The organism is Sulfidibacter corallicola (assembly GCF_017498545.1).
GTDB lineage: Bacteria > Acidobacteriota > Holophagae > Acanthopleuribacterales > Acanthopleuribacteraceae > Sulfidibacter > Sulfidibacter corallicola.
Genome location: NZ_CP071793.1, coordinates 807,400 through 1,268,772 on the forward strand (window position 1 = coordinate 807,400; position 461,373 = coordinate 1,268,772).

Sequence of the window (461,373 nt, forward strand, 5' to 3'; positions counted from 1 at the left end):
ATCAACCTGATCACCCTGCTGATCGAAAGTCAGGGCGCCGGCCTCGAAATCCTGACCCAGGACAATCGTTGGGAACCGGTTCACGCGCTCGAGGGCGACATCATCGTGGATTCCGGCGATATGTTGAGCCGGCTGTGTAACGGTGTGATTCCGGCCACCACCCACCGCGTGGTCAACCCCGCTCAGGGCGAAAACAAATCGCGCTACTCCATGCCGTTTTTCGTGCATCCCTACTCGGCCTGCGATTTGACGGTCATGGATCATTTCGTGAGCGAAGACCGTCCGGCCAAGTGGCCGCCGATCACCGCGGGCGCGTTCTTGCAACAGCGTCTGGACGAAATCGGTCTTTCCAAGAAGGATTGAGACGCCCGCCCGCCGATCGAAGTGCTTGCAATAGGTGCCGGATCGGCGTAGGTTGAGAGCCAACAGGCAGCCTAATGTGCGCGACTTGCGCACCGCCGACGCCAGGCCGATGGGCCTGGCGTTGGTTCCCTCGCTCGCCGTGGCGACCCGACATGAGCCGACGAGCTATTAATATATAGTAGATATCCTGTCGCGAGCGGGCGCTTCCGCCCCACTGCTTTGGAATCCAGCCAAGACCACCGGCTGAAGGGTCCGAAGCCATTCGGGTTCCGGGTGCAGATGTCCCATGTGCATTGGAGGTGCCGGCGACCGAAGGCGCATCGCCGGTTTCTGCTCAGTGCCAGAATTTTCGGTGATTCTTGAAGCCCTTCCACACCCGTTGGAACGAAGCGTGTTGTGTTTCGACCTTGCAGGCGAACCAACCGCGGATCAAGGCGGCACCCGCGTGCTCGTTGCCCAGGTCGAGAATCTGGAACAATTCGTCGGCCACTGCCGCGTCGTTCAACGCGCCCAGCCTGTCCTGTGCCGATTTGAGCGATTTCAGGTAGGCGGCGCTTTTCTCCTTGGGGTAGAGGCTGGCGAAGAATTCGGCCGCGTAGCGGACTTTTTTTCCGCGGATACGCAGCTCGTGGCGCTGTTCGATGTCGAGGTCTTCGTAGCGTTTGCCCAGTTTGAAGAATTTCCCGTGCACTTTGTCCAGCAGGTGATGGGCGAAATTCTCGAGCGAGCTGTCCCAGCCGTCGAGCTGGGTTTCATCGGCACCGTTGCGCCATACTTCGCGGTCGAGCCAGTTGTACAGCTTCAGGATCAAGAGGCAGTAGCGGTGAGATCGAATGGCGGCACGAGCTCGGACGTAGCCTTCCCTGCGTTGCGCTTCCGCCTTTTCCCGTACCTCTCGCAGTGAGTCCCACTCGCCGAAGTAGCCCTCGATGGGAACCAGCGTTTCGTCGCAGAACACGTCCCAATCGCGCGCCGGGCCGAACTCTCCACCGAGCCATCTCAGTTCCGTGTTCCAAAATTCGCGTTGGCGTTCGGGGAGAAAGGGTTTGAAGACACTCAGCAGGGAGCGCATGCGCCGCAAACCCACGCGGAACTGGTGGACGCCCTCGATATCGGTACCGAAGAGGACCGGCTGCTCGTTGGCGAGCACCTGCTCGAGGCAGTTGCGCATCATGGCGGCAAAGCCCTGGCTGACGGTCGCCTTGGGATCCAATTTCAGGTTGGCGCCCTTGACGGGTGTCCACTCCGGCTTCACGACCAGCGCGTATCCGCGCGCGGCCTTGCTGCGACCTTCGGTGGTGACCGGCAGGGTTTCGGCCAGGGCGATGGCCGTCTTCAGCAGAGATTGCGCGTTGCCGCCCTTGAGTTCGAGTTCCATTTCGCACAGGGGTTCCACCTGCTCGCCGGCGCGGATCTCGCCGACGTCCACGGCCAACTCGAGTGTCGTGAAATCTTCCAGTTCCAGGTACCATTTGGTGCGTTCGAAATCGGTGACGAACATGGGAAGGATCGTTTGGCGCACTTCCGGATCGGCGAAAAGGGATGCGAAAGGCGATTCGGCCAGCGCGTCCCAGTCCGGCATGCCGTTCTCGATCGGCGATTCGAATTCCTGGCGGGCGCTGAGGCTGCCACCGCCCTTGCCGGATGCCTTGACGGTCTGAACCCAGCCGTCGCCTACCTGACGCAGCCGAAATCCCACCCCGCTTTTTTTCAGGGCTAGCTGTGGGGTATCGAGGTAGGTGCTCACCACGCGTTTGGTCTGTTTCTCGCCTCGGATCAGGCTCTTTAGCTGTTGATGCCGATCCAATAATTGGATGTCTTTGCGGTCGATCAGGAATTTGACTTCGATCTCCTGGGTCATGGCACCTCCTAGGGTGTGCTTTGCTTGGCCGATGGTGGTCGTGCGCCGCTCGCGGGGTGAGCATCGGGGCCTGGTGCCGGCACATGGGGGCCGGGATCGGTAGGGGTAGGAAGGGGGGACGGCCGAAAATGAAGCAGCCCCGCCCGAGGGAGGAACACCGAGGGCGGGGCCTATTGTTAGCGAAATGTTAGCATTTTTTTGGGATTCGGGCATCCCCACAGCCCGCCGCCCACCTCCGTCTTCCGGCGTGCTTGATAAATGGATGGAGCCCGATTTAAGATGGTCCCATCGCGACGACACCCGGATCATGCGGCGGCTCCCGCATCGTTCGAACCCACGTGGGTCCCTCTGCATCGGCCGCTACCATACCCCTCGTGTCGCCCGATTTTCGCCGTGCGCTGGCATGGACGTTCCCCGACGGAGCGATGCGACCGACGTCTCCCCGGTCATATCGCCCCGAGATGTACAAATCCCAAGAAACACAGTATTAGCCAGGCCCAGCGAGACCGCGCGGCTTGGCTGAACGCAAAAAGAGGACAAGATGAGCTTCATTGAAGAGGTAATCGGCAGGCAGATTCTCGATTCTCGTGGCAATCCCACCATTGAAGTAGACGTGTACCTGGAATCCGGTGTCATGGGCCGTGCGGCGGTTCCTTCCGGTGCCTCCACCGGAGAGCACGAAGCCTTGGAATTGCGCGACGGTGACAAGAGTGTGTACCTGGGCAAATCGGTCCTGAATGCCATCGAAAACATCCGCAAGCACATCGCTCCGGCCGTCGAGGGCATCGACGCGCGCGACCAGGTGGCCCTGGACAAGACGCTGCTGGAGCTGGACGGTACCCCAAACAAAAGCGAATTGGGCGCCAATGCCATGCTGGGTGTCTCGCTGGCGACCGCCAAAGCCGCCGCCGATTTCTGCGATCTCCCCCTGTTTCGCCACATCGGCGGCATCAGCGCCAACGTATTGCCCGTTCCCATGATGAACATCCTCAATGGTGGCGCCCATGCCGACAACAATGTCGACATCCAGGAATTCATGATCATGCCGGTGGGTGCTTCCTCCTTTTCCGAGGGGTTGCGGGCCGGTACCGAAGTTTTTCATCACCTTAAGAGCGTCTTGAAGAAAAAGGGGCTGAACACGGCAGTCGGTGACGAAGGCGGGTTCGCACCGAACTTGAGTTCCAACGCCCAGGCGCTGGACTTCATTCTGGAAGCGGTCGAAATCGCCGGTTACAAGCCTGGCGAGGATTTCGTGCTCGCCTTGGACGTGGCCTCCAGCGAGTTTTATCGCGACGGCAAATACCATCTGGAAGGCGAGAACCGTTCGCTGTCCTCCGAGGAACTGGTCGCCTATTACCGCGATCTTTGCGAAAAATATCCCATCAAGTCCATCGAGGACGGCATGGACCAGAACGACTGGGACGGTTGGAAGCAGCTCACCGATACGCTGGGTCAGGGGGTGCAGTTGGTCGGCGATGACCTGTTCGTCACCAATGCCTCGATTTTGCAGCGGGGCATCAGCGAGGGCGTCGGCAACTCGATTCTGGTGAAGCTGAACCAAATCGGCACCCTCACCGAAACCATGCAGGCCATTCATCTGGCGCAGCGCAATCGCTACACCACCGTCATCTCGCACCGCAGTGGTGAGACGGAAGACACCACGATCGCCGACTTGGCGGTAGCCTGCAATGCCGGTCAGATCAAAACCGGGTCGGCCTGCCGCACCGATCGCATCGCCAAGTACAACCAGCTCCTGCGGATCGAGGAAATCCTCGGCTCCACGGCCCTCTACCCTGGAGAGAGCATCTTTCCCAACTAAAGCGTCTTTCGTCGCATAAGGGAGGAGGCCGCCGTTCCTCCCTGTCAGGTTTCCGCAGATCGACCGCCGAGCCGGCCCGGTGCCGCTCGGCGGTCGTCTCGTTTCTATCGGGTCACGGCGGCTAAAGGACCGAACGCGGACAGGGTTCCGCGATGTCCAACCAGCCCAATTCGGTGAACAAGTTCGTCAGATCCGGACCCAGTGGCGCCTCGATTCTGAGCGGATCGCCCGTCGCCGGGTGGGGGAAACGGATCCACCGCGCGGCCAACAACAGTCGATCGCTTTGAAAACGATCTCGAAACAAGCGGTTGTGCTCGCCGCGACCATAGCGTGTATCCCCCACGATTGGCAGGCTCTCGCCGGCCAGGTGACGGCGGATCTGGTGGCGTCGGCCGGTTTCCGGAAATGCCGCGACGAGCGAATAGCGCGCCTCGGGGAAGCCTCCGACCGCGATCGGCAAACGCACCTTTGCCTGGGTGTGAATGGTGGTGATCGAATCGAGGGGTTCCTTGTCCCTTTCGTCGCGCAGGGGGCGTTCGATCCTCTTCGTTTCCGGTGCGAATCCGCGCACTACCGCCTGATAGCACTTGGTCACCCGTCGCTCGCGGAAGGATTCGGATAGCGCGCTCGCCACCTCCTGGGTCAAGCCGAACACCAGGACACCCGAGGTGGGACGGTCCAGCCGGTGAACCGGGTAGACTCGTTGCCCCAGTTGATCTCGGACGATCTGCAGGGCGAAGATCCGGTCGTTCGAAATGGCGCTGCGGTGGACCAGCAGGCCGCTGGGTTTGAACACCGCCACCAGGTGTTCGTCGAGGTGGAGGATTTCGAGTTTCAAAGGGTTGCCTCGCTCGTCGTGTGGTGTGGGATGTGCTCGTATTGGCTTCCGGTCTCGCGAGCCCCCATCGACCGTGAAGGCAACCATAGTCCAAATCCGGCTCCGCTCCAACCGTCATGGCGAAAAATAGGCGGAAAGAAACTTTTTCAAGTGCTCTTTGCAATTTTGTGAGGAATCCGTTAAAAATGAGAAAGCCCTCCCCATGTGCGTTGCGGTTCCATCGGCCCAATGGAACGAGCCACGACCAACGCTTCTCGGTTCCATCGAATCGCGTATCTATTTCCTTCCCGCGATGTCGTCGGAGCCGCCCCTTATCCTGCAGGAGTGTGCCCCCATGGAAAGCGAAACCAACTACATCGCCCTCGCCATCCCTTTCTTTTTCCTCCTCATCGGTGTGGAACTTCTCGTAGCTCGATTGCAGGGGCGGCGCTTCTATCGGCTGAACGACTCCATCAGCGATCTGGGTTGCGGCATTTTGATGCAGTTGGCCGAGATCTTCATGAAGGGCTTGTTGGTGGGCGCCTACCTCTGGGTGTTCGAAGAATGGCGTCTGTGGGCCCTGCCGGCGGATTCGATGTGGGTCTGGGTGGGTGCCTACATCGCGGTGGATTTTTCCTATTACTGGTACCACCGCTTGTGCCACGAAGTGAATTTCCTATGGGCCAATCACGTCGTGCATCACCAGAGCGAAGAGTACAACCTCACGGTGGCGCTACGCCAAAGCACCTTTCAAGATCTTTTCGGGGTGCCCTTCTATCTGTGGATCGCCTTTCTGGGCGTTCCGCCCCACGTGTTCCTGGCGGTCGCGTCGTTCGGGACGCTCTACCAGTTCTGGATTCATACCCGCACCGTCGGACGCATGGGATTTCTGGAACAGATTCTGATGACCCCTTCCCATCACCGCGTTCATCACGGCCGCAATCCCATCTATATCGACCGCAATCACGGCGGCACCTTCATTTTTTGGGACAAGTGGTTCGGTACCTTCCAGGAGGAGTGTGAACCGGTGGTCTATGGCATCACCACGCCACTGGCCAGTTGGAATCCGATTTGGGCCAATGCGCACTACTGGGTGGAGCTCGCCGCGCTCGCCCGGCGCTGTCGTCGCCCCTGGGACAAGGTTCTGGTATTCCTCAAACCTCCCGGCTGGCGTCCGCAGACATTGGGCGGCTTTCAGCCACCGCCTCCGGTGGATGCGAACACCAAGTCCTGGGACATACCCTATGCCAAGCTGTTGGGCGCCTACGTGACCGTCCAGTTCACGGTGACGTTGGTGGCCTGCGCCTTATTGCTGTTTCTCGCCGAGGCGCTTCCCGTCATGACGGTCCTGGTGGCCTGTGGTTTTGCCACCCTCGAATTGGTGCTGTTCGGCGCCATGTTCGAGGGACGCCGCTGGGTGTTCGGAGCCGAGCTCGCCCGGTTGGCGCTGCTCGTCCCCGCGTTGTTGGTGTTCCTGCCGTCGGCCTCGCTGGTGTGGGCGCTCGCCCTCATCGTGTTCGTGTTCCTCAGCGTGGCCGCCTTGATCGGTCTGCGCTTCCATTTGGGGTTGGTGACCCACCTGCCCGGCCGCGAGTTGGGGTCCATCGCGGCGGGTGGGCGCTGAATACCGGGGCCGGTCGACTAGAGAAATCGTAGGGTGAACGGGTAGCGATAGTGCACGCCCTTCTGCACTTCGAGGGCGGCCACGATCGTCATGACCAGCAGTACCAGGGTGACGACGGCGACGATGGGAATGATCAGAAAGACCCCGATTCCCAGGGTCACGATACCGATGACCAGAGCCAGCACACTGCCGACAATGCTGTACAGCGTCAGGGAGATCTGAAAATTCAGGGATTCACGGCCCTGCTCGTCGACGAAGGGCGAGCTGTCTTTTTTGATCAGCCACACGATCAGGGGCCCGAGAATATGCCCGAAGGGGACGCCGATGAACGCGGCGAAGGAGGCCAGGTGGCAGAACATGGCCCAGTTACGTTCTTCTGTAGACATTCAATTCCTCTTTGGTTCCAAAATGACGCGGTTTGCGCGCCCGATGCGCTCGCGTGGGTTCCGGCCTTCGTTCGAGGCGTACCGGTCACCATCGCTGCGGTCCTATGTCAATTGGCGGAAAACTGACCCGTGAAGTGTAGCAAATCGACGTCATTTTTAGGGTGAGAAGCCGGGAGGAGTTTCTCCATGGGTGCGGCGCTGTTTAGGTGTAAGTCTTTTTTTACGCAAACGAGTGCCCGGTCAGTCGAAAGGGTTCGTGCGCTACGTCCTTTCGTTTTTGGTTGGGCACTGGAGTGGCTGCACCGGTTCCGGTCTTGGATGGTGCGGACCATCATAAATAATTAACTTCGAGTAACTTGGTTTAATATTTTTATTCTCTGCCTCCACTTCCTTTGTGACCTTCTTGGTAAAAAACCACCCAGGTCGCGATACCGATTACCTACTCTGGCGGGCGTTTGGTTATACCTGATCGAAATGAACAATTATCTACGCATCGTAGATTGGTTGATTTGTTTTGGTATTATATTCTCGAATAAAATATCAGTATATTATGTGTTTGTTTTTGTGTGAAAAAACACTTTGTTTTGTCATTGTTTTCTGCTTTACTTTGGGGCAGGAAAGTCAGCTACTTCGTCAATCGATTGGTGAGCTCAATCGAAGACGTGCGCTCGCTTTAATGTAGCGCGTATCCAACAACGATCTGGCTTTTCGCGATGGATGTCGTGCGCGTGTCTCGCTTTTGGGCAGAGCGGGGCGACCCCGGCATTTCGTTCCCGGCCTCCGATGTCGATCATGCCGAAGCCTATGGTGCGTGGTCATTTAGCGAGGCCGCTCTGGATGTGAACATGTCCTCCGAACAGCATCAATGTGGATGGAGGTGTGTCGTATCCGATCCAAATCGATCCCAATACGTGATCTTCGCAATGAAGAAAGGATGTGTCATATGAAGAAAGTACTACTCGGTCTCGTTTTATTGGCTTCCAGCCTGCAAGTGATGGCCACGCCTCGTGAGTGCATCATGGTCATTCGCTTCTGTTGGGAAGCGGATATGCCGGACGATATCTGCTTTCAGATGTACAACGAGTGCCTCGATGTGTTCGAGCAATAATTATTCTTGATTCAATCGTGCCGCTCCGGCTGCGAGCGGCACATTACGCTGAATAAAAAACTTATACGAAACAAATGAATAAATCACAATGCTGGTGAGCTGAACGAGATGATAACGATTTGATTAAGTCGTCGAGAGTCAGGTTCGGTTGCCTAGTATCTTTATCTCTATGTTTACTGAAACATTCCCTTGTGAGAGGTATGGTGGATATGCTTTTCGTGGTGTGGACCCTGGTGCCCTGTTTTTTTGCGACCTTTCCCCATTCGCCGACATTCGAGTTGGGGGGAGAGCGCGATTCGGAGTTTTATCGCGTCAAGGACGTGGCAATGGCTGCCGACGGTTCCATTTGGACCTTGGCTCGTGACGACGCTTTTTTGCGGCACTACACGCCGGATGGTTCCTTGTCGGCCAAATTCGCCGGCACCGGGGATGGTCCCGGCGAGTTGCGAAAGCCCCATGAAGCCCTGGTAGTCGACGACGAGTTGTGGGTCTGCGAACTGGAGACCGGCAGGATCTCGGTATTCGCCGGCAACCGATTCGTGCGGCACATCAAGCTGAACAATCGCCCTCGGTCGCTGGTCGAGGTGGGTGGCCACATCGTGGCGGCGCCTTCGTTTCGTCACGAACCGTTCGTGGTCCTCGCTCCTGGCGGTCAAATCCTGCGCGAGTTCCACCTCGAAGACTTCACCTTGCCGACACCCAGCGACGGTGCAAGTAAAAACGGGTGGGAGATGTTCGTGGCTACCGCGACTGCAGAGGGGTTGGCGCTCAACTTCTATTTCATGCCGGTTCTGGTGGAGGTCGATCTCCAGGGGAGATTGACCAATTTGTGGCAAACGACCCTTTACGAGGCCCACGTGACGCGCATCGGTCGCGGTTCCATTCCCGCCTATTTCGCCAGTCGCGGAATGGGGATCGATGGGGAGGGCATGGCCTGGCTGGGCGTCTGCGCCGAGTCGGGCGGCTGTCCCGAACTACTGGTCTTGGATTTGAAAAGGCACGCCATGGTGCGGCGGGAGGCGTTCCCGGAGAGCCTCTACAGGGTGCGGTATCTGAATGACTACGCCGTGTTCATCACGGGTCAGGGTCACGCCCGGTTCTTTCGGCGCTGAGGTGGCGGCCACGGGATCGGGTTGCGCCAAAAAAAATGACCCGGTGCCGCGAGGTGGGTGGTTCTTTCGGGGTTGGGGTCCACACACACGGTACCGGGTAAAAAAAGCAGGTGGAGACGGCAGAAACGCGTTCGCCGCCTGGTGCAGTTGGCGACGAAGAGATGAGAAGTGCGAGCCTGCGCTCCTGGCTGAGGTGTAGGGGATGCGTATCGAAAGCTGAGGTGGTGCTCCCGATACGTGGTGGAAAATCTATAGTCTAGGTTTGACCGGGATTCGACCTCGGTTGGTGAAGGGATGAGGTGGGCTCAGATGCATCTGGGGAAGCGTGAGGCCGAAACCGTGCTTGGTATGCAGCGAGCGGGTGGGTCGAATGACGATCGACGAATGCGGCGACGGGAAGGTCCGCGGCGGGCCTCCCGACGAAGGGTGTTGGTTTCTCGTTCGTGTTCTCTCCTCTTATTTCAAAGCCGGCCATGTCAGCCGAACAAATCATGCACAAGCCGAAAAATTGGGAAATCAAAAAATCAATGAAGGGGTGGGGCCCTGAGGCCCCCGCTTGGTGGTCGTCCAAGCGTTATGAGAGTCGATCAAAATGGTGAAGAATATAGTCTTACGGTTGCAGTTCACTCTCTAAGTGCCTACAGGGGCCCGTTCAGATACGAGAAAAGTGAAAAAAACGATAGGAGCTTCAATGCGCGAATCGCCGGGGCCCATTGTCTTGCCGCCGTTGCATGGGAAGAGGAGGGGGGATCGCGGTGCATCGAGGTTCGAATTGCGTGAACAATCGCGCCTCGGCAGAAAGTGACGGGCTAGTCGGCACGGCACTTGATAGAGTAATCCGTCAATTCTAATCGCTGGTTTTGTGGATGTTAGCTTTTGCGATCGGACACCGCCGACGCAGGGCTGTTCAACCCGCTCGGTGCGGGGCCTTTCCGCCGACAACGGCGGAAGCACCGGTGGCTCGGTGAGGGTGGGTGAGCGTCCGACGAACCTCGGGGTGTTTGTTTTCCGAACACTTCGACCGAACACTATGAGGATTGGGCGAACAATCGCGCCCGATCCAGGGAATTCCTGTAGCCGTACTCACCCCATTTTTCACAGACCGGGTCCTGGTACCTGTAGAAATCATCACCATTTTGAGGGGTTGGATGTCGGGTTTCATCTCCTGTAAAGCGAGTCTGGGCAACGATCTCTGTGCAAAAGTGGGATCCGCGCTACTCGTGAAGTATGAACAGGTGGTAAAATTCGTGCATTCGGCCCACGGCATCACATGCGGGAAGGGTTCCTCCTTATGAATAAAAAGTATTTCAACACCACGGGTCCCATCAACCCAGATTTTCACTACCATATACCCCCTCTAGAGCGCATGGATCTCGACCAGGTCATGGGCCTGATCCGTCGCGGTAAATACTTTGCGCTACACGCCCCCCGCCAATCCGGTAAGACGTCCTTCCTGAGAGCCTTGCGGGATTTTCTGCACGACATCGGCGAATTTGCCTGTCTCCAGTTGAATCTCGGGAACGCCGTCGCCGGCCAAGCCAATTTGGAACGGGACATCCTTGCGATCTTGGCCACCCTGGCCCGCGAGGCCAAGTTCCAGCTCAACGACGATTACCCCGATTCCATTTTTCACAGCGTACACGAACGCGAGACCCCGCAAACCGCGTTGCAGTCCCTGTTGATGTCGTGGACTTCCCGCCTGGGACGTCCACTGGTGCTGCTTCTGGATGAAACCGATGCACTCAAGGACGAAACGCTCTACTCCGTGTTGAGTCAATTGCGCACGGGTTACGAATGGCGCGGAGAGCGCTTCCCCCATTCGGTCCTGCTGTGTGGGGTGCGCGATGTGACCCATATTCGGCCAGGCCAGTTCGGCGAGCGGCCCGGCGAGGATTTGTGCCCGTTCAACGTGCTGGAGACCTCGTTGCGGCTGGAGAACTTCCAGAAGAACGAGGTGGCTCGCCTGCTGATGCAGCACACCAAAGAGGCCGGTCAGCGCTTTCAGCCGCAAGCGATCGAGTTGATGACGGTGTGGACCGGTGGCCAGCCCTGGCTGGTCAACAAAATGGCCGAAATCGCCGTGCGTCAGCGCGCCGGCGGATCGCGCGGCCGCCTTCCGGTCGTCACGGCCGAGGCCATCGTGGCGGCCCAGGACTACCTGATCAACAGCCGCGACCCTCATTTTCAGCAATTCTCGGATCGCCTGATCGATGCCCGCGTGCGCAAGATCGTCGAGCGCATTCTGGCGGGAGATACGCGCTGGGATACCCTCCCTCCCGAAGACCTGGATTACGTACTCAACCTGGGATTGGTGGTCGATCGGCCGCGGTTGGACATCGCCAATCCCATCTACCGCGAAGTGATTCCCCGTGCCCTGGCTCGGGCGCGCAAAATGGAGCGTTCGCGGCGCGAACCCCGTTGGCAGGATGGCGCCACCGTGCTCAAATTCGATCCCTGACGGAACCGATTTCGGCGTTCACGACGCTGAACCTGCCCTCGCGAAGCAAATCGAAGTACGGTTGATCGGCGTTCCGCTCAGGGCCCGCACGGTCGGACGTTGTGCGCCAGCCCCGGCATGCCGCAATGGGTACGGGGTTGGCGGGGCAATGGTGGATGCGCGGAACTGCCCTGAAAAACATGCGATGATTGGGACACCCACGATCCTGAGATGATTGGGACACCCACAGATGATTGGGACACCCACGATCCTGGTTGGGACACCCACAAATCGGGACGCCCACGATCCTGGTTGGGACACCCACAAATCAGAGGCCCGATGATTGGGGACACCCACAATCCTCGAGGACGCATGATTGGGGGAGGATGATTGGGACACCCACGATCCTGGTTGGGACACCCACAAATCAGAGGCCCGATGATTGGCAATCCTCGGATGATTGGGGATGGTTGGGGACACCCACAATCCTCGAGGACGCATGATTGGGGGATACCCACCACATGATTGGCATGATTGGGACACCCACAATTTTCGGGTCAACGGTTGCAGCCCAATGGGACGCACGATCGGAGACTTGTCGGGGGAAGTCGGGATTCGAGTCGGCCGCGCCGGGTCCCATGTCGCTCGCGATCGGTTGAAATCCCCCCCCGCACTGCTCGCGTCCGAAAAATGGCTACTTTTTGGTCGCTTTCTTTCCCGTTTTGGTGACGGCGCTTTGTGCGTAACTCTCGTCGAGCCACTTTTCCCAAAGTGTCTTTGGCATGGGATCATCCGCGCTGAACCTGGCCGTGACCCAACCGAATTTTCCGACCTCGTAGCTGGTCGGATCCGTTTCGGCCAATTCCGCGGCTTCAGGGATCGAATCCTGCAGCTTGAACATGGCCTTGTAGCGCCCGCCCTGCATGCCGATGTACAGAAACGCCTTCTTGCCGACCTTAAATGAACTTTGCGTGCACGAGGTTCCCTCGACCACACCGGGATAGTCGCTCGCTTTTTGGCGGATCGGACCGGTTGGATCTTTTTCGTTACCTGCCATCGGAACCTCTTTGGATGCCCAATACTCGTTTGTGGGTGTCCCGGCATGCGTCCTGCCGGCATGCGCCGATCCGTGCCGGGTTGCGAGATCTAGGGTATTTTCGGCCACAAGACGCCTGTACTCGCGGCGCTTCGGCTCATTCGCCGTCGTCCGATTCGTTGTGGTTCTGGTGCTGGTGGTCTTCTTTTCCCTGATAGGTCGTGGGGACCTTCGGCGCGGTCCCTTGAACGGGCGCATCGCCCACGATCGCCATCGGCGGCTGATCCGGTTTCCCCTTCGACAACACGATGGTTTCGTTGGGGTAGATGGCGGTGAACGTGTCGCCGCGGATCTCCAAAGCGGAGGGTCGGCCTCCGTAATAGTGGTGCAGCATGCCCGTATCGATCAAAAACACGCGTCCACCGAAGCGACGGGAAATACCCATCGGGTGCGGCGTGTGCCCCGCGATGAAGTGCTGGGCGCCGCCCGCCGCCAACAAGTTGGTCACCGATTGATAGTGGGTGTCCTCACGCCACTCGGCAAGGCCGCGAAACCACAACAGTTCCTTCGAATCGAGCAGGACGCCGGTGCGCACCTTCAGGAAGGTTTCCATTTTTTCGTTGAAGGCCCGGTCGCCCGCGGTCAGTCGCATGGGCTGTCCGCGCATGTCGCGTTTTGGGCGTTGCAGGTGCAGCTTGGCTGCGCGCAGAATGGCGCCCAGGTCGTAGCTGGCAGGTATCAGCTTCTCGTCGATCATCGCCTTGCGGTACCCGTCGAAGCGGGCAAGGGCTTCCTTGACCTTGGCGTTGATCTCCGCCACACTCCAGCCGGAACCGTATATATCGGGATTCAACCCGGCGTGAAGGAAGACCTTGCCGTCAATCTGAATAATGGCCGGGCATTGACGCAACCAGCGCCCGTAGACACCCTCCGGGCCGATGGCCTCCAGGTACTCCAAGTAACCCAAGGGGTGGTGCTCCATCCACGCTTCCTTGAACTCCTTGTTGAAGCGCGGACCCTTGATGGCCATCATGGCGTCGCGGCGACGCCGTAATTTTACGTATGCCTTGTACGCCCGTTCCCGCTTGTCTTCGGACTCCGCCGTCGTGAACTGGGCGTAACTCGCTGAAGAGACATCGCGGAAAAAATAGGTCAGGTTCATCGTCTCGTGATTGCCCAGCAAGACGATCACGCGCCCGCCCATCTTCGGCGCCTGCTTTTCGAGCGACATCATCAGTTCCAATACTTCGCGCACGCGCGCGCCGCGGTCCAGCAAGTCGCCGGTTTGAACGAGGATGGTGTCGCCACCCGTCCAGTCCATGGCTTCGTTGATGAGACCCGTCGTCGTCAGAATCGAGACCAGCGCATCGTAATCCCCGTGGATGTCGCCGATGGTCACCACGCGGCGGTTCCCATCCGTTTGAAGGGTTTCGAACGCCCAGAGGAGACCGGGTATGAGGAATAGGTATAGGAGGAAAGAGGAGCGGAGCAGCTTTTTGGTCATAGAAACGAGCAACCTTGACTTGGAGTGACGCCGAGAGGCATTGCATCGAATGTCGACGTCAGTGCTGCTGGGCTCCGTTGGTATCAAGGCTGAAGAGCTGAGCAAAAAATAAAAAATTTGAAAAAAGTGCTCACGTTCACCGGAAGCCGGTGTGTCCCACGTTCTCTATGCACCTTTCGACTCGAATTTCAGATTCGAATCACACCACAGGTCCCCGACACTGAACTGAAACTCGGGCCTAACAAAAATTTAACGACTAATTGTGGTCGTGGGTCAACCGATTTCGCTACGAAATTTTGAAAGAAAGGTTTCCCGGGCCCTTACGCAAAACCATTTTCTGACCCGATAGGGACCTGTGTCCTATGTCTATGTAGGTGATAACATCTTTCGAAACAGGGCTTTGACGATCTCTATATTGTTCGCCATGAGATCGAAGAAATCTTCCGAATCGATGGTGAGCACCCGCGTCTCGGTTTGGGCGATGGCCGTACCTCGACGGAGCCGTCCGCTCAGGATTTCTCGGTGACCGAATGCTTCGTGAGGTCCCAGAACCTTGGACTCGCTGTTACCGTGCTCGTCCGGCTGCTCCAATTGGATGTGACCTTCGACCACACAGAACAGGAATTCGGTGGGATCGCCGGGAAGGTAGATGGTTTGATCGGCCGGAAACACCCGTTCGTGGGCGATGCCGGCGATACCCAGGATTTCGCTGGCGCTACAGTATTGGAACAATTTGACTTCGCGTAGGAAGAGGATGATTTCGATTTGGGCCATCGTATTCATGCGGTGCTCCAATGCTCGGGGAATCGAGGGCGTTCGGGCCCTGTGGACGAAACGGTTTCAGGAAAGCGGCGGTGTCAGTTTGGGGGGATCCGAGATCCTCATGCGTTCCAGGACCCATTCCGCCGTTTCCTTGACGAACGGATCGATCGCCGAGGTCGCGATTTGTTCGACCTCGCCGTAGAGCGAAACGATCGACTCGGTGAAAACCCGGTACAGCGCCGCGGCAGCGATGGAGCTGCGGTCCGGATCCTTGGGGTCGTGCTCGTGCATCAGCCGGCGCAGCGTTTCGATCTGGCCTTCGCCGCGCACACCCAGCAGACGTTGGGCCCTTTTGAGCTTCTGCGCCAAGGGCGCATCGTCGATCACGGCCAATACGAAGCGGTGGACCTCGCCGCTGAGCGCGTTGTCCAGGTATTCCTGTGCATTGCTGCGGCGCGAGAGTTTGCGGCTGGTGAGGTTGCGCTCGGCGGCGCGAATGTCCTGTTTCGGATAGAGCAGCCCGACCAGGCCCAAGAGGTTCGACAACTGGGATCCGAGTCTCTCGGCCATGAGCTGGTGCAACAGGGTGGGCGCCGTGCGCTTGCTGGTCCAGCGAATCAGCGCCCCTTCCAGGTGCCCCATGTGCTCGATGCCAAGCACGTGCAGGTCGGCCAGGTATTGTAGGTAACGCGTGGCCTCGTTGCGAATGGCGTCCCGGATGCGGCTCTGGGCGAAATTCATGTTGACCTGTCGACCACACAGCCGGCCCAGCGCCTCGATGACTTTGTGACGGAGAAAGCTGTCACCCGTCTTGAGGTTGTCGACGAGGGCGGTGGCCGAGGCGATCCCGCCGATTTGGGCGATGGTCTTGGGAATCGCGCGCCGCACCCAGGAGTGTTCGTCTGGGTCGTTCATGAAATGCACCAGCGCGGGAATCACGTCTTCGCCACAGGCGACGAGCGCTTCGCGGCACTGGTGCTTGAGCCGGCGTTCACGCATCAGCGAAACCACGGTCGGCACGTAGATCGGATTGTTGCCACCCCGTTGGACACGCGCCTGAACCGCCTTGACCGCTTGGCGCACCACGCCCTGATCCTTGTCGTAGAGCATTTGCACGAGCATCATCTGGAACAGCGGATCGGGGATCTCGCACAGGCACTTGGCGGCTTCGGTGCGGATTCCCGATTCGGCGTCCTGAACCATTTCCGCCAGGCTCAATCCGGCCATGCGGCTCATGTCGTCGTTTCCGTGACTGGCGAGGCAGGCGATCGCGGCCGCACGCACGCGTGGATCGGGGTTGCGGATTTGCGGCAACATCAGCTCGCAGGCGTTTTCACCCTGGAGCAGGGAAAGGGTGCGCACCGCGGTGGCTCTCACGTCCGGAGAACTGTCGCCCAGGCACCGGTGGATCAGGGGAACCGCGTCCTCGCGTTGTTCTTCGGCCAGGACTTCGAGGGTGCGGAGCCGTACTTCCGCGTCGTCGTGATAGAGCAACAGAGGCGGGATCAACCGGCCGCGTCCATGGCGAACCAGCAGGTCGATGCTGTTGAGGACGCGGTGTGGATCGGGGCTGCCGAGCGATTGGACCAGCAGCTCCATGGTGGTGATGTCGTTGAGATCGATGTCGGCGTTGGTGGCCATGGTGCCCGTCTGCAGCGATTCACGATAACAGGAAATGTAATGGCGGTAGGTGAACAGCGTGGCAGCTAGCCAGATCAGGGCCAACACCAGCGAAAACCAGCCGGCCTGGATCGGAGTGATCCACTGAAAGGTGACGGTCATCAGGACCAGTGCCGCGGCCCCCCGCCCGAATCGGGTCACGAAGACATCGATATAGGCCTTGGCTTTGGGGCGAATCTTGGGCTGGACGGGCAGGAAAAGCAATTCGCGAGTCACCTGCTCGATGGAGTGTCGAAAGCCGCCCTCGCCGATTTTCAGGCAAAACACGACCGCCAGCAGCGCGCCGGGGAAGGCCGCACCCGCCAGCAGCAGGGCCACGGTACCACCCAGAATGGTAAAGGGCAGGATGCGCATGCCGACACCGACACCCAGGTAGCGGTGGATCCGCGAGGTGACGAAGATTTGAAAGACGAAGGCGCCGATACTGATCAAACTGAAGAGATGGCCGAAAACCGAAGTGCGCTCGCTGAGGTCGCTGGTATTTTGTTCCACGACCCAATTGAACTGTAGGTCGACCACCTGGGCCGCGATCAGGGAAATGAAGGTGGTCAGGCCCACTAGGCGCAGGTAGCGATCGGAGAAAACCACCCGCAGGCCGCCCCGTGCCTGATTGCGTTTGGAAGGGCGGGCAAGGTGCTTGTCCGCCTCGGGATGGTCCGCTTCGCGGTCGATCAATTGGATCAGGAACGCCAACGAGAGCAGCAGGATCGCCGCCAGCAACAGCGTGTTCCGCGTTTCGGAATGAAGGGCGACCAGGCGCGCGAGCTGGCTCCCCAACAACCCGCCCAGGGCACCGCCGGCGGCGATCAGGGCGAACAGCCGCTTGGCCCGGCGGGCGTCGAAGATGTGGTTGGCGTAGGACCAGAACTGGCTGACCGCAATGCCGAAGGCCACGCCGATCCAGACGTAGAACGCCAGTGGGATCCAGGCGTCGTTTTTGCCGAACCACCACCAGAATATGAGCGAGCCGAAGGCGAGGAAGCCGTTGGTCAGGGCGGCGAGGGGGCGGCGCGGGATGTGGTCCACCAACTTTCCGTACAGTCGCAGCACCGGGTAGGAAACCAGGGCGACCAGCAGATAGGCGAACGGCAGGCGCGACGAACCCAGCTCGTCCACGAAAATCGATTGGCGGATGACCTTGCCTGTATAGAAACACGCGAACAGCAGACCCGAATACACGAGAATCAAGGTGGCCAGGCGACCTTCCCCCGGTCGGATATCGATACCCAGGTAGTGGAGAATGGTACGGGTGACTTCCGCCGGTCTCTGCTTGGTGGCGGTGGTCGCGCCGGGTTCTTGCGGGGGTCTGTTCATGGGTGAGGCCTTTGGCGACGGGGTCGGTGGGCGGCAGCCTTCTGCGAAGCTCCATGATTATAGGGGGAAAGTAACGGGCCTGCCAGTAGCTGGGTTACAAGCCGATCGACTGGTTTTTCCCGTCGTGGTGTGAGATCGTCCGATCGGGGGATCCGGAGAGCTGATCGGTACTTCGGTTCTGCCCTTTGCGATGACGATGGGTCGACGAGCCACCTCCGCGCGGGGAGTGCCCGCACGGTGGAAGACGACCAACCTGCCTTGGTCCGCGCACACACGGTGACGCGTGTGTTTAATGTACCTATCGCACGTTCAGACCAGCTCTTGACTTGATCTCGGCCCGGCGATCCTGGACGGTGGTCGCGGTGATGCTCCGCGTGTGACTTCGGCATCCGGCGATGTTCCCGCTCGGAAAGAACGACCAAGGCCGAATCTCTCCAGCGGAAGAGTGGCCGAGAAGCCCCCAGCCCGCGCCCTCGCTGCCGCCGAACACGGGACGGTTTCCATGAAACGCGTCATCGAGGTTCCGTGAGGCCCATTCCGGCGGTGATCGCCACCTGGGACCGCCTGGCGCGAAGGTGGCGGCCCCCAAAAAGGTGGGGGGAAGGGGGGGTCGCCCTGCGGCGGCGGCCCCTCTACCCGAAATGTCGTGAGTCGATTCGATCGTGGCCCGCGAGTGTCGCCTTCGGACCTTGTCGCCTCAGTTCAAATTCTTGATGTCCTTCAACTTGACCTTGTCTTTGAGAAACTGGATGGTGATGCGAACTTCCTTGGTTTCCCAGGTATAACGTGTCGTTTCGAAGGGGCCGACCTTGGTGCCCTCGGTTTCGCTGGGCTCGCCGAGGATGTCGACCACTTGTTGCTTGGTCATGTTGGACTCGATCTTTTCGTAGTTCTCGCGACTGATTTTCCCGCCACACGCCAGCAGGAAACACAGGACGGCCATCAAAACCAGATGGCCCAGGCGTTTGGCGATTGGGCGAAGAAGAGAAAGGGATGAACAAGACATGTTTGCCTCCGAATGCGGTCGCTCCCAAGTGAACCGTCGGGTACGGCTTCGAGTGTCGGGTGTACCGCGGAAATATCATTTTTTCAATAGATTGATCACGGCCAGGAACAAGACGGCGCCGACGAACGCGGTGATGATGGAACCGATCGGTCCACCGGCGTGAATGCCCAGCAGTCCGAAGGCGTAGCCGCCCACATAGGAGCCGACGACGCCGACGACCAGGTTCCCCAGCAGGTTGAGACTGTTGCCTTTCATGACCTTGCCGGCCAGCCAGCCCGCGATCAGGCCGATGATCAGGAAGAAAATCAAATCCATGGTTGGTCCATGCTCCTCTAGAAATGAGATGGGGACTCGAATTTCGGACGATGTCGCTCGAATACTAACAAGTGTCCATCCGAAAACACCGGTATTTTGAAAGATTTTCTCTGAACCGGTCCAGTTTTCATTGCAACGAAGGATCGCCTCCAATGTGACGAATTTTGACTAATCATCTGGTGGTAAAAATCTTTATGGAGCTTGGCGATCGAGCTCCGTTGCCCTGCCGCACCAACAGAATCACCTGGGCAGTGATGCTCTTTCCGGTTTTGGATGGGCGCCGGCAAACCCATGTGCGGAAGCCCCGGCCTTTTGGCGTTTCTACCTTCCTGGCGCGTTTTCGCTGGGCGTCACCGCCCGTTTCCAGAAACCGCCGAACCGGGCTGGATCCGGTGGTGACGGGGCTCTCGCGTGGGGAAAGCTTCCTTTCCAGCCTTGGATCGACGTGGTAAAGTGTGAATCCTCAGATGCTTTATCCATTGGTTGTATTTAATCATTCGGTCTGGAGTGGCCGATTTTGTCTTCGAATCAGGTGTGAACCGGAATAGGTCAAAGGCGATCTCGGGAGGAAAGACGTGTTGAGTTCGTTTGAGTGGTGGCCGAATGCCGATTTTTCAGGCTTTTCGGCCCGCATGGTGGTGCTTCGTCCCACCATCGAAACTTGGGCTGTACCCCTTTTGTGGATGATGGGGTGGTTCTTTCTTGCCCCACAGGGGCTTGCGAGTCAAAAACCGATCGCCATCGCGATTCACGGCGGCGCGGGGACCATCCTGAAAAAGAACATGACGCCCGAAAAGGAACAGGCGTACATCGATCATTTGAACAAGTCACTGGCCATCGGCTACGAGGTGCTGGAAAAAGGCGGCACCAGCCTCGACGCGGTGGTCGCCACCATCGTGTTCATGGAAGATTCGCCGCTGTTCAATGCGGGCAAGGGTGCCGTTTTCACCAACAAGGGCACCCATGAATTGGATGCCTCCATCATGAACGGCGCCGATTTGAGTGCCGGGTGCGTGGCCGGCGTGAGCCGAATCAAGAATCCCATACTTCTGGCCCGTGCCGTTTTGGATCACTCGCCCCACGTACTCCTTTCCGGGGAAGGGGCCGAGCAGTTCGCGCGCGATCGGGGACTGAAGATGGTGGATCCCGAATATTTCCGCACCGAACGGCGCTGGAAAGAGTTGCAGGAGGCGTTGGACAAGGAACGCCGCAGCCAGCCGGCCCCGGCATCTTCCAAACACGGCACCGTGGGTGTGGTGGCCCTGGATCGCCACGGGAATCTCGCCGCCGGGACCTCCACGGGCGGCTTGACCAACAAAAAGTTCGGTCGCATCGGGGATTCTCCGCTGATCGGTGCCGGCACCTACGCCACCAACCAGGGGTGTGCCGTCTCCGCCACCGGCCAGGGTGAGTACTTCATCCGGGCGACCGTGGCCCGCGACATTTCGGCCCTGGTCGAAATGACCGGTATGGATGTGCAGCGTGCCGCCGACAAGGTCATCAAGACCAAGCTGGATTCGATCGGCGGAACCGGAGGCGTCATCGTGCTCGATCGCTCCGGCAACGTGGCCTTTTCCTTCAACACCGAGGGCATGTACCGCGGTTACCGGCGTTCCGGCGCCGATCCGGTGGTCGCCATCTATCGCTGATGGTTCGTCTGGCTCCCCATCGGCGTTTTGCGGGTTGCAGCGCCGATTGGGACCGGTTCTTCGGGTGAATGCCATGGTGAATTGTGGTGATGTAGATCACAAAATTTTGGGAGCTCCTCATACCTCGACTCGTTTGGCTTCAGCCCTTGGCACGAGCCAAAACGCGCTCAATTCCTCAAAAAAAAGTGACCCTTACTGTGAATTTTGTGCGCCCTTTACCGATACTTTGTAGTATCCCCCCTTTTTCGATTCCATTCGAGGAACCGTATGCTCACCAAGACACCCCAGCTTAAAAAAGCGTTATCCGATTTGAAGCAATCCGTTCAAGAATCCATGTCCCACGGTAAAAACCTCAAAAAATCGCTCATCGAAAGCACCCTAGGAACCAAGCTCGAAAAACACGCCCAATTGGAGTTGGTACTCGACAAGTACCTCGAGTTGATCGAAAAACAATTGGTTCCCGCTCTGGTCAAAGTCATCGAACCGGAGCCCGCTCACGAGCCTCAGAATTCCGGCGGCAAACGCAGGGGCCTGCCCCGTTACCGCCGTCGCCTGCCCATGCACTACAGTTTGCCGGGCCAAAAGGTCAAGCCGCGCCACGCCTATTCGCGCGATATCGGCGCCATGGGCCTGTTCATCATGTCCAACCGCTTGGAGAAGGTCGGTCAATCGCTCCAGGTGGACATCGAAGTTCCCGAATATGGCCTGATCAAGGTTCAGGCCGTGGTGGTGTGGACCAAATGGGTACCACCACCCCTGCGCAGCGTCGAGTACACCGGTTTCGGTGTCCGCATCACCTATGCGCCGCAGAAATGGTACGAGTTTTTTCTGTCGGTGGAAGAAGAGCATCATAGCCACGGTGGCGATCACGGCGATCACCATTGAAAACCCGTGGTGGCCCAGGCCGAAATGGCGATGCACGAAGCGGGTTCGCTACGTCGCGAACCCGCCTCGTGTTTCATTGGCGATGCTTTTTTTTAGTAAAAGTACGTGCATTTTTATAAACTCGACATATAATCGATAGTGACGATAAAATTAGACCGGTCGGTTTGGGTATGAAACAAGATACGAAAAGATTGCTGCTCGAAAAGGGCTTGGAGATTTTGACCCGCAAGGGCTTCAACAATACGGGAATTCAAGAGGTGCTGTCCGCGGTCGGCGTGCCCAAGGGTTCCTTCTACCATTACTTCAAGAGCAAGGAAGACTTCGGGCTCCAGGTCGTCGACTACTACGCCCAGACCTCCATCGACCGCATGGATCGGTTCATGAAGGACGAGGCCTTTCCACCGCTGGAACGCCTGCGGCGATTTTTCGAAAACGCCGTGAAGGAAATGAAGGAAAACGAATTCTGCGGCGGTTGCTTCATCGGCAATATGAGCCAGGAAATGGGCGACTTGAGCGAGTCTTTCGAGAAGAAGCTGGAGCGCAAGTGGCAGGCCAGTCGCAGTTGTATCGCCCATTGCCTGATTGCCGCCCGTCAGGCGGGCGACCTGAAGTTGACCTGTGATGCGGACGACCTGGCCGATTTCCTGTTGAACGCCTGGCAGGGGGCCCTGATGCGGATGAAAGTGACGAAATCCGCCGATCCGCTGGAACTCTACCTCCAAATTGTCTTTGTGGATTTGCTGAAATAAACCATTTAGTCTAGCTTTTTGCAAGTGGGAAGGCGGCGTGCTCGATTGGGTACGCCGCCTTTTTTATGCCTCGTGGCAAAAAAGAAAAAAAGTTCGCGGTGTCGTCGCTCGCCTCATGGTTTTGTTGGTGAACGTTTAAATGTTTGAAACAAAACGCGGTTGTGGAGATCGAGATCTGTACTTGGCCAGAGGCTGAGGTGTCGTTCGCGATGGTGAGGTGAAAAAAAGTTTGCCTTGTTGCTTGACTAGACGACCGGTCTAGTTTAGATTTGCCTCATCGTCGCGTTCAGAGACGCCTCGGTATGGTCCTTCATCATTCCCGTGGAGTTTTCGTTATGTCTTTTGAAAATAAAACCGTTGTGATTACCGGCGGTAACAGTGGTATCGGTCTCGCCTTCGCCGAATTGGCCTACGCCAGTGGCGCCAATGTCGTTATTTTTGGGCGCAACAAGGAGACCCTCGATGCCGCTGCCGCCAAGTTGGGGGAGCGCTGCCTGGCCGTTCGCGGCGACGTCGCCAAGTTGGCCGACCTCGACGTTCTATTTGAAGCGACCCGCGACCGTTTCGGCGGCATCGACCATTTGGTCGTCAATGCGGGCATCGCCAAGTTGTTGCCCCTGGCCGACGCCGACGAGGCTCATTTCGACCAGTTGTTCGACGTGAACGTGAAGGGTGCCTTCTTCACCGTCAAAAAAGCCGAGCCGCTTCTGCGCGACAATGGGTCCGTCGTGATTGTCAGCTCCGTAGCCGGGCAAAAGGGATTTGCCGGTACTTCGGTCTACTCGGCCACCAAGGCCGCGGTTCGATCGTTCGCGCGCACCCTCTCCGCGGAACTTCTGCCGCGCGGGATTCGGGTCAACGTCGTCAGCCCCGGTCCCATCGAGACGCCCATTTTCGACCGCATGGGATTCACTCCCGAGCAAACCGTGGAAACCAAGGCCGGTTTCACCGAGGCGGTGCCCCTCAAGCGCATGGGTACCCCGGGTGAAGTGGCTGACGCGATCGCGTTTCTCTCGGCCCCCAGCGCCAGCTTCATCGTCGGTGTCGACCTGACGGTCGATGGCGGCATGGTCCAACTTTAATCCGACCCGATCGCGCGCGGAGCCCGGCGCTTCCCCGGGCCGGGTTTCGGGCGCCTTCTTCCACCGCAACCCCACCAACCACTCCGATTCCGCTGTCTTACTCTCAACCCTTTCTCCTTACTTCTCAGTAGGTTCCCTACCTCCACCACCATGGTCCGGTCTTCCCAGACCGGGCCTTTTTTTCTCGATGGGGTGGAGCGGGAGTCATCTGTCGCCCCTGCCGTCGGGTCAGGCACTTCACAAGAGTGACTCCCCAGGTAGCGCGCGACCACGATCGCTCGGAGTTGCGGCTCCGAACTCGCCGCCAGGCTGTCGGATCGGTCACGATCCTGGCCCCACTGGCGGTGCTTCGACAAGAAAGGAAGGTTCATATGTTTCATCGCCAGACCAGCTACGCGACTCCCATTATTTCCAACCTCGTCCGAACCTGGGTCAAGGTACTGGCGTTGCTCCTGTTCGTGGCCGGCGGATCGACTCCGCTCCTGGCCCAGATTCCCGGCTTGCCCAAGGAACCTTACGGGATCGACAACCTCGACCTGGTCGTCGGCAACGGCGAGGGTTCCGACAATTTCCGAATCGCGCTGCAGTGGGACTGGTTTCAGCGCACCACTCCCAACCGGCAGTGGACGATTCTGGCCTCTCTGGCCCCGAACTACTCGGTCTTCAACGGCGAAACCCGCGCTGACGGCGTGACCGCCAAGCTTCGCGATGTAGGACTGACTCCCGTATTTACCCTCATCCCCAACAGGTTCGCCGGCGGATGGGCGACCCCATACGTGGAAGCGGGTATCGGCCTACACTACCTGACCGAAAAGAACGTCGGCTTCAAGAGTTTCTCCACCAATTTCCAATTCGGCGATCACATCGGAATCGGTGCCTACTTCGGACGAAAAAACGCCTACAAGGTGGGCTATATCTTTCAGCACCTTTCCAACGGTGGTATCGACGCGCCCAACCCCGGCATCAATTTCCATATGATTTCCATGGGCTTCAAATTGCGCTGATCGTAGCGGTAAGGGGCGCCGAGACCAGGTCTCGAGCTACTGCCTGCCTCGCCGTTGCCCAAGTGACCCGAGACGCTGATTCCAAAATTTGAATCTTTTAATTCAGAATTTTGAATTTGGTGCCGATGGAGCACTTGTCTCTTACAATCGCCTGGTCCATAAAAAAATCCCCATCACCGTGAATCGGGTGAGTGATGGGGAGTGAAAACCGGCAGATTCGGACCGGTTAATTTCTGTAAGCGTCTTTTTGAGTTATCTTTTTTAAATTAAGTTGGTTAGCCCCGGGTAAATCCCGGGGCTTTTTCGTTAGAAAACACGAAATCGATGAAAAATACAACGAGGACTTCGAAAAAGGGGAAGTCCCACTCCTGGGCTGGTCCAAGATCGTAAATGGTAAACGCCCAAATTTTAGGGCTTGTCGTTCGGACCTGATGATTCGTTTGAGCCATATTTGTGCCAAATTTTTTTAGCGAAGACGGACAGATTTTTAAAATTGGTCAGGGAGACTCTGGGCTCCCACCCGTTGTTTAAAGTGATGGTTTCGCATTTCCAAATGAACGATCGCGCTTCGAAGGCCCGTACCGGGTGGTGCCAATCCGGTCGGATCCGGTTCCCGCGGCCGATCTTCCCCGATATGGAAGAAAATCTTCGTGTCGCTGGACGCGATTGCCGCCACACGGTTGTTCATCACTCAAAGACCTGGATTCAAGCTAAAGGCGAAATCGATTTCACCGTTCAGTTTCTGAGAGGAGAAGGCCATGACGACCCCCGTCCCCCTGCTTGTCGCTGATGATCATCCCATTGTGCGCCAAGGGATCGTGCGTGTCATCGAGAAGGATCCCGCGTTTCGCATCGTGGCGGAGTGCGGTGACGGAAACGAGGCGATGGCGACCCTGCGCACGGGATCCGTACGCATCGCCGTTTTGGACATTTCCATGCCGGGACTGTCCGGACTCGAAATCGTCAAGCTGGCGACGCGAGAGCGGATTCCCGTTCAATTTCTGGTGCTCACCATGTATCGCGACGAGGAGTACCTGGAAGAGGCGATGGATCTCGGGGTCAAGGGTTACATTCTCAAAGACAGTGCGATTCGCGAGTTGTTGGCTGGTCTCCACGCCGTTGCCGAGGGGCGCTATTTCATCAGCCCGCTGGTTTCGGGGTTCCTCGTCGATCGCGAACGGCGGCGCAAGGCACTGAGTCGCGACCTGCCGGCGCTCGCCGATTTGACGCCGTCCGAGCGCAACATCCTGCGCTTGATCGCGGAGAACAAGACCAGCAAAGAGATCGCCGACACCTTGATCGTCAGTTACCGAACGGTTCAAAACCACCGCGCCAACATATGCCGCAAGTTGGGGTTTCGCGGCCACAACCGGCTGCTTCAATTTGCGCTGGAGCATCGCGGCGCTCTCTAGATCGGCGTGAGCAATAGAGCTGTCCGCGAATCACACCGGGCGACACGAATTCATCACCTTCCTCCGGTCCCATTTTCCTGATTATTCTTAATGACCGGCGGTACCGCGGAAACCATTCCGTGGAAATGCTTTGATTCGTGTCCATTCGTGTAATCCGGGGACAAAATTGTCCGGTTCCAAGAAAACCCCCAAGCGTTTCTCCCGTTCTCAGGGGGGTTTTGTCTCCTCGGGCATTCGGCGGTTCAAATAGACCTCGGTTCGCAGCACGGACTGAATGGACACCTTTTGATGACCCCTAAATACTCGGAATTTTGAGTAGTTGTCACTATTCGGAACCGCGTGCAACCGTTGTAGGATACGGTTACGCCTTTGCGTTAGGCCTGGGCTCCGTGGAGTGGCCGTGTTTTGGTTAGCCGTCCTGAAATCGAACCCCGGATGCGGTTTCGCGCGCGTATCGCCGCGCTGGACCGGGCCCTGGTTCGGCCTTTTCGTTTTGTTGTGCCTGGTCGACATGACGCTGGCCCAGGAACCCATCGAATCGGCGCGATCGAGACCTCGGGTCAAGTTCTCCAAACTGAGTTTGGAACAGGGGCTCTCCCAGAGTTCGGTTTTCACCGTCATTCAAGATCGACAGGGGTTCCTCTGGGCCGGCACGGCCAATGGGCTGAACCGCTACGACGGGTTTCGGTTCGATGTGTTCCGCCACGACCCCGACGACCCGGCATCCCTGCCAAACGACTGGATCATCAAGCTCTATCTGGACACCAACGGGGACCTGTGGGTCGCCACCCGCACCGGGTTGGCGAGAACCCGCGAACCCTGGGCCCAGAAGCCGCGGTTCGAGGCCTTCCGGCACGACCCCGATGATCCGCTGGGCTTGGCTCATCCCACGGTCAACGATGTACTGCGCGATGCCTCGGGCAGGCTCTGGGTCGCGACGGGAGGTGGATTGGATCTTTTCGATCCGGAGACCGGCACTTTTCGTCATTACTTCGCCGATCCCAATGCGAACAATGGCCTGGTCGCGAATTTCGTGACCTCGCTCCATGAAGATCGACTGGGGGCGCTGTGGGTGGGAACCGGAGGCGGACTGACGAGGTTGGCGCCGGATCGGGCCAGCTCCATCCACTACATCGACGTGAGCCAGGGCGTGCTTGGAAGGGAATGGACGCCCGACACCTGGCTGTATTTGGAGGCCTTGCAGCGCCGGGCGAAGACCCTGGCCTCGGCGCCGATTCGCAAAGATCACGCACGGGTGCGCCGTGAATTCGAGCTCGTGGACGCCACCCGGGTGCTGCTGGTGGCCATGGGGGAAGGCGTCTCCCAAATCGTGGACGGTGGCCGGCTGCTTCACCTGGATCCTTCCGCGGAAGAAGCGCGAACGATCTGGGACATGAATTTCGAAAAGACCGTGTGGGCGGGTGGTGCACCCAAAAACCGCATCGCCATGCAGTGCCTCGAACTGCAGCCCGGACGCTACGCTCTGGAGGCCTATAGCGACGACAGTCACGCTCCCACTCGTTGGAACGCCTTGGCACCGCGAATGTCGGCGCTCTGGGGGATTCGCGCGCTCGTCGTCACCGAACAGGAGCAGGCGTCCCTTGAAGCTCATATGGCGCAACCGGTGGCGCCGGGCTGGATCGCCGGGCGGTTCGTCAATTCCCTGTACGGCGATCGCGAAGGCCGTTTGTGGGCCGGAACCCGCGGTGCGGGGCTGCTGCAATGGGATCCTGCCCAGTGGCGTTTTCCCGATTTCACACAGTACCGGCGATTGCGACGGGTCAATCTGCGCACCTACAGCAAGCCGGCCCGGCAACGCATCGACGACCTGGTTCAGGCGCAACCGATGCTGGCCCTGTCTCCCGATCACGGCGGGACCGCCCACCTCGCAGAGCGGTTTCACATGGAGCGGGCCGGTTGGCTGGCCGTCGTGACCCAGGGCGAGGGCTTGAACGACCAGATGTTCGATTTTGGCGGGATTCGCGATGCAGACGGGAACCTCTGGAAAAGCGACTACACGCGGACCGTTCACGCCGGCGGCCATGTCAAGAACCGCTTCCAGTTGGATCTCCTGCGGCTCGAGAAAGGCGCCTATCAAGCCTATTTCCAGGCGGACGACAGCCATGGTCCCAACGGCTGGAACATGGCTCCGCCCAGTCGTCCCGAACTATGGGGCATTCGCCTCTATCCGGTTCCCGAAGAACGTATCTCCGAATTTCGCGAAGATTTGGCCGGCTTCGACCATCCGGACTCGCTGGCCGGAAACTTCGTTCGCGGCCTGGTTCAGGACCGCCAGGGCTCGCTTTGGATCGCCACTTCCGACGGGTTGAGTGAACTGGATCCCAATAACCGTACTTTCGTGACCCATCGCCACGATCCCAGGGCTTCCGAAGGACTCAGCATCAGTGATCTGCAGTCGGTATTCGAGGATCGCGCCGAGAATCTCTGGATCGGTTCCGTGCTGGGCGGTCTGAACCGTTTCAACCGCCGTCTCAACCAGTTCAACCACCACACGGCCAGTCCCGCCGCTCCCGAACAGGCCGGCCACCGTGCCGTCCAGGGTTTTGCGGAAGATCGCCGCGGCCTGGTGTGGATCGCCACCGGTGGCGGATTGCGCGTGTACGATTCGATTCGCAACCAGCACCTGCGTGCCGCGGATAGCCAGAGCATCATGAACCGGTTGAAGGTATCGATCACCGATGTCATGGTCGATCGCGAACAGCGGTTGTGGATTGCCACGCGAGGAGCCGGTCTGTTGATCGTGGATCCCGAGCGCGTCGCCCTGGAGGACGAACACGGCAACCCGATACGGGTACCTCCGGGCGAGGAGCGAATCGAACACTACTCGGCCAATCCGCGGGTCAACGGATTGCCCACCAATGTGATCTGGACACTTCACGAGGATCGCCGTGGAGAGGTGTGGGTTGGGACCTGGGGTGGGGGACTCTGTCGCTACAAGCGGGAGGAAGGCGGGAACTTCCAGCTCTTCTACCAGGCTCGCGACGCACCGATCACCCTGGGGCACAACATCGTGAGGGCCGTCTACGACGATCGCCAGGGATGGCTCTGGGTGGGTACCGAAGATGGGCTCGTGGCCATGATCGCCGATGCCGAACAGCCCACGGGATATCGGTTCCAGCGCTATCGAAACCGGATGGGCGATCCCACCAGTATCAGCCACAATTTGGTCACGTCCTTTTACCAGGACCCCCAGGACGACCTCTGGATCGGCACCTACGGCGGCGGCTTGTGCCGGTTACCCCTGGATTCGCGCGAGTCAGGGCGTTTTCAGCGCTATACCATTCAACATGGCCTGCCCAACAACGTGGTCTACGGCATCCTTCCCGACGATCGGGGCGGCCTTTGGATGAGTACCAACAAGGGCGTGTGCCGGTTCGATCCGCGGGGGTTCGGCAGCAAGGCCTTCCAAGCCTATGGCGTCGCCGACGGGCTGCAAAGCAACGAGTTCAACACCAATGCCGCGTTCATGACGCAAAAAGGCGTGATGCTCTTCGGCGGTCCCGACGGATTCAACATGTTCCATCCCGAGCAGATCCACCGGAATCCCTATCCGCCGCCGGTGCTGCTGACCGGTGTCAAGGTTTTCGGGGAACGGCTCGATCTGGAACGGCGACTCGATTCGATTCCGCGACTCGAACTGCCCTATCGCGACAACTTCTTCACGCTCGAGTTCGCCGCATTGGATTTCACCAACCCGAGCAAAAATCGCTTCGCGTACAAACTGGACGGGTTCCACGACGAATGGATCGAAGTGGAGGGTCGGCGCCAGGCCGACTTCACCAACCTCGATCCCGGCGATTACGTGTTCCGACTGAAGGCCGCGAACAACGACGGCGTGTGGAACGAACGGGCTGCGACCTTGGCGATCCACATCGTGCCGCCCTTCTGGCGTACCCTCTGGTTCAGGACCCTGGTGGCGTGTGCCGCGATCCTGGGCCTCCTGTCGCTGATTCGGTTGAGGTTGGTGGGGTTGAAGCGCGAGAAGGACATGCAGGTCGCGTTTTCCAAACGCTTGATTCAAACCCAGGAACACGAGCGCCGGCGCATTGCGGCCGAGCTCCACGACGGGCTGGGTCAAAACCTGTTGGTCATCCACCATGAAATCCAACACGGTTTGACCGATCTGGACGAGCGGGAGGAGGCGCCGCGCGTCCAACAGCTCAACGAGCTATCCGATCTCGTCCTTCACGCCCTCGACGAGGTGCGCCAGATCAGTTATGACCTGCACCCGCACCAGTTGGATCGACTGGGGCTCGAGCGTGCGGTGGAATCGGTCGTCAACAAGGTCGAGCGGGCTACCCCGATTCGTTTCGACCTCGAGATCGATCCCATCGACGCCTTGTTCGCCAAGGAGGTGGAGATCAATTTCTTCCGAATCGTGCAAGAGGCGGTGGCCAACATCGTACGCCATGCCGAAGCCGATCGCGGCCGCATTCGCATCCGTCGCGAGCCACAGCGGGTGGAGGTCACGATCGAAGACAACGGCCGCGGATTTCTGGCGCCGAACGGGGAGCTCGGCGGGTTCGGCCTGACCAACATGCGCGAACGGGCACGGCTGATCGGCGGAACCCTCGAAATCGCCTCCAAGCCCGGGGAGGGCACGACCGTGAGTTTGCGGTTACCGCTTCACTCCTTGCCGGGAGGAGAGACCTCCGCGTCGTCCGAGGACCCGCTTTCGGACGCCGAATCCGGCAAGGTGTGGTGAAACACGCTGTAGTCGATCATCATCCGCCCGTCTTCAAGGGTTGAGAGCACGTCCACGAAGCGATGGTTGATTCGCAGGTCTTCCTTTTGGTAGATGTGACGGCCGTAGACCGTTTGGCCGTAAGTGCCGTCGTGGCCGGTCAAGGTCACGCTGACCGCGACCAATTCCGAAGGCAACTCGTCCCAATCCACGCCGAACAGGGGGCTTTCTTCGTTGATGGGGTGGACGATCTGCCAACTGAGGGTGAAGAAGGGCGTGTGGGAACGTAGGAGTTTCAAATCGTGAATGCGCCGCACGTGCTGGCCCTCGTGGGTGAATTCGTCGATGAGCCCCGAAACCGAGATGTGGGCGTCGACCAGGTCGCTGCCGCGGGCGTTGCCGACCCGGAACATGAGCACCGGTTCGCCGTTGAAATGGGTCAGCAGCATGTTCTCGCTGAACACCAGCGAGGCGCGTGGGCGGGACGCCTTTGCGAACATGATACCGGTGGCCATGGCCACGCTCAGCAGGCCGACGGCCGCCTCGATGGTGACGATGATGTTGGAATAAATGGTGTCTGGCCAGAGTGAGCCGTATCCGATGGTCGACAGGGTCTGGATACTGAAAAAGAAGGCGTCGGCAAAGGAATTGGGCCTAGCGCCGGTGATCGAGCCGGGTTCCAGGAGGTACAGGCAGGCGAAGAAGATGTTGATGGCCAGGTAGCTGATGGCCATGGTCCACCAGAGGCGGATCCAGGAGCCTTCGATGAAAAAGGCGTAGAGATCCTTGCGAAAGCCGGCGGGGGTGCCCTTGCGAATGGCCTTGGTGGGATCCTGGTAACGCTTTTGGGGGATTCGCTTTGCGTGAACCCCGCGCGCCACTTCCGCGGCCGGCACGCTTTGATCGTGGAAATGGCTTTCCTCGAAGGGCGCCATCAGCATGTCGAACGCCACTTGGCACACACAGACCGCGCCGATCACGGTCATGAACCAGAACGAATTCATCGTGCCGCCCGCGGCACCCAGCAGGATGATGAGCAGTCCCGAGAAGATCCGCATGACGATGCGGTTGTGGTCGCTGAGTTCCGCCTGGCGTCGTTCGGTCACCGAATCGATCAGGGCCGTGGCCAAGAAGGTCATGCCCATGGAACCGCACAGCAACCAGCGATACTTGGCCTCGACGGCCTGGGTCGGGTCGAAATGGGTGATCTTGCTGAGGGCGACACCGACGGCGGTCAAGCCGATCTGCAGGGGCAGGTGCCCGTAGAGCCAAATGGGTTGAGACAACGGTTTCTTGCGGATGTGGCTGCCGGCCACGTCGTCGAAGTAGATCCACCACAGGCTACAGATGACCAGCAGGGCGAAACTGGCCTGTCCGACTTCCAGGGCGGGGTTCTTGTCCTTGGCCAGGGTGCCCAGCATCTTCACGAAGGATTCACCGAGGACGATGATGGTGAGCAGGCCGTAGCGTTCGGAGAGGTGTTCGAGATCGAGGGGGTAGCGTTCCGCCAGAAGCCGTGAATGGCGGTGGAAGGGGGTGACGATGATGTAGCTGACGCCCAGGAACCAGGCCACGTAGTTGTAGGGCGGGGGAATCAGGGCGGAGATCAACCAGATCACGGCGCCGACGGCGAATACCTTGGCCCAGTGGCGACTGTAATCTCGTGCGAGCGGCTGGTGTTTGTAACCGCGAAAATAGAGGGTGGCGACAATCGCCTGGGAGGCGGAGAAGGCCAAGACGAATCCGGTATGGGATCCGGCCAGGGCGCGGGGAACCGTGATGGCCATGGCGCCCACCGTGAACATCTGGGTGAAGACCAACATGCGGTGAAGGAAGTCGTCCACATTGTAGCGATTGGCGAAAAAGGTGAAGCCCGTCCATGAAAGCCACAGCGGCGTGAACAACCCCACGAAGCCGACGAATTGATTCACCGACACCTTTTGACTCAGGCCGTTACCCAACTGGATGAAGGCCGCGACGAACACCAGGTCGAAAAACAGCTCCAACCAGCCGGCCTTTTTCTCGTGTTTGGCTCCGGCCATGTGGAACAGGGGCTGATGGTACCAACGGCTGCGCAAGCGATCACCTCGTATGCTCGATTCCAAAAAAGACGAATCCCTCGCCGGGGCCGTTCGAAGTAGGAACTGGGCCGGCACCATCGGTTGCGTATTCGGGACGCGTTCCGAAGATTCGCAAGGCGGGGATAACTCGTTCATTCTAAAAGGAAGATCGCAAAAAAGAAATCCTGGCACCGCGATCTGGTCCCTCGTGACCCGCGCGAGCCGGAACTTTTGCGGAAATGGCGGGCGTTCCACGCGATCCGCCGTGTATAATCAACCAGTTTTCACCTGAAATTACCGTTCTCGTTTCTGAATGGAGAGTAGTCAATCATTTGCCTGAACAACGAAACCCCACATCCCAAAAAGTGGAGGCGCTTTCCCTGGTGGTCGCCGTTTTCAACGATCGCGATCTTCTGCCCCAGTCCGGCCTGAAACTGGCCGAGGCCCTGGCCGAATCGAACCTGGATTGGGAGCTGATCTTCGTCGACGATTTTTCCAAGGATTCCAGTTTCGACCTCCTGCAATCGATCCGCACTCGATGGCCCGACCGCATCAAAACGCTTCGCCTGGCCCGCAATTACGGTCAGCACGTCGCGCTCTACGCCGGAATGAGCCATGCCGAAAAGCCGTGGATTCTCACCTTCGACCTGGATTACGCGCCCGCCATTCACGCGCTGGACGACATTCTGGACCAGGTTCCCCTGCGCCAGGCCGATCTGGTCAACGTTTCGCGGCTGGGCCAACGCAAACAGTCGATGGTGCGTTCGTTCGGATCCTGGTTCTTCGGGTCCCTGGCCAATCGCGTCACCGGCAAGCCGATGGCCGACCCGCTCAGCTCCATCAAGTTGGTCGCACGCTCCATCTTCCAGCAGGGTCGGCTCTATGGCGAGCAACGCCAGTTCCTGGCGCCCCTGGCCCTGAAGCTCGCCGACCAGCCCGTCGAGCTCTCCGTCGAGCTTCCCCCCAAGCGGGGTCGCTCCAGCTTCGGCAGCGAGCAGCTCGTGCGCTTGGCCTTGGATTTCGTGCTGGCCTTCTTCCCGATGTTGTTCACGCGGCTCTTGATCTGGAGCATCGCGCTGGGGCTTTCCAGCGTGGCGGCCGGTGGTCTCTACCTGGTGTTGCGGCTCTTCGGCTGGATCGATCCCTCCACTCACTTTCAAGTGATCTGCCTGACCTTGACCGCGCTTTCCATTCACGGCGTGCTCATGGCCCTGATCGGTGAATATCAGGTGCGAATCCATCGCCTGCTGTACCAGCAGGAATTTTTTCGTTTGGAAGAGGACCCGTGAACATCCTGGCCAACCCCGACACCGAGCGTCTCGAGCTCGGCCCCCAAATCCATCGCTACGACGGATTTCAATACCATCCCCTGGTGACCGAAGACCAACGCGTGGACCTCGCACGTCACCGCCTGCGGCAGGTTGCCTCGGAATTCGATCGCCTCTTGCTGGTCGTCGCGCGTGACGATGCGGGCTTGGTGCGCGGCGTGCTCATCGCCGAGCCCTTCGACATGGGGCGCCGCCATTTCAAGATCGGCATGGCCCATCTCCAGGCCTTCCGGCTCGATCCGACCTACGGCGACCTGGCCGACCGCGAAGCGATGAGAGCGGAACTCTTCGGTGCCTACGAGGCGTGGCGCCGCGAGCGAGGCATCGTGCATACGGCCTTCCGCATCGATTCCGAAGACTTGGAAACCCTGCATTTCCTCGAAGCGCGCGGCTTTCGGCTGATGGATACCATCGTCGCCTACCTGTACAACAAACACGCGATCCGACGCGTGCCACCGCTCAAGAGCCTGTTCCAATTGCGCGACTATCGCGACGACGATCGCGAGGCGATCATCGAGCTGGCATCGGGTCGTTTCCAGGGAACGCGATTTGCGCGGGATGTGGGCTTGAGTGCCGAGGGCCTGAATACCTTCTATCGCGAGTGGGCCGAAAAACTGTGCGCGGGCGAGATGGCCGATCGATTGATGGTCGCCCAGACCTCCGAAGGTCAGGTCGTCGGGTTCCTGGGTTACAAATTGGATCGGATGCTGGAGGAAGTGACCGGTGTGCGCGTGATGGGCGGAGGCCTGGGGGCGGTGTCTCCCAAGGCGGCCGGCGCCTACCCGGCCCTGCTGCGCACGGCGATCGCCGAGGGGGCGGTTACCAACGACGCCGCCGAACTGGAAACCCAGGTACAAAACGGATCGGTCTTGCGGGTCTGGCACGCGCTGCGTTGCACCCAAGTGCGCGTCAACCACACCCTGCACTGCCTCTCCGAACCCATTTGAAACCAATCTGCTTGGAGTTAGCGGATGCTGTGAGAGACGTGGTGCCCGGTGGGTTCATCATGAACTGATCGAAGTAAACCAGCCTCGCAGTTCCCGCATCTTCTGAGGGGCGGCATTGCGGTAGGTTGGTCACGGGCGGTATGCCCGCTGGGCCGACAATTCGAAGTGATTCATTTCATGTGCACTCGAGAGGCGAAAGAGCGGAGCCACTCCTTTTGCAGGAGACGTTTCAGGCTATGTGATTGGGGTCGAGGTACCCGTTTTTTCGTAGGCGACGAAAAGCCTGTAGGTGGAGCAGCCTGCTCCACCAATCGAAGCGACGTCTGCCTCGCCTGATCTTGAGGCCGAAGAGCGAAGCCATGGATTCATGCCGAGAAGCAAAGCCGAGAACCTTTCCTTCTCGAGCACGACAACAAATCCGAACCCTATCGTTTCGATGGGTTGAGCAGGGCCGGTAAGGCAGCCTACCGCACCAGCCCTGCTCAACCCACAAGTTCGGCGAATTTCTTTTGAATGCGGGGACTGCGCAGATTGATGGCTTCGCGGGTGAGAGCCCGGGGAGGTTCTGGGCTTCGCTCTCTGGTGTAACTGTCTTCCGTTCCGTACGTTGCTTCGATTGGTGGAGCAAGCTGCTCCACCTACAGCAACGACGTCACTCTCAGGATGCGGGAACTCCCGAGTGGAGTCGCTTCGAATTGTCGGCCCAGCGGGCCAACCTACAGCGACGACGTCACTCTCAGGATGCGGGAACTCCCGAGTCGAATCGCTTCGAATTGTCGGCCGGGCCTGCAACGACGTCACTCTCAGGATGCGGAGACTCCCAGGTGGTTTGTTTTTTTGGCCTTGGCCTGATTGGCAACTTTTCGGGCCAATGAAAAAATGCGGCGCGAAGGGGCTCCGTTTCTCATCCAAAAACAAAAAAGCCCTCCCGAGGGAAGGCTTTTTCGTTCGAAAAGGAAAGTCCGATTTAAGCGATGCGACGTTTGCGGCTCAAGACGACCGCCGTACCGATGAGCAAGCTGACGAAGGCGATCATGCCCCATTCGCCGAGCGTCGGTACCGTCACCACGCCACCGCTTCCATCACCGATGACACCGTTTTGGTTGACTTCGATGACCGAGTCGGCCGGAATGGGGTGAGTGTTGTCTACGCCAAGACCGTCGGCACCCACGATGATGTTGAAGACCGTCGTGGAACCGTCGGGGAGGGTGTAGGTCACCGTGTATTCACAATCGGGCGTACCCTGGATCGTCAGACCGGTCTGGCCGACGGGGGGGACGAATACGATTTCGGGATCGTCACAACCTGCGCCGGTCACGTCGATCGAAATCTGGTAGTTGACGGCCGGGCCCGTGCTCTCGAAAGAGGTGATGCGCACCGTGAACGCCCCGTCGGAAGGCAAGTCCGCGAAGGAAAGGAATTCGAAATTGATCGTGCCGGTTTCCGAAGAGGCCAACTGGTTGTCGTTCTCGTCGAGCAGGAAGATGTCCAGATCCTGCTCGGCTTCGGCACTGTCGACGAAGACGGAAACCTGAACGGTTTCCCCGGCCACACTGTTGAAGGGGTGGTCGTTGGATTCGCCGGTCGCCAGCGAGACACCACTATCCTGAACGTCCGCCTGGAGAGCGTAGAGGTCGTAGGTGTCCACGGATGAAGCCGCGTCGAAAGCACGCAGTTTGACGGACCAGGTGCCGGTCACGTTGGCGAAAAAGGCGCCAAGCGATTCGCCGCCGGCCGCGCCACCGTCATCGTCTTCGAACGCGAAAGCACCGCTGGGATCGAAGACTTCCATGACCGAGTCGGAGGTCGCCGTTTCACCGCTGGTGTTGGTGACGTTGAAGACGACCAGGTCGTCGGTGCTGGTGACGTTGAAGCTGAACCAGTCCTCGTCGGTCGCACCGGTACTGATGCTGCCGTTGAAGGCATCGTTGTTGGTAAAGGGGTTGGCAGTTTCAATCGTATCGTTGGGCTCCGATTCGGGCGTGATCTGAATCCGCTCGAAGCTGCTGGAATGAGTGGCCAAAAAGGCCTGGTAATCGTTTTTCAGGGAGATGACCTGAGCCCGCAGGGCCGGGTCCATGTCAACGGTGTTCAGATCTTTGCTGGTCATCACCTCTTGCAAGATCCCCGCAGCCTCGAGCTGAGGGCGGATGGCGTCCCACCGTTGCTTCAATTCCTGCTTGGTAGTAGCAAGCGCGTTTACCGAAAGCAGAGCAAGCATAACAAATAGATAACAAACTCTCATATTGATCCGGTTCCTTATCGAAATTGTGGCAACTGCTTAAATTCATGGCTAACTTAACAGAAAATCGATCTTGGAACAATTGGGGTTTTGCAGTTTGCGGAAATAAGAGCTATAAGGGCGGCGCCAGAACCGGGGTAAAAAATGAATCGGGTTACTGTCCCATATAGCCCAGGGACCGCAGGATTTCGCGTTCCGCCTCGTCGATGGCAATTACTTCGGGGGTCTTGCCTTCGGCATTTTCGCCGGCCCCCAGAAACAGGTGCCGATCCTTGGATGCGGCCAGTCCGTCCTGTCCCAGGTCCCGAAATTCGGTGGGATCGGTGATCAGGTCGAAAAAGGAGACGCGCGGAATTCCGCCCGGCTGGGGAACGACGATCAATTTTTCGCGATGGGTGGCGAACGACCGCCAGGCACTCTTCATGCCCACGGTGGGTTGAAATGGATTGACATTGAACTGGCCCAGGTTGGGATGGCCCCAAGCCCGGTGGAGCGGATGGTGCGCCGTCACGAGGCTCAGCGGCGTGCGATCGGCGGGTCCGCCCAGGATCTGTTGCAGCTCGGCGTGGAGGTGATGGTGGTTGACCAGCCAGTCGACGGTGGCGGGCTGGCGGCCCGGCACCTTGATCATGAGCGGCACGTGCAGGCTGACGTCGTAGGTCAGGAGGCTGTGGCCGAAATGGTAGCCGTGTTCGCCCAGGCTCTCGCCGTGATCGGCGGTGAAAACGACGTGCGCGTTGCGCCAGGTCTCGCCCAAATCCGCCGCCAGGGTCGCCACCACCTCGTCGAGCTTGCGCACGGACGCCTTGTAATGGGCGCGGCCGCGGGCCAGCCCGGCCTCGTCCAGGCGCGGCGCGAACAGGAGTTCTTCGATCGGTCGTTCACCCCGATGAACCTCGTCGAAGTAGGTAAAGGGTTGAGATGGCTGGGGATCGAAGTGTTGGGCGTAATCGGCACTGTTATAGGGGAAATGGGTGTCCATCAAGTGGACGTAGAGGAACAGCGGTTTGGTCCGATCCCGTTGGGGCAGTAGGGATCGTAGCGATGCCAGCACCTCGTCTCCGCCCAGGCCGGTCGCTCGGTAGTGATCGAACCCCTGCGCGAAGCCCTTGCGGGCCGAGAGCACCGGGTTGGCGACAACGGCCAGGGTCTCGTAGCCGGCTCCACGGTAGGATTCGGCCAGGGTCGTTTCTTTTTGCGGGAGCGGTGTGACTTGGGTCAGGACCCCCGTTTGACTGGGCAACTTTCCCGTCCACAATGCCGCCATCGCGATATTGGTATTCGAGGAAAAGCTGCGGCATTGACGGTAGACGATCGCATCCCGCGACCACGTCTCGAGAAAAGGGGTCACCTGGGGATCGCCCACGTGATCGTGACGCAGGGTGTCCGCTACGATCAAGATGACATCCGGTTGTCTTTCGCGCGTGCAACCGCCCAGCCAAAGCAGGGTCAGGGTGATGGCCGTTCCGATCAAAATCCTGCGCAGATGGGTGTTCATGGGGCCGCCTAGTTCTGAAGTGCTTTCTGCATGATCAGTTCGTCGTAGCGCCGATTGGCGGGGTGATTCGGGAAGCGTCGACCGAATTCCTGAATCCATTTGACTTGCTGTTGGTCGTTGCCCTGGAGGGTGTGGAAGAGGATCAGTTTTTCGAGGACGCGTGCATCGGCGGGTCGCTGTCGTTGGTATCCTTCCAACAGCTCGATGGCCGCCTGTGCCTCACCCGAATGGAACAGCACGTCGCCGCGCAGCGGGATCAGGCGCGCGGCTTTGGGATGGCGATCGAGGTAGTCCAGGGCCACGTCGAACTTGCCCAGGGCGACACATGCCGCGACGTAGTCTTCGGCCAACTGGATCGATCTCCGTACCGTACGCAGGTGACGGTGTAACCAGTTCCAGCGTTCCTGGTCGAGACCGCGTGCCTGCAACAACACGGCCTGGGCGTGGATCGCCGCTTCCTCGGGCTCGTCGGCCTCGCGAATGGGTGCCATGACCCGCTCCGCATCCTCCAGTTTCTTGTCGCGAATGAGCAGCAGCCCCTTCAATGCCAGTGTTTGCTGATCCGTGGGATGCAGTTCCAGCCATTGGTCCAGGATGGCGTATGCCAATTCTGGATTGCCATGACGCAGGCTGAACAGGGCCAGGTCGCGGACGATGCGCGCCAGGATGGCGCGGGCGGTGGCATCGCTGTCGAAGGCCTGCCGCTCGCGTTCCGGCAGGGCCAGATACTGGTCGAGAAACGAGTCCGTCCGGTACTTGGGACCGCCCAGCCACCAGACGGATCCGATGGGGTGGGTCCCGGCGATGCCGGCGACGGCGGAGGCGTCGCCGAACCAGACGATGGTTCGCTTGCCGGCTTCCGCGGCCACCAGAAGTCGTGGCCAGGCACCCAACGATTCCGGAGCCTGTTCGGGCAGGTCCAATTCGGGATGGCGTGCCCGATAGTGGTCCAGGTGTTTGTGCAGCAGATCGAGGTGCAGCACGACCAGATCGGGTCGTCGGTCGAGGGCGTCCTGCTCGTATTTGAGGCTGAAAAAGGAGGCGTCGTCCTTCACCAGCACCAGCGTGTCTCGAGGCAGGTCCCCGCGGATGCTCTCCGCGAGGAAGGAAGCGTAGCGGTTGTGGGTGACGGGCTGGTCGAGATGCAGCCAGAGTACCGCCGCGATCGAAAGCGCGACGGAGGCGACCGTGCCCCACGGGGCTTCCACGAAGCGCGACACCTTGTAGAACTGAATGATTCCCAGGAAGATAAGCCAGGCTGCCGAAAGGAACAGAGCGAAAAAGTAACTGTCGCGATCGAGGCTGTTGGCCAGGCCGTGGGAGACCAGGGGCAGGATCGAAATGAAGGCGACACCGAGAGTGATCGCCAGGCCCCGAGCCGGTTTCGGCCGCACGCCGCGAACCAGCAGAACCACCGTGGCAACGCCAGCGGCGGCCAGCAGCCATCCTGGCCCGCCCCCGAACACCTCGGGCAGGACCGCGGCGATTTGGTGTTGCAGCAGGGTCACCACGTCGCCTTGTTCGACCAGGCGATCGCGGTACTCCGCCGCCAAAAAGTAGTCGATCCAGCCTTTCAGGCCCGTTCCATGGGGCCAGATGAAGGCCTGGTCGCGCTGCGCGGCGAGTACCGGAACCAGGTACAACAGGCTCAGGCAGGCGGCGGGCAGCATACCGCGCACCAGCCGAAGGATGTGGTTCGGTCGGGTGAGCAGCACGTGCAGCGCGGGGATGACGCCGAAGAACAGCGAGAAGGGATGGATGGTGACGGCAACGGCCCAGCAGATCCACAGGTTGCGCCAGTGATCGGGTCGTTGCCCGTCCCGGTACCGCACGAACTGCTCCAAAAACAGGACCAGCCACAGCCACTGCCAAATGTAGACTTCGGCCGCGACGGCGTAGTCACGCACGAGGGGCAGCGCCATGGTGGCGAAGGCGGCCAACGGGGCCAAGACCGTGGCCGAGCGGGTCGTCGGTGCCGAGGCCCGGAAGAGGCGGGTCGTGGCGATCATCAGGAGCGAAGCCGAGACCGCCGAAAACAGGTGGAGTGCCTTCACGGGCTCCAGGAAAAAGAACAGCTTGGTCCATAGCCAGGCCGGGATCAGGTAGCCCGGGAACCCGGGCGGGTGGGTCAATCCGAAGGTGGCCGCGGCGGCGGCCATTTCACCCTCGTCGCCAAAGCCTAGGCCGGCCGGGAGCGTCCGCACGTGGAGACCGAACAGGACCGACGCCAGGAGGATCGTGACCAGGTGCTCGGCCCAAAAGCCCTTGTGGGACGGGTGTTGTCGCTGTTTGGGTTGCTTGCCTTTTTTTGCCAAGATCGGGACCTTTTATGACGGGTTCAAGAACACAAACCATAAAGGGTGCCGCGCAAATCGGCAAGTGTTTCACGCCGGCATCCTGCCCGGCAGGGGCGTTTTTCCCGCACTCTGCGGCTCAGTCGTGGCGCAGGGCTTCGATGGGATCGAGCTTCGCGGCCTTGACCGCCGGGTAGATCCCGAACACCAGTCCCACGGTCGCGCACACCAGGATCGCGGGCAGCACCGCCGCGCCCGACCAGGCTACGGCCCAGCCCGAGTACAGGGAGATCCCCTTGGCGATCGCGAAGCCGATGGCGATCCCGATCAGCCCACCGAGCGTTGAAATCGCGAAGGCCTCGATCAGGAACAGGCGTTGAATGTCGCGGCGACGCGCGCCGATCGCCCGCCGCAGGCCGATCTCGCGCGTGCGTTCCAGAACGTTGGCCAGCATGATGTTCATGATGCCGATGCCGCCCACCAGCAAGGAGATGCCGGCGATCGCGGACATCACGATGTTGAAGATGTCCTGGGTGCGGCGGTGCTGTTCCAGCAAGGCCTCGGGTACCACCAGTTCGAAGTCGTCGACGCCGCGGTGACGGCTCTCCAACAGGCGGTTGAGGCCCGCGGCGGCCTTGCCGGTGTCCATGCCCGCCGCGATCTGGAACCGGCACTCGTCGAGTTCCTCCTCGAGGAAGTTGAAGGGAAAGCGATTCAGCGCGGTGTCGATGGGAATGAAGATGCGGTTTCGCGGGGAGTCGATGCGCACACCCTGAAACTCGGAACGGCTGAGGTTGCGATCCGCCAACACGCCCACGACCCTGAACCAAAGGTGATTGATCTTGACCTGGCGATCCAGGGGCGGGCGGTTGCCGAAGAGGTCGAAGGCCGCCTGGCTGCCCAACACGCAGACCCGTGCACCGCGTTGGCCGTCCAGGTCGAGCAGGGGCCTTCCGGCCGCCATCTCCAGTTGACCGAAGGCGAAGATGTCGGCGGTCACCCCGGCCACCGTGGCGTCGCTCTTGCCGGTCTCGCAAAAGATCTCATAGGTGCGCACGCGTTTGAGGGCGGTGGCGCCCACCAGAAAGGGGAGGGTCTCGCGAGCGATGGCCACATCCTTCAACGAGAGCCCCAGCGAGTCCTCGCGGACTTCGGCCAGGCGATCGCGGGGGACCGCCTTGGTCTTGACGATCACGTTGCGCATCCCCATGGCGTCGATCAACTGCAGCGCTTCGCGTTCGGCGCCCTCACCGATGCTCAACATGGCGATGACGGCGCCGACACCGAAGATCATCCCCAGTAACGTAAGGAAGGTACGCAGTTTTTGCGTGCCGAGTTGTTCCAGTGCCTCTTTGGCGTCCTGTATCCATTCGTTCACGGTGCGCTCTCCTCGGGATCGGCGAGGGCGATGCGGTCGCCGGACTGCATGCCTTCCACGATGACGGTTCGGCTGGGTCCCCGCGTGCCGGCAACCACCTCTCGTCGCACGGCACGGCCGTTCTCGATCACGTGGACCCAGGTCTGGTCGCTTTCCGAGAACAATGACTGGTTGGGCACCGCGACGACCTCGTCGAGGCGGGCCACGAAAATGCGGGCCCGCACCCTGCCTCCCGGGATCATCAGGTCCGGATCGGTGTGTTCCAGCGCGACGATCGTCTCGAAGAACTTGACGGGGCTGTCGTGATCGATCGCCTGGGCCAACGGACTGATCGAGCGCACGGCGCCGCGAAAGACGCGACCCGGCGCCGCATCCAGTTCCAGCAGGACCTCCCGCCCTTCCGCGATCCCCTGAGCCTCGCTCTCCAGCACCGAAACCACCGCTTCCATTTCACTCAGGTCGGGGATTTCGCCGATGGTCGACATGCTCCAGATGGTCATCCCGGCACTGGGGGCCTCGCCGCGCCAGTTGCGCTTGTAATAGAAGGCCCCAGCGTGCGGGGCGCGGATCTCCATGTGGGCCTTCTGGTCGTTGAGCCGGTTCACTCGGCTCTGGTCGATGCGGCGCCGCACGGCGAGCAGGTCCAGGGTGGTGGCGCGCTTTTCTTCCTGGCGATCGAGCAGCTTCCCGTAGTGATCTTTCTTGGCTTCCAACAAGGCCAGGTCGATTTCGTTGTCGATCAGGTCACTGCGGCTGAAGAGGTGTTCGTCTTTGAGGGCGAACCGTTGGGCGATGTCGTTTTCTTTTCCGATCATCGCGACCTGATCGGTCAATTCCCGCCCAGCCTTGGCTTGGGTGCGTTTCTCGCTGCCGATTTCCAGGTCCCGCTGCGCCACCTTGGCCTCGGCTTCGGTGAGCTCCTGTGTCATTTTACTGTCGTCCAAACGCACCACGACCTGATCGGGGGCGACTTCGGTGCCTTCCTCGATCAGCCACTTGATCACGCCCTGGTGGATTTGCGGCGGTGGTTTGATGGGTGTGGTGCGTACCGCCCGCAGTTTTCCTTCGGCCTGGACCACGATTTCGAACGGGCCCTTCCGGATCTCGACCGAATACACCTCGGGACCCTTGCGTTCGTTGCAGGCCGCGCTCGCCAGAAGCGATGCCAGGGCGAGCCGGAGAACCACGCCTTTCATGGGATTCGTGCTGTTCATGTGCCGTCTCCCTGGGCCGCTGTCTGGTCGGGTAGGACCACCTGATCGCCCTCTTTCAAACCCGCCAGGATTTGGATTCGATCGCCACTGCGCAGCCCGACCTCCACCGGTTGGCGCCGTTCCCCGCGCCAGCGGGTGCCGATCAGTTTCGCGTAGGGATTCAAACCTTCGAAGTGCAGCGCGTCGCGCGGAATGGAAAGCGTGTCTTCGACGCGATCCACTTCGATTTTCAACTTGGCCGTCATCCCCGGGCGCATGACCTCCGGGTCGGGGTTCTCGATCGCGACTTCCGCGTCGAAGACCGTGCTGGGCTTGTTGTGCGATTTGGCGCGGAAGATGCGCCCCAGGCTGCGGATCGAGCCGCGGTACACCTTGTCGGGGTTGGCGTCCAGGCGGATTTCCACCGGCTGACCGGCCGTCACTCTTCCCGCGTCCACCTCGGCGATCGTGGCCTTGACCGACATGGTTTTCAGGTCGGGAATTTCCGCGAGCGTCATGCCGAACCAAACCGAATCGCCGATCTTGACTCTTTCACCGTTCCAACCGCGCTTGTACACGATCAGCCCGTCTCGCGCCGCGGTCACACTCAGCTTCTGGATATCGGCACGCATTCTGTCGACCCTGCTTTGGAGCATGTTCAGCTCGTTTTCCGCCTGGATCGTCGCGCTCTCGCGATCGCGCTTCATGCGCGCGATCCTGCGTTCCAGCGAAGCCACCTGCAAGTCGAGTTTCTTCGCTTTCAGTCTCTCTTTTTCCAATTCGGTTCGGGCCTGGATCTCCTCGGGGACCTTCACTTTGCGGCGCTGCTTGTCTGCCTCCGCGCGAGCCTCCACCAGGGAGAGCTCTTCCTTCTCGAGCGCTTCGATCCGCTCCAGTCGCCGTTTCTCGATGTCCTTTCGCCGTGCGTCCAGCTCCGACAAGGTCGATTGCAGTTGCTGTTGTTGTTCCTGGTCGGCGAATCTGGCGACCGGCATACCGGCTCGCACCATCGAGCCCTCGGGGGCCAGGTAGTCGAGTCGAAAACTCCACGCATTGGCGATCTTGGGGCATTCGATGTAGATCGAGTTGTCCGAAACCAGCGAACCCGAGGCCTCGATGGTGACCTGCATCGGCTGGCGCGAAACGAGGTAGATATCGCGTTCGGGATGTGAGCCTTCCCGCAGCCGGTCGCAGCCTGTCGGCAAAAAAAGGAGCAATGCCAGGGAGACGGCCTTTGCGAGACCCATCCAACTGCCATGGGCGGGTGCGCCGGTCTCGCGGAGGTGGGTGGTCGATTCATTCATCGGGCACTCCCGCGGTGAGCTTCGCCGGTGTCGTCGGCGGTGAAAAGCGCGCCACGAGCAGGGTTCCCTCGGACAGTCCGGATCCGTCGTCGATGGCCATGTAGAAATCGTCGAACCCGAGCGGATGCACCAACAACGGCTCCCGATCGCGGGCCTGAATCCAGTATCCCGAAGCGTTCCACTGGACCGCGGTCATCGGGACCAGTAGCGCGGAATCCACCTTCACGAGCTGAATCGCGGTGCGGGCACTCATGCCCGGCCGCATCCGATCCGGATCCATCCGGTCCAGTGCCACCACCACCTTGAAATGAATGCTCTTGCCCCAGGTCCTCTTTTGGATGGCCTGTTTGGACACGGAGCGTACCTGCCCGGTGAGTTCGATGTCGGGGTAGGCGTCGAGCCTCGCGGCTACTCGCTGGCCCTCCTCGATTTGCCGTCGTTCGAATTCGGTGACGTAGACTTCCAGTTGAAGCCGGCTCAGGTCGGGAATGTTGACCACCGGACGGGTCGATTGCACCGAATCGCCCGGTTGGAGCTTGCGATTCTCGCCCATTTTCTCTTCGTAGATGACCACGCCGCCGCGCGTGGTTTTCAGCTCCAAGGATTGGCGCAGTTGGCGGGCATGGGCCAGCTTCGTTTTCAGGAGTTCCAGGTTCAGCGCCGAGCCCTTGATTTTGTCGCGTGCATTGGCTTGTTCCTGCTCGGCATTGAAACGCTTTCGTTCCAGGTCGGTCCGGCTTTTGGCGAGGGCCAGTTGGAAGTCGTGGTATTCGCGGGCCTTGCGAAGATCTTCGGGCACTGCCGCATCGACGTTCGCGATCGCCATATCCAGTTCCGCCTCTTCGATTTGGCGATCGAGGTCCAGCTTCTGGTCGCGCATCTCGGCGATCAGGTTCTGATGCTTCTTTTCTTGTTCCTCCAGGTCCTTTTCCAATTGCTCGATCTTGTCCACCATACCGCTGTCGTCGAAGCGTACGATGGCTTCCCCGGGCGCGGCCGTCTCTCCCTCGGGCTTCATCCACTGAATGGTCACGTTCCATTGCTGGGTGCGCGGTGCATAGAAACGCTCGGAATTCTCGGCCGCCAAGGTGCCGCTGAGAACCAGTTCCTGGTGGAAAGGGCCGCGTTCGATCCGTGGTTCGGTATCGCCGGCCGCCACCGTGATCCCGGCGATCAACACCAAAAACGAGAGGGCCGACCGAACCAGACTCCTGAGCCCGTCAGGCATGGGTTTGTCGATGTTCTTCTGCAAAGATTTCTCCGTCTTTCAGGCGCACGGTGCGCGAAGCGTAGGCCGCGATCTCTTCCTCGTGCGTGACCATGACCAGGGTGTGCCCGGCCTCGTTCAGCTCCACGAACAGCGCCATGATATCGGCGGACGTGGTGCTGTCCAGGTTACCCGTGGGCTCGTCCGCCAGGATGATCGCCGGCTCGTTGATCAACGCGCGGGCGATGGCCACCCGTTGGCACTGACCGCCGGATAACTCCATCGGCCGGTGGTGCATCCGATCGCCAAGGCCCACACGCCGCAGCATCGAGGCCGCACGTTGCAGGTCGATCTGGCGTTCCCGGCGATAGAGCAGTGGTAGGGCTACATTTTGAAGGGCGGTTTTTCGGGGCAGTAGGTTGAAATTCTGGAAGACGAAACCGATCTCGCGATTGCGAATGGTTGCCAGCTCGTCGTCACCGCGGCGGTGGACCTCGGTACCTTTCAATCGGTAACTTCCCGAATCGAATCGATCCAGGCAACCGAGAATGTTGAGGAGGGTGGACTTACCGGAACCGGAGGAGCCCATGATGGCCACGAAATCGCCGGCGGCAACCTCGAAGGATATGTTTTTCAGGGCGGTGACCCGAAGGTCGCCCATGTCGTAGACCTTGGTGAGTTGATGCATCGATATCATGAAAGCCTCGAGTGGGGGATCATCTACAGAAGTGTGGTCGAGATTCACTTTGGGTGGGTCGTCAATCAAATAATATGATTGGAAAATGTCCTGAAAAGACGACTTTTTCTAGAGGGTATCCAGAGCGTCTTGATTTTACACCGCGGCGTTTTTTCAAGTGTCGACATGAGTTGGTCGAGTCATGGGTCTTTTTATTTTCATTTGTGTTTTTACCATGTTTTTGTATTTTTTTGTTCCGTTTTAAATCTGCTTTTCCTCTTGCGACTCGGTCACGACCCAACCCCTGGCACTCCGTTCATATATTAATGTATGGATACCCACCACCGAGCCGGGGCGCTTCGGTCAAGGTCGTGGGCGCCCTTTTTACCTTAGGCGAAATACCCATGAGTGTTGTATCGCTCTTGGCCGAAAAAAAGGGTTTGCTCTTGTCAATCACGACGGAATGAGGCTTTGCCTGGCCGAGTTTGGGTGAGGATTTGGTACGATTTGACCCCTTTGAGCCGTTCGCTAATCGGCAGATTGATTGCTGTCAAACTCAAGAAAGTCGAGTTTTCAAAAAAGCGCATCTGTGATGGATTGCTGCGTTTTGCTTGTGGAAGATATTTCACTTGTGCGGTCGTTTTAATTTGCTAGAGTCCCTCCTATGGTTGGATGAAACACGTCATTTCGGTACCTCTCGGCGAACGGCCGTGTCGTCCTTCCCTGCGGGCATGTCGATTCCATGATCGGGTGCGCCGCGAGATCCCAAGGAGTTCAAATGATTCAGATTTTGGTAACGAGTATCAGTGATTCTGGCTGCACGGACAAAATGGCCGCCAAGATCGCTGAAGGCGCACGCGAGATCAGGGACACCACTGTCATTACCAAAACAACCGAGACGGTGACGACCAACGACTTTCTGGAAAGTGACGGAATCCTTTTCGGGACACCGGTTCATATGGGTGCACCCGATTGGCGTATCAAGAAGCTGCTCGACACCGTAATCGCGCCGTTGTGGATGCGCGACGAGATGGTCGGCAAAATCGGTGCGGTGTTCGCCACCGGGAGCGGATTCGGCAAAGCCGGTGGCGGTGCCGAACTGGCCATGGTTTCGATGCTCAACACCCTGGCCGAACTCGGCATGATCATCATCCCCCTGCCCAAGAACACGCCGGGCTACGCCAAGGGAGGGATTCATTGGGGACCCTACGCGCGCACGGGAAACGACGAGCAGGAATCGATCGGCGTACAGGATGATCAATTGGAGGCGGCCGCGTGCCACGGGATGAACGTGGCGCGTGCAGCCCTGGCGCTCCAAAACCAAATCGTGTTTCACCACTCGTGAGCGCGGGAATGCCCGCCCGGAGCGGGCGGGCGACCACCAAGCGTGGATGCCGTTCATCCGAACACAGGGTTTTTATGAAAAGGCTCCCCTGAATCGGCCGGGTATCCAATGCGAATCGGAATCGGCGTCAGGTATCGGCGATTGACCTAAAAACAGGCATCTTGCCGAGACCTGACGCCGGAGGCCTGGTCGCGTGCCCATCCGGGCGAACCAGCTTGGCGATTGCGATTTATTCGTTTCTGGATGGGTACTAGGTTGCGGGTGGATCGAAGCGTTTCTTGAGGGTGAAGGCCTTGGCGGAGGGGCCTTCGTCCGCCAAAAGCGCCAACCGTCGTTTCCCTTCGTATTCGTCCGGGATCACCCCGGCCTCGACCCACCACAAGACCAGGCTGGGCTGGCCTTTCATGCGCTCGAACCACTGAAGGCGATCCGCGAATACCTTGACGTGGTCCGTATGGTAGGTGAATTCGAATAGGGAATCCGGGTCTTCCCAGACCGACATGTTGATGATCATGTGGGGGTCATCGTAGGGGTTGATGTCGGTGCTGTTGCCCGAATCGGATTTGAGGCGCCACACGAAACCGGGGGCTCGTTCGGCGAGGGCGTTGATGGTGTCCAGTTGGGTTACGAATCCCTGCATTCTCGGATCGTCCAAGGGATACAGGGCGCGGGCCACATTGTACTGGGCCAGGTGGTACGTAGTCATCGTTCTCGCTCCGTTGGGTTTGAAAGGCAAAAGTTCAGCATTTCTAAGAACATGTACATATGATAACGAAGTCGTGGGGGAAAAGTCTGAAGGCTTTCCTCGCCGATGGCCAGGGGTGAACCCGAGATGGACAGGCGCCATCGGGCAGGCGTTGGGCGGGGGGTGACCGGCGTCACCGCCTTCGCCGATCTCCGCCATTCACGACGGCCTTTCTGCCGTTCACGACACGGCGCCTTTCGCTGCCTCCAGCCGAGGGTGAGATTTCCGATAGCGAGCCCGCTATCGGTCGGCTCGCAATCCAGGAGGTATCGCTCATGTCCGCCGCGTTCGTTCGTATCCTTATCGTTCTGGTTCCCACATTTCTCATATCCCCTGTCGCCTTTGGCCAAGCCCCCCGAGTAACCGATTTTCTGCCTACCGGTGGCACGACCGGTACCACCGTCACCCTGACCGGCACCAATTTCCTGCCCACCGTGGACACCGAGGTTTCGGTCCGCATCGGCCTGGTCGACGCCGAGATCCTGAGCCACACCGACACGGAACTCCAAATCACCGTGCCGGTGGGCGCCACCACCGGGGCGATCACGGTCACCACCGAGAATGGGACCCACACCACGGGTCGGGTGTTCCACGTCCTGTTCCCGCTCGCCGGTTCGGTATCGCTGCCCGTCGGATTGGATCCAACCGATTTCGACCTGGTCGGCACTTTCGGCGTGGGCTCGCTCACCGGCTCAAGCTACTCTGTCTCGGCCAGCGCCAGCGATGATTCGATCATCGCCGCGGTTCCCAAAAACGGCGACGGCAACATCTTTCTGGGTCGCTATTGCCCTGACCGCGACACGAGCGGCCCCGTGATCGATGCGGCCAGTACCGCGTTGGCGCTGTTGCTCAACCAGCCGTTTTTCGTGACGGACAACCCCCAGCGTTACGCCTACCTGGCCGACCTGGCCACCGGCAACGCCACGGTCGGTCAGAAACTGAGTGAACTGGAAGCCCTGGTCGAGGAGCACTGGGTCTTGACCTCGGACCCGCTAACCAACCAGGCGGTGATCGACAAGGTCGCCGAAGCGGTGTCGGCCCTGGTCGATATCCTGCCTGCCGATTCCCATTCCGATCTGAGCGCCTCGCGCAAGTTCGATGGCCGCGTGCAAACGCTGGGGACCGATTGGCTTACGCCGAAATTCCAGGACGGTTCGCCGCCCGGTGTGGCGGTCGCCGCGCCGGACGGCCTGCCCTCCGACTGGGTGATCAACGTGGCCCGCATCGACCCGGAACAGGCTGCGCTGGACAACGGGCTCAACAGCATTCTGGCGCTCGAGAGCACGGCCTTCACGCGCGAGACCTACGCCCAGCTCGGCATCGTTCCCGCCAAACAACTTTCGGCGAAAATCGATATCGTGTCGTTTGCACTGGACGCGCTCAGCCAGAGCCTGATCGGCGACGGCGAAGATCCGCTGAACCTCCAGAACGAGGACGATGCGATCTACATCCTGCGCATGTACAGCGGTGCGGTCATCGATACCAGTCCCAACGACGAGGACAGCACGCTCATGGATGCGATCGACAGCACCGCCTCCAGCGTGGCCACGCGCGACAAGATCACGGCCACGGCATTGAACCTGACGATGGTCGTACTGGACGCGCTTTCGCTGTTCGACAAGACCGGCGACCACGCCCTCGTGGGTCAGGCCTTTCGCGATATGGTGAGCGGCGGGTACACGGTCTCCTACAACATGATCAATACGCTGGTGACCGACATCGAGAGCGGGGCCGTCAGCGATACGGCCACCATCGCTTGGCGTGTCGGCACCACCGCGTTGGAAATTTGGAAGGAAATGTTGCGGATCAAGGCCCTGGCCGGTCTCGGCGCCGCCCAGGGCAAGCTCGCCGGGTTGATCTCCAAGCTGTGGGTTCCGCTGGAAGTGCTGTCCAAGATCTCGACGGTCGGTAAGATCGGCGAGCGCACGGCGGCGCTGCTGGGCACCTCGCTCGGCCCCAACGTCACGCCGCTGGAATCGAGTCTGGTATTGGTGGGCGACCCGCTGGCGCCCAAGATCACCTCGCTCAATCAAGTGGGCTTCACCTTGGCCCCCGGCGATTCGCTCACCCTGACCGGCCTGCGTTGGTGGACCGCCGCTCCCGAAATGAACAAGATCTGGTTCGACACCACCAGTGCGCCCGGTGAGTCGCTGTCCGGCGATGACCTGACGCTTACCATTCCGGAGAACCTGAGCCCGGGTACCTATACCCTGGCCGCCTCCAGTCCGCGCGGCGGGCCACGCGCCTTCGCCACGCCGGTCACGGTGCAACGCCGCCCGCTGCTGCAAAATCGATCCCCGTCCAAGGGCTTCGCCGCTGCCGGCGCGAAACGGGGCGCCGAGCCTTTTGCGGACTTCGCGGGCACACCGGTCACCATGCACGGCAGCTTTTTCGATCCGGCCAGCGATCCCGCCGACATGGTCCTCTTCGGCGAAACCGGCGCCGTCATCAGCGGCGTCGAAACGACCGAGATCACCGCGCGGGTGCCGGCTGGTCTCGATCCCGGTCCCACCGAAGTGTCCATCAAGGCCGGTGATTCGGAATTGGCCAGCGCGGCCCTGGAGTTTCTCGTGTTGGATGCGCCCGTTCTGACCGCCATCAGCCCGACCGAAGCCAAAGGGTTCGCCACCCTGGTGCTTGACTGCGAAAACCTTTCCGGCGTCTTGGAAGAGGTCGTGGTGCGCTTCGGCTTCACGGGCGGACCCGTCGACGTGGCGCCGATTTCCACCGACGACAAACGCCTGACGGTGCGCTTGCCGACCGCGGTCCCCGAGGGTGAGATGGCCTCGGTCACGGTGTTGACGCCCGCAGGCGCCAGCGCGTCGATGATGGTGACCCGCCTGGCCGGACTCACCGACGGCACCACCTTCACGGTGGGCGATTTAAGCGCCGCCCACGCACCGCTGGACGGCGTGATCAGCCTGGGCGACGCGATTTTCTACGCCGATTTCGAGGGGCACTTCATCGATAGCGGCAGTTTCGACGACGAGAACCGCTTCGAGCTGACGACCGTGACCCTGGATGACGAGGACAACGAAGTGGGTCGCGAGACCACCCTCGAAGCGGTGCCCAGCGGCTTTACCCTCTACGAACCCACCGGCGGCCACGAATGGCTCCATCGCCGGACGCGCACCGTTCGCGAAGGATCCGGAGCCGTGCTCGGCGATACGGGGTGGGTGGCCGAGGAGAACCTGGACATGGCGCCGTTCGGCACGCCCGAAGACGGCGATTTGGGCATCGTCGATTGTGGCCGCACCTTCACCGATACCATCAACGTCCCGGCCACCACGCCCGGGACCGCCGGTGGTTCGCTCGAGTTCGGCTCCATCGCCGGCGGCCACGACATCCTTCAGGGAACGGGCGGTAAGCCGACGATCGACGACACCTCGCTGGGCGTGCTCGGCAAGGGTCAGGTCATCAAGGACCTGATCCTCTCGGGCGGGACCCTGACGATCGCGGGGACCGCGGGCGAATTCACCGGATTGGAGATCAGCGGCGCCTTGGGGAAGGGCATCGAAATTACCGGTACGGGGCACAAGGTCGAGGCGAGCGTGTTCGAGTGCTCCGCCGAGGGTGTCAAACTCAGCCCAGGCGCCGCCTACAACGAGCTGGACATCGTCTCGGGCGGCAACGCCATCGGCCTGACGATCGACGACGCCACCAACAACCGGGTCACGGGCAGCATCGGACTGAGCGCGAGCGAGACACCGCTCACCAACGTGCTGACCGGATTGTTGATGCGGGCCAGTGCCAACGCCAACGTCCTGAGCCTGACTCGGGTCCACCAAGCGCTGAGAGGCTACGCGATCGATCTCAACGGCGCGGCCGACAACCAGTTGACCGTGACTTCGGTAGACTGCACGCTCGGCGCCAAAGGCGTGGTGTTCGGCGCCGAGATGGGCATGGAGACCTCCTCGCCCGTGACGGCCAACACCCTGAAAATCGGTCTTCTGGAGGGTGCCGACGGTGCGGGAATTCTCGTCAATCGGGCCGACGCCAACGTGATCGAAGACTTCGCGATCGAGGCCTGCGGCGGCAGTGGCATCTTGATCGAGGGTCCGATGGTGGCGAGCACCGTCCTGCGCAACGGCACGGTCGGTCAGCTCGACGCCGCGGGCGACGACCGCCAGAACGGGGCCTGGGGGATTTCGGTTTTGGCCGCGGATCTCACCGCGATTCAGGATGTTCGCGTGGGCAACAACGGCGAAGGTGGCGTGCAATTGAAAGACATCGCGGCCACGAAGGCCGGACCGACCCTGCTCCAGGACGTCAGCGCCGAGGGTATGGCGCCGCCCGTACCGAAACGCGGCATGCCCACCGTCGGTTTCGCCATCGACAACAGCAGCGGCGTGGTGTTGATCGACGGGTCCAGCGAGGGCTACGAGATCGGCCTGCGGATCAGCGGCCCGATGGCCGCGGATAACCAGGTCTACAGCCTCGATCCGGATGATCCCAGCACCTACGACGGCAGCACCGTCGGTGTGGTGGTGTCCGACGGTGCTTCCGTCAACCAATTCAGAAATCTCTTGGTTACGAAGGGCGCCACCCACTACGAAGTGGGTTTGGGCTGCGACCTCAACCAGTTCACACGCTGTACCGCCACCGGCGAAGCCGGCAGCGAGTTCGGGTTCCACCTGACGGGCGCCTCCCAGACGATCCTGAACGGCTGCCGCGTCACGGGCACCACCGAAGCGGGCTTGGCCGCCACCGACGCCCAACAACTCGAGGTTTTCGATTTCGCCGTACACCAACCGGAAAAGGACGCCATGCGGTTGTCCGGGGTGATGGCGGCCCAGATCGGCTCCGACGCGGCGGGCGGCGAAGTCAACCTCTCGGCTTTCGGTCGCAACGGTATCCATCTGTTGGACTGTGCCGACATCTCGATTCGCAACACCAACGTCTACGGGCGTGACGACGGCACCATCACCGGGGTCAACGGCATTCAACTGAGCGGCGCCACCATGGGTGTGCACATCGGCGTACCCGGTACGGAGGGATCGGTCGCGGTCAACGGTACCAGCGGCAAGGCGATCTTTCTCGACAACGACACGGTGGACGGCATCACCGTTCGCAATGCGTTCATCGGTGCGCTGGGCGATGACTTCGGCTTCGTCCACGGGCCCATGACGGCCGGCAACACGGGCTACGGCATCTTCAGCGACGGGGCCGCCTCGGTGATCGTGGGTGAACCGCTGGGGATATCCCGCAACACGATCAGCGACAACGCGCTCGGCAACATCTTCGCTTCCGGCGCCGACGGCGGCATTTCGATCATCGGCAACACCATCGGCGACGGCCCGGGCGTGACCCCCGTTTTCGGCATCCACCTGACCGACGGCCTCGGCTTGGCCACGGTGCGGGACAACCTGATCGAAGGATGTGCGACCGGTGTGTTGATCGATGGCGGTGCGCACGACACGCGCTTCGCCAACAACGACATTCGCGACAACACCGGCGACGGCGTGACGGTGGACGGCGCTTCGACGAACCACAACAGTTTGCGCGGCAACCGCATCACCCGCAACGGGGGCAAGGCCATTCGGCTCGTGAACGGCGCCAACGACGGGATTCAGGCGCCCACCGTGACCGAGGTGATGAGTTCGCGCGGCCGCGTTCAGGGCAACATTCCCAGCGGGCTCGACCCCGGCGCCGAGGTTCATGTCTTCGCCGATCCCGACGACGAAGGGGCGACCCTGGTCGGTACCGATCTACCCAAGAACAACCGCTTCATCACCTTCTCGCGCATCCCGGTCGGCATGAAGATCACGGCGACCGTCACCGACGCGGTCGGCAACACAAGCGAGTACGGCGGCTTCTCGGGGAGCGGCGCCGGCAGCGCACCCGGGCTTTGGGTGTTCGCCTCGAATCGTCACGATCCGGGCGGCGAGATGGACATCTATCGCTTCTTCGCGGGCGAATCGGACCCCTCGCGATTGGTCTCGAACCTGGAAGAGGACACCCGCCCGCGTCTGGCCCCCAACGGGACGGACATCGCCTGGTCGGCCCGGCGTAGCGGTACCTTCCAACTCCACCTCCGCGACGGCGATGGCAGCGAAACCGCACTGACGAGCGGGAGCGGCGACAAGACCGACCCGGCGTTCACGCCCGACGGCTCGACCCTGGTCTACACCAGCGACGCGTCCGGAAACCTGGACCTGATGGAACTGGACCTGGCCGCGCCCGAAAGCCCCCGCGTCCTGCTCGCCACCCCGGCCGACGAGTTCGAAGCGGTTGTCGCGCCTGGCGGCAATCTGGTCGCCTACGTGTCGAACGCCGCGGGTAACGCCGACATCGTCATCGCCAATCGCGACATGAGCAACCCCGTCGCCGTGACGACCCACGCCGCGGTCGACGACCAACCGGCCTTCTCGCCCGACGGCGGGTCGCTGGCCTTCGTCAGTGACCGCGACGGTAATTCCGAAATCTATCGCTACGACCTACTGACCGGCGAACTGACCCGATTGACCGAATCCTCGGGTTGGGACAGCGATCCGGTCTGGACGGGCCTCGGCGCCCAACTGCTGATTCGCGCCAATCGCGGCCAAGGCGATGAAATCTACCTGCTCGATGGCGACAGCCGTGCGCTGGGACGCCTGACCCTCTCGGACGGCGACAACGCATTCGCCGATGCGGGCATACGCGCGGTCGGCGCTCCGGGCATCACGGGTCAGGTGACCGTGAACGCCGTACAGGGTGTCCCGCTGGAGTTGAGCCTCGATCACCTCACGATCACCGCCGCGAAAAGTGCCGTGGGTGAGAACCGCGTGCTGCGGGTTTGGGATGGCGACGATTACAGCCGCGACGGCCAAACGATTACGCCGGACGGTGACTTCGTCGGCGACCTGTCGGTTCCGGTGACGGTCGGCGAGGCCGGTACACCCAGCAACCTCTTTCTGCTCACCGTTTCGGTGACCGCCTCCAGCGTACCGATCATCACCGCCCAACCGGAGAGCGCCGACTTCTGCGTGGGCGCCGACCTCACACTCTCGATAACGGCCATGGGCAGCGGAACCCTGAGTTACCAATGGCGCAAGGACGGCCAGGAGATTCAGGGCGCCACGTCACCCAGCTACAGTGTGCTCGGCGTGACGGAACAGGATTCGGGGGACTACGACTGCGTCGTGACCTCCGACGGGGGCAGCCTGACCTCGGACACGGCGACCGTTACGGTCGAGGCCTTCGCGGTGCGCGTCTCGCCCGAGCAACAGGTCCAGGGGCTGGCCCCGATCGTCGTGGAAGCCGAGCCGCGGTGTGAGTCGGGTTCCGTGACCTGGAGCTGGGTCGATCTCGGCAGCGGTCTGGAAGTGGGCGACACGGCAACCTATGCACCGGCCCAACCGCTCGCGGTCACCACCACCTTCGCGCTCACCGCGGCCGACGACGGCTCCGGCGCCGAAGCGGAAGCCACCGCCACCGTGCTGGTCGCCGCCGACTCCCAATACCTCGACCTGAACGGCGACGGCTGCAACACCCTGGCCGATCTGACCTTGCTCGCCTCGCAGTGGTCCGGCCCCACCGCCATGGAGGACGACCCCAGCGGCGACGGTACCTTCGACGTGCTGGACCTCTTCTACATTCGCGTGGATGAGGGAACCGCATGCGACACCGGGTCTCGATCGTCTCCGTGAAGTGCTACCCTCGATGGCGAAGCCGCCGCCCGTCGGCTTCGCCATCCCCGGCCAGCCCGGATCCATCTCTTTTGAATGTTTGGGGTGCCCGCTTCGATTTGCTTCAAACTCAAAATCCAGTCCCTTGGCCTAGGCATTGAATCTGTCGTGTAAGATAAACATCAACACCTGTCGCCTCACCGCAACCGTTCCCACCGGATCGAACCGAAAGTGACGGAATCCCATGAAATACTTCTGGCTTTTGTGGCTCCTTCCCACCCTGCACGCCCAGGAACTGGTGTTTCGCGCCTACACCCCGGAACAGGGAATGTCCCACACCACCGTGCTCTGCAGTTACCAGGATGCGCAGGGGTACATGTGGTTCGGCACCTACGAAGCGGCGAACCGCTTCGACGGACATCGGTTCGTCGACCCCCTGGCCGAGTCCGAGCGCAAGGTGTCGCGGGTACGCCGATTTACCGATGACGGCCACGGCGGCCTGTGGTTGGCGACCCACGACGGGGCGCTCCGCCTGAACGACGGCAAGACCGAGTTGTGGACCTCGGCTCACGGCCTTCCCGATGATTCGGTCTACGAAATCGTCCGAACCGAATCCGGTGCAATCTGGTTCGCCACCCGGCGAGGTCTCGGCCGCCAGGACCCCGACGGCGCCTGGCACCACTTCTCCGAAGCGGACGGGCTGCCCGCCGAACACATCCAGCGCATGATCCTGAACCGCGACGGCACCTTGTGGCTGGGTACGGCCAAGGGGCTCTGCCTGTTCGACGGCAGCCAGGCCGAGCCGATCGCGCTTACCGGTCTCGACGAGGAACCCTTCGTCTACAGCTTGTTGGTGGATGGTTACGACCGTCTCTGGATCGGTAGCGACCAGGGTCTCTTTTCCCTGGACGATCGCGGCCTCCTGGCCTACGGGGCGGAACACCGCATGCCTTCGCCGGTCGTCTACGGCATCGGCGAGGACGACCAGGGCGCGATCTGGATCGGCACGGACCGCGGGGCCGCCTACAGCCAGCCCTTGCAGGACCCGGCGCCGGTGCCCCGCTTCCGGCTCGTCAGCGATACCCACGTGCTGGGACAGACCACCGTCTACAACATCGACCGCGATCGCGAGGGCACGCTCTGGTTCGCCACCTGCCTGGGCCTCTTCCAACTGGTTGATCGCGCCGTGCTGGCGGTGAACTTCCCCCGCAACCGATCCGACGGGGCCATCCAGTCGATTCTCGAAGACGATTCGGGCCGTTTCTGGTTCGGTACCGATCGCGGGCTGATTCGCATGGAGAACGGCCAGGCCGACGATATGGCCGACGCCTTCGGGTTACCGGATTTCTTCGTGAACGCCCTGCTGGAAACCCGCGATCGCGGCCTCTGGATCGGTACCCGCAAAGGAGCGCTCTACCTGAACGAGGATCGACGCATCCTGCTGGACCGCGAAAAGGGCCTGCGCGACGACTACGTCATGTGTTTCTCCGAGGACGAGGCCGGCGGCACCTGGCTCGGGACCCTGCGCGGCGGGCTGCACCACTACGACGAGGACGGGATCATGCAGATCTCGGTCGATCACGGACTCTCGGCGGAGCGGGTTTATGCGCTGACCACCGACGAGACCGGCACCCTGTGGGTCGGCACCGACCACGGCTTGAGCCAGGTGAGCGGCGAGCGCGTCGTTTCGGTGCTGCGCGATCTACCGGGCAAGGAAGTGCTTTCGTTGGCGAGCGATCGCAAGAGTACGTTGTGGATCGGCACCAATCGCGGTCTGGCCGCGATGAAGAACGGCCAACTGCGCGTGTTCACCCGTGCCGACGGGTTACCCGACGAGACATGTCGTTCCCTGGCCGTCGATGAGTTCGACCGCATCTGGGTCGGCACCTCACGCGGGCTTTCCTACTTCAACGGCAGCCGTTTCAATGCCTTGCACGCCGTATCCGCGACCGATCCGATCGAGTCCACGCTGGGTGGCTTCTTCCGCGACCGCAGCGGAAATCTATGGGTCGGTCATCACCAGGGCGCCGTGTTTCTCTCGCCGGCCGACATCGACGCGGCCGTGATCCCGCCACCCGTCCACCTGACCGGTGTGTCCGTGCTTGGTTATCCCCTGGATGGCAGCGACGACCTGACCCTCACCTACAACCGCAATCAAGTTACTTTTTCCTTTGTGGGTTTGGCCTTTCGGGCGCCGAACCAGGTTCGTTACCGCACCATGTTGGAAGGGCACCAGTCCGAGTGGCACGAGCACCATACGCGGCAGGTCATGTACACGGGACTCGATCCCGGCAAGTATCGGTTTCGGGTCGCGGCTCGCAACGGGCAGGGCCTTTGGAGTGCCGAGGAAGCCGTCGCCACGTTCGAAATCCTGCCGCCGTTTTGGCGGACCTTCTGGTTTCAGGCGCTCGTGGTGGCCTTCGGGTTGGCCTTGCTGCTGGCCTACCTGCGCCACATGCGCGGCCTCAATCGTCTGCTGGTCCACGAGAAGGAGCAGTTGAGCGTGCAGGTCGCCCGCGAACAGGCCGCCACGTTGCATCGCGAAGCCGAAATCAAGCTGCTCCACTCGCAGATGAACCCGCATTTCCTGCAAAACACCCTGGCCAGCAACATTTATTACATGCGTTCCTCGCCCGGCAAGGCCGAGCAGATGTTGCTGCGTCTGGCGGGTCTCTTTCGCAACACCATGCGTGCCAAGAGTCACGTCTGGGGAACCGTCGCCGAGGAACTGCAAATCATCGAAGGGTACCTGGACATTCAGCAATACCGCTACAACGAGCGTCTGGCCTATCGCATCGACTGTCCCGATCCCTTGCGGCGGCGCGCCATTCCCACCTTCGTGTTGCAACCGTTGGTGGAGAATGCCGTGGGCCACGGATTCCGCGACACCATGGAGACCCTCACGGTCGAGGTCGTCATTCGCGAGAGCGCCGCGGGCTCGTTGGCGATTTCGGTGAGCAACAACGGTGAGCCGTGGGAGGGATCGCTGGACGACCACCTCCGGCCGGGTCACGCGTTGGACAACATCGCCAAGCGTCTGAACCTGCTGGACCAGGCACCGTTGGCTCATGTGTATCGCGATGGCCGGCATCACTTTTCCTTCACGGTGGGGGGCGACGGTGAGAACGCTGCTCATTGAGGACGAGGACGGGGCTCGGGCCTACTTGCGCGGTTTGCTGGAGGGTCACGACGACGTCGCGGTGGTGGGCGAGGCCGAAAACGGGCTGAAGGCGATCGAAGCGGTCAACCGGCTCGAGCCGGATCTCATTTTTCTGGACGTCCAGATGCCGGTGTTGAACGGCTTCGAGATTCTGGGCTACTTCAAGCACCACCCGATGATCGTGTTTTGCACCGCTTTCGACGAATACGCGATCAAGGCGTTCGAGGTCAACGCGTTGGATTACCTGCTCAAGCCGGTGGATCCCCATCGGCTGAGCCAGTGTCTGGAGAAGATCCGCCAGGAGTGTCGCAAGCGGGATTCGCTGCAGGCCCTTGCGTTGGAGCCCGACCGGACGCGTAACCTGGTGTGCCGTCGCGGCCAGAGCTACCATTTGGTGTGGTTGCGCGAGGTGTGCATGATTTTCAAGGACGGTCGGTACACGGCGGTGCGAACGAGCGAGGGCGGTCAATACTTCCTGGACCTGACCATCGACCAGGTGGACGGCAAGATCTGCAACGATCACTTCTTTCGAATCAACCGGGCGACCATCATGCGCCGCGAGGCGGTGCGTCGTTTCGGTGCCTTGCCGAACGGCAACGGCGAGCTGGAAACCGAGTGGGGCGAGTCGCTGAGCATCAGCCGCGGGCGCCTGGCCGAATTCCGCCGCTGGTTCCAAGGCGAAGCCGTGGAGTGAGCAGCCCAACCACCCGCGATCGAAACTGGTGTTATTCTTGATATCGATGCCACCTGGAAAACTCGATCTAAGGTTGGTGAGCCCATGATTCTGCCTCCCGTTTCTCCCGACGAGTCCTTTTTCTCGCGCTATCGAACCGGCATCCGCATCGGCTTGGCGGGACTGGCGCTGGGCCTGGTCGATACGGCGTTCCTTTTGTACCTCGGTCTCGATTTTTCGCTCTCGGGCCAGGACGGCACTCTCTTTTTCGGCATCTACCTGGCCATGACCTTCGCCACGCTGGGGGTGCTCGGCGGCGTGCTTTTCGACAACCGACGCCGCGATCTGTGGGTCAGCCGCCAACAGGAACTGGGCCTCGCCCAACTCAACGAATTCCAGGCAAAAGTCGCACAATCCGAGAAGCTTGCCTCGTTGGGGCAAATGGCCGCCAGCCTCGCCCACGAGGTTCGCAACCCGTTGGCCGTCATTCGCTGCCAGGTCCAAAATGCCGCCGAGGACGTCGCCGAGGGCGGGATACCCTCGGCTGCCGACCTCGACGCGATTCTGGATGAGGTCGATCGGCTTTCGCGTTCGGTCGATGCGATCGTCGGTTTCGCGCGGCCCCTGGAGCCCCACAAGGAACGCGTCACCCTGGGCGGCATGCTCGACCGCATGGCTTCGCTCTCCAAGGCGCTGTTGCGCGAAGCGCCCGCGCGGATCCAAGTCGATCCGACAAGCGAACCGCAGGCTTCGGTCGAGCTGGATCCGGACCTGGTGTGTCAGGTGGTGCTCGGCCTGGTGGCCAACGGTGCGGCCATGTGCCGGACCAACGGCACCATCCGCCTGCATGCCCAAACCTCCCAAAACGAAGTGACCTTTTCGGTGGAAGACGACGGGCCCGGTGTACCTAAAGAATTGCGAGAAAAGATCTTCCAGCCGTTTTTCACGACTCGGGAGAACGGCCACGGTTTGGGGTTGGCGGTTGCCCAACAAATCGCGCGGGCCCACGGCGGGCGGCTTTCGGTCGGCGATGGCGGCCTCGGCGGGGCCCGTTTCAGCCTGCAATTGCCCCAACCCGCGGGGGTCGGCCGTGGTTGACCGCATCATGATCGTCGACGACGAACGCACCATGGCCCACGCCATCGCCCGCACGCTCGAACGCAAGGGCTACCAGTGCCGCACCTTCTTCGACGGGCACGAGGCGCTCGCGGGTTTCGACCGAGAAGGGGCCGATCTGGTGATCACCGACCAACGCATGCCGACCATGAACGGCGTCACCCTGTTGCGCCACCTGCGGGAACGGCGGCCCGAGCTGCCGGTCATCATTCTGACGGCTTACGGGGATGTCTCCCGTGCCGTCGAAGCGATGAAGGAAGGGGCCTTCGACTATCTGACGAAACCCTTCGACAACAACGAGTTGCGAACTCTTGTCGGGCGTGCGTTGAAGCTGAACCGCCTGGAACGCGAGAACGATCGATTGCGCAAGGCGTTGACCGGCGACGATCGCGAGGTCCTGGCCGAGAGCCCGGCCATGAAGCAGGTCTTGGCCCTCGTGGACCGAGCCGCCGACAGCGATGCCACGGTGCTGATCCTGGGCGAGAGCGGCACCGGAAAGGAAGTCATCGCGCGGCGCCTGCACCTGCGCAGCACGCGTCTGGATCGCCCGATGGTGGCGGTGAACTGCAAGGCCTTCGCCGAGAGCCTGCTGGAAAGCGAACTGTTCGGGCACGTGAAGGGCGCCTTCACCGGAGCCCAAACCGCCCGCACCGGCTGCTTCGAGCGGGCGCACGACGGCACCCTGTTCCTCGACGAAATCGGCGAGATCAGTCTTTCCTTTCAGGCCAAACTGCTGAGAGTGTTGCAGGAACGGGAGGTGGTTCCGGTGGGCGGGGATCGCGCACGAAAGGTGGATGTGCGCCTGATTGCCGCCACCAATCGCGACCTGCGCGCCGAGATGGCGGCGGACCGGTTCCGCGAAGATCTGTACTTCCGGCTCAACGTCATCCCGATTCAGCTACCGCCGTTGCGCGACCGGTCGGAGGACATCCTTCCGCTGGCCGAACGTTTCCTGGATGCCCATGCCCAGCGCACCGGCAGGGCCCACCACCTCAGCCAGAGCGCCTGTGACCGGCTGATGGCCCATCCGTGGCCAGGCAATGTGCGGGAGTTGGAGAACGCGGTCGAACGGGCCGCCGTGTTGGCGCGCGAGGAGCGAATCGAGGCCGAGGACCTTCTGTTGGAACGACTTGTGGAGCCCGGACCAAAGAAAGGCGAGGTCGAGATCCCCAGTCTCCAGGAGGCGCTCGATCGTGCCGCGGAACGCTGTATCACCGATGCGTTGAAGGCGGCCGACGGCCGTAAGCGCGACGCGGCCCGCCTGCTGGGCGTCGACCGAACCACGCTGTACCGCTTCATGAAACGGCTCGACCTCTCTTGACGTGGCATTGCATACAACCCATGTGTGGATGGGAGATGTCCCGGGCCATCCCTACAGGATTGGCCGCGAACGAGGACCAAACAGGCATTCGGTCGACCGCGGATGATGCGCATCCCACCTTATCGCCAGGTTGGGAAGGACCTGCCCAGGGTGGTACCTTTGGAGTGACCCTGGGCAGAGTCCTCGAGATACCGACCTGAGAGACGTCGTAGATCTGCAACCTTTCGTGTTGCAGGTCTGCAACATGGTGCGCTTCCGCCTTGGGTCCGCTAACCCAGTTGACAGACACCGGCATAGCCGCAGTCGGAATCGTCGGTGTCTCGATCCGGGACTGAAACAAGGTTGCGCTAATCAAATCAGTCGGTTACGCGTTTTGATCGACCGTCGATACGACTGACCTCATCGCTTGGAACAAAAAATCGCGTCGGATTTCGTGTGGTCGCCCCGGTGGCGTCCCGGTTGCACTTTCCCATGGCCGACAACGGTTCCCCCGATACCGGAACCGCAACATTGGAGGATGACTCATGTGGAAACGTGTCTTACTTTTTCTCGTCCTGGGCGATTTCGTGTTCTTGACCATTCGTGCCACCCTCGAGTTCGGGTACATGGGCGTGATCGATTGGTTCATGGCCAACGCGGCCACGCAGCTTCTCTTCGCCGACCTGACCATCAGCCTGGTGTTGATCTCGATTTGGATGTTCAAGGACGCCCGCGTCAAGGGGCGCAACGTCTGGCCCTACTTCGGGGTGACCCTTCTCTTCGGTGTCGCGGGTCCGTTGATGTACCTGCTGTTGGGTCAATTCGACGAGGCCACGCAGCAGGCGCCGGCTCGTGCCGCGAGTTGAGTCGATCATCGTCCGTTGGCGGGAGGGTGGCCGGAGCCCCCTCCCGATCCGGGGTCGAGGTGGTCAGCTCGCCGGCATGGTGCGCGTCCAGGCACCCAGCACGGCGCCGGTGATCACCAGCAGCACCAGGTTCAGCCCCTGATTGATCAGGGTGAGCTGGAGCGGTCGCAGCGAGAACATATCCTTACTGACGACGTCGGCGAATACGAAGGCCAGGGCGAAGAGGGCGCCCATCATGGCGCCCTTGGCGGCGCTGTCGATCGAGAGCTCTCGAAACAGCCAGGCCGTGGCGTAGCAGGTGAGCACCGCCATCCCGAGCGGAACCAAGTAGATGACGGGGTTGGTCGACGAAAAATCCTCGGCCTTCAGGCCCTGCAGTTTCATCCAGGGTTTGGCGAACAGCAGGTTCGAATACCACAAGGGGGGCACCAACTGGTGAACCACCACGAGTACCCAGACGGCCGCGTGGTTGATCGCAAGCGTTTCCATGTTCTTCTCCTTGTTGGGATCGCAAGGCCGCCGGGCCCGCGATACACGCGGCAGTGGTTCCGATCCCGCGACCCGCGTTTTCCCCGGTGCCCCATGAAGATGGAGTAAGGCGGAAGCGGGACCGAGACGAACCAGCCGCGCCATCGGCGGCTCGACGACCTCACGCGGCCTAAATTAGCGAGGAGGTGCGGTGGAGGTCTTGTAAAAAACCGACATCGGGGGAGGGAGCTTCGTAGGTATGGAGCTGGTAATGCGTAAGTCTTTTTTTACCACTGAGTTCACAGAGATCGCAGAGCATGACGCAGGGTGGATGAAAAAGTTGGGTCCCGCTAATCATGGAAGAAATGCTCTTGAAAACCAAAAAAACGAGGAAAATCAAAACATATTGCTTTTATGTATTTAGAGAGATTGATCGGCTACGATTTTTGATTGGTTTCGATCGAAGGTCCTGACCTCCGTTTCCTCCGTGACCTCCGTGGTAAAAATCCGAAGCCACCACAGCTCGGAATGAAAAACGATCGATTGGGGGCCAACCTCAAAAAGTCGGAATGAACTTGGGGTCGAAGATCTGGGCCTGGCGATAGGCGGTGGGCGTGATGCCCGTGAACATGCGGAACTCGCGGGTGAGGTGTGCCTGATCGTAAAAGCCCAGGCACTGCGCCACATCGGCCCAGCTCCTGGCCGAATCCGGGGCTTGCAGCGCCTGTAACAGGTTCTGGAACCGGAAGATGCGATGCAGCTTCTTGGGGGAGACGCCCACATGACGGGTGACCAGTCGTTGGGTGTGTTTCTCGCTGTAGCCCAACTCCCGCGCCAGGCGCCGTACCGAGTTGGGTTCCGCCAGGTTGGATGGCTTGGAAAGGTACCCGACCGCGTAGCGAATCAGGGGATCCATCTGCGTATGTTCCTTCATGCGCTCCCAAAGTAGGTTTTCGAAGAGATCCAGCTTGGCGTCCGGATCGGGGCGTTCGGCCAACTGTTCGCGAATCCGATCCACCCAGGGCCCCAGAATCAGGTCCAGGTCGACGATGCGGTAACGGAGTTCGTCCATGGGAAACCCGAAAAAGGGATAAGCCCCGCCCGGATGAAAGCGGAACCCCATCAAATCGGTGCGGCCCTCGGGCTCGATCATCAGGTACTCTTCCTGGGTGCCGACGATCCAGGCCTTGCGCGTGTGATAGAACTTGGGCGTCTGCTGCTCGGGGTCGTCCTCGTAGACGCGATAGGGCGGGCCGAAATTGAGGATCAACTCCATGGTACCGTCGGGGATGACCTTTTCCCGGCGATAGAAGAGTTGACCGCGGACCAGCCAGATCACCTGGACGAATTGCGACAAGGGAAAGCGCGGCACGCGCATCTGGACTTCCATAGGGGCTCCTCATGGGGTGGCAGGTTCCATTCTACCGGAATCGCCCGGGTTCGCCGTAGCGGGAATGGGTCCGTGGCGGCTCGGAATCGGAAGGAGCCTGCCTTGCGGAGGGAGTTCGCGCCGACGGTTCACCCGACCGCGGGCCCACCGGTCCTCGAAAAATCCCGGACTTCCGGCCTCGTTCAGGTTAGGATGAGGTCTCGAATCCAACCACGATTGGGAGTCGCGGTGTCCCAAACCGACGTCGTCCGTTTTTTGCGCGAATGCTACCGTGCCGATTTCGGCCAAACCACTCTCGGCGATGTGTTTGATCGCAAGGTCGAGCACAAGCTCTTTTTCGAGGGCGCCGAATCGCTGCTGCACGATCGGACCCCTTGGCTGCCGGTCCCGCATGATTGGGGAGAGGAAACCTCGGCGCGGGCCTATCTCTACCGCAAGGAAAAGCAACTCATCTACGCCTGTTTCCTGTTTCTCGGCGGTGACGTCGCCGAGAGCGAGGCGCCCTCCAAGCCTCTGGCCACCCCGCTCATGTGGTTTCCCGCACAGATCGAGCATGGCTCGGACGGCTACGTGCTCACCATCTCCCGCGAGGAGCGCGCCGTCAACGACCCCATCCTCGACCGGCTCGCACCCGATTGCGACGATCTGTTGACTTGGCTCCACCTGACCGAGGTCGACGGCTTGACGCCCGATCGCCTTTTCCAGATATGTTCGCGGTTGGAAGCGCGCATCGACCATTTGGAAACGGGCGCCTGTCTGTCCTATCCCGGCTTGTGGGATGCCAAGAAGATTCGCGGCCTGCGCCGCAAACTCAAATCGAAGCAGGAGATCGCCCTGGTGCCGGCGGCCTTCGCGGCGCTGATTCCCAAGCCGTCGGCGGCTCGCGGGGTGCTGTCGGAGCTGTCCGAGCTGAGCGAGGCCGAGCGACTCTCTCCTGTCGTGCGTTATTTCCTGAGTGCCGAAACGGTTGCGCCTTCCTGGCCCCAGCGGGGAGTGGCTCTCGAATCGCGGATCCGGGTGCCCGCCGTGTTGAGCGCCGAACAGCAGCGCATCGTCACCGCCGCCGGCGATCGCACCCTGACGCTGGTGATCGGCCCGCCGGGCACCGGCAAGTCGTTCACGATCGCCGCCACCGTGCTCGATCACCTGCAGCGCGGCCAGTCGGTGCTGATCGTCTCGAAAATGGATCATGCGGTCGATGTGGTCGCGGAAAAGCTCGCCGAAATGGCCGGCTTCGATACGTTTTTCGTGCGCGGCGGGAAGCGCGTCTATCGCGACGCCCTGAAGACTCGAATGGAAAACCTCAAGCGCGGCATCGGCCTGCCGGAAGTGGATTCGCAGGAACGAATCCAGTTGGACAAGGCCCTGGCCGCCAATGAAAAGGATATCGAGCGCTTGCTGGCGACGGTGGCCGATCGGTGCACGCGCCACCTGCGCTGGGGCGAAGAACTCTCGGGTGCGGGATCGACCCCATGGGACCGCATCAAGCAGGCTTACTACCGGTTCCGCGGCCGGAACGAGCCCTTGTTGTGGCAGGTTTTCGAATCGCTGGAGGAGGCCTATGCCCTCTGTCGGACACTGGCCGCCCGACAACTGCGGCTGGGCTACGACGCCCGCATTCGCGGGGCCTTCGAGCAGGACCGCGACCTGTTGCGCAATCTGTCCGCGTTGGTCAAGGCCCGGGTCAGTGGTCGCAAGGAGAAACTGTTCGCGCAAATGGACCCCAAAGCCCTGCTCGAGGTGTTTCCGGTCTGGTTGATGAAACTGTCCGACCTATCCGAACAGCTTCCCCTGTTCCCGGGCATGTTCGATTTGGCCATCATCGACGAGGCCACCCAGTGCGACATGGCTTCCTGCGTGCCCGTCTTCCAGCGCGCGCGTCGCCTGATGGTCGTCGGCGATCCGCACCAATTGCGACACCTTTCCTTCGTTGCCCGCGATACCCAGGCGCGTCTGGGCCAGCGCTTCGGGCTCACCGTCGAGCAGATCGAACGCTTCGACTACCGCCAGCGCAGCATGCTCGAACTGGCCGAGGTCGTGCAGGGCGACACCGAGCGCGCGGCGCGGCCCTTCTTCCTGAACGAACACTTCCGCAGCGAGCCGCCGATCATCGCCTTCTCGAATCGGGAATTCTACGGCCAGGGTCTCCATGTCATGACCGAAAAACCCGGTATCAGTCATGGGTGCGCGCTGGAGATCGTCACCTGTGCGGGAACGCGTGGCAAAGACGGCACCAATCCCGTCGAGGCCGAACGATTGCTCACCGATTTGGAAACCCTGGTCGCCTCCGCCGAGGTTCGAGCCACGGCGCCGTCGATCGGCATCCTGGCACCCTTCCGCAAACAAGCCGATTACCTGGCCGGATGTCTCCAAGAACGTCTTCCGATGGACGTCACCCGCCGCCATCGCATCTTCGTCGGGACCGCCCACAGCTTTCAGGGTCAGGAGCGGGACCTGATGTTCCTGTCGCTGACCCTGTGTCCCGACTACCATTCCGCTTCGCTGCGCTTCCTGGAACGGGGCGGGGTTCTCAACGTGGCGGTGACGCGGGCGCGGGCACGCCAGAGCGTGTATGCCAGCCTGGAAACCAGCCACCTTCCCGAACATTCGCTCCTGCGGCGCTACCTGTGGCACGGGCGGGCGGCCACCCCGATCGAAAAGAACGGCTCGGGCGTGGCCGGGGATCTCTTCGCCCGCGAACTGAGAATGGAGCTGGAGGCGCGCGGATTTCGGGTCAGCGGCGCGGTGTCCATGGCCGGACTGGTGCTCGACATGGTCGTGTCGCGAGGCGATCGGAGCCTGGGCCTGGATTTGATCGGGTATCCGGGGCCCTTCGCCGACGTGTTTCCCTTGGAGCGGTACCAGATGTTGGGGCGCGCCGGCCTGCGGATGTTGCCCCTGACCTATGTGGACTGGCTGTTCAAACGGGAAGGTTGCCTCGACGCCATCGAAGCATGTTTTGCGGGCCATCGATCGGGTCCTTGACCGGTGCCGGGAACTGTGACCTTTCGCTCGGAAAACGCGTTCAGCGCAGAGCCTTGGCCCAAGGCTCTGCGGAACGATCATCGATTCAGCGGCGCGAGGATGCCTGTTCCTGCTGCCATTTCAAAAAGACATCGATCATGGAATCCAGCTTGCCGGGATCCGAATAACCCAGGAACCGCAGATTTTCCGTTTTGCAGTACATCCAGTCCGAATTGCTCTTTTTGTGTTTGATGGGGCGGAATTCGCGTCGCTCCAATCGGGTACCTGCCAAATCGATTTCCAAAAACCAGCCGGGGTTGTCCAAGCTCTCGATCTTGATCCCGTACTGCTGTTCCCAATTGCGATTGCACTGGCTTTGGTACCATTGGCAAAGTTGTTCCAAACTACGACTCATGAATGTGACCTCTCGTCCTTATTAAATCCGGTGAGCGAATCGGCCGGGTGAGATCCGACGACGCTAACTGACTGATTCCTCTGGAAGATGTATGGTGATTCGATCTTTCGATAACGCGTGCTCGAATGCTTGGCGGGCCTGAAAACAGGCTGTGGTCATATGGCGGCAACCACGCGTGTGTGACTTGTGTACCGCACGATCGGTGCGGCATTCACCCTTGTCTTCCCCCTGCTGGGCTGATGCTACCGGTCTCGATGGAACCGGGAGGAATCGGTCCTGTACCCGTCGATCCTATCCTAATTCTCGGCTTTCGGGGTGAGGAAATCATGTCTCTCGTGATCGAGCATCCAGTCCTCGGGGTTTTGGGTCGATGGATGGGTCCCATTCGACGGTTTTCCGGTGCAGTGGAAGCGTGCAGGGAACGAATCGGGGCTTCGGTCAAGGTGACGGATCCGTCGCGTTCCTTTCGTGGCGGCGACGACCCTCGAAAGAGGCAAATACTTCGGTTTCATCGGGTTTCGATTCTTCCGGGAATTCGGCCCGCGCCACCCCACGAACTACTTTTTGACAATGCCTCGAATCAGTTGTGTTAGTATGATCTCAGGTTTTTCTCCCACGACTCATCTTTAAGAAACACGTCAACCACGGCTCTGAAAGGGATCCCTCGTTTTCAGGGTTCAGGATTTTGAATTATATGTTTTGGAGGTTACGACATGGAAGAATCAGGCGGCGGTGGAATTTTTGGGATTATTATTCTCCTATTCGGTCTAGCTCTTGTAATTGCAACGATCGCAGGCTTATGGAAGTGCTTCGAGAAGGCCGGTGAGCCCGGCTGGACCGCAATCATCCCCATCTACAATATCTATGTCTTGCTCAAGATCGTCGGTGCCCCGATTTGGTTTTTGATCTTGTTCTTCATTCCGATAGTCAGCATTATCGCTGGTATCTATGTGTATTACCTTTTTGCCAAAAGTTTCGGAAAGGGGGCGGTCTACGCTATAGGCATTCTTTTCGTTCCCTTTGTCATACTCCCCCTGATGGGATTTGGCGATGACCAGTACGAGGGGCCGACTTACGGCACCTGAACTGGGTTTCGATCTGGGTCGGATTCGTTTTCGAGGGTCGTTCGAACCCGAAGTGGGTTTCTCGAGCGATCCCCTCCGAAAGCCGGCCTGATCACTCGCGTTTGTACCGATCAACACAGGACTCGAAGCGTTTTCCCGCTTTCGGGTCCTTTTTTATTTGCGAAGGGGGGTTCACCGTCGGTGCAGGGGCGTTTGTGTGTAAGTCTTTTTTTACCACTAAGTTCACGGAGATCACGGAGGAGGTGCCCGAAGGGCTTTCCGGTCGCCTTCGATATCGGTGAGGATCCGAGGATGGTTTCTAGATTCGTTTTGATCTGGGTGATTCGTGGACAAACTTCCATTTGCCAAAGGTGAACTACCCTGATGGCGCTTTCAAATGGCCTCTTTACAAAATGGTTAATTTTTAAGATATTTTGTTTCAGTTGTTTACAGATTTCCTGTGGTTTTTGTAAAGAATTTGAAAAATAGGGCGAGCTTTTGGCGCTAGTCCATATGAGAGCCGAGTCCGGCGGTACTTTGCCGACCTGTGCGGCCCCGCGGTTTTCCCATGGAGGTGGGAAGACCTGCGCTTGGGGTGCGCGGCCACGCTGGATTTGCGTTCGACCCGAGCCAGGCACGGATCTGCGACTTCATCGCGCGGCGTGCGGGCTTCGGGTAGGTGGGTCCTCATCGCTTTTTCGGCGAGGGTCACACCATCGGCGCCGAAGGATCGCGAACACCGGGAAATAAGCGGGTACCGAGGAAAACCCGTCCCATCGATTCGAGATTCCGAGGCGCGCCATCCATCTTCATTCGATTTCGAGCGGTGCGATTGGTCCTTCTCGTGGGGCCACCCGACTCGAGTGACTATTCTTGGAGGAATTTACATGAAGTTGAGTACATTCATCGTTTTTTGCGTTCTGTCTTCGTTTTTCGTCGTCGCGCAGTCCCTCGACGCGACGCAGACGCCCACCGCCACCTTCGAGCGCAACAGCGCCGTTGGTCTGCAACGCGGTGTGTCGGTCTTTTTCGAGGGGGATCTGGGCACCTTGGTTGCCGGCAAGCGAAATTCGGCCGCGCAACTGGTGACCGAGTTGAGTGTTTCGGTGGCCGAGAACGCCTCGATCGACAACATGGTCGAGGCCACCACCAAAACCGACGAGTTGGGTCTGACCCACACCAAGGTACACCAGTACATCAACGGACTGCCGGTCGTCGGCGCCGAGGTGGTCGTGCACAGCGACACGGCCGGTCAGGTTTACTGCGTCAACGGTTTGCTGGCCCGTACCGCGAACGTGGCGACCGAGGCCACCATTACCGGCCGCAAGGCGTTGCAGCTCGCCCTGAAATTGAACGAGATCCGCAAAGGCGAGGTGCTGAGCGCGCCCAAGTTGGCCTACGCGGTCGACGACAACGGCGATGCCTTCCTGGCCTATGAAATGACGATCGCCCACGAGGACGAGCTGGGCTACCAGGAAGACCGCATCTTCGTAGATGCGACCGGTCAACGTCGCGTGGTAAGCCTGCCCTTGTTCTGCCAGGCCAAGAACCGCCGCATTCTGAACGCCAGCGGCACCCTGCTGCGTTCCGAAGGCCAGGCACCCTCCAGCGACAGCTACGCCAACGCGATCTACGACAATTTCGGCATCACGTACGACTACTACGCGGCCGTGTTCGGTCGCGATTCCTACGACGATCGCGGCGGCCGGCTGACTGCCTACGTCCACACCGGGAGTGCTTCCTGGGGCGGCGGTACCATGTACTGCGGCGATGGCGACGGCGTCGAATTCGGCCGTTTCTGCGAGTCCCTGGACGTCGTGGCCCACGAGTTCACCCACGGTGTGACCGATGCCGAATCCAATCTCGAGTACCGCAACGAGTCCGGTGCGTTGAACGAAGCGTTTTCCGATATCTTCGGTTCTTCCTGCACGATTTGGGACGACGGCCGCATTTCCAACGAATCCTGGATGTTGGGTGAAGAGATCTACACGCCTGGTACCGCTGGTGACGCCCTGCGTTACATGGACAACCCGACCCGTGACAATCAATCCTACGACTATTATCCCGAGCGTTACACCGGCACGGCGGATCGCGGCGGCGTCCACCTGAACTCGGGCATCGCCAACTTGGCCTACGTCCTTCTGGTCGAAGGCGGCAGCCATCCGCGCGGCAAGACCACCGTCAACGTGCCCGCCATCGGTCTCCAGAAGGCTCAGGCCATCTTTTACCGCACGCAGATCGGTGGTTACCTGACCACGCGCTCCGGTTTCGCCGAAATGCGCAGTGCCTCCGCCCGTGCGGCCAAGGATCTCTACGGTGACACCGAAGAGGCCGCGGTTCAGGCGGCCTGGGACGCGGTCGGTGCCCCTGGCGGTTCCACCGGCGGCGGCTGTGCCAATTCCTCCAACGGCACGCTGACCGGTTCGCGCGATTCGAACATCGAGCCCAACGGCACCTACTTCTACCATACCGGCGGCGCGATCGAGGGAACCCTGTCCGGTCCTTCCAGCGCCGATTTCGACCTGTATCTCCAGGTGTACAGCGGTGGTTGGGTGACGGTCGATTCCTCCGAAAGCGCTTCCTCCGAAGAGAGCATCAGCTACAACGGCAACGCCGGCTACTACCGTTTCGTGGTGTACAGCTACAGCGGTAGCGGTTCCTATACCTTCTGCAAAGGCGACTGAGCCGGCGCAATCGATAACGAACGGGCAACGAGTGTCCCGGAGTTCGGTGGTCTCATCCCGAACTCCGGGATTTCTTGTTTGGATGCGCCCTGGTCGTCGAATCGAAGTGCGAACGTGGGCAGAGCCCCATGCAGAGAGGGGTGCCATGGCAGCAGGTTGGTCACGGGCGGTATGCCCGCTGGGCCGACACGTCGAAGCCCACCCCGCGACAGTTCCCGCATTTCGAAGAGTGGCGCAAGGCCTGTAGGTGGAGCAGCTTGCTCCACCAATCGAAGCGAGATCCGCCTCGGGCAATGTCAGGGCAAGAGAGCGAAGCCCCGGATTCCGGCCGTGAGGGAAAGCGGGGAAATCGAACCTGTCAGACATGGAGTCGAATGGAAAGCTGGTTGATTGAAAGGGTTGAGCAAGCTGGCCTGGGCGGCCTCCTCACCTACAGGCACTTCACCGCTTACGAGGAATCTCGGCAGAGAGGAAGCATCGCCGATTCGGGAAAACAGCAGCTCGAAGCGTGTCGTCTCGGCATTACCGCATCCTCAGAGGGGCGTCGTGCCAGGTAGGTGGAGCAGCTTGCTCCACCAATCGAAGCGCGTCATCCAGGAGTCCCAGTATCCAGGAGAGGGTTGCCATGGCGGTAGGTTGGTCACGGGCGGTATGCCCGCTGGGCCGACACTTCGAAGCGACGGCATCGGCGAATTCCAACTCGGGAAAAGAGCGAAGCGACTCGGTTCGATCTACAGGCACGGTGTCCCGCTCGGTATTCGGGAGCGCCCCGATCGAGGCACTTCAAACTGTCGGCTGAGCCGGCTTGCTGGCCGTGGCATACCGGCCGTGACGACGGCTCTCTCTGCATGCGAGAACTTTGGGCACGACACACTTCGAAAAGTACATCCAGCGGATGTACCTACTGGGCACCGCGTTCTCTCTCGGCATGCGGGAACGCCCAGTTCGAGTCGCTTCGAAGTGTCGGGCCGGCGGCCCAACCTACCGCGACGACGGCTCTCTCAGCATGCGGGAACTTTAGGCACGACGCACTTCGAAAAGTACATCCAGCGGATGTACCTACTGGGCAGCGCGTTCTCTCTCGGCATACGGGAACTCCCAGTTCGAGTCGCTTCGAAGTGTCGGGCCGGCGGCCCAACCTACCGCGACGATGGCTCTCTCTGCATGCGGGAACTTTGGGCACGACGTACTTCGAAAAGTACATCCAGCGGATGTACCTACTGGGCACCGCGTTCTCTCTCGGCATACGGGAACTCCCAGTTCGAGTCGCTTCGAAGTGTCGGGCCGGCGGCCCAACCTACCGCGACGACGGCTCTCTCTGCCTGCGGGAACTTTGGGCACGACACACTTCGAAAAGTACATCCAGCGGATGTACCTACTGGGCACCACGTTCTCTCTCGGCATACGGGAACTCCCAATTCCAGTCGCTTCGAAGTGTCGGGCCGGCGGCCCAACCCACCGCGACGACGGCTCTCTCGGAAGATGCGGGGACTCCTTGCTCAGCGGTGGCGGTCGGAACCGCGGAACCGCACTCTCGGCCAGGCTCGCTCGACCGGGGCGCCCGTCAACGAATGGGCCGCGCGGTACATCAGCTTGCCGAATCGATAGGCCAACGTCTTCGGTCGGGCCGTGATCGGGAGACCCGCCAGCCAGCACTGCAGGTCGTCGGCGAATGCGTCCACCGTGGCGTAGCGCGCCGCCGCCTGGCCGCGCAGCGCCTTGCGCACGATGTGCTCCAGCTTGCCCGTGAGTTGCGCCTGCAGTGATTTGACGTGGCTGCCGCGCGTCTCCGCCAACTTGTCCGGGTCCCGGTGCCGGGCCAACGACGCCGCGAAGGTTCGCGGGTCGCGTTCGAAGACCTCGCGAAACGAGATGCGCTCGTCCTTGCTCGGGGTGAAGGGCCGCAGGCCGCACAGCAATTCGTACAAAACCACCCCCAGCGAGAACACGTCGGTCCTGGCGTTCAGGGGCCCGCCGGCGATCTGCTCCGGCGAGGCGTACTCCGGCGTCATCAGGCCCACCCGCGACGCGGTCAACTGCTCGCCGGAATCCGGGTCCAGCAGGGAGGCGATGCCGAAATCCAGCAACCTGGGCTCGCCGTCGTCGCTGACCATGATGTTGGCGGGCTTGATGTCGCGGTGAATGATGTGATTGCCGTGGGCATAGGCCACCGCCCGGCAGACCTTGACGAACAAACCCACCCGTTCGCGGATCGATAGCTCGCGATGGTCGCACCAGCGGTCCAGCGGCAGCCCCTGGACGTAGCTCATCGCGAACCAGGGCACTCCGCCGCGCGCCAACCCGCTATCCACCATCGGCGTGATGTGTGGATGATTCAGGCGCGTGAGAATCCGCCGCTCGCGCTCGAAGCGGCTGCGCAGGTAGGGATCGATGCTTTTCAGGATCTTGAGCGCGACCGGCCCGCCCGTGCCGTCCAGGCGCCTGGCCAGGAATACCGTGCCCATGCCGCCGAATCCCAGTTGACGGATGATGCGATAGGGACCGACCCGATCGGGATTCTCCATCTGCCATTCCCAGGAAACCAGATCGCGCAATGCCGGAATCCCGCCGTCCAGCAGGGCGTCGAAGGGATCGGTGTTTTCCGGCGGGCGGGTGGGTTCGCGTCCGGCCAACAGGGTCCGGATCTCTTCGAGCACGCGGGCGGCGCCTCGATCGCCATGGGACTCGCGGCCAAATCCGGATTCGATGACTTCCCGAATGGAACTGATCAGGTCCTGGTTCGGCGTGACGGGCAAAAGGTCCTCCTTCAAGCGACGCACCCCAAACGTGTGCGGATGGCGGTGCCTATGAGGGGATGAATAGAGAGCGACCCGTGTGCCTCTTCTCCGGTCATGACAAAAAAGGACAGAAATGTCGTCAATCGAGAAGGAGGGAGAGCAAATTCGATGAATACCTGGATGAAGGCAGCAGTCGGCCCGGATGATTGACCCCAATCATAAAAGCACGCTTCTATGAAAAAAGTGCCAGAAGACACCGTTTCAGATACTTATGAAACGATTTCTTTGCGCAGGATCTCTTTCGCCTCGGTCCAGTCGCGGTAGACCGCACTGGTGTTCAGGCCCAATGCCTCGGCCGTCTGCTCCAGGCTGAGCCCGCCGAAAAACCGCATTTCCACGATGTCGCTCTTGACCGGGTCGCGGCTGCGCAGGACCTCGAGCGCATCGTCCAGCAGGGTGACGAATCGAGGTTGCAATTGGCCGATGTGCATCTCGTCGAGTTCGGCGCGCTCCAGCTTGCCGCCGCGTTTCTGCCGACTCTGGCGCCGGGCGTGGTCGACGAGGATGTGGCGCATGACGCGCGCCAGGATCCGAAAAAAATGGTGGCGATCGCGGAAGGCCGTGTCCCATCCCTGTTCGCGCAACTTCAGGAAGGCCTCGTGTACCAGCACCGTCGGCGTGTACAGGTGCCCCTCTCGTTCCCATCGCATGGCGCCATGGGCCATTTGGCGCAACTCGTTGTAAACGGTAGTGATCAGGGTCGTCAGTGCGTCCGCGTCACCGTTCTGCCAATCATTCAGTAAGCGGGTGATGGGCTCGGATTCGGTCATGGGGCATTCTAGCTCGCTCTTTTTCCCCTTGCAACGAATTACCTCGGTAGTGCGATTTGCGTTACTCGGGGATTCTCGCGAGCTCGGAGTTTTTGCCTGACGGTTCCGCTCGGGTTTTTCGCCGCGGAGTCGCCGCCCATGCCGGGGGCCGGAATGCCGGTGGTCGGAATGCCGAACCACCGGCACACCGGCCACCGGGTTTCAGGTGGGTAACTAATTCGCTTGGGAGTTCCCGCATTTGTGAGAGGGGCGTCGTGCACGGTAGGTTGGCCCGCTGGGCCGACATTTATTGACGAACTCCCCGAACATTCGCCTGTTTATATTTTTAACCTTATCTTCGGGCTTTACAAAGTTTGTTACATAAGAGCCACGCACCAGCGGGCATACCCAGCCCGATTTCGGGAAAGAAACAACGCGAAGTGAGCCAGCATGCTGTTCCCGGCTGCCAGAGAGGGTCATTGTGCAGGGCCGGTAAGGCAGGGCCGGTAAGGCAGGGCCGGTAAGGCAGGGCCGGCAAGGCCAGGTAGGTGCGACCGCTGGTCGCACATTCCGAAGCTCCTGCTTCTATTGATGCTTCGCTCTTTGGCGTTTCGTGTTTACGTAGGTTTGATCGCTTCGAAAAGTCGGGCCAGCGGCCATACCGGCCGTACCCAACCTGCTGCAATGGCAATCCTCAACGCATGCGGGAACTCTGGGCATGGATCACTTCGACAAGTTCAGCCGGCGGGCTTACCGCCCCTGCTGAACCTACCTGGCACGACGAATCTCTCGACATTCGGGAACTCCAAACGGATTCGTTTCAAGAGAGCCCGCGGAGTCGGGGCGCCAGGCGATGGCGGGACAGTTCTCCTCGTGTTGGGTTGCGACCCGACCCCCAAAAGGAGAATCGGGTGACGCGACCGCGTCCGGTCGATGCGCCACCCGATGGGGAGACAGGCAATTTGCTACTTGAACGATCTTCGATGTTTGGGACCCGACGGCCGTTCGACCGGCCACCGGGATTCGGGTTGATGAAAAATGTATCGGGCCTCGGCTCGAGATCTCCGAGTCAAGGAGAGACCTCTGCCCGCCGAGAACCCGATACCGGGCCCATCCGGCATGGAAATCCGGGTCGAGGGAATGATCCCGGTCTCGGAATGGGCGTCCGTTTGCTAGTAGACGTCGTGTACCGTGTTGTACACGTTGAACTTACCGGTTGGTGTGATGAGTCTGGGGCTCTTGATGACCTTTTTCAGCTTGCGGGTCTTGTCGTCGATGATGACCAGTGCCGAGGTCTGTTCCTTGCCGTTCCAAACCGAGAACCAAACCTCGTCGCCTTGCTTGTTGTACTCCGGTTGGACCACCCGTTTCGGGCCCTCACCCAGATCGGCCCATTTTGCGATCGGCAGGACCTCGAAGCCCTTCTCCGGATGCTTCACATCGAATACGGCCACCGATTGGCTGATGTCGGGATCGGGATTGAGCGGTGTGTCCACCCACAGGTTGTTGGACTTGGGATGGGATTTGACGAACAGCGAGCCGCCGCCCTGACCTTCCAGCACCCGCACCACTTTCCAGGCTTTGTCGGGATGCCCGACCGGGTCGGTGCCGATGTAGGTGACCTTCTGGTTGCCGAGGGCGCTGGTGACCCAGACCGGCCCGTGCTCCGGATCCGTCAGGTTCGCGCCCCGTCCCGGGTGGGGAATCTTGTCCACGGGGATCATGGCTTCGAGTTGCTGGTCCTTGGAGTCGACGACCGCGATTCGGTCCGACTTGTTGGCGGCGGTCAGGAAATAGCGTTTGGTCCGGTCCCAACCTCCGTCGTGGAGGAACCGGGCCGCGTCGATGGTCGTGACCTTGAGGTTCTCGATGTCGCCGTAGTTGACCAGCAGGATCTTGCCGGTTTCCTTGACGTTGACGATGAATTCGGGGTGTTGGTGGGAGGCCACGATGGCCGCGACCCGCGGCTCGGGGTGGTATTCCTGCGTATCGACGGTCATGCCGCGCGTGGACACGATTTTCAACGGTTCCAGGGTGGCGCCGTCCATGATCACGTACTGTGGCGGCCAATAGGCGCCAGCGATCGCGTACAGGTCCTCGTAGCCTTTGTATTTACTGGTTTCCACCGAACGCGCTTCCAGGCCGATCTTGGATTCGGCCACCTTTTGCGGCGGGTTCATCCAGAGATCGATCAGGTCGATCTTGGCGTCGCGTCCAATGGTGTAGATGTAGCGACCCGAGTGGGACAGCCGCGAGATGTGCACCGCGTAGCCGGTCTTGACGATCGACACGATCTTTTTGGTGGTGCCGTCGATGAGGGCCACCTCACCGGAGTCGCGCAGGGTCACCGAGAAGATGTTTTCGATGTCGATGTCGTTCATCTTCTTCTTGGGACGACGCTCCACCGGCACCAGGATGCGCCAGTTCTTCTTGATATCGGCCATGCCGAATTCCGGCGGTGAGGGCGGCTCGTGCTGGAGGAAGCGGGCCATGGCGTCGACTTCCTCATCCGACAGTTCACCGGACGAACCCCAGTTGGGCATGCCGGCGGGGGAGCCGTAGGCGATCAGGGCCTTGAGGTAGGCGGTACCCTTGGCGCGGGTGATGTCGGGCGTCAGCGGCTTGCCGGTGGCGCCTTTGCGCAGTACGCCGTGACAGCCGGCGCAACGCTGGAAGAAGACCTCGCGCGAGTGTTCGTACTCGTTGCGGGTCAGCGCCGGGGCGTCCGGCGAAATGATCATTTCCTCGCTGGTGGCTTGACTTGGGGTGCCGGCGTATTTCAGCTCCGCGGCACTGGCACCGGGGTGGGTTTCGGCTTGGGCCGGATCCTTGGATTCGAGGTCCGAGGCGCGAAGCGCGGACACATCGTCGGCGGACACGGTGCCGCCGGCGTTGCCCCAGGCGTTGAGCACGTAGTTGACGATATCGGCGATGACGGCGTCATCCAGTTGCGGCAGGCCCGGCATCAGGCCCTCGTACTTTTGACCGTTGACCGTGATCGGACCCTGAAGGCCCTTGAGGACCACGGAAATCGCGCGTTTGCGATCCTTCAGGAGGTAGTCGGAAGCGGCCAGCGGTGGAAAGGCACCTTTCAGACCCTGTCCGTTGAGTTGGTGGCAAGCCGAGCAGTTGGCTTCATAAGCGGCGCGGCCCCGTTCGATCGACGCTTTGTCAGCGGCCGCGAGAGCCACTTCCGCGCGATGGACCGCCGCTCCCTGAGCGAAGACTGGCAGACTCGGCAGAAAACAAAGCGTCATGCTACATATGCATAGGCATTGGACGATACGACTGTGAAACATATTCATCCCCCTCTGTGCGTGGGTGGTGTTGCGGGTTGTCAGTGGTTTCATTCTGGCCTTGTGGGGGTCCGGATCATTATGACCAGGGTCATAGAGGCCTGGCCCCTTGCCGCGACGGCCGTTGCGGCATGCCGTTTCGTGGCGTCGGCACTCGTCCGGGCAAGCGCCGTCGACGGCGAGTGAGTGCCTGCGCCCGGGTGGGCACGGGGTTCAGGTGTCGAGCGCCGGATCTCAGCGCGGGAAAGGTCTCGGATCAAATCGCTGAATGTCGATATCCGGCGCCCGAAATCACCTGTGATCGGGTTGATGGGTCAATGGGGTCGAGGCGATCCGGAGATCACCGCGATGGGGTGGTCGTCGATCAGAAGCGCCAGTCGGCGAACAGCCAGACCTTGGTGCGGTCGGAGGCCCATAGGTCCGCCTCGTAGCGGGCGGCCTTGAGACCGACGCCCAGCTTTTTGGTTACCGATTTCGCGATCAGCAGGTCGATCTCATCGCCGTAATCCACATCCTCCGATTCGGCCTCGAATTGGTGGGCGACGACGATGACCTTCCAGCCGCGATCCTTGTAGGCGGCGGCCAGGCTGCGATCTTCGAGGCCGAAGACCGGTGTATTGAGGAAGACGTCGGCCCAGCCGTTGAAGGCGTGCAGGGTGGCCAGGGGCGTGGAAAAACCGTACTCGCCGTTACCTTCCAGGACCTCCCAGCCGGCGGTGATGCTGAAGGGCCCGCGTTTGTAGCCCAGGCCCAGGTCCAGGTAGGCCACGTCGATCGCGGGATCGCCATCCGCGAAGTCCTGTTGATCGACCCACGACAGACGGTAGGTGCAGGCGCCCTTGGCGGATTTGGGTGGCCAGGCGCCCTTGACGCGGAAGCCCAGGTTGCGATGGGCCGCTGCCGGTCGGTGGACGGGATCGAGGCCGTGGAAGAAGAGGCTCAGGGATGCGCCGGCCCAGGGTTTGGTGACGGCGTGGGCCAGGTAGCCCTGGAGCCGCAGATCGCCGTTGCTCGGATGGTGTTCGCCGAAGATGCGGTTGACGTTGTCCAGGTAGCTGGCGGTCACCTTGAACGGCCCGAGCTTGTCGTGGGCGAAGGTGACCGCATCGAAGGTTTGTTCGTTCTGGCGCCAGCCCACATTGCCCACGAAACGGGCTTGATCGTGAATGATCCGTTGGCGACCCACGACGAGGCGCTGACCTTTGGCCCAGCGATAGGTGAGTTGGGCCCGGTTCAGTTCCGTATCTTCGGGGTCGGCGACCACGGGGCGCGTCGGTTCGTTGCCGGTGGTGTCGTTGTAACGGGTGGGACCGGTGACCGTGATGTTTTCGAAATCCACCAGGAATTGAAAGCCGCGATACGAGGCGGTTTCAAAACCCAGACGGGTGCGCAGTGTGGCGGCGTGCGCTTCCTTGTCCAGCCCCGTCTGATCGACGTGTTCGTAGCGGAAGCGGAGATTGAGCAAGAGTTTGCCGCGCTTCAGACTATCGCGCAGAGATTCCGCTTCAGCCGCGAAGAGCGGCAGGGTGGTGGCGATCAACAGAAGAGGCACCAGCTTCCAAGGGTGTTTGGAGATTCGAGTGTTCATGGTTCGCTCCTTGGCCTCGATGGCATGCAATCGAAAATGAAGGATCGATCGCGGAACATGCTCAGTATTCGCCCGAAATGGACGGAGGTCGTATGATCCCGATCATACGGACCTGCAGACTGCTGTAACCATCGGTAATTGGGCACCGTAAGCACGCTGGCCGGCGGAACCCATGTCTCTGTAAGTTGTATGAATTCTGAGAGTTGGGCAGTCTGTGCGGAGCCGCTTTCTCAACCGGGGGTGCTGGGCGCACCCATCCTTGCCGATGTGCCCACGCCAGGTGGACGCGGACGGATCGGAGGACCCGGTATCGCGGGGAGCGGGGTAGGGGGGGAACGGTTCCGTTCGGCGCTGGGTGGGGGGTCGAGATCGGGGGATCTGTGCTTCGCCCGAGACATCCGGCCGAGCTGTACGGCTGGATGGACCCGTCTGGTTCCGCGATGGGGGGCATGCGGGCAGCTTGGGGGGAAGCGGTGTGGGGGATGGTGCTGGGGGGATGCTCGGCACGCGGCGGGGCGAAGCGCGGGGGAACGGGCTTCGATGGGTTCATCGCGGCTGGCCGAGCGGAAAGATGAACCTGCATCTGCTTATAACCCAATAAGTGTACGAAATACAAGTAGGTGATCGAGGGAGGCTGAATGGCCGTTTCCCAAAACCGCCTGGTTCTGCAAACCCGTGGGCCTTCACACTTCCATTGGGAAGCGAATCGGTTGGTGCTCGGCCTGGGTGATTTGAAAAATGGCGCCCACGTCCACCAGACTGATCGCGCCGCGCTTGGAACTGATCCATCCGGCCTTTTTCCACTTGCTCAAAATGCGGATCGCCGTTTCGGTCGTGGTGCCCACGATGGCCGCGATCAGGCTCTTGGTGATGTGGACCTCCTTGACCGGGTGTTTTTGCCAATCTTCCAAGGCCACGTCCTGTGGAAGGGCCTGACGCAGCAGCAACGTGGCGACCCGCCGGTTGACCGGCTCCTGCAACGAGGACTGCAGGCTGTAGATCTCCGAAAGGCGCCGGTTCAGGTCGACCAGAAGGCTGAAGAACACGTCGGCCGAACCCTGCATCTCCCGGAGGAACTGTTTGCGGGTAAAGCCCAGCGCGATCACGGTCTCGAGCGCCACGCCGTCGGCGGGGTAACAACTTCCCGGCAATGTCAGCGCCTTGCACCCGATCATTTCCGGGGGATGTGCCAGGTGCAGGACGACCTCGCGGCCGCTGGGACTGATGCGGCGCACCTTGACCCGGCCGGCCTTGATGATGAAAAAACCACTGGCGGGATCGCCCTCCCGGAAAAGGTACTCGCCCGGGTCGAAGGCGCCGATGCGCGCGCAACGAAGCAACGCCGCGGCCTGTTCCTTTTCCAAGTTCTGGAAAAGCGGCAACTCGGAAAGGGTTTCGATGAAACAGGGGCCGGGCGTGATTTCTTTCATGACGGAACTCCCAATAGACGATGCTTCAGCTTGGGTTGTTTCCGTCTATCTTATCAAGACTGGCGCCAAGTCCGGGTCGGGCCCGAATCCTCGCGGCCCAAGGGCTTTCGTGCATGTCGCGGTTGAATTGAGGAGGGAATGTTCGGTTTTCTGGGGAATAATACTCAGAATTGCGGATGGGTCCGCGACTCAAATTAGCGCGAAGCCCCCCAACCCGAACGCCACTGAACCCCTGCGTAGTAGGTGCGGCCCCAGTCGATCCGGTGCTCGGCGTGGGCCTGGCCGCTGGCGGCCTCGATGGTTTCCTGATCGGTGACGTCCAGCAGGTTGCGCACGCCCAGTTGGAGGCGCAGGTCCCGCAGGCCGGTATCCCAGGTCAGGCCCGTGTGGAGCATGTGGAAGTCGTCCAGTTCGATTTTGCTGGGTTGCCCGGTCTCGCGATCGGTGAGGTAACCCTCGTGACGGCCCTGGTATTGGTGGAACAGGGCCAGGGACAACCGATCGGGCACCAGGTCGCGGTGGCACTCGAATCCCACCTGCCAGCTCCCGCTGAAGGGGGTGAGTTGCTGGTCCTCGGCCAGTTGATCGCGGGTTTCCTCGCGGGTGAGCGAGAGCTTGCCGCGCCAACCGCTTCCGGTCAGTTCCGTGGCCAATTCGGCGCCACGGCTCTTGTAGCGCATCAGATTGATGTAGTGGCGCGTCAAGGTGCCGGGCTGATCGGGGTCCGGTGTCAGCGTGCTGAGCGTGATGCGGTCGTCGATATCGTTGAAGAAGGCATTGCCGGTGAGGCGCCATTCGTAACCGGCAGTCGACCCGGATCGCGCCATTTGCAGCCGCAGGTGGTGACCGCGTTCGGCCTCCAGGTCCTGGTTACCGTGAATGTGGTAGCGGACGGGACCGGCCGGCATGCTGAAGTCGAGGAACAGCTCCTTGAGCGATGGGCCCCGGAAGCCGCGGGCATAGGCGAAGCGGCCCTGCCAACGGTCGTCGGGCGAATAGAGGACATGGAGCGCCGGAGTGCTGGGCGCGTCGTAGGTTTCGTGATCGATGAGGCGCACCGCCGGTTGGATTTGCCAGGCGGGTGCGGGCTGCCAGCGCAATCCCGCGAAAAGCGCGCGGGTCTCGGTGGATTGGGCGCCGTCCAGAATGCGACCGCCTTCGCCCGATTCGCGCTCGAATTCCGCGCCCAACTGGACCTGCATCTTGGGCGACCAGGATCGACCGGTGGCCATGACGCGCACCAGTCGTTGCTCGAAGGCGTTGCGATCGAAGGCGCCACGGCCCGTGTAGGCGCTGCGTTCCCCGGTTTCCTGCGAGACCTCGGTCGTGGTTTTGTTGCGTTCGTAGTCGTTGTAGGCGACCAACGCGTCCAGGTAGATGTACCGCCCCAGGTCGCCGCGCAACCCGATGCTGTGGTCGCGGCGTGTCGTGCGATAGGCCGCGTCACGCGCGATTCCGTCGCTGAACTCGCCCTGGTCGGTCAGGGTCTCGTCAAAAAAATCTGCCGCGTATCGCAGGCGCAACGCGCCCAGATAGCGGGTGACGCGGGCTCCGGCGTGTTCTTGATCGCGTTCGGCCCATACCTGGCGCCGGCTTTCGTCGATCTGGCCGGATCCGTCGAATTGGTGGCCGCCGCCGTGAATGGCGATGTGCCAGTCACCCTTGCCGACGCCGGCCTCGACCCGTTGCACCTGTTCACCGGTGTCGCGGAACTGGCCGCTCAGCGCCACTTGCGGGGTCTGGCCGCGGGGTTCCGCGCTGATCAGGTTGATGACGCCGGCCAGGGCGTCGGTCCCGTAGTAGACCGAAACCGGACCTTCGATCATCTCCACCTGACGCACGCCGTTCAAATCGATCTGCTCCAGATCCAAGGTGCCGTTGAGCCGGCCGATCACGGGCACCCCGTCCCGCAGGATTTTCACGTTCTCGCCGGAGATCCCGTTGAGCGAGAGCCCGGTGCCGAACACCGTGTGCTGCTGCAAGCGCAGCGTCGGTTGCTGAATCAACAATTCGCGCAGCGTCAGCGAGGCCGTCCGACGTATGTGCGCTTCGTCCAGAACCTTGACCTCGTAGACCGAATCCTTGGCGCTTTCCGGTGAGAACTGGGCGGTCACCACCAGGTGCTCCTCGACCGCGGGGCCTTGGCGCGCCGGCTCCGACGATGCATCGACGACCGCCCGCTCCGATCCGGGTTCGGCCGCCCATGCGAAAAAGGCCATCGTCGCGGCCATCGCAATCATCCACCTCATGGTCCACCTCCGTGACTCGCCCCCGGCGAGGGGGCCCGGTCGGCCGCGGCGGTTGCGAGACCGCGGCCGACACACGCTCGGACCGGTCGTGCCGGTTGCCGAGGCTGGGCCGTGCCGATGCGCCAAAACTAGCTAGCGGCGTCGGCCAATTTCTCGAAAATGGGAAACAACACGTTGTTTTCCAGGTGGATATGGAGCATGAGGTCGCGCTCGAGCTCCTCCAGCAAGGCGTAGAGTGCACGGAAACTGGTGCAGGCGTCCGCGGGGGGCTGGAACTGGTTCGTGATCTTGCGGGCTTCGGCGATCATGTCGCCGGCCTCGTCGTGTTCGCGGCGCATACACTGCATCGGCATGCGCGGATCCATGCCCAACATGCCGGGTCCGCGGCTTCCGGGTACCTCGCCCATCATGCGATGCATCAGCGGGAACAGGACCATTTCCTCCTTGGCCATGTGGCTCGTCAGCTCGTCGGTCATCTCGATCACGATCTGACGGATCCGCAGGACTTCGGGGTGGCCTTCGCCGTGAACCCTGGCGACTTTCTCGGAGAGGGTGCCCAGGCCGTCGAGCTGGTTGCGGTGCACCTCGTGAAAGCGGGTGAGGATGAATTCGATCAGTTCCATCGCCTGGTCATCGCCGAATCGAGGTAGGGTTTCGCCTTGGCGGCTCTCGGTGGTTTCCACTGCCGCCGTCATCGCCTCCACCAGCGATTGGGGGGTCATCTCCCGATCGGCCGCCACGGCTTCGAGGGTGCGACCGCCGCCGCAACAGAAATCCAGGTGATTCTGCAGGCACCAGTTGGCCAGAGCGGGGTAGTGCGCCACACAGTCGCCGAGACGGGATTGGGCGGTGATGTCGGGGCGTTGCGAAGTGATGGGCATGGGTCTCCTCCATGGACGGTTCGTAGGTTGGGGCCATCAAACCGCGGAACGCCCGGGGCCCATTATGATTTGGGTCATACGCGTGGTGAGATCGGGGCCTGCAGGGGTGGGGAGGCGGAGCGTATGACGGGGATCATACAGGTCGAGAGGAAATGAGCGCACCATAGTCAATGGTCGCTTCGAGTAATTTTTTGAAAACTGAAAATTGGCACGAAAACTGAAACCGTAGGGCCCCAGAATCAGCGAAACAGTCCTACAAAAAACACCTTATCGGAGAGGCTGAACATGCCCATCAAGAGTTACCTTGCGTTTCCAAAACCGGGCCGTTACCCCCACATGCTTTCCGCGCTCGAACAGTGTGACGGGCTCGAACTTTACCCCTCCGAAAACCGCGAGCTGGCCGTGGTCGTGACCGACAGCGCCACTTCCGAGCAAGAACAATCCTTGGAAACGGAGCTCGCGGGAATCGAGGACATTCAGTGTCTGGCAATGGTTTTCGGTCATGCCGAACCCACTTCGATGGAAGTTTGAAAGGAGAGCGGGGATATGGTCTCAAGACGTTTATTTATCAAGCAGGTAGCGGTCGGTTCGGCCGTTGCCGCAGCGAAATTACTGGTTCCCGGGGTGATGTTCGCCCCGGCCCTGGCATCTGCCGAAGCCGCGGAACTGGCTTGGCATAAAACGCCCTGTCGCTTTTGCGGGGTGGGTTGCGGCCTGTTGGTGGGCGTCGCCGGCGGACGCGCCGTCGCGGTCAAGGGCGATCCGGCTTCCCCGGTCAACAAAGGCCTTTGCTGCGTCAAGGGCTACCACTCGGTTCAGGCCCTGTACGGCAAGGATCGCCTGACCTCGGCCCAGATGCGCAAAAACGGAAAGCTGGTGGACGTGCCCCTCACCGAGGCCCTGGACGCGATCGCCGAGCGCATGAAATCCACCATCGCCGAGCACGGCAAGGACAGCGTCGCCATGTATGGTTCCGGTCAATGGACCATCCCCGACGGCTACGTCGCCAGCAAGCTGTTCAAGGGTTGCATCGGGACCAACAACGTAGAGGCCAACGCCCGCCTCTGTATGGCGAGTGCCGTGACGGGTTTCCTCACCACCTTCGGTCTCGACGAGCCGATGGGCTGCTACGAAGATATCGACCACGCCGACGTCTTCGTGCTCTGGGGCAACAACATGGCCGAGATGCACCCGGTCCTGTTCTCGCGCCTGTTGGAACGCCGCCAGCGGAATCCCAAAACGTTGATTATCGACCTGGGAACACGAACGACGCGAACCAGTTACGCCGCGGACAAGGCGATTCTTTTCGAGCCGCAGACCGATTTGGCGATGGCCAACTGCATCGCCTACGAAATCGTCAAGCAAGGCCGCGTCAATCGCGATTTCGTCAAGAAACACGTGGCGTTCAAAAAGGGCAAGACCGACATCGGTTACGGCCTCGAGGAAAAGTTCGCGTTCAAGGACCAGGCGACGCCGGCCAATTGGGACGACTACCGCGCCTTTCTCGAGGATTACACGCCCGAGAAAACGTCTGCGGTCAGCGGTGTGTCTGTGGCGGATCTGCGCTACCTGGCTTCGCTCTACGCCGACCCCAATCGCAAGGTCGTGTCCTTCTGGTGTATGGGCATGAACCAGCACACTCGCGGTACCTGGATCAACAACCTGGTCTACAACATCCACCTCTTGGTCGGCAAGATCAGCCAGCCCGGCAACGGTCCCTTCTCGCTCACCGGCCAGCCGAGTGCCTGCGGAACAGTCCGCGAAGTGGGGACTCTCACCCACAAATTGCCGCACGGCGTGGTCATGAACGAGAAGCACCGCAAGAAGGCGGCGGAGATTTGGAACGTTCCGGTGGAGAATATCTCCCCCAAACCTTCGAATCACACGGTCGCGATGTTCCGCGCCCTCGACCGAGGCGACATTCGCTTCATGTGGATCCAGGTCACCAACCCGATGGTCACCATGCCCAAGCTGCGTCGGTATCGCGAGGGAGCCAAGAAAGAGGGGCGCTTCATCGTGGTGTCCGACGTATACCCGACACCCACCACCGACATCGCCGACGTGATCCTGCCCTCGGCCATGTGGATCGAACGGGAAGGCATGTACGGCAACTCGGAGCGCCGTACCCAGCATTTCAATCAATTGGTGGATCCGCCGGGTGAAGCGATGAGCGACACCCTGCAACTCATCGAGGTGGCGCGCCGCTTGGGCTACGCCGACAAGTTCCCCCAGAACGAGGAAACCCACATCCGGGAAATCTGGGAAGAGTACACCCGCTTCCACGCCGGCCCCAAACACGGCATGGCACCCTACGAACTGCTCAAGAAACGATCCGGTGTGCTGTGGCCCTTCCACGAGGGCAAGGAAACCAAGTGGCGCTATCACGCCAAGACCGATCCGGCCGCTTCCGGCGACAGCTTCGACTTCTACGGCAAGCCCGACCACCGTGCCTGGATCTGGTTGCGTCCCTACGAAGCCGCGCCCGAAATCCCGGATCGCGAGTATCCCTTCTGGCTCTGCACCGGTCGCGTCCTGGAGCACTGGCACACCGGCAGTATGACGCGTCGCGTCCCGGTCCTGCATCGGGCCATGCCGGCCGCCTACGCCGAGCTGCATCCCGACGACGCGGCCCGATTGGGAGTTCGCAACGGCGACAAGGTGCGCATCGTCAGTCGCCGCGGTCAACTGGAACTCGTCGTGGCCATCGATCAGCGCGGCCGGCCGGTTCGAGGCCACGTGTTCGTGCCGTTTTTCGACGAAAGCCTGTTGATCAACGAGGTCACGCTGGACGCCTACTGCCCGATCTCGAAACAGCCGGATTACAAGAAATGCGCGGTTAAATTGGAGCGGGTATGAACCATCCAGAAAAACCCCAGATGAAGTATGGGTTGATCGCGATGTTGGTGATCCTCATGGTTGCCGCGGTCGTGATCATCGGCAAATCGTTCAGCGAGGGTCAGGAGTTCGCCGAGACGCAATGGCAGTCCCAGGCCGACCCGGCCAAGACCGAGCAACCGATCCTCAGCGAGGCCGGCGTCTTCGAGGGGCGCGATCAGCGCGCCCGGTTCGTGGACCTGACCCAACGGGGTACGCGAACCCTGGCGGATTACTACGACCGGCGGGCCTACCCGGGCGCGCCGCCCTCCATCCCCCACGAGGTCAGTTCCGACATGCAGACCGATTTCAACGCCTGTCAGGCCTGTCACGCCAAAGGGGGCTTCGCGCCGGTGTTCGGAACCTACGCACCCGTGACCCCGCACGCGGAGTACCAAAACTGTCGTCAGTGCCACGTGCCCCAAACCGATCGGCCGCTCTTCGCCGAAACCAACTGGCAGGCCCAGGACCCGCCGTCGTTGGGCCGTGCCGCCCTGCCCGGCGGTCCGCCGCCGATCCCGCACCAACTCCAGATGCGCGAGAACTGCAGTGCCTGTCACGCGGGGCCCTCCGCCCCGGCCGAGATTCGAACCAGCCATCCGGAGCGGCTCTACTGTCGTCAATGTCACGTGCCCGCCACAACCGAGACGCCCTTCACCCGCTGATGTCGCGGACCGAACGATAGGAACACCTCATGCCACATGAATTCTTCGTCCCGTCGATTCCCCACCATCGCCGGCGCCGAGCGACCTCGCTGTGGGCGATTTCCCTGCTGCTGCTGACGGTGTCGACCGGCTGTGTCGACCTGGACCCGCCGCACCCCAGTCGCGTCAAGGACACCATCGCCGCCAACGAGGGACACGCCGAGGAGCCCGAAGCGGCGCACCTGATCGCCGATGTGACGCGCGTTCCGGTCAGCCTGCCGGGGTCCGTCTCGCCCGAGGACTACTTTGTCGAGACCCGCGCCGATCAACTGATGCACGCGCCCTGCGCCCAATGCCACAGCGATGCGATCCCGCTCGAAAACGAGCCGAAGGCCCACTGGGACATCGAGCTCCAACACGCAGGTAGCGACACCATGACCTGTACGACCTGCCACGACCCCGACAAGCACATGGAATCGCTGGCCTACCTGAAGGGGGGCGAGGTTCCCTTCGACCACAGTTACCGGCTCTGCGGCCAGTGCCACTTCGAGCAGTTGCGCGATTGGGACGGTGGTTCCCACGGCAAGCGCGTGGCGGCCTGGGCCGGAGATCGCATCGTGCGCAACTGCACCGGCTGTCACGATCCTCACCGTCCCGCCTTCCCCAAACGGTGGCCGGTCCACAATCCGTCTCCCACGGAAACGCGGCTGATGGACGGGGACGGGCACGACAAGGAGTCGAGCCATGAGTAATCGCGAGAAGATCGCCGAAAAGGTGCGTCAGTGGCTGAAGCCCGCCGACCGGCGCCGCTTGCGGCGCGACGACGGCGGTGCGGACACCCGCTTCGCCGAAGGTGCCGATGCCGTGATGAACAAGCGCCTCGACCGCCGTCAGGCGCTCAAGGCCATGGTCACCGGCGCGGCCGCCGGCGCCGCCGTGGTGCAGACGGCCTGCTCGCCGCTCGGTGGCGGTTCGGAAAAGGCCCAACTCAACTGGGAAGAGTACTTCAAGAAAAACTACCGGCTGATGACGGACGAGGAGCGGGCCGCCACGGTCACCCGCCTCGAACGCCTGAGCAAACTGGAACAGAACGCCGATCCGCACATCCAGACCACGCCGCCGCAGAAGGGCGTGCTCTTCGGCTACGCCTTCAACATCTCCAAATGCCAGGGTTACATGGACTGCGTCAAGGCCTGCATCGAGGAAAACAACCTGGATCGCGGTTCCAACATGCAGTACATCCGCATCTTCGAGATCGAGAACGGCCAGGACGGGCTGGCCTCCGCCAACGGCGACTTCTACCACGAGGTGCCGGCGGAGGGACACTACTACCTGGGCACCCAGTGCTTTCACTGCGAAAACCCGCCCTGTGTCAAGGTTTGTCCGGTGGGCGCCACCTGGAAGGAAGACGACGGCATCGTGGTCGTCGATTACGACTGGTGCATCGGCTGTCGCTACTGCGAAGCGGCCTGTCCCTACTTCGGCCGTCGCTTCAATTGGAGCACCCCCCAGATCCCGGCCGACGAAGTCAACCAGGAGCAGCATTACCTCGGCAACCGGCCGCGCAAGAAGGGGGTCATGGAGAAATGCACCTTCTGCGTGCAGCGGACCCGCAAGGGCAAGTTGCCCGCCTGTGTGGAGGCTTGCCCCACCGGGGCGCGCGTGTTCGGGAACCTGCTCGATCCCGACAGCGAGATTCGCTACGTGCTGGCCAACAAGAAGGTGTTCCGCCTCAAAGAGGAACTGGGCACCGAACCCAAGTTTTGGTACTTCACCGATTGAGGAGCCACCATGTCCAAGCCGAATCCGATTCATTTTTTCAAGGATGCGTTCGTCACGGCCACCAGCGGCAGTTTGCGCTACCACCTCTGGATGGGCTGCCTCACCTTCCTGATGATCCTGGGCAGTTACGCCTACTGGGTGCAGTTACGCGAAGGGCTGGTGGTCACCGGAATGACCGATCACGTGAGCTGGGGCATGTACATCTCCAACTTCACCTTTCTGGTGGGGTTGGCGGCCGCGGCGGTGATGTTGGTGTTGCCCACCTACATTCTGGACGACGTCGATTTCGGGCGTGCCGTCCTGATCGGCGAGGGGGTCGCGGTCTCGGCCCTGGTCATGTGCCTCGCATTCGTGACGGTGGACCTCGGCGGTCCCCATCGCGCCTGGCACCTGATCCCCAAGCTGGGCTACTTCAACTGGCCCCAGTCGCTGCTGACCTGGGACGTCCTGGTCCTCAACGGCTACCTGGCCCTCAACCTCCTGATTCCCTTCTACATCCTCTACAGCCACTACAAGGGCGAAAAGCCCGATAAGCGCAAATACCTGCCGTTCGTGGTGTTGTCCGTCTTCTGGGCGGTCGGTATCCACCTCGTGACCGCCTTTCTGTACGCCGGTCTGCCGGCCCGTCCCTTCTGGCACAACGCCCTGCTGGGGCCGCGCTTCCTGGCCTCGGCCTTCGCCGCCGGTCCGGGCTTCATCATCCTCGTCCTGGGCGTGATCCACACCCAGACGGCCTACACCATTCGCTCGGTCATTTTCGACAAGTTGGCGATGATCACCACGGTCGCGGCCCAAATCAACCTGGTCATGCTGGGTTCCGAGCTGTTCGTCGAGTTCTACCATCCCACCGAGCACGCCGAGAGCGCCATGTACCTGTTCTTCGGACTGGACGGTCACGACGCGCTGGTGCCATGGATTCGCACCGCGATCGTGCTCAACGTGGTGGCGACGGTGGTGCTCAGCCTGCATCCGCTGCGGCGACGGCGACCGATTCTGCTGGCCTCCTGTGCCCTGCTCTTCCTGGCGATCTGGATCGAGAAGGGGATGGGCATGGTCGTGCCGGGCTTCATTCCCGGTCCGTTGGGCGACGTGGTGGATTACAGTCCCACCTGGGTCGAGATCTGGATCACCGGCGGCATCTGGGCGATGGGGTTCTTTTTCTTGTCGGCCCTGACCAAGGTGGCGATCGAGATCGAAACGGGTCGCATGGTTCACGTGAGTGCCCGCAAGGGCGGGGAGGACGCCTAGGCGGTGCCCATCCAGGCATGGCTCGGTCGAAACCGTCTAGCCGGTTCGGCTGGATGGACACGCTGCCAGGTGTCAGCGACCCCCTCGTTTCTAAGAAGGTAGCTGAAACCCGATGGCTGGCGGTGGAGAACGGTCGGCACTGGAAACCCGGTCGTACGTTCGAAGAATCCCTGTTTGCGGATGGCCACGAGTTCGTGCCCATCCGCAAACGAAATCACTGCGGCCAACCAAAGGGTCCGGCTGGATGGGCCTTCGTTCCTCGATCGCGCGGTTGGGTTGCCGATCCGGGCCAACCCCTTGGTTTCCAACCGTTCCGAAATGCGATATGGTGAAGCCTGTCGCCTCGTTTTTCCATTTCACACAGGCGTGACCGGTCGGGTCACGCCAGCCAAGGAGTTGCCATGGATCGCATTCCCAAGACCTACCAGAAGTTCAGTGACCGCTACCCCGACATCATCGGCGCCTACGATCGCCTGAACGAGTCGGTCAAGGGACTGGACGCCCTGTCCGCGGACGAGATCGCCCTGGTCAAGCTGGGCATCAGCATCGGCGCCGGGATGGACGGGGCGATGGCCTCGCAGACGCGCAAGGCCATCAAGTCCGGCGTGGCCCCCGAGAAGATAGAGCAGACCGCGGTTCTGGCGTTGCCGACCCTGGGCCTGCCGCGCATGATGCAGGCCTTCAAGACGATTACCGGCGTGCTGGAGCGGCGAGACCGCGAGACCGAATGACCCGCTGCAAAACACGCCGGCCGGTGGGCACGGCGTGGTGAGTTCTAGCGGGCGAGGGCTTCGGCGAGGGCGGCATCGGTGCCGTTCTGCTGGTCGGCCGCGGTGAAGTTCTCTACCGGAACCTCCACGGGCACGCCCTGCCCTTCGTAGTTGACGCCCTCGATCGCGACGTACTCCTCGTTCGACAGCGTGACGACCCACCCGTTGGGCAGCCTTTTATCCAGCGAGTCGGAGAAAGCGCCGAAAGTGGGTTCGCCGATCAGGGTCACGTGCGGCTGCGTGCGCATGTAGAGGGAGAACACTTCGGCGGCGCTGCCGGTAAAGGGTGCGGTGAGCAACGCCACGTCGCCCTCGAAACGACGGCCCTCGCGTGGGGTGATCCACACCGACTGGAACGGTCCCAGACCGGTGTCGGTGACCGGTCGCTCGCTGAACGCCACGGTTTCGGTACGGGCGAAATAGCTGGCGACCAGGCTCGAGACCGTGTCCGTGCCGCCCGGATTGAAGCGCACGTCGAGCACGATCTTGTCGACGCCCTCGAAATCGTTCAGGACCTCTTCCAGGGTCGCGACCAGTTGTTCGTAGCCGGGCTCGTCTTCCTCGGGGCCGAAACCGCTGAAAGCGAGGAAATTCAGGTAGCCCACGTTTTCACCGATGCGCGCCCAAAGAATGCGGTTGTTGCCGCCCTGTTTGAGGGGGGTCGTCAGGTAGGTTTCCTGAAGGGCTTGCAAGTGTTGGTTGCGGAACTGGAACTGATAGGTGTCGAAGTCCGCGATCTCCGATTGGGCCTGGAATTGTTCGAAGAGCCGCTGCATGGAACCCTTGAACGTGGCGGGGAAGAACGCCCGGTTCGAGTAATGGAGCCCCACGTGCCCGTTGTCCAGCGGTCTGATCAGGTCCGAAAGCAGGGCGAACAGCTCTTCATCGTTCTGGACCGCTTCCGCACGCGGTCTCAACTCCTGGTAGACGGCGTCCCAGTCCACGCCGTCCAGGGCGAAATAGGCGTAGTGGTCCTTGAAGATGCGCCAGGCCGTCTCGAAATTCAGCACGGGATCGCTGTCGGGCGTTTCCGCGTAGGCACAGGTGGCGGGCAACTCGGCGGTCGGTTCGAAGAGCATGGGAATGGTGTCCTGGTCGGTGTGGATCGCCAGGGTTCCGTCGTGCCGGCGCTTGACCGTGATCAACTCCGACAAAGCTGCGACGGGGAACTCGTCGCTGTCGAACAGGCACGCGCCGGGATTGGCTTCGAACAGGGACACCCGCTCCTCGTCGACTTGAAGGTATTGGCCGTAGCCGATGCGGCGCCACAGGCCCTTGATCTCGTCGAGCGTGACCGTTTCTTCCGGGGCTCCGGCGATGACGGAGGCCGGCACCGACACGATTTGCGTGATGTCGGGCCCGAACGTCAGCGCGAAACCGGTGATGGTCTTATCGGAGGTGATGCGCACCTGAACCGAATCGGGGAGGGATTGCTCGGTGAAGATGTCGTCGAGCATCGACACCAGTTTGGCCTTGGCGGCCAGGCTGCGTTGGCGACGGTCGAGGACGCGGCCGTCGCGGGAAATCAGTTCCAGGTCGAGTACGGCCTGCTCGTCTGCCGTATTGACCACGGCCAGGCCGCTCTCCCAGAAGGTCGAGTGTTCCAACAGCGGCAGGAGCAAGGCTTGGGAGGTCGTATCGGTCAGCGGCAGGCTGGAGGAGCCGAGCAGGCCGCCGAGCCGGGTGAACTTCATCAACCCTTCGAGGCCGGTGCCATCGGAGCTCAGCTCGAGCCAGCCGGTTTCGGCGGTCAGTTCGGGCATCAGGTCGGCGATGGAGCCCCAGATCCCTTCGCCGGGGTGCAGGGTCCAGATCGATTCGGCGTTCAGGTTGCCGTCGTTGTCGTAGGCCCGAACGGAAACGCGCTGGGGTTTGTATTGGGTGTTGTTGAGGCTGAGTTGCGTTTCCCAGAGCCCTTGGCGGAACGTGAAGTGGGGGAGGTACAGGGATTCGGCCGCGTGGAGCTCGAATCTGCCGAGCGTCAGAACCGTCAGGGCGACGAGCAGCACCGCGAGTCGGCGGTAGAGTGGCTGCGATCGATCGGAATAGATGGGGAGGGTGCGGTTGGAATGCATGGGGTAAGTCAAAACCTCGACTCCTTCGAAACTGAGTGTGGAATCATCGCGGTGAGGCAAGGGCCACGGCAGGCCGCGTTCTCCTGATTCCGGTCAGCACAAGGGCAATCGAGGTGCCAGGAATCGAACCGGACGGTTGTGTTCGAGAAGTCATTGGTTTGCAGGTTGTTAGCGTTGGATGCGAAGGTGGGCGCGTTGGAGCTTCGAACGAGGTTTCGGCGTGCGTGTCAGGTTTTTCTTTCACGCCCGTACGCGCCACCATACGGGTTTGGGTAGAGCTGAAGGTGCGACCCGGGAGCAAGCCCATCCCAGCCTTGCGATAGGTTGCGGGGCGGTGCCAACGATCGATCGGATGCCTGGATGGTCCTCGTCCGTGATTGACCAAATGCTCGGATGGTCACCGTTCGCGGCCAATCCTGGAGGGATGGGCCCTTCGCATCAAACCCAGGTTTGGATGGGGGTGTCCCGGGCCAATCCTGGAGGGATGGCCAACCGAATGCTTGGACCACAACTAATTTAAAACGCGCGCCAACGGCGCGCCACCAGCAGGGACCCTGTAAGGGTCACACATTTCAGCGAAGGGTTAAGGAGGCAGCGCCGACGCAACCCTGGTTTTTTGGAGTTCCCGAACTCCAGCCCTGAAGGGGCGGGACTACGAAGCACTCACCGAGGTTCACGTCAATGCCGGCAAACCTTCGCGGACCCGCCCCTCCAGGGCTTGATGCGGGAACCCCAAGGAACCAGGGTTACGGCGCCGTTCCGGCACCTCACCCTTCGCTGTATTGTGTCGTCCCTTCAGGACGCCTGCTGGTGGCGCGCCGGTGGCGCGCGTTTTTATGTATGGTGGTCCAAACATGGTGTTGGCCATCCCTACAGGATTGGCCGCAAACGACGACCAACCAGGCATTCGGTTAGCCGCGGATGATGCGCATCCCAACATACCGCCAGGTTTGGATGGGCCTGCCCCGGCTCGCGCTGAAGGTGCGAGCGGACGTCACTTTGGACCACAACTAATTTAAAACGCGCGCCTTGGCGCGCCACCAGCAGGGACCCTGTAAGGGTCACACATTTCAGCGAAGGGTTAAGGAGGCAACGCCGACGCAACCCTGGTTTTTTGGAGTTCCCGAACTCCAGCCCTGAAGGGGCGGGACTACGAAGCACTCACCGAGGTTCACGTCAATGCCGGCGAACCTTCGCGGACCAGCCCCTCCAGGGCTTGATGCGGGAACCCCAAGGAACCAGGGTTACGGCGCCGTTCCGGCACCTCACCCTTCGCTGTATTGTGTCGTCCCTTCAGGACGCCTGCTGGTGGCGCGCCGGTGGCGCGCGTTTTTATGTATGGTGGTCCAAACATGGTGTTGGCCATCCCTACAGGATTGGCCGCGAACAAAGATCCCAGGACCAGGACTCTGGTGTCGATTGAGGTGTTCGGATGTCGGCCATCCCTCCAGGATTGGCCGCGAACAAAGATCCCAGGAACAGGGCTCTGGTGTCGATTGAGGTATTCGGGTGTCGGCCATCGCTCCAGGATTGGCCGCGAACAACGCACCCGCGGGCCTGGAGCCCTGGATCGAATAGCCGGCGTCGGCGATTCTACCCGTGATCATCAGGTTTGCGGTGCCTTGAATCCGTAGGCGAGGACCAGGCTCGTCAGGAACCAGGCCGAAAGGTTGTAGACGGCCTGCGCCATTTTCCAATCCCAGGGCAGATACCACCAGACCATGTCGCCGCCGTCGATCATGATCGTCGCGGCCGCACCGGCTAGCAGGCCCACACGCAACCTGGCGCCAACCGCCTGGATGTCCCCGATACGAAATACCATCGCCAGCAGGAAGGCGACCGACAGGCACAGCACCAGACCTTTGACGAGCACCCACGGCTCGTGAACCGGCCGGCCGTCGGGGGCCGTGACGTGCACGAAGGCGATCGGTCCCTTGTCGTAGAGTTCGGCTTTGGCCTCGGGGCCGTGGTGTTCGCCGGGAAGGTAATAGGTGCCCTGCTCCGGGAAATGCTCGCGCAGGGCCTGGCCGGCGGCGACGTCGTCTCGGGTTTGGTGCCAGGTCAGGTAGGGCAGGGGACTGAGCCCCCAGTAGATCATGCCCCATACGTACATCGCCAGCGCCGCCGCCACGATGATGCCCACGTTTTTCGCTGTCATGCTTCCTCCAGTCGCTGCCGCGTTTCTCGGTTTCGAACGGGTGACCTGCAAGCGCGCCGGTACGCGACGGCCAGTCGACCGGGCTCGGAACATCGCCGTTGGGATCGAGGCCGATTCGGGTGGCTGTTTCCGGTCGAGGGGTGTGTCACCTGCTTGACGATCAGTGTAGTATTATCTGGTTGGTGAGACAATTTAGCGAAATTGGGACAGATTGTCTAATGAACGAGACAATGATTTCACTGGACGACATGCGGTTGTTCGCGGTCGTGGCCGAAGATCTCAGTTTTACCCGCGCCGCGGATCGATTGGGCATGCCGAAGCAGACCTTGAGCCGGCGTATCGCCGCATTGGAAAAGGCGTTGGGCCTGCAACTGCTTCATCGATCGACGCGGCGTGTGCGGTTGACCGAGGTAGGCGCGGGTTATGCCCGGAAGTGCGCCGAGTTGGTGTTGTTGGCCGAAGAGGCCCATCGCGAGGTGAGCCTGAACCGGGCCGAGGTGGTGGGGTGCCTGCGGTTGACCTGCGACCAGTTCCTGGGCGAGACCCTGCTGCCGCCGATTCTGACCGAGTTCGCCCATCGTTACCCGAAGGTGCGCATGGAGTTGTCGATCACGCCACGCAAGGTGGATCTGGTCGCCGAAGGCTTCGACATCGCCCTGCGGGTGGGCGAGACGCAGGACCCCGAACTGATCGCGACCCGGCTGGGACCGGCCGAGATTCGTTTTTGTGCGGCTCCGAGTTACGTGGCCCGTTTCGGCCGCCCGGATCGGCCGCGCGACCTCGTCGATCACACCTGCATTGCGGTGGTGGAGGGTTCGGCCCGACCGAAATGGCCGTTTCTCATGGGCGGCGCCCCGGCCTGGGTGCCGATCGAGCCGCGACTGCGGGTGAACAATTACCGCATTGCGCGTCAATCGGTGTTGTCGGGTTTGGGCATTTCGGTGTTACCGGCGATCGATTGCGGCCAGGAGATCGAGGCCGGCGAGCTGATCTCGATTTTGGAGGCGTACCTGTACCAGCCGGGAAGCATCTACCTGGTGAAGCCGGGGCGACGCTATTTACCGGCGCGGGTGCGGGCGTTCAGCGACCTGGTGGTCGAGCGGTTCCAGATCCAGCCGGGGTGAGGGATGCCAAGGGCCCATCCCGAAGGGCTGAGCAGGGTCTGGTCTCCGATCCGAATCAGGGAGCCCAGCCCGGTGATTTTTGGGTGGCGGCCCATTCCGAGGAGAGGGCTTGCATCCTGTTCGGACCCCTGATCATGGAACCGCGCGCCATTGGCGGGTCGTGAGCGGAGACCCTGAACGGGTCACCCATGTCGGCGAAGGCAGTCCGGCGTCCCGGTAGGATCCCAACGCCGATGCAACTCTGGTTGCACGGTGTGCCCGGATTCGAACTCCGGAGGAGCGGGGTGATGAAGCTTCGGTCGGGAATCCCGAGACCGTGATGAGAAGCCAGGCGATCGGACGACAACGTCGCCTCGAGGCTTCTCGCTGGTTTGCAACGTGAAGATTGAATGGGAGTAACCGCTAATGGAGTCAAGCGGTTAGTAGGAAAGGTGTTCGTGATTCGAGAAAAATGGGAAATGCATGGCGGTTTTTTTCGACCTCGAACGATTGTCCCGGTGAAGGCAATTCTTTGGAGGTTTTTTTGAAAAATTCGTGCTTCATCTTTCTGATTTTCACCCTTGGCTCGCTCGCTCCGCTCTGGGGTGAGCCGGGCACCGATTACGGTGACGTCGCCGTCGAAAGTTTGCAAACCGACAGTCAATCAGTCGGCGCCGGTGTCGATATTCCTTTCTTCGACATCAATTACTACACGGGCCTGATCACGGCACGACTGGACCCGATCGCGGCCGGCGAACTGTCGCTGACGCCGAGCTACAAAGCTCCCAACCGTCTCAAGCGGTGGCAGGCGGAGGGCCATTGGGCCAACGCTCTGGCCCATCAGGGCATCTTGGGCAAGGATTGGCATCTCGGTTACGGCTATTTGCTGGTCATGCCCCACTACTACCATGGTTCCACGAGCTACGGACTGGAATCGGTGGCGGAAGTGGCCAACGGGCTGGTTACGCCATTCGGCAAGGATCGCTACTTCGTCGACCACGAGGGCGACGAAGGTTGGAGCGACGGGCTCGGGGTCAAAGATCACTACTTCGTCGATGCCGGCTTACGTCGTCTCGTTCGCGAAACCTGCCCGGTCGGTCCATGTGGAAGCGACGAGGCCGGCTGCCGCGATGGATTCTTTGTCATGCTGCGGCCCGATGGCAGCAAAACCGTCTACGCCAAACTGGCGGATGCGCGCATGGACGATTGGTATCGGGATCTTGGCTCTCGCTATTCTGTGTTCAATCCGGTGCGACCGGAAATGTGGTTGCCGATCGAAATGATCGAGGCCAGCGGACGCAAACGCCATATCAGTTACCTGGGTGGATCGACGAATCAGCGTTCGTTCTGTGCAGGTCAGCCCGGTGGGCACGATTACTACGAGTTGAACGACTGGCGCCCCTATCGCATTTACGATCACGAACGCACGTACTATTTCGAACTCGGTTGGCGTGATTTCGGGGGACAGAATCGACCGCTGGATTCGTTGGTCTCCGAGATTCGTTACAAGGGGGAGGGCGTCGACAAGGTCCTGGCGACGTTCAGTTACATCGGTGTCGATCTGGACGAGCCTTCGATGACCCATGGGGATCTCGCCCAGGAGCGGTTTTACGTCTTGGAAGAGGTGAAACGGCCCTGGAACACCAGCGCCGACCCATATGGCCAATCGGGTTTCAAAACGACTCTCGGGTATCACACATACCAGATCTCGAATCTGACCGAGTGCGACACCGGCGAGCCGGCCGTGTTCCCTCAACCCGAACACCGGTTCGGCGTGCAACTGCTGACCACCATCGTGCCCGAGCGCGCCCAGACTCGTGAGGGCAGTACCGATGCGGCCGTGCGTTTGTCGTTCGCCGACGGTGAACAACTGGGCATCCCCTGGTCTTGCTTTCGACGCACTACTTTCGACTGTAGGGGAGAACACTGCTGGGAACCGCAGGTTCGGATGAACAACCAACTTCGAGTCAATGCGATCGACTACGCCGACATTCACATGGACCTGGCCTATACCCCGTTTTTGGATCAGGGTCCCCACGACGGCAAGATATACCTCGCCTTCACCGAGGATGAACCGATCGAGTCACGCAGCGATTTCCTGAAGGTATCGGTCACCTCCCGCAATCAGGGGAATCGGGAACTTCTCGCCCTCAACGAACTCTATTTCGCCATGCCGGGCGACGCGGCACCGGCCCTGGAAACGCAGTCCCGTCTCATCGGCAAGCTGCTGGCGCAACGCAGCGTCCATGATCGACGCGTTCTCGACGGCTCCGGCGGACGTGAAGCCTCGGAACGTTGGCAGGAATGGGCTTATCGCGAAATCGACCCCACCAAGGACATCCATCGATACACGATCGGCGGGCACAAGGAAACCGGGCGGATCACGATCGATCCCGTGCTCCATGGCTACGCATCCCGTGACGAGAGCGGTTACTTCCACGTCGTGACTCAAGATTTCCAATCCCAGGATGAATTGTTCGCGGCCGATGGCTATTTAAAACCTACCGCCACCCTCTATCGCCCGATTCGGCAATGGCGTGTGGTTCACGATCCCCAAATGAACCCTCTCCAAAAAGTTCAGCTGGTGGAGCGGTCCTATGAGGGGCGATTCGAAACGGTTCCCCGCGACATCGGTCAGGACCCCCATCGCCTCGACCCCGCATCACAAACCTTCGTCTTGGGTTTGGTTTCCGAAGAGGCATCGCGTTGGGCCTTCCACAAAGGAAGCATCACCCAATTCGACATGACGCGAATCCGTCGCGGTTACGACGCACGGGGATTCCAAATCTGGAAAAAGCTCTTTGCCAAGGCCGATCGAAGTGATTCGGTCAACTTCGTCTACGAATACCGAACCGACGGCGCGGATTGGACCTATCTGACTGCCGATGCACTTGTCGACTACGACCCGGAAATGGCGACCACGATCAGCATTCCGGCCCATCGAGCCACGGTATACGGTGCATACGCCTTTGGTCGGCCGGGAACGGTGAACCATCCCGATGGTACGACGTCATCGGACGTCACCGACCAATCCAGCGTGGAAACCCGCACCACCTTCGATGCCTTGGGCCGGCCCAGCACAATGACCGAACATGGCGCTTCCGTCCACTACGGCTACGACGATATCGGTCGCACCGCTTGGACCGCCCAGGACGGCGTCCAGCCTTTCCGTTTCATCCATCCCACCCCGACGGACATCCTCAACGGCAACCTGTTCTCGAAACGTATCCAGGATGGTGCCGGCGCCGCCGAAGTCGTCGTGCGCGATCGATTCGGCCGTGACCTGTACACCGAATCGCTGATCTCCTTCGATCTGGATTTGTGGACCCGGGACGAAGAGAGCGTTTACGAGGGTGGGGAGCGGATCAAAACCCGCAACGCTCGGGGTGGAGAAACCCTAGTGTCCCTGGATGTGTTCGGTCGCGAGCGGGAAATCCTCCTGTTGGACGAAACGGGCGCGGCCTACAGCTACACGGTGGTCACGTACGGCGTAACCGCGCAAGGCCATTCGACCGTCACCAAACGGCTTTACAAGGCGCCAGGAGACGGTGCATTCGAGGAAACCTACACCGAATCCGATCCGCTTGGACGTCTCGTCAAGACCGGGCAGAGTCGGGGCTCGGTCCAGGACTTCGTGTGTTTTCGATATCTCCAGGGTTTCGATGGCGTCACTACGGAAACGCGGCCCTATTGCGCCGACGAAAACCTTCGCGCCGTCAAGCGTGACCTATTGGGACGCGTGCTCTGGGAGCGCCATCCCGAAATCGACGGCGACGTGATTTATACCTACGACGATTTCGGCCGCTTGGCCACTCGGTCAACCCCGGAACACACCACCCGGTATCACTACGACAACGCCGATCGTCAAGTGCGCGTCGAGCAAATCGCACCACAGATCCAAACCCTGCAATCCTTCCGGTTTCACCCCGAAAAAGATCTTGTGACCGAGGCCACCACCCATGACGGCGTGACCTACCACTTCTCCTACGACGCCGCCAATCGTCCCCAGACCCTCGATATCGTGATCCCCCGGCAGCCGCAAGGTCCGATCGGCCTGCGCCCCAACGGGTCCGCGGTCAAAGGATCGCAAACCCACTTCCAATGGGCACCGCTGGGCGCCTCCTGGACCTACGATCTTGAAGTCTACGAGGGCGAAGTGCCGATCTTGTCCCGCGCCGGGCTGACCGAGACTCGGTTCCCCATTCCCTGGGACATGATGCTGGAAGAGCGCACCTATTCCTGGCGCGTCCGCGGTTTCTACATGGATGGGACCAAGGCGAATTGGACAAACTGGCGGCAGGTCACCCTTCGCACCGAGCCCGGCCAAGAAGAGCCCGGCGATTTCCAGGTGTACGCCACCCGCAATGACGGCAATTTTCCCGATTACCAGCTTGGCGACACGATTCGCTTGGAAATCCAAACGGTGCCGCCACAGCCCAACCAGACAGTCTACGTCCGTCGCAAGCGCGATGGATTTCTCGAACTCGCCGATGTGCCGCTACCCCATCAACCGAACACAACCGACGAAACCGGAAAACTGGTGGTCAGCTTTACGTACGACGACCCCAGTTTCTGTGGCAGCTACAGCGAGGAAACCTTTGCGGTCGGCGCGCCCACGGGGCCGCGCAGCGCGCCTTTGGCGGGGTACAGCACGGCCTGTGTGAACGAACAGAATACGCGCGGCACCCTGCTCCTGGGCACCGACCCCTTCGACTTCGGCGGAACGGGTGAAATCAATGAAGTCGCCAGCTTGGAACGCCGCATCAACAATGGGACCGAAACGTCGATCATTCCCCTTTCGGATCTGCAGGTGAGCGTTCACGACGTGATCGACGGGCAGGCTCAACCCGGGCCCAGCAGCTATTTCAGTTTTGGCGGCATTCGCGACAACCGGACCGGACTTTTTGCGCCCGAACTGCCATACAGCTACGGCGGTTGGGGACATTCGATGGTGGTGCACTTCCTCCCGGAAGGGCGCTTGGGGCGCCGCGAGGGACTGCTGCGCATTCACTACGACCGGGACTTGCGCGGACCCATGACCTTCGACATCCCCTTGGTCGGTGAAGCCAGCGAGGTACAACACTTCTATTTGAGTCGACCCGAGGAGAGCGCCGAGCTGACCGGTCCGCTCGACCTGGGCACGATCATGAAGGGCGATACCATCGAACTTTGGGTTCGCAATCCCCTGTCCACCCATTCGATGCGGGGTTCGATCAAGGTCGCGGATCCCTGGCGCCTCTACACCTCCACTGGTGCCGAGCACCGCGAATCCCTGTATTTCAACACCTTGGGGGATCGACCTGGATGGTTCATGGACCTGTTGATTGGTCCGGGCAGCTTTCATAAGTTCTGGCTACGCTACGAAGGCGACGGTGATCCCTCCGCATCGCTCGGATCGATCGGGGTGGCCTCGTTCATCGTGATCGACGGCTACGACGGACCCGGTGACGAGGACGACATCGTCGTGGGCACGCGCTTCAAATCCCTGTTGGTGCGGCAACTGGATCCAAATGAGATTGCCCCCACCGAATTCGTGGACGCCCAGGGGCGACCTCTTTCCGAGCTCCGGTTTCAGGGACATTTGTTGGGGCAACGCACCTTCGAAACCCTTGAATCGGGTATCCTGCTGGCTTCCCGCCATGCCGGCTATGTGGACTATTTGGTCACCTTCTCACCAGAGTTCGATTCCTTTTTCGAAACCCAAACCGAAAACACCTTCACCTGGCGAGTCGAAGGCGGATCCGGAACGGCCCGAGCCAATCCCTTTCCGCTCCCGCTCAGGCTCCTTTGGGCTCGCTCCGGTGTCACCCGCGGCACGGTGACCTTGGAGCCGATCTCCCGAAGATGGATGGATCCCTATGATCCTGCATCCGGTGTGACGCGGGACCAACATTTCGATACGCCAACCCTGACCATGCCCGTCTCGATGGTTGTCGAAGATCGCTTCGCGTACGACGATGCGATTCTCGATTTCGGTCCCGCTGACAACGGCATCCATGTGTTGTCGACCTCGCTCGAACTTCGCCACCGGGAACATCTGTACATGGACTTCAGCTTGACCTTGGCGGCTGGTCCCTTTTCCTGGGACCAGGACTACTACCAAAGCCTGAGTTACGCGCCGTCCATTCAAATTGAGGGGAACGTTCTCACGATGTCGGGCTTTCCCCAAGGGACTGGGTTCCCCATTCGCCTCCACTGCGATTACGGGGCGCCTTACACCGGTTCGGTCGTGGCCGAGGTTCGCGGTAGCTTCTGCGATGCAAACCCCGGATACGGGTGTCCTTACGATCCAGGTGAGGACGTGCGTCTCTACCTGCGTGCCGATTTCCCCGGAGAAGCGGATCCTTCGGGAGGCGGCACGCGCGGTGAAGACCTTCCCGAATACAACCCCACCACGGAGCTCCACGGACGATTTACGTTCGAATACGACGACTTCGGAAATCTGGAACGGCTCGTCATTCCTTCCGGCCGCGCCCAATCATGGACTTTCGACCAGGTCGGCAACCAGTTGACGGCCTTTCTCGAGCAGAACGGAGTCAACTCGATCTTGACCGAGGCCATGGTGACCGCGGGGTCTCTGGGTGAAAACGGTTACGGTCTGGATGGCCGTCTTCAGCACTTCCGCTACAAGGCGGCCTACGGCACCCGTTCCGCCGATGCGTTCTACCGATTCGATGCCTTCGGTCGACCGCTGGGGCGTGATCTTCGCGGTGGCGGGGCCTGGCAGGATCGGGAGCACATCGGGATCAACCAAGTCATCGACGAGATGGCCTACGATCTGCGCGGCAATCTGACGGTTTTTCGGGTGCGCCTCGGCCAGAAGCCGGCCGTGTTCCATCGCTTCTTCTATGACCCATTCAACCAATTGACGCGATTCGAAATGGATGAGGAAGGGGTCGACTACGCCTACGATGCCTTCGGCAACCTGGTGGCCCGTACGTCCACCATCGGCGGGATCCACAGCTTCGACCATCGCGACGGCGATCCCGAACCCTTCACCGGCAACCGCCGCAGCGACTTCACCTACAGCCCCAACGGCAATCTCCTCGACGACGGCACCTACCGCTACATCTACGATGCATTGGATCGCCTCACCCTGGTGTTGGACCACAGCGGCGCACCGGTCCAGCATGCCCTGTACGATCCTTTCGGTAACCGGGTCCGGGTGACCACCCCGCAACGCACCGCCTACAGCTTTCGCTTGGAAGGCACCACGGTCGAGGAGCGCGTCGAAGACGGCATCACCGCGGGCCACTGGAACACGTTCGTGACCTTTAATGGTGAGACCGTGTTCGAGAGTGCCGACGACGATAGCGTCGGTCATCGTTTGCTGTTTACCGATCACCTTGGCAGCGTCGTGTACGCCATCGACCACCAACGAATTCATTCTGAATTCGCCTATTCGCCCTTTGGGGAGTCCCTGCCATTCCGCGATGTGCGCGTCGGCGAGCGGGGCTTCACCGGCCATGCCAATGACCTCGCGGTCGGTGCGGTCTACATGAAGCAGCGATCCTACGTGCCGGTGCTGGCCGCTTTCACGCGACCGGACCCAGCCCGCGACCTCGGTGCGACGCCGGTGAGCCAGAATCTGTACCAATACGCCCGCAACAATCCGGTCAACCTGGTGGATCCCAATGGTGAATCGGTCGAGACGCTTTGGGACATCGCCAACGTCGGCATCGGCGTGAAATCATTTATCGACAACGTCCGCAACAAAAAATGGGGTGCCGCCGCTCTCGATGCGGGAGGGATCCTGTTGGACTCCGTGGCTGCGGCCACACCCATCGTTCCCGGTGGAGCGGGCACGACCATCAGAGCCCTGAGACACGCTGACGAAGCCATCGAAATTGGTGAACAGATCATCAAACACGGTGACGAGGCCGCCGATGTTGTATATCGTGCATTGCGGGAAGGCGAGGATGCTTCTGCCGGTTTACGAGCGAGAAGCCCTGGCGCCGACACGAGTGTCTCGAGTCACGTGATGGGAAAAAAGGAGAGTGACTTGATTTCAACGACAAAAGATCTGGATTCCGCCAAATTTTTTGATAGTGGCAATGGAATCGTTGAAATCGATCTGAATAAAGTAACAGGTGAAGTCATTGACGTATCCAATGGAACCGGTAAAGGACGCGTTTACGCCAGGACCAAGTCCCATCAGGAGGTGTTGATTCGGGACATAGGCACGGACAATCCACCGATTCCTCCTGAGGCAATTACGGTTCTAAGGGAGACATTGAAATGAATGATCCAATACCAGCAATCATCAATCGCATTTACGCTCAAACCATGGAAAAAAGTGGCTTCCTCTGGAAGCTCCGAATCGGAGAGGTCGACGAAAAAGGTTTTCAGATGTTCATCGGGGCGATTGAAGACCTCACGAGTCATTATCGAGAGCGTGAAACGATCAGCAAACTTGTTGTCGCTTGTTTGTTTGAGGTGCCGTGGGAAATCGAGAACACGGTCGATCATTTCAAAAAAAAGGACGAGGCTTCAGGTAAGCAGGTCTCCAATATGGCATGCAGGGCGAGAGAGGCTATTCAAAACATGCTCTGGGAAGGCTTGGAGGAGTATTACAAGGACGTCTGAACTTTCGGTAAATTAAAATAACAACCAAACAACGCAAAACTGGGCCGGATGGAGCGTACATGCCCCATTCGGCCCAATTTCCTTTCAGGATTGGCGAATGCAATGCCGGCAAGGTGGGCATTTCCGTCCGCCCCACGAAAAAAGGGCACCCGTGGGTGCCCTTTCGCGATTACTCGGGTTTCCAGTTCGGCAGGCGCCCTGGCGTGTGGGGCGCGCCGGCCGCTTCCATCTTGGCCTCGATGTCGGCCAGGTCCTTCTCGATCAGGGTGCGCAGCTTGGGCAGCACCTCCGCGAACTGGCTCGCCGCCAATTCGTATTCGCGTTGGACACTCGCCGTGGCCGCGGAAGACGACCGCCAATGGCTGAACAGGATGCCGCCCAATCGGCCGTTGATGGACGGCGAGATTGGCTCGTATACCTTGGCCACCGCCCGATCGCCGAACAGGGTCCGCTTCAGCGCGCGCAGCCGGGACTGCATGTCCTCGAGCGACGTCAGCCAGGCGCGATCGGCCTGGGGCGTGTCGTGAACCGCCGCCTTCAGGTGATCCAGCCGCGATTCGGCGTCGCGCAGCGCGGCGTTGGCACTCTGCACGGCGCGCAGCAACCGCGCCGTCTTCTGTTGGAACGCCACCAATCCGGCGCGATCCTCGGCGGGCAGGGTCGCCACGCCCAGGGGACGCACCTCGAAATCGACCGGCTCGCCCAGTTGGGTGAGGGCGCCGTCAATCTGCTTGTACAGTTGCGCACTGTAGGTACCGGGCACCGCCATCGGGCCCATGGGGTCCTCGGCGAAGGGGTTGGTGGTGGGCTTGAACTTGAGGTTGGTGGGGTTGGGCGCCGACCAGCGCAGATCCCAACTGATGCGGTGCAAGCCCGCCCGGTTGGGCGCCTTCAGCGTGCGCACCACGGTACCGGCGTCATCGCGGATCATCACCAGGACGGCCGGCTTCCCGGCCTCCTGCTCGGCGCGCCACGCGTCCCAGGAGGGGTAGGAAAGCGGCTGTTTCTTTTCGACCTTCGCCTTCTCGGCCTTGCGGCGCTGGTCCGTCAGCGAGGGGTACGCTTCCTTCAGGTAGAGCGTCAGCACGGCACCGAAGGGCGGGTTATCGGCGTTGTAGAACGAATCCCCCTGGAATCCCTTGCCGCGCACACCCAGCTCGTAGCTCTCGTGATAGGCCCAGGCATCCTTGACGGGAAACAGGTGGGCTTCCCGTTCCAGAAGGGCTTCGTCCATCGTGCGCAGCGGCGAGTAGTCGTCCAAGACGAAGAAGCCGCGCCCGAAGCTGGCCGCGACCAGGTCGTTTTCACGAGGCTGGATATCGAGGTCGCGAATCGCGATCGTCGGCATCCCGCCCTGGAGGCGAATCCAGGAACCGCCGCCGTTCATGCTGGTGAACAGACCGAATTCGGTGCCCACGAACAGCAATTCCGGATCGATCGGATCTTCCACCAGACAATAGGTGGAACCGCGCTCGGGAAGATCGGCCGTGATCGTCGTCCAACTGCGTCCGCGGTTGTCGCTTTTCAGGACGTAGGGTTTGAAATCGCCGCTCTTGTGGTTGTTGAACACGGCGTAGACCCGATCGGCCTGATGGCGCGAGGCGACGACTGCGTTCACGTAGGTGCGTTCGGGAATGCCGGGAAAGCGATCGAGGCGGCGCCAGTTCTGGCCGCCGTCTTCGGTCACCTGAATCAAGCCGTCGTCCGTACCCGCGTAGATCAGGCCCTCGGTCAGCGACGATTCGCTGAGGAAGACCACGTTGCCGTAGGGCGAGGTGGAGCGGCTCTTGGCGATGGAATCGATCGACCAGATCTTGCCCATCACCGGCAGGGTGTTGCGATCCAGGCCGCGCGAGAGATCGCCGGAAATGGCGGTCCAGCTCTGCCCGCGATCGTCGCTGCGGTAGACCCGCTGCGAGGCGAAGTACAGCCGCGTCGGGCTGTGGGGGCTGAGGATCAGGGCCGCATCCCAGTTGTAGCGCGCCGGATCTTCGTCGTTCTCGACCGGTGGCTGGATGAAGGTGATCTCGCCGGAGGCCTTGTCGAACCGGGCCAGACCGCCGTACTGGTATTGGGCGTAGACGATGTTCGGATTGCCGGGTTCGATCGCCGGCTCGAAGCCGTCGCCACCGACGGTCACGAACCAATCGCGGTTGGTGATGCCGTGCTGGCTGTTGGTGCGCGAGGGGCCGCCCAGGGTGTTGTTGTCCTGGGTGCCGCCATAGATGTTGTAGAAGGGTTTGGCGTCGTCCACCGCCACCCGGTAGAACTGGGTAATGGGCAGGTTGGTCTTCATCGCCCAATTCTGGCCGCGGTCGAAACTCTCGTAGAGGCCGCCGTCACAGCCGACCAGCAGGTAATCGGTGTCGTTCGGGTCGATCCACATGGCGTGGTTGTCCACGTGTTTGGCGCGCTCGGGTACCTTGTGGAAACTCTTGCCGCCGTCCTCGGTGACGTGCAGCCAGGTGTCCATGGCGTAGACCCGATCGACGTTCTTGGGATCGGCGAAGATCTCCTGGTAGTAGAGCGGCGGCGACGAATTGTAGCTGCTGCGTTTTTCCCAGCTCTCGCCGCGATCGGTGGAGCGGAAGAAGCCGCTCTTGTCCTGGGCGGCCTCGACCATGGCGTAGACGACATCCGGATCCACCGGCGAGATCGCCAACCCGATGCGGCCGAGTTCGACCGAGGGCAGGCCGTTGTGGATCTTGCGCCACGTCTTGCCGCCGTCGGTGGACTTGTGCAGGCCGGAACCGGGGCCGCCGTGGATTTGGGTCCACACGCGGCGACGGCGTTGGTGGGCGGCCGCGTAGAGGACGTCCGGATCGCGCGGATCCATCACCAGGTCGGTGACGCCGGTGTGCTCGTCGATTTCGAGAATGGCCTTCCAATCGGCTCCGCCGTTTTCGGAGAGAAACAGGCCGCGCTGACCGCCGGCCGACCAGAGCGGGCCCTGCGAGGCGACCAGGATCCGGTTGCTGTCGCGGGGATCGACGATGATCTTGGCGATGTGTTCGGACTCTTTCAGGCCCATGTGCTCCCAGGACTTACCGCCGTCGCGGGAGCGATAGACGCCGTCGCCGTAGCCGACGCTGCGCTGATTTTGGTTTTCACCGGTGCCGACCCACACGACGTGGGGGTTGCTGGGGTCGAGCGTGATGCAGCCGATGGAATAGCTGCCCTGGCTGTCGAAGATGGGCTGCCAGGTGGTGCCCGCGTTCTCGGTTTTCCAGACGCCGCCGGAGGCGACCGCCACGTAGTATCGGGCGCGATTGCGAGGATCGACGGCCAGGTCGCCGATGCGGCCCGAGGTCAGGGCCGGGCCGATGTTGCGCAAGGCGAGGCCCCCCAGCAGCTTGGCGTCGAGTTTCGATGTTGGTTCGGTTTTATCCGGTGTTTTCTTTTTGGCGGCCGAGATGGGAAGACAACCGAGCAACAGTGCTGTCATGAACAAATAACCGGTTCGGTTCAAGTGAAGTACCTCCAAGGGATGGATATCGGTGGACGTGCATCGGGTGCACGACGATGTGCGGGGAGGAAGCAGGGGGTCTCACATCCAGGGGTGGGACCCAGCGAAAGAAGTAAGGTGGGGAGAGCGACGGTCCCGCCCGGCGCGGTGGCCGGCCTCGAGCGAGCGCCTCGGGCAGGGCGGAGAATGGGCAAACGCGATCGGTGAGACCGCTCATCTATGCAACGCGGAAAAAGTACCGAAGAAGGCGCCCGTAATCGGCACGAGTGTGGACATTTCCGCGGCGGAACGATTCGAGCGGACCCAGTTCCTCTCGGTTTGCGGCGGCAGTTGGTTGTTTCTTGTTGCGATTCATGCGATAAGGTTGCATGGGATGGCTAGAAAATAGCAGAATTCGGACTCGATCGCACCCGCTCCTTCTGCCGATTCGATGACCACGCCGTCGCGAGACCTCATGGATACCGCCCGCTGGAAACAGATCAACGACATTATGAACGCCGCTTTGGATCTGGAGCCCGAAGCGCGTGATGCGTTCCTGCGCAAAATCTGCAGGGATGACGCCGATTTGCGCTCCGAGGTCGAGAACATGCTGGCGGTGGCCGACGTGACCTTTCTCGAGAAACCGGCGCTCGCCAGCCCCGAACTCTCCCCCGAGCCGCGCTCCTACGAATCCGGGTACCGCATCGGGCCCTACCGCATCGTGCAGGAAATCGGGCGCGGCGGCATGGGGGCCGTCTACATGGCGGTCCGGGAAGGCGAGGGTTTTCAGCAGGAAGTCGCACTCAAGGTCCTGCAGTTCGGCATGGCCTCGGCCGATCTGATCCAGCGCTTCCACAACGAGCGCCAGATCATGGCCAACCTCAACCACCACAACATCGCCAAGTTGCTGGACGGCGGCGCCACCGAGGATGGCCTGCCCTATTTCGTGATGGAGTACGTGGACGGTGTGCCGATCCACGATTACTGCCGGGTGCGACGGCTTTCCGTGCCCGCCCGGCTGCGCCTGTTCCGCAAGGTCTGCTCGGCCGTGCATTTCGCCCATCAGAACCTGGTGGTGCACCGCGACCTGAAACCCGGCAACATTCTGGTGACGGCCGAGGGCGAACCCAAGCTGCTCGATTTCGGCATCGCCAAGCTGTTGCGTCCCGGGACCTTCGAGCCGGTGACCATGACTACCGCCGGGGTGCGGCCCATGACGCCCGAATACGCCAGTCCCGAGCAGGTGACGGGCGAGGCCATCACTACCGAAAGCGACATCTACTCGCTCGGCCTGCTGCTCTACGAGCTCCTCTGCGGGCACCGTGCCCACCGCTTCGCCAACCGCTCGGAAGAAGAGGTGCGTCGTGTCGTGTGCGAGACGTACCCGCCGAAACCGAGCCAGGTCATGTGGGAGCGCTACGAGCGACCCAGCGAACGCGGACCGATCGTCTTGACACCGGAAATCGTGTCGCGCGAGCGCGGTACCGATCCCAAACGCCTGGCCAGACAGTTGGGCGGCGATTTGGACAACATGGTCATGATGGCCATCTCCAAGGATCCGGATCACCGCTACGCCTCGGCCGAACAGTTCTCCCACGACATCATCAACTATTTGGGCGGATTCCCGATTCTCGCCCGTGGCAAGAGTTCCTTCTATTTGGCGCAGCGCTTTTTCGAACGCCACCAGTTCGCGATTCTCATGATCTCCCTGATGGGCATGATGCTGTTCCTGTTCTCGCTCACCACGCTGGTGCAGCACCGGCAAACCCAGCGCGAACACCGCATCGCCGAAATGGAAAAGCAGAAGGCCCGTCAGCTCAATCATTTTTTCAGCGCCCTGTTCGCCGAACCCGACTTCGTGGTGCGCAACCGTTCCGAAATCTCCACCGAGCGTCTGACGAGCCGGGCCGTGCATCGCATTCGCGCCGGTTATCCCAACGAACCCGAGGTCCAGGCCGCCATGATGCACGCCGTCGGCAACGTCTGCCTGCAGTTGGGCGCGCTCGATCAGGCCCATCCCTTGTTGGAGGAGGCCCTGCGGATTCGCGGCGACGTGCTGGGCAAGGATCACTTGGATTATGCCGAGAGTTTGCGCGACCTGGGCACCGTCCGCCTGCGTCAAGGTCGCCTGGTGGAGGCTGAATGCCGTTTGGCGGATGCGCGCAAGGCGCTTGAAAACATAAAGATGCACGATTCACCCTCCTACGCGGGGGTGATCGAGGAATTGGCCCAGGTCTACGGGCGCATGCAGCGTTTCGACGAAGCCGAGGCCCTTCACTGGCAGGCTCTGGAAGTGGTTCAGAGTGTCGAGCCCCGCGATCCCGAAATGGTGACCCGCATCCTGCTGCAATTGGCCCATCATTTCATCGCCGTGGATCGTCCCGATCGCGCGCGGGTCGTGCTGAACTGGGCCCTGTCGGAACAGGTCGCGTCCGGCTCCGATGATGGCCTGGCCCACACCCTGATTCGCCTGGCGACCCTGGAGCATCGATGCGGCCGCGATGAACATTCGCGCATCTGGGCCGAACGGGCCGGCGAAGTGGCGGCCATGATGTTTCACGAAAAGCACCCCCTGCAACGCCAGTTGTCCGAGCTGCGCGAGATTCACGCCGCATCGTTGGATGCGTCTCAGGACGGAGAGGGCTCACCCGAGATGCCCATGCTCGAATCGGGCATGGTTCCGGCCGAGGTCTCGAGCAAGGGCGCCGAACAGAAGGACGGTGGCCAGGACGAACCGGAAAAGTATTGAGGGTCGCGCGGTTCGATTCGCGCGTGCGCGGTTCGGGTCTTCGAACGTCGGGTCACCCCGAGCGAAAAACAGAAATCCAACACGATTTTTTTCGCTTCGACGCCTATATCTTCGAGGGACTTTTGGCGATAGTGTCGATCTTGTGATCGGGTCGCTTCCCTCCGGGTCGACGATCCGATATGGTTGGCCTTGTTTTCGCGCCCCTTGCCGATAACTCGGGGAACTCTTGTATGGATTTCGGCATCGAACGCGGAGACCGCGGCGCGATGCGGCACCGGGTCGAGATGGTGCGGCGCAAAAGGAGAGGTTGCGGTGATCATTCCCATCGGTTTGGAAGAAAACGAACTTCGGCGGGCCCCCCTGATCAGTTTCGGAATCATGGCGCTGTGTTTTCTGATTCACGTCGGCCTGCCGTTTACGGGCATGAAGACCACCGACGATTTGGATGAATCTTTCCGGACCTTCATTACCTATTATGCCGAAAACCCTCATTTGGAATTGGAGGACGAGGCGCGCTCGCATTTCGTCGAAATGGGGGTGGCGATCGAGGAAATCGAGAACATCATCAAGACGCAGGCCGCCATGCAGGACATCCCGGGCATCATGTCCGAGCCCAATGTCCACGAGATCGAGGCGGGCAGTCAGGAACTCAACCATTTGGCCTGGCGATTTCTGGACATGGTCTACGAGATGCCGAGCCGCAAATTCGGGTACATCCCGGCCGAGGGTGGCATCTTCAAACTCTTGAGCCACGTGTTCCTGCATGCCGGCTGGTGGCACCTGATCGGCAATCTGCTGTTTTTCTACCTCAGCGGCCCCTTCCTCGAAGATCGCTGGGGCCGGTCGTTTTTTCTGGGGTTCTTTTGCCTGGGCGGGATGTTCGCCGGCATGATGCACGGCGTTCACTACGGCGACAGCACCATTCCCCTGGTGGGTGCGTCCGGGGCGATCGCCGCCTGCCTCGGTGCCTTTCTGGTGAACTTCGCGACGATGAAAATCAAGTTGTTCGTGTGGCTCGGCCTGATCATCGCCCGCACTTTCGATGTGGCCGCCTGGGTCGTCCTGCCGCTGTACCTGCTCAAGGAAGTGTTTTTCGGTGTCATGATGGATTCGATGGGTGTCGCATCGGGTGTGGCGCACTGGGTGCACGTATGGGGTTTCTTCTTCGGGGTCGCGGTGGCCGGCGGCATGAAATTGACCGGGCTGCAGCGGAAATTGGATCCCAAGGGGCTCGACCTTGACGATCCGGAAAACAACCCGTTGCGCGCGGTCGACATTGCGGAACGCACGGGTCGCGGGCACGAGGTCCTGGGGATCCTGGCCAAGGGAGTCAAGAATCACCCGGAATTCATGGAAGTCTGGAAGCGCTACTGGGCCAAGGCGCGGGAAGCCGAAAGCAAAGAGGACATGCGCATCGCCGGTCGCAAGCTGTTGCCCTGGTACCTGGGCGAGGGCGAAGTGGACCAGGCCTACCTGATCTGGCAGGGCTTCGATCGGTCGATGCCCAACGTGCGTCTGCCCCAGGGCATGGTCGCCAAATTGGCGAAGGGCTTGTTCGAAGCCCACCGCTACGACGAAGCTGAAAACATGTTGATGCGCTGTGCGGAAACCAGTGCGCCCCACGAGGCGGTGGGCCTCTTCAACCTGGTGAAACTGGCCGGTAGCCGGAATCATCGGTTGGCACTGGACATGGGGGCGCAACTGCGCGATTCCTCGGATTTGGACGAGGGGCGCCGCCGCGAGTTCGAATCGCTGTGGGCCAAGTGGGAAGCCGACCCCGATTATCGGGATTATCAGTACCAAGAGATTGCTGTCGAGGTGGGTGAGGGCGATTCGGGTGCAGCGCCATCACGAGGCCCGGTGCAGGCGATCGAAATCTCGTCCCTTCCCCTGGCCGGAGAGGAAGAGCCGGTGCACCACGAGGCGGCCCAGGTGGCCGCCACGCCGCTGGACCTGTCCCCCGAAACGATTCGGGACGAGGCTTCCTTCGAAGCGCACCAGCAGCAGGCCTTCGACGCCGCCTTCGCGGCGGAAGGGGCGCCCGCTGTCGCGGCGGGTCCGCCACCGCTGCCTGTCGCACCCGTTCAGGGGGATCCCGAGGTGGAACTGCCGCTGCCCGAAGTGCCCGTGCCGCCACCCGCTTCGGTATCGGTCCCCGTGTCGGCGGGATCGGGGCAAACCCATGCCGACGAGGAAGATCCGTTCGACCGATTGCTGGATGGGCCCGCTGACGACCTGGTCGAGTCCCTGCACCGTATCGGGGCCCTGGATGTCCACCCGGCCATTCCGGAGCGGATTGGACGCGAGGGCTTGGTGCTGGTGATTCGCGAAAAGCACCGCAAACGGATTCCCTTCGACCGAATTCACGGCATGTCGCTCGGCATCGTCCAAGGCGAGGCGCAAAAGTCGGTCGTGGTCTTGGACCTGGTGTGCGATCCGCTGGCCGTCGCACGCTCGAAGCACCGCGTCTTTCGGATTTGGGCCAATCGGTTCGACGCCCGCAAGCTGGTCCCCTCGGAAAACCCCAAAGCGGCGTTTTTCCAGTTGGTCGGCACCCTTGCCAAACACTCCGGTGCGATCGTGATGCCCGATCGACACGTATTGAGTGGCAAGGGATTGAAGCGGTACCCAAGCGAGGAGGCCTTCGAGTGGGAGCTGTACCAGGTGGATCACCAGGCTCAGCGGGAATGATTCCTCGAATGGTGGTTGTTTGGCCGGTGGGGATGTGACGAGCGTGGGAACGCAAGGGGTGACGATGCGAAAATCGGGTGGGGTGGTTCTTCTGTTTTTTCTGACACTGGTGGCGGCGTCCGGATGGTTCGGCTGGCGTTGGTTCGCCGGCCTCGATGGCGCGGACGCGATCCTGATCCCCGACGGTCGCGCCTATTCGCGGCCCGATCCGACCGCCTACCAGCGGTTTCTCACCGCGGTCGTCGACGATCGGGGCCGGGTCGATTACACCAAGGCCGTGGGCACGGTACGCAGCGATCTCGACACCTATCTCGAACAGGCGGCCTCGGCCACGCCGGCCGTGTTCGACGACGATTCCCAGCGATTGGCCTTTTTCATCAACGCTTACAACGCCAGCGTGATCGCCGGGGTCCTGCATCATTGGCCGATCGATTCCATCGATGAGGTCGGTCCGCTCCACCAGTTCTTCCGCGATCGGGACTACCGCATCGCCGGGTCGACGGTTTCCCTGCATGGCTTCGAGTCGCGGGTGATTCGTCGATTCGACCCCCGGCTTCATTTCGCGCTCATTTGCGCCTCCGCCTCTTGCCCGCCGATGTCGCGCGAGGCCTACGTGGCCGAGACTCTCGAACGCCAGCTCGAATCGGCGGCGGTCGCCTTCATCCGCGATCGCCGCTTCAATCGCTACGAACCCGAGGAGCACACTTGGTACCTGTCCTCGATTTTCAAGTGGTACGCCGACGATTTCGGCGGCGAGGCGCAGGTGCGCCAGATGTTGCGGCGCTACGTCACGGTCACCCGCCACGAGCCGGCGCACATCGTCTATCTCGATTACGACTGGTCGCTCAACACCCCGGAAACCGAGCCGGCCCTCTGATCGCGAGCCGATTCTTCGAAGTGGGTCCTTTGGGAATCCCCGCATGTCGAGAGGGTCGCCTCATTTCCCCGTTCTTCGATAGACAAGGATACGCCAGCATCGACGTTTCGCTCTTGAAATAGCTGACTTATTGTGAGTTACGCCGCTTCGAAAGTCGGCCCAGCGGGCCAACCTACAGCTATGACGCCCCTCTCGGCATGCGGGAACGCTCCTGATACGTGCTTCGATGGGCGGGCTACGCAGGTGCGCTCACCGGCGGAATTCGCGGTAGTCCAGCTTGGCGCGGCTGTTCTTCAGGAAGTCCAGGAACCGGTTGTAATCCTTGTCGACGATGCCCATCATCGCGGCGGCCTGCTTGTAGCTGCCCTTCGATTCCGTCAAGGCCTCGCGCACCAGGGCCAACAGGTTGGCGTGGGTGATCTCGTGCTGCCGATAGGGCTGTTGCACCATGCCCCAAAACGCGTTGGGCCCGCCATCGCAAACCTGGCGAAACAGTTGCGTGCCACCGACGCCGCTTTCCTGCTCGTTGCCGCGCTGGTGCATCTCCGCGGCGAGGCTCTGCTCGATCGCCGCCTCCGTCATGTTGCCGTCCTCCGCGAACATCACGAGGGCGCGATTGATGACCGCCTCCAATTGGCGGACGTTGCCGGGCCAGGAGTAGCCTTCCAGGGCCTGCATGGCTCGGTTCGACCAGGTGATTTTCAGGCCGGGCACCTTTTGCTCGTAGCGGGCCGAAAAGTGGGCGGCCAACAACGGGATATCCTCCAGACGTTCGCGCAGCGGCGGAATCCGCACCACCAGGGTCTGGAGGCGGTAGAAAAGGTCCTCGCGAAACTTGCCCTCTTTCACCAGTTGCCAGAGGTTCTGGTGGGTCGCCGCCAGAATGCGGACGTTCGAGGTGATCGTCTCCTGGCCGCCCAAGCGCTGAAACTTCTTGACGTTGCCCTGTTGCAGGACGCGCAGCAGTTTGATCTGGACCGACGGCACGATGTCGCCCACCTCGTCGATCAACAGGGTCGTTTCGTGGGCCTGCTCGATGCAGCCGATCCGGCGGTGGGTCGCGCCGGAGAAACTGCCCTTCTCGTGACCGAACAACTCGCTCTGAATCAGGTTCGGGTCGCCGCCGAAGCTGGCGAAGTTGGTGACGACCATCGGTTTCTTGCCGCGGTTGCTGGAATTGTGCAGCGCAAAACTGACCATCTCCTTACCCGACCCCGTTTCTCCGGTGATCAACACGTTCAGATCCTCGCGGCCGGAGCCGTTGATGCGGTGAATGGCGTCGAAGGTTTGGCGCATCGCGCCGGTCGGTTTGCCCACGAGGTTGCCGAAGTTGTAGGTCACCTCGGCGGCGTGGGTGTGGGTGTCGAATCCGAACTTGAAATCCTGGTCCAGCTTTTTGGCTTCCTCGGTCTCGGTGAAGACCTTCTCCAAGATGCCGGCCTGGAACAGGGCGATCCCGATCTGGTCGCAATAGAATTCCAGCTTGGCCAGGTCCTGCTTGGAGAAATGCTCCAACTCGCGGCTGCTGACACTGAACAGGCCGATGACCTCGCCGCGCACGCGGATCGGCGCGCACATTTCCGAACGGATCGAGGGGTTGAAGGCGCGGTAATAGGGGTCGCGGCGCACGTCGCTGACCAGGTAGGGCTTGTTCTCGCTGGCCACGAAGGCCGAGATGCTGGTGGGCGTGCCTTCCTTGTCGGCCAGGGGGATGTCCTTCAGCGGGTTGCTGAATTGGCCGGCCTGGCTGACGAACATCAGGCGGTTGCGCTCGCGCGAGTAGAGGGCGAGGGTTCCGTAATCCGCGCTGAGGAACGGCACCAGGGTATCGATGATGTGCTGGAATATGATTTTGATGTCCCGCTCCTGTGAGCGGATCCAGTGCTGCAGGTACAGCAGGAACGACAGCGTCGAAATCTGGTAGGGCTTCTGCTGCAACAGTTTCTCGATCTGCTCGATGAAGTGGAACAGATTGTCCTTGGTCTTGCCCACCAGGCGGACCTCGCCCAGGCACAGCAGCACGTGGTGGCCTGGTTTGAACACGATGCCGGTGAGTTTCTGATCGGCCGGAATCGCTCGGGACGTCGTAATTTTCCCCCATTCACTGAGGAAAAATACCTGATCCTTGTCGCGCTTGACGTTGAAGAGCAGGGTTTCCGATTCCCACTCGCCCTCCAGTCCGTTTTGGCTGATGGCCTGATAGGTGTTGCCGTCCAGCCGGCGCAGCAACAGGACCGGCGATTCCAGTAACCGGTTGAAGAGTTCCGTGATGAAAATCGGCGTCTCTTTTTGGCGAATGGTTCGGGTGGCCTGATCCAGAACGTCCTGTTCCATGCGCCACACCATTTTTTCGTAGACCGGCAACAGCGTCTGACACAATGCCTGGATGTCGGTCAAATCCAACTGCGAGAGATAGGCCTTGGTTTCGTTGAGGCCGAACATGCTGACGAGCCCGAGGTTGGAGTCGCGCCGCACCTGGAAGATGGCCATTTGGCGCGGCCGGATCGTGCGCTGTAGATAAAAAGACCGGGGGTCGTCCAAATCGAACTTGTCGAAAAAGAGCGGCTCGTCCATGGAGAGCGCCATGCTGCGCCAGGACAGGTTGTCGGCGATCGGAATGTGGCGCATCGGCAGCAGGCCCGAGTGGTGGGTGTCCGTGTAGATGCAGCGCAGGACTTGCGCGATGTTGTCCTTCAAATCGAAAACGAAACCCCAATTCTCGCCGTAGCGCTTGCGGATCTCACCGACGAACTCTTCGAATGTCCGGATTTCGCGATCCGACAGCCGGGGCGTATTTTCGCCCAGGACCTCGATTTCTGTCGCCATGTTCCCCAAACCCCTTGTCGCCCGTTTCAAAAATATCTCTTGGCCGGTCATGAATCATTCCATACGACATTGACCGATCGCGAGAACCGGACGCATTCTACCTGATAGAGTCGTTTTTTGACAATTTATCGGGGTTTTGTGGTGTGGGTCTCAGTTTTGTGAAAGGGAAAAAAATGTGCCAAAAAGAAAGAAGGTGTGTTTGGTGGGGTTTGCCGAGAATTGTGACTTATGGCACGTCGGTTGCTCAAGAACCTTTTTCAGGAAGGAAAGACGCGGGTGTTTCTCCTCCAAGAACACACCAAAAGTTACCAGCGGCGACTTTCTTCTGTAACCAAGGATAGTTTAGTTCTTGTTCCAAAGCTATCTGTTCTCTCCTCTATGCTAGTTTTTGGAACGACCGCGGTGAAATGTTTCCCGCGGTTTTTTTTTGTCCAAAAATAACCGCATCGTCTGGTAAAGGTCGTGTCTTGGTTCGATGAGCACCCGCGTGTCGGATGGGAAAGGTTGGTCTTGGTCGTGGATCCGAAAGGTTATGGGGTGGGGAGAACTGCCGTAAGGCGACTGGGAAAATGCTGACTGAAAAGGAAAAGCAAGAGATCGTTTACATTTGTTTTACATTGATCGATTCAGATGTGCAAGTGTGATTTCTAATTTTCTTGCATCGCCGTGCCCGATGTGCCGTGGCTCACGCATGGCCCTGTGATCCCAAGGCACAAAAAAAGGCCGCCGGGGAGGCCGACGGCCGAGAGGGAGACGCGGCTCAGGATTCCGCGTCAGTTTGGAGATTTGAAACGAGTTGGTGCCCCTCCAGGAAAAGGATTCTTCTGAAAATGTTCCTCTGAATTGGCAGGGTTGCCAACGCCAACTGGTATCGGCAGTCAGGTATCAGGTGTCAGCTAATTGCCTATGAACAAGGATCTTGCTGAGACCTGACGCCTGATCCCTGATCGCGTGCCCATCCAGCCGGACCGCTTGGGTTGTAGAAATGATTTCGTTTCTGGATGGGCACGAGTTGGCGGTTACGGGGCGAAATCGATCACCGTCGCGTTGCCGATCGCGGGTTCGTTGCCGTCGTTGAAGATGAAGGCCACGCCCGCGATGGGGCCGCTGTCGGAGACCGCGACCACGTAGAGATCCTCGTCGCTGCCGATCAGGTCGTTGACCACGGCGGCGAAGGGCTGCATGGGCGCCAGGTTGCGCAGGGTCGCGGTGTCGGTTTTCACCAGGCCGCCGTCCTGACTGTAGAAGTACAGGGTGACGTTGGTGGGCTGGCTGGAGACGTTCACGACCACCGGCGCCGAGGTCAAGCCCTCGCTGGTGGGCAGGAAGCCCAGCAACAAGGCCTGGCCGGCGCGTTTGTTGGCGCTGGACCCGATGGTGGCCAAGTTGGCCGCCACGCCCTGGGAGGGGCTGCGTCCCGAGGCAGCTTCGAGGTTGTTGGTGACCCAGCGGGCCTGCAGTCCCGACGACTGCGATTGGATCCGCACGCTGAAACCGCCGCGGTCGTGCAGCTCGGGGAACAGGTCCCCGGCGACCGCGCCGAAGAAGCCGTTGGCCGCGACCGTGGCGGTCGCCGATGCCGTGTCCCCGGCGCGGTTGACCGCACTCAAGGTCAGGTTGGCCGACGCATCTCCGGGATTGTTGACGATCACGATGCTGTCGAAGTCCGTCGCGCTGGAAACCCAGGGCAACAGCAAATCGCTGGCGCTGCCGTCGTTTGCGGTCAGTGCGGTGACGTTGCCCATCGCGGTCTCGCGCTGGTCGTTGAAGACGAAGACCGTCCCGGTCAACGGCTGGTCGGCCGTTTCGGCGATCAGGTAGACCTCGTCGGTGCCTTCCGACACCAGTTCGTTGACCGCACGGGCGTAAGGCATGCCTGGCGCCAGCCCCGCAATGGTACTCACCAGGGCCTGGAGCGGGCGGCCTTCTCGATCGAACCACCGCAGCGTGACATCCGTGGCGGCGTCGCCGGTATTCACGATGACCGGCGCGGCGGTGGTGCCCGGTGTTCTCGGCAGGTATCCGAAGACCACTTGGCGGCCCTTGCGCTCGTGATCGGTGCCGGCCGTGATATCGACCGCGACGCCTTGGGAGGGCGATTTTCCCGTGGCCGAAAGTTTGTTGTTGGTCACCCAGCGTCCCCGCACTTGGGTCGCGGTGGTGCTCAAGGTGACCGAATATCCCGGCGGACCCTGGAAATCCGTGAACAGCTCGCCGGCGCCGCGGCGCAGGAAGCCGCGCGGCTCGATGGTGAAGGGACCGGCCGTCAGTTGGTCGCCGCCTTCCCGCTGGGCCAGGAAGGAGACTTCGGCGGGCGTGTCGCCGTGGTTGTTGGCGATCAGGATGCTCTCGAAGTCGTCGCTGTTGGAGATCCAGGGGTACAGCAGGCGGCGCGTCAGTTGGACGGGTTCCACGTTTTCCCCGAAGATGCGCACGTTGTCGACGACCCAGCCCCAGCCGACGAGGCCCGGATCCGAGTGCAGCCGGAAGCGTACGTGGATCACCTCGCCGGGTAGGAAGGTGTCGTGCACGTCGATCTCGTGGGAGACGAACATACTCGAATCGGGCGGCGTCCCCGTGTTGAAGGCGTTGAGCCAGGCGCTGTTGAAGCGGGCGTCGTAGCCGGCCGACAGCGGTTTCCAGTTGATGCCGTCGCGGGTGGCCTCGACCACCGCGAAATCGAAGAACAACGGATTGCCGAAGACGCCGTTGCCGGCTCCAGGCTCGAGAACCGCGATGTCGTCGTAGGTCAGGGTCGCGTCCTCGGCGGGAACGACCAGGGGAAACGCCAGTTGGTGAATCACGTCGACGCCCACCGGGTAGGGGTGCGGCGAGTGCAGCGCGCTGCCGGTGAAGCCGGTGGCGGTCGTCACCGAGAACGCGGTGCCGATGAAGTCGGCGGCACTCGCTGGATCTTCGAAATCGGTGGCGTAGTTGCCGCGCGTGTCGGCGACGGTCACGGACAACTGCTTGGTGGGCGAACTGAAGGTCTGGCCGTCCTTGGTGGCCACGATTCGGAACGACAGGTTCCCGCCGGCCTCGATCGGGAAGGAAAGTGTTTTGCCGATGCCGGGATCGTTGCTCGTGAGGGTGGAAATCACGGTGCCGTCGCGGATGATCTGGGTCTGGTCGTAGGTGGACCGCAGATCGAATTTGACCGTCACGGTCCCGTTGGGGTTTTGGGCCACGGCCGTGAGCCGCGGCGTGAGTACCGCCTCGGGCGGGCGATAGCCGGCCAGTTCGGGAAGGTCCAGGGTCCAGATGCCGCGGCCCTGGGTGGCCGCCAGAATTTGGCCCTCCACCAGGGAGAGCTCGAAGATGGCGACCTGGGGCATGCCGCTGTCGCTCAATTCCCAACTGGCGCCGCCGTCTTCGCTGACGAACAGGCCGATCTCGGTGCCGGCCCACAGGATTTGATCGTCATGGGGCATGACCAGCAGCGTGAACACCGCCACGTCGGGGAATCCGTTGCTGCTGGTGCCGTCGCCGTTCGCGAAGCCCGAGAGGTCGGTCCAGGTCTGGCCGAGGTTGGTGGTGCGCAGGATTTTCGCCGCGCCGGGAGCGGAGAACAGCAAGTAGGCCGTGTTGGGATCGGCGGGGTGGGTGGCGAGGCCCGAGGACTCGGTCAGGTTTTCGGCGGGCAGGTTGGCGGTGACTTCCTGGTAGCTCAGGCCGCTGTCGGTCGAGACGTGCACGCCACCGCGGCCGCCGGTCGGCGGATCGAGGCTGATCCGCGAGGTGGCCCAGACCACGTGTGGGCTGGCGTTGGCGACCTCCACGTTGGCGAACGGCCGGTAGCCCAACCAGTTGCCGCTCATCGGCGTGAGGGTCCAGGTCGAGCCGAAATCGTCGGACCGGCCGATGCCGGCGGTGCCGATGATGAACACCAAATCGGGGTCCTGCTTGCTGGAGGCGAGCTTGGTGATGAAGGGTGGGAACCCGGTAATGGCCCCACCGGCCAGGGGGCTCCAGGTGAGGCCGCCGTCGGTGGATCTGGCCAGGCCGTTGAACTGCGAGCCGCCCAGCAACAGGCTGGGGTTTTCGCCGTGCCACACCGCTTCGAAGCCGTCACCGCCGATGGCGGGGAACCAGGGTGATTGGGCGTTGGGATCGGCGCCGGAGAAAAAGGTGCCGTTGTCCTGCATGCCGCCGATGTAGGCGTTCATGCCCGGGGCCTTGTCGACGCCATAGAACTGGGTCGATGTCTGGCCGGTGATCTGCTGCCAGGAAGCGCCGCCGTCGGGTGAGTGGGCCACACCGCCGTCGTTGGCGTTGAGGATGCGGTAGGTGCCGTCGGCCGGGTTGGGGATCGTGGTCAGCCAGTGTTGGTCGGCGTGGACCACGGGCAGGCCGAACTGGTTGGGGATCCAGAAGGTGATTGGAAACGTCACCCGTTGGTTCGTGGTGGGATCCACGTTGGCGCGGTAGATGTTCACGCCGCCGAGAAACACCACGTTGGGATCGAAGGGATCCACCACGATCGTGTTGTCGAACCAGCCGGCCGTGTAGGCGCCGTTCGCACCGGATTGCCCCAGGTTGTTGAACCAGTTGGGATCGTTGCCGGTATCCACCAGCACGACCCAGGTCGCGCCGGCATCGGTCGTCATGTAGAGGTCGGCGATGCCGCGCGGGCGTTCCACCGCCGCATAGAGCCGGTTGGGATCGGTGGGCGAGATCGCCAGTTCCGTGCGCACGCTGATTCCGGCGAGGCCGGTGCCGGCGTTGGTGGGATTGCCCACATCGCTGGGGAGCGCGAAATTGTCGGCCGAGACCGTCCAGGTCAGGCCGCCGTCGACCGACTTGATGACGCCGACCTCGTTGACCGAGGCATATAGGTTGTTGAAGTTGCTGGGGTCGGCGATGATCTGCTGGACGCGGTTGTCGGTGGCCGTGCCCAGTGCCGCGTCGGCGTCGTAGACCTGGGTCCAGGTTTGACCGCCGTCGGTCGAGCGGAAAATGCCCGATTTGCGTTCACCGCCCTTGGGGCCCAGATGGCTGAAGCTGTCGTTGCTGCAGGCGAGTACCAGGTTCTCGTCGTTCGGATCCACCACGATGCGGTTGATCGCCTGAAGCAATTCGCCGTTGGCGGTGCTTTCCAATTGGAACCAGGTTTCGCCGTGGTCGGTCGATTTCCAGATGCCGGCGCCGATGAGTTCCACCACGCGGCCGTAGCCCATGCCGGTCCCGGCGTAGAAGACGTCCGGATTCGACGAGGACTGGACCAGACAGGACGTGGCCAGCGAGGTGAAATTGGGTGTCTTGCTCTCCCAGGACTGGCCCGCGTCGCTGGTTTTCCAGATGCCGCCGCCAATGGTCGCGATGAACCAGGTATTGCCGCTCGCGTCGGCGGCGTCGACCACGATGGCGCGGGCCCGGCCGCTGACGTTGCCCGGTCCGCGTTCCACCCAGGGCAGGGGTTCGCGTTTCTTCCGTTTGGCGGCTTCGGCCTTGCGGTACTCGCGGACGCGGTAATTGGGCCCGTAGGTGCGCCCGTCCGCACCGGTCTTGATCTGGGCGAAGGCCTCGATCAGGAGGCCGGGGTTTTCCTGGCCGGGCTGGCGTCGTTTGGTGGCGTCGATGAGGCCGGCCTTGTGCCGCACCTTTTCGATGGTGCGCTGAAGTTCGGTGCGCCGAAAGTCGTCGATGCCTGGCTGGGCCCGTTGATCTTCGAGGTAGCGAATGATTTCGAGGGGATCGAAGACGCCGCTGACATGGGTGGGGGCCGCGGTCGTCGGCTTCGGAGCCGTCTCGGTCATCACCACCGCGAGAAATGCCGCGGACACAAAGAAACTGGCGAACCATATATTTAGTTTCATATGCCTTCCTTCGCAAGAATAGGGTACCCATCGCATCGAAGCGCGATCCCTGTGCGGGTCTCGCTTCCGGAACCAGCTCCCCAGGGCGTGTAACCCAACCGGGTCGAGCGGTGTCGACGCGGGGCGGGTGAAGGCGAGGAGGGGGAGGGGATCGGGATGCCGTGACGGAGCGGCCCGCCCGGTGGGGGCGGCCCATAACGGGAATGCCGAGCCGCGGACACGCCAGGTGATCCAGGGCGGGGATCACGAGGCGTGTCCGCGGCGATGTAAGGCCTTGGAGCCTCTCCATCAGGTTCTGTGGGTCGCTGTGTTTACTCTAGAAAAGGAGGCCACTGGCGGCAATAGCGTCGAATTCTCAAAAATCGGAGGGCAACGGTACCCATTTTTCTAAGTACTTGTGCTCATGGGAGCAGGCCACCACCCAGCCAGGCGTGAACCAAAAGGGTAGTTTTCCATCCCGATCAGCGATGACCGCGAGTTTTTACCACGGAGGTCACAGAGATAACGGAGATAAAAAAGTGATGTCGTAAGTTGTTCTGTGAGTTGGGTTTGTGAGATACGTTCCACTTTGGAGCGAAGTGCGAAATACTCGAATATGGAGTAGAAAACCTAATTTGGTGATTAGGTTTGAGATTTCACCCAAAAAATCTGTCCACGGATCACACCGATCGACACGAATTTAAAAACCATTTGGGATTCGTATTCCCGGTTTTTTGAGTGACCTGCGGTACTGGGGGAACCATGCCGCGGAAATGCTTTGATTCGTGTCCATTCGCGTGATTCGTGGACAAAATGTCCTGTTCCAAGAAACGCCTTTAGAGTACTTTTCTCGGCGGAAGCCACCCACTCGAGCCCCACTTCTCCGATTCGAGAGACGGTGCTGCTTCAGCCCTGCCTGTCGATCTCGACGAACTCAGTGAACTCTTATGCAACAAACTCTGTAAAGCTCGAAGATAAAGATAAAAACCTAAAAAGGCGGATGTGCAGGGAGTTCGTCGAAAAATGTCGGCCCGGCGGGCCAACTTACTGCAACGACGCCCCTCTCACAAATGCGGGAACTCCCAAACGATTCGCTTCGATTAGTTACCCACCTGAAACCCGGGCCCCCGGCCTGGGCAACGACTCAGTGGTAAAAAAAGAGTTATGCATCAAAAACCCTGTCCCTACGGTGAACCCAAACCTCAATCCTCCGTGTGGTGGCGCTCGAAATGTTTGATCAGCGCCGGGAACAGGTCCTTGTGGAAACACACGTTGTCGCCAATCTTGTTCTGCAGCATCAAGCCGTCCAGGCCCTCGGTCCCCATGCACATGCGCAACACTTCGTGGCCCTGGATGCCCACGTACGACGCACGCAGGCGCTCGTCCTCGGGGTCCACGTAGAACAACGCGAAATGGTGGTCGTCGTAGAACACGGTCGGTATTTCCACCTGGTGGTCGTCGTCGGTTTTGAAGGGACCCGGCTGTTCGGGCAAACTGCCGCGGGGGTTGGTGAAGACCGTGATCAGCGGCAGGGCCAGGTACAGGCGGCGCACGTCGTCGTCGGTGCGCTCCTTGGAAATGGCCTGGATCAATTGGTTGAGGCCTTCCACGTCCAGTGTTTCCATCGCCGCGGCGGGTTGCGCCTGGGCGGCGGGTGCGGCTTCGGCCTCGGCGTCGCTTGCCTGGGGCTCGCCGGTGGTGCCGGTCCGCAACTGGGTCAGGTACTTGATCGCCGCCTCGGCCAGCGGATGCTGGCTGTCCAGTTGGTCGGCCACCTGGGCGAAATTGCCCGCCGCCTCGTGCGGTTCTCCCAAGTTCATTTGAATCAAGGCCAACCCGAAACGGGCCTCGGCGTAATGGGGCGCCAGACTCAGGGCCTTCTCGAAGTCCGCGACGGCGTCGTGCAAATCGTTGCGACCGGAATGGAGCAGGCCGCGGTTGTAATAGGTGGCGGGCTCGTCGGGGTCGATGCCAATCGCGTCGTCGTAGGCACCGAGCGCCTGGTCGTCGTCACCGAGGCGGGCGAACACGACCGCCAGCCGGTTCCAGACCGAGACGTCGTCCGATTCTTCGGTGGAGCCCTGTTCGGCATCGGCGCGGGCCTGGGCGGCATCGCCCACTTCGAGGAAGGCGAGCGCCCGCATCGAGAGCACCTCGGCGGTATCCGGTGCGGTCTCCATGGCGCGGGTCATGGTGTAGATGGCCTGGTGGAATTTCTGTTGGCTGTAGTAGATCTGTCCCAATTGAAGATGGGCCCGCCACTCACGGGGGTTTTGCTGGATCGCGTCCTTGAAGAACGCCTCGGCCTCTTCCAATTGACCGGCGCGAACCAAATCGAATCCCGGGTTCAGCGGATCCGACTCCGGATCGAACGCGATTTCCGGTTCGTCGTCTTCCGCCTCGTCGGTCTCGTCCTCCGCCATGTCGCTCTCGTCGTTTCCGACCAGCGCGCCCGCCAGCGTCGATAAGGCCTCGTCCTCGGTGAGGTCTTCGGACGGTTCCGGTGATTCGTCTGCCGCCGTCGGGGGTTGAATCGGTGATTCGTCTTGATCGTGATCGGGATATATCATAGGTACCGCCTCCGGAATCGTTTCGTGAATAGGTTGCGCATCGCCTGGTGCTTGCCTGTCCGGCGAAGGCCTGCCGCGGGCCTTCGGGAGCGCCTCGTCACAGGTCGGGCCGGTTGCCGGCGCGTCCCAGTCCGCACCTTAGCAGCATGCGGGTCGGGGTTCAAGGTGCGCCGCCGTTCCCCGAAACCGAGCGGGCCCCCGGTCTCGTAGCGATATGATGAGGACCGTGGGTCGGGATACCCGCGCTCGGTGCCGGGATGTCGGACCGGGCCCCTGTCGCGCGGCTCCGCGAAACGGCGAATATTCGGCAAACGAAACAGGTGGTGCAGCATGTGTTCGAGCTTGATGATGGTGATCGGATTGACCTTGTTCTGGGGTGGGGAAACGGCCGCCCATCCCTATGGCGAACCCGATGCGGCGGTGCCCGAGGCGGCCCAGTTCCAGTACTGTCGCGGGAAATGGCTGGTGACCATCGAAGCTCGCGACGAGCAGGGTCACTTGAAACCGATGGAGACCCAGGGGCCGATCATTTCCATCGGCCGCTACCTCGAGGATGGGCGCACCTTTCAAACGACCTTTTCGGTGAATCGGGGCAAGGCCTTCTTTTCGACCCAACTCAAAGCCTGGCACAGCGAACGCAAGCGCTGGGTCAATTCCTTCGTCAACGCGCGCGACCAACGCTGGGTCAGCAGTGATTCCTTCTGGCGCGACGGCGAAATGGTGACCCTGGTGTACGCCGGCTATACCGCCAAGGAACCCTACATGTCGCGGGAAACCGACAAGGACATCGGCAAGAACCGATTCGTCAAGGTGGTCCAGCAATCCCACGACGGCGGAGCCACCTGGGCGCGACCCGCCTACATCCTGACCTACACCCGCATCGAGTGAAGGCGACGGGCGGTGAATTGCGAGCATTTCGACGCGGTGACACTCGATTCGAGAAGTGAACTTCGGCAAAAGAGAAACTTACGGGGTTGACATCAAATTGCCTCGAATCTAATGTTGGGTTATCCCCTCCTTCTCGATATTCACCTTTTTTGCTCCATCACCCCTCGTCGGCAAATGTTCCGATTTGCCGAAATGTACCTATATGCCCGAGTTGAGCGTTTCTTCCGAATCGTTCGCCGCGGGTTATCGCGTAGGCACTTCATGGACCTATTGTATGACCAGGCGCTTCAAGCTTTGGAAGCTTCGGTGCGGACCCTGACGGGGTTCCCCCAAACCGGTGACGCGGCGGACGCTTCACTGCACCTGCTGCCGCTGGATTACGGCCCGAGCGGGATCGGTGGTTTCGTCGGCCTTCAGGCGGACCCGCCCGGGGAGATCACCGCTCGCCGCCTGCGCTGCCGCCTGGTGTTCTCGATTACCACCGCCGATCGCGACACCTTCTTCTCCCGCTGCGCCTCGCTGCGCCGCGCCCTGCTGGGCATCGGTCGCGGCGATCGCGTCGTCCACGGCGTGCGCCACATCGCCTGTGACGATTCGGTCCTTTCGATGCCTTCGACCGCCCAGTCCGGGCTCCAACAGGGCCAGCTCCACTTCAAGATCGATTACGAGTTCACCAAACACCCCGAGGCCGCGGACGCCGCCATCGATCGCATACCCGTGAACCTTCACGTCGAAACGGGCCAGGCGCCCCATGCGAGCGAGTCGTTCGAGGTCCCACCACCGCCCTAAGCCGCAGATACGTGACATATCCCGACCTTGTCAGCATGCATCAACGTTCGCCCGGTCCTTTCCGGCCCACCCGTCGTGCGTGAGGTTCGGCCCGGACCAGGGTCTTCGCGGCCCCGCTCCGCGCGTTCGACGCGGTCGCGAAAGGGCGTACCCAACGGGAGGTTTGGACTTCATGGCTGAAGATATTGACTTCGGGAGCCTGGTGGTTCCCGGTACGTTCATCCGCGTTCGCGCCGAGGGCCTGATCAGCGCCGGCGGCATTTCCACCGGCAACATCGGCATCGTCGGCACCGCCGCCAAAGGCTACGGCACCACGGAGATCCTGACCGACTTCCGGTCGGCCGTGAACGCGTTCGGACCCTACGACAGCTTCGAGACGAAAAAGCACAACCTGGTGCGTGCGCTGGAGCTGTTGTTCGCCAACGGTGCCCGCACGATCTACGCCCGCGCACTGGCGCCGACCGATGCGGAAGGTGTCGAGGACACCGAAACCTTCACGGCCCAAAACATCAACGCCCAATTCGCGGAACTGGTCAAAGACGACGTGAACATTCTGGTCCTGCCGGAATCGGGCGCGGCCGACGCCTCGACCATCCTGCGCGCGCTGGTGGAGAACAACGAGACCCACGGCAAGGATATGATGGCGATCGTCGGCACCGATCAGAGCACGGTGGCCAACATCACCGGCCAGGTGACGGTCAACGACCGGCTCGTCTTCTGTGCGCCGGGCCTGATCGTCAAGGAACCGCGTACCAACCAGGCGGGCAAGGTGGACATGGTCGAGGTCAGCCTGCCGGGCACCTACACCGCCGCCGCCGTGGCCGGCCTGCTCAGCTCGCTCAGCGTGGCCACCAGTCCCACCAACAAGGGCCTGCCCGGCGTGACGAAACTGGGCCAGACCTTCAATTACGGCGAGTTGACCGCGTTGATCAACGGTGGGGTCCTGGTCCTCGAGAACCGCGGCGGGGTCCGCATCGTGCGCGGCGTGACCACCGAGCAGAAAGACGGCTTGCCCTTCCGCCAGATCAGCACGCGTCGCATCGTGGACTTCGCCAAGGCCGGCGTGCGCAAAGTCGGCAACACCTTCTTGGGCCGCCTGAACAACGTGCGCGTGCGCAAAGCGCTGCAGGGCGCCATTCAGGGCTTCCTCGACACCATGGTCCAGGGCGAGGCGCTGACCGGCTACGACCTCGAAGTCACCGCCACCCGCGCCGACGAAATCGCCAATCGGGCGATCGTCAACCTGCGCCTGCGACCCACCTTCAGCATCGACTTCGTGGCCGTCACCCTGACCCTCGAATAAACCGACTCAACGTCTTTGGAGGATTCGACCATGGCCAATACCAGCGTCTACACCGGCGCCGACGGCTCGATCACCCTTTCCGTGCCCAGCGGGGCGGAAGGCGAGGCCGCGGACGCCATCATCAACGAGAACGAACTGATCTCGGTGGGGCGCGCGACCGGCGTGCGCGTCGAGGTCCACACCGATCTGAAAGCGTTCCACGAGCTGGGCCAGCGCTTTCCCACCCAACTGCGACCGGGCAACGTGTCCATTTCCGGCTCGATCGGGCGGGCCTTCATCAACGGTGCCTTGTTGAAGCTGCTGCTCGGCGAGGGCGCCAACAGCCGCCCGGCCGGGGCCTTCATCCAGCCGGCCTTCAACATCACCCTGCTGCTGGCCAATCCGGCCACCGACGGCGTGCAAAACACCGTCACCCTGCACGACGTGAAGCTGGCGAACTGGGTCTACGAGATCCCCGAGGACCAGTTCGTCATGGAGAAGGTGGGGTTCATGGCGGCTTCGCTCACGGTTCAGGACGAGGGCTGATGCTTACCTCGGAAGAATTGTTGGCGGGGGCCGATCTGACCTATGAAATCGAGATCCCGGCCCACGTCCTCCAACCCGACCCGGACAAGGCGCTGCCGGACAAGCCGCTGGTCGTGCGCCTGCGGCCGCTGAACGTGCGCGACCTGCAGCTCATCACTCGGGCCGCGCGCGAAAAGGACAATCTGACGGCGACCCTGATGGTCAAGCAGGCGCTGGTGGAACCGGAACTGGGCGTGACCCAGATCGGGGCCATGCACGTGGGTCTGGTGCAGTATCTGTTGGAACAGGTCAACCGGATCAGCGGGATCACGACCACGGCCGACGAATTGAGCCGCCAAGCCGAGGCGCCCCTGGCCCGGGCGGCCCACATCCTGGCCCGTGAATACGGGTGGACCCCCAGCCAGGTCAACGAACTCACCCTGGGTCAGGTGCTGCTGCACCTGCAAATGCTCCACGAGGGGGCGACGTGAGTCATCGAGCCGAACCCAACCCGATCGGTGCGGCCGTGCGCGCGTTCCGCCTGACCGCGGCCGCGCTGGATCCGCAACTGGAACGGCGGTTGGCGCCGTTGCTGGAAGCCGACGATCTCGCGGCCTGGCTTCGCGCCGAATTGCCGTTGCGGATGGGTTCGCCGTTCGATCATCTCGGCCTGACCGTGCAACGGGAAGCGGGCGCCGACGAGACCTCCGGGGCGGCGCGACGCGCGGACGAGCCCGGCGCGATCGGGGCGCGTGCAGCCACAACCCGCCGTTCCTCGATCGAGGAAGGCGGTTCGCGAAAGACCCAACCCGCGCTCGATGGATCGACGGTGAATTCGGCCAAGGCCAGCGACGTGGATCCGGGCCCCGCGAACAGGACGGACCCCGGATCCAAGGCGGGCCCGCAGCTCTCCAACGGACGCGATCTGTTCGCCCCATCGGCTCCGCGATCGCCCCGAGCCGGTTTGGCGGCCATGGCGCAAACCCTGGCGCGCGGCATCGCCCCTTCCACGCGGACGTCCGGGCCGGACACCCAGGTGACGGCACCTTCCGGTCCACATCGGGACTCGTCGCCTTCGGGACCGCCCGAACGGGTTTCGGCCGAATCACCGGATCTCACGGTGCCCGACGCGAAAACGGCCGTGTCGCCTCCGGCGGGTGGCGGCCTCGGGTTACAATCCGTGCCCGATCCGCAAACGCACCGCCTGGCGTTCCAGGCACCGTTGGCCCTGTTGGAAGTGTTGGTCGAACGGCTCACCCAGGATTCGGACCGAAGTGTCGGCGATTTACCGGCCCAACCGCTGCCGTTCCGTTTGGCGGACGCCGGCGAAAGAAGCGCGAAAGGGGACAGGTGCCCGAATCCGCCCGAACCGTCGCTGTCTCCTGGCGCGGCCTCCGCCACATCCGCGCCCGATGAACCCACGGGCCCGCTTTCGTCGCTGACGCGAGAGCTCATGGGCGGCTACCGCCGTGGGTCCGGTTCCGGGGGATCGACCGCGAATTTGGTGGAAACCGATTGCGTCGACGCCAAGCGGCATCGCCAAAGCCTCGGCGCGCCGGCGGCTTCCGCGTCGAGGCGCGACCGATCGAATGAGGACAGCCACCAAAGGGCACATCGATCAGGTGGGCCAGATGGGGACACCCATCAAACAGTGAATCGATCAAACGAGACCGGCCACCAAACCCCGAAACGCTTCGATGCCCCGCGATTGAATGAGGACAGCCACCCAAAGCGATCCATCCGGTCAAACGAGCACGGCCACCAAAGGGCGCATCGATTGGAAGGGGACAGCCACCAAAGGGTGCATCGCGACCCGGTTCCGCTCTTCCCCCGGAACCGCGAGCCTGCCAATCCCAATGCCGCCAGGGCTTCCGGGGCCGAGAACCGATCCCCGAGTGTCGACCGCTTGCATGGCGATGGTGCGGCCCTTTACGCCGAGTCCGCCGGCGCCGATCGGGGACGGCGCGGGCATCCTGAGCACCCGACGCCCAACTCGGAAACCGGACCCTTTTCGCTGGGACCGGAGCCCACCGCGAACCCCGCTGCTTCCATCCATCCGCGAGAACCCTTCGCGCACCCCGCCACGAGAGCCCACCCGCTCGATCCCCACGAAATCGCAGACCAACTCAACGACATCCTGATCGAACAGGCCCGCCGCCACGGGCTCGACATCCATTGAGCCTCGATCGGCGAGCACGGTAGCGCCATGAACGTCAAACCCCTTCTCGACAACTGGGAAATCCCGCGCATCTCGCGGATCGAAACGCTCGAACACCGACACTTCGCCGAATTTCCGGTTCCGGGCCGGATCGGCAGCCTGTTTCAAGACCTGGATACCGCCCCGACCGGCATTCTGATCGAGGGCAGTCTCTACGGCGACGAAGCGCGCGACACCTTTTTGGAATCGCTGCGCGAGAAATACAAGGCGGGTGAGCCGATGACCTTCGTGGCCGATATCCTCACCGCAACGGAAGTCCAGTACGTGGTGGTGACGCGGCTGCACATGTGCGAAAGCAGCGCCGACCCGGATGTGATCCACTACCGAATCCACCTGCACGAAAGCCCGCCCCCGCCGCCCGACCCGGATCCCTTCGGCGATCTCGATCTGGGCTTGTTGGACCTGGCCGGCGACTTCCTCGACAGTCTCTCGGGCGCGCTCGACCTCCTCGACGGGCTCGGCTCGATCCCCGACATCGGCGATCCCACGCCGCCGCTGACCCAAGCCGTGGACGGTATCACGAACGCCACCAGTGGCTTGGGCGACGCGCTCGAACCCTTCAAGACAATCTTCGGCAGCGATACCTGACCGGAACGGAAACCACCATGCCTGACGGATCCATTCACGCCCAAATCGAAACCCTGGAAACCGCGTTTGGCGGCATCATCGCATTGCGCGGGGAAGCCGGGGCGAACGGGACGGGCGGCACGGGCCTGCAAGGTGCCGCGAGCCTGACGGTGGGCGGCCCGACGAACAGCGTGGCCACGATCGAAGTTCAATTCGAGGGGCAATCCGGCCAGTTGCTGAACTTCAACCCCAGCGAGGCGATCGCACAAATCCAGACGCTGTACGAAGCCCTCGAAGACGGCTTCCAGGTGGAAGACCTGGCCGTGTTCGCGGGCTTCCTGGAACGGCTCGATGTGGCGCAGGGCGCCTTCGCCGGTGATTGGCTCGATGACATTCAGCGCCTGCTGACGACGATTCAAACGATTTCCCAGGGCATCCCCCAAAACCGGGCCTCGGTGTTCGCCTCGCTCCTGGACCAGATCCTCGGTGCCCTGGCCAAGCTGGGCGGTGAAGACGCGCAGGTCATCATCAGTTGGATGCGCGCCCTGGAACTCCAGGTCCGCGAAATCCTGCCACTCATCGTCGAAGGTCAATCGTCCCCGGATCCCGCGGCCTTCCTGGTCGCGGTGCTGCAGCGGGCGGCCAACCAGATCTTCGAGATGTTCGGGCTCAGCCCCGTGCGCCACTTCTTCCAAGCTGTCGAGAGCTATCCGGACAGCGTGCTGCCGCAAGCCGGCCTGACCGACCTGGGCTCGGTCATCGGCGAGTTGGATCTGATCTACGTGGACCTGAACGGCGCGCTCGCGGGAGACGACGCCGGCTTCCGCGACGCGGTCCTGGCGGGACAGGATCGCGTCCTCGCCCTGCAGCGCACCTTGCGTCCCTTCATGAGCGTCCTCTTGGGCATCACCCGCTCGCCGATCTTCCAACCCGGTGGCCTGGAGGCCTGGCTGCGCGAGCTCTTCGAACAGGGCGAAAGTGTCGCCGTCACCGAGGCCCGCAACATCGAGAGCCCCTACGACGCCCTGCTGGACCGCATCGACGAAGCCATCGCGGACATCGACCTGAGCGTCGTGCGCACGGAAGTGCTGGGTTTCTTCGAGTCGACCCGCGACGCGCTGGCCGAGGCCCAAATCGACACCGTGGGCGACCAGCTCCTGGCCAGCCTTGGGGAGATCGATCGAGCGGTGATCGATTTGCAGGACCAGATTTCCGATCTGATCGAGCAGGCCGGCGGCGCCTTCGACTCCCTGCTGGCCCAACTGCGCGAGGCGTTGAGCGCCCTGGGCAGCTTCGACGACGCGGGCACCTTCCACTTCAATTTCGAGAATGGCCTGCGCGATACCCTGAACCAGGCGAAGGTGGCGATCGGCGGCGACCCCAACAGCCCCGATTCGCCCAGCCTCGCCGGCATGCTGCACGATTTCCAAAGCGGGATCGACAGCTTCCTGCAGTCTCTGGACGAGCTGCTGACGCCGGTGGGCGAGACGGTGGACGGCGCCGTCACCACGGCGGTCCAGGGGGTCCAGGACTTCGCCGACTTCATGGATGGCCTGCAGATCGGCGATTTGATGGAGGCCCTGCGCGCCAAGGTCGACGAAATCCTCGACACGCTGCTGCCGATCGATTTTTCGGTGGTGGTCGACCCGATCGTCACCGAGCTGAAGAGCAACTCGGATAAACTCGGCAAGGTCAACGCCGATGAACTCAACGACATGTTGCGCGCCGCCCTGGCCGCGGCACTCGACGTCATCATCGACATCGATTTCACCGTCACCATCTCGCAACCGCTCGAAGACCAGTTCGCCGAGGTGCGCGCGGTCCCGGCCGCGGCCATCGAGGAGCTGCAGCGCCGTTACGAGGAGGCCCTCGAAAAGCTGGAGGAGTTGGGGCCCGAACGCCTGGTGGAGGCCCTGCTCCAGGCGTTCGACGTGATCGAGCAGGTCGTGTCCCAACTGGATATTTCGCAACTGTTCGCCCCGCTCGACGAAATCCACCAACGATTCCTGATGGAGCCCCTGCAGGCCCTCGGCCCCGATGCGTTGCTGCAACCCCTGGTGGCGGGTTTCCAGCGGGCGATCGCCCCGCTGGACGCCTTGCAGGGCGCCCAGCTTGTGGCGCCGCTCGACGACGCCCTCTCCCAGTTCAAGGACCAGATTCGCGACTTCGACATCGAAGCGCCGATCCGCGAGCTTTCCGATTCGCTGGAGCAGGTCAAGACCGATCTGCGCGAGATCCGGCCCTCCGAACTGTTGGACGGCCTCATGGCCGATTGGGACCGGTTGGTCGCCGAGATCGATCGCTTCCGTCCGAGCGTGGTGTTCGAGCCGGTGACCCAAATGGCGCAGCCGCTGCTGGACCTGGTGGAAACGGTGCAGGAGGAGACCGTCGAGGCCATTCACGGGCTGTTCGCGGAGCCGCTTTCCCTGCTCGCCAAACTGGAGCCCCAGGAATTGCGGGCGCTGGTGATCGCCAAGATCGAGGCCGTCGAAGCCGCGGTCGCGACCTTGGATCTGGCCAACGTCCATCAACGTCTGGAAGGCAGTTTCTTCGACGTGAAAACCCAGGTCAGCGCCGGCGGCAGCGATGCCCGTCTGCAAGCGTTGTCCGTGGTCGACCCCGGCATCTACCTGGGGCCCACGGTGCAGGAGTTGCGCGCGCTTCAGGACGCCTTGGCCGCCGCCAAGACCAACGTGGCCGCGTTCGATTTGACCGACCTGTACGCCGTCTTCCGCGAAAAAATCGAGGGGCTGCTGCCGCCCTACGCCCAACGCCTGACCGATCCCGAAGCGTTCAAGGCGCTGATGCGGCGCGCCAACCCGTTGCGGTTCCTCGACGACCTGGACGCGCGCTTCAACGAGATCGTGGACCGGTTGATTCCCGTCGATCCCCGCGAACTCGCGGCCGAACTGGATGCCACCTACCAGGCCGTGCTCGACCAGGTTGAGGCACTGGGATTTGCGGAAGGCCTCGATCAGGTGCGCACCACGCTGGATCGCATCAAGGGAACGGTCGATTTGATTCGCATCGACTTCGTGGCGGGCGGCATCGACCAGGCGCTCGACGACATTCGCGCTGTCGTATCGGCTCTCGATCCCAGTCGCCTGATCGAGGCGCTGAACCCATTGTTCGAAGAAGTCACGGCCGTCGTCGAGAATACCAAACCCTCGGTGCTGTTGGCGGGGTTGCAGGCACCCTTCGAGCAGATCCAGCAGATCCTGACCGGGCTCGACCTGCGGGCCCGCCTCGAGGAACCCTTGCGCCAGGCCTGGGAGGCGATTGCGGCGCTGCTCGCCGACATCGATTTCCGCATCATCCTGAGCCCGGTCGACGAAAAACTGGCCGAACTGCAGGCCGCCTTCCTCGCCGCGTTGCGCGAGGTCGAAACCGAATTCGACACCATGCTCGGCACCGCCAAGACCGTCGTGGGCGGAGGTGGCGTCTCGGTGTCGATCGCCCTGTGAATCCCGCGTTCCCCGCTCCGGCTCCCCATTTTCCCGACCTCGTCCTCCACGACCGCCGCCCCGCAACCCACCCTTCGAGATGACTCCATGGAAACAGACGTTCACTTGATAATCGTGACCTTCGATCCCTCCGCCGGCGAGCGCATTCCCGTGCCCCAGGCCCGGGTGCGCGTGTTCCACGACGGCAGTTTCGGCAATCCCGAAATCAGCGGCGGCGCCCATACCACCGACGCCCAGGGCCTGGTGACGGTGCCGATTACCCATGAAGAGGGCGGGGAAGGCGATCTGATTCCCTATTTCGAAATCGAGCTGGACGAGGCCGATCGCAGCCTGGGCACCCAGCGCGGCGCGGACCTGGTGCTGCCCGCGATCTGGGCGACGACCCACCACTACGGCGATCCCGTACCGCTGATCGCCGAACACGCCGACCCCGCCAACCCGTTCGTCATCCACATCGGCCTGGAAGCGGAACTGCGCCTGTCGTACGCCGACTTCCACCCTTCGGGCCTGCGCAACCCGATGGCGCTGCCGGAAGACTGCGGCCGGCTGCGGCTGGTGGACGTGGACTCGCCCGGGGTGTTCCAGATTTTCAACCCGGACGATGGACTGAGCGGTTTCGGTCGCGACGGCCTGGGTCAGGTCATCGAAGTCGGCGACGTGGACGGGGCATTGCCGTTTTTCGACGAATGGCCCACCACCTACCACGCCTGGGATTCGATCGCGGTGGGCTCGATCGCCATCGACGACCTGGCGCCGATCGTCGATCCACCCGGCTTGCCGGTCGGCAACCTGGGTGGCGGGAGCTACGGCCAAGTGGGACCGCTGGGTTCCCACCACGAGGGGTTCGTGTTGCTGTGCGACGACAACCAAGTCCACCGCTTCTATCCCGACGGGACCTATTTCGAAACCCTGGGCGATCCGCGCAACCAAAATTTCGTGCAGCCCGCGGGCCTGGCGCCGGACGGCCACGGGAACGTGTTTCTCAGCGATCGCGGCGGCAACTTCCTGTCGATCTACGTGCCCCAGATGCGCTACAACCCTCTGGGTGGCCTGTTCAGTATCGACAGTGTCGTCAGTGTGATGGGCACCGGCGGCTTCATTCTCAGCCAGCCGGCGGGCATGGCCGTGCTGCCCCATCCCGACCTGGAGGGCACCGAGCTTCTGTTGGTGGCCAACAGCGGATTGGGCGAAATCCTGGTGTTCGAGGTGGTCATCACCAGCGCAGTTCCGAAGGCGCGACTCTTTGCCGAATCGCCGCGGGTCGAGCTGCATTTCAAGACGCGCTTCGGCAGTCAGGGCAATGGTCCCGACCAGTTCCAGCAGCCGCTGGACGTGGCGGTCGATGCCGCGAACAACATCTGGGTGGCCGACCCGGGCCTGAACCGCGTTTCCCACTGGACCTACGACCGCGCCAACGATTCCTTCGATCCCCAGGGCCTGGTGGGCAAACCCGACTTCTCGGCCGGATCCGGTTCGGGCGAATTCGATCAACCCGTGGCCGTGGTCGTCGACGTCACGCGCCACTTTCTCTACGTGGCCGACAAGGACAACCACCGAATCGTGCGGCTCGATTCGCGAAGCGGCACCGAACTGAAGACCTGGATCCCCCAAATCGACGGTGCCGACGTGACGCCGGTCGGCTTGGCGATGGACCCGCGCGGCCGCATCACGGTGGCCGACGAGAACGCCGGACGGGTGTTGCACGCCGAGGTCTTCGACGCCGACGGCTCGGCCCGCACCGGAGCCGACGACCCGCGCCCGCTGGGCGAGCCCTGGCACGACCGCACCCACCCGACCCACATGCAGGCGCCGGCCTACGTCATGCTGGACGGCGAGCAACGCCTGTGGGTCAGCGATACCGGCAATCGACGGGTGCTGCGCTTCAGCCGCAACGCCAACCGGGTGCTGGAACTCGAAGCCGGCGCCACTTTGACCCATCCCGACCTGAGAACCCCGGTGGGCCTGGCCCTCGCCAGTGACGGCACCCTGTGCGTAGCCGATCGCGATCGCCACGTGGTGCGGCTGTTCCAGGGCGGTGCGCCGACGGTCCTGATCGGGGTGGACGGCACCAGCGGCAACGACGACGCCCACTTGGACGGCCCCCATGGGCTGGCCATCCGGAACGACGATGCCGGCGAGGCGCTGTACATCGCCGACACCGAGAACAACCGCATCCAGGTGTTCTCGCTTGCCGGCGTCTTCCAAAAAACGCTGGATCCGCCGCCGCAGACGTTCGAGAGACCCCACGACCTGGTTTTCGATGACGCGGGTTTTCTCTACATCACCAACACCCTTCAGCAGGAGATCGTGCGTTACGACGCCAGCGATGCCTACCTGGGCGCGATTCGTCTCGATCAGTTCAGCGAGACGCTGCAACACCCGATCGGCATCTCGGTCGACCACGATCAAAGGTTGCTGGTGACCGATTCCACCCAGGCCAAGGTCTATCGCCTGACTCCCGATCACCAGGTCGGTGCGACCGAATCGCTGACGGCCTATTGGGATTTCGAGAACCTGCTCAACCAGGACCTGGAGGATCGCCGCATCTACAATCGGGACCTGGAGCTGCAGGTTCGGCCCCATCTACCCTCGCGGGCCGTCGTGGATGCGGAAGGCCTGCTGGCGATCGCCGACACGGGCCGCCACCGCGTCCGCCTCATGCGTACCTGCACCCGCTGGGTCGGCAACTTCTTCGAGATCGGCCGCCACACCGGCGTCGACAACCTGCCGGATCTCGAGGTGCGCCTGGAAACTGTCGTCACCTGGCCCGAACTGGAGGTGACCGTTCAGGTCGGCGACGTGAGCATCTTCGACGAGACCCAGACCTACACCTCGCCGGAATCGTCCGAATTCCTCGGCGACCGCTACACCCACGAAGCGATCATCTCCGGCGATCGCACCGCCGAGGCCATCAACGTCCTGCGCGTGGTGCGTGAATTCCAGACCTGGCTGCGGGCGCTCACGGCCGAAGCCAACCCCTTTCACTGGGGGCACCATGTCTCCAACCGACTGTACGTCTTCGATATGATCACCCATTTGGTCAACCCGGGTTCCTACTACTTTATGGACGTCAATCTGGACGACGACGGACGCGGTCGCGGCGGCGACGGTTGGGACAACGGCAACACGGTGCACGAGGTCGGCCACCACGTCGTGGCCAAGGCCGACGGCAGCCACCCACCGCTTTCCATCATCGGCCTGATCCAAATCGGCGGCAGCCACAGCCGCAGGCAAATCCACAACCAGACCAAGGTGTTCAGCGAGGGCTTCGCCTCCTTTTTTCAGGCCTCCTGGGGCAGCGAGTACGGCATGATGCATCGCCAGAGAGGCTATTTCGCGCGCCCCGCCTTTTCCACCCAGGACCTGGACGAACTGGAAGAAGACGATCGCGAGGTGTTTCTCTACGGAGGGCCGTTCACCAGTCCCGTGCCGATTTTCGACGAACCCGGCCAGGGGCTTTTCAGCGAAGGCTACCTGACCAACATGCTGTACCAGTTCCAGAACCTGCTGATCAATCCCGGCATCGGCTTCGCGGACAACCCCGCATTTTGGCACTACTTCAACGTGCCCTTTTCCGAGGAGGCCTCGCGGCGATTCGTCGATTTCTTCTGGCGACCCTTCCGCATGTGGCCCTCCGACGAATGGGACGACCTCTCGCGCTTCTACCTCACCAGTCTGCTTCGCTCGGTCAAGGACAACCAACCGGGGTTCCTGCAGATGGTCTACGCGTTCTTCGAGCTCCACAACATGCTGATGCCGCGCATGGCCGTGACCCACGAGGAAGAGGACGACGAGCTCGACGATTGGGATTCGGTCGACGTGGCGGCCGACGGTGCCGCGATCCTGGCCATTCGGCTGACGGATATCCACGGTGACCCACTGGAAAACTACGCCATTCGCCTTTCCTGCAACGACGACATCAACCGCTTTACCGTCCTGAGCAATCCCGTCCCGCCCTCGGCGCGCGGTCGCATCGATCCCAACCCCGGGCCACCCGATCGGGAAACCCTCACCCAGACCGACGGCTCCGGCAACCTGCGCGTTCGGTTCCGGCCGGACCAGGTGCCCGCGCCGATCTCCGAAGAAATCCTCACGATCGAGTACCAACCCGATTTCGAACGGGACCAAATATTTTCGCCACCGGAGCCCACCGACACCCGCGAGATCACCTTGCGCCGGCTCTTCCTCCACCAGGCACGCCTGTTCTGCAAGTCCTGGCGGACGGCCGGCACCACTATCGGCAACTGGGGTGCCCACATCCGGCACCGGGTGCCCTTCGAGGTGGAATCGTGATGATCGGAATTGCACCGATGTCGCCGGGCGCAGCCGTGCCGGTCCCATGTGTGGAGGTTGCCCATGCCGCTTAAGGACATGCCCGTGGGTTACGCCACCAGCACCTGGTGCGCGCCGGAGTTCCCGGCCACCGCCCGCTACATCTGCGACAGCCTGTTTATCGAGGGCCAGATCGGCCCGCTCTTCGTGTCCTGCACTTGGCCCAGCGGCAGCGGCCGGCTGACCTTGAAATTGGCTCCGGTCTCCGACTCCACTTCGGGTCGCGTGCTCTTCAAGGGTGCCGACGGCCAACCCGACACCGACACCATGGCGCTCGACGGCGATTTCGTGGGCTTGATCGAGCTGAACCCGACCGTGCGGACCGACGGCGACGAGCCCGATGTGCTGCTGACCGCGCATATCGCCCAGGACGAGTGGGAGGTGTTCCACCTGAGCGTGAAGGCCGCCACGGATACCTTCCCGAGCACGGTCATTCGCGCTGCGGACGGCACCTCCGACCCGCCGCCGATCCTGTTCTTCGGCGCGGGTCCCCGGCTCAAGGCGATCGCGACTCCCGGCGGCGAAGGTACCTGGCGTTGGGTCTCGGCGACACCGCACCTGGTGTTCACGGGTAGGGGAGACGACTCGGACACCGTGACCCTGATGGGTTCCGGCCAGGAGTCCGGCACCGCCGTCATTTGTGTGTATTTCCAACCGGAAGACGAGGACCAGCCCGGTGACATGGCCGTCTACCGCGCGCCCTTCCTGCGCGCCGATCTGAAATGGACGCGGGATGTCGCGCGCATTGCCGACACCGAAATCCAGAGTGGCGATCTGATCGAAATGACCTTCACCATGGATCGACCGCCCTTCTGGCTGAACGACCAGAGCCCCTTCGCCTTTTTCGTGGCGGACCACCAGCACCTGCTCGGCACCGACGACGCCCAAATCGTGGCGCGCCACACGGCGGCGTTCGGAGCCGTGTCCGGGTTCCTGGAGAATCACCAGCAGGAGGTTCACGTTCACCGGTTGGCGGATGGCGAGGCGCCGCTGCAGGCGGTGGCGGCCTTCAAGCGCGTCTATGCGGGCGACTTCCACCAGCGTTTCCTGATTCTGGAAGCCTCCACGCCGCAGCCGCGGCTCACGGTCATCGGCTGGTGGGGGACGGCCGTGCTCGGCGGTGCCGGCGAGACCTACACCGATTTCCTGTTCGCGGTCAAAGACCGGTTCACCGCGCGCCTGCCCGCCACGCGCATGCTGTTGGTGCTGAGCCAGGCGGTGACGCCCTCGCCGGTGCCCGAAAACGTCTTCTTGGAGCTGCGCGGCGCTTTGCACGACGCCTATCCGTTCCGCGCTTCGACCGCGGAGCCCGTGAGCGGGGCTCGATTGGTGGCCGGTGGTGACGCGGTGAGTGCCGCCGACGGGACCTTCACCCTGACCGGCCGTTTCAAACTGGGCACCCAAAAGCTGGTGATCGAACGGTTGGGCATCGTGCGGTTGGAGTTGGACCTCCAGATCGGCGAGGCTCAGGGTCAAGTGGAGCTGCGGCTGAGCGAGCCGGGCAGCGGTGCCGTCGTGGTCCAACAGACCCGCGCCAAGGAGAGCGACCCCGAACGCGCCACCGGTTTCGATCTGGATCCGATCCCGGTGACGGTCCACAAAGTTCGCGGGATCCTGCGCTGGCCGGACAGCCGGGAGAACACCCAGACCTACCCGGGCACCCCGTTGGCCGGCAAGCGCGTCTACGCCGTGCCGCTGGCGGAGGGGGCGACCGGTGCCCAGCGTCCCGCCGATACCAAGGCCTGGGCCGACCTGGCCGCGCGGACCGATCTGCTCGCGTCCGTGCAACCGGGAACCAACACCGTCGATGATGAGGGCGAGACCCATACAGCCGACGACGGCGCCTATGAACTGAAATACCTCGACCTAAGCCCGGGCAAGCGCTGGTTCCTGTGGGGCGCGGGACCCGTCGAGCCCGAGGGTCCGGACGTGCCCGAGTTCGCGGTTCGCACCGAGCACCATGAATTGCGGGCCATCTCCGGCGCCAATTTCAACGATTCCGGGAAGTTCAGCAACGTCTTCGATACCTGGTACCAAATCGTGCTGCACCGCTATTACCTCAGCGACGCCACCGCCGGTATTGGTTGGGGTGGGGAAGTGCTGGTCAGTTCGCGACCCGCCAATGCGGACCCCGCCACACCGCCGGTGATCTTGCGGCCCGGCGCCCAGCCGGAAACGCGGGACGCCATCGACGGGGAGACACCCAGCGGCATCCAATTGACCCTGGACGCCATCCAGTGGCAGGTCGGCGACTGCGATCTGCACCTGCTGCCGCTGGCGCCCATCTTCGGCGCACCGGACCGCCAGTCCGCCTATGCCCGCGAGGTTCGCGAACGGTTCCGCGCCGAGCTGGACGTGCGTTTCTTCCGCGACCTGGCGGTCTTGGGCACACCCACCAATGGCTCCGAATCCTGGCCCTTCTTTCACGGCGCGCGGGAATACGTGCTCGATGCCCGCAAGATCGAACGCGGCATCGACCTGGGGTCCGGCACCTGGGAAGACACCACCGCCACCTTGCGCCAGGTGGAACTGCTGGAAAAAACGCGCATGTTCTCGCCGGCCATCACCGTTCCGACCGAAGAGATCACGGCCAACGGCCCGGCCGGCGCCCAACCGCTGTGGCACTTCGACACGGTCACCCTGGCCGACCTGGCCAGCGTGCACACGACGCCCGCCGAGGAAGCCGACCGAACCAAACGCGCGCTCTACGGTCAGTTCGTGCCGCTGCTGTCGGCGCCGGTTCCTCATTTATTGGCGGTCCTGGGCGGCCGCGTCCTGCTGATGCCCGGCCACGGTTTCCTGAACGACAACAGTGTGGCCCGCGACGTGGTCACGGATTGGGCCTCCACCCGCGGTTCCCCCATCTACGGGGCCTTGGAGGACAACAGCGACGCCGACATGTCGGCCCGCGTGATGGCGGTACTCGAGGCTTCCGGGATGGAGGCCCACAACGTACGCGAGGTGCGCGATCTCCAACGACCCGGTGTCACCTTCCGTGCGACCGACACCTTCGTCGTCGGCACCCTTTTCGGCTTTCCTCGGTTGTACCAACAGAACCCGGTTTATTTCCTGGGCGCCGATAACTCGCCGGTCGTGATCGGTACGGGGCTGGGGAACCCTGCCAGTGGCGGGCACGAGGACAAGGGCATTGTCGCCCGACGCAACCTGGCGGCCCACCTGGAGAACAACCAACAGGAACTGGACATGATCCTGGCGATCCACACCAACGCCAACAATGGCACCGCGCGCGGGATCTCCCGCTTCTGGTTGCAGCGCCGGGCCACGCCCAGCAGTACCGCCGAAACCAACACTCTGGGCATGAACTTCGCCGACCTGGTTCAATTGCGGTTGCACGAGCGCATCCGGCTTCGCAGCCGGGCGAGCACCAGCCGAAAAAGCGACTCCGACATACGCGAAACCCAGCCCAATTTCCACCAGACCATCTCGGGAACTTTCATCGCCGTCGATACCAACCCCGGCGGCGGTGGCTGGAGTAGGGCATTGATCACCAACCCTTTTCCGGTCGCTCTGCTCGAAGTCGGGTTCCACAACAACGAGCAGGACGGTCGGATGCTTTCGCGCCGGTGGTTCAAGCGGCGCGCCGGTGAGGCGATGGCGATCGCGATGGCGGAAACCTATCGTGACTTCCGAACCGCTGTGAGTAAACTGAAGTTCCAGAACCTGATGCGGCGCGTTTGGGGCCGGACTCCCGCCGTGGAGGCGGTGCTGGCCGCCGACGCGGCCGACGCCGGCGATGCCGTCTCGGAGCAGGAGATTCGGGATTTCCTCGAAGCGGTGACCGGCATCGCCACCACCCGCAGCGGCGCCCTGCTGGCTACGGCCACCGAGGCCATCGAGGACGCCCGCAACGGGCTGACCCGCAACCAATTCGTCACGGCACTTCGCGACACCTTCGCCCGCGTGGCCGGCTATCCCTCCGGGCATGCGTCGATCGAGGCCAACGTGTTGCAAACGCTGGCCTTCGACACGCCGCTCGCCAACCTGGCTCGAGCCGATTTCGCGATCACCCGGGGTGAGGCGGCCGCGATGGTCGCCACCGGGTTCGGCCTCTCCCCGGCCAACCTGGACACGATGATCGCGCGTGCGTTCGGCTCCGCCGAAGACCTGAACGTCGACCAGGAAACCTTGGATTTCGTGGGAGGCTTGCTCACGGTTTCCACGGCGATGCCGGATGTCGCGCAGACGCGCCAACGCTTTGGCGGTCAAGCCCTGATGGCCGAACTCGGCGGTGCGGCCGAACCGGAAAAATACCTCGCGGCGCGGGATGCCCGCGACCTGCTGCTGGGCGTGGCGATTCAGCCGCGTCAGGCGATTTACCAGGCCTCGGCCGTGCGCCTCGTGACCGAAACCGGCGAGGCGCTGCCCCGCGCGGTCGGTGGCGCGTACGCCCTACGTCCCGGCACTGGGGTTCGGGTCGAGGTCCCGACGATCGGCGTGCCCTGGTTCGCCGATGCCGGTTCGGTTCGATTCACTTTCGCCACGGACGGAGATACCCCGACCGAGGTGAGCTCCGACCAGGTGACGCGCAACCTGCTGACTTCCGAGGTGTGGAACTTCGAACCCGAGGGCATCGCCGCACCCGTCCTGACGGTGGAGGTCCAGTTCACCGGCACGGGTGATACACCCGAAATCTTTCGCTCTCAACGCTTCCCGCTGGCGCTCGTCCTGTGAACCCGTCCGCGATCCATCCCGCAAAGGAACGGTGACATGCTTCCTTTTTTCGACAGTCCACCTCGCACTCAATATCGCCGGCCCGCGTGCCAGTTGGCCTTCGATGGCGGTTTCGAAGGCGACAGCTTGACCGCGGTGCGCATCGCGCGGGGCTTGGGTGACGCGGTGGACTACGTGGAGCTGTCGTTGGGACCCTCGCCGCCCGCGGGCTTGCTTTCCTTCGGGTCCGCCGAACCCGAGCTGGGCGAAACCTGCACGGTGTCGCTGGGCTACGCCGACGGGGAGATGGAAACCGTGTTCACCGGATGGATCGACCGCATTTCGAAAAGTTTGGACGGCGGCACGCGGATTGGCCTGGCCAACGGTGGTGCGCGCCTGGCGCGGCTGCGGGTGGAGGCTTCCTACTACGGCGAGACCGCCGGTGGGATCGTGACGGCACTGGCGGGCGAGGGCGGCATCGACACCGGCACGGTGGAGGACGGCCTGTCGTTGCCGGCGTACGTGGTCGATGGGGGACGGTCGGCCTGGAGCCATTGTGCCGAGCTGGCCACGCGCCACGGATTCCTGCTCTACCTGGACTCGGAGGACGTGCTGCATTTCCGCGAGCCGCCGGAGGAACCGGCCGAGATCGCCTTCTCTTACGGTGTCGATCTGATATCCGCCCGGGCGAGCAGCGCGTCGCCCCATCCTGTCGGGATTCGGGCAACCGGCGAGGGAGCCGCCGGCAGCCAGGGCACCAACGCCTGGAACTGGCTGGTCAAGGACCCCGGCGGTGTGCGTGCCGAAATGGGTGAGGCGCCCTTCGTGCCCATCGACGACGGTGCCCTGCGCTCCGGGGAATCCTGCGAGACGGTGGCCACGAACCGGTTGAATCGCGCGACCGCGGGCGCCGATCGCCTGCGGGCCACGGTGCCGGGGACCGCGGCTCTGGGACCGGGTGTGTTGGTCGAAATTCTCGAGGCGCCGTCCGAGTCCCTCAACGGTGTCTTCCTGATTCACGCCGTGCAACACCGGTTCGACGTGCGGCGCGGGTTCGTCTCCGTCATCGACGGGGTGCGGGCCGGCGCCTCGGATTCGTTGCTGGGAGGTCTGTTTTGAGTTCGGATCTTTTTCACACGATTCGTCAGATCGTGCGCCAGGAGATGGCGCGTTACCGCAGCGCCGAACTGGCCGTGGTCCAGGAGATCCATCCCCACGCGGACGAGGGCGACGAGGACAACTACGCCTGCACCGTGGTGTTGCGTAACTCGGGCATCGTGCTGGAACGCGTGCCCGTCGCCACCGCGCGGCCCGGCCTGGCCGCCATTCCGCCGTCCGGCAGCCTGGTCCTGGTTCACTTCCTCGGCGGTGACGTCAACGCGCCCGTCATTCAGGGCGCCTTCTACAACGACGAAGACCGGCCCCCGCCGAACGCCGACGGTCAGTGGGTCCTGCACCTGCCCCTGGGCGCCGCCGAGGACGAGGCCGTCCAGGCGGTGGTCTCCAGCGGTGAGGCGCGTTCCCTGTCGCTGAAGCTGGGAGCCGGTCTCGAAATCGATCTCCAGGACGACGATCCGGTGGTTCGGCTGCTGGTGGACGGCGACAAGGTCACCCTCCAGATCGACCGCGACGGCACGGTCAACCTGGAAACCCAGAGCGAGCTGAAGATCAAGGCCGACAGCGTGACGATGGAAGGCACCAACATCGAAATCAATGCCGACACGGAACTGATTCTTCGGGGCGGTGTGGTCAACATCAACTGAGGTCCCCGAACCAAAACCCGCACAGGAGCCCGCCATGAGCCAACCGGCAGCCAAGCAAGACGATCTCGTACAAGCCCAGGACACCCACATCCAAATGGTCCCCTCGCCGGGCGGGCCGGTCGCGACGCCGCTGCCCAGCCCGTTCTCGGGTCCGTTGAACGCGGGGCTCAGTGGAGACGTCAACATCGAGGGCAAGCCGGCGGCGATCCAGGGTTGCAGCGCCGACAACGATCCACCGCATGTGCCCGACCAGGGCCCTTTCCAGACGGAGCCCAGCAACAAGGCCACCGTGATCGCAGGCAGCGCCACGGTCAACATCAACGGCGTGCCGGCCGTGCGCAACGGCGACACCGCCATGACCTGCAACGATCCGGTCGACCTGCCGATCGGCACGGTGGTCGCCGCCGGCACCGTGAACATCGGTGGATGAGGAGGACGGCGTGGCACGAGACGAGCACCTTCTGCGCGACATCGAAATCCGCGTGACGCACCGCGACTTCCGGCCGGTCTACCACATCGCGGAGACCACCCGGACGCGGCCCGATCCCGAGACCGGGCGACCGGCGCGGCTGCTGGACCTGGGCACCGTTTCGGGTCGAACCAACCTGGCGCAGGCCGTGATCGTGCGGCTGTTGACGCCGCGCGGAGAGCTGGCGGCCCTGGGTCACCCCGAATTCGGTTCGCGCCTGCACGAAATCATCGGCAACCGCAACAGCGAGACCGTGCGCCACCTGGCCCGGCTCTACATTCTGGAATCCCTGCAACGCGAGCCCCGCATCGAGGAAGTGACCGCGCTCCGGATCAGCGCCCACCCCGACATCCGCGATCGCATCGACGTCGAACTCGCCGTGCGGCCCGTTCAAAGCCGCGACACCGTGTCCATCGGACCCTTCACCCTGAGGTTGACCCCATGAGTTTTCGCCGCCGCACCTATCCCGAAGTCCTGGAGAACCTGTTGACTGCGATGACCCGTGGCGTCGCCGCCGAGTCCCACGGCTTCCCGCCCGAGCACGACCCCGGTGACGGAACCTGGCACCACCACCTGCTCAAGCCCGAGGTGGCCCACGTGGTTTCGGTGCACGGCGCGGTTCACGGGGAGCCCCACCGCTTCGGCGAGGGCACCGATTACGAGCTGGTCGATAGCCGAACCCTGGTCTGGACCGGCAAGGGCGCCTTGCCCGATCGCGGCACCCTGTTCCAGGTGTGCTATTACCCGCAAACCGCCCTGCCGGTGTTGACCGATCTGCAGACCGGCAGTGTGGTGCGCACCATCAACGAAACGGTGGCGCTCGAGGTGGCGCGACTCTACGCGCAACTGGAGGCGGTCTACCACGCCGGGTTCATCGATCACGCCGCCGGTGCCGAGCTGGAGAAGGTCGTGGCCCTGTTGGGCGTCGCCCGCATTCCGGAAGGGCGCGCCACCGGTGACCTGTTGTTCACTCGGGCACGGGGCACCACCGGGAACATCACGATTTCCGCCGGGACCCGCGTCATCACGGAGGACGGTCGCGTCGAATACGAAACGGTCGGTGCGGCCACCATGGCGGCCGGCCAGAGCGGCATTCGCGTGGAGGCGCGCGACCTGGAGACCAACGAGGGCCTGCCGGCCGACAGCCTGACGGTGCTGCCGGCGCCGATCGAGGGCATCGCCGGCGTGACCAACCCGGAGCCCACCACCGGTTCGACGCGTGCCGAAACCGATGGCGAACTGCGCACGCGCGCCAAGCATTTCCTGCACGGCAGTGAACGGGCCACGTTGGGCGCGCTGCACCAGGTGTTCGCCCGCCAGGGGGTCAAGGCCGAAATCGAGGAAGACACCGGCGAGCCCGGCCTGGTGCGGGTGATTCCGTTCGGGGAACACATCGATCCCGATACCTATCAACGCCTGGTCACGGCGGTCGCCGAGGTGCGTCCGGCGGGCATTCGGGTCGAGCTGGGCGAGGTCGTGGTCCCCCGTGCCGTCGACCTCAGCCTGTTGCTGACGACCGACGAGACCGCCACGGCCCAAACCCTGCGGAACCTGCAGGCCGCGGTACGCGATGCCGTGAAGGCCTACTTCGAGGAACTGCCGATTCGGGCGACCGGTAGCCTCAACCGCCTGACCGGCGCGATCCTGGCCGTCGACGGGGTGCAGGACGTGCGCATCGTGCGTGCCGATTGGGAGGTCGACGGCAGTGCGGTCAGCGTGCTCGACCGCCAGCAGGGCGTGTTGGCGATTCAAGGTTCGCCGACGCGGTTGGGCGAATTGAACATCGCCGATCCCAACCTACCCACGACGCTGGATGTGGTGATCGGCGTTCCGAATGGCACGACGCCACCCGATCCCGAGGCGCAAACCCAGGCACTGACGGCCGCGCTCACCGCGCTCAACGCGGCCAATGCCACGGAACAGCCGCCGGCATCGTCGGTGGGGTTCCTCGAACTCCTGCGCACCTTGGTTCTGCCGGACATCGTCGACATGAGTGCGGCCGACGAAACGACCATCCAACCCTATCGGGTGCGGTTCACGGTGGCGCAGGTCTCGGGCGTGACGCGCGTGCTCGTCGCCGGCGCCGACGCGTACGAATGGACCCCCTTCGAGCGGTTGACCCTGGGATTGGTCCAGTTGGAGGAAGTTACCGAATGAGCATCCACGAAGACCTGTTGGCTCGACTTCCCAGCCTGTATCGGCCGGAACCCGAACCGAACGACTGCGTCGGCCGGTTGTTTGCCGCGGTCGCTGCGGAGCTGGAGCAGGTGCGCTCGGAGCTGATGGGGTTGATGCAGGCCCACACCGTTCGCGACGCGGATCGCTACCGGTACCATCCCTACTTCCAACGGCAGCGGGAACTCGCCGGGCGCATCTCGCTGACGCCGGCCGATACCATCGATGTGCTGGATCCCGCGGGCTGGCGCGACACGCTGAGCCTCGCGCCAGGCATCGAGGCATCTGCACTGGTCGCCTTTCTGCGTGATGCGCTCGACGATCGAACCCGAGCCGAGATCGACCAGCCCGAAACGACCCCGACCCCTGCGCTGATTCGTCGCCTGCTGCGCGGATTGAACCGAGCCGTGCGTGGGCCCGTGATCTTCACCACGGAGCGTTTTTCGGGCATCGTCCTGCCCGCCGAACTTCGCGAACCCCTGCCGGCGGATGCCACCGCCGCCACCCGGATCCAGCGCAATCGCGAAGTGCTGATCGCGGCCTTCCCCGACTTGCTCGGCGTGCCCCGGACGGATCACGGGTACGTGGACGACCTGGGTCGCCTCGCCGCGGTGCTGGGCCTGACGCCGAGATTTCAACCCGCCGTTTTGCGCGAGACCGCCGAGGCGTTCCGTCACCGGGTCCGGCGCACGGTGGCGCTCTACCGCTTGGGGTTGGGGACCGTGCCGGCGTTGCGCCGCGCCGTACGCGCGACCCTGCCGGTGGCAGCGGGAGCCGCACCGGAGGCGCGCGACCGACGCTTCACGATCGAGGAGGGCGCACCTCTGGAACTCGGCGAGCACGAAGTCGCGACCGCCGGCGAACCGGCTGGCATGGTCGGGCCCCTGATGCGTTGGATCTCGACCAACGGCGGCAGTCGCGCCACCCGGCCGACGATCTACATCGAGGGCGTGGCGCCGCTTCTCGGTGAAGTGGAGCCCACCGAACATCCCGCGGTGGAGCGCTACGACGGTGACGACGACCTGCCGCCCGTCGCGGTCGCGTACCTGGGAACCGTTGCGCCGAACGAGGTGCTGCGCCTGTGTCCGGCCTACGATGCCTGGTTCCTGGGCGACGCGACGCTGCAGCGGGCTCGCAGCCAACAGAGCGCGCCCGACGCGGATCCCGATCCGTGGCGATGGGGGCCTCGCTCGGTCGTGGCGGATGCGCCTGTCGGAGCGCCGACGGCCTTCGCTCGTGGGGTCGACGGTGTGTTGTGGCTGGCGACCGACACCGGCGCGGGCGCCGAACTCTGGCGCTTCGATGGCCGCGACTGGCGCCTGGCGATCACGACGGCAGCACCGGTTCGCGACATGTGGATGGAAGCGGATGTGCTTTGGCTGGGGACCGATTCGGGGGCTTGGCTTCTGGATCCGTTCCCCGTGGGGGGTGCCTTTGCGGCGGAACTCGTGGCCGGGACCGAAACGCTGGTCGTACACGCGATCGTGCGGCGGGAATCCGTGACTTGGCTGGCCACCTCGCGTGGTCTGGGCCGCCTGCCCGATGGCGGTTCCTTCGCCTGGTTCGGCCTGGGACCCGATCTGCAATCGGAGCTGGCGGTGTTCACGGTCGCGTTCGACGCCAACGGCATGTTGTTCGCGGGAACGGCCTTGGGGCTGTTCCAGTATTGGCCCGACGGCGACCGCTGGGCCTTCCTGGCCGGCGGGGCCCGTTCGGATCAAAAGGACGACTGGCAACCTTTTTCGCCGGGAGCCCAGGAGCTTCCCGGCGACGAGGACCTGTTCCTTCCGGCCGTGCACGCCGTGCTCCGCGGCGATGACGGCTCGCTCTGGCTGGGCACCGAGGCCGGGCTTGCCCGTTACGCGGCGCTCGCCGTGCGCGGCACCACCTACGAAACCGTGTTGCAGGCCTTTCCCGAATTTGGCGATGGACCCGTGCGGGCCATGCGTCGCGACGAGCGCGGTCTGGTTTGGTTCTGTACCGAGCGCGGCGTCCTGGTCTTCGACGGTCAGGATTTCTGCCAGCCCGATCCCGACGGCGACATCTACGACTGGCTGCGGCTCGGTTCCCTGGACGACGATGTGGCGCTCGAAACGGCGCCGCGCGGTGTCTGGCGCTACGTCCGTGGTCCCGACGGGGGTTGGGAACGGCGCGAAGCCGAGGGATTCGCCCCGGTCGCCGTGGTGCCCGTGACCCGCGACTTCGACGCGATCCGCGACCTGCTGTTCGCGCCGGCGGTGTGGGCCGATTTGGGCGTTTGGCAGGATCAGCGATTCATCCACCAAGTCCCGGTGCCCGAAAGTGACCTGCGAGCCCGTTACAAACCCTCCGAAGACCGCATCGTCGACGGCGGTGTGCCCTTCATTCCCGAGCTGCCGCCCGGCACCAGCACCTGGCGTTACCTGCGTCACGAAGATCCCGAACCTCCCGAATACGAGGCCGGCACCGATCGGCCCGCCTGGACGGCGGAGGGCCGGCTGCTACCCGAGCCGTTGCGACCCGCGCCGGTGCCCGGTCGCTACGAAATCGGTCGGTACAGTCCCGATCCGGGTGGCACGGACTCGGTCTACGCCTTTGCGCCCGCGGCCAGGCTGCGGTTGCGCTGGCGCGAAAGCCGCGAGCTGACCGTGCTGGTGCGGCTGATGCGCCTGCGCCAAGACGAGGCCATCGATCCCGCGGTCATCGACGAGGTGCGCAAGGCCATTCGCGGCGTGCGGCCGTTGGGTGTGCATGTGGCCTTGGCCATCGAGGAGGTGTTGTCATGAGCTCGCCGAACCCGATTCTCGGCACCATCACCAAACCACAACCACCAGGACCCGGAGGTGCGTCATGGGCGATTTGAAAGATCGATTGGGAAACAAAAGCGACGGCCAACTGATTCGGGCCGGACATTGGAACGATTTGGTCGATGCGCTCGACGACCTGCTGGAGACGATCGACGGCCGGATTCAAGACGCGACGACCGAGGCGGTCAAGGAACTGGAAAACCGCTTGAGTGTGCCGCTCGGTGCCTTGCGCAACGATCTGGACGACATCATGGACCGCATGGATTTCATCGAACCGCAGGTCCATTCGCTCCAGGAACGGGTCCATGCCTTGACCCATTCCTTCCTCCGCCTGAACCTGCGCACCACCCGGCAACACTACAGCCTGGGCCAGCAGGCGGAGATCGAGATCGAGCTGCTGGGCTTCGATGGGAAACCGCATGCCTTCGAAGCCGAGGCGCGGCCCTGGGTCACGTTGCTCACCAGTTGGGGACAGTTCGTCACCACCGGCTCCTTCGACACGCGTGGCGGGGTGGGCGATCGCTCGCTCGTGATCCGCGTGGACGAGAAAGGGCGTGCCCGCGTGCGGCTGCGCGCGGACAACATCGAAGGGCTCAGCGGCGACGAGGAGCAGGAGGTGCGCGACATTCTGGACATCCGCCTCACCGGCCAAAAGAGTATCGGCGAAACCCTGCTCGCCGCTTCCACGGCCGCGGACGCCCCGCTCATCGAGGCCTTCACCAAGTTGACCGAATCCTACGACACGGCGCCGGGATTTCGGAAGTTCGTGGACATCTACTATCCCAATCCGCCGTTCCGAACCGGCCCGGTCACCCAGCCGCGTGCGCCGCAACGGTTCCGCGACTTCAACGCGACCCTGGTCGCGTTGGTCACCGACGACAACGACCCCACCACCGCCGATTTCTCCCGTGGATCGGCACCCTTGATGGTGACCTTCCGCGATTGGATCGGGCCCTTCATCGATTTGCGTTTCTTGCCGGACATTTCCGATCGGGCGGCGGAGCTGGCCGCGCGGTTGGGCAGGCGCATCGACCGCAACGACAACTTCGATGCGGCGGTGCTCAAGCTGAAGGACCTCACGCGCGAGCTGTTGGCCGACAAGGGGGTGGTGGGCCGCATCCGCCAATACCGTGCCCTGCGGGAGGCGTTCCTGCAGTTGGATGTGGCCGATCCGCCGCCGCACCTCGACAAGTTGCGCGACGCACTGGGCAATGCCGTGGCGATCGGCGAGTCGATGGAGGTGGCGCAGGTGCGTTCCGGCGAGCGGGGCGATAACGCCGCGCTCGACGTCTTCACCAATCAGGCGTTGTCCATCGATCGGGCCGGGAAGGATCTGGGTCGGGACGTGAACGACAAGGTCGACGGCTTCAAGAAAGATCTCGATGCCCTGACCGAAGCGACCAAGGGCGTCCAGACCCAGACCGAGGACGTTTCCCAGAGATTGGAAGCGGCCAACACCCTGTTCGGCGAACTGAACCGGCTCGACGTGGGTCGCATCGTCGACCAGACCAACCGGTTCCAGGTCCTGGAGGAAACCGTAAACCGCCTCCGCGTCGGCGGTTGAGATGCCATTCCCAACCGAAGCGACACGAACAGGCGTACCCGTATCCAAAGAGGGTCGAGAGGCCTGTAGGTGGAGCAGCCTGCTCCACCAAACGAAGGACGTCACCCAGGAGTCCCAGAATCCAGGAGAGGGTTGGGATGGCGGTAGGTTGGCCCGCTGGGCCGACACGCCGAAGCCGAGCCCGCGGGAGTCCCCGCCTCCCGAAGAGTGGTGCAAGGCCTGTAGGTGGAGCAGCCTGCTCCACCAAACGAAGGACGTCACCCAGGAGTCCCAGAATCCAGGAGAGGGTTGGGATGGCAGTAGGTTGGCCCGCTGGGCCGACACGCCGAAGCCGAGCCCGCGGGAGTCCCCGCATCCCGAAGAGTGGGGCAAGGCCTGTAGGTGGAGCAGCCTGCTCCACCAAACGAAGGACGTCACCCAGGAGTCCCAGAATCCAGGAGAGGGTTGGAATGGCAGTAGGTTGGCCCGCTGGGCCGACACGTCGAAGCCCACCCCATGGGAGTCCCCGCATCCCGAAGAGTGGGGCAAGGCCTGTAGGTGGAGCAGCCTGCTCCACCAAACGAAGGACGTCACCCAGGAGTCCCAGAATCCAGGAGAGGGTTGGGATGGCAGTAGGTTGGCCCGCTGGGCCGACACGCCGAAGCCGAGCCCGGGGGAGTCCCCGCATCCCGAAGAGTGGCGCAAGGCCTGTAGGTGGAGCAGCCTGCTCCACCAATCGAAGCGAGATCCGCCTCGGGCAATGTCAGGGCAAAAGAGCGAAGCCCCGGATTCCGGCCGTGAGGGAAAGCGGAGAAATCGACCCTATCCCGAATGGAGTCAAATGGAAAGCGAGTTGCTCGAAAGGGTTGAGCAAGCTGGCCTGGGCGGCCCCCACGCCTACAGGCACTTCACCGCTTACGAGGAACTTCGGCAGAGGGGAAGCACCGCCGACTCGGGAAAACAGCATCTCGAAGCGTGTCGTCTCGACATCACCGCATCCTCAGAGGGTCGCCCAGACCAATCTGCGTCACCAACGCAAGTCGAACCGACGAGCCTTTCCCCCGGCGAACAACCAAACCAAGTACCCCCACTCGCCTAGGAGGCAGCCATGACTTCCACGACCTTGCCCAATCTCGCGGAGCGATTGGCCGCCCTGGAGACCGCGCTCGCCGGCTTGCAGCGCACGCTGGAAGCCGATTGCCTGATCCGCTTGCGAGCCGACCGCGATGACGCCTTCCTGGGACAACCGGTGCGCCTGCGCGCCGAGGTGACCGGCCGCCTGGACGGCCGCCCCCGCGCCGGTGTGCCGGTGACGTTCGTGGCCGCCTGGGGTCACCTCGACGCCACCGATGGCAGCCGCCGCCGCGGCACCAGCCTGACCCGCACCACGCTGCCGGACGGCGTCGTCGAGGTCGTTCTCCACCCCCCCTTGCGGCAGCGTCTCGGTCCCGCGGAAGACGCCGCGTTGCAGGGCGCACTGGCGCGGCTCGACGGCATCGCACCGCGCCCGGATCCAGCCGGTGCGACGTTCGGTGCCCTGGTCCGCGATTACCAGTGGGATGTGAACAAGGCCTTGCGGCAGGCGGTGGACGCGTTTTTTGCCGAGTTCGTCGCGAACGAGGCCGGCGGGAAACCCGACGGGGCCCTGGGCGGGCTCTGGCCGACCTGGGAAACCTCGGTCACGGCCTACGCCCGCAACGGCGACGATCCCAACGGGCCCGCCCACGGCGCTTCGGTGTGGCATTTCGCCTTCAAGGATTGGCTGCGCCCCTGGCTGACCCGTTACCAGCGGGAGCTGGAGGCCGACAGCCGCTACGAAGCCGAATTGTCGCGCTTGCGGCAGGCCGGTGCGGACCTGTCCCTTCGCTTCGCGGGCATCGCCACCGCGACCCGCATTTTCGTGCAGCGCCAAGCCGGCCTCGCCGGGCGGTTCGTGGGGAACCAGGCCTCGGCACGGGTGCTCCACCGATTGGCCGACCTCGATGAGGACATCGATCCGGAATTTCGCAACGGCCTGCATGGGGCCGCCGAGGCGGTGGCGGTCGGCGGTCCGGCCGTGTTCGAGGGGCTTGGCCAGATCGGGCGATCGGGCAACGATCAGTTGACCCGGGCCGTGGACCGCCTGGAAACGGCGCTGGCCGACAAGGCCGATGCGGCGGCATTGAGCCAGGTGGATGCGCGGGTCGGGGACCTCGATCGAAGCTTGGCGGGCAAGGCCGAACAGGCCCAGTTCGCCCACTTTCAGAGACAGATCGGCGATCGTTTGAAGACCGTCGACACGCGGCTCGAAGCCAAGGTCGACCTGACCGAGTTTCGCGAGCTGGAAACCCGCGTCGACGGGCGCTTCGACGGGATTGGACGCGATCTGGGCAAGCGCGTGCTGGAGGAGCGGTTCCTCGAGGCCGGTGCGGAAACCGCCCAAAAACTCGAGAGCCTCTCGACCGCGATCAAGAAAAAGGCCGACAAGGGCAAGATGACCCAGTTGGCCGCCAAGGTGAGCGAAGTGCGGGAGCAGGTGGAAACCAAGGCCGACGTCGCGAGCCACCAGGCCTTGCGGCGCCTGATCGGGGAGAACCTCAACCAGTTGCAGCGTCGTGTCAGCGGCTACGACGTGATCGACGGCGACCGACTCCTGATCGACATCACGCCGATTCCCATCGGGCCGACCCCGATCGTGCCGCCGGGCGATGCACGGCCCGGGGAGGGCGGCGCGCCGGAGGTGGATCGCCCCGATGCGCCGACGGACGAAGACGACGATCGAGACCCGACCGGCTGAATCGGGTCTCCAGACCGCCGAACGGGGAGTCCCACACCGAAGTCGATCCGCGACGACGGGCCCGCCCTCCCGGTGGCAATTCCGGTCAGTGATGCGCTTTGGCCTTGCCGGTCAACGAGTTCAGCAGTTCCTGGTACTTGTCCAGGTGTGCGGCATCCCGTTGCTTGGCGAGCGCGACGGCCTTTTTCTGGGTCGAGATGGCTTCCTTGAACCGCTCGGCGACCTTCAGTGCCTTGGCCAAGGCCATATGGGCCTTGGGCGAATGCGGCCTGTACCCTGTCCATCGACGCAATACCTGAATCGCTTCTTCCACGCGGCCTTGGCGCAGAAGCCGTGTGCCGCTCGACCTCAGGCAGTCTCCGCTGTTCCAACGGTCGGCTTTGGGCAGCACCGTGAAACCGAGGTCTTGCGACAAGGCGCGATAGTGGGCGTCGATATGCTGGAGGGCGTTGCCTTTCTTTTTTTCCAACTCCTGGAAATTGACGGACCAACGCGCCTTCGGGTACATCATCTCTACGACTTTCAAAAAGCTGGGCAGCACGATGTCGTAGTGACCGGGATCGTCCACCAGCTCGGAGATATAGGTCAACTTCTTGGTGCCGTAGGGCGCCAGCTTTTGGTGGAGTTGTGCGAGATTGGTCTCGATTTCAGGCGCCCACACAGCGTCGGATTTGGTCGAGGCGACATACAGGATCGCGTCGCGTTCCGGTTCTTTCTCCATGCTGCGCACCATCTCGTCGATCAAGGTCTTTCCGGGTTCATAACCCATGCCCAGAAAGTCGCCCGCCGCAATGGCGACGTGTGCCTTGAACAGGCCGGGCTCCCGGCAGAAGGCGTGAAACACGTAGGCCGCCGTCGCCGAGGTACCGATGATGGTTCTGTGCCGGTTCGCGCGGTAGTGTTTTTTCAGGTAGGGAAACAGTTCCCGTCGAAAAAATGCGGTGAACTTTTCGGCGGGCCCATCGAAGGAAAAGCGCTCCCATTCCTTTGGCCAGAAGTTGCTCCCGTTCAGATAGTAGTTGGGCGCATAGTAATTGTCGGTGAACGTCGGGATACTCACGACGATCGAATCCGGCATTCGCTCCACCGAACCGAGATGGCGCACCGCCCCGGCAACGGGAAGAAAAAACTCGCCCTCCAGGAGCAGCACGACGGGATAGGTATGGTCGGGGGAGGCCTCGTGAAAACTTTCGGGGAGAAAGATGTCGAACGTTCTCGTCTCGTCGAGGACCTTCGATTCGAAGGTCACGCGTTGTGCGAATGTCAAAGGTGTCGGCTGGCCCACCACCGGATCCTGAGCGGCACAAAGGGTCCATGCGGCGAAACACAGGGGCAGAAAGGTGAAAAAGGGCTTGCGGATCATCGAAACCTCCCGGATGTCACGTGGTGAAGAACCCGAAACGACGCCCTTCCGAACCCGAACCCCGGGACGATCCCGAGGCCCGCTCGCGTGATCGTGCCACCGGCCAAGCTCGGGTGTCGCAGCGCGCTCGTTTCTGGATAGGCCTAGTCTACGGACTTGTTTTCCGGGAACCGGTAGGGGATGGGATGAACCGTTGGGCCAGGTGACGAACCGTTGGCTAGAGACGAGACTCTAAGGTAATGTCCTATCCATGTCAGCGGTGACTTCGGATTTCGACCGTTCTGTGGTGAATTGCCGCAGTTATCGGCGAAAGGGATGGAAACCCAGTTTCGACTTTTGCCGGCCAAGAGGACAGGCCAATCAGCCATGCACTATTTTTTGAGTAATCGAAACCTGTTGCGCGTCTGGATCGTGTTGGCCATCTCCTTCGTGGCCGTCGAATTTTCCGTGAACGCCCTGAATATCTACTTTTTCGGGAAGCCGGCGAACTGGTACAACGCCCTCGTCCAACCGCTCACGTACTTCCTGTGGATCTTGTTCGCACCCGCCGTGTTCAGCGCCTATCGCCGCGTACCCTTCGAGGGGAACCATCTCGCTTTTTTCGCCAAGCATTTCGCCATGGGTCTGTGCCTGTGCCTGTTGCACCGCGCCCTGGTCGAACTCGGGTTGGTGTCCGCGTTGACCTATGTCGATCCCGAAATGGGTCATCGCCTCAATCCCGTAAACAACCCGGACCTGTTTACCGTCCGGGTGGTGACGGGCGGGATGAGCAGCCTGTTCCTCTATGTCATCACCTTGGCCGTCGTGGTACTGCTATGGTTCGAGGGACGCCTGCGCGATGAAGCCGTGCGGCGTGCCGAGGCGGAAAAAGGAAAGGCGATCGCCGATCTCAGGGCTCTCAAAATGCAAATGCAGCCACACTTTTTATTCAATGCGTTCAACGGCTTGGCTTCGTTGATGGAAGAGGACGTGGCGGAAGCCCAGGACTACCTTGGTCGGCTCGGGGAGATGTTCCACTACACCTTGGATCACCAGAAAAAGGACATGGCGACGGTCGCGGAGGAGTTGGCCTTCGCCGAAAACTACCTTGCGATCCAATCGATGCGTTTTGGTGACCGCATCGCCTTCGATTTGGATATCGAAAAAGGAATCAGCACCGAGAAGCTGCCCACTTTGCTGTTTCAGCCCTTGATCGAGAACGCCGTCAAACACGGGGTTGCGGTATCCACGGGCAGGTGCGAGATCGAGATTCAAGCCAAACGAGATGGGAACCGGATGGCGCTCCGGGTGACCAACCGCTGCCAGGAGGACATTCCGGACAAGAATGTCGAGGGGCACGGGATTGGCCTGGCGAACCTCGAGGAACGACTCGACGTGCTCTACGGCGGCGATTTCGAGATGACCACGCAAAGGATCCATCGGGGTTTTGTGGTCCAAATCGTGTTACCGGTCTCGATCGATGAATAGCGTCTTGACGGCGTTGATCGTCGATGATGAACCGCTGGCCAGGAGCCGTATTCGCCGGTTGCTCCAAAAAGAGCCGGATGTGGTGGTCTGTGCGGAAAGTGGCAATGGCGACGAAGCGCTCAAGGCGCTGTTCGCACATCAACCGAACCTGATCTTTCTCGATATCGAAATGCCCGGACTGAACGGGTTCGACGTATTGCGCCAGATAACCCCGCCATTCGGACCCTTTTGCATCGTGGTCACGGCCTATCCTCAATATGCGATCAGGGCCTTCGAGTACGAAGCTCTCGATTATGTGCTCAAGCCCTTTCGCAACCAGCGGTTTTACGCGGCTTTGGAACGGGCGCGGCGCCATGTGGCGCTCAGGGAGCGACAGGCCGCGAATCCCGAGGGAAGCATGGTCGGCGAGCGCGATTCTCGAATCGCCATCGACCTGTATGGGAGCTCGATCTTTTTGGAGCCGCCCTGTATTCAATGGATTCAGGCCGATGGGAACTATGTGAAAATCCGCGCTTTGGACTCGGTCTACTATAAGAGGGCGACGCTATTCGATATGGAGAAGAAGCTCCAACCCGCGGGATTTGTCCGCGTCCATCGATCGACGTTGTTGAATCGGAACTTTGTCGCACACCTCAAGTACTTGGGCAACAACGAATTCGAAATCAACATGAGCGATGGCAGGAGCTTTCGTTCCGGCCGCACCTACAAAACCAACGCGCAATCGCTTCTTTAGGCATGTCGGGATGTTCCCGGCATGACTACAGAATTTGGAACGGTGGTCACGTCGAGTACCGGCAAAAGATCCGAGGCGAGTCTCAAAACAAGCCGCCTTGGAGTGCCCGAATGCCGAGAGATGTGTGGTGCCCGGTAGGTTCATCCGCCGGATGAACTTGTCGAAGCGACACCGTCTCGAAGTGCCCGAATGCTTCGAGAGTCGGCTCGGCAGTTGGTTGGGCACGGTCGGTATGGCCGCTGGCTCGGCACTTCGAAGCGGCCCAGGCTTCGTGAGATCGAGTGGTAGAAGAGCGAAGTAGATAAGTCGGTCCTCTGGATCTCTCGATGATCGATTTCAATCCGTGCTGGGTCACTTCGATTGGTTGAGTGCGGCCTTACGCCCTTCTCGGGATGCGGGGACTTAGCGACTTCGCTGGGGGGCGGTGAGGGGAGTGATCGGCTGCGCTCTTTGGGGTTGCGCTACGTCGGCGCAGGGTTCGCTTCGATGGGTTCACCAAGCTGGTGAACCTACAGGCTTAACGCCTCTCTTTGGATGCGGGGACTTTGGACTTTGCGGCTTCTGATTGGGGGCGTGAGGGAGATTCTGTGCTTCGCTCTTTGGCGCAATGGATTGCTGTTGCTTGGGTTGCTTCGACGCGTCGGCCCAGCGGGCCAACCTACAGGCATAACGCCTCTCTTTGGATGCGGGGACTTTGGACTCTGCGGCTTCGCTGGGGGGCGGTGAGGGGAGTGATCGGCTGCGCTCTTTGGGGTTGCGTTACGTCGGCGCAGGGTTCGCTTCGATGGGTTCACCAAGCTGGTGAACCTACAGGCTTAACGCCTCTCTTTGGATGCGGGGACTTTGGACTTTGCGGCTTCCGATTGGGGGCGTGAGGGAGATTCTGTGCTTCGCTCTTTGGCGCAATGGATTGCTGTTGCTTGGGTTGCTTCGACGCGTCGGCCCAGCGGGCCAACCTACTGGCTTAACGCCTCTCTTTGGATGCGGGGACTTTGGACTTAGCGGCTTCACTGGGGGGCGGTAGGGGGAGTGATCGGTTGCGCTCTTTGGGGTTGCGCTACGTCGGCGCAGGGTTCGCTTCGATTGGTTCACCAAGCTGGTGAACCTACAGGCGTAACGCCCCTCTCGGGATGCGGGGACTTTGGACTTTGCGACTTCGCGGGGGTTTTTTCTGGGGACCGAGCTGGGCGCCCCCGTTCGTCGTGACTCCCCCGCGTCAAGGCGAGGTCGACTCGCTCAGCTCGGCCAGCACCTTTCGCGTCTTCGCCCACTTCTTTTCGTCGAAGCCCACCTGCTGGTGGACCACCTTGCCCTGGGCGTCCAACACGAAGGTGGTCGGCATGCCCGGCGGCTGGAATTTTTCGGCCCAGACGTGGTTCGCGTCCCAAATCACCGGGACGCGCAAGCCGAGTTTCTTGACCAGTCGGTCGCGTCCCTTGCGGCTGTCGTCCTCGGAAACGACCAGCACCCGTACCTCCGGATGCCGATCCGCGTACTGCTGAAGGTGCGGCAAGGCCTTCCAACAGGGTTTGCACCAGGAGGCCGCGAAATCGACGATGGTGACCTTGCCGGTCAGCGCATCGGGCCCGTAGGCGGTGCCGTTCTGGTCCGTCGTGCGTTCCCCCGTGATGGCGATCGATCCGATTCCCAGCGACAACAGGGTCACCAACCAAAGGCTGACGGTTTTTCTCATGCTCGACTCCTTTTCCCGACAATCATTGAATCACGGAACTGGATGGCAGCGGGCGATGCCCGCTGCGCCACGTTACATATTAAACCCGAAACCGAACGACAGGTTGAAGGCGGTGAGCCCGTCGTCTCGGTCGTAGTAGGTCGCTCGGGCCTGGAACCGCTTGATGCGGGACCCGTTTAGCGGGGTTTGGTATCCCAGGCCGAACTTGATGCTGTCGAAGGTGCTCAAATCGCGGTCGGCCGTGTAGTATTCGGTCCCCGGAGTGAAGGTCTCCGGCAAGCCGAAGTAATTGCTGCCGTCCTGGCTGTGCCAGCGCAGGATCGGGTAGATCCAGCGCGGCCGCGTGCCTGGCAGCCGGAAGTGGGGCTCCAGTTCGATCGTGGTCGCGGTGATGTCCCAATCGTCGTCGTAATAGCGCGCGTATCCGCGCAGCACCACGCCGGGCGTGAAGGCGTGGTTCACACTGAAACGCAGCGCCGTGCGCGTGCGCGCATCGGGCAGGCGCTCCTGCACCCGTTCGCCCGTATTCAGAATGACTTCCTGGAACGGTGAACTCAACCAACCGCTCTGGTCACTGATCGAAAGTTCGACTATGCCGACGGTTTTGGGCGAGAATACATGAGACCACGAGAGCGACAGGTCGGTGGTTTCGCGGTCGCTGGTACCCTCCACCTGGCCGTCGATGTCGTACAGCTCCACCTCGTCCTGATAGCGGTTGAGCGCCAGGCCCAGGGTGTCGTTCTTGCCGTTCAGGTCCAGGCTCCAGTTGAACCCGCCGCTCAGGGAACGGTAGTCGTATTCCTTGGAAAACCCCAGGTTGCCGCCCCAGGTCTGGTTTCCGAAGGCTTTGCTGCCCGCGAAGGTCGCGAAGACCCGATTGTCCACACGGCTGGCACTGCTGATGTTGACCCCGTTCCGGTCCAGGTCGATGTTGTCGGTCGAGGCGGACGTGATGTTGTCCGCCCCGAGGCTGCCCGACAGGTCCCAGCCGGATCGGGTGGTGTATTTGACCAAGAACACCGGCGAGATGGATTGGAGCTCTTCGCTGCCGCGACCGCCGGTGACCGGTGAGTTGTCGCCGTCCTGGTCGTAGTAGCTCGCGAGAAAATCGATTTCGATGCCTTTGCCCGCGTCCTCGCTCTGGGCACTGAGGGGAAGCGCCGTGGCGAGCATCAGGCACAGCCACGGAAGCAGGCAGGTACGAGGGTTCACGAACATCCGCAACCTCCGCCCGATTTACCGCCGTTCCCGCCGGCGGCACCTTCCCGGTATACTTCCACATTGCGTTCGAAACGATGAATCATGCAGTCGTCCACCTGCATGGGATCGAGAGATAAGGTGCCTTTTTGCCAAGGCTTTACCTGGCTGCATGCAGCGCCGCTCAGCATGAGGAGCAAGGCTGCCAAGAACAGAAAACGCCGGTTCATCGAGTGTTCTCCTTTGTGATGGTGACGTTGGGTGTCTGAATGAATTCGCGTTCCGTTGCCGATCGGGAAGCGGCCGTCTCGCGCCCCAGCCCGATCCCGGGATCGCTAGAAGTCGAGTTGGGTTTGGATCTGGTCCGAGTAGCGCAGTTCGCCTTCCGCCGTGACCAGAATCGCCTCGACGCCCTTCAGCCGGTTCACCAGGTCCAGGCCGGCGCCGCGACCCATGATGAAGACCGCCGTGGCCAGGGCGTCCGCGACCTCGCCGTCGGGACAGATGATGGTCACGCTGCGAAGGTCGTTTGCAGGAAATCCGGTTTTGGGGTTGAGGATGTGGCTGTAGCGCTTGCCGTCGATGGTCACGAACCGCTCGTAGTCGCCCGAAGTGACCACCGCCTGCTCGCGAATGTTCAGCCAGGCGAACACCGAATCCCTCTTTTGGGGATCGGCGATCGCGACCGACCAGGGGCTGCCGTCTTCGCGCTGCCCGAACGCCACCAGGTCCCCGCCCGCATTCACGACCCCGGATGAGATGCCTCTTTCCTTCAGCACGTGAACGGCGCGATTGGCCGCGAAGCCCTTGCCGATCGCGCCGAAACCCAGGCGCATCCCCGGCTTTTCGAGGAACACCGTCCGATTCGGGGCGTCCAAGGCGATGCGACGGTAGTCCACCAAGGCGAGTTTGCCGGCGAGGTCTTTTGGGTCGGGGAGCTTGGGATCGGCTGCCTTGAAATCCCAGAGCTGACCGGCACCGGCAAAGCTGATGTCGAACACCCCGTCGGTCAGGGCCGAGATCTTCGACGCGCGACGGATGAGACCGAACAGTTCGGGCGAAACCGCCACCGGATGCCGGCCCGCGGCCCGGTTGATCCGAGTGGTTTCGGAATCGTCGCGCCAACTGGAGATCATCGCTTCGAGCCGATCGATTTCCGCGTAGGCCGCCTCGATGGCGGCTCGGGCGACCGCCGCGTCGGGGTGGACCGCCGTGATCTCGAAGCGCGAACCCATTTTTTTGGCCACCACTTTTTCGGTGGCCGCCTCGATCGGGAGCAGGTGCCCGACGAGACCGAACATCAACAGGACCGGGAGTGAACGCATGGGACTCCTCTTGGTTTGGAGGTGGGATTGGGGTTGCTTGTCTGATGCATCGCCTTGGCGGCGGGTTGAGATGTCGCAATACGGGCGGTGATATTGAGATTGCGTGTCGATACGCTGTGTTGTCGCCGTGGCGTGGCGGGGATTTCGCGTGTGGGGGGTCGCTTCGTTTTGCCGTCGATTCGCGGAATCGGGCGACCGCTGTGTCATGCTCGCATGTCGCATTTCGCGAAAACCACGTGCGAAATCTTTCGTGGTTCGCGAGTCGAGAGCCCGTCACGCGACCTTCTCGAGAGCGTCGCGAAAAACCGTTCGGGCCTGGTGGCGACCGGGGCGTTCGGTCAGATTGCGGAGCTCCTTGGTTCGGGCTCCTCGTGTCTCACGATAGGGGCTTTCCGGCCCGTGATCAAAAAGATTATTTTTTTGTAATCCTTTTGGTGACGGGGGATCCAGGGTCGTTTGGGGCCGAGATTCGGTGGTTTGGATCGGTTCGACCGCGCGCTTCGGGAGAGGCGGCGAAAGCCACCCTTCGGACTTAAATTTTGGGCGTGACGCTTGTCACATAAAAAGGAAGATTTAAAGCCTTTTTTAGTTATGTGTCTCGGGAAACTTTCTAGCTTGGGGGAGTGTGTTTTTATGGGGTTGTAATCAATTCCAATCGGAAAACCTGTTAAAAGAGGAAAGATTGCAATGAAGAAGATCATTCTATCAATGCCCGATCAAGGTGAACGGGCGACGATCGCGAAAACGATCGAGGAGCTGGGCTTTTTCTGCATTCAGTGCACGACTGGCATCCGCACTTTGCTGGTATTGGAAGACAATCCCGAAGTTGACTTGCTCTTGCTCGACGTCGATTTGCTGGAATTACGTGGTGAAGAGTTGATTCAAATTCTTCGGGGGCGTGAGGATCACAAGGACTTGCCGATCATCATGCTTTCCGAACTTTCCGGATATGACGGGATCGCACATTATCTCGATCTCGGCGCATCGCGCTTCTTAACCAAACCTGTAGAATACAACGAGTTGCGTGATTGTCTGATGGACAACACCATGTCTCAAGAGTTCGCGGTTTCGGATTCGATCTAAAGCGCTATGTCGCGATGTGGGTCCATGGCGATTCACATCGCGACCCTCGACTGGCGTCTCGGCCTCCACCCGTTCGTCCGATCTTCACGGACGGGACGGCGACCGATTCACCACCAGAAAATCGCCTTGCTGGAACCGCGGCAGCCCCTCGAAATATTGATGTGCCGCTTCGATGTCGCGTAATTGGACCAGGCGGGCGAATTTGCGATTGCCGATCTTGTTTTTTTCGAAGGCGATCAGTTCCGAGAAACCCAGGCGTTCGATTTGCGCCAAGCAAGTCTTGAAATTCTCCGAATAACCACCCGTGTATTCGAAGCTCAATAGTTCGACCGGCTGGTGGAGTCCGCTCAGGACGAGGCCTTCCAAGTTCTCCACGTCGACTTTGATGTAGGTGGGCAGGCCGTGACGTTCGATCAGCGTGTCCAGGGTCAGGCAGGGTTTGACGATGGCTTTGGACCACTCGCGCTCGTCCCGGAGCAGGCCGTCCTGCCATTCGAGGCTGCAGCTCGACGAGGCTTCCACCTCGCACTGATAGAAATCGATGTGGCCCTCGCGATCGGCCACGCAGACATTCTCGACGATGACCTGGGGCCCGAAATTTTCGTTGTTGCAGGTCAGGTGTTCCAGTGGTTCCACTGCGACGACTCGGGCCCCGGCGGCGGTGTAGACCCGCGTCATGTTGCCTTGATTGGCGCCGATATCGAACACGAGCGCGCCCTGGAGCTCGGGCTCGATGACCTGGTTGATCAGGTCCTGGCGTTGGAAACCGGGTAACGGGGTGATGCCGCGTTCCTTCAGTGCCATGGAGCGACCGGCCGCGGTTAGGGCCAGGTCCGGCGCGTAGCCCAGCCATTCGATGAGGCCCGTGAACGCCTCGCGCAGGGTATCCGATTTGAGGGCGGCGGACACGTCGCGTACCTTTTCGAAGGGGAGGTCGGGTAGGTGGAGTTTGGAGAGATCGGGATTGCCCCGATGACCCCAGACCGAGAGTTGGTCGGCCCAGTCGCCGATCGGGTCTTCCATGCGGAAGCGGAAAAATCGCGAGGAGGTGGTGAGGCTGTCCCGAAGCTGCTGGTGCCAGAGCACGAAGAAGGCGGTCAGTTGGTGGAGTGGGTCGTCCCAATGCCGAAGCGAGGGCGAGCGAGCCTGAAGCGCCTCGAATAGCGGCGTGCGGTGGAGTTCGGTGTGGAACCAATGGGAAATGACCTCGAACGGGTGGCGCGACATGAGGATGGTCGCGAAGGGGCCCTCGGCCGGGACGAGGCCCGGCAACAGCCAGGCCACGGAGAGAACCTCTGCGTCCGGTTTCAGCAGGGGCAGGGAAGAGCCCACCTTCGCCGCTTTCTCGAGAGTCGCGGCATCCAGCTCCAAGCGGGTCGTGCGGTCGATGCGAAATCCTTCCAGCAACTGCGAGAGTGCGATCAGGGCCTCGCGGTCGGGACTGGTCACCACCACATCCAAAACGGGACCACTCGCCTGGTGGCGCCGCTCGCCCCACTTCTGGAGATGCACGTGTTTGGGCTGCCCGCCGTGGCGAAACAGGTCGTAGATCATGGGCAGTTGACCGAAGTCGAAGGCGCGCAAGCCCGCGCGGGCGAGGTCCCAGGCCATCACGGTCGCGGTGGGGCCGACACTCAGCAGAAACAGGCAATCCTTGTCCGCACTGTTCTTGGCCTGCTCGCGGCATTCGGACAGCAACGCGTCGTACTGGTCCCACGCATTTTTGCGTGGGGTCGGGATGACGGTGACGGAGGCCGCGTTATCGAAGAGCTCGTGGTGCTCCAGTTCCGTCGGCGAGAGGAAGTGCAAGTGCCAGCCCGGCTGCCGCACGTGGCGCATGTTGCCCACGAAGATCAGGTGCTTGTCGGCCCACAGTTCCTTGAAGCGGTCGAAGTAGTCATCGCTCATCAAGCCCACGATGCCTTCGGGGCGGGTGATGAACGAGGAATACCAGGTGGCTGAACTCCCTCGGAAATAAGGATTCGTCTTGTCGCGTAGCTCGCGCCACATGTAGAAGTTGATCCAGTCCAGGTTGAGCTTGGAGAGCTCCGTGTAAATGGGGGGAATGCCCACCAGCACGCCGGGTTGGTCGTTGGCGAGAACCTGACGTAGGCGCAGGTGCAGGGTCTCGTCCATGCGCTGGGCGACGATCGGCTGTTTCATCAAGGCGTATTTGAGTTCTCCGTCGCCGAACCGGCAGATGGCGCGGGCCTCGGCCAAGACGTCGAGCGTGTCCCATTCGTTCACGAATCTCATGGACCCAACCTTTCGCTGTGATGGTCGCGCGCCACACCACGAAACCGGCCGGTGCCCGGGAGGGGCTAGCCTGGGGAGACGCGGTGGGGTTTGGACTGTGGGAGCAGGTGGTTTCATTCAACCACGAATGGAATGGCCCGTCCATCCCCGTGGGTGAGGCGGTGGCGATCGCCTCACAGGGAGGCAGGAGGGTTGCGGCGACAGGTTCGATTCTCTCCCGCTGGGGCTTCGGTTCGGCGGGCGTCCCGCTATCCATCTCGGTCATTGCGAGCGAATGTCCATCCATAAACGGGGTGTTTATGAAAATGCGCCTCTGAATCGGCAGGATCGCCAACGCCGGCAGGCATCGGCAGTCAGGTATCAGGTACCAGCTAATTACCTATGAACACGTATCTTGCCGATACCTGACGCCTGATACCTGATACCGTGCCCATCCACCCAAACCACCTTGGGAGTCGTAATCCTTTCGTTTCTGGATGGGCACGGGGTAGGATGTGGGCCATGAGTTGGTTGAAGGAACACGGCAAGGCCGACACACCACAAAACCAAACCATCGATCTGGTGCTCGACTTGGCTCAGGCGCTGCAACGCTGCGGCTTGCCTTCCCATCGAGTCGAAGCGGCCATGGAACGACTGATCGATGCACTGGGCCTGATCGGCCAGGTGTTCATCGCGCCATCCTCGATGTTCGCCACCTTCGGTGAAGGGGCCGAACGACAGACGTTCATGCTGCGCGGCACTTCGGGCGACGTGAATCTCGAAAAGCTCGATCGGTTCGATCGGCTCGCCCAGCAAATGGTGTCCGGGGACCAAACGGTCGCCGAGGCACGGGCCCAGTTCTGCGAGATCGAACAGGCTCCGGATCGCTACGGTGCCCTGTTGACGACGCTGTGCTTCATGCTCTCGTCGGCCGGTGCCGGCCGCTTGTTCGGCGGAGGTTGGCGCGAGGTGGCGGCGAGCGGGCTGATCGGCCTCTGGGTCGGAATCCTGATCAACCTGGCCCCGCGGTTCGAGGCGGTGGGCCGGCTCATCGCGCCGCTGGCCGCGGTCGGAGCCATCGTGGTCGCCAAACTGGCCGCCTATTGGCTGGGCCCCATGTCGGTTTTCATTCCCACCGTGACCGGGTTGATCGTGCTGATTCCCGGGCTGAGTCTCACCGTGGCCATGACCGAATTGGCCACCGGTCATTTGATTTCGGGTACTTCCCGATTGGCCAACGCTGGAGTCTTTTTTCTGTTGCTGACGTTCGGCATCGCGCTTGGCGGCCAGGTCGAGAGTCTGCTGCCGGGAGAAATCGCCGTCGGTGCGCCGCAACCGTTGCCCATGTGGACCGAGTGGGTCGCCTTGGTGGGCGTGGCGTTCTCGTTCGTGGTGTTGTTCCGTGCCCATCCCAAGGACGCGCTCCTCATCTTCCTGGCGGGCGTCGCTTCCTTTACCGGCGCGCGGTACGGCAGCACCTTGCTCGATCCCCAACTGGGCGGATTTCTGGCGGCCTTGTTCCTCGGATTGTTGAGCAACGGCTTTGCACGCCTGTTCAAGCGACCGGCGGCCACGGTGCTCGTGCCGGGAATCATGTTGCTCGTGCCGGGGAGCATCGGATTCAAGAGCATGTCGTCGCTGTTGGCTCGCGAGACCATGCTGGGCGTCGAGACCGGATTCGCGATGGCGATCGCGGGCATTTCCCTGGTGACCGGGCTGATCTTCGCCAACGTGTTGATGCCCCCCAAGAGCCCGTTCTAGCGCCGAAGCCGGCTGCACCAACGCAAGTGCCTCGAAGTGCCCGCAAGCTGAGAGCGACGTTTTGCCCGTAGGTTGGCCCGCTGGGCCGACGCGTCGAAGCAACTCACTTTAAATGCACCACTTAACCCCAAGACAACGCCTTCATTTTCCCTAACGCCACCACCAAGGTGCGGTTGTCTCCAATTCCCGCCATTTCGAAAGAGCTGCCGTGCCTGTAGGGGAGGGGGCGGCCCAGGCCAGCCTGCTCCACCAATCGAAGTGGCGTCCGTCTCGGGTGATTTCAGGGCTGAAGAGCGAAGCCCTCGTTCTCGCCGGTGATCACTTCGCCAAAGCACCATGGCTCATGGTACCCGCATGCTGAAAGAGCTGCCGTGCCTGTAGGTGAGGGGGCGGCCCAGGCCAGCCTGCTCCACCAATCGAAGCGACTACCAACCCTGAAAATTCAAAGCTGGAAGTTCCCACATGACGAGAGAATTGCCGGGCCGGGAGGTTAGAAACCGCGCAAGCCTGCCTGCTTCGCCCGTAGATGGGTTGTGTATTCGGTTGGAAACATGGTTTCGGAGATACGGGCTGCGCTCATTAATTGGTTTGAAAATATAGAGTTACTGGCTTCGATTGGTTGAGCAAGCTGCTCAACCTACAGGCCCTTCGTCCCTCTCGTGGCGCGGGCAATTCGAAAGCATTTACTTCGATGTAGCGCCGAAGCTGGGTCGGCGCTTTTTCGCGAGATCAGCCGCCGACCTGGTCGCTGGTGCGGCCGTAGATTTGTAGCATGGTTTCGGAGATACGGGCTACGCTCATTAATTGGTTTGAAAATATAGAGTTACTGGCTTCGATTGGTTGAGCAAGCTGCTCAACCTACAGGCCCTTCGTCCCTCTCGTGGCGCGGGCAATTCGAAAGCGTTTACTTCGATGTAGCGCCGAAGCCGGGAAACAGCGCTTTTTCGCGAGATCAGCCGCCGACCTGGTCGCTGGTGCGGCCGTAGATTTGGAGCTCGAAGGCTTCCAGCGACGGAAAATGGGGCAGGGGCGCACCATCGAGAATCTCGGGATCGGGCAGCAACGACGCGCCCGACTTCTGGTGGATCTCGCCGATCAGGGCCCGAAACGCCTCGGCGGGTTTGGCGTGGCCCGGTACCAGGTCGGTCGGCTTGAATTGGTTGCCGAACATGCGCAAGGCTTTGTGCTGCGCCCGTTCCTGGGTCGGTTCGGCGTCCAGCAGATCCAGCACCACGAACCCCTTGCTGTTGCGGCACCGGATCGCCGCGACCGCGATGCCCTTGACGTGTCCGTAGGTCACCGTGGTTTCCTGTCCGCCCGGCCGTCGAATCAACAGGCCGCGTGGCCGCCGGTTCAAGGGTGTGACCGGCATGACCCGCAGCTTGCGGACCTGGTTCTGGGTGAAGGGATCCTCGTGTACGGCGAAGCCCGAATCGGCCGCGGCGCCGCCCGCTTCCTCTTGGGTTGGGATCGGCGGAGGCGCGGCCAGCGCCAGCGCCAGCACCTCCGCTTTGGGATCGGTCAGCTCGGGAAAGCGCCGCTCCAACTCCAGCCTTTGCGCGTCGAGTTCGGTTTTTTCGGAATCCGACCAGCGCGATTCGGCCAGTTCTTTCAGGAGGCCGTGGTGATGGAGTTGGGGCGAGGCGAACTGGGCCTGTTCCAACCATTGGCTCATTTGTTTCTTGGTGAGGCGTGGCCCGGCGTCGAGCAAATGTGCCAGCACCCGTTCACCGTCTTGTCGATGATTCCCCTGGTCGAGCCCTTGGGCCAGGTCCAGAGCGCGATCGATGTCGATGTGGGTGTCGGGCACGTATTGCGTCAGTTCGGTCCAGTGGAAGTAGGCGCGTTCGTATTCGCACTCGTCGGTCAATCGGTGCACCAAGGCGACGCCCAAATCGCCGTGTCGATGGGCCCGGTCCATGCGAACCGCCTGATTCCAGAGGTGTTCGCCAAACTGGAACTCTTGGGGATGATCGCGATGGGCCTCGGTCAGAAGCCGGTAGGCGGTTTCCTTGTCGTTCATGTAGAGCGCATCGCCGATTCGAGCGTGGTATTTCAGGTCGCCTGGCAGGCGGTCGAACTCCGAGGAGAACAAACGTTTTTCCACGTTCAGGTGCTTCAATAGAAAGGCGGTCGCCGCTGCGGTCAGGAACAAGGTGATTTCGGCGATGGGCGAACCGGTGGTGAGCCGATAGGTGGGCGCCAGGGAGGCGGTAATCCAGCGCAGGATGAGCCATAGGGCGGCCACGGCCCAGATCGGGATCGTCGCATAGCGCACCTCGAAGGGGGGGACCACGTAGGCCAGGCGGATTTGCGATTTGATGAACCGGGTCAGGTAGGCGCCCAGCAGGGCTGCCACCAGGGGACCGGCACCGATCAGGGGAGTCAGGGACTGGGGTCGTTCCACCAGGTATACCAGGCCGCCACTGGCGATGGCGGCGGTGCAAAAGGCCGCGAAGAAGGGCCGACCCCAACGGTCTTCCACGTGGGGCGCCAGGATGTAGAGGAAAAGCAGGGTGGAGATCAGGGCGACGAGACCGGTGTGAATGAAGGCATAGGTCAGAAAGTTGGGGAGGCGCGGTGCATAGGGTACCAGGCCCCATTGCTGCGCCGTGCGGTCGTTCCAGGCGCGAATGGCGGCGATCTCCAGTTGTGCCAGGTAGGTCTGGTCGTTGGGGTGCTTTTTCACGAGGGTGGGCGCGTGGGTGCGAACATGTCCCAGCCAGGGCAATGCGGCGCAAATGCGGTCGAAATCTTCCGAGGTCTCCAGATCGGGGAACGCCTTCGCGTATTGGGCCGTGATGGCCAGCGGGTAGATCGGGTCCTCCGTATCGTGATGGAGTCGAGTGACCAGGTAGCCGGCGAGCATTGCGCCGAGCAGGACGAAGGTGACCACGGGCTTTCGTCGCAGGCGCGTGTTTTCGGATGAGACGGGAATCATGGCGGACCCTTTCCGGCAAGAGCGGCGCGAAGGTACGAGGGCGACGCGGCCGAGATGATCGCAGGTTCGGGATTCAGTGGGTGATGGCTTCAAGCATAACCGAATCCGCCCATAAATCGGGGCGAAACCTCGCGGTCGTCCGGGCCGTGGCGTCGTCTTCCTTCTGATTTTCCATCCCGATCAGCGCCGACTGCCGGTGTTCACCACAGCATGGCCGAGAACCGGTCCTTGCCCAGTCAGGCGAACCTGGTTGGCAGTTGGGATCTCTCCAAATTCTGGATGGGCACCGGTCAGATGATTTCCATGACCCGCTCGGGCGGGCGACCGACCACGACCTCGTTGCCGTTCACCACGATCGGCCGTTCGATCAGGATGGGGTTTTCGGCCATGATTTTCAGCCACTCGGCACGGGACCGATCGTCGTTTTTGTCGAGTCCCAGCTCGGCGAACCGCTTTTCCCTGGTGCGGCAGATGGCCAGGGGCTCGACCGCCATGGCGCGGCACCAGGCATCGAGGGTGGTCGCCGAGGGCGGCGTCTCCAGGTATTTCACGATCTTGGGCTCGATGTCGTGGTTGCGAAGGATCTCCAGAGCCAATCGGCTCTTGCTGCAGCGGGGGTTGTGGTAGATGGTGACTTGCGACACGGGAAGTACCTCGGTTTTCTTGGGAATGATCGCGCCGGTGTGTGCGGTGGATCGGACCTGTCCGGAGCCTTGGTTCTTCCGGAACCCATCCGTCGTTCCAGCCCATGTGGCATCGCGCCTGGCTTTCGGTTCAGGCCCTGTGAAAAGCCCTTTCCCGATCTCCTGAAGTGCGATGACACGCCCCTCCAGTCGGCACGTCGATCGCCTGGCTAGGCTGCTGGATGGGCGCTAATTACTTTGCCACCAGGGCTTCGAAAAGTCCACGTCTTCCGGTGCGACCGTGATCGCCTCGGGATTGGTGAACCGCGACCAGAACACCGCCTCGACCTGGGTATCCACCAATCGAAAGGTCCCCTTGGCCAGTTGCTCGTGCAGGAAGGCCTCGTAGGCGCCGGCCGGCTCCATCGGGCTTCCCTGGCGTGCGATCACCCGGCCGCCGTAACGGTCGTACAGGGCTTTGTTGACCTTCCATTGCAGGACCGCCGCGCGGGCCACCTGGACCTGGAACTCCGATATTTCCGTTTGCCCGCTGTTCCGGGCGATGATCGCCAACAAGGGCCGCACCTCTTCATCGCTGATGGCGATGCCCTCGGCCGTCATGAAATCGTCCACCAGGTCGGTAAAAATGATGTTGCAGATTTCTTGACGCAGCGTGTCGTCGACGAACGCGTAATCACCGCTGTAGAAGGTTCGCGATTTGAGCTGTGCCAGGACTTCGCCCCGCGCTTCGTCCCCTTTCGAGGGGGCGTTTTGAAAGGCACCGACGAGCGACAGGCTCAAGAGAAGGATCCACGGCATGACAACTCCGGACGGCATGGGTAATGCGCGGGCCGGCATGAAAAAGGCGGCCTCGCTTCGAAGCCGCCTCTTTGCGAACGTGTCACATGCACGTCCCTCGAAATAGTGAAGATCGGCTGTTCGTACCGAACTTCCGCGTCAATGGGACGTCGCGGCTTGCTTCATGTATTTAAGCCGCTTTTTATGAAAATCGCAAACGACCCGCAACACATCCCACCGGCGCACGATCCCGACCAATCGGGTATCTTCCAGTACCGGAATCTTCTTGAAAGGGTAGTCCAGGAAATGTTGGGCCACCTCGTTGAGGCCGGTGTGCGGGGTTACGGAGATGATTTTGTCGTGTTCGGTCATGAATAGGGAGACGGGACCACCGTGGCTCTCGTTTTCATAGGAATTCTGGGTGACGATGCGCAACATGTCCTTTTCAGACACGATTCCCAACAGGTTTCTGTCTTTTTCGCTGTCCACGACCATCGCCGCGCTCGAACTCCTTCCCAGGATGAGATCCATGGCTAGGTATATATCGGTGTCGGGTGTGACGGTTACGAAAGATCGGGACATGAATTGTTCGACATGGGGGTAGCTTTCACGGGTAACGCTTTGCAGCTTACCCTGATAACTGGCGACCATGGGGCTCTCCTTTCACTAGGGTTTGGGGAAGGGATCGTTGGGGTGGGGGTCTCGAATCCGCATCCGAAATTGCTGGTAAAGAACCGCCAGATGTGTCGTGGAGGAACACCACTTCCTGCACTCGCGGGCTCGGGGGGTGGGAGAACTTGTTGAAACGTTAAATTCAAGTAAACCATAAAACGACAGCGGGAAGCAACTGTGGCGCCGCTGAAGGGTTGGCGTTCCGCAAAAGTGGGCGGCGCACGGGAAGGGCCACGTGTCGTGGACGGCCTGGCCTCCTTTCGAGCTCTGTGGGCCGGGTGAGGTGCGCGGGGGTGGCCTCCGCCAGAGCCTCGGTGCGGTGCGATCGGAAGCGGCATCCGCACAGGGGATGGGTTGTGTCTTGTGGTGGTTGATTTCTGGAAAACGCTGTATTTTTAAGGGTTTGTGAATTGCTGGATGGGGCTGGATTGACCTGTGTGGACCTAATCCCTTTTTGGAGGGGTTCCTCCGGCTTTTTTTGATCCCACGTCAATTATTTCCTGTGATAAGGTATCCCTTCCGTCGACACGGGCGATTCATCCTCCCCTCGGCTTGCGACGCTCTCACCTTTGGTCCTTTTCCACCTTTTTGCGGTGTCGCCTTTTGGAGTGATCACATGTTCGGCGGTGCAATCGAAGAATCCACGATTCATTCGACCCACTGACCCGTTCGGCCGTGGACGGTTGAGGGAGGCTCTACTTGCCAAATTACGACGTTTTTTTGTGGACCGGTGAGTGGGAGGACAGCGACGAGCGGTTCCGACTCATTTATTATGGAAGGGCCGAAGGGTTGGGCTCGGTCAAGTTGGTCTTCGATCAGTCGCCGCCGGTGTTTTTTATTGATCGCGACGAGAAACTGCCCGCCCTCGATTTCGATTACGAGCGCAAGCCACTCAAATTACAATCCTTCCAGGGCCGCGCCGTCGATGGCCTCTATTTCCGCACCCAGCGCGATCTGCGCACGGCCGCCGACCGGTTCCACGCCACCGGCGTTCGCCATTTCGAGCCCGAAGTTCGTCCCACCGAGCGTTTCCTGATGGAGCGTTTCGTCCAGGCCTCGGCCGTAATCGTGGGCGAATACGAGGAAGAGGGCGATCTGAAGGTGTTCCACAATCCCAAGATCAAGCCCGGAACCCAGGTGCCGAAGCCGCGCGTGGCCTCGATCGACATCGAGACCGGCGTGACGATCGACATGCTGTTTTCGATTGCGATTCACATAACCGGGCCTGCGGCCGACGGCACGGAAGAAGAGATCAAACGGGTCTACATGTTGTCGGACCGTCACGCCGAGGTCCCCGAGGAGAACCTGATCTACTACGCCTCTCAGGCGGATTTGCTGAAGGCCTTCCTGGCCGACTTCCGGGCTTGGGATCCCGACGTCATCATCGGTTGGCACGTGGTGGGCTTCGACCTGATGTATTTGGAGCGCAAGTGCAACGCCTTTGGGATGGAGCTGGATCTGGCGCGCGGTGGGCGCAAGATCTCGCTTACGGAGCGGCCAGGCGCAGGGTATTTCGCCGATATTCCCGGCCGCATCGTGATCGACGGCCCGCCGAGCATGCGCGCCGCCGGATTTCGTTTCGAAAATTTCAAGCTGGAAACCGTGGCCCAGGAGCTGTTGGGCTCCGGCAAGCTGATCACCTCCGACGGCACCAACAAGGTGGCCGAAATCGAGCGCCAGTTCCGTGAGGACAAGCCGGCCCTGGCGCGCTACAACCTGGAAGACTGCGTGCTGGTCACGGATATCTACAACCTCACCGGGTTGGTGGACTTCGTGCTGAAACGCAGCATGGTTTCGGGTTTGTTGCCTGACACCTCGTTGATCGCCAAGGCCGCTTTCGACCACCACTACCTGCCGCGCCTGCATCGCCTGGGCTATGTGGCCCCGCGTGAGCCGGCCGAGCGCGACAACGCCAAGGCCGCGACCGAACGGCCGCTCGATGCGCGGCCCGGTGTCTACGAGCAGGTGGTGCACCTGGACCTCAGCAACCTCTACTTCTCGATGCTGCGCAATTTCTGCATCGACCCGCTTGCCCGGGTCAAGGCCGAAGAAGATCCGATCGTGACTCCCGACGGCCAGAAATTCTCTCGCAAGCATCACGTTCTGCCCGAGATCCTCAAGCGACAGATGGACTGGTTGGCGGTTGCCGAAACCAAAAAAGACACACAGATGGTCAAAGCCTGCCGTCTCACCCTCAAGAGTTTCCTGACCGTTCTGACCCGCAAGGGCTCGCGTTTCTTCGAGCCGACCCTGGCCGACGCGATGAAGGCCTGCGGGCAGTGGTTCCTGCGCGAGAGTCAACAATTCCTCGAGGGCCGCGGTTATCGGGTGGTTTTCGTCGACACCCGTTCCTTCCTGATTCAGGCGCCCGACGGTCAATCGGCCACCGAAGCCGGGCCGCGGCTGGTCGAAGAACTCAACCGCTTCGGCATGGAGCGGCTCCAGCGCGATTTCCAGATTCAGGCCGAGTTGTCGTTGGGTTTCGAGTGCGCCTACCGCAAACTGGCCCTCATTTCCGATGTTTCGCAGGCCTCGCGCTACGTGGGCCTTCGCGAGTCGGAAAACGGCGAACACCTGGAAGTCGAAGGGCTCGCGCTTTCCGGTTCCGATTGGACACCCCTGGCCCGCGAGTTCCAACACGAGCTCTTCACGCGGTTCCTGAAGGACGATGCCTTCGAGCCCTATGTCAAGGGCTTCTACGACGACTTGCGCGAAGGCAAGTTCGACGACCGGTTGGTCTATCGCAAGAAGCTGGTGAAGGATCTCGACAGCTACACCAAAAACGTACCGCCGCACGTCAAGGCCGCGCGGATGATGAGCCACCACCCGGGTCGCTACGTCGATTTCGTCTATTCGCGGCGCGGACCGGTGCCGGCCGAGCCGTTACCCTCCGATCTGGATTACGAGCACTACGCCAACAAGCAGCTCAAACCCGTCGCGGACCCGTTGCTGGGCTTGCTGGATCTCTCCTTCTCGGCGATTACCGAGCCGACCCAGATGGGCTTGTTCTAGGCTGATCAGCCCACTTTTCCGGGGTTCCGCAGGTCGCCTTGGTTTGGACCGGGTCTCCTCGGGCACCGTTGCGGAATCGTAAAAATCGACCTGCAGCTTACACCGGGTTTCTCTCTGGGAAATCGTCGCTTATCGGTGTCGCCTGCGGTGAGGGCGATATGTGACGTGGGTCAGTTTTCTGGGTTTTGTCCGTTAAAAGATTGTATAGTTGATAATTCATCCCTTTTGGATTTTTCCTTTGTCTCGACATGGGATCTGTCACAGAATAGTTTCCCTGGTTCGTGTACCTTGACGCTTTAGCTACCGACAATCGAGAACACTCACGGCGGAATGCTGACTTGGGGCACGATCTGGCTTGCCATCGGTTTTTTCCTACTCTTTCTGTAAACCCACTCTCAGAGCAGGTATTCAATGGCTTTTTCCCGGATTGACTGGTTCGTCTTCCTTGTCCTTATCGCCGTTTCGCTGGGGATCAACGTCTATTTTTTCAGACGTGGGAACAAGAGCCTGCAAGAGTTCTTTCTGGGAGGTCGCAATCTGCCCTGGTTCGTGGCCGGGATCTCGATGGTCGCGACCACCTTTGCCGCGGATACGCCGTTGGCCGTGACGGAGATCGTCGCCGAGAACGGGATTTCGGGGAATTGGCTTTGGTGGAACGCGCTGGCCGGCGGCATGCTGACGACCTTTTTCTTCTCCCATTTGTGGTCGCGTTCACGCGTCCTGACCGAGGCCGAATTCATCGAATTGCGCTATAGCGGGAAGAGTGCCGCCTTTTTGCGCGGCTTCAAGGCGGTCTATCTCGGTTTTTTCATGAACATCCTCATCCTGGGCTGGGTCAACCTGGCCATGGTGACGATCCTCCAGGTTTTCTTCGGGTTATCGGAGCCGATGGCCCTGTTCGCCGTGTTCGGCGCGATGGCGTTCACCGCGGCCTATTCCACGATATCGGGTTTGACGGGCATCGCCGTTTCGGATGTGTTCCAGTTCTTCTTCGCGCTGTTTGGGTGTCTCGTGCTGGCCTTTTTGGTGGTTTCGTCACCGGAAGTCGGCGGAATCACCGGATTGAAGCACCATTTGGCCTCGAGCGGGGCCTTGGAATTCTTTCCGCGAATCACCTCGGTCGACGGCATGGCCGCGGGTGTGCTGGCCCTGCCGGTGGGCTCGTTCTTCGCCTTCATCGCCATGCAGTGGTGGGCGAGCTGGTATCCGGGCGCCGAGCCCGGTGGCGGCGGCTACGTGGCCCAACGCATGATGAGCACCAAAAACGAGAAAGATGCCTTCTGGGCCTCGCTCATTTTCAATATCTTCCACTACTGCGTACGCCCCTGGCCGTGGATCCTGGTCGCGCTCTCCACCTTGATCCTGTACCCCGATCTGGGGGCCGACGAACGGCGGTTCGGCTATGTGATGGCGATGCGCGATTTCCTGCCCGCGGGGCTCAAGGGCCTGCTCATGACCACCTTTTTCGCGGCCTACATGAGCACCGTGTCGACCCAACTCAATTGGGGTTCGAGCTACCTGGTCAACGACCTCTACAAACGGTTTTTCAATCCCAAGGCCAACGACCGCAATTTCCTCAAGATGGCACGGGTCCTGACCGTGGTGTTGATGGGCTTTTCGCTGATCGTCACGTCGCTGATCGAGTCGATCACGGACGTGTGGATCTTCATTTTTCAATGTGGTGCGGGCCTCGGCCTGGTTCTGATCCTGCGGTGGTACTATTGGCGGATCAACGCCTGGAGCGAGATCACCGCCACCATCGCGCCCTTCGTGCTCTTTTCGTTCTTCCACTTCACGGATATCGGCGCCATGATCTCCGATCACCTGGGCTGGGGCATGACCTTCGTGGTGGTGGTGCTGTGTACCACCTTGGCCTGGTACCTGGTGACCCATTGGACGCGACCGGTGGATGCCTCCAAGTTGATCGATTTCTACGTACGGGTGCGTCCCAACGGATGGTGGAAGCCGGTCGACAAGCGCCTCAACATTTCGATTCCCAAGCAGCCACTGGCCTATTCGGTCATCTGTTGGGTGGCGAGTCTGGCGATGGTCTACGGCGTGTTGTTCCTGGTGGGCAAGGTGATCTTCCGCGAGTGGTACGAAGCATTGGCCTACACCGACCTGGCCTTGGCGGGGTTCCTGGTGTTGCGGCTGTTCCTGCCCAAGACGGACATCTACCAGGACAGCGAAGAGCTGAGCGAGATTCTGCTCACGGCCGAGGAAGAGGCTTCGCGGATGAAGCAACCGGCCCAGGCCGGTGCCGCCGGCTTCTGGTAAGGCGGTTTCGCTTCGGCAACGAACCGCCTTCCGCTACAATCATGGGTGTATCCCGACTCCAGGTCCTCTGTACTGAGCCGGGCGCTCGCCCTCGATACCGCCTGCCCTTCATAGGATCGACTGAGGTGTGCCGTGTTTTCGTGGCTGTTCGGCAACAAATCCAAGGCTTCCAAAAAGAATCCCGAACCCTCCGCGCCGGAAAAGGCCGAGCTGTTGAAACGCGACGCCTCCCAAACCGGGCCTCCGGACATCGTTCAGGAAGACCTGACACCACCTCCTCCACGAGACCCCGACCAGGTGATCGAGTCGATGGGCGGCCCCGAGGAAGTCGCGAAGATCATCAAGTCATTGATTGCCGAGGACAAACAAGGCCGCTGACCGCCCATGTGCCCGGGGTTGACGAGGAACCGCCTCAGTCTGCTAAGTTAAGTCCGTGGTTCCCATCGGATTGCCCCTTACGCGGTTCGCCGATCTCGGTCCATCGTGGTTCGGTTCTCCATGGTTCGGCATACCGTGGTTCGGCATTCCGACCGTTCGAAGTCCGCAGGGGAGGTCCCCATGCGCCGTCTCTTTCTCCTCATCTCGACGCTGTCGCTCGCATCGATCGCGGTTGGCGCTTCCTTCTATCGCCCGACCCTGTGGATCCTGACGGCGGTGGGTCCCTTGTGCCTGCTCGGCTATTGGGACATCCTGCAAAAGAAACACGCAATCTTGCGGAACTTCCCCCTTCTGGGGCACTTCCGCTACCTGTTCGAACTGGTACGGCCCGAAATCAACCAGTACTTCGTCGAGTCGAACACGGACGGTCGGCCCTTTAGCCGCGAGCAGCGTTCCATCGTGTACCAACGCGCCAAACAACAATTGCAAACCCTGCCGTTCGGCACCCAGCAGGACGTCTACGAGGAAGGCTATCAGTGGCTGGCGCACTCGATGGCTCCGGTTCATGTGGACCCCAAAGACCTGCGCGTCACGATTGGCGAGGGTCAATGCACCCATCCCTACTCGGCATCGTTGCTCAACATCTCGGCGATGAGTTACGGCTCGCTCAGCGCGCACGCGATCCTGGCCCTCAACGGTGGCGCCAGAATGGGCGGATTCGCCCACAACACGGGCGAGGGCGGCATCAGTCCCTACCACGTGCGCGAAGGCGGTGATCTGATTTGGCAGATCGGCACCGGGTATTTCGGGTGCCGCACACCTGACGGATCCTTCGATCCCGAAACGTTTGCCGAAAACGCGGCCCGACCCAGCGTGAAGATGATCGAGATCAAGTTGTCCCAGGGCGCCAAACCGGGACACGGCGGCATCTTGCCCGCCAAGAAACTCACCCCGGAAATCGCCGCCATTCGAGGTGTTCCACTTGGCCAGGACGTGCTTTCGCCGCCGGCGCACAGCGCGTTCACCACGCCGCGTGGTTTGATTCGATTCGCCACCCGGCTGCGCGAACTCTCGGGTGGCAAGCCGGTCGGCATCAAACTGTGTGTGGGGCGTCGCCATGAATTCGTGGCGCTGTGCAAGGCCATGGTTTCCGAGGGGAGCTGGCTGGATTACGTCGCGGTCGACGGTGGCGAAGGCGGCACCGGGGCGGCGCCGCTGGAGTTCTCCAACCATTTCGGCAATCCGCTGAGCGAAGGCCTGTTTCTGGTGCACAACGCATTGGTGGGCTTCGGATTGCGCGACAAGGTTCGCGTCATCGCTTCCGGTCGTATCATCGAGGGATTCGACATCGTGCACAAGTTGGCGATCGGCGCCGATCTCTGTTATTCGGCCCGGGCCATGATGTTCGCCCTGGGATGCATCCAGGCCTTGCGCTGCAACGCCAATGTCTGCCCCACGGGTGTGGCGACCCAGGACCCGGAACTGGTCAAGGGCCTCGACGTGGGCGACAAGCGCGTGCGGGTCTGCCGTTTCCACGGGGAAACGCTGAATTCGACGGCCGAGCTGCTCGGCGCGATGGGTCTGCACCACTCGAGCGACGTGGGGCCCTGGCACGTGCTTCGCCGCACCTCGCCGGTGAAGGTCCACACCTTGGCCGATCTCCACGACTACGTGGCGCCCGGTGCGTTCCTCGGTGACGATCTGCCGGCGGTCTACCGCGACATCATCCGCAGCGCCAGTCCCGATACCTTTTCCTATCAACGATGATCGGGCGTCATGGTGGCGATCCGGCTGTGGCGCAAATACTCTTTCCCGCGCGAGGCAACGTTTGCGCGCGATCCGCGTAGGCTCTGATCATGGAACACGCACTGATACTTGGCGCAAGTGGCCTGGTCGGCGGCCATTGCCTGAAATTTTTGCTTCAAAACGACACCTTCGGCCACGTGACGGCCTTGGTGCGTCGCGACATCCCCGAAAACACCTTGTCGGTCCATCCGAAGTTGACCTGGCTCCCTTTCGATTTCAAGGACCCTGCGGCCTACGAGACGTTGCCCGCCACGGACGCCGTGTTCTGTTGCCTGGGCCAGCCGCTGAATCGGCTGCATCGCCACCGCGAGCTCCTGGAGGTGGATTGCCACTACCCGCTACGCGTCGCGCGGCGGGCCGCCTCGACGGGTGCCCGTCATTTCGCCATCGTCACGTCGAGTGGGATCAGCCGTTATTCGCCGCTCTTCTACTGCCGGGTCAAGGCGAGGGTCGAACGCGAGCTGGCCGAATTGCCCTTCACCAGCCTGCACCTGTTCCAGCCGTCGCTGCTGTTGGGAGAGCGGTCGGATCCCCACCCGTTACAGGCCTGGTGGGGTCGGGTTCTGACGCCCGCAGCCCCCTGGTTTCGCGGGCCACTGGGCCGGTTTCGTCCGGTGGCCGCCGAGGCGGTGGGGTTCGCCATGGTCCACACGGCGCTTCGACCCGAACCGGGCGTGGGTCGCATCCCGTCCCACCAGATCCAAGAGCTGTTCGCCCGTCATGCCCACGAGACGGAGTCGCTGCGAGGAACGTCCTTCGCACGGGAGCCCTGAGCGTTTTTGGGGCGAGCTCCGGTGTCGGCCGAAAGGACGGAGCCCGAGCACCCGAGAAAAAGGTGCCCCTTTCGGCGCCGTTGGTAGGATAATGGGGCTGCATCCGCGGAGGTGTTCGATGCACTTTTTGGATCGCCTGGTCGAAGAGCGCATTCGTGCGGCCCAGCGCGACGGTGCTTTCGACAATCTGCCCGGGAAGGGCAAGCCACTGGAGTTCGAGGATGACAGCGGTGTTCCCGAGGAGCTTCGTGTCGCTTACAAGATCCTCAAGAACGCCGGTTGTGTGCCGCCCGAAATGGCCTTGCGCAAGGAATTGGTGTCGCTTCAGGCATTGATCGAAACCGCCGAGGACGAACGCGCGGCATTGCGTTACCGGCGCCAACTCAATTTGAAGCGGTTGCAATTGGAGACTGCCATGCAGCGGTTGGGCAGGAACATTCCGCTGGATTATCTCGAGGCTGTCCAGGAAAAATTGAATTGAAACGAGCGCGGGGGAAAAGGCCGCGATTTGGCACTTCGGCCGCCGCGTGACGCATGCGTTTCCCACGAACAAGGAGCATTTTCATGTCGCACATCCGAGAACAACGTCCCCTGCGGGGTCTGATCCTCCTGGCCGCGGTGGCCGTGGCGCTGCTGCTCACGGCGTGTCACAGCGAGGCTTCCAAGTCGGAACCGGCCGAGATCGTCACCACCCGTTTTTCGGTCGAGGGGATGACGTGCGATTCTTGTAACCAGGCGATTCAGGGCGCAGTGGGCAAGCTCGCGGGGGTCGAATCGTGCGTGGCCGATTTCCAGACGGGCACCGCCGTCGTTCGCCACGACGCGGGTGCGGTTCCCGTGGCCACCCTGCAGGAGACGATCGATCGATTGGGCTACCAATCGAAACCCGAAGCCGCCAAAACGCCCGAGCCCGCCGCTTCGCAGTGAGGCCTTCCGAAGGACCCGAGTGTTCGCAGGCGGTAGGCGCCGGGCCCGCCCAGGGCACTGGGCCCACTGTCGAAGTGACTCCGCCTTGGCGTCCCTTTTGAAATGCGGGAACCTCCTACCGGTTTGCTTTGACGGAGAAGGTACACCGAACATCTTCGCTTCGCTCTTTTTTATCTTTAAAACGGTTGTTTGAGTGGCTTCGATTGGTGGAGCAAGCTGCTCCACCTACCGGCACGACGATCCACTCGGGATGCGGGAGCTGCCTGTTTGAGCCACTCCGAATGTCGGCCGGGCCGGCTTACCGCCCCTGACCAACCCACCGGCACGACGATCCGCTCGGGATGCGGGAACTCTCGGCTCGTGCCGCTACGTCAGGCCGTTGCGCTTCTTGCCGAATCGGGCCAGGATCGATTCGAACGCCAGATTCACCGTGGACGACTCGATGTAGATGATGAACTCCGTGGCCGTCGAGGAGACCTCGATCACGTTGATGCCCTGCAACGCCACCATCTGCAGCATCAGGTACAGCACTCCTGGCACCTCCAGGAACTTCTCGTGGAACTTCACCCCCACCGACGCCAGATCGCGGTGAATGTGCTTGAACGGCTCCCCGATCAATTGCTCCGCCGTTCCTAAGTTCTCGCTCTCGATGATTGCCGTGATCTCGCTGATTCCCTCCGTGATCGTCATGAACCCGTCCGCCTCGCGAATCGTGCCGTACAGCCGGTTCAATTCCGCGTGAGATTGGCGCGTCTTGTTCACGGTGAAGGAACACAAATTGGTGTGAATGTTGACCTTGTCGATGAAGAAATGCTCACGGGGCTTGCTCGTCACCGCCGACAACTCGCGCTTCAGGCGCGAGAGGTTCATCAACACCGCCGATTCCTGGACCTCCTTGTGACAACGCGCCTCGATCAACGGCAACAGGTAACGCGCCACCTGACTGAGGTTCAACAAGTCGTGGTGGAATCCGAGCGAGAGGAACTCGTTTTCCTGGACCAACTCGCGAATGGCGTCCGAGATCTTGCGCATGGGGCCTCCGCCTGAATTCAGGTAGTGTCAAAATCGAGAAAGTATAGATATTTAACATTTTGGATTTATTTTTCACTATTATCTATAAAAAATGTACCCCCGCCAACATCCGCGTTATTTGTTTTGGCCAACGAGGGTCCTCCCCCGGCCTCGTCGGGACGTCCCCCCGTCCCACCCACCTTTGGACAAATTTTGGAGAGGAGGCGGACATGACCACCGCACAAGCAACTGCCACGACCTTTGAATGCGTCGTTTGTGGCGCCCCCATCGAGCTCGGCGACGACACCCTGCAAGGCGAACTGATCGATTGCGGGGACTGCGGCACCGAGCTGGAAGTCGTCAGCACCCAGCCCTTTCTGATTCAGGAAGCGCCGCAGGAAGCTGAAGACTGGGGTCAGTGATCGGTTCCCCACCGGTGGCGGTCACCTGCTTCTTCGGTCTCGGCGTCGGGCCATCGTTCCGGCGCTGTTTGGAAGCGGGAACCGTCGCTTCGCTTTCTCGGCACGACGGGCCCTTCCCCCTACACCGGGCCCCATTCCCCAAGTACCCCATTTAAGGTGATTCATGCGTATCGGGCTTCTTCACTCGGTCATCCGCAAAGATGAAAAACTGCTGATCCAGGCGTTTCAGGCGCAACCCGACGTTACGTTGGTCCCCATCGACGATCGCAAACTCGCGTTTCGACCGGGCCGCCCGCCCGCTGATGTCGATCTGCTCCTGGCGCGCAGTGTCAGCCATTCGCGCAATGTGAACGCGGTTCGCCTGTTCGAGGCGGCCGGTGTGCGCTGCGTGAATCCCGGCCAGGTCATCGAAGTCTGCGGCGACAAGTTGCAAACCTCGCTGGCATTGGGTCGTGCCGATGTGCCCCAACCCGGTTTGCGGATTGCCTTTACCGAGGACACGGCGCTGGCGGCCATCGAAGAACTGGGCTATCCGGTCGTGTTGAAGCCGGTGACCGGTTCCTGGGGCCGTTTGATCGCCAAGATCAACGATCGCGAGGCGGCCGAGGCCTTGCTCGAGCACAAAGCGACCCTGGGTTCCTACCAGCACTCGATTTTTTATATCCAAAAATACGTGGAAAAGGGCGGCCGCGACATTCGCGCCTTCGTGGTCGGCGACCGCTGCATTGCCGCCATCTATCGCGACAGCGCCCATTGGAAGACGAACACCGCGCTGGGCGCCGTCGCCAGCAATTGCCCGGTGACCGAAGAGCTCGGCGAACTCAGCGTGCGTGCCGCTCGGGCCGTGGCCGGCGAGATCGTGGCGGTCGATCTGTTCGAAACCGCCGAAGGCCTGCTGGTCAACGAAATCAACGACACGATGGAGTTCAAGAACAGTATCGATACCACCGGTGTCGATATCCCCGCCGCGATCGCCGCCTATACGGTCGCCGTGGCGCGAGGCGAGCTTTCCCTATGCGATCGGCACGAGGTGGCTCATGTCTCGTGAGGTGCGCGTGGCCATCGCCGGAGGATCCGGCTACACCGGTGGGGAATTGTTGCGGCTGCTGCTGTTTCATCCCCACGTCCAGGTGCAACAAATCACCAGTGAGCGGTTTGCCGGGAAACCGGTGACCAAGGTTCATCCCAATCTGCGCAAGCTGACGCCGCTGAAATTCGACAAAATCGGCGATCTCCAACCCTGCGATCTGTTGTTTCTCTGTCTGCCCCATGGCGAGACCGCCAACCGTTGGGACGATTTCGTGCGACTGGCGCCCAAAGTGATCGACCTCAGCGCCGATTTCCGCCTGAACGACGCGGCCGCCTACCGCCACGCCTACAAGAAGCATCACCCACGCCCGGACCTGCTGCAGCGCTTCGTCTACGGGATTCCCGAGCTGCATCGCGACGAGATCCGCGACGCCGATTACGTGGCCAGTGCGGGCTGCAACGCCACCGCCACGATTCTCGGCCTCTACCCGCTTTATCGCGCCGGGGTGGTCGATCCGGAACGCACGGTGGTCGAAGTCAAGGTGGGCTCCAGCGAGGCCGGCAACCGCGCCAACGAGGGCTCGCACCACCCCGAACGCAGCAATTGCCTGCGCTCCTTCAGCCCCACCGGGCACCGGCACGTGGCGGAAATCACCCAGGAACTCAGTTTCGGAAGCAAAATCCAGGTTCATTTCTCGGCTACCGCGGTCGACATGGTTCGCGGTGCCTTGGCCACCAGTCACGTCTTCCTGAACCAGGGCCTGGAAGAGAAAGATGTCTGGAAAATTTATCGTGAACACTACGCGGCCGAGCCGTTCGTGCGCATCGTCAAGGAGCGCGACGGCATCTACCGCTATCCGGAGCCCAAGCTGTTGGCCGGTACCAACTTTTGCGACGTGGGTTTCGAACGCGATCCGGCCTCCGATCGGGTAGTCGTGATCAGTGCCATCGACAACCTCATGAAGGGTTCCGCCGGTCAGGCGGTTCAGGCCCTCAATCTGATGTGCGGCTTCGAAGAACGCACGGCTCTGGAATTTCCAGGGCTACACCCGGTTTGAGGGAGGAGGGAAGCAATCATGTGTCGCCTGTTGATCACCCGCGCCGATGTGTCCTTTTCGATTTCCGAACGCTTGGCTCCCTTCGCGGAGATGTGCCGCGCCAGCAAGGAATACCAGGGCCACGGCTGGGGCATGGCCTGGCTGGATGGGGAGACCGGGCGGTGGTGTTTCCACCACGAGATCACGCCGATCTGGGAAGACGAGCTGGGTGGCTTCGGCCGGACCCGGCTCTTGGTGGTTCACGCCCGCAGTGCCTTCCGCAACGAGGGCATCGTGGTGGATAACAACATGCCGTTCTACGACGGCCGCCGGGTCTTCATTTTCAACGGGGAATTGCACGGCGTGCGCATTCGCTCCGAGGGCCGTATCGGCGCCGAGAAGATCTTCAATTTCATTCGTCGCTTCGACCGTGGCGATCTCCAGGCCGCACTGGCCAAGGGATCGCGCATCATTCGCTACCGCAGCGACTACGTTCGGGCCTTCAACCTGGTCATGGTGGACGGCGACCGGATTCATCTCGCAAGTCACTTCAGCGAAGATCCCGAGTACTTCACCATGTATCGTCGCGAACGCGGCAACGAAATCTCTTTTTGCTCGCAGCCCCTGGGTGACCACTGGTCGCCGCTGGAAAACGGCACGGAATTGGTGGCTTGAGTATGGGACAGCGGGAGCGAAGCGCATGTTGATCGTCAAAATCGGTGGTGGCGCCGCCATGAATCTGGAGGGGATCGCCCGCGACCTCGCGGCCCTGTCGCGACCGGCGGTTCTGGTCCTGGGTGCCAACGCGGCCCGCAACGATCTGGCCGAGCGGCTGGGTACCCCGATCCGCACGGTGACCTCTGTCTCGGGCTACAGTTCGGTGCTGACCGACGATGCCACGATGGACCTGATCCTGATGGCCTACGCGGGATTGCGCAACAAGCAGATGGTGGCCCTGTGCCAACGGCACGGCGTCAACGCCTTCGGCCTGACCGGTATCGACGGCGGTCTCGTGCGCGGGCGCCGCAATCGCGGCATCAAGACGATCCAGGACGGGCGCAAGATGTTGCTGCGCGACCGGTCCGGCAAGCCGCAGGAGATCAACACCGAACTGCTGCACCTGCTGCTGGATGCGGGCACCACGCCGGTCATCGGCATCCCCATCCTCGACGAGCACGGCATCGCGATCAACTCCGAGAACGACGACATCGTGGCGCTGTTGCACGCGTCGTTGCAGGCCGAGCAGGTGGTGCAGTTGATCGAGGCTCCGGGCCTGCTCGCCGATGCCGACGATCCCCAGAGCAAGATCGATGAACTGACCCCTGATCAACTGGCCGAGTGGGAAGGCCGCGTGCAGGGGCGCATGCGACGCAAATTAATGGCCCTCAACAAGTTGCTCAACGCGGCGCCGACCGAATTGATTTTGGCCGACGGTCGCGGCGAACATCCGCTGGCGGACGCGCTGGCGGGGAAGGGAACGGTGGTTTCATGTCAGCCGCAGACCTGTTGAATCAACGCGAAGGGGCCGCTGGTACGGGATCCTCGTCCGGAGAGCCGGACGCGATCGCCGCCACCCAGGCCCAATACGAACTGGACGTCTACGGCAAGCGCGGCCTCACCCTGGTGCGCGGTGAAGGCGCCTTGGTCTACGACCGGCACGACCGTGCCTACCTCGACTGTATCGCCGGCATCGGCTCGGCCAATCTGGGTCACGCCCATCCGGTCGTCGTGGAAGCGGTGCAGCGCCAGGCCGCCCGGTTGATCACCTGCCCGGGCATTTTCGCCAACGACGCCAAGGCCGAACTGCTGGAGGCCTTGGTCGCGGTGGCGCCCGAGGGCCTGAACCGCGCCTTTCTGTGTAATTCCGGTACCGAATCGGTGGAAGCCGCACTCAAATTCGCGCGACTCGCCACTGGCCGCAAGCGGTTCGTGACCGCCAAGCGCGCCTTCCACGGCCGAACCTTCGGCGCCATGAGCGCGACCCACGAACCCAAGTACCGCGAAGGCTGCGAACCGCTGGTTCCCGGCTTCGAACACGTGCGTTTCAACGACGTGGACGCGCTGCACCAGGTCCTGGACGAGAGCGTGGCCGGTCTGCTGCTGGAAGTGGTGCAGGGCGAAGGCGGCGTCTACCCGGCCGATGCCGCCTATCTGGCCGAGGCGCGACGTCTCTGTGACGAAAAGGGTGTCCTGTTGATCATCGACGAGGTGCAGACCGGGTTTTGCCGCACGGGCCGATTCTTCGGCTGCGAACACTACGATCTGCGGCCCGACATCATGTGCCTGGCCAAGTCGATCGCCGGCGGGTTGCCGATGGGTGCCGTGCTGGTCAACGACGAGATCCAAATCCCACTGGGTAAACACGGTTCGACCTTTGGCGGTAACCCGCTGGTGTGCGCCGTGGCGACCGCCGTCATTCGCGAGATGCGCGAGGCCAATTTGGCGGAACGGGCCGAGTCGTTGGGCAACCGCTTCGTGCAGTCGTTGCAGCGCGACAAGCCCGAGTTGGTGCGTGAGATCCGCCAGGTGGGCCTCATGATCGGGATCGGCCTGCGAGTTCGTTCGCGGCCCTATCTGGGCGCGCTCATGGAGCGCGGCATTTTGGCCATGCCCGCGGGAACCAGTACCTTGCGTTTTCTTCCGCCTTTGGTGATCACCCCCGCGCAAATCGACGAGGTCGTCGCGCGTCTACGGGAGGTTCTCCAAATCCGCTTCTGAAAAAGACGAGTTATCGATTGTCCAAAGGATATGTCGCTTCGAGGGAATCCTCTTCGGATTCGAGACCGCCTCGAGGAGGCATGTCACTTCTCTCCAATGGGTCGGGAGGCCCCCACCTCCCGGCCTCTTTTCCGCCCTGTGCGGGAGAGCCCCGATTCCTTCCAAAGGAAAGGTGGTCCCACCACCATACTCGACCCCTATCGGGTTGCGGCCGGGCTCGCTCGGCCGCTTTTTTCCACAACCGATTGTGCGCCAGGTGTCGCCCCCGCTTTCGTGGCGAGCATCGCTTCTCCGCGAAGATGCTCGCTGCGGAAACCAGGATCCCACGGGATCCGTCAAAGGCTCGAAACACCTTGTAAGGCGGAGGATCCCTCGGATCTTCCGCCCTTTTTCACGGGCGGGTTCGCTTCGAAGCGTGGGGGCGGCGTGTAGGGCTGGTAGCCCGATAAACCGAACAACATCAGAGCATTACGCGGAGGGGCGAAGCGTCAGCCCCGCAGGGGAGACCCCACCAAAGCCGAAAAGCCCAAAGTTCCCGCATTGTGAGTGGAGCGTGATGCCTGTAGGTTGAGCAGCCTGCTCAACCAATCGAAGCAAATTAATTAATATCAGAGTGTTACCTTAGAGAGCGAAGCACCAGCCCCCGCAGGGGAGACCCCACCGAAGTCAAGAAGCCCAGAGTTCCCGCATTGCGAGAGGGGCGTTTTGCCGGTAGGTTGGCCCGCTGGGCCAACGCCTCGGAGCAACCCAAGTAACAATAAGCAGTTACGCCAAAGAGCGAAGCGCCAACCCCCGCAGGAGAGATCCCACCGAAGTCAAGAAGCCCAGAGTTCCCGCATCGTGAGAGGGGCGTGATGCCTGTAGGTTGGCCCGCTGGGCCGACGCCTCGGAGCAACCCAAGTAACAACAAACAGTTACACCAAAGAGCGAAGCGCCAACCCCCGCAGGGGAGACCCCACCGAAGTCGAGAAGCCCAGAGTTCCCGCATCGTGAGAGGGGCGTGATGCCTGTAGGATAGTCTGTTGTGTGTCAACCCTAAAATTGGGGGAGGAATGCGGAAATCTTGTCAGGTTTTGCACATCTTTTCCGCAGACGCACACTTTTGAAAATCCTCCTGGTACGGAACTCCTGTTTTTAGAATTGCCCGCATGAGCACCAACAATTTGCGCATGACCGCCACGACAGCGGCCTTTTTCGACTTTCCTTTGCGTATCAACCGCTCGTAGAATGTTTTCATTTGTTCGTTAAAACGGCAGGCTGTCAGCGCAGGCATGTAAAGCCCCGCTCGCAGTACCGCTGAGCCTTTGCGACTTATAATCGTCGTTTTTTTCACCGAGGTCCCCGATTCGAACTTTGACGGGTTTAACCCTGCAAATGCACCGACTTGGCGGCTTCGCGCAAATCTTCGGAGATCTCCCATTTCAGCGATGACCATTACAGCAGTGAGGAAACCGATCCCTTTTATCGTGCATAACAAGTCCACATCCTTCTTGAGTTTTGGGGTCCGGTTGAGAAGCTTTTTGATTTCCTTCTCGACCCGATCGATATGGTCTTGTAGCTCCTTGAGATGTTTTTTTCGAATCTTCTGAACCGCTTCGATTTGCAGCGGCTGACCTGCCCGATTCCCCTCGGCTACCTGGAGTTCGACATACTCCTGCCTGCATCGCCACAAGTCCTTGAGAATCTGATAGGTCCGACTCGGAATCGTTTGAATTTTAGGTTTGCGTTCTTGACCGAAAAGGGCAAGCAATCGAGCATCCACCCGATCGGTTTTATTTCGAAGACCTCGGCTTTTTGCGTAAGCGGCCGTGAGCGAGGGGGTGATCATACAGATGGATGGCCCCTTGTTCATCGACAGCCACAAACGTAATTCCTCGGCGTATCTTCCACAGTCCTCCATCACGACCCAGACATGCTCTTTGAAAGGTTCGGGAAACCCAAGAGCCTCATCAAGCCAGGTCAAGGCATCTTCTGCCCCTGTGAGAGTCCTTGGGAATTTACGAGCGGGAATGCGGTGAAATGGGATGTCTTTCTCGAATGGGACGCCTTTCTCGGTGGAAACATAAGCGATATCGAAGGTGTTTTTGCTAACGTCAATGCCGGTCCAGGCGGTTAGGGTCTTGGTCATGAAGAGCCTCCACAATGCCGAAGAGGTGAAGGACGGTACACACCGCAAAAGCCAAACCTGCAAAAACACGGACTTGAAGAATCCCAGATAGTCTGCGGTTTTCAACGGTGTGGAAAGGGTGAGATGAGCAAAATCCTACAGACGAGCTACCCACCAGGGCGCTCAGGTTGGTCGAAGGCTTCATCTCACCCGGCGACTCTGGTCGGCCGGCCGGAGTCGCCTAACCGTCTACCTAAAAAGTTTTCCACAAGATTCACAGTTTCCACAAAAAGAAAAAAAGAAGCAAAAAAAGAAAAAGGCTACGGCTGTGACGAACTGAATATTAACCATAGAGCTTGAACTCTATGGTACAGGTTGGCCCGCTGGGTCGACGCCTCGGAGCAACCCAAGTAACAACAAGCAGTTACGCCAAAGAGCCAAGCACCAACCCCCGCAGGGGAGACCCCACCGAATTCGAGAAGCCCAGAGTTCCCGCATCGTGAGAGGGACCTAACGCCTGTAGGCTGATCCGGGCCGCGGAAGCCGCTTGTTCAACCAATCGTGAAACTTGGACGAGCTGCCGCCCCTTGTTCGAAACCGCTACAACTTTTCGGCTGGCAGGACGGCGCTCTCGGCAGGTTTGAGACTGCCTGACCGAATAGCTTCGAAAGTCGGCCCAGCGGGTTTGGCGTCCCTGACCAACTTACTGGGCTTGGCGTCCCTTTCAAGATGCGGGAACTTCCTACCGGTTTGTTTTGATGGAGAAGGTACACCGAACATCTTCGCTTCGCTCTTTTTTTATCTTTAAAATGGTTGCTTGGGTGGCTTCGAATGGTGGAGCAAGCTGGCCTGGGCGGCCCCCTCACCTACAGGCCTGACATCCCTCTCATGATGCGGGGATTATGGGCCCTGCGACTTCGTTGGGGCGTGACGAGGGAAGTTATCGGCTTCGCTCTTTGGCGTAACCCTCTTCTGTTTGTTGAGTTACTTCGACGCGTCGGCCCAGCGGGCCAACCTACAGGTCTGACGCCCCTCTCACGATGCGGGGATGATGGGCCCTGCGACTTCGTTGGGGCGTGACGAGGGAAGTTATCGGCTTCGCTCTTTGGCGTAACCCACTTCTGTTTGCTGAGTTACTTCGACGCGTCGGCCCAGCGGGCCAACCTACAGGCCTTACGCCCCTCTCACGATGCGGGAACTTTGGACTTTGCGGCTTTGGATTGGGGTCGTGGGGGAAATGATCGGCTTCGCTCTTTGGCGTAACCCACTTCTGTTTGTTGAGTTACTTCGACGCGTCGGCCCAGCGGGCCAACCTACAGGTCTGACGCCCCTCTCACGATGCGGGAACTTTGGACTTTGCGGCTTTGGATTGGGGTCGTGGGGGAAATGATCGGCTTCGCTCTTTGGCGTAATTTATTGATTGTAGTTGCTTGGGTTGCTTCGAAAGTCGGCCCAGCGGGCTTACCGCCCCTGACCAACCAACCGGGCAGGACGACGCCCTCGGCTTGCGGGAACTGCGGTGGCGAGTCGCTTCGATTCGCTGGCCGAAACCAACGAACGGCGCCGCGAAGACGCCGCCCGTCGTCGTCGAGATCACGCCGCCTCGCGGGACAGGACCATCCCGCTCCAGGCCAGGCCGGCGCCGACGATCACCATCACGATGCGATCGCCCTCCCGAAATCGATCCCAGTTCTGGCTGAAGACGCTGGGGGCGCCCGCTGCACCGCCATTGCCGTATTCGTCGACATTGAACAGGTGACGTTCGCCGTCGATGTTCATTCGCTTGCAAATGGAGCCCAACAGCCGCAGGTTACCCTGGTGGCCGATGAAGTAGAACGCGTCGCCGGGTTGGTTGCAGCGCTGGTCCAGGTCGGAAATCATGCTGACCGACTTGCTGATCGCGAATTTCTGTACCGCCGCGCCGTCCTGAACGAAGTGCCCGCCGCGCGCGATTTTCACCTTGTCCCACCCTTTGGGGTCGGTCTTGAAATCGGAACAACAGAATCGCCAGGGCCCGGGCACCTGGCTCGAAATGACCACCGCGCTGGTGGCGTCACCCCACAACACCGCCGTTTTCCGATCGTTGTAGTCGACCGTGCGGGTGTTGTTCTCGGGGTTGACCACCAGGACGTACGGCGGCAACGCACTCGGTTCCATCTTGCTGAGAAAGTGAAGCTGGGTGCCGAAACTCGAACAGGCCGTGCCCATGTCGAAGGCCGGCGCCTCGATGCCCAACTCGGCGGCGATCACGGAAGCCTCGGCCGGCGTGGAGAATTGCGGCGAACAACCGCCCGCCACGACCAGGCCGATGTCCTCGGGTCGAAGCCCGGCTCGCTCGATCGCCATTCGGGCCGCCATGGCCCCGGTCTTCGCATTGCTGTAGAGCGCGGCCTCCTCGGCTTCGCGCGGGTTGGCGTTTCGCGTGTGTCGAATGTAGTCGAGCGGCAGGACCGTGCGCCGTTTGCGGATCCCCACCCGCTGCAGCGTCCAGTTGGCGTCGGTCCCGATATCGAGGCTCTCCAGAAAATCATTGTCGATCACATTTTCAGGGTGAAAATGCCCCGCCCCATGAAGAAACAACATATCCAAATCCTCTTAATACCTTGGCAGTATTAAACCAAAACAGTGAAAGCGTTCTTGCGGAACGACATACCGCAGAATCAAGTCAAACTCAGGAAACAGTCCAGGGGTCGATGCCGGCCTTCAGCCGCGTGCCCGGATCGAGTCGGGCGGCTACGGCGAACGCGGCAATCGGGTCTCTCCCGGGAAGCGGGCGACGGAGCCCATGGGAGAGCGTCATTGATGAATCCGGCCGGCGGTGCGCCGGCCAAGGTCGACGGATGGTTGACTCCGACGCGAAGTCGGCAGCAAAAGTCTTCGATCAGTTCCCCGTTCCGCCGAAAAACGCGGCGGAAGAGGATGCTGGAAGATCCTCCTCGAATGAAGCGTGCCGGCCATGAACGCCGAAGATGTCGGCCCCGTGAGTGCCGTACACGCGGGCCATCTTAGCACGTCCGGGAGACAAAAAGGTGAGCGCGGCCACGGAGGAGCCGACGATGCAAGCCCCTCGTTTTAATGAAGAACCATTCATTGTTCGAGCGGTGCCCGCATCTCGATTCGAACCAGCGGCTACCCCGGATCGGGGGCGAGAACGGCTCCTGTCGCCGGGCGAATTGGACCGGGCGCTTTGGTTGGTTGGTGAGCGCGCTCGATCGGTGTCGGGTGGAATGGATTCAGAATTCCGACGCCAGGAAAGCGCGTATCCGCAGGGTCACCGGTGCCGAGGATACGTCGTTGTTGAAGCCGGATCGGTGATCCTGCATCTCGTGTTGCCGGGAGAAAGTTTCGATTTGGGTGCGCGGGATCAGTGCGGATCCGCCAGTCCTGTTCGATAATGGAGCGACGCGAATCACGCGAGCCGATGGGAGTTGTCATTGTACCTTTTGAAAAACGCCAGAATCTTCGCGCCTCGCGACATCGGGGTTCAGGACCTGTTCCTTGCCGGAACGCAAATTTGCGCCATGGGTTCGCGCCTGGATATCGCCGGAAATCTGCCGGTGGAAGTCCTGGATTGCAGCGGCCGCACGGTCATCCCCGGGTTGATCGACGCCCACGTCCACTTCAACGGTGCCGGTGGCGAGGCGGGTCCCAGCTCGCGCACGGCGCCGCTCGACGTGGGCCAGTTCATCGAGGGCGGTGTGACGTCCGCGGTGGGTTGCCTGGGCATGGACGGCTATTTCCGATCGGTGCGCGAGCTGTTGCTCAAAGCCAAGGGCTTGACCGAGCAGGGGCTTTCTTCGTGGATCTACACCGGCGCCTACCAGATCCCCACGCCGACCATCCTCGACTCGGTGGTGGAGGACATCGCCCTGTTCAGCGAAGTGGTGGGTGTCGGCGAACTGGCCATTTCCGATCATCGCTCCTCTTCGCCGACCACGCTCGAACTCGTCAAAATCACCAAACAGGCCCGCAACGGCGGCCTGCTGGGCGGAAAGAGCGGCATGGTCCATTTGCACATGGGCGACGAGCCCGATCCGTTTCGGCCGATCCACGAGGCGGTCGAGACCACTGAACTCACCTACAAGAATTTCTACCCCACCCACATCAACCGCAACAGCCACATCTTCAAGGATGCCGTGACCTATGGGAAACAGGGCTTCGTGGACCTGACGGCCTGTTCGTACCCATTTTTTCCGGAGGTGGAGGTCAAGCCCAGCCGTGCAATGCGCGAGCTTCTGGAGGGCGGCGTGCCTGCGGCGCACGTGACGATCTCGTCCGATGCCGGCGGTTCCCTGCCCCATTTCGACGAGCACGGTCACTGTACCGGTGTGGACGTGGGCCGACCCGACTCGATTCTGCGCGAAGTTCTCGATGCGGTCGAGGAAGGGGTCCCGATGGAGGTCGCGGTCCAAATGGCCACGGCCAATCCGGCCGATATCCTCAAACTGCCCCGCAAGGGTCGCCTGGCGGTGGGCCACGACGCGGATCTGGTGTTGTTGCGTGGGCGGGAGATCGAAGGCCTTTGGAGCCGGGGTCGACGCCTCAAGTGACGTGCCCTTTCGCTGGGTGAGCACGCGTCCTTGGGGCTGGACCTGTCGGCGGCCGGCATCGGCAGGGTTTCGCCCGATTTGGTGGGCTCCTGTGAGTCGGCGCACGCACGCAACAGGCGCGCCACGACGTCATTGTGGCCGCCGGCGACGGCGTAGGTGAGCGCCGTCCAGCCGCTGCACATCCCGCTCTCACGTCGGTCCGGCCTCGGCGACCAGAAATAAGCGCCGCAGTGCCGTTGTTGTATCGTCAAAACCCGCTTCGACGTCACCAACCCACTCAAAGCATAAGGAGCCCAGGATGTCTCGACATGCCGCTTCTCGTTTGGCGCCCGCGATCTTGACCCTGCTTTTGTTCAGTTGCCTTCCCTTCAAGCCTTGGGGGGGACCCGGCGAGGTGCGCCACCGCGACCTGCCGAAGCTGAAGCGCTTGGCGGGGGATCCGGTGCGGCGGCTGGGCCGGCCCGACTCGATTCCCTCGCTCGACGATCCGCGCTTCGTTCCCGGCGCGGAGGCCGATTTCATGCAGGACCACGAAACGGTGCTCGGCGTGGTGCACCATGGCCAAGCCAAGGCCTATTCGCTTTGGCACTTGGACCGTCACGAGATCGTCAACGACGTGGTGGGGGAGACCCCGGTCGCGGTCACCTGGTGACCCCTGGCGCACACGGGCGTCGTGTACGTCCGCCCAACCATCGAGGACCAACCGGTCGAATTCGGCGTCTCTGGTAAACTGTGGCGCAATGCGCTGATCATGTACGATCGCGCCACGCTCTCGCTGTGGAGTCAGGTGACCGGGGGTGCCGTGGCCGGGCCCTTGACCGGCAACGACCTGGAAACCCTACCTGCGCAGCTCACCACCTGGTCGAACTGGCTGGCGCGCTATCCCGCCACCCTGGTCTTGGCGAAACCCAAGCAGGAGAAGGCGCCCTATTCGCTGTACTTCAAGAGTCGAGGCTGGGTAGGGCCGTTCGGCTCGAAGTATCGCGATAAGCGCCTGCCCAAAAAGGAGTTGATCTGCGGTCTGAGCACCACCGGCCGACCTTTTGCGGTGCCGCGGAGAACCTTGCGAAAGAAAACCCTGATCCAGGTGATCGACGGAGCGAACCTGGTGATCCTGGTGTCCCCGCCCGGTGCCGATACGGCCCTGGCCTATGGGATCCCGACCGATGGTGAAGCGGGCGTGTCGGACTTTTCCTGGGACCGGGATGGAACCCAACATGTCCTGGTAGATGGGTCGACGGGCTCGCGCTGGTCCTGGCAGACCGGCACCTGCATTGCCGGGTCGAGGCGGGGCGAGGTTCTGGATGCGGTACCCGTTCGGCTCATGTACTGGAACGTGTGGGTTCACTACTATCCCGAGACCGAGGTGATTCGGGAGTGACCGGTTCGAGACGTACCCGATGGTGGTTTCGTTCTCCATCCAAGCCTGGTTTCGGCCGATGGAACACCGGGGGAAGCGTCGCATGGCATGGAGACACATGTGGGGTTGGGGTTACCACCGTCGCTCTCATCGATGAGTTGCGCTGTCCTTACAGCAAAGCAGCGCAGATTCACCGACCTTTGGGTTGGGGCATCGTGGATGCGTTGCTTGTTCAGGCTACGTCCCAAGCTTTGGTCATCTTGGATAACATTTCAGATAAAAAACTATGTTGGTGGCCCGACGGAAGTTTATCTGTCTTTTTCTCGAGCCTTTCGATCATTTGTTCCGGTGTGGCGCCGTTGGTACTCGTGATCTCGCCTTCGCTTTCATAGAATTCTTTTTTCACATGGGTCATAAGGTTGTCCAATATTGCATAGTCCTGGGATTTGAGAGGGGTTCCAGGAGGCGGTGGTTGGTAAGGTTGGTAACTTTTGGCTACCAGATGGAGGAAGGTATGGACTTCGTCCAGGCCGATGTTGTGTTTTAAGATGAGATTGGCAACGTCCGTTTTGTTATTCAAGGTGTCCGGGTTGCTGACCCGCGTGATGGGCGCCTTGTCGATTTTGGTGGCGGCCATTTCGATACTTGGTTTTGCTTGGCCGAAACGCACCGAGTTGCCGGCGAGTTTCCAGAGGGACCTGTTGGATTCGGCGTACTCTTCGTTAAAGGCGGCATGGTGTTCGGCCATGACCTCGTTTCCGAAGTAACTGACTTTGTCAATGTGAGATACATCCAAATCATCGCCGAAAAAAGCCTGTGGGTCCTGAATCAACTCCTGCCAACCCCGTTCTCCTTCAATCGCCTTGTAAAAGAGTGATCTCCCGGTTTTGTCACTCAAGTTGACACTGAGTACGTCAGCCGTCGAAAAGTTGACGGAGTCCTTTATCTCATGCTTCATCAGGGTCACCAGGTCTTCGAGGGTTTCCAACCGGGTATGGCCTTTCAATTCGGCCCGTCGCGCGGCCAAGAGTGACTTCGAAGCCGAGGACTCCGGACCCTTGCCCGCCTGGGTTGGAACTTTTCCTCGAGCACTTTGGGCGGTTGGTTTGGATTCGTTCCGTTTGGTGCTCAATTTCGCCGCCGTTTGAGACGTTTTTTGCCCTTGATCCGTGCCTTTGGTATGGCTTTTTTGATGGGCCTGTATGCTCTGAGCCGAAGTATTCACGTGTCTATTCGAGATATTGTTTTGCATCATGTAGCTCCTTTTTTCTTGATAAGCGAATAAGAAGTAGCGGCGATGGAGAGTTGCCATACGCATGAACCGGAAATGTTCGTCTGCGCCTTTGTGGCTCTTTATGTGATTAATATAAAGGTGCTTCTATGAGTAAACTGTTTAATATTTGTAATTGAGTGTGTGTGATTTTTTAGGTGATGCCTGCTTTCTGTTGACGGTAACTATGGATTATCGCTACAGAGGTCGCAACGAGTGCCGTGTTCGAGCGGTTCTCTTATGAAATGTTATTATGTTTATGGCACATTGAGCACTTGGTGTTCCGGGGGTTCGGAAAGCACGTTGGCTCGCCACACGGAAGCACTGGAGGCCTCTCGGGCGAGCATCGAGCCGAAAACCGACAGCGGAAGACGCGTCACACCCCGGCCGATTCGGAGGGTTTCGTTCAATGAACCTCTGGTTTCGGGCAGGGATCAGAAAAGAGCTCAGTAAGAAGCGGTATCCTGGTCGTCGCTCAGGGTCGCCAAAATGGGTTCCGATGTCCAAGTCAGGTGGATTCGGGCGCCGCCAAGTGGGCTGTCCAAGGCCTCCGCGCGGCCGCCGTGCGCCAGCATGATTTGATGGACGATCGCCATGCCCAACCCGAAGCCTACGGTTTGGCGTGAACGGCTTTCTTCCAGGCATTCGAATGGGATGAATACCCGTTCCCGGTCCTCGCTGGGAATGCCGGGACCATCGTCGTCCACGAAAAGAGATAGGTGCGGACCTTTGTGTTCCAAGGTGACCGCGATGGTCGAGTCGGCATAGCGTTGTGCATTGCGAATGGTGTTTTCGACGGCTTGTCGCAACAAGCGGAGATTGCCCATGCAACTGACTTCCTTGCCCATGTTCAAAGAGGAATTCAGGTTCGGTTTCAACTCCCACAAGTCGGAACACAGATCCTGTAACATGCGGCTCAAGGGGATCATCTGGAAGGTGATGCTCTTATGATGATGGGAGAGGCGCGCCCACTGAAGCATTTCCTTGGCGAGCGATTCCATTTCCTCGATATCGCGGTCCATTTTGGCCAACAATTTTTTGCTCGAGTCAGGCTCCGTGCATCCATAAAGCATGTCCATCGCGAGTCTCAATCGCGCCAAGGGCGTCCGTATCTCGTGGTTGAGCGCATGGGTGATCACCTTTTGCTCCTGCACCATCCTGTCCATGCCCTGGGCCAAACGATTGATGCTGACGGCCAATCGCACCAGCGAATGGGGACCCTCTTCGGGAGCTCGAACCTCGAAATCACCTTTGCTCATGGATTCCGCGGAGTAAATCAAATGGTCCAATAGATTCATGACGGGCCTCGCTGTGAAAAAGGAGATGATCAGTACGGCAACCAGCAGGATCAGGTGGATGAGGGCGGGGACCACCAGCTCGCCGGGGCTCCTCGGTTGCAGCGTCACGATCAGAAATTCGCCTTGCTCCGGAAAGTGAACCAGTGTTTGCAAATGGGCGGAAACCAGCCCGGTGTCGATGCGTTCGACGGGCTGGCCTTGCTCGATCAACGCGCGCTCGGTCGTCTCGAGCGCGACTTCCGTTTCGCTCTTGAATTGCGAATGCCATGTGCCGCGAATCCTTCTGAGCCCCGAGTTCGCGTGCAGCGGGCTCGTCTGGGTTTGAAGGGCTTGAACGATGAGGGCGACGTAGTCGCGATGGACTTCGATGATGTGGTCGATAAAGAGGGATCGCGTGACCAGGGCCATCGAACAGACGGCCAAGCAAAAGATGGCCAAGGTTTGAATGAGGTGGCGGACCGTCGAGAAATACATCTTGCCAGCCTAGTGAGGAACGACCAAATATCCCTGGCCCCAAACCGTCTTGATGTAGGTTCGCTCGGGTGCAAGGGCCTTGAACTTCTTGCGTAAGCCGGAAATGCGCATGTCGATGGCGCGGTCCAGCCCGTCGTATTCCACCCCCTTGATGGCGCGGTATATTTCGTCACGGCTCAAAACTTTGCCCATGTTGCCGATCATGTACCACAGCAATTCGAACTCCGCGTCGGAAATGTCCAATTCCTGGTCCGCCACGGTAACGGTGCGGGTCGTCCGGTTCATTACCAGGTCCTGAACCTGAATCTTGCCCCGGTCGTCCTCCTGGTTTCCCGCGCGCCGCAACAGGGAACGAATGCGCGCCATAAGAATGTTGGAACGAAAGGGTTTGGTGATGTAATCGTCGATGCCCGTGTTCAATGCCGTGACTTCGTTCAGGTCCTCGTCGACCGCGGTGAGCATGAGAATCGGACCCTGGTAATGTTGTCGGACGCGTCGGCATACCTCCAGCCCATTCATGCCTGGCATCATCATGTCCAGAATGACCAAGTCAGGCACGGTATCGATGATTTTCTTCAGGCCCGAGGGCCCGTCGGGTGCGTGATCCACCTGGAACCCCTCACAATCGAGAAACTCGGTCAAGAGTTCGACCATGAGTAAATCATCTTCGACGAGTAGTATTCGAGGCATGGTTTTTTCCTTATCGCCACCTTCCGGTGATCGATTGCGTAGCGATGGCAAGGAGTCCTCATTGACGGCTCCGCACCCGGTGGCATGCGCGGATCGGCGAAACGATCCTGGCCATGGTTTGGCAGGATCGGATTGGCCGCGACTTCTTGAATGAAAAAAATCATATCAAAACGAATTGTCAGAAAATGTCAGAAAATGGTCGTTTTATTTTTTGTGGGTAGAAAGGGGTGAGCCCAAGAAATCGATCGATTCGTTCGGGGTTCTCGATGCATGCCATCGCTGCAACGCCTCTTCCGCGTGATAATGCTGTTCACCCAGGCGTTGGACCAGGTTCCGATAGGAGGTTTCCAACAAGGTCGCGGCGCGGGCACGGTGCCTCGTTCGGCTCAGGGCCTTGCCTTCGATCGAGGCCAGGACCTGGAAGTATTCGTGATCCGTGGGCAGGCTGCCCGCAAGGTAGGCACGGGCTTCTTCCAGGTGGATCAGGGCCTCGTCGATGTGTCCCAAGTCGGTTTCGATATCGGCCAATTCCCCCAGGGCCTCCGCGATGAGGTAGGGGTCCTCTCCGGTGGATGTCCGCCATCCCGCCAGCAACCCTTTCAGAAAGTCTGCAGCACCTTGTAGATCTCCTTGGATGTGTAGGAGCCGCACGTGTAGAAAGTCCACTTGGGACCTGACCCTCGGTATCTTCAGGGCCCGAGCTTCTCGTTGCACCCTGTCGAGCAGGGGCGTCGCTCCATCGATGTCACCGCACCTCAGGCGGACTGCGATCAGACTGACCTTGAGACCGCAACTCATTTGGTGGGGATCGGGAAACAATGCCTGGGAGATGTTCAATGCCCTTTCAAAATGTGATTCAGCCTGTGACGTTCGCCCATCGAGGTAATATAAAAAGCCAAGTGACCACAATCCTTCTGCGTAGCGCAGGCTATTCTCTCCCAGTGTTTCCCTGCAGCGTTCCAGTGCTTGGAGGAGTAGTTTTTCGGCATCGTCGTATTTGCCTTTCGTCATATAGGTATGGGCGAGGTTGGCCATCGCGATCCCGACGTTGGGATGGGAGTGGTTACCCAATTCGGAATAGATCGCGATGACCTTCTCGTATCGTTTCTCAGCCGCGTCGAGATCGCGTTTTTTGCTGGAAACATTCGCCAAATTGAACAGGGTGAAGGCCACATCGGGATGGATCTCACCAAACAACTCTCGCCTAAGTGTCAAACTCCGCTGGTGATAGGATTCCGCGGTGTCGTACTTTCCCTGATCGGAATACATGGCGCCCATATTCATGAGGATGCTTGCGACGGATGGATGTTTTCTGCCATATGTTTCGATCCGAATGGCCAACACGTTCTGGAACTTGGATTCGGCCTGCTGCCATTGACCCCGTTGGCTATGTAGAATGCCCAGGTTATTGAGCACCCTACCTACCTTCGGGTGGGTATCGCCCAGTTGTTCCCTGAAGATTTCCAACGTGTTGCGAATATGGTCTTCGGCAATGGCCAGATCACCCCGATCCCAAAAGATCAGCCCCAAATTGAGGTAGCTTTCGGCGACCTGGAGATGGTTTTTGCCAAAGTGGCCAATGTTGATTTGAATTGATCGCCGAATGGTTTCTTCGGCCTTTTCGTAATCGCCTTTCTCTTTCTGCAGGATCCCCACTTTGGTGAGAAGCTCCGCTTCGCGAGGGGTTTGCTCGCCCAACAGGTCGCGGGTCAAGATGACGGCGCGATTATAATATTCCTGGGCCTGGACGTAGTCTCCCCTTTCTTGGAGCAACGTCCCTCTACGGGCGAGGCAGGCGATCCAATTGGGGTGCCGTTCCCCGAAAAGGTCGGCGATGATGTGGTCCGCCTCGTTAAACATGTCCTCTGCTTCTATGAGCTTGCCGCCTTTTATGTATTGAATGCCCAATTCGGCCTTGGTTTTGGCCACCTGCACGTGGTGGTCACCGTAGTAGGCCCGCTCCGCCGCCAAGATCTGGCGGTATTCCTCGATACTGGGTTTGATGGATCCCAGGAGCGATAGCAAACGGGCCTGGTTTCGGCGCAAATTCATTTGTTCTTCGCGAGGTAGGTATGCCAAATATTCCGCGGCTGCCTTCAGGGCCGTTTTGGCATGCACGTACTGGCCGGACTTCAGCCACAGCCGACCGTATGCGTGTTCCAGTCTCGCATTTTTCAAGGGGCCCATATCGGAATCCTGGCCGAGATCATCCAGCAGGTGTTTGGCTTCCCGGTAATCGCCTTTGACGAGCAGCGTTTCCAGCAACTCCAGATCGGTTTGATAGGCACCCGCATCCCCGTCGTTCTGTCGTGACTTTGCCTGCGTCAATAGCTGTAAAGAAAGATCGGTATGACCCAAGCCGCGGTAAACCCGGCCCAACGTCGCCAAGAGCCGAGTTTGGATTTCGGGTTCCTCGCCGAGCGATGGATTCAAATGTCGGCGTCCGCGCTCCAGTACCTCGAATGCGCTGATATCCGAATCTCGACTCAATTCGGGATCCACCTGTTCGAACAGCGAGACCAAGAACTCCGTCACGTGCGATGCGGCGCGCCGCTCCTTTTGCGCATAGTCTCGTTCCCTTTCGAGTCGTGCCTGCTGAACGACCGCGTAAAAGGAGAAAAGGACCAGAAACCACGCCGTGCCAAACCCGAGGGCTGCGGGCCATCGGTGGCGGGTGATGAATTTGCGCAGTCGGTACGACCTGGTGGCGGGCCGAGCCTCGATCGGCATGCCACGTAAGTGCAGCCGCAAATCCTGGGCGAGCGCCTCCACGCTGGCATATCTCCGCTCCGGATCCTGGGCCAGGGCCTTGAGGGTAATGGTATCGAGATCACCTCGCAGGTTGCGGGCGAATTTCTCGCAGGTGGTGCCGCGCTTTTGGCGTACCGAACTTGGTCGGGTGATGACCACGTCGTGGAGCGTTTCGAGAATATGCAACATGTCCCGACGGTGGAAGCGGTAGGGCCTGCATCCCGCCAGAAGCTCATAGAGCAGTACGCCCAAGCTGTAGACGTCGGTAGCGGTGTTGAGGCGATCTCCGCGAATCTGCTCCGGCGACGCGTATTCCGGTGTCATGAGTTGGTCCGAATGGGTCGTCATCGTCCTTTGCGCGCCAGTATCCGGATCGAGCGTGCATGCAATGCCGAAATCAAGCAGTTTGGGCTCTCCATCGGCCGTGATCAGGATGTTTTTCGGTTTCAAATCGCGGTGAATCACCATGCGTCGATGCGCGTAACACAAAGCGTCACATATCTTTAGGAACAGTTCGAGGCGCGCCGCCAAGTCCAGGTCGTGTTTTTTTAGATACACGTCCAATGTGGCGCCTTCGACGTATTCCATGGCCAACCAAAGTTGCCCGGACGGCAGGACGCCTGCGTCGATCAAATGGGCGATGTTCGGGTGATTCAGGCCGGATAGGATTTTACACTCTCGTTGGAAGAGCTCCTTCAACCGAGGTTCCCAATTCGAAAGGGTTTTGAGGGCCACTTTCAAGTCCAAGTCATCCACGCGGGAAGCCAAATATACGGTGCCCATGCCCCCGCGTCCCAACATCTTTTCGATCTGAAACGAGCCACAACGACTGCCGACCAAGTCGGAAACGGGATCGGGCGGGTCCAAGGCCTCCGGGTTCGAATCCGAAGCCGCCGAAGCGGCGTCCTCGGGCGAATGCGGATGCCGCTCCCCTGACGACAGGGAAGGGGGATCGGACACCGCACGATCGATCATTTCCCGTACGGAGGCTCCCAGTGCGGCGTCATCCACTGCGGACATGACTTCCTGGCAACGCTTCAGCGAGGAGCGATCGTTCAGGTGAATCAGGTTTTGTAATTTCTGGAGGTGTACAGATTTTATTGGCCTGGTCGGTGAGGTCTGGTTTTGATGATTGGTCATATAACCCTATTTAGACTGATTAAGGTGGTGAGCCCTTTTCTCATCGGGAGGGGCTGAGATTGACTTTACGGGCGACCGCCATGCCGCGCATTACCTCGCCATAGAGGGAGGGTGGGTAAAGAGTTTGAAGTAAATATTTTGCGCTTCTTTTTGAGAAGCTCGCAAAATGAGCCGTCAGATGGCACGGAAAAAAAGCATTCGAGCCCTGCCAGGGCATGACTGACAATTCCTTACATTGTTTTCAATGAAAATGAACAGCCTCGATGGCGGAGAAGTCTTACATTGCCTTCAGAGCTGCACGGTAGAAATCGAAATTCGATGATGCAGTGTCGCTATCTCGTACTTCTGATCCATTTCATTGTGGTGTGCTCAATGCGTATTGAAGTGCATCACATTTAGGGATTCAATATTTTTAAAACCAAAAGTATATCACTTTGGGTAAGGAGTCATAGAATGAATCGTGTTTGCTTGAATCGGGAACTCTTTGCATGGTTCGATGGCTTCGGTGACCTTGAATTCGATGAGCGCGATGGATTCATATACTATGATAAAAATAATATAAATTGCTCTATTGAGCTGACTTCTGATCGACATTTTCTGCACGTTCGATCGGTAGTTCGGAGAAACATGAGTCAAGATTTGAGTTCGGAGCTTTATCAAGCGTTGGTGTTGAATGCAATTCAGCCGCTACCACCGACCTCTTTTTTGGGGATAGAACCTCCAAACGATCATCTTGTGCTCCATCATTTAATTTCCACGCATCTCGTTGGACGCGAGTCCATCGAAAAATTACTGAACGATTTCAGCGAGAGAGCACAGAACTTGAAATCGCAAATGGAGAAGGATGATCGAGACAAATGCGATCATTCTTTGATGAAAAAAAGCAATATGAGGGAGTCAAGGGAGCTAACCCTAAAAAATACCCTCGTCCCTTTTCCCTGTGTTTTCGCCGCAGGTCCAAAACAGGGTAAATACCATTCCTTTCAATCCCCGAGTCTTGAAGCGGGAGGTAGGGGATGACACTGTCCGATCGTTTGCAACACCGAATGGAAGGGCTTCGGTTTATGCCTGTCAGAGAAGCTTGGTGGTCTCGACTCACGAAACTGGAGGTTCATGACCATCAGGCTCGCTTTGCGATGTCCGTTCCTGAAATATTGAGAGACGCCTACTGGAACCGCGGCGGGGGGCGATGGGACATCTATGCGATCTTCTACCATCGGCGGTTGGCGGGCATGTTTACCTGCAGTCGGTATGACGCGCATCCCGATGCAGTGATTTTCGGTAGTTTTCTCATCGATAGATCTTTTCAGGGGAGAGGTATTGGAACTGCCACCTTGGAGACCTTGCTTTCCTGGATTCCGCGGCGCTACCCGCACCGACAAAGAATCCTCTTGAATGTGGATCCGCGCAATCATCGTGCTGTTCGTCTTTACAGGCGTGTCGGGTTTTCGTTTTGTGGAAAGACGGGACCGATACACCGGCTATATGAGTATCGATGTTCCGCTCGAGAAGATCACGACGCTCGGCGAGACATGAGCTGGAAAGTAGTTTTCCATCCCGATCAGCGATGACGGCGGATTGGACACCACAGGGCTCACCGCAAACCCTCTAGGCGACCTGTAGCTGCATCGAAAATTCGATTCGGAACCACGTTCCGTGTTGAAGGGGCCTTAAAGCGTATTCTCGTTCATGAAGATGGGCGTAAGCATATAAAACAAGGAGACGAACCATGGTAGAAACAATGTTTCATTCTCTTGTCCAAGATTTTTGTCACCAGATGGATATTCCACCAGTCGATCCCGATGAGAATGGGTATTATTCGTTTGTGCTTCACGGTCAGATCGAAGTGAATGTGGAATTTGATGAAGAGCGCCGAAACGTGCTCTTGTTCTCTTCGCCAGGAAGTATCGAAGCCGGTGTGTCCAAAGCCCTTTTAAAAGAGTTTTTGGAAGAAAACCTATATCGTACCGAGCACCAACCCTGCATGGCGCTCGTCGAAGAAATGGTCATGCTGGTGACGGAGTTCTCGGTCGAAGTGGCGGATTCCGAGCGCTTGAACGATAAGCTGGGCGGGATCTGTGACGCCTGGATATATTGGCAACAACGGATGGAAGCGTCCGAACAGGAAGTGGAACCGAAGAGCCACTTATACATTCCACCCCTCGAAGAGAATTCGCTTGCACAGTTTTTGAGATACCGAGTTTGATATCGGATTTCATCTCAGGGGCCCTGCCGAACCGGAAAATCGTGGCGCGTTTCGAAGCGGCGTGACTGGACGAACGGGGCGCCTGATCTCGGCGATACGCGATGGCGGTTCAGGCGATGGCGATGCGACGCACCGGTGGAACGCGCTCGATTTCCTCGAAATAGCAGCGCAGTTCCAACAACTCGCCCGCCGGCAGGTACTCGTCGCCCTTGGGCGGCAGGACCTGGGTGAAATGGTCCACCAGTCCGGTGCGGATCAGGCGACTCAACGCCTTCAAGTCGTAGCTGAACCCTTCGCAAAAGGGTTTCATGACGAGGTAAGGGCCGTCGTTGCCGACGGGGCGACCGGAAAGGTCGAAATCTGTGACCGCGTGTTCGAAAACCCCGACGCGGCAGTTGACGTTCTCGGCGATGCTGATCGCAAAACGGTGGCGGCAATGATTGCAACAAACCTTGCCGCTGGTGAGGGGGATCTTTTTCAGTTCCATGAGCGAATTCTGGTGGCAAGTGGGACACATCAGTTGAACCACAAATCGGTGTGTACGCTTCATCATCCCCTCCCAAGGCAGCAGGCTTATTAAATAAATTGCGTTCTGTGATCTGGAAAAGCATGGGTATGTGAGCTGTTCGTGAGGTAGCGCACGTTTTGCTGGGGATGAATCTGCTTAGTCGATTTCGTGACGATGCGCCACGTTTCGGACCCAACCTCTTGAGTTTCAGATGGTATCGAGACGCCTCCAGGCTTCTCCAGGCTCAAGGCAGTACCGAGGCCGAAGGGTCGTTTTATTCATCATGGTGAGCAAAAGTTTGCTGTAGATGCGCGAAATTGGTGTGATGAGGGGTAAGAAACCTACGCATTCAAAAAAGAGTTGTCAGCATGGGAGGTCACAAAGCTCTGCCATGTTAATTTTTTGTGGTCTTGTGTGATGTCGATCAAGGTCCGATTTGGGAATCTCGTTTAACTTCTGTAAGTCAGAACACAAAATCCGCCGCAAACGACGCCCATCCAACCGGACCTCCGCAGGGAGGCCTCATCCGCCAAGAGGTCCCACTATGTTTCATGCGTTTCTTTCCCGGATGATGCAGGCGCTGTTTTTGGTATTTTCGCTCCTGCTGTTGGCCTCGCTCCTGGTGTTCAGCCCCGTTTTGGGTTACGACTACTTTGTGCGCGGTTTGTTCAGTTACATCATGTTGGTGGAGTACGCCGTCATGACGCGTCTGCTGCACCGCTGGTTGGGCGGGATGGCTTCCTGGCGCGGCATCGATTGGGTGCGGGTTTTGGCCGTATCGCTGGCGTTCCTGGTCATGTCGGTCCTGGTCGGCGCCTTTTCGGTCTTGGTGTTGGACTTTCGCTTGGATTTGGTGGAAGTGTGCCTGGCTTTCTGTATCTTCTCTCTCGCGTTCAATGCCGTCGTCTCCCTGGTGCTGATGATGCGGACTCCGGCCCGAACGGCGGCGAAGCGGTCGCCGGGCCGGGCTCGGACGCATCGCGCACCGATTACCGCCCATTCGCGGCACGGGGACGTCGAGACCCGTACGGGTCGCGCGGCGGACCAGGGTGCGAACTTCGCCGCGGACCGACCGGCCGATCCCGGCAACCGGCGTTCCGGCGTGCGCGAGGTGCACCTGCGGCGCGAGGACGGCGTGCATCCCGACAGCCGAGATGCGCGTGACACCTCGATCTCGCTGGAGCCGGTGCTGCATCGGGAGGAGCGACAGCCGGAGCGCTTCAAGATCGTGTACGAGAATCCGTTTCGCAAAGAGATCGAGCGCCGTATTTGCCGCAACGATCCCCTGTTCCAGGAAAGCTTTCCCTGAACACCGGGCATGAAGCCTTGTAGCGGCCGACTCCAAAAGCACGATCTCTCTTGAAACAAAGTGGTGTTTTCGACCGCAGATGGGCCTCGCTGTCGCCGGAACAAAATCAAAAAACCAGGAAAGTCAAAAACCAGGAAACGAACCTCTTAGTTTGCAGCCCTCAGATGCTTCTTTCCTGGCTTTCGAAATTCATGGGTTCCTGGTTCATTTTTTCGACAATTGGCCCATGACCCTTCGCTGGAACCGGTTAGGTGTCTTTTTCTCGAAATCAACGTGGGTTGCCCGCTGGTCCGGAGTTCCCTAGAAACAAAGTCGCTCGGAGTTCCCGAATTCCGAGAGATTCGTCGTGCTAGGTAGGGACATCAGCGGCGGTAAGCCCGCCGGATGATATGGCAGGACGGGGCAGGCCGGCGCACCCGCCGGGCCTTACCAGCCCTGCACGACGCCTCTCTCCCAAATGCGGGAACGCCCTGGCGATTCGCTTCGATTGGTTTCTGACCTGAGACTCGGTGGTCGGAATGCCGAACCACCGGCAATCCGTGGTCCGGCATCCCGTGGTCCGGCATCCCGTGGTCCGGCATCCCGGCCCTCGGCCTGGGCGGCGACTCCGAGGTCCGCTGGAGAGGTGTTTCCGCAGAATCTCGCGGCATCCCGCTCAACCCTTTTCACGGCGTTTTGGTGCGCGGGGCTGGTCTTCGGCGGCTTCGTGCAACAGCCAGTCGCGGAAGGCGGCGATCTTCGGGTGGCTCGACCGCTCTTCGGCGCAAACCACGTAGTAGGCGGTCTGTGACGGAAAGGCGATGTCGAAGGGCTGCACGAGCCGGCCCGCTTCCAGGTCGGTCCGTACCAGGGCTGAGCGACCCAAGGCCACGCCCAGTCCGTCGCGAGCCGCCTGGATCATGACGTTGAAATCGTTGAACAGCGGGCCGCGATCCAGGGAGACCGACGCCGCGCCGGCCATTTTCAGCCAGCCCGACCAGTTGTCCCGCGTCACCGCGTGGAGCAGGATATGGTGGGCCAGATCGTTGGGTTCGCGCAGCGGGTGGTCGCCCTCCATGATGTGCGGCGCGCATACGGGCACCCAATCGAAGGTCATCAGCAGTTCGGCGTGCAGGCCCGGCCAGGTGCCCTTGCCGAGCCGAATGCCCATGTCCATGTCTTCGCGATGCAGGTCCACGGTGCGGAAGCTGGCGTCGAGCAGGACCTCCGTATCGGGATGGGTTCGGTAGAAGCCTTCCAGGCGCGGCACCAACCAGTGCACCGCGAACGAAGGAATCATGGTGACCTTGAGCGGTCCCTCGCGACCCCTGCGTTTGAGTTGGGCCGATCCTTCCTCGAGTCGTTTGAGGGCCTCGTGGGCGACCCGATAGTAGAACCGGCCCTCCTCGGTCAACTCCAGCCCACGCGCCATTCGGTTGAACAGGCGCACCTCGAAATGGTCTTCCAGAAGTTTGATCTGGCGACTCACCGCGCCGGGTGTCACGAACAGTTCTTTGGATGCCGCCGTGAAATTGAGATGACGGGCCGCCACCTCAAAAACACGGACGGCCAACAGAGGAGGAAGATCGGTGGGAATAGCGAGACCTCCCGAGCCATTGCGTTTTTCTCATTCTAACGAATGGCAGGTCTCGTGGGAATACACCGGCTCTTCGCCGAGCATGGTTTCGCCGTGAGGAAGCGTCAGGGTCACGTTGCCGATCCACTTGGTGCGGCGGCGACTCAACCGCGTCTCGCGGTCTTCGTGGCTGAAATCGGCATAGGCGATCTGAGCGCGAATCGGGCAGAAATCGTTCAGGGTGTTGACGTTGACCAGGGCGTACATGATGTCGTCCAACAGGCAGGTGACGAAGGGCGCCATCCCGCAACGGCCGCAGACGTAGAAATTGGCCGTGCCGGTGGCGAAGCGGTACAGGTGAATCGCTTCGCAATCGAAGACCTCGGCCACCAGGATGCCCTGAGGATCGGAGGTGTAGCGACCGCCGATCTTGGTGCAGTAGGAACAGCGGCAGGCGCGAATGGTCAAGTCCTCGGTAGTGACGGGTGAATAGTACCGATAGCGAATGTTGCCGCAATGGCAGCGGCCATCCAGCTTGTGAAGTTGATCCATCATCTGCGACCTCCTGACGCCGTTGGGTTTGGGTGAATGTGACGCTCGATCGTGGAACCGGGCACACCTCAACCGAGACGGGGCCACGAGGGCCTGCCCGCCTTGGATAAGGACAGCCGTTGGGTGATTCCGGACCGCCATGGCCATGGATGTCGGCCGCCCTCGCGGAGGTGCCGTGCCGCAGGGGGTGGGGCTGACTCGGAAGAGGACGACGAGTTCGCCGTGCGACGCGTTGGAGGGGCTTCCACTGAAGTCATCCTAAGTGTTGGTGGGAATCCGTACAATCGATTTGTATTCAGCTAGCTTTGAGTTTTTCTCAAGCGTGGATGTGTTGGAAGGGCCGCGATGGGTCACGACATGTTTGCGGTTGCCGGGAATTGTTTTTGGTTAGATAGTTTTGGCGCTTTGGAAAATGTGGTTTATAATTTGAACCAATCGCATCGCCAATCCATAACTTGTACAGCTTCGGTAGGGAGGTCTCGGATGATCATCTCCGCAAAACGTCGCTTATCGGGGTGTCCTTGCGTTCATCGATGGCGCTGGGTGCCCTCGTGCGGCCGTACGGCCCTCGTGTTTGGCCTGCTCATCGGCACCGCGGTTTGGGCGCAACGGCCCGCCATTCAGGAACGGGCCGCCGAACAGATCGCCTTCCTGCTCGAAGAAAAGAAGAATCGAACACCGGTTCAACACAAGATCGGCTCGGGTTTGCTCTTGCGCGTCAAGCAGGCGCGTGGTGACCTTCCGCGCAGTGTCCTGCCGCGCTTTCGCACGGGACTCGAGGCGCTGGACGAGGCCGCCGTGCTGGTGGATATCGAGGCAGAGGACGTGGCCACGGTCGCGGGCCGTATCGAAGCCTTGGGAGGCCACGTGTGGAACGCCCACCCGAGGTTCCATGCGCTGCGGGCCAGCCTGGCCCTCGATCGGATCGAAGAACTGGCATCCCTGCCCGAGCTGCGGCTTATCCGGCAGGCCGATCGCATGATCACCCGCGGGGTCACGCGTACCGAGGGCGACGTGGCTCACGGCACCGACACGGCGCGGACCCAGTTCGGGGTCGACGGATCCGGGGTCCAGGTGGGCGCCATGTCCGACAGTGTCGATGCGTTGGAGGACCTGTTGGGCACCGATCTGCCGGCCGAAGTGACGGTGCTGGAGGGCCAGAGCGGCAATCCGGGCACCAGCGAAGGTACGGCCCTGTTGGAGATCATTCACGACATGGCCCCGGGTGCCGATCTGTTTTTCGCGACGGGGGCCGGTGGCCAGGCGCAAATGGCGCAGAACATACTGGATCTGGCGGCGGCCGGTTGCGACGTGATCGTCGATGACGTGGGTTATTTCGGCGAACCGGTCTTCCAGGACGGCGTGATCGCCCAGGCCGTGGATTCCGTTTTCCTCCAGGGCGTGGTCTACTTCTCGGCCGCGGGCAATGCGGGTAACCTGAACGATGGCGAGTCCGGCGTTTGGGAAGGCGATTACGTGGCGACCACGCTTCCCACGCCCTTGAATGGCGCCGGGGTTTCGGCTCACGACTTCGGCGGCGGCACCAATTTCAACACCGTCCGCATGGATTCGCCCTTCTTCTACACCCTGCAATGGGCCGATCCCCAGGGCCAGTCCGCCAACGATTACGACCTGTTCCTGTTGGACGCGGCGATGGAAAACGTGCTGGCCGGTTCGACCGGTACCCAGAACGGCACCCAGAACCCCTTCGAAATCATCGATACCACCCAGACCGACGACACCAACGCCCACCTGGTGGTGGTTCAGGTGTCCGGTGAAAGCCGCTTCCTGCATCTCAACACCCATCGCGGTCGCTTGACGACGGGTACCGACGGGCAGATCTTCGGGCACCCCGCCGCGGTCGGGGCTTTGGCCGTGGCGGCCGTTCAGGTCCAGACCGCCGGGGGCGGTCAGTTCACGGGTGGTGCGGCCAATCCCGTGGAACCCTTCAGTTCCGACGGGCCGCGGCGAATCTTCTTCAATCCCGACGGTTCGCCGATCGGGGATCCGGCCCGGGGCGACTTGGAAGGCATACTTCGTCAGAAACCCGACGTGGCTGCAGCCGATGGGGTCATGACCAGTACTCCGGGATTCAATCCCTTTTTCGGAACTTCCGCCTCGGCACCTCACGGTGCCGGCATCGCGGCCCTGTTCGCCGAACTGTTCCCGTCGATCCCAGTGGGGGAGCAGATAGACATCTTCCGTTCCAGTGCCCTGGACATCGAGGAACCTGGATTCGATCGTGATTCGGGGGGAGGCATCATGATGGGTGACCTATCCTTGGGCACCCCCATTTTCGTCGACGGCTTCGAATCGGGTGATACCTCGGCCTGGACCAAATGAGGTGGTGCCGTGCGGCACCTCACATCGGTAGGCTCATCCATATCCATCACAACCTCACATCACATTTCGAGTTGCCTTTTGGCAGGGAGTTCACATGTGGAAAGCATCGAGATCGCGACATGGACTGAAGGCCGTTCCGCGGGGATCCGGGTTCTCCGCGTGGTGCCACAAGGTGCCGCTCATGCTCCTGGTGGCCCTGGGATGGGGCATCTCCTTCGCAGGTGAGCCCCTGGTTCTCGAGGACGCGCGTTTCAAGGGGAACTTCGGTTGTCGGTTCACGGTGGGGGACAGCGTCAACCGGTTCGTGGGCGACAATTCTCGTCAGGACCTGAGCAGCCTGAGCGTGCGTTTCTACGTGCAACTGGCCGATTTGAACCTGGGGAACGGCAGCACGATCGTCATTTTTTCCGGTGTGGACACCGCGGGAGAAGCCCAATTCATGGCCCAGGTGCGCGGCTCGGCCGAGGGCTTGGAGTTGGTTCTGCGAGCCCGCCTGGACGACGACAACTTTGCCGAAAGTACCGGTGCACCGCTGATCGACACCGGATGGCAGGCGCTCAACCTCGAATGGACCGCCGCCGACGGGACCGGCTCGTTTCGCGCCATGCTCAACGGCACCGAGGTTCAAGCGTTGGCGGATCTGACCAACAGCGCGACCCTCATCGACATCTATCGCATGGGCAAGATGTCGGAAGCGGGGGCCGGCAACGGCGGGTTCGTCGAGATGGACGATTTCTCATCGCGAACGGTGTCGACCATCGGGCTCTTGTGCCTGACCCCAACCGAGTTGAACGGGTTCTACGCGGATTGGCCCGATCGCAATATCTTGCGTCACATCAACCTACTCGGCTTTCAATGTCCGGAGGAAGAGTAACCCTCATTGTACGGCTGAAATTTTTACCACTGAGTCGCCGTCCAGGCCTGGGGCCGGGTTTCAGGTGGGTAACTAATCGAAGCGAATTGCTTGGAGTTCCCGCAATTGTGAGAGGGGCGTCGTGGCAGTAGGTGCCGGGCCGTACCCGCCCAGGGCGCCGGGCCGACATTTTTCGACGAACTCCCCGCACATTCGCCTTTTTAGGTTTTTATCTTTATCTTCGAGCTTTACAGAGTTTGTTACATAAGAGCCGCGAACCAGCGGGCAAATCCGCTCGATTTCGAGAAAGAAACACTAGATATGGTTTCTGGCGAAGGGCCATGGGTCATTCATCAGAAAAATTTAGCAGGAAATCACGAACATCGGAAAGCAGGAAAGGACCGGAATTGGTACACATCATGGTCCTGTTTTTCCTGGTTTCGTTCATTCCTGCCTTCCTGATCAAGAGTTGACGACGGCAAGACCCAGCTCAGGTTGAATACGCCACTTCGTTTCAAGAGAGTGCACGGCGTTTGCGAAGTACGGCTTTGGTGTTTGTCCACAAACCGCAGGTGTACCCACGAATGAGAGCATCGATTTCCGTACTGCGAGGGGACTTCGGCGCTGTATGCCAATGTGATTGAAGCTGCATCCCACTGTAGGCCCGAAAATAATCGTTCTGCAATGTAATATATTGTTGGTATTTTTTTATTCGTATTTTCATAGTGAGGTTCGCATCATTCGGATGATTGGTGTGATTCCAGTTCCTCTCCGTTACCTCCGCGTACTCAGTGGTAAAAAAAATCCTCCACCAAAACCAAGCCGGACCGAGCACCCCACTCCACCGACGCTAGGGAAAGTTTGTGACTGAATGACGGCTTGATGGTGTCTTTATGGCAAGTACAAGGTTGATCCTGGTTACACCTTGACCGGTGATGAACCAAAACGCGATCGGTTCACGCGTCTACCTCGGCAAAAATCCTGGCGTTTGCTGTACGACACTCGCGGTAGCTGAGAAGGCGAGGGGCCCCGTTTGTCCTGGATCGCGGGTCCCTATGACCGGCGTTCGAAGGCTGTTGGGCGACCGAGTCGGAGCGGGTCGGTCGTCGGCGGTTTTCTTGAAAAAAAGGTAAGTAGTTGTGTGTAAGGAGATAGGGGTGATATCATCTTGCCAATATCGAAGCACCTTTATGTTTACGACCACGGAGATTTTCAGCGGCTTCGAAGCTTTTTGATCCTTTGACTTTCCAAAGGCCTTTTTCTATACTAGCTGAAACTAAAAAGAAAAACTGACAACCCCCACAACGGTTTTTACCGGATCGCTGTATCCAGCGGAGGCACAATGGTCGATGGGATTGCCTTGGCGGATCGGACCCGTTCCCATGCGCGATGGGTCTTGCTTTGTTGTGTTCTGATCCTGCCTTTGACGATGGCGCAGGACAAGGACGAGAAACCTAAAACTGCCGATGAGGAACACGCCGCTCTCTTCTTGGAGAATCGTTTTCCTTCGGCCAACACGTGCGCGGGATGCCACCCGACCCACTATCGCGAGTGGTCGGTCTCGCCGCACGCCTACGCCCAGATCAGCCCCGTGTTCAACGCCTTTCACGGTGCGGTGGTGGCGTTGACCAACGGCACCAACGGCGACTTTTGCATTCGCTGCCATACCCCCGTCGGCATGAACCTCGGCGAACCGGTCTTCATGAGCAACATGGATCGCCATCCCACTTCGCGCGAGGGAGTTACCTGCATCGTCTGCCATCGCGTCAACAAGTCCTACGGCAAGCTCAGCGGTCGTCTGGCCATCGTCGAGGGTGATCTGTTCGACACGGTCTACGGACCCACCGGCAACAGCAACCTGGCCGAGGTCATCGACAGCGGCGAATTCGGGGTCAATCCGGATCGGAACCGCGCCGGTCGCAGCATTCACGGTCGCGCCGACAAGTTCTTTCAGCTCACCACTTCCGGGCTGTGCGGTACCTGTCACGACGTGAACCTGGTCAACGGTTTCCGCCTGGAGGAGGCCTTCAGCGAATTCAAGCACTCGCCGGCCGCCAAGAAGGGCATCAGTTGCCAGGACTGCCATATGGGCATCGAACCGGGCATACCCTCCGGTTACGCGCAGGGCCCGGCCGCGATCGTCGGGGAGAAACCCACCCAAACCCGCAAGATCACGAACCACATGTTCATCGGGCCGGACCATTCCGTGGTCCATCCGGGCATCTTCCCCCACAACCCCAAAGCCGCCGAACTGGCCACGATTCGCGAGTGGTTGTTGTTCGACTACGAATCCGGCTGGGGTACCGACGAGTTCGAACGGAAGCAGGCCTCCGGGTACGAGTTCCCCGAAAAGTGGGCCTCGGCCGATGATCGCTACGATGCGCGCGACATCATCACCGCCAACCAAAAACTGCTCGATGAAGCCCATGCCGATCGCAAAAAGATCCTGCAGGCGGCCTACCAATTGGGCGAAATCAAGATCGAACGCGCCAGTGCCAAGCGCGGCATCGTGTTCAAGGTCCAGGTACGCAACGCCACCGAGGGACACGGCGCACCCACCGGTTTCGATGCCGAGCGTCTCGTCTTTCTCCAGGTGACGGTGACCGATCGCGAGGGGTCCGTCGTCTTCACTTCGGGTGATTTGGATCCCAACGGCGACGTGCGCGACAGCCACTCGCTCTATGTCCACAACGGCGAACTGCCGCTGGATCGCTACCTCTTCAGTCTCCAATCGCGCTTCATCACCCGCATGCTGCGCGGTGGTGACCGCGAGCAGGTGTTGGCGATCAACTACTCGCCCAGCCCGCTCGTGTTCCTGCGGCCCTCCACCACCTCGACCATCCTCACGGGTCGTCCGGGCGGCGCCCGCAAACACAAGCAGGGCATCGAACCACTGGGTCATCGCTGGGCCAAGTACAAGGTTCGCGGTCGCGATTTGACCGGAAAAGGGCCCTACAAGGCAAACATCAAATTCATCGCGGCCATGATTCCCGTCAACTTGCTAAACGAGATCAAGGTCGTGGGGTTCGATTACTTCATGAGCGCCCGCGATGTGGCGGAAGAGGTCGTCAAAGGGCATCTCGTTCTTTGGGAAAGAGATGTGACGATCGATGTGGACGATGTAGCGGCTCAGGTCGATTGACCGAGTCAGAGAGGAGATGCGCGTGAAACCGACCCGTTCGCTCCCGGCTTGCGTTCTGATCTTGGCATGCCTCATCACCTGGCCCCTGTTCGCCGGCGGTTCCGGCGGCGATCATCAGGATGACGGGCACAGCAGCAGCCGGCTCACGGACGAGCACATTCCGCTCCGTCCGGAGCTGGTTCCCGATCGACCACCACCCCTGATCGAATGGGGCGAGCCCTTTTTGGGGACCGGCACCCTGGCGCCCGGCTTCGAGTTGGGTACCGGCGCGGTCTGGCAGCCGTCGCTCTACGTCTTCGGCACCTTGCGTGCGGCGGTGCAGAGCAACGGCTACAACGCGGCCCTGGGCGATGCCCGGGTGACCGAGGCTGCGGCCCGCCTGGACCTGTTCGCCAATCTGCAGTTATCCGGAAGCGAGCGCCTGGTGCTGGGTTTCCGCAACTTGGATCAGGACGGCAGTTTCACCCGGCACGTCTTCGATTCGGAGGTCCCGACCATCGAAGACGGTTCGGAGAGCGAACTCAACGCCGACATCCGCAGCCTGTTCTTCGAAGGAGACTTCGGCGAAATCTTCCCGAACCTGTCGCCGCGCGATTTCAAACCGCTCGACATCGGGTTCTCCATTGGCCGCCAACCGCTTTTCTTTCAGGAAGGCATCCTCGTCAATGATTCGATCGACGGGGTCGGCCTTACCTGGAACAGCCTGCAACCGCGCAAAACGGCCAACTACCGGACCACCTTCTTCTACGGTTGGGACAATGTGGACCGCAACAACCTCACCCAGCATACCGGCGACCTGATCGCGCTGTTCACGGCCATCGACTACAAGCCTTCGACCGTGGAAGTCGATGTGGCCTACAGCCTCGCCGAGGACGGTTTCGACGACATGATGGCCTTCGGGATCAGCGCGATCCAGCGGCTGGGTCTCGTGAACAGCTCCTTCCGGGTCCTGGGCTCGCGGATCGATGACGACAACGACGACAACGACGGGTACCTGTTGTTCAGCGAGCTGTCCTGGACACCGCACCATACCCACGACCTCGCCTACGTGACTACCTTCTGGGCCATCGACACCTACACGCCGATCGCTTCTGGGTCCGGCAACGGAGGTGCGCTGGCCAGGGCCGGGATCAGCTACGCCGGTGTCAGCTTGGCCAACTACGGTGCCCCCCTGAGTCCCACCGCCAGCAACGTGGCCGGTGCCGCGTTGGGATACCAGAAGTTCATGGCCCACAACCGCCAGCAGCTTCTGGTGGAAGTGGCTTCCCGGTTCGGGACCAGGGATTCGGTCACCAACGAGTTCAGCTTGACGACCCGATACCAGGCCGCCTTCGGCAGGCGGTTCGTGGTGGTTTTGGACGGCTTTGCCAACCTGATCGAGGCCTTCGATCGCGAGGCCCATTTCGGGGCACGGTTGGAACTTCAGGTTCGGTTCTAAATGGGGGGTCACTCGCGAGCCGGAATCGCCCTGATCCTGTCCATTCTATGCCTGGGATCTACCTGGGCTCAGGAAAAAGCGCCTGTCGAATATGCCTGGGAAGATCCCACCAAGATCAAGACCGCCGAGATCTGTCAGAGCTGCCACGCTTCCGAATACGACGTTTGGTTCAAGACCACCCATGCGCGGGGCTTCAAGACGCTGCACCGCAAAAAGGCTGCCGAGACCATCGCCGAGAAGATGGGCTTTCATCTGATCAAACGCGAAAGCCTCTGCCTGACCTGCCATTACACGCCGATCATCAAAAACGACACCTTGCGGGCCGTCTCGGGCGTGTCCTGCGAGTCGTGCCACGGGGCCGCGGCCGACTGGATCGACATCCACAACAACTACGGCGGCAAAGGGTTCACCTGGGAAAACGAAACGCCCGAACACAAGCGACAGCGCATCGAGCAAAGTCGCGAGCTGGGCATGCGTCGGCCCTCCGACATGTACGCCGTGGCGGCGCGCTGCTTCCAGTGTCACACGGTGCCCGACGAGCGGCTGGTCAATGTGGGCGGGCACGGTACCGGCAGTTCGGATTTCGAATACGTCACCTGGTCCCAGGGCGAGATGCGCCACAACTTCTACCAGTCGTTCCTGACGGGGGACGGCACGGTCAATGCCGAGCGCAGTGCCACGCGCAAGCGCGTGATGTACGTGCTCGGCCGTGCCTTGGACGTGGAGTACAGCTTGCGCGGGTTGGCGGTCGCCAAGGAGAAGAAGCGTTATTTCAAGGCGATGAGCCGCCGGTTGCGCACAGCCGGCTCGGAAGTGCGCGCCATTCAGGCCACGGTGGAGATTCCCGAGGTGGTGGAGATCCTGGCCCTGGTCAAGCAGGCCAAGAAGGTGCCGGGCAACGAAACGGACCTGTTGGCCCAGGCCGACCGAATCGGCGAGTGGATCAAATTGTTCCTGGACCGTTCGGACGGCAGCGAGTTGGCGGCCCTGGACCCGCTGGTGCGGGGTGAATCGCCGCCGCCACCGGAACAGCCGGTTGCGGAGCCCACCCCTGCAACGGCCTCGTCCGCTGCCTCTGCGACCGGTGCCGGATCGGACCCGTCCACCACGCCGCCCACCTCGGAGGGAGCGACCGCCGCAGCCACGCCGCCCGCCAAGACCGGGGCGGGCGCGACCAAACCTCCCTCGTCGGCCAAAGCCGCCGCCAAGCGCCCCGCCGTTCAAGCCGTTGTCGGCGCGTTCAAGACACACATCCGGCCCAAGGCCACCTTCGAGAGCATCGGGCCGGGCAAGTGCGGCAGTTGCCACCGGCACGAGACCCAGAGTACCTGGTGGTTCGAGGACGCCCACTACGCCTCGGCCGATCCCTTTCTGGAGCAGAACCCCGAAAACGTGGCCTTGGCCAGGCGGTACGGGCTTTCCGCCGACGACATGGCCAAGGGTACTGCCGTTTGCATGGACTGCCACGGCACCGTCGTCACCGGCAAGGAGCACCGCGAAGTCAGCGACGGGGTCGGCTGCGAGGGGTGTCACGGCCCGGCCGCATCCTACCTCAAGCCGCACCAGAAAGGTGAGCGCGAGCTGGGCGTACAGCGGCCCGGCTATGTCGATGCGCTCAAACTGGGCATGCTCGAACTGCGCGATGCCTCGGTGCGCGCCAAGACCTGTGCCGACTGCCACTACATCACCGACGAGCGCCTGCTCTCCGCCGGTCACAAGTCCGGTGCCGATTTCGATTACATCGAGGGAATGAAGCAGATCAGCCATTGGGAGCGGGAGGTGACGCTTTCCGTTCAGGCCATGACCAAGGCGTTTGCCGCCGAGCTGAGCGCACGGGGTCCGGTCCCGAAAGTCCGCCTCGCCACGGAGGTGGTGGACCGCCAACCGGAGGCGACCGCTCCCGCCTCGGCCCAGGCCACGCCTGCCGCGTCCGCGAAGCCGACCACGCGATCGAGACCGCGAACCACCTCGACCAGCCAATCGAAGCCCAAAGCGGTTCGTCCCCAGGTGCCGGCCCCCCGCCCGGTCGATCCCATCTCCGTACCCGACCCGGAAGCGGTCAACCCGGTCTCGCTGCCGCCGTTTCCCGAAATCGATGAATCGATGCCCATCGAGGACGTCCTGCTCCTGCTCAAGCAGCGTCTGGAACTCCTCAACCAAATCGTCCGCGAAAAATCGGAGAAACGACCATGAGCAAGAACGGCACGAAGACCCCCCCGGAATCGACGCCGGCGGGAAAACCGAGCAAGAACACCGGTCCCGACAAGACCATTCGCAAACGTGCCGCGCAGTACAGCGACCGCTGGTCTTCCTACAGCCTGAACAACAACATCACCTATATTTCCGAGCGGCTCTCGGCCGAAGACCTGCGCGACTACGAGATTTTTCGCGAATATTCGGACAATTTCCTCGAGAAGATCAGCCCCGATATCGCTTCCGTCGTCTGGAAGAAGGACGCGCTGCTTTTCGAAGAGGGAACCTACATCGATCTTGCGTTTTACGTGGTCGAAGGTGAAGTGGAGGTGTCGCTCGAAAAGGGCGAGAAGGGCACCACCACCAGCGAAAAGGTCACCGCGCCCGGCAGCGCACCGCCGCGCGGTCGAGCCGACGAGAGCCGACAGACCGTGTTCCTGGACATGGTCGAGCTTTCCAAGGAGTTGGCCAAGCGTTCCGAGAGTAAAAACATCACCATGCTGTCGGCGATGGATTTCAACCTACCTCGTGACTCCAAAACCCGCCTGGGTCCGGGCGAGCTGTTCGGCGAAATCGGGGCGCTCAGCGGATGGCCCCAATCGGTGACCGCACGGACTCTGGGCGATTGCCGGCTGATCCAGATCCGCTTGCCGGCGCTGCGATTGATGAAAAGCAAGTCGCCGGAACTCAAGCAGCACTTGGATCGGCTCTACCGGGAACGCTCGCTCTATTCGCAGCTCAAGCACACCGCGCTGTTTCGTGGGTTCGGTCGAGAGCATTTGGAAGTCCTCACCGACCAGGTGGAACTGGTGTCGTTGGAACCGGACCAGGTCTTCGTCCACCAGGGGCAACCGGCCGATTCGTTTTTCATGGTGCGGTCCGGTTTCATCAAGCTGTTGCAGCGCCTCGGCGAGTCGGATCAGGTGGTGTCCTATCTTTCCAAGGGCCAGACCCTGGGAGAGATCGAGCTGCTGATCGACGGTATCGATACCTGGGAAACCTCGGCCGTGTCGGTCGAATACGCCGAATTGATCAAGATTCCGAAGCGGGTGATTCTGGAAGTGCTCGCCCAGCAACCGAAGCTGGAGGAGCGCCTGTGGCGCTCCGCGGCCGAGCGGGTTCGCAACAACGGCATGAGCCGCCGCAACCTGTCTCATTCCGAATTTACCCAGGTGGCTTTGGAACGCGGGTTGGTGGAGGGTTCCAGCATTCTGGTGATCGACCTGACCACCTGTACCCGCTGTGACGACTGCGTGCGGGCCTGTGCCGCCACCCATCAGGGGCGACCGCGCTTCGTGCGGGAGGGCGACAAGATCGGCAATCTGCTGATTCCCAAGTCCTGTTACCACTGTCGCGATCCGGTTTGCCTGGTGGGCTGCCCCACCGGCGCCATTCACCGGGTGGGCGCGACCGAGGTCGTCAAGATCGATCCGGAAATCTGCATCGGCTGTTCGACTTGCGCCAACAACTGTCCCTACGACGCGATCGTGATGCACGACATGGACGAAAAGTGGCCCGAAGACATGATTCCCAGCGGGTTGCGGGGCACGCCGCGGTTGCAGGCCAGCAAATGCGATCTCTGTTACGGCACCGGGCACGATCCGGCCTGCGTGACCAATTGTCCTCAGGGCTGCGCCAGTCGCCTCAACGATCTGGGAGATTTCGAACACCTGTTCAAGGGGAAATGAATAGTGGGAATACCGTCGCGAAAAGATTCGGGCAAACGCTGGATGATGGCTTTTTTCGGAGCTGTCTTGGTGTGTCTGGGACTGCTCGTCGCCAATTCGTTCCTGGACGAGATCGGTCCCTATACCCTGTGGGGCATGGGTTATGGCATTGCCGCGACAACCCTGCTCGTGGCTGTCTTTCTCTACGCCCTGCGCCGCCGCAGTGCGCGCATCGTCAGTAGATTGAGCCTCGGCCGCGCCCGCTCCTGGCTGTATTTCCACATCTACGGCGGCGCCTTGTTCCTGCTGCTGCTTCTGATGCACACCGGTTTCCGTTTCCCTACCGGGATCCTGGCGCGCCTCATGTGGTTTCTCAGCCTGTGGACCGTGCTCACCGGCTTGGCCGGTCTGGCCCTACAGCGCTGGATCCCGCGCGCGCTGGCCTCCGGCCTGAGCATCGAAGTGCTCTACGACCGGGTTCCGGACTTGATCGAGGAGATACGTCGCAAGGCCGAAGCGCTGGCCGCGACCTGCGCTGAACCGATTCAGACCTTCTACGCCAAGAACATGGCCCACACGCTCGAAGGCCCGGATCGCCGCTGGATCTATTACCTCGACATTACCGGTGGGGTGCAGGCCCGTCTGCGGCGTTTCGACTATCTGCGCGATTTTCTCTCGACCGAAGATCAATCGAAATTGGGCGAATTACAGCGACTCTACAAAACCAAACTCGAAATCGATGCCCACTACACCCTGCAGCGACTGCTGCGCACCTGGCTCTATGCCCATGTGCCGGCGGCGGTCATGCTGTTGGCGTTGGTGGCTCTCCACATCTTCACCGTGTTCTATTACTGATTCTGCAAAGGGGCGCAACCTTGCCGGCCAAGCGAAAACGACACAAGGGATTTTTCGGCACCGTGGCCTTGCCCGTCTCCCGCAATTACCTCAACCCCCGGTCGCACCGGTTCCTTTTCGGCATGGGGATGTTGGGCGGTCTGTTGCTGTTGGCCTACGCCGCCGCCGACTTCTTCTACTTCCAAACGGGCCATTTCCTGTCCAACGGACCCCTCTCCTCGGCCCACGCCGTCCACGAACGACAGTGTGATTCCTGCCATACCGAGTGGAACTCCGTGCCTTCCGACAACTGCGCTTCCTGCCACGAGGATGTCTCGGACGAACTGGGCCTGTACTCCTTCGACAACCACTACCTCTACCGGTCCGGCGATTTCAACCGCGTGGTGCCCTCCGAGAACGAGATGCCCTGTGCGACCTGCCATCCCGAGCATCAGGGTCGCGATGCGGCCTTGGTCGATGTGCCGGACCAGCGTTGCACGAGCTGCCATCCCTACGAGTCGTTTTCCTCGGGACATCCCGCGTTCGAGGCGGTCGGCAAGCCCGACGACACCAGTTTGACCTTCGCCCACGTGAGCCACGTGACCGAGATGATGGCGGAGCGCGACCTGCAACATCTGGAACAGGCCTGTATCCAGTGTCATCAGTTGGATGACGACGGCCGCTATTTCAAACCGTTGAACTTCGAGGAGCATTGCGACAGTTGCCATTTGACGACCTCGGTGGCGACACCGCGCCTGCCGATCGCGTCGGCTGACCGCCTGGGTGTCCTGACCCTGGCCGACATCCAGGCCGGAAACGTGCCCGGCAGCCTTTGGTCCTACTACACCAACCCCAACGAGTTCCGTCAGGTGGGCAACCGCTTCGTCAGCAAGTCGCCGTTACATCATCGCGATCCCTGGATCTTGGCGAATTTGCGTCGCCTGCGCAAGCAGGTCTACCCGGAAGGCGGGTTGGCGGACCTGCTCACCACCGGTGTCGAAGTGCCGCCCCACGAGCAGGAAGCCCTATACCGCGAGGCCATTCAAACGCTCGAGGGTTATGCCGAGGAGCTGCGTTCCCGTCCCGAGCAGGAAATACAGGATGACCTGGACGAGATCCACATGCTGCTGAATTGGATTCGCCACGATTTGGACGACCCGTTCGTGCCTCTGGACGAGACCTCGTTCCTGTTGGCCCTCGATCGACCCACCGACGCCCTGGATTCGCAGACGATCGAGGAAATTCACGAGATCGCCAACGACCTCGCCGAGCCATGTCTCGGCTGCCATCAAATGAAGAAACTGACCATTCAGCGGGTTCAGAAGGATCAGCGCACCATGCGTCGGGCCGAGTTCAATCACCGCTCCCACATCATTCAACGGGGTTGTCTGGATTGCCACGACAAGTTCGGCCCCGACGCCTTCGCCCACATCAAGGAAATGCGGGAGCCGCTCGAGGACCAGGTGTTCCACGACGGCGCCGAGATTCAGAACCTGCCCGATATCGAATCCTGCCGCGACTGTCACAGCCCCAAGGCCGCGTCGAACACCTGCATTACCTGTCACCAGTTCCACCCGAGTCCCAGCGGACGGACGCATCTGGTGGGCAAGCCGAAACGAGGCTTTCATGAGCGCTAAGTTGTTTTCCAAATTTGGGCCTCTAAAGGGGGCCGAATACAAGATCGGCCAGGAGATCAAGATCGGCCGATCCAACGACAACCAAGTCGTGCTCTCCCATAAGCTGGTTTCCGGGGATCATGCGCGAATCTTTCTGGATCCCGAGTCGAAATGTTACGTCGTCGAGGATTTGAACAGCCTCAACGGGACCCTGCTCGACGGGGTGCCCATCAGCGAACCCGAGCGCCTGGAGCACCTGCATCTCATCAACTTCGGCGGATCGGGCGATTTCTTTTTCCTGAGCTTGGAGTCCGGCAAGGCATCCGAAGAGCCCGACTCCCATTGGGAAGTCACCGCATCCGACGACGTCACCAAGGAAACCTACTTCAGTGACGACTTCATCCCGACCCCGTCCATCTTCGCCAAGAAAGACGGCGACAAGCCCAAGACGCCGGCGCCGCGTCCGGAAGAAAAAAGTACCGATTTCACGTCGCGATCGAAGCCGGTCGTCGTTCCCAAGGCATTGATCAAGCAGTTGAAAGAGAGGGAGAACGGTGCCAAACCCGACACCACCGAGAAAGTACCCGTGGAAGCCCCACCCGCTTCCGCCAATGAGGGGGAATCGGAATCCGGGCCGCGGTTGTTGGTCTATTCAGCGGAAGGCGAATCCCAAGATTTCGATTTGAAGGAAGGCGAGGTGGTCCTGGGCCGCGGCTCCGAAGCCGGGTTCCGTATCAACTCGGCCGAGATCTCGCGGCGTCACGTGTCGGTGATCGTCCGCGGAGACCAGGTGTTTCTGCGAGACCTGGGCAGTGCCAACGGAACCTTCGTCGACGACCGGCGCATTGCCAAAGAGGTGGAAATCAAGCCAGGCATGAAGATCTCCTTCGGCCGTATCGAAGCCAAACTGGAAGCGAGGAAACCGTGAGCGATCCGAAACAGGGAAGTGAATCGGCTGCCAAATCTGGTGCAGCCGCGGCGAAACAAAAGAAAGAATTATGGGACGTCCTGGTGGTGGGCGGTGGACCTGGTGGCACGGCGGCCGCCTTTCGGGCCCGTGAGCTGGGCCTGAGTGCGCTGGTTCTGGAATTCGACGACCTGATGAAGCGCATTCGCGACTATTCCAAATCGAAATTGATCCTGCCGGGCTTCGGCGGTGGGGACAAGATCAAGTTCCCCAATGGTGGCTCGCTTATTTCTTCCCTTCGTTTCGAACCCATCGACAAGGACGACATGTGCCACCACTGGAAGGAGTTGTACCGCAGCAACCGGATTCCGAATCGCATCGGCTTCGAATTGACGGGCCTGCAAAAACGGTCGGACGGCTATCTGAAGGTGTTTTGCTGGGATCACAACGGGCGCAAACAGGAGGCCTTCTACACGCGTCACCTGGTGTTGGCACTGGGCAACGGGGTGCCCCGGCGTTTCGACATTCCCGGCAACACGGAAGGGGTTTGCTTCCAATTGCGCGACCCCGACGACTACGTGGGGTTTCCGGCCTGTGTGATCGGTGGCGGTACCTCGGCGGCCGAAGCGGTGATCGCGATTTCCAACGCCAAGGCCCGTGCGGGCGACCCCACCTCGGTCTACTGGTCCTATCGCGGCGATCGGTTGCCGCGCGTCTCGAAAGCCTTGGCAGAGGTCTTTTTCGAGGCCTACGCGGGCAACGGCAATATCCGCTATTACCCCAAAAGCGAACCGGCGGCGATCGTCACCGCCGAAGACCATCGCGAGTATCTCGCGATCCGCATCGATCGACGCCGCATGGACGATCGACCCGTGGAGACCTCCCATCTGGAGTTTTTGAAGCAACACTGCCTGGCCTGTATCGGTGAGGATTTGCCGGAGGCACTGTTGGCCTCGATGGGCATTCACCTCGTCACCGGTGGGCCGCGCAACAAGAAGCGGGTAGTGGTCAATCGCTACCTGGAGACGCGGGTTCCGAACGTCTACCTGGTTGGCGATATTTTGAGTCAGGCCTATTTGCAGGCCGATGATTTCGACGCCGATCCGGCTGGATTCGAAGAAATCAAACATCGCGGCAACATCAAATCCGCGTTGCGTGATGGCGTGTTGGTGGCCGAAATCATCAAACAGCGCATCGACGGCAAATCCGAGATCAACGTGGAGATCGAGGACATGCCCGACGACATGACCATTCGGCCTTCGCACGAGGCGCTGGTCACCCCGGCGGTTGCGGCCCGAGTGGCTCGCGAGTCGGGCCGCATGACGACCGTCCAACGAGACACATCGAACGAGGCCTGCCTGTTTCGGATCTTTCCCAACGGGATCGTGGAGACGGAACATCCGCTACCCGATGAGGGCACGACGTCGATCGGGCGAACCAAGGCCGACATCGAGTTTCCGGACGACGAGGCGATGGAGAGTCCCCACGCTTCGATCATCCGCGAAGGGGACCGGTTTACCCTTTGCGACGACAGTGGTTCGTCGGGGGTGTTTCTGGCTGTGCCCTCCGACCGCAAGACGACTCTGAAAGTCGACGACCTGTTGCGCGCGGGCCGGCAGTTCCTGTTGGTCGGTGGCGAAGGGGACCGGTATTGGTTGACCCATTTCGACTTCGCTGGCCGCCAGGTGGGCATTCATCCTTTGAGTGCCAAGAGTTTGGTACTCGGCAGGGCCGGTGGGGACATCGTGCTGGATAAAGAGGACCTGTCCCTCTCGCGCCGGCACATGGCCATTTCGGCGGTCGACGGCCACATCCAGATCAAGGACCTCAAGAGTGCCAATCACACGTTTCTGCGTCTGCGCGATCGCACCATCCTCCGGCATGGCGACCAATTCCAGATCGGATCGCAACTGTTGACCTTTGGTGCGCCAGGCGAATCGGTTCCGAACCCCTACGACGAGCCGGTGCGGGCCACCGGTAAGATGGCCGTCATTACCGAGGCGGCAGCCGCCGCGGCTTCATCCGGGTCGGCCGTACCGGATGCGCCGACGGACGTCCTGTCGGTTCTTTCGGATGAGGACGGCGGCGCACCGACCGTCACCTTCGTGGGAACGGGCAAGACCGTTGCTGTCCAACCGGGGCAGACTTTGCTTGAAGTGGCTGAATCACAAGGGTTTCCGATCAACGCCGAATGTCGGGTCGGGATTTGTGGAAGTGATCCCATTCAGATCGTGGAGGGTCGCGAGAACCTGGTGGCGGAACCGACACCGGGTGAGTGTGAAACCTTGGAGGATCTGTGCGATTTGGAGCCGGGGCCTTGTCGCTTGGCGTGCATGGCCAAGATCAAGGGGCCGGTCAAGGTCAAGATCCTCAACGTGTGAGGTCGTCGAGGTCGCGATCTATCTTGGGTTTCGGGTGACACCCTCACCGATTGTTACAGAGATCGTGGTTCAGGATCCTGTCGTCCAGGGTGATGTCGCTGTAAAGCACCGAGAAGTTTTCCGGGTTTTCCAACGTGGCGTATTGGATGTCGTAGGTGCCGGGAGGGAGCTCATGAAACACGAACCGTTTGTTGGACCATTGTACATATTCGACATAGGGGTGTCCCGTGCTCATGGTTCCGGTAATGCGCAATAGCGAGGCTTCTTTGGCGCACCCGGTCACCCGGTGCCAATTATTAAAATAAAACGGCATGTCTGTAATACTTTGGTCGAATAGTGTGATTTGATGTGTGTTGGGCATCAGTCGGCCAGATGAAAGATAATGCCTCATTTGGTGGTGTTCCAGACAGAGATAGTATGTTCCCTCTCTCATGGATGCAAATCGGAATCGGCCGTTCGCATCGGTTTTCATGACTTGCGATCGACCTTTCTCGTCGTAGAGCACGATGGATGTGTGGGCACCGAGCCGTTCGCCCAGGTACACCTGGCCCTCGATGCTGAATAGGGGTGGCTCGCCGAACGATACCCATTGATTGCCCTCACCGGTGATGTCGAGATACTGGGTGTCCTCGTAATCGTTTCCGATGAGGCGGAAAGTCGTCTCGCCCAGGGGGAGCCCATCGTGCTCGAATCGATCTTGTTCGTACATGAGCTTCGTTTCGTGGCCTCTCGAATCCGTGATCCACAGGCGGGCGTAACCGGGATACAACTCCTTGTCGATGAAGCCTTCGATCTTGTGGCCTTTCTTCGTTCGGATCACGATCGGGGGGAGTTCACTCGCGAGAGGTTCCGGCACGACATTCGTCAGGGTTTCCGGAACGTAGCCCTGCCCCTCGATCTCGATTTGGTAGCTTTGGTTGGCGACCACGTTTTCGAAGATCGCCAGCCCTTGGTCTGATGTGGAAGTTCCGCTGCGAAACTGATTGCGGAGCCGGACGGTGCAGTTGAGGTCGCGAATGGGTTGCCCCGCTTCGTCCAGAACGAGGACGTGAATGCGACCCCGGGTGAAATCTAGGTAGAAATCTTGGATGGATTCGGTCATCTCCGAGGTAGGAGTGATGGAAAAGGTGTTCACTTCCCTGTCCTTCAACTTGAACACCAGCGTGCCCGGTTTGTTCGGGATCAGCTCCCGGAATTCGAAAACCCCGTCCGGCGAGAGATCTTGAAAGTGCTCTGTCCAAATGCGGTTATCGCCCTGATTGAAATGGACGTCGATGCGTAGGTAGGGGCGGCCCGTTTGGCGATCGATGGCCCGACCCCTGATGATCGGCGACCTGCGCAGGACCACATCCGTGTCGGTCTGGGTGAAAGGATCCAGTTCTTCGGGGATGAATTCGCTTTTGGCGAAGGAGAGAACGGCGCCTGGGAGTACCTGGGAAAAGGAGTAGTGGCCTCTTTGGTTGGTTTTCGTGTAATTGCGGCCCACGCACTGGGAGCAGAAGACTTTGACGTCTTGAAGCGGGACGCCCTCGGTATTGAGGACCTTACCCGCGATCCTTCTCGATCCGGGGGCTCGTTCCCAGCCGGGTTTCTCCCTCAGGATGAAGCGGAACTCCCGCTCCGGCGGCATCAATTGTTCCAGGGCGATCATGTACCCATCCAGCTCGCAGTAAACCAGGGCGTTCAGGAAGGGCTTGGTCTGGATGGTGACGCTTCCGTCGCGATGGGTCTCTTCTTCGATGGTTTCCTTCTCCGGGTAGAGGATCGAAAGCGTGATGGCGGCGCCGCTGACCGGTTCGCCTTGTTCGTCGAGAACCATCCCGGTGACTTCCACCAAGCCGTTCTCGTTCGTGGTCGGCTCCTCGGCTCCCTCGGCGGTCCCGAGCGGCGAGGTGGTACCGGTCTTTGTTGGTGGCGTTTCCGGGTGCGGATTGGGCAGGGTGGGCTCGCTGGGCGTGGAAGTGGCTGTGGCCGGTGATGGGCCAGGTTCCGGAGGTTGTCGGTAGAACACGACCAGCCAGGCCGCGAGATTCAACAAAATCAGAAAAGCAAAGTGTTTGGCTTTCATGCGGTCACCGTCGAATGGGGAAGCGGGCATTTCGAATCTGTTCGAGAAACGATCGAAGGGGACCGCCATCGCAAAAAATGTCGGAAAAAGTGATGGCGGCCCATACGAATCGTTGGCAAGGGAAAAATGAGTTCTAAAGAACAGTGTAAACCCAAAAAGCCACCAAAAACTCCCAGATCAGGAAAAAATCAATTCCCAAATTGGGACACCCACGATTCAAATCGGGACACCCACAATTCGGAGTTCAAATTGGGACACCCACAATTCCCAATCAAATCAAATTGGGACACCCACGAATAATCAAATAGATCCAAATCGGGACACCCACAAATCGGGAATCCCAGTACCCAGTACCCAGCACCCAGTTCCCCAGTTCGGGACACCCACGATTCCCGGAGTCAGAGGCTCCGGTGGGACCTGAAGAGATTCCCTGTGGGCGCTTTGTGATCGGGATGGCGGGGGTCGGCCTTCACTGGAGGGGCGTCGCTTCCAGCATTTGCCACTCTTCGATCGCAATCAATCGATTCATTCGGTCGATGCGGGATTGGGGCAAGGGATGGGTGCGCATCCATTCGCCAGCCTCGCCGTCTTCGCGCATTTTCTCGAAGAAGTGCGTGGTTCCGCCGACGTGGCCGTATGCGGCCAGCACCAATTCGAGCGAAAATCGATCGGCGCGGGTTTCCTGGCTGCGGGAGTGCTGCATTTGGGCCAGGGTATCGATCGAATGCAAGGAGGAGAGCGCCTGGTTTTCGCCGAACAACAGGGCTTTGCTCAACCCGAAGACTACCGAGCGGCTGAGTTTCTTCATGCTGTCGCGATGTTTCAGGTGGCCCAGCTCGTGTCCGATGACGAAGGCCAGCTCCTCTTCGGATTCGGACTGTGTCACCAGGGCGGTGGTCAGGGCGATCGACCCACCTGGCAGGGCGAAGGCGTTGGGATCCGGGCTGTCGATGAGGTAGAGGCGCACGGGGCGTGGATAATCCGCGGTCGTGATCAAGCGGTCGAAGACGCGGGTTACTTGGGGCGGGGCCTCTTCATCCCACGTTTCCGGAACGGAGAACGCCAACTTTTCTTCCCATTGCACCGGCATCAAGTGCACCAATCCCAGAGAAACCCATCCCAGAACCTGATAACTAACCACGAAAAAGGCGATCACCAGGACGGTGTTGACCAGAAGTCGACGGGGCGTGCTGCTTCCACGGCTGGCATCGGCAGTGGTGACGGGTACCCTGGGTTCGATCTTCATGAGGCATACGATCCTTCATGGTCCTTGCGGTGCCAGAGCGCGGTGCCGTACGCCAGGACTTCGATGGTGCCCATTTGCTTCTGGCCGCCTTGGGACAGGCTGGAGGTCTCCATGCGCACGTTGATGATCATGTCGGCGCCGGCGGCCTGTTCGCGCATGCGCAGGATCGCCTCGCGGCGGGCCCGATCGATCAGGCTGGAGTAGGCGTTGACCTCGCCGCCGAAAATGGTGCGGAGCGCTGCTAGGAATTGTTTGAACCGGTCGACGGAAACGACGACCGAGCCGGCCACCATTTTACTGGTGCGAACCGTTTCGGGCGCCGGCACCGTTTTGCTGTTGAGCATGGGCTGCTGGGCGAACCGGGCTTCCCGCTGGTGAATGGATGCGTAGTGGCGGTTTTCCCGCGAGCGGCCGACCAGGCCACCGACGACGAGGAGCAGGACGGGGGACAGGTAGAGCAGGAGGACGATGAAGTGTTCCATCACTCCACCCGGACGGCGGTGCCGTAGGCCAGGATTTCGGCGGCGCCCTGGGCGACCGAGGACGTGGAAAAGCGAACGTTCACGATCGCATTGGCTCCCAGTTCCTGGGCCTGGCTGATCATGCGGTTGACCGATTCTTCGCGCGACTCCTTGAGCAGTTCCGTGTAGCCGCTCAATTCTCCGCCGAAGATGTTCTTGATGCCGGCGGCGATATCGCGGCCCACGTGCTTGGCGCGAATGGTACTGCCTTGGACCAGGCCGTAGTGGGCCACGATGGTTTTTCCGGGAAGGGTCTCCAAATTAGACAAAATCATGACGTGTTCCTTGAAGAAATTGAGGGGACGGAACGTCGCCTCGAAGTATCGAAAGTATTGGTTCGAAAATCGTTCACCAATACCCATGGCGGAATCTTAGCCTATTCGGTGTCACCTCGGGTCGATATAGACAGCCGTATTGGGACACCCAGCGTTTTCTCTGGATGATTGATTGGGACACCCATGATAGCGGTACTGGGACACCCACCGTTTTTTCAGGCGATTGATTGGGACACCCATCATTCGCGACGGAAAGTAGATGGGTGTCCCAATGTCATTGCGTCAACCAATGTCATCGTTCGCGAGGAAAAGATGGGTGTCCCAATGTCATTGCGTAAAGATTCACTCGTTCTTGGGTATGATGGGATTCATCTGATATATTACGAGGTGTTCCATGAACAACGGGGGATTTATGAACCGATCTTTCGACCAGCGCCTCGCTGATTTGGCGCAGTGGCGTCCGTCCGGCGACGTGCTCACCATCACCTGTGTCGACGCCCATACCGGAGGTGAACCCCTGCGGGTGGTGCTCGCCGGGTTTCCCGAGGTGCCGGGCCTCGATATTTTGGCAAAACGACGGTATGCCCGTGAGCATCTGGACCACTTGCGCACCATGTTGATGTATGAGCCACGGGGCCATGCCGATATGTACGGTTGCCTCATCACGCCTCCTGTTCGACCCGACAGCCATTTCGGCGTCCTGTTTCTCCATAACGAAGGGTTCAGCACCATGTGCGGACATGGCATTATCGCCGTTACCAAGGTGGTTCTGGACATGGGTCTGTTTCCCCCGGATACGGGCCCGCTGCACATCGACACACCTGCGGGTCTGGTGATCGCCGAAGCCTCATTGCGAAACGGGAACGTCGATTCCGTCTCGTTTCAAAACGTCCCGTCCTTTGTGGTGGCTCTCGATTGTCGGGTCAAGGTGCCGGGGTGGGGAGAGGTCACGTACGATCTAGCGTTTGGCGGTGCCTTCTACGCCTATGTGGATGCTGCGTCCCTGGGTCTTTCTCTCTCGTCGGTGGAGAGTGCGGCATTGATTCAAGCCGGTCGTGCGGTAAAAAAGGCCGTGACCGAGGCGGGCCCGATCCAACACCCGTTCGAGGACGATCTGGGTTTTCTATACGGCACCATTTTTTCCGGCCGGCCTCAATCAAGCGAGGCCGATTTGCGCAATGTGTGCATCTTCGCGGAAGGGGAGGTGGATCGCAGCCCAACCGGCACGGGAGTGAGTGGCCGAATGGCCATCGCCCATGCGCGGGGCCAGGTTCGGGTCGGGGAATCTCTCGTCGTGGAAAGTATCGTGGGGAGCAAATTCCAGGGAACCGTAATCGAGGAAACCAAAGTCGGCACATACCTCGGCATCGTTCCTCAGGTCCGTGGCGAGGCATTTATCACCGGCATTCACCATTTCTTCGCCGATCCGGGCGATCCATTCAAATCGGGTTTTTTCCTACGATGACTTTCCCGTAAACCCAAGCGGGACGAGGCCTGTTGGGTTGGCGTTCCGTGCAGAAAGGGGAGAAGCTTGGAAATCAACGACCTTCTGTTCTTAAATCGCGATGATGTAAGCCGGGCCGTGTCCATGGCAGACGCCTTACCCTTGATGAAAAGTGCATTCATCCAGCTTTCGGAAGGGAGAGCCCGCGTCCCGGTTCGCACCAATCTCAATGTTGAGGAGCATCACGGCGATTCCCTGATCATGCCTGTGTTCCTGCCCGATCAGGCACGCACCGCCGTCAAGGTGGTCTCGGTCTATCGCGGCAATCCCAGTGTAGGTTTGCCGCTCATCCACGGCGTGCTGTTGGTTCTCGATGCCGAAACCGGCCGTCCCCTCAGTCTCATGGATGCCGAGTATCTGACGGCTCTGCGAACTGGCGCGGCCTCCGCACTGGCCACCGATTGCCTGGCCCGTCGGGATGCCAAGACTTTGGCGGTTTTTGGAACGGGTGTTCAAGCGCGATTCCAGGTTCGCGGCATCCACCAGGTGCGCCCGCTCGAGACTGTTTGGGTGTGTGGTCGCACTCCGCGGAATGTGGCGTCGTTCGTCGAGGAAGTGAGCGATGAGTTGGACGTTCCCGTGATGGCGGCATCTCCCCGAGAAGCTCTGGCGAATGCCGAGTTGGTCTGCACCGCGACCACTTCCGATCGACCTCTGTTCGAAACTTCGATGGTTCGTCCTGGCACCCACCTCAATGCCGTCGGCGGCTATCGACCCGACATGACCGAAATTCCTCTCGACTTGTTGGCTTCCGCCACAGTGGTGGTCGATCACCGCGCTTCCTGTCTGGCCGAGGCCGGGGAGTTGGTTCAGGCTGAAGCGCGCGGGTTTTGGCAACCGAGCGACGTACATGGCGAGCTGGGTGAAATCGCGGCGGGGACCCTGAAGGGACGTGGGGACCAAAACGAAATCACGCTTTTCAAATCGGTGGGGAATGCGGTCCAAGACCTGGCAGTGGCGGCATTCATTCTGGAACGGGCCGAGGCGATGAGCCTGGGAACCCGTCTTTCTTTTTAGCCGCAGGATTGGGACACCCAGGGGGACAGGATCAGGATTGGGACACCCATAATCCGGTGCAAGCCGCAGGATTGGGACACCCATAATCCGGTGCAAGCCGCAGGATTGGGACACCCATCATCTGGGGCAAAATTGGGCCACCTACCATCCTACAGAGGCTTGGCAGAGTTGGGACACCCATCGTTTCAAATGTTGGGTGTCCTGGTATCCCTCTTGGAGTTGGGACAGAGTTGGGACACCCATCGTTCCAAATGTTGGGTGTCCCGGTTTCGTTGTCTTTGATGGGTGTCCCGGTTCAAATGTTGGGTGTCCCGGTTTCGCACCCATCCTCCTGCAGGGGCTTGGCAGAGTTGGGACACCCATCGTTCCAAATGTTGGGTGTCCCGGTTTCGTTGTGGTTTCGTTGGAAATAATGGGTGTCCCGGTTTCGGTTCGCTTAACTTAACGGCATTGATGGGTGTCCCGGTTTCGGTTCATTCTTCGCCTCGACTTCCGATGAGAGATTCAGGGATCACCCGCTTCTTGAATCGAAATCCAATGCCAGGTGGACGTGTGAATCAGCCCAAAAAGTCGATCGACTGGGTACCCCGGACGATCTTGCTGCTCGGGACCGATGCTTCTGGAAAAAACCATGTGGCCGGCCTCTGGGCGAACAAACTGAAAGAGCTAGGCTGTGATTTCGTGGTGCGAGAAGGCGCACTCGGCGGCCCCGTGGCCGAGCGAAGCGATCATGGGGAAAAAGGTCGTGTGTCTCTGTGGATGGAGCGGGGCTTCATTTTCTTTTTTCCTCTCATGAAATGGATGGTTCCCGCGGTATTGACGCTGCTTCTGCATTGGGACGCCGTGAGATTCAAACCCCCTCGGCACCGCTTGCTGGTGGTCAGTCACAGCGCCTTACGGATATTGGCCTTTTACCTGGGTCAAAGCAAAAGGTATGAACGATCAAAAACCCTTCCGGCATGGTTGGAAAGAGCCATCGGTCGAGTTCAAGAAGTCAGCAAGGCGATGGTCATCGTTTTGGATGTCGACGATGAGACCCGGCAGCAAAGAATTGAAAACCGCCTACGCGAAGGAAGTATCGATCCCTTCGACCGGTTCATGGCTGCCGACAGTGAGCGCTCGGAGCGTATCGAGGCCTGCCTGGTTGCAATCACGAGGCGCTACTACCAGGCCTATTTGGTGGAAAACAACGACTTGAGCGATAAAACCCTTTGGGAGGAATTTCGAAAGGCATGTGCGGACCATCAAAGACGGATGGCATCCTAACTGCGGCGCAACTGCGATCGAGGTGATCAACAAGCGGAACTCGGGTTTTCCGGCGATGGGCTGGACTCTGTCCTCTCCGTTCGGAAATGGGCTGGAGCGTGATCACAGTATTCGAGCGATCCGACATGGAGACGTTTTTTAGGCTGTTATCATTGATCCGAAGTTTCTGCGTTTTTCGCAAAAAGAATTAGAGCCTCTTGTTTCTATCGAGTTGTTTCTATCGAGATCCTGTTAATGATGTGATCGCTTCCCGCGTCATTGCACGTCCTGGAGGTTGCCCATGAACTGTGGCGAGATGGTATCCCCTCGCTTCGAGGTCGACCCGAATCGGCTCGAGGTGGAAATCGAACCGCAGGAAAATGGTGAATACCAGCTTTCCATCACCTGGTTCGCCACTCATCCGGAGCGTGCCGCGACCCGGGTTTTTTTGGATTGGGACCGTTTGAATCGTCTGCGAGCGGATCCCGCGGCGTATGGCCGTTCGCTGGGAATGTTCCTGTTCGACCCGGTTCTGCTGCAATTTTGGCGGCGAGCCTGCGATACAGGAACGCCCTTTCGCTTTTCTCCCGTGATCTCCGACAGTCGCCTGCTCACCCTGCATTGGCACTGGCTCCAGGTACCGAGCGCTGAAGCCTGTCGCGCGGTACCGATGTCGCTGTCCGATCGAGATCCTGAACGGGTCGATTCCCTGGATGATGTTCCCGCTTTAGAAGAGGCGTATCGGGAACCCGGGGCTTGGCGATTTCTCAGCCTCTACGAAAAAATCCACTTTTCCATCCGCATCCCAACCTCCCGACAAGGCCCCGCAGAGCAACTGAACCGCGGTGCTTTCAAGATGTTGCTGGTGGTGGCATCCCCGCCCGAGAATGATCGCGGCGGCGAGAGTTTCGATACGGCAAAGATGATCCAGGGGATCGTCAACGAGCAGCAGCCCTACGAGGTGGAAATCCTGGAATACCCGAACGAGAAGGATCACGGACCGCCTCATCTGGACCGCATCAGCAAACAATTGTCGCTCGGTGGGCATTCTGTCCTTCACCTCGTCGCACACGGTCGCCATGACGCGAAGAAACGTCGAACCTTTTTGTACCTGGCCAAGGAAGGCGGAGGGATGGAGTGGATCGAGGATCGGGATTTCATCGGCATGTTGGCTCATCTGGCGATCAAACCCCACTTGGTCGTGCTTTCCAGTTGTGGAAGCGCGGATGGCGGGCTACCGATCGATCTCGACGCCGGGTCTCCGGAGCCCTTTGTGGGGTTGGGTGCTCGGCTCGTTCGCGACCTGGGCATTCCTTGGGTTGTCGCGATGAAGGGAGCCCTTTATCTCGATATTGCCCACAATCTTCACCGCGTGTTTTATCGATTCCTTTTGCGGTATGGGAGGGTTGATGCAGCTTTTTCCAAAATCTTCGCGGGTTTTGGCGATCACGAGGCGCGACTCGCTCCGGTCGTGATGAGTCGCACGACGGAACCGCTCTTTCGCGGCGATCGCGAGGTAGTGAGCCGGCATGAATGGAACCACGGTTTGCACAGGCTTTGGCCCATCTTGGCGTCGCGTGTTCCCGAGCGAACCTTGCGCACCCTTCGCGAACGCTGTCACGCGCATCAAAACCGACGTTTCGACGGCGATCGATGGGCGCAGGCACCCATCGTCGCGGACCTGACCACCTACTATCGCCTCGTGTTCGGCGGGTCTTTCGCCGATTTTGCCCGTGGCGAGGATGCGCCACCCGATCTCGTCAGCGGAAATCCCTTTTTGGGCATGCGGGCCTTTGACATCCACGATGCCTGCCGCTTCTGCGGTCGAGAAGCCGAGGTGGCGGAGCTGGTGGCACGGCTCCAAAAGGATCCCGTTCTGCTGATTTCCGGCGTGTCGGGATCCGGCAAGAGCTCATTGGTCGGTGGTGGACTTCTGCCTGCATTGCAATCTCTTTTTCCCGAGCTTGGAATCCTCGTGATCGAGCCTGGCGAAGATTGGCGGGAGGACTTGGCCCAGCTCGAAATCCACCCGGATGTGGTCCTGGTTCTCGATCACCTGGAGCGCCTGAGCGCAGACGAGTGGAACCAAAAGGATGCAGCCGCTTGGCTCCACGATCTGCTTCATCTTGCATCGCGATCTCCGGGTCGGCGCCGGTTTTTGGTGGCGGTCGTTCGGGAAGATTGTTTGGGCTGGATATTGAGTTTGGAAGATAAGGCACGCTCGTTGAGTCGCAACTTATCGATCGTGCGGCCACTTCGGGATCAGAGACTCATGAGAGCGATGACCCAGCAGGCCGCGGCTTCAGGCCTCCGAGTAGAAGACCGACTCGTCGAGAGCTTGGTCGTGGAAATTGCCGGTCACGATAGCTGCATGCCCCTCGTTCAATTCTTGTTCAATCAACTCGTCGAACGGCGGCATGGCCCCTGGCTGAGATTTGAGGAGTACGTCGAACTGGGACGGCTGTCGGGGGTTATCGCCAAGCATGCCGATGCGGCCGTTTCCCTGGTTTCGGGTACGGATCAGGATCTGCTCGAATTCATTTTTTCCAGGTTGGTCGATGTGGACGAGTTCGAGGATCGTGAACCCAAACGTTTTGTTTTGCGCCGCGCAGCCATCGCGATCCTAATCCCCGAAATGGTCTCCCTTTCTGAGGTAAAACCTTTGATCGAAATGTTGAGGGAGCGGCGCATCTTGGTCCATTATCCGGACGAAACCGTGGTTTTGATTCATGAGGCGATCGTGCGCCGGTGGCCCTGGCTGAAAGCCGTGCTTTGGGACCGAAACAAACTGTTCGAGAGCTTGGAAGGTTTGGGTCCACGGATTCGCCACTGGGAAGAGGAAGGGAGAACCCGTGGGGCAACACCTGCGTTCACGACCGAGTTGAGACTCATTCAGGAGCTGGCTGACGGAAAACGGTTCGCACTCAATCGCGCTGAACGGGATTTTCTCGATGCCAGCCGCGAAGCATCGGAGCGGGAAGAGCAGAGGAAACAGCAATACGTGGAGGATCTACGGAATGCCAAACGACGTTGGCGAACCATGGCGAAAGGCCTGATCGCCGTGTCGGTATTTCTCCTTGCGATGATGGTTGTGACTTGGGGGGAAATCAAGGAAAGGCACGTCGCTCAGGTTCTGCAACTGACCCAGCGAGCACGAAGTGAATCGGAGGAGGGCCACTACTACCAGGCAGGCATCCTGGCCCTGGAAGCGTTGGCGCTGGCCGAGAGCTGGTTGCCTTTGCCACGCGTTCCCGAGGCCGAAGCCGAACTTTATCGAGCCATGGCTGCCTTCGAGCCGATGGTGCACCTTGCCCAGCATGATGAGGATGTGCTTGGCCTGGCCACCGATGATTCCGGTGATTGGGGGGTGAGCTGGTCGAAAAAGAGGCTGTTCCTGTGGACTCCCAGGGGCGAGAGCACGAAGACATTGGAGGCTGAAGAGGGGCGGAGTTTTCTCGATGCCGCCTTTCTGCCCGGTGGCCAGAAAGTGGCCGTGGTCTTGAGTGACGGTCTGGCCGTGGTTTACACATTGCCGGAAATGACCGAGCTATTTCGCCTCGAGTGCGGTCGCAAAAAACTGAGTAATTTGGGCTTTTCCACCGATGGGCGCCTCATCGCCACCGCTTCGGAAGATGGCGCCTTGAAGGTTTGGGATGCACATGATGGTGCCCTAATGGGAACTTGGACACACGATTTCTCCCTGACACATGTATTGCTGGTTGCCGATGGGGGCACGGCGGTGTTCAGTGATCGGGCCAGTGGCCTGTATCTTTGGGATTGGCGTGCCGGAGCCGCCCCGGAAACCTTGCGGGAGCCTAGGTCGGCCAAGGGCACACGGCGTTTGCGGCACCTCGCCTATCGACCTGCTGCTCATAATCTCCTCTACCTCGACGGCAAAAACCAACTGTGGCGGCAGAAGCTCGAACCCGGCTTCGATCCCGAAATCATCGAGAGAGGGGTCAATCTTTTCCGATTCGATAGGCGCAGTGATTTGCTCGCCGTGCTTCGCCAGGGCTATGACCTTTTCATCAAGGGGTCTGGAGAAGCGGAATTCTCCACACAGGCCGAGAAGCGATTTACGACCCGAAAGGCCACGATAGGCTTGACCAACGATCTTGCATTTTGCTCGGAGGAGCAGGTCCTGGCGACACTCTTCAAACAGAGGGCACTTAAAATCAGGCATTTATGGAGCGGGACCATCGTATTCGAGACGCCGCCGGACCTGGAGCCCAGACGTTTCGAATTTTGTGGCAAGGCATTGATCGTGGCTGATGCCATGGGTCGGGTCATCGCATTCCCAAGGCCAAAGTCACGGTTTTGTGCCTACACGGATCAAGCGGGGGCCACGGCCCAAGAAGGCGCCTCGCAATCAGTTGAACCGGAACCGATCGATCCCATCTGGCTGACCCATGCCGGATATTTCAAGGGGGAATCGACCAGAGCCCCTGAAGAGTCCGGGGAGGGAGCCAGGAGTACGGAAGCGCGAGGCATGTCCGTCCGGCGGGAAGGGAACATGGCGCGGCCTTCCGATCGCAAGTGGCGGCGCCGATTGCAAAAATTCGGATTCAACCCGAGTGAAGCGAATCGCTTCAAAATCGCCCGGGACGGGCAGTCGTGTACCGTTTTCGGAGAGAATGGCGAGACGCTTTTCTACCGTGCGGAACGAGGGCTGAGCGGTGTCCCGGTGGCAATCGAAGTGCCTTCGCCCCATTTCGACGCCGACTTTCCCAACCAACGCGAGTTCGTTCTCCGCGACCCGAGCGGCATCGTCACCCATGCCCGAATTGTGGACACCCAGGAACTGATCAGGCGCGCGAGGCTGGTGTTCAAGCCATCGGAACGGGAAATGCCGGACGAGGTGCCGGACGAGGAGGTGCCGGACGAGGACACCCACAAAAAATAGGTTTGATCGGGAACACCCTGCTAATCCGAATCACGCGGACCGAATTAGGAGGACCGAATTAGGACACCCACAAAATCTTGGTCCTACTCTTCAAGGACCGAATTAGGACACCCACAAAATCTTGGTCCTACTCTTTGGCCGATCGAATCAGGACACCCACAGAATCGAAATTCCCCAAGTGCTTCCCATCAGCTAAATAATGGGTGTCCCCATCTGCTTGACCGAATTAGGACACCCACAAAATCTTGCCTAGAATCAGGACACCCAAAATACCAAGATTGCGGAGACCGTTTTGATGTCCTCGTCAGATCAAGCTAGCCAAATAATGGGTGTCCCCATCTGCTTCGAACCATCAACTCAATAGCCTGCAGCGTGGCCATCTTTGCGGGATTCCGAGGCACCGAAATAGACACCCGACTTGGCATCGTACCCGATGGCCTGGTAACCTCCGAAGCCACCCATGCCATGACGTACATCGTGACCCAACCTCCGTAATGCCCGAACGGTTTGCCAAGGAATGGCCGATTCGAGCTCCACGAATCCGCCGCTGGTCATGGTGGTGCCTGTCGGTGAGGATGAACCGAAATGCTGCCAACGGGCCGCATCACCCGCTTCCTGCAAGTTCATTCCGAAATCGATGATGTTGACCAGGATCTGAACATGACCCTGAGGCTGCATGGCGCCGCCCATCACGCCAAAACTGAGGAAGGGCTTGCCTTCCTTTAAAACGAACGCCGGAATAATGGTGTGAAAGGGTCGTTTGCCAGGGGCGTATACATTGAAATGATCGGTCTCCAGGGCGAAAAGCTGACCGCGATCCTGAAACACGAAACCAAGTCCGGGAACGACGACGCCCGAGCCCATGCCGCGGTAGTTACTTTGAATCAGGGAAACCATGTTGCCTTCTTTATCGGCAGTGGTCAGGTAAATCGTATCGCCCGCTTTCAGGGCAGGATTTCCCGCGGCGACTCGTCGCGCGGCCCGCTTGGGATTGATCAGGGCACGCCGTTCAGCCGCGTATGCCTTTGACAGCAAATTTTGTATTGGGAGTTTGTTGAACTCGGGGTCGCTGTAAAATCGGGCGCGGTCTTCGAACACCAGCTTTTTTGTTTCCACCATGAGGTGGAGAAATTGCGGGCTGTTGTGACCCATGGCCGCCAGGTCGTACTCCTCGAGGATGTTCAGCATTTGCAGTGCCGCGATACCTTGGCCGTTCGGTGGTAGTTCGTACACGGTGTAGCCTCGGTAATCTACCGAGAGCGGTTCCACCCAGGTGGATTTGTGTCGTTCCAAATCGCGTTTGCGTAAAAAGCCGCCGTTTGCCTTGAAAAAAACATCGATTTTCTCGGCAAGGGAGCCGCGATAAAAGGCCTGGGGTCCCTCCTTCGCCAGGATTCGATAGGTATTGGCCAGGTCCGGATTGCGAAAGATCTGACCTTTCTGGGGAGCCTTGCCGTCGATGGTGAAGGTGGCCTCGAAGGCCCCTGGCTGATCGCGCAGACGCGGCACACTGCGCTGCCAGTAGTAGGCGATCAACTCACTGACGGGAAAGCCTTTTTCGGCATACTCGATAGCCGGTTCCAGCACCTGTTCCAACGGGAGTCGGCCGAATTTGGCGTGGAGTTCCTGCCAACCGCTCACCGCGCCTGGCACGGATATGGGCAGCATGCCGTATGGGGGAATGTCCGTCCGATCGAGGGTGGCCAGCTCCTGTTTCAGCCGCTCCAGGGAGAGGCCCAGCGGGGAACGGCCACTCGCATTGAGCCCGTACAGTTTTTTTTCGGAAGCATCCCAAACGATCGCGAACAAGTCACCGCCGATGCCACAACCCGTCGGCTCCATTAGACCGAGAGCCGCATTGGCGGCAATGGCGGCGTCCACTGCAGAGCCGCCCGCTTTGAGCACGTCCAATCCTACCTGTGTCGCAAGGGGTTGGCTGGTGGCGACCATGCCGTGGGGGGCGATGACTTCCGATCGCGTCGCGAAGGAACGACCCGTAATGCGATCGACCTGGCCGAACATGCCAGTTCCGGTCGCGACTGATGTGCCCAACAAAATGCGGCAGAACAGAGAAAAAAAACGCCTCATCGGATTCTCCTCGATTTTGGTGACGGATGTCTGGCCACTGTGTCATTCCGATCGGCGATTGTCAAACCGCAGGGGTGGCGCAAGCAAACCATAATGGGGACACCCATAAACCATAATGCATAAACCATGGGGACACCCATAATTTCTGCCTGGAATCCCAGCGTCTCGACACGAAGTGGACACCCATTATTTCCGCAACGTTGAGATAGGGAAGGCGACGATGGAGACACCCATAATTTCAGCTTGGAATCCCAACGTCTCGCAGGCAACGGAGAATGTTCCCCGATTTCCCGCATGATGATGGATGTCCCAATATCCCCAATATCCTAGGAGACCATGGAACATGGAGGGGAAATCGCACAGAAATACCGCAACGAGCTTCCCTGGTTCGCCTAAAAAGTCCCCTAAACCTCGCCAGGTTCGCAATCACTTGCCGAAATGGCCGTTCATCGATTGGGCATGGTGAGGTTGGACATGATTTTATGGCTCGAATCTGCCCGGTTCCTCAAACATTGAGAAATGCCATGCTCCCCGCCTGCTTTCCCTTCATCCATTGTTGGCTCGCTTCGATCGCGGCCTGCGCCATTCGGGACATGGTGCCGGCCACCCGGTAAAACATCGATCCGAATTTCCTGCTGCTCGTGAGCCATTGCTCGTGATCGACCTCCAACCGCGTCAGAATCGGAGCCAGATGCGCCGGGACCGCGCCTTTTTTGTTTTCCACGATTTGGCGGCCCGTCCAGTCCAGCAATTCGAGGTAGTCATCCAGCTCGATGTTCAAATAGCCGCGGCGGTTTCCTTCGTTTCGCAACGGACATAGCCAGTGATCGTGCGGACGCAGTTTAATTCCCATCGAATCACCACCGGTAAGCTGCTTGGAAACCAGGGCGTTCTCGATCGTATTCCGTTTTCTCCCTGCTTGGCGGGCCCGAATCCGCTCTTGGACGGATGTGTAGGCCGAGGCCTCGGGCGTGGGGGCGATGCCGGCTCGGATCGGGTTGAGATCCACGTAGGCCGAGCAAGTCAAGATCGCGGCCTGGTCCAAGAGCGCGACACTTTTGAAGCGGCCCTCCCAAAACCGCCCCGTGCATTGGTCCTCGGCGTTGGCTCGCCTGGCGATGGGCTCCTTCAGGCAGCGCATGAACCAAGAAATCGACGCGAGGCGTTGTCGCAATTCCGTCGCTCGATCCTGGCCGGCGAGAAGGGCTGCCAGCTCTTCTTCGGTGGGCTGTTCGGGTTGGCGCCACCTGTTGCGACGCTTGGGGAAGAGGCGCCACCAGCGGCGCGCGATATCTTGATCGGAACAGTTGGCGGCGAGGTCGGGTCGGTTGCGCAAAATGACGTGGAGATGGTTGTCCATGATGGCATAACCGCAGACATCGATCAAAAAGATGTCGGCGAGTACCATCAATCGTTGATGAATCCATTGTTTACGGTGTTCGAAGTTGCGGTTGGTGATGCTATCTCTTCCACACAGAAAGGCGCGTCGGACGCAACGCGAAATGCAGTGGTAGACTCCCTCGATTCCGTCTTTCACGATGCTTGAACGGGCTTTGGTCATGGCTCCCCCCAGTGTTTTGATGCCTCCTCATCACCATACATCGTGCTGAGGACAGCCCTTGTCAGTAGGGTGGAAAAAATTTACTTTGGTTGGTTTTTTTATTGGGTGTCCCCAGGGGGTGTCCCTGAACCGATGCCAGAACGGATGGGTGACCCTTTATGGCGGGTGTCCCAATGCCAACCACCAATGCCAACCAAAGCCAAGTGAAAGAATTAGTCGCTGCCGAAGACCAGGCCGGTGGCAATCTGCAACCATTTGCTGCGATCAAGCCGGATCAGTCTGCCGTTGGGAGTGACCAGGAACTTTGTGGGGTAATTGGAGACCGAGAAGTTGCGAACATGGTGCTCTTCGCCCATCGCGACGGGATACTCGAGCCCGTTTTTTTGAACGAATCGCCGCAATGTCTTCTCCTGATCCCTCATCGCGATGGCGATGAAGGTGGCACGCCCGTTCGCTTCTTCGGTCAGCTTCTGATAGAACGCCTTCAACTGAGGGATTTCTTTGCGGCATGGGCCGCACCAGGTGCCCCAAAAATCGATGAAGACCCACTTGCCCCGGTAGGTCTCGGGATGCCACCTCTCTCCGGTGAGGGTCGTCAATTTGAGATCTGGGGCGATCGGGAAGGCATTGTCGATGAATTGGCGGTAGTAAGAAGCCAAGGTCCCGTTTGGATGGACTTTGACAAATGCCGCTTCCAACTGTTTTTCCCATTTTGGATTGAGGGCATGGGCCCGTAACCAGGCATCGAGTGCTTTCCGGTATTCGCGCTGTTCACCCAGTCGCTTTGCATACGGGGCAAGGTAATCGTCCAGGCCTTCACACCATCTGAGATCGAAATGATATTCATGGCGCAGGGAACGATCGGTTTGGTCGGGGCTGAATTGTGCGGCGTCGGCATAGTACTTCATGGCCCGCTCGCGATCGGTGGGCCACCAGGCTTCGGCCAGTTGGAATGCGACCGTGGCATACCAGTAACGCAGACGGGCCCTTCGGGCGTTGGCTGGACGATGGTCATCTCCAGTGGAAGGGCCCTTCCGTAGGGACGAATTGCCCGCAAAATCGGCAAGCATTCGAGTGCGTAGATCACGAGCGTGTTGGGAATTGGCCTCGGCGATCCGATTTGCGATCAGTATCCGGTAGCGAGGGGCCCAACTGCCAGCTCCTCCGAATTTTGCAGCCAGGACCTTGGCCCGATCTTCTGAGGTCGTCGCGTGGGCCATCGCATACGCGGCCCGAATGCCTGAAGATGCTCGTGCCAAAACGCCATGATCGGGATCGGCCAACGCATCCATAAACGCCTTTCCGCGATCGCTCTTCCATTCGGGTTTAGGTGTGGGAAACAGGTTTCTGGCAAGAGTCTTGTGGAGGCACGACTCGAGGGTATCTTCATCGATTCGAGCCAGTTGGCGATAGAGTTCCAGGGTGGTCGGAAAATCGGGCGAGATCAGGGGGTGGGAGAGATGGTTTTGCAACAAGATGTAGATCGTCGTTGGTTCGGCGATCTCTTTGACGGGGATCCTGGCGAAGACTCCGTTGGCTTCGCCGATATCGCCCACAAGATTCAAAACTTCATATTTTTTAATGAGAAACTCAACCTGATCGCCAAAGTCAAGCTCATTTTCCGAGATCAGGTCCAATACCGATTGCTTCGATTCCTGGCTTTGGCCGCTCATCACATAGGTGTTCATCGATTGATCCACTTGGGCTAGAACGTCTTGTAGTCGGAGGGTCTTGTCATCGTTTACGATCAGCGTACTCAGCATGAACAAAAGGGTGGTCATCATGAGTTTTTTCCTCGGTTGAAGTCTATGTCGAGCCCTTGAGGACGGAGGAGTGTTTTAGTGTCAGGCGCTGGCGTCGGGAACAAGGGGTCAGCCAGCCTTTGTAATGAAGTCTCTTGCGCCTACCAAAAATAGATGTTCCGCTTGCTTTCTGTCTTTGCGGAAAAAGGGGAGTGAGTTCAACTCCAGAAGGATGGATGTCCTCACTTCGTTTCATTCACGGCAATCAAAAAAGTGGGTGTCCTCGCTCGTTCTCGCTCGTTCTCGCTTGTTCGTGAACTACCGCATGAAAACTATGGGTGTCCTCACTCCTCCTCACTCCTCCCGTGAACTACCTTAAAACTATGGGTGTCCTCACTCCTCACTCGAACTGTGGGTGTCCTCGTTCGATTCTTCCCATTCCATCCGTTAGACGGACGAATAACGCATTCAGAGACGAGAAGATGGGTGTCCTCATTCGTCCTCCTCATTCGTCCTTTGCCGTGTTCAGCTCTTGGGCATCAACGGTGCCAACAATTGCCGAGTTCGGCCCGCCAGGTCCTGCTCATCCGCGGCGAGGACGCGGCTAACCCCGTGGCTCTTGGCCGCGATCTTGGTGCGCATATCCAGATGATCGCACACCAACACCATGGGAATCGTTGCGAAAAACGGGATCTGCCGCAGTTGCTCCAAGGCCGCAATGGTCAGATTGTGATCCTCACCTTGGTACAGAAACACGACGTCGATCGCCGCACCGACGGGAAGCTTCGAGATATGAGTCAAGTCGTCGATACAGTTGGACCCCACACCCGCTTCGGCCAAGGCTGATACGATTCGATCACGGACCTCACCCGGAGGCGTGATCAACAAGGCACCCATGCTCGTTGACGGGTTGGGAGCTACCCGAGCCGTTTCGTTTCCGGAAGGTTGGGTGGTGTTCGATGCCTGGGAGGCCTCCTCGACCTTCTTCGACAGAACCGGTTTTTTTGCAGGAGCGGCCGCTGGCGTTCCCTGTTCGGCATGTCGTTCGGGATCACGCTTGGCGTCGCGGAATCGGATTCTTCCGAGGAGTGGAAAACCGTCGTGGTTCATGGGATGACGCGACTCGATGTAGCGCATGTAGGCCGCTCGCTCCTCCGTCCCCATGTTCGCCAGGCGAATGCCCAGCATGTACCGGCCGTGATTAAAAGTCAGGTGACGCACCTCGGCGCTGCATTCGATTGGGGTGGGTCCGACGAGGTGCTTGATGCGCACCATGTAGAGCGGCTGGCCCGGTTTAAAGAGGTCTTTCGTCAGGGGGATGAATCGCTGACTTTTGATGTGCATCGCTTTGTCGACTTTCAGGCACATGCCGCGTTCACATAAATTGAGGGGGCGGCCGTGCAGGCCGGTGCCTTGATCCAAACCCTCGAGGATCAGAATCTGGCTTTTATCGCGAGGTGGCAGAGAGACTCGGCTATGGCTGCGACGTTCGGCGTGGTAGATTTTCTTAGGAATGGTGAAGATGTGTTGGTTGTCGCGAAAGGCTCGTTGGTAATGGATCTCGCAAGTACGGACCCGATGCCCGGAAACCACAAGAAACAAAATGAAGGGATGTCCCTTGGGGATGGATTTGCCTGGCCTTCGGTCGAAAGCCAGACTGAAGGTTCCTTTGTTTTCGAACACCCCTTCGATGCGGACGTGGCGCGGGTCGCTCTTCCCCTGCGCGGGAAAAAGTTCACCCTCTGTCGAACCGGGACCGATTTGATCCTCCAAGTAGGCGAGGATCTGTTCGGTATCAGACAAATGTGGTTCCTCTTCCTTGGGAGTGAGTCCCAACAGGTCCTTCAGGCCCATCGTCTGCGGTCTCCGAAATCTAAGCCATTTGTTAATGCAATCGCCATTTTTTGTAATTCCTTTATAAAAAGCAGAAGCCTGCGCGGGAGGATCCGTTCATGTCGGAAATCGTAGGGAACTTGGATGAGGATGCGCTGATCGAAGCGTTCTTTGCGCCGCTGGCGCCCGATCTCAGCGACGACGTAGCCACGATCGAGCCGAGTCATGGGCGGCGACTGCTGATCACCACCGACGCGCTTCTCGAAAAGGTTCATTTTCTCAGAGACAGTCGCGCCGATTGGGTTGGCCAGAAGGCGGTCCGCGCCAACGTATCCGACATCGTCGCCGATGGGGGGCGTCCTCGTTGGCTTACCTTGACCCTCGGACTTCCCAACGATTTACCGGTGTCCTGGGTGGCAGGTTTTGCCCGCGGCCTGGCCCAGGCTTGCTCGAGCTTGAACGTGCGCCTGATCGGGGGCGATACCACCTGCACCCACAGCGACATCTTCATTTCGGTCACCGCCATCGGAGAGGTAGATCAAGTAGGTCGCGTGACGCGTTCGGGCGCATTGCCCGGGCACCTGCTCGCCGTCACCGGGTACCTGGGCGAAAGCGGTATCGGGTTGGACATGGTGCTGGGCAAGAACGACGATCCGCGGGTCGATCGCGAATCGTGGATGGCCAGGCACTTCATCCCACCTTTTCGGGGTTCGTTCAGTTGGCGTGCGGCCGATTTCCACTTCCTGAGTGCGATGATGGATTTGTCCGATGGCCTTGTCCAGGACCTGCCGCGCTTGTGTCGGGCTTCGGGCGTTGGCGCCGAGGTGGATCTGGAGGCGATTCCCGTTTCGCGGGGGGCTCGCGAGTTGGGGTTGACCGCGCGGGAAGCGGTCACTCGGGGGGAGGATTTCGAATTGTTGATGGCCTTCGACCCCGAACACCAGGAATCGCTGCGCCAGTTGGCTCATTTACACGAGGTGCCCTTTACGCGCATCGGTCGGGTCGTGGCCGGCAAAGGCGTACGTTTCCTGGAGGACGGTCTCGAAGTCGAAGGAATCGGCAAAGGATGGCGCCACTTCGGCACGTCCGGCATTTGAACCCATGGCCGCGGTGGAAAGGACACGGCTCGTTGTACGGCAGCACCGGTCCAGCCGGGCAGAAGGTGGGTGGCCCGGTTGGTTTCTCCCGGTTGGTTTCCAGTTCGGAAAGGTGGGTGTCCCGGTTCGGAAAAAGATGGGTGTCCCAGTATGAGCAGGAAGACGGCGGGTGCCCCATTCCCATTTGGGTCCCAGTTCGGGAAGGTGGGTGTCCTGGTTCGGAAATTCGGGAAAAGATGGGTGGCCCGGTATGAGCTCTCCGGTATGAGCTCTCCCGGTATGCGCTCTGGAGAAAGGTGGGTGTCCCGTTAAAATCCTCGATTCGGAAAAAGATGGGTGTCCCAGTATGAGCCCCCAGTATGAGCTCCCAGTATGAGCGACGGCGGGTGTCCCATTCCCACCATTCCCATTTTCCCATTCCCATTTGGGTCCCAGTTCGGGAAGGTGGGTGTCCTGGTTCGGAAATTCGGGAAAAGATGGGTGTCCCGGTATGAGCTCTGGAGAAAGGTGTGTGTCCCGTTCAAGATCCGGTGTCCCGTTAAAATCCTGGGAAAAGATGGGTGTCCCGGTATGAGCTCTGGAGAAAGGTGGGTGTCCCGTTAAAATCCCGATAAATCCCGTTTAAAAAAAGAGCCCCATCCTCACTTCTGGAGACCCGGTCGAAATGAGGTTGGGGCTGTGTTGGGGATGCGTGTCTATCGGTATGGTGTTGCGAAGTCTGACGGGGTTGGTCATACATCACGTCGAGAGCCTCGCTTCACTGACGGACCTCTGTAAAGGCAAGCGCAATACCAACTTTCGATCTCTCTCTGTATTCCTGTTATCTGTCTGAAAGATATTGGGTTGTAAAAAGTGGCGGCGTCTCTTGGAAGAGGTGGGCCTGTCGGAATTTGGGCAGTGTCGAAATACGGACAGGGGGGTGTCGAAATAACGACAGGCGGCGGCCGTCCATCGCGGCCCGGGTCTTGGCCACCCGGCCAAGCGGCCGAAAGCGACCGAGCTACTCCGAAACGACGCGATTGCGCCCCTGTCTTTTGGCTTCGTATAGCGCGTGATCGGCCCGCTCCAGCAATTGCTCCAGTTGCGAATCGGCATTGCGGAAACTGGCCACGCCAACGCTGACCGTGAATCCGATCGGGCTGTCGCCGGTTGGCAGCTTGAGATCGGCCAGCGTACGCCGCAGTCGCTCCGACACCTGAATTGCCGTTTCCTTGGGCGTGTTGGGCAGGATTACGCAGAACTCTTCGCCGCCAAGGCGACCGAAGATGTCGATGCTGCGAAGGCTCGCCATGCAGGTATTGGCCAAGCTCTTGATCACTTTGTCTCCAACCGCGTGACCATGGGTGTCGTTGATCCGTTTGAAATGATCGATATCCATCATGACTGCCGAAAGCGGCTGTTCGAACCGCATGGTCCGCTGCCATTCGTTCCTGGCCTGGGTCATGAAATGGCGCCGGTTGTCCGCACCGGTCAAGGAGTCGGTGGTGGCCAGCCGTTTCAGCTCTTCCTCGAGCTGTTTGCGGCGGCTGATGTCGTTGAACGTGACGAGCACGCAGGGTTCGTCGCGATAGGTCATGTGCATGGCCGAAATCAGGGCCCAAAAAGACTCCCCGTTTTGTTTGAGGAGCTTCGATTCGAAATTTTCCACAAGTCCGGCATCGGCCAGGATGGCGATCATGTGGTCTCGCTTCTTCAGGTCGTCCCAGTAATCGGGCTCGTATCGGTTGGTACCCTCGCCGGGTACCATACCAAACAATTCGGCCCCGCGCTGATTGATGAAAACCACGCGCTTGTCGGAAATCCGGCTGATCACGATGGGGAAGAGGGACGCGTCCAGAATCGAGCGCAGTCGCTCTTCACTGGCGCGCAAGGCCGCTTCGGCCTGCTTGCGCTGGGTGATGTCGAGCATCAACCCTTCCCAGATGATCGTGTCGCCGTTCTCCCTTCTCGGTTTGGCGTCCAAATGGACCCAGGGCCCCGCCTGGCGGTGGTGGAGCAGGCGGCACTCGAACGAAAAAGGCGTCAGGTCCCTCGCCGATTCGGCCAATACCTGGAAAAAAGCTTCGCGGTCGTCGACCGCCAAGAGGCGCGTCCAGATGTCTTCCCGGTCGATCAACTCGGACGGCGCCGCGCCGGTAAACCGTTCGATCTGCCGCGAGATCAGCATCAGCTCGGCCGCTTTTTCGGGGGTGCGTCGAATTTGGAAAATGGCTCCGGACAGATTGGCGGTCACCGTTTTGAGGGCGAACGTGTCCGAAACCGCGCGGAACCAGGGCCGCCAGGTCGTCGGCACCTCGGCGACCATGCTTTGGCCGGCCATCGCTTCCGCACGGATGTGGTTGGTCAGGGCGATGGCGGGTCCGACGAATCGCTTCTGCAGCAAGAGATAAACGGCGATCAGGAACAGGGTCATGAAAAGAATGATGACCATGTAACCGGCGAAATCGAACAAGGTGGCCGCCAACAGGACGGACTCCGGCAACACCACGATCAAGGACCAGGGCGCGTTTTCGAGGCGGTGGTGGAACACCAGGTATTCGGGATCCAGGAAGTGACCCTCCTGGGTGAGAATATCCTCGGATCGATCGGCCAGCTTGGCGGGCAACAGTTCTTTCAGGAACAACGGCGCCGGACGATGGGACAAATCCACGCTGTTGGCTGCCAGAGCCTCGCCGTTCTGGTCGACGACGATGACCGACGCTTCCGGGAAACCGATTCCGCCGGCGAAGGTGTGGAGCCTGCTCAGCGGAATGTCGGCCGCTACGACACCCAGGAACCGATCCGCGTCGTAGACCGGGCGCCCGTGACTGATCATGAGTCCGGCTCCCGCGGGGTCCTGGTAGATATCGGTCCAGTAGGGATCGCGGCTCGGATTCCGTTCCGGCGTACCCTTTTGGAAAAGCTGAAGATCGAGGGCCTGTTCCACCATGGTGCGCGGCGTCAGGGAGGCGTCGTGGGCCATCATGCGGCTCGTGGGCTGCCACGGGTAAATCGCCACGAATCCGGCGGCCGATTGGTAATAACTCCAGGTGAAGTGGGGATGGGTCTGGTGCGAGGCCTGAAAGAGGGGGAACAGGTTGACGGCCGCGTACAGCTCCCGCCGGTCCTGGTCCGTATCGAGCCGGTCCGAGAGGGGGCCGAAGCCGATCAGGTTCCCCAACCTGGCCAGGTCACGGTCAGTTGGTGGCGCGTCCAAGGCGAAATAATCCCCATCGTAGTCGCGAATCAGTGAGACCACGCCCAAATCCGAAATGTCACCGGATTCGCGGTCCAGGTGATAGGTCATGGTCGCTTGGAGTTGGGTCACGTACCGGGGGGCCACCGCCATGAAGCTGTCCAACCCGGCAGCGCGATCCTCGCCTTTCTCTTCCAGGGCCCGGATCTGAAGCTGCATCTGTTCCGAAAATCGCCCGAAAAACAACGTCGCGACGATGATCGCCAGGATGAGGGCGCCACCAAGCGTGATCACGTAATATTGGTGCGCAAGTTTGCGCGCGGGTTCGTTACCCATGGATCAGCCGACTCCGGGAACGGCTAAGATAACCGGATTGGAATGCCACCATATTAGCAGTAATGCCAAGCATTTGGGGTTGAAATACGGGTTTTCCGAGCCGACGACGCCTTCCCGTGGATTCGGTGTGCCGTCTCCTTGCTGTGCGGTACGCCGTCGATTTCTCCGAATCGGCCGAACCGAAGGGAGAACTCGGGTACAATAGAGAATCATCCACTCTAGTTTGTGCCCATTCTGTAACGGAGTTTTCCAGGGCTCCCGGTCAATCCGCTGGATGGGCTCGGTATCGGTTCTCCGGACTTCGGGTTTCGGCCAAGCAACTCCTGTTGTTTTTCGGCAGAATCCCGATACCTGAAGGCGGATACCCGTTGGTATGGGGCAATGGTGTCAATCCAAGTGATTCGTTTCAAAAACCGCTGGTTGGATCGACACGCATGGGCATGCCCTTTTTCGGCGCGAGATTCGGCCAAACCCGTGCGGCGTGGAGGGTGCGTCTCACGCAGCGTGCCGGGCTCGTGCCGGTGTTCCCGGAGGGGTTTATGAGTCGCATCGAACCGGGCTCTCATTTGGACCACATGCTGAAGCAGACCCGTTCTCATCACATGAATTTGAGTACCATGGCCGATATGAAGGCCAACATTCTGTTGACCATGGCATCGGTCGTCATGACCCTAGCGCTGCCGACCCTCTCCGATCCGGTTCTGGGTCCGGGGGTCGTGGTGCTGATGACGTTTTCCCTGGTGACGGTTCTTCTCGCGGCCTACGTCGTGATGCCGCACATTTCCTTTTCCACCAAGCCCGGGCCCCACCAGGACGTGCACGACAAGCGTTTCAACATCCTGTTCTTCGGAAGTTTTTCGGCGTTGAGCTACGAGGAATACGCCGAGGCCATGCAGGAATTGCTGGAGGATTCCGACGCCACCTACCAAGCCCAGGTACGCGAGATTTACCAACTGGGTATCTTTTTGGCTAAAAAGAAGTTCCGATTTCTTCGCTGGGCATATCTGAGTTTCATCCTTGGCTTCATCTCCACGGCGATCGTGCTCGGCGTAAGGCTGGGTTTGCATTAGCCCGACCTTCGCAATTCAGGAGGAACTCTGGGGGAACTCTGGTGAGGAACTCTGGGGACACCCACGATTCGATCGAGCCCAACTCTCCATGGTGAGGAACTCTGGGGACACCCACGATTCGATCGAGCCCAACTCTCCAGGGGAATTGGGACACCCAAAAACCGGGACGGGGAACTCTGGGGACACCCACGATTCGATCGAGCCCCAACTCTGGGGACACCCACGATTCGATCGAGCCCAACTCTCCAGGGGAATTGGGACACCCAAAAACTGGGACGGGGAACTCTGAGGACACCCTCGATTCTATCGAGCCCAACTCTCCAGCAGGGATTGGGAGGATGGAACTCTCTCGCGGGGATGAGGACACCCACAAACCGGATTGGTGGGAATTGGGGGGATGAGGACACCTGGGGGGATGAGGACACCCACAAACCGGATTGGTGGGAATTGGGACACCCACAAACCGGGACGGGGATTGGAACACCCACAAATCGGGGATGAGGAAATCGGGGATGGGGACACCCACAAACCGATCCAAGTACGATCTGCAGATCCGAGTCCCGTTTATCATGTTCCTTCAGGGTGACCGGAGGCGCTCGTTGAGTTCGCCCGCCAGGTTGCTGATGTTGGGCTCGCGCATCATCGCGTCGCGGGTGCAACCAGCCCGTCGCTCGGTGAGCTGGGCGCCCTTGAGATGGGTCAACCAGTTGGTGGTCCAATTCAGGTCTGAAACGTCGGTACCGCAACGAACCCAGTACAAGTCGAGCTCTGCTTTCAGCGCTTCCACCTGGTGCTTCAAAATGGATTTTTGGTGGAATCGCGAAAGGCCGATCAGATGGTCCAACAGCTTCCGCAGTGGCTTCTTCTTGATGGGGACGTTCCCCTTTTTGGCCAGGAACTCAGCGGCCTTTTTGAGCCGGGCCTTGGATTTCTGCGTGAGGAGGTCCGCCGACGCCAGCAAGGGCTCCACCTGCCACATCAATCCCAACTGGTTGCAGATGCTTGCCAGCAGGTTGGGTTCCTCCAGGCGCAACAGAGACTCGATGATCGGCGCACCTGGCGCGGGGCAATCGAGAAAAATCAGTTGATAGCGGCGTTTGGGTTGGTCTTGGGCCAACAGGCGAACCAACTCGTGAGCGTAGACACCGGTCAGACCGAAGGCCATCAGCCGAATTGTGGTCCCAGTGCTTCGGGCCTGTACGGGGCCGCGAAAATGGGCCGCGAGTTGCCGAACACCCTGGATGGGTTTCTCGCTCGGTTGCACCCCGGGCGCCGTTAGGCCGTAAACCGGTATTTCCGGATCGAGGTAGGGCAGGAGACCGTGAAGCCAGGCCGCGGTACCGCTGAGATCGGGCAGGCAGAAGACCGGATCCAAGATTCCGTTCTTTCGATAGGGCGCGATCGAATGGGTCAGGGTTCGTTCCAAGGCATCCGATTCGATGCCGAACGCTTCGAAGGGATTGGGTCCCTGCGTTCGAATCTCGGTTTCGGCGAGGAACGAGGAATCGATGGTCGTATCCTCGGCCGAAGTATCGAGAGTAACGTTGCTTTCCTGGGGAACCGGAGCTTCGCCCGAAGGTTGAACCGAGGAAGTGTCGGCTTCTCCCCCGGGAGGGTCGGGAACGAGGCCCGAAGGCAGTTCGGTGGACTCGATCTCCGATGGCACGTCGAGATCGTTTGTGGGTATCCCCACTCGGGCGCTTTTCGTGGGTGTCCCGAAGTCGCGATCGAGGCCATCGATGGGTGTCCCCACGTCATCGGTGATGGGTGTGTCCATGTCGAACTCATTGGTAGGGGTCCCGACAGTGTCGCGCAGGAGATCAAGTTCAGTGGGTGCGTCCATATCGAGATCATTGGTGGGTGTCCCAAATTGGAGGGGGTCATCTTTGGTGGGTGTCCCCAAGTGATCGATCCAAATCGGCATCGCGGTGGCTTCCGAGACCAGAGGTCGGTTCTGGAAGGGAATCGGAGGATCCGAGGGAATCGATTCCTTCGATTTCAGTGGGTGTCCCGATTCCTCTTCTCCCGGTCGGTCTTCGATATTTGTGGGTGTCCCCAACGGCGGTTGGTCTTCGATATTTGTGGGTGTCCCGAACGGAGCTTCCATTTCAATATTTATGGGTGTCCCGAAAGGGGATTGTGGGTGTCCTGGTTGTTGTTCGCCGACTGGCGCTTTCGCAACGGGTGCTTTTCCCGGTTGCTGATTTTGTGGGTGTCCCGGTTGTTCTTTTCCCGGTTGCTGATTTTGTGGGTGTCCCGGTTGTTGGTTTGTGGGTGTCCCGAAAGGGGATTGTGGGTGTCCCGGTGGTTGTCCTCCCGGTGGTTGTTCCTTTTGGGAGGGATCGAGATCGTCCGAGAGGGCGGCTCCCTCCTCCGCTTCGGCCTGCATGGAGGTCTGGGAGGTCACCAACTCGCGGATTTCCAGCGCCTGCTCCGATGCTTCTTCAGGTCCCGGAGCAGGAGGCAACGGCTCTGTCGGCGCTGCAAACATCGGGGGGAGCGTCGGCAGGGTGGAGGTGTTATCGGTGTCCTCGTCCACCCGATCCCTCTCGGTCTCCTTTTCCGGTGAGCTCTGCCAGGTTGCGCCATTCTCCGGAACGGCTGGCTCGATCGGTGGCGACTCGATGGTGTCGAGAGATGATTCTTCCCCTTCCATGGGAGCCAATGCCGGGGATCGATCGATCCATTCGGTGGTGTCCGCCAACATTTCGGACATCGAGGGCCAGAGTGCAGCGAGATCCCGCAATGGATAGGGCGGCAACTCGCAGGGGGTGTACCCCTTCAGCAGGTCCGAATCGGGCCAGATCGGGTAGGCACCGTGCACCCAGAGATGTGCCGCGGCGGCCAAACCGGTCAGGTCTTCGGTATGGGGTTGGGCCTGGCGAGCGTGGCTCTCGGGAACCGTTCCCCGGAACAGTTTGCAGGCATCCTCGGCTTGGCCGCGCAAAAAGGCGTGAAGGGCACCGTGCAACTCTTCCCGAGTGGCGGCCAGCACCACCAGGCGCTCGCCGTGAGCCGGCCTGCGCCGCAGCGCGACCGCGATGCGAGGAAGGAACGCCTCGGAACGCCGCTTGGCGTGGGCATCCAACCGGCGGACCCATTTGGCGAGTGTATCCTTGTCCGAAGCCGAGATACAGAAGGCCAAGGGCTGCGAAGGTGCGTCGAGCGGCGATTTGTCGCGAGGACAGGAGAGGAGGAACCGGGCGCGACCGCCATCGATGAAGGAACCCAAGACAAGGGCGTTGGGTGTCGACGAAAAGTCGTCGTCCCGTTTTTGCGGGCGATCCTGGTCCAGGTTGGTCAAGGCCCGGACCACGGCGAACAAGCCCTCGACCGGGCCGCTGTCTCCCAGTAAATCGCGGAACGTGGGGCCCGCGGAAAGGCCGGCCGCCGGAAAGCGCCGCGTGGCATGAGTACGCCACGACGTGAGCGATGGCGCGGTGCCGCACCACTCCAACCGGGTGATGTCCTCGGCTTCCAATTCATGGCGGCGCAAAAGCTGGTCGAGCAATCGACCCGGCTCCTGGGAAGCGGGCCCCTCGGGATTGGGGTTCCGCGCCGCGTGATCGAAATCGATTTCGCTTGCGAGCACGGCTGCATGGACGGGCAGGCACAAGGCACGCGCCATGTCTTCGGTGGTGAGCAGCAGGGCCACACCGCCGTCGCTGGGAATGTGCCGATTGCCGCCGGACACGGTGTCCGCCGGCGTGCCGCTACCGCGCGACGGCGGCGCCAGGGTGACGGCACCGACCAGGGCGAGATCGCACTCACCCCGCTGCAGTGCGCCGGCGGCCAGGTGAAGTGCGGCCAATCCGGCATCTTCCGAGCCGGACAGCGTCAGGACCGGCCCGCCGCAGTTCAACAGTTGCGCGGCTCGGGCGCCCAACGCGGCGACGGAACGCGATTGCTCCGAGGTCGGTAACCGATCCAGCAGGGAATCACCCAGACTCAAATACATCCCCGTGACCATTTGGCGCGTCACCGCCTCGCCGTTGATCGAAGTCGGAGCCAAACCGGCCTGGCAACGGGCCTGAACCGCGAGTTCCAACCAGTGGCGCAGGCGCGGATCCAGTTCACGGGCCTCGGTGGGCCGCAACCCCAGGAAAAAGGGATCGACGCTGCGCCAGCGGCCCATGTTCAAACGAGGGCACTGGTCGCCGAGCGATTCCAACAACGGCTCTGGCACCGGGCTCGGGATATCCTCGGGATAAAGGTTGCAGCTCAGCCGAATCCGGTCTTCGCCCGTCGGGAAGCGGCAGGCGATGCCAACCACCACGACCTGCTTCATCGGAGGAGTGAGGGTCAATCGGTCCGCTACCGGAGCGGGCGGTTCGAGCGGGCGTTTGGAAGGGGCGGCCGAGGTTTCGGGGGCGTGTGCGGGGTACACGAGCACTCGGTCGTACTCCCGATCGAGAAGCTGCTCCAGGGCCCCCAAGGCCGCATCGCGACTGATCGGCCACACGTCCATGGGCGAATCGGCCGAGCCCCGCACAGCTTTGTCGGCGGGCCACCAGGCCGGCCAGCTCAACGCGCGGGTCCAGCCCTGGCGCTCCTTCTCGCGCACCCAGGTATTGCGATAGTGGGCGAAGCCGACCAGAAAGCCGTCCGCCAGGCCGTCGGCAGATCGGCCTTCGCCGCCCAAGGGTCCCGGAAGGCGCGAAAAAAGGGTGAAGAAGCGCAGCGGCTCGGTACTGGTGACCTGATCCAAAACCATGGTTCCGTTGATTTTGGGCCAGATGATGCGTTCGAAGGCCTCCAGGCTTTCTTCCAGGAAGGGTTCTTCCTTGCCGCGTCCGGCGCAGTGAAAGACACCCTGAATCGGGCCGAGCTCGGTCTTGGCGTCGCTCAGTGCTTCGTACATCTCCTCCGGGTCGGACACGTCTGCGGAACGGTACATGATCAGGCTTCCCTGGGCGCGAAGCCGCTGGAGAAAACTCTCGACCGCGGTATCGGCTTTACGCCGGCCCACCAACAGCAGGTTGGCGCGGTACCTGGTGGCCAGATACTCGGCGAGCACGCTGCCCAGGGATCCCAGGCCGCCGGTGATGAGGTAGGTTTCGCCGGGTTCCAGCACCGAGGGAAACTCCGACAACGGCGGCGTGGCGATTTCGGTGGTGACCCGACGCGAGCGGTGACCGCCACGGTAACGGATGATGCCGCCGGGGGCCAGGTCCGGGTCGAGTTCCTGGGCCACGATTTCGGCCAGATCCGCGCCACGCCGGAGATCCGTGTTCAAGGTGCGGATGTCCAGGTGGGATTCCTCGGCCTGAAGCGCCTCGGCGAAGCCGGCGATACCCTCGAACAGCGGATCGGGGGCGAAACTGAGCAGTCGGATGGTTCGGTTCCATTTCGCCGCAACCCGAATCGCCGCACGGCACAGGTAAAAAAGCTGGTTGATGGTGTTCAACGTGTGGATCTGGAGACCGGAGCGGCTGACGACCGCTTTTTCCTCCCAACCCAGGGACTCCCAACTCCACAGGTACACCAGGTTGAGCGTGCCCGAGGATTGTTCCAGGCAAAACTCCAGGGCGCGATCGTAGTGGTCGGCGCGATCGGGACGCACGTCGATACAGACGGTGTCGTCCCCGTCGTCGTGGGTGGCGAAATCGGATGCGGCCTGCATCAGGTGAAATCGCGAATTCGGGAACCGTTTCCGCAGCGAGACCACCAACCCGTTTTCGTGACTGAGGAGAACCAGGTTGGTCGGGATGTGCGGCGTGGGCGCCTTGGGATCGGAATGCCAACGCAGCGTACGGAAGCTCAGCTCGTCCGCCGGCATGGCCGTTTCCGAAACCGGAGGAGGGGCTGGTTCGACCGGGTGGGGCGACTGAACGGCCTGGGGATCGATGGCTTGGATGTGGATGCCGCTCATGAACATCACCAGGCGTCCGTAAGGGTTGAATACCTCGAAATGGGTTCCCGGGTCGATTTCGGGATTCCAGTCGTCCCGTGCCGCGGCGCACACGACCGTGCAGGTCGAGCCGACAGGTTCGAACCAACGTACTTCGCCGATCGATGCCGGGAGCAGCGGCAACGTGCCGGCCTCGTCGGGGGCCAAGGTCGCCGAGATCGCCAGTTGAAATGCGGCCTCCAAGAATGCCGGTTGCAGGAGGAAATGGTCGGAAAGACGGTCGGCCTGTGGGGGGAGATGCAATTCCGCCAGCCGGTTTTTCTCGTGGTGCCACGTGGTCCCGGTGGGTCGCAGCATTTCCCCGAGGGTGGTTTCGCGACCGGGGAGCGGTGCGAACAAGACCCCGACATCTTGGAGGAGGGTCGATTTTTGTTTCAGGGCATCCGGTTGCGGCGGCTCCTGTTCCCAGACTTCGCCCGGATGGCACTCGGCCATCAGATGTAACTGGCGCCGTTCTTCGCGTTCGTCACCTTTGGCCGGTCCGCTGCTGACGACGACGCGGTAGAACGGGTCACAGGCCGCGAAGTCGAGGCGCAGAATGCGAGGCTCGTTGCCGTGCAGGACCAGGAGATCGTGGAAGGCGATGTGTTGCAGGCGCGGACGCGCGATCGACAAGGGCTCGCGCGCGGCCTTGAACACCAGCTCGAGCAGGGCCAAGGGTGGGAAGACCTCCGCCCCGAAAAGATGATAATCGCGCAGCAGCAAGTTTTCGGGATCGATATCCAGCTCGAAGGTTTTGCCTTGTAAGCCCATGTACGAAATCTCCATGATCGATGCGATGAGGGGGCCGAGATCGAACGAACGACCGAAAATCGGGTGATTCCAGTATCTGTTGCACGGTTCGAAACCACCTATTATAACGAACCTCTACCGCGGCCGAACACCTCTGCCGGAAGGGGACCGATTTTTTGCGGAAGGTCTTCGTTTCCCAAGTGGTGTAGAATAGATGGCGCTTCTCCCCGAGATCCTTTGACCACGACTTTCCTGACGCGAACAGGTGTGGGGGTATTTGGGGAACTCGGTCCGAGATCGGCGTGACGGTCCTTCGCAACGGATGCCGAACCATCGGGTCGCAACGCGTGCAACCACCTCGAAACTGAGGTGGATCCATGGTTGGCGAACGGAATCGAAGTCGCTCACCCATGGCCAACCGGCTGCGATCTGGAAAGGATTTCATCGAGGGAAGCGTGTGATTCGGGGTCGAAAATTTCGATTTCGAACGGGAGGTTACATGCAGAGAAAATTTCGAACGGAACAGGGTTCTCTCAGTATCGAAGAGCGCCAATGCGCGGGACACCAATCCGATCACAACCCGCTTGCCGGCGATTTGGGGTCGGGGCTGCAGTGGCGATTCAGTAACCGTAAAACGGCCTGGCGTCCACCCACCGATGTCTACGAGACGGGGTCGCAGGTCGTGGTGTGCGTCGAGGCCGCCGGTATGTTGGAAGAGGACTTCTCGGTGACCTTCAAACAGGATTGCCTACAGATTCAGGGCGTACGCCGCGAACCGCGCGACGTGCGCGGCTATCAACAGATGGAGATTCTCTACGGTGAGTTCATCACCGAAGTCAGACTGACGTCGCCGATCGATACCGACTCGATCGTGGCACAATACCGCGACGGTTTCTTGAAGGTGACGCTCGAAGTTCGGAAACCCCATGAGGTGGCGGTGCACGAAACCTGAGTCGGCGCGCGCTGCCGCGAGCCGGGCTCGCGATCGCTTCGGACGACGGCACGAATGGGTTCGGGCCCGCGATCATGGTATTTGCGTCGGGCTCGACCCGCGCGCGGAATGTTGACCTACTCGAAAGGGAATGAATGGTTTCCCTCGCTGTGTACTTGAGATAAAGTCCACGAAAGCTTTTAGGACAGGTTGGATACGGAGGACATACATGGTTTCGATCAATTTTGACGACCCCAATAATCCCGCGGAGGGAGATGGCGATCAGGAGGGGAAACCCGCGCCCGAAATACCCGAGGTCGTTTCGGTTCTGCCCTTGCGCAACGTCGTGGTGTATCCCTTTATGGTGATCCCGGTGACGGTTGGCCAGCCCAGGTCGTTGAAATTGGTGGAAGACGCCTCGACCGGTGACCGCATCATCGGCATCGTGTCCTTGATCGATCCCCAGGAAAAAGACCCGCGGCCGAGTTCCGTCTACCAGGTCGGTGTCGTGGCCCAGATCCTTCGACTCATGCGTGCGCCCGACGGCAATATCCACATTCTGATCCAGGGTCTCGAAAAGGTCTCCTTCGACGAATGGGTGGCCGAGGATCCCTACATGCGCGCCCGCATCGGGGTCGTCGAGGAAGAGCTACCCGACGACGAGGACATCGAGATGGAAGCGCTGCGCGTCAACCTGGTGCGTCAATTCAAGCGCCTCGTCTCGCTGATGAGTTACATGCCCGACGAGCTGGCCAATTCGGTTTCCAAAACCAAGGACTACCGGCAACTGGCGTACCTGGTGGCCTCCAGCATCCGGATGGAGTTGCCCATCGCCCAGGAAGTGCTGGAGATGCCCAGCGTCACCGAGAAACTGCATCGGCTGACCGAGATCATCAACCACGAACTGGAAGTGGTGGAGCTCGGCAAGAAGATCCAGAGCGAAGCCAAGACGGAGATGGACAAGGCGCAGCGCGAATATTTTCTGCGTCAGCAGTTGAAAGCCATTCAAAAGGAATTGGGCGAGGAAAACGAGGCCCAGGTCAAGACCGAAGAGTTCCGTACCAAGATCGAAGAATCGGGCATGCCGGAAGAAGCGCGTCAGGAAGCCTTGCGCGAGCTGGGTCGCATGGAGCGGATTCCGGAGGCCTCGGCCGAGTACGGCGTGATCCTGACCTACCTCGATTGGATTACCTCCCTGCCGTGGAACCAAACCACCGAGGACAATCTGGATATCGAGAACGCCCGCCAGATCCTGGACGAGGACCATTACAACCTGGTCAAGATCAAGGAGCGGATTCTCGAGTACCTGGCCGTGCGCAAGCTCAAGCAGGAGCGAGCCGGCGAACTCGAAGCCGAGAAGGAAAGCGACGACTACCTTCGCAAACAGCGCGAAGGGGTGATTCTCTGCTTCGTGGGACCACCTGGGCTGGGCAAGACCTCCCTGGGTCAGTCGATCGCACGCGCGCTGGGTCGCAAGTTCCATCGCATCAGTCTCGGCGGCATTCGCGACGAGGCCGAGATTCGCGGGCACCGGCGCACCTACATCGGCGCCCTGCCCGGTCGTTTCATTCAGGCGCTTCGCCGCGTGGGCACCAAGAATCCGGTGATCATGTTGGACGAGGTCGACAAGGTCGGCTCGGATTGGCGTGGCGATCCCTCCTCGGCTCTGCTGGAAGTGCTCGATCCCGAACAGAACCGCGATTTCCGCGACCATTATCTTGACGTGCCCTTCGATTTGAGTCAGGTCATGTTCATCGCGACAGCCAACATGCTCGATACCATTCCGGGTCCCTTGCGCGACCGGCTCGAGATCCTCGAGCTCTCCGGATACACCGATGAAGAAAAACTGAACATCGCCCAGAAGTACCTCTTGCCCCGGCAGATGCGTGAGAACGGGTTGCGTCCGGGTGAGCTCGGCCTGAGCGACGACGCCGTCTACAAGGTGATTCGCGAGTACACCCGAGAGGCCGGCGTTCGTGCGTTGGAGCGCCAGGTCGGCACCATGTGCCGCAAGGTGGCCATCAAGGTCGCCAAGGGAGAGGCCGAGCAGGTGTCCGCCGAGGTCAAAGACGTCCAGGAGCTGCTGGGCAAGGCGCGCTTCACCTACGACGTGGCCGAACGCACCGAAATTCCAGGTGTGGCCACAGGCCTCGCGGTAACCGCGGTCGGCGGCGACATTCTCTTCGTGGAAGCCACGCGAATGCCAGGAAAGAAAGGGCTTACTGTTACCGGGAAATTGGGTGACGTCATGAAGGAGTCGGTCGAGGCGGCGGTCAGCTACGTGCGCAGCCAGGCCGAGAAACTGGGCATCGAAAAAGATTTCTTCGACAAAACCGACATCCATGTCCACATTCCCGCCGGCGCCACACCCAAGGACGGTCCGTCGGCCGGGGTGACGCTGGTGACCGCGATTACCTCCTTGCTGACGGGCAAGCCGGTCAGCAAGGACGTGGGCATGACCGGTGAGATGACCCTGCGCGGACAGGTCCTTCCGGTCGGCGGCATCAAAGACAAGGTCCTGGCGGCCCATCGCGCCGGTTTGAAGACCGTGGTCCTGCCCAAACGCAACGAAAAAGATTTGGAGGATATCCCCCAATCGGCGCGCGAGGAACTCGAATTCGTCCTTGCCGACGACATGGGTCAGGTGCTGGATCGAGCATTGGGCCTGGGCGCCAACGCCAACTGAGGTCGAGGGCCATGGAAGTCAGGTTCACCTACGAAGACGGCGATATCCTGCGCGGCCTGAAGCTGATGCACCAGTCGTTGGGGGTGATCAAGCGCATCTCCCTGTTGATGCTTGGGATCGTCGTCGTATTCGGGCTGCTGCTCTATCTTCAGTTCCCGGATGTCAAACGATTCTTGATCTTCTATGTGCCCGTCCTGCTGTTTGGGGGCCTGTTTCTGTGGCTTCTCAAGTTCTCCCAGTTGAAGGCCGGCCAGGCCATGATGAAGCAGATGCCCTTCTACACCGGCGAGACGGCGTTCCTCTTCGGTGACGAGGGCGTGCGGGTTACCGGCCAAGGCGGCGACCTGGAATTGAAGTGGGGCTTTTTCCTGGGCTTCTCCGAGGGGCCCGAAACGCTGCTTCTCTGGCCGGGTTACAGCCAGGCCTACATGGTGCCCTTGGCCTACTGTGCGCCGGGTGAGCGGGAACTCTTGCTGAGCCTCGTGAAAAACCACTTGGAACCCTATAATCCGCAACCGATCGCCATTCACCCCAAGGGCAATCCCAAAACCCTCAACAGGGTCATCGTGGTGTTGATGGTGCTGGTGGTGGTCTTGTTCGCACTGCTGCAGGTCCTTCGACATCGAGCGCATCCCTACGAGGAGGACCACCCGCACCTTTACCGATCGGGCATCGCGCCTCTGCCGTGGTTGCCCGATTTTCGCGGAAAGGTAGAGAACGGGGCGTCGCTCGAGTTGGCCGATGCCTGGATCGAATATGCCGTGTTCCAGCACGTGTACCGGAGCATCTATCCCGAAGCGTGGGATGACGGTCACGGCTACGATCGACTCGCCGCGATGGCCGAGGGGTTCCGGATTTTCTATTGGACCCAGATCATCGAGGCCGAGATGGCGTCCAGCGGGTATTACGGGCCATGGGGCCGCTACGGTGAAGAGACGCTGCGGCAGGTGGTGGCTCATTACCGGAAGCTGGGCCTGCCGGAGGTCGCCGAGGCTCTGGAGACCGACATCGGCGCCGAGTTGAGCGAAACCTCGGGCTTGAAGTTCCTGGCCGTGATGGATCGAGCGTCGGCGGCGCGGATCCGGTTCTTTCGGGAGCATCCGGAGCTGTTCCCGTTCGACCGACCGGTCCCGATCGATCCCGAACCCCACCACTGAGTCGCGGCAAAGGCCGGCAGCGGCTGGTTGGGGCCAGCGGCTTGGTTGGCTGGTTGGGAGTTGGCGGCAGGCTGGTTGGGACACCCACAAACCACAGGGCTGGTTGGGACACCCACAAACCACAGGATGGCAGCGGCTGTTGGGACACCCACAAACCACAGGCTGGTTGGGACACCCACAAATCACAGGGCGCAAACCGGGATACCCATAAAAGTGCGGGGGGCGCGGACGTAAACCGGGACACCCATAAAAGTGCGGGGGGCGCAAACCGGGAGGGCGCAAACCGGGACACCCATAAAAGTGCGGGGGGCGCAAACCGGGAGGGCGCAAACCGGGACACCCATCAAAGTGAGCCGTTTTTCCGTGGCAGGGACGCAAACCGGGACACCCATAAAAGTGCGGGGGGCGCAAACCGGGACACCCATAAAAGTGAATGCTGGGACACCCATAAACCCCGGAAGTGCAGCCGCAGACGCACGCATGCGCATCGCATGTTGGGATACCCACAAACCTTTCAAAAGACAGCCGAGAGGATGGTGGGTGTCCCGAAGATCCTACCGAGAGGATGGTGGGTGTCCCGAAGATCCTTCCCGAAGATCCTTCTTCGCAGGTTTGCGCCCCAGGGTGAAGTAACGGAAAGACATGAGCTCACAGCAGGGTTATGACCATTGCGATGAGGTTGTTACTGAAATGGAGGAGGAGAGGGTATTGGAAGCCGAAGGCTACGCGGGTATAGCCGTAGATCAAAGCACTCGACAACTGAGGAAGCGTGATGATCGGCATCATCAGCAGGTTGACGAGTGACGACTCGTAATTGGAAATGTGGATCCAGGCGAAAAACAGGCAAGTGCCGTAGAAGATCCAACGAAAATATCTGCGCCAAAAATTGGCCAATGCGCTTCCGATGCTTTCGATGCGAAGAATGGGGTAGATGAGGGCACAGGCACAAATCGAAATGCCGACGCGTACGACCAAGCTCTCGTCGACCGCGCTCAAAGAGGTGTTGTAAACGAGCTTCGTCAGCACGTAGTAGGACGCCACGGAGCTCGTTAATGCCAGGTATCCGGGATTGAACCGGAGTGAGAGGCGAAAGAGCGTTTCCTCGAGGAGAGGGAGGATAAAACCTCCGACCAAAATGAGTATGATTGGGCTGAAGCGTTCCGCCATATTCGATTTCGTCAGGTTCTCGGGATCGTAAATGGGGGAGAGCAAGGCGAAAAATAAGCCTAAGCCGATGAGGAAAAAGATCTTCAAAATGAAGAGTCCAACCGTGTCGGTGATCTTGGCTTTGGTTGATTTTGGACTAGGTGTCAAATGGGGATTTCGCAAAAAGGCCGTGAATTCTCTCAGGAGGTTGCGGTAATAGGACGCTCGGATCAAGCTATAGGCCATGTTTATACCCTTTAAGTGGATTGGATCGCCCAGATTGGGGTGTGCTTTCGCCAATCGCAAACGTTCGGGAATCGAAACATGCTTAGTTGAATTTGAATCTCAGGCACGAGCGTTTGAAGAACCGTAAGCGGGTACTTCAGCCACCGGTGAACCTGATGGCGGTGCCGTCAGGTTGGGACTGGTTCAGAGGCAAGATCATCCTCGAACTTCTTGCGGTCCGCGCTCGAGTTCGAACCTGGGATGCTCAAGTTGGGACAGCCATCAGCAGAAGCTGGGACGCGAAGCTGGGACACCCATCATCCGGATGCCAACCAGGACCCCCATGAACGCAAACTGGGACACCCACCAAAGTGAATCGTTATTCCGAGGAGAGCCGGACCAACTCGATGGTTGTGGGTGTCCCAAAGAACCAACTTCAAAGAGAGCATCGCTTCGATTTCAATATTATGGGTGTCCCAAAGAGAGCGTCGCTTCGATTCTCCCAAGAGAGCCAAAGAGAGCATCGCTTCGATTTCAATATTATGGGTGTCCCAAAGAGAGCGTCCGATGATTGTGGGTGTCCCTCCCCTCCCAAAGAACCAACTTCAAAGAGAGCATCGGTTCGATTCCAGGATTGTGGGTGTCCCCAAAAAATCTCCCAGGATTGTGGGTGTCCCTAAAAAAAATCCGATTCCAGGATTGTGGGTGTCCCCAAAAAAAATCCGAAGCAGGCTGCTCGGGGTGCCCGTCTCTCGAAGCATGCGGGAAGGTCAAAGTCGATCGATGCGATTCGTTTCTTTCGTGGGATCCGGGGCCATCCCCGTCACTTGATGCGGGTGAAGCACTTGTCCCAATGGGTGTGGGTCCAGGCCGTGACGAAGACGCGCAGGTAGACCAACGCGAAGTTCAGGCCGCTCGCCTTGTGGGTGCCCTCCTCTTCGCCGTAGCTCCACCAGACCCAATAGGGACGACCCTCCACCAACTCTTCCGGCAGCAGGCCCCAGACGCGGCAGTCGGCGCTGCGGTTGCGGTTGTCACCCATGACCAGGTAGAAGCCCTCCGGAATGGTGCGGCCGTCGAAGGCGTCCAAACGCGCCTTCAACCCCGCCAGATACTTGGGATCGGCGTTGGGATAGACCTGCTCCATTTGGCGCAGCGTGTGGCGGGTCAACAGCACCAGTTGGCGAATGTCCATATTCTGGTTCTTGCGGAACACCGCGTTGTCCAGGCCGGGCTCGTGGTCGTCGTAACCGACGGGCAGGTTGCGGTTTTCCGGATCGCGGTCCGAGGGCCCGCCCTCGTACAGTTGGGTCTTGAAAAAGGCGTATCGCTCATCGATCGGCTCACCGTCGACGTAGACCTGGTCGTCGATGATGGCCACGCGCTCGCCAGGAAGGCCGATCAGTCGTTTGACCCAGCGTTGGGTGGAATCGAGCGGAAACTTGAACACGACCACGTCGCCGCGTTTGGGTTCCCGGGTCGGCAGGAGCGCCCGATCCAGAGCCGAACCGGACGAACTGAAAATCATGCTGTTGAGCGTGATGTGGTCCCCGATCAGGAGGTTGTTCTCCATCGACGAGGTGGGAATCTTGAAATTCTGGAACACGAAGGTGCTGAAGAACAGGAACATCGTGAGGAGCCACAACCCGAATTGGGTGTAGTCGCGGGGCACGCTCAGCTTGCCGGGGTCCTCGACCTGTTCCGAGGCCTTGTCTCCCGAATCGGCCTTTCCCTTTCCGGGCTTGACCCAGGTCAGGGCCTTCGCTGCCACGGCATCTCTTTTCCTGCTCATGCTCACCTCTGTGCGGCCACCTTAGGGGCCTGGTTCGTGTGCGTCCAATGTGGGACTGTCGTTGAGTTCTTCGATCGTAATCTCGTCTTCCAACCGCGGTTCGGGGACCACCGTGTAGATGTGCCGGTTGAAGGGAAGCGGGGCTTCGATGTCCACGTGACCCAAAAGCGTCTCGCGGACTTCTCCATTTACCAGGATCTGTACCTCGCTGAAATCGGAAAAGTTCTCCAGAACACTGTTGACCAGGCTGGCGACCAGGTCGACCTCGGTGGCGACGCCCGCGTTCAGCTTGGCCAAAAAGCCCGGGTGCAGGTCGATGACGGCCACGCCGTTTCCGAGCAGGTACACCTCGCGGACGTAGGTGGCTCGCGGCCAGACCGCGACGCCCTCGGACTCCTCGGGCTCGATGGTCAGGTGGTCGACCACCTGGAGGAGCTGCGCTTCGGGACTGTTGGTGATGATGGTCCGCCTCAGGGGAATCAGCCCCTCGTATTCCGCGTGGCGATAGTAGACCTGGACTTCGCGAATCTGGGTTTCGTCGAAGATGGTCTGGATCCCGGCGGGTTGGCGGGCCTTCACGGCGCTTTCTTCCAACACCGCCACATCGCCCTCGTCCAACCGGGTCTCGGGTTCGGCGGTTCCTTCGCCCCGGTTGCAGGCGACCGAAAGGATCAGCAGGCAGAGCAGGGACGAAACCCACGAGATTTTCATGGCTCCGGGTCCTCCACCGGCACCAACAATCCGCGTTGGGCCTTGGCCTTCACGTCGCCGTCGTAGTTCTGAATCGCGCGTGCGACCGCCTCCGCCACCTGGTTCTTGAACAAGGACTCCTTGAGCTTCTTTTCTTCCAATGGGTTGGAAATGAAGGCCGCCTCGAACAAGATCGCCGGCATGGTGGCCCCTTTGAGCACCTTGAGCGGCGCCTGCTTGACGCCGCGGCTGCGAATCCCCGCCAGTTTGTTCAGTTCTTCCTGGATGTACTTGGCCAACCGGAAACTGTCTTCCAAGTGTTTGGCCTGGGCCATGTCCCACAGCATCATGGTCAGGTCGTCGCCGATCGGATCTTCCTCCTCCTCCTCATGTCCGGTGGCACCCTCGAACTCGTGGTAGTGGTAAAACTCGTCGGGATCCACGTCGCTGTCCATGGACAGGTAGTAGGTTTCGCTACCCTTGGCGTTGTACTGCTTGACCGCGTTCACATGAATCGAAATGAACAGGTCGGCCTTGTAGTGATTGGCGATGGCGGTGCGGGTTTTGAGCGAAAGGAAGATGTCGTCGTCGCGGGTGAGCTTGACCGCGTAGGTCCCGAGCATGTCCAACTGGTGCTTGAGCCGTTTGGCCAAGTCCAGGACCACGTCCTTTTCTTTGAGGCCGGTGGGTCCCAGGGCGCCGCGGTCCATGCCGCCGTGGCCCGGGTCGATCACGATGCGTTGAATGCCCACTTGCTTTTCGATGGGGAGCCCGGTTTCGATCTCCGATTCGGGCGTGAAGTCGCCGCGCAGGTCGATCAGGGTGCGGGGGTTGTTGGGCGAGAAGGGATCCACCGTGTAGGAACTCACGCCGGGCCCCATTTGGAACAGGATCTCCGTCGAACCGTCCGGCAGGTTGGTGAAGACCTCCATCGAGGTAATCGCTTCGTTGGGTTCCATGCGCGTCTTGTCGATGATGACCGGGCTACGCGGGATCTTGAGCAACAGGCTGCGGTCGATTTTTTCGACCTTGGGCGCCCGCAGGCCCTGGTTGTAGATCACGCTGATCTGGTAGCGTTCGCCGCGGCGATGGGTGCGAATGGTGGCTACCACATCTTCGATCTTGGGCACGTGCAGGCTGCGGCTGGGGCGATCGTAGATCAGTTGCACACCCAACAAATCCGAAAACACCTTCACCAGGTGCAGGGTCTGGACGTAGAGCGCGCCATCGCGCTCCTGAATCGAAAAAGGCGCTTTGGTGCGGCCGTAGTAGGCGTCGTGGGTGTTCAGGTCGATGGTCAGGTCGCGTTGGTTGATGTCCAACACGAGCCGGTGCTCCTCGCGCCTGCCCGGCTGAATGCCGAGGCCCATGAGAAAGGGGTCCAACTTGATGTAGGGCGGAATGGTGCCTGGCAGGATTTCCACGGGATGGGGCTCGGTACCGTGGTACATCGTCAAGACGTTCTTGTCTTCGAAGGACCAGACGGGAACCGTCGCGATCGAGAGACTCAACAGAAATAGCAGCGTGCGCGGCAGGCGAAACCCGAGGGCACCGGACCTCCGAGGCGGCCGATGTGCAGGGAGCTGTTTCGAAAGATGGGTCGTAGGGGTCATAGGCAAAGGTATACCGCTTTTTGGAGTTACTGGCGGGAAGCCGCGTTCTCCCGAGGAGGGAGCCGCTCCCGCGGATCGCCGACGAGGAGGTGACCTTGCGTTGCGATGGCGTGTGGGTTGTCGAGGGCCATACGGCGATGAAAGGCTGCCGCGAATCCGATGGGCCCCGGCAAAAGGCCTATTGTAGCCCAGAATGCTCCCTGGGTGGACTCGAGTCGCGGTTTATCGGGTGAACCGTGACGAGAATCCGGAGAATCCGGGCCGGTTCGATCGAAGGTTTCCGATTCCGACGAGGCTCGGACGGTCGCACCCCCGATTGCCGGAGTGCCACCCGAGCCCGCCGGCCGGTGAGGAACGCCCGAAAGGAATCTAGAAAGTGAACGAGACGCGACGGTTCTGGGCCCAGGCCTGTTCCGTCTGGTCGGGTTTCAGCGGCTTCAATTCGCCGTAGCTGATGGTGCGCATCTGCGAGGGCGGGACACCCAACTGTTCCAGATAGCGTTTGACCGCTTGCGCGCGACGCTCCCCCAAAGCCAGGTTGTAATTCTCGGTGCCACGGGTGTCGCAATGACCTTCCAACAGCACGGGCAACTTGGGGTTTTGCTTCAGCGTGGACGCATACCGTTTCAGCTTCTCCCGGGCCCGGCTGGTCAGCGCCGCCTGGTCGAAGTCGAAGTAGATCGGCTCCCAGTCGAGGCTGGGGTCGCCCTTGCTGGGGTCGTAGGGGTCCAACACGTTGAGCCTGCGGGAATCGATACTTTCGTCTTCGTAATCGGACGGCGTGTAGGCGTAGTTGTCGTCGCTGATCCGGGTTGCGTCTTCCTGATCGCGGCCGTCGCCGTAGACCGACCCTTGACCACTGGTGGTATCGGGACCTCGGGTCGGTGCCTGAGGGCCAGGGCAGCCCATCATCGAAAGAGCGAAACCGGTTAACAAAACGATGTTCCATGGGATGGAATGGCGAAATGAAAAGATGGCCATTGGGTTCACGTTGTGACCTCCTCACGTCGGGTTAGGGGAAAGGTGAAATGGAACATGCCCACTTCGCATTGGCAAGCGTCGGAGTCCGGGGCCCGCTACGGGACTTCTCAGCTTCGGCACGGCGCGCATCCGGCATGGCGGTCGAGCCCGGCGGCGAGCCGGACCGGCACTGCGGGAGCGGTGGCATCTTGCGTTCGATGGTCGAGGTTGCTGCCGAAGTTTGGATGGTGAATCCTCGCAAAAGGAAATGACACATGGGTGTTCGCGCGATATTCAGGAGAAACGGGTGCCGTGGAGCCGGTGATTTTGATCACCATTGCTGGATTGGGCTGGGTATGAAGCCGATTGGATCGAGATTCGGGGGGTAGGTACACTGGAGCTTGGACGGCGCGGCTCCGGTGATCGATGAAATTATCACGAGTGGAGACGCCAGTCTTTCCAAAGATATACGGAAACGCATCCGTTGGTTGCGCCTGAATTCCGGGTTGCGGAGGCGCGGTGGATGGGTTCGCGGGTCGATGCCTTTCAAAGAGGTGATCCGTCGAGGAAATCTTACCGCGCCCATCGCCCACTGGGGAGTGGTTTTTGCTAGTGAGTGTGCATTCCGAAACGAGACGATTTGTGGCCGTGAAGATTCACGGCAGGTGACCAAAAATGGGGGTTCGAAATCTTTGTGACCCGGAGCGATCGCCGGGAGAGAGGCATCGCACCCAAAACCCTCGAGGTGGTAGCCATTCGTTCGGAAATCGAGGAAAATCGAGTTTTTACGATGATCATTCATTGCTTGTACAGGGCGTCGCGCCCGCCCGGGATCTCGGCGCCGATCTGGGATCGGCGCGACCTTGGGGCGTTTATCATGTGACACCCGACGGCCCTGGTGGGTGGCGATTCGACGAGTATTTCCGGGAGGAGAGATGTTTCATTCCTGTTTAGGTATCTGGCTGGGCGTCACCACCCTGTTGAGCGGCGGCACCCTTGGCTTTCAGACCCAAACCATCGAGGAAGAGCTGCGCGTCACGTACGTGCTCCTGGATGTCAAGGCCAGTGATCGAAAGGGAAATCCCGTCAAAGATCTGCAGATGTCCGATTTTGTGGTCACCGAAAACCGAAAAAAGGTGAATGTGACCTATTTCGAGGTCAAGGATTACGCCCTGGACATTCCCGAAGAGGTGCTGACCGGCCAGCGCGATTACGATGTCTCCGAAGTGCCCAAAGGCGTCCGGCAGGTCATCGTGGCGCTGGATTTCGAGTCGATGAACCCCATCGAAACCGCCAAGACGTTCAAAATGCTGCTGGATTTCCTGGGTTCCCTGAAGGGACCCTCCACCTATTTGATCAACATTCACAGCCTGGAACGGGGTTCCATCACCAAGGGCTTCGTCTCTTCTCCCAAACGCGCCATTCAGGCGGTCGCGGGTTTTCAGGAACGTTACGAAAACCTCAAATATCGCGGTGGCCAACGGGAACTGCTGTTGGCGGACTCCAGGGGGGATCGGGCCTCGTTGACGCGCGGCTATCCCGGAACCGGCGGGTACCTCACCGATCCGTTGCCCAATTTGGAAGATCTCGAAAAGGCCTGCGAAACGTGCGTGCGCCAATTCGGCTACCGGGGCGTGGGATCCGACATGTCCGACTATATGAACAACTGCATCAGGGAGAGCCTGAGGGCTTTCATGGACAAGCTGGAGGCGCGTTCCGAACGGGTGCTGGGTGAATTGGAGATTCTGGCCAACGCCTATCCGGACCGCGAGGGCCTCAAACTGATGTTTTTCGTCTCGCCGGGCTTTTCCCTGCGCGAACCCGCAGCCGCCAATCAATTGGCTCGGTTCTACATGCAGCAGGGGCGCGGCGACTCCCAATCGATTTCGTCGATGCCCATCGGGCGTTCTTTCGATTTCGATGATTCCTTCCGGCGCGTGGTGCACGCCTGCATTCGCAACCGCGTCATTTTCCACACCTTCGATGCCTATACCAACGCCAATACGGATCGCCGGACCCTGGGCGCCGAGTTCGCTTCCTCCGGCAACGCCAGAAACGAGCTCAGTCGCTACTATCGCCAGTACGGCAGCGAGATCACGGGCGGTCTGCGCGACTTGGCGGACGAGTCGGGCGGCAGCTTTTCGCAGACGATCTCGCTTTCGGCACCGATGGGTAAGGTGCTTGAAAAAAATTACCTGTTCTATGTGTTGGGTTACGATTCGCCGCCCGGCAAATCCAATAAGTTCCGCAAGATCAAAATCAAATCGAAACGGCGCGGCGTGCGCCTCAGCTATCGGAGAGGCTATTATGGACCTTAGGAATCGACACTCGTGCACGTCTCGTCGCTCGCGAGACCCGGCGACGCGGTACGCGATGCGTCGCGGTCGGGTCTTTTGAAGGGTCGCCCGTGGACTGGTGCCGCGGGTGGCGAAGGAGTTTGTCATGCATGTTTCAACGCGATGGAAACCTCGGACCGGCATCGTCGCGCGGTGGCGACAAGTCGCCCGGCTTGCCGGCCTGGTCTTTTTCGCCTTGGCGGTGATCCTCCCGCCGGCCTTCACCGGCGATCCGCCAGCCTCCGATCCGCCCGAACAAACCCAGCCCAGTGATGACAAGGGTGAGGGTAAGGACAAGCCGAAGGGCGAGGACGAGAAATCGGAAGAAGAGAAGTTGGTCGATGACGGGTTGGAGGCGGTCACCGACAAGAAAGCCAAAAAGTCGTCCCGGCTGCCCAGTGGGAAACCGCCGAAGGTGGACAAGAAACCCAACTGCAGCACGGCCGAATTACTGGAACGCTATCGACGCGGCGCCAAAGCGGGCCGTGGCGGAGCCCATCCATTTCGCGAGGGCGGCGGCCTGGGGCCGATCGTCAAACCACGACAGCCGACCCGCTCGACGGGAGGCTCCGGCCGAAACTGAGGATCGGCCGAGCCTTCGAGGGCCTTTCGCGAGGGAATCCGCCTTGGGCGACATCCAACCCCGCGCCGACCCAGGGCGTTCATCCGGTTCCCGGGAAACACCTCTTCGTTCGGTCTTTTCTCGTTATTGGCCAATTTGACGCGAACATCCCCGCTTCGGGAGTCTCGCGGAAACCGGCCGTATCTACCGAAATCGCAAATGGTCGCGTATCGCTTGGGTTTTGCGCTACAATGGGGCCACCTTTTCAAGGGTCCTCTTTTTCTGAATTGGATACTTAACACAACCCTCGCGATGACCGTGCCCTTCGCCCTGTGTGCACGAATTCATCGATTCGCTGAGGGTTTGGAGTGGTTGGGAGCGACGTTTGGCTCTGTCCCGTATTCTCATTGTCGAAGATACACCTTTTCCTCGCGCGATTCTTCAGCGCCAGTTGATGCAAATGGGCTACGAAGTCATTGCCGTGGCCGATGGCACGGAAGCCTGGGAGGTCATGCAGAACGAGCCCATCAATTTCGTCATCACCGATTGGCTGATGCCCCGGATGAGCGGAATCGAACTGTGCCGCCGCATCCGACGCGAGGGCTTTTCCCGCTACGTCTACATCATTTTGCTCACGGCGAAAGGCGACAAGAACGATTTGATCGCGGGATTGGAGGCGGGTGCCGACGATTTCATGGTGAAGCCCTGTAATCCGCTCGAGTTGAAGGTCAAGGTCCTGGCGGGCGAACGGGTTTTGAAATACGAGAAGACCCTCGTCGACCAGAATCGAAAATTGGAGTTGGCCCACCAGCAGATTTCCGAACAATTCGCCACCACCGCCAACAACCTCAAGTTGGCCGCCAAGTTCCAGAAGGCACTGCTGCCGATGGAAAGCGCCACCATCGACCAGATGAAGTTCGAATCCATGTTCGTGCCTTGTGAAGTCGTCGCGGGCGATTTTTTCAATTTCTTCAAGATCAACGAGGAAAAGACCGCCTTTTTTCTCCTGGACGTGGCAGGTCACGGCATTCCCGCGGCGATGCTGTCATTCACCCTCTCGCACGTCATCTCGCCCCTGCCGTTTCCCCCCGACGCCCAACACCTCGGCCACACCGGTTACGGTTTTCTCGATTTCACCCATCCCACCCATCTGGCCAGCCGGCTCAACCAGATCTTCGAAGTCCGCTCCGACGGGCAACAGTACTTCACCATGGTCTACGGCGTGATCGACCTGGCCATGGAGCAGGTGCTGTTCACCCAAGCCGGGCACCCGCCGATCATCTATCTGCCCTACGAGGGCGAACCATGCACGATCGGCGAGGGCGGCTTCCCGATGGGGATCTTCCCCAATACCGATTTCGACATCTACAGCTTCGATTTCCGGCCAGGTGACCGCCTCTACCTCTACTCCGACGGCGTCACCGGCTGCTTCGATCCCGACGGCCAATCCTATTCGACCGAGCGCTTCATGGACCTGCTCGCCCATCACCGCCGCGGGTCGTTGCGGGAAGGCCTGGTCAAACTGAAACAGGCCCTCATCGAGTGGCGCGGTTCCGATCAATTCGAGGACGATTTGTCCGTACTGGCGGTAGAGCGGTTGCCGGACCCCAGTCAGGATCGCAACCACCTGGCCGTGGATCTCTCCGAATTGGATTGATTCGGTGGCCCGGTCGGCTCTGGTACACCCCTCGGTCCTCGAGCTGGGATCCGATGCCGTAGCGACCCGCGTTCGGAGGCCGGTTTCGATATGCTTTTTTTTCGCGGATCGTGAAAAAAAGACCGCCTTCGAATCTGCCGCGACCCATCGCGGCCGGGGAAACCATGCGCTTTTGTCAGGAACCGGTTCGCGCTTCTTTTTGGAGGGATCGCGGCGGTGGAGAGATCTTTCTTTTGTAGTAAACTATAATCCTGATTCGGTATTTATCATTCGTGAAAACCGGCTGTACGGGAAAAGCGCGGGCCTGCCTGGTGAAAGACTTCCACGGCTCGGGTCTCTCGACTTGACGCGTCTCGGCCATAGGCGGACCCATTCCGGCGTCCTTCCTCGGTGCGAATGTGTCGTGAGGTATTCATGAACCAAGGTCCAACGAACCAGCGAGCGACTCGAGAGATCCAACTCTCGATCGACAGCAACCTGCAGGATGTGGCGCTCGTGGGCGTTTCCGTCCGCGCCCTTTGCCTCCACTTCTCCCTGGCCCAGGATGTGGCCTACCAGGTCGAGCTTTGCGTGGTGGAGATGATCAACAACGTGATCGAGCACGGTTACCGATTCGAGACGGGCAATCCGATTCGGATCGAAATGAAATTCGAGGAAGGCCGTGTCGGCGTCACGCTGGTCGATCATGCCGAGCCCATCGAGAGTTGCGATCACCAGGCGCCTCAATTCGATCCCGAAGACCTGGAATCGCTTCCGGAAAATGGGTATGGCCGCTTTTTGGTGGATCAAATCATGGATCGCGTGGATTATCATCGTGAGAACGATCGGAACTACTTATATATGGAAAAGAGTTTCGTACCCGAGCGGCGCGCCGGGTAGGGGGATGATCGGACTTGGATAGGGGGGGCGATGGGTCCTGAAAAGTGTCCCGCTTGTTTCGAGGCACATCTCTCGGAAGAGCGAACCTGTCTCAAGTGTGGCTTTTCGTTCGATGCTCCGGAGCAGGGAGAGGCGCTGCCGGTGGGCACCCGCCTCCGCGACCTTTTCCTTTTGGGTCGGTTGCTACCGCCCGAATCCCCGTTTGGATACACCTACCTCGCCTGGGACGAAGACATTCGGCTCAAGGTCTCGATCTTCGAATATGCACCGCGGGGCGTGGCCTATCGCGACGATCGCGGCCCCGGTATCCACGTGCGCGACGATCGCGCCGAACTGCTCTTCGATACGGGCCTGGAGGCGCTTCAAAAGACGGCCGTGCTGCTTGCGGGTTTGAGTCACTCCTCCCTCGCGAAGGTACGCACCTCCTTTTTGGAACACGGTACCCTCTACGTGGTGAAGGAGTTGAACGAGGGCACTTCGCTCCCCACCCACCTGGTATTGCAGCGATTCACCGAAGCCGGCGCGATCCACCGCATCATGCCGATGTTGGCCGCCCTGGAATTGTGTCATGGCGCCGGATTGCTCCATCTCAACCTTCAGCCGCCTACGATTTGGGTGAACCGCCAGGATCACCTGGTGCTGGATCACTTCGCCGCCGAGTTTCGGCGCATGGCGACCTATGCACCCGATCTTCGCGCAGGATTCGACCCGGTCTTCTCGGCACCCGAGCTGGCCGATCCGGAAGGCAAGATCGGTGTCCAGGCCGATGTCTTCTCCTGCGGTGCCCTGTTGGCCTGGTTGCTGCGCCTCCAGCCCTCCGACTTTCTGCCGGCGGCACCGGAGGATGGCGAGCCCGGCGCGGAAGGAGACGAAGAGCAAACGCAGGAAGTCGACGGCGAGGCCGGGTCCGATGCCGATGGCCTCGACCGGCCTTCCGTGGAACTCCTGGTTTCCCAGGAGCTTCAGGAAGTGGTTCACCAAGCGATTCATCCGGACCTGAACGTTCGCTTTGCCGAGGTGCGCCAATTGCGGGCCGCGTTGAGCCGGGTCCCTGCCTACAAGGAGCACTTGGCCCTTGCCGAGCGCGGCGCCGACGAGGAATCCGCCTTGCCGGGTCGCGAACGCCAAGCCGCGAAGCCGGACGCCCTGCCGTCCTGGGTCCACTCCGATTGGCCCGGCGTTGCCTTCGGGTTGGGTGCCCTGACCACCACCCTGGGCGTCTGGCAGGAAGGTAGAATGACCGCCGCGGTCGGGATGGGCCTCACGCTGGCCGGCATCGCCGGAGGGCTTCCCAAATTGGTTGCCGCCTGGCAAGCCCGCTCCGGTGGGCGCCGCTCCCGAGCCGCCTATGCGCCCAAGCAGGCTCGTTGGCGCGCCGAATACTACAACCTGGCCGGTGTGGCCCGCGATACCAAAGGCAAGGAGCGGGTGCGGTCCTATCTACAGGAGCGGTTTCAGGATGCCGAACGGCGCAAGGCCCTCGCGGAGATGCAGGATATCGCTGATACCTTCGCCAATCACGTGGAGGGTCAGGACGGTCGCACCGCCGATTTCGACGAGGCCATCGCGCGGGTCACCAAACAAAACGCGCTGCTCGAAGACATGGAGCAGGCCTGGCACAAGGCCCTGCGCGCCCGTGACCTCGACGAAATGGAGCGTCTGATCGCCGGGTTCAAGCGGCACGGTGTAAAGGAACTCGGCAAGCGCGAGAAAGCGCTGCGCACCTTGAGTCGCGGGCGGAAGAAGTACGTCTGCACCAAATACAAGCTGGAGTTGATGTTGGTTCCGGCAGGTGCCTTCCTGATGGGGGCCAACGACGGCGAGCCGGACGAGCGTCCGGTCACCCCGGTCAACATCTCCCGACCCTTTTACCTGGGTCGCTTTCCCGTCACCCAACAGCAATGGTACCTGGTGATGAAGACCCGTCCCTGGAAGGGTCGACCCCACGTGGCCGAACATCCCGATGCTCCCGCCACCTACATTAGCTGGCTGGATTGCCGGGATTTCGTCAACCGGTTGAACGCCTCGTTGGGCGTGAACCACTACCGCATGGCGACCGAGGCCGAATGGGAGTTCGCCTGCAGGGCCGGCCACGCGGATTCCTTCTATTTCGGCCACGCACGCGCCAAGTTGGGCAGGTTCGCCTGGTTCGTCGACAACTCCTCGGTTTCGGGAACGCCCGCACCCCAGCCCGTCGGCCGCAGAAAGAACAACGTCTGGGGCCTGTACGACATGATCGGCAATGTATGGGAATGGTGTCGCGACAGCCCCTGGCGCTATCCCGGAACGCGGCGGAACGACCCGTTCGGCTCGGACGAGCACCGTGAGAAAATGATGCGAGGCGGTTGTTACGACAACGTATCCTGGCTGTGTCGATCATCGGTGCGGGGAACCAACGACCGCGAATACCGAGGCCCCGACGTGGGGTTTCGCCTGGCCCGCAGCCTGGACTGACCTGATCGTCGGTGCCGAGTCGCGTCATGGGTCGCCACGGGGCCAGGCGCGATCCCGTTCCCGGCGCGCCGCTGTCGAACAAATCCATTCTGGTCAAAACCAAATCCGAAGCGGTTGCGTCTTAATGGTTAGTTCTCATGTTTCAAAAGTCCCATCTTTCGGTTTCTCGTTCTCTCAGATCTAAAACGGCGGTTTATTGAATGATCAATCTGCAACAGGTGACCAAGGCCTATCGCATGGGAAAGCAATCACTTCCGGTTTTGAAGGGCATCGACCTGCAGATCGGCACCGGCGAGCTGGTTTCCATCATGGGTCCTTCGGGCTCCGGTAAATCCACGTTGCTCAACGTGTTGGGGATTCTCGATCGCTACGACGAAGGGACCTATCATCTCGCCGATACGTTGATGAAAAACCTTTCCGAGCGACAAGCGGCCTACTACCGCAACCAATTTTTGGGTTTCGTCTTCCAGTCCTTCAATCTTCTGGAGTTCAAGAACGCGGTGGAAAACGTGGCCTTGCCGCTCTACTACCAGAAGGTCAGCCGCCGCAAGCGCAATATGAAGGCCATGGAACTGTTGGAAAAGGTGGGTTTGGGCGATCGCGCCTTTCACCTGCCCAACGAGCTTTCCGGCGGTCAGAAACAACGGGTCGCGATTGCGCGCGCACTGATTACCGACCCCAAGGTGATCCTCGCCGACGAACCCACCGGTGCTTTGGATTCGCAGACCAGCGAGCAGGTCATGGAGCTGTTCCGCGAGGTCAACAAAACCGGCATGACGGTGGTCATCGTCACCCACGAACACGAAGTGTCCGAAAAAACCGACCGCACCATTCACCTGCGCGACGGCCTCATCCTGAAAGATGACCACTCCGCGGGCCCATCCGATGAGGGGGCTGCCTCGGTGAGCGCACCCAGCCAATCATCGAGCGTGACTGCCGAGGTGCCGGTTTGATGTTCCTCTTCAATCCCGATCACTGGCAGGAGATCGGCCAAACGGTTCGCAAACACAAGTTGCGGACCTTCCTCACGGCCTTCTCGGTAGCCTGGGGCATTTTCATGCTGATTCTCCTGCTGGGCGCCGGCAAAGGTTTGGAAAACGGCGTGCGTTACCAGTTTCGCGATGATGCGACAAACAGCATTTGGATCACCCCACGGCGCACCAGTGTGCCCTATCGAGGTTTGCGTCCGGGACGCTCGGTGCGTTTCACCGACGACGACTACCGCATGGTGCGCGACACCATCGGTGGGGTGGAGCACATCACCGCACGCTTCGTGTTGCGCGGCGATTTCCGGGTTCGCTATGGCGACGAGTACTCCACGTTCGGCATTCGTTCGGTTCACCCGGATCACCTATACCTCGAAAACACCCTGATGCAAGAGGGGCGATTCATCAACGAGCTCGACATCCGCGACCGTCGCAAGGTGGCCGCGATCGGGACCCGCGTCGTGACCAGCCTGTTCGGTCGCAAGAACCCGATCGGCGAGTGGATCGACATCAACGGCATCCAGTATCGAGTGGTCGGCGTCTTTCACGACATCGGTGGCGAAGGCGAGCAACGCATGATCTACATTCCGATCAGTACGGGCCAGGTGGCCTATGGCGGAGGAAATCAAATCCACCGTTTGATGTTCACCATTGGCGACGCCAGTTTCGACGAAAGCAAGCTCATCGAATCCAAGGTGGTGGATCTGCTGAGCGAACGTCATGTCTTCGATCCCGAGGATCCGCGCGCGATGCGGGTCGCGAACCTGGTAGAGCACTACGAGCAGTTCGCCCAGCTTTTCAAGGGCATCGCGGTCTTCGTCTGGCTGGTGGGGTTGGGAACCATCATCGCCGGCATCGTGGGGGTCAGCAACATCATGTTCATCGCGGTCAAGGAGCGCACGCGCGAGATCGGGATCCGCAAGGCGTTGGGCGCCCCGCCGAGCAGTATCATCGGACTGTTTTTGCTGGAATCGATCACCATCACGGTGCTCGCCGGTTATCTGGGCATGGTGGCCGGGATCGGATTGATCGAAGGGGTTCAGGCGGTGTTGCAGAAAATGCCCAGCCAGCCCGATTTCTTCCGCAACCCCAGTGTGGACTTCTGGACCGCTGCTACGGCGACGCTGGTCCTGATCCTGGCCGGTGTGACTGCCGGATACTTTCCGGCTCGGCGTGCTGCGGCCGTCGATCCGATCGAGGCCCTGCGCGATGAGTGACCCGACTCTCTTTCCCACACAAGGAGCGAGCCTTGTTTGACTACGACAAATGGCAAGAGATCCTGGCCACCGTCCGACGCAACAAACTGCGAACCCTGCTCACCATGTTCGGGGTGTTCTGGGGCCTGTTCCTGTTGTTGCTTTTGCTGGGTTCCGGCCAGGGTCTCGAAAACGGGGTGGGTTCCAGTTTCGACGGCTGGGCCACGAATTCCGGTTTCATCTGGCCCCGCCGCACCACCAAACCCTATCGAGGCCTACAGCCTGGGCGCCGGGCGCGGTTTACCGAGGACGACATACCCGCCCTGCGCGCCGCGCTTCCCGGCCTCGACGCCCTTGCGCCGCGTGCGCAGCTCGGCGGGTTCCGCGGTTCGAACAACGTCTTTCGCGGCGACCGCACCGGGGGCTTTTCGGTTTACGGAGATGTGCCCGCCTACCAGCGCATCAGCTTGACCGACATGCTGGTCGGCCGCCATATCAACCCGCTCGATATCGAAGGGAAGCGCAAGGTGGCCGTCATCGGAACCGATGTCCTGAGTGTTCTGTTCGACGAGGGCGAAGAACCCATCGGCGAGTACATCCGGATCAACGGCGTTTTCTTTCAGGTGGTCGGGGTTCACAAATCCCGCCGCACGGGGGGCGACGGCGATCGCGATGCCCAGTCGATCTACATCCCGCTCTCGGCCTATCAGCAGGCCTTCGGCGAAGGCAAACGATTTCACTGGTATGCCTATTCGGCCAAGCCCGGGGTGTCGGTCAATGAGTTGGAAGGGCAAATGATGGCGGCCATCCGCGAGCGCCATCGCATTCATCCGGAGGATCGCAACGCACTGGGGCACAATAATTTGGAAGAGGAATTCCAGCAACTGACAGGCCTGTTCGGCGGCATCCGCGCCTTCGTCTGGTTTGTCGGCATCGGCACCTTGCTCGCCGGGGTGATCGGTGTCAGCAACATCATGCTGATCGTGGTCAAGGAGCGAACGCGCGAGATCGGGATTCGCAAGGCGATCGGCGCCACGCCCTGGTCGATCGTCGCGCTCATCATGCAGGAAGCCTTGTTGCTCACCGGGTTCGCCGGTTATTTGGGGCTGCTTTGCGGAGTCGCGGTCCTGGAAGCGGTGAACCGCGCCTTGGGCACCGATGCCGGGGTGTTTCTCTACCCCGCGGTCAGTCTGACGACGGCGGGTTTGGCGTTCGCGGTGCTCGTATTGTGCGGCTGTCTGGCAGGGTTGATTCCCGCCCGACGGGCCGCTTCCATTCGGCCGATCGAGGCCATTCAGGTTTAACGTTTACACGGGAGATGTGCAGCACTATGTTCAAGGCCATTTTGAAAAAACTGACGATTTTTATTTTTTTTCTATTGGTTGTCGCCAGCTTCGCCGGTACCGGATATTTCCTTTACAAGAAGAGTGAGGAACCGCCGGTGGTTCACGAGACGGTCGCACCCCTGCGCACCGATATCGTCAAGAAAACCGTGGCGACCGGCTCCATCAATCCGCGCCAGGAGATCGAAATCAAGTCGCACGTCTCGGGTGTGGTCGACACGCTGTATGTCGAAGCCGGTGACGTGGTGGAAGTCGGTCAATTGATCGCCAAGATCCGCATCATCCCCAGCGTGACCAGCCTCCACGATGCCGAGTCGACGGTCGAGGCCGTTCGCATCACCTACGAAAACGATCGCAACGAATTGACGCGCCAGCGCAAGGTATTCGAGCAGAACCTGATCTCCGAATCCGAATTCAACGCCTTCGAGTTGGCCGCGCGTCGCAGTGCCCAGGAGCTGGAAGCCGCCATCGCCAACTTGGAACTGGTGCGTGAGGGGGCCTCCAAACGATCGGGAACCGAGTCGAACCTGGTCCACAGTACCGCGGCCGGCATGGTATTGGACGTACCGGTCGAGGTGGGCAACTTCGTGATCGAATCGAATACGTTCAACGACGGCACCACGATCGCGGCCGTCGCCAACATGAACGAGATGATCTTCGAGGGTCGGGTGGACGAATCGGAGGTCGGCAAAATCCGCCTGGGCATGCCGCTGGATCTGCGGATCGGTGCATTGGACACCGAGCGCTTCAACGCCGAGTTGGAGTTCATCGCCCCCAAGGGCATCGAATTGGAAGGTGCCATTCAGTTCGAGATTCGCGCGAAGATCAACATGCCGGCCGATGCCTTCCTGCGCGCGGGTTACAGCGCCAACGCCGACATCGTGTTGGATCGCCGTGAGAACGTCTTGGCGGTGCGGGAGGCCGATCTGTTGTTCGAGGACGACAAGGTGCTGGTCGAGGTGGAGACGGGCGCACAGGTGTTCGCCAAGAAGGAGATCCAGGTGGGCCTGTCGGACGGCATTCACATCGAGGTTCTCAGCGGCCTCGACAGCGAAACCCGCATCAAGAAAAACTGAGCGGGCGAGGGTCTTCATCGGCACTGGGGGGCGTCGCAAGCGTCGGTCTCGACCTCTGGTCCGCCCCTTGATTTCCCAGAAGGCAATGGCATGGGGGCGGGCCGATTCAGGCCCGTTTTCCGGGCGGAAACGAAACGTGATCGGGTTGGGGCTCCCGGTTCTTCCCGCTCTTCCCACCCGGCGCTTATACCTTTGTCGAGTTCCCCTGGCTCCACGATCCATCCCGCCGGGGCAGAAAGCAGAACCGAACCAGGACGAGCGCAAACACGGCGAAACCCGTGGGCATGCCGGCGAGCAGCAGGATCACCAGCCAGCCGCTCGGACGGGCCATGGCGGCCGCAAGTCGGGCGTCGCCCCAATCGATGTTGCGGCCACCTGGCGGAAACAGGACCGCCACCTGGATGAGGGTGGCGTACAGCAGCCACAATGTGCCCAGAAGCGCGAAGGTGATTAGGCTCATACACACCAGTTCCCAGAGGAGAGCCCGTCGTTCCTTGGCCAGGTCGTCAACCATGATCCCGTTCCCGGCATCGCTCGTCAGGCCCGCGGGATCCTCGGATCTGGGAACGTTGTGTCGACGTCAGGTTCGATGCCTCGTATCGGGCGCCCGCCAGCTTGGCCGCAAACAAATTGGTTCGACGTAACGACGCGCGCCGCAAATCGGCATGTTCCAGGTCCGCGTAATGGAGGCGCGCCCCATCGAGCCTGGCATGTCTCAGATCGGCGCCACGGAGCTGGGCTCGTTTGAGATCGGTTTGGGTCAACCCGACCCCGGCCATGGAGCTGTGCGATAAATCGGCGCCGGTCAGGATCGCGTGCGAGAGATTGACACCCGAGAGATCCACCCGGCACAATGTCGCACCTGCCGCCTGGGCGCCTGAAAAATCCATTTCCACCAAAGACAGCGTTCCCGTGGGTCGAAGCCAACCATCTTCGGCCAGCCGCGCCAACAGGATGCCGCGCTGATCTCCGTCGCAGTGGGCAAGTTCCGCACGCAGGAGGGTTCGGGCGATTTCCGCGATGCGCCTCGCATCCGTTTGTGCCCGGGCGCCCGCATCACGGAGGAATACCAGGTTGTCCGCGAGAAAGGTGCCCATGTCTCTTCGCCAAAAAGCCCGTGCCCTTCCTTCGCTTCGGCGTTCTCGATGGGTTGCCAAAAACGTCGTTCCGAAACCGAGGGACATGGCGATCATGCCGCTCAACAAGGCCGCCATGGTTCCGGAGCCTCGAGAGAGAAACGCGGCGGTGGCATCGCCGTAAATCGCTTCGTTCAATCCGCTGATATCGCCGAGGATCGACACGGCAAGCGAGAGCGTAAGCCATCCGGCGATCAAAAAGCTGGCCAAGGCGAGGGCTTGAAGGTGCAGCGGGTCCTCGGTCCGATCCTCGGATGCGGAAATCGAGACGGTGTCGGGTGTATCGGCCGCGTTTGGCAGGCTGGCCAGAGCCTTGAAACGAGCCAATCGTTTCGAGAAATGAGACGCTGGCGGATGGCCCTGACACGTTTCGGGCCTCGCATCCCTGGGGGTGGCATGGGCTCCGGCGAGTGTCGCGAGCACGTTGCGCAACTCCGTCCCGAAGTCTTTCCACCGGGCGCGTTCTTCCCGCAAGTATAGGGATTGCAAATGTTTCCATTTTGCAAGAGCATGCACCCGAGTGACCCAACCCGCTGCGAAGATCAAGAAGCCCATGATCAGAAAGAAAAGGGCGAGCATCAGTTCGAAGATGAAGCCGTTTTGGAACGCGCTTTCGGGCAGTGGGAAACCTTCGGGGAGGTGGATCTGTGACAGTGTCGCGGTCGCGAGCGTTTCGTCGCTCAGAAGTCCGTCGACAAACATGCCGCAGGGAATCGCGAAGATCGGCACACTGGCCCAAATCAATAGAGATCCAAACAGTTTGATGTTGTCCATGGTCACACTCCTTCGGGCTCCGCCGATGAGACCGATGCCTCGCGTTGATCAGGGTCGGTGGTGAGATGCAGGGAATTGGTGAGGGGGTGTCACAACTCGCCAGTCCCGGTCGATGTCGCGCACTTCCACGAAAAGCCAGGGGGTGAGCGATGCACCACAGTGGGCGCAGTCCCGACCCATCACGAACAGGGATTCGCAGGGGGCGTGGCAGGTGGGGCAATGTGGTTTGCGGTACAGTGCGAGGCCCGCGCCCAGAATCAGGCCCCAGGTCAGGAGCACGAAAATGAGAACCGCGCATAAGTAGGCCATGGCGAACATGCCGATCATGACTTGGTTCAGGGCCAGGTTGGGATCAGGGGCATGCGTCATGGTCGCGGTCATGCTGGAGTACCACCATTCGGTGCGGCTGAGGCGGAGGCCGAGAAAAGCGCCGTAAGCCGGCCAAAAGAAGGCCGTCAGAATCAGGGTGGAAGCCCATCGAATGGCGCGGCGGAGCCATTGGGGAGATTTGGTTTCGGCGCGGGTACCCAGCAGGGTTCGAACCGTGAAACGCAGGAGTGTCGCCCAAACCCAAATCAGGATCCAAAACCCGACCAACCACAGAAGGTGCAGGAGAAGAAGCGAGCCGGAATCGAAGCGCCCGATGTCGGGAAGAAAAAAGGGCGTCGTGGCGACGAGCCCCGAGAGGAACCACAGGGATGGTCGCCACAGTGCCGTGTAGCCCCAAGAACCGGGGCCGTGAAGGACCAAATCGGCGACCGCCTGTTTCTCGACCTGGATGCCGAAGCCACGCGTGACGAGGTGTGTGAGACCCCACATCACGCCCAGGGGATAGAGCGTCGGAAGGCCCAGGTTCAGTACAATGTGACCGGCCACGCTCGTGAGGCCGCGTAGCTGGGGATGCCAGGCTCGCGTTGCCTCGGCGAGCGCGAGGTAGCCCTCCATGCCCTTGGCGGCCAGCCAAAATTGGGTGGGCAACACGAACGTGGCGAGCACAAACGAAAGCAGGCCGAGAAGGAATCCGCTGGTAAAAACCGTGGTTGGGTCGGTGCGAAACAACCGTTCCGGGTGGTGCAGGATGGTGAGGCGCGCTTCGTGGCTCGGATGGAAGTCCCGGGTGGAGCGCAGGATGGCAGGCGTGTGTCGCAGCACGAGCCGGCCAAGCCAACTTCGGAACCCTTCACCGGCCTGGCGCGCGGCAGGGGACGCTTCAGGTGGCGACACCGAGAGGAACGCGATCAGGGCATCGGCGCGGTTCCAGGTGACCACGCGCCAATCGGCGTAGTATTCGCGAATCCGGATCAGGCGCCAAAGGATCAGCTTGAGCACGACATACAGGGCGATGGCCACGATGAGGATCCGAAAGAGGTTCGCGCCGAAATGGGGAGAGAGGTAAACCAGGGGCAGCCAAAGCAGGGCAAGGAGCAAGAGAGCCGGAATCGTGGTGTGGAGCAGGGCCAGGCTCCATTCGCGGGTATCCACGTCGCGATTGACGACATGTCCCATTTCATGGAGGATCAACGCTTCTCGGTGGCGATTCCAAAACACCTCCTGCCAGGTCGGCGGACCGTCGAGGAAAAGGACCGGCCGGCGACTGGACCCCAACACCACCCCGCCCAGACTTCCGCCCTTGGTGGCGAGGTGGGGGATTGGGACACCCAACTTGTGCGACACCGTGGCCACGAAGCGGCGTAGCCGGGGGGCGCGGTCGGGTGGCAGGTCCCGAGCGTCATGGTCTCGAGCGAACCGTCGAACGTGTCCGCGCACCCTGATCCAGGCCACCATCTGCCAAACGGCCAGGGAAGCCAGGGCGACCAACATCAGGTTCTCCAGGGCTGCGATCAATGAACCGATGGCGGTATTCCGGTGAGGGAGGTGAAGGTCGTCGAAAAACAGCAGCATGGCGGGGCCGCGCGACCGAGAAACCAGAGAATCGCCCAGGTGGGCGAAATCCAGGCCTGTCCCCCAGAAGCCCAGCATGATACCCGACGTCCAAAAAACGGTCATGGCGATGAAGGCGATCATCGTGAACATGTGTCGGGTTTCCGAAGGAAAGGCGAATGGATTCAAACGCCGTTCGCGTGCATCCCGCGACGGGTGTTCCACCGCCTCGCGGCAGCCCGTCCCCGGTGCAGGATCCACAGGAGGCACGGTTCTCGGCTGCTCGGAAATTCGATCCGATGTCGCTGCATCCGAGGCTCCGGCCCGGCTTTTTCGGCGTGTCGTTGCGCCGCCTGTCCCTCCGTGGCTTCGCCCTATCAACGTTTTTGACCTTCGGCGGCGAGGGTACGGTCGCGGACGGCCGTGGCCGCTTCGGCGATCGCCTCCGCCCTGTGCGTCGCACGCGCCGAACCGACGAAGCGGGCAATTCGGCACACCTCGGCGCCCGTGATGACCGGTCGCCCCGTGGCATCCATTGGCGAACTCGGTTGCGATGTCAGGATGGACGCCGCCAAGGGCACCAAAGTGAACACCAAAGGGTCGAAAACACCGACACCTCCGGCGTGCTCCTTCGTGTCGATCTTCATCCAGGTGCCTTCCACCGCCATCTGGATCACCGGACCCGCGAAAATCTCGGTCAACTCGGTTTCCAGGGGCTCGACGAGGGTCACGATTTCGAAAACCATTTGTTCCACGGCAGCCCGACATGCCGGATCTCGCAATCTCCGCATCTCGTCCTTCAACGCCATCGCCACCTCCCGACGTGCTCTTCTCGAAAGGTGGGAAACCCAAAGGGTCGGTCCGTGCAGAAAAAAGCGTCGCTCCTGCACGGATCTCTGCGAAGGGGTTCTCTACCTTCATCGACACCCTTCAGGAGGAAACCCCATGCTTCACATACTGTCGGTCATTGCCTTGTTCGGGTACAACGGCTATCCGGATATCAGGGACATGTTCCTCAAATCGTTCAACGCCAAGGTCGTGGTCACCATGACCCATCCGCCGAGTCTTCGTCTCGACATCCAACGCGTCGCTATCAAGGGGGCGGGAGGTCCTTGCGTTGACGAGGTTTTGACCGACCTCGCCGATCAGTTTCTGGACAACGGAGTCGAAGTGCTCGACCGTGCCAACACGGAAACCATCCTATCCGAAATCGATTTCGGCGCCAGCGGCTACGTGAATCGCGACACGGCGCTCCACTTGGGCGAACTGCTGCAAGCCGACGCCCTGGTGCTGGTCAAGGGCCACTATTGCAAGACCGAGCATCGCCGCGACAGCAACAGCTACACGGACAAGAAGGGCGTTCGCCACACCACCTATCGGGTATACACCGACGGCCATTTCAAGGTGGGCGTGCAAATCATCGATTTCATGACGGGACGGTTGTACGAAAGCGAGATCGTGGAGGGCAGGAGTATCGCAAGTAATTCCAGCAGTGATGGATACCCTTCCTATCCCTCCAAGGTCGATGCCCGCAATCGAGCCATCGCCGATGGGATGGCGCGCCTGGCCCGCATGTTCTTCTCCTGGCAGGAGCGGCGCGAGTTCGTGTTCTTCGACAACAAGAAGCTCGGTTTGAGAGAGGCGGCCAACCTGGTGCGCATCGGGGAATACCGCGAGGCACTGGCGCGAGCCCGCATCAGCGCGGAAGCCGCCGAAACGTCCCCCAAGGTCAAATCCAAATTGAAGGCGAGAGCTCGATACAATTTGGGTATGTGTCACTTCATTTTGGGCGAACACGACCAGGCCCTGACACACCTGACCCGCGCTTACCAGATCAGCAGTACCAAAGTGTTTCGTGAGGCCGTCTTGGAATGCAAGCGATCCAAGCAACTGGCGGAACAGGTGAGCGCGGCCCTGGATCTTCGCCGAGGCGCGGAACGCGAGGGCGGTGGGCGCGATCCAAACCGGTAAGGGCAACCGCTTCGAGCCATCCGGGCCCCTCCTTCGGGCGACAACGCGTCGCTGGCGCGTTTCCGAAGCGGGACGGGAACGGTAACCGACTTCGAGCCTCCGGGTGCTCCCCGCCACACGAATCGCCGGCGCGTTTGCGCCGTGGGCGCCGTCTTTTGGCCGCGCCCATACTTGCCGCCCGGACACGACGGTGCGATAACTCCGACCCTCCATCTCGGCGGGTCGGGTTTCGTCGTGGCCGGGCTTCCGCTGTCTTGTCGACGTCGACTTTTCCCATACCGTCAACCCCTTTTCAGGAGGCTACGTCATGGCCGCTCCCACGGATATTTTATTGGTGCAACTGTTTGAAAAAGAACCCGATCAGCTCGATCGCGGCATGCTCGCCGAGGAATTGAAACGCGTAAAGCGTGGTGGTTCCATGGGGAGTCCCAAGCAGCGATCGAGATACAACCGGCTCAAACCCCATTTTGCGGCTTTACAGGATCTGGTCGAGGACGAGCGGAAGTTTCGTGTGGCCTGGGCGCGTGCCTGCCGACACTGGCGCGCGGAACGGGAGCGGGAGCGACGATCCCGGATTGAAGCCTTGGAAAAATACCTGGCGCCGCTGAGGGAAGACGGCTTCGTGCTCTCGGCGATTTTCGACGAGATGGCGCAACGGTTCGCCGATCTACATTCGGCGGAGGAGCTTCGGAAAGTCCTCACCCAGGCCGGGGTACGGGTGGGCAGCAGGCCGGCGCCGGATCCACGGTTCGATGTGGCGCCTCCGCCGCAAATGGGTGAAATCGAACGGCTGCTGCAGAGTTTGGGCATCTCGGATCTCTATCGTTTCCTCGACCGGCCGGAGAGCTGTCCCACGAAGGAACTGGCGCGGGCCGCCGCCGACCTGAGTCGCACGCTTCTGACGCAGCCCAATTCGGACGAAAACGATCGGCGCAGCCAATTGGCGGGCTGTGCCCTGGCGGTCTTTAATTCGGAACCGATTCGTCAGGCACACGACGTGGCCCTACTGCGTCACCGCTTGAAACCATTGGTGGAGGAATTGGCCGCCGCCAACCATCATCGCAGCTATGTGGAAATGGAACAAATCGAGCGCCTCGTCTCGCGTTGCCGTACGGGGGGAGGGGACCCGAAGTTAGCTCGGGCCTTCCTTCTGGACCATTGCGCGCGCGCCACGAGTTGGGAGCTGTTACCGGCCCGTCCCCGTGCGAAAGCATCGCGCCGGCCGGCGCCGAACCCGCCTTCCCAACCCAAGACGGCATCCCCTGGTTCGGCAGGCGAAAAGGACCGACCCCTGCCGCCCACGGACCTGGTCGTCCGATCGAGGTCGTATGGGATGAAGCTGGTTTGGCGTGCAGCGGCCCGGCGCGATCGGACGCGCTACCGAGTATTGCGCAAACGCGGCTCGGCGCCTGGGCATGAAACGGATGGGGAACTCTTGGCGGACCTCGCCCAGAACAGGTTCGAAGATCGCGATCTTCAACCGGGCGACGATTGGTTCTATGGCGTTTTCGGGGTGCGTGGGGAGAGATTTTCCCGAAAGGCCGCCACCAGTGGGCCCCATCGGCTGGCAGTGACTTCCACGCGGAGCGAAGCGGAAACCTCCGGACAGCCTGACCGACCCTCGCGGAAACGTCGCTCTCGGGGGCCGTGGGTGCTCTTGGCGTTGGTGGTGGTCGGGGTCCTCGGCCTTTCCTGGTTTTCGACGAGGGAGCCTTCGAGCCCCACCCCGGCACAGGTTTCCGCAGACTCCGATCTCCCGAGGGCGCCTGGGTCCCAGTCCCAGGCGACCCACCAAGCGAACCCCGACCCAGCGGCAGTTTCGTCTGCGTTCAACGCCACGTCTTCGGCTCCCGAATCTCGGCCCAAGCCGAAACCGGCCGAGACCGGCGCTCAATTCGGCGGCGCGCAACCAACGCCCCCAGTCCAATCCGCGGACGCCGCTGCACCGGCCAGGCCTGTGGCTCCCCGCCCACCCGAACCGCGCCGTCTTCCGGACGTGCCCACCATCGCTCTGTGGGTTGTCGGGGATCCGAAACTGGTCTCGCTGGTGGAATTGGAGCTGGCTCAACAACTGCGCAAATCGCGATACCGCGTGGTGGGTTCCCGTGCCGTGCGCCATCATCTCGGCGGGTCCGATCATCCCGATCTTCAAAGAGTGGCCTCCGCCTTTTCGGAACGGGGCGCACACTTGATGGTGAACGTCCACATCGAGCGTTTATCCGAACGCCAGCTCAATTTTTACGGGCGAAAAGGCACCGCCTATGTTTCGGCCATCGACATCGATTTGATCGAGGCTTCGGCCGGCCAATTTGTCCAAGCCTCCAGTTCGGAACGAGTGACCTATTCCGAGGTAGATGTGGACCGTGTGGTGAACCGTCAAGTGGCGCGCATCGAAACGCAATTGAATCAAGACATTCAGGCGAGCTGGGGTGCGATTCGCAAGGGTCTTTGACGGTTTTCCCAGATCCACGAGCGAACGTCGCCCGCCGCACGCCGGTATGGTTGTCATCCTTCCAGAAAGTTTGCGCCGGCACCTCTTCGATCGGGCCGGGAAACCGGTGGCGAAGATCCCGCACCATGCCGGATCTCGATGCCTCGACCCTCCTCAAATCAAGGACTGAACTCGGTGGGCCCGTGATGGGCTTCCGTGTCGCGATCGAGATCCGTTGGGGGCGTCCCCATTCCTGAACCGAACGAGTGCCGCTGGGACCTCGCACTTGCTCGACGGAGAACCAAGGGATTCTCGGCAGGTCCCGGCGGATTCAACCCATCTTTCGAGCCTGCTTCCCAGGGTGCTCTCTCTTGAAACGAATCTGTCTGGAGTGCCCTAAAGTCGAGAGATTCGTCGTGCCCGGTAGGTCCAGCGGGCGGTAAGCCCGCCGGCTGAACTCGCCGAAGTGATCCACGCGAGGAGTTCCCGCATGCTTTAAGGGTCGGCGCGGCAGTAGGTTGGCCGGCCCGGCCGACACTTCAAAGCGATCAAGGCTTCGAAAGATCGAGTCGTAAAAGAGCGAAGCAGATAAGTCGGGCCTTCGATCTCTCGATGGCGCAAAATATTTCTGCCAAGTCGCTTCGATTGGTTGAGCAAGCTGCTCAACCTACAGGTTTTGCGTCACTTACGAGCATGTGAGCTCCTCGGATCGGCTCGCTTCGCGTTGTTTCTTTCTCGAAATCAAGCTGGGCGTCCGCCCCGTTTGTTCGTGGCTCTTATGAAACAAACTCTGTAAAGGTCGAAGGTAACGCTAAAAATATCTGGTGGAACAAGCTGCGTTTGGAGCGCCCGAATGCGGAGAGATTCGTCGTGCCAGGTAGGTTCCGCAGGGGCGGTAAGCCCGCCGGCTGAACTCGCCGAAGTGATCCATGCGAAGAGTTCCTGCATGCTGCGAGGGTCGGCGCGGCAGTAAGTTGGTCAGGGGCGGTAAGCCGGCCCGGCCGACACTTCAAAGCGATCAGGACTGCGGAAATTCAGAACGCCGAAGAGCGAAGCTCCAATAAAAACAGGAGTTTCGGAATGTGCGACCAGCGGTCGCACCTACCGGGCACCACGTCCCTCTCACAAATGCGGGAACTCCCGAGCGATCCGCTTCGATTGGTTTCCCACTTGAAACCCGGTGGCCGGTGTGCCGGTGGCGACTCCGTTGCCAAAAAAAATGCCCGAACCGTGAGGGGATTCCCCACGGCTCGGGCTATTGACGGCATCGTCCCCGCTCTCGCCGACCCTCGTCACCGAAGGGGCTGCCGTCGCGTGCGAGGTACGCCGGTCACGAGGGTTTTCGCTTCAGGAACGCCTTCAGGGTCACATTCGCAACGCGAACGCTTTGACCGTCATCCATCTGCCGTTCGATGCCCGAATCCTGGTCTTTGACGAAAATGCGCTGGTCCTTGAACGTCAAGGTTTTCAATACTTCCGACTTGTCGTCGCCGCTCCGGACGAAGATCTCGCAGTCCGGCGTACTGCCCACCCTCAGCGGGTTTTCACCCAAATTGATCTTGGGTACCTGGTTCATCATCACGATCGAACCCGATGCGGCCTCGGCCGAAAAATCGCGGTGTACCTCGATCCACGCTTCGCGCGCCACTTTCTCCACCAGGCCGATCGCCAAGCCCAACAAGACCCCTTTGAGGGAATCACCCAGCGCCGCGGGAATCGAGATTCCCGTTGCGAATCCGCCCAGGAATCCCGCGATACTGCCCGCGATCAGGGCCCGTTTCATCGGCAGGTTGGGGATCGATCGGGAAATGAAGGCCGCCAGGACCAGGCTCTCGGCGGTCCAACCGGCGATGTGCGCCATGGTTGCGCTTTTGAAAAGCATGCCTTCGATGGTGGCCAGCGTCACTTTCACGATCACCAGGGCCACACCGCCGAGAAAACCTCCCAGCGTGGCGTAACCCACGGCCGTGGCCAAGGCGCGGCCCGCCGTTTCCAGCCGCTGCATGTACCAGTTTTGGATGACGGCGACCGTTCCACCGATGGAGAACCCGATCCAGGCGACCCACACGGCCGTGTATAGCGTGCCCGCCATCAGTCCCGAACCTTGACGCGGAAAGGGATTGGCGACTTGGCCCCACAAGGAGCCGATGAAAGCGGCACACGGCGATGCCAAGGCGAAAAGCATCCACTTTTCCAAGTGCTGCACTTTTTCCAGTTGGGCGCTGACGGTGCGGACCGCGCGCAGATAGTAAACTTCCACGAATTCCTCCCTCGAGAGCGTCTCTCCCGATGTGTCCTCGCCCGTTCGACGGGTGCCGCTTCGGACCCGGGCCCCGGACCGAATCGTTGGTCCGGGGGTCGGCGGCACCGGGCGTGGCCATGGGGCACGACCGCGCCGTTTTCGTCGTACGCGAGCTGAATTGCTTTTAGGAAACCGCCATGGCCAGGTTGCGGCTCTTCGCCTGGGAGAGCTCTTCCTCGTTCATGATGGCCGCCGTCAACCATTCCGCCTGAACTTCGAGGCCGCCCGTCAAATCCTTGCCCTTCATCGAGAGCAATCCGTCGGCACTCAGGTCGAAGGTAATCTCCACGGGAGCCCCTCGTTTCATGGGTTTGCGGAAGTCCAGCACCGCCTGGCCCACTTCTCGGCAAAGGTCCTCGCTCACGGTGCCCTTCGATTCGTCCTGGAGGTTTTCCATGCACACGAGATCCGCCTGGGTTTGCCCGTCGTTCTGGGTACCGAACTGTTGGCTGGCCGTGGTCGGCACGCGATCGTTGACATGAATCAGGTTGGCCACGGCCTGACAGCCGCGAACCGGGTCGTAGACACGCACCCCGAAGCTCTTCGACGTCACGTTGGAAATCACCTTGTCCACGATCTTCTGCAGGCCCGGCAAGGTCAGGCCGTGCTCCATGGCCACCTCTTCCTTGGCGCGTTCGACCGTGGAGCCGCCCAGGGCGAGATCCACCTGTTCGGTGGCCTGACCGGTTTCCGCCGCGACCTTTTCCTTGATCTGCTCGTCGAGCAGGCACTTGAAACCGAAGACCGCGGCTCCTTTCGCCACCGCCTGGTTGGGATCGTATTGCGCGACCTCGCAATCGAAATGGGTGCCCACCGTATCGATGATCTGCGGCATGAAGGTCGAGCCGCCTACCAGCAAAATCTTGTCGATCGTGGAAAAACCCGCCTCTTTGGCCTTTTCCAGCTCTCCTTCCGTGAGGCTGATGGTTCGTTCCAGGTAGGCGCGTGTGATCGTGTCGAAGGTTTCGCGTGTCAAACGCACCTTGCTGCGCTTGCCTGCGAAACGGACCGGTTCATCCACCGAGGTCCGTGTCGACAGGGTCTTTTTGCAACGCTCGGCCGCGTTCAGCAGCTCCTGGTAGGTTTCCAGGTCTTCCAACAGATCGTCGGCGGGGATGGCGTGTTCCTTTTCGAATTCGGATGCGAAATACGCGACGATCGCCTCATCCCAATTCTTTCCGCCGAGCTGGTGGTCTCCGCCGGTACAGATCACGTTGATTTCCTGCTGTTTCACTTCGATGATCGTGACATCGAAGGTGCCGCCGCCCAGGTCGTATACCAGCACCACTTGATCGCGTTCCTGTTCGATTCCATAGGCAAGCGCTGCCGCGGTCGGTTCGGGAATCACGTAGAGCACGTTCAGTCCCGCCAGAATTCCGGCCTGTTTGGTCGCTTCCTTCTCCTTGACTCCGAAGTAAGCCGGGCAGGTGATGACCACGTCTTCGATCGGCTCTTCGCAAGTCAGAGCCGCGTCGGCAACCACTTTGCGCAGGATGAACGAAGAGATGTCCTGGGGTTTGTAGGTTTTGCCATCGAACTCGAACTCCCAGTTCTCGTCGCCCATGACGCGTTTGACGGTCGATACGCAGGCTTCGGGCTCGACGGCCGCGACATCCTTGGCCGATTTGCCGACGACGACCGTGTCGTTGTCGAAATACACGACCGATGGGGTCGTGAGATCGTGCTCGCTATTGGGGAGAACGATGGGCTTACCGTGCTCGTCCACGTGGGCGATGCAACTGTAGGTCGTGCCGAGATCGATTCCGAAAATGTGTTTTTTCTTCATGACGAACTCCTTGTTTTCGATGAGGGTGTGGGTGTCGGGCGGTGAGCCGCGCTGGGGTTGGTGGGTCCTTGTGGGGTGACGGATCGGTGAAGGGAAGCCGGGAGGCTGGCCCGCGACGAGGGCGAGGCTCGGGCAGCGCCCGTCGCGTCAGTCATGTTCGGAACCGGCCGGAGCCAATTGGCCCATGAGGTACCCGCTTGCCCAGAAGTACAGCGGGGCGGCGAACGCCGGGAAGAAAAGCAGCCAGGGGAACCCGAGTTGGCCGAAGAAGATGCCGATGCCCGCCATTCCCAGCCAAATCAGCCCGATGAACAGGGTCAACTTGATGAAGGGAATGGGTCGCGACACGATCAGGTGCAGGTTGGCAGGCACGTCGAGAATGGTCCAAATGCTGTCGCGATAGAGCGCGCGGGCCTTTCCGGATTGATAGATCATCCAGGGAAGGATTCCGAACAGGCACAGCAACAACCCGTTGTAGCCGTCGCCCTGGGAAGGCTGATAAGTGCCTTGTAACCAGTGGACCAATCCCATGAACATCGAGCCGATTTCCGCTGCTGCGAGGATCGCGAACCCGAACAGGGGAACCAACGCGTAGAGGCAGGCGATGAGATTCAATCCCAGGCCACGCCACAGGTACCGGCCTGGGCTCGATTTGGGCCAAACCGGCTTTTTGCCGGTGAATGCGTTGCACATGAGTTCGTGGCGCCATCCCAACAGGAGCGGGACGTTGAAGCCCGGAATACAACTCACGAGCATCAGGGTCGCCACCTTGGGCACGGGTTTCGGCTGCTGCAGCGGGAGGAACAGGGCTCCCAGAAAGTCGGCCTTTCGCCCCGGGTCGGGTTGAACGGGGCCGCGGCGGACTGCAGCAGGCCCATGGCCGGACGCCGTGGACCGGAGATCCTCGGCCGGTGACGTCGATGGTTCCGATCGCTCGGACCGGCCGTCCCGCCGTCGGGTCACATCTTTGGTTTCGACTTGATCGACCGTCACCGTCAGGCCCAGTTTGCGCGCGTGCATGGTCAAGCCGCGCCTGGCTTCTTCCGGATCCAACCCCTTGGTTTCGGCCGTTTCGGCCAAGGTTCGAAGTTGGCTGGTGGTGACGTGCCCCGCTTTCCCGATCACTTCCAGTTTTTCTATGTAGGGTCGCAGGGTGGCTTCCTTGAAATAGGCGCCGTAACCTCGGCGTCCTGATTCCTCCCGAAAAAGCGTGACGCACAACGAGGCCAGGGCACTGCCCGCCGAGCTGACCGGATCGATTTTGCCCTGTCGGCGGAATTCGGCCTCGCGATCTCGTGCGCGGCGCGCCAATTCCTGCCTGGGTGCGTCCGGAGACACGCCCAGGAATGCGTAAAGGTTGGGTTGTCCGATCACGCCCAACTGCGCAACGATGGCCCGCTGGGTCGTGGGATCCAACCCATCGGAGTCAGTGTCCAGGTGAATGTTGGCCGCCTCCATGGCCGCTCGCACGCTCCCTGCGGGTAGGCGATCGGAAAAACGCGTCTCGAGATCCGCCAACTGTTCCGCGGAACAGCAACCGTCCAAGGCGATCAGCCGAACCCATTCGTCGAGATCCTGGCGCGCCTGGCGGGCAACCTCCCGTTTGGCTTTTTCAGCTCGGTCGCGCGCCTGCTTGGCCGCTGCTTCCCGTGCATTGGCATCGAGCAGCACACGCTTGATTTCCGGTATCAAGTCCAAGTGGGCTTTGGCCTTCAAGCGCGCTTTCGGGGCGCCCATGTTGGCCTTTCGGCTCCACTCCCGTTGTTTGGCCACGATGGCCCGATCGATGACCGTCGGGTTGGACTCACCGTGGTCCAACTCCAGGAGTTCGAAAAAATGTGAGATGTCTTGGGACATGTTGTTCCTCTGGTTTGGTCGATGGGAACGGAGCTTCTACGCCGTGCGATGCAAGGGGAGAAGACTGGACGCATGAAGGGTGTGTGACGGTTTTCCGCAAAACGTGGAGACGGGTGGGCGAGACCGTGCCGTTTTTTTTCGAAACAACAGGTTTCCCGTGAGTGTGGAATTCGCGTTTTGGCCGGTCCAGGAGCGCGATGGGGCCTCATGGCTGGCTCGAACCTTCTCGGCCCCGGTTTTCTTGAGGAACCGGGCTTAGGCGTGCGGATTCTCCCGGCCGATCTGGCAACTTGGGGGAGCTTGTCCGGTCGCGATCTGCACGTTTTCTCTTCAGGGGTGACTCAACCGTTCACAAGCTCTCTCGCCGATTTTCGGTGTACGGGCTTGTCGAACAACGCCGGCGCGAAGGTTTTCGCGCGCTCGAGGAGTGACCATGTCCGCAACCCAACCCATTCAAAAAGATGGCAAGGGCGATCGCCTCGGCCAATTGAAAGACCTGTTGGCCCAGAATCTGTCCAAGCTCATCGCAGGTTTCCGGACGCTGTCTCGCGAAACGCAACCAACCGCTCTCGAAACCCACCACGGGAACGGGGCCCGACCTAACGAGGAATCCGAAACTACCGTTGGCGAAACGCCGTGCTCGGCGACCGAAGCAAGCCCGCGACCGGAAGTTCCGGTCGAGCTGGTCGGGCCGGGCCCCGAACCCGTGGCCGCCGCCCGATGCGCGTCCGAACCAGAGCCCGGACCGCAAAGGGACCATGCTGGACCGGCGCCCTTACCGGTCTCCGAAACCGAAGAGGACCGTCCTCGACCTCCCGCCGAATCCGATGAACTCGACGCGGTCACGCAAAGCCAATCCGATACCTCGAGCCGTCACGTCGTGGCCCTCGTCATGGAAGCCATCGACACCATGTTGGACATGAAATCGGAACGGGTGGCGGATATTTTCGAGAAGAGATGGGCTCTGGATCGCTTCAAGGAAGCCCAAATCGATCGGCTCCACCAGGAACTGACGGAACACAAACAGAACCTCCTCGCAAAAACCAGCCGGCCCTACATCAACGGCATCATTCGCATGCACGACACGTTGGGAAAAATCCGCAGCGATTGGGTGGCGCGGCCCGAGACGGAAGTGACGGTCGCTCAATGGACGACGCTTCTCGAAGAGTTACAGGACGACTTGGAAATCCTGCTTCAGCACCAGGGTGTCTGCCTGTTCCGTGAACCGGAACCAAAGTTCAATCCCCACCGGCAAACCTCGCGGCGGACGACACCGACCACCGACTCTGAATTGGTCGGCAAGATCAGTTCGGTTTATCCCGGCTACGAGCAGGACGGCATGCTCATTCAAAAGGAACGGGTCGATGTCTGGGTGGCAGCGAAAACGGAGGCGTGATTTCGGCGACGCGCCGGAATTCTCGCGAACAAAGCCACCCGATCGACTTGGTTGAACCCCACCGCGAGCCATCATTCGGGAAGAACGCCCGTCCATCGAGTCGGACCTCCTCGGTGGGGTGGCTCGATGGTGCGGGAGCCCCGTTCGGGTGCAACGAATGGGCTTCGGTTGCAAGGGGAGAATGCGACGGCTGACACGACTTTAAACAAACGCTAACGCAAAGGTGCTACCGATTCAGGAAATGGAAGATGAACACGATATGCCGAGAAAAATGCTTTGACTTGGTAGAGTAGAAAAGATTTAATAATGAGAAAAAATCGATAAAACGTTTAATTCAATGTTTTCATGTCACGATCTCCAGCTCTCCGGATCACCAAGGGAATGAACGAATCGAATCACGCCACTTTCATCGAGCAGCTCCGAACCTACTACAAGGTCGTGTTCAGAGTTTTTTATTCCCGCGGCTTCTCGGTGGACGAAAGTCGCGACCTCACCCAAGATGTGTTTCTTCAGGCCACGCGCAGTATTTCCCGCTTTCGTCACGAGTCCACCCTCAATACGTGGCTCTACAGCATCGCCATGAACATTCTGAAGAACCGCCTGCGCTATGAACACGCCAAGAAACGAGAGGCCGACATGGTTTGGCTGGACGATCATCCGCTCGACCACCCGGCGCTCCAGATTCCCCAATCCCAGGAACTCCTACCGGACCGTCAACTCTTGAATGCCGAGAAGGTCCAGTTCATTCGCAAGACCCTTCCCGAACTGCCAGACCGAATGAGGGCGTGCTGCCACCTGCGGTTTTTCGAACAGCAGAGTTATCAGGAGATCGCCTCCCATCTCCAAATCACGCCTGAAACGGTGCGCTCGCAAGTTTCGCAGGGAATTGCGAAAATCAGAGCCAAGTGGCGCCTCGCCGATCGATATTCTTTGGGAGAGGAACTCGATGAAGCCTGAACCCGATCGTAACCCCGCTTCCGGAAATACCGGGCCCGAAGCGGACCCTTTGGGTTGGCGTGAACCCGTGGCGCCCGATCTGTTGGTAGACTATCGGGCCGGTCGGCTCGAACCTGAGCGAGCCCGAGAGGTCGCTCGCCGGTTGGAGGAAGATCCGGAGTCCGCGCGCATGCTCGCTGATTTGGAGGGATTCCTCGATCCCGAGGCAGTGGCATTGCCGGAGGTGGATCCCGCGGTTCTGGAGGCCGGTTGGCAGGAGACTCGGGCCATCCTGGAAACCGAGTTGCGCGAAGCGGACCTGGCGCCGTCCATGGAACGCATGCCGACACCAATCGCCGCTCCGGTGGAGGACAAGCCGCGAGGGTCGCGTACGTTGCCTTTTTGGCCGTCCTTGGGCGTCGCCGCGATCCTACTGATCGCGCTCGGTACCTTGATCCTGATGAACCTGGGCCTTCGCGAGGAGCTCCAGCGCAGAGATCGGCCGCGTCGTATGGGCGACCCGGTTCATCTCTACGAAAACGATTCGGTCGTTCGGGGCGAAGAAAACCAGGTGGAAACCTATCGCGTCCCGAAGCACACCCGCCTTTTCCCTTTGGAACTGTTGCCTAACCAAGTGGCGGACCAGGCCAGGTACCGTCTTGCATTCCATAAAGAAGGGCGCCTGGTCTTGGCGGAGGAATTTTCGCTGAACAAGGATGACCTCGTACGGTACTTGGTGGCGCGGGACTTTTTCGGGGCGGGCACGCTGGAAATTAGGCTGAGTCGCATGCATGACGGCGAATGGCGGCCCATTATGACCCATCGACTGGTGTTCGAATAAATGAGACCTCGCCCCGAGGATGATCGGCCCGGGGTTTGGCCGTCTTCCTTCGGGTTGCGTCGAATTTGGGTTGGGGTGTTCCCCCTGCTTCTTTGGCTCGGGTCCTTCTCGAGTGCTGAGTCGTCTCGCACGATCGTGTTCGATCACTTCGAAGCTCTGCCCGAAGCGGCGATTCCGGTGACGCTGGTGCGGGGGGAGTTCCTGGTGGCCGAGGCAATTCCGCAGGGGATGGACATCGAGCTCCGACTGCACCGGTCCGGAGGGGAGCCACTGGTCGTCACCGACACCCAAACGGGTGGCGACGGTACGGAGGTTTTGGTGTTCTTTTGCGATCGAGACTTTCGCGGGAAAGTCGTTTTTCGGGCGCATCCCGACACCTATGGCCAGGATGCGACCTGTCGCGTGACCTTGGCTCGGACTTCCGATATCCCTGAAGAAACGTCACGGACGCTGGCGGAAGCGTCTCGCTTGGGATCCGCGGGGGGGCACACGGGACAGGAGGGGCCGGAAGGCCAACCCGGGCCGACCATCGCCCAGTATCGGGAGCTTCTGGCAAGGCTGGAAACCCTGGATCATCCATTGGCCGCTCGCCTTGCGATGCCCTTGTGGCGGGAACTCGGCCGGCGGGCGTCGCAATCGCCGGAAACCCGCGCGCTGGCCCGTTCCAGCCTGGCAAAGTCCCTGGCCTTGGCGCGTACCTGCGCAAACGACGCACTCGTCCTGGAACTGTTGTCGGAATGTGGCGAAGCCGCGCGAGCGGTCGCACCGCTCGAGGCGCGTGCATGGTTCCAGGAGGCCTTGGACCTCGCCAAGGTACATGGCTGGATGCGCCGAACGGCCATCGCCCACAACGATCTGGGCACCCTTCTCCACAGCCTGGGTGACATCCACGAAGCCTTGTACCATTTTCATCATGCTCTCGAATATCACGAACGGCGGGGTCCGAGTCGCGAGAAAGCGATCATTCTCTACAACTTGGGTAGAGCCTACACTTGGCTCGGCCTTTCCCGAGATGCCGTTCCCTATCTCGTTCAGGCCCGTGACATCCATGCGGCTCAGGGCAATGGCCGCAGTATGGCCAACACCCATACCATTCTCGGTACCGCCTACAGCCAAGCCCGCGACTATGATTCGGCCGAACAGTCCCTGCTGGCCGCCATCGCTCTGCGAAAGAAACAAGGCAACGTCCTGCAATTGGGCGTGCTCTGGGATCATCTGGGATCCGCCTACCTGTTGAAGGGAGATTCGGAAGCCGCCGCGCCCCACTTTCGGAAGGCATGGCAAACGTTTTCACGTTTGGGACGAGAAGATTTTGCGGCGATCACGGCTCTCAATCTGGCCAACGTCCACCTCGAACGAGACAGGCCCGATCAGGCCCTGGTTTTCGTCCGTCGAGGCCTGGACACCCTCGCGCGTCGGAGTGCTTCCGTCCCGCTCGCCCAAGCCCATTACCTGCATGCCGACGCCCAATTCCGCCTTGGTCGGCACGAGGAGGCCCGCGAGAGCATCGCCACCGCGATCGACCTGGTGGAGCGATTGGGCCGCAAGGGGTACAGCTTGAATACCGAGCTGCCGCTCTTTGCCTCGAGACATCAGTATTTCGAATTGGCGGCCGCCATTTTCCTGGCATCTCATCACGAACATCCCGATAGGGGCTATCGCGAGAGGGCCTATTCCTTTGTGGAGCGCGGCCTGGCTCGGACCACGGTGAGGCGGATCGCACAGCCGCCCGAGTTTCATCCGGCCACGCCCGAAAAACGAGCGCTCGCGGCCGAACTGTTGGAGGCCGAGGATCGCTATGGTTCCTCTCGGGCTGCCGGATCGGATGAATGGTTCGGGTCGGCCGAAGAAGCCGAACGTTTGCGCTTGCTTCATCGGTATCGAATCCTGACCGAACGCGATGCCAAAAACCAACGGACGCAGGCGGCCGAAACCTCCCGGTTTGGACCCGAACAGGCCAGGCGCCTGCTGCGGCGCGACGATCTCTTGGTGACGTACCACTTGAACGCTCGATCTCCCGCGGTTTGGGTGGTGGGCCGCGATGTGTTCGAGGTTCACCCTCTGCCGCTGTCTGTCGCCGAACTCGAGGTGGAAGTGGCCCGGTTCATGGACCTTCTGAGGGATGGCAAGAACCTGTCCGGGGCTGCGCGGCTTTCACGTCAAGCCCAGCGATTGGGTTCGGCGCTTTTGAAACCGATCGCAGAACACCTGCGGAGCCCCCGCCGGCTTTATGTCGTGCGTCACCGTTTCCTCCACTACGTGCCCTTCGAAGCCTTGGAGCATCCCGTGCTCGGCAGGGGACCTCTCATCGAAAAGCACGTCGTGGCCTACGTGCCCTCGGCATCGACGCTGGCCGCACTTCGCGAGCGTCATTCGGCGGTTCGACCCGCAATGCGTCGGGGCGCCCTGATCCTGGCCGATCCGGTCTACGGCGATTCGGACCCCCGTTGCCGGGTCAAAGCCAGTCCCGGAAGAACTTCCGCGTCTAAGCGGGCGGATCCATCTTCCGAAACGAAGTTACCCCGTTTGCCCCAGTCGCGCCGGGAGGGCCAGGCGATCCGGGACCACCTGGGCGAGGAGGCCGTCGTACTTACCGGGTTTGCGGCCAATCGCGAGGCCTTGATGCGTCGTGAGGGTGATTATCACCTTCTCCATCTCGCGGCACATGGTCGGATCGATGCAACGCAACCCGAGTTCTCGAGCCTGATCCTGAGCCGGCGGGACGAGCGGGGCCGCAGGACGCCGGGTACCTTGCCGGCCTTTCAGATCGAACACCTGCGCATGCGTGCGGATTTGGTGGTGCTGAGTGGTTGCCAAACGGCCCTGGGCGCGCCTTTCGCCGGTGAGGGGCTGTTGGGTTTGACGCGAGCCTTTTTCACCTCGGGTTCCCGCTCCGTGGTGGTTTCCCAGATCCAAGTCGACGATTTTGCCACCGCCGAATTGATGATCACGTTTTACGGACATCTCTTTGGCGATGGACCCGCCCATATGGACGCCGCTTTGGCCCTGGCCCAGGCCAAACGGGATTTCCGTGCGAAACCGCGGTTTGCCTCTCCCTATTTTTGGTCCGGCTTCGTGCTTTTCGGTGACGGTCTGCTCAGGGAAGACCCGGAATAAGTATTCGCTCTGAACAAACACGGCAGGTTGGCGACTTACCATGTGAGCGGTCCCAAATCGCAAATCCGATCTACGGTGTGGGCCACCCAAGGCTCCGGCCCTCGTGGATCCAAGCATTGAAAAAGGAGATCTCCATGTCCCAACCTCCAGCGCATCCTTTCCAAGATCCACCCGTTCCGCAGGCCGGCTATCGAGAGGAAACGAGTCCGGGTCAGACGGCTCGGCCCCACGAACCGGAGCCCCGACCCAAAATTACCGGACTCGATGTGAACGGTGCGGCATCTCGGCCGCCAACCGGACATCACGATCCCCATGAACCGGATCCCGATCCCAAGCCGACCGGTCTCGACTTACACGCCGAGGATTGAGGCCCGTTACGGAACCGGACGGAGCCCGGGTGGGTGCTCCGTCCATCGCCATCTGGGTGCATCGAAGGCGCTACGAGCGAGACCCCTATCCGTTGTGGCTTGTTGGACGCGCCCGCTCCGGTCGGCACAGGCGAACGGCCGGATCTCCCAGCACAATGGTATTGCGGGCATCGTCTTGGGCTTTCCAGTAGGCGCAAATACGCTGGGCCAGCTCGGGTCGATCGTCGGGCTCGAGCAAGTGGCGATTCAGGCGTGCGGCCAAGACCGCCTGTCGTGCATGTACCGTGGACAGGGCCGAGGACACCGTTTTCCCGTTCAATAAATCCCATACCACGCTGAAGTAATCGGTTGCGTTGCGTGCGATGTTGGGCGCGTAGTAGGAACTCTCCCATGTTCGTTCGACATGTGCCACCACCGCCAGGGCTCCGGATCGACCGTTGCCGAGAAGCGCCGTGGGCAATCGGGCCATGAAGGGCTTCGGCGCGAGAGCCCTGGCGCCCGTAGATTCGGGATCGTCGAAAGCGAAATGATCCCAGGCCGGACAGCCGGCCCCGTAGCAGGTGACCAGGAATGCGATCAATCCCGCGAAGTCCGCTCCGGGCAACAGATCTTCGGCGCCGAAGAATTGGTGCGGAACCAAGCCCCTCGACCAAGCTTCGCGACCGGGCCAGTCGGCACACACGAGGCTCCCCTGACGCGCCCGTTGCGACGCATGTCCCGGACGGTAGACCACACCATGGGTCACGGTGAACAATAAATCCGGGGTATCGGGTCCACCGAGGAGATCCACCAACCGCTTTTTGAGGGCCGCCTCGGCGAGTGTCGCCCGGATGTGCCAACGGCGACGGCGAGCTTCTCGATGGTGGCGCAACCAGTCGTGTAGCGGTTCCAGCAAGTGCCGCAGGCTCAACCAGGTGGCCCGATCGCCTGGATGGCCGGGGCCGAACAGGGCCGTCGTCAACCCGTGCGGTGATCGGACACCGTCCCAGGTGCACACCGTGTCGGCATAGTGCGCATACGCGTCCACCGAATCGAAGGCCAGGCGGCCCACGGCGAATTGACTCTGTAGGTCGAAATGAAACGGGAACGGAATCGACTCCGGTCCGCCGATCAACAGCAGGTAAAAGGGCACTCCGGCGCTCGGGTCCACCGCTTGGTGGCCCACACCGTGGTATTCCAGGAAATCGGATGCGGTTCGATAGGTGCGACGGAATCCCCGCTCGCCCCGAAACACGATCGGAGGACGTCCCATTTCGGCGGCTCTCTTCGCCCAAAGGGGTTCCAACGCCTCGAGGATCTCGTCCGTCCTGGGGTCGTCCTCGGCGAACAGGAGACCCCAGCCCGCATCTTCCAGAGATTCCGGGTCCAACCCGCTCATCAGGCCCCGCTCGCAGACTGCCGATTCCCGCGGCAACCGTGTCCGTGTCATCAGATTTCGTATGACGGGCTGCGTCGTGGTCGACTTCAGTTTGGCGAAAAGGGACGCCGTATCGACCATCGAATGATAGGCGCCCGTTTCGGCTTCCAACGCCAGGCACGGAACCGTCCATTCTCTTTTCCTCATGAAACACCTCCATCGGCCCAAGTTTGGACACCGATTCACGGCAACCGTGCAGGCCCGCCCGATTCGTCTCCACGGATGTGATGATTTCGTTACCAACCGTCACGACCCCCTTGGTCGAAATTCGATGGGTCGGTGCCGGGTCCTTTCGGGTGATCGGCCGGCACACAGGACGGTGCAGGGACATGAGACACTCTCGACAAACGCTTCCAATCGACGAGTTTGTCATCCAGCTCAGCGGAGCCCCGAACGATCACGTTCAGGCCCATGTCCATTCCTCGATGGGCCAGGGGCATCGGGTTTTCCCCTTGCCGATCACGATGTGCCGCCGGCAGCTTTTCCCGCTGGACGATCCCGCCGGTTTGGGACGTGAATTGTACGACCTCTTGTTTCAAGACGACCTGGCGATGCTTCTCGAGGAAACGCTGGTGCATCGCCGTGAGCGGGAGATTCGCTTCGTGATCAAGGCCAACTTGAACGATCCGGCGGCCCTTGCCCTCATGCGCTTGCCGTGGGAGCTGTTGCACCATCCACGGGAGCGGATGTTCCTCTTTCTCAGCCTGCAACGCTCGCTGGTCCGTTTCCTGGATCTGCCGCGCCCGGCGGTTGCGATGGACAGACCCGAGCGATTGCGGGTGTTGGTGGCGTGGGCCAATCCTCGAGACCTGCGCCAATTGGACGTACCCCGCGAGTTGTCACTTTTGGCGTCGGTTCAACGGGACAGGGCCCACATCGAACTGGAGGTGTTGGGGCGGGCCACCTCCCGGTCGCTACTGGAAAAGCTCCAGGAAGGCACCTTTCACGTGTTTCACTTCATCGGCCACGGCGAGGGAACGATTCGCGATGGCACACAGGGGGCGCTGTACTTCGAAACGGAGACGGGAGAGGCGCGAGCCATCGCCGCGACCGAACTGGCGACGCTCCTGACCGAGGCCCAACCGGGCTTGCGTACCGTGTTTCTCAATGCCTGCGGTACTTCCGAATTGGCAGGCGGGGCGAACGTGCATCCCTTCGCGGCGACCGCTTCGGCCCTGACCCTGCGGGGGATCGAGACCGTGTTGGCGATGCAGGGCGGTTTTCCCGACAAGGAAGCATGTTGCTTCGGCGCCCACTTTTACCGGCTCCTGGCCCAGGGGCGACCGGTGGATCGATGTGTGGCTTCGAGTCGGATCATGTTGTTCGCCATGAATCCCGAAAGGCCGGTCTGGGCCGTGCCAACGCTCTATTCGCGGCAACCGGAATGTCGCTTGTTTCATGCCGGGATCCGCTCCTCGGATGTTGGCGCATCGACGACACCCATCTCGGGACCGAGTGTTGGTCATCCTCCCACAGCGAGCCCCGGCCAAAAGCTGCGCCCGTCGGAATTCATCACCCGGTTTCGTTCGCGACGCTTTCTCCCGGAGGCGGGAGCACGCCTCGTGGCGTCTTGGAGGGACATGACCCTGGCGACACCGGAAGCCGCGTTGGATGTGGTGGACCGGTTGGCCACATCCGAAACCTCGGCCCTGACGGCCCGTATGGCGGTTCTTTGGCTCGTGGCCCACTGTGCCCACGATGCGCTGGCCCATCCGGGCCTGACACATCGACTTTTTCACGCCCTGCTGGCCGTGGCCGCCGACAGGGGGGAAACTGGCGCTTCTCCTTACCCCACTCTGGCACTGGACGCCATTGCTCGACTGTTGGCCGCCGTGGATCGACCTCACTCGGTTCTACCGAGCGAAACCTGGCCCGATCCGCAAGCGAGGTCGCACTTGCTGACCCTCTTCGAAGTGTTCGCCCATCCGCGGGTGAGATTGGGGCCGATTCAGCGGGTTTGGCTCGATCGTGCCGACGCCCTCTTTCCGGGTTCCCACGGTCGTCTGGAGGCGAGCTTGCGTCGCCTGGAATTGGCACGCCCCCATTGTCTGCCATTCGACCGTCACGGTTTGCGAAAAGTGCTGTTGCGTGACGCGACCCTGGCCGAACGGTTTCGGACGGATCCCAACTGGGTCCGTTTGGGCTTGGTGTTGTGTGGGGGCCACGCATGGCACTCCCGGGAGGCTTCCGGGCTGGCATTCGACCGCATCCACCGCGAAACGCCGCTCGCCCGGCTTTTCGTGGAGGCTTTGCGAGCGGGCAAAACTCCGGTGGACCTCTTACCCGAACTGCGTCGTCTCGCCAGGGAGGAGCCGGATCCGCGGCGTCGGATCGAGGCCGACGTCGCTGTCACGACCCTTTCCTGGGGCGCTCCGGACAGTCTCGTGATGCGGGCGCCGCAAGAACTGCGAAGCGATCTCGTAAGTCGCCTGCAGTTCGCGCGCGGGCTTGCCGGTCGAGGGGCCGGTCGAGCGGCAGCCTTGCTGCTTCCTTTGTGGGTGGAAGCTTCGGCGGACGCCGAACCCCCGGCGCCGAAAATACACGCGGCTCTCCAGGAACTGCACCCGCTTGCCCATTTTCCGTTCGAACAGGTGTATCGACCATTTGGAGACAGCCGTTGGGCGGCGTTGCTGCTCGCCCGGTTGGCCATGGAACGCTCGCCCGCATCCAGTCATCTCGCTGCGGTGTTTCTGGACACCCTCGCGGGGCGGATTTTGGCATCCCGAGACGGATTGGTGCCCTTTCTCACGCGGTTCGGTGCTTGGAAACGAGGGTGCTCTCCTGAGGTTCAGGCCGTTCGCGACGGGACCCGGGAGGCCGAATGGTATGCGGCCCTGGATGCCGTCGCTTCGGCACCTTCCCATTTGAATCCGGTTCGCGGCTGGGCATTGCGCCATTTGGTGCCGGAGGCCCGATCGATGGGATTCCTGGAAGACATCCGGATTCTGACATACCTCATTTTCAGGCCAGGGGAAGCCGCACGTCGGGAGGTATTGGCTGCAATCGATGCGATCGAACCGGAGACCGTCGACGAGGTCGAACCCGAATGTACGGAATCGTCGCTTTGGGCCGTGATTCGGTCCATCAGTGAGCCATTTCGTGCCTTCCGGTGTTTTGCCTGGCTCTGTCGAGGGCAGGAGCGCCTTCGTGAATTGCGCTACCAGGCACTCCATGAGAAATTGGGGCGTGACTTCGATCGCATGGTCGAACCCGGTCATCGGGCGGTGGCGGCCTATTGGATGGTTCGTTTCGCCCCCTTCCCGGCACGTGAATCCTGGGCGGTTCGTTTTCACGCGGAAGTGGAACATTTGCCGGCCCGACGGCGCGTCTTTCTGCTGTGTGCCGCGGCGCTGGTTCACCGTGGTCTGGGTTTGGGTTGGTTGGCTTCCGGCCTGTCGGCCGCCTTGAGCCTTCCGCGACCTCACCTCCTGCCGCTTTTGGCATTCCTCCACAGGGCATTGAACCGGCATCCCGATGCGGCACGACTGCTGGCGGGTGCCCTGCGTCGTTCTGCAACGAGTGCTGCATCGATTCACGTCGATGCCATTTATGAAGATCGGAGCGAGGAAACGCCATCCGGATGGCGAACCGGTTCACGATGCGCGGCCTTGGCGACACTTCAAATGCACGCCTGGCTTCGAGGAAACGGGGGGCGACCGACGCGATCTCCCGCGACCATTCTCGACCCTGGGAACGGCCACTTGGGAAAACTCGATTCGAATGGGTGGGATCGCACGCCTGTCGATTCTTCGGATACGGCCGGAGTCTCCGCTTCCATGTGGATCGGGCTCGAGCAGGCGAGCCTATCTGTCGAAGAACCGAACCGAGCTTTTTTCTGGCCAATCGCGATGAGCGAGGGCGACGGGTCCGGTGCTGCCGGGGGAGCGGGTTTTTTGGATGAGGCGGGTCTTGCCGCACTGCTGCGCGCGGCGCGAAGTGAAGACGACGAGGCGCGTCGTTTCGCGGTGCGAAGCCTCACCGATCCTTTCGCCGGGCCCGTTTTTCGTGTCTCTCGGGCAGGACCGGGCGCGGTGGAAGCGCTGGCTCGGTTCTACCTCGAGGGAATGGAGGAGGCGCCCGGACTGGCTCTGGTTGCGGCTTGGAGTTTCGAAAAGTTGATTCACGACGATGCAGTGGCGCTGCAAGGGTGGATGAAACAGTTTTTGGCCATGCCCGGTTCGCGGCAGGCGGCCGTGGCGGAAGTGATCCTTCGGCGGATCCATCGCTTGGAAGCCACGACCTGGCCGGTGTTTTTGCAATGGGCCAAGGTACCTTCTTCCGAGTTGCAGCGTATGTGGCGCTTCAACCTGGCGATGGCCCTGACCCGACGACGCATCGACCCGGATCGACGGCGGGTCCTGGAGCTTGTCCTCACTGCGCCGGAAACACCCGCCATGTCGACTTGTATTGCCGTTTCCCTCCAGCAAGCGGAAACGATGGTCGATTTGGCCAAGGAATTCGCGGCGGATCTCGAGGTCGATCCGGACGAGGCGATTCGACAGGCGCAAGCGGCACTCGTAGAGCGCAGCGTCCTGCTCGATCACCTGCCGGTCGATGAACAGCTCCTGCAATTGGAACGCATGGGACGGATGCGTCTGATCGGCTCCGAGATTCCCGTTCATTTGGACCTCGCGGCGGAGGAACTCCTCGGTCGGCCCAAGGCGGTAAACCTTTTGATCCTCTGGCTCCAGCATCGCATCCATATCGATCCCCAATGCCGGCACGCGTTCGACCTGGTTACGGGTGACCTGTTGGGGATTCTCGATGCATTCGCCCGGAAATGGCCCGAGGAATGGCGGGCTTCGGTCGAGCCCTTCGATTTGCTTGGGAAAACATTGAGCGAAGCGGCCTCCTGGAGCGACTGGTTGCCGGCTCGCCAAGCTGCCTTCCGGCTCTCGGCGGCATTGGAACGGTTGGAAGACGGGATGGCCAAGGCCCTATTTCGCAACCTCGTGGATGTGGAGCCGGCTTGTATCGCCGTATTGGTCAGCCTTTCCGGATACCGTTGGGTCGATCCCACCGCGATCCCCATCCTTTTGGATCGACTTGTGGGAAGAAGTGCGGTTCAAGCCTTGGCGGCGGCGCGACTGTCATGTCTCGCCTTGGCGGATGACCGACTGGTGGCCGTTTGGCGTCCGAAAATCCTGCGCGCCTTGGCCGAGGCGGCTGGATCGGAACGGCCCCTGATTCTGCCGGCGACGGCTTCCGACGATGCCTTGCGGTGCTGGGGTCCGTTGGGACGCTGGGTCGAAGTCATCGTGGGTCGGGCGATGGGGGTGCCGAACGAAGATGAGGAGGGAATGCCATGGTTCGTCAACTAGAGGTGCCGTTCGAGCACGGAGATCGCCAGGGTCGGTTCCGGGTGTTTCTCGGAGACCACGAATGCGGACGGCACCCGTTGCAGTACCAAGCGGAGTGGCTTCAAAATCACCACGGTTACCGCCTCGATCCTTCCGTGATGAAACGCCTGGCGACGTTGGCCCGGATTGCCGAGTCGGACGGAGTCGCGTTGGAAGACCTTTTAATGTAGTGCCGAGAATGGGACGACGATGTCGGCCTCGATACGGAGCACGACGCCAGAAAGGGCCGGACGCTGGCGGATTCAGAAAAAGGCCCACCACAGGGTGCCGGCGAACGATGCGGCGGCGGCCGTGTTCGCGAAGTTCACGGAGTCGTTGGTCATGTAGCCCCAGCGCTGCAGGCTGGCGCCAAGCACGCTGTCCAGATAGTTGCCCAGGACCCCGGCCACCACGACCAGGATCACGGCCTGAAGCGAGGCGCCGAAGGCGGCGAACAAAAGGCCCATCGACAGGGCACCGGCCGCGCCGAGCAGGGTGCCCTCCAGACTGACCACGCCGTCGAGACCGCGTTCATCGGGCTGCCAGGTGAGCACGTTGACGAAGCGGCGACCGGCCACGTTGCCCAGTTCGGAACTCAGGGTGTCGGCCGTCGCCGAAGCCAGTGATGCGGCCAGGGCGACCTGAAACACCATCGCGAGCTCGGGAAACAGCCAGGCCAGCAAGCCGGCACAGGCCGCGACGCCGCCGTTGGAGACGGCGTGGCGAATGGATCGGCGACCGCGATTCTCCTGGGCCAGGCCGGCCTTTTCCTTGTCGCGCATGCGCCAGTGGGAGGCCAGCGAACCGAACACGAAAAAGGCGAACAGGGCGCTGAACCCGGCGAAGCCCGCGCCCAGAAAGATCGACCAGGCGATCAGGGCGCCCACGATCGCCCCGGGAAGATCCATTTTCTTGGCGCCGAAGCTCAGGACCGCCAACAAGGCCGTCAGGCCGGCGCCCCACATCCAATGGGGCGGTAGCGCGCCAAGGGCGTCAACGCCGGAAACCGCATAGGCCACACATGCGGCGGTCAGGGGCACGGCCAGGTTGTCGTCGATGGTGCCGGGCACCGTTTCGACCAGGCCGGCCACGCCGACCCCGATGGCGACGATCCACAGCCAGCGCTCGGGCGGGTGGCCCAGGAGGATGCCTTCCGGCAAGGCCATGACCAGGGCCCAAGTCAACAGGGTGCCCAGCACGAGGAAGGCGGCGGAGCCGACCAGGCTCTTGCCGTCGTTCCAGGGCCAGGTTCGCCCGCGCACCGCTTCGCCGATCACTCCGGCGAATCCGTCGCCGAAGGCCATCGCACCCCAGGCCACCGCCATGAAGACCTGGTGCTCGTAAAACAACAGGCTGATCAGCAGCAGCACGGCCGGGTACATCAAGATGCCCAACGAAAACCCGCGCGCCCGATCCTCGGGCCGCTCCAACTGACGTGCTGTCAGGCGCGGAAGCAGCAGGACGTTGAACACGAGCGCCGTCAGTGCCAAGGCGCAAATGGCCCAGGGCGGCAAGCGCCCGATACACAGTGCGAAGAGCGCCATGGTGATGTGGACGGTGCGGCGTTTCCAACGCCGATAATCGACAGAACTGTTATTCATGAGGTATCCGTGTGCTTGGGGTTGGTAAGGCGTTTGGTGGATTCGACGGGTTTCGGCGGAAGAACTCGGGGTGACCCGACTCTTCGTGTCGTCGCTCAGAACTTGGTGCCGAGCTCACCCAAATTGCGTAGGCTGACCGACAGCCGGAAGAAATCGCGATTGCTGGTCTGGCTCGAATCGAAGCGCGAGCGCACGTAATTAACCGTGAAACCCACGCATTGACCCTGATAACCGTAGAGAAATTCCTGGCTCTTGAACTCGCTCGACTCGAAGTTGTAGTCGACCGAAAGCTTGAGGCGTGATCGCCACCGAGGAAGCGCGAGTTCCGAGATCCCGATGAAACTCTCCTGGTCGACCTGATTGGCCGAGCGCGCCCTTCGGTTGACGTAGCCGCCGTAGCCGCGCCAGCCACCTTTGTTGACGCTGCCGTAAAAGGAAAGCGCATCGAAAGCGCCGCGGTCGGGATTGTACTCGACGAAGCCGTTCCCGTGAATGAAGCCCAACCCCAACAGCCGAAAGCGACTTTCGATCGGCTGATAGGCGGTGGCGTCGTCGTCTTCGCTGTCTTCCCGGTCCAGGTCGACCGATTGGGTGATCTCCAGCTCCGCCAAAGGACGCACGCGACCGGCAGGCCCGGTGAACAGCCTGTTGCTGACGCGCCAGGCCGAGGTCAAGCCGTCGGTCTGTTCGTTGAGGCGGATATCCAGTTCGTCGAGTTCGATACTCTCGAGCGTTTCCAGGAAGGGGTCCTGGTCCATGGTCTCGGCGTAGGTGCGCCGTGAGTCGGCGGCCCCGGCACGCAGGTCCAGGTTGGCATCCAGGTAGTGAACCAGGCGGCGCTTGCCCAAGCGGTAGTCGCGGCGCAGGCGCGGACCGGTGAATTCCAGGAAGGCGTAGGCCGCGCCGCGCCCGTCGTCGCCCTCGGCCTCCACCAGCGGGAGTTCCGTCAAAGTGCCGTCGGCCGCGCGGGTCTCGCGATTGCGGGCATTGTCCAGGTCGCCGTCGTACCATGCGCCGCGAGCCGCGACGCCCCAGCGCGAGTGAATGAAGCGACCGAGTTCCATCGGCCGTGAAATCTCGGCGTCCATGCCAAGGCGGGTCAGGTTGCCCGAAAGCTGGAGGGCGCCCAGGTCCGTCAGGCGAAACGCGTCCATATAAAACTGGTTGCGGTAGTAGAAGCCCCCCGCAATGCGGCGCTTGGGTTGGTAGTAGCGGAATTCGGGCAACACGTTCAGGTTGACGACGGTCTCGTCGGTGCGCAGGATGCGCGAAAGGCGCGAGACGTTGAGCACCAGCGAGTCGCGACCCACCGGGCGGTCCAGACGGGCGCGATAGACGTAGTCCCGGACCCGTGTCTTTTCCGCGTCCTGTAGATAGTCGCGATCCACGCTGAAATCCGATCCGGCCTCCACGTCCACCACGAAATGGCCCTTCCAGATCGGGGCTTCGTGGTGCCATTGGGCTCGGAAGCGGTCCTTTTTCAGCGGTTCGCCGTCTTCGCGTGGGCGTTCCTCCACGGATTGGGCGTCCAGGACGTCGTCGCGGAAGTAGGTGCCTTGGAGCTCGCCGTACCAATTCAAATTCGGGCGGTAGCGCAACTCCAGACCCAACCGCAGGCCGGATTTGTCGGCGAAGGTGGGCGTGAAGGTCATGTCGACGTCGTCGCGCGGCGCCCAGTAGAAGGGTTGGCTGAAAAAGGTGCCGTTGCGTTCCGAGCTGCCCGTGTCGGGCTGGAGCAGGCCGGTCCGGCGCTCGCGCATCACCGGTACCATCATCCAGGGCAGGTAGATGATGGGAATGTTTTTCACGCGGAACTTGGCACCGCGAATGACCGCATAGCCTTCCTGTTCCACCTGGGCCTTGCGGATTTCCATCGACCAATGGGTGACCGGTTGGTTGCACGCGGTCACGCGTCCCTTTTCGATGATGAAGAAGGTCCCGCGATTGAGGATTTCCAGTGAATCCCCCACGAAGAAAAACTCGTCGCCGAACTGGGCCGCCACATCCATGGCGAGGCCGCTCTGGTTGGCCACGTCGTATTCGACCCGCTGGGCCGAAATCTCCACCAGGCCCAATTCGGTGTAGTAGTCCAACTTCACGTTGCCACTGGCTTCCGTGCGATTGGTTTTGGGATTGAAGACCACCGTGTCGGCGGTCATCAGAAACAGGTCGCCGTAGGCGATCTTGACCTCGCCGGTCACGATCTGTTTGCCCTCGGCATCGATGATTTGGCTGCCCAGGTACTCGATTCGGAAATCCGGTTGATTGGCGGAGGATTGGGCCGATAGCGGGGCCGAACAGGCCACCGACAAGAGAAGCAGCAGCCCGGACCGGAAGCGCGCGGCCGGGGAAAAACGGCGGGTCACATTCAGTCCTTGGGATTTTTGATGTCGTAGCGGCAGGCGATGTCGAAGCTGTGAATGCCGGCGTAAAGGCGGCGGATCTGCAAGTCGACCCGCTTGGGCCAAGGCCGATCGAAAATCGATCGAAACACCAGCAGTTGCTGGGTGGTCTTGCCGGGTTGGACCTCCACGGTGCCTCGGGCGAACAGGCTGGCCAACTCGGCCTGCTGGCGGTTGAATTCCGGGAGGGAGATCGGCCACAGGTCCGCCATCTCCAAAAGGGTGGCGACCGGGCCCTCGTTCTTGTCCACCAGTTGGATCTGGTCCGGATTGAACAACAGGGTGTGCTCGCTCCGGTTCTCGAATTGGACCATGTAGGTCACCGCGCGATCGATCACCTGATCCACCCCGAGCCGGCTGACGGTGTCGTCGTCGATACCCATCATCTTTAAATGGTCGCGGAGTTGGTTCGGTTCCCAGGCGGTCAGGCGGCAGGTGATCGACTTGCTCTCGAAGATCACCGTGCGGCCATCGAAACGGGCCGACTGGGGTTCGAGGGGCATGGGCCCACCGATGCGCAAGCCCTGACTCGGAGCCAACAGGGTCCAAAGCGTTATCGTGGCGATCCATCCGGTCACGGAGCCCTCCTGGCTGGGAATGGAGCCTTTTGCCGAAAGCTGCCGGGGCGGTGTCGCGGCCTGCGATGGGAACGCGACGGTCCCGATCTCGCCGGAGCGGTCTCCGGTCGGCGAATCGCGAGTCCGCGACCGCGGTCCGAGAGGCGCAACCTTGGGCAAAAGAATCAGCGTGTTACGCCAAAGGTGCCGAACCGATCCGGATCCGGCCGGGGATCACGGCGCATACCCTGGCGAAACTCGATAGATTAAACCGCGATTGACCCGCAAAGTCGACCAAAAGGCGCGATCGAGCACCAGAAAATGGATGGGGGAGGGCGGTGCGGCGGGGCCTGTGCCGGGCCTCCGGAACGGCTGTGGCGGGAACGGGTGCCGATGGCGCGACAGGGTGCCCATTTTGAATTTTTCGGCGATCGCGGAAAGGGTCTCGGTCTTTTCCAAGCCCGTGATTTTGCCTCGGTTTTAAAATTCGTGAGGGCCGTCTTATAGGTTTGTCACCTGCTTGCATGTTGTGTTATGTTTGGTTCAAATTTGGACCAATTCGTATGCCTTACTGGAATTGAAATAGATGACGAAGCAGGCGAAGATTCTCATTGCGGAACACGAGGACGCAAGCCGTGGGTCGCTTGAAAGCTTATTGACCGCAGTTGGTTATGAAACGACAACGGCCAGCAACGGCCAGGAGGCGCTCGACTCCGTAGCTTCCTTCGAACCCAATGTCGCGATCGTCGATCCGCTGTTGAGTGGCGTCGATGGATTCATGGTGAGCCAGCGCATCACCAAGAAGTATCCGGACATTGTCGTCATCATTTCCAGTAGCGTGTATCGCGGTGATCGCTACCGGCGCGATGCCACCACCAAATACGGGGCCAGTGCCTTTTTGGAAAAGCCCTACTCCGACTCGTTGTTGCTCGAAACCATCGGCGGTTGTTTGCGCCAGAGGGGCATCGATCCGCCGTCGCCACCGGATTCGGGGGACGACGGTGATTTGGACGCCACGGTTCGCGACACCAGTCTCGCGGGCATCGCGCGCGCCGATTTTTCCGGCCAGGGCGAAGACGACATCAGCCTGGACGAGACGATTCGCGATCAAAGCCTGGATCAGGCCGCTGCCGGAGGCCATCCGGGCCTGGACAGCGAGCTGCTCGACGATGCGGAGCACACGCCGGATGACGCCGCCAACCGCAAGGAAGAATTGCCGGTCGAGGTCAACGCGATGCTGGATCGCCAAATGGGCGAAATCCAGATATCCAAAGGGAAAACCGTGCCGAAGACAGCTACCAAGCCCGCATCCGACATATTCTCCGGATCGCGCAAGAAGGTCTCTCCCAAGAAAGAAGAGAGCCCTGCCATGACCGTCCGGGTCAGCCCGGAAGAACTTCAGAAAGAAATCGAACGCATCAAGGAAAAGAACAAGCAGGCGTTGGGCGATGGCAAGAAGCCCGAACGTCCGTCGAGTTCGCGTGTCAAGATCACGCAGTCCGAAGAAGCCGGCGAGGGCGGTCAACTGACCAGCAACGATATTTTCGGGGCCTTGATCGACGACATCGAATCCGGCCACGTGGACCAGTCCCCGGTGGAAATCGCCGCCGCGGGAGAGATCACCGCCTCGCGCATTGATCCGGAGCGGCTGGAGGAGATGGAGGCCGAGGCGGCGCGCGCACGAACGCGACCCGCCAAGGGCAAGCGGAAGGCCAAGAAGGCCGCGCCCAAAAAGGTCGAGGCCAAGGAGGAGGCGAAGCCGGTCGAGGCACCCAAGCCTCCGGAGGCTCCCGCCAAACCGGCGGCCGAGCCCGAACCCGTACCGGCGTCGCCGGTCGCCAAGGCCGAGCCTCCCGTGCAACCCCTGCCCACGGGCGACCTCGAAAAAGACAGCCCTTTCGCCACCCAGCCCATCAGCGAGGAAGATCGCGAAAAGGCCCTTGCCGCCAAACCCGATGCGTCGCCCAAGGACCTGTTTTCCGCCAGTGCCACCAGCGGTACCAACGAGTACCAGTTGCTCAAGAAGATCGCCTCGGGCGGCATGGCCGAGGTCTGGAAAGCCAAGCTCATCGGTGAAAAGGGTTTCGAGAAGATCGTCGCCATCAAGAAGATCCTGCCGCACCTGAGCGACAACGACGAATTCATCTCGATGTTCATCGACGAAGCCCGGGTGGCCGCCAACTTGACCCATCCCAACATCGCGCAGATCTACGAGTTGGGCAAGATGGAAGACAGTTTCTTCATCGCCATGGAATACGTGGCCGGCCACAACCTGCGGATGGTCCTCAACCAGCTTCACGCGCTCAAGGTGACCTTCGTTCCCGAAATAGTCGTGTTCATCGGCATGAAGCTGTGCAACGCCCTTCACTACGCGCACCACAAGAAGGGCTACGACAACCAGGAACTCCAGATCGTGCACCGCGACGTATCGCCCCAGAACATTCTCATCTCCACCGAGGGCGAAATCAAACTGGTCGATTTCGGCATCGCCAAGGCCTCCATCAAGGCGACCCAGACGGTGGCCGGCTCGCTCAAGGGCAAGCTGCTGTACATGTCGCCGGAGCAGGCCGAAGGCAAGAACCTGGATGGACGCTCCGATATCTTCAGTCTCGGCAGTGTGTTGTACGAGGCCTTGACCGGCAAGAAACTGTTTGCCGGCGATTCCGAACTTTCCATTCTCAAGAACGTTCGGCAGGCCAAGTTCGCCGCGCCTCGTGAAATCAATCCCCATATTCCCGAGAAGCTCGAGAACATCATCCTGAAGGCGTTGTCCAAGGATCTCCACAGCCGTTTCGATTCGTCCAAATCGCTGGAGAACGACTTCAAGAACTATCTCAAGGAAGAGAAGATCCACATCAACGAGAGCGACGTGGCCGATTACATTCGCCTCATCTACGAAAAGGATGTGGAAAAATTGAAAGCCTTCGGATCCGGACGGGCCCGGGCCGAAGCCGCCGAGGCAAAAAAAGGCCAAGGCGGTGTAATCCTGCCCGATACCGATCAATTCCAAGCGCACGAGGCCGAAGCGGTCGCCGAAGCGAGCTCCAAGGGCAAGTCGCCGTTGCTTTGGATCGGAATCGCCGCGGTCGTGGTGATTGCGACCGCCGCTGCCGTGATGCTACTGTAGGGGGCTGAACCACAGGTCTATCGAGGCTACGCTTGGAACAACCGGCCCGGGTGAGGGTGCTCCGTTCATCCCTCGTCGGGCGAGGTCGGCTTTCATTTTCCGGGAGGGCGCGGCGCGCGCTTTGTCGGGAACCGTGCTCACGAACTCGCGATTCGTTTCCGTCACTTATTTTTTGGTATTTGGGAGGATCCTGTTTATGGATGAAGAACGCAAGCAACGATATGAGGTCATGCTCTCCGAAACTCGGGAAATCATCCAGAGTATCGAGCAGACCATGGAAGAGCTGGTAGCCGAAGTCAAACGCCGGGTGGCCCAACTCAAGGGCGAAAAGGACATTCAGCTCAACATCTATGATAACTACTGTAAACTGTTGGGCTTGGAAAACGACCTCGAATCCGACGAAGATGATGAGGACGAAGAGTAAGTGGACACCCCGCCGAGCCCGGAATCGGATTTTCGGTTTTCCGGGCTTGGCTGATCTCGCATTTCGTGGTTCACTTAGAACCGTATGGTCTCGTGACGAACGACGACCGATCTCGAGAATCATGCCTGCGTGCAACACGGTGATCCCTCTGGATACCCGGGTGCACCACCCATATGTTCGGATCTCCGCTGGATCCGGCTTTTTTTAAATTTGTTCGAATAGACCCATGGCAGGCAGGGAGCGCGGGCGCGCTCACATATGGACATCATTGACAGGTAACCCGTTGCATGAAGAAAACTAAATACCACATTGTCGTATTCAGCGACAACGATGGCGGACACCGTCAGTATCGCGTCACCGCACGTTCGATGAAACTCGTTGCGGGACTCGTGGGCACCAGCCTGGTCGTTTTGGCGGGTCTCGCGCTGGTCGTATTCAAGAACTTTTCCCATAAAGAAGAATACCTACTGCTTCTCCAGGAAAACACGCGCCTCAGCGAGGCCAATGATCGATACTTGACCGCCACCATCGAAATCGAGAAAAAACTGAAGCATTTCCAAGAGCGGACAACCAAATTGGCGCAACTGGTGGACGTGGAGCCCACCGATATGGCGACCGGCGGAATCGGCGGTGCCAACATGTTCGCCGAAGAAGAACTCAACCAGTACCTGCGTTACGACCTGGGTCTGCTGCGCCGCCGCACCATGGATCTGGAGCGCGAACTCGCCGATGTAGAAGCCGACTTCATATCCAAAACCGATGAACTCAACTCCACGCCATCGATCTTGCCGGCCCGCGGCTGGCTCTCCAGCGGTTTCAGCTACCGCATCGATCCCTACACCAAAAAACGCGCTTGGCACAACGGTCTGGATGTTTCCTGCCCGCTGGGAACCCCCGTGTACGCTCCGGCCGACGGTAAAATCGCCTACAAAGGCTACCAGGGCGGCTACGGGAACATGTTGGTCATCAGCCACGGCCGCGGCCTGGAAACCAAATACGCCCATTTGGACCGCTTCAATGTTTCCAAGGGACAAATGGTGAAGCGCGGGGACCTGATCGGGTTCGTCGGCAACACCGGCCGCTCGACCGCACCCCACTTGCATTACGAAGTCCACCGAGACGGCAAAGCGGTCAACCCGCGTAAATTCATTTACGACGAGGCCAGGACTTTCTGACATCGACGCACCTTTGGGGAGAATTGGTTTCGACTTTTTCTCCAGCGCCTGCGTCTGAGAGGGCTGGATTGCCGAGACCGATGTCTCGGGAGGGAGTTGCCGCGGAAATTTTTTGACCTTCGCATCACGAGTGCGATCGAAATCGATGGGCTGCGCACCGCAAGGGGCGCTGAAACGGGGCTGACACCAAGCCCCGTTTTGGACGTTCGGTACCGGTTCCCTTTTTCGGTCGTCACCGGATCCAGAACCCTGGCCGTTCGGGCCGGGTTTTCGTGTTTTTACCGTTTACAGCGCCATCCGTGAGTGTGACTGCGCCTCATACACTGGCACATTTGTCGTCGCATCCTCACATCCCACCCCATTTCTGGAGTCAACACATGCTCAAGACAATCGCTACCAAGGTTTTCGGCTCAAAAAACGAGCGCGAACTGAAGAAACTCTGGCCCCACGTCGATCGCATCAACAGTCACGAGCCTGAGATGCAGAAACTTTCCGACGATCAACTCAAGGGCAAGACCGTCGAGTTCAAAGAGCGCCTCGAGGCCGGCGAGACGGTCGACACCATCATGCCGGAAGCGTTCGCCGCGCTGCGCGAAGCCTCGGTCCGCGTGATGGGGATGCGCCATTACGATGTCCAGATGCTTGGCGGGGTCATTCTCCACAAAGGAGCCATCGCCGAGATGCGGACCGGTGAAGGTAAGACCCTGACGGCCACCCTGCCGGTCTACCTGAACGCCCTGGCCGGCCTCGGCGTCCACGTCGTCACGGTCAACGACTATCTGGCCAAGCGCGATGCCGAATGGATGGGCACGCTCTATCAGTGGATGGGACTCACGACGGGCTGCATCCTGAACCAGATGGACGAAGTCGAGCGCAAGGCCAATTACGCCTGCGACATCACCTACGGCACCAACAACGAATTCGGCTTCGACTACCTGCGCGACAACATGAAGTTCAAGCCCGAGAGCCTGGTTCAACGCGGCTTCAACTACGTCATCGTGGACGAGGTCGACTCGGTCCTCATCGACGAGGCGCGGACGCCGTTGATCATCTCCGGCCCGGCCGAAGGCGATACCGGCAAGTACTACGACGCCAACCAGGTGGTCGTGAAGCTGCAGGCGGATGCCCACTTCACGGTCGACGAAAAGGACAACCACGCCCTCTTCAACGAGGACGGCATCCGCAAGATGGAATCGCTGCTGGGCGTCAACAACCTCTACGACATCGAAAACATCCAGATCCTCCACTGTCTCGAGCAGGCCTTGCGGGCCCACCACCTGTTCAAGAAAGACGTGGATTACGTGGTCAACGACGGCCAGGTCATCATCATCGATTCTCACACGGGTCGCCCCATGCCGGGTCGCCGTTATTCGGACGGCCTGCACCAGGCCTTGGAAGCGAAAGAGGGCGTGCACATCGAGCGTCAAAACCAGACCTTGGCTTCGGTGACCTTCCAGAACTTCTTCCGCATGTACGACAAGCTCAGCGGCATGACCGGCACCGCCGAGACCGAAGCGCGGGAATTTCACAGCATCTACAAGCTGGATACCTACGTGGTGCCCACCAACAAGCCGATGGTTCGCGACGACAAGAACGATCAGGTCTACGGCACCACCAAGTCCAAGTTCACCGCCCTGCTGAACGAAATCCAGATTCACAACAAGAAGGGCCGCCCGGTCCTCGTCGGGACCATCGCGATCGAGACCTCGGAAGAGATCAGCGCCTGGCTCACCAAACAGAAAATCGCCCACATCGTGCTCAACGCCAAGTACCACGCCCAGGAATCCGAGATCGTCGCCCAGGCCGGTCGTCTCGGGGCGGTCACCATCGCCACCAACATGGCGGGTCGTGGTACCGACATCATTTTGGGTGGCAACGCCGAGATGCTGGCCAAATCGGATATGGCCAAGGACCCCGAGGCCGATTACGACGAACTGCTGCACAAGTACGAGGCGATTTGCGCGGAAGAGAAGAAGAAGGTCCTCGACCTGGGCGGGCTCGTGATTCTCGGTACCGAACGCCACGATTCACGTCGGATCGACAACCAGTTGCGCGGTCGTTCCGGACGTCAGGGCGACCCCGGCTTGAGCCTGTTCTTCATCTCGCTCGAAGACAAACTGATGCGCCTGTTCGGCAACGACACCATGAAGCGCATGATGAAATCGCAGATGGAAGACGGCGTGCCGATCGAACACCGCATGATCTCGCGGGCCATCGAACGGGCCCAGAAAGCGGTCGAGGCGCGGCACTTCGATTCCCGGAAACACGTCCTCGAATACGACGATGTCATGAACAAGCAGCGGACTACCTTCTATGCGTTGCGCCGCAAGCTGCTCTACGGCAAGGCCCGCGAACACCTCTTCGAGCGCGCCGAGGCCATCGCCCAGGCCCAGGTCACCGAATACCTGGAGTTGCAGAAACCCGAAGAGGGCGACCGTTCCCGCCTGGCCGAATCGTTTCGCTCCCTGTTCGACTTCGATCTGGGCGATGCCAAGATCACCGAAACCACGGCGGAAGCGGTTCTCGAACACGTCAAGGCCGGCTATAGCGAAAAGTGGGATGTGCTGGAATTGCCGTCCGAGGTGGTGGAAGACCACGAGCGGTTCATCATGCTGTACGTGATCGACCAGCAGTGGAAGGACCACATGCGCACCATGGATTCACTTCAGGATCACGTGCGTCTGCAGGCCTACGCCCAAAAAGATCCGCTGACGATCTACAAACGCGAGAGCTTTACCCAGTTCAACGAACTGATGGACCGCATCGACGAGGAAGTCGTACGCATGTTGGTGCACGTTCAACCGCAGATTCGCGGCGAATCCATCAACCGCATGAAACAGGAGCGGGCCCGCGAAGAGAAGGCGATGCAATTGGCCGGGAACCGTGATGAAGAGGGTGAGGACAAACCGGCCAAGCCCAAGCCCGTGCGGCGCACCGAACCCAAGGTGGGACGCAACGAGGCGTGCCCCTGCGGAAGCGGGAAAAAGTACAAGAAATGTCACGGGCGAAACGCCTGATCGCATGACCGGTCCGACCGCGAGGTCGGGCCGATTTCGGCCTCTCGTGCCGCTCCCTTTCGGTTCGTTTCCCGTTGGCAAAAATTCCGGCGTCCGTGCTAAAGTACGGAGTTTGAGCGCGAGCGATTCGGCTTTCACCGTCGCTGAAAGTCGCCGTGAATCGCTCCCGACCTGTCCATGCTCGTTCGAACCCGACGTGCAGGGGATTCTTTTCGATGGATCACATGGGTTCGCACGGATCTCAGCCCGGGCGCCGACTTCGCTTCCCATCTCCATCGGAACGCCCAAAACGGTATCCGTTCATCGTTTGCTACCGGGTGGTCGATTCGACATTATTTCAGGGGGAAAACCATACCATGCTGGAGCTGCCACTTCTGGAGGCTTTGACCTTTGACGATGTGATTCTCATTCCCGATCGGGCCGAGTTTCACCCAAATGATGCCGATACCCGCACGCGTTTGGTGGGCGACATCGAACTCAACATTCCCTTGCTCTCCGCGGCCATGGACACGGTCACGGAGCACCGCCTGGCCATCGCGATGGCCCAACAGGGCGGCATGGGCGTGGTTCACAAGAATCTCAGCATTGCGCGGCAAGCTCAAGAAATCGATATGGTTAAGCGATCGGAATCGGGCATGATCATCGACCCGATCACCATCGGCCCCAATGAGAGTCTGAACGCGGCGGAATCGATGATGAGCCGATTCCGCATTTCCGGGATCCCGGTCATCGAAAAGGACGGGACCTTGCTCGGCATCGTCACCAACCGCGATCTCCGTTTCGAAACCAATTACGAGCAACCGGTTTCCCAGGTGATGACCTCCGGTCGCGAAAACCTGATCACGGTGCCGGTGGGCACCACGCTGGAAGAAGCCAAGTACTACCTGCACAAACACCGCATCGAAAAGGTTTTGGTCGTCGACGAGGATTATCACCTGCGCGGGCTGATCACCGTGAAGGACATCCAAAAACGCATCGAATACCCGCGCGCCTGTAAAGACGGTCAAGGTCGTTTGCGCGCCGCCGCCGCGGTCGGCATCGGCGGCGACATGCTCGAGCGGGCCCAGGCCCTGGTCGAAGCGAAAGCGGACGTGATCGTGATGGATTCTTCCCACGGCCATTCGCGGGGTGTCATCGAAGCCACCCGCGAATTCAAGAGCCACTTTCCGAACGTGTTCCTGATCGTGGGCAACGTGGCCACCGCGACCGGTACCAAAGAACTGATCGAGGCCGGCGCCGATGCGGTGAAAGTCGGCATCGGGCCCGGCTCCATCTGCACCACACGCGTGGTCACCGGGGCCGGGATGCCCCAGATCACCGCCATTCACGAAGCGGTCAAGGCCGCCAAGGGTCACGACGTGCCCATCATCGCCGATGGCGGCATCAAGTTCTCCGGCGACATCACCAAAGCGCTCGCGGCCGGTGCTCACTGCGCCATGATCGGCAGCCTGTTTGCCGGCACCGACGAGAGTCCGGGCGAAACCGTGCTCTACCAGGGCCGCACCTACAAGACCTACCGCGGCATGGGCAGCCTCGGCGCCATGAAGGACGGTAGCGCCGATCGCTATTTCCAAAACGACACCCAACAAACCAAGATGGTTCCCGAGGGCATCGAGGGCCAGGTTCCCTACAAGGGCAGCCTGTCGGCCGTGATCACCCAATTGATCGGCGGCCTGCGGGCCGGCATGGGCCTGACCGGCTGCGCCTCGATTTCGGAACTGCACCGCAAGGCGCGTTTTGCCAAGGTGTCCCAAGCCGGCTTGCGCGAAAACCACGCCCACGACGTGATCATCACCAAGGAAGCGCCCAACTACCGGTTGTGATTGGCGACACTTTCAGCACAAATCCCAACAAAGAAAAGGCGGGTCATTCGACCCGCCTTTTTTGGTTTCTGGCTATGGATATTTAGCTGTCGTGGAGATCAGGCGGCCTGCATGTTGCGGCGGCGCATGAAGAATACGCCGGCGATCGCCAGCAGGGCGACGAAGGCCATCATGCCGTACTCGCCGAGGGTGGGAATCGGGTTGACGAATACGTTGTCTCCGGTAATTTCCATGCGCATCAGGCCGGTGTTGGGGACCGTGCCCCAATCGGCGTAGAGCAAGTAGTAGGTGGTACCGGCCGTGACGTCGAGACCGGTGATTTCCGACAGCAACCCGCACTCGTCCTCGCCGCACGCGACTTCGGCCAGGCTGCCGCAGGAGCCGGTGTAGACGCCGAGCAGCGAATCCGGGGAGCTACCTTCGGTGTTGCAGGCGCTGATGTTGATGGTGCCGTCGGTGAACGGGGTGAAGGTGTACCAGGTCGTCTGGGTGCGATCGCTGCCGCCGGATTGGCAGGAAAAAGCGGGATCGCTGGCGTTCGGGGTGTTGCCGGAAATGTCGAGTTCGATGGTTCCGAGATCCGTGATGGGGATGGCGGCGGCGCACTCGTCGTTGGAGGTGGGCGTCGCGCCACCCTCGTTGACGGCAGGACCTTCGGTCTTCTGGGCGAAAGCGAGGGATCCCAGCAGTAAGCAAACAAGCAAGCATATACGGTAATTCAAAGCAATTCTCCTTTGGCGTGGGTACTGAAAATGAGATGGAGCGAGATGAAATCACTCACGATGAAATTTAGAAAGATAATTGGCAGACTTTATCAGATCCGTCTGAGTTCTTCAATTTGAAAAGGAGCAATGCGCTATTGTGGGTATATCTGAATATCTGCGAATGTGATAGGACTTGAGACAGTAGCGAAGTTAAGCGCCCGCCGGAAGAACCGTTGGGCGCTTTTGAGCGGGCGCGCGAAAATCGAGATCGGCGCGAGCCGCGCCAGGGCTTCGATTGTTCAGGCGTCCGATGTTTTGGGTGCGATTACTCTTCGCCGCCCATCATGGCTTCCATGGCCTGTTGCATTTCTTCCATGGTGGGATCGGCGATGTGGGTCGCGACCGACCAACTGTGCCCGTAAGGATCGGTCAATTTTCCGTAACGGTCGCCCCAGAACATATCGGCCGGGGGCATGTTGACGGTGGCACCGGCCTCCTCGGCCTGCTTCATCATGGCGTCGACGTCTTCACACATGAGGTGAATGGTGACGGGGGTACCGTTGAAGTGTTGCGGGCTGAGGCACTGCATGTTCGGCATTTCGTCCACGAGCATGACCTTGGAATCGCCGATCTGCAGTTCGGCATGCATGATCAGGTCGGAACCCGGCATCGGCATGCGTATGGTTTCTTCGGCGCCAAACGCCTTCTTGTAGAACTCGAGGGCTGCGGCACAGCCTTTGACGACAAGGTGGGGAGTGATGGCATGATACCCTTCGGGAATGGGATCAACCTTCTGTGACATGAGAGAACTCCTTGGTATGTGATGAAACGGGATCGTGTGCACTTGCGTGCGTCGCGACTCCGAAGCCGAAACCAACGTCCGAGGCGCGTGGCTGAAAACCAGACCGAGGGCGCAATTCGGATGGTTGGTTATCGGCGTTATGGGGACCAGGGATTTGGCGCCAGTCTACCACAGGAGCATGTCATGTCGGTCAAAAACTGTGGCGGCGATTCGAGATCTCGTCGTCCGCTCGCGCTTGGCTGGAACACGGCTCAGGGTGATTCTTCCACACGGGCTTCGGTCGCTTTGTCCTCACCCAGGAGCGCGGCCAGTTTTTGGTGGTTTTTGCGAATCAGGGGATGGTTGCCCCTGGCTTCTTTGGCGCGGCTAAGCCACGCGAAGGCCTTGGCCGGATCCTTGTCGTGTTCGAGCGCGATGACCGCCATGTTGTTCAGCGAGTAGACATCCTCCGGCGCGGCTTCGAGCACCTTCGCGAAGTTCTCCCGGGCAGGCTCGATTCGACCCGCCTCGAGAAAGAGGACGGCGGCGTTGTAACGTGCGATCAGGTGATTCGGGTCCAGCTCGAGTGCCAGGCGAAACTCGTCCAGGGCCTCCTCCCGCTCGCCGAAATGCGCGTGGCCGAGACCGAGCAAGGTGTGCAGCCGCGGATCCTCGTGCCGGGTTTCCGCCGCCTTGCGCAGTCTCCTCAATGCCCCGTCGCGATCGCCCGCGAAGGTCAGCAGGCGCCCCAATTCCTTTTGAACCACCACGTTGTCCGGGAATTCGGTTTCCAGCCGGGTGTAGGCTTCGATGGCCTTGAAGGGATAGGTCTTGCCTTGGTGATTGAGGCGTTGGAACACGCGATAGACCGGCAAGGCCTCCTTGGGCGGCGGCAATTCGTGGGGGGCCTTGGTGCCGGGAATGTGCGAGCCGCCGTCGTGAACGTACCCCAGGCTGCGCAGCAGTTCCACGGTAGAGGGATCCATCTGGCGTTCCGAGTCGCTTTCGCCGGTGTCGCGCAGCAGGGGCGCCAGCCCGTCCCGCAACCGGGCCGCGCGTTCGGGGTCGTTTTCGATCAGGTTGTTCTGCTCGTGGGGGTCTGCCGCGATATCGTACAGTTCCTCGGCGTTGCCCTTGTAATAGGAGAGTTGCTGATCGCGGTAGGCCTGCACCGGGGCGCAATAGAAGTTCTCGTAGGGGATCATGGCCTCGCTGTAGGATTCGCGCGGGCTCTTGTCCCAAAGCGGCAGCCCGTCGAGGGCTGTCTTGGGTTTCAGGCCCTTGAGCCGCAGCAGGGTGGGCGCGATGTCGATGCTGCGGACCAGGTGGTCGAACGATTGGCCCGCTTCGCCCATGATCGGTTGCGAGAGAATCAGGGGCACGTGGGTCGTGGCGCCGTAGCAAAAGAAGCCGTGTGATTGTTCGCCGTGTTCGCCGAAGGATTCGCCGTGATCGGCGGTGATCACGATCAGGGTGTTTTCGAACAGTCCCTTGCGGCGGAGTTGGTCGACCAGCCAACCCAATTGAAGGTCGACGTAGGCCAATTCACCCAGGTAGGGGTTGTCGGCGAAGGCTTCGGCGAAGGGGCTGGGCGGCTCGTACGGCCAGTGGGGATCGTACAAATGGATCCAGGAAAAGAATGGCTGATCGCGGTCGCTGATCCACGACCATGCCCGTTGAATCACGGATTCCGCCCGGCGGGTGACGATGTGCCCGGTTTCGCGCGATTCGGTGTAGTGCACGATTTCGTCGTCGTAGTGGTCGAAGCCGCGTCCCAGTCCGAATTCCTCGAGCAGGATCGCCGAGCCCACGAAGGCGCCGGTCCGCATGCCGCTCTCCCGTAAGGCCTGGGCCAAGGTGGGCACCTCGCCCAAACGGTAATTTCCGTTGTTTCGCACGCCGTGATTCGGGGGGATCAAGCCGGTGAGGATGCTGCTGTGGGAGGGAAGGGTGATGGGGGCTTGGGAGTAGCACTGGGTGAAGTGGTGCCCGTTGCCGGCCAGGGCGTCGATCACCGGAGTTTGGGCCTGACCGTTGCCGTAGACGCCGAGCGCATCCGTGCGCGTCGTGTCCAGGGTGATCAAAATGATGTTTTGTGGCGCCGCGATTCGGCGGGTACATTGCGTCAAGCCCATGGCGATCCACACCAGACAGAGTGTCAAGACGGCGAAGGTCGCGCCGCGTCGATGAAATGGTCTCAACATGTGGTGTCCTTTGTCGGGGCGAGTGGATGGGGCCGCTTCAATCGGTGGGCGGAGTTCCCAGGATTTCCGGTAGGGTGGCTGCCGTTTCCGGCATTGGCGACGGAACCGGCTTGGCTGAAATCAACGGGAGTCGGCCTATCGCGTCGTGGAATCGGCCGGAGGGTGTGGCTTGCGGAAATCGGCCAGGACCCGTTGAAAGTTCCGCGTATCTGGAGATTCCACCAAATCCGGGTACCGTGTCAACCAGCGGTCGGCAGCATCGTAGTCGCCGAAGCGCACGTACAACGCCAGCATCAGCATTTTCAGGGATTTGGCTTCCGGGAATTGGGCCTGTTTGGCCTGAATGCGCTGGTGGATGTTGGTCGGGTCCGCATCGATGGACAACAGAAGTCGCATGGTCAGGTCCCAGTCGTTGGGTTTCAACTGTTGCGACTCCATGGCTTGCAGAAGGAGGTTCAGGGCCCGTTCGCGCTTCCCGCCGTTGGCGAAGATTCGAGCGGCGTTGACCTGGGCGGTGGGATAACCCGGAAAGGCAGCCAACAGATGATCGGCCGCGGATTCGGCCGCCGTCGCCTCGCCGCTCATGGCGCAGGCGATCATGTGCGCTTCCCAAAAGGCCGGCTCGTCGGGAAAGGCCTCGATCAGTTGGCGCGTCATGGGAAGAATCTTGAACAGCTCTTCCAATTCGGAATAGAGCGCGATGATTCGACGCCATTCCGTCGCCTCGGCCGTACCCGCCGCCAGCTCGCGAGCCAGGCGTTCACTGTCCCGTTTCGGCTCCACCGGCCGCTGGTAATAGGGAGGCGCCTGCTGGGCCAGGACGGCGATGCCGAGCAGGCCCAGCATGACACAGAGTCGTTTCATTTCACCTTACCCTTGATGACCGGCACCTTGGATTGACGAAACCAGCGCTGGCCAAAGAAACGCGGGTGTTTGGTCGTCAACTTCGCGAGCGCCTCGGTCGGGATGGTGTTTCTCACGAACAGGCGGGCTTCCAATCTGATCCGCATCTGCGTTTGGGTGGCGGGCTGAACCCGCTCCGCGAAAAAGGTGCGGATTTCCTCGGTCGATTTTTCAGGATCGCGATACATCGCCCGCAGTTGCCCGCGCATCGCGCTGTTTTTGGTGCCGGCCGCCTGGAATTCGATCTGATACTTGGCCAGTTCGGTTTGCAGGTGTTTCAGCCGGTCGGGGGACATCCCCAGAGGTTCGGTCACCTCCGGTTTTTTCCACCATTCCAAGAAACCCGAAACAGGGGCGGACCGATCTTTTGCCGGTTCGCCCCAAGCTGTTAGAAAAACGATCAGTAGTAGTTGCAAGTAGTCGATACTCCCGGATCAGGATCCGTTCGCCATGCGCTGCTTGCGGGAGAACCAGAGTGCGCCGATCATCAGGACGGCCAGGAAGAAGCCCAGGCCCACGGTTCCCAGGGTGGGAATCGTGAAAATCTGATTGCCCTGCTGCAGACCGACGTCCCACAGGCCCCAGAACACCAGACTGCCGGCGGCGGGCGGCGTGTTCTGCACAGCCACCAGGAACCCCGTGAAGTCGTTGTCGGCGGAATGGTCGTCGGAGATCTGGCTGGTCACGTCTACGCTCCAGTTCTCAGGGCCCGCACCGGAAAGGGAGAAGCCTCCGAAGCTGGAGGGTCCGGCGGTGAAGGCCGCGAACGGATCGCCAAAAGGACTGGCGACTTCCAGGCCGAAATCACCGGCGTCGAATACGATGAAGGATTCGGGGGCACCGGTATTGGTATTGCCCACACCGACCAGGTTGTATTCGAAACTCTCGGCGATGGTGCTGGTGTCGAAAACGTAGAGCAGACGGGATTGAGCCGTGAAGCCGGGGAAATAGAGCCCGTTGTCGTCGATACCCACCAAATAGTTGGCATAAACCGAACCGTAGTAGGATTGGGTACGACCGATACTGTAAGTGGTGCCGATGTTGGCGCTGCCGTCAGTTCGGGTGAGAAAGCTTCCCCAGGAAACGGGGGCCACGTCCAGGGTGACGCCACCTTCGTGGTTCGGCTTCGTTGTGTTGACGCGTCTCGCGTTTTTCTCGGATCGCTCCGGACTTTGGGCGAACAGCAAGCTGCAAGATACAAGCACTACCAGAAAAAATCTTAAAGCAATCATGTTTAACCAATCCTTCTCGAAGTTAAATCAAGAATGAGCATCTTAGATATGAGGGATGAAGTTAGCCCCAAAATACCCGAGCTCGCGCCAAATGGAAAGTCAAAAGTTGGCCAAACGGTTGTTTTTGCACCTATTTTCACCAGTTTTGGGAAGCTTTTGTTGTCTGGTTCGCGGGTGTCCCGTGAAAATTTTCGCGAGAGGTTTGCTTCGACTGCCGGCTCCGCATTTTCGCGTCTCGACGATTGCGGTCCCGCCGAAAAGGCAAAGGGCGCCCCTCGGTGCCTTATGTGTCGTCACCGGTGAGCGCCCCCGTTCGAGCTGGCCGTGTCGTAGTTGGTTTCCGTCCAGAAACAGGGTTTTTACGAAAACGCTCCTCTGAATCGGCAGGGTTGCCAACCCCAACCGGTATCAGCAGTCAGGAATCGGGTGTCAGCTAATTACCTTTAAACACGTGTCTTGCTGATACCTGACGCCTGAGACCTGATACCGTGCCCATCCAGGCGGACCGACTTGGCTGTTACGATCTTTCCGTTTCTGGATGGGCACTGGTAAGGATCAGAAGTGGAGGTTGATACCCGCCAGGATCTTGCGACCGATTTCGTCCGTGAACAGGAACTCGTTCCCGTCGTCGTCGTTGAGGTTGCGGACGTTGAGGTAGACCTCGCCGGACTTGGCGAACCGGTACATGAGCTTGGTATTCGCGATGACCTTGCTCTCGATCTGGTCACTGTCGATGACGTTCGAGAGCGGATGGCCGTCGAAGGCGTACAGGTTGAGGTTGAAGCTCCACTTCTTGTAGGTGTAGTCGTAGATCAGGCCGCCGTAGTACTCGGGAGTGGCACCTTCGTCCAAATCGACCAGCACCACCGGCGGTGGCCCCGGGGGCGGGCCGTCGGGCGGCGGGCCGTCACCCGGTCCTCCACCCGGTGTTTCGGTGGGCGGCAGGATGTGGTCGTCGATTTCGGTGTCGGTGAAGGTCAGGTAGGTCCGAATATAGGACTTGGCCCCTACCGATCGACTGTAGCTCAACGTCAAGCCCGTCAGCGTCGGTTCGACCGGGAGATTGGCGAATTGGCCGGTGGTCCGGAAGAACTCGCCGTCGGGGCCGGCGAACAGCAGTTGCACGTCGCTGTAGTTTTCGTTGGTGGCTTGGAACACTTCCGCTTCGAACTGCGAGCTGCTGTTTGGCTTGTAGCGGAACCCCACTTCGAACGAGTTGGTCACCAACGGGTCCAGGTTCTCGTTCCCCAACAACTCGAACAGAAGTCCGCCCGGGGTCGAAAACGCGGTGTCCTGGAAGATGTCCAACATGAAGGGGGCGCGGCTCGAACGACCGTAGGAGAAGCGCCAGTGCACGTTCTCCCGGGCGGTGTAGCTGATCGCCACTTGGGCCGATAGTTCGGTGGTGTCCGGCGTGTCGTACTGGTCGGCGCGCAGGGCCCCGATCAGGCGCCACTTGTCGGTAGGCCGGTAATCGGCGCGAAGGGATCCCGCCACCGTCGTGATGTCCCGTTCACCCTTGATGAAGACCCCGTCGTAGGTCGCCTTGCGGTAGCTCAGGCCCGGACGCAGGGTGAATCGGTCGTTGAATTCGTGGTCGTACTCCAGGACGACGTCGACCGTGTTGAAATCCCATTTCCAGCCGTTGACGCCCAGCGCTTCCTGGTCGCCGTCCATGTAGGAAACCTGGGCGCTGAAGCCCTTGCCCTTGGCGGTGAAATCCAGGTAGGCGGTTTCCGATACCGCCGTGTTCAGCGGCGTGACGCCGTTTTCGAAGTAGGCTTTTTGAACTTCCGAATCTTCGAATCCCAAGCGCACACCGAATTGCCAGTCCTCGTTCGGTTCGAAATCGAAGGCGATGTTGGCGGCGGTGTTGTCCTGGGCCAGGTCCTGGTCCGGAAAGCGCTGGGGATTTTCGGGAGCGGGTTCGCCGGTGTCGAACACGACGAGATCCAGGGCGTCGTCGACGATGACGCCTTGAACCAGGCTGTAGTAGACCGATTCGGCGCGATCGCGCACCGTGCGATTGGCGGTGGCCAGCCAGCTCCAGGTCGGTGCCTTGTACTGGGCCCACAGCGATGCCAGTTGGGTGTTGTCCTCACCGCCTTCGAGGTTGGCGTTGAAGGCGAAACCGTCCTTTTCGGCCTTGCGGGTGATGATGTGGATGACGCCGGCGACGGCGTTGGGCCCGTAGAGTGGCGATGCGGGTCCGCGCACCACTTCGATGCGGTCCACTTCCAGCAGGCTGACCGGCAGGGTTTCCCAAAAGGTGCCGCCCGCGAAATAGTTGTAAACGATTCGGTTGTCGATCATGACCAGGGTCAGGGTATTGGCCAGGAACGGCAATTGACTGTTGGGAGGTACGTTGTCGAACCCACGAACGTGGATGTCGTAATTGCCCGAGGACTGCTCCCTGACGACCAGGCCCGGCAGTAATCGCAGCGCTTCGCCCCACGACGTCGCACCTGCCTTGTTCATTTCTTCACGAGTCACCACCGAGACTGAAAGTGGTGCTTCAAATGGGTTTTCCTCTTTTTTCGAGGCACTGACCACGGTGACGTTCAAGAGCTCCTCGAGCGACAGATCCATGAGATCGCCCATGTCTTCTTCCAAATCCACCGCAAATGCGCCAAAACTCATGGTCGCAATCCATACAAACATCAGTAGCTTCATCTCAACCCCCTCGAAGGACGCGGGTTGCGGCTAAAAACACACAAACCGGCTTCTTCGGTCTCTGTTGGTTCGCCTCCCTCGCTGCGAGTCGTGGGCTGGTTGGGTCCACGCCGCATCAAGCTGGCTGCAGGGCATGGTGGGCGGGCGCTTCGATCGCGTTGTCCTGTCGGAAAGTCGATCCCGCCGAATGGTGACCACGTCTGGAGTGTGTTGTTTTTTATTGGGAACTTCGCGAAGTGAATCTATGGTCAACTTTCGGAGAGCAAAAACGAAACCTTTAAAAAAAATATCTGTGATTCAACTGTAAAATCGAGATGTTCGCGCGATTTCACCTTACTAAGTCGGCGAAAAAAAGAGACATGGATTTTGTGTGAAAACTAATGGTTTTGTAATTATGTCGAAGTATGCGCAAAGGAGCGGGGGTGGGGACTTTTGAATGTCTGGGAATCGGTCTGTGGCGGGAGAGTGCTGGCCTGTAGATAGTTTGAGTTCATGGGGAAACACGAGTTGTGCGGTTGCGGGCCAAGCCCTCCTGGGCTCGCCCTATTTACAGATCCCGTTTCGGTGTGACGATCGCCCCGAATTTGGCGTGACGAAAAGGATAAAGCCATGTCGTTCGTTTTATCCGCGAGATTTCTAATGATCTTTTGGAAACCGAGCCGATGGAATTGGATAAGCACGTGTCGCATCGATACCACCACACCACGAAAACCTGGAATCCGGATTTTGGACGGGTCGTTGTCTCTCCTGGCACGATCCCGTCGTTCTGGTCCGCTTCGAGTGATCTTTTCCTTTTTGTCATGACGATACGCCTTTTTCTCCCTTTGTTCTGCTGTTCTCTACTTCTCCCCGGTGTCTGGGGCCTCGCGGCGTTTGCCGACGAAGTTCCCGACAGCGAGGTCCTGGAGACGCGTCTGTCCGGCGCTACCGGTGAAACCCGCTTGGAGATCTTGGAAACATTGGTGCTGGTCAACGCCAAAAACGATCCGGCGAAGAGCTTGAAATACGGATTGGCGTTGGTGGAATCCCTGGATGGGCCGGATCGGGTGACCAAACGCCTGGAAATCATGAACAAGGTGACCTGGGCCCATTTTCGGCTGGGTGATTACGACGAAGCGCTTCGCTACAACGAGCGGGTGGGCGCGCTCGCCGAACGGGTCGGCGATCGCCTGGCTTACGGTGGTGTGCTCAAGTTGCGGGGGTCGGTGCACCTGCGTCGCGGCGATTTCAAAAAGTGCCGTGAAGCGTATCTCGAAGCCCTGGCCCTGTTCCGCGAGGTGAAAAACGACGAGCAGGTCGCCACGGTCTTGAACAATCTGGGCATCCTTTTCAAGGTCCAGGGCAATTATCAACAGGCGCTGGAATACTACCTTCAGGCTCTGGCCATTCACGAAAAAAACGGGAACCGGGCGCATCAGGCTTCCTGTCTCAACAACGTGGGGCAGATCTTCCTGTTCCTCGAGGAAAACGACAAGGCGCAGGAGTACTACGAGCGCGCCCTGGAGTTGAAAAAGGAACTCGGCGACAAGAGAGCGATGGCTTCGACCTACAACAACCTGGCGAGCCTGCACCAACGCGCCGGGCGCCACGAGTTGGCCCACCAGTACCTGAGTGAAGCCCTGGCACTGGGGCAAGCCACGGGCAACCTGTATTCGGTCGGCCTCAGTTTCGGCCATCGCGCCCACTCGCTTATCGAAATGAAGCGCTACGACGAGGCCCTCGCGGATCTGGGCGAGGCCTTGAAACGTTTCGAGCGGATGAATGCCCGGGCCCAGATCATCTTCATTCGCCGCAACACGGCCAGGTTGTATCGAGAGACGGATCGCCTGGACGAGGCGCTGGTGGAGATTCGATCGGCCCTGGCCTTGGCCGAGGAGATCGATGCCAAGGAAGAGATCGGCCGTGCCAACGAGGAAATGTCGCTGGTGCTCGCGGCTCGCGGCGACTATCAAGGCGCCCTCGAGGCCTTTCGGCGCTTCAAGAAGGTCGCCGACGAAGTTTTCTCCGAGAACAGCTACAACCGCATCTCCTTTTTGAGAGAACAATTCGAGACCTTGAAGAAGGAAAAGGAAATCGAGGGCCTGCGGGCCGTCACGCAGGACCAAGTCTCGCGCCTGGCCCAGGAAAAGCTGACTCAGAGGCTGGTCTTGGCGATCCTGCTGGTGGTGTTCCTGTGTGTCATCACCCTTTTGATGAGGCTGCATTCCCATCGCCAGCTCGTCATGCAGATGGAGCTGAACCGAACCCTGGAGCAACGGGTCGCGGCGCGGACCGAGGCCTTGGAGGCGCGCAACGAAGAATTGGTGACACTGGACGAAGTGGTGCGCGCCATCAATCGGGAGGCGGATCTAAAGCCCTTGCTGGCCGCGGTTCTCAAGGAAACCAAGGTGTTGCTGCCAGGGGCCGAGACCAGCTCGATCCTGATGTATGACGCCGACGAGGACCTTTTCGAGCTGGCTGCCTTCACCGGCTACGATTGCGACATGGATCCGCCCGTGCGATTGACGCAACGAGATGTGGCCGAGCGCTACATGAGCCATCCGCCCCGCGGTGACGGCATCTGGATCATCGAGGAGACGGAGCGCTTGACGGCGCCCGAATCGATCAAGGAGCTTCCGAAGCCGAGAAGCCTGCTGGCCATGAGCCTCGAATTGGCGGGTGAGTGTTCCGGGTTCCTGATTTTGGGAAACCTGACCCGCCACGACGCGTTTCGCGTCGCCGATCCGGGAACCCTTCAGCGGCTGCGCGAGCACACGGTCTCTGCCGTGGCCAAGGCGCGCGTGGTACACAACCTCGTTCATACACAGTCACTACTGACAAAGACCCAGCACCAGTTGGTGCAGGCCGCCCACCGTGCCGGGATGTCCGAGATCGCGGTCGGCGTGCTGCACAACCTGGGCAATGCCCTGAATTCCGTGAATGCCACCTGTGCGGTGTTGGAACAACGCATTTGCGACAATCGGGGGCTTCGCATCTTGGATGGCGTGAGCGAACTCCTGCGGGATCACGAGCGGGATTTGGCCGGCTTCTTCTCGACCGACCGGCGCGGCAAGATGCTGCCCGAAGTACTGACCGAGGTATCGCGACGTTTGCGGGACACCCACGACGACATCGCGAACGACCTGGATCTGTTGAAGGAGGAATTGGAGGAAGTCCTGAAGATGGTTCGCGCCCAACACGATCTCATCGAACCCCAGATCCTGCTCGAACCCGTCAACGTGAACCGCCTGGTTCAGGAAGTGTTGGCCGCCTATGCACGTGATTTTCGGGAGGAACGGGTCGTGGTCGAGCGCCATCTGGGCGAGGTGCCCACGGTGGTGACCGAGCGCTTCAAGTTGTCGACCGTGCTGCACCATCTTCTGCGCAACGCGCTCGAGTCATTTCGCCATGAAATCCCCGAGAGCCGGAAGACCATCACCGTGGCGACTCTGGTGGAAAGCGAGGATCGGCTGTTGCTCGAGGTGGCCGACAGCGGCGTGGGCATTCCGGATGCTCAGAAATCGATGGTGTTCCGTCAGGGATATTCCACCAAGTCCCATGCGGCCGGGCTCGGGCTTCATTTCTGTGCCAACGCTCTCAAGGAGGTCGGTGGCCGGATCCAAGTCTCCGACAATCGCGAGGGACCGGGAACGCTCGTGCGGGTTTGGCTACCGGTCAGGAGATCCGACCGCAAAGGCAGAGGCACCGCGGTTGCCTGATCGCCCGCGCGTTCGACTCATTCCGGCGCTTGTTGCTCCAGGCGTTCCATCTCCTTTTTGAGGGAGACTTCGAGGAAAAAGGCCCCCAGCGGCAAGAGCGAGGCGATGAAGGCGATCAGCACCCGGCCCATGCGCCAGCGCAGCTCGACGGCGGTCTTGCCGAGAAACACCATGAAGGCGATGAAAAGGAAACCGTGAATCGGCCCGAGAATGCGAACCAGAATGGGTTCGTCGGCCATGTACTTGACCGGTACGGCGATCGCCATCAGGAGAATGTAGGAAACGCCTTCGGAAAAACTGACGATGCGGAATTGTCCGAGCGTGGTGGTAAACAACTTGTTCATGCATGCCTTCACTTTTTGTCGGCCGATGGGGCCGGAATTCGATGATGTGCTGTGCGCGAGAATCCGTCTTCGCGCCGAGTCGGCGTCAGTCCGGGGCCCTCCTCGGAAATGGAAGGCGTCCGAACCGAAATCACTTGGCCGCTTTCGCTTGCAGCCAGGCTACGGCACTCTTGATGCCGCGCAGGGTCAGGTCCTCCATGAAGAAGACTTCGCGGATTTTTTCCAGCGTGATGCGGCCGTAGGTGATGTCCCATTCTTCCTTGGGAATCGGGTTCAACCACACGCTGTACTCGAAACGGTCGCGCAGGTGCTGCAAGCGATCGATGCTGGCCACCGCATCCTCTTCCTCGAATTCGATCGAGCCGTGTCGGTAGAGCAGTTCCTCCGGTGCCATGCTGGCATCGCCGATGATGAAGACGCGCGAGTCCCGGGACTCGAGCAGCAGTTTTTCGAGTGGATAGGGTTGGCAACGGCGCGAGTCCAGGTACACGTTGCGGTAGATGGTGTTGTGGAAATAGTAGGTTTTGGTGTCCTTGAAGCGATCCTTGATTTTCGAGAAGAGGGTCTGGACGTTGCGCACGAAGGGCAGCATCGAGGTACCGCCGTTGTCGATCAGGAGGATCAGTTTCAAGCGGTCCAGCTCGCGACGCTTGAAGATCAAATCGATCTCGCCGCCGTTGCGTCCGGTTCGGAAGATGGTTTCGTCCAGGTCCAATTCGTCGTAGGGACCGACCGGCACCATGTTCTTCAGGGCACCGAGTGCCTGCCGCAGGTTGGCGCCCGAAAGCGTGTGGTGATCGTCGTAGGCCACGTAGCGGCGATCGCCGATGACCTTGATCGCCGAACGGTTCTTCCAGGTGCCGTGGACCCGAATGCCGCGCTCGGCGAAACCGGAATGGCCATAGGGCGAGGTGCCGCCCGTGCCGACCCAGCGATTGCCGCCGTGGTGGGCTTCCATCTGCTCGCGAACCGTTTCCCAGAAGCGGCGCATCAGCTCGTCGCGCGACATGGACCACAAGGCATGGCGCGGAATGTCGCCGCGTTCCACCGCCTGCTCGAGCCATTTGCGGAACTGTTTGGTTTGCAACAGCTCCGGATCGCCTTCCACCACCGCCGGCAGGTCGACGTCGTAGAAGTAGAGCGCGAAGGCCCGTTCGAAGCTGTCCAGGTGCTCCACCCGTTTCACCAGGGCGAGGCGCATCAGGATGAACAGCTCGTCGAGCGTTTTGACCAGGCCTTTTTCCAGGCCGGTATAGAAATCCATGATTTCCGTCAGGCTCACCGGAATGTCGTACTCGCGCAGGAGATAGAAAAAGTCGATGAACAACGGCTCGGCCTGGGTGGAGAAGGGGTCGACGGCGCGGGTCATGGTACTCCTCGCGATGCTTCGGGGTTTGGGGATCGGGTACGATCCCCACCTGGTTTCCAGGGAGTGACGGTGAATGAGGACGCGCTCAAAAGCCCGACCAACTCCGTTTCTTGCGTTCGGATTTGCCCTTGCCGCGGTAGCTCAAGATGTCGTTGGTGCGTTTGAGCAGAACGCCGGGAAAGGGAAGGTCTTCGCTCTGATCGGGTGTCACGCCGGCGTGAATCATGGCGCCCAGCCAGTTCAGCAGCTCGCTGGTGGCCGGCGGTTTCTCGTAGCCGCGCTCGCGCAGTTCGTAGAACATGTTGAGTGCCGGCTCCAAAAGCGTGGCCTTCATTTCCGGGAAGTGCAGCTTGACGATTTCGCGCATGTCCTCGGGACTCGGGAAGGCGATGTGGTGGCAAAAGCAGCGGCGCAGAAAGGGATCCGAGAGTTCGCGCTTCGCGTTGGAGGTGATCAGGATGATCGGCGGCTGGCGAGCGCCGATGACCTTGTTCACTTCGCGGATCACGAACTGGTTCTCCTCGAGCACGTCGAGCAAATTGTCCTGCACGTCCGATTCGGTCTTGTCGATTTCGTCGAGCAGCAGCACCACCCGATCTTCGGAGCGAAAGGCGCGGCCGATGGGGCCCCAGATGACGTAGTCGAAGAAATCGTTGACGTTGCGATCGGTTTCTTCGGTACCGAAACGCGCGTCGTTGAGGCGCAGAACGGTGTCCTGAACATAGCAGGCCTCTTCGCCCTTGATGGTCGATTTGGCGCGCAGGATTTCGATGCCGATCCCCAGCGAGCGGCTGATTTCGAAGGCAAGCTGGGTTTTGCCGGTGCCGGGTTCCCCGGTCAGCAGCAGCGGTTTTTCCATTTTGATGGCCATGTTGACGATGGCTTCGAGCTCGGGATCCAAATAGTATTTGTCGGAACCGGTAAACTTCATGGAGGGCGCGTCTCCCCTGTGCTTTGATGTAATGCCCGTCGCCGCCACCGCCCGTGGAAAACGAGCTCGGGAACCGATCGAAGGGCACCTCGATTCCCGCCTCCCCGATGGGAGATTGCCGCGATGTGGCAGGCGCGGACCCTGATTATAACCCGAGCCAACGCCGATTGCCGCCGTCGAAAACGCGCGACGCGGTCGTGCACAAATGCACGGAGGCCCTTGGGGGCGCCGATCGGCGATTTCGGGCCCCGCCTCGATTACTTCCGCTTCTTGCGCTCGATGGCCTTGAGTGCTTCGCGTTTGCTCAGGGGCGCCAGGACCGCATCGTGCTGCTGCACGAACGCGATCACCCATTCCGGATTGGCGTAACTGTAGTCGCGCAGCACCCAACCGATCGCCTTTCGAATGAAGAATTCCTTTTCGTGGCACAGGGCCAGGATCGTTTCCGACAAAAAGGCTCGATTGGTGTCGTGCTTGTGCTTGAGGTGGCCCAGCAGCGAGGCGCGCCGCAGCCACATGTTGGGCGAAGTGATCCAGTCGCGAAGGATGGATTCGAATTCGCGATGGGATTGTACCAGCCGGCTGATCAGGCCGCCCGCAATGGTGTCGAGGGTGTCCCAATGGGGCGCCGCGTTGGCCAGGTCCACGTAGAGCGGCATCGATGCGGGTATACGGTGTTTGCGGTGGTTCTCGGCCACGTCAAGCGCCGCATGCTGGTCTTCGCGATGGGGGCCGGCCCACAGCTCGCGGACGACCCGCTCGTACTCGTCGCGCAATTTCAGCGGGTATTTGGCGCGCGCATCGCGGCACAGTTGCTTGCGCACCGGGGCACGCACGCCGTAGAAGGGTTGATCCGTTTTCATGTAGGCCTGCATCGGGACGGCCTGGACCGGATCGGCGTGTTGACGCAGACCTTCGAACAGAAATAGCGTGTGCGGGTGGAGATCTCGATCGGACACCTGATCCTCCCTGTGGTTGGCGCGGGCCGTCGCCAGGCTCGCGCGCCGTTCGGCGTTCCGAGGTTCGGCTACCCGAGGTTCGGCTAACCGACGCGGGCGATCGCTCCGCGGCCTAGACCCGCTCGGCGATCTGGGCGACCTCCGCCAACACGGTATCGAAAATGGTGTAATTCGTAATCAGGTGATTGGCGTGTTCGCTGGACGGTTCCACGAACTGGTCGTGCATGGGCTTGACCTGGCCGAAAAACTGGTTGCGCACCCCTTCGGGCGTGCGTCCCCGTTCCTGCACGTCGCGGCGCAGGCGATGGGCGTACCGCGTTTCCTCGGGAATACTCAAAAACACCGCTTCGTCGAAGTGGCAGCGCACCTGAGGTTGGGACAGCACCAGAATGCCGTCCACCACCACGACGGGTTTGGGGGCCATCGGCGACGTCTCTTTCGTACGTTGATGGGTTTTGAAATCGTAATGCGGCACCTGAATGGTCTGGCCCTGTTTCAGGTCGCTCAGGTGCTGACCCATCAGGTCGAAGTCCAATGCGGAGGGGTGATCGAAATTGACGCTGCCGCCGTCGTAGTCGAATCGACTGCTTTGATCGATGTAATAACTGTCCTGGGCGAGGATACAACAGCGCCCTTCGCCCAGACGTTCCTTCAGCCTGCGCGCAAAGGTGGTCTTGCCCGAGCCGCTACCGCCGGCTACGCCGATGATGATGATTTTTCTATCCACGGTGGTTCCTATTCGAGTGTGTGATACAGCCGATCTCCGGCATCGCCGATCCCGGGGAGAAGAAAGCCCTTCTCGTTGAGTCCGCGCTCGACGGAAGCCGTGTAGATCTCCACCTCCGGGTGGAAATGCTGCACTTTTTCCAAACCCTGCGGGGAAATGAGCAGGGTGAGCAACTGGATGGTGCCTACCTGGTATTGTTTCAAACGGTCCAGGCAGGCGACCACGGTATCGCCCGTGGCCACGATGGGGTCGGCCAGCAAAATGCGTTTGCTTTTGATATTCTGCGGCACCCGGAAGTAGTATTCCACCGTATTTTGCACAAATTTATCGCGATAGATGCCGATGTGGCCGGCACGGGCGAAGGGCATCATGTTCAGCAGGGCTTCCAACATGCTGTTTCCCGCCCGCATGATGGAAACCAGAATCAGGTCTTCATCGATCATCTTCCCCACCGTCTTCTCCAGGGGCGTTTCGATGTGGACCTCGCCCAGGGACACCTTGCGGGTGGCCTCGTAGCAGACCAGGTGGGTCATTTCCTCGACCGTCTTCCGGAAGGTGGCCGAACTGGTGTTCTTGTTGCGCAATACGCTGAGTTTGTGCTGGATGAGGGGATGCTCGATCAAAGTGAAACTGCTCATGGCTAGACCTCTGGAAACGATGATGTCCGGCTTCCGAAAACAAGGGCCGGAGGCCGATGGATGAAAGGGTCGAACGGAAAAGGGAGGGGGTCCGGAAATGGGCTCGAGGCGCTCGAATCAGAACACCGTGCCGTCACTGGCGAGCCGCAGGGGCGGGCCGCCATCCGCGCGACGTTGTGCGGCGAGGCGGCGTCCGGCCCACCAGGTTCCGCCTTCCAGGGCCTTGGCCAGGGGGAACGTTTCCTCGTCGAAGCCCAGGTTCTCGCGGACGCGCACCGCGATGGCGTCGAGCAGCACGACCGTCAGGGCGCGCCATTCGACGATCAATTCCGATGACGGCGGATGGCTGAGGTTCGCCAGCTCGGGATCGCGGAGGGCCAGCAGGCCACCGTCCAGCATGAGGCCGCCGTTGCGGTATTCGGCCAGGCCCGTCAACCTCTCCACGCCGTCCACTTGGATGCCCGCCTCGCGGATCGGCTCGATCATGGAGTAGGTGAGCCACTGGGACAACTTGTGGAACGGCACCAATCCCGTCGCCGACTGGGCGTCGCCAAGTGCGGGGTGATGCCAGACGTCGCCCAAGTTGATGCCGTTGAGGCTGATTCGGCCCGGCCAGATGGGACCCAGCCCTTCCAGAACGATGGCGAGCACGTCTTCGGCCGAGCACGAGTCACCGTGGCGGCGGATCAGGGCGTCGAGCAGGTTGCCCGGTCGGCCGTTTCCGAACAGCTCAGGCTGGGCGGCCATGGCCGCACCCAGCTCGCGCAGAAGCGCCAACCGTCCCGCACAGCCCGCCAAGGGATTGTCGGGACCCACTTGGAATCCCGCTTCCAGTTGGGCTTGGTCCAAGTCGAGCAAAACGTCGGCCTTTGTGAACGACCGTTCCCCGTCCGTGCCGAAGGCGCCGTCGCGGAACATGTGGTAGCTGGCGACGGCGAGGCCCTCGGAACGCGCGATGGTGCCGCCGGTGTCGGGATCTCGGTAGGACCAGTTCGGACCGGCGCCGGCATCCAACAACACCGAGACAATCACCAGGTCCAATTTCACCCTGGCCCGTTCCTGTGGTTCCTGCCCATCGAGACTTGTGTTCAGATCGGCCAGCCGGTCGTGTCCGCCGGCGTTGAAGTGACCCCAACGGGAGTGGAAGGGAATCGCCAGGTTCGGGTAATTCTCGCGAGTGACCCGCGTGACGAATTCGGCGACCTCGTCCAGGCGCGTTTCGTCCACCGCGAAATGGCCTTCGCCCCCGCGGGCGCGGTCCATCAGCCGTTGGGTGCGCTCGCGAATGGCGCCGGGCGTGCGCAACCAGGCCAACTCCCGGGCGCTGCCTTTCAGGTTTGCGGTAGCGGGTTCAGCCATCCAGGTTCCTTCCTTTGACCTCGGCCAGGTCGCGACCGGCGTTGCCTTCCGCGGTGAAGTAGCCCGCCGCTTTTTTCGCTTCGATCTCCACCCGCGCATCGTCGGGGACCAGGTCGTCGGGGATGGAGACGCGGTGTCCCACTTCGATGCCGCTGTTGACGATCGCCCGATACTTCATGTCGCTCATCGAAATCAGGTTGTGGATCTTGCGAATGCCGAACCAATGCAGGACGTCCGGCATCAGTTCCTGAAAACGCGCGTCTTGAACGCCGGCGACACATTCGGTTCGATGGAAATAGGTGGCCGCGCTGTCGCCGCCTTCCTGACGTTTGCGCGCGTTGTAGACCAGGAACTTGGTGACTTCGCCCAGGGCCCGGCCTTCCTTGCGGTAATACACGATCAGGCCCGATCCGCCTCGTTGGGCGCAGCGCACGGCTTCCTCGATGCCGTGGATCAGGTAGGGGCGGCAGGTGCAGATATCCGAACCGAACACGTCGGACCCGTTACATTCGTCGTGAACCCGGCAGGTGAGTTCCACTTCCGGCTTGGACAGGTTGGAGAGCGAGCCGAAGATGTAGGCCGTCGTGCTGCCGATCGGCGGCAGGAGGACCTTCAAATCGGGACGGGTCACCAGTTCGGGGAACATGCCGCCCGTCTCCTGGAACAGGATCTTGCGCAGGATGCCCTCTTCGATACCGAACCTCTTGGCCAGGCCTGGCAGATACCAGACCGGTTCCAGAGCGGCCTTGGTCACCACCACGTCTTTGGTGGACGTGATCACCTTGCCGTCGATTTCCAGCCGGCCGGCATCGATGGCATCGTCGATTTCCGGGATGCGCAGGTGGGCTTTGGTGATGGCGATCGTCGGTTGAATGTTGTAGCCGGAACCCAGCAGGTCGCGGTACTCGTGAGCGATGTGCGCGCCCCAGGGATCGATGGAGATGATCTTTTCGGGATCGAACCAGGACTGGTGGGGACCCAGCTCATCGGTGGGCAGGGTATTGGTGAGATCGGGAATGTGATCTTGGGGATAGTTGCCGGAGGCGATCGACAGAGCTCGGTAGACCGTGTAGCCGCCGCTGTGGGAACCGATCGCGTTGCGGTTCTCCATGTTGTTGAAGGTCGCGATGACGGGTCCGCGTTCGCGAGGGTCGCGGGCGCCCCAGCGAATCGGAGGCGCGGCCTTGAAAATCTGGTCCACGTGCGAGGTGAGGATCACGTGGGTATTGCGTTTGATCATGTTCATGGCGCCTCCTGACTTAGCTCATCCAGTTGTGGTCGGTTTGCATTTGCCATTTGGTCGTCACCTTTTTCAGATTCGACCAGAAATCCAGGCTGCTGGGGCCCGTGATGTCGCCGTGGCCGAATTTCGAATCGTTCATACCGCCGAAGGAAAAGGGTTCGCGCGGTACCGGAATGCCGATGTTGATGCCCACCATGGCGGCGCGCGCCGCGCGGGCGACCTTCTCGGCCATGGCTCCGTTCGACGTGAAAATGGAGGCCGCATTGCCGTACGGGTTTCCGTTCTCGACCGCGAGCGCCTCCGAAAGCGAGTCGCATCGAATGATGCTCAGGATGGGTCCGAACAATTCGCGCCGTGCGGCCATGTGGGTGGGCTGCACCCGATCCAGGATCGTCGGCGGAAACCAATAGCCCTCGGGATAGTCGCCGGGCGGTTTGAAGTCTCCGCCCAGTACCCTGTCCGCACCCTCACTCGTCGCCTCCGCGACCGATTCGTTCAGGAACTGTACCTGTTCGTCGGTGATGATGGCGCCCATGCTGTTGCCGAGCGTTTGGGACGATGCCCGCGCCACGATCTTTTCGATGATCGGGTCCACGTCGCCGACCGCCAGCAACACGCTGGCCGCCATGCACCGTTGACCCGCGCAGCCGGTGAACGAATCGCTGATGCCCACGGCACTCATGTCGGGGTCCGCGTCGGGTAGCAGAATGATGTGATTTTTTGCGCCGCCGAGGGCCAACACGCGCTTGCCGGACGCGCAACCACGGCGGTAGACCTGGCGGGCCGCCGCCGTCGAACCGACGAAACCGGCCGCGGCCACGCCCTCGTGATCCAGCAAGTACTCGACCGTGCGACGACCCCCTTGAACCACCGTGAAGACGCCGTCCGGCAAGCCGGCCTCGCGCAGGATCTCGGCGATCAGAATCGAGGTGAGCGGGGTCTTTTCCGAGGGTTTCCAGATAAAGGCGTTGCCCAGGGTCAAGGCGATGGGGATCATCCACATGGGAACCATCGCCGGGAAGTTGAACGGGGTGATGCCCACCACGACGCCCAAGGGCTCGCGGCGGTATTCGCAAAACACGCCGCGCGAGACTTCCATGCGGGCGCCCTCGTCGAGGTTCTGCAGGCTCAGGGCGAATTCCAGGACTTCGATCCCTTTCATCAGCCCGGCGCGGGACTCGGCCAGGGTCTTGCCGTTTTCCAGGCTGATCCGCTGGGCGATTTCGTCCTGGTCTCTCAACAACAGCTCGCGAAATCGAAACATGATCCGCGTTCGCTCTTTGATGGGAAGTTCGGCCCATTGGGGTTGTGCCTTTCCGGCTGACGCGACGGCCTCGCTCACGTCAGCCAGGTTACTCTCTCGTGTTCGTCCCACCACCGATCCCGAATAGGGGCTGTAGATATCAATGAAATCACCGTGGGCGGGGACCCATTTACCGGCAATAAAGTTGGAACATGTGATTTGGTGATCGGGAATACGAACTCGATTCATAGGCACTATCTCCATGAGGGTTGTTGGTCAAAATGAGGGGGTCAAATTTGAGAAAAACCCTATTATACCCCTGGCTGGAGAAAGTGCCAAATTTTTGTTACAAAATTGTTGAATTTAATTGAGGAGTTGAATTTACTTTTGTTTGCCTGTTGTAGAGAAAGCGCAGAAAATCCGTCCTCGCCGCGTGCTTCACCGGCGGGTGGAGAACGGATCCGGAGCCGATCAAAGTGCTTCGGTTTCTTCGTGACCGGCCAGGAATTCCAGGGCCAGACTCAGGGCCTGGGTTCCGTGGTGACCGCCGCCGCGGGCCTGAACCGCCAGGTAGAGCTGGTGAACCAGTGCCAGCCCGGGCAACGATATTTTCATTGCGGCCGCTTCCTGTAGGGCGATGCCCATGTCCTTGATGAAGTGGTCCACGAAGAAACCGGGATCGAAATTGCGGGCCAGGATGCGCGGTGCCAGATTGTCCAGGGTCCAGCAACTCGCCGCGCCCTTGGAGATCGACCGCAGCATGGTCTCCAGGTCCAGGCCCGCGCGCGTGCCGTAGAGCAGGCTCTCGCAGACGCCGATCATGGTTCCCGCGATCGCGATTTGGTTGCACATCTTGGTGTGTTGGCCGGAGCCGGCCGGGCCTTGATACACGATATTTTGGCCCATGATCTCGAAGTACGGGGTGACTCGGGCCAATGCCTGTTCGTCGCCGCCAACCATGATCGAGAGTCGCCCCTCGCGCGCGCCGACGTCGCCGCCGGAAACGGGCGCGTCCAGTGCGTGGGCACCGCGTTCCGCCGCGGCCTCGGCGATGCGTGCCGAAAGGGAAGGGGAGGTGGTCGTCATATCCACGCAGACGGCATCCCGATCGAGCCCCGACAGGACACCATCCGAGCCGAAATAGACCTGCTCCACATCCTCGGGATACCCGACGATGGTGAAAACCGTGTGGGCCGAGGCAGCCGCTTCGGCCGGTGAATTGCACCAGGTGGCACCTCTCTCGAGCAAGGGGGCCGATTTGGATTTGGTTCGGTTGAACACGAAGACCCGGGCGCCTCGGTCCATGAGCCGCTCGCACATCGAGCGTCCCATGACACCGGTTCCGATCCAGGCGATGGGGGGCAGATCCTTGAGAATTTGTTCCATGGGGGGACTTCCTTGGCAGGCGATTTTCACAATCGGTTGGCGTTGATGAACGGGCCGGTGCGGACGCATGCGGTCCGACCGGGAGTGGGGACTCCTGAAGGTGCGCTCCCGGGGAGGCCGGCCTGGATTGCGATCGGTTGGCCACGAACGAATCGCCGACGATTCGTTCGTGGCCGTCCAGCAACAGGTTTTTGAGAAATAGTTCCTCGGACTGGTCGAGTAGCCAGTGCGGACTGGACGGGCTACCCGGTGATCAGGTTTTGGCTAATTTACTGTTGATAAAAGCCTTGTTGAGACCTGGCACCTGAAAGTCGATACCGTGTCCATCCAGGCGAACCAACTTGGCGAATACGGTTTTTCGCTTTCTGGTTGGGCGCTAGCTATGTCCTCGGAGCGGAAGGGATGCGCCGGTAATGTGCCAGGAACTGGGGTCGGCCAGGAAGAGAATCGTTTTGGCCACGTTTTCTCCGGGCACCCAGGTGGAGAAATCGGCGTCGGGCATGCCGGTGCGGTTGGCCGGGGTGTCCATGATGGTGGGGAGGATGGCGTTCACCGTGATCTTGGTAGCTAGGGTTTCCTCGGCCATGGCCTCCGTCAGGGCGATGACCGCGCGTTTGGCGGTCGTGTAGGCCGCCATGCCGCCGATACGCTGAACCGCGGCGAACGAGGCGACGTTGACGATGCGCCCTTCGCCGACGGCATCCATGGCGCGCAGGGCTTGGCGGCTGGTGAGGAAACAGGTGCTCAGGTTGATGTCGATCATTTTCTGCCAAGCGGACAGCTCCGTGTCTTTGACCGCGGCCATGTCGAACCCGCCCGCGATGTTGGCGACCACGTAGGGCGTGCCCACTTTTTCGAACCATGCCTGGACTTCGGTCTCGTCCAGCAGGTTCACCTTGTCCGTGTGAAACCGATCGCTGTTCTCGAGATCGGCCGGCAGCCGGTCCAACTCCTCGGCGACGATGTAGCTGCTGTAAACGTCCGCGCCGGCCTCGAGGAAGGCGCTGGAGACGGCAGTACCGATTGCGCCCGTCCCGCCGGTGACCATTACTTTTTTTCCTTGAAACGTCATGTCACGACTCCTGCGGCACACCTCGGAAGGGAGATGTGCGGTGAAATTGGGATAGAACCGATTCGGTGGTCGGCGATGTCCGGCGGACCCACGGGGGAGCGGACCGGGATTCGAAGGGTTAGATGCGAACCACGATCTTGCCGAAGTGGCGGCCCGCGGCCATGACTTCAAATGCCGAGGAAGCCTGGTCCAGGCCCTCGAACACGCGATCGATCACGGGCTCCAGGCGATGTTCGGCCAGAAACGCGAGGTAGGCCTTGAAATCGGCGCGGCTGCCCACCAGGATGCCCTGGACGCGAATTTTTTTCATGATGACCGAGGTCAGGTTGACGGGCGTGTTCTGGGCGGCGAGCACGCCGATCAGGGCGATCCGGCCGCCGACGCGAGCCGATTTGACCGAGCGGTCGAAGGTGCCGTCGCCGCCCACTTCCACGACCAGGTCGACGCCGCCGGGAGCCAGGGCCAGCACCTCTTTCTCCCATTTGGGGTGGGTGCGGTAGTTGATCGTGTGATCGGCGCCCATCTCTTTGGCGCGCGCCAGTTTTTCGTCCGAACTGGAGGTGATGATCACTTCGGCGCCCAGTGCCTTGGCGATCTGCAACGCCATGATGCTCACGCCGCCCGTTCCCAGAAGGAGCACGCGGCTGCCGCGTTCGATGCCGCCTTCGGTCACCAATGCCGTCCAGGCGGTGAGCCCGGCGACCGGCAGGGTGGCGGCCTGGTCGTAGTCCAGGTAATCGGGCAGTTTCAGCCAGGCCTGGCGCGGCAGGACGCGTTCTCGGGCCAGCATGCCGTCGACCGGGCCTCCGAGCGTGGTGTTCAGAAGCATGGAGCCGGGCTCGCCTTCTTCCCAGTCGGGAATCATCGTCGAGCAGACTCGATCGCCGACGTTCAGGTCCTCGACTTCCGAGCCCACTTCCAGCACTTCTCCGGCGCCGTCGCTGCAGGGAATCAGGGGCAGGCCGAGGCGTGGGTTGTATAGGCCTTGAATCATCAGCAGATCACGGTAGTTCAGCGATGCCGCGTGGATGCGGACGCGCACGTCTTGCGGGCCAAGCGAGGCCTGGGGACGGTCCTGGAGGCGCAAATGCTCCAGGCCGAAGGTATCGAATGCAGCTACTTGGATCATGGTTCTTGCTCCTTGCTACGGTAGAAAGCGTAGGACTCGCGGAATCGTTCCAGGTCTTGGATCAAGCTGAGTTTCATCTGGTCCAATTCTTCGTTGGTGTCCTGGGTCCAGAAGGCCTGCCACAGCGTTCGCAACTGCCGGAACCGGAACCCGAAGCGATCCATCGCACCCATGGCGATCATGGCCGACAACACCATGGAGATGATGAGGATCGCGGCCGGCAGGGGACGGCCCGTCAGTAGGAATACCAGAAAGCCCACGAGCGCGTAGTAGCCCGCGAAGACCAGGGCGCCCGTGCTCAGCTTGGCCGTGGCGATCCACACCGGAGAAGGCATGAACCATTCGATCAGGCGGCCGGTCAGCTTGTAGGGGATCCAGTTGGTGATCAGCCCGTAGCTGGCGAAAGAGAACAGGCTGCCGAGGATGCGCAACATGTCGCCGACGGGAATCGGCGGGTGGTTCTCGGGCGTCGAAAGCCGCTCGCTCTCGATGAAATAGGCTTCGAGGCGGCGGTGGAAGAGCAGCACCGTGTCGGGGTCCAGTTCCTGGTAGTGGTTGACCGCCTCGCTGATGGCCATGCGCGCGGCCGTTTCATCCTTTTCTCCCAGGATTTGCAATAACTTGTCGCCGTACAACTTTTGGATGTTGTTGACCAGGCCCTCCATTTCCGGTTGTTCCAGATGGGGGATCAGGTCCTTCATACGGTGGGAGAGCGCGTCGGTCACCTCGCGCACGGTTTCTCGCGGTCCCGCTTCGAACTGGCCGCGGTAGTCGCGCAACCACACCGGTTCGCCGATGCGAATGGTGACGTTCGTGCGGAACAGACTGGGCTCCATGTAGTCCAAGCCGATCGGCACGATGGGAACGTCGCCGTTCCATTCGTCATTCGCGAGGGCTTGAAAACCCAGGCGCGCGGCGCCGGTTTTGAGCGGTTTCAACGACAGGCCCACCTCGCTGACGCCTTCCGGGAAGATGAGCACGTGTGCCGATTCCCCCAGCTTTTGGGCCGCCACGTCCATGGTCATTTGATTCGCGTCGCGGGGGCTGCCTTCGGGGAAGTCCTGTCGACGGTAGACCGGTATGGCGCCCAGGCGATCGAGAATGCTGCCGAAGATCGGCATGTTCCAAAGCGTCGACTTGGCCCAGTAGTGCAACCGGCCCGGGGCGATCGCCGTGATCAGGAGCGGGTCGAGAAAGGTGTTGGGGTGATTGGCCACGATGATGGCGCCTTTTTTGTGGCGCAGGTTCTCGGTGCCGGTGATGCGAACCTTGTTGAAGAAGATTTCGGCCATGGCGCGGGCCAGCATTTGCGCGGTTCTTGAGAACAGGTGATGTCTGGCACGCCCTTCCAAATCGAAATCCACCCATTCCCAATCCTGGTCGGGATCGTCCTTGACCGCTTCCTCGCCCGCCGCGACGCGAACGCCGCGTTTCGGGTTCAGGCTTTGAAGGATCAGCAGGCCCGCCAGGGTGGCGAGCACGAACAGCCACAAGGCCGTCACCGGTGTATGGCGAAACAGCACGAAGCCCAAGGTCCCGCCGGCCAACACGCAAAAATAGAAGTAGCCGAAGCTTTGGCCGGCGTAGGCGATCGGCGTGAACCGCCCGATCTGGCCTTGCAGCACGATGAAGATGTTGCCCGTAATGAGAACCGAAAGGAGTGCCAGGCCCGTGAATTCAAGATCCGATCCCGTGGTGATGCCCCAGCCGGCCATGAGCACCAACAGGATCATGCAGCACAACGACAAATTGCGTTTGCTGCCGAAATGTTGGTTGAGCTTGTAGGCCGAGATGCCGCCCCAAATGAGTGCGATGATCAGCAACAAAATCCAGAAGGGTTGTTGGATCCAAAAGCCTTCGTCGAAGGTGGGCGGTAAGGTGCACAGCAACAGGACGACCGTACAGATGGAGAACAACAGGGTGTTGAGCAGGGTGGCGCGCAAATCGGTGAGCGGCAGTTGGAGCCAGCCGGAGAGTGCCGCCGACACGGGGATTCCGGTGGTGGAACCCGGCTCGATGACCTTGGGTGGGGCGCCCACGCCGAACAGGACCAGACTGGTGCCCGCCAACAGGAAGCCACCCAGGAACATTAGGGATCCGGTAGCCTCGGAGGGTTGTTGCATGAGGAGCGGCACGAAAAAGACCAGGTAGACCAGGGCGCTCACGGCCAAGCTCTTGCCTGGCAGATCCTGTTTCTTTTCGATCGGGAACGCGGTGATCAGTCCTTTGTGAAACCAATTGGTGATGAGGAAGGCGACCATCGCGAACGCCGTCACGATCGCCTGGGGGAACAGGTGCCGACCCAGGTAGGCGATGCCGATCCCGACCATCAGGAGGCCGCCGCTCAGCAGGCTCCAGCGGCGCGAGGCGGTGGGGTTGTCCGTCATCATGCCGAGAATCGGGAGAAGTAGAGCCGTAAGGCATGCGGAGACAAAGACGAGATTCGAAAGGTGGTTGGAGTCGCCTTCGTTCTCCACCGGCATGCTGCCCGCGAACAAGGTGTAAATGGTGAAGAGACCGCCGATCGTGCCCAAGAATACGGAGAGAAAAAGCCAATAGCTAGCGTGATCTTGTGTCTTTTGTGTCATGGTCACCTGAGCCGTAACGTCCGATTTGTCTGTGTGATTGGTCTCATCATACAACGGGAACATTGGCTGATGAACCTGCTTTTCCAAAAGACGTGATCCACGAAATGGAAAGGTCGGCGGCACGGGTTTTTTTATCGGCGCGTCCATCCGTCGCGGCGTCTTTCCCACGGGTAACGGGCCTGTTCTCGGGGCGCGAGCGGCCCGCGATCGCGATCGAACGGTGGGGTCCTCGGACCGGGGTCTGGGGCTCGGATCGTGGACACCGAGCACGTGGCCATTTGCCGGAAACCCCGGTTCGCCTGTTCAGGATTTGGAAGGGACCTGAGGCTCCAATTGGACGAATCCCAGATAAAATTCCAGCTCGGCGATCGACGCTTCGATGTCGTCCGTGGCGCGGTGGGTGTTGTCCTTTTGGAAATTTTTCTGGTAGACGGAGCGGAAGATTTCCTTGAACGAACTCACGTCGATCATTCGGTAGTGAAGCACGCCGGCCAACGCCTTCATGTGGCGATCGATGAATTTGCGGTCCTGGTGGATGGAGTTGCCCGCGAGAATCGGCGACTCTTCTCCGAATTGTTCGTGAATCAAGGTGAGAATCTCGTCCTCTACCTGGCCCAATTGCTTGCCCTGGGGAATGCGACCCAGCAATCCGCTCGCCGAATGGGTCGTGCGGTTCCATTCATCCATCTGCGCCAACAGGGCCGGCGGTTGGAACACCACCGAGTGGTAACGGGCGATGGGTTTGAACGCCAGATCTGTGATGATGGCGGCGAATTCGATAATCGCGTCTCGTTCGGGATCCAGGCCGGTCATTTCGAGATCAACCCAAAACATTTTGGTCATTGGCTTTTTGGGTTTGACACTCAATTCGTTTTTGCTCATGCAACCGTTCCGTTCTTGAATTTCCACAGCCTTGACGAGAGCCTCCCGTTTGGCCTGCCGCGGGCCTGTTCCCAATGGCACGGATTGGGCGTATTATACCCAACCCGAACCCGGGGAACCATGGCTAGTGCGGTGAGAATCGACGGTTGAGAGGATTGGCCGTCGATCGGAATCTCCGCTTGCCGCGTTATCTGAATTTCGATCTCAATTGGAGAATCGGCCCGGCGAAAAAATCGGCAGGATGTCGGTCAGAGGCGATTTCTCGTCGTTGAGCACTTCCGCCAAGGCTTGCCCTGCGGACCAGCACATGCCCAACCCATATCCGGTGAAGCCTACCGCGCACAAGAGTGTCGGATCTCCGCCGATGGGCCCCACCAACGGCTTGCCGTCCTTGGAAAAGCCCATGGTCCCGCTCCAGCGGTGGTCCACCTCGAGTTCACCCAGTTGCGGATACATTTCGCCGAACAACCCTTCGAGCGCCTTTTGCACGTCCTCGTTGATGAGGTCCTCGTATCCCGTCTCGCCGTGTTCGTCCACGAAGCGCCGGCCACCGAGGATGATGCGTCCTTCCGGGGTCCAATGCCAGTAGTCGTAGCCGAAGTTGGTGATGCAGCCGTAGGGCTTGATGCGGACGTCGCTCGGTGTCGAGGCGAGGACCTGGCCGCGGATCGGGTAGACCAGATTCTCGAATTCGGGCATCAATTGCGCCGTGTAGGCGTTGGTGGCGAGAATGACCACCTCGCACTCGGTCTTGCCCCACTTATGGGTGACCTGCCCCGAGCCGACTTCCGTCACGGGGCACCCTTCGAAAACGAGCGCTCCCTTGCGTCGGGCTTCCGCGGCGATGACGCGCGTCATTTCCGCCGGATTGACCGTGGCGTCGTAGCGATCGAGCTTGCCCATGGCGAATCGCCGCGTCTGGATCCGCGATTCGATTTGATCGCAATCCAACAACTGGACCGCGAATCCGTCGCGTTCCATTTCGCGGCTCGCCTTCTCGATGAGCTTGGCCTCGGCATCGTTGAAGGCCAGCGTCAGGCTGCCGGCCTGGTGGTAGGCCAGTCCCGGGTGATCGCCCATTTCGTGCAACAGGGCGTCGGTTCCCTTTTGGCCCTCCCTTTTGAAGGTGAGGATCTTGAACGCCTCGGGGCTGCCGTACACTTCCTTCATGTTCGTGTAGTAATCGGCCGTTTCCAAAATGATCTGTCCGTCGTTGCGACCGGACGCCCCACAAGCCAGAACATCTCGTTCCATGAGGCAGCATTCGATACCGCGATCGGCCAAATGGTAGGCGAGGGAGCTGCCTACCAAGCCGCCGCCGACGATGACGACGTCGACATGAGTGGGCGGTGCATTCCAAATGGACATATTTCGCATCCTTCCTAAAGCATACTATCGCCTGGCATCGACCTGGTGGTGACGCGCAAAAAGGCAATGTCGCGTCTCGCTCCCCAAAATATCGAGTTCGGAAATCGTGCCCAGAGGTTGTGTTCCAAGGGGAGCGCCGACCACGTCAGGCGAGAATCCCTATTGTATCGCCTGTTCGGGCCCACGACGCCAGTGGATTTTGTGGAATTCGGAGGTGCCTTTTCTGGTGTCCCTTTTTCCCTATCGTCTTTGATGCGGGTCCGGTTTCTCTCCGTCTGAGCACGTCGGCGAGAGACTCGGTGCCATATCTTCGCATTGAAGCGGTTGGGGCGGGGATCGTTCATCGGGGGAAATCTCGGGATCACGGCTGGCTCAGTATTTACGGTCGTGTCATGGTTCACGGGTAAAGGGTGTGACGTGAGCTTTCAGGATTGTTTAAGCTGCAAGTTTAAAAAAGCTTACGGCCGGATCTCTTCCTCTCCGTTGCTTCTGTGACCTCTCTTGAAACAAAGTGGTGCATTCAACCTGAGCTGGGTCTTGCCGTCGTCAAATCTTGATCAGGAAGCCAGGAATGAACGAAACCAGGAAAAACAGGACCATGATGTGTACCAATTCCGGTCCTTTCCTGCTTTCCGATGTTCATGGGTTCCTGCTTAATTTTTCGGATGAACGACCCATGGCCCTTCGCCAGAAACCAGGTGTGCTGTTTCTTTCTCGAAATCGAGCGGGTATGCCCGCTGGTGCGTGGCTCTTATGTAACAAACTCTGTAAAGCTCGAAGATAAAGATAAAAACCTAAAAAGGCGGATGTGCGGGGAGTTCTTCGAAAAATGTCGGCCCGGCGGGCCAACTTACTGCAACGATGCCCCTCTCACAAATGCGGGAACTCCCATACGATTCGCTTCGATTAGTTACCCACTTGAAACCCGGTGGCCGGTGTGCCGGACCACCGGCAATCCGGCCCCCGGCCTGGGCGGCGACTCAGTGGTAAAAAACGCAGTCAGCGCCAGTCGGGTAGAACGACCACCTCGCAATGGTCCCGCCTCCCAAAAATGGAAACGGCGGTGATCTCCACAAAGAACCACCGCCGATCTTTTTAAAGTTTATTGTGAAAAATAGTTTCTTTGGCTCGAGTAAAAAGTTAATAAATACGGTTGTGGAATGATGCTAGAAGCAATCGCCGCCGATCCACCGACACTCGTTAGCCGGCATGACGAATTCCTTAAGGCTTTCGGTAGTGGGACCTCCGCCCTCGGACAGCAATGTTGTACCGTAAAGCAGTAGGAACAATACAAAAACAACCTTTTTCATGTTTCAATCTCCCTCTTTTAGTAACTTCCACAAAGAAAGTACTTAGTTGGCAAGTTGCTATTTGAGGAGGAAGCATTGTCTATTTGGAATGAGGATTAACTCCTACAATTAAAATACCGACCTGAGAATCGTTCTCCATTTTCTCCCAGACGATTCCCAGTTCTTGACACACTTCCTGCCACGTTTTGTGAAATAGTTCACGCTCCGGCAGTAGGTGATCCCTGAGGTTAGGGGCAAGCTCCACATCGATGCCCAGGTAATATGACAAATCACTTGCGAAATCGCCCAAAGACCTTCCCGCGGTTTGAAAAAATGGTATGCGGAAATGGACCGGAATCTGCTCAGCCGGAATGGATAGTTTGAGAGTTATCCCCTCTTTGCTCGCGACAAGAAAATCATCCAGGTAATCCGAATAGGTCTTCATGTCGGGGACCGGAAAAGGCCCTGCGATTTGGCCTGCCTCAATAGAGACATCCAGGGAAGTTGAAGTACGGTGCCATAATGGGGTAAGCACACTATCACGATCCGAAGCAGGAATTTGGTACAAGGCCTTGTGGATGGATGGAAGGGTTTCGATCACCCTTTTGAGGTTGTTGTCGTTGTCCCAAATGACGACACCATGTTCATGGAACGAATTCGGGACGAAGAATGAAGGTGGTGAAAAATAAATCGGCGTCTTCTCACCCTCTAGGCGGATGGTCATTTCCATGGGGGTGATCTTGGAGATGTAACCCACTTGACCGTTGTGCTCGACCCAATCACCGATGGAAAACAGGTTGTCGTGGCCCACCAGGACGGCATTGTCCTGAAAGGCGTAGACGGCGATCGGGGTCGAGAGGTCGTTGGGTGAGAAGGTTTTTACGTGGAAATTGGGAAGGTTGCGCTTGATGGATGCCGTGTCACGGGCCAAGGCGTCGGCCAGGTTTTGCTTGATGACCGGCGATTCGTGAAATTGGCGCAGTTCCTCACGCATTTGGTTCAGGCGGCGAATGGCGCGCTTGGGATTTTCGGGCGCCAGTTCCACGGCGGCCTCGGTCCCGTCGAACAGCGGATGTTCGGTGACCAACGAGATACCGACGGTGGAGGCCATGACCATGTAGGCCACACCGGCCCATTTGAGCGGGCGAATCCGCGAACGGAATCCTTTGGATTCGCGGGCGGGCGCCGCGTCCACCCCGGGAGCGGACAACTTCTGGCATACCTCGGCCATGGTGGGCCGGTTGCGCGGGTCGGGGCTCAGGCAGGCGCGATACAGTCCCAGGATTTGGGAAGAGGGACGATCGATGGTGCCGAGGAAATTGCGAGCGAACATGTAGACGTCGCTGCCCTTGTCCACGCGGTGGGACCAATAGGGGTTGTGCTCGGGGCTCAGTTCTTCCAGGGGCCAGTCTTTCTTGCTGGGGTAAAAACCCAGGTCGATGATGCGGACCCCGCCGGTACCCGCATCCAGCAACACATTCTTGTAAGTCAGATCGCCGTGGTATTCGTCACATTCGTGAATGGCCGCGATGGCCTGGCCCAGATCGGAAAGATAGTTCAACTTGTGGCGGTCCGGAGCTTCGGCCAGCACGTCGATCAGGGGACGGCCCTGGACGTGTTCCAAAATGAGGGCGCCCTTCGCCGAGAGGCTGTTGCCGAATTGGGAGCGAAAATCTTCCGGCATGGAGGCGAGCAACGCTTCCGAAAGCTCGAAACTTCCCATTTGAATGGCATGGGGTGGAACGTTCTCGTAAAGCTCGCATACGGCCTCGATACTGTCGAACGCGAAATGACGTGCGAGCTCGTCGAAAAAATGGCCCTCGTTGGCAAGTAGTTTGACGACAACTTTTTGGCCGTCCAACCTTTTGGCGAAAAAGACTTCGCTTTCGCCTGTGCCGCCCAGCTTCTTTTCAAGGACATAATGATTGTCATGAGCCGGCTGAGTCATGGCGCTCGTGCTCCTCAAGGGTTTCTCGTGATGGTGAGCTTCGATCTCTAAGGGCCGTATCAAATAGGGGTGAGGTTCTAAAGCTTCTTCGGGGTGGGGCTGTATTTTCCCACCTTTTGAATTTTAGGTAAATATTGGCGCCGTGTAAAGCCTAGGGCGCAAATTTTTTGAAAAAAGACTGAGGGCTCACCAAGTTGTCGAAAACTTATCGATCAGTAATTTGAGTGCTGGTGAAAAAGCGACATCTCGCTCCCTCTCGAAAAACTGCGCATTCTTCTGAGGCCTCGCTGCGCTTCTTTCCGCCCATGCCGTGCTGCGTCGCTGGACAAGTCGGTTCATTGATGTCATGATAGGTCGCTTTGCCGCCTCGGAGCCGTTCTTCCGGTTTTCGATGCACCTCGCTCCGCTCCCGATCGAGGCGCGCTCGGGATGCGACCTGTCGAAACCTCGGGCGGTGTCTCGCTACATCTATAATAAACTGAACTTACGGGCACGGCAGGCATCGTGGAGAGGGCGGTCGGCCGCGCATGCGGGTGGAAACGGTCCTGTCGGTCAGGTCGGGGCGGCGTGATGGGCTCCCTCGCGACCGCTGCCCGAGGCGTGATTCTTTAGACGATTGAGACGATTTCGAATGGATTGTATCGTTCTAGCCGGTAATCGCGAGAGCTACCGCAGCGTGGCTCAGGAAGACAACAAGGCTTTTTTGCGCATCGGTGCCGCCACGATCCTCGAGATCATGCTCGACGAGCTGGCCCAGGTCGAGGACATCGATCGCCTGTTGTTGGTCGGTCCCAGCGAGCGCCTGCAGGACCTGTTCGCCGCGCGCTATGGCCAAGATTTTCCGAAGCCGGTGATTTTTTACGAACAGCAGGCCGACCTGGTGGCCAATATTCTCGGCGTGGTCGCCGCTTCGGCACCGGACGAAGATCCCGACCGCGTGGTGCTGGTCCTGCCCTCCGACATCCCCATGATCACCCGCGCCGAAATCCGCGAGTTCATCGGGCTCTGCGACATGACGCGCTACGATTACGTGGGTGGCGTGACGACGGGTCGGGCTCTCGCCCAATTCCATCCCGTGGGTGAAAAACGCGGCATTCGCATGGCCACCTTTCGTCTCGCCTCGGGCGTCTATCGCATCAGCAATCTGCACATGGTGCGCCCGGCGGCCGTCAAACGCGGCCAGTACATTCGCAAGACTTACGCATTGCGCTATCAAAAACGCCTGACCAACATGGTTCGCATGCTGGCCGGGCTGCTGTTGTTGTTGGCGCGCACGCCCACGGCACCGTTCTTCTACCTGTGGGCCCAGCTCGTGCGAAGTCTGGACGCCGCCGGATACAAGGGCTTGTCCGGTCTCCTGGCCTGGCCAGTGCGCCTGGAACGTGCTGAAAAATACATTTCCCGGATTTTGGGCACGCGCTTCAAAATTGTGGTGACTCATTTTGGTGGAGCCGCCGTCGACGTGGACAACGACGCCGACTATCTCGCTGTCTGTCAAAGGTTTGAGGAGTGGCGCCAGCTTATGCGCGGCATGGAAAAATCTCCCGAATGAGCCTTTTGGGGCGCTATAATATGAGGATATCTTCAAAAACGGCCCACATCTTGGTTTGAGGCTCTGTTGACAGCACGTCTTTCCTCTGCCAAAATAAAATTCCATTCCCTGGTTTCGTTTCGTGGAGGAAAAAGGATGTCAGAACCTGGAGCGATCAAATGGCCCAACCCTGATAGCCTTTTGTTTCACAAGGTGGACAAAAAGTGGTCCGCACGTGAGTTGTTGGAACAAAAAGGCTGGTTTCCTCTTCCCGATGTCATGAAGAAACTCGATGCCGAGAACACCGGGAAATACCGCAAAATACTCGCACTTCGGGATAAGCTGGTCAAAAACGGCAGCGATCCTGTTTTGGTCATGGGCTTGAAACAGTTCGGCAGCCGTATCTGGGCGTTCATGCCCACCTTCAACGTTTGGTTTCGAGACAGTGAAGCGCTTCAAGTCGTCAAAGTCCCCAAACATTGGGACTTCAACACTTTCCTCCAGCAGCCCCAAGGTATTTTCTCCTTGCGCGGCGTGATGGAATTGGTGCCCCAAGGGTGGCCGCTCAAGTATCCAGCCATGAAGAACATGGTCAACAAGATGGACGATCCCAAAACCGAAATGGGCATCGGCAAGATCGAAGGGGTTGGCTACGTGGTGTTCCAACCCGAATTCGGTGATTGGCTGAAGAAACAGTTTCTGTAATCCGGATTACCACCAGATCGTTTGCATACGGGCACCCCAGTCGGGTGCCTTTTCTATTTGGGGACGAGCCCGAATCCGCCGGAGAAGAGGCTCGGGCGGCGGCTCGCGAACCCGCTCCGGACCACCTCGGAAATTTGGGTGGCGGCTTGGGCGGTTCTGTTATGATACCCAGGTTGAGGTGGCCATCCACCATGTCCTCCGCCGTCTCCAGGTGACGAGGGCGACCTCGGGTATCGTTCCCCGCCACGGTATTCGAGCGGTTGGTTGCCGAGCCGCTTCGACGACGCACCAATGACCCCCGCCCAATATTCCCCGTGCCTGCGATCCGGTTCGCGGTGGTTCCGCGTTTCGATGCATTCGCGTGCACGTGTTGCCGAGGCGTACATGAACAAGAGTTTCCGAGACCTGTTAGGTGAGGAAAAACCGATTTTGTTGGATGGCGGAATTGCCACCGAGCTCTACGACAAGGGCGTTTTCATCAATCAGTCATTCGACTACGTCAACCTGTCCCATCCGGAGTGGGTGAAACAGGTTCACGAAGATTACATAGCCGCCGGGGCGGATGTCATCGAGACCAACACCTTTGGCGCCAACCGCGTCCGTCTCAAGGTCTTCGGTGTCGAAAACGAATTGGAACGCATCAACGCCGCCGGCGTTCAGATCGCCCGCGAAGCCGCCGGCAGCAACAAGTACGTGGCGGGTTCGATCGGCCCCCTCGGCGTCAAGATCGAGCCGTACGGACCCACCTCCTTTGCCGAAACACGGCGCATTTACCGCGAGCAGGCGGAGGTCCTCCATCGAGAAGGGGTCGATCTGTTCCTGCTCGAAACCTTTTCGCGCATGGCGGAGCTGGCCGAAGCGGTGGCCGGCATTCGCGAGGTGAGCGACAAACCGATCGTGGGGATGCTCACGGTCAACGATCACGGCCAGACCCTCTACGGAACCGAGCCCGTTTTCCTCGTGCCGGAACTGGAGAAGATGGAAGTCGATGCGATCGGTTTGAACTGCTCCGTCGGTCCGCGCATCATCTACGACGCGCTGGAGCAGATGGTCAAGTATTCGGGGAAACCGATCTGCGCCATGCCCAACGCCGGCAACCCGAAAAGCGTCGACGGACGCAACATCTACCTCTGCACGCCCGAGTACATGGCCACCTATGCCAAGCGCTTCATGAAGATCGGGATCAAAATCATCGGCGGGTGCTGCGGGACCACGCCCGAGCACATCCGGGCCATGGCCAAAGCCATCGGGCAGAGCCAATCGTCCAACCTCAAGAAGAAACACGACCAGGTGCCCTCCGTTCAGGTGGACGATGACCCGCTTCCCGTCCTGCCCTTGGCGGAGCGATCCCAATTCGGCGGCAAGTTGGCCCGCAAGGAATTCGTGTTTTCGGTCGAGGTGGTGCCGCCCAAAGGATGCGATCCCACCAAAACGCTCAAGAAGATCCGCCTGCTGAAAGAGCACGACGTGGATGCGGTCAACATCCCCGACGGTCCCCGCGCCTCGAGCCGCATGTCGCCCCAGATCATGGCCATTCTGGTGGAGGACCGGATCGGTATCGAAACCATCCTTCACTATTGCTGCCGGGACCGCAACATCCTGGGTATTCAGTCGGACCTGCTGGGCGACTTCGCCGCCGGGCTGAAAAACATTCTGGCGGTGACCGGCGACCCCCCCAAGTTGGGCGACTATCCCGATGCCACCGCCGTGTTCGACGTGGATTCGATCGGTTTGACCAACATCATCCACCGCCTCAATCAAGGCCTGGACATCGGCAACAACCAGTTGTCCAAGCCCACCGCCTACGCGATCGGGGTGGCCCTCAATCCCACGGCCCTCAACGTGGAGGAGGAGATCAGTCGGTTTCGCTGGAAGGTGGAAGCCGGCGCCGACTTCGCCATCACCCAGCCCGTGTTCGACGTGGATCAGTTCATGCGCTTCTACGAGCGCGTCGCCGATTTCGACATCCCCATCGTCGCCGGAGTTTGGCCGCTGGTCTCGTTCAAGAACGCCGAGTTCATGAACAACGAGGTCCCCGGTATCAGCATTCCCCCGGCCATCCTGGAGCGCATGAGTCGGGCGGAGTCCAGCGAACAGGCCAAGGAATTCGGGCTGGACATCGCCATCGAGAACGTGCGCCAGATGTTGCCCTACATCGCGGGCGCCCAGATCAGTGCGCCGTTGGGCAACGTGCGGTTCGCCCTTCGCGTGGTCGACCGCATCCGCGATCTCCTGAAAGTGGAGGGGAGAGCCTGACGCCCGCTGGGGCGCCCTTGGATCGCGGTGCCTCGCACCGAGGGTCGCCCCGTCGATGATTCATGAACCGGAGGTAACCGACCGTGAACGATTCCCAAGTGCCCAGTATGTTTGACCCGGATCCCAGCGAACGTACCGAATCTGACGAGAAACAACATGTAAATCATTATATTTACGTGGTTTCTGATGGGACGGGAGAAACTGCCGGCAACATGGTGCGGTCGTTGATCACCCAGTTTTCCAACGTGCAGGGGATCTTCATTCGCAAGTACCCCAAGGTCACCAATTTTTCTGCCGTGGATCGCATCCTGAAAAACGCGGTTCAAAGCGTCAATCCGGTCATGGTCATCTACACCCTGGTGGATCACAAGGTCAAGGACTACCTGCGCCAACGGCTTCAGGATGCCGGGGTTCCCGGCTACGACCTGTTCACCTCGCTGCTGTCGCAACTGTCCACCTTCCTGGGTGCGCGACCCCAGGAAAGTCCCGACCTCTTCCACGGGGTCAACGAAAAGTACTTCAAGCGGATGGAGGCGATCGAGTTCACCCTGCGCCACGACGATGGGCGCCTCGTCAAGGATCTCGGCGAGGCCGATATCGTGTTGGTGGGCGTCTCTCGGGCCGGCAAGACGCCGCTCTCGATCTACCTTTCGCTTTACGGGCACAAGGTGGTCAACATTCCCCTCGCCAAGGGGGTCAAACCGCCCTCGGAGTTGGAGACGGTCTCGCAAAAGAAAATCGTCGGCTTGACCATCAATCCGGAGCGCTTGATGGAAATCCGCAAAAAGCGCCTGACCGGCATGAAGGTCGGCCAATCGGAGTACTACGATCCCCAGGCCATTCTGGAAGAGCTCGAGGAGGCCAACACGCTCTTTCGCAAGAACCGGCGTTGGCCGATCATCGACGTGACCAACCGCTCGATCGAGGAAATCGCCGGTCTGGTGCGCGATAAGGTCTTCGGTCGCGATCGCCGCGTCAACTGAGGGATTGTCACTTCGCGAAGATGGCCGGCGATCGTTCCCATGCTGCCCGCAGTGGATTTTTTTGGCCTGGACGATCCAGAATTCGATGGGATTCGGCTGGAGTGGCTCGCGATTTAGGAGCGCAAACCTCGCCTTTGACCTTGTGAAGGTCCCGTCGGTTGTGTAGATTGAAACATGTTTGTCGTAAACCGCTTGCATTTTTATACTCAAGACGCGTCGAAGCGGCTGCCCGCGTCGCGGCCCGCATCGTTTCGCCGGTCCTTGGGGTTCCTGTATCGAGGTGAGATAGCGCGTGTCTGAAGAGCATACCTGTACGCTCCGCATTCACTACGACACGGGATGGGATCACCGCATCACCATCCGCGGCGATCGCTTCCCCTTTTCCTGGGACAAGGGTGTCGATGCCGAATGGACCGAGGGCAATTGCTGGGTCTACCGCTGGACGTGCCAGCACCCTGAAGGCATCAAGTTCAAGGTCCTGATCGACGACGTGACCTGGGCCATCGGCACCGACGGCACCATCTTTCCCGGTCAGGCGATGGATATCTACCCGTTCTTTCACCGGAATCCGGGCCGTTTGGAGTTGGTTCACCACTTCAACATGCCGATCCATATCTACTTGCCTCCCGGTTACGACGAAAACCCGACCAAACGATTCCCGGTGCTCTACATCCACGATGGCCAGAATCTCTACGATCCGATTCATTCCTTCAAGGGCGAGGTTTGGAATGTCGACCAGGCCATCGAAAACCTGGTATTGGAAGAGAGCATGGATCCGGTGATCGCGGTTGGGATCTTCAACCGCGGGGCCGGGCGCCTCTACGACTACACGCCCAGCTATGATCCTCATTTTCAGGGGATTGGCGCCGGAGGCGGGGCCAACCAATACGCCGATTTGATCATCAACGAAATCAAACCCTACGTGGATCTGAACTTTCGAACCCTGGCCGACGGTGCCCACACCGGACTGATGGGCGCCAGCCTCGGCGGTCTGGTCTCCCTGTACATGGCGCGTCGCTGGCCCGGCGTGTTCTCCAGGGTGGCCTCGCTTTCCAGTTCGTTTTGGTGGAACAACCGCAATTTGTTGAGTCAAATCACCCGCACTCGCGAGTTCGTGCCGCTCAGGATCTACCTCGACGCGGGAACCCACAACGACGGGTTGCCGGAGACGCGGGCCATGTACGAGGCTTTGATTCAATCGGGATACCAACCAGGCAGAAACCTGTTCTACTACGTGGCGCCGTGGCACGCGCACAGCGAGGTGTTCTGGGGCGCACGAGTGCACTTGCCGTTGAGGTTCCTGTTCCCGCCATGGAGCACGGACCCCGTAGGGACGGACCCCGTGGAAGTGGTTTGACCGTGGCATTGGACTCGGTTCTCGATGGGTTGAATGGTTCGTGGAGCAACCTGTTTCGCGACTCTTTTCTGGAAATATCTTTCATCTTTGTCCGTAAATCATGGATTCTTCGTTCCAAACCGATCTATATGCTGAAGCCGCCAGTCGGTCTTCGGGGTTTGTGTGGATTCTTTCACGTGGTGTTTAGTCCCGTTTTGGGTTGTCGTGCCCGTTTGTCGGCCTGTCCTGCAAGAGTGAGTCTTCGGTTATGATGGATCTGAACTTTCTTCACCCCTATTTCCTGGGACCCAAAGCTGAAAACCTGGATTGTTTCGAACGGTTTCTCTTGGAGTTCCTGCGCGATCACGCCTACTGGCGCCGTAATTTTCACCCCGGTGACGGCAATGTGGTGCCCACCTCGGCGCCTTATCGCGACGCCTTCCAGGACTTCATCGCCTCCATGCGCAAGGAGCTTCAGGAGCTCAGCGCCGAGTTGAAAAACGCCGCGCCCTTCTACAGTCCGCGCTACATCGGGCACATGAACTCCGATCTTCTGATGCCGGGACTTCTCGCGGAAATCATGACCATGCTCTACAACCCGAACAACGTGGCCGCCGAGGCCGGGCCGGCCACGGTGCCTCGCGAATTGGAAGTGGGTTGGCAGTTGGCCAGAATGTTCGGTTACAACACCGATCCGCAAAAGGGGTCGGTGGTCGCCTGGGGTCATCTGACGTCGGGTGGAACCATCGCCAATTACGAGGGGTTGTGGAACTTCCGCGAGGTCAAGTTTTATCCGATCGCACTGGCGACCGCGGCCAGGGTGACGGGTATCGATTTCGAATCGGTGGGTCCGCTGCGGCGCCGATTGTCGGAATACTCGTCGTGGGAACTGGTCAATTTTTCGATTCAGGACACGGTGAAGCTGCTCGAGGAAAGCTCCAAACAAGTGAATGCCATGGCCCTCAGCGACGGGGAGTTGCAGCGTTTCCGCAACCAAATCGATCGCGAGACCCTGGTCGGGCTCGGCCACGCCGATTTTTTCGCCAAGCACCGCGAAATCCGTCCCCCGAAGGTCGTCGTGCCCATTACAGCCCATTACTCCTGGGACAAGGCCGTCAAGGTATTGGGCCTGGGGCTGAACAATTTGGTGTTGGTCAAGACGGACAAGACCATGCGCATGCGCATGGATCATCTTCAGGAGTTGCTTGCCGGCTTCGAGAAGGACAGGGTACCGGTCCTGGCGGTCGTGGGGGTTCTGGGATCCACCGAGTTCAGCTCCATCGACCCGATCGACCAGATCATCGATCTTCGCGACGAGGCCATGGACCGCGGTACCTATTTCGGGGTTCACATCGACGCCGCCTGGGGTGGCTACATGTGCTCCCTGTTCCGACGCGAGGAAACCAATCAGTTCTGCCAGCGCGAGGAAGTGGGCGAGGATCTGAAGCATTTTCCTTCGGAGGATACCTACGAGGCCTTCAAGGCCGTGGGAGAATCGGACAGCATCACGGTGGACCCCCACAAACTGGGCTTTTTGCCCTATCCCTGTGGGGCTTTCGTGGCGCGCAACATGGACGTCGTCGATTTCATCAGTCAGAAGGCCAGTTACCTCTATGACATCAAGGACGATCGCGGAACCAAGAACCGCTACGACAAGTTGCTCAATCTGGGGCAGTTCATCATGGAGGGTTCCAAGCCGGGCGCGGCCGCGGCCGCGGCGTACGTCAGCCATCGGGTCATACCGCTCAACAAACACCACTTCGGCCGAATCGTGAAGGTCACCATCAAATCGTGCGAGTACTTTTACTCGAAGATCAATCACTTGGCGTATCGGATGAAAAAGCGGGTGTTGATCAAAATACCCTTCTTCCCACAAACCAACATCATTTGTTTCGCCATCAACCCGAAGAACAACCGGCACTTGGCCCTCATGAATTTCTTCGGGCGCAAGGTGTTCGAAAAGATCAAGATCAATCGATTCAAACCGCTTCAGATGAAGGAGTTCATCGGATCCTATACCTCGATGGTCAAGGGCAAGATCGATGACGAACTCGCTTCGGAGGTGCTCGCCGATTTGGACATCGATCCCCAGACGTTTCAAACCGATGTCATCGATCCCCGCCGCCAGGCCGATCACATCTTTCTGTTCCGGCACTCGCTGATGAGTCCCTGGCTACTGCACCGCTTCGAGGGGAAAAACTATATCGATCACTATGTCGCCTATTTGGAGAGGATGATCCACGAGGAACTCGATGCCCTGGGGGAAAGCTCCTGAGCCGGACCTGAACCCGGCTTTCGCTCGAACCGTTTTCCATTCGCGACTTGTGGGGAAGCGGCCGGCGCGGCGGTGTCCGTCGATCGGCACGTGGTTCAGGGAGCGATGCGCCCGCTGTCGCAGTAGACGTTGAAGCGGTCGGCCTTCAGAAAGCCCACCAGGGTGATGCCCATTTCGTCGGCCAGGCGTATGGCCAGATCGCTCGGCGCCCCGATCGCGGCGACGAAATCGAGCCCGCTCATCGCCGCCTTTTGGATCAATTCGAACGAGGCGCGCCCGCTGAGCAACAGGATCCGGTGTTCGGCCGGCAGGCGCCCCGTTCGCCAGAGCCCCCCGATCAGCTTGTCCAGCGCGTTGTGGCGACTCACGTCTTCTCGAACCAGCTCCAGGCGGCCTTCGCTGTCGAACAAGGCGCAGGCGTGGACCCCGCCCGTCCGGGCGAAGGAGATTTGTGCCGCCGACAAGCGGTGGGGCAGGGAACTCAAGAGTTCCGTGCGCACTTCGAAATGCGGTGGCGGTTCCGTTCGAGGGGGGAGCTGCTGGTAGACGCTCTCGATACTGATCTTCCCGCACACACCGCAACTCGAACTCGTGAACACGTGGCGCGACAGGTGGCTTGGATCGAAGGGGACTTCCGGTTGCAGGTGAACCTCGACCCGGTTGCAGATCTCCGAATCGCCATCCCGCGCATAGACGACTTTCCGAACGCAATCCGGGGTTTGCAGGACGCCCTCTGTGAATAAAAATCCCAGGGCGAGATCGAAGTCTTGACCAGGTGTGCGCATGGTTACGGAAATGGGATGGCTCTGGGAAATAGCTTGGTCTGTAGTCACCACGCGAATTTCCAGCGGTTCCTCCACGGCGATCTGGTCGGGTTCCTCCCGCCATGCTCGGCCCGCGAACCGTTTCACGTCCACTCTAACCAGTCCGCGATCCATCATGTCGACCTCGCCTCGTGATGTGTTGGCCAAATAGGTACCCCTTCTTTAGGTTTGCTCCACCTTAATCGCGGATGGAACGAGAGGCAATCTGTTTTTCGAGCCATCGTAAATGGTGGTGCGAAACGACGCATAGATGTCTTTGTGAAAATGTGTCGGATATGAAGAATCATGATTCTAGTATTTACTTTCTGAATTGGATTTTTCTTGTGGTGTTTTGCTATGTGAGGTTCTGATGAATGTTGCCATGTCACGGCAGCTTTTGTGTAAATGTAAGTTCATGACCGAAAAGTGTTAACTAAAATCCGGATATGTCGACACAGAAGAAAGACAGTGTTGAATATGGTTGGAGGTTTGGTGTTCTCGGCTTGATCCAACTCGCTGACATGAAAACCTTTGGCTTTTGATATGGGCTGTGCTAGATTCAAGGAAATTCTGCGCAATAAAAATAGAATGGTACACCATGATTCAAGGAGTTCGGGTATGCGTAAAGCATGGTTAATCCTCTTCCTTTCTGTCGCGGCTTATGCGCAGCCGGTCATTTTTGATGGACAAACGCGGGTCGCGTCATCGGCAGCGGTCGCGGGCGACCTCGTCGGTGCGGCCCTGTTCGCGGCCAACTCCCCGGAAAATTGGTCGATTGTCCAAGAGGTGAATCCGGTCATTCCGGGTATCGACCTCAATGAGCGCTTCTTCGACATCAATACCGGGGGCAATGTTGTTGTTTCAAAGCCTCTGTTTCCCTTTTTCAATTCGGCGCGCGATGAACTGCTGGTGACGCTCACCGTGCGCGCCTACAACGACGATGGCTTTGACGAAAATGATGTCACGATTATCATCGCCCACTCGAACCCCATCGTTTTGCCAGGTCAGGTACGCGAGATTCCCATCGACCTTGTGCCTGGTTCACCGGTCGGATCCCCCATTCTCGCTGCAGGGGTGCCCGATTACTTCACCATCGTCGGGGGTAATGACGATGGCCTGTTCGCCATTAACAACGCCGGTCAGATCTCCACCCTCGTCTGGCTGGATACGTTCGATTTCGGCGCGCGCGACGTCGTCGAGCTCACCTTGCAGATCGTCGCCGGGAACGAGGCCGGCCTGAGTGCCGCCGTCGATGTCGTCATACGCATCAATCGTTTCGAAACCGGTCGATGTGGCGATATCGTCGCCAACCAGACGCGATTCGTTTCGGCCGCGGCCAACCCGCCGACCACGGTGGGCGATCCCATCGAGACGCACGATTTGGCCTCGATCTGGATCGACAGTGCCCAGATCATGACCGGCGGGGGCGGCGACATCAGTTCCGCTTTCACGGTCGACGATTCCGGCAACTTCGGTCAGATCGAAGTGGCACGTCCGCTGCGGAACTTCGTGGATACCGAAGCGGTCACCCTGGTCAACCTCACCCTGCGGGCGTTCGTGGACATCAACGATCCCAACCAGGAAGGATGTACCGAGCAGATTACGGAAACCGTCGCCATTTACGTCCTGCCTGGCGATGCGGGGGTCGACTGTAACGAAGATCCCGACTCTCAGGATTGTGCCGGCTCCGGAACCGATTTCTCCAGCTTCATCCCTGACAACAGTCTGGTGGACTGCATTCGCGAGTCTCTCGGTCTGGTAGGATCGCAGCCCATCACTGCCGACCTGGTGGTCGGTTTGACCCATTTGGACTGCTTCTGCCGCGAGTCTACCTCGGTGGGTGATCCCGGGATTTTCGACCTGAGCGGACTTCAGTACTTCACCGAATTGACCTTCCTCAATTTGGCCAACAACTTCATCACCGACCTGCGGCCCTTGAACGGGCTCACCAAGTTGACCCACCTGAATCTTTCCGGTAACACCGTTACCGACATCGATTCCGGCAGCCCGCTCGATTCCATGACCCAATTGACCTATCTCGATCTGTCCGACAACCAGATCACGGGCATGACGGCGCTGTCTACCCTGGGTTCGCTCTCTTTCCTGTCGTTGCGCGACAACCGGATTTGCGAGATCGCCAGTCTGGCCGCCAACACGGGCATCGGTGAAGGTGATACCATCCATCTGGAGGGGAATCACCTGGTCACGGTCGCCGACAATGAGAACATCGGCATCATTCAGTCCCGCAATCCCACGCTGCTGACGTTCTTCCCGCAGACGGATAATTGTCCCACGGATAACTTCCGACCGGTGGCGCCCTACACCTGGCCCGAATTCACGGTTCTGGAACTTACCGACCTCATTTCGGGTCGATTGCTGCCGGCCTGTCCCCAGTAATCGTTCGAAAGACCACCTTCGCTTGTGAACGGGGGCGGAGCGGCCGATGGCCCTCCGCCCTTCGTTTTTTTGGTGCCGTCCCGGTGGACCACCACCAAATGGATTTGTGCCTCGAGGGTGGCCCAGCCAACCCGAGATTGGTGGGTGTCCCGATCATCCTAGTCTCGTCCACGCCGAGATTGGTGGGTGTCCCGTCCGTTATCGTCCGTTCGAGGTTGATGGGTGTCCCGATGTAGGATGGATGGGTGTCCCGATCATCGCCGATCGTCGCTTCGAAATTGATGGGTGTCCCGATGTGGCGTCTTGGGTGTCCCGAGATTGATGGGGGTTCCGATGTGCAGTCGACACTCCGATTTTCGTCCAACCCCAAGATTGATGGGTGTCCCGATCGTCGTCCAACCCGATTGATGGGTGTCCCGATCATCGCCGATCGTCGCTTCAAGATTGATGGGTGTCCCGATCGTGACTTTCCGATTGATGGGTGTCCCGATCGTCGCGGTGTCCCGATCGTCCAGCCCGATTGGTGGGTGTCCCGATCGTCGTCCAACCCGATGGATGGGTGTCCCGATCATCGCCGATCGTCGCTTCAAGATTGATGGGTGTCCCGATGTAGGAGTCGCTACCGACTGAGTGACCGAATGGGGGCGTCGGCGGACTTCGCTGTCGGTCTACTTGGCTTCCTGGTACAGCGCTTCCGACAGATCCTCGGACGTCGCGAAGCGATCGTCCTTCTGCCGCGCCATGGCCTTCAGGCAAATGTCTTCCAGCGACGGCGGAATGTTCGGATTGATGCTGCGCGGCTGTCTGGGATCCTGGTTGAGCTTTTGCCAAAGGACCCGAATCGGCGTGCCGGTGAACGGGGCCAGGCCGGTCAGCGCCTCGTAGAGGATGACGCCCAGCGAATAGATGTCGCTGCGGGCCTCGACCGAGCCGTAGGCCGGGTCGATCTGCTCCGGCGCCATGTACTCAGGGGTGCCAAGGATGTCGCCCGTCCGGGTCAGCCGCTCGTCCTCGTCTTCCATTTTGGCCAATCCGAAATCCATCAAGTGGGGTTCACCCAAGCCGTCGATCATGATATTGGACGGCTTCAGGTCGCGGTGAACGATGCCCTTGATATGGGCCGCGTGAAGGGCCGACGCCACCTTGGCGCAAATGGCCGCGATTTTCCTGGGCGTGGCCGCCTCTTCCTGAAACCACTCGGACAGGTTTTTGCCTTCGATGAAATCCATGGCGAAGTAATTCTGGGGAGATTGGCCGATCTCGTAGACGTTCAGGATATTGGGATGCTTGATCTTGGCAATGGCTCGCGCTTCCCGGGTAAACCGTTCGATTTGGGACGTGCTGAGCTCGTTGCCGGGGAGCACCACCTTCAGGGCGACCAATCGATCGAGGGTCGGGTCGTAGACCTTGTAGACCGCGCCCATGCCGCCCTGGCCGATCTTCTCCTTGACCGTGTAGTGCCGGAACTTTTCTTCCGGATTCAGCGAGTAGGTAAACTTGGGCTTGGAGACGTTGGAAAATTCTTTTTTTTGGGCCAACTGGGCGCGAATTCGCGCGAGCGCCACCGGAAAATCGACCGGTTTGATGATGTAGTCGTTTGCACCCAAACCCAGCGCCTCGACCACGTCCTGGCTGTCGCCCTTCGACGTCACCATGATGATCGGCAGCTCGTTCTTCGAATACTTTTTCCGCACCTGGACCAGGACTTCCAATCCCGAGGTGCCGGGCATCATGATGTCCAACAGCACCAGATCGAACGAACCCTCCAAGATTTCCCGGATGGCGTCACGGCCGTTGTCCACGCAGGAGACCTCGAGCCCCTTGCGTTTTAGGCGCCTCGACAAAACATCAAGGTTATCGTGATTGTCATCTACGATAAGAATCTTCCCTTGGTAGAATTCTTTCACAAAAAAACCCGCGTTGTTCCAACAGAACGAGCCGTGCGCAACACGATGTTGGAAGATTTCGAGAACCTTGAGATTGGAGCGCCAATCATTGGCATGATTAAACGACAACTTCTTTATATTTTCAATCGGTAGATCGGGATTTTTCATCAATTTTGGCAGGGGTTTTCAGTGGGTTGCGTCAAATTTTTTCGAAAAATGCCGCAGTCGTCACCTGATCGGGAATGCTTGTGTCGGCCCTCTTCGGCCCGCTCATCTTGGACCGGACCCCATTTTTACGAAACGGTTCCGGTTGGTCTTTCCCAGGGAACGCGGACCCCGCCGTCGTCGCTCGACCCGTGCCGGCGAACAGGTTGGCGCTCCTTGGCGATGCTCGTCGTCGGCGCAAACCATAAAGGTAGTTTTTCCTCTCGATCTACGGTGGCTTCGCTATCTCACCATGGAGGTCACGGAAGCGACCGAGAATGATCGTCTTTGGCTTAACTTGTTTTATTTTATGCGTTTGAGTTGTTTTGGCTCGAGCGGCTCGCTCTGTTCTCTCGGTGGTTTCCAAAGACTTTGGCTTTCGGTAAGGTCCATGGTTTCGAAGGCCTCGGCTCAGGGAGTGGAACGAAGGAACACCTTTCGGGCTCGCCTCCTGCTAGAATGGGGCCCATCCAGAAAGGGCGGCCTTTTTGGGATTTTCCAGAATCCACCGGCCGCCTCCTGCCAATAGGTTTCGGTCGTCAGTTGGGCGATGACATGTGACGCCACCACCGAGGCCTGGCAGCTTCTCCATCCAGCCGAACCCATGTGGAAGCCGCCAACGGCCTTCAGTCGAAGTGGGTACGGACAGGTCTTTTTCTCGAGAAGCGATCAAGTGCCGGGGAGTTCATTCTTTGCTCGATGTACTGAAAAAAGTGGGTATCTATCTCTTTGGTTTTCTTTTCATTTTTGGGTTGGTGGGTTCCACGGTCCTTTTCGTGTGGCACGGTCGCAACAAAACCCCCCCTCGACCCGATCTGGAGTTGAACGCCTGGATCGCTTCGCGCGGTATCGACAGCGGTCTGGCGGTCTCGATCGCCCGGTTCCCTTCGAATCGGGTTGCGAAGCAGATATTTTTCAAACATTGGCCACCATTGCCTGGCCAGGAAACCGGCGTCGAAGCATTGGCGGATGAGTTGGGCGAGGCGCAACGGGAACCCCTTTTCGCGTTGGGAACCTTGGGTGACCAATTTGTCAATCAGGCGGTATTGTTGCTCCACGATCGCGGCGCGGTGGATCTGGATAAGCCGATCGGTGCCTTTCTCGAAGATCTCCCGACCCATTACCAAGACATTCTGGTGTACCAGCTTTTGAGTCACTCCTCCGGAATCGATCCCTCGTGGACGGATACGACGGCCGAATGGCCGCCGCTCGCGACCCCGCCGGGCGAACGATCGGTCTACGCGGTCGGGAACCTGTTGCTGGCCAACAAGTTGCTGGAGAAGGCCAGTGGTCAGTCGGCACCTCGGTTCATTGTGGAAAACATCTTGGAGCCGCTCGAAATGAAACGAACGGTGTTTCGCTCGGAATCGGAAGTGGAAGCCGGCCAGCCGGAGGGTTGGTATTCCTGCCTTACGGATGTATCCAATTGGGAGCTGGCGTTTTATCGTCGGAACCTAATTCGGCTCAAAACGTACTTGAGGGCGTTTCGTCCGGCCTTGGGTATCGGCGAAAAGCGACTTGACTACGGACTGGGTTGGGAATTGAAGGAATACGGAGGCCTGCGGATGGAACAGGCTCCGGGAGATGGTGCCTTGGGTCCTACCAACCACTGTATCCTGCGTTTTTCGGAGCGTGCCTTCAGTATCGTGGTGTTGTCGGACAAACCCGTTTCGGAACAGGACAGCGCGCGTTTGGCACGAGAGATCGCCCAGATCTACCTTGCTCGAGAGATGCCCTTCGCCGAGCGTATTGCCCACGAGCGCCCGATTCTCGACGGGATCTGATGCCTCGTCGTCCCGGTCTGGGCACAGGGGCGATATGAAGCGTTCGCCGAGGCGATGGAATCCCACGATTCCGAAGCCCGGTTCCACCGATCAGAACAGATGGTTGGAAAGCCAGTCCCAGGCGAATTTACCAAGCACGCCGATACCCACCAGGGTGACGCCTGCCGCGATGACCAGCACCAGCAGTTGAAAAAGCTCTTTTTTCATATCTGCCGTTTCGTTCTGGATCATCATCGGTTTTTGGCGATCGAACGCCTGAAGCACGCTTTGAAGCTGCTGTTGTTTGTCTTGGGGAGATTGCTGCAGCGCTTTTTCCAGTTGATCTTGAGTTTCCACGATGGGGGGCAGGCTTTGGGCGACGGACATGGGGGTTCCGTTGGCGGAGGGCTTGGCGGCCCGTCGTTTGGGAGGAGGCGGGCTTTTGGGTTGTTCCGCTTTGGTGGGTGGCGCGCTTTTGTGGGGTGCCTTGGATCGCGAACCGGTTTGGTATTCCGCAAGAACCAGATTTCTGGTTTGGTGATCGAGTGATCTGAGGGTTTCTTTGAGAAACGCCACGCGATGATGGGCGGGGATGGCTCGGAAGATTTCTCTCAACAAGGCATCGGCCTGATCTGCCAAAGGTTACCTCCAGGACTGGAACCTTGACATTATAATGGCTGCTTCTCGGCGAACCAACGGTTTTGGGGGGGACATGTAACCCGGATTACGGTTGTCCGTTCGGTTGCCGAGGGGGTTCGTTGCCAAGGTTTTGCGAATGATTGCACCGATATTTCAAGGATCGGCAGGCACCTCTCCACTGATAAGAAATAGATGATCGGGAGTGGAAATGAACAAGCCGATTTGGGCGCCGAGCCCACTGGACGCATCCTCGAGCGTCGCCAGGTGATAGCGCGCGACGCGATCGTGTTGAACGCGTTGATATCGGTATGGGATGAGGTGTGGCCCGTGGCGGTATTGCCCTCGTCCGGCGTCGTGGGTGAGTCCCTCCTCGACGGCGATGAGTTGCAGCATTTCGTGCTCCAGCGTGGCGTGGGCGAGGAGGGGATGAGAGGGGGGAATACTCTTTTGATAGAGGCCCATCAGGGACCAATGGGCGAGAACGCAATGGGTGGCGAACAGAATCACGATCAGACACAAAAGGCTGGCGACGCCGGCCGATCGGCCTTCAGAGTTCCAGAATCGCACAATGGACCTCCTTGCGGTAGACGTGTGACCCCAGCACCAGGGGGGTCGGTCGATCCAGCGCGATTCGGCTCCTTCCCACCAGGGCCAGGCGATGGGGCAGGTTCCTTTCGGCCGGCAACCAGTGCATCGCGTGAATCATGCTGAACGAGGTTTGCCCGCGGCGTGGGTGCCAACCGTTGCCGTCGAGAAACCAGGATCGGTGAACCAGCTCCTGGTCCCGTTCGGGTTCGGGTTGGAGGTACCAGTGATGCACATTCAGTGAGCCCAGGGAAGTGATCGTCGTGTCGGCGGGGTTGAAGGTGGCCGGCCTGTCCCACACTTGTCGGTCCGGACCGACCAAACGGAACTCCGGCGGCACCGCGTCCCCGATCGCGGCGCAGAAGCTTCGTTCCGGCCTATGAAACAGCAGCACCTCTCCTGGCTGGGGCCAGGCGGCGGCCGCATCCAGGGTAGTGGCCTCCAGCCGAATCCAGCCCTCCGTATCGATGCGGCGGCCCTCGTTGCTGCAGCGGTACAAGGGACGAGGTTCGGCCGGAGGCATCAGGTCGAAGGCCTGAAGACAGGCGAACCCGTTCGATCGCGGACACTGGTGGCGGAAGAGGTAGCCGCCTTCGGCGCCGTCGGCTTCGTGAATGGGAGAGTGGCGCGGAGGGAAGGTGCGCCAGAAATGTGGCTCGTGATGGGTGAGTGCCCGGTGTATCTCCAGGCGGGCCATGCGCACATGAATGGCCGAGGTTGCCTGTTGCCGCTGGTGGAGCGTCTGAAAGACGAGGACTCGCGAGAAGTGGAGGGCCGCGCCAATGAGCGCGAACCCGATCAGGGTGGCGACCGCGAATTCGGGTAGGCTGTAGCCACGCATGACTTACCTCCAGATCGTGCGGTGGACGACCATCTCGCGCGGTTGGCCCAGCAGGTCGCGGTAGCTCAGGGAGCAGCGGAACAGCCACGCCTCCGGATGGGTGTTTTGCTGGATTTCCAGGTGGAATTTTCCGCTCTCTTCGGTAGGGATACCCATCGCGTCGTATCGCCGCTGCTCGGTGGTTCTCAGCGTTTCCAGAGGGAAATGAAGGACTCCTTCCAGAATGCCCCGCGCGATTTCCTGTTCGTTTGCGAGCTGATAGGCCCGCTGGGCCCTCCCGCTGATGGACATGATACCCGTGGCACCGGCGGTGAAGAAGAGCAGCCCGAGCAGGCTGTCGATCAGACTGATTCCGCGTTCCTTTTCCATGACGAAGCTCCTCGTTTGGATTGAAAGACGGGAAATGACCCTGTCGCGCACGCCACCCGACATGCGCGACAGGGCCGTGGCAGAGCGCCAAGCAGTCTCCAGTCCGCGTTTCCGCTCACCCGTGGGCGAGTCGTCGTTGCCACGTCGACATGTCTGCCGCCATTCCCGTAAACTTCTCCAAGGCAGGAACGATGCCGGAACTGTATCGGAAAGGTTCGTTTAAGTGGTTCTAATCACTGTGTTTGTGAGTGTCCTGAAGCAGGGAATCAATGCGATGTCAAAAAATGTTTCGCAATCTCTTCGGACCCAAGTCCGTTTGATATGGTAAGCGACCTGTTTTGAGTGTATTGGGTCCATGAGTCGAGTGCCGTCACATTGCGTGAATGGGCATGCTTCCACAAGAAACAGTGGATCTTTGGGGCCCAGGTCATTGCGCGGGGAGATCCGCATTTCCGAAACGAGATGGCCGCTCCGGGCGGCCAAGTGCCGCCCGGTCCATTGGATGCGGGCGTGCCCGTCATGGGTGGGGCCGGCAGGTTTCGTTCGATCCTGTCCGGTTTGGCAATCGGGAATTCCGGTGGTAAGGTGAGTTCGTGCCCTAAGGCTCGTACCTCGTTTCCGATCGAGGCACGGATTCGAGATTCATTGGTGGGCTGCATTCGTGAAGGATTCACCCTTAGAGTCATCGCGAGATCGCGATTTGGAACGGGACCTGTGCGTGCACGGGTCTCCGCTGGTGAGAGCCCTGCTGATTGGAAGTGGGTGGGTCTGCGTGGCGCTGGGTATGGTCGGCCTGTTTTTACCCATCTTGCCCACCACGCCGTTCCTTTTGGTCGCCGCAGCCTGTTTTTCACGCAGTTCCCGCAAGTTTTACGAGCGCCTGATGGGCAACGCCCTGTTCGGCTCCTATATTCGCTCCTGGCGGGTAGACCGGGTCATTCCACTCAAAGCCAAATTGATGGCCACGCTGGTCATGGTCCTGACGCTCGGGGGATCGGTCGTGTTCTTCATCCCTTTGATGGCGATCAAGGTGATTGTGGGCTTGATCGGAGCGACGGTTTTGGTTTATATTTGGCGCTTCCCGTCCGAGTGAGGCGTCGTTCAACGCCCAAATTATCTCCCGCAAGGCCTGTGGAAAACTTGTGGAAAAAGTGATCGCCTTTTGCACGATGTTTTACGTGAATGCAACGATTTTCTCGATTTCCACAAGCGGCCAAAACAGCTTTCGAGTTTGAAGTTGTTTATATCTAATAGTTTGAATGCGAATCGCAAATTCCGGCTTTGGCGACGGCAAGATTTGAGCATTCTTGATCTCAATCTTGTTTAGCCTGTGGAAAATATGTGGAAAACCAGTCTCGGGCCTTACGAGTCGCAGGTTTTGCCCGTCTCATTACACCTCTTGGACCACGACGACCCATGATACAGCCTATGCTGCCCTTGTTGTTGCTGGCGGATTCCAATCCGCTTTTTTGCCACATCGACAGAAAACCTGTGTTGGTTTATTTTTTTGCGGAGTACGATTGTTTTCCGGAAAATGCTGCGTACGTCGGTGCGGCGAACGGCGACGAGCCAGCTTATTTCGAGATATTCGAAGCTGCAGCGCTGAGGCTGGGATGCCGGCGAGTACATATGATTTCATCCTCTTTTGAATTGAGGGACCGGAAGCACCTGGCCGAATCCGATTGGATTTGTTTGGCGGGTGGAGATCCCCTGTTGGGATGGGATCGAATGAATCGAGCCGGAATGCTGCCCGTTCTTCAGGAGGCCCGCACCCGTGGCGCCATCGTCATGGGTGTCTCGGCGGGCGCCGTCCAGATGGGTTTGATGCGGGGACGGGCCGAAGCGAACGGGGCTGGTTCGCCCGATGAGCGGGAACGGCACTCCGTGGGATTCGGTTGGTTGCCCTGGCTCATCGACGCCCATCAGGAGGAACGCGATTGGTCCAGGCTGCGCGGGGCGCATCGCGCACTCGGCGGGCGACATGCCGCGTTTGGCGTGCCCTGGCGATCCGTGGCCGTCGCCGAGCCGGATCGGCTTCCGCGTTGGCTATACGGCGGCACAAACCATCTCTGGTTGCCTCGAGAGGGAAGCGGTCCCGTTTCCACCGGTGACGCCGAGGAAGGGACCGAACCATCCCGACCATGATCAGGGGGTGAACGACGTCACGCTGCGAGCCGGCGATTCGCCAACCACTTTCTTTTCCTGTTCGGGAGCGGGGAGGCCGCCCGTTTCGGGAGGGACCCAGTCCTCTTTGGCGATGGTCATCTGCTTCTGGTGTCCTTCCAGGTGGTTCAGCCATTCCTGTTCGGTTTCGTTCAAATTGGGATGTTCCAGTTCCTTCATCCGGGGAAGGGTCGCGTGATACAGGTGCTCGGCTTCGTTGAATCGTCCCTGCTCGGCGAGGCAACGCGCCAGTTTCGCACCGTACTCGGCTCTGAAAAAGCTGTTCTCGGGCAGCTCTTCCTGGGCGATCTGCCATACTTTCTCGTAGAGCGCCCGTGCATCTTCCAGGTCGCCCCGGCGCATGTGGACGTCCGCCAACCGAACCATGACCTGAAGGTGCTGGGTGTTTGCGTGTGGATGGGAAGCGCGAATCAGATCCAGGTTTTCTTTGGCCAGGCTATGGGCCTTTTCGAGATGGTTCTGTTCCAAGTAGAGAAACACCAGGTCGTCGCGCAGCGAAATGGAGACCATGTTTTCTTCGCCCATTTTCCGGTTCGCGGCCTGAAGGCTGTGGTGGAGGACGCGATCGGCCTCGTCGTGTTTGCCCTGAGCCGCCAGGGCGTAACCCAACGCGTCGTGGAAGGTGAGTGTCAGGGGGTGATTGTCGCCGAACGCCTCGCGGGCAACGCGGCCGCGGTCGCGGGCGAGGTCTTCCGCTTCGGCGTGCTTGCCCAGGAACGACCAGACCACGGTCAGCGGTGCCGCGGCGACCTGGGTCTGCAGGTGGTTGGGGCCAAAGCTGCGCAGGCTGTTCTGATAGGCCTGTTTGTACAATGCCTCGGCTTCCCGCAGCCGCCCCTGGACCAAATGGGACTGGGCGTTGATGAGCATCTGTTGGAGCGTGTCCTGGTGGCTCTCGCCATAGAACTCGCGGTACATGTCCATCAGGTGCTGATTGATGGGCTCCGCTCTCGCGTACTCGCCCTTCTGGCCGGCGACCCTGGCCAAAAGCCGCAAACTGCTCAGATTGTTGGGGTGGTCACCCGGTAACCGGGTCTTTTCGAGACGGTAGACGTCGAGCAACAGACTTTCCGCTTCGTCGAACTGTTGGGCGGTGATGAGCGTCGCCGCCAGAATCCGCTTCGCCCGCAACGTATGCAGGTGGTTTTCGCCGAAATGGTCGACATACCCCTTGAGCACCTGTCGATGAAGCGTTTCCGCCCGAAAAATGTTGCCCTGCTGCTGATAGCAGTTGCCCAACCATTGGGTCGCCTCCAGGGTGAGCGGGTCGTCCGTCTGCAAGTGCAGCTTCGCTTCGACGCAGGCCTCCTGCAACAAGTCCAGCGCCTGGTTCTGATAGCCGTGCATGAGGTACACGGAGCCCAGGCCGACCTTGGATTCCAGGGTCTCGCGGTGATGTTTGCCAAGCCGCTCCCGGCGCACTTCGATGGCGCGCTTGAGGTGGTATTCCGACTGTTCCAACTGGCCCAAGGCGCGGTAGGTACCGCCGAGCGTGTGGTGAAGCGTGCCCAGAACCTCCGGCTTCAGTTGGAATTCGTCGAGGCTCAACTGCATGCTGGCGCGTTGCAGGACGGAGAGCATGCGGATGTCGCCGTTGGTCGGGTCGGATTTGGCCGATTTCAGCATGTTGATCAAAAAAAGGCTCAATTCGGTGGCCTTCTCGGCCTCCAGGTCCGCCATGTGTTGGGCGCGGGACACGCGCCACCAACTGAGGGTGGAAACGGCCAACCCCGTGGTCAAGGCCATGATGATGAGCGACATGGCCCCGATGATGCTCTTGTTGCGCCGCATGAACTTGCCAAACTGGTAGGTACGGCCGGGGGCGTGGGCGAGCACGGGACGATGGCCGAGATGGGCGGACAGGTCTTCCACGAGTCCGGAAACCGTGTCGTAACGGCGTTCGCGATCGTTGGCCAGGGCCTTGACCAAAATCGCGTTCAAGTCTCCCTGGAGCGCTCGAATCAGGGCCTTGGGGGTCGGTTGACCGCGATCTTGGGCGATGGCGCCCATTTCGGTGGCCTCGATGCCGGTCAACAACCGGGTCGGTACGCGTGGTTCCTTGTTGCGCACGATGCGGATGAGTTCCTGACAGGTCGTCTCGGCGCTCCAGTCGGTGGAAAAGGGGAGTTGGCCGGTCAACAGTTCGTAGAGAATGACGCCCAATCCGTAGACGTCCGTCCGGGTATCCACATCTTCCGAATCGGTGTCGGCCTGCTCGGGGCTCATGTACAAGGGCGTGCCCAAAAAGAATTTGCCCGGCTGGTTGGGGCCGGACTCGTAGGGCGCATTGCCCAGTGTCTTGGCGATGCCGAAATCGATGATTTTCGAAACGGGTTGGTTGTCCCGAAGGGTGATGAGGACATTGGCCGGCTTCAGGTCGCGGTGGATGATGCCTTTTTGGTGGGCGTGCTGCATGCCTCGGCAAACCTGAAAAAAGAGTTCCAGGCGGTCGTGGAGACCCAGTCGATGCCGGTCGCAGTACTCCGTGATGGGCACGCCCTCCACGTATTCCATCAGCAGGTAGGGCGATCCCGATTCGGTTTGGCCACCGCCGTAGATCTGGGCCACGTGGGGATGGTTCATCAACGCAAGGGTCTGGCGCTCCGATTCGAAGCGGGCGCGAACTTCCTGGGCCCTGGGCCCGAACCCCGCTTTCACCACCTTCACGGCGATGCGCCGTTTCACCGGTTGAAGTTGTTGGGCCTCGAACACTCGCCCCATGCCGCCTTCGCCGATACATCGAATCAGTTCGATCCCGGGAATCGTGGCGCAATCCTGTTCGCAATTATGTGCGTTCAGCCATTGCAGGTGCTTGCCGATGGTGCCCTCTTCCAAAAAAGATTCCGAGGCGTCGGCCGCGGTCAACAACGATGCCAATTCCCGGGCGATTTGGGGGCAGACCTGCTTTTCGTTCGCGATCAAGGCCTGCCGTTCCTGTGGACCCATTTCCATGCCTTGGGCGAACAGTTCCTTCAGCCGGTCGCGATCGAGCTGTCCGGCCCGTGTCGACTTTTCCCTTTCCTTGTTTTTTACTTCCTTCCCCATGATCTGCGTTCCTTGTGATGAGCTTGCCGGGCCTGGGCTAATCTTGATTGAGATATCGGTACAACCAGGCTTTGGCCATCCGCCACTCCCTCTTGATCGTGGAACTGGAGAGTTGAAGGACCTCGGCGGCCTCTTCGATGTTCATCCCCACAAAAAAGCGAAGTTCCACGATGCGAGCTTGGCGCGGATCGATACGTGACAATTCCTTCAATGCCTCATCCAGCGCCACCATGTTCACTTCCGGCTGGGCCATGATTTCTTCGTTCAACGACAACTTGATTTCCGGTCCCCGTTTCGCCGCTTGCCGGTTGCGCGCGTGATCGAGCAGGATACGGCGCATCATCTGTGCGGCGATCCCGAAAAAGTGCGCTCGATTTTTCCAGGTGGTTCGGTCCTGGTCCACCAGGCGCAAATAGGCTTCGTTGACCAGTTCGGTCGCCTGGAGCGCGTGGTTCGGCATCTCCTTGCGCAGGTACTGACGGGCGAGCCGGCGCAACTCTTCTTCAACCAAGGGTATCAATTGGTTGACAGCTTTCTGATCCCCCTTTTGCCAATCGGCAAGTAGCGCTGTAATGTTGGGATCGATGTTCTGCAAGAAAAAACCTCGAAGATCTGGGTTCACTGGCTCGAGGCGCCGGGGCGAAGCCGGCGGCAACGATCGGAAGCCAATGGGCGCAGGGCGAATCTTTCGGGCCGGAGAAAAGATTCGAGGGGGAAAGCCTGATGGGGAGACGTCATGTTCCGGGAACCACTATTAATATAGAATAACGCCGTTGACTCGAACTCTCCTTACGCGATCCGAGATCAAAAGTTGATCGTTCCCGTGGCGTTTGGAGAAAGTTGTACACAAAAGGGCCATGATGGGCCGAGATTGGGTCGACCCGGGGTTCAGGTCGGTATGTTGTTCTGAAGCTCGGATTCGATCAGGTTCAAGATGGGATCCTGGAATTTTTCCAGGACGCTGGCCGGAGCCGGGTGGGTTGCCAATATTTGCAGGATACCGCTTACGGGCGTTTCCTTGTCCCAGTCGCACTCGGTGAGCCGGATGAGCGTGATGAAGTAGACGTCCAGCATGGCGCGGAACAGCGCCTCGCCCTCGCGCGGGACATCCCACTCGAGCATCAGGCGATTGCTGGTGATGGTCGCGTGGCAGTTGAGCGCGGCCTTGGGGTTGACGTTTTCGGTGTAGACCCATTTGGCGTATTGGGACCAACCCTCGAGGTGACTGCTCCGACTGTCGTCGCGACTGATTTGGAAGTAGACGGGGAAGGAGCCGAGTGCGGAACGCCGGACGGTGGCCTGATTGGCCGCGGCCAAGCCGTGCTCGAGATCTTCCCAGAGCGTGTTCTGGACGGCGAGGATGCGCTCGGCGAAGCGCATGTGCCAGGCCGCGAAGCTGAGGTGGACGTTGAGGGCGTTGAAGGGGCCGACCACGCGGTTCACGCCTTCGAAGAAGGGCAGGCGGTGGGAGGAGTCCACCAAGATGCTGAAATGCTGTTTGCCGCTGAACAGGGCCAGGACATTGGAGAACGCGGTGAGCATGACGGCCGCGGGCGTGACGCCTGCCTCGGCGATACGGCGACAGAGCAAATTCCAGGTGGGTGAGGCCATGCTGGCGCTGATGCGGACGAACGCCGCGCTGAAGGTTTCCTGGTTGGGAAAGTCGGGGAAGGCGGGAGGCGTCGCCAACTTGGCCTGCCAGTAGGCCCGGTCGCGCTGATAGCGAAGGCTGCGACCCAGGTGGTCCAAGTGGCGCAGGTACTTGCGGAAATTGCCTCGGGGTACGTAGGGTTCCTGGTAGCGGTAGTACCGGAACCAGGTGTTGAGCAAGTTGGGAATCGAGGCGAAATCCGAAAGGAACCGGTCGATGCAGATCACCACCCGGACCCGGCTGTCCGGCAGGCAAATGAAGGCCAGATCCCAACGAGGTGATGCGTCCGGTGGATAGATTTTCCGGCTCCACTCGTGTCTCAAGGTCAGCAGGCGTTCCTGGGCATTGGAGAAATCCGTTTCGTAGTGGTAGACCGGCACCCGGTATTCGGGGAAGTCGTCGAGAATCTCCTGGGTTCCATTGGGATGAATGGTGAGCCGCAGCATGTCGTGGTGTTCCACGACGTAGTCCCAGGACGCTTGCAGCGCATCGGTGTCGAGGCCCTGCTCCTCGAGCTCGAAATACATGTTGCTGGCCATGCCCTGGCGCATTTGGTTGCTCAGGTCCTTCTGATACGGCGACAGATGGAACACCGGTTCCTGGTCGTTGCTCTCGGCGAGCATCTCCGGCGGAAGGTTCTCGGGGTCGTGGTGTGTCTTGGTTTGGATGCGGTGGGTGATCCAGTAGACCAGGGCGCCGATCGTTCGCGCGGATACCAGCTCCAAAAGCGGGAATTCGATGCCGAAAGTCGTTTCCAGGTTGTATTTGAGCTTGTAGGCCTGAATCGAGTCCAGGCCGAACGCGTAGAGGGAATCCTCGAAATTCAGGGCCTTTTCGTCCACTTCGAGGATCCTGGAAAGTAGGGTCAGGGTGAACTTTTCCGATTGTTCGTGGTACTGACTTTCCTGCTGCGACGGCTCCCGAAATCGCTCGGCGATGAAGAAGTACTTGCTCTTTTGGTGGGAGGGAACCACGGGTTCCACTCGATGGGAGGGGACCACCGGGTCCGTGCCGGAAACGGGCACCGCCGGGGCCGTGATCGTCAGCGGTCGATGATCGGCCGGGGTGGGTGCCGTCCAGCGTCGGATCGGCGGCGTGGGGTGTTCCTGTGGTTCCGGTTGCGGCAAATCGTTCGTGATCGGGGTCCGCGTCACTCGCGGTGTCGCATGGAGCGAGAGCCTGGAAGGCCGGACCGGTGTGGTCGAATCGACCGGCGCTGCCGGATCCGTGTCCAGTAGGTCGACCTCATGGGCCTCTCTTTTCTCGCTGAACAGGACCGTCGGTACCTCGGCCGAGCCGCCAACCGTGACCGTGGTGGCGTGGGCCTCCGGTTCGGTCGATGCGTCCTCGCGCGGGATGACGTTTTCGGGTTTGGCGGGTTCTTTCTTCGCTCCGATCAGCGGTGGCCAGGAAACTTCGAGACCCTTCGACCACATATCGGCCAATTTGGAGACCTTCCCGGAGGACCAGAGCGCATGGAAATAGGACCGATCGTGGTCGTCCCGTCCAAAATGCAGCCACTCGGCGGTGGTGGCGCCATAGATGAGTGCCGGATGGTGCGCACCCTGGACGAAGGCGGCCAGAGCTTCGCCCGCTTCGCGCGGGTCGCGAGCCACGATGGCGAGGCGATGGCGCTGGTGGCGGCGGGCGGTCTGGAGGTTGTGGGCGATGAAGCGAAGGCTGCTGGGTTTGGTTTGCTGAAGGTAGAGCAACAGGCGCGCCGCGTGATGGCGCAGCAGGGATTCACTGTTGCCCGAGAGCGGCAGGAGCTCTCCCGAACCGGCCGGCGGCGTGGGTGCGGGCGGCGCCGTGCCGATTTCGTCGGCCGCTTTCTTGGGCGCCGGAGAGGCTTGCGTCGAAGTTGGTTTCGGTACCTGGGCGAGCAGCGAGCGATCGGGCTGTGTTCCGGTTGGCGGTTTGGTTTCCCTAGTCGCTTTCGCCGCTTTCGGACTTGCGACGCTCGCTGAATCGCGGCGCCGATCGACAGGTGACGGCGTGACCCGCTTTTCGTTTTCGTGCGCTGGCCGATCGGATGTTCCGGTTCCAGTCACCGTTTCGAGGATGCTCGATTCCACCGCGGCTTCGGGTGAGGAAATGAGGTGGCCGGGCCCCTTTTTCTCCATGGCGTGGTGCCACTCTTCGGCGAGCCATGCGTCGACCTGCTCGGGATAGCGTTCCAGCAGTCCCGAGGCGAGCAGGGACGGTGTCGGGTGGCGGAAACACAGGTTGGGATGAATCTGAACCTTCAATGTCTTGCCGAGCTGCGCGCTGAATGCCTGCAGGTTGGGCCAATCGAACGGAAGATCCGCCAGCGGTGTGTTCCCGCCCAGGTCGACTTCGAATCGGGTTTTGAGGCTTGCCACGATCGAGGCTTCCAAGCGCTGGGTCGGCAGGGACTTGGCGCCGTAGAAGGCCAGCAGTGCCTCCCGGTGATAGGCGACCAGGAGCCGCGCGAGCTCGCGATGGGTGATTCCGTCCAGAATGAGGAAATCGGGTTCCCACCCGAAGAAATCCGACAACGCCTCCGTCAGCCCGCCGGTATCCGCGGCCTGGAGATGCAGCGCCTTCACGTCTTCGCGCAATCGTTCGATGAGTCGGGCCGGCGTTTGGGAAGGTTCCTGTTCCACCAGGCCGGCTTCCGCCGCCAGAAAGCCACGCAGGCGTTCGGGATCGCCGTGAAGCGCGAACAATTCGGACTGATCGCTCGACAAGGCTGTGCGAATGGCCGCCACTGCCGCCTTTGGGCCCAGCGGCTTCAGGCCGGTGGTTCGCTCGTAGAGCGCCACGCCCTCGGGAGGCAGGCTGCTGGGAACGTGGCTGACCAGGTGCAGAAACTTGGTACGGCCAAAGCGCTTGCCCTGCTCCACCAGGATCCGTCGCCAATCGCTGAAGGCCGCTCTCAGCCGTTCGACACCGGCGTCTCCCGAATCACCCCATTCGCCCAGGATACCGGTGCCCAGGGAGACCAGCATGAAAAAGTCCAGAGGGTCGTTGCGGGTGGCGTGGTCCAGGGCCAGCAGCGATTGAGCGGCTTTGGCCACGGCTTGGTCGTCGCGATTCTCGTGTCGGCCGCGATGTCTCAGGTGATGCGCCAATTGGAAGATGCCGTGGGGCTGCCATCCCTTGGCGTGGACCCGTTTGACCAGGTCGAGGAAGCTGGACGGCGTGCCTTCGACCACGCGCCAGTAAATGACTTCGGCGCCCATCCCCTGGAGTTGATGGAACTTGCTCTCCTGTGCCGGCGCTGCGGGTTTCGTGCCCGACAGGACCAGTTTGGCGCGATAGGTTTCGGCGAGGTACTCGGCAAGGGCCAGCATCTCGTCGTTGAGTTCACCACAAATGAGGTACACGCCTTGTTGGCGGATGGGCAGGTTTCCGGGTAACAGGGAACGCAGCCGGGGCCGCCGCGCCTGGCGACCGTCGGTGCTCGCGACCAGCGTGTCGATCGTGACCGGTGGGGTCAAGCGCAGCTCGCGGCGAACCGCGCGCTGGAGATCGGTGTCTGGGCGAAGCTGCAGAAGATAGGGGATGATGCGGGCGCCGCCTGCCTGAAGCGACTGGCACAGGCCGCCGATCGCCTGATAGAAGAGGCTGCTGTTGGTTCTCGAAACGAACGTCAGGGGAATGGGTCGGGACATGCCCTCCAGCCGCAGCGCCTGATCGAGGTTGACCAACGCTTGCAGGCCCTTGACATAGGTTTGCTCCGTTTTGTCGTCTTGCGAAAGAGACCAAAGGACCAGGATCCGGTCGATGTCGCAGCGCTCCAGATGGTGGCACAACAGACGGAATCCGCCGGCGTCGGTGGGATCGAGCCGATACAGGGCGTTGTGTTCCTTGCGGAACCGGTCCGATTGCACCACCTCGATGACGCGCGGGGCCAGGTGCTGCACCCATTGGCGCATGCTGCTCGGCGGTTCGGCCGGAAGGAACACGAGCAGGTTTTGGGGATAGCGCGGCGCGGGTCGACCGGGTTCCGCCTGCCAGGATGGGCTGAGGTACAGGAGCGGTGGCTCGTTCGGTTGCATGCGATCGACCTGGGCGGAGGATGGCTTTTCCGGTGGTTTCTCGTCCGGCAGCCCGAGGTTGGGAGGCGTCTTGGGTTGCGGCGCCCTTTCGGCGCTCGGTGCGGGTAGGGGCTCGGTGGGCGTCTCGACGGCATGGTGGAGACTCTCCGCTTCGACCGTGAGTTCCGGAATCGAAGGGGTGCTCTTGATCGGGTCGTGGTGCTGCGATTTGCCATCGGTCTTGAGCGCCGCGGCTTTCGCGATCAGGATACCCTGGAACGAGAAGCGCTTCTCCAGGGGGAGGCCCAGTGCGGAAATGGCCTGGAACCCACTGGAATCCAAGGCTTTCATCCAGCCGTCACTGTCTGCGAGCGGAATGTGGGGCAGGCGAAAACGGCTGTCTTCGAACTGCCACCAGCGGTCGTCCAGGCCCAGGGTCAAGACCGCGAAGTCGCGAGGCGCCAGGTATTCTCTTATTAAAAGGAGTCCCTCCGGCTGAAGCAGGACGTGCAGGCGGTTCAGGGTCTCCGTGAGCAGGTGATGGAAGTGAAGGGCGTTGGCGGAGACGACGACTTGGCAATCGTTGGCCTGGAACCCCTGGGTGAGGGGGTTGAGCGTCAGATCCAGGTGGCGGCACTCGAGAAAATCGAATTGGGTGGATAGGTTTTGTCGGACGTCGGCGACCCGATCGAGATGGGGATCGACATAAAGGTAGGTGACGCGACAGTGCGCCTCTGCCAGCCGCCGGCAGAGGTATTCGGTGAGGCCGCCGCTGCCGTTGCCGATCTCCATGATGCGAAGTTCCCCCGACTCGCTTTGCGCTTCGCGATGTCTGGCCGATGCGATCAGCATCTGGGCCATCAGATCGTTGAGAAAAAGAGAGATACGGTCCTCGATGGCGACCCGTGACCGCCAGGTGGTGCGGGGTGGCCCGTGCAGCGATTCGTTGCCCGAGCGTTCGCCGGTCAAAATGCCGGGCAGGTGTTCCATGCTGGATCTGAGCAACGCCAGATGGTTGGCCAGCTCCGGCTCTTTTTGCTGCAGCCGTTCCAGGGTTTCCTCGAGTTGGGTCAATTTCTCCTGAATCGCGGGTTTGGTCACGCGATCCGTCGCCGTGGCGCTGTCGCCGTCGATGACCGCGAACCGTTCCCGTTCGAGGATCTGTAACAGCGCCGAATAGAACCGCTTGTATTTCGGGAGAATGCCGTGGGTGGCCTGCATGTCCGACCATCTGTGCCGTTGACCGGGGTTTTTGAACAGGCCCATGCCTTGAAAGATCCGCAGCAGGTTCAACCGCGCCCAGTACTCCATCTCCAGGAAACCGGCGGCGGCTTTGCTGATGTCTTTGGAGGAAACCGAGGGCTTCAATTCACTGAGGAGGCGGCGGGGTTCGAGCGGTGGATGCACTTCTCGAGGCATCGTGGGTGATTTTTGGGGAGGGGTGGAAAGCAATCGCATGGCTTCCGTTTCGTCGATGCGATGCTCGTAGAGCATTTGAAGAATTTCCCTTTTTTCGGGAGCCATGCCTCGCCCTCCATTCACCGATACCAAACCACAAATAGACCGAACCTAAAGATATAGTTCGGTCAATGGCGTGAAATCTTCACTAAGGTGTACCTTTTGAACACCAGACCATCATACATGATCCAAAGTCGAATTCGTTTTCGAATCACGGTTTTCCTGGCGGCGACACCTTTGAGATGCAGAGCGGAATATGCTATCGGGGCCCCCTGTTTTCTCCGGCGAAGACCCATGTGTTATAACTTGGCTGTCAAAACCCGGGGTGATGGAACCACGACATCTGGGGGCGTTGTGCGAGGGTTTCGCCGCGTCGCGCCATTTGCTGGATCATCCCAAACCAATGGATAAAGGATAGGTGTTTTTTTGCAGGATTCAAATCGATCAGAGGGAACTTCATGGCTTCAGGATTACCATAATTCGCAAGATATCGAGAGTTTGTCTCGGACCATTCAGCAAATGTTGACCGAGAATTACGTAGCGCCGGAAACGACCCCCTGTGTCCCCCCACGGGACGAAGAGGAGCTGAAGCGCGAGCTTTGGCAGGTCGAGCCGCCGGCACGGGGACTCGGGCTGGACGGTGCCCTCGATTTGTTCCGGGAGAAGGTTCTGGCCAAGAGTATCAAGACTTGGCACCCGCTGTTTTTGAACCAGATGTTCGCCGGTGCCTCGGTGCCCGCCATTATCGGCGATTTGTTGGCCGGTCTGATGAACCCGACCCTGGCCACCTTCGAAGCTTCGCCGGCGGGGACCCTCATCGAACGGGTCGTGTCCTCTTGGATGGCCCAAATGGTGGGCATGAAACCGGGCAGCTCGGGTATTTTTCTGCCGGGCGGATCCCTGTCGAACCTGATGGGGTTGACGGTCGCCCGCAACAGCAAGCTGGGTGGTGACGTGCGGTCGCGGGGCGTTTCCAGCGACCGGAAGGTGGCCATCTTGTGTTCCGCGGGCTGCCACTACTCCATCACCAATGCGGCCAACCTGCTCGGTCTGGGCACCGACAGCGTCATCAAGGTGGCCACCAACGAGCGCAACGAAATGCGCATCGAAGATTTCAAAGAGAAATTGGCGTGGTGCGATGCGAACGATGTGTATCCGTTCGCGGTGGTGGCCACCATGGGCATCACCGTGACCGGCGGATTCGACCCCTTGGCCGAGATCGTGGAGGTCTGCCGAGGTCGCGACATCCACATTCACGTCGATGCGGCCTTCGGCGGAGGCCATGCCTTGACGCGCGATGGCCGCGAACTCTTCCGCGGCATCGAGGAAGCCGACTCCGTGATCTGGGACGCCCACAAGTGGTTGCACACGCCGCTAACCTGCACCGTGCTGCTGGTGCCCGATCCGCTGGTGCTCAAGCAGACGTTCGCCTCCAATGCCGACTACCTCTTTCACGATCCCGATCACGAGGCCGACATCACCGACGATCTCGGCCAATACACCATTCTCTGCGGGAAGCGATTCGACGCGCTGAAGGTTTGGCTGTTGTTCCAGACCTACGGGGTCGAATATTTCCAGGCCATCGCCGAGGATCGTTGGGCCTTCGCCCAGCAGGTCCAGGAGCTGTTGAAGGCCGACGATGATTTCGAACCCTGCTACGAGCTGCGTTCGCCGCTCCTGTGTTTCCGGTTCATGCCGGACGCGTTGCGCAAGGCCGACAGCGCGTATCGGGATGCGTTGCACCGTTGGTGTCGGACCAGGATCATGGAAGAAGGCACCTCCCTGTTCAACATGTCCAAGCTGGGCGGGACTTCGACCTACCGGATGATCCTGATCAATCCGCTCACCGAGATGCGTCACATCGAAAGCCTGATCGCCGACCTGCGCCGTCTGGGTTACGCCTACATGGAGGCCAATCCCTTCTAGAACGCGCCGGGCCGGCTTCTCGAGGCCCGGTCGGCACGATGGGGCGAGCCATCTCCGATGGCGGCCCCGTCACCGCTTGGTGCAGTTCTCCCACCAGCAGGGCGTGTCGTCGATGAATTGCATCGTGGCATCGAACTTCGGTGCGGATTCCTGGTCCTGGTGTTCCTTGAGTCCCCAGCTTCCGAAAAAGTCGTACTCCTGCACGCTCAGGAACATGCAGATCAGGCCGCCGCCCCGCTCCCGCCAGCCCTGTAGGTATTGGGTGTACAGGGGGCCCATGCGGGGATCGCGATTGGCGTCCCAGAACAATTGGTTGATGGCCTCGTCTTCGAATACGGATCCGAGACCCACCATGTGCTGGCCGGCTTCGTAGCCCACCAACTGAAGACCGCGTGCCTGGGCGATCGACCGCATCGGGTCGATTTTGGACAGTGCATCCGCCATCGAGCCCTGCTCCGGGGCTCGTGAGAACTCGTCCTGGCTGGGATCGAACAGTGGACCGCCATCGGTAATCTCCGCGAACAAACTGCCGAGGCCGCCATCGGGTTGTTGGGTCCAAGCGGCGACCTTGGCCTGGAACTGCTCCTGACCCAGGTACCCGGCGAAGTAGGGTGCGATGGCCAGAGCGTCCATGCTCTGCCAGCAGGGTTTGCCGCCGTTCTCGGCCGCGTACAGTGGGCAGTCGAGGGCGGTTTCGGTCACGGTTTGGTTGTCGTGGAATCCGCCCATGACGGCGATCAACCGATCCGATCCGAGAATGTTGCGCCAGATATCCGAGACTTGGGCGGCGCGCATGCCTTGATAGTTGATGCGCTTGACGAAATCCGGTGCATCCACGCCGGCAAAACGGGCCAGGGCCTCGCGCTCAACCCATCCGCCCGGCAGGAAGGCCGTGTTCCAGACCTCGTTGCCGTATTCGAGGTACACCTTCAGGTCGTCGTTCAGGTTTTCCTGGAAGACGCGGGCCATTTCGGTCACGTACTCGTCGTCGGCCAACACCGGTAGGTTCACCCAGGCGTCGGCATTGAGCACGTTGGCCAGTTCCACGGCCAATTCGGGAGGCGCGCCCTGTTCCCACCGGTTCCAACGCGCCTCGCTCATGCGGGGCCGATCGCCCCAATTGACGGTTTCGTTGAAATTGGTTCTAAAGAAGTCCATGAACCGAATCACGCGGTACTTGCGGAGGTCGTTGAGATAACGCGGGTGAAACCGTTGGAAAACGTACACTTCCTCAAAAGGCAGGCAGCCCGTCCGGCCACAGGTGCCATCGCCCGTGCAATGGGCGAAGGGATCCCCGCCACAGACCGATCCGGGTCGAATCACGCGAATGTTGCGGATGTAGTTCGAGGGATTCGTGGCGGTGATGCGCAACAGGATACCCGCATTGGTCGCCTGGGCCACATCCAAGACGTGCCTGCCGTCGCGGGAGAGCTGCGGGTTGAAGGTGGCGTCGAAGCTGTATTCCAGGGTGCCCTCGCCCTCGTACAGGACGACGTAGCGACCCGGCGCGTAGGTGCCGGCGGCGCCGTTCAGCATCAGGGCCGCGACGGAGCGGTAGGTGCGGGTTGCATCGTTCGCCGCCGGCAGGGAGCGAACCCAGCCGTTCTCGTCCAGGTCCAGCACGTCCTGTTCGCTGGTGTCGAATAGGTCCGCTGTCTGGGTGAACCAACCGCCGGAGCTCTTGAACACATCGAGCAGGGTCCACTCGGTGGACCAATAATTGAGGTCGTGGATGTTCACACCGACCGCGGACCGGGCGTTTTCCCGGTTCACGGGAAACCAGTCGACGTGGCAGGTGGCCTCGAAACCGCTTTCGTAGTATTCGACGCGAATGTCGTGAACGCCGCCGGCCAAATCGACCTGTCGGCTGTAATTGGTGGCGTTCTGGTCCCGCCAGGCATCGATGACCGGAGTGTCGTCGACGAAAACGCGGATACCGTCGTCCGCGGTGGCGCGAAACAGATACCGACCGCCCTCCAGTTGGAATCGACCGCGCCAGCGTGCGGAAAATCGGTCGTTGTCGATGCCGCGGCCGGGCCCGCCGTAGGACCAGTTGTGGTGAATGGCGGTCGTTTCACCGGTCAGGGCCGGTTCGCCATCGAGGGTGGTGTTGTTGAAGAATTCCGCGCAGAACTTGCCGAGGGAGGTGCTGCAACCGGTGCCCTGTTCGGACTTGCGCCAGCTCAGTTCGAGCACGGCGAACGCGGTCTCGTCCAATCGTGCGAGCTGGATTTCATGGATGCCCGCTTCCAGGTCCACCTCGGCGTGAAACGTATCCGTGCCGGTGCCCGTTGCGGTTTCCAGCACGGGAGCGCCGTCGATCGAAAGCCTGACCGCCTTGTTGCCGATCACTTGGAAACGGTAGCGACCGGCTTCGTGGAAGGTGTACGACCGCGTCCAGGCTCCGGCGACCAGGAAAATGTGCTCGCTGCGCGCTCCCTGGACATGTTGGCTCTCGTCAACCTCGAGGGGTGCGCGCCATGCGCGGTCCAACCGTTCGTTACCCAGGAGGAACGGGGCCATCACCAACAAAAGGGGGAGCCACCGTGGGCAAAAGGACTGGCGAGGTGTTTTGCGCGCGATAGGCGGTACTTGGATGGAAGTCGCGGGGCTGGCGTTCAAGGTGGCTCCTTGTGAGGGAATGGCGATCCGGTGCGCTCTAACTATATGGAACAGGGACGTGCCTCGATTCGTTTCACTGGCGGCTGCGAGGCTGTCGGTGGCATCCGCTGTGGCGCCCGGCCCCAAGCGCGTTCGGGAGCGGGTTCCGGATCACAGCCGCGCGATCGCTCGATCGGCGTGCGTGGAAATGGTCATGGTCGCAGCTTCCCGGAGGGAACCCGTCGACATGGCTTGGGAGTGGATGTTTCCTGCACCACGAAGCAGAGCATCGAGACAATTTGGCATCGAGGGCCATCGAGTCGGTCGATCATGACCGAAAAAATGAAAGTATGCGTTACCCATGAGCACCGACGAGCTGTTGTGTCGAAGCCGGCTGAAAATCCGCCGGTAGGGCGTCGAATGCCCGGCATTGTAGCATGGGCGAATTCGGAAGGGGATTTGGGGGGCGGATTTATGGGGAAAGATACCCCGTCTTCCGGTGCCGGACAAAGAGCTTGACTTGAGAAAATTCGAACACCAATAATAGGCTCGATCCCGGTGACACACAGGTACTTTGCGGTGTTTGGCGCTCGCTCGCACTGGGTCGTGCTGTGTGTGGAGCAAACCGGGTATCGGGACCAGATTCCCGCAATGGTTCGGCCGGCCGCAAACGTTTCGTACATCGATCGGCCATACTCGAGATGGGGCATGAATCGCCATGTTGTTTTCGGAGCCCGCGTTTCTATTATTCTTCCTGCCAATTTTGTTTGCGGTTTATTTCGCGGTTCCCAAGGTGCTGCGCAATTCGGTGCTGTTGATTTTCAGCCTGGGTTTCTACGCTTACGGCGAAAAGCTGTTCGTGCTGCTCATGCTGTTTTCCATCCTCTTTAATTATGTGGTCGGCATCGGCATCGACAAAACCGGATCCGAGCGCGGCCGCAAAGCTTGGCTTGTTCTGGGTATCGTCGGCGACTTGGCGCTCCTGATCGCGTTCAAGTACGCCAATTTCCTCGTGGACAACCTCAATGTGGTGCTCGCCGGCATCGGTGCGGAACCCATCCCTCTCGCGCCGGTCCATTTGCCCATCGGCATCTCGTTTTTCACGTTTCAGGCGATGTCCTACGTGATCGACCTCTATCGGCGCGAGGTCGAGGTCCAGTCGAATCCGCTGGATTTGGCGCTCTACATCTCCCTGTTTCCACAATTGATCGCGGGCCCCATCGTTCGCTACCACGACATTTCGCTCCAGTTGAAACGGCGTCGCATCAGCGTGGGCACCTTTGCCTATGGGATCGAGCGCTTCCTGGTGGGCCTCGGCAAAAAAATGGTGATCGCCAATGCGGTGGCCTATCCCGCGGACCAAATTTTCGGGTTGCCCGACGACGAGATCACCACCAGCCTGGCCTGGCTGGGCATCATTTGTTACACCCTCCAGATCTACTTCGACTTCTCCGGGTACTCGGACATGGCGATCGGCCTCGGCCGCATGTTTGGATTCAAGTTCCTGGAAAACTTCAATTACCCCTACATCAGCCAAAGCATCACGGAATTCTGGCGGCGCTGGCACATCAGCCTTTCCAGTTGGTACCGGGACTACCTCTACATCCCCCTGGGCGGGAACCGCGTCTCGTCGCGGCGCACCTACTTCAACTTGATGATGGTGTTCTTCCTCTGCGGCCTCTGGCATGGATCCAGTTGGAACTTCGTGATTTGGGGCATGTACCACGGCGGTTTCCTGATCGTGGAGCGATTCGGGTTCAAGGCTATTCTGGATCGTGGTCCGCGGGTCGTGCGCCACCTGTACGTCATGATCGTCGCCATGATCGGCTGGGTGTTCTTCCGGGCGGAAACCCTGCCTCAATCCCTGACCTTCCTCGGCGCCATGTTCGGATTCGGATCCGACGATAGCGGGGCGCGGTTGCTGGTGCACTTCCTGGATCGCGAATTGGCGGTCATGATTCTCGTCGGTGCCGTCGGTTCGATCAATCTCGTGCCCTGGTGCACGGCCCGCTTCAAACGGTTCTGTCAGCAAAAGCCGAAGGAAACCGCCCACGCCTGGCAGACCGCGAGCCGTGTCTTCAAGTGGGTTTCCTTGACCGCGATCCTGCTATATGCGCTTATGCTGATGGCCGCGGGCAGCTACAATCCCTTTATCTACTTCCGGTTTTAAGAGAGGTCGGCGTTGTACAGCAGAAGACGCGCGAAGTGGTATCACATCCTTTTGATCGGGATGTTCTTTTTCGTGATTCTCATGCCCGGCATCGATATGCTCGTCGGCATCGACCGCACGCCCGTCGCGGGCACCACCGCACCCTTTCCGGAGTACCGGGGCGGACTGCGGGGGCTGGCCAGCCTGCCCGGTCAGTTCAAGTGGTATTTCAGCGACAACTTCGGGTTCCGTCCCTTTTTCATCCAGCTTCACGGCCTGTACAAGGCCCATTTTTGGAAGGCCAGCGGGTCGGGCAAGGTGCTCCTGGGCAAGGAAGGCTGGCTTTATTACCGGGACGAGCAGACCTTGGACGACTATCGCAACCTGTATCCCTTCGATGAGAAGAGCCTCGGGACCTGGGTCGACATGCTGGCCGCACGCCAACGCTTCTGCGATGCGCGGGGCATCGACTACGTGTTCTCCATATCGCCAAACAAACCTGGCATTTATCCCGAGTACCTGCCGGATGGCTGGGCCCCGTTGGCTCGCCCCAAACGGCTGGATCAACTACAGGCGGCGGTGGCCCGGCGCCTGCCGTCGGTCCACATGGTCGATGTGCGACCGGCCTTGCTGGCGGCCCGAAAAGACCACTTGATCTACTATGAGACCGATACTCACTGGAACCAACTGGGCGCATTCGTGGGATACCGAGAGATCATGGCGGCGCTGGCCCAGAGATACAGCGACTTGGACGTGCCCTCGCTCGAAGACATCACCATCGAGACCGAGCCCAGCGATGGTGGCGACCTGGCGCGGATGATGGGTCTCAAGTTCGTGACGGACGAGCCCTTGGTCACGCCAGTTTTCCCCCAGGCCAGGCAGGTGATTCGAGAGAAGGATGGCACTCCGTTGGATGTGGCGGTCAAGGATATCCTGAAGGGAGAAGAGGGACTGGTGACCCTTTGCGAAGAGGGCGAGATCGAATCGGCCGTCGTGATCCACGATTCCTTCGGGCAGGCGTTGATTCCCCTGTTGGCGAGGCACTTCAAGCGCGCCACCTTCGTTTGGTCCAACAGTTTCGAGCCCGAATTGGTGGAGAAAGAGAAGCCGGCCGTCGTCATTCAGCAGTTGGTGGAACGGCGCTTGGTGAATTGGGAACCCGAGCCCGAATTCGAGGCCCCCGCGAAGCCGACCAACTAAGTTCCCGTTCAGGCCGAGGGCTGAATTGCCGGACAAATGGGCTCAGGGGAGAAACCAATCGAAGCGAACCAGCGGGCATGCCCGGCTCGATTTCGAGAAAGAAACAACGCAAAGCGAGGCAGCATGGTGTGCTCGGCTTTCGAAGAGAGTCGTCGGGCCAGGTAAGTGTGGCGGCTCGCCGCACATTCCGAAGCCGAATGCGTCAATGCTCCCGCTACAGGCGATGCTTCGCTCTTTTAAATCCCGAACATGCGAACCGTGAATTGCTTCGACAAGTCGGACCAGCGGCCTTACCGGCCCTGCCCATCCTACCGCGGTACCGACTCTCAAAGCATGCGGGAACTCTGATCATGGATCGCCTCGACAAGTTCAGCCAGCGGGCTTACCGCCCCTGCTGAACCTACCGGGCACGACGTATCTTTCGGCATGCGGGGGCTCCGACAACCTTTTTTTCAAATGAGCGGAAGAGGTCGGGTCTCGTCAACTTGGGAACAGCGACGTGACGGCCTCGACCGCTTTTTGGAATCGTTCCTCCCAGCTTCCGCTGATGACCACGTACGGGAATCCCTTCGATTCCAGAAGATCCCGGCAACGCTCGAAAAAGGCGCGGCGCTCTTCCGGAAGGTAGCGAACGGAATCGTCCACGTAGGGCACATCGACGTCGGTCAGCAGATGGAGGTCGTAGGCGTGGGCCGCGGCCGCCTCTTCGATCCAAGCGGGGCAATCACCGAACAGTGTGCGGCTCCAGATGGTCGTGAGCCAGAGGTTGGTATCGCACACCAGGAGGCGGTTCGCGTTCGGCGCGGTGGCTCGCTCGGCGGCGATCTGGCCCCGCGCGATGATCTCGATGTCCGCCGATTCGATCGCGCCGCCCTGCGCTTCCAGGTGTGTGCGCGCATACTCGGGCACCGCCGCCGTGTGGAAATGCGCGGCGAGATCGCGTGTGAGCGTGCTCTTTCCCGTCGATTCGGGGCCGAACACACAGACGCGTTTCGCGAAATAGGGCCGCACCACCCTCGGAAGGTATTTCCAGTGTCGCCAAGGATCCGCTCGGATCGAGGTCCCGCTGATCGGCACCGTGGTGCGGTCGGGATCTACCGGGACGTAGCGTGCGCCAAGCTCGTCGGCCAAACGGTGGCCGTAGGTTTCGGAAGCGAAAACGAATTGCGGCGATATCGGCAGGACCTCCAACAACGCCTCCCGCCAGAGATCCCAGAAACGGGGGTGCTCGTGCGGATATTGCGGCAGCTCTCGGTCGAGATGGATCACCTCCGCCCCAGGCATGAGTTGCTTGATCCAGCCATGTCGCAGGTGGCCCGGAATCGGCTCGCTGGCGAGCGTGCCCACCACCACGAAAAGGCGGTCGCACCAGGACTGGGCGAAGTCCAGCAAATAGAGGTGTCCGAGATGTGGTGGCAGGAATTTGCCGAGCACGAGACCGGTTTTGGTGTTTTCAGGCATGGCGTTCCTCGCGGGTTCTTTGTCGCTGCGCGTCGGTTTCATGGTGGCGCGTACTTGTGCCAAGCCGATTTCCCCGCAAGATGCCCAGGGAATCCAGGAAGTTCGCCAAGTAGGCACGATCGACTTTGGGGCAAAGGGGTCCTGGATGTCCCAGCGCCCCGCAGGTGGCCGCCTCGCTGAAGCGGACACCCGTGCTGCCGAACAGCCGGTATGCGGACGGGTGTCTGGTGTCCGGCTGGCAGAGGTCCAGGCACAGGTCGAAGCCCTGGGTTTCGTGTTGATCCCTCGCCCTGCCAGCCATGTCTTCGAGCCGTTGCGTAAACCGATTTCGGGAAACCGAATCCAGGTGCACTCCCTGGTACCGCATCGCGTGGGCGAGGTCGGCCAGGCTGACGGGACGTCGATTGACGATGTGAACACAGTCTTCGAGGCAATCTCGGTCCAGCAACTCGGTCGCGATGCGGACCGCGGTCCCGATGGGTGTGACGTCGGTCCATAGTCCCGGCAGCGGATCGGGCACGCAACCCAATCGATGCAAGGCTTTCAGGAACATGGCCAGATTGTCGGATCGGGTGAGGACGCCTGTGTCCGGATCGGCCGTCAGGAGACCCAGCCGAACCACCGTGGTCCTTCCCGGATGATCCAGCAGGCGCACCAAGCGCTCCGACGCCCATTTGCTGGCCGCGTAACCTCCGCGGATCCGCCCTGCCTTGGGCAAGGGGGTCCGTTCGTCGATGGTCTCCGGCGAGGGTCGACAGCCGCTGACCGCGATCAGGGAGCCGCCGAAAAAAAAGTGTTTGGGCCTTCCGATTCTGCAAAGTTCCATCGCGTGGGCGGTGCCGACGACATTGGTCTCGCGCAAGGCGTGGTAATGAGCCGTCCCGCTCAACGAGGCACCCAAATGACAAATGGTATCGATCCGTTCACCGAGGGTCCGCCAGTCCATGGGTGACAATCCCAACTTCGGTCGCGTCAGGTCGCCGTAGATCACCGTCAGGCGCGACTGCATTCGTGCGGCGGCCGGCGCAACGTCGGTGCCCAGCAGGCCACATATCCTCTCGCGGGCAGCGTCGCGATCGGAGCCGCGAACCAGTACCGTGATGTGCCGGGAACTGTGCGTCAACAGGCGGCGAAGCAACGGCAAACCGAAAAACCCCGTGGCACCCGTGAGCAACACCCGGGTGTTTTGCGCCGGATTGGGACCGGTGAATCTGGGTTCGGGTGGGGGGAGCGTGCTCAGGATTTGGCGAACGTCTCGTTCGAGATCGGTTACCTCGCAGTAATCGTGGTCCGAGGTCTCGCGTTGGGAGGCGGAAGCCAAATAGGCCACTTGGGATGCCATGGTCGGATGGGTCCAGATGGCCGAAGCCGGTAAAGCCAATCCTCGGCTCCTGGCTGCGAACGAAAGTCTGAGCGCGGCCAGGGAGTCACCGCCCATTTCGAAGAAATCGTCGGAGCCGGCAAAGCCGCTTTTCCCCAAGACATGGTGCCAGAGTTCGTCGATGGTCGCTTCGAGCTTCGCCGGGCACCGGTCGGGTTTTTCTTCGTCGTTTCGATCGAGGCGTGGCGCCGGTTCCACCCGGTCCGCGTGAACCATGTCGGCCAAACGCGTCAGGTCGGTTTTGCCGGATGCGGTCTCCGGCAGCGATTCCCGTTGGATGAATGTGGCCGGCACCATCCAATGGGGCAGTCGCTCTTCGGCAAACCGGGTCAGCTCGTCCCCGTCACAGCCGTCCTTGCACACCACGAACGCGATCAAAACGGCATCGGCATCCTGGCCCGAGCGGATCACGGCGGCGCGGGACACGTTGGGATGCTTCGAGAGCTGACTTTCGATTTCCTCCGGGGCGATCAGGCGGCCGCGTAATTTGAGTTGCCGATCGCGGCGACCCAAAAACTCGAAGTTGCCGCCTTCGAGTTCGCGCACCAGATCGCCTGTTCGATACCAACGCGTGCCGTCGTGTGTGATGAATCGCCGTTCGGTCAGGTTCGGCGCATTGCGGTAACCGCGCGCCAACTGGGGGCCGGCGATCCACAATTCCCCCATCTCACCCGGGCTGCACGGCTCGCCACCTTCCCGACTGACGCGATAATGGTTGTGGGGGAAGGGGAGGCCGATGAGCGCCCGGTTCCAGCTTGCATCACAGACCGTCAATCCGGTGCAGACCGTCGCCTCCGTGGGGCCGTACACGTTGACCAGCCGCAATCGGGAACTCCAGGCGCGGATGACTTCCTCGGCGCAAATTTCGCCGCCGATGACCACCGTGCGCAATGTGGCCGGCAACCGGCTCGTGGGCAGAAAGGGGAGCAACGCGGGCGGCAGGTCCACGTGGGTGATTCCGTGGGTTGCAAGCCAGGTCGGCAACCCAGGCCCCGGCGTGAGGCGGGCCCGGGGTTCGATGTGCAGGGCCGCGCCCGAAAGCAGGCTGCAGCCGATGTCCGAAACCGAGGCGTCGAAGGCCGGAGAAAGCAGCCACAGCAGCCTGCTTTCCGCAGACATCCGAAAGGCCTCGATTTGCGCCTCCAGCATCGGCACGATCCCGCGATGGCAGACCTCCACGCCCTTCGGACGACCGGTGGTTCCGGAGGTATAGATGAGGTAGGCGAGTCCATCGTCCGAGAAAGCGCGCGCTACCTGCGGCGTGTGCCTCGTGTTGTTCCTGGGTTCGGGATCCGAAGCCCTGCGAATCGCCAAAGACGAAAGTTCCCCAGGTGCGCCTTCTGTCCGGAGCAGCAAGCGGGGACGGGCGTCCTGCAGCACCGTCTGGCGCCGCTGTTCCGGCCAATTGGGATCCAGAGGCAGAAAGGCCGCTTCGGCGAACCAACAACCCAACATGGCGATGACGAAATTCGGGCAGCGACCCATGTCCAGGGCCACCACGTCCTCCGGAGTGGCGCCCTCCCGACGTAACCGGAAACCCAAGTCGCGTGCGGCATCGAACAGTTCCCCGTGACTCAGGAGCACTTTTCCGCAGAGCACCAAAGCCGGACGGTCGGCCAATCGGCGGGCGATCGCCCCATAGCGAGCCAGGAAGTGGCCCGCGGGCGGCGATCCCGTGGCGGCCGGGGGGTCTTGTGACACGAAGCCAGGGCTCTCCTTGGATGCGAGGCCGCTCATAGTCGACCTCGTCCCCAGTTGCCGATCTCGTCCGGGCCCATGTGATCCGCAAACGTCGATCCACGAGAGCGGTTGTCCACGTTCGGCGCACCGCGACCCCGTTCGTGGTCTTCGCGGTGAACCGTGCGGAAGTCGACGCTGAAGCGCGTCCGACCCACGCTGTGCGGTCGTGTCCGGTGCAGGTGGGCGCCGGCGAAAATGATCAGGTCCCCGGCCTTGGCCTTCACGGCCTCCACCCGTTGCGGCTCGATCTCCTGTCTCAGTTGCGGGTAGGTGGAACTTCGGTCGCGTTCGGCGTTCTGCCAGCCGATCTTGCGGTCCCAGTCGTCCTGGACCCAGTCGTCGTAATCGAAGCACTCCGAATCGTTGCGCACCGGCCGATCGAAATACTCCGGGTAGAACTCGAAGCTGTCTTCCGGACCCATGTCGTGAAGCGCCAGGGACCAGGTGATCTGCGCCTGCGGATTGGCGTACCAGGTATCGCGATGGGGGTAATAGACCGGCGCCGCCTTGGGATCGCGAAAGCCACCGTCGGTGATGACCCGCAGCCGCATGGGATCGCAACGATGCGCTTCGCGCTGGAAGCCGCAGGCCTGCAAGAGGTCGAATACCGCGCGATGGTAGGGTTCGGTCCCGTAGAATCGCTTGCGTAGGTGCCCGATCCGCGAATAAAAACCAGGTTGATCCAGTCGGAATTGAGCCTCCCTGGCCGGCCCACTTTCGCCCAACTGCGCTTCGACGATCGCCCACATCTCGGCGGCCAATCGCCGCGTGGATGCGGTGGCCTCAAGGTGGAACACGTGGCCGTCGTACAGCATGGCCCTGGCCGTCGCGGAATCGGCCGGCAGGCGATCCTGGAAAAAGCCGAGGTCCGGGCTTTGCGGCATGGTTTTCATAAGGGCCTCCTGGCGATGCAGATACAGCGTGCGTGACCCATGTCCAATGGATCTCCGTCGGTGCCGCCGAACAGTTGGACGTCGCCAAAGCCTGCGGCGGCCAGCAGCTCGGCCAATTGGCTCGGTAGGTACAGTCTCACCGAAGAGGGGTTGGTGCGCCTGCTTCCATCGGGATGGACGATGGTCCACACCTGATCCAAGGATCCGCAGGCCAGATTCAGCGTGCTCTCCCGCAGGACGAGCCACTCGCCTTCGGTGGTGGCCCGACGCCGCACCATCACGGGTTGAAAGTGGGCGATCAGGTGGGCCATGTTGGGGAATTCCACCGCATAGGCGGCACCGGGTCGCAGCGATTCGAAGGCCCTGCGCGCCATGGCGAGGTTGGTTTCGTCGTTGGGACCGTTGCCGAAGCTGGTACCCCAATTGACGCCGGCATGGCAGGGTTCGGGGCTTCGGAAGCGCGTGGCATCGGCCGCCTCGAACCGTGCGGCCAGACCCAGTTCTTCGGCCTTGGCCCGGGCGCGTTCCGTATAGCGGGCGCACTGGTCGACCCCGATCACGCGGAGGCCCTCGGCCGCCAGGGCCAGGCTTTGGGTGCCGATGCCGCAGCACTGGTCGAACAGCAGGTCTCCGGGCTTCAGGTCGAGCATCCGCATCAGGAATCGGATTTCCCGTGCAAGGGCATCTTCGGATTGCCGCGTCAAGAACAGGTCGGCAATCGCATCGTCGTACAGGGTTTCCCACCAATTGGCTCGTGGTTCGCGCGTGACTTCGTTCATGATTCCCTATTTCCTGAAAAAGCGTTCTTGCAGCGCCGTTGCGGAAAGCAACGTCATCAGCAGCGGATCCCGACCGGATCCGGGTTCGAAACGACGATGGGGCAACCGATCCAAGAACCGCCGAACCTTGGCATGGTCGAAAAAGGGCAGGTCCCGGCAGGCTTGGCTTCGCAATCGATCCTGAACGATCTCGTGGGCGCGATCCGAGGGATCTCGCCACAGCGGCGGTGCCATGAAGGGATGCTTGCGGCGGGCGTAAACCTCCGCGGTCAAATGAGGGTGCATGGATTCGCGCAGGATGTGTTTCTCGATGAGATCGGTCGTTCCGCCAACCCGATTTGGGTGGATCTTCCAATCCAGGGGAAGTCGCCGCAACACATCGAACAGCACGTGATCGAGAAAGGGCAGCCGCCCCTCGACGGAGTGGGCCATTTCGGCGCCATCGCCGAGCGTCTTCAAGATGTACTGGGCCAGCGCGGTTTTGCTCCAGAGGTAACTGGACTGATCGACCGGGTGGCGATCCGCGAGTTGGCCCTGTAGGTCGAAGGATTGAAGCAGGTTCGCTTCGAAGGTCGTGACGGGATGGCGATCCTGCAGATCGTCTCGGAGGAATTCGCGCAGGCGGTAGCCCATGGCGGCCTTGGCCTCGAGAAAGGCGGGCACGAACCCCAGCGTTCGTCGGGTCATGGCCAGCGGCCAGCCGGCGGATTGGGTGAGCATGATGCCCCGGGAGGCTGGATTCGCATCCAACAGGCGGTGCTCCATGTCGGTACCCATGGCGTGGTGACGCAACCAGTCGAGCCGGAAATGGGGATAGCCGGCCAACACCTCGTCGGACCCTTCGCCGGTGAGCGCCACTTTGAAGCCGGCTTCGCGAATGGCGCGAGACAACAGGAACTTGGCGCTCAAGTGGCCGTTGATGGCCAATCCCTCGCTGTAATACACCGCGTCGGGCAAGCGCTCGAGCAGGTCCCGTTGGGTAACCGGGATTACCGTCAGCGGGGCTTCGAGAGCGGCGGCGGTTTGGCGCGCCAGGGAGGTTTCGTCGTAATCGGCGTCACTGAAGCCAATCGTGAAACAGGTGGGCGGTGTGCCGCGGACCCGCTTCACGAGGGCGGCGACCGTGCTCGAATCCAGGCCGCCACTCAAATGGCAACAGACCGGCACGTCGGCTCGCAGGCGATGGGTCACCGCTTCTTTCAGCGCGTCACGGAAATCCTGAATCGGCGTCTCGGAATGATCGTTCGAGGGGTTTCCGGTCTGGCGATAGTCCAGGTCCCAATAAGGGCGCTCTTCGACGACGTCCTGGTGGATGCGGAGCAGGTGGCCCGGACGTACTTGGCGAACGCCGCGAAACAGGCTTTGCTCCGGCAGAAGATACTGGAAATGAGCTGCTTGTAGGAACGATGCCTCGTCCCATCCGGGGGCCGGGCCCATGGCGAACAGAGCTTTGGCCTCCGACGCCAACAGGATGCGGTTTTGGAAGCGGGTGTACACGAGGGGCTTGATGCCGAAGCGATCGCGCCCAGCGAACAGGCGCCGATACCGGTCATCCCAAAGTAGGAAGGCGAATTCACCGCGCAGGTCCTCCAGGCAGGCCGCGCCCTTTTCCTCATAGAGATGTACCAGGATTTCGCTGTCGGAACGGGTTTGGAAGCGGTGGCCGCGCCGCTCCAGGTCCGAGCGGATGCGTTCGAAGTCGTAGAATTCGCCATTGACCACGGCGCTGATGGAACCGTCTTCGTTGTGAAGGGGTTGACGACCGTTCTCCCCGCCGATGATGCGCAAGCGCGTGTGGCCCAGAGCGATGCGGCCAGACGGGTCGATCCAGCTACCGCGCCCGTCCGGGCCGCGGTGGTGCAAAGCGGCCAAACCGGACGACACATCGGCCGCCGAGGCGCCTCCGTCCAGGGAGTAGATGCCCAGAATGCCGCACATGGCTGCCTCCTTCACGCGGATCGGTGGGATGGGGTTTTGCGGCCAAAGCCGACCTGAAATCAAAGGGGATGAAGCGGGAATTCGGGGTCGGGGACCAGAAACGTTTTTCGCGATTCCGCTCGCTCGAACGCATCCCGGAACGCTTCGATGGGCAGGGCCTCCCCAAGCAGGTCGTTCAGATCCAGGCGGTTGTCGCACAGCAGCTCCAGAGCCGACGTGAAACAACCGTAAAACACGGGTTCCAGTACGATTCTGCGGCGCACGGCCAAGGCCAGGGGGAGATCGAGATTCCGGTCGGCGCGGCTTTTCAGCACGATGGTTCCTTCCGGCCGCACCGCGTGAAGCAGGCGTGCCAAAAGATCTGGCTGGGGGCAGGTTTCCACCGCGAAATCGAAAGCATCGGCGGGAAGTTCGGTATCGCCGGTTCCCAGAATGTGGATGCGCTCGAAGCCGTGTGCGGCCAAAATGCGCTGGGTGAGCCCGGCAATGCGGTTGTCGCCGTAGATCAGCCCCGTTTGTCGGGGATGAATGTGCGCTTGAAGCACCGCGGCGGATGCGGCGACCGGTTCCAGGTAGGCCGCGTGGCGCCACGGCAGGGTATCGGGAATGGGAAGCAGGGTGGATGAGGGGACGGACACGAAGGTGGCGAAGGCGCCATCTCGCTGCAAACCCAAATAGTTGGGCTGTGCACAAAGCCGGGATGGTCGTGCCCGGCAGGCCGGGCAGGCGCCGCAGGGAAGGACCGGGTTGACCGCCACTCGAGTTCCCAGGGGCAGGGTCTCGTGCTTTGACACCACGATGCCCGCAAACTCGTGACCCAGAACGCGGCCCTGTGGGACACCGAGAAGTCCGCTGGCCGCGGCGATATCGGTGCGACACACGCCCGCGAGCGCGACGCGCAGCAGCACTTCGCCCGCGGCTGGTGTGGGCAAGGGACGCGAGGCGAGTGTGGCGTGGGCACCGTTGGCGACCACGGCGGACATCAGGGAGGGAAGTTCGACGGTTGGAGCGGGCGAGGGCGAAATTCGGAAGGACATGGTTCACCTCCGCGGGAAGGGTAGGGGCGATATAGGCCGTGTCGGTCGCAGCGGCGATGTGATAAGATAGTGGCGCTGTGCCACTATTGGGCGTGTTTGAATAGTGGCATAGCGCCACTATTGTGTCAACAGGTTTTTCATGGACGAGTCCCGCTTCCTCGAACAATACGACATCCACCGCTTCGATGTGCCCCTGACCACCATTGACGTGGTTTGCTTCAGCTTGGTCGGAGAAACCTTGCACCTCCTGCTCGCACGGCGCGCCCACATGCCCTTTCACGGCGCTTGGGCCCTGCCGGGCGGTTTCATCGACCTCGCCGTCGATGGGAACCTCGACGATACCGTCGTCCGAAAAGTGGCCGCGAAGACCGGCATTCGCATGTCCTATCTGGAACAGGTCGAGACCATCGGCAACGCGGACCGCGATCCGCGCGGATGGTCCGTGACCTGTCTCTACCTGTCGTTGCTCGACCCCCAATCGAGGGAAGATCAGCAGGTAGACCAAAAACATGAGACTCGCTGGGTCGCACTGGATGACCTCGACGCCTTGGCCCTGGCGTTCGATCATGACCTGTTGGTCGAGAAGGCGGTTGCGAGGCTGCGGTCCAAAGCCCGCTATTCGTCTTTGCCGCTACATCTGCTGGCCGAGACCTTCACCCTCCAACAGGCCCAGCGCGTGTTCGAACTGGTCTTGGGTACACGCTTGGAGAAAAAGAGCTTCCGCCGCCGGCTGGGCGAGGCCGCGATACTCGAGGAGACCGGCGAGACCCTCGCCACGCGAACGCGGGGTGCCGCGCTCTATCGGTTGCGGCCCGACCACCGCGAACACCTGTTCCCGCGAACCATCGGCTGAGGTGTCCCATTTCAGGGGCGGCTCGTCTTCAGGCGATCAATCGCTCCACCGACCAGAACAGACCGAACCCGCCGATGATCAGCGAAATCGGCACGGCCAGACGGGGCCGGAAGAAGGTTTTCTCGCGAAACCAACCCACCGCCAGGAAGGCCAGGGCGATGACCGACAATTGACCCAGTTCGACGCCCAGGTTGAACGCGAACAGGGCGGGCATGAATTGGCCGCGCGGCAGGCCCAGCTCACCGAGTACGCCCGCGAAGCCGAGACCGTGCAACAGGCCGAAACCGAACACGATGCCCACGTGCGTCGCTTTCACCTTTCTATGGAAGATGTTCTCCACCGCGATGTAGACGATGGAAACGGCGATCAGGATCTCGACCGGCTGCGGTGGCAGACGAATCAAATCGGCCGCGGCCAGCCCCAACGTCAGGGTGTGGGCCAGGGTGAAGGCGGTCACCATGGCGACCAGCGGCTTCCAGCGACCGCAGAGCAGAAACAGGCCGAGCACGAACAGGATGTGGTCCAGACCGAAGGGCAGGATGTGCACGAACCCCAGGTAGAGGTAGCGGGTGAGCACTTCGAGCAGGGCGGGCGTGCGGGTGAGGTCGAGGGAAATGGGGGCGCTGCGCTCTCCCTGGGCCAACAGGACCGGGCCCATCGAGGTGGAGGCCTGGGGAAAGACGAGCTTCACGGGAGGAAAGGCGCGTGAGGCAAAGAAACCGAAATTGGCGCTGTTTTCGGGCACGGTACCCGTAAAGCGGACCCAGGTACCCAAATAACTGATGTCTTCGTCGTCCCTTTGGTGGTTCGCCGCCTGGATGTCCACGGAAAATGGTGCCGGTCGATCGTCGAAACGGATGCGAATGCGGCGCTGGAAAAAGTCGTCCATGTTGGCGAGCAGTCGACCCCGCTCCGCCTCGTGCATGGATTCCAGCCGGGCCGCGAGCTCCGCATCGTCGCTGGACTGCGGCACACCGAGCGCCAGCGCGTCGAGATCGCACTGCATGTCGATGACGAAGGAACCATCCTCGAAGGTGACGCGCGCTTCGGAGGTGGTGAATTCGTGGGCTTGGACGAGCAGCGGCGCCAGGAGAAATATCGGCAGAAGGGGGACGAGTTTCATGGTGTCGGTACCTCGGGCATGGGGAAAAGTACGGCGGAAAGGGAAGAGAAGCGCTGGAAAGACGACCGGGCCCGCGGGTCGACGGAACGCCGCCGACCCGCGGGCCCGGCCCGCAATCCGTCATTTGCCCGCTTTGAACGCGAACAGCTTGGAACGGCTGGCGATGTACAATACGCCGTTCGCTGGGGAAGGCGTGGTGTAGACCGCACTGCCCAGGTTGAACTCGCCCAATACCTTCGGGGTGCGTCCCGCCTGGAGAATGCAGATGTCGCCGTCCTCGTCACCGATGTAGATCTTGCCGTCGACCACCATGGTCGAGCCCCACACGGCGGCGAACAGATCGTGTTTCCACACCTGCTTGCCGGTCTTGAAATCGACGGCGTGCAGAATGCCGTCCAGTTCGGAGATGTAGATCAAGCCGTCGTGGATGGATGCCGTCGACATGGTGCGGCCGAACTCTTTGCCGCCGTAGTGCCACTTGGCGCCGGTCTTGGTGATGTCGCCGGTCTTGGTGGCGTCGATCGCGTAGAAATGGCCGATCCCCGATCCGTGTTCGGGATCCTGGCCGACACCGATGATGACCTGATCCTCGTGGACGACCGGGGTCGAAATCAGGTTGTTGCGGGTACCGGTACCGCCCAGCTCCCAAACGGAGTCCTTGGGGTTGCAGTCGAATTTCCAGATCAGCTTTCCGGACTTGGGCTCCAGTGAATACACCCAACCGTCGCCGCCGGGGAAAATGACCTGGGGTTTGCCCTTGATGACCGCGTAGGCCGGCGAGGACCACTGGCCGTGGAGAACTTTCTCCAGCTCGCCGTATTCCCACACCAACTTGCCGGTCTCGGCATCCACCGCGATGAAGCTGGGCGAGATGGGGGAGGGCAGGTTGAGGTGTCCTTCGTCGACGCCGTTGCCCGTGACGAGGAAGACCAGACCGTCCTTGACCAGGGGAGACGAGGTGGCCAGGTTGTGGGGAAACACACCCAGCTCTTCCATCATGTCGTAGGACCAGATGATGTCGCCGTGCTTGTCGCCCTTGTAGGTTTCGTTCTTGTAGGGGCCGTCGTTGCCGTTGGCCAGCCCTTCCACGTCGGCGCAGATCAGCTCGCAGCGGTTGTTGACGTAGTAGAGACGCTTGCCCACCACGTGCGGAGTGGAACAGACGCCCTGCAACGGCCAATCGTTGACGCGCCCGGCCTTCAGCTTGTCATGGACCATCTGCCACAAAAAGGCACCGTCCGATTCGCGGAAGGCCATGATCACCCCTTTGTCGCCCTTGATCTTGGGGTCGAGCTCGGCCTGGTTGTTGGTTCCGACAAAGATTTTTCCGTCGGAAATGACCGGGTTGCCGTAACTCTGCGAACCGAGCTGGGCCACCCATTTGAGCTCGGGATTGTCTTTGGCGGCCAATTTGGTGGGCATACCTTTTTCGGTATGGTTCACCATGTTGCGATGCAACTCGCCGCCCCATACCGGCCAATCGGCGGCGGGCGCCGCGGTGCCGATCACCGCGACCAAAAGGCAAAGGAAAACCTTGTGCATGAATGTCCTCACTTCATCGGTTGTTCCGAACCGGGAATCGTTGACGGGGGTCGGAGTAAGGTGGCGCGCCCTCATGGGTGTTGTTCCACCTTGACGTTGTCATAGAAAATTTCGGTACCGGGAGAGGTGTCGGTGATGGCCACCGAGTAGCCGTACAGACCCGGGCTGCCACCGGTGTTCGGGGCGGGGTCCGTCATCTCGATGGTCCATGCCTCGGGCTCTTCCGTGCCGCGCTCCCATACCTTGCCGCGGACGATGCCCTTGCCGTCGACAATATCGTACGACAGTTTCGCCGAATACCACTTCTCGGCTTCCCAAGCGAAGGGAACGTCGACCTGCAGTCGGGGCATGGGGTCCCAGGTCACCAACCGCACCACGCGCTTGCGCACCGTGCCCATCATGATCATGAAGTAACGGGAGTTGATGAGACCCATGTCCGGCACGAACCGCTTGCGCTTGGCCTTGCCGTAGATGTCGGCCTGAACGGTGTAACCCGCGGGCAACGGCGGCATGACGTAGTTGCGCATCCGCGCGAAGGGCGGATAGGGGTTGTTGGCCAATTTTTTCAGGACCTTGCCGCCGTCGAACGCGACGACCTGGCTCTTCGATTTGGAGGTGATCCAGCCCGCCGGCGGAACGCCTTCCTTCAAGTCCTCGAAGTCTTCCGTATAGGGAAGTTTGGGGAACACGCGCAGCCGCGCCGAAGTCTCCAGATCGCCGTATTTGGCGGTGACCACCCCACCCGAGGTGTTGGTGGTGGCGGACGCGGTGAACGTGGTACCGCTCAACTTGCCCGGCAGGCCCTTGAGGGCCAGCTCGGCCTTGACTTCACCCAGGGTGCGTCCCTTGGCGTCGAAGGCCTTGACCTCGTAGGATACCGAATCGCCCGCGCTCACCCAGGTCTCGGCGGGTACGAGCTGAATGCTCGCCGCCTTGCCGGAACCCTTCGGCGCCTTTTGCGATTTGGCGCGGCGTGCCTTGGCGGCCTTGGCCCCCTTTTTCTCGGTGCTGATGCAGTAAATGTCTTGAATGGTCGGCAGCAAAACCCGGTTCTGGGCCACCGCCGGCGATCCGAAGATTTCGATGGGTGAGCCGTCTTCCTGGCGGAAAACCTCCTCATCCAGGCGTTTGGCCCCTTTTCTGGAGACTTCCAGGATGTGGTAGGCCCCGTTCATTTCGCCGATGTAGACCTTGCCGTCCACGTAGACTCCCGAGCCGCGGGCCGCCGTGCCGTAGTTGAAGGACCAGAGCTCCTTACCGGTGGCCGGGTCGATCCCGTAGAGGTTGCCGGAGTTGTCCGAAACCATCAGGAGCTTGTCGGCCAGGGTCGGTGAACTGTATCCGACGGCCAACCCGTCGATCCGCCACAGTTCCTTGCCGGTGGCGGCGTCGAGGGCCAGCAAGCGGCCCATGTCCGCACTTTCCAGGTTTTCCTCGCTGTGCCCGATGAAGACGCGCCCGTCCGCGTAGGCCGGTGATACGTTGATGCCGCGTTTGCTGAAGGGATGACTCCAGACCAGCTCTCCGGTGTCGGCGCGAAGGGCCTGAATGGTGCCGTCGGCCATGCCGCTGAAGAAGAGCCGCTGGTCGTCCACCGTCGCCAGCAGCGGGATCGAGTAGGTGGTGTCCAGGGGTCGGCCGCTGGTCGTCGACCACCACAGGGTCTCACCGGTTTTCTTGTCGAGCGCCAGAAAACGGTGGTTGGGTCTGGCGTGGGGACCCCAGCTACTGTTCATGACGCCGATCAACACCTTGTCGCCGTCGATGAAGGGCGAATGCACGCGACCGCCGTAACCGGAAATGCGGCCGAACTGTTCCGTCAGGGAGTGTTCCCAAACCAGTTTCCCGTCCCGATCCAGGCACATGAACAGGCCCTGAACGCCGTGAGCGTAGATGTATCCGGTCTCGGGATCGGCGGCCAGGGCCGCGTTGCCGACCCGGTGGGCCACGATATCGGTCAGGAACACGTTGAAACGATGCTCCCAAACCACCTTGCCGGTGTTGAAATCCAAGGCCATGACGCGTTCTTGGGCGGTTTCGCCCGTACCGGCCAGGTTGATGAGGTAGACGTGACCGTCCATGACGAGTGGGGCCGTGCGCGTCCCGTAGGGCGCGTGCCACAAAAGGTTTTCACCGGATTGCGACCAGGTGGAGGGAAGTCCGCGTGCCTCCGCGGTACCTTGCTGGCTGGCGCCGCGCCAATGGGTCCACTGATCGGTGCCCGCGAACGCGGCGAGGTGCAGGAATAAGCACATACTCAACAACGCGCCTGTTAGGTGCCTCATAAGTGATGTCTCCTGTTGCATTCATTTGAGGTGCTGTTTCGTTCGAGCGGTAAGCCGTTTGCGAGTCCCGCTTGTGGTGACCCGCGATGTGTTGTCGCGCGCGACCGTTCGAGGCTGCGGATCGCCGGGATGCATGTCTCGAGAATGACGCGCGCTGAATCCGAAAAATGGCCCAGTCGGGGCAACCGTCCCCTCATCGTCCCGCGAGGTTCGCGTGGCGCACACCATCGGTGTCGGCCCTGATTGGCCGAGGGGTTTGATTTCCGGTTTGGGCTGTGGGGCATGGAGTCGTCTCGAATGCATTCCGCAAATACGATGTCGGTTTGACGGTGAAGCGGTCCTCGTCATGGTGAACACGGCGCATCGCCAAAGAATCGTGTGGCAATCGCAACGGAATCGAAGGCTTGTGTAGCGTGAATCATACCGCAGTATCTTGGACCTTACGATTCTAAATCACAAAAGTTGAAGTGGTTGCGGCGTATGGCGACGCCTGGGAAACAGGTGATCCAACCCGATCCCTCGTCCTCACTCCAGGCCGCCTTCGCCGACGCTTTGCAACAAAAACCGTGGAGATGGGTATGGATTTGTCATAATGAATTTGGATTTCGAGGTTGTCATGGTTGTCCGCATGCAGGCGAATCGATCCAGGGGAATCGAGAGTCGTTCGATCTTCCCGCCTGGCCTGTTTCGTTCCAGGTGATGGATTCAGGCGCGTCCGAGAGCCCTTCGTTTCACGGGGCCGTTTGGGATCGGGCGAGATTGCACCCGCGGTGGCGCAGGACGCCGTTCTTTGAGGGTTTTCAACATTGTTTCCGAGAGAGGGTTTGGCATGAAGACGTTACAGGAAAAGGTCGCCGAGGGACGCGAACGCCTCGATGCTCAGGTGCGCGAGGTGGTGAATTGGCACTTCGACCCCGATACCGGCACGCCCTTTTGGTTGGAGTATGCCGCCAAGCTGGATTTCGATCCCAGGGATCGCATTCGCGGCTACGATGATTTGAAATTGCTGGGGAGTTTCCAGGACGAATGGTTGCGCCGCATCCCGGTGCGCAAGTGGATCCCGCAGGGCTTCGCGAACCAGCCGGTCTCCGTGTTCGAAACCGGCGGTTCCACCGGCGTTCCCAAATGCCGCATCAACATCAACGATTTTCGCGTGGACTACGAACTCTTCAGTGAAACGCTGAACGACGAGACCTTTCCTAAGGGGGCCGATTGGCTGATGGTCGGTCCCACGGGGCCGCGCCGCCTGAGGCTGGCCATCGAGCACCTGGCCCAACATCGCGGCGGCATTTGCTTCATGGTCGACCTGGATCCGCGTTGGGTGAACAAATTGATCAAATCCGGGAACCACAAGGAATTCATGGCCTACCGCCAGCACGTCGTGGATCAGGCGCTGGTCCGGCTCAAGGCCCATAAGACCATCAAATGCCTGTTCACCACCCCCAAATTGCTCGAGGCGATCTGCGAGAAGGTCGATCTGGAAGCGCTGGGCATCACCGGCATTTTTTGCGGTGGAACCGAGATGAACGCCCAATTCCACCGTTTCGCCAAGGAAGAGCTGGTCCCCAACATCGATTTCGTGCCCACCTACGGCAATACGCTCATGGGGTTGGCGTGCCACAAGCCCCACGTTCCCGGCGACGGGTACACCATCACCTACTATCCGCCGCTGCCCAGGGCCGTGTTCGAGCTGGTCGATCCCGATCGCCCGGAACGCACCGTGGATTACGGCGAGACCGGCAGGGTGATGCTGACGACCCTGACCAAGGAATTCTTCGTGCCGCGCTTCCTGGAGCGGGACGAAGGCGAGCGGGCCGAACCCATCGATCGCTATCCCTGGGACGGCGTGAGCGGCCTGCGCCTGTTCACCCGCTTCCAGGAGTCGGTGGTCGTGGGGGTCTATTGATGAAACACCTTCCCATCCTGCGCGCGGGACGACCCTACCGGAGCCTGACGCGCCAGACCTTGACCGACATTCGCAACGGAGCGCCGGTGGCGGAAGTGAGTCAGGCCAATGGGGGCTTGATCGCCCGCGACCTGCTGGGTTCGGCGGCGCGACAAAAAACCCTGGCCGCCCTGGACATGGCCACCTTGATCGACGCCTGTGCCCGGGCGGCCGACCTGTTCCTGGAGGCCGAGTTGCCCCTGGACGAAGCCTCGGGCACCACCCAGACCCGCGACGACTTTCTGGCCGACCAATCGGCCACGACCGGCTTGCCCCGCGTTCTATGTGAACGCAACATGGAGAAGATCGCCACGGCGTTGCGGCTCATGCCGGACATTTTGCGCGGTTTGAGCCGCGGGGTCGACTTGGATCGGGTCACCCGCGATTATCGCCGCGAGGCCGACGCACTCGGCGCGATTCTGCCCAGCAACTCGCCGGGCGTCCATTCGCTGTGGGTACCCGCCCTGGCGATGAAGGTTCCCGTGGTTCTCAAACCCGGAGCCCAGGAGCCCTGGACCCCGATGCGCATCGCCCAGGCGATGATCTCCGCGGGTTTTCCCGCCGAGGCCTTCGGCTTCTATCCCACCGATCACACCGGCGCCGGCGAGATCCTGATGCGTTGCCAACGCGCGCTGTTCTTTGGCGACGCGCGCACGGTCGACGCCTGGCGGGGCGAGGGCCGTATCCAGATCCACGGCCCGGGTTGGAGCAAGATGGTGCTGGACGGCCAGGCCGTCGATCGGCGCGAATCCCATATGGATGTATTGGTGGATGCGATCGCCGCCAATGGCGGTCGTTCCTGCGTGAACGCCTCGGCCGTTTGGGTTCCCCGGGATGGGAAGGCTCTGGCCGACGATCTCGCGCGCCGCCTCGCTGAGATTCAGGCCCGTCCCCTGGACGATGGTGCCGCCCAACTGGCCGCGTTCGCCAACCCCAAACTGGCCGAACTGCTGGACCAGCGCATCGAAGCCCAATTGGCCGAGGGCGGCGCCGAAGACATGACCGCCAAATACCGCAAGGGCCCGCGCCTGGTCACCTGCGACGGCTGCACCTTCCTCCTGCCCACCTTGATTTGGTGTGAGCGGGCCGATCATCCACTGGCCAAGGCCGAGTACCTGTTTCCCTTCGCCGCGGTGTGCGAAGTGCCCGAATCCGAAATGGCCGCCCGGCTGGGACCGACCCTGACCCTTTCGCTGGTGAGCGAGCGTCGGGATTTGATCGAAGCCATGTTGGACTGTCGCCATATCGACCGCATCAACATCGGAGCCATTCCGACCAACCGCGTCCGCTGGGACCAGCCGCACGAGGGCAACCTGTTCGAATTGCTGTACAAGCGACGCGCTGTCCAACGCGAACCGGTCTGAAACGAGAGGGGCCGAACTCTCCGATCAGCTATTCCATTCGGGAGGGGGCGACCCCTCTCGTCACCACGTCTTTTTGCCAACTTGCCAGAGAATAGGATGCTTATGACACATCACGATACCGAGTATCAACCCTTCGACCCCCATCGCGGTTTTGAATTCGTGCCCACCACGCGGGTCGTCTCGGGAGCTGGCCGATTGGCCGAAATCGGCCGCCTGGCCTTCGAGCTCGGCGCCGATCACGTGCTCCTGGTGACCGATGCGGGCCTTGTCCAGGCGGGACATGCCGATGCCGCGCGCGGTTTCCTCGAAGCGGCCGGTTTGCGCGTTTCACAGTTCGACGACGTCGTGGAAAACCCCACGACGACGACGGTCGAGTTGGGAACCCGATTCGCGCAGGACCTGGGTGACTTGAATTTGATCATCGCATTGGGCGGCGGGAGTGCGATGGACTGCGCCAAGGGCATCAATTTCCTCCTGACGAACGGCGGTCGCATGGAAGATTACTGGGGTTACGGCTTGGCTAAAAAGCCGCTGTTGCCCTCGATCGGGATCCCCACCACGGCCGGAACCGGCAGCGAAGGCCAGTCGTTTGCGCTCATCTCCCAGGAGGGAACCCATCGCAAGATGGCCTGCGGTGACCGCAAGGCGCGCTTTTCGGCCGTCATCCTGGATCCCGAACTGTTGTGCAGCCTGCCCGTCAACGTCATTGCCGCCACCGGCACCGACGCCATGACCCACGCCTTGGAGAGTTATGTCAGCACCCGCCGCAATCCGGTGTCGCAAATGTTCGCGCGCGAGGGGTGGCGGCTTCTGTCCCTGCGATTCGAAACCGTGTTGCAGGTCCAGGATCGGGTGGACGCATGGAGCGACATGTTGCTGGGCGCCCACTTCGCCGGCATGGCCATCGAACACTCGATGCTCGGCGGCGCCCACGCATCGGGTAATCCACTGACCGCCCATTTCGACGTGGCCCACGGCAGCGCAGTCGGCCTGATGCTGCCCCACGTCATTCGCTACAACCAGCAAGTGGTGCCCGAGTTGTACGAAGACCTGGCCCGCGTCAGCGGTTGGACCCCGGGCGAGTCGACCTCGCCGGGCGATTGGCTGGCGAAGGCCTTCCACGGGTATCTCGACGCCGCCGGTCTGCCCACCCGTCTCGGCATGTTCGGCATCGAGGATCACCACCTGGAGGAGCTGGCGGAAAACGCGACCACCCAATGGACGGGAAACTTCAATCCGAGGCCACTCGAAAAGGGCGATTTTCTCGACCTCTATCGAACGGCCCTCTAACCCTCCCGGTTACGACGGGCGATGGCTCGTCGACCGATCACCTGCCGGAAATCCGGCCGCGACACAGGTTCACCCGCCCCCATTTCGGAAGGAAATCCCCATGACACCTCGAAAACAACCCAATCATCGACGGGAATCCAGCGCGTTTTCGAGGGACTTTCCGAGCCGGGTCGGCCATGCGAATTAAGAACCGCCCCGGCGCGCGAAAAGGTACGGCGGCGGCTTTTTGGGTATTCTCCTGAAAAGGAGGGGCAGGTAAGAAAATTTCCATTAAAAAGCCTGGCTACTTGAATGTTACTAGGTGTTTATGGATAAAATGAGAACTGTCGCCTTTTCGTGATCCAGCCCACTTTGGAGTTGTAGGCACCCGTGATCAAATCCTTCCTTTTTCAAGCCGCGATACACGGGATCCTTCCTCGGGTCTCCGCCGCCGCCCTGCTGAGCGGGATGATCCTGTTGTTGCCCGCATCGGGCCAGGCTGAGGATGTCGCGGAGGATTGGCCCATGTACCGCGCCAACCCGTCCTTGACCGGTGCCGTAAAAGGGCATTTGGTCGACGAGCCGGCCCTGCTCTGGACGTTCGAGACCAAAGGCAACATTCAATCGAGCCCCGCGATCGTGGATGGCGTCGTCTACGTGGGCTCCATGGACGGATCTTTTTATGCGCTGAACCTTTCCGACGGGTCGCTCAAATGGCGCTTTCGCGCCGCCGACGAAATCAAGAGTTCGGCCCTGGTCCACGAGGGTCGCCTGTTTTTTGGCGACGAATCCGGCTTTTTCTATGCGTTGGACGCCCGCCTCGGTACCCTCGTCTGGCGGTACAAGACCGGCGGAAGCATCGTGTCTTCGGCCAACCTCGCCAACGGCCGCATTTATTTCGGATCCTACGATTACGTGCTCTATTGCATCGATCCCAGCGATGGGAACCTGTTTTGGCAGGCCGAAACCGACGGGTACGTGCACGCCACTCCGGTGCTCGTGAATAACAAAGTCATCATCGCCGGCTGCGACGGCATGGTGCGCCAGTACGACGCCGACGATGGCAAGCCCTTGGAGCAAATGGAGTTGGGAGGCTATGTCGCCAGCAGCCCGGCCACCGACGGCAGCCACATCTACCTGGGCACCTTTCAAAATCAGGTGGTCAAGCTGAATGCCACGACCCTGGTGGATGTCTGGCGCTACGAGCATCCGGAACGGCAATTCGTGTTCTACGGGTCACCGGCCCTGGTCGGGGATCGCGTGATCATCGGCGGTCGTGACAAGTTGATTCACGGGATCGATCGGGCAACTGGCAAAGGCATTTGGACGTACCCTGTTAGAGCGAAAATTGATGCTTCCCCGGCCGTGATCGGAGAAAAGGTGGTTTTAGGCGATATGTCCGGTCGATTGTTTGTGCTCGACAGTGCGACAGGTACCCGCATCTGGGTTTACGACACGGGCTCCGCCATCGCCGGCTCCCCCGCCTATTCTCGAGGTCGCGTCGTCGTCGGCCTGGAAAACGGTTTGTTGCTTTGTTTCGGTGAATCGACCGAAAATGATGTAGAAGCCAAGGAAGCTCTGTAAACTCTCTATCAAGGAGTGCCCCCACATGGAGACCTCTGGCAACGCCGCGCCTCGTCCCTCCGCGCCCGCAAAAACCGAAGTGGGCAGCGTTTTCATTTCGAATTACCCGCCTTTTTCCTTCTGGGGCGAAGAGGCCGTTCCCGATCTGCTGAACCGATTTCAACAACCCGTTCAGGCCGACGTGCCGATGGGGCTCTACCTGCACGTTCCCTTTTGTCGAAAACGCTGCAAGTTTTGTTATTTCAAGGTCTACACGGACAAGAACAGTCGCCAGATCCAAGCCTACCTGGATGCCGTGACCCGCGAGATCGAACGCGTCAGCGCATACCCCGCGGTCGCCGGCCGCAAACCGCGGTTCATCTACGTGGGCGGCGGCACGCCTTCGTACATCAGTGCGCGCCACCTGCGCGGCGTGTTCCGTGCGCTCGAAGCGCGATTCCCCTTCGACGAGGTTCAGGAGGTCACCTTCGAATGCGAGCCCGGCACCCTGACCCAGGCCAAGTTGGCCGCGATTCGCGAAGTGGGGGTGACCCGGCTCAGCCTCGGCGTGGAAAATTTCGACGATCAGATCCTCAGCGACAACGGACGGGCCCACATCTCCACCGAAATCTATCGCGTCCTGCCCTGGATCCGGGAGATGGGATTCGATCAGGTCAATATCGATTTGATCGCCGGCATGGTCGGCGAAACCTGGGATAACTGGAAAGCCAACATCGAAAAGGCGATCGAGGTCGACCCCGACAGCATCACCATCTATCAAATGGAGCTGCCCTACAACACCAAATATTCCCAGGGTCTGTTGAAAGGCGAGAGCGGTGAGGTGTTTGCCGATTGGGCCACCAAGCGGGCCTGGCATGATTATGCGATAAGCCGCCTGATCGAAGCTGGTTACGATGTTTCGAGCGGTTACACGATGGTCAAACGGGACAAGGCCTGCCGGTTCGTCTATCGCGATGCCCTGTGGCACGGTGCCGATTTGATTCCCCTGGGGTGTTCCAGCTTCGGTCATCTCGGCGGAGTACACTATCAAAACCATCCCTCCATCGAGCGTTATGTGGCCGCGATCGAGGCCGGGGAAGCGCCGCTGCGGCGCGCTTTCAAAACCAGCGAAACCGATCGACTTCGACGCGAAGCCCTGCTTCAACTCAAGATGGGCCGGTTACAGGTGCACCCGTTCCGCGAAAAGTATGGCGTGGATATCCGAGAAGTGTTCGCGGATCATTTGGATGATCTGGTGGCGACCGACATGGCGCATGTCGAGGGCGAGGAAATTCGGCTGACTCGGCAAGGTTTGCTTCGGGTGGATAGTCTTTTGCCCGGTTTTTATGAAGAAAAATACCGCGGGTCGCGTTATACCTGATTTCATAGCGACCCTTGTATAATATTGCTCTTAATGGGTTTCTTTCCTGTTATAGGGGTGTGGTGACATGCCCCGAGAGCAGTTATTATTAAAAAAAACATGATTTTTCTTGGAAAAGGCAAAAATTTGCGATGTAATACTGATTTTATAGATCCCTTTCTTTTACATGCCTTGGCCTGGGCTTACTTTGCCGTTCCGCCCTAGATCCGCCGTCTCCAATTCGGATCCTTTCTCGTGAAGGCCGCCTTATATCTTTTTTTCGGGTCGACGTTACTTTCACGGTTTGTACTTGGGTGCGCGTGCACGAGGCTTCCCTATGAACCGTATTTTGATTATGGAAAATGTCGGCTCTGTCGCGCAGTTGCTTTCCTATAAAATCCGCGCACGTCTTCAGTTTCCCGTCACACTCGCTCAATCCCCCCATCATGCTCGGCAGTTGGTGCGCGAATATGGCCCCAATTTCTTCGTGGGACTGATGGAATGGAACGAAACCGATATGTCGGTGGCCGATCTCGTGGCATTCACCGATGATCTGGGTTTGCCCATGATCGTTTTCGTCGACTCTCCCGGGCTCGAAGTGTCCGATTTGGATCAAGCCACCTTCATTGTCGACACCGTGCACAAGCGCAACATTCACGAAGTGGATTACGTGACCGGGCTGGTCCACCGGCTCTATCACAACCGTACCGTCAAGGTATTGGTCGTGGACGATGCCGCCTTTGCCCGCAAGCACATGCGCAATCTACTTGAACGGCATCAGTTGTCTGTGGTGGAGGCCAGCAATGGTTGGCAGGCGCTCGAGTTGTTGGAAGCACATCCCGACATTCGTCTCGCCGTGATCGACTATTTCATGCCGCGGATGGACGGGTTGGAATTGATCGGCAGGATACGCGACCGCCATCCCCCGGACGAAATGGCCATCATCGGCATTTCCGCCCACGATTCCGGCTCGGCACCGGAACGCCTGCTCAAGGGCGGCGCCAACGACTTTTTGGCAAAACCTTTTTCCAACGGCGAGTTCCTCTGTCGGGTCGTGCGCAACCTGGAGGATTTGGACTACCTCGAGGAGATCAAGGACGCCGCCTATCGCGATTACCTGACCGGACTCTACAATCGCCGCTATTTCATGGAAGCCGGGTGGAAACTGTTCGCCAACGGACGACGCGGCAACATCCACCTGTGTGTGGCCTTGATCGATGTAGACTTCTTCAAATCCATCAACGACAGCTTCGGTCACGACGTGGGCGATCGCGTGCTCTCCCAAATCGCCGAACTGTTGCAACTCCATTTACGCGAGGCCGACCTCGTCGCTCGCTTTGGTGGTGAAGAGTTTTGCGTGGCCGCACTCAATCTCGGCGATGTGGATGCCATTCGGTTGTTCGAAAAGGTTCGTCGGCTCATCGACGAACATCGCTTCCAGGTCGGCAGCAACATCTTGCGGGTGGCCGTCAGTATCGGCGTCTGCACCCACCTGGGCAACTCGCTCGAAGAAATGATCTGCGAAGCCGATCGCAGCCTCTATCGCGCCAAACACAAAGGGCGCAACAATGTGGTGGTTAACATGGCCTGATTCGTTCAGGCCGGGTGCAACCCGAGAGGACGTGCGGAGCCTCGTGCTCCGCACGCTTTTTCCGTCTACTTGCCTTGGCCCAAATGCATCAACGGGAGCGGGTTGGGGCTGTCGCCGTTGATGAAATAAATCTTCGCCGCGGGATCTTTCGACATTTCCTTCAGCGCCTCCATGGCTTGAAGCTGAAGGTACAGCGGATTCGAGCCGATGGCCTTGTTCAGTTTTTCGATCTCGTAGGCCCGTGCGTCGGCTAGGGTGCGGACCTGCGTGGCTTGTTCCTCGGCCGCACGGCGGCTGGCTTCCGCCTCTGCGATCGTTTGCTGCTGCTCCGTGCGGAAGCGTTCCAGTTCGGCCTTTTGCCGTTCCACGGCCTGCTCGCGCTCTTTTTTCGCTTCGATGGCGCGGGTGATGAACTCGGGCAGGGTGATGTCGCGAATCAGGACCGCTTCCACCTCGATACCCTTGGGTTGCAGGTAGCTCACCAGCTCCGTCAAAATCGAGGTCTGTAACCGCTGTTGGGTTTCTTCCAGGAAGAAGTCTTCGGCACGGGGGATGGATTTCCCCTGTTCACGAATCACGGATCTCAGTTTGGGAACGAGGTGGACCTGAATGGCGGCGTCGGCGGTTCCGGTTTCCTCGAGGATTTTGGGAGCCATGGTGTTGATGAGTTTATATTGAATCGAGACATCGACCGTGGTTTGAAGCTGATCTTGGGAGGGGACCATGGCCCGCTCCATGTGGGTCTTTTTCCTGGCGTCGTAAATTGTCCAGCGGTACAGCGGATTGACCAGGTGAAGGCCGGCCTCGTAGGGCTGATCTCGCACTTTCCCGAAGAGCGTGACCACGCCGACGTGGCCCGCCTCGATCGTTTTGATGCACTTGAATCCAGCAAGAATGACGATACCCACGACTGCGAGCGCCACGATGCCGCGAACGGAAATACCGTCCAAACTCGGCCCCTTTCCGCGCTGCGAGCTACCGGGTGTGTACTCCATGAAACCTCCTTGGCCCGCGAGGGCCACTTTGCATGCCATTGAGTTGAGATGAATAGGTGTATTCTAGCCGGGTTTCCCGTTCCGGGGACAACAACCGCTCGCCTTTTCGAGGTCGTGCCGCGAATGGGCGGTTATTTTTGGACCATTTCAAATTTCCTCCACATTTTTTGGTGAATATGAAACGCGCAAGCCTTTGGGGTCGGCGCTCGAAGAGTCGAGAGCTCGGCGGGTGCCACCCCATTTTTATGGGATTGCCCCTGGAATTCACAGTTTAGGTTGGTGAAAGTGGCCCGTACCGAGATCGTTCACGCGACTGATGTCGAATCCTCTCCTGGTTTGGATAAAGCCTGCATCGAGAGTCTTGAAGAGATTATTAGAAATGGTACCAAAGACAATTACTATTCGCTCTTTCTCATCTATGGCAGGGTCATGAACGGCACTTCTCTCGAGGATGCCGTGCACCTGTTCGCGACCGACGATCTGCGGTCCCTGTATGCACGAGGCTTTCTGGAAATGGACGGTATCAACCGCGTCTTGAATGGCGAGTCCCGGTCTTTCCCGATGCACCGGTGAGGTTTTCATCGACCTCGTGGACGGTTGCCGCTCGGGAGCGGCGATCGCGACGTCTGCTTTTCGAAGAGGTCCGGCCCGCACCCGCGTCTTGGAAAGAGCCACCGCTCACCGGCGTGGTGTCCAGACCCATTTGCCTTCGCGGTCGATGTACCCCGTCTTGTGTTCCACCTGGACCATGGCCAAACCGTTGCGAAAGGGTTCCGCCCAGTCGAAGGTCGCCGGAATGACCATTTTGCCCTTGCGGTCGATGTAGCCCCAGTGGCGTTTGACCCGAACCGCGGCCAAACCTTCCGAAAAGAGGGTGATTTTTTCTCCCACGATCGAAAAGCGGGGACTGATGACGAACTTGCCCTTGGCATCGATGAACCCGTAACCGCCGCGTTCCTGGGCCAGCGCGAGCCCCTCGTGGAAGGGGTAGGCGTAACGGAACCTGGGTTTGATGATCCAGTTGCCGTCGCGGTCGATGTATCCCCACAGCCGGTTCTCACGAGCGGGGGCCATGTCTCCCGCGAAGGATTTGATCATCTTGAACCTGCCCTGCTGGCTTTGCCGTTCGTCGCGATCGATGAACCAGGTGTCGCGGTTCCAGACCACCACGGCCAGGCCTTCCGAGAAGGTGGTGGCGGCCTGGTAGAAGGGATTGATCACGAAGCGGCCGTCGCGATCGATGTAGCCGTAGCGCTCGCAGATGCGAACCAGCGCGAGCCCATCCGAGAACAGATCCGCGTCGTCGAATTGAATGCGGATGGCCAACTCGCCCTTGGCGTCGATATAGCCCCACAGGGCGCCTTCACGCACGGCGCCGAGCCCTTCCGAGAAGGGGCGGGCCTCATCGAAACGGGGCGATAGCTCCAGCTCGCCCTGGCCGTTCATGTAGCCCCATTTACCGTCGATGACCACCGGGAAGAGCGCGGCTTCCCGATTCTCGAGCTTGCCCGTGGGCGGTGCGCCGCCCATCAATGCGGCAGAGCAGAACGCGGTCCAGAGAAGACAACCAAAACCAAAACGAGACGTCCGCACACCGAATTCCTTTGTTGGGAGATAGGTATAAGGCATGGATGCGGGAGGGTGGGATGCATCCAGGAGGGGAGAGACCGGGGCTGGGTCGATCCCGGTGGGAGGTGGGCGACCGATGCCCGGCGGGGTGGAGGGAGAGAAAAAAGATTCGCTTCTCTCATCGGCCCCAACCCACATTACTTGAAAACGGGTATGGTCTGGGTTTCGGCGAAGACTGGTGTAGATAGGTAGTTTTCGCTCTCGATTGGAGGCTGTTGGGATTTTTACCACGGATCACACCGATCGACACGAATCCGGAAACCAATCTCGGTCCCAACACTTCGGGCTCACCCAAGACCGGCCTTTTTTCCTGCGGTGAATGTGAAAATTAAACAGTTTAATCTAAAGCTGTTATGGGAGGGCTCTAGGGTAGACTCGCCGCTCATCCTCCCAGCCCTCTGCGAACTTCCAAGAAACCATTCGGGCTTTTTTTCGGTGAGGAAGAGACTGTCTCCTCAGCCACTTCGTGCCCATCTCAGTGAACTTTGTGGACTCTGTTGTAGAAAAAACCCTGCCTTGATGGCCACTGCGCCTACGAAGGAATCCCCTCCTCAGGTCGCGAATCGCGGTGGCGAGGGGTGCTTGATCAATCCCGCTTCTTCCGCATAGCGATAGAAGAGTGCAAGGCTGGCCAGCTCCGGTTCTCCCAGGTCGTAATGGATGTTGGTGTGGAAATAGTCGAGGATGTCGTTTTCGGGTAAGGGCCAGCGCGCGCGAATGTCGTCCATTCGGGTGGCGATGCGCGGCATGCCGTAGGCCTTGGCGCGATTCAAGATGTCGCAGACCGCCGCTGTGTTCGCACCCCTGCGGATGGCCCAGAAGGCGAAAACGAACGGCAAACCCGTGTCGCGGTTCCACTCGCGGGCCAGATCGATGTGATCCACATCCTGGGGGAGTGCGCGGAGGGCCGCATCGCCGATGATCAGCGCGGCGTCGGCCTCCGCGAGCATGGGCTCGGCCTGGGGCGTCATCGTGATGAACTGCGGCTGAAAGCCGAATCGACGGTGGAAGAGAATGCGCAACAACGCCACCGAAGACCGGGAAAAGCGGTCGAGGGCCACGGTTTTCACGTCCGAAAGCGGTTTGCGGGTGAGGATCAGCACCGAGCGGACTTCGTGCCGGCTGGCGATGCAGATACCGGGTGCGATTCGGAGGTTGGCAATGCGCTGGTACTCGATCGAAGAGATCAGGCCGACCTCGCAGCGGCCGCTGGCCAGGTTGTCGGCGCACTGGGAAGGGTAATCGAAGGTGAGGTCGACCTGGCCTTCGAACAGGCCGTCCTTGAACGCCATGTTGAGCGGCAACGCATTGAGGTAATCGATGATACTGAAGTGGATGAGCCCGTTGGCCAAGGTCATGGAGCCTGCCTTTCCGCGTCGAATGGGGCGCAGGCGCCCCGCATTGGATTAGCTGAAATCGCGGCCCAAAATGACCATCATGATGATGTAACCGATGGCCAGCGGCGCCAGGAAACGCAGGGAAAACAACAAGACTTGGAAGAACTTGTTGGGATTTCCGTTCTCGTCGAGCAGGTCCAGTTCCTCGGCCGAAATGCGCGAAGGCAGGATCCACCCGACAAACAGGGTGATCAGCATACCGCCCACCGGCAGGAACCAGTTACTGGCCATGTGGTCGAAGAGATTCATGAACCCGGCTTTGTTGGCGAAAAAGGTCTCGTTCAATTTGAAGAGAAATCCTTCGGTGGCTTGACCGAAAGGCTTGAGGCCGGAAAAGAAGTCCACCGCGCCGTTGGAAAGGGCGCAAAAGGTGGAAAACACGAAGATGGTGGAAGCCGCCACGCTGGTGGACTTGATCCGCGTCCACTCCAGTTTGTCGACCAGGAGGGAAACGACGACCTCGAGCAGCGAAATGGTGGAAGAAAGCGCCGCGAACCCGACCAGCACGTAGAAGATCGGCGCGAAAATTTTCCCGGCCGGCATGCCCGTGTAAAACATCTGTGGCAGGGTGACGAACAGCATGCCGGCGGTGCTCTTGCCCATCGAGTCACGAACCTGCGGGAAGGTGAACAGGATCGAGAACATGATGATGCAGGCCATGATGGCGATGAGCGTATCCAGCAGCACGATGGCGATGGACGACTTGACAATCGAATCGTGGCGTCCCATGTAGGACCCGTAGGTGATCATGGCGCCCATGCCCAGCGAGAGGGTGAAAAACGAGTGACCCAGGGCTTCCAACAGACCGTGACTGTTGATGGCGCTGGGCGTGAACAGGAACGCCAGCGCCTGGGAGGCGCCGTCGAGGGTGAAACTGTTGAGCACCAGCAGGACCAGGATCCCCAACAGGACCGGCATCAGCACCTTGGTGGCTTTCTCGATGCCGCCCGAAATACCGCCCATGACGATGAACGCGGTGACGGTGCTGAAAACGAAGGCCAACCCTACCTGAAGCGGACCGTTGCCCACGAATCCACCGAAATCCTGGCCACCGTCGAAACCGTTCAACGACCAATTGATGCAGTTGATGAAGGAGCTGATCGACCAGCCGGCCACGACCGCGTAAAAACTGAGAATCACCAAGCCGGCGATGACGCCCATCCAGCCGACGACCGACCACCATTTACCACCGGGCAGGCCTTTCGACATTTTCTCGAGCGCGGGAACGGGGCTGGCCTGGGCACGACGTCCGATCAGGATTTCCGCCATCATGATCGGCATACCAATCACCGCGATACACACCAGGTAGACGAGCACGAAGCCGCCGCCGTGGTTTTCCCAAGTGATATAGGGAAACTTCCACAAATTACCGAGACCGACGGCCGAGCCGGCTGCCGCCAGAATGAAACCCAGTGAACTGCTCCACTGATCGCGTTGTTTGGACACCCCTTGCCTCCTCGCTCCTCACCGGGAACGGCCCCTATTTAGTGGTCTACCGATCCAGCCCGGGTAGGGTATCTGCATGCTGTGTCGTGTCCAAACGATCCGGCTTCAAACCGCCAGGGAACAAATCCCTCCGTTTGCGGCGGTGTTTTTTTGGAACTGGCCCGTCTTCTCTGTGTAAATGTGCGGTGCGGGAGCAGGGAAACCGGAAGGATACAACACATGCAAAAACCCAAGAAATTGATGAAATTGTCCCGGAAAAAAAGATTCAAACATAAAGAATGGTTGATCCTAACCCAGCCATGAAATCCTGTCAATTGCAAGCACTTGGTCTGGCGGCGCTTGCCTGGGATCCCGCTGGGATGAACCGACTTTTGCCGCGGTGGGGGACCCCTGGACGGGTTGGGTCCCGGGATTCGGGATGCGGGGCGAGACCGGGTGTCGGCACGGCTGGACGGCTTTGTGCGCGGGGCGGCGGCGATCGAATTGGGGCTGGGGTTTCGGATCTGGTTTATGTACCGGCTAAGCACGTGATAGTATTCGTGTTGTCGGTGTAATCCCCTGAAGACCTACAATAGCGCCAAGCCAGTCTCACCCTTTGGGGCTTGGTGTCCAATCCGGTTCCCCTTTGGGCATTCCTTAAGGTTTGCTGCCAAAGGCCGATGATAGGTTTAGCTTCCGCCTCTATACCAAAATTTTTGCTGTAAGGGTCACATCTGATGCCTGTTACATGGATGCGTTGGAACAAGTCGAACGCCCTCCTGTCCAAAGGGATCGGCTCTACTTCGGCACGTCGCGAGGCCTGCGCTCGGCGATCGCGGCCGTCCCTTGCGCGGCTGGTCGCCGCACCACTGGCCATGTTGGCGGCGCATCCCCTGTTTGCCGCAGGCGGTGGGGGACACGGCAATTCGGACATTGTCTTTCCCAAACCCTTATCCAGTTACCACGACGGGAAACTGGAGAGCGTTCTGGACATCATGCTCCACCGTGCCCAGGAGGAACCGTTCAACGTCCTGGCCACGCTCGTCTTCTTTGCGGCCATTTGCCACACCTTCATGGCCGGCCGCTTTCTGAAACTGGCGCATCACTACGAACACATTCACGAGGAACGCATCGCGGCCGGCAAAGCCAAGCCCAACACCGGCCATATCGGGGCCGGCATTCTGCACTTCTTCGGCGAGGTCGAGGTCATTTTCGGCCTGTGGTCGGTGATTTTGCTTGGAACGGTCGCCTTCTATTACGACTGGAGCACGGCCGTCTACTACCTGGCCCACAAGGTCAATTTCACCGAACCCATTTTCGTCGTCGTCATCATGACCCTGTCCGCCACGCGGCCGATCCTCAAGTTGGCCGAAATGCTGATGTGGCGGGTCGCCAACTTTTTCGGCGGGATGCTGGTCGCCTGGTGGCTGACCATCCTCACGGTGGGGCCCATTCTCGGTTCGTTCATCACCGAGCCGGCCGCCATGACCATTTCCGCCCTGTTGCTTTCCCAAAAATTCTACGAGCTCAATCCCAAAGACAATTTGAAATACGCCACCATCGCGCTGCTCTTCGTCAACATTTCGGTCGGCGGGACCCTGACCCATTTCGCCGCGCCGCCGGTTCTGATGGTGGTCGGACCCTGGGAGTGGGATCTGGCGTTTATGCTCTCCAACTTCGGTTGGAAGGCCTGCATCGGCATCGTCATCGCCAACTACATCTATTACCGGATGTACAAAACGGACCTCGAAGCGCTGCAGTTGAAGTATGCGGTCGTGCGTCTGGGCAACGAACTGCGCGTACGGCACATGCCCCGTGAAGAGCTGCTCGCCGAGTTCGAGAAGATGGAAACCATTCTCAACGACCAACTTCGGTTCGGCGATGCACTGGACGACAAGTTCGAGGAAATCAAGGTTCGCATGCGGACCAACATCGTCCGAAAACTGGTGGGTCGCGACGTGGACCTGGACAGCGAGGAGGCGGAACGCCTGTTCGACGACCTGTTCGACAAGGAATTCACCCATTTCAAGGAAACGCCCATGAGCGGCGTCGAGCTGTTCGAGTGGGCCTTCGAGAATCGGTTCCGGGAAATCAAGCAGGCGGAAATGCAGCGCGCCGTTCCTGGCCTGTTGCCCAAACACATGCAGCCGCCCTTCCTGGACCCGGATTGGAATTCCCGGGAAGATTGGGTGCCCTGGTGGGTGATGGCGGTTCACGTGGCCTTCATGATCTGGACGGTGTTCAACGCCCACCACCCGGTTCTGTTCGTGGCCGGGCTCCTGTTTTTCCTGGGGTTCTCCCAAGCCACCTCCCACTACCAGAATTACCTGGATCTCAAGGGCCCCTTGTTGGTCGGTTTCTTCCTGGCCGGGTTGGTCATTCACGGCGGTGTCCAGGGCTGGTGGATCGCCCCGGTCCTGGGCAGCCTCTCCGAATTGCCCCTGATGGTGGGCGCCATCATCTTGACCTCGTTCAACGACAACGCCGCGATCACCTACCTCAGTACCCTGGTCCCGAACATGACCGACGAGCTCAAGCTGGCGGTCGTGGCGGGTGCGGTGACCGGCGGCGGGCTGACCGTGATCGCCAATGCGCCGAACCCGGCAGGCATGTCGATCCTGAAGGGGTACTTCAAAAACGGCGTATCGCCGATCGGGCTGGTACGTTACGCGTTGATTCCGACCGTGATCATGGGGGCTTGTTTCTACCTGCTCTGACCGGAGGGTTCGGCGTTGTGACGGCCGTTTATTGCTTCCTGGTTGGTTTTATTGCCTTTACCACAGAGTCGCCGCCCAGGCCGGGGGCCCGGGTTTCAGGTGGGTAACTGATCGAAGCGAATCGTTTGGGAGTTCCCGCATTCACGAAAGGGGCGTCGTGCCCGGTAGGTGCGCCCGCCCGGCGCACATTTTGAAGCCGACTGTTTTAATCGCGCCGACCCTCGAAAATATGTTGGAACTCCTCGCATGGATATCTTCGACAAGTTCATCCGGCGGATGAACCTACCTGGCACCACGAACCTCTCCGCATTCGGGCGCTCCAAACGCAGCTTGTTCCATCAGGCATTTTTAGCTTTATCTTCGAACTTTACAGAGTTTGTTACATAAGAGCCACGCACCAGCGGGCAAACCCGCTCGATTTCGAGAATGAAACAAGGCGAAGTGAGCTAGCATGGTGGTCCCGGCTGCCTGAGAGGGTTGTCATGCCAGGTAGGTGCGACCGCTGGTCGCACATTCCAAAGCTCCTGCTTCTATTGGTGCTTCGCTCTTTGGCGTCTCGCATCTGCGGAGTGTGGATCGCTTCGAAGTGTCGGCCGGGCCGGCCAACCTACTGCCGCGCCGATCCTCAAAGCATGCGGGAACTATGATCATGGATCGCTTCGACAAGTTCATCCGGCGGATGAACCTACCTGGCACGACGGATCTCTCGGCATCCGGGAACTCCGAGCGACTTTGTTTCAAGAGAGATCACAGAGGGCGCGGAGGTGAGGTCTTCCCTGTGTAGATCGCCTAGCGGTTGGGGGCAACCCTTTGGGAAATCCAACAGACGAGAACCGGAGGGCGGCCTTCGCGGTGGTGATGGGCGTGGTTGATCTGAAGGCATGTCCTGACATGGCCGCGGCGACCTCGTCGACCGGCGGGAACCGCGTACCGGTACTTACTTCACGTACACGGTTTTCACGTTGACGAATTCGCGGATACCGAAGATCGAGAGCTCGCGGCCGTAGCCCGAATCCCTGATGCCCCCGAACGGCAGGCGCGGATCGGAGCGCACGAAATCGTTGACGAAGCAGGCACCGGCCCGGAGTTCTTTTTCGGCGATTCGGTTGCCGCGTTCGATGTCCCGAGTGAAGATCGCCCCGCCCAAACCGAAACAGGAGTCGTTGGCCAGCCGAATGGCTTCGGCTTCGTCGCGGGCGGGCACGATGGCCGCGACCGGGCCGAACAGCTCCTCGCGGAATGCCGGGACGGTGGTCGGCACCTCGGTGAGCAGGGTCGGCGGGTAGAAGTATCCGTTGCCCGGTGGGATCTCGCCGCCCAGCTCCAGTTTGGCGCCGCCCGCCACACTCTCCCTCACCTGACGGTGAAGCTCGTCGCGCAGGTCGCGGCGGGCCATGGGACCCAGATCGAAAGAACCGGCGAAGGGATTGCCGAAGGTTTTGGTCGCCATCAGGTCGCGCACCCGTTTTTCAAATGCTTCGCGGACCGCGTCGACGACGATCAGGCGTTTGGCGGCGATGCAGCTCTGACCGCCGTTGATCAGTCGCGATGCGACGCATTTTTCCGCTGCGAGGGCGAGGTTCGCATCCTCCAGCACCAGGTAGGGATCGTTGCCGCCCAACTCCAACACCACTTTCTTCAGGGCCTGGCCGGCCAAGCCCGCCACGGCGCGACCGGCGCGCGTGCTTCCCGTCAACGTGACCGCCTGAATGGCATCGTCGGCGATGACCTGGGCCACGACCTCGTTTTCCGCTCTCAAGACGCGGCAACTGTCGGCCGGGAACCCGGCGTCGCGGAACAGGCTCTCGATCGCCTCGGCGCAGCCCGTGACGTTGGGTGCGTGTTTGAGGACGAAGGTGTTGCCGGCCATCATCGCCGGGGCGGCGAACCGGAATACCTGCCAGAACGGAAAGTTCCAGGGCATGATGGCCAGCACCGTGCCCAGCGGTCGAAAGCTGACGTAGCTGCGGCCCGCTTCGGTGGGAACGGGTTGGGATTCCAGGAATTGTGCGCCTTGTTCGGCGTAGTATTCACAAACCCAGGCACATTTCTCCACCTCGCCGGCCGATTCCGCGAGGGGTTTGCCCATCTCTTCCGACATGAGCCGCCCGAATTCTTCCTTGTTCTCGCGCAATTTCTTGGCCGCGTTGTTCAGGAGTTGGGCGCGTTGGGAAAAATCGGTGGTGCGCCAGGTCTGGTGGCATTCGTGGACACGGCGGACCAGGGCCAGCGCCTCTTCTTGGGATAGTACCGGATACTCGGCCAGCACTTCCGCGGTAGCGGGGTTGATGGAGACGTAAACCATACGTACCTCTGCGTTTGGAATCCTTTACCGCCCTGTCCGCTGCGGTGGATGCGCCGACGACCGGAAACCGGCGGCCGGTCGTGAACAGGTGCCGATCTGGGGGTCGTAAGTTGCGTCGTATGAACGAATTGTCCGAGGATGACCAGAGCCACTCTAACATGCCGCGATAGTGGGTGCAAGGTGCCAAAAGCCGAGGTTTTCACTGGCTTTTCAGCGCACTTTTCGAGGGCCGAGAATGAAATTGAAAATTCATTAAGCTGTTTAAATTAAAAGGTTTGTGTGATAGTGAGTTCTTGTGGTTTTTGACGGCTGCGTCGGCTGCGCCCAGCACCCGAGCGCGCGTCGCATTTCGGCCGTCCCGGAGGATCCCGGCGTGTTAGGATCTCGTCATGAAGCGCAAGATCGTGGGGTTTCACCAGGACGAAGAAGATCACTGGGTCGCCGATTTGGAATGCGGCCACGGCCAGCATGTACGTCACCTTCCGCCTTGGCAGAACCGGCCCTGGGTCGTGACCGCGGCAGGGCGTCGCAGGCACCTGGGCATCGAGCTGGAATGTAAGCGCTGCGAAGAAGCCTGAAGACTGGCCCGGCGAGGCCCGAGTGGTTTGGTGTGTGAGCGGTCGGTTTTCGGGAACCTTGGGGCCCAATGGCTCGGCGCCTACCACCAATCTCCGTCGGACAAGGCCTGCTTCAACCGCGAGAGGCCTTCGTCGATGGTGACTTTGGGTTGGTAGCCTAGATCGCGTTTGGCGGCCTCGATCGTGAACCAGTGGGCGGTGCCCAACTGGGCGGCCACGAAGCGCGTCATGAGCGGTTCCCGCTTGCGGCCCAGCAATCCGTAGACTCCTTCGAGCAGGGCGCCGGCCGCGTAGGCCGTGGTTGGCGAGACCCGTCGCGTAACCTCCGGAAGCCCGCCGGCTTGGAGGATGCCGTTGAGCAGTCGGCTCATCGGCACGGGTTCGTCGTTGGTGATGAAGTAGTTTTTGCCGCCGATGGGGGCCCCTGGCTGGAGCCGTTCCGCGGCGCACAGGTGGGCTTCCACGCAGTTGTCGATAAATACCGAATCCACCAGTTTCCCGTCACCGCCGACGAGGCGCAGCCGCCCGGCACGCCCCCGTTCGATCACGCGGGGCACCAGGTGGTTGTCACCGGGACCCCAAATCAGGTGGGGCCGTAGGGAGACCGTGGCCAGGTCCGCGTCGTTGTAGCCGTTGACCAGTTTTTCCGCCTCGGCCTTGGTGGCCGGGTAATGGGCCAAAAAGCGTTTCGGGTAGGGTGCGCTTTCGTCGATTCCTTCCTGGTCGCGGCCGTCGAACGTGACGCTGGGGGAGCTGGTGTACACGAAGCGCCGGACCTTCTGGTTCAGGCAGGCGCGCAGCAGGTTTTCGGTGCCGCCCACGTTGGTGCGGTGGAAATCCTCGAAGTCGCCCCAGACACCTGCCTTGGCGGCGGTGTGGTACACCAGGTCACAACCCGAAAGTGCCTTTTCGAGGAGCTCGCCGTCGCGATACAGATCGCCACGGACCTGTTCGACGCCCCATGCTTCGAGCTGGGCGTAGTTGCCGCGTTGAAACGTGCGGACTTCGGCGCCCATGTCGATCAGGCGTCGCACCAGCGCCAACCCAAGGAATCCGCCGCCACCGGTAACCAATACGCGCATGTGCACCTCCTCGTGAACGTGACCTCGAAGCGTAAAGCGCTATCTTGCAATGTCGCCGGGCGATTGGCAAGGGGATACCCAAGCGGATCGGGCGGACTCCGAGGGATGGAGGTCGGGTCGCTTTTGCGAGAGGGGCCGCCCTCTCCCATTTCCGTTGCCCATCCTGATTCGAGGTACTGTAAACTCGAAGCATCGGAATCCACGTCTATTTTTGTCAAAAGTCGCGACTCGTTGCGGCGAAGGGAGCACCCCATGAATGTCCTGAACCTCTTGAAATCATTTGACGACTTGTCGGAGTATTGGTCCCCGCGCGTCATCGGACGGGTGAACCAATCCTTTATAAAGATCGCGAAGGCCAAAGGCGAGATGGTTTGGCACGATCACTCGGAAGAAGACGAATTTTTCCTGGTTCTCAAAGGCGAGCTTCGCATCGATCTCGAAGATCGGGCGGTGATCCTGGGACCGATGGATACCTTCACCGTGCCGCATGGCGTGAAGCACCGTCCCGTCGCGAAGGAAGAGACCTGGCTGGTGCTGATCGAGCTGGCGAGCACCAAGCACACGGGCGATGTGGCGTCGGACCTCACCCGATCCGTGGATGACCAGTTGGAGTGGCTGAACGCCTGATCCGCCTTTTCGGCAGCGAACCGCTCTGACATATCACAGGCAGTTGCCTCGCGAAAACAAGACCTATCCCCACCACATCGTGCCCATCTCGAAATTGCGATTTTCGGAGACCTGGCACCGAAAACCCGATTCCGTGCCCATCCAGGCGGACCAACTCGGCAGTTGCGACCTTCACGTTTTTGGATGGGCACGAACGAAGGGCCCGGCTCCTTTTCAGCCGGGCCGATGTTGCGGTGTTTCAGCGTTCCCGCGGCGGGATGCGCCGATACAGTTCGAAAATCATCATGGCGCCACTGGTACCGTCGGCCAGGAACCACTTCACACCTTGGCCCTTCACCAGGGCCGATGGCGTGCCAGGTGTGCTGGTTTCAGCTATTTTGCTGGGATTTAAAGGGTTTTTAACGTTGAAAAAGACCAGTCCGTTGCCGCCGGTAGGTACCGCGAGACGTATGCCGTCCCAAACCAGGTTGGACGCCGTCCCCGGGATGTCGTAGTCGGTCGGCAAGAGTGTTTCGGCTTCCACGCGCGGCGCCGTGGGATCGCTCAGGTCGAGCGTGACCAGACGCCCCCGGTAGGCTTCGCGATCCTGCGCCAGTGCGAACGCGGTGCTTCCCTTTCCGGCGAAGGCGTTGAAGTCGAGCCCCGCATCCAGCCGGCCGGCCCATTGGGCGTTCGGCTGGGTCGGGTTCTCGATCAGGACCAGGCCTCGAATGTCGCCCACCAGAATCAGGTCGCCGGCCACGCCCAACGAAACGACGCGGTTGTATTCCGGGTCGTTTTCTACCAAGAGTCGGTTCACTTCCACCAGTTCCCGGTTTTCCTCGATGCGCATGATCCTGATTTGCGTGTCCGAAGTCTGCACGAAATGGTGTTCGTCGATGACGGCCCGGTACAGTGGGAAGAATTCGGAATCTCCCAGCGCCGTTTTGTAGAGGAGCGTCGGTTGATTCGGGTTCTGGATGTCGTAGACCTCGCGGTGCATGTTGGTTTGGCTGAACAGGAGATCGCCCATGACCCAGCAGTCGTAGTATTGCTCGCCACCGGCTTGGATCGTATCCAGCAAGGCCGGTTGCCGGGGATCGGACACGTCCAGCACGCGCAGTCCCGGCATGCCGTGGCTGACGTAGGCGATGTGGTTCTTGAGTGCCACCGCGTGGGCCGACCCCGTGTCGCGCACGGCTTCTCCCGGGACGATGTTCGCATCCTCCGGTAGGATGTAGGCTTGGAGGCCGTATCCCGCCACGGAAACGACGGCCGTCTGGTCTTCGAATGCCGCGCCGAGCACGAGGTCCGGGAGTTCGATGTCGTAGGTGCGCACGACCTCCATGCGGTTTTCGGTGAGGCGAAGGCGTTGGATTTGGGTGCGTGTGACGCTGTAGAACGCGTCTTCCGAAAGAGGATGGATCTGGCGTCTCCCCGGCAGTTCACCCAGGAGCGCCGGGTTCTCGGGGAGATTCATGCTCACAAAGAAGGTACCGGTGTAGTTCGACGCGATCAGCGTATTGCCGACGGCGCGCAGATCGGTGGGCCAGTCGTTGTCGAAGAGATCGAAGGTACCCACCTGAACCCAGACATTCGGGCTCACCTGCCGGGTGACCAGCAAGCCGGCCGATCGGACGTGCTCCACCATGTAGGCCCCGAAAAAGACGAACGGTGGGGTGCCGCCCTGAAAATTCTCCGCGAGCGAGGGACTTCCCGGGTCTGCCAGGGAATAGATCTGCGACTGCGCATCGCCCTCCAGGAAGAGCCGATCCTCCCGCAGACGGAGGTGGCGCCACTGGTATTCGGGCAAGGATTGCACGCTGGTCACGGTGGGATTCTCGGGATTTTGGAGGGACAGGGTCGTCAAGGTATCGGCGGTATCCAGAAGGTAGACGAAACCCTCGCGGTAGAGCACGTCCAAAACCCGCGCACCGAGGTCCATCCGCTCGAGATGGACGACTTGGTTTGGGTCGCGAACGTCGTAGGCGTCAAAGGTGGACGGGCCGGACAGGCAGAACAGGAACCCATCGCGCAGGTGCATGGCGTGGTGATCGCCGGCACCCCAGCGACCGATTTCCACGATCCGCGCGTTTCCGGAAAAGCAAGTGATACCAAATAGGAACAGGATCAAAGCGATTCTGAAGGGAACATTCATGACACTACTCCTGAAAAAAAATCGATCAATGTCGGGCAGTGTGATGTTTGTTGACCAACCCCGTGAAGAAATCGTCTTGTCGACCTTAGATTGTATGTAATCTGCTTGAGGAAATGTGATGCGTTGTGAAAATATGCCCGCCGGTGTGATCGAAGTCACGATGCCGAATTGCCGCGGGCGTGTGGATGCTCATTCTCTGTTCTCGAAGATGGGGGAGGGGACTCTTCCTCTGGCTGGCCAGGGCGCCAAAGGCGGTTTTTAAATTCGTGTCAATCTGTGTGATCCGTAGGCAGATTTTTTTAGCCAAAGATGAGCCGGAAAGGAAGGGTCTTCATTGCGAACGATCAAGTCGAGGCTTTTTTGGCAGGGAGCGACGTCGATATAGGGAGACTGTCGCGCGCGAAACATGCGTCGCTGCCGAAGGGCGTGGGTTCAGTGGGACGGAAATGCCGTACCCGGCTGTCACAGATTGCGGTTCGGGTCAACGCAGGCCCTATCGCTTTCGTTTGTAGATGCCCATCACGACACCGTTTTCCGTGACATCCGACTTGATGCATTGGAGTTCGGCCAGGGCATGCGCATCGGCAAACAGCCGCTTGCCCCCGCCGACGAGCACCGGGAAGGTCCACAGTCGGAACTCGTCGATGAGATCGTGAGCGAGCAAGGTCTGGATGAGGTCGCAGCTTCCGTGCACTTGGATGAGGGGCCCGTCCTGTTCTTTGAGCTTGGCGATCTCGGCGGGGACGTCGCCGGAAATCGCCGAGGAATGGGCCCAGGAAAAATCGCTCATCGTGTTGGTTGCGACGTACTTCGTGGCGTGGTTCATGATTTTGGCGACGGGGTTGGTGTCGCGCTCGTGGGGCCAGTGTCCCGCGAACAGTTCGTAGGTTTTTCGACCGAACAGAATGTCGTAGGGCTCGCTCATGGCCTCTCGTTGCACCTGGGTCATGACTTCGGGCCAGTAATCGGTGGCCCAACCGCCTTTGTCGAATCCGCCAGACCTGTCTTCTTGCGGCATGCTGGGGGCCTGCATGACACCGTCGAGTGTTTGAAACGTTAGGATGGCCAGTTCTCTCATGTCTCGGTCTCCTTTTCGTGTTTGTGATTAGGCTTTTCGCGGGTGCCCTCTTGGCGTGCCGTGGCGGGCGAGAGGCCTTGCAGGGTCTCGCTATATCGAGGGCGATGGCAGGTTGGCGTGTTCCCGCAAAGCGGTTAATTGTCATCGGACTCGGTGACGATGAATTTTTATGTTACCATATGGTTAATTAACCACAGGGTAAGATTCGATGTCCACTGATCCACTGAGCTTGACGCTTTCGGCACTCGCACATCCGGCCCGTCGTTCGATGCTGGCCACCTTGACGACAGGTGAACTGACCGTTTCCGAATTGGCCGCACCTTTCGACATGACCGGACCGGCCGTCACCAAACATTTGAAGGTTCTGGAGCGGGCGGGATTGATCGAGCGCCTGCGTGACGCGCAGCGGCGGCCATGCCGCTTGCGGGCCAAGCCATTGAAGGACGTGTTTCTGCTCATCCGGCCTTATCAAAAGTTTTGGGATGAGAGCTTCGATCGACTGGAGGAATATCTTGCAGAACAGGCAGACGGCAGCCAACCAACCGAGCAAAACGGATAACGGCCCCGAATTGGTGTTTTCTCGCGCCTTTGCGGCGCCCGTGGCGGCCGTCTATCGCGCATGGACGGACCCGGAAGCGCTCGTCCATTGGTGGGGCCCGAAAGGCTTCACCATGACGATTCACCGAATGGAACTCGAAGTCGGCGGCGTGTGGGAGTATGTGCTCCACGGTCCCGATGGTACGGACTATCCGAACGAGGCGGTGTTCGAGGAGATCGTCCCGCTGAAACGGTTGGTATATTTCAATCGGGGCGGTCACGTGGACGACGCGCACCTCACGTCGCGTATGATCGCCACGTTCGAAGGGCGAGACGGCCTCACGCTGGTCTCGCTGCGGATGCAGTTCGAGGGCGACGAGGCCTTGGAACGCGCCAAAGCTCGCGGTGCGGAGCAAGGCGGTCGCGAGTCGTTCGAGCGGCTGCAAGCTTGGCTTGAAAAAACCCTGCCAACCAGTCGTGAAGCGCTGCGGACCAGCGGGCACACCCGGCTTGATTTCGGGAAAGAAAAAACGCGAAGCGAGCTACCCGGGGGAAGTCCCATGCGTGCAAGAGGTGTAAAACCTGTGGGTTGAGCACCGCAGTGCTCAACCAATCGAAGCGATCCAGCAAAGATTGAAATTCAGCATCGAGAGATCTTGAGGCCTGACTTATCTGCTCGCTCTTTTACCACTCGATCTTGCCAGTCTGGACCACTTCGAATAGTTCATCGGGCCGATGAACCCACTTGGCACGACGAATCTCTCGGCATAAGGGCACTCCGAGCAGATTTGTTTCAGGGATGATTGAGCGTGCGACAGGGGACGCGTCGGCCTCGTTCGCGTTACGAAATGAGGAACCTTCCCTATAATGAAAGCCATCCCGTGGAGCGGACGTTTATGGACAAACTTCTTCGATTTCCAAGCGCCATAAGGCACGACCCGGCTATCGAAACCTGGATGGATGAGCATCCAGGCGAACTGGGGGCGATCGCACAGCGCTGGTTCAAGGTCATTCGCGACTGCGGAGACGATGTCAGGGAGCTGTTGCATGACGGCCACCCCACTGCATGTGTTGGAGATGCGGCGTTCGTCTACGTCAATGCCTTCCGAGCGCACGTCAACGTCGGGTTTTTCCGCGGCGCCGAGATCCTCGATCCCGATGGCTTGCTGGAAGGCACGGGCAAATTCATGCGCCACGTGAAGCTGAGGCCCGAAAGTGAGGTCGACGCGAGTGCGCTGGCGCAACTCGTCGAAACCGCCTACACGGACATGAGGAAGCGTCTGGAAGCGAAGTGATTTTCGGCCAGGTGTGTCCAACGGGCCCACGGCGTAGTGATTCGCGGGCGATTCAACTCTCGAAGGGACGGGTTTGAATTTATGTCAACGCATTGGAAGTGAAAAGGTTACCTTGTTGGGCCGAGGCGTTGCACCTGACGGCGGAGGACCGCTCAGGGCTCCGATTTCTCCTGGGGCGGTGCAGGCTCCGCCGGTTTCGCTGAAGATTCGGCTGGTCTGGCTGCAGGCTCAGCCGGCTTCGCTGTAGGTTCGGCCGCTTTTGGGGCGGATGGTGCCGCCGACTTGGCGGGCCCGGGTGTCGGTTTCTTGGGTGGCGTCGGGGAGAAGGGGGCCGGCTTCGTGAAGTTGGACCAACCCCAACGCAGCCATTTGAGAATGCTGTTGACGAGCCATAGGGCCCAAAACAGCATCAAGACACGAAAACTCCATACCGGCAGGGTCCAGACCCCCACGCCCGGGAGCGGCCCGGTGGTGCGTTCCTGGTACCAGGCCAGGTAGGTTTCGTTACTGCCGTTGCCCGTGATGTACATGTTGGGTTCGCCCAGCAGGCCGTTGTGAAGCACCACGATCAGAACGATGAAGAACCACGAGGTCAGAATGGCCAGCCCGATTTGGCCGAGGCGCAGAATGCCCCTGGCGCTGGAATTCGCCGTCAGGCGTCCGAACCGTTCCAGGGCCACGAACCAGGCCACCGCGATGAGGGCGCTGGGAATGTTCAGTTGCACCATGCCCAGCCCCAAAAAGACCCAGGAACCGAAGGACATGGGCAGGCCCGGCAGCTTTTTCAAACCATAGGCAATCAGGAAAATCGCCACCAGCAGTGGCCAAAACAGGACCGCGGGCCCCTGCACCGGTCCCGAAGCCCAGAGAATCCAACGGTTGTGGGGAACCGAGGCGTTCAAACGGAGGTTGACCGCGGCGTGACCGAGATCCAGGTCCGGCCAGCGAAAATGCGTCATCGAGTCGCTCTGTTGTTTCCAGGTGACTTCCACCGCCTGCGGACCGGGATGGTAGGCGATTTGGAGGCGCTGGTCCTCGATGATGACCGGCCGCGAGACACCGTGCACCTTCAAATCTTCGATGTCCATGCCTTCCTGGATCGGCAAACTGAACTCGCCGCCCAGACTGGCACGCACGTTCAAGGTGAGCCGATGGTTTTGGCGACGTTGCCCGATGTCGGCGTCCCAGGACACTTGATCCAGCGTCAGGGTCTGCCCGGTCAGTGCGTCGGGCCTGCTCAGGGAAACCGTGAGTGTCTCGCCGGGCCGCGGGCGCCAGGAAGGTTGCCAGGTGCCGTCCGACTTCAGGTAGTCGATCAGCGGGGTGCCGCTCCACTCGATGTCCCACACCCGTGAGGCGCTCAGGGTCCAGTTCTCGACCCACGCCACCTTGTCGGGTGCCGTCAGGGTCACCTGCGCCACGGGCTCCAGCAGACTGGTCCAACTGACCTGCGGACGGTCCGGGGAGAGCTCCAGGCGCAACATGCCCTTTTCCACCTGAAATCCCGGGGAGAGAACCTGTTCGCCGGGCAGCAGGGGAACCTGGCGAATCACGCCTTCGCGGTTTTGTAGCGTGGCGATGGTAGTGACCTGCCAGACGAGGTCGAAATCAAGGGTTCGGGTGAGCTGGAACAGGGGAGAGACCTTGATGATCTCGCCCTCTTCGGGTTTGTCCCGGTTCCCGGGCGAGGGCGTAGTGGCTGCTTCCGGCCGAAACTCCAGTTGGGCCCCCATGGTGCCGTCCGGGTTGAGACCCACCACCTGCCAGGAAGGGGCCTGGACCGCGACGCGGTAGGGGCGCAGCGGAAAGCTCAGCGAAAAGGGCCCGTTTCGGTTGATCCGCTGTTCCGTGGTGACGCGATGGGTGCCGCGGGGCAGGGCCACCTGAAGGGTGCCGTTGGTGTCGAGACGCAGGGCCTCGGCCGGTGCACGGTCGACCCGCACCGCCTGCGGGCGGCCCGGCAGAGGAACGGCCACCCGGGTTTCCGTACTCACCTCGAGGCGAATCTCCAATCGATCGCCCCGCAGGTTCAGGACCGCCTCGCTGATCGCGGCACAGTTGGGAAAGCACGGTGCCGGCCTGACCAATCTTTCGCGATACGCATTCAAGAGATCCTGGGTGGGCGCGGTCTTCTCCTGGGCGAGCCCCGGCAGGCAGGCCAGAAGCAGGGAAGCCGTGGCGGCCACCACCCGCCGCGGTGGCGGTTGCGCGCCACCGGTGGATCTCGAACGCCAGAGCAGGCGCAGCAAACCGAGCAGGGCGGCGATGCGGGCCAGGGTCGTCAGGCGATTCAGCCAAGGTGGAACGGCCAAAATCGTCAGGGTTTCCGTGTGATCCACGGGTCCCTGCCAATACAGGCTGGCCTGTTTGCCCTGCCAATCGGGAATGCCCGGCCCGGTTTGGATTTGAGCGGTCGGCTTTTTGACGCGGTACTTTTTGATGGCTTCCTGGTTGAGCACCGACTGCTGAATGTTCCCTTCGCGTCTCAAGAGATCGAGCTCTTGCTGTTTGCGTTGGAGCATTTTCTTGGCCGGTACTTCCTGCTCGTAGGCCTCGTCGATCGACATTTCCGACTGGGGATAGGCCAGTCCGTCTTGAATGGTCTGTTGCGCGAAATTCGGAAAACTCAACTGGGGATAGAACACGCCGAGGATCTGTTGAATGAGGAAGCCCACCGTCGTGATGATCAAGATCAAGGCGGTCAACCACTTCCAAACCCGAGTGAGGGCTTGGAGTTTTCCTTCGGGAAGCACGCGTTCGAGGGCGATGGCGGCGAACAGGCTCAGCCAGCTCCAGTGTGGTGCGTTGAGCTGGTTGTGGAGCAGGACGAAGGTCGTCAGACCCAGTGCCGCCGGGCCCACGCCATAGAGTTTCCAAAGTGCGCCGGCCAGCATCAGGACCCAGAACAGATCCCACAGGCGCCAAGAGCGCAACCAATCGCCGTGCACGCTCGACGGTCCCCAGGCCGTGAAGAGGCTCCACCCGACGGGCAGCCTCACCGTCATGGTCAAACCGTCGAGGTCCGTTTGCCATCCCGTGGCGGGCAGGGACCGCGGCAGGTCCTCGATTCGACCGTCCACCTCGAGATTCAAATCGCTCTGGCGAATGGCGATCCCGGGCTGGCTGCTGGCGGGATCGAGCGTGATCAATTGATCGCCCTCGCCTCGAATGTGCATGCGCCCCGGCTGGAAAGGGGTCCGCATGTCGAGTCGCCAATCGCGATGCACTTCCCCGGAAAGGACGTCGCGGAACGTGGCGCCACCGCCACCCTGATCGAGCCACAGCGTCCGTTGCAGGTTCAATTTGTTGGAGGGCAGGCGCTGAAATCCCCGCTGTTTTTCCTGTAGTTTCAGCGATTGTTCCAGTTCGAGGAAGTAGGCGGGCAGGTGGTGCCATTCGGGCGGTAGGCGCGTCTGGCTGGGATCCACCGACGACGGCCCCCGTGGCGTGACCGCGCGCAGCCGATTGTCCGCTTCGTATACCCAGAGTTCGTTCTCGTGTCGACGTGGTTCCGCCGAGGGGTAGGCGATCTCGTCGGGAATGTCGGAACTGACCGACTCCAAGTCGATGACCCAGCTTCCCGAGCGAACCTGGAGACGCCAAGCGCCGTTCTCGTCGCGGCGCAGGGGCAGGTTGCTGGAAACGCTCGTCAGGCGGAATCCCGTCGGTAGGGGATCACCGAGCGTCACTTCTCGGCTTTTGCCGGAGACATCCAATTCGATGCGCGTCGTGATGGAGAAGGGAATGGCTTCCCGAAGCCGGCGAAAGACGCGTACTTGCAGCCGATCTTCGTCGACGGCGGGCTCGGCCCGAGCGCGGAGAAGCAGGGCACCGGAAGCCTCACGGCGGGGCTGGGCGACCTGACGGCCGAGGTACTGGAGGGTCAGCAGCCCGGTTTCGCGCGGAATCGGGAGCAGTGCCGGAGGTTGCGACCAGGTCCAGGTGCCGGTGAGGGTGTAGGTACCCGGGTCGAGGTGAACCGAGGGGGTTTCCTGGGCGCCCGGCATGGGCACGACCGGTTCTTCGACCGAACCGTCGCGACGCACCCTGGCCGGCCAGGAGGATGCACTGCCCGGCAGCGGCACCCGCGTCGGCGCAAAGACCCGCCAGGTCTGGCGGAACTTGCCGCCGTCCGCGGCGATGTCCAATTCCAGACGGGACGGCCAAGCGCACAATTTCGGATTGGGCATCTGGTAGAGCGAAGGGCATTGGACTTTCTCTTGATCGTAGAGCACCCAATCCCGCCAAGCCTCCAACTCGGGCGGTGCGCCGCTGGGCTTGGTCTGGGCGCCGAGCGGCGTGACGAGAATCAAAAGGACGAGACCGACGGCAAGATGAAGGTGGCGACGCATGGGGGAGACCTCCGGAGGAAAAGCGAGCCAACGCATTAGGTGCACTGGCGATACATGCAGGTGCGTTTGTACTTAAGCAGAGGAATGGCATTACTTTACCACTGTCGCGGGCCCATCGCTCGGGAAAGAGGCGCCCGCACCTCAAGTTCCTCCGGTAAAGCGCCACCGGTGCGGCGTGCAGGTCCGGCCTCGGTCCCCGGGTTGGGACCTCGAATCGCTACAACAACTTGATTTTCAGTTCGGTGGCGATGACGCGACGGGGTTCCTGCAACTCGCGGTAGTCGCGCAAATTGGCCAGCAGACCCTGGACGAGGACCCGGTTGGGCGTTTCCTTTTCCAATTCCTCCGCCAGCAATGAGAGCGATGCGGTGGCGTCCTCTTTTTCCAGTCCCGCCAATTCGAGGCCCTCCACGACGTCGCGCATATCGGCCAGTGCCCCGCGCAGCCGCGCCTCGGCAGCCTCCGCCACGCGCTGATCCACCACCTGGCGGTGCTCGAAGAGCGTCGCCGTGAGGAAGGGTTTCGGCTTTTCGGCCACCAGGCCGTCGACGATCTTGTCGAGCAGGAAAATCAGAAAATCGGCGGCCCGCTCGCGGTCGACCTCGGCTTCCTCGAGAAAGAACAGGGCACAGTACTCGTTGACGATGCCGCTGGTAATGACCGATAGGTCAATCAAGTAGGGGACCGTGCGGTCATCGAACGCCAGACGAATGAACTCCTCCTGGATCCGCTGCCAGGTGAGTCTGGTCTTTTCCGCCAGGAGCAACATCGATTCGTCCAAGCTGATACCGGCCTCTTTGTAGAACATCTCCGTGTAGGCCTGGTTCTCGCTGAAGTCGTTGAACTGGTACAGCAACTGTTCGCGCAGCTTCTGGCGGGGCGTCAGGTCGGTGCGTTCGCGAATTTCGTCGATGCGCTCGATCAGGCGATCCTGCAGGTACTCGATGCCCGCCACCAGCAATTCCTTTTTGGAGTTGAAATGTAGGTACAGCGCGCCTTTGCTCATGCTGCACGCGTCCGCGAGCTTCTGCATGGACACCGCCTTCATGCCGTGTTCGCGAAATAGTTCCAGGGACGTTTCGATGATTTGCTGGCGCTTGGGGTCCATGTCGCCTCTCTTCGGATGAAAATGGTCGCACGCGGCTTGCGGGCCGAGGGTCGGCCCCGATTCTACCATTAAATGACGATGGAGTCGCGATGAAATGACCGTGTGGTCATTTTTGACTTGCGCATGCTGGATTGTGCCGTTATATTGGTGACTGACCGGTTGGTCATTTGTGTTTGACTGTTGCGTCATGTGGAGGTTTTCGTGGAACATCTCAAACCCCTTGCGCGTCTCTTGCGCGCGGCCATTCCCTCGAAGAAGATATTCGTTTTCGGCTTGGTGCTCATGCTGATCGAAGCCGGCGCCTCGTTGGTGATCCCCTTGTTGACTCGCGATTTCGTCGACGGCATGCAGACCGCCGCCCTTCCCAAGTTCACCTTGGCCCTGTTGCTGGGGTTCATGATCGTCGATGCCGTCATCGGCGGCCTGGCCTACTATTACCTGGGATCCACCGGCCACGGCATCGTCGCCTCGCTGCGCCACAAACTGCTCGGAAAGCTGATTCGTCTGCCGGTTCGCTTCTATGACAACAACCAATCCGGCGAATTGGCCAGCCGCGTGGTCAGCGATACCCAGACCCTGCACGAGGTGTGTACCTATCACCTGACTTCCATGGTCGTTGGGCTGTTCACGGTCATCGGGTCCGTCGCCATCCTGTGGGTTCTGGATTGGCGCATGACGCTGGTCCTGTTTTCCGGCGTGATTCTCTCGACCCTGGTCATCGTGCCTATCGCCGCCAAGATGCAGGCGATCGCGGAAGAAGTGCAATCCGAAACCGCCCAGTTCTCTTCCCAACTGACCGGTGTGTTTTCCGAGATCCGGCTCGTCAAGTCCTACACCGCGGAGTCACGCGAGCTGGAAGTGGGTCGCAACTCGATCGATCGCCTGCGCCAATTGGGGAATCGCGAAAATGCGATTCAAGCGATTCTCTCGCCGCTGGTGAGCCTGGCCATGATGGGTGCCATGGTCGCCATCCTCGGGTATGGCGGAGCGCGCGTCAGTGCCGGCACCCTGGAAGTGGGCACCCTGGTTGCGTTCATCCTGTACCTCTTCCACATCACCATCCCGGTAGCCCAGTTCAGCATGTTCTTCACCGAAATCCAACGTGCCATCGGTTCGGGTAAACACCTGTTGCGGTTGATGAAACAGAACGAAGAAGTCGTTGACGGAGCCGACGCCGTTTCGGTGACCGATCGGTCAATCGATGTGGAAGATCTCGGATTCGCCTATGCCGAGGAAGACGAAGATCCGGTGTTGAAGGACGTCTCCTTTTCGATTCGGCCCAACCGCGTGACCGCCCTGGTGGGTCCCAGTGGCTCGGGCAAGAGCACCCTCCTGGCTCTATTGAGTCGCTTCTACGAACCCTCTTCCGGCGAGATCCGGCTCGGCGATGTGTCCATCGACACGCTTTCCTTGCCGGCATGGCGATCGAAGCTGGGATACGTGGCCCAAGATGCGCCGATGATCGCAGGCACCATTCGCGAGAACCTGTGTTACGGGCTGGATCGCGAAGCCGACGACGTGGAAATGCGCCGGGCACTGGAAGCTGCCCACGCCCACGATTTCGTGGACAACCTGCCGAACGGGCTCGAAACGGAGATCGGTGAACGGGGCGTCAAGCTGTCGGGTGGCCAACGCCAACGCTTGGCCATCGCTCGCGCACTACTCAAGAATCCACCCATCCTGATTTTGGACGAGGCCACCTCACACCTGGACAGCCGGACGGAGCACCAGGTCCAGGAAGCCATGCACCGTTTGATGCAGGATCGGACCACGGTGGTGGTCGCTCATCGCCTGGCCACCGTGCTGGATGCGGACCAAATCGTGGTACTTGAAGGCGGTCGAACCACCGGCATCGGAACCCACGATAAACTGATGGATACCAATGCGTTGTACCGCGGTCTCGTGGAGCATCAATTCAAACCCCTGACGCGGAACGGGCAGGCCGCCTGATCCCTCGAGACCCGACTCGCGAGGCTGAATCCACATGAATCGGCCCGATCGATCTTCCATGATCGATCGGGCCCTTTTTATGTGTCGTCCCTCGTCACTCGGGGCAGTCCCCGTAGTCGTTGCGGATTTGAATCAAATCGAGCGCGTCGAATTGTTGGTCGTCGTTGATGTCTAACTGTGCCTCGGGGTCTCCCCAGATGGGGTAGGCCATCGCCCAATCCACCTCGTCGACCACGTCGTTGCCGTCCAGATCCGCGTGGCAGAACACGCAGTTCTCGGCCATTTCCTCCGTATAGAGCGCGACGTTGTCGATGCCGGCTTCCACCAGGCTGCCCAACAGGACGTCCTCCACATCGAACCGGATGCGGAATTGATCGCTGGGCGTGACGTAATCCGCCACGCGGAATTTACGGAACAGCCAGCGGCCCGGATGGCCGGATTCGATGACTTCCACCGCAACCCAGTTTTCACCGTCGTCACCACTGACTTCGATGACCCATTCGTCGTCCTGATTGCTGCTGATGGAGTGCCACCAGCGCCAGTAGGCGATGTGGGCTTCGGGCGAGGATGCGTCCAGACGGGGGGATGTCAGAATGGTGCGACCGAGATCCACGTCCCCCGGTTCCAGGGAGTTGGCGGTGACGTAGCACTTGCCCATGCCGTTGACGTCGTACAATGCCGCGCCGTTGGGGAGCCAGACCAAGGGGGTGTCTCGTTCCCATACCCCGGTCGCCGTGCCGGTGACGGTCCAGCCGCGGTCGGTCTCGAAGTCGTCGAAAAAGGTTTGGCGAAGGCCGGTGGCGACCGGCCGCCGAAACCGATGGCTGGGCGCGAAATAGGGCAGCGTCACCTCGCGGCCCAGGGTGTCGCGTGCCACCATGTAGAAGGACAGCGAGCCGGGGCAGGGCAGATCGCTGATCGTGGCGCGGAAAAGGCGATCGCGAATGCGCGTCATGAGGAGTTCCCGGTCGCCCTCGCCCGCGTCGTACACGATCATGACCGAATCCTGCTGAAGTTCGGCGTCTTCGATGGGATCGACCAACAGCTCCAGGGTGAAATCGCCCGGCTCGACGACTTGGGGCAACTCGGTTCGCAAAACCAGTTTGAGCGATTCAGGTTCGCCCGCGCACTCGCTTTTCGGCTCCGCGATGGCGTTTTCGAGCGTGTTGCGGGTGAACGGTGTGCCGACGTTGTTGCCGCTGGCACCACAGCCGCCCGTGGTGTGAATGGCGAAGGCATCCCCGGTCTCTTCGTGGATCACGGGCGAGCCGGAGTTGCCGGGACGGGTATCGACCCGGTACTGCTCGACGCGGTACGCATCGGTGTTGAACCCGATGTAGGGGCCCACGGCGGTTTGAATCGTCTGGTTCAGGCTCGTATCCGTCTGATCGCTCTCGGTGACCACGCCGACGCCCGTGATGCGCAGCTCGTCGTCGACTTGCGGTTGGAAACCGGCGTTGATGGTGACGCGATCCTGCTGGGCGTCGAAGGGACGCAGCCCCGTGTTGGGATTGGGATGACATCCGAAAATGGTCCAATCACGGCCGGTGCTGCGGAATTCGGCCTGCATGGAAAAGCGGTCGATCGCGTATTGGTGGTCGGGGTGAGGGTGGTTCACGGTTCCGTCGGCATCGGACACGGGAATTTCGAACTGGACGATGTCGAAGTTTTGGCCGATGCAATGTCCGGCCGAGAGCAGGCAACTGTTGCCCTCGGAGCCGATCCAGGCCGTACAGCCGACGGGCATGACCCGGCCGATGCGGGCGTCCTGGGTTGGGGTGCGATCATCGCTATCACCACAGATGTCGCGGCCCTGGCGGCTACCCAAGTCGACCTGAACGATGCCGACCTCGAGGGAGCTCGGTTCGGCGCCCGGATCGGCGAGAATCTCGACGAGCACCGCCTCGCCGTTAAAAAACGCACTCGAGTATTCCCATTGACCGAGAGTGACTCGGTTGAGGACCTGGACGGCACCGTCCTCCTCGGAAGTCAGGCGCAAAATCGTCTTTTGGCCACCTTCCGGGGCGAGGCCCAGTTTGGCCTGGTTGAAGAACAGGCGCAACCAACGGGCGCCGTCGACGCGAATGGTTTCGGCGAAAACCACCGCACGGCGAGATTCTGAGTTGACGACGTCTTTTGCTTCAAGCGTATCGATTTGAACAGTTTGGATGGGAGAGGGGAGCGCGGGGTCCAAAGCGGAGGCCATGGTAACGGCACAGGCCAGCACCGCAAGCGCGACGAGCGATTTCATAAGAATACCTCTGATCAGGGAAGAACGAGCACCGGAGTCTATTGAAATGTGTTTTCCGGATGGGGTTTTTAGAATAGTAGGGTAAGGGCCGGATAATCAGAAAACCATACCACATGGATCGTCTTTGTTAGAGTGAGTAATGAACGGGGTGGTTGAAAAAAACCACCTGAGATGGGTCTCTTTCGAATGCTAGGTGTCTGAAAGACGTCATGTTTTGCTCGGTATCGTTCTGCGTTTTGTGGGAATTTGACCTCGGGCGAATTCTCGGAAAGGTGTTCTGTTTTTTCGTTCTCGATTTCCATCGGAGGGCCTACAGGCCGATCTCGAATCGACGACGAACGAAACGCCCGCCAATCGCGTGTTTGGCGGAGACGATGCCGTTCGTCGCGTAGGAGCCTTCGGTTGCGGTCGTTTGTGATAGACTCGTAGGCAACCCATTCCGGTAATTCTTTTCTCGCTGGGATGATCCGCGTCCTGGACCTTCTTGGGTGAGGGTTGGGACGATTCGTTTCATCGCCGTGGCCGGTCTCGTCGGATATCGAGGAGTCAGTCCATGAAGCACGGGGGTTTGTCGACCCGCAACCTGCTCTTCCTGCTCGTCTCGGTGACGGCGCTCCTGCATGCCCAGACCGGGATCGTCGGCGATGCGCCGATCGCGCTCGAGGCGGGGCCCTTGGATTGCCGGGCCTCTTGCCCCACGGTCGATGTCTTTGTCGACATCACCGGCCTCGAGGGCACGGGTGGACAGGCCGGGCTCAACGCCTTCGTATTGGCGTTCACGGTTTCCCGTCCCGGCGTCTATGCCTGGACGGCGCCCGGTTCCGATCCCGATTTGAACTGGTCTTTCGTTTCGACGCGGCGGGACCTGGTCGGGGCTAACGACAGGTTGGTCCTGGTCGGAGCGGTCGGGGACGAAGCGGCGCCCAATCAACGGTATCAAGTGGCTCGCCTGATCCTGTGCGGTAATCCCGGATCTGTGACGCTGACCTTCGACCCGGCTTCCTCTTCCCTGGGTTCACGAGTGGTGGGCGGCGATGGTCCGGGCCCGATCGGCTTCCAGGCACCACAGCCGTTTACCATCGATCTCACGCCAGGCCTGGCCCTGGATTTCCTGATGGGGGTCGACGCCTGGCTGTCCGACACCGATACCTTCGACCTGACCGAGCCCCTTGGAAAAGTCGATGTGCTGGACTTGGTCAAGTTGGTGAATTGCGGTCAATTCAACAGCTAGCTCGAGCCTGAAAGGTAGTTTTCCATCCCGATCGGCGGTGACCGCAGATTTTCACCACCGAGTCGCCGCCCAGGCCGGCCACCGGCACACCGGCCACCGGGTTTCAAGTGGGCAACTAATCGAAGCGAATCGCTAGGGGTTCCCGCATTCACGAGAGGGGCGTCGTGCAGGGCCGGTATGGCAGGGCCGGTAAGGTACGGCCGTACCGGCCGTACCCGCCCAGGGCGTTGGGCCGACATTTTGGCAGAATCTTCGACCACTTTACCAAATCAGGATTTCTACTTTATATTCGAAATTTACAAAATTTGTTACATAAGAGCCCCGAACCAGCGGGCAAACCCGCTCGATTTCGAGAAAGAAACAGCACACCTGGTTTCTGGCGAAGGGCCATGGGTCGTTCATCCGAAAAATTTAGCAGGAACGCATGAACATCGGAAACCAGGAAAGGATCGGCATTTGGTGACACATCATGGTCCTGCTTTTCCTGGTTTCGATCATTCCTGGCTTCCTGATCAAGATTTGACGACGGCAAGACCCAGCTCAGGTTGAATGCACCACTTTGTTTCAAGAGAGCCGCGAATCAGCGGGCATACCCAGCTCGATTTCGAGGAAGAAACAGCACACCTGGTTTCTGGCGAAAGGCCATGGGTCATTCATCCGGAAAAATTAGCAGGAACCCAAGAACATCGGAAATCAGGAAAGGATAGGCATTTGGTGACACATCATGGTCCTGCTTTTCCTGGTTTCGATCATTCCTGGCTTCCTGATCAAGATTTGGCGACGGCAAGACCCAGCTCAGGTTGAATGCACCACTTTGTTCCAAGAGAGTCGCCGCCCAGGGTGCTGGGCCGGCTTTTTGACGGAAGTTCCGACCAATACGCCAAATCGGCGGAACTGCGGGGACAGTCCCGTGTATCTGCTTTGATTCGTGTCAATTCGCGTGATTCGTGGACAAAAATAGCCTCCGTCTGGGTTCCCTCTCGGGTTCACCGGTCGGAGTGGCATCCTCGGGGCGGGCGTGCAATGATTGGATGGCCGAAACCCTACTGAGATGAAAAAGGATGTGTGTTCCGACCATGATCCGAACCGCGATGTTCCTTTTATGCCTTTGGTCCGCCGCGCTGTCGGCCCAGGATCGGCCCGTCCTACGCGTCCTGTTTCTCGGCAACAGCTACACCGCCTATCACGATTTGCCGGGCCAGGTCGCCGATCTGCTCGGTTCCGGTACCAATCCCATCGAAGTCCGGCACGAGGCCGTGACACCCGGCGGATTTACCTTGGAACGCCACGCAGCCGACCCGAAGATTCTCCGACGGATCGAGTCCGGACGATGGCATGCGGTGGTCTTGCAGGAGCAGAGCCTTCGCCCTTTGAGCGAGCCCCGTAAAATGACCGCTGCCGCTCGCGAACTGCAGGAAGTGATCGCCTCCGCCGGGGCCAAAGCCCTCTTGTTCCAAACCTGGCCGCGGGCGAACCGACCGAGGTCCATGGGCGAGTTGGCGCGCGCCTATCGATTGACCGCCGGCCTGATCGGTGCCGCCACCGCACCGGTCGGTCAGGCTTGGCAGCGAGTACGGAAGCGCCACCCCGAGATTGTGCTCTACGATGGCGACGGCTCCCATCCCGCCCCGGCGGGCACCTATTTGGCGGCGTGCGTGATTGCGGCCAAGATTGGCGATCGGGATCCGCGAGATTTCGATGCGGCGCCGCCGACCGGAGTGAGCGAGGCGGAAGCCGAGATCCTTCGGGATATCGCCTTCGTCACGTTGAACAAAACGAAATAGTACCCATCCAGAAAGAGAATGGTTGCGACTCCCAAGGTGGTTTGGCTGGATCGGCACGGTATCGGCACTCAGGTGCCAGATCTTGGCAAAATACTTGTTTGCAGGTGATTAGCTGATACCTGACTGCTGATACCGGTTTGCATTGGGAACCTGTCGGTTCCGAGGAATCATTTCAAAAAACCGTTGGTTTCGGATAGACACTAAACCATGGGGGACTGGCCCCCATGTCGTGTGGGAACGGCGCCAATCAGGGGGTCTTGTCTCCCAAGGGGTTTTCGCTGACGGCGATCGGCTCCAGGTTGCCGCGCAGGATTTGCACCACCAACGCCCGAACCTGGTCGAAATCGCGCTCTCCCGGAAATTCACCGAACGTTCGGTGATCCCCGTTTGGCCACAGCCCTTCGAGTTGGTAGGTCCGTTGGTTCGCATCTCCTAGCTGCCGGGCGACCTGTGCGGGTCCGTCGAGATCGTCGTCGGCACACCAGGAGATTTCGAACAGGATCTCCACCATCGAGGCGTCGTAAACCTGGAACAACCACTTTCTCGCGGGGTTCCCCTTCGGTTCGAAATACTCCAGGGAGACCACCTTGTAGTCGCCTTCCACGAATTGCGCGCAACAGTAGAATCCGCGTTTGATTTGCGGGTCGTCGTGGGATTGTTGCCAGAGGGCGAACAACCGACCGCGATAGGCATCGCGCTTCCGGGTGTTGTTCAAGGCATCGTAGAGCTGGACGATCTTGGCCAGCGTCGCGCCATCCTGCGGGGCCAACCGCGCCAGTTTCAGGTACTGGCTCAAGGCCTTGCGATGCTCGCCCAGCAGTTGGTGAATTTGGCCGGCATTGTAGTAGGCGTTCTGGTGTTCGGGATTGATCATCAACACTTCGAGGAACCGCACCAGGGCTTCGCGGTGATCGCCGATCGCGTTGAGCGCGACGCCGGTCTGGAAAAGCGCGGTCTCGGAGGAGGGGCTCAGGATGAGCACCTGCTCGTAGGCTTTCAAGGCCTCGTGGTGTCGACCCTGAAACGCCAGCGACCGTCCCCATTCTTCGAAATAGGAAGGGTTGGCGGGCTCGAGACGGCTGGCCTTGTCGAAGGCTTGCGAGGCGGCCCCGTGCTTGCCGCCGTACATCTCTGCCAAGCCTTTGTAGAACCAGGCCTGGTGGTTGTCGGGATACAGCGCCACCAGTTGCGACAGCATATCCGCGGCGGGCTGATCTTCGCCGGTGTAGAAATAGGTTTTTCCCAGCAGGAACAACGCGCGTTCGTGTTCCGGGTTCTTCTCGATGAACCGCTGCAGCGCCTTCTTGGCCATGCGAAACGCATGGGACGCTTCTTTTTCGCGGCCGCGATTCAACGCTTTTCGACCTCGGTCAACCCAGGCGATGCATTGATCCAACGACGGGCCAGGCCCCATCCACAAGGAAGGTCCCGGCCCCATCCAGAGCAGCAGACACCAACACACAACCACAGTTTGCCTCCTTGTTCAAAGCGCCGGCTCCGGGCGGGAACCGGGTTTGGTGCACCGTCGTGAACCCGGCACAAGGCAAATAGTTCAAACGACCAGGCCGCGCGTCACTGCTTCCGTCGATACCCGAGGGATTCGAGACCGGCCATCCGCTCGTGCGTCTTCATCCGATGAATCTCGATCGATCCCTTCGTGGAAAGACGCCGCGCCTGGTCGCCAACCTTCACAGGCACCCTACCGAAAAGATGGGGCTGTAAAGGTCGACATCGATCATTTGGTTCAAGCTCTTGAGTGGCCCGCCGCCTTTTGCGCCTTCGACGATCTCGGACGTCGGGTCGGCTGATTCCTGGTCGATCCCTCGGGATCAACCAAACATGTTCATGACCTCACGGATTTGGCTGTAAAAGAGTTCCTTGATGAACGGATCGCAGAGCAGATACTCGACCGCACCTTCCTTCACGGCAAGGTTCTTCATGCGGGACAGGTCTTTTTGGTTGCCCATGATCACGACGGGTATGTCTTCGAGCGGACCGGACGTCAGACGCCGGGCCACGTCGAATCCGCTGGTCTTGCCCAGCTTCTCCGACAGGATGATGAGGTGGGTGTCGTACATTTGAGCCAGAAGCTCGATATTGCCGACGGCGCCCTTGGAAAAGAGCACCCCGTATTTGCTTTTGAGGGCGTCACCGATTTTATCCAACAGAACCCGGTCCTCGCCGGCCACGAGGACGAAGGGTTCGGCTTCGTGCCACAGGCTGTCGCTGTAGTCGTCGAGCAGGCTGACGTTGGCTCCGGAGCCGGCTTCAGGCGCATCGTCGGGCGGTGCGAACAGTTCCATCGTTTGGGTGGCTTTTTCCATCAGCGACAGGCCGTCGTAGGGCTCGACCACCAGGTAGTCGACCGCGCCGGCCTGAACCGCCTCGTTCTGCTTGGTGCGCAGGTCGGCGTCGCTGCCGATCATCAGAACCGGGATTTCCTTGAGCGGACCCGCCACGAGTTTCTGGCAGATGTCGAAGCCGTTCCCGTCCTTCAGGGTCTCGTGCATCAGGACCAGGTGGGGTTTTTCCTTTTGGGCCATCTTCTGGATGGATTTGGCGGTGCCGCGGGTGCGCAGCACCCCGTGACCGAGCTTGAGGGTGAGACCCATCCGCTCGATGAGCCCGGCATCGGTCGCGGCGATCAACAGGGGGGCGGGCCCCTCGTGCAGCCAGGGTTCGAAATCGTGGGACTTGGCGGAAGCTGACGAGGGCTTCGCGACCGGCTCGGGGGGGACGAAGACCTCGAACGCCTCGTTCACCTTGGCCAGCGTCTTGCCGGCGTCGAACGGATCGACCACCAGGAATCCGGCGGCACCGTCGCGCAACGCGCGGTTCGCCTTTTCTTCGCGATCCTTGGACGAGCCCATCATCAACACCGGAACATCGCCGCGCGGGCTGTTGGTGAAGCGCCGGCAGAGGTCGAACCCGTGACCCACCTTGTGGCGCTCGTCGATGAGAATCAATTTTGGTTTCAGGAACTTACAAATGTTGACCACGTCGTTCAGGTCGCCCCGATTCTTCAACACCCCGTAGGTTTCCTTGAGTGCATCGCCCATGCGGTAGATCAGCTCGATGTTTTCCGAGACCAACAACACTTTGACCGCACCCTGGTGGAGCACGGGGCGGTTGTCGTCCTCGCGAGGGATCTCCAAGTCCGGTTGGCCCTCTCCCTTGGCCGCCGCCTGCTTCATGAGGCGTTTCGCCTCGCGACTACCGGGTGCGACGAAATGACCGGCATTGCTCTTTTTCAATCTGCGCGCCTCGAGAATCCAGTCCGCCAGTCTCTGGGCCTCCTCCTGGCTTTTCAGCATGCGCGTGAACTCGATCCCGGCGATATTTTCATCTTCGTGAAAGTAGAGGACCTTGCCGATGCCTTCGACCACCCAGTCGTCGGTCAGGGCGAAGTGGACCTCGACCTCGACGCCCTCGTTCAACTGTTTGTGGATGGGCTCCGAATCGCCGCTGGTGAGGTCCAGCCCCTTGTTGCCCATGTTGACCATGGCGCCCTTGCGCTGCTGGCCATCGTCGAAGCTGGTGAAACGCACCTCGATCTTCTGCTCCACGTACACGTCGCCGAGATCGTATTCGTCGTCGACCGTGAGAAACCCGGGAAACCGCAGGCGGATCGCTTCCTCGCCCGCAAAAGTGCCGAAACCCAGCACCTTACAGTGGCAGTAATAGATCTTGCCTTCGACGAAGAAGCTGACTTTGATGTGCGTCGCCGCGATTTTGCGGTACTTCATCTGGAAGATTTTGGGAAACGAGACGAAGAGACAATTGTCGTGAAACTCGAGCAGGGGGTATTTCAGCTTTTTGCTGTCGATGAACAAATTGACTTTTCGCTTGGTGTCGATCATTTGCTGCAGGACATGGCTGACTTCGTGATGCGACCGGACAGTCGGGTGCGGATGTTTCTTCAACCGGGCTACCCCCTCACATTTCTCTGGTGGGATGCTCACATTGTCGCATTGGCGCCGATTCGAGACCAGAGTTGATCTACCTGCGATCGACGCGGCCGCGTTCCCGAGAGCCGGTCCGGTGGATTCCCCAAATGTCCCGACGCTCGGAGGTCGGGTCGAAAGGCGGTGGTTTCAGAATCCATCGGCGGCACGGCCCGGGTGCTTGACTTCTATCGATTCGGCGCGGGTCTCGGCGGGTCAGATCTTGCCCAAGTACTTTTCCAACATCGCGTAGAAGGAGGCTTTGCGAACCGGTTTGGAAAGATAGTCGTCCATGCCGGCGGCCAGACACTTTTCGCGATCCCCGATCAGCGCGTTGGCGGTGACCGCCACGATCGGCGTGCGCCGGTCGCCGTGTTCGTAATCGCGGATGTGGCGGGTGGCTTCGTAGCCATCCATGATCGGCATTTGGCAGTCCATGAGGACCAAATCGTACTGGGTCTTTTTGAAGGCGGTCACACCTTCCAGGCCATTGTCCGCGACATCACAGGGTAAGCCCTTGTTTTTGAGAAGTTTGACGGTAACTTTCTGGTTGATTGGATTGTCTTCGATCAGAAGGATTCGGCAACCGTTTGGCGCCATACCGTCTGGTTGAGGTCCACGCTCCTTTTCGCTTGAAGTCATGTCTGCCACCTTGATTTCAAAGCTTGCTGAAAAGCTGAACTGGGTCCCTTCTCCGAGCTCGCGGTCGATGAACAATTTTCCATTCATCGCATCGATGAGTAAATGCGAGATCTTCAACCCGAGATCCGTGCCCGCGTAACTCCGGCTCGGCAGCGCCTTCCCGAGGCCCGCCTCCTGAATGCTTCGGCTCCACGCGCGATTGGCATGGTGGAGCTCGGGGTCTCCCACCATGAAATGGAGGCGATGCCGACCGGGGTGATCGGGAAGCGTTTCGCCGAAAATGGACAGCCCGACGCGATGATTCGAACTGTCGTTCAGGGCGGTATTGAGCAGGAGGAACAGTATGAGGTGGACCCGGGACTCGTCTCCGACCAAGCTTTCGGGGATCGAATCCTGAAGGTGGATATGGAGCGGGACACCTTTCTGGCGAGCGAGGGGCGCCAGAAGGGCCTCGAGCGCGCGCACCAGCTCCCGGAGGTCGAACGCCTTCGGACAGTGCGGCTGGCGGCCATAGGGCAGCGGCGCCACTTCGAGCCCCTGTGCCAGGAGTTCCAGCAAGATTCCGCCGCACTGCCGTGCGGTGGTGGCATATTCGTGGAGGAGGGGGTCGTGGGAAACCTCGTGGAGAAGGTCCAGCATGCTGAGCATGCCGTTGAGCGGGGCGTGCAGCTTGAAGCCCAGCGTCGCCAGCAGTTCGTTTTTGACCTGCTGGGTGCTCTCCATGCTCTCGCGCGCGGCGATCATGTCCCGCTCGGTCTGGCTGCGCAATATCACGTGCCGGATACTGCGCTCCAGGATGCCCGGCGTCAGTTCCCGTTTGGGAAGGCAGTCACCGGCTCCGGCCGCCATGGCCTCCGCATCCAATTGGCGCTGGGCCTGATCGAGCAACAGGATGACCGGGTTACGGCAACCCGAGGCGATGCAGTCCATGGTCAGGTGGATCCCGTTCTGGCTGTCGCCCAGGCGCGCGGCGACCAGGAAAACATCGAAGCGGTTGTGAATGAGGTGTTCGCGGGCTAGGCTGACGTCCTCGGTGAAATCGATCACGTAGGTCGCATCGGGGACCTCGAGCAGCAACTGTTTCAAACGGTCGTGCTCCTCGGCATCGCGATCGACAATGAGTAGACGAATGGGGCGGGACGTCACAATGTCTCCCTGTTGGAAAGTCATTCTAGAAGTTATCTTCGGAGGAAAGATGCAGTGAGTTGAGAAATTGTTCTCTCGGAAACAGCCAAAAATACGCGAGAGAGCCGACAAAAGCGACAGGTAGGGCTATTTTTGTCACGTGCGTGATTGCTGATGCCGGCAGAGATGGGTTCGATCGAGGCCGTAGAGTAATCTACCGTACTTTTTTTACTCGGGAAATACCCGCGTTTTGACGGATGTCGACTCCCGAATCCGAGCAGTCCCCACGGGGTCATTTTCCGAAATGCTTGGTTGGAAGCACGTTTCCCCACCATTGAATGGTACACTCTTATTCTGTGACCGCTGACACGCTTTGGGTTTGCGCCCTGGCACCTTGTTGCGGCACTTTTTCGGAGGCCTTTTGGCTTCTTGGGATTAGGGCTTTCGCGCTTTCTCGTTCGATTGGATTCCATCGTGGTGTCGCTCCGAACGGGGTTCGCGAGAGAGGAGCAATATTTGATGGAGAGCCAGCCGGACGTTTCTGGGCCGACGATTCTCCTCGTGGAAGATAGTCCCGAGGATCTGCGCATCCTGCGCCGAGCATTGAAACGCGCCGGTATGGATTTTCCAATTCTACACTTCGAGCAAGGCGAGGACGCGCTCCGATTTCTCCAGCGCCAATCCCCGGCGGAGGACAGGCCTTCGCTGATCATGCTCGATGTGAACCTGCCCGGTATCGACGGGCTAGAAATCCTTCGTCTGCTCAAAGCCGATGACCGCCTTCAACAGATTCCAGTCATCATGTTGACCACCACCGTCGACGAGCACGAGGTGCTCGAATGTTACCGACTGGGAGCCAATTCGTTTATCAGGAAGCCTTTGGAATTCGATCAGTTTGTCGAACAGATGCGTCGCATGCATGCCTTCTGGTTTGGTCTGGCGACGCTTCCCCAGGAATGATGGATGTCGGAGGAGTCGCGGATTCGGCGTATTCTCATGATCGAGGATTTCGCCGAGGACCGTTTGATATACAAGCGCTACCTCAAGCGCAAGTTGGATGGGCAGGTCGTTTACCGGGAATGTGAGTCGGGCGCCGAAGGGTTGGCCGCGTTTCTCGAGTTTCAACCGGATCTGGTCCTGTTGGACTACAGTCTGCCCGATATGGACGGCATCCACGTGCTTGCCCGTCTCGGCGGCGCGTTGGGGCGTCCCGAGGTGCCGGTGGTCATGCTGACCGGCATGGGCAACGAAGCGATCGCGGTACAGGCTCTGAAGAACGGAGCCATGGATTATCTTGTCAAAGACAACATCACCAGCACGGCCCTTCACCGAACGGTGATCAACGCCGTCGAGAAGCATCGCCTGGTGGCCGAACTCGACCACCATCGCCAGGCCCTCGAACGTTCCAATGCGGAATTGGAGACGCGCAACGCCGACCTGCGGGCTTCCAAGCTGGAATTGGAGCGCGAGGTCGCCGAACGACGTCAAGTACAACAA

At 60.5% G+C, this 461,373-nt stretch carries 292 protein-coding genes (2 of these 292 cut by a window edge); 155 read left to right on the forward strand and 137 right to left on the reverse strand.

Features of this window, described 5'->3' with window-relative positions; genetic code table 11:
- Positions 1 to 363, forward strand: partial view of an isopenicillin N synthase family dioxygenase gene (locus tag J3U87_RS02290; protein WP_237381406.1) — the end only. 585 nt of this gene lie to the left of the window's left edge; the window shows 363 of its 948 coding nt (coding positions 586–948); its start codon lies off the left edge, out of view; the stop codon is at positions 361 to 363.
- Positions 364 to 697: 334 nt separating this feature from the next.
- On the opposite strand, the gene J3U87_RS02295 is transcribed toward J3U87_RS02290, so the two are convergent.
- Complete coding sequence (locus tag J3U87_RS02295; RefSeq protein WP_237381407.1) at positions 698 to 2,224, reverse strand: CYTH and CHAD domain-containing protein; 1,527 nt, start codon at positions 2,222 to 2,224, stop codon at positions 698 to 700.
- Positions 2,225 to 2,765: 541 nt separating this feature from the next.
- Here J3U87_RS02295 and eno point away from each other — a divergent pair.
- Positions 2,766 to 4,043: a phosphopyruvate hydratase gene (gene eno / locus J3U87_RS02300; RefSeq protein WP_237381408.1), complete on the forward strand. Its 1,278-nt coding sequence runs from the start codon at positions 2,766 to 2,768 to the stop codon at positions 4,041 to 4,043.
- A gap of 121 nt (positions 4,044 to 4,164) precedes the next feature.
- On the opposite strand, the gene J3U87_RS02305 is transcribed toward eno, so the two are convergent.
- The gene (locus J3U87_RS02305) at positions 4,165 to 4,881 is read right to left on the reverse strand and encodes a pseudouridine synthase (RefSeq protein WP_237381409.1); all 717 of its coding nucleotides are present in this window, start codon (positions 4,879 to 4,881) and stop codon (positions 4,165 to 4,167) included.
- A 334-nt stretch (positions 4,882 to 5,215) separates the two neighbouring features.
- On the opposite strand from J3U87_RS02305, the gene J3U87_RS02310 reads away from it, so the two are divergent.
- The gene (locus J3U87_RS02310) at positions 5,216 to 6,484 is read left to right on the forward strand and encodes a sterol desaturase family protein (RefSeq protein WP_237381410.1); all 1,269 of its coding nucleotides are present in this window, start codon (positions 5,216 to 5,218) and stop codon (positions 6,482 to 6,484) included.
- Positions 6,485 to 6,501: 17 nt separating this feature from the next.
- Here J3U87_RS02310 and J3U87_RS02315 read toward each other — a convergent pair whose 3' ends face one another.
- Complete coding sequence (locus tag J3U87_RS02315; protein ID WP_237381411.1) at positions 6,502 to 6,870, reverse strand: DUF4870 domain-containing protein; 369 nt, start codon at positions 6,868 to 6,870, stop codon at positions 6,502 to 6,504.
- A gap of 943 nt (positions 6,871 to 7,813) precedes the next feature.
- On the opposite strand from J3U87_RS02315, the gene J3U87_RS02320 reads away from it, so the two are divergent.
- From J3U87_RS02320 to J3U87_RS02335, 4 genes are all read left to right on the forward strand, one after another.
- Positions 7,814 to 7,978, forward strand: a complete 165-nt coding sequence (locus J3U87_RS02320) for a hypothetical protein (protein WP_237381412.1) — start codon at positions 7,814 to 7,816, stop codon at positions 7,976 to 7,978.
- A 200-nt stretch (positions 7,979 to 8,178) separates the two neighbouring features.
- Complete coding sequence (locus J3U87_RS02325) at positions 8,179 to 9,090, forward strand: NHL repeat-containing protein (protein ID WP_237381413.1); 912 nt, start codon at positions 8,179 to 8,181, stop codon at positions 9,088 to 9,090.
- A 370-nt stretch (positions 9,091 to 9,460) separates the two neighbouring features.
- Entirely contained in the window at positions 9,461 to 9,637 is a 177-nt protein-coding gene (locus J3U87_RS02330; protein ID WP_237381414.1) for a hypothetical protein, read from the forward strand.
- Between the two features lie 744 nt (positions 9,638 to 10,381).
- On the forward strand, positions 10,382 to 11,548 hold the full coding sequence (locus tag J3U87_RS02335) for an AAA-like domain-containing protein (protein ID WP_237381415.1): 1,167 nt from the start codon (positions 10,382 to 10,384) through the stop codon (positions 11,546 to 11,548).
- A 673-nt stretch (positions 11,549 to 12,221) separates the two neighbouring features.
- Here J3U87_RS02335 and J3U87_RS02340 read toward each other — a convergent pair.
- The 6 genes from J3U87_RS02340 to J3U87_RS02365 form a co-directional block, all read right to left on the reverse strand.
- The gene (locus J3U87_RS02340) at positions 12,222 to 12,692 is read right to left on the reverse strand and encodes an MmcQ/YjbR family DNA-binding protein (RefSeq protein ID WP_237381416.1); all 471 of its coding nucleotides are present in this window, start codon (positions 12,690 to 12,692) and stop codon (positions 12,222 to 12,224) included.
- Positions 12,693 to 12,720: 28 nt separating this feature from the next.
- Positions 12,721 to 14,067, reverse strand: coding sequence for a metallophosphoesterase (locus J3U87_RS02345; RefSeq protein WP_237381417.1), 1,347 nt, complete (start codon positions 14,065 to 14,067; stop codon positions 12,721 to 12,723).
- 366 nt (positions 14,068 to 14,433) lie between these two features.
- Positions 14,434 to 14,850, reverse strand: a complete 417-nt coding sequence (locus J3U87_RS02350) for a cyclic nucleotide-binding domain-containing protein (RefSeq protein ID WP_237381418.1) — start codon at positions 14,848 to 14,850, stop codon at positions 14,434 to 14,436.
- Between the two features lie 57 nt (positions 14,851 to 14,907).
- A complete protein-coding gene (locus J3U87_RS02355) occupies positions 14,908 to 17,823 on the reverse strand; it encodes an MFS transporter (protein WP_237381419.1) in 2,916 nt (971 codons plus the stop codon).
- A 697-nt stretch (positions 17,824 to 18,520) separates the two neighbouring features.
- Positions 18,521 to 18,829 carry a DUF3862 domain-containing protein gene (locus J3U87_RS02360; protein WP_237381420.1) on the reverse strand — a complete coding sequence of 103 codons (309 nt, stop codon included), beginning with the start codon at positions 18,827 to 18,829 and terminating at the stop codon, positions 18,521 to 18,523.
- Positions 18,830 to 18,904: 75 nt separating this feature from the next.
- Positions 18,905 to 19,144, reverse strand: coding sequence for a GlsB/YeaQ/YmgE family stress response membrane protein (locus tag J3U87_RS02365; protein WP_237381421.1), 240 nt, complete (start codon positions 19,142 to 19,144; stop codon positions 18,905 to 18,907).
- 575 nt (positions 19,145 to 19,719) lie between these two features.
- Between J3U87_RS02365 and J3U87_RS02370 the strand changes: the two genes are divergently transcribed.
- The 7 genes from J3U87_RS02370 to J3U87_RS02400 all read left to right on the forward strand — a co-directional run bounded on the left by J3U87_RS02370 (position 19,720) and on the right by J3U87_RS02400 (position 30,651).
- The gene (locus tag J3U87_RS02370) at positions 19,720 to 20,793 is read left to right on the forward strand and encodes an isoaspartyl peptidase/L-asparaginase family protein (RefSeq protein ID WP_237381422.1); all 1,074 of its coding nucleotides are present in this window, start codon (positions 19,720 to 19,722) and stop codon (positions 20,791 to 20,793) included.
- 267 nt (positions 20,794 to 21,060) lie between these two features.
- A complete protein-coding gene (locus tag J3U87_RS02375) occupies positions 21,061 to 21,678 on the forward strand; it encodes a hypothetical protein (protein WP_237381423.1) in 618 nt (205 codons plus the stop codon).
- Positions 21,679 to 21,848: 170 nt separating this feature from the next.
- A complete protein-coding gene (locus J3U87_RS02380; protein WP_237381424.1) occupies positions 21,849 to 22,427 on the forward strand; it encodes a TetR/AcrR family transcriptional regulator in 579 nt (192 codons plus the stop codon).
- Between the two features lie 335 nt (positions 22,428 to 22,762).
- Positions 22,763 to 23,509 carry a glucose 1-dehydrogenase gene (locus J3U87_RS02385; RefSeq protein WP_237381425.1) on the forward strand — a complete coding sequence of 249 codons (747 nt, stop codon included), beginning with the start codon at positions 22,763 to 22,765 and terminating at the stop codon, positions 23,507 to 23,509.
- Positions 23,510 to 23,880: 371 nt separating this feature from the next.
- Positions 23,881 to 24,513 carry an acyloxyacyl hydrolase gene (locus tag J3U87_RS02390; RefSeq protein WP_237381426.1) on the forward strand — a complete coding sequence of 211 codons (633 nt, stop codon included), beginning with the start codon at positions 23,881 to 23,883 and terminating at the stop codon, positions 24,511 to 24,513.
- A gap of 758 nt (positions 24,514 to 25,271) precedes the next feature.
- Positions 25,272 to 25,925, forward strand: coding sequence for a response regulator transcription factor (locus J3U87_RS02395; protein ID WP_237381427.1), 654 nt, complete (start codon positions 25,272 to 25,274; stop codon positions 25,923 to 25,925).
- 400 nt (positions 25,926 to 26,325) lie between these two features.
- Positions 26,326 to 30,651: a sensor histidine kinase gene (locus tag J3U87_RS02400; RefSeq protein ID WP_237381428.1), complete on the forward strand. Its 4,326-nt coding sequence runs from the start codon at positions 26,326 to 26,328 to the stop codon at positions 30,649 to 30,651.
- On the opposite strand, the gene J3U87_RS02405 is transcribed toward J3U87_RS02400, so the two are convergent.
- Positions 30,573 to 32,708 carry a low temperature requirement protein A gene (locus J3U87_RS02405; protein ID WP_237381429.1) on the reverse strand — a complete coding sequence of 712 codons (2,136 nt, stop codon included), beginning with the start codon at positions 32,706 to 32,708 and terminating at the stop codon, positions 30,573 to 30,575. The genes J3U87_RS02400 and J3U87_RS02405 overlap by 79 nt on opposite strands.
- A gap of 314 nt (positions 32,709 to 33,022) precedes the next feature.
- On the opposite strand from J3U87_RS02405, the gene J3U87_RS02410 reads away from it, so the two are divergent.
- Both J3U87_RS02410 and J3U87_RS02415 read left to right on the forward strand, forming a co-directional pair.
- A complete protein-coding gene (locus J3U87_RS02410; RefSeq protein WP_237381430.1) occupies positions 33,023 to 33,979 on the forward strand; it encodes a glycosyltransferase in 957 nt (318 codons plus the stop codon).
- On the forward strand, positions 33,976 to 34,965 hold the full coding sequence (locus tag J3U87_RS02415) for a hypothetical protein (protein ID WP_237381431.1): 990 nt from the start codon (positions 33,976 to 33,978) through the stop codon (positions 34,963 to 34,965). The genes J3U87_RS02410 and J3U87_RS02415 overlap by 4 nt, the downstream gene beginning before the upstream one ends.
- Before the next feature lie 967 nt (positions 34,966 to 35,932).
- Here the strand turns inward: J3U87_RS02415 and J3U87_RS02420 are convergent.
- The 8 genes from J3U87_RS02420 to J3U87_RS02455 all read right to left on the reverse strand — a co-directional run bounded on the left by J3U87_RS02420 (position 35,933) and on the right by J3U87_RS02455 (position 46,778).
- Positions 35,933 to 37,075: an IPTL-CTERM sorting domain-containing protein gene (locus J3U87_RS02420; RefSeq protein WP_237381432.1), complete on the reverse strand. Its 1,143-nt coding sequence runs from the start codon at positions 37,073 to 37,075 to the stop codon at positions 35,933 to 35,935.
- Positions 37,076 to 37,361: 286 nt separating this feature from the next.
- Entirely contained in the window at positions 37,362 to 38,705 is a 1,344-nt protein-coding gene (locus tag J3U87_RS02425; protein ID WP_237381433.1) for a sulfatase-like hydrolase/transferase, read from the reverse strand.
- A gap of 8 nt (positions 38,706 to 38,713) precedes the next feature.
- Positions 38,714 to 41,020, reverse strand: coding sequence for a protein O-mannosyl-transferase family (locus J3U87_RS02430; RefSeq protein ID WP_237381434.1), 2,307 nt, complete (start codon positions 41,018 to 41,020; stop codon positions 38,714 to 38,716).
- Positions 41,021 to 41,138: 118 nt separating this feature from the next.
- Positions 41,139 to 42,377, reverse strand: coding sequence for an ABC transporter permease (locus J3U87_RS02435; RefSeq protein ID WP_237381435.1), 1,239 nt, complete (start codon positions 42,375 to 42,377; stop codon positions 41,139 to 41,141).
- Positions 42,374 to 43,591, reverse strand: coding sequence for an efflux RND transporter periplasmic adaptor subunit (locus tag J3U87_RS02440; protein WP_237381436.1), 1,218 nt, complete (start codon positions 43,589 to 43,591; stop codon positions 42,374 to 42,376). Before J3U87_RS02440 ends, J3U87_RS02435 begins: the two co-directional genes overlap by 4 nt.
- A complete protein-coding gene (locus J3U87_RS02445; RefSeq protein ID WP_237381437.1) occupies positions 43,588 to 44,874 on the reverse strand; it encodes an efflux RND transporter periplasmic adaptor subunit in 1,287 nt (428 codons plus the stop codon). The genes J3U87_RS02440 and J3U87_RS02445 overlap by 4 nt, the downstream gene beginning before the upstream one ends.
- Positions 44,867 to 46,126: an HlyD family secretion protein gene (locus J3U87_RS02450; RefSeq protein WP_237381438.1), complete on the reverse strand. Its 1,260-nt coding sequence runs from the start codon at positions 46,124 to 46,126 to the stop codon at positions 44,867 to 44,869. The genes J3U87_RS02445 and J3U87_RS02450 overlap by 8 nt, the downstream gene beginning before the upstream one ends.
- Positions 46,095 to 46,778 (reverse strand): ABC transporter ATP-binding protein, encoded by a 684-nt coding sequence (locus J3U87_RS02455; protein WP_237381439.1) that lies wholly within the window; start codon positions 46,776 to 46,778, stop codon positions 46,095 to 46,097. The genes J3U87_RS02450 and J3U87_RS02455 overlap by 32 nt, the downstream gene beginning before the upstream one ends.
- A gap of 757 nt (positions 46,779 to 47,535) precedes the next feature.
- Between J3U87_RS02455 and J3U87_RS02460 the strand changes: the two genes are divergently transcribed.
- Complete coding sequence (locus J3U87_RS02460; RefSeq protein ID WP_237381440.1) at positions 47,536 to 48,102, forward strand: flavodoxin family protein; 567 nt, start codon at positions 47,536 to 47,538, stop codon at positions 48,100 to 48,102.
- Positions 48,103 to 48,352: 250 nt separating this feature from the next.
- Here the strand turns inward: J3U87_RS02460 and J3U87_RS02465 are convergent, their stop codons facing one another.
- On the reverse strand, positions 48,353 to 48,808 hold the full coding sequence (locus J3U87_RS02465) for a DUF3291 domain-containing protein (protein WP_237381441.1): 456 nt from the start codon (positions 48,806 to 48,808) through the stop codon (positions 48,353 to 48,355).
- Between the two features lie 314 nt (positions 48,809 to 49,122).
- On the opposite strand from J3U87_RS02465, the gene J3U87_RS02470 reads away from it, so the two are divergent.
- The 6 genes from J3U87_RS02470 to J3U87_RS02495 all read left to right on the forward strand — a co-directional run bounded on the left by J3U87_RS02470 (position 49,123) and on the right by J3U87_RS02495 (position 63,569).
- Positions 49,123 to 56,475, forward strand: a complete 7,353-nt coding sequence (locus J3U87_RS02470) for a right-handed parallel beta-helix repeat-containing protein (RefSeq protein WP_237381442.1) — start codon at positions 49,123 to 49,125, stop codon at positions 56,473 to 56,475.
- A 223-nt stretch (positions 56,476 to 56,698) separates the two neighbouring features.
- Positions 56,699 to 59,593 carry a two-component regulator propeller domain-containing protein gene (locus J3U87_RS02475; protein WP_237381443.1) on the forward strand — a complete coding sequence of 965 codons (2,895 nt, stop codon included), beginning with the start codon at positions 56,699 to 56,701 and terminating at the stop codon, positions 59,591 to 59,593.
- Positions 59,574 to 60,308, forward strand: a complete 735-nt coding sequence (locus J3U87_RS02480; protein ID WP_237381444.1) for a LytR/AlgR family response regulator transcription factor — start codon at positions 59,574 to 59,576, stop codon at positions 60,306 to 60,308. The genes J3U87_RS02475 and J3U87_RS02480 overlap by 20 nt, the downstream gene beginning before the upstream one ends.
- Before the next feature lie 84 nt (positions 60,309 to 60,392).
- Positions 60,393 to 61,385, forward strand: coding sequence for a sensor histidine kinase (locus J3U87_RS02485; protein WP_237381445.1), 993 nt, complete (start codon positions 60,393 to 60,395; stop codon positions 61,383 to 61,385).
- Positions 61,378 to 62,724: a sigma-54-dependent transcriptional regulator gene (locus tag J3U87_RS02490; protein ID WP_237381446.1), complete on the forward strand. Its 1,347-nt coding sequence runs from the start codon at positions 61,378 to 61,380 to the stop codon at positions 62,722 to 62,724. The genes J3U87_RS02485 and J3U87_RS02490 overlap by 8 nt, the downstream gene beginning before the upstream one ends.
- A 524-nt stretch (positions 62,725 to 63,248) precedes the next feature.
- On the forward strand, positions 63,249 to 63,569 hold the full coding sequence (locus tag J3U87_RS02495; RefSeq protein ID WP_237381447.1) for a DUF2834 domain-containing protein: 321 nt from the start codon (positions 63,249 to 63,251) through the stop codon (positions 63,567 to 63,569).
- A 63-nt stretch (positions 63,570 to 63,632) separates the two neighbouring features.
- On the opposite strand, the gene J3U87_RS02500 is transcribed toward J3U87_RS02495, so the two are convergent.
- Together J3U87_RS02500 and J3U87_RS02505 are read right to left on the reverse strand one after the other, a co-directional pair.
- Positions 63,633 to 64,058: a DUF1761 domain-containing protein gene (locus J3U87_RS02500; RefSeq protein WP_237381448.1), complete on the reverse strand. Its 426-nt coding sequence runs from the start codon at positions 64,056 to 64,058 to the stop codon at positions 63,633 to 63,635.
- Positions 64,059 to 64,593: 535 nt separating this feature from the next.
- Positions 64,594 to 65,427 carry a helix-turn-helix domain-containing protein gene (locus J3U87_RS02505; protein WP_237381449.1) on the reverse strand — a complete coding sequence of 278 codons (834 nt, stop codon included), beginning with the start codon at positions 65,425 to 65,427 and terminating at the stop codon, positions 64,594 to 64,596.
- Positions 65,428 to 65,655: 228 nt separating this feature from the next.
- On the opposite strand from J3U87_RS02505, the gene J3U87_RS02510 reads away from it, so the two are divergent.
- The gene (locus J3U87_RS02510; RefSeq protein WP_237381450.1) at positions 65,656 to 68,412 is read left to right on the forward strand and encodes a DEAD/DEAH box helicase; all 2,757 of its coding nucleotides are present in this window, start codon (positions 65,656 to 65,658) and stop codon (positions 68,410 to 68,412) included.
- A gap of 85 nt (positions 68,413 to 68,497) precedes the next feature.
- On the opposite strand, the gene J3U87_RS02515 is transcribed toward J3U87_RS02510, so the two are convergent.
- Positions 68,498 to 68,806, reverse strand: a complete 309-nt coding sequence (locus tag J3U87_RS02515) for an immunity 53 family protein (RefSeq protein ID WP_237381451.1) — start codon at positions 68,804 to 68,806, stop codon at positions 68,498 to 68,500.
- A 713-nt stretch (positions 68,807 to 69,519) separates the two neighbouring features.
- On the opposite strand from J3U87_RS02515, the gene J3U87_RS02520 reads away from it, so the two are divergent.
- Together J3U87_RS02520 and J3U87_RS02525 are read left to right on the forward strand one after the other, a co-directional pair.
- Positions 69,520 to 69,891: a DUF5684 domain-containing protein gene (locus J3U87_RS02520; protein WP_237381452.1), complete on the forward strand. Its 372-nt coding sequence runs from the start codon at positions 69,520 to 69,522 to the stop codon at positions 69,889 to 69,891.
- An 866-nt stretch (positions 69,892 to 70,757) separates the two neighbouring features.
- Positions 70,758 to 72,554, forward strand: a complete 1,797-nt coding sequence (locus J3U87_RS02525; RefSeq protein WP_237381453.1) for a M4 family metallopeptidase — start codon at positions 70,758 to 70,760, stop codon at positions 72,552 to 72,554.
- Between the two features lie 1,499 nt (positions 72,555 to 74,053).
- On the opposite strand, the gene J3U87_RS02530 is transcribed toward J3U87_RS02525, so the two are convergent.
- From J3U87_RS02530 to J3U87_RS02565, 7 genes are all read right to left on the reverse strand, one after another.
- Positions 74,054 to 75,325: a serine/threonine protein kinase gene (locus J3U87_RS02530; RefSeq protein WP_237381454.1), complete on the reverse strand. Its 1,272-nt coding sequence runs from the start codon at positions 75,323 to 75,325 to the stop codon at positions 74,054 to 74,056.
- Positions 75,326 to 75,561: 236 nt separating this feature from the next.
- A complete protein-coding gene (locus J3U87_RS02535) occupies positions 75,562 to 76,122 on the reverse strand; it encodes an ECF-type sigma factor (protein WP_237381455.1) in 561 nt (186 codons plus the stop codon).
- Positions 76,123 to 77,273: 1,151 nt separating this feature from the next.
- Positions 77,274 to 79,358 carry a cytochrome D1 domain-containing protein gene (locus J3U87_RS02540; protein ID WP_272932453.1) on the reverse strand — a complete coding sequence of 695 codons (2,085 nt, stop codon included), beginning with the start codon at positions 79,356 to 79,358 and terminating at the stop codon, positions 77,274 to 77,276.
- A 403-nt stretch (positions 79,359 to 79,761) separates the two neighbouring features.
- Positions 79,762 to 80,985 (reverse strand): hypothetical protein, encoded by a 1,224-nt coding sequence (locus J3U87_RS02550; protein ID WP_237381456.1) that lies wholly within the window; start codon positions 80,983 to 80,985, stop codon positions 79,762 to 79,764.
- Positions 80,986 to 81,668: 683 nt separating this feature from the next.
- Complete coding sequence (locus J3U87_RS02555) at positions 81,669 to 82,415, reverse strand: Crp/Fnr family transcriptional regulator (RefSeq protein ID WP_237381457.1); 747 nt, start codon at positions 82,413 to 82,415, stop codon at positions 81,669 to 81,671.
- 194 nt (positions 82,416 to 82,609) lie between these two features.
- Positions 82,610 to 84,664: a TonB-dependent receptor plug domain-containing protein gene (locus tag J3U87_RS02560; RefSeq protein WP_237381458.1), complete on the reverse strand. Its 2,055-nt coding sequence runs from the start codon at positions 84,662 to 84,664 to the stop codon at positions 82,610 to 82,612.
- 128 nt (positions 84,665 to 84,792) lie between these two features.
- Positions 84,793 to 85,545 carry a DUF542 domain-containing protein gene (locus J3U87_RS02565; RefSeq protein WP_237381459.1) on the reverse strand — a complete coding sequence of 251 codons (753 nt, stop codon included), beginning with the start codon at positions 85,543 to 85,545 and terminating at the stop codon, positions 84,793 to 84,795.
- A gap of 285 nt (positions 85,546 to 85,830) precedes the next feature.
- Here J3U87_RS02565 and J3U87_RS02570 point away from each other — a divergent pair, with 285 nt between their 5' ends.
- The 7 genes from J3U87_RS02570 to J3U87_RS02600 all read left to right on the forward strand — a co-directional run bounded on the left by J3U87_RS02570 (position 85,831) and on the right by J3U87_RS02600 (position 92,824).
- Positions 85,831 to 86,076: a hypothetical protein gene (locus J3U87_RS02570; RefSeq protein WP_237381460.1), complete on the forward strand. Its 246-nt coding sequence runs from the start codon at positions 85,831 to 85,833 to the stop codon at positions 86,074 to 86,076.
- Positions 86,077 to 86,091: 15 nt separating this feature from the next.
- Positions 86,092 to 88,401 carry a molybdopterin-dependent oxidoreductase gene (locus J3U87_RS02575; RefSeq protein ID WP_237381461.1) on the forward strand — a complete coding sequence of 770 codons (2,310 nt, stop codon included), beginning with the start codon at positions 86,092 to 86,094 and terminating at the stop codon, positions 88,399 to 88,401.
- Complete coding sequence (locus J3U87_RS02580) at positions 88,398 to 89,084, forward strand: nitrate reductase cytochrome c-type subunit (protein WP_237381462.1); 687 nt, start codon at positions 88,398 to 88,400, stop codon at positions 89,082 to 89,084. Before J3U87_RS02575 ends, J3U87_RS02580 begins: the two co-directional genes overlap by 4 nt.
- Before the next feature lie 29 nt (positions 89,085 to 89,113).
- Positions 89,114 to 89,815 carry a cytochrome c3 family protein gene (locus tag J3U87_RS02585; RefSeq protein ID WP_237381463.1) on the forward strand — a complete coding sequence of 234 codons (702 nt, stop codon included), beginning with the start codon at positions 89,114 to 89,116 and terminating at the stop codon, positions 89,813 to 89,815.
- Positions 89,808 to 90,845: a 4Fe-4S dicluster domain-containing protein gene (locus J3U87_RS02590; RefSeq protein WP_237381464.1), complete on the forward strand. Its 1,038-nt coding sequence runs from the start codon at positions 89,808 to 89,810 to the stop codon at positions 90,843 to 90,845. Before J3U87_RS02585 ends, J3U87_RS02590 begins: the two co-directional genes overlap by 8 nt.
- A 9-nt stretch (positions 90,846 to 90,854) precedes the next feature.
- Positions 90,855 to 92,093 (forward strand): sulfate reduction electron transfer complex DsrMKJOP subunit DsrP, encoded by a 1,239-nt coding sequence (gene dsrP, locus J3U87_RS02595; RefSeq protein ID WP_237381465.1) that lies wholly within the window; start codon positions 90,855 to 90,857, stop codon positions 92,091 to 92,093.
- 401 nt (positions 92,094 to 92,494) lie between these two features.
- Positions 92,495 to 92,824 (forward strand): carboxymuconolactone decarboxylase family protein, encoded by a 330-nt coding sequence (locus tag J3U87_RS02600; protein ID WP_237381466.1) that lies wholly within the window; start codon positions 92,495 to 92,497, stop codon positions 92,822 to 92,824.
- A gap of 44 nt (positions 92,825 to 92,868) precedes the next feature.
- Here the strand turns inward: J3U87_RS02600 and J3U87_RS02605 are convergent, their stop codons facing one another.
- Positions 92,869 to 94,950, reverse strand: a complete 2,082-nt coding sequence (locus J3U87_RS02605) for a S41 family peptidase (protein WP_237381467.1) — start codon at positions 94,948 to 94,950, stop codon at positions 92,869 to 92,871.
- Positions 94,951 to 96,544: 1,594 nt separating this feature from the next.
- A complete protein-coding gene (locus tag J3U87_RS02610) occupies positions 96,545 to 97,096 on the reverse strand; it encodes a hypothetical protein (RefSeq protein ID WP_237381468.1) in 552 nt (183 codons plus the stop codon).
- Positions 97,097 to 97,314: 218 nt separating this feature from the next.
- On the opposite strand from J3U87_RS02610, the gene J3U87_RS02615 reads away from it, so the two are divergent.
- The 3 genes from J3U87_RS02615 (at position 97,315) to J3U87_RS02625 (ending at position 106,785) form a co-directional block, all read left to right on the forward strand.
- Complete coding sequence (locus J3U87_RS02615; RefSeq protein WP_237381469.1) at positions 97,315 to 98,220, forward strand: LysR family transcriptional regulator; 906 nt, start codon at positions 97,315 to 97,317, stop codon at positions 98,218 to 98,220.
- A gap of 523 nt (positions 98,221 to 98,743) precedes the next feature.
- On the forward strand, positions 98,744 to 106,441 hold the full coding sequence (locus J3U87_RS02620; protein ID WP_237381470.1) for an RHS repeat domain-containing protein: 7,698 nt from the start codon (positions 98,744 to 98,746) through the stop codon (positions 106,439 to 106,441).
- A complete protein-coding gene (locus J3U87_RS02625) occupies positions 106,438 to 106,785 on the forward strand; it encodes a hypothetical protein (protein WP_237381471.1) in 348 nt (115 codons plus the stop codon). The genes J3U87_RS02620 and J3U87_RS02625 overlap by 4 nt, the downstream gene beginning before the upstream one ends.
- A gap of 169 nt (positions 106,786 to 106,954) precedes the next feature.
- Here J3U87_RS02625 and J3U87_RS02630 read toward each other — a convergent pair whose 3' ends face one another.
- Entirely contained in the window at positions 106,955 to 110,254 is a 3,300-nt protein-coding gene (locus tag J3U87_RS02630) for a WD40/YVTN/BNR-like repeat-containing protein (RefSeq protein WP_237381472.1), read from the reverse strand.
- Positions 110,255 to 110,705: 451 nt separating this feature from the next.
- Here J3U87_RS02630 and J3U87_RS02635 point away from each other — a divergent pair, with 451 nt between their 5' ends.
- The 3 genes from J3U87_RS02635 to J3U87_RS02645 all read left to right on the forward strand — a co-directional run bounded on the left by J3U87_RS02635 (position 110,706) and on the right by J3U87_RS02645 (position 116,547).
- Positions 110,706 to 112,979: a serine/threonine-protein kinase gene (locus tag J3U87_RS02635; protein ID WP_237381473.1), complete on the forward strand. Its 2,274-nt coding sequence runs from the start codon at positions 110,706 to 110,708 to the stop codon at positions 112,977 to 112,979.
- 312 nt (positions 112,980 to 113,291) lie between these two features.
- Positions 113,292 to 115,670, forward strand: coding sequence for a rhomboid family intramembrane serine protease (locus J3U87_RS02640; protein ID WP_237381474.1), 2,379 nt, complete (start codon positions 113,292 to 113,294; stop codon positions 115,668 to 115,670).
- A gap of 64 nt (positions 115,671 to 115,734) precedes the next feature.
- On the forward strand, positions 115,735 to 116,547 hold the full coding sequence (locus J3U87_RS02645; RefSeq protein ID WP_237381475.1) for a DUF547 domain-containing protein: 813 nt from the start codon (positions 115,735 to 115,737) through the stop codon (positions 116,545 to 116,547).
- Positions 116,548 to 116,796: 249 nt separating this feature from the next.
- Here the strand turns inward: J3U87_RS02645 and J3U87_RS02650 are convergent, their stop codons facing one another.
- The 3 genes from J3U87_RS02650 to J3U87_RS02660 form a co-directional block, all read right to left on the reverse strand.
- Positions 116,797 to 119,373 (reverse strand): sigma-54-dependent Fis family transcriptional regulator, encoded by a 2,577-nt coding sequence (locus J3U87_RS02650; RefSeq protein ID WP_237381476.1) that lies wholly within the window; start codon positions 119,371 to 119,373, stop codon positions 116,797 to 116,799.
- 1,019 nt (positions 119,374 to 120,392) lie between these two features.
- Positions 120,393 to 125,189, reverse strand: a complete 4,797-nt coding sequence (locus J3U87_RS02655; RefSeq protein WP_237381477.1) for a beta propeller repeat protein — start codon at positions 125,187 to 125,189, stop codon at positions 120,393 to 120,395.
- 1,181 nt (positions 125,190 to 126,370) lie between these two features.
- A complete protein-coding gene (locus J3U87_RS02660) occupies positions 126,371 to 127,738 on the reverse strand; it encodes a tetratricopeptide repeat protein (RefSeq protein WP_237381478.1) in 1,368 nt (455 codons plus the stop codon).
- 330 nt (positions 127,739 to 128,068) lie between these two features.
- Between J3U87_RS02660 and J3U87_RS02665 the strand changes: the two genes are divergently transcribed.
- The 18 genes from J3U87_RS02665 to J3U87_RS02750 all read left to right on the forward strand — a co-directional run bounded on the left by J3U87_RS02665 (position 128,069) and on the right by J3U87_RS02750 (position 157,986).
- Positions 128,069 to 128,626 (forward strand): hypothetical protein, encoded by a 558-nt coding sequence (locus J3U87_RS02665; RefSeq protein ID WP_237381479.1) that lies wholly within the window; start codon positions 128,069 to 128,071, stop codon positions 128,624 to 128,626.
- A gap of 261 nt (positions 128,627 to 128,887) precedes the next feature.
- Positions 128,888 to 129,415 (forward strand): hypothetical protein, encoded by a 528-nt coding sequence (locus J3U87_RS02670; RefSeq protein ID WP_237381480.1) that lies wholly within the window; start codon positions 128,888 to 128,890, stop codon positions 129,413 to 129,415.
- A 172-nt stretch (positions 129,416 to 129,587) separates the two neighbouring features.
- A complete protein-coding gene (locus J3U87_RS02675) occupies positions 129,588 to 130,718 on the forward strand; it encodes a phage tail sheath subtilisin-like domain-containing protein (protein ID WP_237381481.1) in 1,131 nt (376 codons plus the stop codon).
- 30 nt (positions 130,719 to 130,748) lie between these two features.
- Entirely contained in the window at positions 130,749 to 131,243 is a 495-nt protein-coding gene (locus J3U87_RS02680) for a hypothetical protein (protein WP_237381482.1), read from the forward strand.
- Complete coding sequence (locus J3U87_RS02685) at positions 131,243 to 131,713, forward strand: hypothetical protein (protein WP_237381483.1); 471 nt, start codon at positions 131,243 to 131,245, stop codon at positions 131,711 to 131,713. Before J3U87_RS02680 ends, J3U87_RS02685 begins: the two co-directional genes overlap by 1 nt.
- Positions 131,710 to 133,401, forward strand: coding sequence for a hypothetical protein (locus J3U87_RS02690; protein ID WP_237381484.1), 1,692 nt, complete (start codon positions 131,710 to 131,712; stop codon positions 133,399 to 133,401). Before J3U87_RS02685 ends, J3U87_RS02690 begins: the two co-directional genes overlap by 4 nt.
- Before the next feature lie 27 nt (positions 133,402 to 133,428).
- Positions 133,429 to 134,028, forward strand: a complete 600-nt coding sequence (locus J3U87_RS02695; RefSeq protein WP_237381485.1) for a hypothetical protein — start codon at positions 133,429 to 133,431, stop codon at positions 134,026 to 134,028.
- A 17-nt stretch (positions 134,029 to 134,045) separates the two neighbouring features.
- A complete protein-coding gene (locus J3U87_RS02700; RefSeq protein ID WP_237381486.1) occupies positions 134,046 to 137,471 on the forward strand; it encodes a hypothetical protein in 3,426 nt (1,141 codons plus the stop codon).
- 87 nt (positions 137,472 to 137,558) lie between these two features.
- Positions 137,559 to 141,764: an NHL repeat-containing protein gene (locus J3U87_RS02705; RefSeq protein ID WP_237381487.1), complete on the forward strand. Its 4,206-nt coding sequence runs from the start codon at positions 137,559 to 137,561 to the stop codon at positions 141,762 to 141,764.
- A gap of 63 nt (positions 141,765 to 141,827) precedes the next feature.
- The gene (locus J3U87_RS02710; RefSeq protein ID WP_237381488.1) at positions 141,828 to 146,495 is read left to right on the forward strand and encodes an N-acetylmuramoyl-L-alanine amidase; all 4,668 of its coding nucleotides are present in this window, start codon (positions 141,828 to 141,830) and stop codon (positions 146,493 to 146,495) included.
- A gap of 36 nt (positions 146,496 to 146,531) precedes the next feature.
- Positions 146,532 to 147,593, forward strand: coding sequence for a hypothetical protein (locus tag J3U87_RS02715; protein WP_237381489.1), 1,062 nt, complete (start codon positions 146,532 to 146,534; stop codon positions 147,591 to 147,593).
- Entirely contained in the window at positions 147,590 to 148,237 is a 648-nt protein-coding gene (locus J3U87_RS02720) for a hypothetical protein (protein WP_237381490.1), read from the forward strand. Before J3U87_RS02715 ends, J3U87_RS02720 begins: the two co-directional genes overlap by 4 nt.
- 34 nt (positions 148,238 to 148,271) lie before the next feature.
- Positions 148,272 to 148,667: a PAAR domain-containing protein gene (locus tag J3U87_RS02725; protein WP_237381491.1), complete on the forward strand. Its 396-nt coding sequence runs from the start codon at positions 148,272 to 148,274 to the stop codon at positions 148,665 to 148,667.
- A 10-nt stretch (positions 148,668 to 148,677) separates the two neighbouring features.
- Positions 148,678 to 149,151: a hypothetical protein gene (locus tag J3U87_RS02730; RefSeq protein WP_237381492.1), complete on the forward strand. Its 474-nt coding sequence runs from the start codon at positions 148,678 to 148,680 to the stop codon at positions 149,149 to 149,151.
- Positions 149,148 to 150,863, forward strand: coding sequence for a baseplate J/gp47 family protein (locus J3U87_RS02735; RefSeq protein WP_237381493.1), 1,716 nt, complete (start codon positions 149,148 to 149,150; stop codon positions 150,861 to 150,863). Before J3U87_RS02730 ends, J3U87_RS02735 begins: the two co-directional genes overlap by 4 nt.
- On the forward strand, positions 150,860 to 153,646 hold the full coding sequence (locus tag J3U87_RS02740) for a ligand-binding sensor domain-containing protein (RefSeq protein WP_237381494.1): 2,787 nt from the start codon (positions 150,860 to 150,862) through the stop codon (positions 153,644 to 153,646). The genes J3U87_RS02735 and J3U87_RS02740 overlap by 4 nt, the downstream gene beginning before the upstream one ends.
- A gap of 64 nt (positions 153,647 to 153,710) precedes the next feature.
- On the forward strand, positions 153,711 to 155,231 hold the full coding sequence (locus J3U87_RS02745) for a hypothetical protein (protein ID WP_237381495.1): 1,521 nt from the start codon (positions 153,711 to 153,713) through the stop codon (positions 155,229 to 155,231).
- A 1,087-nt stretch (positions 155,232 to 156,318) separates the two neighbouring features.
- Complete coding sequence (locus J3U87_RS02750) at positions 156,319 to 157,986, forward strand: hypothetical protein (RefSeq protein ID WP_237381496.1); 1,668 nt, start codon at positions 156,319 to 156,321, stop codon at positions 157,984 to 157,986.
- A gap of 85 nt (positions 157,987 to 158,071) precedes the next feature.
- On the opposite strand, the gene J3U87_RS02755 is transcribed toward J3U87_RS02750, so the two are convergent.
- Complete coding sequence (locus J3U87_RS02755; RefSeq protein ID WP_237381497.1) at positions 158,072 to 159,349, reverse strand: alpha/beta hydrolase; 1,278 nt, start codon at positions 159,347 to 159,349, stop codon at positions 158,072 to 158,074.
- Between the two features lie 366 nt (positions 159,350 to 159,715).
- Between J3U87_RS02755 and J3U87_RS02760 the strand changes: the two genes are divergently transcribed.
- Positions 159,716 to 160,816 (forward strand): sensor histidine kinase, encoded by a 1,101-nt coding sequence (locus J3U87_RS02760; protein ID WP_237381498.1) that lies wholly within the window; start codon positions 159,716 to 159,718, stop codon positions 160,814 to 160,816.
- Positions 160,809 to 161,549 carry a LytR/AlgR family response regulator transcription factor gene (locus J3U87_RS02765; RefSeq protein ID WP_237381499.1) on the forward strand — a complete coding sequence of 247 codons (741 nt, stop codon included), beginning with the start codon at positions 160,809 to 160,811 and terminating at the stop codon, positions 161,547 to 161,549. The genes J3U87_RS02760 and J3U87_RS02765 overlap by 8 nt, the downstream gene beginning before the upstream one ends.
- A 1,216-nt stretch (positions 161,550 to 162,765) precedes the next feature.
- Here J3U87_RS02765 and J3U87_RS02770 read toward each other — a convergent pair.
- The 4 genes from J3U87_RS02770 to J3U87_RS02785 form a co-directional block, all read right to left on the reverse strand.
- Positions 162,766 to 163,242: a TlpA family protein disulfide reductase gene (locus J3U87_RS02770; protein WP_237381500.1), complete on the reverse strand. Its 477-nt coding sequence runs from the start codon at positions 163,240 to 163,242 to the stop codon at positions 162,766 to 162,768.
- Positions 163,243 to 163,314: 72 nt separating this feature from the next.
- A complete protein-coding gene (locus J3U87_RS02775; RefSeq protein ID WP_237381501.1) occupies positions 163,315 to 164,460 on the reverse strand; it encodes a DUF3570 domain-containing protein in 1,146 nt (381 codons plus the stop codon).
- The gene (locus tag J3U87_RS02780) at positions 164,451 to 164,669 is read right to left on the reverse strand and encodes a DUF4266 domain-containing protein (RefSeq protein WP_237381502.1); all 219 of its coding nucleotides are present in this window, start codon (positions 164,667 to 164,669) and stop codon (positions 164,451 to 164,453) included. The genes J3U87_RS02775 and J3U87_RS02780 overlap by 10 nt, the downstream gene beginning before the upstream one ends.
- A 105-nt stretch (positions 164,670 to 164,774) precedes the next feature.
- Positions 164,775 to 165,764 carry an FAD:protein FMN transferase gene (locus tag J3U87_RS02785; RefSeq protein WP_237381503.1) on the reverse strand — a complete coding sequence of 330 codons (990 nt, stop codon included), beginning with the start codon at positions 165,762 to 165,764 and terminating at the stop codon, positions 164,775 to 164,777.
- 687 nt (positions 165,765 to 166,451) lie between these two features.
- On the opposite strand from J3U87_RS02785, the gene J3U87_RS02790 reads away from it, so the two are divergent.
- Positions 166,452 to 166,847 carry a response regulator gene (locus J3U87_RS02790; RefSeq protein WP_237381504.1) on the forward strand — a complete coding sequence of 132 codons (396 nt, stop codon included), beginning with the start codon at positions 166,452 to 166,454 and terminating at the stop codon, positions 166,845 to 166,847.
- Between the two features lie 84 nt (positions 166,848 to 166,931).
- Here J3U87_RS02790 and J3U87_RS02795 read toward each other — a convergent pair whose 3' ends face one another.
- A complete protein-coding gene (locus J3U87_RS02795; RefSeq protein ID WP_237381505.1) occupies positions 166,932 to 169,103 on the reverse strand; it encodes an FkbM family methyltransferase in 2,172 nt (723 codons plus the stop codon).
- Between the two features lie 501 nt (positions 169,104 to 169,604).
- Here J3U87_RS02795 and J3U87_RS02800 point away from each other — a divergent pair.
- A complete protein-coding gene (locus tag J3U87_RS02800; protein ID WP_237381506.1) occupies positions 169,605 to 170,843 on the forward strand; it encodes a threonine/serine exporter family protein in 1,239 nt (412 codons plus the stop codon).
- Positions 170,844 to 171,795: 952 nt separating this feature from the next.
- On the opposite strand, the gene J3U87_RS02805 is transcribed toward J3U87_RS02800, so the two are convergent.
- The 4 genes from J3U87_RS02805 to J3U87_RS02820 form a co-directional block, all read right to left on the reverse strand.
- The gene (locus J3U87_RS02805) at positions 171,796 to 173,784 is read right to left on the reverse strand and encodes a rhomboid family intramembrane serine protease (RefSeq protein ID WP_237381507.1); all 1,989 of its coding nucleotides are present in this window, start codon (positions 173,782 to 173,784) and stop codon (positions 171,796 to 171,798) included.
- Positions 173,785 to 174,074: 290 nt separating this feature from the next.
- Positions 174,075 to 174,428: an arsenate reductase (glutaredoxin) gene (arsC, locus tag J3U87_RS02810; RefSeq protein ID WP_237381508.1), complete on the reverse strand. Its 354-nt coding sequence runs from the start codon at positions 174,426 to 174,428 to the stop codon at positions 174,075 to 174,077.
- 228 nt (positions 174,429 to 174,656) lie between these two features.
- On the reverse strand, positions 174,657 to 175,226 hold the full coding sequence (locus tag J3U87_RS02815) for a hypothetical protein (RefSeq protein ID WP_237381509.1): 570 nt from the start codon (positions 175,224 to 175,226) through the stop codon (positions 174,657 to 174,659).
- 138 nt (positions 175,227 to 175,364) lie between these two features.
- A complete protein-coding gene (locus J3U87_RS02820; RefSeq protein WP_237381510.1) occupies positions 175,365 to 175,856 on the reverse strand; it encodes a CBS domain-containing protein in 492 nt (163 codons plus the stop codon).
- Positions 175,857 to 176,576: 720 nt separating this feature from the next.
- Between J3U87_RS02820 and J3U87_RS02825 the strand changes: the two genes are divergently transcribed.
- The 7 genes from J3U87_RS02825 (at position 176,577) to J3U87_RS02855 (ending at position 185,050) form a co-directional block, all read left to right on the forward strand.
- On the forward strand, positions 176,577 to 178,889 hold the full coding sequence (locus J3U87_RS02825) for a DNA polymerase II (protein ID WP_237381511.1): 2,313 nt from the start codon (positions 176,577 to 176,579) through the stop codon (positions 178,887 to 178,889).
- Between the two features lie 411 nt (positions 178,890 to 179,300).
- A complete protein-coding gene (locus J3U87_RS02830; RefSeq protein ID WP_237381512.1) occupies positions 179,301 to 181,166 on the forward strand; it encodes a sodium:solute symporter family protein in 1,866 nt (621 codons plus the stop codon).
- A gap of 132 nt (positions 181,167 to 181,298) precedes the next feature.
- Positions 181,299 to 181,544, forward strand: a complete 246-nt coding sequence (locus J3U87_RS02835; RefSeq protein WP_237381513.1) for a hypothetical protein — start codon at positions 181,299 to 181,301, stop codon at positions 181,542 to 181,544.
- A 180-nt stretch (positions 181,545 to 181,724) separates the two neighbouring features.
- On the forward strand, positions 181,725 to 183,311 hold the full coding sequence (locus J3U87_RS02840; protein ID WP_237381514.1) for an FMN-binding glutamate synthase family protein: 1,587 nt from the start codon (positions 181,725 to 181,727) through the stop codon (positions 183,309 to 183,311).
- 89 nt (positions 183,312 to 183,400) lie between these two features.
- Entirely contained in the window at positions 183,401 to 184,123 is a 723-nt protein-coding gene (locus tag J3U87_RS02845) for an NAD(P)H-binding protein (protein ID WP_237381515.1), read from the forward strand.
- Positions 184,124 to 184,241: 118 nt separating this feature from the next.
- The gene (locus J3U87_RS02850) at positions 184,242 to 184,604 is read left to right on the forward strand and encodes a DnaJ family domain-containing protein (protein ID WP_237381516.1); all 363 of its coding nucleotides are present in this window, start codon (positions 184,242 to 184,244) and stop codon (positions 184,602 to 184,604) included.
- A gap of 83 nt (positions 184,605 to 184,687) precedes the next feature.
- A complete protein-coding gene (locus tag J3U87_RS02855) occupies positions 184,688 to 185,050 on the forward strand; it encodes a heavy-metal-associated domain-containing protein (RefSeq protein WP_237381517.1) in 363 nt (120 codons plus the stop codon).
- Between the two features lie 366 nt (positions 185,051 to 185,416).
- On the opposite strand, the gene J3U87_RS02860 is transcribed toward J3U87_RS02855, so the two are convergent.
- Positions 185,417 to 186,082, reverse strand: a complete 666-nt coding sequence (locus J3U87_RS02860) for a hypothetical protein (protein ID WP_237381518.1) — start codon at positions 186,080 to 186,082, stop codon at positions 185,417 to 185,419.
- A 209-nt stretch (positions 186,083 to 186,291) separates the two neighbouring features.
- On the opposite strand from J3U87_RS02860, the gene lysW reads away from it, so the two are divergent.
- The 6 genes from lysW to J3U87_RS02890 all read left to right on the forward strand — a co-directional run bounded on the left by lysW (position 186,292) and on the right by J3U87_RS02890 (position 191,267).
- A complete protein-coding gene (gene lysW / locus J3U87_RS02865; RefSeq protein WP_237381519.1) occupies positions 186,292 to 186,483 on the forward strand; it encodes a lysine biosynthesis protein LysW in 192 nt (63 codons plus the stop codon).
- Between the two features lie 163 nt (positions 186,484 to 186,646).
- Positions 186,647 to 187,531, forward strand: coding sequence for a lysine biosynthesis protein LysX (gene lysX / locus J3U87_RS02870; protein WP_237381520.1), 885 nt, complete (start codon positions 186,647 to 186,649; stop codon positions 187,529 to 187,531).
- Positions 187,521 to 188,570, forward strand: a complete 1,050-nt coding sequence (argC, locus tag J3U87_RS02875) for an N-acetyl-gamma-glutamyl-phosphate reductase (protein WP_237381521.1) — start codon at positions 187,521 to 187,523, stop codon at positions 188,568 to 188,570. Before lysX ends, argC begins: the two co-directional genes overlap by 11 nt.
- An 18-nt stretch (positions 188,571 to 188,588) precedes the next feature.
- Entirely contained in the window at positions 188,589 to 189,224 is a 636-nt protein-coding gene (locus J3U87_RS02880) for a class II glutamine amidotransferase (RefSeq protein WP_237381522.1), read from the forward strand.
- Between the two features lie 25 nt (positions 189,225 to 189,249).
- Positions 189,250 to 190,059 carry a [LysW]-aminoadipate kinase gene (locus J3U87_RS02885; protein WP_237381523.1) on the forward strand — a complete coding sequence of 270 codons (810 nt, stop codon included), beginning with the start codon at positions 189,250 to 189,252 and terminating at the stop codon, positions 190,057 to 190,059.
- Positions 190,038 to 191,267 carry an aspartate aminotransferase family protein gene (locus tag J3U87_RS02890; RefSeq protein ID WP_237381524.1) on the forward strand — a complete coding sequence of 410 codons (1,230 nt, stop codon included), beginning with the start codon at positions 190,038 to 190,040 and terminating at the stop codon, positions 191,265 to 191,267. The genes J3U87_RS02885 and J3U87_RS02890 overlap by 22 nt, the downstream gene beginning before the upstream one ends.
- Before the next feature lie 1,066 nt (positions 191,268 to 192,333).
- Here J3U87_RS02890 and J3U87_RS02895 read toward each other — a convergent pair.
- Together J3U87_RS02895 and J3U87_RS02900 are read right to left on the reverse strand one after the other, a co-directional pair.
- Positions 192,334 to 193,395, reverse strand: a complete 1,062-nt coding sequence (locus J3U87_RS02895; RefSeq protein ID WP_237377302.1) for an IS110 family RNA-guided transposase — start codon at positions 193,393 to 193,395, stop codon at positions 192,334 to 192,336.
- A gap of 1,572 nt (positions 193,396 to 194,967) precedes the next feature.
- Positions 194,968 to 195,957, reverse strand: coding sequence for a ketoacyl-ACP synthase III (locus tag J3U87_RS02900; protein ID WP_237381525.1), 990 nt, complete (start codon positions 195,955 to 195,957; stop codon positions 194,968 to 194,970).
- Between the two features lie 851 nt (positions 195,958 to 196,808).
- On the opposite strand from J3U87_RS02900, the gene iadA reads away from it, so the two are divergent.
- The gene (iadA, locus tag J3U87_RS02905) at positions 196,809 to 197,924 is read left to right on the forward strand and encodes a beta-aspartyl-peptidase (RefSeq protein WP_237381526.1); all 1,116 of its coding nucleotides are present in this window, start codon (positions 196,809 to 196,811) and stop codon (positions 197,922 to 197,924) included.
- 298 nt (positions 197,925 to 198,222) lie between these two features.
- Positions 198,223 to 199,305: a DUF3179 domain-containing protein gene (locus J3U87_RS02910; protein ID WP_272932454.1), complete on the forward strand. Its 1,083-nt coding sequence runs from the start codon at positions 198,223 to 198,225 to the stop codon at positions 199,303 to 199,305.
- A 211-nt stretch (positions 199,306 to 199,516) separates the two neighbouring features.
- On the opposite strand, the gene J3U87_RS02915 is transcribed toward J3U87_RS02910, so the two are convergent.
- The 4 genes from J3U87_RS02915 to J3U87_RS02930 all read right to left on the reverse strand — a co-directional run bounded on the left by J3U87_RS02915 (position 199,517) and on the right by J3U87_RS02930 (position 206,787).
- Positions 199,517 to 200,539 (reverse strand): hypothetical protein, encoded by a 1,023-nt coding sequence (locus J3U87_RS02915; protein WP_237381527.1) that lies wholly within the window; start codon positions 200,537 to 200,539, stop codon positions 199,517 to 199,519.
- A 461-nt stretch (positions 200,540 to 201,000) separates the two neighbouring features.
- Positions 201,001 to 202,326, reverse strand: coding sequence for an ATP-binding protein (locus J3U87_RS02920; protein ID WP_237381528.1), 1,326 nt, complete (start codon positions 202,324 to 202,326; stop codon positions 201,001 to 201,003).
- A gap of 9 nt (positions 202,327 to 202,335) precedes the next feature.
- Positions 202,336 to 203,016 (reverse strand): response regulator transcription factor, encoded by a 681-nt coding sequence (locus J3U87_RS02925; RefSeq protein ID WP_237381529.1) that lies wholly within the window; start codon positions 203,014 to 203,016, stop codon positions 202,336 to 202,338.
- Positions 203,017 to 203,220: 204 nt separating this feature from the next.
- Positions 203,221 to 206,787: a serine/threonine-protein kinase gene (locus tag J3U87_RS02930; RefSeq protein ID WP_237381530.1), complete on the reverse strand. Its 3,567-nt coding sequence runs from the start codon at positions 206,785 to 206,787 to the stop codon at positions 203,221 to 203,223.
- 747 nt (positions 206,788 to 207,534) lie between these two features.
- Between J3U87_RS02930 and J3U87_RS02935 the strand changes: the two genes are divergently transcribed.
- From J3U87_RS02935 to J3U87_RS02940, 3 genes are all read left to right on the forward strand, one after another.
- Positions 207,535 to 207,927, forward strand: coding sequence for a hypothetical protein (locus J3U87_RS02935; RefSeq protein WP_237381531.1), 393 nt, complete (start codon positions 207,535 to 207,537; stop codon positions 207,925 to 207,927).
- A 44-nt stretch (positions 207,928 to 207,971) separates the two neighbouring features.
- Positions 207,972 to 208,478, forward strand: coding sequence for a GNAT family N-acetyltransferase (locus J3U87_RS35170; RefSeq protein WP_420038276.1), 507 nt, complete (start codon positions 207,972 to 207,974; stop codon positions 208,476 to 208,478).
- 158 nt (positions 208,479 to 208,636) lie between these two features.
- Entirely contained in the window at positions 208,637 to 209,113 is a 477-nt protein-coding gene (locus J3U87_RS02940) for a type III secretion system chaperone (protein ID WP_237381532.1), read from the forward strand.
- A gap of 109 nt (positions 209,114 to 209,222) precedes the next feature.
- On the opposite strand, the gene J3U87_RS02945 is transcribed toward J3U87_RS02940, so the two are convergent.
- A complete protein-coding gene (locus J3U87_RS02945) occupies positions 209,223 to 209,600 on the reverse strand; it encodes a hypothetical protein (protein WP_237381533.1) in 378 nt (125 codons plus the stop codon).
- Between the two features lie 565 nt (positions 209,601 to 210,165).
- Between J3U87_RS02945 and J3U87_RS02950 the strand changes: the two genes are divergently transcribed.
- Positions 210,166 to 210,930 carry a hypothetical protein gene (locus J3U87_RS02950; protein WP_237381534.1) on the forward strand — a complete coding sequence of 255 codons (765 nt, stop codon included), beginning with the start codon at positions 210,166 to 210,168 and terminating at the stop codon, positions 210,928 to 210,930.
- Between the two features lie 655 nt (positions 210,931 to 211,585).
- Here J3U87_RS02950 and gcvA read toward each other — a convergent pair.
- Positions 211,586 to 212,506 (reverse strand): transcriptional regulator GcvA, encoded by a 921-nt coding sequence (gcvA, locus tag J3U87_RS02955; protein ID WP_337249570.1) that lies wholly within the window; start codon positions 212,504 to 212,506, stop codon positions 211,586 to 211,588.
- Positions 212,507 to 212,536: 30 nt separating this feature from the next.
- Entirely contained in the window at positions 212,537 to 213,040 is a 504-nt protein-coding gene (locus J3U87_RS02960) for a GFA family protein (protein WP_237381536.1), read from the reverse strand.
- 567 nt (positions 213,041 to 213,607) lie between these two features.
- Here J3U87_RS02960 and J3U87_RS02965 point away from each other — a divergent pair.
- The 10 genes from J3U87_RS02965 to J3U87_RS03010 all read left to right on the forward strand — a co-directional run bounded on the left by J3U87_RS02965 (position 213,608) and on the right by J3U87_RS03010 (position 230,411).
- Positions 213,608 to 215,380, forward strand: coding sequence for a S8 family peptidase (locus J3U87_RS02965; protein ID WP_237381537.1), 1,773 nt, complete (start codon positions 213,608 to 213,610; stop codon positions 215,378 to 215,380).
- A 94-nt stretch (positions 215,381 to 215,474) separates the two neighbouring features.
- The gene (locus J3U87_RS02970; RefSeq protein WP_237381538.1) at positions 215,475 to 216,254 is read left to right on the forward strand and encodes a hypothetical protein; all 780 of its coding nucleotides are present in this window, start codon (positions 215,475 to 215,477) and stop codon (positions 216,252 to 216,254) included.
- 1,375 nt (positions 216,255 to 217,629) lie between these two features.
- Positions 217,630 to 219,375, forward strand: coding sequence for a multiheme c-type cytochrome (locus J3U87_RS02975; RefSeq protein WP_237381539.1), 1,746 nt, complete (start codon positions 217,630 to 217,632; stop codon positions 219,373 to 219,375).
- A gap of 22 nt (positions 219,376 to 219,397) precedes the next feature.
- Complete coding sequence (locus J3U87_RS02980; protein ID WP_237381540.1) at positions 219,398 to 220,813, forward strand: hypothetical protein; 1,416 nt, start codon at positions 219,398 to 219,400, stop codon at positions 220,811 to 220,813.
- The gene (locus J3U87_RS02985; RefSeq protein ID WP_237381541.1) at positions 220,814 to 223,006 is read left to right on the forward strand and encodes a multiheme c-type cytochrome; all 2,193 of its coding nucleotides are present in this window, start codon (positions 220,814 to 220,816) and stop codon (positions 223,004 to 223,006) included.
- Complete coding sequence (locus tag J3U87_RS02990) at positions 223,003 to 224,694, forward strand: cyclic nucleotide-binding domain-containing protein (RefSeq protein WP_237381542.1); 1,692 nt, start codon at positions 223,003 to 223,005, stop codon at positions 224,692 to 224,694. Before J3U87_RS02985 ends, J3U87_RS02990 begins: the two co-directional genes overlap by 4 nt.
- Positions 224,695 to 224,760: 66 nt before the next feature.
- The gene (locus J3U87_RS02995) at positions 224,761 to 225,528 is read left to right on the forward strand and encodes a hypothetical protein (protein ID WP_237381543.1); all 768 of its coding nucleotides are present in this window, start codon (positions 224,761 to 224,763) and stop codon (positions 225,526 to 225,528) included.
- A 20-nt stretch (positions 225,529 to 225,548) separates the two neighbouring features.
- Complete coding sequence (locus tag J3U87_RS03000) at positions 225,549 to 227,144, forward strand: cytochrome c3 family protein (protein ID WP_237381544.1); 1,596 nt, start codon at positions 225,549 to 225,551, stop codon at positions 227,142 to 227,144.
- The gene (locus J3U87_RS03005; protein WP_237381545.1) at positions 227,134 to 228,051 is read left to right on the forward strand and encodes an FHA domain-containing protein; all 918 of its coding nucleotides are present in this window, start codon (positions 227,134 to 227,136) and stop codon (positions 228,049 to 228,051) included. The genes J3U87_RS03000 and J3U87_RS03005 overlap by 11 nt, the downstream gene beginning before the upstream one ends.
- Positions 228,048 to 230,411 carry an FAD-dependent oxidoreductase gene (locus tag J3U87_RS03010; RefSeq protein WP_237381546.1) on the forward strand — a complete coding sequence of 788 codons (2,364 nt, stop codon included), beginning with the start codon at positions 228,048 to 228,050 and terminating at the stop codon, positions 230,409 to 230,411. Before J3U87_RS03005 ends, J3U87_RS03010 begins: the two co-directional genes overlap by 4 nt.
- A gap of 43 nt (positions 230,412 to 230,454) precedes the next feature.
- On the opposite strand, the gene J3U87_RS03015 is transcribed toward J3U87_RS03010, so the two are convergent.
- From J3U87_RS03015 to J3U87_RS03030, 4 genes are all read right to left on the reverse strand, one after another.
- Positions 230,455 to 232,479, reverse strand: coding sequence for a carboxypeptidase-like regulatory domain-containing protein (locus J3U87_RS03015; RefSeq protein ID WP_237381547.1), 2,025 nt, complete (start codon positions 232,477 to 232,479; stop codon positions 230,455 to 230,457).
- Positions 232,480 to 232,948: 469 nt separating this feature from the next.
- Positions 232,949 to 233,725, reverse strand: coding sequence for a M48 family metallopeptidase (locus J3U87_RS03020; protein WP_237381548.1), 777 nt, complete (start codon positions 233,723 to 233,725; stop codon positions 232,949 to 232,951).
- On the reverse strand, positions 233,722 to 234,207 hold the full coding sequence (locus J3U87_RS03025) for a YbjQ family protein (RefSeq protein ID WP_237381549.1): 486 nt from the start codon (positions 234,205 to 234,207) through the stop codon (positions 233,722 to 233,724). Before J3U87_RS03025 ends, J3U87_RS03020 begins: the two co-directional genes overlap by 4 nt.
- On the reverse strand, positions 234,207 to 234,521 hold the full coding sequence (locus tag J3U87_RS03030) for a YbjQ family protein (RefSeq protein WP_237381550.1): 315 nt from the start codon (positions 234,519 to 234,521) through the stop codon (positions 234,207 to 234,209). Before J3U87_RS03030 ends, J3U87_RS03025 begins: the two co-directional genes overlap by 1 nt.
- A gap of 412 nt (positions 234,522 to 234,933) precedes the next feature.
- Here J3U87_RS03030 and J3U87_RS03035 point away from each other — a divergent pair, with 412 nt between their 5' ends.
- From J3U87_RS03035 to J3U87_RS03050, 4 genes are all read left to right on the forward strand, one after another.
- Positions 234,934 to 235,986, forward strand: a complete 1,053-nt coding sequence (locus tag J3U87_RS03035) for a proline racemase family protein (protein WP_237381551.1) — start codon at positions 234,934 to 234,936, stop codon at positions 235,984 to 235,986.
- A 66-nt stretch (positions 235,987 to 236,052) separates the two neighbouring features.
- The gene (locus tag J3U87_RS03040) at positions 236,053 to 237,042 is read left to right on the forward strand and encodes an ornithine cyclodeaminase family protein (protein WP_272932455.1); all 990 of its coding nucleotides are present in this window, start codon (positions 236,053 to 236,055) and stop codon (positions 237,040 to 237,042) included.
- Between the two features lie 552 nt (positions 237,043 to 237,594).
- Positions 237,595 to 238,308: a hypothetical protein gene (locus J3U87_RS03045; RefSeq protein ID WP_237381553.1), complete on the forward strand. Its 714-nt coding sequence runs from the start codon at positions 237,595 to 237,597 to the stop codon at positions 238,306 to 238,308.
- 280 nt (positions 238,309 to 238,588) lie between these two features.
- The gene (locus tag J3U87_RS03050) at positions 238,589 to 243,190 is read left to right on the forward strand and encodes an nSTAND1 domain-containing NTPase (protein WP_237381554.1); all 4,602 of its coding nucleotides are present in this window, start codon (positions 238,589 to 238,591) and stop codon (positions 243,188 to 243,190) included.
- Between the two features lie 357 nt (positions 243,191 to 243,547).
- On the opposite strand, the gene ggt is transcribed toward J3U87_RS03050, so the two are convergent.
- The 4 genes from ggt to J3U87_RS03070 form a co-directional block, all read right to left on the reverse strand.
- Complete coding sequence (gene ggt, locus J3U87_RS03055) at positions 243,548 to 245,278, reverse strand: gamma-glutamyltransferase (RefSeq protein WP_237381555.1); 1,731 nt, start codon at positions 245,276 to 245,278, stop codon at positions 243,548 to 243,550.
- Positions 245,279 to 245,783: 505 nt separating this feature from the next.
- The gene (locus J3U87_RS03060; RefSeq protein ID WP_237381556.1) at positions 245,784 to 246,839 is read right to left on the reverse strand and encodes a transposase; all 1,056 of its coding nucleotides are present in this window, start codon (positions 246,837 to 246,839) and stop codon (positions 245,784 to 245,786) included.
- A 212-nt stretch (positions 246,840 to 247,051) separates the two neighbouring features.
- Positions 247,052 to 248,623, reverse strand: a complete 1,572-nt coding sequence (locus J3U87_RS03065; RefSeq protein WP_237381557.1) for a TlpA family protein disulfide reductase — start codon at positions 248,621 to 248,623, stop codon at positions 247,052 to 247,054.
- A 483-nt stretch (positions 248,624 to 249,106) separates the two neighbouring features.
- Positions 249,107 to 250,384: a PilZ domain-containing protein gene (locus tag J3U87_RS03070; protein ID WP_237381558.1), complete on the reverse strand. Its 1,278-nt coding sequence runs from the start codon at positions 250,382 to 250,384 to the stop codon at positions 249,107 to 249,109.
- 149 nt (positions 250,385 to 250,533) lie between these two features.
- On the opposite strand from J3U87_RS03070, the gene thiL reads away from it, so the two are divergent.
- Positions 250,534 to 251,511, forward strand: coding sequence for a thiamine-phosphate kinase (thiL, locus tag J3U87_RS03075; protein WP_237381559.1), 978 nt, complete (start codon positions 250,534 to 250,536; stop codon positions 251,509 to 251,511).
- Positions 251,512 to 252,511: 1,000 nt separating this feature from the next.
- Here thiL and J3U87_RS03080 read toward each other — a convergent pair.
- Positions 252,512 to 255,022 carry a diguanylate cyclase gene (locus tag J3U87_RS03080; protein ID WP_237381560.1) on the reverse strand — a complete coding sequence of 837 codons (2,511 nt, stop codon included), beginning with the start codon at positions 255,020 to 255,022 and terminating at the stop codon, positions 252,512 to 252,514.
- Positions 255,023 to 255,561: 539 nt separating this feature from the next.
- Between J3U87_RS03080 and J3U87_RS03085 the strand changes: the two genes are divergently transcribed.
- Positions 255,562 to 256,092: a Pycsar system effector family protein gene (locus tag J3U87_RS03085; RefSeq protein ID WP_237381561.1), complete on the forward strand. Its 531-nt coding sequence runs from the start codon at positions 255,562 to 255,564 to the stop codon at positions 256,090 to 256,092.
- A 577-nt stretch (positions 256,093 to 256,669) separates the two neighbouring features.
- Here the strand turns inward: J3U87_RS03085 and J3U87_RS03090 are convergent.
- Positions 256,670 to 262,756 (reverse strand): SDR family NAD(P)-dependent oxidoreductase, encoded by a 6,087-nt coding sequence (locus tag J3U87_RS03090; RefSeq protein ID WP_237381562.1) that lies wholly within the window; start codon positions 262,754 to 262,756, stop codon positions 256,670 to 256,672.
- Between the two features lie 478 nt (positions 262,757 to 263,234).
- On the opposite strand from J3U87_RS03090, the gene J3U87_RS03095 reads away from it, so the two are divergent.
- The 3 genes from J3U87_RS03095 (at position 263,235) to J3U87_RS03105 (ending at position 267,509) form a co-directional block, all read left to right on the forward strand.
- On the forward strand, positions 263,235 to 263,687 hold the full coding sequence (locus J3U87_RS03095; RefSeq protein ID WP_237381563.1) for an Hsp20/alpha crystallin family protein: 453 nt from the start codon (positions 263,235 to 263,237) through the stop codon (positions 263,685 to 263,687).
- Positions 263,688 to 263,895: 208 nt separating this feature from the next.
- Positions 263,896 to 266,352 (forward strand): endopeptidase La, encoded by a 2,457-nt coding sequence (lon, locus tag J3U87_RS03100; protein ID WP_237381564.1) that lies wholly within the window; start codon positions 263,896 to 263,898, stop codon positions 266,350 to 266,352.
- An 11-nt stretch (positions 266,353 to 266,363) separates the two neighbouring features.
- Complete coding sequence (locus J3U87_RS03105; RefSeq protein WP_237381565.1) at positions 266,364 to 267,509, forward strand: YcxB family protein; 1,146 nt, start codon at positions 266,364 to 266,366, stop codon at positions 267,507 to 267,509.
- A gap of 648 nt (positions 267,510 to 268,157) precedes the next feature.
- Here J3U87_RS03105 and J3U87_RS03110 read toward each other — a convergent pair.
- The 5 genes from J3U87_RS03110 to pal form a co-directional block, all read right to left on the reverse strand.
- Positions 268,158 to 268,901 carry a CPBP family glutamic-type intramembrane protease gene (locus J3U87_RS03110; protein WP_237381566.1) on the reverse strand — a complete coding sequence of 248 codons (744 nt, stop codon included), beginning with the start codon at positions 268,899 to 268,901 and terminating at the stop codon, positions 268,158 to 268,160.
- Between the two features lie 802 nt (positions 268,902 to 269,703).
- Positions 269,704 to 270,672 carry a signal peptidase I gene (gene lepB, locus J3U87_RS03115; protein WP_237381567.1) on the reverse strand — a complete coding sequence of 323 codons (969 nt, stop codon included), beginning with the start codon at positions 270,670 to 270,672 and terminating at the stop codon, positions 269,704 to 269,706.
- A 21-nt stretch (positions 270,673 to 270,693) separates the two neighbouring features.
- Positions 270,694 to 271,383: a GerMN domain-containing protein gene (locus J3U87_RS03120; RefSeq protein WP_237381568.1), complete on the reverse strand. Its 690-nt coding sequence runs from the start codon at positions 271,381 to 271,383 to the stop codon at positions 270,694 to 270,696.
- The gene (locus tag J3U87_RS03125) at positions 271,380 to 272,873 is read right to left on the reverse strand and encodes an N-acetylmuramoyl-L-alanine amidase family protein (protein WP_237381569.1); all 1,494 of its coding nucleotides are present in this window, start codon (positions 272,871 to 272,873) and stop codon (positions 271,380 to 271,382) included. Before J3U87_RS03125 ends, J3U87_RS03120 begins: the two co-directional genes overlap by 4 nt.
- Positions 272,874 to 273,344: 471 nt before the next feature.
- Positions 273,345 to 273,911: a peptidoglycan-associated lipoprotein Pal gene (gene pal / locus J3U87_RS03130; protein ID WP_237381570.1), complete on the reverse strand. Its 567-nt coding sequence runs from the start codon at positions 273,909 to 273,911 to the stop codon at positions 273,345 to 273,347.
- A 959-nt stretch (positions 273,912 to 274,870) separates the two neighbouring features.
- Here pal and J3U87_RS03135 point away from each other — a divergent pair.
- The 9 genes from J3U87_RS03135 to J3U87_RS03175 all read left to right on the forward strand — a co-directional run bounded on the left by J3U87_RS03135 (position 274,871) and on the right by J3U87_RS03175 (position 286,424).
- The gene (locus J3U87_RS03135; RefSeq protein WP_237381571.1) at positions 274,871 to 276,253 is read left to right on the forward strand and encodes a VWA domain-containing protein; all 1,383 of its coding nucleotides are present in this window, start codon (positions 274,871 to 274,873) and stop codon (positions 276,251 to 276,253) included.
- A 124-nt stretch (positions 276,254 to 276,377) separates the two neighbouring features.
- Complete coding sequence (locus J3U87_RS03140; protein ID WP_237381572.1) at positions 276,378 to 276,854, forward strand: hypothetical protein; 477 nt, start codon at positions 276,378 to 276,380, stop codon at positions 276,852 to 276,854.
- Positions 276,855 to 277,218: 364 nt separating this feature from the next.
- Positions 277,219 to 278,490 carry a PP2C family protein-serine/threonine phosphatase gene (locus J3U87_RS03145; protein WP_237381573.1) on the forward strand — a complete coding sequence of 424 codons (1,272 nt, stop codon included), beginning with the start codon at positions 277,219 to 277,221 and terminating at the stop codon, positions 278,488 to 278,490.
- A 414-nt stretch (positions 278,491 to 278,904) separates the two neighbouring features.
- Positions 278,905 to 279,369 (forward strand): ATP-binding protein, encoded by a 465-nt coding sequence (locus J3U87_RS03150; RefSeq protein ID WP_237381574.1) that lies wholly within the window; start codon positions 278,905 to 278,907, stop codon positions 279,367 to 279,369.
- Positions 279,370 to 279,399: 30 nt separating this feature from the next.
- Positions 279,400 to 281,823, forward strand: coding sequence for an SUMF1/EgtB/PvdO family nonheme iron enzyme (locus J3U87_RS03155; RefSeq protein ID WP_237381575.1), 2,424 nt, complete (start codon positions 279,400 to 279,402; stop codon positions 281,821 to 281,823).
- Positions 281,824 to 282,023: 200 nt separating this feature from the next.
- The gene (locus J3U87_RS03160) at positions 282,024 to 282,776 is read left to right on the forward strand and encodes an ABC transporter ATP-binding protein (RefSeq protein WP_237381576.1); all 753 of its coding nucleotides are present in this window, start codon (positions 282,024 to 282,026) and stop codon (positions 282,774 to 282,776) included.
- Complete coding sequence (locus tag J3U87_RS03165; protein WP_237381577.1) at positions 282,776 to 284,026, forward strand: ABC transporter permease; 1,251 nt, start codon at positions 282,776 to 282,778, stop codon at positions 284,024 to 284,026. The genes J3U87_RS03160 and J3U87_RS03165 overlap by 1 nt, the downstream gene beginning before the upstream one ends.
- A gap of 32 nt (positions 284,027 to 284,058) precedes the next feature.
- Positions 284,059 to 285,309, forward strand: a complete 1,251-nt coding sequence (locus tag J3U87_RS03170) for an ABC transporter permease (protein WP_237381578.1) — start codon at positions 284,059 to 284,061, stop codon at positions 285,307 to 285,309.
- Between the two features lie 41 nt (positions 285,310 to 285,350).
- Positions 285,351 to 286,424, forward strand: a complete 1,074-nt coding sequence (locus J3U87_RS03175) for an efflux RND transporter periplasmic adaptor subunit (RefSeq protein ID WP_420038277.1) — start codon at positions 285,351 to 285,353, stop codon at positions 286,422 to 286,424.
- Positions 286,425 to 286,608: 184 nt separating this feature from the next.
- On the opposite strand, the gene J3U87_RS03180 is transcribed toward J3U87_RS03175, so the two are convergent.
- The 4 genes from J3U87_RS03180 to J3U87_RS03195 all read right to left on the reverse strand — a co-directional run bounded on the left by J3U87_RS03180 (position 286,609) and on the right by J3U87_RS03195 (position 291,024).
- Complete coding sequence (locus J3U87_RS03180; RefSeq protein WP_237381580.1) at positions 286,609 to 286,938, reverse strand: hypothetical protein; 330 nt, start codon at positions 286,936 to 286,938, stop codon at positions 286,609 to 286,611.
- A complete protein-coding gene (locus J3U87_RS03185) occupies positions 286,931 to 288,334 on the reverse strand; it encodes a pentapeptide repeat-containing protein (RefSeq protein ID WP_237381581.1) in 1,404 nt (467 codons plus the stop codon). The genes J3U87_RS03180 and J3U87_RS03185 overlap by 8 nt, the downstream gene beginning before the upstream one ends.
- Positions 288,335 to 288,382: 48 nt before the next feature.
- Complete coding sequence (locus J3U87_RS03190) at positions 288,383 to 290,368, reverse strand: M48 family metalloprotease (protein WP_237381582.1); 1,986 nt, start codon at positions 290,366 to 290,368, stop codon at positions 288,383 to 288,385.
- Between the two features lie 224 nt (positions 290,369 to 290,592).
- Positions 290,593 to 291,024 (reverse strand): hypothetical protein, encoded by a 432-nt coding sequence (locus tag J3U87_RS03195; RefSeq protein ID WP_237381583.1) that lies wholly within the window; start codon positions 291,022 to 291,024, stop codon positions 290,593 to 290,595.
- Positions 291,025 to 291,160: 136 nt separating this feature from the next.
- Here J3U87_RS03195 and J3U87_RS03200 point away from each other — a divergent pair, with 136 nt between their 5' ends.
- A complete protein-coding gene (locus tag J3U87_RS03200) occupies positions 291,161 to 292,186 on the forward strand; it encodes a tetratricopeptide repeat protein (RefSeq protein ID WP_237381584.1) in 1,026 nt (341 codons plus the stop codon).
- Positions 292,187 to 292,493: 307 nt separating this feature from the next.
- On the forward strand, positions 292,494 to 294,638 hold the full coding sequence (locus J3U87_RS03205; RefSeq protein WP_237381585.1) for a hypothetical protein: 2,145 nt from the start codon (positions 292,494 to 292,496) through the stop codon (positions 294,636 to 294,638).
- A gap of 1,309 nt (positions 294,639 to 295,947) precedes the next feature.
- Here the strand turns inward: J3U87_RS03205 and J3U87_RS03210 are convergent.
- The 3 genes from J3U87_RS03210 to J3U87_RS03220 all read right to left on the reverse strand — a co-directional run bounded on the left by J3U87_RS03210 (position 295,948) and on the right by J3U87_RS03220 (position 300,562).
- Complete coding sequence (locus J3U87_RS03210; protein WP_237381586.1) at positions 295,948 to 296,877, reverse strand: hypothetical protein; 930 nt, start codon at positions 296,875 to 296,877, stop codon at positions 295,948 to 295,950.
- A gap of 166 nt (positions 296,878 to 297,043) precedes the next feature.
- Positions 297,044 to 298,705: an Hsp70 family protein gene (locus J3U87_RS03215; RefSeq protein ID WP_237381587.1), complete on the reverse strand. Its 1,662-nt coding sequence runs from the start codon at positions 298,703 to 298,705 to the stop codon at positions 297,044 to 297,046.
- Between the two features lie 147 nt (positions 298,706 to 298,852).
- Positions 298,853 to 300,562, reverse strand: coding sequence for a DUF4013 domain-containing protein (locus J3U87_RS03220; protein ID WP_237381588.1), 1,710 nt, complete (start codon positions 300,560 to 300,562; stop codon positions 298,853 to 298,855).
- Between the two features lie 433 nt (positions 300,563 to 300,995).
- Between J3U87_RS03220 and J3U87_RS03225 the strand changes: the two genes are divergently transcribed.
- From J3U87_RS03225 to J3U87_RS03245, 5 genes are all read left to right on the forward strand, one after another.
- Complete coding sequence (locus J3U87_RS03225; protein ID WP_237381589.1) at positions 300,996 to 301,958, forward strand: hypothetical protein; 963 nt, start codon at positions 300,996 to 300,998, stop codon at positions 301,956 to 301,958.
- 381 nt (positions 301,959 to 302,339) lie between these two features.
- Positions 302,340 to 302,915 (forward strand): RNA polymerase sigma factor, encoded by a 576-nt coding sequence (locus J3U87_RS03230; RefSeq protein WP_237381590.1) that lies wholly within the window; start codon positions 302,340 to 302,342, stop codon positions 302,913 to 302,915.
- Positions 302,905 to 303,735, forward strand: coding sequence for a hypothetical protein (locus J3U87_RS03235; RefSeq protein WP_237381591.1), 831 nt, complete (start codon positions 302,905 to 302,907; stop codon positions 303,733 to 303,735). The genes J3U87_RS03230 and J3U87_RS03235 overlap by 11 nt, the downstream gene beginning before the upstream one ends.
- Before the next feature lie 135 nt (positions 303,736 to 303,870).
- Positions 303,871 to 306,852, forward strand: coding sequence for a CHAT domain-containing protein (locus tag J3U87_RS03240; RefSeq protein WP_237381592.1), 2,982 nt, complete (start codon positions 303,871 to 303,873; stop codon positions 306,850 to 306,852).
- Positions 306,853 to 306,986: 134 nt separating this feature from the next.
- Positions 306,987 to 307,220 (forward strand): hypothetical protein, encoded by a 234-nt coding sequence (locus J3U87_RS03245; RefSeq protein WP_237381593.1) that lies wholly within the window; start codon positions 306,987 to 306,989, stop codon positions 307,218 to 307,220.
- Between the two features lie 85 nt (positions 307,221 to 307,305).
- Here J3U87_RS03245 and J3U87_RS03250 read toward each other — a convergent pair whose 3' ends face one another.
- Positions 307,306 to 308,784 (reverse strand): hypothetical protein, encoded by a 1,479-nt coding sequence (locus J3U87_RS03250; RefSeq protein WP_237381594.1) that lies wholly within the window; start codon positions 308,782 to 308,784, stop codon positions 307,306 to 307,308.
- A 182-nt stretch (positions 308,785 to 308,966) separates the two neighbouring features.
- Between J3U87_RS03250 and J3U87_RS03255 the strand changes: the two genes are divergently transcribed.
- Together J3U87_RS03255 and J3U87_RS03260 are read left to right on the forward strand one after the other, a co-directional pair.
- Positions 308,967 to 313,958, forward strand: a complete 4,992-nt coding sequence (locus J3U87_RS03255; RefSeq protein ID WP_237381595.1) for a CHAT domain-containing protein — start codon at positions 308,967 to 308,969, stop codon at positions 313,956 to 313,958.
- Positions 313,943 to 314,167 carry a DUF2610 domain-containing protein gene (locus J3U87_RS03260; RefSeq protein WP_237381596.1) on the forward strand — a complete coding sequence of 75 codons (225 nt, stop codon included), beginning with the start codon at positions 313,943 to 313,945 and terminating at the stop codon, positions 314,165 to 314,167. Before J3U87_RS03255 ends, J3U87_RS03260 begins: the two co-directional genes overlap by 16 nt.
- A gap of 72 nt (positions 314,168 to 314,239) precedes the next feature.
- On the opposite strand, the gene J3U87_RS03265 is transcribed toward J3U87_RS03260, so the two are convergent.
- The 3 genes from J3U87_RS03265 to J3U87_RS03275 form a co-directional block, all read right to left on the reverse strand.
- Positions 314,240 to 315,577: a DUF92 domain-containing protein gene (locus J3U87_RS03265; RefSeq protein ID WP_237381597.1), complete on the reverse strand. Its 1,338-nt coding sequence runs from the start codon at positions 315,575 to 315,577 to the stop codon at positions 314,240 to 314,242.
- Positions 315,578 to 315,672: 95 nt separating this feature from the next.
- Complete coding sequence (locus J3U87_RS03270) at positions 315,673 to 317,943, reverse strand: LPS-assembly protein LptD (protein WP_237381598.1); 2,271 nt, start codon at positions 317,941 to 317,943, stop codon at positions 315,673 to 315,675.
- 2 nt (positions 317,944 to 317,945) lie between these two features.
- Entirely contained in the window at positions 317,946 to 318,557 is a 612-nt protein-coding gene (locus J3U87_RS03275; RefSeq protein WP_237381599.1) for a hypothetical protein, read from the reverse strand.
- Between the two features lie 565 nt (positions 318,558 to 319,122).
- Here J3U87_RS03275 and J3U87_RS03280 point away from each other — a divergent pair.
- The 5 genes from J3U87_RS03280 to guaB all read left to right on the forward strand — a co-directional run bounded on the left by J3U87_RS03280 (position 319,123) and on the right by guaB (position 328,102).
- A complete protein-coding gene (locus J3U87_RS03280) occupies positions 319,123 to 321,663 on the forward strand; it encodes a protein kinase domain-containing protein (protein WP_237381600.1) in 2,541 nt (846 codons plus the stop codon).
- A gap of 196 nt (positions 321,664 to 321,859) precedes the next feature.
- On the forward strand, positions 321,860 to 322,087 hold the full coding sequence (locus J3U87_RS03285) for a hypothetical protein (RefSeq protein WP_237381601.1): 228 nt from the start codon (positions 321,860 to 321,862) through the stop codon (positions 322,085 to 322,087).
- A gap of 287 nt (positions 322,088 to 322,374) precedes the next feature.
- A complete protein-coding gene (locus J3U87_RS03290) occupies positions 322,375 to 323,262 on the forward strand; it encodes a M23 family metallopeptidase (RefSeq protein WP_237381602.1) in 888 nt (295 codons plus the stop codon).
- A gap of 377 nt (positions 323,263 to 323,639) precedes the next feature.
- Positions 323,640 to 326,279, forward strand: coding sequence for a preprotein translocase subunit SecA (gene secA, locus J3U87_RS03295; RefSeq protein ID WP_237381603.1), 2,640 nt, complete (start codon positions 323,640 to 323,642; stop codon positions 326,277 to 326,279).
- 356 nt (positions 326,280 to 326,635) lie between these two features.
- Positions 326,636 to 328,102 (forward strand): IMP dehydrogenase, encoded by a 1,467-nt coding sequence (guaB, locus tag J3U87_RS03300; RefSeq protein WP_237381604.1) that lies wholly within the window; start codon positions 326,636 to 326,638, stop codon positions 328,100 to 328,102.
- A 98-nt stretch (positions 328,103 to 328,200) separates the two neighbouring features.
- On the opposite strand, the gene J3U87_RS03305 is transcribed toward guaB, so the two are convergent.
- From J3U87_RS03305 to J3U87_RS03335, 7 genes are all read right to left on the reverse strand, one after another.
- The gene (locus J3U87_RS03305; protein ID WP_237381605.1) at positions 328,201 to 328,824 is read right to left on the reverse strand and encodes an IPTL-CTERM sorting domain-containing protein; all 624 of its coding nucleotides are present in this window, start codon (positions 328,822 to 328,824) and stop codon (positions 328,201 to 328,203) included.
- A 307-nt stretch (positions 328,825 to 329,131) separates the two neighbouring features.
- Entirely contained in the window at positions 329,132 to 329,608 is a 477-nt protein-coding gene (locus J3U87_RS03310; RefSeq protein ID WP_237381606.1) for a VOC family protein, read from the reverse strand.
- Between the two features lie 251 nt (positions 329,609 to 329,859).
- Positions 329,860 to 331,791, reverse strand: a complete 1,932-nt coding sequence (locus tag J3U87_RS03315) for a sulfatase-like hydrolase/transferase (RefSeq protein WP_237381607.1) — start codon at positions 331,789 to 331,791, stop codon at positions 329,860 to 329,862.
- Between the two features lie 135 nt (positions 331,792 to 331,926).
- Positions 331,927 to 332,655, reverse strand: coding sequence for a tetratricopeptide repeat protein (locus J3U87_RS03320; RefSeq protein ID WP_237381608.1), 729 nt, complete (start codon positions 332,653 to 332,655; stop codon positions 331,927 to 331,929).
- The gene (locus tag J3U87_RS03325) at positions 332,652 to 333,008 is read right to left on the reverse strand and encodes a hypothetical protein (protein WP_237381609.1); all 357 of its coding nucleotides are present in this window, start codon (positions 333,006 to 333,008) and stop codon (positions 332,652 to 332,654) included. Before J3U87_RS03325 ends, J3U87_RS03320 begins: the two co-directional genes overlap by 4 nt.
- 120 nt (positions 333,009 to 333,128) lie before the next feature.
- The gene (locus J3U87_RS03330) at positions 333,129 to 333,926 is read right to left on the reverse strand and encodes a hypothetical protein (RefSeq protein ID WP_237381610.1); all 798 of its coding nucleotides are present in this window, start codon (positions 333,924 to 333,926) and stop codon (positions 333,129 to 333,131) included.
- A gap of 555 nt (positions 333,927 to 334,481) precedes the next feature.
- Positions 334,482 to 336,566: a TonB-dependent receptor plug domain-containing protein gene (locus J3U87_RS03335; protein WP_237381611.1), complete on the reverse strand. Its 2,085-nt coding sequence runs from the start codon at positions 336,564 to 336,566 to the stop codon at positions 334,482 to 334,484.
- Positions 336,567 to 337,399: 833 nt separating this feature from the next.
- On the opposite strand from J3U87_RS03335, the gene J3U87_RS03340 reads away from it, so the two are divergent.
- The gene (locus J3U87_RS03340) at positions 337,400 to 340,297 is read left to right on the forward strand and encodes a tetratricopeptide repeat protein (RefSeq protein ID WP_237381612.1); all 2,898 of its coding nucleotides are present in this window, start codon (positions 337,400 to 337,402) and stop codon (positions 340,295 to 340,297) included.
- Positions 340,298 to 340,314: 17 nt separating this feature from the next.
- On the opposite strand, the gene J3U87_RS03345 is transcribed toward J3U87_RS03340, so the two are convergent.
- From J3U87_RS03345 to J3U87_RS03420, 16 genes are all read right to left on the reverse strand, one after another.
- Positions 340,315 to 340,641, reverse strand: coding sequence for a DUF3817 domain-containing protein (locus tag J3U87_RS03345; RefSeq protein ID WP_237381613.1), 327 nt, complete (start codon positions 340,639 to 340,641; stop codon positions 340,315 to 340,317).
- A 130-nt stretch (positions 340,642 to 340,771) separates the two neighbouring features.
- Entirely contained in the window at positions 340,772 to 342,010 is a 1,239-nt protein-coding gene (locus tag J3U87_RS03350) for a hypothetical protein (protein WP_237381614.1), read from the reverse strand.
- A gap of 85 nt (positions 342,011 to 342,095) precedes the next feature.
- Positions 342,096 to 342,941 (reverse strand): AAA family ATPase, encoded by an 846-nt coding sequence (locus tag J3U87_RS03355; protein WP_237381615.1) that lies wholly within the window; start codon positions 342,939 to 342,941, stop codon positions 342,096 to 342,098.
- A 257-nt stretch (positions 342,942 to 343,198) separates the two neighbouring features.
- Positions 343,199 to 343,900, reverse strand: coding sequence for a DNA alkylation repair protein (locus J3U87_RS03360; protein ID WP_237381616.1), 702 nt, complete (start codon positions 343,898 to 343,900; stop codon positions 343,199 to 343,201).
- Between the two features lie 112 nt (positions 343,901 to 344,012).
- On the reverse strand, positions 344,013 to 344,627 hold the full coding sequence (gene udk / locus J3U87_RS03365; protein ID WP_237381617.1) for a uridine kinase: 615 nt from the start codon (positions 344,625 to 344,627) through the stop codon (positions 344,013 to 344,015).
- Positions 344,628 to 344,635: 8 nt separating this feature from the next.
- Positions 344,636 to 345,265 (reverse strand): uracil phosphoribosyltransferase, encoded by a 630-nt coding sequence (upp, locus tag J3U87_RS03370; RefSeq protein ID WP_237381618.1) that lies wholly within the window; start codon positions 345,263 to 345,265, stop codon positions 344,636 to 344,638.
- Between the two features lie 117 nt (positions 345,266 to 345,382).
- Positions 345,383 to 346,624, reverse strand: coding sequence for a URC4/urg3 family protein (locus tag J3U87_RS03375; RefSeq protein WP_237381619.1), 1,242 nt, complete (start codon positions 346,622 to 346,624; stop codon positions 345,383 to 345,385).
- Positions 346,617 to 347,870: a GTP cyclohydrolase II gene (locus J3U87_RS03380; protein ID WP_237381620.1), complete on the reverse strand. Its 1,254-nt coding sequence runs from the start codon at positions 347,868 to 347,870 to the stop codon at positions 346,617 to 346,619. Before J3U87_RS03380 ends, J3U87_RS03375 begins: the two co-directional genes overlap by 8 nt.
- A 13-nt stretch (positions 347,871 to 347,883) precedes the next feature.
- A complete protein-coding gene (gene mmsA, locus J3U87_RS03385) occupies positions 347,884 to 349,359 on the reverse strand; it encodes a CoA-acylating methylmalonate-semialdehyde dehydrogenase (protein WP_237381621.1) in 1,476 nt (491 codons plus the stop codon).
- Between the two features lie 222 nt (positions 349,360 to 349,581).
- Positions 349,582 to 350,496 carry an NAD(P)-dependent oxidoreductase gene (locus tag J3U87_RS03390; RefSeq protein WP_237381622.1) on the reverse strand — a complete coding sequence of 305 codons (915 nt, stop codon included), beginning with the start codon at positions 350,494 to 350,496 and terminating at the stop codon, positions 349,582 to 349,584.
- A gap of 376 nt (positions 350,497 to 350,872) precedes the next feature.
- On the reverse strand, positions 350,873 to 351,568 hold the full coding sequence (locus tag J3U87_RS03395) for an SDR family oxidoreductase (protein WP_237381623.1): 696 nt from the start codon (positions 351,566 to 351,568) through the stop codon (positions 350,873 to 350,875).
- A 118-nt stretch (positions 351,569 to 351,686) separates the two neighbouring features.
- Positions 351,687 to 352,697, reverse strand: coding sequence for a zinc-dependent alcohol dehydrogenase family protein (locus J3U87_RS03400; RefSeq protein WP_237381624.1), 1,011 nt, complete (start codon positions 352,695 to 352,697; stop codon positions 351,687 to 351,689).
- Positions 352,694 to 355,285: a 1-acyl-sn-glycerol-3-phosphate acyltransferase gene (locus J3U87_RS03405; RefSeq protein ID WP_237381625.1), complete on the reverse strand. Its 2,592-nt coding sequence runs from the start codon at positions 355,283 to 355,285 to the stop codon at positions 352,694 to 352,696. The genes J3U87_RS03400 and J3U87_RS03405 overlap by 4 nt, the downstream gene beginning before the upstream one ends.
- A gap of 303 nt (positions 355,286 to 355,588) precedes the next feature.
- Entirely contained in the window at positions 355,589 to 356,167 is a 579-nt protein-coding gene (orn, locus tag J3U87_RS03410) for an oligoribonuclease (protein WP_237381626.1), read from the reverse strand.
- 204 nt (positions 356,168 to 356,371) lie between these two features.
- Entirely contained in the window at positions 356,372 to 357,535 is a 1,164-nt protein-coding gene (locus tag J3U87_RS03415; RefSeq protein WP_237381627.1) for an NAD(P)/FAD-dependent oxidoreductase, read from the reverse strand.
- Positions 357,536 to 358,924: 1,389 nt separating this feature from the next.
- Positions 358,925 to 360,772, reverse strand: a complete 1,848-nt coding sequence (locus J3U87_RS03420; RefSeq protein ID WP_237381628.1) for a protein kinase family protein — start codon at positions 360,770 to 360,772, stop codon at positions 358,925 to 358,927.
- Between the two features lie 631 nt (positions 360,773 to 361,403).
- Between J3U87_RS03420 and J3U87_RS03425 the strand changes: the two genes are divergently transcribed.
- The 6 genes from J3U87_RS03425 to J3U87_RS03450 all read left to right on the forward strand — a co-directional run bounded on the left by J3U87_RS03425 (position 361,404) and on the right by J3U87_RS03450 (position 369,858).
- On the forward strand, positions 361,404 to 362,324 hold the full coding sequence (locus tag J3U87_RS03425) for an NTP transferase domain-containing protein (protein WP_237381629.1): 921 nt from the start codon (positions 361,404 to 361,406) through the stop codon (positions 362,322 to 362,324).
- 66 nt (positions 362,325 to 362,390) lie between these two features.
- A complete protein-coding gene (locus tag J3U87_RS03430) occupies positions 362,391 to 363,008 on the forward strand; it encodes a hypothetical protein (RefSeq protein WP_237381630.1) in 618 nt (205 codons plus the stop codon).
- Between the two features lie 384 nt (positions 363,009 to 363,392).
- Positions 363,393 to 365,264: a bifunctional homocysteine S-methyltransferase/methylenetetrahydrofolate reductase gene (locus J3U87_RS03435; protein ID WP_237381631.1), complete on the forward strand. Its 1,872-nt coding sequence runs from the start codon at positions 363,393 to 363,395 to the stop codon at positions 365,262 to 365,264.
- Between the two features lie 107 nt (positions 365,265 to 365,371).
- The gene (locus J3U87_RS03440) at positions 365,372 to 366,247 is read left to right on the forward strand and encodes a pyruvate, water dikinase regulatory protein (RefSeq protein WP_272932505.1); all 876 of its coding nucleotides are present in this window, start codon (positions 365,372 to 365,374) and stop codon (positions 366,245 to 366,247) included.
- A gap of 292 nt (positions 366,248 to 366,539) precedes the next feature.
- Positions 366,540 to 367,604 (forward strand): alpha/beta hydrolase, encoded by a 1,065-nt coding sequence (locus J3U87_RS03445; RefSeq protein WP_237381633.1) that lies wholly within the window; start codon positions 366,540 to 366,542, stop codon positions 367,602 to 367,604.
- 247 nt (positions 367,605 to 367,851) lie between these two features.
- Positions 367,852 to 369,858, forward strand: coding sequence for a pyridoxal phosphate-dependent decarboxylase family protein (locus tag J3U87_RS03450; RefSeq protein WP_237381634.1), 2,007 nt, complete (start codon positions 367,852 to 367,854; stop codon positions 369,856 to 369,858).
- A 95-nt stretch (positions 369,859 to 369,953) separates the two neighbouring features.
- Here the strand turns inward: J3U87_RS03450 and fdhD are convergent, their stop codons facing one another.
- Complete coding sequence (gene fdhD / locus J3U87_RS03455) at positions 369,954 to 370,799, reverse strand: formate dehydrogenase accessory sulfurtransferase FdhD (RefSeq protein ID WP_237381635.1); 846 nt, start codon at positions 370,797 to 370,799, stop codon at positions 369,954 to 369,956.
- A 480-nt stretch (positions 370,800 to 371,279) separates the two neighbouring features.
- Between fdhD and J3U87_RS03460 the strand changes: the two genes are divergently transcribed.
- Entirely contained in the window at positions 371,280 to 373,058 is a 1,779-nt protein-coding gene (locus J3U87_RS03460) for a leucine-rich repeat domain-containing protein (protein ID WP_237381636.1), read from the forward strand.
- A 668-nt stretch (positions 373,059 to 373,726) separates the two neighbouring features.
- Here the strand turns inward: J3U87_RS03460 and J3U87_RS03465 are convergent.
- Entirely contained in the window at positions 373,727 to 375,112 is a 1,386-nt protein-coding gene (locus J3U87_RS03465) for a protein kinase domain-containing protein (RefSeq protein WP_237381637.1), read from the reverse strand.
- A 728-nt stretch (positions 375,113 to 375,840) separates the two neighbouring features.
- Here J3U87_RS03465 and J3U87_RS03470 point away from each other — a divergent pair.
- A complete protein-coding gene (locus J3U87_RS03470) occupies positions 375,841 to 376,932 on the forward strand; it encodes a serine hydrolase domain-containing protein (protein WP_237381638.1) in 1,092 nt (363 codons plus the stop codon).
- 90 nt (positions 376,933 to 377,022) lie between these two features.
- Here J3U87_RS03470 and J3U87_RS03475 read toward each other — a convergent pair whose 3' ends face one another.
- From J3U87_RS03475 to J3U87_RS03490, 4 genes are all read right to left on the reverse strand, one after another.
- Positions 377,023 to 377,298, reverse strand: a complete 276-nt coding sequence (locus J3U87_RS03475) for a hypothetical protein (protein ID WP_237381639.1) — start codon at positions 377,296 to 377,298, stop codon at positions 377,023 to 377,025.
- A gap of 405 nt (positions 377,299 to 377,703) precedes the next feature.
- A complete protein-coding gene (locus J3U87_RS03480) occupies positions 377,704 to 378,117 on the reverse strand; it encodes a hypothetical protein (RefSeq protein ID WP_237381640.1) in 414 nt (137 codons plus the stop codon).
- Positions 378,098 to 378,976 carry a hypothetical protein gene (locus tag J3U87_RS03485; protein ID WP_237381641.1) on the reverse strand — a complete coding sequence of 293 codons (879 nt, stop codon included), beginning with the start codon at positions 378,974 to 378,976 and terminating at the stop codon, positions 378,098 to 378,100. Before J3U87_RS03485 ends, J3U87_RS03480 begins: the two co-directional genes overlap by 20 nt.
- 3 nt (positions 378,977 to 378,979) lie before the next feature.
- Entirely contained in the window at positions 378,980 to 379,345 is a 366-nt protein-coding gene (locus J3U87_RS03490) for a type IV pilus modification PilV family protein (RefSeq protein ID WP_237381642.1), read from the reverse strand.
- A 700-nt stretch (positions 379,346 to 380,045) separates the two neighbouring features.
- Between J3U87_RS03490 and J3U87_RS03495 the strand changes: the two genes are divergently transcribed.
- A complete protein-coding gene (locus tag J3U87_RS03495; protein WP_237381643.1) occupies positions 380,046 to 380,438 on the forward strand; it encodes a YbaN family protein in 393 nt (130 codons plus the stop codon).
- A gap of 335 nt (positions 380,439 to 380,773) precedes the next feature.
- On the forward strand, positions 380,774 to 381,490 hold the full coding sequence (locus tag J3U87_RS03500) for a Type 1 glutamine amidotransferase-like domain-containing protein (protein ID WP_237384474.1): 717 nt from the start codon (positions 380,774 to 380,776) through the stop codon (positions 381,488 to 381,490).
- Here the strand turns inward: J3U87_RS03500 and J3U87_RS03505 are convergent, their stop codons facing one another.
- From J3U87_RS03505 to J3U87_RS03515, 3 genes are all read right to left on the reverse strand, one after another.
- Positions 381,491 to 384,574, reverse strand: a complete 3,084-nt coding sequence (locus tag J3U87_RS03505; protein ID WP_237381644.1) for a tetratricopeptide repeat protein — start codon at positions 384,572 to 384,574, stop codon at positions 381,491 to 381,493.
- 37 nt (positions 384,575 to 384,611) lie between these two features.
- Positions 384,612 to 385,169, reverse strand: a complete 558-nt coding sequence (locus J3U87_RS03510; RefSeq protein ID WP_237381645.1) for a sigma-70 family RNA polymerase sigma factor — start codon at positions 385,167 to 385,169, stop codon at positions 384,612 to 384,614.
- Between the two features lie 293 nt (positions 385,170 to 385,462).
- Positions 385,463 to 391,753, reverse strand: coding sequence for a condensation domain-containing protein (locus J3U87_RS03515; RefSeq protein WP_237381646.1), 6,291 nt, complete (start codon positions 391,751 to 391,753; stop codon positions 385,463 to 385,465).
- A 432-nt stretch (positions 391,754 to 392,185) separates the two neighbouring features.
- Here J3U87_RS03515 and J3U87_RS03520 point away from each other — a divergent pair, with 432 nt between their 5' ends.
- The gene (locus J3U87_RS03520) at positions 392,186 to 393,613 is read left to right on the forward strand and encodes a pyridoxal phosphate-dependent decarboxylase family protein (protein WP_237381647.1); all 1,428 of its coding nucleotides are present in this window, start codon (positions 392,186 to 392,188) and stop codon (positions 393,611 to 393,613) included.
- Between the two features lie 69 nt (positions 393,614 to 393,682).
- Here the strand turns inward: J3U87_RS03520 and J3U87_RS03525 are convergent, their stop codons facing one another.
- Positions 393,683 to 396,136, reverse strand: a complete 2,454-nt coding sequence (locus tag J3U87_RS03525; protein WP_237384475.1) for a PA14 domain-containing protein — start codon at positions 396,134 to 396,136, stop codon at positions 393,683 to 393,685.
- Between the two features lie 796 nt (positions 396,137 to 396,932).
- Here J3U87_RS03525 and J3U87_RS03530 point away from each other — a divergent pair.
- Positions 396,933 to 398,384: an MBOAT family O-acyltransferase gene (locus J3U87_RS03530; RefSeq protein ID WP_237381648.1), complete on the forward strand. Its 1,452-nt coding sequence runs from the start codon at positions 396,933 to 396,935 to the stop codon at positions 398,382 to 398,384.
- Between the two features lie 12 nt (positions 398,385 to 398,396).
- On the forward strand, positions 398,397 to 399,563 hold the full coding sequence (locus J3U87_RS03535) for an alginate O-acetyltransferase AlgX-related protein (RefSeq protein WP_237381649.1): 1,167 nt from the start codon (positions 398,397 to 398,399) through the stop codon (positions 399,561 to 399,563).
- A 480-nt stretch (positions 399,564 to 400,043) separates the two neighbouring features.
- Here J3U87_RS03535 and J3U87_RS03540 read toward each other — a convergent pair whose 3' ends face one another.
- From J3U87_RS03540 to J3U87_RS35175, 6 genes are read right to left on the reverse strand one after another with little or no spacing between them, the layout of a single operon-like run.
- A complete protein-coding gene (locus J3U87_RS03540) occupies positions 400,044 to 401,024 on the reverse strand; it encodes an AAA family ATPase (RefSeq protein ID WP_237381650.1) in 981 nt (326 codons plus the stop codon).
- Positions 401,017 to 404,106 carry a non-ribosomal peptide synthetase gene (locus J3U87_RS03545; RefSeq protein WP_237381651.1) on the reverse strand — a complete coding sequence of 1,030 codons (3,090 nt, stop codon included), beginning with the start codon at positions 404,104 to 404,106 and terminating at the stop codon, positions 401,017 to 401,019. The genes J3U87_RS03540 and J3U87_RS03545 overlap by 8 nt, the downstream gene beginning before the upstream one ends.
- A 32-nt stretch (positions 404,107 to 404,138) precedes the next feature.
- Entirely contained in the window at positions 404,139 to 405,038 is a 900-nt protein-coding gene (locus J3U87_RS03550) for a phytanoyl-CoA dioxygenase family protein (protein WP_237381652.1), read from the reverse strand.
- Positions 405,035 to 405,817, reverse strand: a complete 783-nt coding sequence (locus J3U87_RS03555) for an SAM-dependent methyltransferase (RefSeq protein ID WP_237381653.1) — start codon at positions 405,815 to 405,817, stop codon at positions 405,035 to 405,037. Before J3U87_RS03555 ends, J3U87_RS03550 begins: the two co-directional genes overlap by 4 nt.
- 6 nt (positions 405,818 to 405,823) lie before the next feature.
- Positions 405,824 to 407,755 (reverse strand): asparagine synthase (glutamine-hydrolyzing), encoded by a 1,932-nt coding sequence (asnB, locus tag J3U87_RS03560; RefSeq protein WP_237381654.1) that lies wholly within the window; start codon positions 407,753 to 407,755, stop codon positions 405,824 to 405,826.
- 59 nt (positions 407,756 to 407,814) lie between these two features.
- Positions 407,815 to 408,792 (reverse strand): zinc-dependent alcohol dehydrogenase, encoded by a 978-nt coding sequence (locus tag J3U87_RS35175; RefSeq protein ID WP_237381655.1) that lies wholly within the window; start codon positions 408,790 to 408,792, stop codon positions 407,815 to 407,817.
- 139 nt (positions 408,793 to 408,931) lie between these two features.
- On the opposite strand from J3U87_RS35175, the gene J3U87_RS03570 reads away from it, so the two are divergent.
- Positions 408,932 to 409,645: an NUDIX domain-containing protein gene (locus J3U87_RS03570; protein WP_237381656.1), complete on the forward strand. Its 714-nt coding sequence runs from the start codon at positions 408,932 to 408,934 to the stop codon at positions 409,643 to 409,645.
- Between the two features lie 28 nt (positions 409,646 to 409,673).
- Here the strand turns inward: J3U87_RS03570 and J3U87_RS03575 are convergent, their stop codons facing one another.
- The 3 genes from J3U87_RS03575 to J3U87_RS03585 all read right to left on the reverse strand — a co-directional run bounded on the left by J3U87_RS03575 (position 409,674) and on the right by J3U87_RS03585 (position 414,595).
- Positions 409,674 to 410,768, reverse strand: a complete 1,095-nt coding sequence (locus J3U87_RS03575; protein WP_237381657.1) for a HupE/UreJ family protein — start codon at positions 410,766 to 410,768, stop codon at positions 409,674 to 409,676.
- A 120-nt stretch (positions 410,769 to 410,888) separates the two neighbouring features.
- Positions 410,889 to 412,310: a PQQ-like beta-propeller repeat protein gene (locus tag J3U87_RS03580; protein WP_237381658.1), complete on the reverse strand. Its 1,422-nt coding sequence runs from the start codon at positions 412,308 to 412,310 to the stop codon at positions 410,889 to 410,891.
- 71 nt (positions 412,311 to 412,381) lie between these two features.
- Positions 412,382 to 414,595, reverse strand: coding sequence for a PQQ-binding-like beta-propeller repeat protein (locus J3U87_RS03585; RefSeq protein ID WP_237381659.1), 2,214 nt, complete (start codon positions 414,593 to 414,595; stop codon positions 412,382 to 412,384).
- A gap of 829 nt (positions 414,596 to 415,424) precedes the next feature.
- Between J3U87_RS03585 and J3U87_RS03590 the strand changes: the two genes are divergently transcribed.
- The 6 genes from J3U87_RS03590 (at position 415,425) to J3U87_RS03615 (ending at position 423,687) form a co-directional block, all read left to right on the forward strand.
- Positions 415,425 to 416,501 (forward strand): phenylacetate--CoA ligase family protein, encoded by a 1,077-nt coding sequence (locus J3U87_RS03590; RefSeq protein ID WP_237381660.1) that lies wholly within the window; start codon positions 415,425 to 415,427, stop codon positions 416,499 to 416,501.
- Entirely contained in the window at positions 416,501 to 417,904 is a 1,404-nt protein-coding gene (locus J3U87_RS03595; protein ID WP_237381661.1) for an aldehyde dehydrogenase family protein, read from the forward strand. Before J3U87_RS03590 ends, J3U87_RS03595 begins: the two co-directional genes overlap by 1 nt.
- A 102-nt stretch (positions 417,905 to 418,006) precedes the next feature.
- Complete coding sequence (locus tag J3U87_RS03600) at positions 418,007 to 419,194, forward strand: iron-containing alcohol dehydrogenase (protein ID WP_237381662.1); 1,188 nt, start codon at positions 418,007 to 418,009, stop codon at positions 419,192 to 419,194.
- 369 nt (positions 419,195 to 419,563) lie between these two features.
- Positions 419,564 to 420,757, forward strand: coding sequence for an outer membrane protein assembly factor BamB family protein (locus tag J3U87_RS03605; RefSeq protein ID WP_237381663.1), 1,194 nt, complete (start codon positions 419,564 to 419,566; stop codon positions 420,755 to 420,757).
- Positions 420,758 to 420,782: 25 nt separating this feature from the next.
- Positions 420,783 to 422,117 carry a coproporphyrinogen-III oxidase family protein gene (locus J3U87_RS03610; protein ID WP_237381664.1) on the forward strand — a complete coding sequence of 445 codons (1,335 nt, stop codon included), beginning with the start codon at positions 420,783 to 420,785 and terminating at the stop codon, positions 422,115 to 422,117.
- Between the two features lie 316 nt (positions 422,118 to 422,433).
- Positions 422,434 to 423,687 carry a GGDEF domain-containing response regulator gene (locus J3U87_RS03615; RefSeq protein ID WP_237381665.1) on the forward strand — a complete coding sequence of 418 codons (1,254 nt, stop codon included), beginning with the start codon at positions 422,434 to 422,436 and terminating at the stop codon, positions 423,685 to 423,687.
- 65 nt (positions 423,688 to 423,752) lie between these two features.
- Here J3U87_RS03615 and J3U87_RS03620 read toward each other — a convergent pair whose 3' ends face one another.
- On the reverse strand, positions 423,753 to 424,682 hold the full coding sequence (locus J3U87_RS03620) for an SPFH domain-containing protein (RefSeq protein WP_237381666.1): 930 nt from the start codon (positions 424,680 to 424,682) through the stop codon (positions 423,753 to 423,755).
- A gap of 285 nt (positions 424,683 to 424,967) precedes the next feature.
- On the opposite strand from J3U87_RS03620, the gene J3U87_RS03625 reads away from it, so the two are divergent.
- Positions 424,968 to 425,255, forward strand: coding sequence for a hypothetical protein (locus tag J3U87_RS03625; protein WP_237381667.1), 288 nt, complete (start codon positions 424,968 to 424,970; stop codon positions 425,253 to 425,255).
- Between the two features lie 105 nt (positions 425,256 to 425,360).
- On the opposite strand, the gene J3U87_RS03630 is transcribed toward J3U87_RS03625, so the two are convergent.
- The 3 genes from J3U87_RS03630 to J3U87_RS03640 all read right to left on the reverse strand — a co-directional run bounded on the left by J3U87_RS03630 (position 425,361) and on the right by J3U87_RS03640 (position 429,154).
- Positions 425,361 to 426,275, reverse strand: coding sequence for a WG repeat-containing protein (locus tag J3U87_RS03630; protein WP_237381668.1), 915 nt, complete (start codon positions 426,273 to 426,275; stop codon positions 425,361 to 425,363).
- Between the two features lie 587 nt (positions 426,276 to 426,862).
- A complete protein-coding gene (locus J3U87_RS03635; RefSeq protein WP_237381669.1) occupies positions 426,863 to 427,669 on the reverse strand; it encodes a menaquinone biosynthetic enzyme MqnA/MqnD family protein in 807 nt (268 codons plus the stop codon).
- A gap of 48 nt (positions 427,670 to 427,717) precedes the next feature.
- Positions 427,718 to 429,154, reverse strand: coding sequence for a sodium-dependent transporter (locus J3U87_RS03640; protein WP_237381670.1), 1,437 nt, complete (start codon positions 429,152 to 429,154; stop codon positions 427,718 to 427,720).
- 716 nt (positions 429,155 to 429,870) lie between these two features.
- On the opposite strand from J3U87_RS03640, the gene J3U87_RS03645 reads away from it, so the two are divergent.
- Entirely contained in the window at positions 429,871 to 431,850 is a 1,980-nt protein-coding gene (locus tag J3U87_RS03645) for a putative Na+/H+ antiporter (protein ID WP_237381671.1), read from the forward strand.
- Positions 431,851 to 432,787: 937 nt separating this feature from the next.
- Here J3U87_RS03645 and J3U87_RS03650 read toward each other — a convergent pair.
- Positions 432,788 to 434,155 (reverse strand): NAD-dependent succinate-semialdehyde dehydrogenase, encoded by a 1,368-nt coding sequence (locus J3U87_RS03650; RefSeq protein ID WP_237381672.1) that lies wholly within the window; start codon positions 434,153 to 434,155, stop codon positions 432,788 to 432,790.
- A 389-nt stretch (positions 434,156 to 434,544) separates the two neighbouring features.
- Here J3U87_RS03650 and J3U87_RS03655 point away from each other — a divergent pair, with 389 nt between their 5' ends.
- On the forward strand, positions 434,545 to 434,733 hold the full coding sequence (locus J3U87_RS03655) for a DUF3565 domain-containing protein (protein WP_237381673.1): 189 nt from the start codon (positions 434,545 to 434,547) through the stop codon (positions 434,731 to 434,733).
- Between the two features lie 80 nt (positions 434,734 to 434,813).
- On the opposite strand, the gene J3U87_RS03660 is transcribed toward J3U87_RS03655, so the two are convergent.
- Positions 434,814 to 435,815 (reverse strand): NAD-dependent epimerase/dehydratase family protein, encoded by a 1,002-nt coding sequence (locus J3U87_RS03660; RefSeq protein WP_237381674.1) that lies wholly within the window; start codon positions 435,813 to 435,815, stop codon positions 434,814 to 434,816.
- Between the two features lie 252 nt (positions 435,816 to 436,067).
- Here J3U87_RS03660 and J3U87_RS03665 point away from each other — a divergent pair, with 252 nt between their 5' ends.
- Positions 436,068 to 436,442 (forward strand): cupin domain-containing protein, encoded by a 375-nt coding sequence (locus J3U87_RS03665; RefSeq protein ID WP_237381675.1) that lies wholly within the window; start codon positions 436,068 to 436,070, stop codon positions 436,440 to 436,442.
- Positions 436,443 to 436,680: 238 nt separating this feature from the next.
- On the opposite strand, the gene J3U87_RS03670 is transcribed toward J3U87_RS03665, so the two are convergent.
- Entirely contained in the window at positions 436,681 to 438,579 is a 1,899-nt protein-coding gene (locus J3U87_RS03670; RefSeq protein WP_237381676.1) for an LVIVD repeat-containing protein, read from the reverse strand.
- 493 nt (positions 438,580 to 439,072) lie between these two features.
- Positions 439,073 to 439,657, reverse strand: coding sequence for a dihydrofolate reductase family protein (locus tag J3U87_RS03675; protein ID WP_237381677.1), 585 nt, complete (start codon positions 439,655 to 439,657; stop codon positions 439,073 to 439,075).
- Between the two features lie 208 nt (positions 439,658 to 439,865).
- On the opposite strand from J3U87_RS03675, the gene J3U87_RS03680 reads away from it, so the two are divergent.
- The 3 genes from J3U87_RS03680 (at position 439,866) to J3U87_RS03690 (ending at position 441,489) form a co-directional block, all read left to right on the forward strand.
- Positions 439,866 to 440,216, forward strand: a complete 351-nt coding sequence (locus tag J3U87_RS03680; protein ID WP_237381678.1) for an ArsR/SmtB family transcription factor — start codon at positions 439,866 to 439,868, stop codon at positions 440,214 to 440,216.
- A complete protein-coding gene (locus tag J3U87_RS03685) occupies positions 440,170 to 440,787 on the forward strand; it encodes an SRPBCC domain-containing protein (RefSeq protein WP_237381679.1) in 618 nt (205 codons plus the stop codon). Before J3U87_RS03680 ends, J3U87_RS03685 begins: the two co-directional genes overlap by 47 nt.
- Positions 440,788 to 441,090: 303 nt before the next feature.
- Positions 441,091 to 441,489: a DUF1801 domain-containing protein gene (locus tag J3U87_RS03690; RefSeq protein ID WP_237381680.1), complete on the forward strand. Its 399-nt coding sequence runs from the start codon at positions 441,091 to 441,093 to the stop codon at positions 441,487 to 441,489.
- Between the two features lie 152 nt (positions 441,490 to 441,641).
- Here J3U87_RS03690 and J3U87_RS03695 read toward each other — a convergent pair whose 3' ends face one another.
- Both J3U87_RS03695 and J3U87_RS03700 read right to left on the reverse strand, forming a co-directional pair.
- On the reverse strand, positions 441,642 to 445,841 hold the full coding sequence (locus J3U87_RS03695; protein WP_237381681.1) for a UbiA prenyltransferase family protein: 4,200 nt from the start codon (positions 445,839 to 445,841) through the stop codon (positions 441,642 to 441,644).
- A 217-nt stretch (positions 445,842 to 446,058) separates the two neighbouring features.
- Positions 446,059 to 446,949: a TetR/AcrR family transcriptional regulator gene (locus tag J3U87_RS03700; RefSeq protein WP_237381682.1), complete on the reverse strand. Its 891-nt coding sequence runs from the start codon at positions 446,947 to 446,949 to the stop codon at positions 446,059 to 446,061.
- 201 nt (positions 446,950 to 447,150) lie between these two features.
- On the opposite strand from J3U87_RS03700, the gene J3U87_RS03705 reads away from it, so the two are divergent.
- Positions 447,151 to 448,899 (forward strand): ABC transporter ATP-binding protein, encoded by a 1,749-nt coding sequence (locus J3U87_RS03705; protein ID WP_237381683.1) that lies wholly within the window; start codon positions 447,151 to 447,153, stop codon positions 448,897 to 448,899.
- A gap of 94 nt (positions 448,900 to 448,993) precedes the next feature.
- On the opposite strand, the gene J3U87_RS03710 is transcribed toward J3U87_RS03705, so the two are convergent.
- On the reverse strand, positions 448,994 to 451,150 hold the full coding sequence (locus J3U87_RS03710; protein WP_237381684.1) for a trypsin-like serine protease: 2,157 nt from the start codon (positions 451,148 to 451,150) through the stop codon (positions 448,994 to 448,996).
- A gap of 553 nt (positions 451,151 to 451,703) precedes the next feature.
- Here J3U87_RS03710 and J3U87_RS03715 point away from each other — a divergent pair.
- Positions 451,704 to 452,381, forward strand: a complete 678-nt coding sequence (locus tag J3U87_RS03715; RefSeq protein WP_237381685.1) for a hypothetical protein — start codon at positions 451,704 to 451,706, stop codon at positions 452,379 to 452,381.
- 1,076 nt (positions 452,382 to 453,457) lie between these two features.
- Complete coding sequence (locus tag J3U87_RS03720; protein WP_237381686.1) at positions 453,458 to 454,165, forward strand: hypothetical protein; 708 nt, start codon at positions 453,458 to 453,460, stop codon at positions 454,163 to 454,165.
- 247 nt (positions 454,166 to 454,412) lie between these two features.
- Here J3U87_RS03720 and J3U87_RS03725 read toward each other — a convergent pair whose 3' ends face one another.
- From J3U87_RS03725 to J3U87_RS03735, 3 genes are all read right to left on the reverse strand, one after another.
- Complete coding sequence (locus tag J3U87_RS03725; protein WP_237381687.1) at positions 454,413 to 455,519, reverse strand: tetratricopeptide repeat protein; 1,107 nt, start codon at positions 455,517 to 455,519, stop codon at positions 454,413 to 454,415.
- A 475-nt stretch (positions 455,520 to 455,994) separates the two neighbouring features.
- Complete coding sequence (locus J3U87_RS03730; protein WP_237381688.1) at positions 455,995 to 458,088, reverse strand: response regulator; 2,094 nt, start codon at positions 458,086 to 458,088, stop codon at positions 455,995 to 455,997.
- A 237-nt stretch (positions 458,089 to 458,325) separates the two neighbouring features.
- Positions 458,326 to 459,897 carry a response regulator gene (locus J3U87_RS03735; protein WP_237381689.1) on the reverse strand — a complete coding sequence of 524 codons (1,572 nt, stop codon included), beginning with the start codon at positions 459,895 to 459,897 and terminating at the stop codon, positions 458,326 to 458,328.
- A gap of 498 nt (positions 459,898 to 460,395) precedes the next feature.
- On the opposite strand from J3U87_RS03735, the gene J3U87_RS03740 reads away from it, so the two are divergent.
- Together J3U87_RS03740 and J3U87_RS03745 are read left to right on the forward strand one after the other, a co-directional pair.
- Entirely contained in the window at positions 460,396 to 460,836 is a 441-nt protein-coding gene (locus J3U87_RS03740) for a response regulator (protein ID WP_237384476.1), read from the forward strand.
- Positions 460,837 to 460,839: 3 nt separating this feature from the next.
- On the forward strand, positions 460,840 to 461,373 hold the 5' end (the start) of the coding sequence (locus J3U87_RS03745; RefSeq protein ID WP_237381690.1) for a hybrid sensor histidine kinase/response regulator. The gene runs 840 nt beyond the window's last position; only the first 534 of its 1,374 coding nucleotides appear in the window; the start codon lies at positions 460,840 to 460,842; the stop codon falls past the right edge of the window.

What these genes read in the sequence shown, in the direction of transcription:
- J3U87_RS02320 (WP_237381412.1), top strand. Translation starts at nt 7,814, where the DNA reads ATGAAGAAAGTACTACTCGGTCTCGTTTTATTGGCTTCCAGCCTGCAA.
- J3U87_RS03600 (WP_237381662.1), top strand. Translation starts at nt 418,007, where the DNA reads ATGACACATCACGATACCGAGTATCAACCCTTCGACCCCCATCGCGGT.
- J3U87_RS02900 (WP_237381525.1), bottom strand. Translation starts at nt 195,957, where the DNA reads ATGTTGTTTCTTCATGGGGCGGGGCATTTTCACCCTGAAAATGTGATC.
- J3U87_RS03435 (WP_237381631.1), top strand. Translation starts at nt 363,393, where the DNA reads ATGAACAAGAGTTTCCGAGACCTGTTAGGTGAGGAAAAACCGATTTTG.
- J3U87_RS02390 (WP_237381426.1), top strand. Translation starts at nt 23,881, where the DNA reads ATGTTTCATCGCCAGACCAGCTACGCGACTCCCATTATTTCCAACCTC.
- J3U87_RS02570 (WP_237381460.1), top strand. Translation starts at nt 85,831, where the DNA reads ATGCCCATCAAGAGTTACCTTGCGTTTCCAAAACCGGGCCGTTACCCC.
- J3U87_RS03515 (WP_237381646.1), bottom strand. Translation starts at nt 391,753, where the DNA reads ATGGCTCCCGAAAAAAGGGAAATTCTTCAAATGCTCTACGAGCATCGC.
- J3U87_RS03355 (WP_237381615.1), bottom strand. Translation starts at nt 342,941, where the DNA reads ATGAAGTTTACCGGTTCCGACAAATACTATTTGGATCCCGAGCTCGAA.
- J3U87_RS02950 (WP_237381534.1), top strand. Translation starts at nt 210,166, where the DNA reads ATGTTTCATGCGTTTCTTTCCCGGATGATGCAGGCGCTGTTTTTGGTA.
- J3U87_RS02895 (WP_237377302.1), bottom strand. Translation starts at nt 193,395, where the DNA reads ATGACCAAGACCCTAACCGCCTGGACCGGCATTGACGTTAGCAAAAAC.
- ggt (WP_237381555.1), bottom strand. Translation starts at nt 245,278, where the DNA reads ATGAGGCGTTTTTTTTCTCTGTTCTGCCGCATTTTGTTGGGCACATCA.
- J3U87_RS02685 (WP_237381483.1), top strand. Translation starts at nt 131,243, where the DNA reads ATGCTTACCTCGGAAGAATTGTTGGCGGGGGCCGATCTGACCTATGAA.
- J3U87_RS03475 (WP_237381639.1), bottom strand. Translation starts at nt 377,298, where the DNA reads ATGTCCGTCGCCCAAAGCCTGCCCCCCATCGTGGAAACTCAAGATCAA.
- J3U87_RS02860 (WP_237381518.1), bottom strand. Translation starts at nt 186,082, where the DNA reads ATGCGCAAGATCTCGGACGCCATTCGCGAGTTGGTCCAGGAAAACGAG.
- J3U87_RS03460 (WP_237381636.1), top strand. Translation starts at nt 371,280, where the DNA reads ATGCGTAAAGCATGGTTAATCCTCTTCCTTTCTGTCGCGGCTTATGCG.
- J3U87_RS02505 (WP_237381449.1), bottom strand. Translation starts at nt 65,427, where the DNA reads ATGGAAGTCCAGATGCGCGTGCCGCGCTTTCCCTTGTCGCAATTCGTC.
- J3U87_RS03335 (WP_237381611.1), bottom strand. Translation starts at nt 336,566, where the DNA reads ATGAGTTTTGGCGCATTTGCGGTGGATTTGGAAGAAGACATGGGCGAT.
- J3U87_RS02920 (WP_237381528.1), bottom strand. Translation starts at nt 202,326, where the DNA reads ATGTATTTCTCGACGGTCCGCCACCTCATTCAAACCTTGGCCATCTTT.
- J3U87_RS03530 (WP_237381648.1), top strand. Translation starts at nt 396,933, where the DNA reads ATGTTGTTTTCGGAGCCCGCGTTTCTATTATTCTTCCTGCCAATTTTG.
- J3U87_RS02650 (WP_237381476.1), bottom strand. Translation starts at nt 119,373, where the DNA reads ATGGCGACAGAAATCGAGGTCCTGGGCGAAAATACGCCCCGGCTGTCG.
- J3U87_RS03345 (WP_237381613.1), bottom strand. Translation starts at nt 340,641, where the DNA reads ATGAACAAGTTGTTTACCACCACGCTCGGACAATTCCGCATCGTCAGT.
- J3U87_RS02345 (WP_237381417.1), bottom strand. Translation starts at nt 14,067, where the DNA reads ATGACCAAAAAGCTGCTCCGCTCCTCTTTCCTCCTATACCTATTCCTC.
- J3U87_RS03110 (WP_237381566.1), bottom strand. Translation starts at nt 268,901, where the DNA reads ATGGCCTATAGCTTGATCCGAGCGTCCTATTACCGCAACCTCCTGAGA.
- J3U87_RS02915 (WP_237381527.1), bottom strand. Translation starts at nt 200,539, where the DNA reads ATGATGCAAAACAATATCTCGAATAGACACGTGAATACTTCGGCTCAG.
- J3U87_RS03675 (WP_237381677.1), bottom strand. Translation starts at nt 439,657, where the DNA reads ATGAGAGAACTGGCCATCCTAACGTTTCAAACACTCGACGGTGTCATG.
- J3U87_RS03180 (WP_237381580.1), bottom strand. Translation starts at nt 286,938, where the DNA reads ATGGTTGACGACCTGGCCAAGGAACGACGGGCTCTCCTCTGGGAACTG.
- J3U87_RS03500 (WP_237384474.1), top strand. Translation starts at nt 380,774, where the DNA reads ATGCTGCCCTTGTTGTTGCTGGCGGATTCCAATCCGCTTTTTTGCCAC.
- J3U87_RS03695 (WP_237381681.1), bottom strand. Translation starts at nt 445,841, where the DNA reads ATGCGTCGCCACCTTCATCTTGCCGTCGGTCTCGTCCTTTTGATTCTC.
- orn (WP_237381626.1), bottom strand. Translation starts at nt 356,167, where the DNA reads ATGAGCAAAAACGAATTGAGTGTCAAACCCAAAAAGCCAATGACCAAA.
- J3U87_RS03580 (WP_237381658.1), bottom strand. Translation starts at nt 412,310, where the DNA reads ATGCACAAGGTTTTCCTTTGCCTTTTGGTCGCGGTGATCGGCACCGCG.
- J3U87_RS02715 (WP_237381489.1), top strand. Translation starts at nt 146,532, where the DNA reads ATGCTTCCTTTTTTCGACAGTCCACCTCGCACTCAATATCGCCGGCCC.
- J3U87_RS02645 (WP_237381475.1), top strand. Translation starts at nt 115,735, where the DNA reads ATGCGAAAATCGGGTGGGGTGGTTCTTCTGTTTTTTCTGACACTGGTG.
- J3U87_RS02985 (WP_237381541.1), top strand. Translation starts at nt 220,814, where the DNA reads ATGGGGGGTCACTCGCGAGCCGGAATCGCCCTGATCCTGTCCATTCTA.
- J3U87_RS02665 (WP_237381479.1), top strand. Translation starts at nt 128,069, where the DNA reads ATGTGTTCGAGCTTGATGATGGTGATCGGATTGACCTTGTTCTGGGGT.
- J3U87_RS03265 (WP_237381597.1), bottom strand. Translation starts at nt 315,577, where the DNA reads ATGAATAACAGTTCTGTCGATTATCGGCGTTGGAAACGCCGCACCGTC.
- J3U87_RS02525 (WP_237381453.1), top strand. Translation starts at nt 70,758, where the DNA reads ATGAAGTTGAGTACATTCATCGTTTTTTGCGTTCTGTCTTCGTTTTTC.
- J3U87_RS02565 (WP_237381459.1), bottom strand. Translation starts at nt 85,545, where the DNA reads ATGCCCATCACTTCGCAACGCCCCGACATCACCGCCCAATCCCGTCTC.
- J3U87_RS02295 (WP_237381407.1), bottom strand. Translation starts at nt 2,224, where the DNA reads ATGACCCAGGAGATCGAAGTCAAATTCCTGATCGACCGCAAAGACATC.
- J3U87_RS03120 (WP_237381568.1), bottom strand. Translation starts at nt 271,383, where the DNA reads ATGAAAATCTCGTGGGTTTCGTCCCTGCTCTGCCTGCTGATCCTTTCG.
- J3U87_RS02845 (WP_237381515.1), top strand. Translation starts at nt 183,401, where the DNA reads ATGGAACACGCACTGATACTTGGCGCAAGTGGCCTGGTCGGCGGCCAT.
- J3U87_RS02785 (WP_237381503.1), bottom strand. Translation starts at nt 165,764, where the DNA reads ATGCGTTCACTCCCGGTCCTGTTGATGTTCGGTCTCGTCGGGCACCTG.
- J3U87_RS03400 (WP_237381624.1), bottom strand. Translation starts at nt 352,697, where the DNA reads ATGATCCAAGTAGCTGCATTCGATACCTTCGGCCTGGAGCATTTGCGC.
- J3U87_RS02460 (WP_237381440.1), top strand. Translation starts at nt 47,536, where the DNA reads ATGATTCAGATTTTGGTAACGAGTATCAGTGATTCTGGCTGCACGGAC.
- J3U87_RS02755 (WP_237381497.1), bottom strand. Translation starts at nt 159,349, where the DNA reads ATGATCCGCAAGCCCTTTTTCACCTTTCTGCCCCTGTGTTTCGCCGCA.
- lepB (WP_237381567.1), bottom strand. Translation starts at nt 270,672, where the DNA reads ATGAGCAGGAAAAGAGATGCCGTGGCAGCGAAGGCCCTGACCTGGGTC.
- J3U87_RS03085 (WP_237381561.1), top strand. Translation starts at nt 255,562, where the DNA reads ATGAGTCGCATCGAACCGGGCTCTCATTTGGACCACATGCTGAAGCAG.
- J3U87_RS02535 (WP_237381455.1), bottom strand. Translation starts at nt 76,122, where the DNA reads ATGACCGAATCCGAGCCCATCACCCGCTTACTGAATGATTGGCAGAAC.
- J3U87_RS02805 (WP_237381507.1), bottom strand. Translation starts at nt 173,784, where the DNA reads ATGATTCCCGTCTCATCCGAAAACACGCGCCTGCGACGAAAGCCCGTG.
- eno (WP_237381408.1), top strand. Translation starts at nt 2,766, where the DNA reads ATGAGCTTCATTGAAGAGGTAATCGGCAGGCAGATTCTCGATTCTCGT.
- J3U87_RS03155 (WP_237381575.1), top strand. Translation starts at nt 279,400, where the DNA reads ATGGGTCCTGAAAAGTGTCCCGCTTGTTTCGAGGCACATCTCTCGGAA.
- J3U87_RS03670 (WP_237381676.1), bottom strand. Translation starts at nt 438,579, where the DNA reads ATGAATGTTCCCTTCAGAATCGCTTTGATCCTGTTCCTATTTGGTATC.
- mmsA (WP_237381621.1), bottom strand. Translation starts at nt 349,359, where the DNA reads ATGAATCGAGTTCGTATTCCCGATCACCAAATCACATGTTCCAACTTT.
- J3U87_RS03315 (WP_237381607.1), bottom strand. Translation starts at nt 331,791, where the DNA reads ATGTTGAGACCATTTCATCGACGCGGCGCGACCTTCGCCGTCTTGACA.
- J3U87_RS03680 (WP_237381678.1), top strand. Translation starts at nt 439,866, where the DNA reads ATGTCCACTGATCCACTGAGCTTGACGCTTTCGGCACTCGCACATCCG.
- J3U87_RS03485 (WP_237381641.1), bottom strand. Translation starts at nt 378,976, where the DNA reads ATGCGTGGCTACAGCCTACCCGAATTCGCGGTCGCCACCCTGATCGGG.
- J3U87_RS03025 (WP_237381549.1), bottom strand. Translation starts at nt 234,207, where the DNA reads ATGGAACACTTCATCGTCCTCCTGCTCTACCTGTCCCCCGTCCTGCTC.
- J3U87_RS03160 (WP_237381576.1), top strand. Translation starts at nt 282,024, where the DNA reads ATGATCAATCTGCAACAGGTGACCAAGGCCTATCGCATGGGAAAGCAA.
- J3U87_RS03550 (WP_237381652.1), bottom strand. Translation starts at nt 405,038, where the DNA reads ATGAAAACCATGCCGCAAAGCCCGGACCTCGGCTTTTTCCAGGATCGC.
- J3U87_RS03105 (WP_237381565.1), top strand. Translation starts at nt 266,364, where the DNA reads ATGGAAGTCAGGTTCACCTACGAAGACGGCGATATCCTGCGCGGCCTG.
- dsrP (WP_237381465.1), top strand. Translation starts at nt 90,855, where the DNA reads ATGTCCAAGCCGAATCCGATTCATTTTTTCAAGGATGCGTTCGTCACG.
- J3U87_RS03320 (WP_237381608.1), bottom strand. Translation starts at nt 332,655, where the DNA reads ATGAAACGACTCTGTGTCATGCTGGGCCTGCTCGGCATCGCCGTCCTG.
- J3U87_RS02710 (WP_237381488.1), top strand. Translation starts at nt 141,828, where the DNA reads ATGCCGCTTAAGGACATGCCCGTGGGTTACGCCACCAGCACCTGGTGC.
- J3U87_RS02830 (WP_237381512.1), top strand. Translation starts at nt 179,301, where the DNA reads ATGGCTTTTTCCCGGATTGACTGGTTCGTCTTCCTTGTCCTTATCGCC.
- J3U87_RS03425 (WP_237381629.1), top strand. Translation starts at nt 361,404, where the DNA reads ATGGATTGTATCGTTCTAGCCGGTAATCGCGAGAGCTACCGCAGCGTG.
- J3U87_RS03655 (WP_237381673.1), top strand. Translation starts at nt 434,545, where the DNA reads ATGAAGCGCAAGATCGTGGGGTTTCACCAGGACGAAGAAGATCACTGG.
- J3U87_RS03195 (WP_237381583.1), bottom strand. Translation starts at nt 291,024, where the DNA reads ATGGCGTTGAAGGACGAGATGCGGAGATTGCGAGATCCGGCATGTCGG.
- J3U87_RS03665 (WP_237381675.1), top strand. Translation starts at nt 436,068, where the DNA reads ATGAATGTCCTGAACCTCTTGAAATCATTTGACGACTTGTCGGAGTAT.
- J3U87_RS02350 (WP_237381418.1), bottom strand. Translation starts at nt 14,850, where the DNA reads ATGAATACGATGGCCCAAATCGAAATCATCCTCTTCCTACGCGAAGTC.
- J3U87_RS03615 (WP_237381665.1), top strand. Translation starts at nt 422,434, where the DNA reads ATGAACCGTATTTTGATTATGGAAAATGTCGGCTCTGTCGCGCAGTTG.
- J3U87_RS03395 (WP_237381623.1), bottom strand. Translation starts at nt 351,568, where the DNA reads ATGACGTTTCAAGGAAAAAAAGTAATGGTCACCGGCGGGACGGGCGCA.
- J3U87_RS02470 (WP_237381442.1), top strand. Translation starts at nt 49,123, where the DNA reads ATGTCCGCCGCGTTCGTTCGTATCCTTATCGTTCTGGTTCCCACATTT.
- J3U87_RS03015 (WP_237381547.1), bottom strand. Translation starts at nt 232,479, where the DNA reads ATGAAAGCCAAACACTTTGCTTTTCTGATTTTGTTGAATCTCGCGGCC.
- J3U87_RS02935 (WP_237381531.1), top strand. Translation starts at nt 207,535, where the DNA reads ATGAGTCAAGATTTGAGTTCGGAGCTTTATCAAGCGTTGGTGTTGAAT.
- J3U87_RS02485 (WP_237381445.1), top strand. Translation starts at nt 60,393, where the DNA reads ATGATTCTGCCTCCCGTTTCTCCCGACGAGTCCTTTTTCTCGCGCTAT.
- J3U87_RS03065 (WP_237381557.1), bottom strand. Translation starts at nt 248,623, where the DNA reads ATGATGACCACCCTTTTGTTCATGCTGAGTACGCTGATCGTAAACGAT.
- J3U87_RS03575 (WP_237381657.1), bottom strand. Translation starts at nt 410,768, where the DNA reads ATGAAACTCGTCCCCCTTCTGCCGATATTTCTCCTGGCGCCGCTGCTC.
- J3U87_RS03225 (WP_237381589.1), top strand. Translation starts at nt 300,996, where the DNA reads ATGTCCGCAACCCAACCCATTCAAAAAGATGGCAAGGGCGATCGCCTC.
- J3U87_RS02940 (WP_237381532.1), top strand. Translation starts at nt 208,637, where the DNA reads ATGGTAGAAACAATGTTTCATTCTCTTGTCCAAGATTTTTGTCACCAG.
- J3U87_RS02945 (WP_237381533.1), bottom strand. Translation starts at nt 209,600, where the DNA reads ATGGAACTGAAAAAGATCCCCCTCACCAGCGGCAAGGTTTGTTGCAAT.
- J3U87_RS02625 (WP_237381471.1), top strand. Translation starts at nt 106,438, where the DNA reads ATGAATGATCCAATACCAGCAATCATCAATCGCATTTACGCTCAAACC.
- J3U87_RS03330 (WP_237381610.1), bottom strand. Translation starts at nt 333,926, where the DNA reads ATGATTGCTTTAAGATTTTTTCTGGTAGTGCTTGTATCTTGCAGCTTG.
- J3U87_RS02670 (WP_237381480.1), top strand. Translation starts at nt 128,888, where the DNA reads ATGGACCTATTGTATGACCAGGCGCTTCAAGCTTTGGAAGCTTCGGTG.
- J3U87_RS02635 (WP_237381473.1), top strand. Translation starts at nt 110,706, where the DNA reads ATGGATACCGCCCGCTGGAAACAGATCAACGACATTATGAACGCCGCT.
- J3U87_RS02330 (WP_237381414.1), top strand. Translation starts at nt 9,461, where the DNA reads ATGACGATCGACGAATGCGGCGACGGGAAGGTCCGCGGCGGGCCTCCC.
- J3U87_RS03440 (WP_272932505.1), top strand. Translation starts at nt 365,372, where the DNA reads ATGTTTGACCCGGATCCCAGCGAACGTACCGAATCTGACGAGAAACAA.
- J3U87_RS03185 (WP_237381581.1), bottom strand. Translation starts at nt 288,334, where the DNA reads ATGGACAACATCAAACTGTTTGGATCTCTATTGATTTGGGCCAGTGTG.
- J3U87_RS03230 (WP_237381590.1), top strand. Translation starts at nt 302,340, where the DNA reads ATGAACGAATCGAATCACGCCACTTTCATCGAGCAGCTCCGAACCTAC.
- J3U87_RS02600 (WP_237381466.1), top strand. Translation starts at nt 92,495, where the DNA reads ATGGATCGCATTCCCAAGACCTACCAGAAGTTCAGTGACCGCTACCCC.
- J3U87_RS03525 (WP_237384475.1), bottom strand. Translation starts at nt 396,136, where the DNA reads ATGGCCCCGTTCCTCCTGGGTAACGAACGGTTGGACCGCGCATGGCGC.
- J3U87_RS02780 (WP_237381502.1), bottom strand. Translation starts at nt 164,669, where the DNA reads ATGAACCGGCGTTTTCTGTTCTTGGCAGCCTTGCTCCTCATGCTGAGC.
- J3U87_RS02465 (WP_237381441.1), bottom strand. Translation starts at nt 48,808, where the DNA reads ATGACTACGTACCACCTGGCCCAGTACAATGTGGCCCGCGCCCTGTAT.
- J3U87_RS03255 (WP_237381595.1), top strand. Translation starts at nt 308,967, where the DNA reads ATGAGACACTCTCGACAAACGCTTCCAATCGACGAGTTTGTCATCCAG.
- J3U87_RS03595 (WP_237381661.1), top strand. Translation starts at nt 416,501, where the DNA reads ATGAAACACCTTCCCATCCTGCGCGCGGGACGACCCTACCGGAGCCTG.
- J3U87_RS02740 (WP_237381494.1), top strand. Translation starts at nt 150,860, where the DNA reads ATGAGCATCCACGAAGACCTGTTGGCTCGACTTCCCAGCCTGTATCGG.
- J3U87_RS02310 (WP_237381410.1), top strand. Translation starts at nt 5,216, where the DNA reads ATGGAAAGCGAAACCAACTACATCGCCCTCGCCATCCCTTTCTTTTTC.
- J3U87_RS03030 (WP_237381550.1), bottom strand. Translation starts at nt 234,521, where the DNA reads ATGATTTTGTCTAATTTGGAGACCCTTCCCGGAAAAACCATCGTGGCC.
- J3U87_RS02660 (WP_237381478.1), bottom strand. Translation starts at nt 127,738, where the DNA reads ATGATATATCCCGATCACGATCAAGACGAATCACCGATTCAACCCCCG.
- J3U87_RS03140 (WP_237381572.1), top strand. Translation starts at nt 276,378, where the DNA reads ATGCATGTTTCAACGCGATGGAAACCTCGGACCGGCATCGTCGCGCGG.
- J3U87_RS02455 (WP_237381439.1), bottom strand. Translation starts at nt 46,778, where the DNA reads ATGATATCGATGCATCAACTCACCAAGGTCTACGACATGGGCGACCTT.
- J3U87_RS02820 (WP_237381510.1), bottom strand. Translation starts at nt 175,856, where the DNA reads ATGGTCGCCAGTTATCAGGGTAAGCTGCAAAGCGTTACCCGTGAAAGC.
- J3U87_RS03505 (WP_237381644.1), bottom strand. Translation starts at nt 384,574, where the DNA reads ATGGGGAAGGAAGTAAAAAACAAGGAAAGGGAAAAGTCGACACGGGCC.
- J3U87_RS03420 (WP_237381628.1), bottom strand. Translation starts at nt 360,772, where the DNA reads ATGACTCAGCCGGCTCATGACAATCATTATGTCCTTGAAAAGAAGCTG.
- J3U87_RS02760 (WP_237381498.1), top strand. Translation starts at nt 159,716, where the DNA reads ATGCACTATTTTTTGAGTAATCGAAACCTGTTGCGCGTCTGGATCGTG.
- J3U87_RS02520 (WP_237381452.1), top strand. Translation starts at nt 69,520, where the DNA reads ATGGAAGAATCAGGCGGCGGTGGAATTTTTGGGATTATTATTCTCCTA.
- J3U87_RS02550 (WP_237381456.1), bottom strand. Translation starts at nt 80,985, where the DNA reads ATGAACACTCGAATCTCCAAACACCCTTGGAAGCTGGTGCCTCTTCTG.
- J3U87_RS02425 (WP_237381433.1), bottom strand. Translation starts at nt 38,705, where the DNA reads ATGAACACCCATCTGCGCAGGATTTTGATCGGAACGGCCATCACCCTG.
- J3U87_RS03150 (WP_237381574.1), top strand. Translation starts at nt 278,905, where the DNA reads ATGAACCAAGGTCCAACGAACCAGCGAGCGACTCGAGAGATCCAACTC.
- J3U87_RS35175 (WP_237381655.1), bottom strand. Translation starts at nt 408,792, where the DNA reads ATGTCCTTCCGAATTTCGCCCTCGCCCGCTCCAACCGTCGAACTTCCC.
- J3U87_RS02775 (WP_237381501.1), bottom strand. Translation starts at nt 164,460, where the DNA reads ATGTTCGTGAACCCTCGTACCTGCCTGCTTCCGTGGCTGTGCCTGATG.
- J3U87_RS02855 (WP_237381517.1), top strand. Translation starts at nt 184,688, where the DNA reads ATGTCGCACATCCGAGAACAACGTCCCCTGCGGGGTCTGATCCTCCTG.
- J3U87_RS03080 (WP_237381560.1), bottom strand. Translation starts at nt 255,022, where the DNA reads ATGGGTAACGAACCCGCGCGCAAACTTGCGCACCAATATTACGTGATC.
- J3U87_RS02495 (WP_237381447.1), top strand. Translation starts at nt 63,249, where the DNA reads ATGTGGAAACGTGTCTTACTTTTTCTCGTCCTGGGCGATTTCGTGTTC.
- J3U87_RS02560 (WP_237381458.1), bottom strand. Translation starts at nt 84,664, where the DNA reads ATGAGGTGGATGATTGCGATGGCCGCGACGATGGCCTTTTTCGCATGG.
- J3U87_RS03700 (WP_237381682.1), bottom strand. Translation starts at nt 446,949, where the DNA reads ATGGACCCCAAGCGCCAGCAAATCATCGAAACGTCCCTGGAACTATTT.
- J3U87_RS02790 (WP_237381504.1), top strand. Translation starts at nt 166,452, where the DNA reads ATGAAGAAGATCATTCTATCAATGCCCGATCAAGGTGAACGGGCGACG.
- J3U87_RS02815 (WP_237381509.1), bottom strand. Translation starts at nt 175,226, where the DNA reads ATGCCGTGGATCCTTCTCTTGAGCCTGTCGCTCGTCGGTGCCTTTCAA.
- J3U87_RS03390 (WP_237381622.1), bottom strand. Translation starts at nt 350,496, where the DNA reads ATGGAACAAATTCTCAAGGATCTGCCCCCCATCGCCTGGATCGGAACC.
- J3U87_RS02925 (WP_237381529.1), bottom strand. Translation starts at nt 203,016, where the DNA reads ATGCCTCGAATACTACTCGTCGAAGATGATTTACTCATGGTCGAACTC.
- J3U87_RS02380 (WP_237381424.1), top strand. Translation starts at nt 21,849, where the DNA reads ATGAAACAAGATACGAAAAGATTGCTGCTCGAAAAGGGCTTGGAGATT.
- J3U87_RS03490 (WP_237381642.1), bottom strand. Translation starts at nt 379,345, where the DNA reads ATGGAAAAGGAACGCGGAATCAGTCTGATCGACAGCCTGCTCGGGCTG.
- argC (WP_237381521.1), top strand. Translation starts at nt 187,521, where the DNA reads ATGTCTCGTGAGGTGCGCGTGGCCATCGCCGGAGGATCCGGCTACACC.
- J3U87_RS03290 (WP_237381602.1), top strand. Translation starts at nt 322,375, where the DNA reads ATGAAGAAAACTAAATACCACATTGTCGTATTCAGCGACAACGATGGC.
- J3U87_RS02675 (WP_237381481.1), top strand. Translation starts at nt 129,588, where the DNA reads ATGGCTGAAGATATTGACTTCGGGAGCCTGGTGGTTCCCGGTACGTTC.
- J3U87_RS02990 (WP_237381542.1), top strand. Translation starts at nt 223,003, where the DNA reads ATGAGCAAGAACGGCACGAAGACCCCCCCGGAATCGACGCCGGCGGGA.
- J3U87_RS02800 (WP_237381506.1), top strand. Translation starts at nt 169,605, where the DNA reads ATGAGTTGGTTGAAGGAACACGGCAAGGCCGACACACCACAAAACCAA.
- J3U87_RS03450 (WP_237381634.1), top strand. Translation starts at nt 367,852, where the DNA reads ATGATGGATCTGAACTTTCTTCACCCCTATTTCCTGGGACCCAAAGCT.
- J3U87_RS03005 (WP_237381545.1), top strand. Translation starts at nt 227,134, where the DNA reads ATGAGCGCTAAGTTGTTTTCCAAATTTGGGCCTCTAAAGGGGGCCGAA.
- lon (WP_237381564.1), top strand. Translation starts at nt 263,896, where the DNA reads ATGGTTTCGATCAATTTTGACGACCCCAATAATCCCGCGGAGGGAGAT.
- J3U87_RS03035 (WP_237381551.1), top strand. Translation starts at nt 234,934, where the DNA reads ATGAACCGATCTTTCGACCAGCGCCTCGCTGATTTGGCGCAGTGGCGT.
- J3U87_RS03280 (WP_237381600.1), top strand. Translation starts at nt 319,123, where the DNA reads ATGACGAAGCAGGCGAAGATTCTCATTGCGGAACACGAGGACGCAAGC.
- J3U87_RS02695 (WP_237381485.1), top strand. Translation starts at nt 133,429, where the DNA reads ATGAACGTCAAACCCCTTCTCGACAACTGGGAAATCCCGCGCATCTCG.
- J3U87_RS02420 (WP_237381432.1), bottom strand. Translation starts at nt 37,075, where the DNA reads ATGACCAGCAAAGATCTGAACACCGTTGACATGGACCCGGCCCTGCGG.
- J3U87_RS03205 (WP_237381585.1), top strand. Translation starts at nt 292,494, where the DNA reads ATGGCCGCTCCCACGGATATTTTATTGGTGCAACTGTTTGAAAAAGAA.
- J3U87_RS02500 (WP_237381448.1), bottom strand. Translation starts at nt 64,058, where the DNA reads ATGGAAACGCTTGCGATCAACCACGCGGCCGTCTGGGTACTCGTGGTG.
- J3U87_RS03050 (WP_237381554.1), top strand. Translation starts at nt 238,589, where the DNA reads ATGAACTGTGGCGAGATGGTATCCCCTCGCTTCGAGGTCGACCCGAAT.
- J3U87_RS02745 (WP_237381495.1), top strand. Translation starts at nt 153,711, where the DNA reads ATGGGCGATTTGAAAGATCGATTGGGAAACAAAAGCGACGGCCAACTG.
- J3U87_RS02365 (WP_237381421.1), bottom strand. Translation starts at nt 19,144, where the DNA reads ATGGATTTGATTTTCTTCCTGATCATCGGCCTGATCGCGGGCTGGCTG.
- J3U87_RS02890 (WP_237381524.1), top strand. Translation starts at nt 190,038, where the DNA reads ATGTCAGCCGCAGACCTGTTGAATCAACGCGAAGGGGCCGCTGGTACG.
- J3U87_RS02360 (WP_237381420.1), bottom strand. Translation starts at nt 18,829, where the DNA reads ATGTCTTGTTCATCCCTTTCTCTTCTTCGCCCAATCGCCAAACGCCTG.
- J3U87_RS35170 (WP_420038276.1), top strand. Translation starts at nt 207,972, where the DNA reads ATGCCTGTCAGAGAAGCTTGGTGGTCTCGACTCACGAAACTGGAGGTT.
- J3U87_RS03555 (WP_237381653.1), bottom strand. Translation starts at nt 405,817, where the DNA reads ATGAACGAAGTCACGCGCGAACCACGAGCCAATTGGTGGGAAACCCTG.
- J3U87_RS03650 (WP_237381672.1), bottom strand. Translation starts at nt 434,155, where the DNA reads ATGGTTTACGTCTCCATCAACCCCGCTACCGCGGAAGTGCTGGCCGAG.
- J3U87_RS03635 (WP_237381669.1), bottom strand. Translation starts at nt 427,669, where the DNA reads ATGACCTTGGCCAACGGGCTCATCCACTTCAGTATCATCGATTACCTC.
- J3U87_RS03020 (WP_237381548.1), bottom strand. Translation starts at nt 233,725, where the DNA reads ATGAAGATCGAACCCAGGGTACCCGTCACCACTGCCGATGCCAGCCGT.
- J3U87_RS03165 (WP_237381577.1), top strand. Translation starts at nt 282,776, where the DNA reads ATGTTCCTCTTCAATCCCGATCACTGGCAGGAGATCGGCCAAACGGTT.
- J3U87_RS03235 (WP_237381591.1), top strand. Translation starts at nt 302,905, where the DNA reads ATGAAGCCTGAACCCGATCGTAACCCCGCTTCCGGAAATACCGGGCCC.
- J3U87_RS03610 (WP_237381664.1), top strand. Translation starts at nt 420,783, where the DNA reads ATGGAGACCTCTGGCAACGCCGCGCCTCGTCCCTCCGCGCCCGCAAAA.
- asnB (WP_237381654.1), bottom strand. Translation starts at nt 407,755, where the DNA reads ATGTGCGGCATTCTGGGCATCTACTCCCTGGACGGAGGCGCCTCGGCG.
- J3U87_RS02680 (WP_237381482.1), top strand. Translation starts at nt 130,749, where the DNA reads ATGGCCAATACCAGCGTCTACACCGGCGCCGACGGCTCGATCACCCTT.
- J3U87_RS03645 (WP_237381671.1), top strand. Translation starts at nt 429,871, where the DNA reads ATGCCTGTTACATGGATGCGTTGGAACAAGTCGAACGCCCTCCTGTCC.
- J3U87_RS02880 (WP_237381522.1), top strand. Translation starts at nt 188,589, where the DNA reads ATGTGTCGCCTGTTGATCACCCGCGCCGATGTGTCCTTTTCGATTTCC.
- J3U87_RS02930 (WP_237381530.1), bottom strand. Translation starts at nt 206,787, where the DNA reads ATGTCCGCAGTGGATGACGCCGCACTGGGAGCCTCCGTACGGGAAATG.
- J3U87_RS02850 (WP_237381516.1), top strand. Translation starts at nt 184,242, where the DNA reads ATGCACTTTTTGGATCGCCTGGTCGAAGAGCGCATTCGTGCGGCCCAG.
- J3U87_RS03715 (WP_237381685.1), top strand. Translation starts at nt 451,704, where the DNA reads ATGAAGCACGGGGGTTTGTCGACCCGCAACCTGCTCTTCCTGCTCGTC.
- J3U87_RS03415 (WP_237381627.1), bottom strand. Translation starts at nt 357,535, where the DNA reads ATGTCCATTTGGAATGCACCGCCCACTCATGTCGACGTCGTCATCGTC.
- J3U87_RS03710 (WP_237381684.1), bottom strand. Translation starts at nt 451,150, where the DNA reads ATGAAATCGCTCGTCGCGCTTGCGGTGCTGGCCTGTGCCGTTACCATG.
- J3U87_RS03245 (WP_237381593.1), top strand. Translation starts at nt 306,987, where the DNA reads ATGTCCCAACCTCCAGCGCATCCTTTCCAAGATCCACCCGTTCCGCAG.
- J3U87_RS03200 (WP_237381584.1), top strand. Translation starts at nt 291,161, where the DNA reads ATGCTTCACATACTGTCGGTCATTGCCTTGTTCGGGTACAACGGCTAT.
- J3U87_RS02575 (WP_237381461.1), top strand. Translation starts at nt 86,092, where the DNA reads ATGGTCTCAAGACGTTTATTTATCAAGCAGGTAGCGGTCGGTTCGGCC.
- J3U87_RS02750 (WP_237381496.1), top strand. Translation starts at nt 156,319, where the DNA reads ATGACTTCCACGACCTTGCCCAATCTCGCGGAGCGATTGGCCGCCCTG.
- J3U87_RS03405 (WP_237381625.1), bottom strand. Translation starts at nt 355,285, where the DNA reads ATGACACAAAAGACACAAGATCACGCTAGCTATTGGCTTTTTCTCTCC.
- J3U87_RS03135 (WP_237381571.1), top strand. Translation starts at nt 274,871, where the DNA reads ATGTTTCATTCCTGTTTAGGTATCTGGCTGGGCGTCACCACCCTGTTG.
- J3U87_RS02445 (WP_237381437.1), bottom strand. Translation starts at nt 44,874, where the DNA reads ATGAATGAATCGACCACCCACCTCCGCGAGACCGGCGCACCCGCCCAT.
- J3U87_RS03620 (WP_237381666.1), bottom strand. Translation starts at nt 424,682, where the DNA reads ATGGAGTACACACCCGGTAGCTCGCAGCGCGGAAAGGGGCCGAGTTTG.
- J3U87_RS03190 (WP_237381582.1), bottom strand. Translation starts at nt 290,368, where the DNA reads ATGTTCACGATGATCGCCTTCATCGCCATGACCGTTTTTTGGACGTCG.
- J3U87_RS02475 (WP_237381443.1), top strand. Translation starts at nt 56,699, where the DNA reads ATGAAATACTTCTGGCTTTTGTGGCTCCTTCCCACCCTGCACGCCCAG.
- J3U87_RS03060 (WP_237381556.1), bottom strand. Translation starts at nt 246,839, where the DNA reads ATGACCAAAGCCCGTTCAAGCATCGTGAAAGACGGAATCGAGGGAGTC.
- J3U87_RS02440 (WP_237381436.1), bottom strand. Translation starts at nt 43,591, where the DNA reads ATGAACAGCACGAATCCCATGAAAGGCGTGGTTCTCCGGCTCGCCCTG.
- J3U87_RS03095 (WP_237381563.1), top strand. Translation starts at nt 263,235, where the DNA reads ATGCAGAGAAAATTTCGAACGGAACAGGGTTCTCTCAGTATCGAAGAG.
- J3U87_RS03590 (WP_237381660.1), top strand. Translation starts at nt 415,425, where the DNA reads ATGAAGACGTTACAGGAAAAGGTCGCCGAGGGACGCGAACGCCTCGAT.
- J3U87_RS02325 (WP_237381413.1), top strand. Translation starts at nt 8,179, where the DNA reads ATGGTGGATATGCTTTTCGTGGTGTGGACCCTGGTGCCCTGTTTTTTT.
- thiL (WP_237381559.1), top strand. Translation starts at nt 250,534, where the DNA reads ATGTCGGAAATCGTAGGGAACTTGGATGAGGATGCGCTGATCGAAGCG.
- J3U87_RS03720 (WP_237381686.1), top strand. Translation starts at nt 453,458, where the DNA reads ATGATCCGAACCGCGATGTTCCTTTTATGCCTTTGGTCCGCCGCGCTG.
- J3U87_RS02765 (WP_237381499.1), top strand. Translation starts at nt 160,809, where the DNA reads ATGAATAGCGTCTTGACGGCGTTGATCGTCGATGATGAACCGCTGGCC.
- J3U87_RS02540 (WP_272932453.1), bottom strand. Translation starts at nt 79,358, where the DNA reads ATGACGCTTTGTTTTCTGCCGAGTCTGCCAGTCTTCGCTCAGGGAGCG.
- J3U87_RS02355 (WP_237381419.1), bottom strand. Translation starts at nt 17,823, where the DNA reads ATGAACAGACCCCCGCAAGAACCCGGCGCGACCACCGCCACCAAGCAG.
- J3U87_RS02335 (WP_237381415.1), top strand. Translation starts at nt 10,382, where the DNA reads ATGAATAAAAAGTATTTCAACACCACGGGTCCCATCAACCCAGATTTT.
- guaB (WP_237381604.1), top strand. Translation starts at nt 326,636, where the DNA reads ATGCTGGAGCTGCCACTTCTGGAGGCTTTGACCTTTGACGATGTGATT.
- J3U87_RS02515 (WP_237381451.1), bottom strand. Translation starts at nt 68,806, where the DNA reads ATGAGTCGTAGTTTGGAACAACTTTGCCAATGGTACCAAAGCCAGTGC.
- fdhD (WP_237381635.1), bottom strand. Translation starts at nt 370,799, where the DNA reads ATGATGGATCGCGGACTGGTTAGAGTGGACGTGAAACGGTTCGCGGGC.
- J3U87_RS03540 (WP_237381650.1), bottom strand. Translation starts at nt 401,024, where the DNA reads ATGCCTGAAAACACCAAAACCGGTCTCGTGCTCGGCAAATTCCTGCCA.
- J3U87_RS02960 (WP_237381536.1), bottom strand. Translation starts at nt 213,040, where the DNA reads ATGATGGATCAACTTCACAAGCTGGATGGCCGCTGCCATTGCGGCAAC.
- lysX (WP_237381520.1), top strand. Translation starts at nt 186,647, where the DNA reads ATGCGTATCGGGCTTCTTCACTCGGTCATCCGCAAAGATGAAAAACTG.
- J3U87_RS03090 (WP_237381562.1), bottom strand. Translation starts at nt 262,756, where the DNA reads ATGGGCTTACAAGGCAAAACCTTCGAGCTGGATATCGATCCCGAAAAC.
- J3U87_RS03260 (WP_237381596.1), top strand. Translation starts at nt 313,943, where the DNA reads ATGGTTCGTCAACTAGAGGTGCCGTTCGAGCACGGAGATCGCCAGGGT.
- J3U87_RS02655 (WP_237381477.1), bottom strand. Translation starts at nt 125,189, where the DNA reads ATGAAACTAAATATATGGTTCGCCAGTTTCTTTGTGTCCGCGGCATTT.
- J3U87_RS02840 (WP_237381514.1), top strand. Translation starts at nt 181,725, where the DNA reads ATGCGCCGTCTCTTTCTCCTCATCTCGACGCTGTCGCTCGCATCGATC.
- J3U87_RS02725 (WP_237381491.1), top strand. Translation starts at nt 148,272, where the DNA reads ATGAGCCAACCGGCAGCCAAGCAAGACGATCTCGTACAAGCCCAGGAC.
- J3U87_RS02615 (WP_237381469.1), top strand. Translation starts at nt 97,315, where the DNA reads ATGAACGAGACAATGATTTCACTGGACGACATGCGGTTGTTCGCGGTC.
- J3U87_RS03220 (WP_237381588.1), bottom strand. Translation starts at nt 300,562, where the DNA reads ATGTCCCAAGACATCTCACATTTTTTCGAACTCCTGGAGTTGGACCAC.
- J3U87_RS03375 (WP_237381619.1), bottom strand. Translation starts at nt 346,624, where the DNA reads ATGGCTGAACCCGCTACCGCAAACCTGAAAGGCAGCGCCCGGGAGTTG.
- J3U87_RS03740 (WP_237384476.1), top strand. Translation starts at nt 460,396, where the DNA reads ATGGAGAGCCAGCCGGACGTTTCTGGGCCGACGATTCTCCTCGTGGAA.
- J3U87_RS02375 (WP_237381423.1), top strand. Translation starts at nt 21,061, where the DNA reads ATGCTCACCAAGACACCCCAGCTTAAAAAAGCGTTATCCGATTTGAAG.
- J3U87_RS03570 (WP_237381656.1), top strand. Translation starts at nt 408,932, where the DNA reads ATGGACGAGTCCCGCTTCCTCGAACAATACGACATCCACCGCTTCGAT.
- J3U87_RS02970 (WP_237381538.1), top strand. Translation starts at nt 215,475, where the DNA reads ATGTGGAAAGCATCGAGATCGCGACATGGACTGAAGGCCGTTCCGCGG.
- J3U87_RS02315 (WP_237381411.1), bottom strand. Translation starts at nt 6,870, where the DNA reads ATGTCTACAGAAGAACGTAACTGGGCCATGTTCTGCCACCTGGCCTCC.
- J3U87_RS03380 (WP_237381620.1), bottom strand. Translation starts at nt 347,870, where the DNA reads ATGAACATGATCAAACGCAATACCCACGTGATCCTCACCTCGCACGTG.
- J3U87_RS02705 (WP_237381487.1), top strand. Translation starts at nt 137,559, where the DNA reads ATGGAAACAGACGTTCACTTGATAATCGTGACCTTCGATCCCTCCGCC.
- J3U87_RS03250 (WP_237381594.1), bottom strand. Translation starts at nt 308,784, where the DNA reads ATGAGGAAAAGAGAATGGACGGTTCCGTGCCTGGCGTTGGAAGCCGAA.
- J3U87_RS02700 (WP_237381486.1), top strand. Translation starts at nt 134,046, where the DNA reads ATGCCTGACGGATCCATTCACGCCCAAATCGAAACCCTGGAAACCGCG.
- J3U87_RS03660 (WP_237381674.1), bottom strand. Translation starts at nt 435,815, where the DNA reads ATGCGCGTATTGGTTACCGGTGGCGGCGGATTCCTTGGGTTGGCGCTG.
- J3U87_RS03215 (WP_237381587.1), bottom strand. Translation starts at nt 298,705, where the DNA reads ATGAAGAAAAAACACATTTTCGGAATCGATCTCGGCACGACCTACAGT.
- J3U87_RS02770 (WP_237381500.1), bottom strand. Translation starts at nt 163,242, where the DNA reads ATGAGAAAAACCGTCAGCCTTTGGTTGGTGACCCTGTTGTCGCTGGGA.
- J3U87_RS02610 (WP_237381468.1), bottom strand. Translation starts at nt 97,096, where the DNA reads ATGACAGCGAAAAACGTGGGCATCATCGTGGCGGCGGCGCTGGCGATG.
- upp (WP_237381618.1), bottom strand. Translation starts at nt 345,265, where the DNA reads ATGAGCAGTTTCACTTTGATCGAGCATCCCCTCATCCAGCACAAACTC.
- J3U87_RS02555 (WP_237381457.1), bottom strand. Translation starts at nt 82,415, where the DNA reads ATGAAAGAAATCACGCCCGGCCCCTGTTTCATCGAAACCCTTTCCGAG.
- lysW (WP_237381519.1), top strand. Translation starts at nt 186,292, where the DNA reads ATGACCACCGCACAAGCAACTGCCACGACCTTTGAATGCGTCGTTTGT.
- J3U87_RS03285 (WP_237381601.1), top strand. Translation starts at nt 321,860, where the DNA reads ATGGATGAAGAACGCAAGCAACGATATGAGGTCATGCTCTCCGAAACT.
- J3U87_RS02885 (WP_237381523.1), top strand. Translation starts at nt 189,250, where the DNA reads ATGTTGATCGTCAAAATCGGTGGTGGCGCCGCCATGAATCTGGAGGGG.
- J3U87_RS02385 (WP_237381425.1), top strand. Translation starts at nt 22,763, where the DNA reads ATGTCTTTTGAAAATAAAACCGTTGTGATTACCGGCGGTAACAGTGGT.
- J3U87_RS02590 (WP_237381464.1), top strand. Translation starts at nt 89,808, where the DNA reads ATGAGTAATCGCGAGAAGATCGCCGAAAAGGTGCGTCAGTGGCTGAAG.
- J3U87_RS03690 (WP_237381680.1), top strand. Translation starts at nt 441,091, where the DNA reads ATGGACAAACTTCTTCGATTTCCAAGCGCCATAAGGCACGACCCGGCT.
- J3U87_RS03340 (WP_237381612.1), top strand. Translation starts at nt 337,400, where the DNA reads ATGACGATACGCCTTTTTCTCCCTTTGTTCTGCTGTTCTCTACTTCTC.
- J3U87_RS03585 (WP_237381659.1), bottom strand. Translation starts at nt 414,595, where the DNA reads ATGAGGCACCTAACAGGCGCGTTGTTGAGTATGTGCTTATTCCTGCAC.
- J3U87_RS03350 (WP_237381614.1), bottom strand. Translation starts at nt 342,010, where the DNA reads ATGACCCGCGCCGTCGACCCCTTCTCCACCCAGGCCGAGCCGTTGTTC.
- J3U87_RS02795 (WP_237381505.1), bottom strand. Translation starts at nt 169,103, where the DNA reads ATGAGATTCGTGAACGAATGGGACACGCTCGACGTCTTGGCCGAGGCC.
- J3U87_RS02735 (WP_237381493.1), top strand. Translation starts at nt 149,148, where the DNA reads ATGAGTTTTCGCCGCCGCACCTATCCCGAAGTCCTGGAGAACCTGTTG.
- secA (WP_237381603.1), top strand. Translation starts at nt 323,640, where the DNA reads ATGCTCAAGACAATCGCTACCAAGGTTTTCGGCTCAAAAAACGAGCGC.
- J3U87_RS02585 (WP_237381463.1), top strand. Translation starts at nt 89,114, where the DNA reads ATGCCACATGAATTCTTCGTCCCGTCGATTCCCCACCATCGCCGGCGC.
- J3U87_RS03310 (WP_237381606.1), bottom strand. Translation starts at nt 329,608, where the DNA reads ATGTCACAGAAGGTTGATCCCATTCCCGAAGGGTATCATGCCATCACT.
- J3U87_RS02395 (WP_237381427.1), top strand. Translation starts at nt 25,272, where the DNA reads ATGACGACCCCCGTCCCCCTGCTTGTCGCTGATGATCATCCCATTGTG.
- J3U87_RS03465 (WP_237381637.1), bottom strand. Translation starts at nt 375,112, where the DNA reads ATGAAAAATCCCGATCTACCGATTGAAAATATAAAGAAGTTGTCGTTT.
- J3U87_RS02580 (WP_237381462.1), top strand. Translation starts at nt 88,398, where the DNA reads ATGAACCATCCAGAAAAACCCCAGATGAAGTATGGGTTGATCGCGATG.